The 461,373-nt window shown below is 41.1% G+C and carries 412 protein-coding genes, 22 tRNA genes, 9 rRNA genes, 5 pseudogenes and 3 riboswitches (1 of these 451 only partly in view); of the genes and pseudogenes, 344 read left to right on the top strand and 104 right to left on the bottom strand.

Features of this window, described 5'->3' with window-relative positions:
• Positions 1 to 16 precede the first annotated feature (16 nt).
• Entirely contained in the window at positions 17 to 175 is a 159-nt protein-coding gene (locus tag AC4QJR_RS27510; protein ID WP_496526760.1) for a hypothetical protein, read from the bottom strand.
• A 119-nt stretch (positions 176 to 294) separates the two neighbouring features.
• On the opposite strand from AC4QJR_RS27510, the gene AC4QJR_RS27505 reads away from it, so the two are divergent.
• The gene (locus tag AC4QJR_RS27505; RefSeq protein ID WP_496524878.1) at positions 295 to 963 is read left to right on the top strand and encodes a DNA alkylation repair protein; all 669 of its coding nucleotides are present in this window, start codon (positions 295 to 297) and stop codon (positions 961 to 963) included.
• A gap of 71 nt (positions 964 to 1,034) precedes the next feature.
• Positions 1,035 to 1,889, top strand: coding sequence for a Cof-type HAD-IIB family hydrolase (locus tag AC4QJR_RS27500; RefSeq protein WP_496524877.1), 855 nt, complete (start codon positions 1,035 to 1,037; stop codon positions 1,887 to 1,889).
• 73 nt (positions 1,890 to 1,962) lie between these two features.
• Here AC4QJR_RS27500 and AC4QJR_RS27495 read toward each other — a convergent pair whose 3' ends face one another.
• The 7 genes from AC4QJR_RS27495 to AC4QJR_RS27465 all read right to left on the bottom strand — a co-directional run bounded on the left by AC4QJR_RS27495 (position 1,963) and on the right by AC4QJR_RS27465 (position 8,764).
• Positions 1,963 to 2,865 (bottom strand): FixH family protein, encoded by a 903-nt coding sequence (locus AC4QJR_RS27495; protein ID WP_496524876.1) that lies wholly within the window; start codon positions 2,863 to 2,865, stop codon positions 1,963 to 1,965.
• Positions 2,862 to 3,539, bottom strand: coding sequence for an ABC transporter ATP-binding protein (locus AC4QJR_RS27490; protein WP_496524875.1), 678 nt, complete (start codon positions 3,537 to 3,539; stop codon positions 2,862 to 2,864). Before AC4QJR_RS27490 ends, AC4QJR_RS27495 begins: the two co-directional genes overlap by 4 nt.
• Entirely contained in the window at positions 3,536 to 4,333 is a 798-nt protein-coding gene (locus AC4QJR_RS27485; protein WP_496524874.1) for an ABC transporter permease, read from the bottom strand. Before AC4QJR_RS27485 ends, AC4QJR_RS27490 begins: the two co-directional genes overlap by 4 nt.
• Positions 4,297 to 5,637, bottom strand: a complete 1,341-nt coding sequence (gene nosD / locus AC4QJR_RS27480) for a nitrous oxide reductase family maturation protein NosD (protein ID WP_496524873.1) — start codon at positions 5,635 to 5,637, stop codon at positions 4,297 to 4,299. The genes AC4QJR_RS27485 and nosD overlap by 37 nt, the downstream gene beginning before the upstream one ends.
• On the bottom strand, positions 5,638 to 6,207 hold the full coding sequence (locus AC4QJR_RS27475) for a hypothetical protein (RefSeq protein ID WP_375374638.1): 570 nt from the start codon (positions 6,205 to 6,207) through the stop codon (positions 5,638 to 5,640).
• Positions 6,208 to 6,425: 218 nt separating this feature from the next.
• On the bottom strand, positions 6,426 to 8,291 hold the full coding sequence (gene nosZ, locus AC4QJR_RS27470; RefSeq protein ID WP_496524872.1) for a Sec-dependent nitrous-oxide reductase: 1,866 nt from the start codon (positions 8,289 to 8,291) through the stop codon (positions 6,426 to 6,428).
• Between the two features lie 17 nt (positions 8,292 to 8,308).
• Complete coding sequence (locus tag AC4QJR_RS27465; RefSeq protein ID WP_496524871.1) at positions 8,309 to 8,764, bottom strand: cytochrome C; 456 nt, start codon at positions 8,762 to 8,764, stop codon at positions 8,309 to 8,311.
• Positions 8,765 to 9,004: 240 nt separating this feature from the next.
• Between AC4QJR_RS27465 and AC4QJR_RS27460 the strand changes: the two genes are divergently transcribed.
• Positions 9,005 to 9,748, top strand: a complete 744-nt coding sequence (locus AC4QJR_RS27460) for a Crp/Fnr family transcriptional regulator (RefSeq protein ID WP_375374636.1) — start codon at positions 9,005 to 9,007, stop codon at positions 9,746 to 9,748.
• Positions 9,749 to 9,785: 37 nt separating this feature from the next.
• Here the strand turns inward: AC4QJR_RS27460 and bshB2 are convergent, their stop codons facing one another.
• The 3 genes from bshB2 to pdxK all read right to left on the bottom strand — a co-directional run bounded on the left by bshB2 (position 9,786) and on the right by pdxK (position 11,854).
• Positions 9,786 to 10,457 (bottom strand): bacillithiol biosynthesis deacetylase BshB2, encoded by a 672-nt coding sequence (gene bshB2 / locus AC4QJR_RS27455; RefSeq protein ID WP_375374635.1) that lies wholly within the window; start codon positions 10,455 to 10,457, stop codon positions 9,786 to 9,788.
• Positions 10,458 to 10,486: 29 nt separating this feature from the next.
• Positions 10,487 to 10,834, bottom strand: a complete 348-nt coding sequence (locus tag AC4QJR_RS27450) for a YojF family protein (RefSeq protein ID WP_251459603.1) — start codon at positions 10,832 to 10,834, stop codon at positions 10,487 to 10,489.
• 174 nt (positions 10,835 to 11,008) lie between these two features.
• Positions 11,009 to 11,854, bottom strand: coding sequence for a pyridoxine/pyridoxal/pyridoxamine kinase (gene pdxK / locus AC4QJR_RS27445; RefSeq protein WP_251459601.1), 846 nt, complete (start codon positions 11,852 to 11,854; stop codon positions 11,009 to 11,011).
• 75 nt (positions 11,855 to 11,929) lie between these two features.
• Here pdxK and mobA point away from each other — a divergent pair, with 75 nt between their 5' ends.
• From mobA to AC4QJR_RS27415, 6 genes are all read left to right on the top strand, one after another.
• On the top strand, positions 11,930 to 12,733 hold the full coding sequence (mobA, locus tag AC4QJR_RS27440; protein ID WP_496524870.1) for a molybdenum cofactor guanylyltransferase: 804 nt from the start codon (positions 11,930 to 11,932) through the stop codon (positions 12,731 to 12,733).
• Between the two features lie 109 nt (positions 12,734 to 12,842).
• Positions 12,843 to 13,307 carry a molybdenum cofactor biosynthesis protein MoaE gene (locus AC4QJR_RS27435; protein WP_098571579.1) on the top strand — a complete coding sequence of 155 codons (465 nt, stop codon included), beginning with the start codon at positions 12,843 to 12,845 and terminating at the stop codon, positions 13,305 to 13,307.
• Entirely contained in the window at positions 13,300 to 13,536 is a 237-nt protein-coding gene (gene moaD / locus AC4QJR_RS27430; RefSeq protein ID WP_496524869.1) for a molybdopterin converting factor subunit 1, read from the top strand. The genes AC4QJR_RS27435 and moaD overlap by 8 nt, the downstream gene beginning before the upstream one ends.
• 5 nt (positions 13,537 to 13,541) lie before the next feature.
• Positions 13,542 to 14,561 carry a MoeB/ThiF family adenylyltransferase gene (locus AC4QJR_RS27425; RefSeq protein ID WP_496524868.1) on the top strand — a complete coding sequence of 340 codons (1,020 nt, stop codon included), beginning with the start codon at positions 13,542 to 13,544 and terminating at the stop codon, positions 14,559 to 14,561.
• Between the two features lie 172 nt (positions 14,562 to 14,733).
• A complete protein-coding gene (locus AC4QJR_RS27420; RefSeq protein WP_251459597.1) occupies positions 14,734 to 15,054 on the top strand; it encodes a YwdI family protein in 321 nt (106 codons plus the stop codon).
• 15 nt (positions 15,055 to 15,069) lie between these two features.
• The gene (locus tag AC4QJR_RS27415) at positions 15,070 to 15,444 is read left to right on the top strand and encodes a DUF423 domain-containing protein (RefSeq protein ID WP_098571575.1); all 375 of its coding nucleotides are present in this window, start codon (positions 15,070 to 15,072) and stop codon (positions 15,442 to 15,444) included.
• A gap of 181 nt (positions 15,445 to 15,625) precedes the next feature.
• On the opposite strand, the gene gerQ is transcribed toward AC4QJR_RS27415, so the two are convergent.
• Positions 15,626 to 16,102: a spore coat protein GerQ gene (gene gerQ / locus AC4QJR_RS27410; protein ID WP_496524867.1), complete on the bottom strand. Its 477-nt coding sequence runs from the start codon at positions 16,100 to 16,102 to the stop codon at positions 15,626 to 15,628.
• Positions 16,103 to 16,329: 227 nt separating this feature from the next.
• The gene (gene hemQ / locus AC4QJR_RS27405; protein ID WP_496524866.1) at positions 16,330 to 17,073 is read right to left on the bottom strand and encodes a hydrogen peroxide-dependent heme synthase; all 744 of its coding nucleotides are present in this window, start codon (positions 17,071 to 17,073) and stop codon (positions 16,330 to 16,332) included.
• Between the two features lie 259 nt (positions 17,074 to 17,332).
• On the opposite strand from hemQ, the gene pta reads away from it, so the two are divergent.
• Positions 17,333 to 18,304, top strand: coding sequence for a phosphate acetyltransferase (gene pta / locus AC4QJR_RS27400; RefSeq protein WP_496524865.1), 972 nt, complete (start codon positions 17,333 to 17,335; stop codon positions 18,302 to 18,304).
• Positions 18,305 to 18,509: 205 nt separating this feature from the next.
• Positions 18,510 to 19,340, top strand: coding sequence for an octanoyl-[GcvH]:protein N-octanoyltransferase (gene lipL, locus AC4QJR_RS27395; RefSeq protein ID WP_496524864.1), 831 nt, complete (start codon positions 18,510 to 18,512; stop codon positions 19,338 to 19,340).
• A gap of 81 nt (positions 19,341 to 19,421) precedes the next feature.
• On the opposite strand, the gene AC4QJR_RS27390 is transcribed toward lipL, so the two are convergent.
• Positions 19,422 to 20,213: an RsfA family transcriptional regulator gene (locus tag AC4QJR_RS27390; RefSeq protein WP_496524863.1), complete on the bottom strand. Its 792-nt coding sequence runs from the start codon at positions 20,211 to 20,213 to the stop codon at positions 19,422 to 19,424.
• Between the two features lie 282 nt (positions 20,214 to 20,495).
• On the opposite strand from AC4QJR_RS27390, the gene AC4QJR_RS27385 reads away from it, so the two are divergent.
• The 4 genes from AC4QJR_RS27385 to AC4QJR_RS27370 all read left to right on the top strand — a co-directional run bounded on the left by AC4QJR_RS27385 (position 20,496) and on the right by AC4QJR_RS27370 (position 23,173).
• Positions 20,496 to 20,717: a YuzB family protein gene (locus tag AC4QJR_RS27385; RefSeq protein WP_144551753.1), complete on the top strand. Its 222-nt coding sequence runs from the start codon at positions 20,496 to 20,498 to the stop codon at positions 20,715 to 20,717.
• Positions 20,718 to 20,888: 171 nt separating this feature from the next.
• Positions 20,889 to 22,187: an HD domain-containing protein gene (locus AC4QJR_RS27380; protein ID WP_496524862.1), complete on the top strand. Its 1,299-nt coding sequence runs from the start codon at positions 20,889 to 20,891 to the stop codon at positions 22,185 to 22,187.
• A 73-nt stretch (positions 22,188 to 22,260) separates the two neighbouring features.
• Entirely contained in the window at positions 22,261 to 22,764 is a 504-nt protein-coding gene (locus tag AC4QJR_RS27375; protein ID WP_098571568.1) for a YwgA family protein, read from the top strand.
• 184 nt (positions 22,765 to 22,948) lie between these two features.
• The gene (locus tag AC4QJR_RS27370; RefSeq protein WP_251459590.1) at positions 22,949 to 23,173 is read left to right on the top strand and encodes a hypothetical protein; all 225 of its coding nucleotides are present in this window, start codon (positions 22,949 to 22,951) and stop codon (positions 23,171 to 23,173) included.
• 71 nt (positions 23,174 to 23,244) lie between these two features.
• On the opposite strand, the gene thmT is transcribed toward AC4QJR_RS27370, so the two are convergent.
• Positions 23,245 to 23,430 (bottom strand): 2-hydroxymuconate tautomerase, encoded by a 186-nt coding sequence (thmT, locus tag AC4QJR_RS27365; RefSeq protein ID WP_026568172.1) that lies wholly within the window; start codon positions 23,428 to 23,430, stop codon positions 23,245 to 23,247.
• A 223-nt stretch (positions 23,431 to 23,653) separates the two neighbouring features.
• Here thmT and AC4QJR_RS27360 point away from each other — a divergent pair, with 223 nt between their 5' ends.
• Both AC4QJR_RS27360 and AC4QJR_RS27355 read left to right on the top strand, forming a co-directional pair.
• Complete coding sequence (locus tag AC4QJR_RS27360; protein WP_496524861.1) at positions 23,654 to 24,316, top strand: site-2 protease family protein; 663 nt, start codon at positions 23,654 to 23,656, stop codon at positions 24,314 to 24,316.
• A gap of 16 nt (positions 24,317 to 24,332) precedes the next feature.
• On the top strand, positions 24,333 to 24,842 hold the full coding sequence (locus AC4QJR_RS27355; protein WP_098571564.1) for a YwhD family protein: 510 nt from the start codon (positions 24,333 to 24,335) through the stop codon (positions 24,840 to 24,842).
• 283 nt (positions 24,843 to 25,125) lie between these two features.
• On the opposite strand, the gene AC4QJR_RS27350 is transcribed toward AC4QJR_RS27355, so the two are convergent.
• Positions 25,126 to 27,189: a transglycosylase domain-containing protein gene (locus AC4QJR_RS27350; RefSeq protein ID WP_496524860.1), complete on the bottom strand. Its 2,064-nt coding sequence runs from the start codon at positions 27,187 to 27,189 to the stop codon at positions 25,126 to 25,128.
• A 243-nt stretch (positions 27,190 to 27,432) separates the two neighbouring features.
• Between AC4QJR_RS27350 and speE the strand changes: the two genes are divergently transcribed.
• The 5 genes from speE to AC4QJR_RS27325 all read left to right on the top strand — a co-directional run bounded on the left by speE (position 27,433) and on the right by AC4QJR_RS27325 (position 32,122).
• Positions 27,433 to 28,260, top strand: a complete 828-nt coding sequence (gene speE, locus AC4QJR_RS27345) for a spermidine synthase (RefSeq protein ID WP_098571562.1) — start codon at positions 27,433 to 27,435, stop codon at positions 28,258 to 28,260.
• A 261-nt stretch (positions 28,261 to 28,521) separates the two neighbouring features.
• A complete protein-coding gene (gene speB, locus AC4QJR_RS27340; protein WP_098571561.1) occupies positions 28,522 to 29,394 on the top strand; it encodes an agmatinase in 873 nt (290 codons plus the stop codon).
• A 341-nt stretch (positions 29,395 to 29,735) separates the two neighbouring features.
• Positions 29,736 to 30,161, top strand: coding sequence for a YwiB family protein (locus AC4QJR_RS27335; RefSeq protein WP_496524859.1), 426 nt, complete (start codon positions 29,736 to 29,738; stop codon positions 30,159 to 30,161).
• On the top strand, positions 30,148 to 31,818 hold the full coding sequence (gene argS, locus AC4QJR_RS27330; RefSeq protein ID WP_496524858.1) for an arginine--tRNA ligase: 1,671 nt from the start codon (positions 30,148 to 30,150) through the stop codon (positions 31,816 to 31,818). The genes AC4QJR_RS27335 and argS overlap by 14 nt, the downstream gene beginning before the upstream one ends.
• A gap of 124 nt (positions 31,819 to 31,942) precedes the next feature.
• Positions 31,943 to 32,122, top strand: coding sequence for an H-type small acid-soluble spore protein (locus tag AC4QJR_RS27325; protein WP_098571655.1), 180 nt, complete (start codon positions 31,943 to 31,945; stop codon positions 32,120 to 32,122).
• Between the two features lie 925 nt (positions 32,123 to 33,047).
• On the opposite strand, the gene uvsE is transcribed toward AC4QJR_RS27325, so the two are convergent.
• Together uvsE and cls (AC4QJR_RS27315) are read right to left on the bottom strand one after the other, a co-directional pair.
• Complete coding sequence (gene uvsE / locus AC4QJR_RS27320; RefSeq protein WP_496524857.1) at positions 33,048 to 34,013, bottom strand: UV DNA damage repair endonuclease UvsE; 966 nt, start codon at positions 34,011 to 34,013, stop codon at positions 33,048 to 33,050.
• Positions 34,014 to 34,028: 15 nt separating this feature from the next.
• Positions 34,029 to 35,231: a cardiolipin synthase gene (gene cls / locus AC4QJR_RS27315; RefSeq protein ID WP_496524856.1), complete on the bottom strand. Its 1,203-nt coding sequence runs from the start codon at positions 35,229 to 35,231 to the stop codon at positions 34,029 to 34,031.
• A 187-nt stretch (positions 35,232 to 35,418) separates the two neighbouring features.
• Here cls (AC4QJR_RS27315) and AC4QJR_RS27310 point away from each other — a divergent pair, with 187 nt between their 5' ends.
• The 10 genes from AC4QJR_RS27310 to pyrG all read left to right on the top strand — a co-directional run bounded on the left by AC4QJR_RS27310 (position 35,419) and on the right by pyrG (position 49,396).
• The gene (locus tag AC4QJR_RS27310) at positions 35,419 to 37,521 is read left to right on the top strand and encodes a heterodisulfide reductase-related iron-sulfur binding cluster (RefSeq protein ID WP_496524855.1); all 2,103 of its coding nucleotides are present in this window, start codon (positions 35,419 to 35,421) and stop codon (positions 37,519 to 37,521) included.
• 249 nt (positions 37,522 to 37,770) lie between these two features.
• A complete protein-coding gene (locus AC4QJR_RS27305; RefSeq protein ID WP_496524854.1) occupies positions 37,771 to 38,958 on the top strand; it encodes an acetyl-CoA C-acetyltransferase in 1,188 nt (395 codons plus the stop codon).
• Positions 38,959 to 39,039: 81 nt separating this feature from the next.
• A complete protein-coding gene (locus tag AC4QJR_RS27300) occupies positions 39,040 to 39,891 on the top strand; it encodes a 3-hydroxybutyryl-CoA dehydrogenase (RefSeq protein WP_496524853.1) in 852 nt (283 codons plus the stop codon).
• A gap of 77 nt (positions 39,892 to 39,968) precedes the next feature.
• Positions 39,969 to 41,099, top strand: coding sequence for an acyl-CoA dehydrogenase (locus AC4QJR_RS27295; RefSeq protein WP_496524852.1), 1,131 nt, complete (start codon positions 39,969 to 39,971; stop codon positions 41,097 to 41,099).
• Between the two features lie 55 nt (positions 41,100 to 41,154).
• Positions 41,155 to 42,294, top strand: a complete 1,140-nt coding sequence (locus AC4QJR_RS27290) for an acyl-CoA dehydrogenase (RefSeq protein ID WP_375374623.1) — start codon at positions 41,155 to 41,157, stop codon at positions 42,292 to 42,294.
• Positions 42,295 to 42,310: 16 nt separating this feature from the next.
• Positions 42,311 to 42,949, top strand: coding sequence for a TetR/AcrR family transcriptional regulator (locus AC4QJR_RS27285; RefSeq protein ID WP_098571654.1), 639 nt, complete (start codon positions 42,311 to 42,313; stop codon positions 42,947 to 42,949).
• Positions 42,950 to 43,028: 79 nt separating this feature from the next.
• On the top strand, positions 43,029 to 46,274 hold the full coding sequence (icmF, locus tag AC4QJR_RS27280) for a fused isobutyryl-CoA mutase/GTPase IcmF (RefSeq protein WP_496524851.1): 3,246 nt from the start codon (positions 43,029 to 43,031) through the stop codon (positions 46,272 to 46,274).
• Positions 46,275 to 46,483: 209 nt separating this feature from the next.
• Positions 46,484 to 46,669 carry a hypothetical protein gene (locus tag AC4QJR_RS27275; protein ID WP_375374621.1) on the top strand — a complete coding sequence of 62 codons (186 nt, stop codon included), beginning with the start codon at positions 46,484 to 46,486 and terminating at the stop codon, positions 46,667 to 46,669.
• 314 nt (positions 46,670 to 46,983) lie between these two features.
• The gene (rpoE, locus tag AC4QJR_RS27270) at positions 46,984 to 47,559 is read left to right on the top strand and encodes a DNA-directed RNA polymerase subunit delta (RefSeq protein ID WP_496524850.1); all 576 of its coding nucleotides are present in this window, start codon (positions 46,984 to 46,986) and stop codon (positions 47,557 to 47,559) included.
• 241 nt (positions 47,560 to 47,800) lie between these two features.
• Positions 47,801 to 49,396 (top strand): CTP synthase, encoded by a 1,596-nt coding sequence (pyrG, locus tag AC4QJR_RS27265; RefSeq protein WP_098571548.1) that lies wholly within the window; start codon positions 47,801 to 47,803, stop codon positions 49,394 to 49,396.
• A 268-nt stretch (positions 49,397 to 49,664) separates the two neighbouring features.
• On the opposite strand, the gene AC4QJR_RS27260 is transcribed toward pyrG, so the two are convergent.
• Complete coding sequence (locus AC4QJR_RS27260; protein ID WP_496524849.1) at positions 49,665 to 50,186, bottom strand: DUF2529 domain-containing protein; 522 nt, start codon at positions 50,184 to 50,186, stop codon at positions 49,665 to 49,667.
• A 170-nt stretch (positions 50,187 to 50,356) separates the two neighbouring features.
• Between AC4QJR_RS27260 and AC4QJR_RS27255 the strand changes: the two genes are divergently transcribed.
• From AC4QJR_RS27255 to nuoN, 44 genes are all read left to right on the top strand, one after another.
• The gene (locus tag AC4QJR_RS27255; RefSeq protein ID WP_026568193.1) at positions 50,357 to 50,728 is read left to right on the top strand and encodes a response regulator; all 372 of its coding nucleotides are present in this window, start codon (positions 50,357 to 50,359) and stop codon (positions 50,726 to 50,728) included.
• A gap of 248 nt (positions 50,729 to 50,976) precedes the next feature.
• Positions 50,977 to 51,834, top strand: a complete 858-nt coding sequence (locus AC4QJR_RS27250) for a class II fructose-bisphosphate aldolase (protein WP_496524848.1) — start codon at positions 50,977 to 50,979, stop codon at positions 51,832 to 51,834.
• Positions 51,835 to 51,977: 143 nt separating this feature from the next.
• Positions 51,978 to 52,628, top strand: coding sequence for a fructose-6-phosphate aldolase (gene fsa / locus AC4QJR_RS27245; protein ID WP_251459557.1), 651 nt, complete (start codon positions 51,978 to 51,980; stop codon positions 52,626 to 52,628).
• Positions 52,629 to 52,810: 182 nt separating this feature from the next.
• Positions 52,811 to 54,097: a UDP-N-acetylglucosamine 1-carboxyvinyltransferase gene (gene murA, locus AC4QJR_RS27240; protein ID WP_098571544.1), complete on the top strand. Its 1,287-nt coding sequence runs from the start codon at positions 52,811 to 52,813 to the stop codon at positions 54,095 to 54,097.
• Positions 54,098 to 54,185: 88 nt separating this feature from the next.
• Positions 54,186 to 55,148, top strand: a complete 963-nt coding sequence (glpX, locus tag AC4QJR_RS27235) for a class II fructose-bisphosphatase (RefSeq protein WP_026568197.1) — start codon at positions 54,186 to 54,188, stop codon at positions 55,146 to 55,148.
• A 368-nt stretch (positions 55,149 to 55,516) separates the two neighbouring features.
• A complete protein-coding gene (gene rho, locus AC4QJR_RS27230) occupies positions 55,517 to 56,782 on the top strand; it encodes a transcription termination factor Rho (protein WP_496524847.1) in 1,266 nt (421 codons plus the stop codon).
• A 240-nt stretch (positions 56,783 to 57,022) separates the two neighbouring features.
• Positions 57,023 to 57,238, top strand: a complete 216-nt coding sequence (gene rpmE, locus AC4QJR_RS27225; RefSeq protein ID WP_026568199.1) for a 50S ribosomal protein L31 — start codon at positions 57,023 to 57,025, stop codon at positions 57,236 to 57,238.
• Between the two features lie 110 nt (positions 57,239 to 57,348).
• Positions 57,349 to 57,966, top strand: a complete 618-nt coding sequence (locus AC4QJR_RS27220; protein WP_375374713.1) for a thymidine kinase — start codon at positions 57,349 to 57,351, stop codon at positions 57,964 to 57,966.
• 239 nt (positions 57,967 to 58,205) lie between these two features.
• Complete coding sequence (locus AC4QJR_RS27215; protein ID WP_496524846.1) at positions 58,206 to 58,841, top strand: hypothetical protein; 636 nt, start codon at positions 58,206 to 58,208, stop codon at positions 58,839 to 58,841.
• A gap of 128 nt (positions 58,842 to 58,969) precedes the next feature.
• Positions 58,970 to 59,593, top strand: coding sequence for a TetR/AcrR family transcriptional regulator (locus AC4QJR_RS27210; protein WP_496524845.1), 624 nt, complete (start codon positions 58,970 to 58,972; stop codon positions 59,591 to 59,593).
• A gap of 20 nt (positions 59,594 to 59,613) precedes the next feature.
• On the top strand, positions 59,614 to 61,125 hold the full coding sequence (locus AC4QJR_RS27205; RefSeq protein WP_496524844.1) for a DHA2 family efflux MFS transporter permease subunit: 1,512 nt from the start codon (positions 59,614 to 59,616) through the stop codon (positions 61,123 to 61,125).
• Between the two features lie 361 nt (positions 61,126 to 61,486).
• Positions 61,487 to 62,560 carry a peptide chain release factor 1 gene (prfA, locus tag AC4QJR_RS27200; RefSeq protein WP_375374612.1) on the top strand — a complete coding sequence of 358 codons (1,074 nt, stop codon included), beginning with the start codon at positions 61,487 to 61,489 and terminating at the stop codon, positions 62,558 to 62,560.
• The gene (gene prmC / locus AC4QJR_RS27195) at positions 62,553 to 63,479 is read left to right on the top strand and encodes a peptide chain release factor N(5)-glutamine methyltransferase (RefSeq protein ID WP_496524843.1); all 927 of its coding nucleotides are present in this window, start codon (positions 62,553 to 62,555) and stop codon (positions 63,477 to 63,479) included. The genes prfA and prmC overlap by 8 nt, the downstream gene beginning before the upstream one ends.
• A 117-nt stretch (positions 63,480 to 63,596) precedes the next feature.
• Complete coding sequence (gene spoIIR / locus AC4QJR_RS27190) at positions 63,597 to 64,565, top strand: stage II sporulation protein R (RefSeq protein WP_496524842.1); 969 nt, start codon at positions 63,597 to 63,599, stop codon at positions 64,563 to 64,565.
• A 132-nt stretch (positions 64,566 to 64,697) separates the two neighbouring features.
• A complete protein-coding gene (locus AC4QJR_RS27185) occupies positions 64,698 to 65,144 on the top strand; it encodes a GNAT family N-acetyltransferase (protein ID WP_496524841.1) in 447 nt (148 codons plus the stop codon).
• Positions 65,145 to 65,328: 184 nt separating this feature from the next.
• Entirely contained in the window at positions 65,329 to 66,372 is a 1,044-nt protein-coding gene (locus tag AC4QJR_RS27180) for an L-threonylcarbamoyladenylate synthase (protein ID WP_496524840.1), read from the top strand.
• A gap of 227 nt (positions 66,373 to 66,599) precedes the next feature.
• Positions 66,600 to 67,157, top strand: a complete 558-nt coding sequence (locus AC4QJR_RS27175; protein ID WP_496524839.1) for a manganese efflux pump MntP — start codon at positions 66,600 to 66,602, stop codon at positions 67,155 to 67,157.
• 70 nt (positions 67,158 to 67,227) lie between these two features.
• The gene (locus AC4QJR_RS27170) at positions 67,228 to 67,665 is read left to right on the top strand and encodes a low molecular weight protein arginine phosphatase (RefSeq protein WP_098571532.1); all 438 of its coding nucleotides are present in this window, start codon (positions 67,228 to 67,230) and stop codon (positions 67,663 to 67,665) included.
• A gap of 173 nt (positions 67,666 to 67,838) precedes the next feature.
• Positions 67,839 to 68,285, top strand: a complete 447-nt coding sequence (gene rpiB, locus AC4QJR_RS27165) for a ribose 5-phosphate isomerase B (protein ID WP_098571531.1) — start codon at positions 67,839 to 67,841, stop codon at positions 68,283 to 68,285.
• Between the two features lie 49 nt (positions 68,286 to 68,334).
• Positions 68,335 to 68,901: a TIGR01440 family protein gene (locus AC4QJR_RS27160; RefSeq protein WP_496524838.1), complete on the top strand. Its 567-nt coding sequence runs from the start codon at positions 68,335 to 68,337 to the stop codon at positions 68,899 to 68,901.
• A gap of 283 nt (positions 68,902 to 69,184) precedes the next feature.
• Positions 69,185 to 70,426, top strand: a complete 1,242-nt coding sequence (glyA, locus tag AC4QJR_RS27155) for a serine hydroxymethyltransferase (RefSeq protein ID WP_496524837.1) — start codon at positions 69,185 to 69,187, stop codon at positions 70,424 to 70,426.
• Positions 70,427 to 70,560: 134 nt separating this feature from the next.
• Positions 70,561 to 71,190, top strand: a complete 630-nt coding sequence (upp, locus tag AC4QJR_RS27150) for a uracil phosphoribosyltransferase (RefSeq protein ID WP_098571528.1) — start codon at positions 70,561 to 70,563, stop codon at positions 71,188 to 71,190.
• Positions 71,191 to 71,483: 293 nt separating this feature from the next.
• A complete protein-coding gene (locus AC4QJR_RS27145; protein WP_496524836.1) occupies positions 71,484 to 73,700 on the top strand; it encodes a S8 family serine peptidase in 2,217 nt (738 codons plus the stop codon).
• 360 nt (positions 73,701 to 74,060) lie between these two features.
• Complete coding sequence (locus AC4QJR_RS27140; RefSeq protein ID WP_098571526.1) at positions 74,061 to 74,285, top strand: AtpZ/AtpI family protein; 225 nt, start codon at positions 74,061 to 74,063, stop codon at positions 74,283 to 74,285.
• Between the two features lie 2 nt (positions 74,286 to 74,287).
• On the top strand, positions 74,288 to 74,662 hold the full coding sequence (locus AC4QJR_RS27135; protein WP_098571525.1) for an ATP synthase subunit I: 375 nt from the start codon (positions 74,288 to 74,290) through the stop codon (positions 74,660 to 74,662).
• A gap of 22 nt (positions 74,663 to 74,684) precedes the next feature.
• A complete protein-coding gene (gene atpB / locus AC4QJR_RS27130) occupies positions 74,685 to 75,398 on the top strand; it encodes a F0F1 ATP synthase subunit A (protein WP_098571524.1) in 714 nt (237 codons plus the stop codon).
• A 75-nt stretch (positions 75,399 to 75,473) separates the two neighbouring features.
• Entirely contained in the window at positions 75,474 to 75,698 is a 225-nt protein-coding gene (gene atpE, locus AC4QJR_RS27125; protein WP_026568218.1) for a F0F1 ATP synthase subunit C, read from the top strand.
• A gap of 99 nt (positions 75,699 to 75,797) precedes the next feature.
• Positions 75,798 to 76,328, top strand: coding sequence for a F0F1 ATP synthase subunit B (atpF, locus tag AC4QJR_RS27120; protein ID WP_496524835.1), 531 nt, complete (start codon positions 75,798 to 75,800; stop codon positions 76,326 to 76,328).
• On the top strand, positions 76,325 to 76,861 hold the full coding sequence (locus tag AC4QJR_RS27115; protein WP_098571522.1) for a F0F1 ATP synthase subunit delta: 537 nt from the start codon (positions 76,325 to 76,327) through the stop codon (positions 76,859 to 76,861). Before atpF ends, AC4QJR_RS27115 begins: the two co-directional genes overlap by 4 nt.
• A 25-nt stretch (positions 76,862 to 76,886) precedes the next feature.
• On the top strand, positions 76,887 to 78,398 hold the full coding sequence (gene atpA / locus AC4QJR_RS27110) for a F0F1 ATP synthase subunit alpha (protein WP_098571521.1): 1,512 nt from the start codon (positions 76,887 to 76,889) through the stop codon (positions 78,396 to 78,398).
• A gap of 101 nt (positions 78,399 to 78,499) precedes the next feature.
• Positions 78,500 to 79,357: an ATP synthase F1 subunit gamma gene (atpG, locus tag AC4QJR_RS27105; protein WP_098571520.1), complete on the top strand. Its 858-nt coding sequence runs from the start codon at positions 78,500 to 78,502 to the stop codon at positions 79,355 to 79,357.
• 198 nt (positions 79,358 to 79,555) lie between these two features.
• Positions 79,556 to 80,977 (top strand): F0F1 ATP synthase subunit beta, encoded by a 1,422-nt coding sequence (gene atpD, locus AC4QJR_RS27100; RefSeq protein ID WP_098571519.1) that lies wholly within the window; start codon positions 79,556 to 79,558, stop codon positions 80,975 to 80,977.
• Positions 80,978 to 80,998: 21 nt separating this feature from the next.
• Entirely contained in the window at positions 80,999 to 81,403 is a 405-nt protein-coding gene (locus AC4QJR_RS27095) for a F0F1 ATP synthase subunit epsilon (protein ID WP_098571518.1), read from the top strand.
• Positions 81,404 to 82,014: 611 nt separating this feature from the next.
• Positions 82,015 to 82,389: an NADH-quinone oxidoreductase subunit A gene (locus AC4QJR_RS27090; protein WP_098571517.1), complete on the top strand. Its 375-nt coding sequence runs from the start codon at positions 82,015 to 82,017 to the stop codon at positions 82,387 to 82,389.
• A complete protein-coding gene (locus AC4QJR_RS27085; RefSeq protein WP_088090195.1) occupies positions 82,380 to 82,892 on the top strand; it encodes a NuoB/complex I 20 kDa subunit family protein in 513 nt (170 codons plus the stop codon). The genes AC4QJR_RS27090 and AC4QJR_RS27085 overlap by 10 nt, the downstream gene beginning before the upstream one ends.
• A gap of 3 nt (positions 82,893 to 82,895) precedes the next feature.
• Positions 82,896 to 84,218, top strand: a complete 1,323-nt coding sequence (locus AC4QJR_RS27080; RefSeq protein ID WP_496524834.1) for an NADH-quinone oxidoreductase subunit C — start codon at positions 82,896 to 82,898, stop codon at positions 84,216 to 84,218.
• Positions 84,219 to 84,221: 3 nt separating this feature from the next.
• Complete coding sequence (locus AC4QJR_RS27075; protein ID WP_375374600.1) at positions 84,222 to 85,322, top strand: NADH-quinone oxidoreductase subunit D; 1,101 nt, start codon at positions 84,222 to 84,224, stop codon at positions 85,320 to 85,322.
• Positions 85,322 to 86,326 carry an NADH-quinone oxidoreductase subunit NuoH gene (gene nuoH / locus AC4QJR_RS27070; protein ID WP_251459519.1) on the top strand — a complete coding sequence of 335 codons (1,005 nt, stop codon included), beginning with the start codon at positions 85,322 to 85,324 and terminating at the stop codon, positions 86,324 to 86,326. Before AC4QJR_RS27075 ends, nuoH begins: the two co-directional genes overlap by 1 nt.
• A 115-nt stretch (positions 86,327 to 86,441) precedes the next feature.
• Positions 86,442 to 86,861, top strand: a complete 420-nt coding sequence (gene nuoI / locus AC4QJR_RS27065; protein ID WP_251459517.1) for an NADH-quinone oxidoreductase subunit NuoI — start codon at positions 86,442 to 86,444, stop codon at positions 86,859 to 86,861.
• On the top strand, positions 86,858 to 87,376 hold the full coding sequence (locus AC4QJR_RS27060; RefSeq protein ID WP_098571512.1) for an NADH-quinone oxidoreductase subunit J: 519 nt from the start codon (positions 86,858 to 86,860) through the stop codon (positions 87,374 to 87,376). The genes nuoI and AC4QJR_RS27060 overlap by 4 nt, the downstream gene beginning before the upstream one ends.
• Positions 87,373 to 87,687, top strand: coding sequence for an NADH-quinone oxidoreductase subunit NuoK (gene nuoK, locus AC4QJR_RS27055; RefSeq protein ID WP_026568243.1), 315 nt, complete (start codon positions 87,373 to 87,375; stop codon positions 87,685 to 87,687). The genes AC4QJR_RS27060 and nuoK overlap by 4 nt, the downstream gene beginning before the upstream one ends.
• A gap of 69 nt (positions 87,688 to 87,756) precedes the next feature.
• The gene (gene nuoL / locus AC4QJR_RS27050; RefSeq protein ID WP_251459515.1) at positions 87,757 to 89,628 is read left to right on the top strand and encodes an NADH-quinone oxidoreductase subunit L; all 1,872 of its coding nucleotides are present in this window, start codon (positions 87,757 to 87,759) and stop codon (positions 89,626 to 89,628) included.
• On the top strand, positions 89,625 to 91,133 hold the full coding sequence (locus AC4QJR_RS27045; RefSeq protein ID WP_496524833.1) for an NADH-quinone oxidoreductase subunit M: 1,509 nt from the start codon (positions 89,625 to 89,627) through the stop codon (positions 91,131 to 91,133). The genes nuoL and AC4QJR_RS27045 overlap by 4 nt, the downstream gene beginning before the upstream one ends.
• Positions 91,134 to 91,139: 6 nt before the next feature.
• Positions 91,140 to 92,654 (top strand): NADH-quinone oxidoreductase subunit NuoN, encoded by a 1,515-nt coding sequence (nuoN, locus tag AC4QJR_RS27040; RefSeq protein WP_098571509.1) that lies wholly within the window; start codon positions 91,140 to 91,142, stop codon positions 92,652 to 92,654.
• 413 nt (positions 92,655 to 93,067) lie between these two features.
• On the opposite strand, the gene AC4QJR_RS27035 is transcribed toward nuoN, so the two are convergent.
• The 3 genes from AC4QJR_RS27035 to AC4QJR_RS27025 are packed head-to-tail and all read right to left on the bottom strand — an operon-like array spanning position 93,068 to position 94,161.
• Entirely contained in the window at positions 93,068 to 93,628 is a 561-nt protein-coding gene (locus AC4QJR_RS27035; protein ID WP_496524832.1) for a general stress protein, read from the bottom strand.
• Positions 93,629 to 93,665: 37 nt separating this feature from the next.
• Positions 93,666 to 93,836, bottom strand: a complete 171-nt coding sequence (locus tag AC4QJR_RS27030; protein WP_251459511.1) for a CsbD family protein — start codon at positions 93,834 to 93,836, stop codon at positions 93,666 to 93,668.
• Positions 93,837 to 93,855: 19 nt separating this feature from the next.
• Entirely contained in the window at positions 93,856 to 94,161 is a 306-nt protein-coding gene (locus tag AC4QJR_RS27025; protein WP_496524831.1) for a hypothetical protein, read from the bottom strand.
• Between the two features lie 240 nt (positions 94,162 to 94,401).
• Here AC4QJR_RS27025 and AC4QJR_RS27020 point away from each other — a divergent pair, with 240 nt between their 5' ends.
• The 3 genes from AC4QJR_RS27020 (at position 94,402) to AC4QJR_RS27010 (ending at position 97,559) form a co-directional block, all read left to right on the top strand.
• Positions 94,402 to 95,907 (top strand): mechanosensitive ion channel, encoded by a 1,506-nt coding sequence (locus tag AC4QJR_RS27020; protein ID WP_496524830.1) that lies wholly within the window; start codon positions 94,402 to 94,404, stop codon positions 95,905 to 95,907.
• 69 nt (positions 95,908 to 95,976) lie between these two features.
• The gene (locus tag AC4QJR_RS27015; protein WP_496524829.1) at positions 95,977 to 97,272 is read left to right on the top strand and encodes a hemolysin family protein; all 1,296 of its coding nucleotides are present in this window, start codon (positions 95,977 to 95,979) and stop codon (positions 97,270 to 97,272) included.
• A 131-nt stretch (positions 97,273 to 97,403) separates the two neighbouring features.
• Entirely contained in the window at positions 97,404 to 97,559 is a 156-nt protein-coding gene (locus AC4QJR_RS27010) for a hypothetical protein (RefSeq protein WP_496524828.1), read from the top strand.
• On the opposite strand, the gene AC4QJR_RS27005 is transcribed toward AC4QJR_RS27010, so the two are convergent.
• Together AC4QJR_RS27005 and AC4QJR_RS27000 are read right to left on the bottom strand one after the other, a co-directional pair.
• Positions 97,526 to 98,251 carry a TrkA C-terminal domain-containing protein gene (locus AC4QJR_RS27005; protein ID WP_098571504.1) on the bottom strand — a complete coding sequence of 242 codons (726 nt, stop codon included), beginning with the start codon at positions 98,249 to 98,251 and terminating at the stop codon, positions 97,526 to 97,528. The two genes, AC4QJR_RS27010 and AC4QJR_RS27005, sit on opposite strands and share 34 nt — an antisense overlap.
• A gap of 55 nt (positions 98,252 to 98,306) precedes the next feature.
• Positions 98,307 to 98,579 (bottom strand): YbyB family protein, encoded by a 273-nt coding sequence (locus tag AC4QJR_RS27000; RefSeq protein WP_098571503.1) that lies wholly within the window; start codon positions 98,577 to 98,579, stop codon positions 98,307 to 98,309.
• 159 nt (positions 98,580 to 98,738) lie between these two features.
• On the opposite strand from AC4QJR_RS27000, the gene AC4QJR_RS26995 reads away from it, so the two are divergent.
• Positions 98,739 to 99,668: a magnesium transporter CorA family protein gene (locus tag AC4QJR_RS26995; protein WP_496524827.1), complete on the top strand. Its 930-nt coding sequence runs from the start codon at positions 98,739 to 98,741 to the stop codon at positions 99,666 to 99,668.
• An 81-nt stretch (positions 99,669 to 99,749) separates the two neighbouring features.
• On the opposite strand, the gene AC4QJR_RS26990 is transcribed toward AC4QJR_RS26995, so the two are convergent.
• Positions 99,750 to 99,917, bottom strand: a complete 168-nt coding sequence (locus tag AC4QJR_RS26990; protein WP_180229968.1) for a hypothetical protein — start codon at positions 99,915 to 99,917, stop codon at positions 99,750 to 99,752.
• Between the two features lie 263 nt (positions 99,918 to 100,180).
• Between AC4QJR_RS26990 and AC4QJR_RS26985 the strand changes: the two genes are divergently transcribed.
• From AC4QJR_RS26985 to AC4QJR_RS26970, 4 genes are all read left to right on the top strand, one after another.
• Positions 100,181 to 100,513: an anti-sigma factor antagonist gene (locus tag AC4QJR_RS26985; protein WP_251459500.1), complete on the top strand. Its 333-nt coding sequence runs from the start codon at positions 100,181 to 100,183 to the stop codon at positions 100,511 to 100,513.
• Entirely contained in the window at positions 100,510 to 100,992 is a 483-nt protein-coding gene (gene rsbW, locus AC4QJR_RS26980; RefSeq protein ID WP_098571500.1) for an anti-sigma B factor RsbW, read from the top strand. Before AC4QJR_RS26985 ends, rsbW begins: the two co-directional genes overlap by 4 nt.
• A complete protein-coding gene (gene sigB, locus AC4QJR_RS26975) occupies positions 100,958 to 101,752 on the top strand; it encodes an RNA polymerase sigma factor SigB (RefSeq protein WP_496524826.1) in 795 nt (264 codons plus the stop codon). The genes rsbW and sigB overlap by 35 nt, the downstream gene beginning before the upstream one ends.
• Before the next feature lie 95 nt (positions 101,753 to 101,847).
• Positions 101,848 to 102,990 carry a PP2C family protein-serine/threonine phosphatase gene (locus AC4QJR_RS26970; protein ID WP_496526757.1) on the top strand — a complete coding sequence of 381 codons (1,143 nt, stop codon included), beginning with the start codon at positions 101,848 to 101,850 and terminating at the stop codon, positions 102,988 to 102,990.
• Positions 102,991 to 103,385: 395 nt separating this feature from the next.
• On the opposite strand, the gene AC4QJR_RS26965 is transcribed toward AC4QJR_RS26970, so the two are convergent.
• Positions 103,386 to 103,844, bottom strand: a complete 459-nt coding sequence (locus AC4QJR_RS26965) for a Dps family protein (RefSeq protein WP_496524825.1) — start codon at positions 103,842 to 103,844, stop codon at positions 103,386 to 103,388.
• Between the two features lie 289 nt (positions 103,845 to 104,133).
• On the opposite strand from AC4QJR_RS26965, the gene AC4QJR_RS26960 reads away from it, so the two are divergent.
• From AC4QJR_RS26960 to AC4QJR_RS26945, 4 genes and pseudogenes are all read left to right on the top strand, one after another.
• Positions 104,134 to 106,842, top strand: a complete 2,709-nt coding sequence (locus AC4QJR_RS26960; RefSeq protein WP_496526756.1) for a CHASE3 domain-containing protein — start codon at positions 104,134 to 104,136, stop codon at positions 106,840 to 106,842.
• Positions 106,839 to 107,879 (top strand): CheR family methyltransferase, encoded by a 1,041-nt coding sequence (locus tag AC4QJR_RS26955; protein WP_496524824.1) that lies wholly within the window; start codon positions 106,839 to 106,841, stop codon positions 107,877 to 107,879. The genes AC4QJR_RS26960 and AC4QJR_RS26955 overlap by 4 nt, the downstream gene beginning before the upstream one ends.
• Before the next feature lie 123 nt (positions 107,880 to 108,002).
• The gene (gene cls, locus AC4QJR_RS26950; protein WP_496524823.1) at positions 108,003 to 109,502 is read left to right on the top strand and encodes a cardiolipin synthase; all 1,500 of its coding nucleotides are present in this window, start codon (positions 108,003 to 108,005) and stop codon (positions 109,500 to 109,502) included.
• 27 nt (positions 109,503 to 109,529) lie between these two features.
• Positions 109,530 to 110,997, top strand: a pseudogene (locus tag AC4QJR_RS26945) (alpha-amylase).
• 104 nt (positions 110,998 to 111,101) lie between these two features.
• On the opposite strand, the gene AC4QJR_RS26940 reads toward AC4QJR_RS26945, so the two are convergent.
• The gene (locus AC4QJR_RS26940) at positions 111,102 to 111,356 is read right to left on the bottom strand and encodes a GlsB/YeaQ/YmgE family stress response membrane protein (protein ID WP_098571494.1); all 255 of its coding nucleotides are present in this window, start codon (positions 111,354 to 111,356) and stop codon (positions 111,102 to 111,104) included.
• A 196-nt stretch (positions 111,357 to 111,552) separates the two neighbouring features.
• Between AC4QJR_RS26940 and AC4QJR_RS26935 the strand changes: the two genes are divergently transcribed.
• From AC4QJR_RS26935 to spoIID, 6 genes are all read left to right on the top strand, one after another.
• Positions 111,553 to 111,873 (top strand): YflT domain-containing protein, encoded by a 321-nt coding sequence (locus tag AC4QJR_RS26935; protein WP_496524822.1) that lies wholly within the window; start codon positions 111,553 to 111,555, stop codon positions 111,871 to 111,873.
• Positions 111,874 to 111,951: 78 nt separating this feature from the next.
• Positions 111,952 to 112,134, top strand: coding sequence for a hypothetical protein (locus AC4QJR_RS26930; protein ID WP_496524821.1), 183 nt, complete (start codon positions 111,952 to 111,954; stop codon positions 112,132 to 112,134).
• A 162-nt stretch (positions 112,135 to 112,296) separates the two neighbouring features.
• Positions 112,297 to 112,539: a DUF1146 family protein gene (locus AC4QJR_RS26925; RefSeq protein WP_026568263.1), complete on the top strand. Its 243-nt coding sequence runs from the start codon at positions 112,297 to 112,299 to the stop codon at positions 112,537 to 112,539.
• Between the two features lie 174 nt (positions 112,540 to 112,713).
• Positions 112,714 to 113,493: a YwmB family TATA-box binding protein gene (locus tag AC4QJR_RS26920; RefSeq protein ID WP_251459489.1), complete on the top strand. Its 780-nt coding sequence runs from the start codon at positions 112,714 to 112,716 to the stop codon at positions 113,491 to 113,493.
• A 32-nt stretch (positions 113,494 to 113,525) separates the two neighbouring features.
• Entirely contained in the window at positions 113,526 to 114,836 is a 1,311-nt protein-coding gene (gene murA, locus AC4QJR_RS26915) for a UDP-N-acetylglucosamine 1-carboxyvinyltransferase (protein WP_098571490.1), read from the top strand.
• A 362-nt stretch (positions 114,837 to 115,198) separates the two neighbouring features.
• Complete coding sequence (gene spoIID / locus AC4QJR_RS26910; RefSeq protein ID WP_251459487.1) at positions 115,199 to 116,236, top strand: stage II sporulation protein D; 1,038 nt, start codon at positions 115,199 to 115,201, stop codon at positions 116,234 to 116,236.
• A gap of 233 nt (positions 116,237 to 116,469) precedes the next feature.
• Here the strand turns inward: spoIID and AC4QJR_RS26905 are convergent, their stop codons facing one another.
• Positions 116,470 to 116,886 carry a VanZ family protein gene (locus tag AC4QJR_RS26905; RefSeq protein WP_098571488.1) on the bottom strand — a complete coding sequence of 139 codons (417 nt, stop codon included), beginning with the start codon at positions 116,884 to 116,886 and terminating at the stop codon, positions 116,470 to 116,472.
• Positions 116,887 to 117,035: 149 nt separating this feature from the next.
• On the opposite strand from AC4QJR_RS26905, the gene spoIIQ reads away from it, so the two are divergent.
• From spoIIQ to AC4QJR_RS26890, 3 genes are all read left to right on the top strand, one after another.
• On the top strand, positions 117,036 to 117,893 hold the full coding sequence (gene spoIIQ / locus AC4QJR_RS26900) for a stage II sporulation protein SpoIIQ (RefSeq protein WP_375374582.1): 858 nt from the start codon (positions 117,036 to 117,038) through the stop codon (positions 117,891 to 117,893).
• A 282-nt stretch (positions 117,894 to 118,175) separates the two neighbouring features.
• Positions 118,176 to 120,173 carry a penicillin-binding transpeptidase domain-containing protein gene (locus AC4QJR_RS26895; RefSeq protein WP_496524820.1) on the top strand — a complete coding sequence of 666 codons (1,998 nt, stop codon included), beginning with the start codon at positions 118,176 to 118,178 and terminating at the stop codon, positions 120,171 to 120,173.
• 226 nt (positions 120,174 to 120,399) lie between these two features.
• The gene (locus AC4QJR_RS26890; RefSeq protein ID WP_496524819.1) at positions 120,400 to 123,240 is read left to right on the top strand and encodes an Ig-like domain-containing protein; all 2,841 of its coding nucleotides are present in this window, start codon (positions 120,400 to 120,402) and stop codon (positions 123,238 to 123,240) included.
• A 54-nt stretch (positions 123,241 to 123,294) separates the two neighbouring features.
• On the opposite strand, the gene AC4QJR_RS26885 is transcribed toward AC4QJR_RS26890, so the two are convergent.
• The gene (locus AC4QJR_RS26885; protein WP_496524818.1) at positions 123,295 to 123,615 is read right to left on the bottom strand and encodes an MGMT family protein; all 321 of its coding nucleotides are present in this window, start codon (positions 123,613 to 123,615) and stop codon (positions 123,295 to 123,297) included.
• A gap of 647 nt (positions 123,616 to 124,262) precedes the next feature.
• On the opposite strand from AC4QJR_RS26885, the gene spoIIID reads away from it, so the two are divergent.
• From spoIIID to AC4QJR_RS26860, 5 genes are all read left to right on the top strand, one after another.
• Positions 124,263 to 124,535, top strand: coding sequence for a sporulation transcriptional regulator SpoIIID (gene spoIIID / locus AC4QJR_RS26880; protein ID WP_088090148.1), 273 nt, complete (start codon positions 124,263 to 124,265; stop codon positions 124,533 to 124,535).
• A gap of 186 nt (positions 124,536 to 124,721) precedes the next feature.
• Complete coding sequence (locus AC4QJR_RS26875) at positions 124,722 to 125,723, top strand: rod shape-determining protein (RefSeq protein WP_098571483.1); 1,002 nt, start codon at positions 124,722 to 124,724, stop codon at positions 125,721 to 125,723.
• Between the two features lie 418 nt (positions 125,724 to 126,141).
• Positions 126,142 to 126,840 carry a DNA-directed RNA polymerase subunit beta gene (locus tag AC4QJR_RS26870; RefSeq protein WP_496524817.1) on the top strand — a complete coding sequence of 233 codons (699 nt, stop codon included), beginning with the start codon at positions 126,142 to 126,144 and terminating at the stop codon, positions 126,838 to 126,840.
• A 74-nt stretch (positions 126,841 to 126,914) separates the two neighbouring features.
• Positions 126,915 to 127,349: a 3-hydroxyacyl-ACP dehydratase FabZ gene (gene fabZ, locus AC4QJR_RS26865; RefSeq protein WP_098571481.1), complete on the top strand. Its 435-nt coding sequence runs from the start codon at positions 126,915 to 126,917 to the stop codon at positions 127,347 to 127,349.
• 138 nt (positions 127,350 to 127,487) lie between these two features.
• Positions 127,488 to 127,841 carry a hypothetical protein gene (locus AC4QJR_RS26860; protein ID WP_496524816.1) on the top strand — a complete coding sequence of 118 codons (354 nt, stop codon included), beginning with the start codon at positions 127,488 to 127,490 and terminating at the stop codon, positions 127,839 to 127,841.
• 52 nt (positions 127,842 to 127,893) lie between these two features.
• Here AC4QJR_RS26860 and AC4QJR_RS26855 read toward each other — a convergent pair whose 3' ends face one another.
• Positions 127,894 to 128,331: a YwpF family protein gene (locus AC4QJR_RS26855; protein ID WP_496524815.1), complete on the bottom strand. Its 438-nt coding sequence runs from the start codon at positions 128,329 to 128,331 to the stop codon at positions 127,894 to 127,896.
• Positions 128,332 to 128,574: 243 nt separating this feature from the next.
• On the opposite strand from AC4QJR_RS26855, the gene ssb reads away from it, so the two are divergent.
• The 5 genes from ssb (at position 128,575) to AC4QJR_RS26830 (ending at position 133,291) form a co-directional block, all read left to right on the top strand.
• On the top strand, positions 128,575 to 128,952 hold the full coding sequence (ssb, locus tag AC4QJR_RS26850) for a single-stranded DNA-binding protein (protein ID WP_098571478.1): 378 nt from the start codon (positions 128,575 to 128,577) through the stop codon (positions 128,950 to 128,952).
• A complete protein-coding gene (locus tag AC4QJR_RS26845; protein ID WP_496524814.1) occupies positions 128,945 to 129,169 on the top strand; it encodes a hypothetical protein in 225 nt (74 codons plus the stop codon). The genes ssb and AC4QJR_RS26845 overlap by 8 nt, the downstream gene beginning before the upstream one ends.
• Before the next feature lie 365 nt (positions 129,170 to 129,534).
• Positions 129,535 to 129,963: a hypothetical protein gene (locus AC4QJR_RS26840; protein WP_496524813.1), complete on the top strand. Its 429-nt coding sequence runs from the start codon at positions 129,535 to 129,537 to the stop codon at positions 129,961 to 129,963.
• A 129-nt stretch (positions 129,964 to 130,092) separates the two neighbouring features.
• Positions 130,093 to 131,232, top strand: a complete 1,140-nt coding sequence (locus AC4QJR_RS26835) for a 3D domain-containing protein (RefSeq protein ID WP_496524812.1) — start codon at positions 130,093 to 130,095, stop codon at positions 131,230 to 131,232.
• Between the two features lie 373 nt (positions 131,233 to 131,605).
• Complete coding sequence (locus tag AC4QJR_RS26830) at positions 131,606 to 133,291, top strand: hypothetical protein (protein ID WP_496524811.1); 1,686 nt, start codon at positions 131,606 to 131,608, stop codon at positions 133,289 to 133,291.
• A 170-nt stretch (positions 133,292 to 133,461) separates the two neighbouring features.
• Here AC4QJR_RS26830 and AC4QJR_RS26825 read toward each other — a convergent pair whose 3' ends face one another.
• Positions 133,462 to 133,833, bottom strand: a complete 372-nt coding sequence (locus AC4QJR_RS26825; protein WP_098571473.1) for a winged helix-turn-helix transcriptional regulator — start codon at positions 133,831 to 133,833, stop codon at positions 133,462 to 133,464.
• Between the two features lie 196 nt (positions 133,834 to 134,029).
• On the opposite strand from AC4QJR_RS26825, the gene AC4QJR_RS26820 reads away from it, so the two are divergent.
• From AC4QJR_RS26820 to AC4QJR_RS26800, 5 genes are all read left to right on the top strand, one after another.
• Complete coding sequence (locus tag AC4QJR_RS26820; RefSeq protein ID WP_496524810.1) at positions 134,030 to 135,262, top strand: MFS transporter; 1,233 nt, start codon at positions 134,030 to 134,032, stop codon at positions 135,260 to 135,262.
• Between the two features lie 47 nt (positions 135,263 to 135,309).
• Positions 135,310 to 136,140 (top strand): glyoxal/methylglyoxal reductase, encoded by an 831-nt coding sequence (gene pgoN / locus AC4QJR_RS26815; protein ID WP_496524809.1) that lies wholly within the window; start codon positions 135,310 to 135,312, stop codon positions 136,138 to 136,140.
• 378 nt (positions 136,141 to 136,518) lie between these two features.
• Entirely contained in the window at positions 136,519 to 136,788 is a 270-nt protein-coding gene (locus tag AC4QJR_RS26810; RefSeq protein ID WP_496524808.1) for a class I SAM-dependent methyltransferase, read from the top strand.
• Positions 136,773 to 137,282, top strand: a complete 510-nt coding sequence (locus tag AC4QJR_RS26805; RefSeq protein ID WP_496524807.1) for a class I SAM-dependent methyltransferase — start codon at positions 136,773 to 136,775, stop codon at positions 137,280 to 137,282. Before AC4QJR_RS26810 ends, AC4QJR_RS26805 begins: the two co-directional genes overlap by 16 nt.
• 130 nt (positions 137,283 to 137,412) lie before the next feature.
• Positions 137,413 to 138,465, top strand: a complete 1,053-nt coding sequence (locus AC4QJR_RS26800) for a hypothetical protein (protein WP_496524806.1) — start codon at positions 137,413 to 137,415, stop codon at positions 138,463 to 138,465.
• Between the two features lie 333 nt (positions 138,466 to 138,798).
• Here the strand turns inward: AC4QJR_RS26800 and AC4QJR_RS26795 are convergent, their stop codons facing one another.
• The 7 genes from AC4QJR_RS26795 to AC4QJR_RS26765 form a co-directional block, all read right to left on the bottom strand.
• The gene (locus AC4QJR_RS26795; RefSeq protein ID WP_180229965.1) at positions 138,799 to 138,945 is read right to left on the bottom strand and encodes a hypothetical protein; all 147 of its coding nucleotides are present in this window, start codon (positions 138,943 to 138,945) and stop codon (positions 138,799 to 138,801) included.
• Positions 138,946 to 139,090: 145 nt separating this feature from the next.
• Positions 139,091 to 139,303 (bottom strand): hypothetical protein, encoded by a 213-nt coding sequence (locus AC4QJR_RS26790; protein WP_496524805.1) that lies wholly within the window; start codon positions 139,301 to 139,303, stop codon positions 139,091 to 139,093.
• A 49-nt stretch (positions 139,304 to 139,352) separates the two neighbouring features.
• Positions 139,353 to 142,325 (bottom strand): DEAD/DEAH box helicase, encoded by a 2,973-nt coding sequence (locus AC4QJR_RS26785; RefSeq protein ID WP_496524804.1) that lies wholly within the window; start codon positions 142,323 to 142,325, stop codon positions 139,353 to 139,355.
• A 225-nt stretch (positions 142,326 to 142,550) separates the two neighbouring features.
• Complete coding sequence (locus AC4QJR_RS26780) at positions 142,551 to 142,718, bottom strand: hypothetical protein (protein ID WP_496524803.1); 168 nt, start codon at positions 142,716 to 142,718, stop codon at positions 142,551 to 142,553.
• 266 nt (positions 142,719 to 142,984) lie between these two features.
• Positions 142,985 to 143,278 carry an RNA polymerase alpha subunit C-terminal domain-containing protein gene (locus tag AC4QJR_RS26775; protein WP_496524802.1) on the bottom strand — a complete coding sequence of 98 codons (294 nt, stop codon included), beginning with the start codon at positions 143,276 to 143,278 and terminating at the stop codon, positions 142,985 to 142,987.
• Positions 143,279 to 143,396: 118 nt separating this feature from the next.
• Positions 143,397 to 145,028, bottom strand: coding sequence for an SWIM zinc finger family protein (locus tag AC4QJR_RS26770; RefSeq protein WP_251459473.1), 1,632 nt, complete (start codon positions 145,026 to 145,028; stop codon positions 143,397 to 143,399).
• 168 nt (positions 145,029 to 145,196) lie between these two features.
• Positions 145,197 to 145,334 (bottom strand): hypothetical protein, encoded by a 138-nt coding sequence (locus AC4QJR_RS26765; RefSeq protein ID WP_496524801.1) that lies wholly within the window; start codon positions 145,332 to 145,334, stop codon positions 145,197 to 145,199.
• Between the two features lie 119 nt (positions 145,335 to 145,453).
• Here AC4QJR_RS26765 and AC4QJR_RS26760 point away from each other — a divergent pair, with 119 nt between their 5' ends.
• Positions 145,454 to 145,873 (top strand): hypothetical protein, encoded by a 420-nt coding sequence (locus AC4QJR_RS26760; RefSeq protein WP_496524800.1) that lies wholly within the window; start codon positions 145,454 to 145,456, stop codon positions 145,871 to 145,873.
• Positions 145,874 to 146,135: 262 nt separating this feature from the next.
• On the opposite strand, the gene AC4QJR_RS26755 is transcribed toward AC4QJR_RS26760, so the two are convergent.
• Positions 146,136 to 146,558 (bottom strand): hypothetical protein, encoded by a 423-nt coding sequence (locus tag AC4QJR_RS26755; RefSeq protein WP_496524799.1) that lies wholly within the window; start codon positions 146,556 to 146,558, stop codon positions 146,136 to 146,138.
• 120 nt (positions 146,559 to 146,678) lie between these two features.
• Entirely contained in the window at positions 146,679 to 148,214 is a 1,536-nt protein-coding gene (locus tag AC4QJR_RS26750; RefSeq protein ID WP_496524798.1) for a multicopper oxidase family protein, read from the bottom strand.
• Positions 148,215 to 148,453: 239 nt separating this feature from the next.
• On the opposite strand from AC4QJR_RS26750, the gene AC4QJR_RS26745 reads away from it, so the two are divergent.
• Entirely contained in the window at positions 148,454 to 149,317 is an 864-nt protein-coding gene (locus AC4QJR_RS26745; protein ID WP_098571464.1) for a ParM/StbA family protein, read from the top strand.
• Positions 149,310 to 149,540, top strand: coding sequence for a hypothetical protein (locus AC4QJR_RS26740; RefSeq protein WP_098571463.1), 231 nt, complete (start codon positions 149,310 to 149,312; stop codon positions 149,538 to 149,540). The genes AC4QJR_RS26745 and AC4QJR_RS26740 overlap by 8 nt, the downstream gene beginning before the upstream one ends.
• A gap of 32 nt (positions 149,541 to 149,572) precedes the next feature.
• Here the strand turns inward: AC4QJR_RS26740 and AC4QJR_RS26735 are convergent, their stop codons facing one another.
• Positions 149,573 to 150,193, bottom strand: coding sequence for a DUF47 domain-containing protein (locus tag AC4QJR_RS26735; RefSeq protein WP_496524797.1), 621 nt, complete (start codon positions 150,191 to 150,193; stop codon positions 149,573 to 149,575).
• Between the two features lie 186 nt (positions 150,194 to 150,379).
• On the opposite strand from AC4QJR_RS26735, the gene AC4QJR_RS26730 reads away from it, so the two are divergent.
• Complete coding sequence (locus AC4QJR_RS26730; RefSeq protein WP_251459468.1) at positions 150,380 to 150,976, top strand: YitT family protein; 597 nt, start codon at positions 150,380 to 150,382, stop codon at positions 150,974 to 150,976.
• Positions 150,977 to 151,124: 148 nt separating this feature from the next.
• Positions 151,125 to 151,916: a hypothetical protein gene (locus AC4QJR_RS26725; RefSeq protein ID WP_496524796.1), complete on the top strand. Its 792-nt coding sequence runs from the start codon at positions 151,125 to 151,127 to the stop codon at positions 151,914 to 151,916.
• Positions 151,917 to 152,033: 117 nt separating this feature from the next.
• Here AC4QJR_RS26725 and AC4QJR_RS26720 read toward each other — a convergent pair.
• Positions 152,034 to 152,117, bottom strand: a pseudogene (locus AC4QJR_RS26720) (YjcZ family sporulation protein); the annotation flags it as partial.
• Between the two features lie 888 nt (positions 152,118 to 153,005).
• Between AC4QJR_RS26720 and AC4QJR_RS26715 the strand changes: the two are divergent.
• From AC4QJR_RS26715 to AC4QJR_RS26700, 4 genes are all read left to right on the top strand, one after another.
• On the top strand, positions 153,006 to 153,473 hold the full coding sequence (locus tag AC4QJR_RS26715; protein WP_496524795.1) for a GNAT family N-acetyltransferase: 468 nt from the start codon (positions 153,006 to 153,008) through the stop codon (positions 153,471 to 153,473).
• 77 nt (positions 153,474 to 153,550) lie between these two features.
• Positions 153,551 to 153,898 carry a hypothetical protein gene (locus tag AC4QJR_RS26710; protein WP_496524794.1) on the top strand — a complete coding sequence of 116 codons (348 nt, stop codon included), beginning with the start codon at positions 153,551 to 153,553 and terminating at the stop codon, positions 153,896 to 153,898.
• 310 nt (positions 153,899 to 154,208) lie between these two features.
• Positions 154,209 to 154,730, top strand: a complete 522-nt coding sequence (locus AC4QJR_RS26705) for a CBO0543 family protein (protein WP_496524793.1) — start codon at positions 154,209 to 154,211, stop codon at positions 154,728 to 154,730.
• A gap of 482 nt (positions 154,731 to 155,212) precedes the next feature.
• Positions 155,213 to 155,734, top strand: a complete 522-nt coding sequence (locus AC4QJR_RS26700; RefSeq protein WP_496524792.1) for a hypothetical protein — start codon at positions 155,213 to 155,215, stop codon at positions 155,732 to 155,734.
• A 48-nt stretch (positions 155,735 to 155,782) separates the two neighbouring features.
• On the opposite strand, the gene AC4QJR_RS26695 is transcribed toward AC4QJR_RS26700, so the two are convergent.
• On the bottom strand, positions 155,783 to 156,295 hold the full coding sequence (locus AC4QJR_RS26695; RefSeq protein ID WP_496524791.1) for a GNAT family N-acetyltransferase: 513 nt from the start codon (positions 156,293 to 156,295) through the stop codon (positions 155,783 to 155,785).
• Positions 156,296 to 156,426: 131 nt separating this feature from the next.
• Between AC4QJR_RS26695 and AC4QJR_RS26690 the strand changes: the two genes are divergently transcribed.
• Positions 156,427 to 156,948, top strand: a complete 522-nt coding sequence (locus AC4QJR_RS26690; protein WP_375374555.1) for a GNAT family N-acetyltransferase — start codon at positions 156,427 to 156,429, stop codon at positions 156,946 to 156,948.
• A 41-nt stretch (positions 156,949 to 156,989) separates the two neighbouring features.
• On the opposite strand, the gene AC4QJR_RS26685 is transcribed toward AC4QJR_RS26690, so the two are convergent.
• Both AC4QJR_RS26685 and AC4QJR_RS26680 read right to left on the bottom strand, forming a co-directional pair.
• Positions 156,990 to 157,535 carry a DUF3231 family protein gene (locus AC4QJR_RS26685; RefSeq protein WP_496524790.1) on the bottom strand — a complete coding sequence of 182 codons (546 nt, stop codon included), beginning with the start codon at positions 157,533 to 157,535 and terminating at the stop codon, positions 156,990 to 156,992.
• Positions 157,536 to 157,688: 153 nt separating this feature from the next.
• Complete coding sequence (locus AC4QJR_RS26680; RefSeq protein WP_496524789.1) at positions 157,689 to 158,150, bottom strand: DUF3291 domain-containing protein; 462 nt, start codon at positions 158,148 to 158,150, stop codon at positions 157,689 to 157,691.
• 134 nt (positions 158,151 to 158,284) lie between these two features.
• Here AC4QJR_RS26680 and AC4QJR_RS26675 point away from each other — a divergent pair, with 134 nt between their 5' ends.
• The gene (locus AC4QJR_RS26675; RefSeq protein ID WP_496526755.1) at positions 158,285 to 159,082 is read left to right on the top strand and encodes a putative protein N(5)-glutamine methyltransferase; all 798 of its coding nucleotides are present in this window, start codon (positions 158,285 to 158,287) and stop codon (positions 159,080 to 159,082) included.
• Positions 159,083 to 159,152: 70 nt separating this feature from the next.
• On the opposite strand, the gene AC4QJR_RS26670 is transcribed toward AC4QJR_RS26675, so the two are convergent.
• Positions 159,153 to 160,364 carry a C40 family peptidase gene (locus AC4QJR_RS26670; RefSeq protein ID WP_496524788.1) on the bottom strand — a complete coding sequence of 404 codons (1,212 nt, stop codon included), beginning with the start codon at positions 160,362 to 160,364 and terminating at the stop codon, positions 159,153 to 159,155.
• A 296-nt stretch (positions 160,365 to 160,660) separates the two neighbouring features.
• Between AC4QJR_RS26670 and AC4QJR_RS26665 the strand changes: the two genes are divergently transcribed.
• From AC4QJR_RS26665 to AC4QJR_RS26650, 4 genes are all read left to right on the top strand, one after another.
• Entirely contained in the window at positions 160,661 to 160,804 is a 144-nt protein-coding gene (locus tag AC4QJR_RS26665; RefSeq protein ID WP_251459459.1) for a YwzD family small protein, read from the top strand.
• Positions 160,805 to 161,179: 375 nt separating this feature from the next.
• Positions 161,180 to 161,356: a hypothetical protein gene (locus tag AC4QJR_RS26660; protein WP_180229960.1), complete on the top strand. Its 177-nt coding sequence runs from the start codon at positions 161,180 to 161,182 to the stop codon at positions 161,354 to 161,356.
• Between the two features lie 56 nt (positions 161,357 to 161,412).
• Positions 161,413 to 161,991, top strand: a complete 579-nt coding sequence (locus AC4QJR_RS26655) for a hypothetical protein (RefSeq protein ID WP_496524787.1) — start codon at positions 161,413 to 161,415, stop codon at positions 161,989 to 161,991.
• A 92-nt stretch (positions 161,992 to 162,083) separates the two neighbouring features.
• Complete coding sequence (locus AC4QJR_RS26650) at positions 162,084 to 162,575, top strand: CBO0543 family protein (protein WP_496524786.1); 492 nt, start codon at positions 162,084 to 162,086, stop codon at positions 162,573 to 162,575.
• Between the two features lie 219 nt (positions 162,576 to 162,794).
• Here the strand turns inward: AC4QJR_RS26650 and AC4QJR_RS26645 are convergent, their stop codons facing one another.
• The gene (locus AC4QJR_RS26645) at positions 162,795 to 163,721 is read right to left on the bottom strand and encodes a helix-turn-helix transcriptional regulator (RefSeq protein WP_496524785.1); all 927 of its coding nucleotides are present in this window, start codon (positions 163,719 to 163,721) and stop codon (positions 162,795 to 162,797) included.
• A gap of 126 nt (positions 163,722 to 163,847) precedes the next feature.
• On the opposite strand from AC4QJR_RS26645, the gene modA reads away from it, so the two are divergent.
• Positions 163,848 to 164,639: a molybdate ABC transporter substrate-binding protein gene (modA, locus tag AC4QJR_RS26640; RefSeq protein WP_496524784.1), complete on the top strand. Its 792-nt coding sequence runs from the start codon at positions 163,848 to 163,850 to the stop codon at positions 164,637 to 164,639.
• Between the two features lie 3 nt (positions 164,640 to 164,642).
• Entirely contained in the window at positions 164,643 to 165,299 is a 657-nt protein-coding gene (modB, locus tag AC4QJR_RS26635) for a molybdate ABC transporter permease subunit (protein ID WP_496524783.1), read from the top strand.
• A 51-nt stretch (positions 165,300 to 165,350) separates the two neighbouring features.
• Here the strand turns inward: modB and AC4QJR_RS26630 are convergent, their stop codons facing one another.
• Positions 165,351 to 166,835 (bottom strand): aldehyde dehydrogenase family protein, encoded by a 1,485-nt coding sequence (locus tag AC4QJR_RS26630; RefSeq protein ID WP_496524782.1) that lies wholly within the window; start codon positions 166,833 to 166,835, stop codon positions 165,351 to 165,353.
• A gap of 374 nt (positions 166,836 to 167,209) precedes the next feature.
• On the opposite strand from AC4QJR_RS26630, the gene AC4QJR_RS26625 reads away from it, so the two are divergent.
• Together AC4QJR_RS26625 and srtD are read left to right on the top strand one after the other, a co-directional pair.
• A complete protein-coding gene (locus AC4QJR_RS26625) occupies positions 167,210 to 168,358 on the top strand; it encodes a processed acidic surface protein (RefSeq protein WP_496524781.1) in 1,149 nt (382 codons plus the stop codon).
• Complete coding sequence (gene srtD / locus AC4QJR_RS26620; protein WP_496524780.1) at positions 168,358 to 168,954, top strand: class D sortase, LPxTATN-specific; 597 nt, start codon at positions 168,358 to 168,360, stop codon at positions 168,952 to 168,954. Before AC4QJR_RS26625 ends, srtD begins: the two co-directional genes overlap by 1 nt.
• 425 nt (positions 168,955 to 169,379) lie before the next feature.
• On the opposite strand, the gene AC4QJR_RS26615 is transcribed toward srtD, so the two are convergent.
• Entirely contained in the window at positions 169,380 to 170,102 is a 723-nt protein-coding gene (locus AC4QJR_RS26615) for a DUF421 domain-containing protein (protein ID WP_496524779.1), read from the bottom strand.
• 531 nt (positions 170,103 to 170,633) lie between these two features.
• Complete coding sequence (locus tag AC4QJR_RS26610) at positions 170,634 to 172,016, bottom strand: L-cystine transporter (RefSeq protein WP_098571442.1); 1,383 nt, start codon at positions 172,014 to 172,016, stop codon at positions 170,634 to 170,636.
• 275 nt (positions 172,017 to 172,291) lie between these two features.
• Here AC4QJR_RS26610 and AC4QJR_RS26605 point away from each other — a divergent pair, with 275 nt between their 5' ends.
• On the top strand, positions 172,292 to 173,524 hold the full coding sequence (locus AC4QJR_RS26605) for an SH3 domain-containing protein (protein ID WP_496524778.1): 1,233 nt from the start codon (positions 172,292 to 172,294) through the stop codon (positions 173,522 to 173,524).
• 272 nt (positions 173,525 to 173,796) lie between these two features.
• On the opposite strand, the gene AC4QJR_RS26600 is transcribed toward AC4QJR_RS26605, so the two are convergent.
• Entirely contained in the window at positions 173,797 to 175,353 is a 1,557-nt protein-coding gene (locus tag AC4QJR_RS26600; protein WP_496524777.1) for a sensor domain-containing diguanylate cyclase, read from the bottom strand.
• Positions 175,354 to 175,632: 279 nt separating this feature from the next.
• Between AC4QJR_RS26600 and AC4QJR_RS26595 the strand changes: the two genes are divergently transcribed.
• The 35 genes and pseudogenes from AC4QJR_RS26595 (at position 175,633) to AC4QJR_RS26425 (ending at position 212,927) form a co-directional block, all read left to right on the top strand.
• Positions 175,633 to 176,139, top strand: a complete 507-nt coding sequence (locus AC4QJR_RS26595; protein WP_496524776.1) for a CBO0543 family protein — start codon at positions 175,633 to 175,635, stop codon at positions 176,137 to 176,139.
• Positions 176,140 to 176,186: 47 nt separating this feature from the next.
• Complete coding sequence (locus AC4QJR_RS26590) at positions 176,187 to 176,681, top strand: CBO0543 family protein (protein WP_496524775.1); 495 nt, start codon at positions 176,187 to 176,189, stop codon at positions 176,679 to 176,681.
• Positions 176,678 to 177,154: a CBO0543 family protein gene (locus tag AC4QJR_RS26585; RefSeq protein WP_496524774.1), complete on the top strand. Its 477-nt coding sequence runs from the start codon at positions 176,678 to 176,680 to the stop codon at positions 177,152 to 177,154. The genes AC4QJR_RS26590 and AC4QJR_RS26585 overlap by 4 nt, the downstream gene beginning before the upstream one ends.
• A 318-nt stretch (positions 177,155 to 177,472) precedes the next feature.
• Positions 177,473 to 178,222 (top strand): YveK family protein, encoded by a 750-nt coding sequence (locus tag AC4QJR_RS26580; protein ID WP_496524773.1) that lies wholly within the window; start codon positions 177,473 to 177,475, stop codon positions 178,220 to 178,222.
• On the top strand, positions 178,212 to 178,913 hold the full coding sequence (locus tag AC4QJR_RS26575) for a CpsD/CapB family tyrosine-protein kinase (protein WP_496524772.1): 702 nt from the start codon (positions 178,212 to 178,214) through the stop codon (positions 178,911 to 178,913). Before AC4QJR_RS26580 ends, AC4QJR_RS26575 begins: the two co-directional genes overlap by 11 nt.
• A gap of 88 nt (positions 178,914 to 179,001) precedes the next feature.
• Positions 179,002 to 179,766: a tyrosine-protein phosphatase gene (locus tag AC4QJR_RS26570; RefSeq protein ID WP_496524771.1), complete on the top strand. Its 765-nt coding sequence runs from the start codon at positions 179,002 to 179,004 to the stop codon at positions 179,764 to 179,766.
• Between the two features lie 325 nt (positions 179,767 to 180,091).
• On the top strand, positions 180,092 to 180,985 hold the full coding sequence (gene galU, locus AC4QJR_RS26565; protein WP_496524770.1) for a UTP--glucose-1-phosphate uridylyltransferase GalU: 894 nt from the start codon (positions 180,092 to 180,094) through the stop codon (positions 180,983 to 180,985).
• A gap of 29 nt (positions 180,986 to 181,014) precedes the next feature.
• The gene (locus AC4QJR_RS26560; protein ID WP_496526754.1) at positions 181,015 to 181,677 is read left to right on the top strand and encodes a sugar transferase; all 663 of its coding nucleotides are present in this window, start codon (positions 181,015 to 181,017) and stop codon (positions 181,675 to 181,677) included.
• 625 nt (positions 181,678 to 182,302) lie between these two features.
• Positions 182,303 to 182,767, top strand: coding sequence for a PssD/Cps14F family polysaccharide biosynthesis glycosyltransferase (gene pssD / locus AC4QJR_RS26555; RefSeq protein WP_496524769.1), 465 nt, complete (start codon positions 182,303 to 182,305; stop codon positions 182,765 to 182,767).
• Positions 182,768 to 182,772: 5 nt separating this feature from the next.
• Complete coding sequence (locus AC4QJR_RS26550) at positions 182,773 to 183,258, top strand: glycosyltransferase (protein WP_496526753.1); 486 nt, start codon at positions 182,773 to 182,775, stop codon at positions 183,256 to 183,258.
• Positions 183,258 to 184,163: a WaaS/CpsH family glycosyltransferase gene (locus AC4QJR_RS26545; protein ID WP_496524768.1), complete on the top strand. Its 906-nt coding sequence runs from the start codon at positions 183,258 to 183,260 to the stop codon at positions 184,161 to 184,163. Before AC4QJR_RS26550 ends, AC4QJR_RS26545 begins: the two co-directional genes overlap by 1 nt.
• Before the next feature lie 20 nt (positions 184,164 to 184,183).
• Complete coding sequence (locus tag AC4QJR_RS26540; RefSeq protein WP_496524767.1) at positions 184,184 to 185,347, top strand: glycosyltransferase family 4 protein; 1,164 nt, start codon at positions 184,184 to 184,186, stop codon at positions 185,345 to 185,347.
• Positions 185,348 to 185,351: 4 nt separating this feature from the next.
• Positions 185,352 to 186,380 carry a glycosyltransferase family 2 protein gene (locus AC4QJR_RS26535; RefSeq protein ID WP_496524766.1) on the top strand — a complete coding sequence of 343 codons (1,029 nt, stop codon included), beginning with the start codon at positions 185,352 to 185,354 and terminating at the stop codon, positions 186,378 to 186,380.
• A gap of 97 nt (positions 186,381 to 186,477) precedes the next feature.
• Positions 186,478 to 187,017, top strand: a complete 540-nt coding sequence (locus AC4QJR_RS26530) for an LbetaH domain-containing protein (protein ID WP_496524765.1) — start codon at positions 186,478 to 186,480, stop codon at positions 187,015 to 187,017.
• 55 nt (positions 187,018 to 187,072) lie between these two features.
• The gene (locus AC4QJR_RS26525) at positions 187,073 to 188,170 is read left to right on the top strand and encodes a glycosyltransferase family 4 protein (protein WP_496524764.1); all 1,098 of its coding nucleotides are present in this window, start codon (positions 187,073 to 187,075) and stop codon (positions 188,168 to 188,170) included.
• A gap of 29 nt (positions 188,171 to 188,199) precedes the next feature.
• Positions 188,200 to 189,489, top strand: coding sequence for a hypothetical protein (locus AC4QJR_RS26520; protein ID WP_496524763.1), 1,290 nt, complete (start codon positions 188,200 to 188,202; stop codon positions 189,487 to 189,489).
• Positions 189,490 to 189,582: 93 nt separating this feature from the next.
• Entirely contained in the window at positions 189,583 to 190,308 is a 726-nt protein-coding gene (locus AC4QJR_RS26515) for a glycosyltransferase family 32 protein (RefSeq protein ID WP_496524762.1), read from the top strand.
• Positions 190,309 to 190,414: 106 nt separating this feature from the next.
• Positions 190,415 to 191,881 carry a flippase gene (locus AC4QJR_RS26510; protein WP_496524761.1) on the top strand — a complete coding sequence of 489 codons (1,467 nt, stop codon included), beginning with the start codon at positions 190,415 to 190,417 and terminating at the stop codon, positions 191,879 to 191,881.
• Between the two features lie 367 nt (positions 191,882 to 192,248).
• A complete protein-coding gene (locus AC4QJR_RS26505) occupies positions 192,249 to 193,667 on the top strand; it encodes a UDP-glucose dehydrogenase family protein (protein ID WP_496524760.1) in 1,419 nt (472 codons plus the stop codon).
• Positions 193,651 to 194,688: a GDP-mannose 4,6-dehydratase gene (locus AC4QJR_RS26500; RefSeq protein ID WP_496524759.1), complete on the top strand. Its 1,038-nt coding sequence runs from the start codon at positions 193,651 to 193,653 to the stop codon at positions 194,686 to 194,688. Before AC4QJR_RS26505 ends, AC4QJR_RS26500 begins: the two co-directional genes overlap by 17 nt.
• An 835-nt stretch (positions 194,689 to 195,523) precedes the next feature.
• Positions 195,524 to 196,402 carry a glucose-1-phosphate thymidylyltransferase RfbA gene (rfbA, locus tag AC4QJR_RS26495; protein ID WP_496524758.1) on the top strand — a complete coding sequence of 293 codons (879 nt, stop codon included), beginning with the start codon at positions 195,524 to 195,526 and terminating at the stop codon, positions 196,400 to 196,402.
• A gap of 15 nt (positions 196,403 to 196,417) precedes the next feature.
• Positions 196,418 to 196,981 carry a dTDP-4-dehydrorhamnose 3,5-epimerase gene (gene rfbC / locus AC4QJR_RS26490; RefSeq protein ID WP_496524757.1) on the top strand — a complete coding sequence of 188 codons (564 nt, stop codon included), beginning with the start codon at positions 196,418 to 196,420 and terminating at the stop codon, positions 196,979 to 196,981.
• Complete coding sequence (gene rfbD / locus AC4QJR_RS26485) at positions 196,981 to 197,835, top strand: dTDP-4-dehydrorhamnose reductase (protein ID WP_496524756.1); 855 nt, start codon at positions 196,981 to 196,983, stop codon at positions 197,833 to 197,835. The genes rfbC and rfbD overlap by 1 nt, the downstream gene beginning before the upstream one ends.
• Positions 197,835 to 198,857: a dTDP-glucose 4,6-dehydratase gene (gene rfbB / locus AC4QJR_RS26480; protein ID WP_496524755.1), complete on the top strand. Its 1,023-nt coding sequence runs from the start codon at positions 197,835 to 197,837 to the stop codon at positions 198,855 to 198,857. Before rfbD ends, rfbB begins: the two co-directional genes overlap by 1 nt.
• Positions 198,858 to 199,337: 480 nt before the next feature.
• The gene (locus AC4QJR_RS26475) at positions 199,338 to 199,799 is read left to right on the top strand and encodes a VanZ family protein (protein WP_496524754.1); all 462 of its coding nucleotides are present in this window, start codon (positions 199,338 to 199,340) and stop codon (positions 199,797 to 199,799) included.
• 459 nt (positions 199,800 to 200,258) lie between these two features.
• Complete coding sequence (locus AC4QJR_RS26470) at positions 200,259 to 201,335, top strand: glycoside hydrolase family 130 protein (RefSeq protein ID WP_496524753.1); 1,077 nt, start codon at positions 200,259 to 200,261, stop codon at positions 201,333 to 201,335.
• Between the two features lie 242 nt (positions 201,336 to 201,577).
• Positions 201,578 to 202,863: pseudogene (locus AC4QJR_RS26465) on the top strand (extracellular solute-binding protein).
• A gap of 67 nt (positions 202,864 to 202,930) precedes the next feature.
• The gene (locus AC4QJR_RS26460) at positions 202,931 to 203,806 is read left to right on the top strand and encodes a carbohydrate ABC transporter permease (RefSeq protein ID WP_496524752.1); all 876 of its coding nucleotides are present in this window, start codon (positions 202,931 to 202,933) and stop codon (positions 203,804 to 203,806) included.
• Between the two features lie 31 nt (positions 203,807 to 203,837).
• Positions 203,838 to 204,713 carry a carbohydrate ABC transporter permease gene (locus AC4QJR_RS26455; RefSeq protein WP_496526752.1) on the top strand — a complete coding sequence of 292 codons (876 nt, stop codon included), beginning with the start codon at positions 203,838 to 203,840 and terminating at the stop codon, positions 204,711 to 204,713.
• 73 nt (positions 204,714 to 204,786) lie between these two features.
• A complete protein-coding gene (locus AC4QJR_RS26450; RefSeq protein WP_496524751.1) occupies positions 204,787 to 206,640 on the top strand; it encodes a cache domain-containing sensor histidine kinase in 1,854 nt (617 codons plus the stop codon).
• Positions 206,612 to 207,385 carry a response regulator transcription factor gene (locus AC4QJR_RS26445; protein WP_496524750.1) on the top strand — a complete coding sequence of 258 codons (774 nt, stop codon included), beginning with the start codon at positions 206,612 to 206,614 and terminating at the stop codon, positions 207,383 to 207,385. Before AC4QJR_RS26450 ends, AC4QJR_RS26445 begins: the two co-directional genes overlap by 29 nt.
• Positions 207,386 to 207,398: 13 nt before the next feature.
• The gene (locus AC4QJR_RS26440; protein WP_496524749.1) at positions 207,399 to 209,900 is read left to right on the top strand and encodes a beta-mannosidase; all 2,502 of its coding nucleotides are present in this window, start codon (positions 207,399 to 207,401) and stop codon (positions 209,898 to 209,900) included.
• A gap of 12 nt (positions 209,901 to 209,912) precedes the next feature.
• On the top strand, positions 209,913 to 210,917 hold the full coding sequence (locus AC4QJR_RS26435) for a zinc-dependent alcohol dehydrogenase family protein (RefSeq protein WP_496524748.1): 1,005 nt from the start codon (positions 209,913 to 209,915) through the stop codon (positions 210,915 to 210,917).
• Positions 210,918 to 210,944: 27 nt separating this feature from the next.
• Complete coding sequence (locus AC4QJR_RS26430) at positions 210,945 to 211,832, top strand: ROK family protein (protein ID WP_496526751.1); 888 nt, start codon at positions 210,945 to 210,947, stop codon at positions 211,830 to 211,832.
• 851 nt (positions 211,833 to 212,683) lie between these two features.
• Positions 212,684 to 212,768: riboswitch (cyclic di-GMP riboswitch) on the top strand.
• A 48-nt stretch (positions 212,769 to 212,816) separates the two neighbouring features.
• The gene (locus tag AC4QJR_RS26425; RefSeq protein ID WP_375374515.1) at positions 212,817 to 212,927 is read left to right on the top strand and encodes a DUF3789 domain-containing protein; all 111 of its coding nucleotides are present in this window, start codon (positions 212,817 to 212,819) and stop codon (positions 212,925 to 212,927) included.
• A 502-nt stretch (positions 212,928 to 213,429) separates the two neighbouring features.
• On the opposite strand, the pseudogene AC4QJR_RS26420 reads toward AC4QJR_RS26425, so the two are convergent.
• Positions 213,430 to 213,688: pseudogene (locus AC4QJR_RS26420) on the bottom strand (LCP family glycopolymer transferase); the annotation flags it as partial.
• Positions 213,689 to 214,299: 611 nt separating this feature from the next.
• Between AC4QJR_RS26420 and AC4QJR_RS26415 the strand changes: the two are divergent.
• From AC4QJR_RS26415 to AC4QJR_RS26380, 8 genes are all read left to right on the top strand, one after another.
• The gene (locus AC4QJR_RS26415) at positions 214,300 to 215,019 is read left to right on the top strand and encodes an IspD/TarI family cytidylyltransferase (protein WP_496524747.1); all 720 of its coding nucleotides are present in this window, start codon (positions 214,300 to 214,302) and stop codon (positions 215,017 to 215,019) included.
• The gene (locus AC4QJR_RS26410) at positions 215,012 to 216,040 is read left to right on the top strand and encodes a ribitol-5-phosphate dehydrogenase (protein WP_496524746.1); all 1,029 of its coding nucleotides are present in this window, start codon (positions 215,012 to 215,014) and stop codon (positions 216,038 to 216,040) included. The genes AC4QJR_RS26415 and AC4QJR_RS26410 overlap by 8 nt, the downstream gene beginning before the upstream one ends.
• A 26-nt stretch (positions 216,041 to 216,066) precedes the next feature.
• Positions 216,067 to 217,233, top strand: a complete 1,167-nt coding sequence (locus AC4QJR_RS26405; protein WP_496524745.1) for a CDP-glycerol glycerophosphotransferase family protein — start codon at positions 216,067 to 216,069, stop codon at positions 217,231 to 217,233.
• 108 nt (positions 217,234 to 217,341) lie between these two features.
• On the top strand, positions 217,342 to 218,493 hold the full coding sequence (locus AC4QJR_RS26400; protein ID WP_496524744.1) for a CDP-glycerol glycerophosphotransferase family protein: 1,152 nt from the start codon (positions 217,342 to 217,344) through the stop codon (positions 218,491 to 218,493).
• Positions 218,494 to 218,653: 160 nt separating this feature from the next.
• Positions 218,654 to 220,924, top strand: coding sequence for a bifunctional glycosyltransferase/CDP-glycerol:glycerophosphate glycerophosphotransferase (locus AC4QJR_RS26395; protein WP_496524743.1), 2,271 nt, complete (start codon positions 218,654 to 218,656; stop codon positions 220,922 to 220,924).
• Positions 220,925 to 220,939: 15 nt separating this feature from the next.
• A complete protein-coding gene (locus tag AC4QJR_RS26390) occupies positions 220,940 to 222,052 on the top strand; it encodes a hypothetical protein (protein ID WP_496524742.1) in 1,113 nt (370 codons plus the stop codon).
• A 43-nt stretch (positions 222,053 to 222,095) separates the two neighbouring features.
• Complete coding sequence (locus tag AC4QJR_RS26385) at positions 222,096 to 224,114, top strand: DUF6270 domain-containing protein (protein WP_496524741.1); 2,019 nt, start codon at positions 222,096 to 222,098, stop codon at positions 224,112 to 224,114.
• A gap of 424 nt (positions 224,115 to 224,538) precedes the next feature.
• Entirely contained in the window at positions 224,539 to 224,811 is a 273-nt protein-coding gene (locus AC4QJR_RS26380; RefSeq protein WP_496524740.1) for a hypothetical protein, read from the top strand.
• A 217-nt stretch (positions 224,812 to 225,028) separates the two neighbouring features.
• Here the strand turns inward: AC4QJR_RS26380 and AC4QJR_RS26375 are convergent, their stop codons facing one another.
• Positions 225,029 to 226,051, bottom strand: coding sequence for a phage baseplate protein (locus AC4QJR_RS26375; protein ID WP_496524739.1), 1,023 nt, complete (start codon positions 226,049 to 226,051; stop codon positions 225,029 to 225,031).
• Positions 226,052 to 226,385: 334 nt separating this feature from the next.
• On the opposite strand from AC4QJR_RS26375, the gene tagH reads away from it, so the two are divergent.
• Positions 226,386 to 228,044 (top strand): teichoic acids export ABC transporter ATP-binding subunit TagH, encoded by a 1,659-nt coding sequence (gene tagH, locus AC4QJR_RS26370; RefSeq protein ID WP_496524738.1) that lies wholly within the window; start codon positions 226,386 to 226,388, stop codon positions 228,042 to 228,044.
• A 450-nt stretch (positions 228,045 to 228,494) separates the two neighbouring features.
• Positions 228,495 to 228,662, top strand: a complete 168-nt coding sequence (locus AC4QJR_RS26365; RefSeq protein WP_496524737.1) for a Mu transposase domain-containing protein — start codon at positions 228,495 to 228,497, stop codon at positions 228,660 to 228,662.
• Between the two features lie 110 nt (positions 228,663 to 228,772).
• Here the strand turns inward: AC4QJR_RS26365 and AC4QJR_RS26360 are convergent, their stop codons facing one another.
• On the bottom strand, positions 228,773 to 229,705 hold the full coding sequence (locus AC4QJR_RS26360) for a hypothetical protein (RefSeq protein ID WP_496524736.1): 933 nt from the start codon (positions 229,703 to 229,705) through the stop codon (positions 228,773 to 228,775).
• A gap of 533 nt (positions 229,706 to 230,238) precedes the next feature.
• Here AC4QJR_RS26360 and AC4QJR_RS26355 point away from each other — a divergent pair.
• Positions 230,239 to 230,772, top strand: coding sequence for an HNH endonuclease (locus AC4QJR_RS26355; RefSeq protein WP_496524735.1), 534 nt, complete (start codon positions 230,239 to 230,241; stop codon positions 230,770 to 230,772).
• Between the two features lie 289 nt (positions 230,773 to 231,061).
• Here the strand turns inward: AC4QJR_RS26355 and AC4QJR_RS26350 are convergent, their stop codons facing one another.
• The 3 genes from AC4QJR_RS26350 to AC4QJR_RS26340 form a co-directional block, all read right to left on the bottom strand.
• Positions 231,062 to 232,405, bottom strand: a complete 1,344-nt coding sequence (locus tag AC4QJR_RS26350) for a putative bifunctional diguanylate cyclase/phosphodiesterase (protein ID WP_496524734.1) — start codon at positions 232,403 to 232,405, stop codon at positions 231,062 to 231,064.
• A 40-nt stretch (positions 232,406 to 232,445) separates the two neighbouring features.
• Positions 232,446 to 233,297 carry a putative phage abortive infection protein gene (locus AC4QJR_RS26345; RefSeq protein WP_496524733.1) on the bottom strand — a complete coding sequence of 284 codons (852 nt, stop codon included), beginning with the start codon at positions 233,295 to 233,297 and terminating at the stop codon, positions 232,446 to 232,448.
• Positions 233,298 to 233,776: 479 nt separating this feature from the next.
• On the bottom strand, positions 233,777 to 235,480 hold the full coding sequence (locus AC4QJR_RS26340) for a DNA integrity scanning protein DisA nucleotide-binding domain protein (RefSeq protein ID WP_496524732.1): 1,704 nt from the start codon (positions 235,478 to 235,480) through the stop codon (positions 233,777 to 233,779).
• 958 nt (positions 235,481 to 236,438) lie between these two features.
• On the opposite strand from AC4QJR_RS26340, the gene AC4QJR_RS26335 reads away from it, so the two are divergent.
• The 11 genes from AC4QJR_RS26335 to AC4QJR_RS26285 all read left to right on the top strand — a co-directional run bounded on the left by AC4QJR_RS26335 (position 236,439) and on the right by AC4QJR_RS26285 (position 248,572).
• Complete coding sequence (locus AC4QJR_RS26335; RefSeq protein WP_496526750.1) at positions 236,439 to 237,278, top strand: YitT family protein; 840 nt, start codon at positions 236,439 to 236,441, stop codon at positions 237,276 to 237,278.
• Positions 237,279 to 237,811: 533 nt separating this feature from the next.
• Positions 237,812 to 239,380: a glutathione ABC transporter substrate-binding protein gene (locus tag AC4QJR_RS26330; RefSeq protein WP_026568385.1), complete on the top strand. Its 1,569-nt coding sequence runs from the start codon at positions 237,812 to 237,814 to the stop codon at positions 239,378 to 239,380.
• Between the two features lie 152 nt (positions 239,381 to 239,532).
• Positions 239,533 to 240,456, top strand: a complete 924-nt coding sequence (gene nikB, locus AC4QJR_RS26325) for a nickel ABC transporter permease (RefSeq protein WP_496524731.1) — start codon at positions 239,533 to 239,535, stop codon at positions 240,454 to 240,456.
• 12 nt (positions 240,457 to 240,468) lie between these two features.
• Positions 240,469 to 241,365, top strand: coding sequence for an ABC transporter permease (locus AC4QJR_RS26320; protein WP_496524730.1), 897 nt, complete (start codon positions 240,469 to 240,471; stop codon positions 241,363 to 241,365).
• 14 nt (positions 241,366 to 241,379) lie between these two features.
• Positions 241,380 to 242,369 (top strand): ABC transporter ATP-binding protein, encoded by a 990-nt coding sequence (locus AC4QJR_RS26315; RefSeq protein WP_496524729.1) that lies wholly within the window; start codon positions 241,380 to 241,382, stop codon positions 242,367 to 242,369.
• Positions 242,362 to 243,330, top strand: coding sequence for an ABC transporter ATP-binding protein (locus tag AC4QJR_RS26310; protein ID WP_496524728.1), 969 nt, complete (start codon positions 242,362 to 242,364; stop codon positions 243,328 to 243,330). The genes AC4QJR_RS26315 and AC4QJR_RS26310 overlap by 8 nt, the downstream gene beginning before the upstream one ends.
• 29 nt (positions 243,331 to 243,359) lie before the next feature.
• On the top strand, positions 243,360 to 244,232 hold the full coding sequence (locus AC4QJR_RS26305; RefSeq protein WP_496524727.1) for a sugar phosphate isomerase/epimerase family protein: 873 nt from the start codon (positions 243,360 to 243,362) through the stop codon (positions 244,230 to 244,232).
• 25 nt (positions 244,233 to 244,257) lie between these two features.
• Positions 244,258 to 245,316: a Gfo/Idh/MocA family protein gene (locus AC4QJR_RS26300; protein ID WP_496524726.1), complete on the top strand. Its 1,059-nt coding sequence runs from the start codon at positions 244,258 to 244,260 to the stop codon at positions 245,314 to 245,316.
• A gap of 3 nt (positions 245,317 to 245,319) precedes the next feature.
• The gene (locus AC4QJR_RS26295; protein ID WP_496524725.1) at positions 245,320 to 246,207 is read left to right on the top strand and encodes a sugar phosphate isomerase/epimerase family protein; all 888 of its coding nucleotides are present in this window, start codon (positions 245,320 to 245,322) and stop codon (positions 246,205 to 246,207) included.
• Between the two features lie 143 nt (positions 246,208 to 246,350).
• Positions 246,351 to 247,505 (top strand): ROK family transcriptional regulator, encoded by a 1,155-nt coding sequence (locus AC4QJR_RS26290; RefSeq protein ID WP_496524724.1) that lies wholly within the window; start codon positions 246,351 to 246,353, stop codon positions 247,503 to 247,505.
• Positions 247,506 to 247,534: 29 nt separating this feature from the next.
• Positions 247,535 to 248,572 (top strand): asparaginase, encoded by a 1,038-nt coding sequence (locus tag AC4QJR_RS26285; protein ID WP_496524723.1) that lies wholly within the window; start codon positions 247,535 to 247,537, stop codon positions 248,570 to 248,572.
• A gap of 869 nt (positions 248,573 to 249,441) precedes the next feature.
• On the opposite strand, the gene AC4QJR_RS26280 is transcribed toward AC4QJR_RS26285, so the two are convergent.
• The gene (locus AC4QJR_RS26280; protein WP_496524722.1) at positions 249,442 to 249,945 is read right to left on the bottom strand and encodes a competence protein ComK; all 504 of its coding nucleotides are present in this window, start codon (positions 249,943 to 249,945) and stop codon (positions 249,442 to 249,444) included.
• Positions 249,946 to 250,191: 246 nt separating this feature from the next.
• Positions 250,192 to 250,413 carry a helix-turn-helix domain-containing protein gene (locus tag AC4QJR_RS26275; RefSeq protein WP_375374496.1) on the bottom strand — a complete coding sequence of 74 codons (222 nt, stop codon included), beginning with the start codon at positions 250,411 to 250,413 and terminating at the stop codon, positions 250,192 to 250,194.
• A gap of 854 nt (positions 250,414 to 251,267) precedes the next feature.
• Between AC4QJR_RS26275 and AC4QJR_RS26270 the strand changes: the two genes are divergently transcribed.
• A complete protein-coding gene (locus tag AC4QJR_RS26270; RefSeq protein WP_496524721.1) occupies positions 251,268 to 251,465 on the top strand; it encodes a hypothetical protein in 198 nt (65 codons plus the stop codon).
• A 147-nt stretch (positions 251,466 to 251,612) separates the two neighbouring features.
• Here the strand turns inward: AC4QJR_RS26270 and AC4QJR_RS26265 are convergent, their stop codons facing one another.
• Positions 251,613 to 252,074, bottom strand: a complete 462-nt coding sequence (locus AC4QJR_RS26265) for a staygreen family protein (RefSeq protein ID WP_496524720.1) — start codon at positions 252,072 to 252,074, stop codon at positions 251,613 to 251,615.
• A 622-nt stretch (positions 252,075 to 252,696) separates the two neighbouring features.
• Here AC4QJR_RS26265 and AC4QJR_RS26260 point away from each other — a divergent pair.
• The 6 genes from AC4QJR_RS26260 to AC4QJR_RS26235 all read left to right on the top strand — a co-directional run bounded on the left by AC4QJR_RS26260 (position 252,697) and on the right by AC4QJR_RS26235 (position 257,886).
• A 16S ribosomal RNA gene (locus tag AC4QJR_RS26260) occupies positions 252,697 to 254,234 on the top strand.
• 201 nt (positions 254,235 to 254,435) lie between these two features.
• A 23S ribosomal RNA gene (locus AC4QJR_RS26255) occupies positions 254,436 to 257,371 on the top strand.
• A gap of 75 nt (positions 257,372 to 257,446) precedes the next feature.
• Positions 257,447 to 257,563 (top strand): 5S ribosomal RNA (gene rrf, locus AC4QJR_RS26250).
• Together the 16S, 23S and 5S rRNA genes with 3 tRNA genes alongside form the textbook arrangement of a ribosomal RNA operon.
• Before the next feature lie 61 nt (positions 257,564 to 257,624).
• Positions 257,625 to 257,700, top strand: a tRNA-Val gene (locus AC4QJR_RS26245).
• 30 nt (positions 257,701 to 257,730) lie between these two features.
• Positions 257,731 to 257,806, top strand: a tRNA-Thr gene (locus tag AC4QJR_RS26240).
• A 7-nt stretch (positions 257,807 to 257,813) separates the two neighbouring features.
• Positions 257,814 to 257,886: transfer RNA gene (locus AC4QJR_RS26235), tRNA-Lys, on the top strand.
• 119 nt (positions 257,887 to 258,005) lie between these two features.
• On the opposite strand, the gene AC4QJR_RS26230 is transcribed toward AC4QJR_RS26235, so the two are convergent.
• The 4 genes from AC4QJR_RS26230 to AC4QJR_RS26215 form a co-directional block, all read right to left on the bottom strand.
• On the bottom strand, positions 258,006 to 258,350 hold the full coding sequence (locus tag AC4QJR_RS26230; RefSeq protein WP_496524719.1) for a hypothetical protein: 345 nt from the start codon (positions 258,348 to 258,350) through the stop codon (positions 258,006 to 258,008).
• A 288-nt stretch (positions 258,351 to 258,638) separates the two neighbouring features.
• Entirely contained in the window at positions 258,639 to 259,637 is a 999-nt protein-coding gene (locus tag AC4QJR_RS26225; RefSeq protein WP_496524718.1) for a DUF3231 family protein, read from the bottom strand.
• 189 nt (positions 259,638 to 259,826) lie between these two features.
• The gene (locus AC4QJR_RS26220; protein WP_496524717.1) at positions 259,827 to 260,297 is read right to left on the bottom strand and encodes a hypothetical protein; all 471 of its coding nucleotides are present in this window, start codon (positions 260,295 to 260,297) and stop codon (positions 259,827 to 259,829) included.
• 175 nt (positions 260,298 to 260,472) lie between these two features.
• Complete coding sequence (locus tag AC4QJR_RS26215) at positions 260,473 to 260,718, bottom strand: hypothetical protein (RefSeq protein ID WP_496524716.1); 246 nt, start codon at positions 260,716 to 260,718, stop codon at positions 260,473 to 260,475.
• Between the two features lie 245 nt (positions 260,719 to 260,963).
• Here AC4QJR_RS26215 and AC4QJR_RS26210 point away from each other — a divergent pair, with 245 nt between their 5' ends.
• On the top strand, positions 260,964 to 262,238 hold the full coding sequence (locus AC4QJR_RS26210; RefSeq protein WP_496523452.1) for an IS110 family RNA-guided transposase: 1,275 nt from the start codon (positions 260,964 to 260,966) through the stop codon (positions 262,236 to 262,238).
• An 822-nt stretch (positions 262,239 to 263,060) separates the two neighbouring features.
• On the opposite strand, the gene AC4QJR_RS26205 is transcribed toward AC4QJR_RS26210, so the two are convergent.
• The 3 genes from AC4QJR_RS26205 to AC4QJR_RS26195 form a co-directional block, all read right to left on the bottom strand.
• Positions 263,061 to 263,336, bottom strand: a complete 276-nt coding sequence (locus AC4QJR_RS26205) for a DUF7668 domain-containing protein (RefSeq protein ID WP_496524715.1) — start codon at positions 263,334 to 263,336, stop codon at positions 263,061 to 263,063.
• A 479-nt stretch (positions 263,337 to 263,815) separates the two neighbouring features.
• On the bottom strand, positions 263,816 to 264,307 hold the full coding sequence (locus AC4QJR_RS26200) for a hypothetical protein (protein ID WP_496524714.1): 492 nt from the start codon (positions 264,305 to 264,307) through the stop codon (positions 263,816 to 263,818).
• A 210-nt stretch (positions 264,308 to 264,517) separates the two neighbouring features.
• Positions 264,518 to 264,766, bottom strand: a complete 249-nt coding sequence (locus AC4QJR_RS26195) for a PepSY domain-containing protein (RefSeq protein ID WP_496524713.1) — start codon at positions 264,764 to 264,766, stop codon at positions 264,518 to 264,520.
• Between the two features lie 683 nt (positions 264,767 to 265,449).
• Between AC4QJR_RS26195 and AC4QJR_RS26190 the strand changes: the two genes are divergently transcribed.
• Positions 265,450 to 265,632, top strand: coding sequence for a hypothetical protein (locus AC4QJR_RS26190; protein ID WP_496524712.1), 183 nt, complete (start codon positions 265,450 to 265,452; stop codon positions 265,630 to 265,632).
• Between the two features lie 74 nt (positions 265,633 to 265,706).
• Entirely contained in the window at positions 265,707 to 265,916 is a 210-nt protein-coding gene (locus tag AC4QJR_RS26185) for a hypothetical protein (RefSeq protein WP_214718446.1), read from the top strand.
• A gap of 303 nt (positions 265,917 to 266,219) precedes the next feature.
• Here the strand turns inward: AC4QJR_RS26185 and AC4QJR_RS26180 are convergent, their stop codons facing one another.
• Together AC4QJR_RS26180 and yhfH are read right to left on the bottom strand one after the other, a co-directional pair.
• Complete coding sequence (locus AC4QJR_RS26180) at positions 266,220 to 266,429, bottom strand: hypothetical protein (protein WP_496524711.1); 210 nt, start codon at positions 266,427 to 266,429, stop codon at positions 266,220 to 266,222.
• 519 nt (positions 266,430 to 266,948) lie between these two features.
• Positions 266,949 to 267,083, bottom strand: coding sequence for a protein YhfH (gene yhfH / locus AC4QJR_RS26175; RefSeq protein WP_098576542.1), 135 nt, complete (start codon positions 267,081 to 267,083; stop codon positions 266,949 to 266,951).
• Positions 267,084 to 267,265: 182 nt separating this feature from the next.
• On the opposite strand from yhfH, the gene AC4QJR_RS26170 reads away from it, so the two are divergent.
• Positions 267,266 to 268,270, top strand: a complete 1,005-nt coding sequence (locus tag AC4QJR_RS26170; RefSeq protein WP_496524710.1) for a DUF3231 family protein — start codon at positions 267,266 to 267,268, stop codon at positions 268,268 to 268,270.
• Positions 268,271 to 268,424: 154 nt separating this feature from the next.
• Here the strand turns inward: AC4QJR_RS26170 and AC4QJR_RS26165 are convergent, their stop codons facing one another.
• Both AC4QJR_RS26165 and AC4QJR_RS26160 read right to left on the bottom strand, forming a co-directional pair.
• Complete coding sequence (locus AC4QJR_RS26165) at positions 268,425 to 268,994, bottom strand: dihydrofolate reductase family protein (protein ID WP_496524709.1); 570 nt, start codon at positions 268,992 to 268,994, stop codon at positions 268,425 to 268,427.
• Positions 268,995 to 269,248: 254 nt separating this feature from the next.
• Positions 269,249 to 269,330: riboswitch (cyclic di-GMP riboswitch) on the top strand.
• Between the two features lie 276 nt (positions 269,331 to 269,606).
• Complete coding sequence (locus tag AC4QJR_RS26160) at positions 269,607 to 270,188, bottom strand: DUF6241 domain-containing protein (RefSeq protein WP_496524708.1); 582 nt, start codon at positions 270,186 to 270,188, stop codon at positions 269,607 to 269,609.
• Positions 270,189 to 270,529: 341 nt separating this feature from the next.
• On the opposite strand from AC4QJR_RS26160, the gene AC4QJR_RS26155 reads away from it, so the two are divergent.
• The 4 genes from AC4QJR_RS26155 to rrf (AC4QJR_RS26140) all read left to right on the top strand — a co-directional run bounded on the left by AC4QJR_RS26155 (position 270,530) and on the right by rrf (AC4QJR_RS26140) (position 277,228).
• Positions 270,530 to 271,930, top strand: coding sequence for an Ig-like domain-containing protein (locus tag AC4QJR_RS26155; protein ID WP_496524707.1), 1,401 nt, complete (start codon positions 270,530 to 270,532; stop codon positions 271,928 to 271,930).
• A gap of 433 nt (positions 271,931 to 272,363) precedes the next feature.
• A 16S ribosomal RNA gene (locus AC4QJR_RS26150) occupies positions 272,364 to 273,901 on the top strand.
• A 197-nt stretch (positions 273,902 to 274,098) separates the two neighbouring features.
• Positions 274,099 to 277,034, top strand: a 23S ribosomal RNA gene (locus tag AC4QJR_RS26145).
• A gap of 77 nt (positions 277,035 to 277,111) precedes the next feature.
• Positions 277,112 to 277,228, top strand: a 5S ribosomal RNA gene (gene rrf / locus AC4QJR_RS26140).
• 141 nt (positions 277,229 to 277,369) lie between these two features.
• Here the strand turns inward: rrf (AC4QJR_RS26140) and AC4QJR_RS26135 are convergent.
• A complete protein-coding gene (locus tag AC4QJR_RS26135; RefSeq protein ID WP_496524706.1) occupies positions 277,370 to 277,594 on the bottom strand; it encodes a hypothetical protein in 225 nt (74 codons plus the stop codon).
• 296 nt (positions 277,595 to 277,890) lie between these two features.
• Here AC4QJR_RS26135 and AC4QJR_RS26130 point away from each other — a divergent pair, with 296 nt between their 5' ends.
• On the top strand, positions 277,891 to 278,169 hold the full coding sequence (locus tag AC4QJR_RS26130) for an efflux RND transporter permease subunit (RefSeq protein WP_496524705.1): 279 nt from the start codon (positions 277,891 to 277,893) through the stop codon (positions 278,167 to 278,169).
• Between the two features lie 285 nt (positions 278,170 to 278,454).
• Here the strand turns inward: AC4QJR_RS26130 and AC4QJR_RS26125 are convergent, their stop codons facing one another.
• Positions 278,455 to 278,997, bottom strand: a complete 543-nt coding sequence (locus AC4QJR_RS26125) for a hypothetical protein (RefSeq protein WP_496524704.1) — start codon at positions 278,995 to 278,997, stop codon at positions 278,455 to 278,457.
• A 476-nt stretch (positions 278,998 to 279,473) separates the two neighbouring features.
• On the bottom strand, positions 279,474 to 280,493 hold the full coding sequence (locus tag AC4QJR_RS26120; RefSeq protein WP_496524703.1) for a DUF3231 family protein: 1,020 nt from the start codon (positions 280,491 to 280,493) through the stop codon (positions 279,474 to 279,476).
• A 265-nt stretch (positions 280,494 to 280,758) separates the two neighbouring features.
• Between AC4QJR_RS26120 and AC4QJR_RS26115 the strand changes: the two genes are divergently transcribed.
• The 23 genes from AC4QJR_RS26115 to AC4QJR_RS26005 all read left to right on the top strand — a co-directional run bounded on the left by AC4QJR_RS26115 (position 280,759) and on the right by AC4QJR_RS26005 (position 290,213).
• Positions 280,759 to 282,942 carry a transglycosylase domain-containing protein gene (locus tag AC4QJR_RS26115; RefSeq protein ID WP_496524702.1) on the top strand — a complete coding sequence of 728 codons (2,184 nt, stop codon included), beginning with the start codon at positions 280,759 to 280,761 and terminating at the stop codon, positions 282,940 to 282,942.
• 466 nt (positions 282,943 to 283,408) lie between these two features.
• Positions 283,409 to 284,946 (top strand): 16S ribosomal RNA (locus tag AC4QJR_RS26110).
• A 195-nt stretch (positions 284,947 to 285,141) separates the two neighbouring features.
• Positions 285,142 to 288,078 (top strand): 23S ribosomal RNA (locus AC4QJR_RS26105).
• 78 nt (positions 288,079 to 288,156) lie between these two features.
• Positions 288,157 to 288,273 (top strand): 5S ribosomal RNA (rrf, locus tag AC4QJR_RS26100).
• 38 nt (positions 288,274 to 288,311) lie between these two features.
• A tRNA-Glu gene (locus tag AC4QJR_RS26095) sits at positions 288,312 to 288,386 on the top strand.
• Positions 288,387 to 288,425: 39 nt separating this feature from the next.
• Positions 288,426 to 288,501, top strand: a tRNA-Val gene (locus AC4QJR_RS26090).
• 21 nt (positions 288,502 to 288,522) lie between these two features.
• Positions 288,523 to 288,598, top strand: a tRNA-Thr gene (locus AC4QJR_RS26085).
• A gap of 7 nt (positions 288,599 to 288,605) precedes the next feature.
• A tRNA-Lys gene (locus AC4QJR_RS26080) sits at positions 288,606 to 288,678 on the top strand.
• A gap of 15 nt (positions 288,679 to 288,693) precedes the next feature.
• Positions 288,694 to 288,768, top strand: a tRNA-Gly gene (locus AC4QJR_RS26075).
• Positions 288,769 to 288,774: 6 nt separating this feature from the next.
• Positions 288,775 to 288,863: transfer RNA gene (locus tag AC4QJR_RS26070), tRNA-Leu, on the top strand.
• A gap of 21 nt (positions 288,864 to 288,884) precedes the next feature.
• Positions 288,885 to 288,958, top strand: a tRNA-Arg gene (locus AC4QJR_RS26065).
• A gap of 5 nt (positions 288,959 to 288,963) precedes the next feature.
• Positions 288,964 to 289,040 (top strand) — tRNA-Pro (locus AC4QJR_RS26060).
• A gap of 17 nt (positions 289,041 to 289,057) precedes the next feature.
• Positions 289,058 to 289,130, top strand: a tRNA-Ala gene (locus AC4QJR_RS26055).
• Between the two features lie 7 nt (positions 289,131 to 289,137).
• A tRNA-Ser gene (locus tag AC4QJR_RS26050) sits at positions 289,138 to 289,230 on the top strand.
• 160 nt (positions 289,231 to 289,390) lie between these two features.
• Positions 289,391 to 289,464 (top strand) — tRNA-Met (locus tag AC4QJR_RS26045).
• A 35-nt stretch (positions 289,465 to 289,499) separates the two neighbouring features.
• Positions 289,500 to 289,576 (top strand) — tRNA-Asp (locus AC4QJR_RS26040).
• Positions 289,577 to 289,621: 45 nt separating this feature from the next.
• A tRNA-Phe gene (locus tag AC4QJR_RS26035) sits at positions 289,622 to 289,694 on the top strand.
• A 14-nt stretch (positions 289,695 to 289,708) separates the two neighbouring features.
• Positions 289,709 to 289,793, top strand: a tRNA-Tyr gene (locus AC4QJR_RS26030).
• 5 nt (positions 289,794 to 289,798) lie between these two features.
• A tRNA-His gene (locus AC4QJR_RS26025) sits at positions 289,799 to 289,874 on the top strand.
• A gap of 16 nt (positions 289,875 to 289,890) precedes the next feature.
• Positions 289,891 to 289,964, top strand: a tRNA-Cys gene (locus tag AC4QJR_RS26020).
• 11 nt (positions 289,965 to 289,975) lie between these two features.
• Positions 289,976 to 290,049, top strand: a tRNA-Gly gene (locus AC4QJR_RS26015).
• A 4-nt stretch (positions 290,050 to 290,053) separates the two neighbouring features.
• A tRNA-Ile gene (locus tag AC4QJR_RS26010) sits at positions 290,054 to 290,127 on the top strand.
• 11 nt (positions 290,128 to 290,138) lie between these two features.
• Positions 290,139 to 290,213, top strand: a tRNA-Asn gene (locus AC4QJR_RS26005).
• Between the two features lie 433 nt (positions 290,214 to 290,646).
• On the opposite strand, the gene AC4QJR_RS26000 is transcribed toward AC4QJR_RS26005, so the two are convergent.
• From AC4QJR_RS26000 to AC4QJR_RS25990, 3 genes are all read right to left on the bottom strand, one after another.
• A complete protein-coding gene (locus AC4QJR_RS26000; protein WP_098573337.1) occupies positions 290,647 to 291,411 on the bottom strand; it encodes a sulfite exporter TauE/SafE family protein in 765 nt (254 codons plus the stop codon).
• A 202-nt stretch (positions 291,412 to 291,613) separates the two neighbouring features.
• On the bottom strand, positions 291,614 to 291,877 hold the full coding sequence (locus AC4QJR_RS25995; RefSeq protein WP_098573340.1) for a hypothetical protein: 264 nt from the start codon (positions 291,875 to 291,877) through the stop codon (positions 291,614 to 291,616).
• Between the two features lie 497 nt (positions 291,878 to 292,374).
• Complete coding sequence (locus AC4QJR_RS25990) at positions 292,375 to 292,857, bottom strand: sigma-70 family RNA polymerase sigma factor (RefSeq protein WP_496524701.1); 483 nt, start codon at positions 292,855 to 292,857, stop codon at positions 292,375 to 292,377.
• Between the two features lie 633 nt (positions 292,858 to 293,490).
• On the opposite strand from AC4QJR_RS25990, the gene AC4QJR_RS25985 reads away from it, so the two are divergent.
• The 24 genes from AC4QJR_RS25985 (at position 293,491) to AC4QJR_RS25870 (ending at position 316,572) form a co-directional block, all read left to right on the top strand.
• A complete protein-coding gene (locus AC4QJR_RS25985; RefSeq protein ID WP_098573346.1) occupies positions 293,491 to 293,820 on the top strand; it encodes a DUF3870 domain-containing protein in 330 nt (109 codons plus the stop codon).
• Positions 293,821 to 294,009: 189 nt separating this feature from the next.
• Positions 294,010 to 294,666, top strand: a complete 657-nt coding sequence (locus AC4QJR_RS25980; RefSeq protein WP_098573349.1) for a CoA transferase subunit A — start codon at positions 294,010 to 294,012, stop codon at positions 294,664 to 294,666.
• Position 294,667: 1 nt separating this feature from the next.
• On the top strand, positions 294,668 to 295,330 hold the full coding sequence (locus AC4QJR_RS25975; RefSeq protein ID WP_496524700.1) for a 3-oxoacid CoA-transferase subunit B: 663 nt from the start codon (positions 294,668 to 294,670) through the stop codon (positions 295,328 to 295,330).
• Positions 295,330 to 296,520, top strand: a complete 1,191-nt coding sequence (locus AC4QJR_RS25970; RefSeq protein WP_496524699.1) for a thiolase family protein — start codon at positions 295,330 to 295,332, stop codon at positions 296,518 to 296,520. The genes AC4QJR_RS25975 and AC4QJR_RS25970 overlap by 1 nt, the downstream gene beginning before the upstream one ends.
• Positions 296,508 to 297,893: an aspartate aminotransferase family protein gene (locus AC4QJR_RS25965; RefSeq protein WP_496524698.1), complete on the top strand. Its 1,386-nt coding sequence runs from the start codon at positions 296,508 to 296,510 to the stop codon at positions 297,891 to 297,893. The genes AC4QJR_RS25970 and AC4QJR_RS25965 overlap by 13 nt, the downstream gene beginning before the upstream one ends.
• On the top strand, positions 297,877 to 299,172 hold the full coding sequence (locus tag AC4QJR_RS25960; protein WP_496524697.1) for an aspartate aminotransferase family protein: 1,296 nt from the start codon (positions 297,877 to 297,879) through the stop codon (positions 299,170 to 299,172). Before AC4QJR_RS25965 ends, AC4QJR_RS25960 begins: the two co-directional genes overlap by 17 nt.
• Before the next feature lie 42 nt (positions 299,173 to 299,214).
• Positions 299,215 to 300,675, top strand: coding sequence for an aldehyde dehydrogenase family protein (locus AC4QJR_RS25955; protein WP_496524696.1), 1,461 nt, complete (start codon positions 299,215 to 299,217; stop codon positions 300,673 to 300,675).
• A 33-nt stretch (positions 300,676 to 300,708) separates the two neighbouring features.
• Complete coding sequence (locus tag AC4QJR_RS25950; protein WP_496524695.1) at positions 300,709 to 302,229, top strand: M81 family metallopeptidase; 1,521 nt, start codon at positions 300,709 to 300,711, stop codon at positions 302,227 to 302,229.
• The gene (locus tag AC4QJR_RS25945) at positions 302,217 to 302,696 is read left to right on the top strand and encodes a GNAT family N-acetyltransferase (RefSeq protein WP_251462180.1); all 480 of its coding nucleotides are present in this window, start codon (positions 302,217 to 302,219) and stop codon (positions 302,694 to 302,696) included. Before AC4QJR_RS25950 ends, AC4QJR_RS25945 begins: the two co-directional genes overlap by 13 nt.
• A 56-nt stretch (positions 302,697 to 302,752) precedes the next feature.
• The gene (kamA, locus tag AC4QJR_RS25940; RefSeq protein ID WP_496524694.1) at positions 302,753 to 304,162 is read left to right on the top strand and encodes a lysine 2,3-aminomutase; all 1,410 of its coding nucleotides are present in this window, start codon (positions 302,753 to 302,755) and stop codon (positions 304,160 to 304,162) included.
• A gap of 2 nt (positions 304,163 to 304,164) precedes the next feature.
• A complete protein-coding gene (locus AC4QJR_RS25935; protein ID WP_026564316.1) occupies positions 304,165 to 304,443 on the top strand; it encodes a YokU family protein in 279 nt (92 codons plus the stop codon).
• Between the two features lie 156 nt (positions 304,444 to 304,599).
• Positions 304,600 to 305,412: a transporter substrate-binding domain-containing protein gene (locus AC4QJR_RS25930; protein WP_496524693.1), complete on the top strand. Its 813-nt coding sequence runs from the start codon at positions 304,600 to 304,602 to the stop codon at positions 305,410 to 305,412.
• Positions 305,413 to 305,423: 11 nt separating this feature from the next.
• Positions 305,424 to 306,080, top strand: a complete 657-nt coding sequence (locus AC4QJR_RS25925) for an amino acid ABC transporter permease (protein ID WP_496524692.1) — start codon at positions 305,424 to 305,426, stop codon at positions 306,078 to 306,080.
• A 53-nt stretch (positions 306,081 to 306,133) separates the two neighbouring features.
• Entirely contained in the window at positions 306,134 to 306,856 is a 723-nt protein-coding gene (locus AC4QJR_RS25920; RefSeq protein ID WP_496526749.1) for an amino acid ABC transporter ATP-binding protein, read from the top strand.
• A 43-nt stretch (positions 306,857 to 306,899) separates the two neighbouring features.
• The gene (locus AC4QJR_RS25915; protein ID WP_496524691.1) at positions 306,900 to 308,171 is read left to right on the top strand and encodes an NAD(P)/FAD-dependent oxidoreductase; all 1,272 of its coding nucleotides are present in this window, start codon (positions 306,900 to 306,902) and stop codon (positions 308,169 to 308,171) included.
• Positions 308,164 to 308,442: a (2Fe-2S)-binding protein gene (locus AC4QJR_RS25910; RefSeq protein ID WP_496524690.1), complete on the top strand. Its 279-nt coding sequence runs from the start codon at positions 308,164 to 308,166 to the stop codon at positions 308,440 to 308,442. The genes AC4QJR_RS25915 and AC4QJR_RS25910 overlap by 8 nt, the downstream gene beginning before the upstream one ends.
• Positions 308,439 to 308,741, top strand: coding sequence for a (2Fe-2S)-binding protein (locus tag AC4QJR_RS25905; protein ID WP_496524689.1), 303 nt, complete (start codon positions 308,439 to 308,441; stop codon positions 308,739 to 308,741). The genes AC4QJR_RS25910 and AC4QJR_RS25905 overlap by 4 nt, the downstream gene beginning before the upstream one ends.
• A gap of 19 nt (positions 308,742 to 308,760) precedes the next feature.
• Complete coding sequence (locus tag AC4QJR_RS25900; protein ID WP_496524688.1) at positions 308,761 to 309,987, top strand: NAD(P)/FAD-dependent oxidoreductase; 1,227 nt, start codon at positions 308,761 to 308,763, stop codon at positions 309,985 to 309,987.
• 80 nt (positions 309,988 to 310,067) lie between these two features.
• Positions 310,068 to 311,570 carry an amino acid permease gene (locus tag AC4QJR_RS25895; protein WP_496524687.1) on the top strand — a complete coding sequence of 501 codons (1,503 nt, stop codon included), beginning with the start codon at positions 310,068 to 310,070 and terminating at the stop codon, positions 311,568 to 311,570.
• A gap of 260 nt (positions 311,571 to 311,830) precedes the next feature.
• A complete protein-coding gene (locus tag AC4QJR_RS25890; RefSeq protein WP_496524686.1) occupies positions 311,831 to 312,460 on the top strand; it encodes an FMN-dependent NADH-azoreductase in 630 nt (209 codons plus the stop codon).
• A 384-nt stretch (positions 312,461 to 312,844) separates the two neighbouring features.
• Positions 312,845 to 313,714: a DUF1002 domain-containing protein gene (locus AC4QJR_RS25885; RefSeq protein WP_496524685.1), complete on the top strand. Its 870-nt coding sequence runs from the start codon at positions 312,845 to 312,847 to the stop codon at positions 313,712 to 313,714.
• A 78-nt stretch (positions 313,715 to 313,792) separates the two neighbouring features.
• Positions 313,793 to 314,560 (top strand): SurA N-terminal domain-containing protein, encoded by a 768-nt coding sequence (locus AC4QJR_RS25880; RefSeq protein WP_496524684.1) that lies wholly within the window; start codon positions 313,793 to 313,795, stop codon positions 314,558 to 314,560.
• Between the two features lie 234 nt (positions 314,561 to 314,794).
• Positions 314,795 to 315,757: a S8 family peptidase gene (locus AC4QJR_RS25875; RefSeq protein ID WP_496524683.1), complete on the top strand. Its 963-nt coding sequence runs from the start codon at positions 314,795 to 314,797 to the stop codon at positions 315,755 to 315,757.
• Positions 315,757 to 316,572 carry an endonuclease I family protein gene (locus AC4QJR_RS25870; protein WP_496524682.1) on the top strand — a complete coding sequence of 272 codons (816 nt, stop codon included), beginning with the start codon at positions 315,757 to 315,759 and terminating at the stop codon, positions 316,570 to 316,572. The genes AC4QJR_RS25875 and AC4QJR_RS25870 overlap by 1 nt, the downstream gene beginning before the upstream one ends.
• Positions 316,573 to 316,655: 83 nt before the next feature.
• Here AC4QJR_RS25870 and AC4QJR_RS25865 read toward each other — a convergent pair whose 3' ends face one another.
• The gene (locus AC4QJR_RS25865) at positions 316,656 to 318,029 is read right to left on the bottom strand and encodes a sigma-54 interaction domain-containing protein (protein WP_496524681.1); all 1,374 of its coding nucleotides are present in this window, start codon (positions 318,027 to 318,029) and stop codon (positions 316,656 to 316,658) included.
• Positions 318,030 to 318,291: 262 nt separating this feature from the next.
• On the opposite strand from AC4QJR_RS25865, the gene AC4QJR_RS25860 reads away from it, so the two are divergent.
• The 5 genes from AC4QJR_RS25860 to AC4QJR_RS25840 all read left to right on the top strand — a co-directional run bounded on the left by AC4QJR_RS25860 (position 318,292) and on the right by AC4QJR_RS25840 (position 323,892).
• A complete protein-coding gene (locus AC4QJR_RS25860) occupies positions 318,292 to 319,374 on the top strand; it encodes an aromatic ring-hydroxylating oxygenase subunit alpha (protein ID WP_496524680.1) in 1,083 nt (360 codons plus the stop codon).
• The gene (locus AC4QJR_RS25855; RefSeq protein ID WP_496524679.1) at positions 319,367 to 320,818 is read left to right on the top strand and encodes an aldehyde dehydrogenase family protein; all 1,452 of its coding nucleotides are present in this window, start codon (positions 319,367 to 319,369) and stop codon (positions 320,816 to 320,818) included. Before AC4QJR_RS25860 ends, AC4QJR_RS25855 begins: the two co-directional genes overlap by 8 nt.
• Positions 320,819 to 320,836: 18 nt before the next feature.
• Positions 320,837 to 321,928, top strand: a complete 1,092-nt coding sequence (locus tag AC4QJR_RS25850; protein ID WP_496524678.1) for a tartrate dehydrogenase — start codon at positions 320,837 to 320,839, stop codon at positions 321,926 to 321,928.
• Between the two features lie 312 nt (positions 321,929 to 322,240).
• The gene (locus tag AC4QJR_RS25845; protein WP_496524677.1) at positions 322,241 to 322,429 is read left to right on the top strand and encodes a DUF3311 domain-containing protein; all 189 of its coding nucleotides are present in this window, start codon (positions 322,241 to 322,243) and stop codon (positions 322,427 to 322,429) included.
• Complete coding sequence (locus tag AC4QJR_RS25840) at positions 322,429 to 323,892, top strand: sodium:solute symporter family protein (protein ID WP_496526748.1); 1,464 nt, start codon at positions 322,429 to 322,431, stop codon at positions 323,890 to 323,892. Before AC4QJR_RS25845 ends, AC4QJR_RS25840 begins: the two co-directional genes overlap by 1 nt.
• 113 nt (positions 323,893 to 324,005) lie before the next feature.
• Here AC4QJR_RS25840 and AC4QJR_RS25835 read toward each other — a convergent pair whose 3' ends face one another.
• A complete protein-coding gene (locus tag AC4QJR_RS25835) occupies positions 324,006 to 324,680 on the bottom strand; it encodes a trimeric intracellular cation channel family protein (RefSeq protein WP_375377465.1) in 675 nt (224 codons plus the stop codon).
• 384 nt (positions 324,681 to 325,064) lie between these two features.
• On the opposite strand from AC4QJR_RS25835, the gene AC4QJR_RS25830 reads away from it, so the two are divergent.
• Positions 325,065 to 325,412, top strand: coding sequence for a Na-translocating system protein MpsC family protein (locus AC4QJR_RS25830; RefSeq protein ID WP_283876314.1), 348 nt, complete (start codon positions 325,065 to 325,067; stop codon positions 325,410 to 325,412).
• Between the two features lie 135 nt (positions 325,413 to 325,547).
• On the opposite strand, the gene AC4QJR_RS25825 is transcribed toward AC4QJR_RS25830, so the two are convergent.
• Positions 325,548 to 326,738 (bottom strand): MFS transporter, encoded by a 1,191-nt coding sequence (locus tag AC4QJR_RS25825; protein ID WP_496524676.1) that lies wholly within the window; start codon positions 326,736 to 326,738, stop codon positions 325,548 to 325,550.
• A 326-nt stretch (positions 326,739 to 327,064) separates the two neighbouring features.
• Here AC4QJR_RS25825 and nagZ point away from each other — a divergent pair, with 326 nt between their 5' ends.
• Positions 327,065 to 328,810, top strand: a complete 1,746-nt coding sequence (gene nagZ / locus AC4QJR_RS25820) for a beta-N-acetylhexosaminidase (RefSeq protein ID WP_496524675.1) — start codon at positions 327,065 to 327,067, stop codon at positions 328,808 to 328,810.
• Between the two features lie 61 nt (positions 328,811 to 328,871).
• Here the strand turns inward: nagZ and AC4QJR_RS25815 are convergent, their stop codons facing one another.
• From AC4QJR_RS25815 to AC4QJR_RS25805, 3 genes are all read right to left on the bottom strand, one after another.
• Positions 328,872 to 330,374, bottom strand: a complete 1,503-nt coding sequence (locus AC4QJR_RS25815; protein WP_496524674.1) for a sodium:solute symporter family protein — start codon at positions 330,372 to 330,374, stop codon at positions 328,872 to 328,874.
• Entirely contained in the window at positions 330,374 to 330,577 is a 204-nt protein-coding gene (locus tag AC4QJR_RS25810) for a DUF3311 domain-containing protein (RefSeq protein WP_375377461.1), read from the bottom strand. Before AC4QJR_RS25810 ends, AC4QJR_RS25815 begins: the two co-directional genes overlap by 1 nt.
• A 423-nt stretch (positions 330,578 to 331,000) precedes the next feature.
• Entirely contained in the window at positions 331,001 to 332,197 is a 1,197-nt protein-coding gene (locus tag AC4QJR_RS25805) for an MFS transporter (RefSeq protein WP_496524673.1), read from the bottom strand.
• 167 nt (positions 332,198 to 332,364) lie between these two features.
• Between AC4QJR_RS25805 and AC4QJR_RS25800 the strand changes: the two genes are divergently transcribed.
• Positions 332,365 to 332,655: a hypothetical protein gene (locus AC4QJR_RS25800; protein ID WP_375377459.1), complete on the top strand. Its 291-nt coding sequence runs from the start codon at positions 332,365 to 332,367 to the stop codon at positions 332,653 to 332,655.
• Positions 332,656 to 332,817: 162 nt separating this feature from the next.
• Complete coding sequence (locus AC4QJR_RS25795; protein WP_496524672.1) at positions 332,818 to 333,909, top strand: low temperature requirement protein A; 1,092 nt, start codon at positions 332,818 to 332,820, stop codon at positions 333,907 to 333,909.
• Positions 333,910 to 334,465: 556 nt separating this feature from the next.
• Here the strand turns inward: AC4QJR_RS25795 and AC4QJR_RS25790 are convergent.
• Together AC4QJR_RS25790 and AC4QJR_RS25785 are read right to left on the bottom strand one after the other, a co-directional pair.
• A complete protein-coding gene (locus tag AC4QJR_RS25790) occupies positions 334,466 to 335,989 on the bottom strand; it encodes a glycine betaine uptake BCCT transporter (RefSeq protein WP_496524671.1) in 1,524 nt (507 codons plus the stop codon).
• 32 nt (positions 335,990 to 336,021) lie between these two features.
• Positions 336,022 to 336,687, bottom strand: coding sequence for a hypothetical protein (locus AC4QJR_RS25785; protein WP_375377456.1), 666 nt, complete (start codon positions 336,685 to 336,687; stop codon positions 336,022 to 336,024).
• Between the two features lie 479 nt (positions 336,688 to 337,166).
• Here AC4QJR_RS25785 and AC4QJR_RS25780 point away from each other — a divergent pair, with 479 nt between their 5' ends.
• The 3 genes from AC4QJR_RS25780 to AC4QJR_RS25770 all read left to right on the top strand — a co-directional run bounded on the left by AC4QJR_RS25780 (position 337,167) and on the right by AC4QJR_RS25770 (position 339,979).
• Positions 337,167 to 337,805: an AmiS/UreI family transporter gene (locus AC4QJR_RS25780; protein WP_496524670.1), complete on the top strand. Its 639-nt coding sequence runs from the start codon at positions 337,167 to 337,169 to the stop codon at positions 337,803 to 337,805.
• A 1-nt stretch (position 337,806) separates the two neighbouring features.
• Positions 337,807 to 338,982, top strand: coding sequence for a NupC/NupG family nucleoside CNT transporter (locus tag AC4QJR_RS25775; RefSeq protein WP_098573883.1), 1,176 nt, complete (start codon positions 337,807 to 337,809; stop codon positions 338,980 to 338,982).
• 217 nt (positions 338,983 to 339,199) lie between these two features.
• On the top strand, positions 339,200 to 339,979 hold the full coding sequence (locus AC4QJR_RS25770) for a YhfC family intramembrane metalloprotease (RefSeq protein WP_496524669.1): 780 nt from the start codon (positions 339,200 to 339,202) through the stop codon (positions 339,977 to 339,979).
• Between the two features lie 67 nt (positions 339,980 to 340,046).
• On the opposite strand, the gene ahpF is transcribed toward AC4QJR_RS25770, so the two are convergent.
• Together ahpF and ahpC are read right to left on the bottom strand one after the other, a co-directional pair.
• A complete protein-coding gene (gene ahpF / locus AC4QJR_RS25765) occupies positions 340,047 to 341,576 on the bottom strand; it encodes an alkyl hydroperoxide reductase subunit F (RefSeq protein ID WP_496524668.1) in 1,530 nt (509 codons plus the stop codon).
• Positions 341,577 to 341,791: 215 nt separating this feature from the next.
• The gene (gene ahpC, locus AC4QJR_RS25760; protein ID WP_098573889.1) at positions 341,792 to 342,355 is read right to left on the bottom strand and encodes an alkyl hydroperoxide reductase subunit C; all 564 of its coding nucleotides are present in this window, start codon (positions 342,353 to 342,355) and stop codon (positions 341,792 to 341,794) included.
• Between the two features lie 539 nt (positions 342,356 to 342,894).
• Between ahpC and AC4QJR_RS25755 the strand changes: the two genes are divergently transcribed.
• Positions 342,895 to 343,587 carry a hypothetical protein gene (locus AC4QJR_RS25755; protein WP_496524667.1) on the top strand — a complete coding sequence of 231 codons (693 nt, stop codon included), beginning with the start codon at positions 342,895 to 342,897 and terminating at the stop codon, positions 343,585 to 343,587.
• A 763-nt stretch (positions 343,588 to 344,350) separates the two neighbouring features.
• The gene (locus tag AC4QJR_RS25750) at positions 344,351 to 345,712 is read left to right on the top strand and encodes an IS1182 family transposase (RefSeq protein WP_496523958.1); all 1,362 of its coding nucleotides are present in this window, start codon (positions 344,351 to 344,353) and stop codon (positions 345,710 to 345,712) included.
• Between the two features lie 134 nt (positions 345,713 to 345,846).
• Here AC4QJR_RS25750 and AC4QJR_RS25745 read toward each other — a convergent pair whose 3' ends face one another.
• Positions 345,847 to 349,539, bottom strand: a complete 3,693-nt coding sequence (locus AC4QJR_RS25745; protein WP_496524666.1) for a polysaccharide deacetylase family protein — start codon at positions 349,537 to 349,539, stop codon at positions 345,847 to 345,849.
• A 444-nt stretch (positions 349,540 to 349,983) separates the two neighbouring features.
• Between AC4QJR_RS25745 and AC4QJR_RS25740 the strand changes: the two genes are divergently transcribed.
• The 5 genes from AC4QJR_RS25740 (at position 349,984) to AC4QJR_RS25720 (ending at position 354,351) form a co-directional block, all read left to right on the top strand.
• On the top strand, positions 349,984 to 350,460 hold the full coding sequence (locus tag AC4QJR_RS25740) for a hypothetical protein (protein ID WP_496524665.1): 477 nt from the start codon (positions 349,984 to 349,986) through the stop codon (positions 350,458 to 350,460).
• Between the two features lie 120 nt (positions 350,461 to 350,580).
• A riboswitch (TPP riboswitch) is annotated at positions 350,581 to 350,684 on the top strand.
• 110 nt (positions 350,685 to 350,794) lie between these two features.
• Complete coding sequence (gene tenA, locus AC4QJR_RS25735; protein ID WP_496524664.1) at positions 350,795 to 351,478, top strand: thiaminase II; 684 nt, start codon at positions 350,795 to 350,797, stop codon at positions 351,476 to 351,478.
• Positions 351,475 to 352,068: an ECF transporter S component gene (locus AC4QJR_RS25730; RefSeq protein WP_496524663.1), complete on the top strand. Its 594-nt coding sequence runs from the start codon at positions 351,475 to 351,477 to the stop codon at positions 352,066 to 352,068. Before tenA ends, AC4QJR_RS25730 begins: the two co-directional genes overlap by 4 nt.
• Positions 352,046 to 353,617, top strand: coding sequence for an ABC transporter ATP-binding protein (locus tag AC4QJR_RS25725; RefSeq protein ID WP_496524662.1), 1,572 nt, complete (start codon positions 352,046 to 352,048; stop codon positions 353,615 to 353,617). Before AC4QJR_RS25730 ends, AC4QJR_RS25725 begins: the two co-directional genes overlap by 23 nt.
• Positions 353,614 to 354,351 (top strand): energy-coupling factor transporter transmembrane component T family protein, encoded by a 738-nt coding sequence (locus AC4QJR_RS25720; protein WP_496524661.1) that lies wholly within the window; start codon positions 353,614 to 353,616, stop codon positions 354,349 to 354,351. The genes AC4QJR_RS25725 and AC4QJR_RS25720 overlap by 4 nt, the downstream gene beginning before the upstream one ends.
• A gap of 42 nt (positions 354,352 to 354,393) precedes the next feature.
• Here the strand turns inward: AC4QJR_RS25720 and AC4QJR_RS25715 are convergent, their stop codons facing one another.
• The 6 genes from AC4QJR_RS25715 to AC4QJR_RS25690 form a co-directional block, all read right to left on the bottom strand.
• A complete protein-coding gene (locus AC4QJR_RS25715; RefSeq protein ID WP_496524660.1) occupies positions 354,394 to 354,783 on the bottom strand; it encodes a VOC family protein in 390 nt (129 codons plus the stop codon).
• Between the two features lie 98 nt (positions 354,784 to 354,881).
• Positions 354,882 to 356,732, bottom strand: a complete 1,851-nt coding sequence (locus AC4QJR_RS25710) for a bifunctional diguanylate cyclase/phosphohydrolase (protein ID WP_496524659.1) — start codon at positions 356,730 to 356,732, stop codon at positions 354,882 to 354,884.
• A gap of 172 nt (positions 356,733 to 356,904) precedes the next feature.
• The gene (locus tag AC4QJR_RS25705; RefSeq protein ID WP_496524658.1) at positions 356,905 to 357,501 is read right to left on the bottom strand and encodes a DUF5317 domain-containing protein; all 597 of its coding nucleotides are present in this window, start codon (positions 357,499 to 357,501) and stop codon (positions 356,905 to 356,907) included.
• Positions 357,502 to 357,835: 334 nt separating this feature from the next.
• Positions 357,836 to 361,564 (bottom strand): S8 family serine peptidase, encoded by a 3,729-nt coding sequence (locus AC4QJR_RS25700; RefSeq protein WP_496524657.1) that lies wholly within the window; start codon positions 361,562 to 361,564, stop codon positions 357,836 to 357,838.
• 274 nt (positions 361,565 to 361,838) lie between these two features.
• Positions 361,839 to 363,125: a helix-turn-helix domain-containing protein gene (locus AC4QJR_RS25695; RefSeq protein ID WP_496524656.1), complete on the bottom strand. Its 1,287-nt coding sequence runs from the start codon at positions 363,123 to 363,125 to the stop codon at positions 361,839 to 361,841.
• 388 nt (positions 363,126 to 363,513) lie between these two features.
• On the bottom strand, positions 363,514 to 364,389 hold the full coding sequence (locus AC4QJR_RS25690) for a processed acidic surface protein (protein WP_496524655.1): 876 nt from the start codon (positions 364,387 to 364,389) through the stop codon (positions 363,514 to 363,516).
• A gap of 228 nt (positions 364,390 to 364,617) precedes the next feature.
• Between AC4QJR_RS25690 and AC4QJR_RS25685 the strand changes: the two genes are divergently transcribed.
• Together AC4QJR_RS25685 and AC4QJR_RS25680 are read left to right on the top strand one after the other, a co-directional pair.
• Positions 364,618 to 365,070 carry a MarR family winged helix-turn-helix transcriptional regulator gene (locus tag AC4QJR_RS25685; protein ID WP_496526747.1) on the top strand — a complete coding sequence of 151 codons (453 nt, stop codon included), beginning with the start codon at positions 364,618 to 364,620 and terminating at the stop codon, positions 365,068 to 365,070.
• A 271-nt stretch (positions 365,071 to 365,341) separates the two neighbouring features.
• A pseudogene (locus tag AC4QJR_RS25680) lies at positions 365,342 to 366,780 on the top strand (DHA2 family efflux MFS transporter permease subunit).
• Between the two features lie 163 nt (positions 366,781 to 366,943).
• On the opposite strand, the gene AC4QJR_RS25675 reads toward AC4QJR_RS25680, so the two are convergent.
• Entirely contained in the window at positions 366,944 to 368,566 is a 1,623-nt protein-coding gene (locus AC4QJR_RS25675; protein ID WP_496524654.1) for an ABC1 kinase family protein, read from the bottom strand.
• 658 nt (positions 368,567 to 369,224) lie between these two features.
• On the opposite strand from AC4QJR_RS25675, the gene AC4QJR_RS25670 reads away from it, so the two are divergent.
• The 7 genes from AC4QJR_RS25670 to scpC all read left to right on the top strand — a co-directional run bounded on the left by AC4QJR_RS25670 (position 369,225) and on the right by scpC (position 378,252).
• Positions 369,225 to 369,917 (top strand): GntR family transcriptional regulator, encoded by a 693-nt coding sequence (locus AC4QJR_RS25670; RefSeq protein ID WP_496524653.1) that lies wholly within the window; start codon positions 369,225 to 369,227, stop codon positions 369,915 to 369,917.
• Positions 369,918 to 369,971: 54 nt separating this feature from the next.
• Positions 369,972 to 371,072 carry a mannonate dehydratase gene (uxuA, locus tag AC4QJR_RS25665; protein WP_496524652.1) on the top strand — a complete coding sequence of 367 codons (1,101 nt, stop codon included), beginning with the start codon at positions 369,972 to 369,974 and terminating at the stop codon, positions 371,070 to 371,072.
• 125 nt (positions 371,073 to 371,197) lie between these two features.
• On the top strand, positions 371,198 to 372,733 hold the full coding sequence (locus tag AC4QJR_RS25660; protein ID WP_496524651.1) for an MFS transporter: 1,536 nt from the start codon (positions 371,198 to 371,200) through the stop codon (positions 372,731 to 372,733).
• Positions 372,734 to 372,750: 17 nt separating this feature from the next.
• Positions 372,751 to 374,184 carry a glucuronate isomerase gene (uxaC, locus tag AC4QJR_RS25655; protein ID WP_496524650.1) on the top strand — a complete coding sequence of 478 codons (1,434 nt, stop codon included), beginning with the start codon at positions 372,751 to 372,753 and terminating at the stop codon, positions 374,182 to 374,184.
• A gap of 23 nt (positions 374,185 to 374,207) precedes the next feature.
• Positions 374,208 to 375,833, top strand: a complete 1,626-nt coding sequence (locus AC4QJR_RS25650) for a mannitol dehydrogenase family protein (RefSeq protein WP_496524649.1) — start codon at positions 374,208 to 374,210, stop codon at positions 375,831 to 375,833.
• A 121-nt stretch (positions 375,834 to 375,954) separates the two neighbouring features.
• Entirely contained in the window at positions 375,955 to 376,599 is a 645-nt protein-coding gene (locus tag AC4QJR_RS25645) for a LytTR family DNA-binding domain-containing protein (protein WP_496524648.1), read from the top strand.
• Positions 376,600 to 376,731: 132 nt separating this feature from the next.
• Positions 376,732 to 378,252, top strand: a complete 1,521-nt coding sequence (gene scpC / locus AC4QJR_RS25640) for a succinyl-CoA:acetate CoA-transferase ScpC (protein WP_098573931.1) — start codon at positions 376,732 to 376,734, stop codon at positions 378,250 to 378,252.
• A 64-nt stretch (positions 378,253 to 378,316) separates the two neighbouring features.
• Here the strand turns inward: scpC and tagU are convergent, their stop codons facing one another.
• Positions 378,317 to 379,249, bottom strand: coding sequence for a polyisoprenyl-teichoic acid--peptidoglycan teichoic acid transferase TagU (tagU, locus tag AC4QJR_RS25635; RefSeq protein ID WP_098573933.1), 933 nt, complete (start codon positions 379,247 to 379,249; stop codon positions 378,317 to 378,319).
• A gap of 255 nt (positions 379,250 to 379,504) precedes the next feature.
• Here tagU and AC4QJR_RS25630 point away from each other — a divergent pair, with 255 nt between their 5' ends.
• The gene (locus tag AC4QJR_RS25630) at positions 379,505 to 380,302 is read left to right on the top strand and encodes an EcsC family protein (RefSeq protein ID WP_496524647.1); all 798 of its coding nucleotides are present in this window, start codon (positions 379,505 to 379,507) and stop codon (positions 380,300 to 380,302) included.
• An 82-nt stretch (positions 380,303 to 380,384) separates the two neighbouring features.
• Here AC4QJR_RS25630 and AC4QJR_RS25625 read toward each other — a convergent pair whose 3' ends face one another.
• The gene (locus tag AC4QJR_RS25625) at positions 380,385 to 380,711 is read right to left on the bottom strand and encodes a hypothetical protein (RefSeq protein ID WP_098573937.1); all 327 of its coding nucleotides are present in this window, start codon (positions 380,709 to 380,711) and stop codon (positions 380,385 to 380,387) included.
• Positions 380,712 to 381,329: 618 nt separating this feature from the next.
• On the opposite strand from AC4QJR_RS25625, the gene AC4QJR_RS25620 reads away from it, so the two are divergent.
• From AC4QJR_RS25620 to AC4QJR_RS25600, 5 genes are all read left to right on the top strand, one after another.
• Positions 381,330 to 382,193 carry an HAD family hydrolase gene (locus AC4QJR_RS25620; RefSeq protein ID WP_496524646.1) on the top strand — a complete coding sequence of 288 codons (864 nt, stop codon included), beginning with the start codon at positions 381,330 to 381,332 and terminating at the stop codon, positions 382,191 to 382,193.
• Between the two features lie 148 nt (positions 382,194 to 382,341).
• Entirely contained in the window at positions 382,342 to 383,250 is a 909-nt protein-coding gene (gene murQ / locus AC4QJR_RS25615) for an N-acetylmuramic acid 6-phosphate etherase (protein WP_496524645.1), read from the top strand.
• A 23-nt stretch (positions 383,251 to 383,273) separates the two neighbouring features.
• Positions 383,274 to 384,128, top strand: coding sequence for a MurR/RpiR family transcriptional regulator (locus AC4QJR_RS25610; protein ID WP_098573942.1), 855 nt, complete (start codon positions 383,274 to 383,276; stop codon positions 384,126 to 384,128).
• Between the two features lie 95 nt (positions 384,129 to 384,223).
• On the top strand, positions 384,224 to 385,585 hold the full coding sequence (locus AC4QJR_RS25605; RefSeq protein ID WP_251461257.1) for a PTS transporter subunit EIIC: 1,362 nt from the start codon (positions 384,224 to 384,226) through the stop codon (positions 385,583 to 385,585).
• A complete protein-coding gene (locus AC4QJR_RS25600) occupies positions 385,582 to 386,589 on the top strand; it encodes a MupG family TIM beta-alpha barrel fold protein (protein WP_496524644.1) in 1,008 nt (335 codons plus the stop codon). The genes AC4QJR_RS25605 and AC4QJR_RS25600 overlap by 4 nt, the downstream gene beginning before the upstream one ends.
• 131 nt (positions 386,590 to 386,720) lie before the next feature.
• On the opposite strand, the gene AC4QJR_RS25595 is transcribed toward AC4QJR_RS25600, so the two are convergent.
• Positions 386,721 to 387,314 carry a dienelactone hydrolase family protein gene (locus AC4QJR_RS25595; protein WP_496524643.1) on the bottom strand — a complete coding sequence of 198 codons (594 nt, stop codon included), beginning with the start codon at positions 387,312 to 387,314 and terminating at the stop codon, positions 386,721 to 386,723.
• Positions 387,315 to 387,473: 159 nt separating this feature from the next.
• Between AC4QJR_RS25595 and AC4QJR_RS25590 the strand changes: the two genes are divergently transcribed.
• Positions 387,474 to 387,962, top strand: a complete 489-nt coding sequence (locus tag AC4QJR_RS25590; protein WP_496524642.1) for an SRPBCC domain-containing protein — start codon at positions 387,474 to 387,476, stop codon at positions 387,960 to 387,962.
• 51 nt (positions 387,963 to 388,013) lie between these two features.
• Here AC4QJR_RS25590 and AC4QJR_RS25585 read toward each other — a convergent pair whose 3' ends face one another.
• Complete coding sequence (locus AC4QJR_RS25585; RefSeq protein WP_251461253.1) at positions 388,014 to 388,304, bottom strand: c-type cytochrome; 291 nt, start codon at positions 388,302 to 388,304, stop codon at positions 388,014 to 388,016.
• A gap of 146 nt (positions 388,305 to 388,450) precedes the next feature.
• Entirely contained in the window at positions 388,451 to 389,617 is a 1,167-nt protein-coding gene (locus tag AC4QJR_RS25580; protein ID WP_496524641.1) for a GntR family transcriptional regulator, read from the bottom strand.
• Positions 389,618 to 389,991: 374 nt separating this feature from the next.
• Here AC4QJR_RS25580 and AC4QJR_RS25575 point away from each other — a divergent pair, with 374 nt between their 5' ends.
• The 13 genes from AC4QJR_RS25575 (at position 389,992) to iolG (ending at position 407,456) form a co-directional block, all read left to right on the top strand.
• Complete coding sequence (locus AC4QJR_RS25575) at positions 389,992 to 391,359, top strand: extracellular solute-binding protein (RefSeq protein ID WP_496524640.1); 1,368 nt, start codon at positions 389,992 to 389,994, stop codon at positions 391,357 to 391,359.
• 87 nt (positions 391,360 to 391,446) lie between these two features.
• On the top strand, positions 391,447 to 392,367 hold the full coding sequence (locus AC4QJR_RS25570; protein WP_098573954.1) for a carbohydrate ABC transporter permease: 921 nt from the start codon (positions 391,447 to 391,449) through the stop codon (positions 392,365 to 392,367).
• Positions 392,368 to 392,438: 71 nt separating this feature from the next.
• Positions 392,439 to 393,203 (top strand): carbohydrate ABC transporter permease, encoded by a 765-nt coding sequence (locus AC4QJR_RS25565; protein WP_496526746.1) that lies wholly within the window; start codon positions 392,439 to 392,441, stop codon positions 393,201 to 393,203.
• Between the two features lie 24 nt (positions 393,204 to 393,227).
• On the top strand, positions 393,228 to 396,338 hold the full coding sequence (locus tag AC4QJR_RS25560; RefSeq protein ID WP_496524639.1) for an alpha-mannosidase: 3,111 nt from the start codon (positions 393,228 to 393,230) through the stop codon (positions 396,336 to 396,338).
• Positions 396,339 to 396,696: 358 nt separating this feature from the next.
• Positions 396,697 to 397,731: a LacI family DNA-binding transcriptional regulator gene (locus AC4QJR_RS25555; protein WP_496524638.1), complete on the top strand. Its 1,035-nt coding sequence runs from the start codon at positions 396,697 to 396,699 to the stop codon at positions 397,729 to 397,731.
• 97 nt (positions 397,732 to 397,828) lie between these two features.
• Positions 397,829 to 399,235 carry an extracellular solute-binding protein gene (locus AC4QJR_RS25550; protein ID WP_496524637.1) on the top strand — a complete coding sequence of 469 codons (1,407 nt, stop codon included), beginning with the start codon at positions 397,829 to 397,831 and terminating at the stop codon, positions 399,233 to 399,235.
• Positions 399,236 to 399,361: 126 nt separating this feature from the next.
• Positions 399,362 to 400,237 (top strand): ABC transporter permease subunit, encoded by an 876-nt coding sequence (locus AC4QJR_RS25545; protein ID WP_496524636.1) that lies wholly within the window; start codon positions 399,362 to 399,364, stop codon positions 400,235 to 400,237.
• 3 nt (positions 400,238 to 400,240) lie between these two features.
• Complete coding sequence (locus tag AC4QJR_RS25540; protein ID WP_496524635.1) at positions 400,241 to 401,107, top strand: carbohydrate ABC transporter permease; 867 nt, start codon at positions 400,241 to 400,243, stop codon at positions 401,105 to 401,107.
• Positions 401,108 to 401,128: 21 nt separating this feature from the next.
• Positions 401,129 to 402,409, top strand: a complete 1,281-nt coding sequence (locus tag AC4QJR_RS25535; RefSeq protein ID WP_496524634.1) for a CehA/McbA family metallohydrolase — start codon at positions 401,129 to 401,131, stop codon at positions 402,407 to 402,409.
• 52 nt (positions 402,410 to 402,461) lie between these two features.
• Complete coding sequence (locus AC4QJR_RS25530) at positions 402,462 to 403,433, top strand: aldo/keto reductase (protein ID WP_496524633.1); 972 nt, start codon at positions 402,462 to 402,464, stop codon at positions 403,431 to 403,433.
• A 1-nt stretch (position 403,434) separates the two neighbouring features.
• Positions 403,435 to 404,199, top strand: coding sequence for a sugar phosphate isomerase/epimerase family protein (locus tag AC4QJR_RS25525; RefSeq protein ID WP_496524632.1), 765 nt, complete (start codon positions 403,435 to 403,437; stop codon positions 404,197 to 404,199).
• Positions 404,200 to 404,227: 28 nt separating this feature from the next.
• Positions 404,228 to 406,336 carry a DUF5054 domain-containing protein gene (locus AC4QJR_RS25520; RefSeq protein ID WP_496524631.1) on the top strand — a complete coding sequence of 703 codons (2,109 nt, stop codon included), beginning with the start codon at positions 404,228 to 404,230 and terminating at the stop codon, positions 406,334 to 406,336.
• Between the two features lie 100 nt (positions 406,337 to 406,436).
• Complete coding sequence (gene iolG / locus AC4QJR_RS25515; RefSeq protein WP_496524630.1) at positions 406,437 to 407,456, top strand: inositol 2-dehydrogenase; 1,020 nt, start codon at positions 406,437 to 406,439, stop codon at positions 407,454 to 407,456.
• A gap of 100 nt (positions 407,457 to 407,556) precedes the next feature.
• On the opposite strand, the gene AC4QJR_RS25510 is transcribed toward iolG, so the two are convergent.
• Positions 407,557 to 407,958: a VOC family protein gene (locus AC4QJR_RS25510; RefSeq protein ID WP_496524629.1), complete on the bottom strand. Its 402-nt coding sequence runs from the start codon at positions 407,956 to 407,958 to the stop codon at positions 407,557 to 407,559.
• Between the two features lie 226 nt (positions 407,959 to 408,184).
• Between AC4QJR_RS25510 and AC4QJR_RS25505 the strand changes: the two genes are divergently transcribed.
• The 19 genes from AC4QJR_RS25505 (at position 408,185) to AC4QJR_RS25415 (ending at position 427,352) form a co-directional block, all read left to right on the top strand.
• The gene (locus tag AC4QJR_RS25505) at positions 408,185 to 409,312 is read left to right on the top strand and encodes an acyl-CoA dehydrogenase family protein (RefSeq protein ID WP_496524628.1); all 1,128 of its coding nucleotides are present in this window, start codon (positions 408,185 to 408,187) and stop codon (positions 409,310 to 409,312) included.
• A gap of 47 nt (positions 409,313 to 409,359) precedes the next feature.
• Positions 409,360 to 409,677: a hypothetical protein gene (locus AC4QJR_RS25500; RefSeq protein ID WP_496524627.1), complete on the top strand. Its 318-nt coding sequence runs from the start codon at positions 409,360 to 409,362 to the stop codon at positions 409,675 to 409,677.
• A gap of 22 nt (positions 409,678 to 409,699) precedes the next feature.
• Positions 409,700 to 411,589, top strand: coding sequence for a XylR N-terminal domain-containing protein (locus AC4QJR_RS25495; RefSeq protein WP_496524626.1), 1,890 nt, complete (start codon positions 409,700 to 409,702; stop codon positions 411,587 to 411,589).
• Between the two features lie 46 nt (positions 411,590 to 411,635).
• Complete coding sequence (locus AC4QJR_RS25490; protein WP_496524625.1) at positions 411,636 to 412,124, top strand: flavin reductase family protein; 489 nt, start codon at positions 411,636 to 411,638, stop codon at positions 412,122 to 412,124.
• A 29-nt stretch (positions 412,125 to 412,153) separates the two neighbouring features.
• Positions 412,154 to 413,434: a Rieske 2Fe-2S domain-containing protein gene (locus AC4QJR_RS25485; RefSeq protein WP_496524624.1), complete on the top strand. Its 1,281-nt coding sequence runs from the start codon at positions 412,154 to 412,156 to the stop codon at positions 413,432 to 413,434.
• A 3-nt stretch (positions 413,435 to 413,437) separates the two neighbouring features.
• Positions 413,438 to 414,643, top strand: a complete 1,206-nt coding sequence (locus AC4QJR_RS25480; RefSeq protein ID WP_496524623.1) for a dipeptidase — start codon at positions 413,438 to 413,440, stop codon at positions 414,641 to 414,643.
• Between the two features lie 18 nt (positions 414,644 to 414,661).
• The gene (locus AC4QJR_RS25475) at positions 414,662 to 415,426 is read left to right on the top strand and encodes an SDR family NAD(P)-dependent oxidoreductase (protein WP_496524622.1); all 765 of its coding nucleotides are present in this window, start codon (positions 414,662 to 414,664) and stop codon (positions 415,424 to 415,426) included.
• Positions 415,427 to 415,451: 25 nt separating this feature from the next.
• Positions 415,452 to 415,820, top strand: a complete 369-nt coding sequence (locus tag AC4QJR_RS25470) for a hypothetical protein (RefSeq protein WP_026564165.1) — start codon at positions 415,452 to 415,454, stop codon at positions 415,818 to 415,820.
• Positions 415,821 to 415,979: 159 nt separating this feature from the next.
• Complete coding sequence (locus AC4QJR_RS25465) at positions 415,980 to 417,395, top strand: amidase (protein ID WP_496524621.1); 1,416 nt, start codon at positions 415,980 to 415,982, stop codon at positions 417,393 to 417,395.
• Between the two features lie 113 nt (positions 417,396 to 417,508).
• Positions 417,509 to 418,609: an NAD/NADP octopine/nopaline dehydrogenase family protein gene (locus AC4QJR_RS25460; RefSeq protein ID WP_496524620.1), complete on the top strand. Its 1,101-nt coding sequence runs from the start codon at positions 417,509 to 417,511 to the stop codon at positions 418,607 to 418,609.
• Positions 418,596 to 419,615, top strand: a complete 1,020-nt coding sequence (locus AC4QJR_RS25455) for a 3-hydroxybutyryl-CoA dehydrogenase (RefSeq protein WP_496524619.1) — start codon at positions 418,596 to 418,598, stop codon at positions 419,613 to 419,615. Before AC4QJR_RS25460 ends, AC4QJR_RS25455 begins: the two co-directional genes overlap by 14 nt.
• A 133-nt stretch (positions 419,616 to 419,748) precedes the next feature.
• Entirely contained in the window at positions 419,749 to 421,080 is a 1,332-nt protein-coding gene (locus AC4QJR_RS25450; protein WP_496524618.1) for an MFS transporter, read from the top strand.
• Between the two features lie 294 nt (positions 421,081 to 421,374).
• Positions 421,375 to 422,202: a dioxygenase family protein gene (locus AC4QJR_RS25445; protein ID WP_496524617.1), complete on the top strand. Its 828-nt coding sequence runs from the start codon at positions 421,375 to 421,377 to the stop codon at positions 422,200 to 422,202.
• Positions 422,203 to 422,398: 196 nt separating this feature from the next.
• Positions 422,399 to 423,232, top strand: coding sequence for an alpha/beta fold hydrolase (locus tag AC4QJR_RS25440; RefSeq protein WP_496524616.1), 834 nt, complete (start codon positions 422,399 to 422,401; stop codon positions 423,230 to 423,232).
• A gap of 33 nt (positions 423,233 to 423,265) precedes the next feature.
• On the top strand, positions 423,266 to 423,982 hold the full coding sequence (locus AC4QJR_RS25435) for a carboxymuconolactone decarboxylase family protein (RefSeq protein WP_496524615.1): 717 nt from the start codon (positions 423,266 to 423,268) through the stop codon (positions 423,980 to 423,982).
• Positions 423,983 to 424,003: 21 nt separating this feature from the next.
• Positions 424,004 to 424,693 (top strand): CoA transferase subunit A, encoded by a 690-nt coding sequence (locus tag AC4QJR_RS25430; protein ID WP_496524614.1) that lies wholly within the window; start codon positions 424,004 to 424,006, stop codon positions 424,691 to 424,693.
• Positions 424,686 to 425,327, top strand: a complete 642-nt coding sequence (locus AC4QJR_RS25425; RefSeq protein WP_496524613.1) for a 3-oxoacid CoA-transferase subunit B — start codon at positions 424,686 to 424,688, stop codon at positions 425,325 to 425,327. The genes AC4QJR_RS25430 and AC4QJR_RS25425 overlap by 8 nt, the downstream gene beginning before the upstream one ends.
• A 13-nt stretch (positions 425,328 to 425,340) precedes the next feature.
• Positions 425,341 to 426,477, top strand: a complete 1,137-nt coding sequence (locus tag AC4QJR_RS25420; RefSeq protein WP_496524612.1) for a muconate cycloisomerase family protein — start codon at positions 425,341 to 425,343, stop codon at positions 426,475 to 426,477.
• A gap of 74 nt (positions 426,478 to 426,551) precedes the next feature.
• Positions 426,552 to 427,352: a helix-turn-helix domain-containing protein gene (locus AC4QJR_RS25415; RefSeq protein ID WP_496524611.1), complete on the top strand. Its 801-nt coding sequence runs from the start codon at positions 426,552 to 426,554 to the stop codon at positions 427,350 to 427,352.
• A gap of 58 nt (positions 427,353 to 427,410) precedes the next feature.
• On the opposite strand, the gene AC4QJR_RS25410 is transcribed toward AC4QJR_RS25415, so the two are convergent.
• Positions 427,411 to 428,307, bottom strand: a complete 897-nt coding sequence (locus tag AC4QJR_RS25410; protein ID WP_496524610.1) for a helix-turn-helix domain-containing protein — start codon at positions 428,305 to 428,307, stop codon at positions 427,411 to 427,413.
• A gap of 118 nt (positions 428,308 to 428,425) precedes the next feature.
• Between AC4QJR_RS25410 and AC4QJR_RS25405 the strand changes: the two genes are divergently transcribed.
• Positions 428,426 to 429,208, top strand: coding sequence for a phytanoyl-CoA dioxygenase family protein (locus tag AC4QJR_RS25405; RefSeq protein ID WP_496524609.1), 783 nt, complete (start codon positions 428,426 to 428,428; stop codon positions 429,206 to 429,208).
• Between the two features lie 172 nt (positions 429,209 to 429,380).
• Entirely contained in the window at positions 429,381 to 430,328 is a 948-nt protein-coding gene (gene corA / locus AC4QJR_RS25400; RefSeq protein ID WP_496524608.1) for a magnesium/cobalt transporter CorA, read from the top strand.
• A gap of 101 nt (positions 430,329 to 430,429) precedes the next feature.
• Here the strand turns inward: corA and AC4QJR_RS25395 are convergent, their stop codons facing one another.
• Complete coding sequence (locus AC4QJR_RS25395; RefSeq protein ID WP_496524607.1) at positions 430,430 to 431,449, bottom strand: LacI family DNA-binding transcriptional regulator; 1,020 nt, start codon at positions 431,447 to 431,449, stop codon at positions 430,430 to 430,432.
• A gap of 468 nt (positions 431,450 to 431,917) precedes the next feature.
• Here AC4QJR_RS25395 and AC4QJR_RS25390 point away from each other — a divergent pair, with 468 nt between their 5' ends.
• From AC4QJR_RS25390 to crcB (AC4QJR_RS25280), 23 genes are all read left to right on the top strand, one after another.
• A complete protein-coding gene (locus tag AC4QJR_RS25390; protein ID WP_496526745.1) occupies positions 431,918 to 433,237 on the top strand; it encodes an extracellular solute-binding protein in 1,320 nt (439 codons plus the stop codon).
• Entirely contained in the window at positions 433,237 to 434,115 is an 879-nt protein-coding gene (locus AC4QJR_RS25385; RefSeq protein ID WP_251461246.1) for a carbohydrate ABC transporter permease, read from the top strand. Before AC4QJR_RS25390 ends, AC4QJR_RS25385 begins: the two co-directional genes overlap by 1 nt.
• Positions 434,102 to 434,932, top strand: a complete 831-nt coding sequence (locus AC4QJR_RS25380) for a carbohydrate ABC transporter permease (RefSeq protein WP_098573970.1) — start codon at positions 434,102 to 434,104, stop codon at positions 434,930 to 434,932. The genes AC4QJR_RS25385 and AC4QJR_RS25380 overlap by 14 nt, the downstream gene beginning before the upstream one ends.
• A 20-nt stretch (positions 434,933 to 434,952) precedes the next feature.
• Positions 434,953 to 436,575, top strand: coding sequence for an alpha-glucosidase (locus AC4QJR_RS25375; RefSeq protein ID WP_496524606.1), 1,623 nt, complete (start codon positions 434,953 to 434,955; stop codon positions 436,573 to 436,575).
• A complete protein-coding gene (locus AC4QJR_RS25370; RefSeq protein WP_496524605.1) occupies positions 436,553 to 437,497 on the top strand; it encodes an MTP-1 family protein in 945 nt (314 codons plus the stop codon). Before AC4QJR_RS25375 ends, AC4QJR_RS25370 begins: the two co-directional genes overlap by 23 nt.
• A gap of 27 nt (positions 437,498 to 437,524) precedes the next feature.
• Positions 437,525 to 438,589: a BtaManbiosPhlase gene (locus AC4QJR_RS25365; protein ID WP_496524604.1), complete on the top strand. Its 1,065-nt coding sequence runs from the start codon at positions 437,525 to 437,527 to the stop codon at positions 438,587 to 438,589.
• 125 nt (positions 438,590 to 438,714) lie between these two features.
• Entirely contained in the window at positions 438,715 to 441,240 is a 2,526-nt protein-coding gene (locus tag AC4QJR_RS25360; protein WP_496524603.1) for a beta-mannosidase, read from the top strand.
• Between the two features lie 30 nt (positions 441,241 to 441,270).
• Positions 441,271 to 442,500 carry an MFS transporter gene (locus AC4QJR_RS25355; protein ID WP_496524602.1) on the top strand — a complete coding sequence of 410 codons (1,230 nt, stop codon included), beginning with the start codon at positions 441,271 to 441,273 and terminating at the stop codon, positions 442,498 to 442,500.
• Between the two features lie 26 nt (positions 442,501 to 442,526).
• The gene (locus AC4QJR_RS25350) at positions 442,527 to 443,399 is read left to right on the top strand and encodes an ROK family protein (protein ID WP_496524601.1); all 873 of its coding nucleotides are present in this window, start codon (positions 442,527 to 442,529) and stop codon (positions 443,397 to 443,399) included.
• Between the two features lie 20 nt (positions 443,400 to 443,419).
• Positions 443,420 to 444,367 carry a mannose-6-phosphate isomerase, class I gene (gene manA / locus AC4QJR_RS25345; protein ID WP_496526744.1) on the top strand — a complete coding sequence of 316 codons (948 nt, stop codon included), beginning with the start codon at positions 443,420 to 443,422 and terminating at the stop codon, positions 444,365 to 444,367.
• Between the two features lie 237 nt (positions 444,368 to 444,604).
• A complete protein-coding gene (locus AC4QJR_RS25340; RefSeq protein WP_496524600.1) occupies positions 444,605 to 445,075 on the top strand; it encodes a PTS sugar transporter subunit IIA in 471 nt (156 codons plus the stop codon).
• 18 nt (positions 445,076 to 445,093) lie between these two features.
• Complete coding sequence (locus AC4QJR_RS25335; RefSeq protein ID WP_496524599.1) at positions 445,094 to 445,402, top strand: PTS fructose transporter subunit IIB; 309 nt, start codon at positions 445,094 to 445,096, stop codon at positions 445,400 to 445,402.
• Between the two features lie 19 nt (positions 445,403 to 445,421).
• Positions 445,422 to 446,444, top strand: coding sequence for a PTS fructose transporter subunit IIC (locus AC4QJR_RS25330; protein ID WP_496524598.1), 1,023 nt, complete (start codon positions 445,422 to 445,424; stop codon positions 446,442 to 446,444).
• Between the two features lie 89 nt (positions 446,445 to 446,533).
• Positions 446,534 to 449,170, top strand: coding sequence for a glycoside hydrolase family 38 N-terminal domain-containing protein (locus AC4QJR_RS25325; RefSeq protein WP_496524597.1), 2,637 nt, complete (start codon positions 446,534 to 446,536; stop codon positions 449,168 to 449,170).
• Between the two features lie 88 nt (positions 449,171 to 449,258).
• The gene (locus AC4QJR_RS25320; RefSeq protein WP_496524596.1) at positions 449,259 to 450,650 is read left to right on the top strand and encodes a C69 family dipeptidase; all 1,392 of its coding nucleotides are present in this window, start codon (positions 449,259 to 449,261) and stop codon (positions 450,648 to 450,650) included.
• 33 nt (positions 450,651 to 450,683) lie between these two features.
• A complete protein-coding gene (locus tag AC4QJR_RS25315) occupies positions 450,684 to 452,648 on the top strand; it encodes a BglG family transcription antiterminator (protein ID WP_496524595.1) in 1,965 nt (654 codons plus the stop codon).
• Between the two features lie 20 nt (positions 452,649 to 452,668).
• Complete coding sequence (locus AC4QJR_RS25310) at positions 452,669 to 453,790, top strand: glycerate kinase (protein WP_496524594.1); 1,122 nt, start codon at positions 452,669 to 452,671, stop codon at positions 453,788 to 453,790.
• Between the two features lie 241 nt (positions 453,791 to 454,031).
• Positions 454,032 to 455,786, top strand: a complete 1,755-nt coding sequence (locus tag AC4QJR_RS25305) for a putative bifunctional diguanylate cyclase/phosphodiesterase (RefSeq protein WP_496524593.1) — start codon at positions 454,032 to 454,034, stop codon at positions 455,784 to 455,786.
• A gap of 78 nt (positions 455,787 to 455,864) precedes the next feature.
• The gene (locus AC4QJR_RS25300) at positions 455,865 to 456,668 is read left to right on the top strand and encodes a prohibitin family protein (RefSeq protein WP_098573980.1); all 804 of its coding nucleotides are present in this window, start codon (positions 455,865 to 455,867) and stop codon (positions 456,666 to 456,668) included.
• Between the two features lie 214 nt (positions 456,669 to 456,882).
• Positions 456,883 to 458,421 carry a CehA/McbA family metallohydrolase domain-containing protein gene (locus AC4QJR_RS25295; RefSeq protein WP_496524592.1) on the top strand — a complete coding sequence of 513 codons (1,539 nt, stop codon included), beginning with the start codon at positions 456,883 to 456,885 and terminating at the stop codon, positions 458,419 to 458,421.
• A 103-nt stretch (positions 458,422 to 458,524) separates the two neighbouring features.
• Positions 458,525 to 459,580, top strand: a complete 1,056-nt coding sequence (locus AC4QJR_RS25290) for a HupE/UreJ family protein (RefSeq protein ID WP_496524591.1) — start codon at positions 458,525 to 458,527, stop codon at positions 459,578 to 459,580.
• A gap of 190 nt (positions 459,581 to 459,770) precedes the next feature.
• Entirely contained in the window at positions 459,771 to 460,178 is a 408-nt protein-coding gene (crcB, locus tag AC4QJR_RS25285; RefSeq protein ID WP_496524590.1) for a fluoride efflux transporter CrcB, read from the top strand.
• Positions 460,175 to 460,540: a fluoride efflux transporter CrcB gene (gene crcB / locus AC4QJR_RS25280; RefSeq protein ID WP_496524589.1), complete on the top strand. Its 366-nt coding sequence runs from the start codon at positions 460,175 to 460,177 to the stop codon at positions 460,538 to 460,540. The genes crcB (AC4QJR_RS25285) and crcB (AC4QJR_RS25280) overlap by 4 nt, the downstream gene beginning before the upstream one ends.
• A gap of 73 nt (positions 460,541 to 460,613) precedes the next feature.
• Here the strand turns inward: crcB (AC4QJR_RS25280) and AC4QJR_RS25275 are convergent, their stop codons facing one another.
• Positions 460,614 to 461,373: the 3' portion of a cation diffusion facilitator family transporter gene (locus AC4QJR_RS25275; RefSeq protein WP_496524588.1), read on the bottom strand. Its footprint extends 110 nt past the window's final position; the window shows 760 of its 870 coding nt (coding positions 111-870); its start codon lies off the right edge, out of view — the gene reads right to left on this strand; its stop codon occupies positions 460,614 to 460,616.

Here is a 461,373-nt window from a genome sequence, read left to right as displayed (position 1 = left end):
AGTTCTTATTTTCATTCTAAGAATGTGGATTCGTTTTGCTGCTTTGCCCCTTGTTGCGCTTATTTCCTTTGCTGTTATCACCGCTGACAAATTCGCTGGAAAATTCAGCTTCCGACTGTCCTGCTTGCGGGGAGTTTTGATTCATGCTGCCTTTGTTGTATTTCTTCGTCATCATTGATCCCTCCTTTTCACTATGGTTTAGTTTGCTTTCGAGTATGTTGTTTATTCAGGTAAAATAAAGGTAATAGTTGAATGATGAGATAGCTGGTGAGTATTTTTTGAAGGGGTGATTGAATGCAGTCAAAGATCGATTTGTTAACACAATTATTTGAAAAGAATCGCAACGAAGCAAATGCAGGACCGATGAAGAAATACATGAAAGACCACTTCCCCTTCCTTGGCATCAAGAAGCCTGATCGAAGTGTGCTGGAGAAGCAATTTTTTCAAGAAACAGGATTGTTAAAGGAGCCGTTTAACCAAGCATTTATTCGCGAACTTTGGGCGAAGGATGAACGTGAATACCAATATACTGGATTGGTTTATATGGAAAAATCGCTGAAAAGGCTGGAGAAAAGTGATTTACCCTTTATGGAAGAATTGATACAAACGAAATCGTGGTGGGATACGGTTGATGCAATTGCTCCCAAACCGGTTGGGGAAATTGCCAAAAGGTTTCCTGACGTCGTGGCAGAAACGATTGATAGCTGGGCGACCCATGATTACCTTTGGCTGCGCAGGGCGGCACTTCTTTTTCAATTAAAGTATAAAGAGAACACGAATGAAGAGCTTCTTTATCAATACATACGTCTGAATGCAGACAGTAAGGAATTTTTTATCCAAAAGGCCATTGGCTGGGCATTACGGGAATATTCAAAGTCCAATCCTGCTTCCGTGAAAAAATTTATCGAGGCGGCAAAGCTAGCACCGTTAAGTGTTCGGGAAGGAAGTAAGTATTTAGGTTGAGCATCTGGGAGATAATGTATTAGATTATCTGTTAAAATAGCAATAATGAAAAGGGATAGAGGGTGAACAGCATGATTAAATGTATTGCAACAGATATGGATGGGACATTATTGAATTCAGTTCAACAAATCAGCTCGGCAAATAAAGAAGCTATTTTAAAAGCGCAGTCACAAGGTGTTGAAGTGGTGGTCGCGACAGGCCGGTCGTATCAAGAGGCTACTTACGTACTTTCTGAGGCGGGCTTAACCTGCCCGGTTATTTGTGTGAATGGCGCGGAAGTACGTTCCGAAGAGGGGGATGTCCTTTCAGCGACGCCGATTGGGAAACAATTAGCTCGAGAGGTTGCTGCAAGGCTTGCAGAAAAGGACGTGTATTTCGAAGTTTACACAAATCAGGGTGCCTTCACGATTGATCCCGCAAAGGCCGTTTCCATTCTTGTTGATATCGTGATGAGTGCGAACCCAGAAGCCAATCAAGCTGAGATTATTGAAGCAGCAGGGGCAAGAATCCGTGATGGCTTAGTCCAAACAATTGAAGATTATGAACAGCTGTTTGCGAATGATCAGTATCAAATCTATAAATTTCTTGTCTTCTCGTTTGATGGGGAAAAATTAGAAGCGGCAAATCAAGCATTAGCAGACTTAGAAGAACTTGCTATCGCTTCTTCCGGTCATGAAAACCTCGAAATCACGAATCGTGAGGCTCAAAAGGGAATTGCACTTGAATCGTTTGTAAAAGCAAGAGGAATTGATTTAGCGGAAACGATGGCGATTGGTGATAATTATAATGACGTATCGATGTTTGAAAAAGCAGGCAGATCTGTGGCGATGGGAAATGCCAATTACGAAATCAAATCTCTTTGTGATGTAATTACAGACACCAATGTTGAAAGCGGCGTAGCAAAGGCGATACTTGAAGTAATATAAGTTGTAAGTAAGGGTGTCAGGCACCATGTGAATATTTTTTCACATGGTGCCTGACACCCTTTAGGTTTTGTATTTACATAATCTCAATTTTTAATGAATTCACCTGTGAAACTAGGAGTTCTTCGTAATCTTTTTGGGCTTGGTAGTAGATTTCTTGTTCGCCGGCTTTAGGGTTTTCTTTTTTGGCCTTGGTAACTAAGTCTTTTTGGACCTTCTGGGACATGACGATCATTTGATACTGCTGCTTTTCTGTTGCCCAAAATTTCTCTTCTCCGTACTCGTTGATCAGCTTTTTAGCGGACTCAAATTGATTATATTGTCCGCGTGCTTTGCTAAGGGCTGCATCTACTTCCGTCTCCGTTGCTTTATGACCCTTTTCATCCGCGAGTAGAGCCATCGCCCGGAGGCGGATGATTTGTGTTAATAGCTGATTTTTATCTTCAAGTGTTTTTTCCTGTGCCTCTAAATAAGTAAGTTCTTCCTCCAACTGCTCGCCCTTATATTGTTTCTGTGCGCTCTCCCGGTTGATGGCGAGCTGCAATTGGTTAATGAATTTATAAAAGCTGACATCCTCATCAGTGATCCACTCGCCATTCACCTTGGCAACCCCTTTTGGCTTGGTTACGTTCATTTCAATGACTTTCTCTGTCTTTTTCCCATCCTTTTTAAGCGTAAATAAGGCCTCATATTTACCGCCCATCGGCAAATTCACTTTGCCAGTATAGGTGCCATTTTTCCCTTCCTCAAGCTTGACATCATAACTGCCATGATCCATTTCCGTCATTGCTAGGTGAGCAGATACATCTAGCCCTTTTACAGCTTTCTTATTTTCAGTTACTTTTACTTCAAACGGCATGGCTGTATCCTTAACGAAATAAAGATCCTTCGTGACATCCACTTTATAGTCAGGGTCTGAACTGCATCCTTCTATCACGGCAACCAGAAGAAGGATGGCGAATATTATCCGTATCTTCATGAGCTGATTCCTCCTAAATTATGAGTCTGTAAAAACTCTTTTACTTTATATTTTTTCATTTTTCCATTTTCCAAATATGCTACATGGGTACAAATCTGTTTGATTTCGTCCAGATGGTGCGAGGACAGCAGAATCGTCTTATCCTGAAGGGAATGGAGTACATCTAAAATTTCTTTTCTTCCGAGCGGGTCTATTCCGCTCGTCGGTTCATCAAGAATAAGCAGGCTTGAATCCTGGTAAAGGGTAATCGCTATACCAAGGCGCTGCAGCATTCCTTTCGAGTACTTCTTGACTTGTTCATAGCGGTCGTCCCAGAGGCTGACCGAGCGAAGTACCTGCTCGATTCGTTCCTGACTGGCGGTCTTCGTTACCGCCTCGGCAAAGAACGTCATATTTTCCAATCCGGTCAGCATCGGATAAAGCATAAATTTTTCCGGCAGATAGGCGATTGCTCTTTTCCACTCCTCATTTTTCTTGTTCACGGCAATCCCATTTATTAAAATTTCTCCTTGTTTGACTGGCAGTAATCCAAGCAAACTATTGATAAATGTCGATTTCCCGGCACCGTTTCGGCCAACCAGGGCACAAATTTCATTCCGGTGAATGTCTAGATTGATTGAATCCAAGACTGTTTTTTTTCCGAATGATTGGTTTAAATTCTTGACGTTGATCATTCGTATCCCTCCTTACGATTGAATACAATCGCTGTGGAAAATGAAGCGATGAGCCAGAACAATAGATTTCCAAGCAGGAAGAAGGCCGGCTTCGTCCACATAAACGCTTGTAAGAGTCTCGACATATGGCCGAAGGAATATACCCCCGTGCCTGTTTCTAAAAACATTCGAACAGCCTGAAGCGGATTTAAAAAGTAGACGGAAGAAAATAGTTTTACATTTTCATGGGTCACATTCGGTAAAAACGACAGCAAGATAAAATCGTGCAAGAAGAAAAAGTAGAACCAGACGAAGATCGTAAACCCTAATATCTGCATCCTCGAGCGGCTGATACTGCCGATGGCGGCACCCATTTGCAAGAACACAAGGCCCATGCAAACAATCGCTGTTACAAAGATGAAATAACTTTTCATATCAAGTTGGAAGTTAAATTTTAATAGTAATAAATAAATGAAAAACCACGTAATCAGCGGGACTAGGACAACGGTATAGAGCCCTAGGCTTTTTTTGATTAGGAAGCTTCCGAAATGGTCTGTCTTTGTCAGCAGCATAATCAACGTCTTTTGTTCTTTTTCTTGAAAGATCGAGAATGCCCCGATAAATAAGCATAGAATTGGAATAAAATAGATAATCGTATCAAACAGGTTGATTAAGAGCACATAAAAGCCTTTATCAAATGAAAGGGCTGAGGAACGAAATAAAATTGCAATTGAAATCAGAACAATAATACTTAAACTTAGCCAGAGTCCTTTTCCTCTTATATTTTCCTTCCATTCCTTCCAAATGTAATGCATAGTAGGTGTCTCCCCTTTAGTAAAATCCCCACGATAAGCAAGGTGGCAATAAGGATAATTGCTTTCGAATGCGTTCCTTTTGACGCTGTTAGCGGGTGTGGGTCATGAAACATGATGGCTTCCTTTGATAGAGCCGCGTTCATTTTTTCATAAATCTTCAATGCGGGACTTTTTAAAAATAAATAGGATAATTCTTGGTCTTCAATTAATTGGTATAAAGAAGAACGATAGGTTATTGGAAAATCCCCAATGTGGTCTTGGTCTAAATCGGTGATCGGGAACGCGCTGCCCCAGTCATTCCCTTTGCCATCCTTGCTCCAGGAATTATTCTCACTATTGCCGCCAAGAGTTACAGCAGGAATCGTATTTTCGGTAATTTGGTTTAAGGTAAAAACTTGGTCATTGGAACTCGACCACAGTTCAATTCCGATTTGGTTTTGAACGATTTTGTTATGGCGAAATTCATTTCTGGTTGCTTGATCAATATACATACCGCGTTGGTTCATATAAAAGGTATTATCGGCAATATCATTGTCATTGGCTTGGAGTAATAGTAATCCAAAGGATTGGTTGCCGTAGTTCACGAGAAATTGATTATCCTCGAGTTTCAAATGGTTTGAGTTCATAATCGCGGCCCCGCCGGTATTCATCGTGAATATATTTTTCTTGAAAATGTTCTCGTCGGAATACATGTAATGCAAGCCATATCTTGTGTGGCTAATATTATTTTCATAGCTTTTATTGTTGTTGGCATATTCAAAGAACATCCCGTCCCGGGTGCCTTCAATCGTATTTTTTTCAAGCAGATTATCATTGGCATAATAAACGTGAATCCCATTTCCCTGGGCGGCAATTTCGCCTTTGCCTAGGCCCTTAATCTGGTTGGAACGAATGGTATTATGGTGCGCCTGGCTTAAATAAATGCTGTGAAAGGAGTCGCGGATGCTGATGTGTTCAACGACATTGTTGTTTGTGTAAATCTTAATGGCCGCGTATTCCTCAGCAGAGTTCCGGTTCATCCCTCCATGCATGACGGTTAGATGGCTCAGTTTCACCTTAGGGGACTTTATGGAAATGACATTGCCCGATCCGTCTCCTTTAATCACCGTCTTTTTTGAGCCAATGATCGTTATCGGTTTGTTGATGACAATATTGCCCTGGTACGTTTTATTTTCAAGCTGGAGGACCGCCCCTTCTTTCAGGCTGTCGATAGTTGCTTGTAATGGTTCGGCTGCCAGCTTTTTCTCAGGGCTCATGACTAGCAATAGAGAAAAAATGAAAGATACGAGCGCAAGTTTTTTCATTTACTTTCGATCCTTCCATAACGGAATGAGTAAGAGGATAAACGCAGCGATCACCAAGTATGTTCCGAGGCCAAGCAGGCTGTTGGTTTGGAAATTCGCCACCGTATTATGACCCAAAATAGGCGGAACAAACGGATCCATTTTGATCGGAGCTTCAGGACTTAGATTGGTGCCAAACTTTTTCAATGCATGGTGAAGATCATATACACCGAGTCCGCCGCCAATCACAAATAGGCCAATCAATCCGTAAAGAACGGACTTTTTTCGGAGCAGGGCGGTTAAAAGTGTAAGAGCCGCTAATCCTCCAACTAGATAAGGTAAATACGCTAATTCAGGGAAGTTTTTTTCACTGAAGTTGGCCATACCAATATAGTGGTTAAGCCCATTCACGATATCAATTTCCCCTGCGAGCTTATTCGGATACACAATGATATTTAACCCTTCTGGATATTGCGGAGCAACAAAGACCATTTTCCACCATGGGAAAAATAGTGAGATGACTATTAAAATAGTTGAAGTAACAAGTAATAATGAAGAAACTACTGATAATTTTTTGGTTTTACTCGTCATGTTAACATCGCCTTTATTATAAAGTGGAAGCGCCTTGCTCAGCCCCGACAAGTATAAGGCGAGCCCTTCAAGAAGGTGTTTTTTGCCTTCTTGAAGGGATTGACTTATAACCTCGAGGGGCTAGGCGCTGCAACTAGATTTTATGAATAATATGAATTGTAAACGGAGAAGGGTATCAATCCTTTTCATTGATACCCATCACCAACATATTGCTTAAATTACTGTTTTGGTTTGACAAGGAAGTAACCGGTCATTTCTTGGTGCAGCGCAGAACAGAAGTTTGTGCAATAAAGTGGGTAGGTTCCTGCTTTATTCGCGACAAATTCCATTGTGTTGGTTTGTCCCGGCTGGACTTCCATGTTTAAGTTATAGCTGTTGATGGCAAATCCGTGGGTAATATCTTCATCGAAATCAATATTTGTCAGATGAATCGTCACATGATCTCCTTCATTTACTTCGATCACATCAGGACGTTTTGCTTTGGCATCAAAGATGAATTTCGAACGCATCGCGATACCATATACATCGACTTTGTTACCATTACGAACGATTTTTGTATCGCTCTGCTTGTAAACAGCTTCCTTATTCTTTGTGTCCTTCGGATAGACTTCAATTGTTTTGATTTTATCCGCTTTAATCATTTGGGCATAGTGTGGTTCTGGGTTAACTGGTGCTGATTGGATGATCTTCATCTTGCCGCTGATATCAATTAACTGCATCGATTCAGGATGAGAAGGTCCAACGGATAAATAGCTGTCTTTCGCAATCTTATTTAAGGCAATGATATATTTTCCGTCAGGTGCAACCGTGTCACCTTCTGCGGCAACAGAATGTCCTGGAGAGTATTGAACAGGGACACGATCTAATGTTTCACCTGTTTTTGGATCCCATTTCACAATTTCCGAAGAAATAAACATCGTTGTGTAGGCCATGCCTTTGTCATCAAATTGTGTGTGTAGTGGTCCTAAGGCATTTTCAGGGTTAACTTCTCTTTCCATCACGGATTTGTAATTAAGGACTGGAATACCATTGCGTTCACCAGCGAAGTCTTTATTTGCGACAGCTTTAAATGCTTTTTCAAACGAGAAGACTGTCATGGTTGGCGCTAATTTTCCGGAAGCGATAAAGTGCTTGCCATCTGGTGTTACGTCGACACCATGTGGTGATTTTGCGACTGGAATTAAATAAATGCCGCCTTTTTGCTTCTCAGGGAAGATCATTTTCTGACCGCCCACATTTTCGTACTTGCCTTCCTTGACCATTTTCTCAAGCTCTTTCCAGTTGAAAAGAACAATATAGTCACGGTCTGCTTGTGAAGCATTAATTTCAAGGTTCGTTGTTGACTCCTCGGTATTATAAGTCGTCATAACCGCCCAATCCGCTGATTCTTTTTTACCTGCATCAGAAAGGTCATAGGACCATGGTGGAAGGGCAACTTGGTAACCAATATTTAGCTTTTGTTTGTTTTGATCAAATGTGACAGCAGACATCACGCCGCGATATTTTGTGCTGTAATCATCAAGTGATTCGTATTTGTGCTGCAGCGGCACGGCGAAGCGAGTCGGCAGGAACATATACTCGGTATTTTCCGTAACGAAGGCCGCACAGTGCGGTCCGCTTGTATTTGGAACGTTAATGATATCTTTCACGGTGAATGTTTTTAAGTCCATCGCGGCCGCACGGCTGTTACCAACATCGGTCGCGAACATGTATTTCCCGTCATAGTCACCTTTTGTTTCAGAGAAGGCCGGGTGATGAAGGTCCCCCCATGTATAACCGCCCATTAATTTCTTCGAGTGTTCATCGAAGCCGTACCCTGTAGCCGAATCCTGCGAGAAGACCGGAACCGTTCGAATATGACGCATGGATGGCACACCATAAATAAACATTTGACCGGAGTGGCCGCCGGAAGCAAATAGATAGTAATCATCTTTTTGGCCGAATGGGACATATACCTTTTCGGCATCGCTCTTTGTGCTTGACGCTGCTTGCGTTTCAGTCTTAGCTGAGAAATCTGCGAACGTAATCGTTGCTGCGACAAACCCGGCTAAGAGACCCGATGCAATCGGAATCCATTTTTTCATTATGTACACCACCTTTTTTATTTTTCAGAAGCTTGTTTAAGTAGGTCTAATACTTGCTTACGTTCTTCGTCGGATAATGGGTTTTTCCCAATCACGCCTGACATGACAGCAGAAGTAGGCGCTTTTAAAAATTCTTCAATCGGCTTGCCATGCTTGCCTTCTACGTTTACAAACGCTTGGGAAAGATCTGGGCCAACTGCTCCACCTGTAATTTTTAAAGATTCAACACTGTGGCAGCCAAGGCAGCCTTTTTTGTTAAGGATGTTATCCTCATTGGCAGAAACCGTCGTTGCTTCTTTTGAGTCGGTCGTTGTTTCTTCTTTTGCAGAAGCAGTTTCTGTCGTTTCTTTCGTTTCTGTTTGTGCCACTTGAGGCTGTTTTGCGGAATCCCCCATGATCACGCCAAACACTAAGTAACCTAATCCAAAGCCGAGTAATGTACAAATAACAAAACTGATAATGGCTTTATTCATCTTTTTCCCTCCTTTTTTCTCAAATGAACATCTTCATCCTAAACACTTCCATGTCAGAAAAATGTGACCTACCGCACACCTTTGTTATAGTTTTTGAACGTTTTGTGAAAGGGCTTAGTATTACGTGATTTGAAAAGATGAACGTTTTGTGAAATTCGTCACTACATCAAGTGACGCAGTTCTTTACAATAAAAGTAAGTGTTCATCAAAAGGGGATTTTTAAAAAGGGTGGTGAAAAGGATGATTCAAGTTGATTGTTTAAAAGAGCCGAATCTAGCAATCTATCAACAGGTTGCCCAAATGGATTTACTTCGGAAAATTGTTATCTTTAAGGATTTATCGGAGAAGTCACTAGCGATTATTGAAAAAAGGATTCATACACTCGAGTTGAAAAAAGGGGAAAGGATCATTTCGGAAGCCGAAGTGGCCAAGGGGGTTTATTTTGTTCATACCGGTGCAGTGAAGTTAACGAAGCAGGATGAACAGGGGAATGAAATTATTGTTTGTGTGAAGCAACAAGGGGATGTGTTTGCAGAAGCCTGTTTGTTTACAAAAAGGACAGAATACTACCCGGCAACTGCGACCATGCTTCAGGACGGAAGAGTCTTATTTTTAAATAAATTGGAACTTGAGCGGGATTTGTTCAACCATCCGGAATTATCGATTCAAATGATTAGTTATATGAGTGATGTGCTCCGGGAAATGACCTCGCAATTACGAGACGTGGCTTTGCTCGATGTGTATGCGAAGACTGTTAAGACATTAGAGCGCCTCGGTAATAAATTTAATAATGGCCTGAACAGATGGGATATAGAGATTCCCTTGACCATTCAGGAATTTGCCACCGTGGTCGGAACCACCCGGGAAAGTGTCAGCCGCGTTTTCTCCAAGTTAAAAAAAGATGGGATCATTGATATGAAATCACGTAAAATTATCATACGTGATTGGTGCACGCTTTGTACCCTGCTGCATCGGGAATATTAACATAGAAAAAAAGCCCTTCACTATGAGGGGCTTTCGGTTACTTATCAAATTTATAGGTCCAAAACCGTTCATTATTAATCCACTTCATCACTTGCGGGTCTTGGTTTTTTAATTTCTCTTCCATTCCGATAAACATTTGCTCGGTTTGCGAACGGTGCGCCTGGATGGCTGCCATTTTTGTTTTGGCAACAGGGCTGATGTCATTGAGAATATCTGGTTCCCCGAGCTCATCAACACAATTGTTTGAGAATGCGACACAGTGTAAGGTTGGCCGTGCGGCTGGGCTCATTTTTTCAACAGCGCGAACGACCGCCGCACCAGTGGCATCATGGTCCGGGTGGACCGAGTAGCCTGGATAAAACGTAATAATAAGAGAAGGATTAACTTCCTCGATCAAGGCTAACATTTGATTGGCAAGTTTCTCTTCATCTTCAAATTCAATCGTTTTATCGCGGAATCCGAGCATGCGCAAGTCTTGAATGCCCAGTACCCGTGCCGCTTCCTTCAATTCTTCTCTTCTAATCTTCGGCAAGTTTTCACGATTGGTAAACAGAGGATTTCCCATGTTGCGTCCCATTTCACCTAACGTTAAACAGGCATAGGTAACAGGGGTTCCGTTCTGCACATGGGTGGCAATGGTGCCTGACACCCCAAATGCCTCATCATCAGGGTGAGGGAAAACAACCAATACTTGGCGTTCTTTTTCCATAAATTCTTCTCCTTTCGGGCCTTGCATTCTTATTCAAAAGGGGTGCTGGAAATCTCCAAGGCAACCGCTAGTTTTCCATCATGGTCGTGACCGGCTAATAAGAGACGGTTGTCCTCATCAATTTCGTAATGAGTGATCCCTTCTGCGTAAATCCAGCCAAGCTGAATCTTTAATCCAACCCGAAACGGGCCATTCCCTGTTATTTTCCCTAATTCATAACGAACAAGGGCATTGCGGATGAATGCACCGGCCGAAAAGAAGCTTTGATCGTTATGTGAAGCATAGGCACCGTTGGTCGTTTCAAGGTGAATATAGACATCTTTATTAGCAAAGCTGTTAATGGCATCTTGTGCACCTTTTACATCAATAAGTTCCAAAATGAAGCCTCCTTTCCCATCATTAATTTTGAGATTATGTCTAATGTCTATTTTAGTTAATAATGTAACTATCATACTAAAATCAGGTAAAAAATGCGAAACTGGTGCCTGACACCAACAAATGACCTCAAAAAAGAAGAGTCGATCAAGCGATCGGCTCTTCGTGACTCTTTCTTATTCCACACAATCTTCGCAGTACTCGGTAACAGCTTTCGCTCCACTGCGGTAAGCCCCATGCCAGGTTGGTCCAACGTATTCGTTGAGACGGAAACCTTGCTGGATGGCTGCTGTGATAAATTCCTTTGCGACATCGACCGCATCATAAACGGATTTTCCTTTTGCTAATTCCGCTGTAATTGCTGATGAGTAGGTGCAGCCCGCCCCATGAGTGTAGGTCGTTTCAAATTTTTCCGACTCATAAAGCATAAATTCTTTTCCATCATAAAGCAGGTCAACGGCTTTTTCTTCTGATTCAAGCTTGCTGCCGCCTTTAATCAACACGAATTTGGCCCCTTGTTCGTGGATTTTTTCTGCTGCTTCCTTCATTTCCGCCACGGTACGAGGGGTCTTCATGCCAGCCAGCTGTCCTGCTTCAAATAAATTAGGAGTCACGACTAAGGCACGTGGTAATAGAAACTCACGCATTGCATCGGTAGTTTCTGGATTTAGGACCTCATCTTCACCTTTACAAACCATAACAGGGTCAATCACGACACGTTCAAGTTTGTTTTCATCGATTTTCCGAGCCGCTAATTCAATAATCTCTACAGTCCCAAGCATGCCGGTTTTCATCGCATCGATCCCAACGGAAAGAATGGTTTCAAGCTGAGTCTCAAGCGTATCAACAGCGATTGGGAAAACATTGTGGTGCCAATGGTTTTTTGGGTCCATTGTCACGATGGATGTCACTGCAGTCATTCCATAAACGCCAAGTTCCTGAAAAGTCTTTAAGTCCGCTTGTAGGCCAGCGCCGCCGCTTGTATCAGAACCAGCGATTGTCATCACTTTGTTGATGGTCATATGTATGTACTCCTCCTTAAATTTTTACTCTTAATTATTATAGAACATTTTTCAAAAATTAACAGGAGTCACAAAATGCTCGATCTATATGGTCAGTTTGAAATTCAAGTTTGCGAAGGTTGTAATGGCTATATTAAAATTATTGTTACACGCCAATATATTGAAAAGCCATCAGCTGCCTTACTGAATTTAAACTCGATTTATTTGGATTATGTGGAACAGGATAATGGCTATCAAGCTGTGGGCGTGGATATTGATGTAAATGAAGAGGGTGCAGGGATGATGAAGGCCGGAGCTATTATTTTATCAGGTGGAAAATCAAGCAGGATGGGCACCAATAAAGCCCTTCTAAAAATAAACGAGAAAACGAACATTGAGAGAATGGCAGATACACTAAACCTGTCATTTATTGATATAATTCTTGTAACCAATCATCCTGAAGACTACCAATTCTTAGAAGTGAAGATGGTCTCAGATCTGTATCCTGGTCAAGGACCCCTTGCAGGAGTACATGCAGGACTGCTGGCATCTCCATTTGAGACGAATTTTGTCGTAGCTTGTGATATGCCGTTTGTTTCCGCGGAACTTGCCGAACTGCTTGTCAAAAAAAGCAGCGGTTTTGATGCCGTCATCCCAGTCATTAATGGAGTCCAGCACCCATTGTTTGCCGTCTTTCAAAAAAGGGCAGCGGACGTGGCAGCACAAATGATTGAAGCGGGACAACTTCGGATGAAACATTTGCTTGAGCGCTTAAATGTCCTGTATGTAACAGAAAAAGACCTTCAGGCATACAGCGGCTTCGATTTAGAGCGGGTCTTTTTTAATATGAATCACCCAAGTGAGTACGAAGACGCTAAAAAGTGGGCGGAAGATAGATAAGGTTGAAAAAGGGGACCGACTACACGGTTCACATTATTAGTGAAATTGACGGATACCAAGTGTTCAAAAAATGCAGAGCCTAAGTGCTTAGGGGTAGGGGTGTAAACCGATGATGTACGAAATTTCAAAAGAACCAATCGATATTCAAGCGGTCATAGATAAGGTTGTCCAGCGTAATGCGGGTGCGATTACCACGTTTATCGGCACGGTTCGGGAACTAACCAAAGGTAAAAAAACATTATTTTTAATTTATGAAGCGTACGAAGCGATGGCGGTTAAGAAGTTGGCACAAATCGGCAAGGAAATTGAACAACGCTGGGAAGGTGCGTGCGTGGCTATCACCCACCGCGTCGGCCGTTTAGATATTACCGATGTGGCAGTGGTTATTGCTGTCTCGACGCCGCACCGTGCTGATGCCTATGAGGCGAACCGCTATGCGATTGAACGGATTAAAGAAATCGTCCCAATTTGGAAGAAAGAACACTGGGAAGAAGGCGAAGCATGGATGGGAAATCAGCTCGAAACAGTTGCCTATCCGAGCGGTAAGCCAGAGGAGAGTGACTTAAATGAATAAGGTGTTATTTTTTGCTCATTTACGTGATGTGGTCGGCGGTGCAGAGTTCCTATCTGTCGATGCCGGTGGAAAAACGGTAGCGGAGTTAAAGGCAGAGTTAGCGGCCAAGTATGATCTGCCAAAGATGGATACGGTGATGACGGCCATCAATGAAGAGTTTGCCGCAAACGATGAAGTGATTCAAGCGGGGGATGAAATTGCCTTTATTCCGCCTGTAAGCGGGGGCTGACCAGCATGGACGAACGGTATTCACGGCAGGTCCTCTTTACGGGGATCGGCAAAGAAGGACAAGCAAAGATCCGCAGCAAGCATGTGCTGATTATTGGGGCAGGGGCCTTAGGATCCGGAAGTGCGGAGGTGCTGACGCGGGCAGGTGTCGGCAAGATTACGATTATTGATCGCGATTATGTGGAAGCCAGCAACCTGCAGCGCCAACAGCTTTATACCGAGGAAGATGTCGCTGAGAAACTTCCCAAGGCTGCCGCGGCGGAGAAACGTCTGCGTGCGATTAACTCAGATGTCGAAGTGGTTTCGATGATCGGTGATGCTACCCCTGAGTTATTAGAAGAGCTTGTTGTGGGCGTTGATGTGATGATGGATGCGACAGATAATTTCGAAACGCGGATGGCGATGAATGATGTCTCGCAAAAATACAAGGTTCCATGGGTCTACGGGGCTTGTGTGGGCAGCTTTGGGATGACGTTCTCGATGATTCCTGGGAAAACGCCGTGTTTGAATTGCCTGTTGCGATCGATTCCGCTCCAGGGGATGACCTGTGATACAGGAGGAATCATATCTCCAGCTGTCCAAATGGTCATTGCTCATCAGACTGCAGAAGCGCTGAAGATGTTGGTGGAGGATTGGGACGCGGTCCGGACTTCCTTTGTCAGCTTTGATTTATGGAGAAATCAGTATACAAGCTTGAAGATGTCGAAAGCGAAGTTTGCCGGCTGCTTATCTTGCGGCGAGGAGCAGACCTATCCCTATCTCGATCGGGAAAATATGACGAAGACGACGGTACTGTGCGGACGTGATACCGTGCAAATCCGTCCATCGTCGGCAGGTGAAATCTCGTTAGAACGCCTCGCCGGGCAGCTTAGTTCACTAGGATATGTGGTGAAGGGCAACCCTTATTTGGTTTCGGTTGAAATGGGCGTAGAGAGGATGGTTATTTTTCAAGATGGCCGCGCCCTCATTCACGGCACCAAGGATTTGACACATGCCAAATCAGTTTACCAGCGGATTTTAGGATAATTTGAACCCGTGCCGTCATTGGTGCGGGTTATTTTTTCAGCGTTCGACTTGTTTCACGTGAAACATTGAAGATCATGTCGAAGTGTGATATCACTTTGCGGGCTAATTTTTCGAAAAAAAGGCGATACTCATGTAGAATAGAATCGAGACTGAAATTAGAGGTGCTAGACAAGTGAATATATCTGTCCAAAAACTATTAGCGAAAATAGAAGCGGAATTGAAACTAGCGAAGAGCAGTACAAAGGAAGAAAGCATGCGTGAAAAAGTCTACTCTATTAAAACATTATGTGAGTTATTGCTAGATGAAACACCAGCGCGGAAGAGTGAGGCTCCAGCCGCTCCAGTGCAAGCAGTTCAACCGGCTGTTTCGTTCCAGGCCTACCAACAGCCTGTGATGAATCAGCCCATCATACAACAAGCACCAACAATACAGCAGCCCAAAAAACTGGATATGGAAGACGAAGCAAACGGAGATTCATTGTTTGATTTTTAAAAAGGGGGTATTATCATGAAAGCTTTTATCATAGTCGGTGCCATCAATGCTTTTATCGCAGTTGCGCTTGGCGCCTTTGGAGCCCATGGATTAAAGGATAAACTCGATGCATATTATTTAGATATTTGGAAAACAGGGGTCACGTATCAAATGTTCCACGCAATCGGGATGTTAATTGTAGGTCTGTTAATTGGGAAAATAGCCACCGCCAGCCCGCAATTCACTTGGTCAGGATGGTTAATGCTGGCGGGAATTATTTTTTTCAGCGGAAGTTTATATGTGCTGAGTTTAACAAAAATCGGGATCCTAGGAGCAATCACACCAATTGGCGGGGTCTGTTTCTTAGCTGCATGGATCCTAATCGTTGTTGGAGCAGTGAAACATTTATAATTGAAAGACAGACATCAGGGGCGCCCGATGTCTTTTTTTGTCTCTCAAAAAAATAGGCTATGATGATTTTGGCACCATGTTGATTGGAGCGAAACGCCTGGAGCGGAAATCAACATGCCAATATAACATAGCCAAAAAATAAACACCAATTGATGGTCAATTGGTGTTGGCTTCATAGGATTTACCTTGGCGGGAAAGTCGCTGGAGCGGAACTGCCATATGGATATTCATACTCAATTTCCTCTGGAAATTGAATATAATCGACAGCAACCATTGGGATAAGCCAACGGGTCCCAGCTTGTGGGTCACTTAAAATCACATGGTCTCTTCCTGCCGCTTCAATAATCCCAGTAAATTCTTTTGCATTCCATTTATTATTGCCCTCAAAGGTGGCAAACACAGTGCACAATTTTCCTTTATTCAAGCGTAAAATATTTTCGATGTATGACTGTTCAAGTGGCAGTTGGCCTGGAGCCATCCCTGCAGGTGCGCCAGCCCCCCCGCCCCCGGCACCGGCTGGTGGAAATTGTGGGAATCCTTGTGCACCTGGTGCGGGATAAAAATTTTGCCCGCCCCCCGGCATCCCTTGAGCTCTCTGTTGTTGCTCTGCTGCTCCAGTATAAGGCTGAAAGCCCTGTGGGTTGTAGAATTGATTCATCCTTTTCCCTCCTAAAAAGTGAATAAAACGAGTGGAACAACTTCCTATTAATACTCCTTTTATCCCAAATTGGTTACAAATAGGAAAAATAATAGCTCTGAGATTAATGGAGTTCTTTCTAAGACTCGCTGTTTAAATAGTATGAGCACATGGAGAGAAATATGACTAGCTAGCAGGGGAGGAACAGCAAAAAAAGTCCCCAGCCGCAGCTGAGAACTTTTATAAAATTAAACATGTAAGAAATTTGCTACACGTTCTTCCTCTAAGATGTTACCCACAAAGAAAGAGCCAAATTCTCCATATCTAGCACTTACTTCATCAAAACGCATTTCGTAGACAAGCTTTTTAAACTGAAGGACGTCATCTGCAAACAAGGTTACGCCCCACTCATAATCGTCAAAACCAACGGAACCGGTTATGATTTGCTTTACTTTTCCAGCGTATGTACGACCAATCATTCCGTGGCTGCGCATTAAGTTCTTACGCTCTTCCATCGGCAGCATGTACCAGTTATCGTTACCCTCACGTTTCTTATCCATTGGATAGAAGCAAACATGCTTGGTTTTAGGAAGCGCTGGATAAAGCCGCGCTAGGATTTGTGGATTTTGGTATGGATCCTCCCCAGCAGGCAAATAGTTACTGAGCTCGACAACCGACACATAAGAATGGGCAGGAATCGTAAATTCAGCCAATCTTGTTTTATTGAATTCGGTTTCAATTTGGTTTAGTTCTTCCATCGTTGGACGAAGAATCATCATCATAAAATCCGCTTTTTGACCAACAATTGTATATAAAGCATGGCTGCCTTCTTTACGTTCCTGTGTGGCATTCCACTTCTCAACTAGACTTAAAAACTCGTGGATGGCGGCCTGGCGCTCATCACTAGGGAGCATTTTCCAAGTTGTCCAATCAACCGTCCGGAAATCATGGAGGCAATACCAGCCGTCTAGCGTTACTGCTGCTTCACTCATTATAATCACTCCTAAATAATCATTCTTCTTATTAACAATCTTTACTATAACATAGTTTGACCCAGTGGCGCGCGAATAAACCTATCTAAGCAAATCAATGGATATTTTTCATGGAAGAAGTAAATCATAAAAACGTGCGCGTAATTTTTTGAAAACATAAACTTTTTGGATGAAAACGCTATCTTTGAGTCTTATCATTGAAATTTAAAAAGGGTAAAGTATGCTAATTTATGTAGGTTGATTAAGGGAGGATTTAGTAGTGAGTGATTTATTTGAGGGTTTAAAGCAAAAAATTTCAGGCCGTGATTTGAGAATTGTTTTTCCAGAAGGATTAGATGAGCGGATTGTCAGAGCGGCAAGCCGTTTAGCAGAGGAAAAACTGATCACACCGATTTTAATTGGCAATATCGAAAAAGTTCAGGCGAAAGCAGCAGAGCTTGGCGTTTCTTTAGATGAGGCAGAAATTTATGACCCAGCAAGCTATGCTGGCATGGACGAGCTGGTTTCAGCTTTTGTTGACCGCCGCAAAGGGAAAGCAACCGAAGAGGATGCACGCAAAATTTTACTTGATGAAAACTACTTTGGCACGATGCTTGTTTATTTACATAAAGCACACGGTCTTGTCAGCGGTGCGGCCCACTCCACGGCTGATACAGTGCGCCCGGCATTACAGATCATTAAGACAAAAGAAGGCGTCAAGAAAACGTCCGGCGTATTCATCATGGTTCGTGAGGATGAAAAGTATGTTTTCGCTGATTGTGCGATTAATATCGCCCCAGACAGCAATGATTTAGCAGAAATCGCGATTGAAAGTGCAAAGACTGCTCATATGTTTGATATGGAGCCGCGCATTGCGATGCTCAGCTTTTCAACAAAGGGTTCAGCGAAGTCGCCTGAAACGGAACGAGTGGCGGAGGCAGTGGCAGAAGCAAAACGTCGTGACCCATCTCTTGTGTTAGACGGAGAATTCCAGTTTGATGCAGCATTTGTTCCATCGGTGGCAAAAAGCAAGGCACCCGATTCTCCGCTGCAAGGGGATGCGAATGTGTTCATCTTCCCTAGCCTTGAAGCTGGAAACATCGGCTACAAAATTGCGCAGCGCCTAGGCGGATTTGAAGCAGTTGGACCGATTCTGCAAGGCTTAAACGCACCAGTAAACGATTTATCACGTGGATGTAATGAAGAAGATGTCTACAAGCTGGCGTTAATTACGGCAGCACAAGGGTTATAAGAGTTAGTTTGCAAGGAAGGGCTGGTCCATTGTTAAGGTGGATTGGCCTTTTTGGGCTTGTTTTACTAATTTTTGTATAAATGTGCTGAGGCTTTGTAAAATTATCATGATTTTCGTAAATAAAGTATAATACTTTGTATAATAACTATCGGATTTTGTATAAATCCTATTAAAAACTATTAATTCAAGTCAAGGAGCCACCGAAATGGAAGGATTACTGCGTCAGCCGCAATGGCGGATTATCGATCAATCAGCGGCGGGCATTCATTTTCAAGCATTGCAATCATTTGGGACCGATGATACCCTGTGTGCCTCCGTTGGTTCGGGTCAGGCACCAGCCACAGCCAGGACGTGGGTTCACCACAATACGATCGTTCTCGGCATTCAGGATACTAAGTTGCCATTTTTACCAGCAGGTATTCAGTTTTTACAGGAGCAGGGCTATCATGCGATTGTCCGAAACTCCGGCGGCCTCGCAGTTGTTCTCGATGAAGGCGTCCTCAATATCTCGTTGATTTTTCCAGAGGCGGAAAAAGGGATTGATATTAATCGCGGCTATGATGCGATGTGGCAGCTCATTCAAAATATGTTTGCCGATTTCCCGCATCAGATTGAGGCTCGGGAAATTGTCGGTTCTTATTGCCCGGGAAGTTACGATTTGAGCATTGCGGGGAAAAAGTTTGCCGGCATCTCACAGCGCCGTCTTAAAAAAGGGGTCGCTGTCCAGATATATCTATGTGTGAACGGCAGCGGCGCTAGGCGAGCCGAACTGGTGAGGGAATTTTATAAACTAGCAAAACAGGATGCAGACACGAAATTTGCATATCCAGAAATTGTTCCAGAAGTCATGGCGTCGCTTGCGGAATTGCTCGGAACCGATCTTACCATTACCGACGTGATGCTCCGTCTACTAAACCAGTTAAAGGATCATAGCGGGCTCTTGTATGCGGGTCCATTAAATGAGTATGAGCTGGGGTTATTTCCAGGTTATTATCAACGGGTCATTGACCGAAATGAAAAAATTAACGCCATGTAAAAAGCCGTAAATCCCGAATAGGCGGATTTACGGCTTTTTTTCAAAGAGATGTTGCGCTTTTGCTCTTCTCCCTAATGCTCTTTATTCAGCTACTTTTTCTAAATTTCCGTTTCTGTCCATTTTAAATTTCGTAGCCGGTCTTTCTTCTTCTTCAAATAACACAAGCTTGCGGGCGCGGTTCATGATCTTCATTAAGGTCTCGTAATCTTCTTGAATTGTTTCTGTATTTTGCTCAAGACCCTCAATTTTAGCGGCCATTTCTTCATTTTGGCGTTTTACTTCTGCCAACTCTCTTTTTAATCTTTCATTCTCACTTTTTAATGCTTCATTTTGCAGATTGGAATGATGAAAGTTTTGCAAGTAAGTAATAACGGAATCAAGTGAAAGCCCTGTGTTATTTGCCTGACGATAGGCTTGAGCTTGTGTTTGAACCTGTGCTTGGGTATAAACAGGCGCTTGTGATGGTGTCGAAGCAGAAGGATTTACATAAGTTTCCTCTGCCATCTCAGCTGTCATATCTGGCGTGTCAAAGCTTGTTTCCAGCGCCATGTCCATTTGAGCTGGGATTGCATCAAACTCCGGTGCTCCAGTGAGCGGCGGGCTATATAACAGCTTTTTCTTGCCGCCTTGCTCTTTCCCTAACACTCTTTGTCTTTGTTTTCGCTGCTTTTTCGCTAATTGTAGTGCCTTTTCGTAACGATGACGAACAACAGCATTCCATCTGAATCCACAAGCAGCTGATGTACGATTCAGTTTATCGCCTACTTCTTCAAAAGCGTTTAGCTGTGTACTTCCTTCTCTTACATGCCTAAGGACAGTTTCGGCTAAAAGCAAATCATTCTCATCTGTCCATGCGTCTTGACGAACTTTCATATGTTCAACTCCCTTTTCTAGTTTTTGGATGAACCCGCCCATGCATCTTGACGAGTTTTTAAAAGTTCTAGTCTTAGGATGGACAAGTTTTTGAACCTTTATACCAAAATGGTTGCAAGGATAGTAGATTTTTTTAACGAGTTTAGTAAAGATTGCAACTTGCATTCGAAAACAAGAAAATGTAAAATACCAGAGGAGTTAATCGGTTGTTTTAAGCTATCCAAGCTGGATAAACTATAGATATAGATTGCAATGACAGTTATTAAGAAAGGGGTGTCTTACATGTCCAATGAATTTCGCGTATGCGACGATTGTCAGGCCGTAAATTTAAAGACATTGATCCCTCGGTTAAAAGAACTAGATCCTGAGGCTGAAGTCAAAATTGGCTGCCAATCCTACTGCGGACCTGGCCGGAAAAAGACCTTTGCCTTTGTCAATAACCGCCCCGTTGCCGCATTAACGGAAGAGGAATTAATGGAGAAAGTGAATAAGAAGATAAAATAAGTCACCTCTGTTTAATAAACGCAGGTGATTTTTTTCCCCCATCCATGTCGAAAAATCGTGTAGAATTTTGCTGAAAATAGGGTGGTTTTTGGGATATAATAGAAAATAATAAAGTAAAGGGCATGAGGCTCTTTAACGCCAGGAGCAAGTTTACGAGGGAGAGGGAAGTCTATGGCCTATTCGGCGGAAAAACTTAGTGAAGAAAAAGTCTTTAAAGACCCCGTCCATCGCTACGTCCACGTACGTGACCTGGCCATCTGGGATTTAATCGGAACGAAGGAATTTCAGCGCTTACGGCGCATCAAACAGCTCGGAACAACATTTTTAACCTTCCATGGCGCTGAGCACAGCCGCTTCAACCATTCTCTAGGTGTCTATGAAATTGTCCGCCGCATTATTGATGATGTGTTTGCGGGGAGACCGGAATGGAATGATGATGACCGCCTGTTGACCCTATGTGCCGCGTTGCTCCATGACCTTGGCCATGGTCCGTTCTCCCATTCGTTTGAAAAAGTATTTGATTTTGACCATGAGGAGTTCACCCGGCAAATTATTTTAGGGAATACCGAAGTCAATAACGTGCTGCTGCGTGTGGGGCCAGATTTTCCTAAAAAAGTAGCTGAAGTGATCGCGAAAACATCGGAGAAAAAGCTGGTGGTCAGTATGATTTCCAGTCAAATTGATGCCGACCGGATGGATTATTTACAGCGGGATGCCTATTTTACCGGCGTCAGCTATGGTCAATTTGATATGGAACGTATTTTGAGGGTGATGCGGCCGCGCGAAGATCAAGTAGTCATTAAGAAGAGCGGCATGCACGCAGTCGAAGATTATATTATGAGCCGCTACCAGATGTATTGGCAGGTATATTTCCACCCGGTATCGCGCAGTGCGGAAGTTATTTTGACAAAAATTCTCCACCGCGCTAAGCAATTGTTTGAAGAAAACTATACTTTTAAATACGAACCCATCCATTTTACGTCGATTTTCAATGAAAAGGTAACCTTAGAAGACTATGTAAAATTAGATGAATCAGTGATTTTATATTATTTTCAAATTTGGCAGGAAGAGTCAGATCCTGTTTTAAGCGACCTCTGTCGTCGGTTTGTTAACCGCAATCTCTTCAAGTTTGTTGAATTTGACCCAGCAAAGGAATACAAAAAGCTCGCTGAACTAGGTTCCTTATTCAAAAAGGCAGGGTTGGACCCTGAATACTATTTGGTGGTCGATTCCTCGTCGGATTTGCCGTATGATTTCTATCGTCCCGGTGAAGAGGAAGAGCGGCTGCCGATTCATTTGTTGATGCAAAATGGGGAATTGAGGGAGCTTTCTCGCGAATCGGAGATTGTTGATGCGATTTCGGGGAAAAGAAGAACCGACCATAAGCTCTATTACCCGGCTGATTTTATTCTTGATGATTCGACTAAAAAGAATGTGAAAAAGCAAATCCGTGCCCTTTTAGAGTTATAGATCGATTGGTAATAGGTGATTGGTGATTGTTGTTTGGTGCCTGACACCCAAATGGAGTAGGAGATGACGAACGTTGTTAAATGATCATGCGAAACTGATGCAGGCGGTTATGGTTTCCGGTGAGATTATCGGGCGTAAGAAGCTGCAAAAGATGATATATATTGCGAAAAAGGTGGCATTTCCTTTTCAAGAACGGTTCCAGTTTCACTTTTATGGCCCCTACTCAGAGGAGTTGACGTTACGGGTTGAGGAGCTTTGTAATATGGGCTTTCTCAATGAGGTGAAGGAGAAAAAGGGCGGCTATTTTCAATATCGCTATACCTTGACGGAGCCGGGGAAAGAGTTTTTAAGTTTGAATGAGGTGGACATGCCGTTTTTGCAGGATTGTCTTGTTGATATGAATGAACAGAATGCTAGATTCTTGGAATTGGTATCAACGGTTTTATATTTTGATAATCTTTCAAAAGAAGAAGTGGCGGGCAAGGTGTTTACGCTAAAGGCAAGCCAGCGCTATACTGAGGCGGAAATTGATGAGGCCTATCAGTATATCGAATCGTTAAAGAGAAAAATTCAATAATAAGGTATATAAACACTGCTTGAACCGTGTGCGTACATGATGGTTCAGGTGGTGTTTTTTGTTCTTTTTAATGGTAAGTTTTATTTTGATTCAATTTTCTGATAAATAATTATTCTTTTGAATGGAGATTTGTTATGATTTGGATAATGAGGTAAAAAATATAACATTTGAGGGGGTTCCCGCAATGACAGGAACGATTGCAGTCATTATGGTATTTGGCATACCGATTACAGCCATTATTACTACCCATTTTCAGAAACAGTCAAAAATCAAGGCAGGTATGCTGAAGGATGAACTCGAACTAGAAAAACTTAAACACGTAAATTACTTAGCCGAAACCGAAAAAATGAAACTTGAACTAGAGAAACTGAAGCTAGAAAGCCCAAAAGACGAGATAAAGTTTTTGTAGGTACTAAAAAGGTGTCAAGCACCATGTGAAATTTTCACATGGTGCCTGACACCAAATCTTCGCTTTTCTATTTATTGATCGCTTTTTCGTACGCCAGCGATTCCAAGGTTGCTTTTGCTCATTTCTTCGATCATTACATGGATGGCTTCTTTTGGTGCGCCTGTTGTTTCGCTGACTGCATCCGTTACTTTTGTAACTAGGGCACGCTTTTGATCGTCGGTACGTCCTTCAAGCATTTTTACTGTTACATATGGCATGTTTTTCTCCTCCTCCGTTATTATGTATTTAGTGATTAAGCCGCGAAACGATCGCTGCAGCTATTCTATGTTAGTGTTCCATAATTCGACGAAAAGTGCAATAATCGATGACACTTTTGATTTTCTTTTTCTAAACGATTTCATGTATACTAAAAGGAATATAGATAGATAGAAAACGGAGTCTGCACACGTAAGCGGTCATCCGTTTGAGATGGAAGGAGATATGGTGTTGGAAAATTTTAATTTTCTTGCCTATCCGTTAAGCATGATTCCTTATTTGGCAATTACCCTGATGATTGCCTTTACGTTTCATGAATTTGCTCATGCGTTCGTTGCCTATAAATTCGGTGACATGACCGCACAAAAACAAGGCCGGTTGACGTTAAATCCGCTCAAACACCTTGATCCGATCGGCACGATCTTAATATTTATTGCCGGCTTCGGCTGGGCCCGTCCGGTACCGGTGAATCGCTTTTTCTTTAAAAAGCCCCGCCTAGCCGGAATTCTCGTTTCTGTTGCCGGGCCGCTCAGCAATCTTGTCTTAGCTTCACTTGGCTTTGTTGTTGCGTTCGCGTTAAACCGTTTCGGTGCAGCCCTGCCTGAGAGTTTTTATGATTTTCTGGAAATTTTTATCCGGCTTAATATTGTTCTGTTTATCTTTAATCTGCTGCCATTCCCGCCGCTCGATGGGTACCGGATCATTGAGGACTTAGCGCCGAACCATGTGCGCGCGAAAATGACGCAATATGAACAGTATGGCGGGTTGATTTTTCTAATTTTAGTGTTTACCCCGCTTGATCGCTATACGATCGAACCTATATTTGCGGTTGTCATTCCGTGGGTATGGGATGGGTTAAGTCAATTCTTCAGGATGTTGTTTTTTTAGGAGGTTTTGAATTTTAATGGAAGAAAATAAAAAGAAGCTTGGTTTTAATATCATCAAGAGTGATCCGACCGATGGTCATAAAGGCTTTGGAAAAGGTGCTTTGAGTCTTGATAATGTGTCACCTGTCATCATTGATGTCGACGCTGGCGAAGCGGAGATTGATGTCGGTGCCATGCACGCCCGCAGCGTCGTGGAAAAGGGCATTAAATTTTTGAAAAATCAAGAAGAGGTGCCGAACGGAAAACCGTATTGGCTTGTGTGGGTAACGATTGACCGCAACGAAGAAGGCCCATACTACGCGGGTGTGACGGCCTGCTTCATGACCGTGGACCGCGAAATCCGGCGCGGCTACAAATCCTTGCCCGAGCACGTCAACCGCATGGATAAGTCGCTGAAGCGTCACATCATTGTCGACGATATGGATGAGAATTCGAAAAGGGTATTAGCGGAATTCTTACGTAATCATAATCAAGTTTTGTGGGACAACTCAACGGATGAACTCAAACAGGGTTTATTGGCAAAATAGGAAATTAATGCTTGTAATTTTTTTGAAAATTATAGTATCATATTGAGTGTAAAAACAATGTATTACTAGGACAAGAAAAGCTCCGGAAGTTTCCGGAGCTTTTCTATTTTAATAAAGTATTCTGCACTTGGATACCTGTCTAGCTGCGGCTCCCAGCGGCTAGTGGACTTCGCTCTTTTCCCTACGATAAGTCAACATCGGATCGCTAACGCTCTCCGTATTTCCTTTATCTCAGTCAAAGCGCTCCATTCCATACGCCGCTAAACGGTCGCCTCCGCTTTTCTTACCAAGGCATAATTTTCTTATACCAAGGAACTTTCTTCGTGCTCTTATGTTTCTCTGGCAGTGCCTCGTGATTGCCTAGATGTTCGGTGCAATATTCTGTTGGTTCGGTACCGCTGACGAAGTAGGTGAAGCGGCGCACCGGGCAATCCTTGGTCGCCAATTTGCCATTCTCGGGGTTGACATATACCCCTTTGACCCCTTCCTTCGGTGCCTTAAACGCCTTGACGGGCTTGCCTTTGAGGGCCTCTTCCATAAAATTGGCCCAAATATTTTTCGCATACGTTTTTTCAGCCACCAGCTCAATCGGTTTTCCCATATCATAGCCTGCCCAAACCGCTGTCACGAGCTGCGGGGAGTAGCCAATCATCCAGCTGTCGGTTTCAGTTGAGCCCGATTTTCCTGCATAAGGCCGGGTAATATCATTGATGACTGTGCTGCCTGTGACTTTTGCATATCCGTTAAGTTTTGGATCAAAAATCCCCGTCAGCATTTGCGTCATCACGTACGCCTTAGCTGGGTCTAACACCTTTTCTGTTTCTTCTTCTTTTTCATAAATCACGTTGCCATTGTAGTCTTCCACTCTTGTAATCAAGGTTGGGTGAACCTTTTTTCCGCCATTAGCAAACAGACTATAAGCATTCGCCATTTCGATGACGCGGACACCAGAAGTCCCCAATGCCAGGGACGGTACATGTGCCATTTTTGAAGAAAGCCCGAATTTCTTCGCCGTCTCGATTAAAGTCTCTTCTCCTAAAAATAAATGCGTTTTGACGGCAAAAATATTATCGGAGACAGCAAGTGCCTGAGCGAGGGTGATTTCCCCGTTGGCATATTTATTGTTAAAGTTATGCGGCGTATAGTCAGGCTGGCCATCATCAAAATGGAAGGTCGTAAACTCACTGCGCATCGTCGATGATGGTGTAAAGCCTTGCTCAAGGGCCGCGTAGTAAAGAAGCGGTTTGATCGTTGAACCAGGCTGCCTGATGGCTTGAACGGCTCGGTTAAAGGGACTTTTTTCATAGTCCCGGCCGCCGACCATCGCTTTGACATAGCCGTTTTTGGGATCCATCGCAACAAGACCGACTTGAATTTCTGATAGATTCGCTACATATTTATGAACTTGATTTTCTGCTGCTTCCTGCTGCTTGCGGTTCAGAGTAGTATAGACCTTTAATCCGCCGAGGGCAATCGTGCGGTCATCTAAATGCAATTGATTTTTCAAGGCATTTCTGACGGCATCCTGAAAATAAGGGGCAACCTTCACTTTTTGCGTATTGTGAGTACCTGCGATGGTTAAAGGCTGCATCGCCGCATCGAGGGCGTCCTTTTTATTGATGTAATGATTGGATACCATACTTTTTAAAATAATCGCTTGACGGCTTTTCGCATGTTCCATTGAGGCCAGCGGAGAGTAAATGCCCGGACCTTTTGGAATCCCCGCCAGCATGCTTGCTTCGGCAAGCGTCAAGTCAGCTGCCTTTTTTCCAAAATAATATTGGCTGGCTGCCTCTACCCCATAGGCACCGTTGCCATAGTAAATCGTATTTAAATAGCCTTCAAGAATTTCTTTTTTGGAATAATTCATCTCGATACGGATGGTATAAAAAGCTTCGTGCAGCTTCCGCGTCCACGTCTTATCGTGTTCGAGGAATAGATTTCGGGCATACTGCTGAGTGATTGTGCTTGCGCCCTGTACCTTTGAAAGGGCTTGGACATCGGCTAGCAGCGCACCAGCGATTCTCTTAAAATCAAAGCCATGGTGCTCGTAGAAATTTTTATCTTCAATGGAGATGGTCGCATCAACCAGATCCGGTGAAATATCCTTCAAATTGGTCCAATACCGTTTTTGCCCGCTGTTGCTCTCGCCAATCAATGTCCCGTCATCTGCAAAGAGTAAGGTGGATTGGGGAACGGCGAGCGGTGGTGCCCCTAGAATTTTTGCATAGGCAAGAATTCCGAGGAAGAGAATAAGCATACAAACCATGCCTATCAAACTGATGATAATAACTGCCCGTAAATATTTAATGGTCTTTCGAAACCCTTGATCCGTCATGATTTCCATGATGTTCACCACCCCTTTTTGAAATGCGGAGGCGCTTTTGCCAGCCTCGTTTTTTCCAGTTTTTAAAAAATTAGATAGTAATAGTATTGAAAAAATAGAGTCTTTTTAAACATTTATTGGTTTATTTATTTAAATTTTGCTAGACTTTTTCTTGTGTTTGTAATTCAATGGTTTGGGTACTATAAAATTGAATGATTACTTGGTATGTATAAAACTGAGATCAGTTGAAAGGAAGCGGTAAGCATGTCAATTTGGTTTACAGAAAAGCAAACTGAACATTTTGGAATCACGATGAGAGTAAATAAAACCTTACATACAGAACAAACTGAGTTTCAAAAGCTGGATATGATTGAAACTGAAGAGTGGGGCAATATGCTTCTTTTAGATGACATGGTGATGACATCGGTCCGTGATGAGTTTGTATACCATGAAATGGTGGCACATGTTCCGTTATTTACGCACCCGAATCCGGAGAATGTCCTAGTGGTCGGCGGCGGCGATGGCGGTGTCATTCGTGAAGTGTTAAAGCACCCGAGCGTGAAAAAAGCGACGCTTGTTGATATTGATGGCAAAGTTATTGAGTACTCCAAGAAATTTTTGCCGGAGATTGCTGGCATGCTCGATGACCCGCGTGTCGATGTTCAGGTGGATGACGGCTTTATGCACATTGCGAACAGTGATAATCAGTATGATGTGATTATGGTCGATTCTACTGAGCCAGTCGGTCCAGCAGTGAACCTATTTACTAAAGGTTTCTATGCAGGAATCTCGAAGGCGTTGAAGGAGGACGGCATCTTTGTGGCGCAGTCGGATAATCCGTGGTTCAAAGCGGATTTGATTCGTAATGTCCAACGCGATGTGCGCGAAATCTTCCCGATTACACGTTTGTATGTCGCAAATATTCCAACGTATCCAAGCGGCTTGTGGGCATTCACGATCGGTTCAAAGAAATATGACCCATTAGAAGTTAGCGAAGACCGCTTCCATGAGATCGAAACCAAGTACTATACCAAAGAACTGCACAAAGCCGCCTTCGTGCTGCCGAAATTTGTTGGGGATTTGGTGAAGTAATAGATGGTCTTAACGACCGAAGATGGGAAAAAAGAGGCTTTAAGGTAGCCAATAGGGCTTCTTGACGACCGAAGATGGGAAAAAAGAGGTCTTAAGGTCGCCAATAGGGCTTCTTGACGACCGAAGATGGGAAAAAAGAGGTCTTAAGGTCGCCAATAGAGCTTCTTGACGACCGAACTTGAGAAAAAAGAGGTCATAGGGTCGTCAATAATCATTTAAGGAACCGTAATAGGTACTAGATAGAGAGTGAGGGATACATAGATGCGTTTTGATGAGGCGTATTCAGGAAATGTGTTTATTAAGAGTCATCCGAATTTTGAGGAGAGTCAGGTTGTATTGTACGGGATGCCGATGGATTGGACGGTTAGTTACCGCCCGGGTTCACGGTTTGGTCCGGCCCGCATCCGCGAGGTGTCGATCGGTTTAGAGGAGTACAGTGCCTATCTTGACCGCGAGTTAGAAGAGGTAAAATACTATGATGCAGGCGATATTCCGCTTCCATTCGGAAATCCGCAAAAGAGCATCGACATGATTGAAGACTTTGTTGACCAAGTCCTTGCTGCAGGCAAGTTCCCGCTTGGTATGGGCGGAGAGCATCTAGTTTCATGGCCGGTTATGAAAGCTATGTATAAAAAATATCCAGATTTAGCGATTATCCATTTTGATGCACATACAGATTTGCGTGAGGAATATGAAGGTGAACCGTTATCGCACTCGACCCCAATCCGCAAGATTGCGGAACACATTGGACCGAGCAACGTCTATTCGTTCGGGATTCGTTCCGGGATGAAGGAAGAGTTCGTTTGGGCGAAGGAAAATGGGATGCATATTTCTAAATTTGAAGTGCTCGAGCCGTTAAAGGAAATCCTTCCAACACTTGCTGGCCGTCCGGTCTATGTGACAATCGATATCGATGTCCTTGATCCAGCGCACGCACCAGGCACAGGAACGGTGGATTGCGGCGGTATTACCTCGAAAGAGCTGCTTGCTTCTATTCATGCGATTGCTCGTTCCGAGGTGAACGTCGTCGGCGGTGACCTTGTCGAAGTGGCACCGATTTATGATCCATCCGAGCAAACAGCGAATACCGCTAGTAAGTTAATCCGTGAAATGCTCCTCGGCTGGGTGAAATAAACAGAAAAGTGGTTTTTGGTGCCTGACACTTTTGATGTCAGGCATTTTTTGATTTGTTCACCAGCAATGTTTATAATAGAAAAAGTATGCATTAGAGCAGATACGTCAATTATGAGGACTAGAACCATTCTAAAGAATGAATCTGAGTTCCTTTTTAAAAAAGAAAAGCGCAAGCGCCCTGGTCAGCGGCGTATGGCCTGGAGCGCTCCAACCGAGATAAAGGAAACACGAAGAGCGCCAGCGATTCGATGTTGACTTATCGTAGGGCGGAGAGCGAAGGACACTAGCCGCTAGGGCGCTGGAGCTAGATTATCAAAGAAAAAAGGGAAGTGCCATTAGGTTTGTCTACGACTGAAATTCCGATGAAAATTAATGTGAAAACGACGATTCATCAGCAGGGAGGCAAGGAAGTGTATGAGCTGGCGGTGTTTGGCCGCTATCTTGAAAAAGATGGTGCCTCGTTTCTTAAGTACGAAGAGGTGCAGGATGAGGGCACTGTCCGGACGATTGTGAAGGTAGCTGGTGATGAGGCACTGATTTTGCGCGGTGGTGCCGTGAAGATGCGCTTGCCGTTTCGCTTGCATAAGAAGCTGCGCGGCAGTTATGAAATGCCGTTTGGGTCCTTTGAGACGATCACGCTGGCTAAACGGATTGAGCATGCTGATGGTTTGATTGACATTCTTTATGATTTTTCAATGCAGGGTAAGCCTGCTGGTACATACCATTTGGAAATTACCTTTCAGGAGGATAACAATGAACATAGTTGAACAAGTACAAAGTAAGTTAAAAGAAGAGATTCGGGCGGCAGTGCTGAAGGCGGAACTGGCGTCTGAGGAACAAATTCCGGATGTGATTCTGGAAACACCAAAGGAGAAGGCGCACGGCGATTATTCAACAAATATGGCGATGCAGCTGGCTCGTGTTGCAAAGAAAGCACCGCGTGTGATTGCGGAGGCCCTGCTTGCGAATATCGATCGCTCGAAGGCATCGATTGAAAAAATCGAGATTGCTGGTCCAGGATTTATTAATTTTTATATGAATAATAGTTATTTAACCGAACTGATTCCGACGGTGCTGAATGCTGGGGAGAAGTACGGGGAAACAACAGTTGGCGGCGGCCAGAAGATTCAGGTCGAGTTTGTGTCAGCGAATCCAACGGGTGACTTGCACCTTGGACATGCCCGCGGTGCGGCGGTGGGTGACTCGCTTTGTAATATTCTAGACAAGGCGGGCTTTGATATTTCGCGTGAATATTATATTAATGATGCAGGAAATCAGATTAATAATCTTGCATTGTCGGTGGAGGCGCGTTATTTCCAAGCTCTAGGTTTGGAAAAAGAGATGCCGGAGGGCGGCTACCACGGTGCGGACATTATTGGTATTGGGAAAAAGATGGCCGAGGAGTTTGGGGATAAGTATGTGCATGTGTCCGAGGACGAGCGCCAAGAGTTTTTCCGTGAGTACGGTCTGAAATATGAAATGGCGAAGCTGAAGCAGGATCTTGAGGATTTCCGTGTTGGATTTGATGTTTGGTATTCAGAGACTTCGCTTTATAAGAATGGAAAAATTGATGAGGCTTTGGCGGCGCTGCGTGCGAGTGGGTATGTGTATGAGGAAGACGGTGCGACGTGGCTCCGTTCGACGGAATTTGGTGATGACAAAGACCGGGTGCTGATTAAGCAGGATGGTTCGTATACGTATTTGACACCAGATATCGCCTATCACAAGGACAAGCTGGACCGCGGGTTTGAAAAGTTGATTAACATTTGGGGTGCGGATCACCACGGCTATATTCCGCGGATGAAAGCAGCGCTTCAGGCGTTGGGTTATGACCGTGAAACTCTTGAGGTGGAAATTATTCAGCTCGTTCACCTTTATAAAAATGGCGAGAAGATGAAGATGAGTAAGCGGACCGGTAAAGCCGTAACGATGCGTGATTTGGTTGATGAGGTCGGCCTCGATGCGACGCGTTATTTCTTTGCGATGCGCAGCTCGGATACACATATGGATTTTGACTTGGATTTAGCGGTGTCGGAATCGAATGAGAATCCTGTTTATTATGCTCACTATGCCCATGCGCGGATTTCTAGTATCTTGCGTTCAGGAGAGGAGCAGGGTGTTCAAGTGACGGCGGATGCGGATTTTTCGTTGGTAACATCAGAGAAGGAAATGGATTTATTGAAGAAGATTGGGGAATTCCCGGCAGCTGTAGGGGAGGCCGCAGTGAAGCGCGTCCCACACCGGATTACGAACTATATCGTAGAATTGGCGTCGACGTTCCACAGTTTTTATAATGCAGAAAAGGTGCTTGATCTCGAACATATCGAGCGCACTAAGGCGCGCCTCGGGTTGGTGCGGTCTGTGCAAATTACGCTCCGCAATGCGCTGGCATTGATTGGGGTTTCCGCTCCGGAAAAAATGTAATGGCTGATGGCTCTCTTACTTCGGTAAGGGGGCTTTTTTCATGGGTTTGTCCATAAAAATGAATAGTACCTAATTGTTGTCAAATACTAGTAGGGATATGAAAACTAGGGAGTGGATGAGACCAATGAATGTGGGACGAGCCAAGGAAATTGCTGAATCGGCTGATATGATTCATGTTACCTACGAGGGGACGCCAGTGATTATTCAACATGTGGATGAGGCGGCAAAAGTAGCGAGAATTTATTCACGGAATGATCCGGACAATGAGCGTGACGTTCCTGTTATGAACTTAATTGAGGAATAAAAGGAGAGTCTTCGAGCGTGTTCGAAGACTCTTTCTTATAGGCTGCTTTCGGAATAATTGTTGTTTTTGGAACAGATTTAATCATAAAAATCTACAGAAGGAATTATACTTCGGACAGGATTGCCTTTGAAGTTTCGAAAGCTGTCCGAAGACGAGCGAAGTTTGGACACGCTGGCCTTAGAAATCACGAAAGCTGTCCGAAGACGAGCGAGGTTCGGACACGCTAGCCTTTGAGATCACGAAAGTTGTCCGAAGATGAGCGAAGTTCGGACACACATGCCTTAGAAATCACGAAAGCTGTCCGAAGACGAGCGAGGTTCGGACACGCTAGCCTTTGAGATCACGAAAGTTGTCCGAAGATGAGCGAAGTTCGGACACGCTAGCCTTAGAAATCACAAAAGTTGTCCGAAGACAAGGGAGGTTCGGACACACATGCCTTAGAAATCACGAAAGCTGTCCGAAGACGAGCGAAGTTCGGACACGCTAGCCTTTGAGATCACAAAAGTTGTCCGAAGACAAGGGAGGTTCGGACACGCTAGCCTTTGAGATCACGAAAGTTGTCCGAAGACGAGCAAGGTTCGGACACACATGCCTTAGAAATCATGAAAGGTGTCCGAAGAAGAACGAGGTTCGGACACGCTGGCCTTTGAAATCACAAAAGTTGTCCGAAGATGAGCGAGGTTCGGACACACATGCCTTAGAAATCATGAAAGCTGTCCGAAGACGAGTGAAGTTCGGACACGCTAGCCTTTGAAATCACAAAAGTTGTCCGAAGACAAGGGAGGTTCGGACACGCTAGCCTTTGAGATCACGAAAGTTGTCTGAAGACGAGCGAGGTTCGGACACACTTGCCTTAGAAATCTCGATAGCTGTCCGAATAGGCCACGAATCGAACACAGCAACAAAGTTTACGATAAGACTCTTTTTATTTGACCTCGACCGCACCGCCGCTTATCCGCTTAAACCCACGAAGCTTACTCAGATCTTCGATTAATTTCAGTGCCGCCTGATCCTTTGCTTTGGCCTCGATCATGAAATCAACATCAGCCCCGATTTCGCGGACCATGTTCAAAAACGGCATGATAAATTCCGGATCCACGAAGTCAGCATGAGAACGGAATTCCTTCTCGTTTTTTGGGGAGGAAATATGGACCTTCGGGATGCCGTGCGGTCCATGCCCATGCTCCCAAGTTCGGAAAATCCGCGGCAGCAGTTCCTCGAGTGATGTCTTGGACAAATTGGCCATATGGTGGTGATAGTCGAACACAAACCGGATGGATTCCTTTTCGCAGGCTGCTAACGTTTCTTCGGCATTGTACGTTTTATCGTCATTTTCTAATGTCATGACCTGTTTAATGGGCGCGGGCAGTGTCGTTAAATTTTGATGAAAGCGCGGTAGAGTTTTTTGTTTATCACCATAGGCACCACCAATATGGATATTAATCAGCCCTTCCTGCTCAAGGCCCATTGCTTCAAACATACGATAATGGTAACGCATATCGACCACCGCGTTTTCGGTAATCTTCGTTTGCGGTGAGGTGAACAAGGTGAACTGGTTCGGATGGAAACTGACCCTTAATTTCTTTTTTTTCACCAACTCGCCAATCTCTAGCCATTCAGTGCGAAAAGGAGTCACAAAGTCCCAGTTCACCTCCGGATGGGTCGCGAGCGGGACGATCGAACTCGACATCCGATACAGTTCAAGTTCATGAGCAAGATTGTAGTAGAGCATGCGCAGGGTATGATTCAAGTTCTGCCTCGTTACCTCAAGCAGCTTTTCCATGCGCTCCTCAGGGCTTAGCTGCTGATACCGAGTAAACGTCAGCGTCTTCGCCGGCGAAGCATCCCACAAACTAATCGCATGTGAAACATAACCAAACCGAATCTTCATAAAAATAACTCCTTGCTATAGAAAATAGGATACGATCGCTGCGATGCCTTCTTTGATTATACGGGCCGGATTTGGTTTGTTTAGGACCGCTAAAGTCAGCGGAACAGAATCCTCAATATCCTTTTCTAAAATCTCCATCAAACGTCGAATAAAAGCCTGGTCATAAATATAACAATTGATTTCCTTGTTTAAATACATACTTCTTTTATCAAAGTTAGCCGTGCCGATATCGCAAATTTTGTCATCAATCACAAGTGTCTTCGCATGGTAAAAACCCTTTTTATATTGAAAAACATCAGCACCTGCTCGAATCAGCTTACGTAAATAGCGGAACGAGCCTTCTTGGACCAACAGATGGTCAGCTGCATACGGAACGATCACCTTAAGATGAACGCCGCGCTTTAAGGCAGTGAGTAACGCCGCTAAGATTTTTTGACAGGGGATAAAATAGGGCGAACCAATGATGATCGAATCGTTTGCCTGATGGATGAGTGTGAGATAATTTTGTTCTAACTGCTGGGCTTCTGTCGGAACAAATCGGTGGCGAACCTGACCGTCAGCCAAGACAGGAAAATAAGCTGAATCCTTCATAATATCCTCACCCGCATATTCGCGCCAATCGATTAAAAACTCCGTCTGCAAAAAATTAACGCTCTGTCCGGTAATTTTCAAATGGTAATCGCGCCAAATCCCCAAGGAAGGATCTTCATCGATATATTCCTTGCCGACATTATAGCCGCCGAGGTAGCCAATTTCCCCGTCAATAATCGTAATCTTACGGTGATTCCTGACCTGAGAAGAATAAAACAGAAAGGGAAGTCTAATATGATTGCTAAAAGCGAAGCGAATGCCTTCCTCACGCAATGACTGGATCACCGCCTTTTTAACCTTCCAGCTGCCAAGGCGGTCAATGAGAAGCCGAACTTCCACCCCTGCACGGGCTCTTTCTTTTAAAATCGAGAAAAATTCCTGACTGATTGCATCATCTTTAACAATATAAAAGAGCACATGAATATGCTTGTCTGCATTCCGAAGTTCATGAAAATAGTCGGCAAACAACTTTTTTCCATGCGTAAAAATATCAATGTCACCATGAATAATGGTCGTTTCCCTTCTACTGACAATGGAAAGATGCTTCTTTCGACCTAAATGAAAATCCAAAACGATCCAAATAATGATGAGAAAAAGGAGTAAGCTCAACATGAGTACCACATTCATCTGGGTTCTTTCCTCCAATCAGTTTCGTTAGTTTTACCGAAAGTATCCTTTTCTATAAGTTAACGCAACTTAACAAAAAATCATTTGACTGAATGCTCATTCATAATATAATAGAGTTAAGTATAGATTCTGAAAATTAATTATTTTCAAAGTCGTTTTAGGGGATAACAAGGAAAGGGGCATAACTATGAATGGATTACTTTGGGTTAACTTGATTGCGTTTCTTTTTGTAACCGCTTACGCAATCAGTCTGTTCGTGTATGTAGTCAAAACCCGGATTGAATTTATTAAGCTTGGGAAAAAGGTTGAGTTCGATGACAATGTCAAAGAGCGGCTTCGCAAAATTTGGGTCAATGTGTTCGGCCAAAAGAAATTGCTCAAGGATAAAAAAAGCGGGATTATGCACGTCATGTTCTTCTACGGATTTATTCTCGTCCAATTTGGCGCCATTGACTTTATTATCAAAGGGATTAAACCGGGGGCACATCTTCCACTTGGACCGCTTTATGCCGGGTTTACTTTTTTCCAAGAGCTCGTCACACTGATGATTTTAGTGGCCGTTATCTGGGCTTTTTACCGCCGGTATGTTGAAAAATTAGTCCGCTTGAAACGCAACTTTAAATCGGGTCTGGTTCTTATTTTCATCGGCGGCCTGATGCTTTCTGTGTTACTAGGCAATGGAATGAGCCTTATTTGGCATGGTGAAGGGACGTCTTGGACTGAACCTATTGCTTCGCTGATTTCAGTTATTTTTTCAGGGATTGGTGAGACCGCCTCTATTGTAATTTTCTACATTGCCTGGTGGGCGCACTTATTATTCTTGCTAACCTTCTTAGTGTACGTACCACAATCCAAGCATGCCCACTTAATTGCAGGACCTGCGAATGTTTATTTTAACCGTTTAGATAAACCAGGAAAATTGAAAAAGATTGATTTTGAAGATGAAACCCAGGAATCGTTTGGGGTTGGAAAATTAGAGGACTTCACGCAGCACCAAATGATCGATTTTTATGCCTGTGTGGAATGCGGCCGCTGTACAAATATGTGTCCGGCTACGGGGACAGGGAAAATGCTGTCACCAATGGATTTAATCGTAAAAATGCGTGATCATTTAACCAATCATGGTGCCTCTGTTACCTCTAAGCAGCCGTGGGTGCCAACCTTTGCGTTTGGGAATACGACGGGAAATCAACTGGCCCTAGCGTCAGCGGGCCAAGGCGCCAAGGAATCCGCAGCTGCTTTAGCCTACAGCCCAAGCTTGATTGGCGATGTAATTACGGAGGAAGAAATTTGGGCTTGTACGACCTGCCGAAATTGTGAGGATCAATGTCCTGTCATGAACGAGCACGTTGATAAAATTATTGATTTGCGCCGTTATTTAGTGTTAACCGAGGGGAAACTGGACGCCGATGCGCAGCGTGCGATGACTAATATCGAACGCCAAGGCAATCCATGGGGCTTGAATAGAAAAGAACGTGAAACATGGCGCGAAGCCCGCGAGGATGTTCATGTACCAACCGTTAAGGAAATGAACAAAGCAGGTGAGGAAATTGAATACCTCTTCTGGGTGGGTGCTATGGGTTCATATGATAACCGCAGCCAAAAGATTGCTTTATCATTTGCAAAACTGCTCAATGAAGCTGGCATTAAATTTGCCATCCTCGGAAACAAAGAGAAGAACTCTGGCGATACACCGCGCCGACTCGGCAATGAATTCTTGTTCCAAGAGCTGGCAACGAAAAATATTGAGGAATTTGAAAAAGCAGAGGTCAAGAAAATCGTTACGATTGACCCGCATGCTTATAATATTTTCAAAAATGAATACCCTGATTTTGGTTTAACCGATGTTGAGGTGTTCCATCACACCGAGGTTCTTTACGAGCTGGTTCGCGATGGGAAGCTCGTACCGAAACACGCGGTAAATGAGACGATTACATTCCATGATTCTTGTTATTTAGGGCGTTACAATGATGTCTATGATGCACCGCGTGAGATTCTAAAATCGATTCCAGGCGTGAAACTTCTTGAAATGGAGCGGAACAGAGAGAAGGCGATGTGCTGTGGTGCAGGAGGCGGCTTGATGTGGATGGAAGAAGAAACCGGGCAGCGCATTAACGTGGCTCGAACCGAGCAGGCACTTGCTGTGAATCCTTCGGTCATCAGCTCCGGCTGTCCGTACTGTTTAACGATGCTCTCGGATGGAACGAAGGCGAAAGAGGTCGAAGAAAAGGTATCAACATACGATGTAGCAGAGTTGCTGGAAAAAGCGGTTTGTGGTGAAGTCGCATAGGTCTTGATGGAGTGTAGAAGTTGATTTGTTTATTCAATTCGTAAAATTTTTAAAATTTTGTGTAAAACATTTCAACTTCTACGCTTTTTTATGTAAAATATAATTGTAAATAAAACGCTTACATTACCATTTTAAAAAAGCAGAGAACTGCGTTTCTTTTTTTGTTTGTGTCCGAGCGAGCGTTCAGTCACCGGAATTATTTTTTATAAAAGCTTATCTGAATATTATGATTAGGGGAGTGTGTGAACGATGGGAAGAACAGTAATTTTAAGCGGAGTTAGAACGCCTTTTGGAAAATTAGGAGGAGGTTTGAGCAGCTTTACTGCTTCACAGTTAGGAGGAATCGCGGTAAAAGAGGCATTAGTTCGTGCAGGCGTGAAGCCAGAAGAGGTTGAGGAAGTCATTCTTGGAACGGTCTTACAAGGGGGACAGGGGCAGATTCCATCGCGTCAGGCGGCGAAGCATGCGGGACTGCCATGGAAAGTGAAAACAGAAACCATTAATAAGGTTTGTGCATCCGGAATGCGCAGTGTCACGTTGGCTGATCAAATCATCCGCGCCGGCGATGAGGAAGTGATTGTGGCAGGCGGGATGGAATCGATGAGCAATGCCCCATATGTACTTCCAAAAGCACGCTGGGGCTTCCGCATGGGAGACGCACAGGTGAAGGATTTAATGATTCAGGACGGTTTAACCTGCAGCTTTACTGGCGTTCACATGGGGACTTATGGCAACGAAGCAGCTCAAGATATGGAAATCAGCCGTGAGGCACAGGATGAGTGGGCACTTAGAAGTCATCTGCGCGCGATTGAAGCGATAGAGAGTGGGAAGTTGGCGGAAGAAATCGTCGCGGTAGAGGTTCCACAGCGCAAAGGAGCTCCAGTGGTGGTGGCAACAGATGAAGCACCGCGAAAAGATACGTCTTTAGAGCGTTTGGCTAAATTAGCACCGGTATTTAATTCAACGGGAACGATTACGGCAGGGAATGCGCCAGGTGTCAATGACGGTGCGGCTGCCCTCGTGTTAATGAGTGAAGAACGTGCGGCTCGCGAAGGCCGTGCTGCTGAAGCTGTGATTGTCGGCCATGCGGCGATTGCGGTGGAAGCAAAGGATTTCCCAAAAACTCCGGGACTTGTCATTAATGAGCTGTTACGAAAAACAGGCAAAACAGTAGATGAAGTTGATTTATTTGAAATTAATGAAGCCTTTGCGGCGGTAGCTTTAGTCAGTGGGAAAATTGCCGGCTTGGATCCAGAAAAGATCAATGTTAATGGCGGTGCGGTCGCTTATGGTCACCCGATTGGGGCAAGCGGGGCACGCATTATTCTCACATTAATGCATGAATTAAAACGCCGTGGCGGCGGACTTGGAATTGCCGCAATCTGCAGCGGGGGCGGCCAGGGCGATGCGGTGATGATCGAGGTTCCGCGCGGATAATAGTTTTTAAGATTAGTAGATACCAAATAAAAAATGCTAAGCCGGACTCATTTCCGGCCTTCTTGGAGGGAATAGAATCGAATGAAGATTTCAAAGCTGATGGTCATTGGTGCCGGACAAATGGGCTCCGGAATTGCTCAAGTTTGTGCCCAGGCAGGGTACATGGTTGTACTTAATGATTTAAAACAGGAGTTTGTGGAACGCGGCCTAGCCGGAATCAATAAACTACTTACACGAAACGTTGACAAAGGACGCCTCACAGAAGAGCAAAAACAAGAAATTCTCAGCAACATTACTCTGTCCACCGATCTAAACGATGCCCGTGACGTTGACCTCGTCATCGAAGCTGCCGTGGAAAACATGAGCATCAAAACCAGCATCTTTGCCCAGCTGGATGAAATTACCCCAGCACACGCGATCCTTGCGAGCAATACCTCATCATTGCCGATCACGGAAATTGGGGCGGCCACTAAGCGTCCAGAAAAGGTAATTGGTATGCACTTTATGAACCCCGTTCCGGTTATGAAGCTTGTTGAAATCATTCGCGGTCTTGCAACATCCGATGAAGTCTACCAAGTGATTGAAGATATGACCAAAACCTTGAGTAAGGTACCCGTTGAAGTCAATGATTTCCCAGGATTTGTTTCCAATCGTATTCTGATGCCAATGATTAACGAAGCGATTTATACACTTTATGAGGGTGTGGCTACAAAGGAAGCGATCGATGAAGTCATGAAACTCGGCATGAACCACCCGATGGGGCCGTTAACCTTGGCTGATTTTATTGGTTTGGATACGTGTCTTTATATCATGGAAACACTTCACCAAGGCTTTGGCGATGACAAATACCGTCCTTGTCCGCTCCTGCGCAAATATGTGAAAGCAGGCTGGCTTGGAAAGAAATCAGGGCGCGGTTTTTATACGTACGAATAGACACAGCATTTCTTCGAAAAGGGGTCGTGATAATGATGAGCACCACGATAGTACATTCCTCCAAAGGGGAGACCAACATGAATCTTACATTCACCGAAGAACAAGAAGTGATGCGAAAAATGGTCCGCGATTTTGCGAACAGCGAAATTGCCCCATTCATTGAGAATATGGAAAGAGGAGAATTTCCGCGCGAAATTCTCCGCAAAATGGGGGAGCTTGGGTTAATGGGGATTCCTGTCCCTGAGAAATATGGCGGTGCGGCGATGGACTTCACCTCCTATATCCTAGCAATCCATGAACTTTCTAAAGTAAGCGCTACCATCGGGGTAATCCTTTCTGTGCATACCTCGGTCTGCACAAACCCGATCCTTTATTTTGGAACAGAGCAACAGAAAGAGAAATACGTGCCGAAATTGGCTTCAGGGGAGTATCTCGGTGCATTTTGCTTAACCGAACCGAGTTCCGGATCGGATGCGGCCAGCTTAAAATCCCGTGCCGTCAAGAAAGGCGATCATTACGTCATCAACGGCTCGAAGGTGTTCATTACGAACGGCGGCGAGGCCGATGTTTATATCGTTTTTGCGAAAACAAATCCGGAACTAGGCAGCAAGGGGATATCAGCGTTTATTGTTGAAAAAAATACTCCTGGCTTTATCGTCGGCAAAGATGAGAAGAAAATGGGCTTGCATGGCTCGAGAACGGTCCAACTTACGTTCGAGGATATGCATGTTCCAGCTGAAAACCTGCTGGGTGCTGAGGGCGAAGGCTTTAAGATTGCAATGGCCAACCTTGATGTCGGCCGCATCGGGATTGCGACCCAGGCGCTTGGGATTGCTGAGGCCGCACTGTCAGCCGCAACCACCTATGCCGGGGACCGCCACCAATTTGGAAAGCCGATTGCCGCTCAACAAGGGATTGGCTTTAAATTAGCCGACATGGCGACCAGTGTGGAAGCAGCGAAACTATTAGTCTATCGTGCGGCGTGTTTACGGACCCATGGAAAAAAATGTACGTTGGAAGCGTCAATGGCGAAATTGTTCGCGACGAAAACGGCGGTGGAAGTCACCACCGAAGCGATTCAAGTTTTCGGCGGCTACGGATACACCGAAGATTATCCGGTCGAGCGCTATTTCCGAGATGCAAAAATCACGGAAATTTATGAAGGAACAAGTGAAATTCAACGGATTGTTATCAGTAAGCATTTATAAATCTGGCTCGTATATGCGAAAACAGCCTTAAACATATCCACTAGGAGGACTTGAAATGAACTTTAAACTCTCTGAAGAACATGAAATGATTCGGAAAATGGTTCGTGATTTTGCCCGGAATGAAGTGGCTCCGACGGCAGCGGAGCGCGATGAGGAAGAACGCTTTGATCGCGAGATTTTTGACAAAATGGCGGAGCTGGGTTTAACCGGGATTCCGTGGCCGGAAGAGTACGGCGGCATTGGCAGTGATTATCTGGCGTACTGTATCGCAGTAGAAGAGCTTTCCCGCGTTGACGCATCAACGGGCGTTATGCTCTCAGCCCATACTTCTCTAGCGGGCTGGCCGATTTATAAATTTGGCAGTGAGGAGCAAAAACAAACCTACCTGCGCCCAATGGCAGAAGGGGCAAAAATTGGCGCCTACGGCTTAACAGAGCCTGGCAGCGGTTCGGATGCCGGCGGAATGAGAACGACTGCCCGTCGTGAAGGCGATCATTATGTTCTCAATGGCTCGAAGATTTTCATTACGAATGGTGGGGTAGCGGACATTTATGTGGTGTTTGCATTAACCGACCCTTCAAGCAGACAAAAAGGAACCACTGCATTTATTATCGAGAGCGACTTCCCAGGCTTTTCAGTTGGGAAAAAAGAAAAGAAACTCGGAATTCGTTCTTCACCGACCACTGAAATTATTTTTGAAGATTGTAAGGTTCCAATTGCTAACAGACTCGGAGAAGAAGGCGAAGGCTTTAAAATTGCTATGATGACTCTTGATGGCGGCCGCAACGGTATTGCTGCTCAAGCAGTGGGGATTGCTCAAGGGGCGCTTGACGCAGCCGCAGACTATGCCAAAGAACGTCATCAATTCGGCAAACCAATCGTCGCAAATCAAGGGATTGCCTTTAAACTCGCAGATATGGCCACAGGGATTGAGGCCTCACGACTATTAACGTATCAAGCCGCATGGCTCGAGTCGCAAGGTCTGCCGTACGGCAAGGAGTCGGCGATGTCGAAGTTATTTGCAGGCGATACGGCGATGAAGGTAACAACCGAGGCTGTTCAGATTTTTGGCGGCTATGGCTATACAAAGGATTATCCAGTGGAGCGCTTCATGCGCGATGCGAAAATTACGCAAATCTATGAAGGCACACAAGAAATTCAACGACTTGTGATCTCGCGGATGATCACGAAGTAAGGCGGATTAGAACATGATAAAAAAACGAGAAGTACTGGCTTCTGTAAAGGATGAACGTCTTGTTCAGAAACGGCGGGACCAAATGATTAAAGGGGCCGTCAGCCTTTTTAAAGAAAAAGGCTTTCACCGGACGACAACGAGAGAAATCGCCAAAGCCGCAGGATTCAGTATTGGGACCCTTTACGAATACATCCGCTCGAAGGAAGATGTCCTGTACCTCGTCTGTGACAGCATTTATGAACATGTGAGTGAACGCCTTGAGCAGGATTTGGAGCAGAAAAAAGGCACCCTTTCAAGTCTGAAGCTTGGGGTGGGGCATTATTTCCGGGTTATGGATGAGATGCAGGATGAAGTGCTGGTCATGTATCAAGAAGCCAAATCGCTGACGAAGGACGCCCTTCCATATGTGCTGAAAAAAGAAATTGAAATGGCGGCGATGTTTGAGAGCCTAATGGTCCGCTGTGTCGAAAATGGAGAACTAGAGTTATCGGAAAAACAGATCGCACTGATTTCCCATAACATTATTGTTGAGGGACAAATGTGGGCGTTCCGGCGCTGGGCCCTTCAAAAATTATATACACTAGATGAATATATTGAACTGCAAACAGAGCAATTGTTTCACGGGATTCATACGTCAACACAGGCTAGGTCGTAATGTTGACCAGGTGACGATGCTGATTGGAGCGGAAATCAACATCCAAGTTTAATACAGCCTATAAAAAAGGGGGAGAACGATGGGGAATTATCAACCGAAACATCATATTCGCTTTGTCACAGCTTCGAGTTTGTTTGACGGGCATGATGCTTCCATCAATATTATGAGGCGGATTCTTCAGGCGAGCGGGGCGGAGGTCATCCATCTCGGCCATAATCGCTCAGTAGAGGAAGTCGTGAACGCGGCGATCCAGGAGGATGTGCAGGGAATTGCAATCTCTTCATATCAAGGCGGGCATGTCGAGTATTTCAAATATATGTACGATTTGTTGAAAGAAAAAGGTGCACCGAATATTCGTATTTTTGGCGGCGGCGGCGGGGTAATTATCCCGCGCGAAATCGATGAGCTCCATGAGTATGGGATTTCGTGGATCTTCTCCCCTGAGGATGGCCGCAGGATGGGGCTGCAGGGCATGATTGACCGGATGATTGAGGAGTGCGATTTTGCGACGGTCCCGCACGATGTAGCCAATCAAATCGAGAAGCTGCCGAGTGGGGATGTCAATGCGGTGGCAAAGCTGATCACGATTGCGGAGCTTCATGTCGATGGGACGAATGAAGCAGCGGCAACGGCTGAGCGAGTGCTCGATCAAGTGAAGTCACTCGAGAAAGAGATTCCTGTCGTTGGGATTACGGGAACGGGCGGTGCCGGGAAAAGTTCATTGACCGATGAATTAATCCGCCGCTTTATTAATGAACTACCTGATAAAAAGGTAGCGATTCTGTCAGTTGATCCGACGAAGCAAAAGACGGGGGGCGCCCTGCTTGGGGACCGAATCCGCATGAATGCGATTTTTTCCCCGAACGTGTATATGCGCTCGCTGGCTACAAGGAGTTCCAAAAGTGAACTTTCACTGGCCATTAAGGATGCGGTTGCCGTTACGAAGGCAGCTGGCTTTGATCTCGTCATTGTCGAGACGAGCGGAATTGGCCAGGGAGATGCGGGAATTACGGAGATTTGCGATGTTTCTTTGTATGTAATGACGAGTGAGTTTGGGGCCCCGTCCCAGCTCGAGAAGATTGACATGATTGATTTTGCGGACCTGATTGTTATCAATAAGTTTGAGCGCAAGGGCTCGGAGGACGCGAAGCGCCAGGTGCAAAAGCAATACCAGCGCAGCCATATGCTGTTTGAAAAAGACATTGATGACATGCCGGTATATGGAACGATTGCGAGTCAGTTTAATGACCCGGGGACAAATGGATTGTTTGCAGCACTGATTGAAAAAATTAACGATAAAATGGGCACGGGCTGGGTGACTAATTTTACTAAAGATGCCTTAGTGGAAAAACAGAACGTGATTATCCCAACCGACCGCCGTTATTATTTACGGGAAATTTCTGAAACGGTGCGCGGCTATCACCGGAAAGCGGAAGAACAGGCGGGGATTGCCCGGAAGTTATTCCAGTTAGAAGGGGCGATGGAAGCGGTCAGCGATGCGGCAGTGATTGTAGCGTTAGAGGCGGTTAAGCAAGAGACGGAAGCAAAACTGACACCTGAATCCCGAAAAATTCTTGAGGGCTGGGCAAAAACGCGGGAGGCGTATTCCGGCGACAAGTTCGTGACGAGAATCCGTGATAAAGAGATTATTACCGTGTTGAGATCGAAAAGCTTATCAGGGCTCGATATTCCGAAAGTAGTGCTGCCAAAGTATAAGGATTACGGGGAAATTCTTCACTGGGTTTACCAGGAAAACGTCCCGGGTTCATTCCCATATACGGCTGGGGTATTTCCGTTTAAGCGCGAAGGCGAGGATCCGAAACGCCAGTTTGCTGGGGAAGGAACACCGGAGCGTACGAATCGCCGTTTCCACTATTTATCGAAGGATGATGAGGCGAAACGCTTAAGTACGGCGTTTGACTCGGTGACACTGTATGGTGAAGACCCGGATCACCGCCCGGATATTTTCGGGAAGGTCGGCGAAAGCGGTGTCAGTGTTTGTACACTAGATGATATGAAAAAGTTGTATGACGGCTTTGATTTATGTCATCCGTCAACATCGGTATCCATGACTATTAACGGCCCCGCACCGATTATTCTAGCAATGTTTATGAATACAGCGATTGATCAGCAGGTGCAGAGGAAGGAAGCCGAGCTTGGCCGGGTGTTAACGATGGAGGAATTTGCGGAAGTTCGTGCCTATACACTCCGTACGGTGCGCGGTACGGTGCAGGCTGATATTTTAAAAGAAGACCAAGGTCAAAATACATGTATCTTCTCAACGGAATTTGCACTGCGGATGATGGGCGATATTCAGCAATATTTCATTGACCATCAAGTGCGCAACTATTATTCCGTCTCGATTTCGGGGTATCATATTGCCGAAGCAGGCGCCAATCCGATTTCACAGCTAGCGTTTACGTTGTCGAATGGGTTTACGTATGTCGAGTACTATTTGAGCCGCGGTATGAAGATTGATGATTTTGCACCGAACTTGTCCTTCTTCTTCTCAAATGGCCTGGATCCGGAGTATACCGTAATTGGCCGGGTGGCCCGCCGTATTTGGGCGACAGTGATGCGCGATAAATATGGGGCAAACGAACGAAGTCAAAAATTGAAATACCATGTTCAGACGTCGGGGCGTTCGCTGCATGCGCAGGAAATTGACTTTAATGATATTCGGACAACACTGCAGGCGTTAATGGCGTTGCAAGATAATTGTAATTCCCTTCATACGAATGCTTATGATGAGGCGATTACAACGCCAACTGAGGAATCGGTACGCCGTGCGATGGCGATTCAGATGATTATTACGAAAGAGCATGGCTTATCCAAAAATGAAAATCCGCTCCAAGGATCATTTATTGTGGAGGAGTTAACGGATCTAGTGGAGGAAGCGGTATTACAGGAATTTGAACGCTTGAATGACCGCGGCGGTGTGCTTGGGTCCATGGAGACCCAGTATCAGCGCGGCAAAATTCAGGATGAATCGATGTATTATGAAATGAAAAAACACACGGGTGAATTACCGATTATCGGTGTGAATACGTATTTGAATCCAAATCCTCCGTCAGAAGAAGACGTCAATAATATGGAATTAGCGCGCGCGTCTTACGAAGAGAAGGAACTGCAAATTCAAAATCTGCGTGCCTTCCAGGAAAGTCATGCAGCGTCGGCGGGAGAAGCATTGCAACGTTTGAAAGAAGCTGCCGTCAAAAATGGCAATATCTTTGCCGAGCTAATGGAAACCGTCCAAGTCGCCAGCCTCGGCCAAATCACTAGAGCTCTTTACGAAGTCGGCGGGCAATATCGCAGGAATATGTAAGTAAGAAAAGCGCAAGTGCCCTGTTCAGCACTGGAGCTGGACAATTTTTAAAGTCGAAAATTATTTCTTATCATTTAGGGTGTCAGGCACACATGGTGCCTGACACCAATTTTTGTAATAAAACTTCTTTTATGAGATATTATTATTTGCGGTGATCTTATATAATGATTTAGCGTACATACTTCGAGGGATTTGGGCAGGTGGAGCAAATGAGGTTTAGTTATATTTTAATCATTTTAGTTGTGTTTGCCTGGCCGTTAAATTATCTCTATCAACGTCAGTTGGGAGCAGTCTCGTTCTTCTTGCTAGCAATCTTCTTTCTAGTGATTGCGCTGAAAGAGATGAAAAAGCAGAAGCAGGCAAAGAAAAAAGATGGAAAAAGACCTCGTCCATAAAAATTCAGATGAAACAACTCACTAGCACTAGCATAAACCGGAAGAATTTGTTTATAATGAAGAATATGCAAATTTTACGAGAAAAGCGGAAGCGACCGTTTTGCGCACGACAGGACTGGAGCACTCCGAACGAGATAAAGGAAACACGAAGAGCGTAAGCGATTCGATGTTGACTTATCGTAGGAGGAGGGCGAAGTACACTAGTCGCAGGGAGCTGGAGCTAGACAGTTCTCCATTTCTATCATATATCAATTTATTGATAGTCCGTTATTCACTCATTTAAGAGTGTTAAATAGAGAAAGGAAGTGCCGATATTGAGTTTAGCACAATACTCAAAAGAGGAATTACAAGAATTTTCCCTAATGGAAATGGCTTATGAATACTTGAAAAATAGTAAACAGCCGATTGCCTTTAATGAACTAGTAGAAGAAATTAAACAAGCTTCAGGGATTTCTGATGATGAAGTTCGTTCCCGACTTGCTCAATTTTACACCGACATCAATGTGGATGGCCGTTTCCTTTCATTAGGAAGTAACCGCTGGGGACTTCGTGTCTGGTATCCAGTCGATACAGCTGAAGAAGAAGTGGTTGCCGTTGTGAAACCGAAGAAGAAGAAGGCGAAGAAGGTTGTCGATGAAGACGATCTCGAAGATTTCGATGAAGTCGATGAGATTGAAGATGACTTTGATGACTTTGATGATGAAGATGATCTACTTGATGATGAAGAAGATCTTGATATCGATGAAGATGATGATCTTGATCTTGACGACGATGATGATGCCATTGAAGATGATCTTGACATTGAATTGGATGAAGAAGATGATCTTGACGATGACCTTGAGGATGAAGAAGAAGAATTTGATGATGAGGAAGAAGTCAAAGAAGATTAATCCACTTGACTTTTTTTCCACGCCCTTGTATTATCTTTTTTGGGCTCCTTAAAAAGAGGACGATACATTATTTACTTATAATACGCTCCCTACCACAAGTAGGCGAGCGTTTTTTATTGTTCAAAAAACTCATGTTCCACGGAGTTTTTTCATTTTTTACGGGCGTAAGGAAAATATTTTTTTACAAAAACCCTTAAACAAACTGAATAATGTACAAACTGTATAAGAGGGGGAAATATTTATGACAAAATATATTTTTGTAACTGGTGGTGTGGTTTCATCACTAGGAAAAGGAATTACGGCAGCATCATTAGGCCGTTTATTGAAAAATCGGGGCGTGAATGTAACCATTCAAAAATTCGACCCATACATTAACGTCGACCCGGGAACGATGAGTCCTTATCAGCACGGTGAAGTGTTCGTAACAGGTGATGGCGCTGAAACCGATTTGGACTTAGGCCACTATGAGCGTTTTATCGACATCAACTTAAACAAGTATTCGAACGTAACAACCGGAAAAATTTATTCAACGGTTTTACGGAAAGAGCGCCGTGGTGATTATTTAGGGGCAACGGTTCAGGTTATTCCGCATATCACCAATGAAATTAAGGAACGTTGCTTCCGTGCCGGGAAAGAAACAAATGCTGATGTCGTGATCACGGAAATCGGCGGAACGGTAGGGGACATTGAATCTCTTCCATTCCTTGAAGCGATTCGCCAAATCAAGAGCGATATCGGTTCCGAAAATGTAATGTACATTCACTGTACATTAATTCCGTACATCAAGGCAGCGGGCGAAATGAAAACAAAGCCGACCCAGCATAGCGTCAAAGAACTGCGCAGTCTTGGTATTCAGCCAAATATTATTGTTGTGCGTACAGAAATGCCGGTTTCACAGGACATGAAGGATAAAATTGCCTTGTTCTGTGATATTGACTCAAAAGCTGTGATTGAATGTATGGACGCAGACACGCTGTATTCGATCCCACTTGCCCTTCAAGAGCAAAACATGGATCAAATCGTGTGTGACCATTTGAAATTATCCGTAAAAGAAGCGGATATGACCGAGTGGAAAGTACTCGTAGACCGCGTAACTCATCTTTCCGGCAAGACACGTATTGGTCTAGTCGGAAAATATGTGGAACTTCAAGATGCTTATATTTCTGTGGTTGAAGCAATGAAACATGCAGGCTATGCGTTTGATGCCGATGTGGAAATCAAATGGATTAATTCAGAAGATGTGACCCGTGAAAATGTAGCGGAACTATTGGATGATGTGGATGGAGTTCTTGTTCCAGGCGGCTTTGGTGACCGCGGGATTGAAGGGAAAATTGAAGCGACTCGTTATGCTCGTGAGCAGAAGAAGCCGTTCCTTGGTATTTGTTTAGGAATGCAGCTGGCAACCATTGAATTTGCCCGTAATGTGCTTGGATTGGAAGGGGCGCATTCCGCAGAATTTGTACCGGAAACAGCTTATCCAATCATTGATTTACTCCCTGAACAGAAAGATGTGGAGGATTTGGGCGGAACATTGCGTCTTGGTCTATATCCAGCTCGTATTGTTGAGGGTACGAAGGCGTTTGAAGCGTATGACGAAGAGGTTGTTTATGAGCGTCACCGTCATCGCTATGAATTTAACAATCATTTCCGTAAAGACATGGAAGCAGCAGGCTTCATTTTCTCAGGCACTAGCCCAGACGGCCGCTTAGTGGAAATTGTTGAGTTGAAGGACCATCCGTGGTTTGTGGCATCACAATTCCATCCGGAGTTTGTCTCAAGACCAAATCGTCCACAGCCGTTATTCCGTGACTTTATTAAAGCATCATTGCAAAAATAAGGAAGTATTCAGGACCAGTTATCTGGTCCTTATTTTTTTGGTATCATTTTTTGGTGTCAGGCACCAGTAGGTAGATTTCCAAAAATTGTCTATTTGTACAAAACACCTCAATATTTGTACAAAAGTATGGAAAACTTGTACATAACCTTGCGAAATATCAACAAAAGTGTCCCGAAATGGTACAAAACTCCTTAAAAGTCGAACAACCCCAAGTTTACCCCCCGGGAAATAATCGAGGGCAATAAAAAAACGGGTCCAAAACCCGCTTTTACTCTTCATATTCTGCCAAAATCTCTTCAATCGTAAATTTCAAGCCGTAATAAACGAACAAAGCTGCCATCGAAGAGGGATATCCGTACCGATTTCCTTCATCATCTGGGAGCAAGGCTTTGGTCAGCCGCAAATCAATCAGGAGATCCGCTGATTCTTGTAAGAGTTCACCACCCGGAACGGAGGTCGCCACCGCAACAAATGGAATTCCTTTTTCGCGAAGCTGTTCGGCAAGCTTAAGTCCAGACTCATCATTAGAATAACGCGTGAACATCAATATACGATCGGATTCGGTTAATTCCTCAACGCTGTCAAAAATCTTGGCACCCGAAAACGGTTCTGCCCCTTCCAAAGCCTCGAACTCGACCGCTTTCATTTCCTTTGTAGTAAAAATATATATAGACCCATCGCCAACCGGTGCCTGGGCAAGCAAGCGGGCTCCGTCTTCAAACGAATATTCTTCTTTTTCTTCAAGCCGTTTAAACAAACCGGTTAATTGGGTAGTAAACATTTTTAACATAAAAACCCTCCTTTTCACCCTTTTATTATAAGCGTTTTTTCGATATTGCAAAAATATTAACAAATTCCGAGAAATTTTGCAGGAGATTATTTTCCAAATAGAGAAATATAACAAGTGATAAATAGTGGGATAATAAAAATGCATCAAGTAAACAAGGAAGAGGTGGAGTTATGAAAGAGAAAATTTTAATCGTTGATGATCAGTTTGGCATTAGAATTTTACTAAATGAAGTGTTTCAAAAAGAGGGGTATCAAACATATCAGGCAGCCAATGGCATTCAGGCCCTTGAAATTGTGACAAAACATGACCCCGACCTTGTCCTATTGGATATGAAAATCCCTGGAATGGATGGAATTGAAATTTTAAAACGAATGAAGGTAATTGACCCGGATATCCGCGTCATTATTATGACAGCTTATGGTGAACTGGATATGATTCAAGAGGCCAAGGATCTTGGTGCGATTACCCATTTTGCTAAGCCGTTTGATATTGATGATATACGCGCAGCTGTTAGGAAACACATTCCCCAAAAAATGAATTAAATTTCGTTTTTTGGCCTTGAAATATAAGGAAAGTGCTTACATAGAAAATGGGCGCGCTTTCATTATGACAGTTTACAAAACTGCATTTAAATAATGGCATTTCGCCCCCTGGTTTGATATGATACATATGAACTTTTTACTGGTTGTTTATCTTTTTCAAGGAATACATAATCCGTAAAATTGAGGGAAAACCTTAATATGGAAGACCGAATTGAAAAGATATCTGCCTAATTTAAGGAGGAATAGAAATGCCATTAGTTTCCATGAAAGAAATGCTCATTAAAGCCAAAGCTGAAGGCTATGCGGTTGGGCAATTTAACTTAAATAACTTAGAATTTACTCAAGCGATTCTTCAAGCTGCACAAGCTGAGAATTCACCTGTAATTCTTGGTGTTTCTGAAGGGGCAGCTCGTTATATGTCCGGCTTCAAAACAGTTGTAAAAATGGTTGAAGGCTTAATGGAAGATTTGAAAATTACCGTTCCTGTAGCAATTCACCTTGACCACGGTTCAAGCTTTGATAAGTGTAAAGAAGCGATTGATGCAGGTTTCACATCTGTTATGATCGATGCTTCCCACCACCCATTTGAAGAAAATATTGAAATTACTTCAAAAGTAGTTGATTATGCACATTCAAAAGGTGTGTCTGTTGAAGCGGAATTAGGAACTGTTGGCGGCCAGGAAGACGACGTTGTTGCTGATGGCGTTATCTACGCAGATCCTAAAGAATGTGAAGAGTTAGTAAAACGCACAGGTATCGACTGTCTTGCACCTGCTTTAGGTTCTGTTCATGGTCCTTACAAGGGTGAACCAAACCTTGGTTTTGCTGAAATGGAAGAAATCGGAAACATTACTGGCCTTCCATTAGTCCTTCACGGCGGTACTGGTATCCCATTAAAAGATATCCAAAAATCTGTTTCTCTTGGAACAGCGAAAATCAACGTGAACACTGAAAACCAAATCGCATCTGCAAAAGCAGTACGTGAAACATTAGCTGCGAAGCCAGAAGAGTACGATCCACGTAAATATTTAGGACCAGCTCGCGATGCGATCAAAGAAACAGTTATCGGCAAAATCCGCGAATTCGGTTCTGCAGGTAAAGCTTAATCGAACAATGGCAAATGTCTAACTACATTTCATATTTGTTCTAGAATATGATAAAATGTAAACCGTCCTGGTAGTACTATTAGGACGGTTTTATTCTGTGAAAAGAAATTTGAATATTTAGTCGGAAAATGGAGGGATTAATTATGAAATTTTTTATTGATACAGCTAATTTAGACGAGATACGCGAAGCCCATGACCTTGGATTACTTGCAGGTGTAACTACTAATCCATCATTAGTCGCTAGAGAAAAAGGTGTTTCTTTTCACGACCGCTTAAGAGAAATTACGGCACTTGTCCCTGGCTCTGTTAGTGCAGAAGTTATTGCGCTTGATGCAGAAGGCATGATTCGAGAAGGCAGAGAGCTTGCAGCAATCGCTCCGAATATTACCGTAAAAGTTCCAATGACTCCAGATGGGTTAAAAGCGACTCATGCTTTTGCACAAGAAGGAATCAAAACAAACGTAACCCTCATTTTTAGTCCGAACCAGGCCTTACTTGCGGCAAGAGCTGGAGCCACCTATGTTTCTCCATTTCTAGGCAGATTAGATGATATCGGCCAAAACGGTTTAGATCTAATTTCAACTATTTCAGACATCTTCAACGTGCATGGCATTGAATCAGAAATCATTGCAGCCTCCATTCGTAATCCAATTCACGTCACAGAAGCAGCGTTACGAGGCGCTCATATTGCAACCATTCCATACAAAGTATTAATGGGATTATTCCATCATCCATTAACAGATAAAGGGATTGAAGGCTTCTTAAAAGATTGGAATTCCCGAACAGAAGCATAATTATTCCCATTTCGTGTAAATTTTTTTAATTGCCATACATGAAAATAAAAATTTGGTGTAAACTAAAGGATAGACAAGTTGTCGGATTTTGACTTTTAATGCAGGAAAAATATACCTAGAGCCTCATTTCGTAATAAGCGGATTGTACCGTTTGACTTACAGGGCTTAGAAGGGAGTCGAATATGGAAAAACTTAAAATTGCGGGTGGCTATCCGTTAAAGGGAACGGTTCGGATCAGCGGGGCGAAAAATAGTGCTGTTGCGTTAATCCCTGCAACCATTTTAGCGGAATCACCAGTGACAATTGAGGGATTGCCGGACATTTCAGACGTTGAAATCTTGAAGGACCTCCTTGAAGAAATCGGCGGTAACGTTCAGCTTTCTGATAACGAGATGACGGTTGACCCATCGACCATGATTTCCATGCCCCTGCCAAACGGGAAAGTAAAAAAGCTCCGTGCTTCTTATTACTTAATGGGTGCTATGCTTGGCCGTTTTAAAAAGGCAGTCATTGGCCTTCCTGGCGGATGCTATTTAGGTCCAAGACCGATTGATCAACATATTAAAGGTTTCGAAGCACTCGGGGCTCAAATTACCAATGAGCAAGGTGCGATTTATTTGCGTGCGGACGAGCTTCGCGGTGCCCGTATTTACCTTGATGTGGTCAGTGTGGGTGCGACCATTAATATCATGCTGGCAGCGGTTCGCGCCAAAGGGCGGACGGTCATTGAAAATGCGGCGAAGGAACCGGAAATCATTGATGTCGCGACATTGTTAACGAGTATGGGTGCGAAGATTAAAGGGGCTGGAACGGACGTCATTCGTATCGACGGTGTGGAAGCGCTTCATGGCTGTCGTCACACGATTATTCCAGACCGGATTGAAGCTGGCACGTATATGATTTTGGGTGCCGCAGTGGGCGAGGGTGTCCTCATCGACAACGTTATCCCGCAGCATTTAGAATCATTGATTGCCAAATTGCGAGAAATGGGTGTCCATGTGGAGTCTGGCGATGACCAAGTGTTTGTGGATGGGTCTTCGAAATTGAAGGCCGTCGATATCAAGACGCTCGTCTATCCTGGATTTCCAACCGATCTCCAGCAGCCATTTACCACCCTTTTGACAAGAGCGACCGGCTCAAGTGTCGTAACTGACACGATTTACGGTGCCCGTTTCAAGCATATTGATGAACTGCGTAGAATGAACGGCAACATTAAAGTTGAAGGTCGTTCTGCCATCATCAATGGTCCAGTTCAATTGCAGGGGGCGAAAGTGAAGGCAAGTGATCTCAGGGCAGGAGCAGCACTGTTCATTGCCGGCCTGATGGCAGAGGGAATTACCGAAGTAACCGGGCTCGAGCACATTGACCGCGGCTACAGCGACCTCGTCGGAAAACTAAATGGACTCGGCGCCACAGTTTGGCGGGAAGCGTTAACGAAGGAAGAAGTAGAACAGATGAAGAATAATTGATTTTTACCATATGGATAAAGCTTAGGCGTTGACTATAAGCTACTGAAGTTGAAGAGACATCTAAAGAGACTTAAGGGAGATGGAGACGATGGAAAGAAGTTTAACGATGGAGCTTGTCCGTGTCACAGAAGCCGCAGCACTTGCTTCAGCCCGCTGGATGGGCCGTGGGAAGAAAGATGAGGCAGACGGTGCAGCGACTTCGGCCATGCGTGATGTGTTTGACACCGTGCCAATGAAGGGAACTGTCGTAATCGGTGAAGGGGAAATGGATGAAGCACCGATGCTTTATATTGGCGAGAAACTAGGGACAGGCTATGGTCCGCGTGTTGACGTTGCGGTTGATCCGCTCGAAGGCACCAATATTTTAGCATCAGGCGGCTGGAATGCCTTAGCGGTTCTAGCGGTCGCAGACCATGGAAATCTTCTTCATGCTCCTGATATGTATATGGAAAAAATTGCGGTTGGCCCTGAAGCAGTCGGACATATTGATATCAATGCGTCTGTTCTTGATAACTTAAAAGCTGTGGCCAAAGCGAAGAATAAAGATATCGAGGATGTTGTGGCGACTGTCTTAAATCGTCCGCGTCATGAGCATATCATTGCCCAGCTTCGTGAGGCTGGCGCACGGATCAAATTGATTAACGATGGTGACGTTGCAGGTGCGATTAATACTGCCTTTGACAATACCGGCGTCGATATTCTCTTTGGCTCTGGCGGTGCCCCTGAAGGCGTTCTTTCAGCGGTGGCGTTAAAATGTCTTGGCGGTGAAATCATCGGAAAATTACTGCCGCAAAGTGATGCGGAACTAGAGCGATGCATCAAAATGGGACTCGATGTTAATCGTGTCCTCCGGATGGAAGACCTGGTAAAAGGTGATGACGCTATTTTTGCTGCAACTGGGGTCACAGACGGCGAATTACTGCGCGGTGTTCAATTCAAAGGCTCATACGGCTCAACACACTCCATCGTCATGCGTGCCAAATCAGGCACCGTCCGCTTCGTCGAAGGCCGTCACAGCTTAAAGAAAAAACCAAACCTAGTGATTAAATAAACGGTGCCAAAAGTAAGGGTGCCTGACACCAATTGGGTGTCAGGCACCCTTCATGGCATCATCACTTAAATTACAGGCTGTGTTAAAACGCCCGCGAACCGCTCGCGATTGGAACGGAAATCAACAGACAAGTTTAACGCTGCCAATAACTCCTATTACACTCCATTAGGGATTATCCTACAAGAAGAAATTCCCAATGAACGAAAATAGAAAAATAAGTTGATTAATTTTTTGCATAGAGGGTAAAATAGTAATTGTTTTATTATGCATTATATCTGCAATTCTATTCATTTCATTTCTACTTCTATCATTATTCCTCAACTCTCTTAATAACATCGGATTGAAAAAAATAAAAGTGTGGTGCACAAATGGAATTAACAATTTCAAGTTTAGAAAATATGAAGCTGAAGGAACTTTATGAGCTGGCACGCGAATACAAAGTGACCTACTACAGCAAATTAACAAAAAAAGAATTAATTTTTGCCATCCTGAAATCCCGCGCGGAACAGCAAGGATACTTTTTCATGGAAGGCGTCTTAGAAATTATTCAGTCAGAAGGATTTGGATTCCTACGACCAATCAATTACTCGCCAAGCTCAGAAGATATCTACATTTCTGCATCGCAAATCCGCCGCTTCGACCTTCGTAATGGGGATAAAGTTTCCGGTAAGGTACGACCTCCGAAAGAAAATGAGCGTTATTATGGACTATTGCACGTAGAAGCCGTGAACGGGGAAGATCCGGAATCGGCGAAGGAACGGGTATACTTCCCAGGCCTGACACCGCTTTATCCTAACCGCCAGATGAAATTGGAGACTACTCCAAAATATCTTTCGACAAGGATTATGGATGTCATCGCACCGGTTGGTTTTGGGCAGCGTGGATTGATCGTTGCACCTCCAAAGGCAGGTAAAACGATGCTGTTAAAAGAAATCGCCAACAGCATTACGACGAACCATCCGGAAGTCGAATTGATCATGCTATTGATTGACGAGCGTCCAGAGGAAGTAACCGATATTGAGCGTTCGGTTGCTGGGGATGTGGTTAGTTCGACATTTGATGAAGTACCGGAAAACCATATTAAAGTGGCGGAACTTGTACTCGATCGCGCGATGCGTTTAGTCGAACATAAGCGTGATGTGGTCATCCTGATGGATAGTATTACGCGTCTTGCCCGTGCCTATAACTTAGTGATTCCGCCAAGCGGCCGGACACTTTCCGGGGGGATTGACCCGGCAGCATTCCACCGTCCGAAGCGTTTCTTCGGGGCTGCTCGTAATATTGAAGAGGGCGGCAGCTTGACGATTCTGGCGACTGCGCTGGTCGATACCGGCTCACGGATGGATGACGTCATTTATGAGGAATTTAAGGGGACAGGTAATATGGAACTGCATCTCGATCGTTCGCTTGCAGAGCGCCGTATTTTCCCTGCGCTTGATATCCGCCGCTCTGGTACTCGTAAGGAAGAGCTTCTTATTCCGAAGGATCATTTGGACAAATTATGGGCAATCCGTAAATCCATGTCCGATTCACCAGATTTTGCGGAGCGTTTCTTGAAAAAATTACGCCAGACCAAGTCGAATGAGGAGTTCTTTGCCCAATTAGGGGAAGAGCTGAAAGCGAGACGCTCGTAGCCTTATTGAGGGAGCGCTGAAAACAAGCCGGACCTGGTTAACTTAGTTCGGGACAAGCCTGGTAGAGGGGCTTGGATAGGTTCCTTTTTAAAAAAAGAACCAACAAATCCCAACTTGCAAAAATAGGATGCCCTTGTTATAATGGGTGCAGTGTGTTTTTAGTATTTCAGTGCTTGTCTTCGGACAGGTGCTTTATATAACTCTGTTTCGAATGATTCAGGGCGGAAGGAGATGAAAAGAATGAAAGCAGGAATTCATCCAAATTATAAAACAGTAACGGTGTCATGTGCATGTGGTAATACATTTGAAACTGGTTCTGTTAAAAACGAAATTCGTGTTGAGACTTGTTCAGAATGTCATCCATTCTACACTGGTCGTCAAAAATTCGCTGAAGCTGGCGGACGTGTTGACCGTTTCAACAAGAAATATGGCATCAAAACTCAACAGCAACAATAATTGTAAAACAGTACAGGCAAGAAGCAACACTTACTTGCCTGTTTTTTATTTAAATAAATTCACTTTTTGAAATAGATTTTATGGTTTTGTTAGGAAGGAGACGCCGTTTTATGTATTTAATGAAGCAAAGCGGATGGGTTGAGGTTATCTGTGGCAGTATGTTTTCTGGAAAATCGGAGGAATTGATCCGCCGTGTGAGACGGGCTCAGTTCGCTAAACAAAAGATTGCTGTGTTTAAGCCGAAAATTGATAATCGCTATCACGATCAACAGGTTGTGTCCCATAATGGTTCTTCTTTTCATGCGAAGCCAATTGCTCATTCGATGGAGATTCTCCACCATGTGGAAGCCGATATCGATATTATTGCGATTGATGAGGTTCAGTTTTTTGATGAAGGAATTGTGCGGATTGTGCAGCAGCTGGCAGACAGCGGCCATCGTGTGGTTTGTGCCGGTTTGGATATGGATTTCCGCGGCGAGCCGTTTGGTCAGATGCCGGCGTTGATGGCAATTGCTGAATCAGTGACGAAGCTGCAGGCGGTCTGTTCGGTGTGTGGTTCACCATCAAGCCGAACGCAGCGCTTGATTGATGGACATCCAGCCTCTTACCATGACCCAGTCATCTTAGTGGGCGCCTCCGAGGCATACGAGCCACGCTGCCGCCATCACCACGAAGTCCCAAAGACTGCAGTCTCCCGGACAAGCATCGAGCAAGAAGCAACAAATTAATATCAGGGTGTCGTCAGTTTACATAATTAGTGCCTGACACCGTAAATGAGCTTAACACTGTGATTAACTACAACTGTCTGAGAAGGGGATTCTCGGGCAGTTTTTTTGTTTGGTTAGGGATTGTGGTTTTTGGTTTTTGGTGTGATTTTTGGGCTTTGGCGGAATTGTTGGATGGTTTGGCGAAAATGTCTTTGAGTTGGGCGAAATCTCGGGTGTGTTCGGCGAGATTCCGATGGAGGTTGGCGAGATTCAGCACAGGTTCGGCGAAATCCCATTCTAAGCAGCAGCCGAATTTTACTGCTTGGAAAGATTTCACTCGTCCAGTTGCAGCAAACTCCGGGCATGATAGTAATGGGAGGTGTAAGATGCAAAAGTTTTTGTTGTTTCTCTCATTATGTATGATGTTTTTAGTCAGCGGCTGTAATGGGAATGAAGGTGGGAATCATGGCAATGAAGCGGCATATGACCTTAAGAATGACCGGTCGGGACCAAATTATGTGTCCAACCGCGACGGCAAAACGCCAGCAAATATGTCCAACCGCGGTGAGAATAAGCAGCGGATGGTGGAAGATGATATTACCAACCAAAATCCTAATTTCCTCAACCTGAATCGGACGGGGAGCGGCTCTGAAACGGGCGGCGGAAAAGACACAGGCGAAGATATCAATAAGGCAAAACAAGTGATTGCTAATTCAAAGGAATTTACGGCCGATTCGGTCTGGGTCAATGGTGACCGGATGTGGGTATCTGTTTATAAAAAGGGAATACAGTCTGAGCAGGGAAAAGTGAAGACGGAGGCCCGGCTTCATCACAAACTAATTCAGGCTTTGCCGCGCTATAAAATAGAGGTACGCGTAAAGGAAGATCGTAGGTAGCATGCTCTGAATTTCAGGGCATGTTTTTTTAGTGGTATGACACACTGTCACTTTTTTGTTGACACATGACAAGGTGTCATATATAATCAGTTTATGACAAGATGTCACATGCGTATAGGAGCGAAGCAATGCCAAAACAAACCTACTTTCACTTACCGAAAGATAAGCAGGACAAATTAATTGAAGCTGCTAAAGAGGAATTCTCCAGAGTCCCATTACATGAAGCATCAATTGCAAATATCATCAAAAGTGCGGGAATTCCAAGAGGGAGCTTTTACCAATATTTTGAGGATAAAGAGGATATTTATTATTTCTTGTTGAACCAACTTGCGCAAAAAAATAGTGATCGATTTATTGGGATCCTTAAAGAAAAGAATGGGGATCTATTTGAGACCTATATGGAATCATTTCAATTTCTAATAACATTCCATAAAAATCAAGAACACCAAAACTTTTTTAAATATGCGTTTTTAAATATGAATTATAAAGTAGAGAAAACTTTCGCCAATCATGTTTATGAGCAAAATCAAAAAACTCAGTTTTTAAATACAGTCAGCCTCATCAATAGAGAAAATTTAAACGTCGAAAGTGATGAAGAACTACACCATATTTTAAAAATGATGGGTGCTGTAACCTTTCAGAATTTAATCCAAATGATTGTAAAAGAATGGTCGGATGAAGAAGCGCTGAGGAATTATAGAGAGCAAATGGACTTACTAAAAAGAGGATTTCATAAAAAAGAATCTAAATAAAGGACAAGGGGATAGGATAGATGGATACAACATTACAACAAAGAAAACCGCCATATTTAATGATCGCAATTTTATTTATTGGGGCCATGGTGTCTTTTCTCAATAACTCACTATTAAATGTAGCGCTGCCATCGATTATGGTGGACTTAAAAATAAAAGATTATTCAACGGTTCAGTGGTTATCGACAGGATATATGCTGGTCAGTGGGATATTAATTCCTGCATCAGCCTTTTTATTAACACGTTTTTCAAATCGTCGCTTATTTATTACATCGATGGCCATTTTTACCCTGGGGACTGCAGTGGCGGCCTTTGCGCCAAACTTTGGACTGCTGCTCACAGGGCGAATGATTCAAGCAGCAGGCTCTTCGGTCATGGGACCATTATTAATGAATATTATGTTAGTAAGTTTTCCACGTGAACAGCGTGGGACGGCAATGGGTATTTTTGGATTAGTTATGATTACAGCCCCGGCAATTGGCCCTACATTATCAGGTTATATTGTCGAGTACTATGACTGGCGCGTTCTTTTTGAAATGATTTTACCGTTAGCGGTCATTAGTTTATTATTAGCTGTTTGGAAACTTGAAAATGTAATGGAACAAAACAAAAGTGCAAAACTTGATTATATTTCTGTGGTATTATCTAGTATTGGATTTGGCGGCTTGCTATACGGCTTTAGTTCGGCGAGTTCAGATGGATGGACTGATACAATTGTCTTAACTACATTAATCGTGGGTGGGATCGCGCTCCTAGCCTTCATTGTTCGTCAATTAAAAATGAAAGAGCCATTATTAGATTTGCGTGTATACAAGTACCCAATGTTTGCGCTTGGTTCGGTTATTGCGATTGTGAACGCAGTTGCCATGTTTTCTGGTATGATTTTAACACCGGCTTATGTTCAAAATATACGGGGGATTTCACCACTTGATTCAGGTTTAATGATGCTGCCTGGTGCCATTGTGATGGGGATTATGATGCCAATTACAGGGAAGCTGTTTGATAAATTTGGTCCACGTATTCTAGCGGTAGTCGGACTTGTGGTTACAGCGATATCAACTTACATGCTAGCAAACTTGCAAATTGATTCTAGTTACACCTATATTGTTCTTGTTTACACATTAAGGATGTTCGGTATGTCAATGGTCATGATGCCAATCATGACAAACGGGCTAAATCAATTACCAACACGCTTAAACCCACATGGGACAGCGATCAACAATACAGCACAGCAAGTGTCTGGTTCGATTGGTACCGCTATTCTGATTACGATCATGAATTCTGTGACAAAAACAGAAGCTACCAGCTTAATGGACGGGGTCGATCCGACAACGCTGACAGAAGCTTCTACTGCTCTATTAACTAAGCAAGCATTATTAGCTGGTATTCAATATTCATTTTATGTTACTCTTGCCATTAATATTGTCGCGCTTGTATTAGCCTTATTCGTTAAACGTGTGGATACAAGTGAAGCAGTGGTCAAACAGCTAGACCGGCAAGAAAACAACCAAATGAAGCCTGCAGCCCTTTAATAAAAATTGATCTTTTAGGCTGGCTTATCGTGATGACGGTAAGCCAGCTTTTTTTTAAAATTAGGCTTTGTTAAAGGTGAATATTGATTTTGGCACTCTGTTGATTGGAGTGGAAGGCACGAAGACTCTTGCGGGAGTACGGGTCAGGGGAGACCCCGCAGGAGCACAGCGACGAGGAGGCTCCCCGGCACGCCCGCGGAAAGCGAAGTGCCTGGAACGGAAATCAACAGACTAGTTAAACACAGCCTAAAATTGAAAAATCAATTACGAAAAAATATCCCCCTAGAATTTGGTTTTGACGGTTGTTTTCACCTATACTATAATTAGAATGTTATGGACAAAAAATTGAGGTGAATTGACTGTGTTTGATCGTCTTCAATCGGTGGAAGATCGCTATGATAAGTTAAATGAACTTTTGAGCGACCCAGAGATTATTAATGATTCAAAAAAACTACGTGATTATTCAAAAGAACAATCTGATATACAAGAAACAGTACAAACGTATCGTGAATATAAAGAGGCGCGCGCACAGCTTCAGGATGCGAAAGCGATGCTGGATGAAAAGCTGGATGCTGAGATGCGTGAAATGGTGAAGGAAGAAGTTAACGAACTGGAAGCGCAAATCGTGGATTTGGAAGCGAAGATGAAGATCTTGTTGATTCCGAAGGATCCAAACGATGACAAAAACGTTATCTTTGAAATCCGCGGTGCAGCGGGCGGAGACGAGGCGGCTTTGTTTGCTGGAAATTTATATCGCATGTACAGCCGTTTTGCGGAAGCGCAAGGCTGGAAGATTGATGTACTTGATGCGAGTCCGACTGGTCTTGGTGGATACAAGGAAATCAGCTTTATGATTAACGGCCAGGGCGCTTATTCAAAATTGAAGTTTGAAAACGGCGCGCACCGTGTACAGCGTGTTCCGGAGACGGAATCAAGCGGCCGGATTCATACGTCAACGGCGACAGTGGTTTGTTTGCCTGAAGCAGAAGAAGTAGACGTAGAAATCAATGATAAAGATATCCGTTTTGATGCGTTTGCATCGAGCGGCGCCGGCGGACAGTCCGTTAATACAACGATGTCAGCGGTTCGTTTAACGCATATTCCGACGGGGATTGTTGTTTCGATTCAAGATGAGAAATCGCAGCATAAGAATAAGGATAAGGCGATGAAGGTACTACGTGCCCGCATTTATGATAAGTACCAGCAGGAAGCACAAGCGGAGTATGATTCTGTGCGTAAATCAGCGGTTGGTACGGGTGATCGTTCAGAACGGATTCGCACGTACAACTTCCCGCAAAACCGGGTGACGGACCACCGCATCGGCTTAACGATTCAAAAGCTTGATCAAATTTTGGAAGGCAAGCTCGATGATATCATCGATGCGCTGATTATGGATGATCAAGCGCGCAGGCTGGAAGATTCCTCAAATGAGTAAAAAAGTATTCGAAGCTCTTCAATGGGCTTCTTCTTTTTTAGGTCCAGCGGGTAGGGATGCCAATGCGGGTGAGCTTTTGCTGCGCCATTTCACTGGGATGAGCCGGGCGCAGTTGTTTGCGAATATGCGTGATGAGTTAGCGCCGGGTGTGTGGGAGGATTTTGAACAAGCGGTTTTTGACCATGTGAAGGGTGTGCCGGTCCAGTATATTATCGGGACAGAGGAGTTTTACGGACGGCCGTTTCTTGTCAATGAAGAGGTACTGATCCCGAGACCGGAAACTGAAGAACTCGTTTACGGTGCCCTCCAACGCATCAAGCGGCTGTTTGGCGGCGAGAAGCAAGTCATCAAGCTGGCCGACATCGGAACCGGCAGCGGCGCCATCGCCATCACCATGAAGCTAGAAGAAGCGGAACTAAGGGTGGTGTCAGGCACCGATAATGGCACCGATAGTACTGCGGAGCCAGTGTTAATGGTGTCAGGCACCGATATTGCGGAGGTGTCTTTGGCTGTGGCGCGGGAGAATGCGGAGCTGCTTGGGGCTGAGGTGGAGTTTTTGCAGGGGGATTTGCTGTGGCCGTTTTTGGAGAGTGGGACCCGGTTTGATGTGGTTCTCTCGAATCCGCCTTATATTCCGCTCGGGGATATCACGACGATGTCGGAGGTTGTGACGGAGCATGAACCGCATCGGGCATTGTTTGCGGGGACGGATGGCTTGGATTTCTACCGCCGCTTTATGATCGAGTTGCCGCAGGTGTTAGAAACGCGTGCGCTGGTTGGTTTCGAGATTGGGGCCGGTCAGGGCGAAGCGGTAGCGGAGCTTTTGCGAAAGGCTTTTGAAGGCTCCAAAGTGGAGATCGTGAATGATATTAATGGCAGGGACCGGATGGTGTTTGCGGAGATTGGCTTCGGAGATTAGGCTCCGAAGCCTTTTTTTTAGGTCATGAAAATTGCCTACACGAATCTCATAAATATATTAAAATTTAATAGTTTAAGATTCTGGCATTTTGTCCAAAATGAAGATATCGAAGGGACGGTGCTAGAATTGAAAAGTAAAATGATTGTTTGGGGATATCTTATCGTACTATCATTAGGAACGATGTTGAATTTATATATGCCAAAGACGGAAGCAGCTCAGAAGGAATCCATTGTGATTCCTGGGGAAGCGATTCGGCTCAGAATTCTAGCGAATAGTGATTTTGAAAAGGATCAAGCGATTAAGCGGAAGGTACGCGATGCAGTGAATGCGCAGATTACACTGTGGGTACAGGATTTAACGTCGATGGAAGAGGCAAGAAAGGTCATCAATGCGAAGCTTCCTGAGATTCAAACAATATCGGAAAAGGTGGTTCGTGACCAAGGGTCGACGCAGTCGGTGAAAGTCGAATTTGGTAAGGTTCAGTTTCCAACGAAATTATATGGTCAATTTTTATACCCAGCAGGGGAATATCAGGCGATTTTAATTACATTAGGTGAAGGTGAAGGCGCGAACTGGTGGTGTGTGCTTTATCCACCATTATGCTTCCTTGACTTTTCAAATGGTGTGGCTGTAAGTGATGGGTTTGAAGAGAAGAAGGCAAAAGCAAAAACAGTGAAAGCAAAAAAAGTGAAAGCGGAAAAGCTGCAGGCAAAGGTGGAAAAGGGGAAAGAAAAAGCAAACGAGACGGATGATGAAGAAAAAGTGGCCATGGTTAAGGATGAGTCGGAGAGTAAAGCGGCTAAGGTGAACGAGGAAACCGTGGTAAAGGAAGAAAAAGCGGCTGTGCAGCACGAACCTGTTGAAGAGAAGAAAGGAAAAGTTGTTGAGAAAAAAGATCAAGTCGTGAAAAAGCCGGAAAGGCTGATTGAAAAAGAGAAGCCTGTGTTCAATGAGATTATGATTGAGGACGAGGGAGAGTCAGTGGAAGTGGCTAAGAAGGAAGCGCCTGTGTATACTTCCGAAGATGAAAAGCCGGTAGAAGTGAAGTTTTTCGTAGTAGAGATGTGGGAGAAGATGTTTAACTAGACCAGTTCCAATCGAGGAGCTGGTTTTTTTGTGTTATGAATAAATTTACTAGATTCCTGAATCTAGCGGTTCTATTTGTTCTAGTTCATCCATATTCATAGAGTAGAATCTTAAAAAGAGGTGGATGATTGGATGCAGGCATTGATTCGCAGGGCTAAAAAAGAGGACTTAGGCAATTTACAGGCGTTTTTATCGAGGGCGGGGCTGGGGACGGATGGATTAAATGACGATTCGATTGACTATTTTTTGTTGTTAGAGAATGAAGATGGGACATTAAAGGGGACGCTTGGGATGGAGGCGTACACGGAATTTGGATTATTGCGTTCCCTTGTGGTGGCACCTGGACAAGCGGAGAAGGAAATCTTCGTCCTATTTGATCAAATGGTCCAATTGGCGAATGAAAAGGGGATGAAAGATTTGTTTTTGGCAACAAATAAGAGTGTGGCTTTACCATTTTTTGAGTTAATGGGCTTTCAGAGAGTTGAACGGGAGGAATTACCTAACGAATTTTATCAGTCAGAACATATTCGACACGTTTTAAATGTGGATAACTCATTATTTTTAAAATTTTCATTGTAATTGTGGATATATCCACAAAGTTATCCACTTTTTCACGGAAGTTGTGCACAATTTGTGGATAAGGCTTGAATTTATACACAGCTTCTTTTATACTTTCAAACGTATTAAGTGAAAAATATGAGTCTAGGTGACTAAATTCGCCAAATTTCGCTAGTAGACTCGTTTGAGATAAAGGTGGATAACTATGAACACGAAAGTTTGGAAAGTGGATAAATATGTGGATAACCTTGAAAATAATCCACAAGTTGTGGATGCAGCGAATTTTTTAAGGGATAACGAAGTGGTCGCTTTGCCGACGGAGACAGTTTATGGCCTGGGCGGGAATGCGAAAAGTGATGCGGCAGTGGAAAAGATTTTTGCCGCGAAAGGCAGGCCGAGTGATAATCCACTGATTATCCACATTGCGGAAAAAAATCAGTTGACCGCGTTTGTGGCTGAGGTACCGGAGAAAGCGGAACGATTAATAGAAGCTTTTTGGCCGGGCCCGTTGACGATTATTTTTAAAAAGAAAGAAGGAGTCCTTTCAGAAACAGCAACAGCAGGCTTAGCGACGGTTGCGGTCAGGATGCCGGACCACCCTGTTGCGCTGGCGCTGTTGAAAAGTTGTGGATTGCCGATTGCGGCGCCGAGTGCGAACAGTTCGGGCAAGCCGAGTCCAACGACCGCCGATCATGTTTTGGACGACTTAAATGGAAAAATTGCTGGAGTGATTGATGGCGGTGCGACAGGAATTGGCGTGGAATCAACGGTAGTTGATTGTACGGAGACCATACCGGTGATTTTGCGGCCAGGCGGGGTAACGAAAGAACAGCTCGAATCCGTTGTGGGTGTGGTTCATGTCGATGCTGCATTAACCGATGAAGCGGCACGGCCGAAGGCACCAGGCATGAAATACCGCCACTACGCCCCGAATGCCCCGCTTTTTATGGTGTCAGGCACCACGGAATTTCTTCAAGTATTAGTAGAAGAAAAGCGGCAGGAAGGGGTGCGGGTCGGAGTGCTGACGACGGAAGAGAATGCCCAGTTGTTCGAGGCTGATGTGGTGCTTGCGTGCGGGAGGCGGGCAGAGCTGGAAACAGTGGCCGCTGCACTTTATGACACGTTACGAAGATTTAATCAGGAAAAGGTCGACGTTATTTTTAGTGAAATCTTTCCGAGCACAGGTGTCGGACATGCCATCATGAACCGCCTTCAGAAAGCTGCGGGAAATAAATTGATTACAGAATAACACAGCCACCAGGTTCTCCTCTTAATAGGGGGCTGGTGGTTTTTTGGTGTCAATTTTTTGGTGTCATTTATGGTGTCAGGCACCATTAATCATATGAAGACGATGGAAAGGGTGTCAGGCACCAATATAGTTGTAAGTGACGAAGGTTCCGCTTTCCCAGCTTGACTTCTAAAATGGTTTGGACGTGCATATGCTTAGTTTAGTTAGTCCAAGGGGGCGGAGTCCGAATGTCTGAGATGATTAGTGAATTGATAACTTTGATGTTAATGGCGTTTGCGCTAGGGATGGATGCATTTTCAGTCGGGCTTGGCATGGGAATGTACAAACTTCGGCTTAAGAAAATATTCAATATCGGCCTAACAATAGGCCTGTTCCACGTTTGGATGCCGCTTTTAGGGTTGCTGGCTGGGAAATTTTTATCGGATAAGTTTGGTGCGTTTGCGACCTTTATCGGCGGTTTTCTGTTGATTTTGCTGGGTATACAAATGGTCTGGTCAACTCTTAAAAAGGGGGACGAGAAGGTCATTTCCCCGGTTGGCTTTGGCTTGTTGATCTTTGCCTTGAGCGTAAGTCTGGATAGTTTTTCTGTCGGACTTACTTTGGGTATTTATGGTGCGAAAACAATTATGGTTATCTTCTGTTTTGGCATCATGGCAACCGTGCAAACATGGTTAGGATTACTGCTCGGCCGAAAGATGCAGGGCTGGGTGGGGGCATATAGTGAAGCGCTTGGCGGCGCGATTCTCCTTGCGTTTGGGATAAAGCTGCTTGCTCCGTTCTTGTAAGGAGGAAATCCTTTGTGTACCTATGGTAAAATCATTACATAAGAATCATGTCAAAAAGGAGGCACACACATTGCAGCGCATTTTATTTGTATGCACAGGAAATACCTGTAGAAGTCCAATGGCGGAAGCGATTTTGAAAAATAAACAAATGGACGAGATTGAAGTGAGGTCCGCAGGAATCTATGCAGCGAACGGTAGTGAGGCATCCACACATGCGAAAAAGGTGCTCGAGGACAATGGGATCGCGCATAATCACCGTTCCAGCTTGTTAACTGGTGTCGAAGTCAATTGGGCCGACCTCATCCTCACTATGACGTCTTCACACAAGATGGCGATTCTCCAGCAATACCCAGAAGTGGGCCATAAGGTCTTTACCTTAAAGGAATACAGCGGGGAAGGCTTCAATTCAGATGTGGTCGATCCTTATGGCGGCTCCCTGGCGATGTATGAGCAAACCTTTCGTGAACTAGATGAATTAATTGACAAGGCAATTGGAAAACTAAAGTAATACTTGATGGAATGCTCTCTTTCTTTAGAAGAGGGCTTTTATTTTTGAACAGGGAACTTTCTATTTCAGCGAGGGTATGTCAAAATAAATCAGGAGAGCGGAAGTGTCCATTTGTTGGTGGGCCTGCGCTGGGACATATATAATAGCAAAAGGAAAACAGGAGGGATTTTTTCATGAAAGTAGCTTTAGCATCAGACCATGGCGGGGTTAATCTTCGCAAAGAAATTGCCAGCCTACTCGTAGAGCTTGGCATTGAATACCAAGATTTTGGCTGTGAGTGCGAAACTTCGGTCGATTATCCTGATTATGCACTGCCGGTCGCTGAAAAAGTGGCGAAGGGTGAATTTGACCGCGGCATCCTGATTTGTGGGACGGGGATTGGCATGAGCATTGCGGCCAACAAAGTAAAAGGAATTCGCTGTGCATTGGTTCATGATACCTTTAGTGCGAAAGCAACGCGCGCCCATAATGATTCCAATATCTTAGCGATGGGCGAACGCGTCATTGGTCCTGGCTTGGCCCGTGATATTGCCCAAGTTTGGCTGACCGGTGAATTCGAAGGCGGCCGCCATGCTGGCCGGGTTGGTAAAATTGGCGAATACGAGGATAAGCACCTTTAATTCACTTAGATCAAGAGTCGAACGCGAAATCTGTTAGGGGGTAAGGCTTATGATTCAAGAAAGTGAAAAAGAGCTGGAAGCAGTTTTAGCAGAATTCAAAAAACAGGCCAATTTGAGACCGGGACAGCTGCTTGTGGTCGGCTGCAGTACCAGTGAAGTGATTGGGGAGCGAATTGGAACCTCTGGTACAGTCGAAGTCGCGGAAATGATTTTTCGCGGCTTGAAAAAACTTCAAGTGGACACAGGGATTGATCTGGCGTTCCAGTGCTGTGAGCATTTAAATCGAGCCTTGGTCGTTGAACGGACGGTGGCAGATGCAAAACACTTTGACGAGGTCTCGGTTGTCCCTGTCCGAAAAGCAGGCGGGGCAATGGCAACCTATGCCTTTGGGGAGCTGGAGGATGCAGTCGTGGTGGAGTTTGTGAAGGCAGATGCCGGAATCGACATTGGCAATACCCTGATTGGCATGCACCTAAAACATGTTGCCGTGCCTGTCCGCGTGACCCAAAAAAAGATTGGACAAGCACCTGTAACGCTCGCCAAAGTACGTCCGAAACTAATTGGCGGGGCGCGCGCTGTCTATGAGCGCAATCAAGAAAACTCGAGCTGCTCATAAAAGACATGGGTGTCAGGCACCATCATTTAAGCTTTTATATACGATGGCAAATTATGATAGAATAATTAGTTTATTACTGAAAACACGAACATTATTGTTATAAAAAATATTTTTATTCGCGAAATAAGGTTAGGGTGCATAGAAACGCTCGCTTTGGATGAAAAAAATAATTAAAATACGAAAAATGTTTCTCTTTTAATTTATGAGTGTTTCATGCTAAAATAAAAAAGAATTTTTGAAAATGTAAATAGTAGTCACTCACATACAAGGGGGATTTTTTGTCATGAAGCATTTGCCTCAAGCGGATGAACAGGTTTTTCAAGCGATTCAAAAAGAATTAGGTCGTCAACGCTCTAAGATTGAATTAATTGCCTCAGAAAACTTTGTTAGCGAAGCAGTCATGGAAGCACAAGGCTCTGTGTTAACGAACAAATATGCAGAAGGCTATCCTAACCGTCGTTATTATGGCGGCTGTGAATATGTCGATATTGTTGAAGACTTGGCCCGCAACCGTGCGAAGGAAATTTTCGGTGCGGAATATGTGAACGTGCAGCCGCACTCAGGTGCCCAAGCCAATATGGCAGTATACTTCACGGTGCTTGAGCAAGGCGACACGGTTCTTGGAATGAACTTATCCCACGGCGGCCACTTAACACACGGCAGTCCGGTTAACTTCAGTGGTGTTCAGTATAACTTTGTTGAGTATGGCGTAGATGAAACAACTCAACGCATCAACTATGATGATGTTCGTGCCAAAGCACTTGAACACAAGCCAAAGATGATTGTTGCTGGGGCAAGTGCCTACCCGCGTGCAATCGACTTTGCAAAGTTCCGTGAGATTGCTGATGAAGTCGGCGCGTACTTAATGGTTGATATGGCGCATATCGCCGGCCTTGTTGCGGCAGGTTTGCACCAAAACCCAGTTCCATATGCAGATTTCGTGACTACAACAACGCATAAAACATTGCGCGGCCCACGCGGCGGAATGATCCTTTGCAAAGAGGAATTTGGCAAGAAGATTGATAAATCTATCTTCCCTGGAATCCAAGGCGGTCCATTGATGCATGTCATCGCAGCTAAAGCCGTTGCGTTTGGCGAAGCTCTTCAAGACAGCTTTAAAGATTATGCAGGCCAAATTATTGCCAACGCTCAGCGCCTGGCTGATAGTCTTCAAAAGGAAGGCTTGCAGTTAGTTTCCGGCGGTACGGACAACCACCTTTTATTAGTGGACGTAACGACGCTTGGATTAACTGGCAAGGTTGCTGAAAAAGTCCTTGATGAAGTTGGAATCACAGTTAATAAAAACACGATTCCATTTGATCAACAAAGCCCGTTCGTAACAAGCGGTATCCGTATCGGAACGGCGGCAGTTACAAGCCGTGGCTTTGCTGAAGCAGAAATGGACGAAATTGCTTCAATTATCGCGTTTACTTTGAAAAATCATGAAGATGAAGCGAAGCTTGAGGAAGCGGCGGGACGTGTCGAAGCTTTAACAGGCAAATTTACCCTATATCCAGAGTATTAAACATCTAAGAATCGGCCTCCTAGCAGGCCGATTTTTTTTGAAAAATCTAACTAGTTATTCTGATTTGCTCATTGGATTGTTTTTCTGTAAAATGAGACGAAGTGTTTGTTAATTTAATAAAAGGGGCGATTATTGTGGCCAAGGTATTCGTTTTCGACCATCCATTAATTCAGCATAAGCTAACTTACATACGTGATAAAAACACAGGAACAAAGGAATTCCGCGAGCTTGTCGATGAGGTTGCCACACTGATGGCATTTGAAATCACAAGAGACATGTCGCTTGAAGATATTGATATCGAAACACCTGTCTGTTCGACGAAATCCAAGGTATTATCGGGTAAAAAAATGGGCGTTGTGCCGATTTTACGTGCAGGAATCGGTATGGTCGATGGAATTTTAAAATTAATCCCAGCTGCAAAAGTGGGTCATATCGGTTTATACCGTGACCCGGAAACTTTGATGCCGGTTGAATATTACATTAAGCTGCCAAGCGATGTCGAAGAGAGAGATTTCATTGTGGTTGATCCAATGCTGGCAACTGGCGGTTCAGCGGTGGAAGCGATTCGCTCTTTGAAAAAGCGCGGCGCAAAACATATTAAATTTATGTGTCTAATTGCAGCACCAGAAGGCGTAGAGGCTGTCAAGGAAGCCCACCCTGATGTCGATATCTATATTGCGGCATTAGATGAGAAATTGAATGACCACGGCTACATTGTCCCAGGTTTAGGTGACGCCGGGGACCGGTTGTTTGGTACGAAATAGGATCTTTCCTGAAAAAAGTCGAGAAATTACTCGGCTTTTTTTGTTTTTCGCTAAAAATTTGATATCTATATAAAATTGAAGCTTATAATAATAGGTCATCGTTGGATTATGAACGACTTCACTCTTTATTGGCGAAGGCTTGATACCTTTTGAGCGAATTCTAGAGTGTAATGAGCGAATCTTAGGAAGTAATGGGCGAATTTAGTGCGTCAATGAGCGAATTTAAAAAATATCCATTTTTGCATACTTTCCCCCCTCAATGAAAACGATATGGAAAAAGGGGAAATCTGCTGATGAAACTTCTACTGGCATTACTGCTAGCTTTTCAAACTCCTAAAATACTCATTCATCCTTCCATTACCGAAAGCATGCAGGAAACCACCGCGATTATTATCCTGGACAAACCGCACACCGACGAGGAAATCCGACAGCTCCTACAACCTTATAAAGGCGTGAAGCTGCGGCGAATATATCACGAGGCACTGGATGGTTTCTCTGTCCAAGGCAGCGCCGCCTCCCTCGCAAAACTCGCAGCGACGAGCCAGAAACAAATCACCAATGTCTCACCGGTCATCCAGTATCAGGCTGAAACCGAGGAGAGTGTGGAGATTATTGGCGGGGAGGAAGTCCGCAGATTTTTCGATAATAAAAATCAACGACTTACCGGAAAAGGAGTCACGGTGGGGGTGATTGATACCGGCGTCGACTATACACATCCGGACCTCAAGCGAAACTATGCCGGCGGCCGCGACCTGGTCGACAATGACCGTGATCCGATGGAGACGCTTGCCCTCGGTAAGGCGACCATCCATGGGACCCATGTCGCAGGGATCATTGCGGCCAATGGAAAAATCAAAGGCGTCGCCCCGGAGGCAAGAATTGTGGCGTACCGGGCGCTTGGACCGGGCGGTGGCGGGACGACGGAGCAAGTGCTGGCCGCGATAGACCAAGCCATCAAGGATAAAGTTGATATTGTTAATCTTTCCCTCGGAAATGATATCAACGGGCCAGACCTGCCGATCAGCCTTGCCCTTAACCGTGCGGTCGACCGCGGCATCGTCGCGGTAGCGGCCTCGGGAAATTCAGGGCCCAATGTGTGGAGTGTCGGCTCACCAGGAACGGCCTCAAAAGCAATCTCGGTGGGGGCATCAACGCCTACCCTCGAGACTCCATATATATCTATAGTAGGAAGTCGGGAACAATTCCAAATTGAGCCGATGGAAGGCTCAGCCACGTGGAATCTCGACCGTTCCATAGACGTAGCGGATGGAGGGCTCGGCCGGCCTGATGAACTGAAACATGTCGATGGGAAAATTGCTCTCATCGAACGAGGCGTCCTAACGTTCACACAAAAAGCAGAAAATGCTCAAAAAGCGGGAGCAAAAGCGGTGCTGATCTACAATAATGTCAGCGGGGGCCGCTTCATGGGAAACCTGGACTCTCAGCTGACCATCCCTGTCGGAGCACTTGCGAAGGGTGACGGAGTTATTTTACAAAAAGAAATAAAAAAACAAACGACCGCGGCAAGGGTGGTGGTTAGCGAAGAACGGGATCAGCTTGCCGACTTCAGCTCGCGCGGCCCTGTGACAGGCTCATGGGAAATTAAGCCGGATATTGTTGCACCTGGGGTCGCCATTAATTCGACGATTCCGGGCGGCTACCTGTCTTTGCAGGGGACGAGTATGGCCGCACCGCATGTCGCGGGGGCCTGTGCGCTAATCAAGCAGGCCCATCCGGATTGGTCCCCGGAGCAGATCAAAGCGGCGCTGATGAATACGGCAATACCACTGGCTAAATCGAGTACGGCAACGAATCCTAGACAGAGTTATTACCGCACCTTTGAACAGGGAGCCGGCCGAATTCAAGTGGATCAAGCAATCAAAACGAGCACACTCGTATCGCCTAGCAGTATGCACTTTGGGAAATTTACCGAGCAGAGTGATGTCCAGAAGGTCTCCCTCACTGTGGAAAATACGGGTTCGCGTACCCAGACCTATTCATTCGATATCCCGCCGCACGTCGATGGACTCCACTGGCGGCTCCCGTTATCGTTTACGCTGGAACCGAAACAAACAAAAGACATCACTGTGGAGTTAACGGTTGACCCGAACGTGTTTATGGGAAAAATACAAGACGGCTTCCTCAAGCTCCATGCAGGGGCCGCAACCGTTCGAATTCCGTATCTCTATGTGTTGGAGGAGCCGAACTACCCGCGCGTGATGGGGTTTGATTTTACAAATGGCGACAAACCTGGGCAGTATAAGTATGAGGTGTATTTGCCGGGTGGGGCAGAGGAATTTGGAATAGCGTTGTTTAACCCAGAGGATTATCGCTTTGTCGGTTTTTTAGATACGATTACCAATGTGAAAAAAGGACTAATTCATAGGGACATACCGAAGGGAAAACTTCCACGGGAAGGATCGTATCTGGTGAAAGTTTTTGCGAAAAAAGCGAATAAAGAGGATTTTCTCGAACGTATGATTACAATTGAGAAAACACCAGATGAATAATCATGCCCATTATAGGGAAAATTCCTTCTATATTTATGTACCATAATAAAAGTTCATAAAATTGTACCATTAGTATAATTCTAAACGTTCACAAAATAGACACAAAATAGGCAAATATCCTTCACAATTTACAATACAATAGGGATGTTGGATAAAGTTCTGGAATGAAAAATAATTCAGCGAATACTTTGTGGTATAATTCACGTAAATTCATTGACATTGACAGGGTGCTATTGTATGCTAACAAAGGGTGTAAATGATAGGGTTTTCATGTAAAAATATCTATCTGAAGATAGTATTTTGGCTATGAATTTTACCATTGCCCGCTTGACTCTCTCTCCAGAGTGAGGATGTGTTTATATGCGTAAAAACAACCGCAATCCATTTCAAGCTATGGCTTTAATGTCCGCAATTGTCTCCCAATTAGTAGGTTCCATTCTAATAGGTATTTTCTCAGGCAGATGGCTGGATCGTCAGTGGGGCACCGAGCCAATTTTCTTAATAATCGGACTGCTCATCGGTCTTGCAGCGGGCACCTATTCCATGCTTTTATCCATCCGCCATTTCTATTCAGGAGAAAAATAACTATGCCAGATTTCAGAGTTATGTACAACAGGCAGCGCAAATGGATTTTTTACTTGTTGTCCATTTATGTTCTAGGCTGGGGCTTCACATCTTATCAAACCGTATTTTTAGGACTGATTCTTGGGACATGCTTCAGTTATCTGAACCTTTGGTTCTTGGTTAGAAAGACGGAGAGTTTTGATAAAAAAGTAACTGAGGGCAAAAAGCCTAAATCCTTAGGGTCGCTCTCGAGAATGGCGATGGCTGGAATTGCCGCGTTAATCGCCTTGAGATATCCAGAGCAATTCAATATGATTTCCTTAGTGGTAGGATTGATGACATCCTATATTGTCATTATGATAGATTATTTTTACCATGCTTTGCATGTACATAAATGAAGCGGAAGCGAGGTGAGTTTACATGCATCATGAGGCTCCAGAGTTTGAATTTATGGGTCTTTGGTTTAATGGCGCAAATATGCTGATGATTACGATTGCTAGTTTAATCGTTTTCTTAATAGCTGTCCTTTCTACACGAAAGTTAGCAATGAAACCCACAGGGATGCAAAACTTCTTTGAATGGGTGATGGACTTTGTAAAAGGGATCATTAACAGCACGATGGACTGGAAAGAAGGCGGAAGATTCCACATCCTTGGAATTACATTGATTATGTATATTTTTGTATCCAATATGTTAGGCCTTCCATTTTCAATCGTGGTTGATGATAAGCTTTGGTGGAAATCACCAACAGCCGACCCAATCATTACTTTGACATTGGCCGTTATGGTCTTGGGACTATCCCACTATTATGGCGTCAAGTTAAAAGGTGCAAAGGGTTATGGAGAAGGGTTCTTCGCTCCGATGAAATTCTTATTCCCTTTGAAAATTATTGAGGAATTTGCCAATACGCTGACTCTTGGTCTGCGTCTATATGGTAACATTTACGCTGGTGAGTTGCTTTTATCTCTATTAGCAGCAGGATTAGCGCACCAAGGTATTGCCGGTACGATCGCAGCGATTCCGCTGACAATGGTATGGCAAGGGTTCTCTATTTTCGTTGGTACGATCCAAGCTTATATTTTCACAATGTTAACAATGGTTTACTTGGCTCATAAAGTGAGTCACGACCATTAATAATACACCGTTCATTTTTATGAACACTATAAAAAAATAATTTATGTTTCATACATTTAAGGAGGAAAAAAAGTAATGACAGGATCAATTGGTGTTTTAGCAGCAGCAATCGCAATCGGTTTAGCAGCAGTAGGAGCAGGTATTGGTAACGGTCTTATCGTAGGACGTACAGTAGAAGGTATTGCTCGTCAACCAGAACATCGTGGTTTACTACAAACAACAATGTTTATCGGGGTTGCGTTAGTTGAAGCATTACCGATTATTGGGGTAGTTATCGCGTTCATGGTATTAAATAAATAATTTTAGGCAAATTTACATTGGCGATGATCAACAAATCTTCGCCATTCATTTATGCGTTTTTTCTATCGTTAAGCAACTCTTGAAAGGAGTGAACCGAGGGTGTTAACAAACAGTTTTGTATTAGCGACTGCTGCGGAAGGCGGCGGCCACATTAATACTGGAGATATCTTCTTCCAGCTCATCGTTTTTATTGTTTTGTTAGCCTTGCTCAAAAAGTTTGCTTGGGGTCCATTAATGGGCATCATGAAACAGCGTGAAGAGCATATTGGTAACGAAATTAGTGCGGCGGAAAACAGCCGTTTAGAAGCACAAAAGATTTTACAAGAGCAGCGCGATCTTTTAAAAGAAGCTCGTAATGATGCTCAAAACCTAATTGAAGGTGCGAAGAAGCAAGGCGATATCCAGCGTGAAGAGATTATCGCAGCGGCCCGCACGGAAGCTGATCGTATTAAAGAATCAGCGAAGCTTGAAATTGAGCAGCAAAAAGAAAAAGCAGTTGCCGCGATTCGTGAGCAAGTTGCGTCCCTGTCTGTATTGATTGCTTCTAAAGTAATTGAAAAACAAATCACAGCAGCAGACCAAGACCAACTGATTAGCGAATATATTAAAGAGGCAGGAGAAGAGCGATGAGCAACTCTATGGTAGCTAAGCGCTATGCGTTGGCTCTTCTAAATATTGCAAAAGAGACGAATTCGCTCGGAGTTATTGAAGAAGAACTTCGTGTAGTGAAGGAAGTTGTACAATACAATCCTGAATTAAAAGCCATCTTAAATTCTTCTAAGCTTTCACTTGAAAAGAAAAAAGAAATTATTAAGACTGCTTTCGCATCAGTTAATGTAAATGTACTCAATACACTGTTGATCTTAATCGACCGCCACCGTGAAGACCAAATCATTGATTTGGCGAATGAATTTTTAGAGCTGGCAAATGAAGAAATGGGCATTGCCGAAGCTGAAGTTTACAGCACACGTGCGTTAACGGATGCAGAACGCGAGGCGATTTCATCTGTATTTGCTGCTAAAATTGGCAAAAAGTCACTAAAAATCGAAAATATCGTAGATTCCAACCTGCTTGGCGGCATCCGCCTCCGCATTGGAAATCGTATATATGACGGGTCATTAAGAGGTAAACTCGATCGTTTAGAACGTAAATTGTTAAGCTAGATTCGAAAGATTAGGGGTGAAACTCATGAGCATCAAAGCTGAAGAAATTAGTTCCCTGATAAAAAAGCAAATTGAAAACTATCAGGCGGAAATTCAAGTAACGGATGTTGGTACAGTTATCTCAATCGGTGACGGTATCGCACGTGTTCATGGCCTAGACAATGTCATGGCTGGAGAACTTGTTGAATTTTCAAATGGCGTTATGGGTATGGCACAAAACCTAGAAGCTAATAACGTCGGTATTATCATTCTTGGACCTTTCACTGAAATCAAAGAAGGTGACGAGGTTCGCCGTACAGGACGCATCATGGAGGTTCCGGTTGGTGAGGAACTTATTGGTCGCGTGGTTAACTCCCTTGGACAACCAGTTGATGGTATGGGTCCAATCAACACTACAAAAACACGCCCAGTGGAAGCAGTTGCTCCAGGCGTTATGGCTCGTAAATCCGTTCATGAGCCATTACAAACAGGTATCAAAGCGATTGACGCCCTTGTGCCAATCGGACGTGGTCAACGTGAATTAGTAATCGGTGACCGTCAAACAGGTAAAACATCTGTTGCTATTGATACGATCTTGAACCAAAAAGGTCAAAACATGATCTGTATCTATGTTGCGATCGGTCAGAAAGAATCTACAGTTCGTAACGCTGTTGAAACACTACGTAAATACGGCGCATTAGAATACTCAATCGTTGTTACTGCATCTGCATCACAACCTGCTCCATTGCTTTATTTAGCTCCATATACAGGAGTTTCAATGGCTGAAGAGTTTATGTATAATGGCAAACACGTATTGATCGTATATGATGATCTTTCTAAACAAGCAGCTGCATACCGTGAGCTTTCCTTGCTGCTTCGTCGTCCTCCAGGTCGTGAAGCATATCCAGGGGATGTATTCTACTTGCACAGCCGTTTACTTGAGCGTGCAGCGAAAATTAACGATACACTTGGTGCTGGTTCAATCACTGCGCTTCCGTTCATTGAAACACAAGCGGGTGACGTTTCAGCGTATATCCCAACAAACGTTATTTCAATCACTGATGGACAAATTTTCTTACAATCTGACTTATTCTTCTCCGGTGTACGTCCGGCGATCAACGCTGGTCTATCCGTATCACGTGTAGGTGGATCTGCACAAATCAAGGCGATGAAAAAGGTATCTGGTACACTAAGACTTGACCTTGCATCATACCGTGAATTAGAAGCATTTGCTCAGTTTGGATCAGACTTAGATAAAGCAACGCAAGCGAAATTGAATCGTGGGGCGCGTACGGTTGAAGTTCTTAAACAAGACCTGCACAAGCCGCTTTCAGTTGAAAAGCAAGTTGCAATCCTTTACGCATTAACACGCGGCTTCCTTGATGATATTCCATTAGAGGATGTACGTCGCTTTGAATCAGAATTCCTTAATTGGTTAGACCACAACCGCAAAGAGTTGTTAGACCATATTACAAAAACGAAGGATCTTCCTTCTGATGACGATATGGCTTCTGCAATCAACGCCTTCAAAAAGACGTTTGCAGTTTCCGAACAATAGGGTCTGACATTTAGTACGGTAAGGTGAGCGGCACTGTGTGAAGATTTCACATGATGCCGCGTGCCTTCCAGACATTCTTTGAAAAAGGGTGGTGAGAACCTATGGCTTCATTACGTGAGATAAAAACTCGTATTAATTCAACGAAAAAGACGAGTCAAATTACGAAAGCAATGGAAATGACCTCTGCTGCGAAGTGGAATCGTGCCGTCGTGAATGCAAAGCAATTTGTTCCTTATATGGAAAAAATCCAAGAGGTAACGGCGTCAATCGCGCTTGGCTCAGGCGGAGTAAATCATCCCATGCTGACAAGTCGACCTGTAAAGAAAACCGGTTATGTTGTAATGACTTCTGACTCAGGACTTGCTGGTGCATTTAACAGCAACGTGCTCCGTCGTGTGAGTCAAACAATTAAAGAACGTCATAAATCGAATGATGAATTCGCGATTATTGCAATTGGACGTGTAGCTCGTGACTTTTTTGTCAAGCGCGGCATGAATGTGGTCCTTGAGACAATCGGGATCCCAGCGCAGCCAAACTTTGCTGACATTCAAGACATAACCCGTGCAACCGTTGGAATGTTTGCTGATGGCACATTCGATGAACTATATATTTATTACAGTCATTATCTAAGTGCGATTTCACAGGAAGTCCTTGAGAAGAAGCTTCTTCCACTTACGGATTTAACGACTACTCAAAAGACGATTTCCTATACATTCGAGCCATCTGCAGAAGAAATATTAGAAGTTCTCCTGCCTCAATATGCTGAGAGCTTAATTTTTGGCGCTCTCCTAGACAGCAAAGCGAGTGAGCACGCTGCTCGGATGACAGCAATGAGAAATGCAACAGATAACGCAAAAGAACTAATCAATCACTACACACTAGTCTTCAACCGTGCCCGTCAAGCATCGATTACACAAGAAATCACAGAAATCGTCGGCGGTGCGGCAGCTTTAGAATAGGACATGTAGTTTCTTTAAAATAATTCTAATCTGGTGCCTGACACCAGTTTAACCATTTAGACTTTGAGCAGGGAACGATCATACCGTTCCCGACTCATTTTGTTCAGTTTAGAACAATGCGCGCGGGCCACACTGAGGTCATTTTTCAAAAATGCTTAGGGGTGGTTTTCGCGTAAGAGTAAGTTAGGAGGGAAAACGATGAGCAAAGGACGCGTTCTTCAGATTATGGGTCCGGTAGTTGACGTTAAGTTCGAAAGCGGTCATCTGCCTGCGATTTATAATGCGTTGAGAATTTCAAGTAAAGCGAGTAATGCTTCCGAAGTTGATATCAACATTACCCTTGAAGTAGCTCTTCATTTAGGTGATGATACAGTTCGTACAATTGCGATGTCAACAACTGACGGTTTAACTCGTGGAATAGAAGTTGAAGATACTGGTGCACCAATTTCGGTACCAGTTGGTGATGTGACTCTTGGTCGTGTATTTAACGTATTAGGAGAAACAATTGACCTTGATCCTGCAATTCCAGCAAACGAGCGCCGTGATTCCATTCACCGCGAAGCACCAACATTTGAAAACCTTTCTACTCAGGTAGAAATTCTTGAAACTGGTATTAAAGTAGTAGACTTACTTGCTCCTTATATTAAGGGTGGTAAGATTGGTCTATTCGGTGGTGCCGGTGTAGGTAAAACGGTATTAATCCAGGAATTAATCAACAACATCGCACAAGAGCACGGTGGTATTTCCGTATTCGCTGGTGTTGGTGAGCGTACACGTGAAGGTAATGACCTTTACCACGAAATGACGGATTCTGGCGTTATCAAGAAAACAGCGATGGTATTCGGACAAATGAACGAGCCGCCAGGCGCACGTATGCGTGTTGCTTTAACTGGTTTGACCATGTCTGAGTATTTCCGTGATGAGCAAGGACAAGACGTGTTGTTCTTCATGGATAACATCTTCCGTTTCACGCAAGCAGGTTCTGAGGTTTCCGCGCTACTTGGCCGTATGCCATCAGCGGTAGGTTACCAGCCAACTCTTGCAACTGAGATGGGTAAATTACAAGAACGTATTACATCTACAAACTTAGGATCAGTTACATCAATCCAAGCGATTTATGTACCAGCCGATGACTATACGGATCCGGCTCCGGCTACAACATTCGCTCACTTAGATGCAACAACAAACCTTGAGCGTAAGCTTTCTGAGATGGGTATTTACCCAGCAGTGGATCCTTTGGCTTCAACATCTCGTGCTTTGTCACCTGATATTGTTGGCGAAGAGCACTACAATGTAGCCCGCCAAGTTCAATCAACATTACAACGTTATAAAGAATTACAAGATATCATCGCGATCCTTGGTATGGATGAACTTAGTGATGATGATAAGTTAACGGTACAACGTGCGCGTCGTATCCAAGTATTCTTATCTCAAAACTTCCACGTTGCTGAGCAGTTTACTGGCCAGCCAGGTTCTTATGTACCTGTAAAAGAAACGGTTCGTGGTTTCAAAGAGATTCTTGAAGGTAAGTATGACCACCTTCCAGAAGATGCGTTCCGTTTGGTTGGACGTATTGAAGATGTGCTTGAGAATGCAAAACGCATGGGCGTTGAGGTCTAAACTGAGCCTGGAGGGTAAAAAATGAAGACGATTAAAGTCAGTATTGTTACTCCCGATGGCCCGGTGTATGAATCAGATGTAGAAATGGTAAGTACCAAGGCAACAAGTGGTGATTTAGGGATTTCCCCTGGTCACATGCCGTTGGTTGCCCCGCTGGAGATTACTTCTGTTCGTCTTAAAAAAGGCGGTAAAACGGATTATGTTGCGATCAGTGGTGGATTTTTAGAGGTCCGTCCTGATCAAGTGACGATTTTGGCTCAATCAGCGGAACTTGCTTCTGAAATTGATGTGGAACGTGCCGTAAAAGCGAAGGAACGTGCAGAACAGCGTATGAGAGATCATCAAGCTGAGCATACCGATTTCAGACGTGCGGAGCTTGCTTTACAGCGTGCCATCAATCGCCTCGCCGTATCGGAAAGAAGATAATAGTATAGATAAAACCCCTTTGGCGGCAATTTTTCCGAAATTGTTGCTGGAGGGGTTTTTTTGGTTGTGATGTATTCTGGGGAATCTTTCTAAAAATAGGGATTTTAAAAGGTATTTCCCGGAAATTTGAATAGTCCATTGACCGTCTTGTTCAGCTGGACTGGTGCTCGATATTGGATTATTTGCATGAAATGGAAGCTTGTGAATATGATGGTAGAGGGACATGTTACTTGTTTTAGAAAAATTGCTTTTTTAGAAGAATAAAAGGGATATTTGAAAAAGAGAGATGAGATATACGCTTTATGACAAATCTCACTGACATTGTTCACATTTTGTTGTTAAATAGAGGTTGTTGTCGAATTTATTAGGTGTTTGACTGGGGACTTCTAGTTGGCACGTTATCTTCCGCTCAAACTGCACTTGCAAAATTCCCGCTTGAAGGTCTCTTTTGGCAGCGACCACTTAAGAGCCTTTCAACCGGGAATTTCGCGGCGGATAGAATCCCAATTTTTATGAAGGCGGCTTGTCGACATGGGTTTGTAACAATGCTATAATGAATTCGGTTACAATATTTACTAGTATGAAAATTTACAACATTGGAGGGGATAGACATGGAACTTCTAAATGTATATCAGAATAATTATCTGATTGTTTTTGCATTTCTGTGTCTTGGGGTGCTGCTGCCTGTGGTGGCGTTATATTTAGGTAAGCTTCTGCGTCCTCATAAACCGAGTGAGGCGAAGTATACCACATATGAGAGCGGTATTGATCCATTTCACGATTCCCGTGTACAGTTCAATGTCCGCTATTATATTTTTGCCCTAATGTTTGTTATTTTTGATGTAGAAACTGTGTTTTTATATCCTTGGGCGGTGGCCTATGATAGATTAGGGATTTTTGCGCTAATCGAGATGTTAATTTTTGTTATTATGTTATTAATTGGCCTTGTGTATGCCTGGAAAAAGAAGGTGCTACGATGGAATTAAAACTAGATGGCATTTCACAACAAGAAATGGCAGAGTTACAGCGAAATGTATTTATGACTACGCTAGAGCAAATTAAAGCTTGGGCCCGGAGCAGTTCGATCTACCCAGTGACATTTGGTCTGGCTTGTTGTGCGATTGAAATGATGGGTGTGGGTGGAGCAAACTATGATTTGGACCGTTCAGGTTCGTTTTTCCGGACGTCGCCGCGTCAGTCGGATTGTATGATTGTGTCGGGCACCGTGACAAAGAAGATGGCGCCAATTTTACGGCGATTATATGATCAAATGCCCGAGCCAAAATGGGTCATTGCGATGGGTTCTTGTGCAACAGCAGGTGGGCCGTATGTAAAATCTTATTCAGTCGTTAAGGGAGTCGATCAAATCGTTCCTGTCGATGTATACATACCTGGATGCCCTCCAAACCCAGCCGCTTTAATTTATGGAATCAATAAATTAAAGGAAAAGATTCGCTATGAAGCGAAGACTGGGAAGAAGGTGATCTAACCAATGAGTGGGGAAAAAGATCTGGAACAGTTAAAGAAGGAAGCGGTTGCGAAGGCAAAGGCAGCGGCGGCAGCGAAACGAGCAGCGAAGGCTGCTGGGGAAGCGGCACCCGCTCCAAAGCACGAAGAAAAGCCGGCCGAACCAGTTAAAGCTGAAGCTCCAGCTCCAGCAAATGACGCAGATGATCTTGCGAAGAAAAAGGCAGAGGCTGTTGCGAAGGCGAAAGCGGCGGCTGCAGCGAAACGGAAGGCGATGGAGCAAGGCGGCACTTCAGCTCCAGCGGAAGATACCACGCCAGCAGAACCATCAGAACCAGCAGCGGACGATAGCGATGATCTCGCGAAGAAAAAGGCGGCAGCGGTGGCAAAAGCGAAGGCTGCGGCCGCAGCGAAGCGTAAAGCGATGGAGCTTGCCGGTGGAGAAGCTCCGGCCGAAGAAGCGGCGCCAGCGGAACCAGCAGCAGAAGATGGCGACGACCTTGCGAAGAAAAAAGCAGCAGCGGTAGCGAAAGCGAAGGCCGCGGCCGCAGCAAAGAAAAAAGCGATGGAACTTGCCGGTGGAGCCCCAGCCGAAGAAACCGATGCTCCAGCTGGTGACGATGCCAAGGCGAAAGCGGCAGCAGCGGCCAAGGCGAAAGCAGCGGCGGCGGCCAAAGCAAAGGCAGCGGCGGCGGCAAAAGCCAAAGCAAGCGGTGCAGGTGCAGACGCAGCGGGTGGCGATGACGAGAAAGCAAAAGCGATTGCGGCCGCAAAAGCGAAGGCGAAAGCAGCGGCAGCAGCCAAGGCAAAAGCCGCAGGTGCGGGAAAAGCGGATGACACGGCAGCACCAGCAGCTGCAGAGCAGCCATCACCAAACCAGCCATACCTAGACAAGTATGTGAGGGTCATAACTGAGCACCTAGGTGCAGATGTTTTAGAAGATTCTTATATTAATAAACTTTCTAAGGATGTTCCCACCCTTGTGGTGAAGCCTGATACCTATTTCAAAGTAGCTCAATTTTTAAAGTACAATGAGCAGTTAGGGTTTGATTATTTATCAGAACTTCATGGGACAGACTTTGTGACACATATGGAAGTATATGTTCACTTATACTCATACAAAAATCGTCAATCGGTTGCTTTTAAAGTGAAGATTGACCGCAGCGAACCAACAATCGAGTCCTTGCAGCCGCTTTGGGCAGGGGCAGAATGGCCTGAGTGCGAAGCCTATGATTTACTTGGAATTAAGTTTCCAGGACATCCGGACTTACGTCGTATCCTGCTTGGCGAAGATTGGGTTGGCCATCCACTGCGCAAAGATTACGAGCCGTACGACGTGGAGGTGTAACCAATGATCAGAACAGAAGAAATGATTTTAAACGTCGGTCCTCAGCATCCAAGTACGCACGGAGTGTTCCGTCTCGTCGTTAAAATTGATGGGGAAATTATTACCGAAGCAACGCCTGTCATCGGTTACTTGCACCGTGGGACAGAAAAATTAGCTGAAGACCTGCAATATACGCAGATTATTCCATATACAGACCGGATGGACTATTTGTCCTCCATGACCAATAACTATGTCATCTGTCATGCCGTCGAAACGATGATGGGGATTGAAGTGCCTGAGCGAGCTGATTTCTTGCGCGTGATTGCGATGGAATTGAACCGGATTGCCAGCCACCTTGTTGCCTGGGGAACTTATATCCTCGACCTTGGTGCAACCAGCCCGTTCATTTATGCTTTCCGTGACCGTGAAATGATTATCAATATGCTGAATGAATTATCAGGGGCACGTTTGACCTTCAACTATATGCGCGTTGGCGGTGTGAAGTGGGATGCACCTGAAGGCTGGATTGAAAAAGTAGGCAGCTTTGTTCCTTACCTGCGCGGACAGCTGAAAGGCTATCACGAACTGGTTTCCGGCAATGAAATCTTCCTTGACCGGGTAAAAGGCATTGGCAGGTACACGAAGGAAGAGGCGCTCCAGTATTCCTTGAGCGGGCCGAATCTTCGCAGTACCGGCGTAAAGTGGGATCTCCGTAAAGATGAACCATATTCTGTCTATAATCGTTTTGAATTTGATGTGCCAACTTCAGAAGAAGGCGATTGCTTGGCCCGCTACCATTTGCGCCTGGCTGAGATTGAACAATCCTTGAATATCCTTGAACAGGCCGTGGAACAATTCCCAGCCGAAGGACCAATTTTAGCGAAAGTGCCGAAAATCATAAAGGCACCTAAGGGAGAGGCCTTTGTCCGAATTGAATCACCGCGCGGAGAGATTGGCTGCTATATTTATAGCGACGGTAAAAAAGAGCCGTATCGCTTAAAGTTTAGAAGACCGTCCTTCTATAACCTGCAAATTCTCCCGAAACTATTAAAGGGTGAAAATATTGCAAACATGATCGCTATTTTAGGGGCAGTGGATATTGTCCTTGGGGAGGTTGACGGCTAATGATAGAAGAATTGCTCCAGTCAAGTCCGGGTTGGGCTAACTTTGGAATTTTCTTTTTACTCGGCGCTGTCTTGCTTTTAATTGTATTAGGATTCGTTACCTACGGAATTTTAGCAGAGCGGAAAGTCTTGGGTTACATGCAGCTGCGTCATGGTCCAAACCAGGTCGGCGGTAAATGGGGACTCTTGCAAACCGTTGCTGACGTTCTCAAGCTGTTACTAAAAGAGGACATCATTCCGAAAGCAGCTGATAAACCATTATTTATCATTGCGCCGGTCATTGCCTTCGCACCTTCGTTTATGGTGCTGGCCACGATGCCGTTCACGGATGCCTTTCAGTTCGCTGATATCGGTGTTGGATTACTTTACTATATCGCAGTGAGTGGATTAACCACCTTCGGTATGCTGCTTGGCGGCTGGGCCTCGAATAACAAGTACGCCCTTTTAGGAGGCATGCGTGCATCTGCCCAGATGATTTCCTACGAAATCCCGTTAGTTATGTCGGTATTAGGTGTCATCCTGTTAACAGGAAGCTTAAATCTAAATGATATGGTCGAAGCACAAAAGCATGGCTGGTTCATTCTTTTACAGCCAATTGGCTTTATCATCTTTTTTATTGCTTCGATTGCCGAATTAAACCGGACACCATTTGACTTGCCGGAGTCGGAAAACGAACTTGTTGCTGGATACCACGTCGAATATACTGGATTCCGCTGGGCCTTCTTTATGCTCGCAGAATATGTGTATTTATTCGCAATGTCTGCCTTGATTACCGTCGTCTTCCTTGGCGGCTGGCTGGCGCCATTCAGTTTCTTGGACTTTATCCCAGGTGCAGTCTGGTTCGCGGTTAAATTCAGCGTCGTTGTCTTTGTTTATATTTGGCTGCGGGCCACCTTACCGCGTTTCCGCGCCGACAAACTCATGGAATTCGGCTGGAAAGTCCTCCTGCCAATCGCACTAGCGAATATATTCTTAACTGCATTAATTAAGTCACTATTCTTTTAATGGGCTTTACTGGTGCCTGACACCAAGCAAGGTGTAGACAGTAGAAATGATGGCAACACCATAAATGGTGCCTGACACCAATAACAATCTTTAAAATGTAAAAGGGGTGAAAAACGTGCTTGGATTAGCAAAAGGCTTGAAATATACCCTTAAGAACTTGACGCGCGAAAAGGTTACTTATGATTATCCAAATAAGCCGATTCCACTGCCAGACCGGTTCCGCGGGATTCAAAAGTTTTATCCGGAGAAGTGTATTGTGTGTAATCAGTGCATGAATATCTGCCCGACGGATTGTATTAATTTAACGGGTAAAAAGCATCCGGACCCTGCGAAAAAAGGGAAAATCATTGATACCTATGATATCAACTTTGAAATTTGCATCCTTTGTGACCTTTGTACGGAGGTATGCCCGACAGAAGCAATCATCATGACCAATAACTTCGAGCTCGCTGAATACAGCCGTGACATGTTATTTAAAAACCTAGAATGGTTAGATGAAAACGATGAAAACATACGGCAGGTGAATAAACCATGACCATTTCGGGGGAATTCCTCGCATTTATGGGGCTCGCACTTGTTGCCATTATCGGCGGTGTGCTGCTTTTAAACCTTACCAAGGTTGTGCATATGGTCGTTTCACTGATCTTCACCTTTGTAGCAATCGCTGGTATTTACGTAGTCCTGTCCGCTGAATTTGTGGCCGCAGTGCAAATCTTAATCTATTCCGGTGCCATTACAATTATTATGCTATTTGGAATCATGTTAACGAAGCATAATGATGAACATGAACCGAAAACAGGCAAATGGAGAAAAATCCTTGTTTTCTTAGGGATTGTCGGCTTTGCGTTTGCCGTTTATCTTGGGATTTACGATTTCAATATCGAACAGGTTCCGACCACATTGCATGAAAATAACACGATGCAAATTGGTAAAGCACTTTACTCAAAATACATCATTCCATTTGAGTTAACGTCTGTTTTACTATTAGTCGCCCTAGTTGGTTCGATTATCTTAGCGAAAAACGAGAAGAAGGAGGCGGATGATAAATGAGTTCCGTTCCCGCTTCAGCCTTCCTGGCACTAGCACTCATTTTGTTTTGCATCGGTTTATACGGTGCACTGACAAAAAGAAATACCGTAATCGTCCTGATCTCGATTGAATTAATGCTGAATGCCGTGAATATTAATCTTGTTACCTTCAGCAAATATGGAATGGCGCCGTCGATCACGGGCCAAATCTTCGCTCTGTTCGCCATCAGCGTGGCAGCAGCGGAAGCAGCCGTTGGTTTAGCAATCTTAATTTCGCTTTACCGCGCTAGAAAAACCGTCAACATCGATGAAATGGACACAATGAAAAACTAGACACAAGAAATTGTCTTTCAACAAAATTCGAATGATGATGTTTGTATCATTCGAAAGGGGATAGTGATAATGATGGAGAATGCATGGCTCATACCGCTTTTCCCGCTATTATCGTTTTTGATCCTTCTTCTTTTCGGGAAGCGACTGAAGGAAGCAAGTGCCTATGTGGGGATTCTTCTCACGCTGGCATCACTTGTCTACTCGATTTTGGTTTTATTCGAGCGCTTCAAAGAGCCGACCTATGTCACGAAATTCGACTGGCTCACGATAGGAGATATGCATCTAACAGCGGGCTTTGAAGTGAATCAATTAAATGCATTAATGCTGTTTATCGTATCGCTCGTAAGTTTCTTGGTACATACCTACTCCAAAGGTTATATGCAAGGAGACGAGCGGTTTCCGGTATTCTATGCCTATTTAGGATTATTTACGTTTGCAATGCTTGGCCTAGTTATATCGCCTAACCTGCTGCAAACTTATATTTTCTGGGAACTTGTCGGTGTCGGTTCCTTCCTATTAATCGGTTTTTATTTTTACAAAGACGAAGCCAAAGCTGCAGCTAAAAAGGCATTCATCATGACCCGGATCGGGGATGTAGGCTTATTTATCGGCATGATTCTGCTATTCTGGGAAACCAAAAGCTTTGAATATAGTGAAATTTTCGCGGCGGTTGATGCCGGTGCGGTGTCAGGCACCATGATTACCTTAACCGCAATCCTAATTTTCATTGGAGCGGTTGGTAAGTCAGGTCAGTTCCCGCTCCACACGTGGCTTCCGGATGCGATGGAAGGTCCAACGCCAGTGTCGGCGTTAATCCACGCGGCGACGATGGTTGCGGCTGGGGTTTACTTGGTTGCGGCACTATTTCCATTGTTTGAGGCGAGCCATACGGCACTCCTTACGATCGCTGTGATTGGTGCATTTACGGCAATTTTCGCCGCAAGCATTGGTCTTGTGCAAACCGATATCAAACGGGTACTTGCGTATTCAACGGTTTCACAGCTTGGCTACATGATGCTGGCCCTAGGATCTGCGGGCTATGTGGCGGGGGTATTCCACTTGATGACACATGCCTTCTTCAAGGCGCTTCTGTTCTTGGCAGCTGGTTCTGTCATTCACGCGGTACATACTCAGAACATCGAAGAAATGGGCGGACTTTGGAAAAAGCTCAAGCTTACTGGACCGCTATTCCTAATTGGAACACTGGCAATCAGCGGTGTCCCAGGGCTTTCCGGATTCTTCTCAAAAGATGAAATTTTAGTTGCGGCATGGGAAGGCGGACATCCAGTTCTCTTTTTCTTAGCCCTTGCGGCGGCCTTCATGACAGCATTCTATATGTTCCGCTTGTTCTTCCTAGTCTTTACGGGAAAAGCACGCGGCAACCAACAGCATGTCCATGAATCGCCATCCAATATGACCTTACCAATGGTCGTTCTTGGCGTTTTAGCCATTATCGCTGGTTACGTCAATACACCTTGGTTCGGTACATTCCTCGGCGATTGGCTCGTTGATGGCAACGAAGCGTTGGCACACCAAGGCCACGTGGAAGGGCCAGCTTGGATTATGATTGCAGCAACGGTCGTTTCCTTAGCAGGAATTTTCCTTGCCTACTTGATGTACAACAAGCGTTCCATCGCCCGCGACTGGTTAAGCGGATCGGGCGATACGCTGCATACGATTTTATTAAACAAGTATTACGTTGACGAGTTTTATCAACTGACAGTGGTAGCCTTCACAAAAGGTGTCAGCTACTTCTTACGTTTCATTGATGTGTTCCTTGTTGAAGGGCTCGTCAAAGGCGTGGTCGGAATTGTTCAAGGACTTGGCGCCGCAGGGTCGAAACTGCAATCCGGACAGGTTCAAACGTACGGTGCGGTGGCCTTTGTCGGACTCGCGGTTCTCGTCGTCATCTTTGCATTAACAGGGGGGTACTTACGATGAATTTAACATCTGTTCTTTCACTCCTAGTATTCTCCCCTTTACTAGGTATCGTGCTTTTAGCGTTTATGCCGAAAACGGCAGAAAAACCAATCAAAGCGGTCGGCTTTCTAGCGACATTGCCGGCCTTGCTGCTTGCCCTGGCTGCTTACCTTCATTTTCAATTTGGTAAGGATCTAGCCGACTTTGCGGTTACAGCCAAATGGATCCAATTCCATGGGATCAATGCACCTGAACCATATTTTTCCGTTTACTATGAACTTGGCTTAAGCGGTTTTCAGCTTCTGCTCGTTGTCCTGACAGCGGTAGTTGCGACGCTATCGGCGATTGCCGCAGCAAAGTTTGTGAAGAAAGAATGGAAGGGCTATTTTATGCTGTTCCTGCTCCTAGAGATAGGAATGCTTGGCGTGTTTACGGCCGAAAACTTAATTCTGTTCTTCATCTTCTTTGAAATCACGCTCATTCCGACCTTCTTCTTAATCGGAAAATGGGGTTATTTTGAAAAAGAAAAAGCAGCCTACAGTTTCTTAATTTATAATGGACTAGGTTCTGCGATTCTATTAATTGTGATTATGATTCTTTTTGCAAAAACAGGATCAACCAATATTAACTATTTAACCGAATTAATGGCGAATCCAAAAGCACCGCTTTCTAGCGATCTGAAAATGGGCTTATTCATTGGCTTCTTGCTAGCGTTTGGCGTCAAATTGCCGATATTCCCATTACACAGCTGGATGTTAAAAGTCCACGTTCAAGCACCGCCATCCGTGGTTATGATTCACTCAGGGATTCTTTTGAAAATAGGTGCGTACGGATTAATTCGTTTTGGAATGGGCATTTTTCCCGGGCAATTCGGGACTCTTGCGACGCTGATTGCCATCCTAGGAGTGATTAATCTTCTCTACGGGGCGTATCTAGCGTTCATTCAAACAGATTTTAAAATGGTTTTAGCTTATTCATCGATTTCCCATATGGGAATTGTGCTAATCGGACTGGCTGCCATGAATGAGGCCGGGATTCAAGGGGCGATTTTCCAAGTGATTTCGCACGGATTGATTTCCGCGCTGTTGTTCTTCTTGGTCGGCGTCCTGTACGAACGCACCGATACGTCACTTATCGAAAATCTCGGCGGAATGGCGAAGGGCATGCCGATTGCAGCTGGCTTCTTGTTGGCTGGCGGGATGGCGTCGCTTGGCTTGCCAGGGATGTCTGGATTTATCAGTGAGTTTATGGCCTTCCTCGGTCTATTCAAAGAAATGCCGGTGATTGCAGCGGTAGGTACGCTCGGCATTATTATGACGGCGGCTTACTTGCTTCGCGCGGTTTTAGGAATCACATACGGCAAGGCGCACCGTGAATTTACAGGCATCCTTGATTTGAAGGGCGTCGAATTCGTGCCTGTGCTGGTACTTATGCTGTTAATCGTAGTAATTGGTGTTTACCCAAGTGTCCTAAGCGCGCCATTAAAAACTACACTTGAAACCATCATGCTAGGGATAGGAGGGTGATGAAGGATGAGTCTTGATACCTTGCAGCAATTTCATTGGAGTGCCATGACACCAGAGTTCATCATCCTTGGTGTATCCGCACTTCTTACACTTTTAGATTTATTTATGCCGAAAAATCAAGACCGAAGAGTTCTCGGCTGGATCGGAATTGTTGCCATTATCGCTGCAACCGTGTCCGTGCTTAGTTTAGTGGGCGGACCTGTGAGGTCGATTTTGGACGATTCATTCCGCTTAGATAGTTTTGCGATGGGCTTTAAATTATTACTGCTAGTAGGGGCAGGTCTGGTTATGCTTTTGGCCGTCAGCTACCCAGCCAAGGATGGTTTAGAGGAATATCGCGGCGAGTTTTATTATTTGTTCTTATCTGCCTTGCTCGGCGGCATGATTATGACATCGAGCGGCGATTTAATTACGCTGTTCATCGGCTTGGAATTGTTAACTGTTTCTTCTTATATTTTAGCGGGGATACGCAAGTATCATTTAGAGTCGAACGAATCTGCGATGAAATACGTCATCAATGGCGGAATTTCCACAGCGATCACGTTGTTTGGGATGAGCTATATCTATGGATTAACCGGCTCAACCAACTTAGTGAAGATTGCCACTACCTTGACGCAGGTGTCAGATGGCCAACAGGCTTACCTGTTAACATTGGCATTTTTAATGGTACTTGTGGGGTTAGCGTTTAAATTGGGGGCAGCTCCATTCCATATGTGGGCACCTGACGTCTACCAGGGTGCGCCAACACCGGTGACGGCATTTCTAAGTGTTGTTTCAAAAACAGCTGGTTTTGTGATTGTACTTCGGATTTTATTAACCGTCTTTCTCGCCGCTGCATCGGTCGAAGGTCCAGAAAAGCCAATCCTGATTCAAATGCAGGATTACTTGGCCTTGATCGCTGGAGTAACGATGATTATCGGGAACGTCGTGGCATTGAAGCAGTCGAACATTAAACGGATGTTTGCGTATTCTAGTATCGCACATGCCGGTTACATTCTCGTGGCACTAACTACACTGAACTCGAACATCTTTTACTCGATTTGGTTTTATCTGCTCGCTTACTTACTCATGAACATGGGTGCGTTTGCCATCATCCAGGTCGTTACCGAAAAATCAGGTTCAGCGAAGATTGCTGATTTTGCTGGCTTGTACCGCCGTTCACCTGTGCTTGCGGTCGTTATGGGGATCTTGCTTGTATCGCTGGCAGGTTTCCCGGGCACAGCCGGGTTCATTGGAAAATTAAACATTTTTATCGGCGCATTTGCTGGTCAGACACCACATTATGTGCTCGCTTCAGTGATGATTGCGACGACGGTGGTTTCGTACTTCTATTACTTTGGTGTGATGACACAAATGTTTTTCCGTCCGGCGAGTGACGACAGCAAGTTTAAGATTCCAGCGGGGATTTTAATCGTGTTGGTGGTTGCAGTTGTCGGTTCCATATTATTTGGTGTAATGCCGAATTTTGCGTTAGACTTTATGCAAAACAACCTGAATAACCTATCGGACTTTTTCAGTTAGGTTAGGCGCGGTCGGAAAAGCAGGATGCTTTGGGGGAAGCATCCTGTTAAATTAAAGGGGTATTCATACATGAAAAAGGAGAGGCTGGGGGAGCCTCTTCTTTTTTTATTGGCTTTTAAAAGGTGCATATTACATCATTTTGAGAACTTATCACATATTTTGGGAGACTTATTACATCATTTTGAGAACTAATAACCTATTTCTGGACACTTATGACACATTTTGAGAACTTATCACATATTTTGGGAGACTTATTACATCATTTTGAGAACTAATAACCTATTTCTGGACACTTATGACACATTTTGCGAAACTTACGACATTTGCTGGATATAAATTGGAAAACCCTAGATTGCAGTACCCACTAATGCCAAAAAGCTGCAAACAACATAATCGTTGCTGCAGCTTGTGTATTAGAACTTGGTATTCAAGGCTGGATTTCGATCTCGAATGGTGTCATATCGTGATTCTTCTTTATCAGGTGTTGGTTCCACATCTATTGGAGCCTCTTGCACCATATCCTTATCAGAGTGATCTCGTTTATTAACCAGGACGAGAATTTTTCCTTCTTCAACCGACTCTTGATAATATTTGGCGTCATCGTCTGGAATTCCAAGGCCGATCAGTGCGCCTGCTAGTCCGCCTACACCAGCTCCTGTTATGGCTCCCAAGATGCTTGATGCGATAGGACCTGCGGCGACAATTGGGCCAATACCTGGGATGGCTAGAGCGCCAAGTCCGGCTAATAATCCGGTTGCACCACCAATTGCACCACCTGTTAGCGCGCCAGTGGCAGCTGTGTCTTCAACTACAGTACCCGTTTCTTCGGTGATTGTATCTACGTGATTGTGGTCCTTACCAATTACACTGATTTCCGACTTATCGTATCCCCATTTTATCAGGTCCTCTATGGCGGCAATCGCCTCTTGTTCTGATTGATACACACCTACAATATTCTTCCCGTGCTTGTCCATTTTTTCTCCTCCTCTAATTTAATAGGTTGGATAAATGCTATTTTGATAGTTTATCTTTCACTTCGCCTACGCCTTCTTTTACTTTACCTTTGGCTTTATCGACTTTGCCTTCTACCACCTTTGAATCATCATCTGTTAAGCGGCCCCATTGCTCTTTCGCTTCACCTTTCACTTGGTCAACACTGCCTGAAAATTTATCTTTATTCATATTATTTAGCCTCCTAATATTAGTTATCTAATTCATCTTTCTTTTCGCCATCGCTAACGCCATTATCTTGATCTACTCCATCACCAACACCGTCCTCTTTTAATTTTTCCTCCACATTATTCACTGCTTCTTCAATATTCTGCTTTGCATCGTCCATTGTTGCGTTGGCTTCCTTTTTCGTATCAGTGTCTACTGCATCTTTTTGTTGTCCATCACTGATCCCGTTATCCTGGTCGACCCCATCGCCACATCCAGCTAACCCGCCGAATGTCAGCGATACAGCTAATCCGCCAACTAGTAATCGTTTCTTCCAATTAATTTGCATTGGTAGCTCCTCCTTCTAATTGAACTGTTTAGAAGTGCAAGTCTGCCTTGCATATTGGTTATATTCCCGCTGATAAGGACTTGAAACCTCATTTTTTCCTAAGAGGGCCTTCCGTTGTGTTCCTACTATTAAATGATTTTTTTGAAAAAATATTATTTTTAAAAACTAGGTTTCGATTCATTAATACAGGTTATATATCCTATAGAAAAACTGAAAAATCACGAAAAGGAGTTTGATAGGATGGAGATGGATCACATGATGAATGGCTGGTACTCATATTTTCAACAGCTGCCAACCTTGCTGTTTACTCTATTGGTATTATTGGTTGGCTGGCTCATCGCAAAGTTTATTGGAAAAGGTGTAGAGTCCCTTTTAAAGAAAACGAGCTTTGATGACCGGCTGTTTTCCAACCTAGGAAAGAGGAAATACTCATCTGAAGTGATAATCGGAAAAATCGTGTATTATATTTTACTCGTGTTTGTCTGGATTATCTTTTTCAATATGCTGAACTTAAGCTTCATTGCCACACCGCTTGTGGAAATGTTATCGACGATTACGGCCGCGGTTCCTAATGTTCTAAAAGCGGCCCTGATTTTATTGCTTGCATGGGGAGTTGCCTCGCTGCTGCGCCTCTTGTTTAAAAAAGGGACAGCCATGATTCATGGAGAACGTCTCTTAGTAAAATGGAAGATGGCAAATAATGAAGCGGAGGCCGTACGTAAGGTTAACAGTATCGGCAAAGTGCTTTTCTACTTTGTGTTCTTACTATTTTTACCGGGGGTATTGGATGCACTGCAAATAGAAGGCGTATCAGAACCTTTCGCTAACACCCTATCAACCTTGCTAACCTTTATCCCTAAGTTATTTGCTGCGGCCCTGATTGTGTTTGTCGGCTGGCTGATTGCAAAAATGGTCCGTGATATTCTAACAAACTTTTTAAGCAGCGTCGGTACGGAGCGGCTTGGTCAACGTTTCGGTCTAAACACGGCAGGAGAGGGAACCAGTCTTTCGAGTATGATTGGGAACATTGCGTTTATCTTAATCTTAATTCCTACGGTTATTACAGCGCTAGAAAAGCTTGATCTAAAGGGAATTTCTGACCCGGCCATTTCAATGCTTCATCATGTGCTCACGCTCATTCCAAACATCGCCGTCGCGGTTATCTTAATCTTAGCAGGCTTATGGATTGGTAGATGGGTTGAAAAAATGGTGTCGCAAATGCTGTGGCGTTTACGATTTAACAACATCTTTCACCATATGGGTATTGGGTCGTTAAATCCAGAGCAATCCAAGTATAATCTCTCGCAAATTGTGGGTATGATTGCAAAAATTGTAATTGTCCTATTATTTACAGTGGAAGCATTACAAATTGTTCACCTAGAGTTCTTAGTCACTCTAGCAACAGGCGTGATTGCCTATTTACCGATGTTACTGGCTGCACTTGTGATTTTAGGAATTGGTTTGTATGTAGGTCACTTAGTCGAGCGTATTTTACAAAATGTGTTAAAGAACAGCTACTCCCGGACACTAGCCGCTGTAGGGAAATATGCGGTCTTCGCGATCACCGTCTTTATGGCATTAGACCAGCTTGGAGTTGCCCATTCGATTGTTAATGCTGCCTTTATTCTCGTCTTAGGGGGAGCAGCCTTAGCATTTGGGCTGGCATTTGGTCTCGGAGGAAAGGAATTCGCCAGCAAATATCTTGATAGGCTAGATAATAAGTTAGACAAGAAAATAATCGAATAAAAGATGGATAACAATCCGAAACTCTTCGGATTGTTATTTTTTAAAAAAAGAGAGGGAGTGAAGCTTCTCTTGACGATCATCCATTTACTCTTAATTGCGGTATTAATCGCACTAACCGGATTTTTCGTTGCGGTCGAATTTGCGATGGTTAAAGTCCGTCCATCGAGAATAGATCAGTTAATTGCGGAAGGGAAGAAGGGGGCTGTTTCGGCGAAAAGGGTGGTCACCCATCTGGATGAATATTTATCTGCCTGTCAACTAGGGATAACCGTGACCGCACTGGGCCTGGGTTGGTTGGGTGAACCGACCGTAGAAAAACTATTGCACCCATTCCTAGCGGCACTAGACCTCAATCAATCCGTGACACATATTTTATCGGTTAGTTTGGCCTTTGTGTTGGTTACCTTTTTCCATGTAGTGGCAGGGGAATTGGCACCGAAAACGGTAGCGATTCAAAAAGCTGAGGCGATTACGCTTTTCTTCGCTGTACCAATTATCTGGTTTAACAAAATCATGTTTCCCTTTATTTGGCTCTTAAATGGTTCAGCCCGGCTGCTAACGGGGATGTTTGGCGTAAAGCATTCATCGGAACACGAAGGAGCTCATTCTGAAGAAGAGCTGCGAATTCTCTTGTCAGAAAGCTATAAAAGTGGTGAGATCAATCAGAATGAATTACGCTATGTGAACAATATTTTTGAATTTGATGAGAGAGTGGCAAAGGAAATTATGGTGCCGCGGCCCGAGATAAGCAGCCTGCCGATGGACGCGACGGTGGATGAGTTCTTAAAAAGGGTGAGGGATGAAAATTTTACCCGCTATCCGGTTATGGACGGGGATAAGGATCACATAATCGGCATTATTAACGTGAAATCGCTGTTAACGTCGTTTATGTTGCATACAGATAATCTGGATGAGTTGCAGGTAAGTTCCTTTATCAGTCCCGTGATTCATGTGATGGAAACCACTCCCATACATGACTTACTGGTGAAAATGCAAATTGAACGGACACATATGGCCATTCTTATGGATGAATACGGCGGGACCTCGGGTTTGGTTACGGTGGAGGACATTATAGAGGAAATTGTTGGCGAGGTGCGTGATGAGTTCGATGCCGATGAAGTGGCCGAGATTCAAAAGATCAAGGAGAACCATTATGTTGTCGATGGGAAATTATTACTTGAGGACGTGAACGATTTACTAGGGGTCAACCTAGCCGATCCGGGTATTGATACCATCGGCGGCTGGTACCTGACGCAAAACTCTAATGCGCCAATCGGCAGTAAAGTGGAATCAGAAGGGTACGTGTTCCAGGCCATTGCCAGTAAGGGGTATCATATTTTGAATGTGGAAGTGAAAAAGATTTAACGTGAAGAAGCCTCGAGACTCGAGGCTTTTTTTCGTGGTTTTGGCTACTTCGCCAGTAAAAAGTGGTTATGCGCCAGTAAATTTGTGCTATCCGCCAGTAAGTGGCGGCTATGCGCCAGTAAACGGTGGTTATGCGCCAGAAACTGGCCGCTCCGCCAGTAAACGGCGGCCATGAGCCAGTAATCGACCGCCATCCGCCAGTAATCGACCGCCATCCGCCAGTAACTGACCATCATCCGCCAGTAACTGACCATCATCCGCCAGTAAATGCAGTCGGTGGTTGCTGATTCTTCAGCTTTTTCTTCATGATTCGAATATCATGTTGAAAGAGCTTGTTTATGGCCTCTTTATCTCCATATAAAAGCAGCTGATCCCCTTCCTGTAATTTTTCGTTGTAGATATTGCACCGTATTTTCGATTGACCTCTTTTAATAAAAAGCACGATAAACTCTGGCCGCTCTTGGTCATTAAACAGCTGGTTAATTGTTTTATAGACAAGCAAAGAGTCGGTATAGATATGCAGATTGAGCAGAAAATCGTTCTTTTCCGTTAAAAACACGTCCCGAATCGGCAAATCGCCGAGTTCCATCTGCTGCTTCATCTCTCTATGAAATAATTTTGATAACAGGTTTTGAATGCAGGCGAGTTTTAATACGCCAAAAACAAGCATGACGCCGCCTGCAATGTAAAAAATATGAATCATCCGTAGGTCGTCCGAAAGGAAATTACTGATTGTTGAAATAATGACGGCAAGGGAGAAGGCCCCAAACAAGATCAGGAATGTAGCGAGTTTCCGGCGAATCGGGTGGCCTAAAATAAGCTCCGATTCCTCCGTTGTAAAGCCCGTGCCGGTCATTAACGAAATTACCTGAAACCTTGACACCTTTAAATTGAGCCCCGTTAATCGAAATAAAACAACGTAAATTTCGATAACCGCTGTAATGATGATGAAATAGACGAGTAAAAAAAGTAAATTCATCCAACCAGCCACCTCAAAAAATTAGTTGGGGTAGTCACCTGCCCCAACTGTTTTATCACTGCATCTTCTCATTATAAAATTGAACGGAATACATGGCCCCTTCACTGACCATGTTATTATCCTCTAAATCACGCGGGTGTGGATGTCCTCCTTTTTCTATCGGGAGTTCTTCACTTTTATCAAACGGGGTAGGTTTAATCTTTCGTTTCCAGTCTCTCAGTACACTTTCCGCTTTTAATCGGTTCGGTTTAGATGATAGCCACATTGCGGCCGAAGCTCCCATTCCAGCGGCGACAATAATCGATGTAACAGGTACCATACGTTTCATATTAAAACCTCCTATTAGATTCTCTTAAAATAGCACTTTTAAAAAAGTTCTATTTCTAGTTGTAATACCCGCTTCCGTTTCTCTCAAACCATATTTCCGAAGTTTCATTAGTTCCGGATTGGGGGATATAGGTAGAAAACCTTTGTGAAAGGAGATCCGATGGCTATCGATTGGAAATGGTATCAAGTTAAGAAAGATGAGGATGAGCGCATCCAACCAATTTTCAAACAAAATCGTTCTGGATGTAACGAATGGCTGAATCAAGTGCGCAAGAATAAAACTAATTCCCTAAGGATTAAGCTTCTTGATTCAGGGGAAAAGGTAGTGACGGGTTCGCTTATTTATAAGCAAAATTTTGAAGAGGAAGGGGACTACAAAATTTTCCATTATTATGTAACAGAGGAGCAGCTGATTACGGTTGATCTTAATTTTTCCAACTTAAAGCATATCCGTCCTGAACCGCTTTTTAAGCAAATAAAGAAAGCTGAAAACGCGGTTGATGGATTTTTTATGCTCCTAGGCGAACTGATGCATGAAATGTTAGTTGAAATCGATCAATTCGAAGAAGCGCTGAAAACACTGATCTGGAGTATCCGAAAGCGGAATGGAACGAGCATTCTTGAAGAAATTTATATGCGAAGGCATGAGCTGCTGGTCTGGAAGAGTCTATTGATTCCGATTAACGAGTTAAAAATAGGAATTGAGGAAGTGAAACTGAATGAAGTAAGCAGAGAGGAGATTTTTACGCTTCTTGTTAAACGGATTGAACGAATGACCGCCCTGCTCAACGAGTACGAGCATGAGCTGGATTCGATTATCAATTTAGAAGAGGTCATTTCTTCCCATCGCGGCAATGAAATTATGAAAACCTTAACAGTGATCACGATCCTGTTTACCCCGATTATGGCATTTGGGGCTTTATGGGGAATGAATTTCAAGCAGATGCCTGAACTCGAATGGCGGTACGGCTATCCTCTTTCGGCCATTATTATCGTGATCTCGACGCTCCTGCTCTATGGCTATTTAAAGTTTAAAGGCTGGACAGGCGATCTGTTAAAAGGAAAAAAGAAAGATTCCTATTTTAAGTAATGATTCGGCTTGCCCAAGGGCAGCCGGTTCTTTTCATAAAAATAACGACCCTGTGAAAGGGCCGTTGCGTCTTATGGGCCGCTATTGCTGCGGATCGGGTGTTTGCTTTTCTTCCTTCTTCAGCTCCGTACCGGTTTTCTCCTCCTCCATTTCCTTGCCGAGCTTCTTTATTTCCTCTAGATTCTGTGCCATCGAACTATTGTTGGACTTCTCGACTTTCTCCTTTAATTCTCTTTTTTTAGTCTCCATGTGAACACCTCTCCTTTGTAATCCTGTCATACCCCATTACTTAAAAAATGAAACCTAACAGGTAGATAGGTCGATTCGTCTAATTTGAATATTTTGGTATAATATTGGGACTAGAACTGGTGTCAGGCACCATGTGAATTCTTCACATGGTGCCTGACACCACCACAAACAGCCTAGTTTAATAGAATTTTTTTATAAAGGAAGGTTTAGACTTTGAAAATAGGGGTATATACACTATAAATCTTTCAGGGGTGATGATGAGAATGAATATAACCATAGATAAACAACAACGTGATGAGGAAATCGTGGTGCTTGTGGCGGGGGAAATTGATGCGTACACGGCACCAAAGCTTAGAGAGGAATTATTGGCGCTGGCAGAAGAGGGAAATAAGTCGATTACCGTTAATCTACAGGATGTGTCCTATTTAGATAGTACCGGTCTGGGGGTGTTTGTAGGTTTATTCAAACAGCTAAAGGAAAAGGGCGGCGAATTAAAGCTGATTCAATTATCGGATCGACTAAAGAGGCTGTTTGAAATTACTGGCCTAAGTAAGGTCATGAACATTTCTGCTACGACTGAGGAGGGGAGACGATGAGCCAAGTGATGGATTATATCGAGATGAAAATTCCTGCCAAGCCGGAGTATGTGGGCGTGATTCGATTGACATTATCGGGAATTGCCAGCCGGATGGGTTTTACATATGAGGAAATTGAAGATCTTAAGATCGCGGTAAGTGAAGCTTGTACGAATGCTGTCCATCACGCCTATCCCAAAGACGAAGGCGGAGAGGTAATTATCGGGTTTGGGATTTATGAGGACAAGTTAGAAACGATGGTATCTGATAGTGGAAAGAGCTTTAATTTTACCCAGAAGAAAAATGAACTAGGCCCCTACACGGAAGCAAGTACAGTGGAGCAGCTGGCAGAGGGAGGGTTAGGACTATATTTAATTGAAACGCTGATGGATGAAGTGAGTGTGGCGAATCATTCCGGGGTGACGGTTTTCATGGTGAAGTATCTAAGTGGGGAGCGTGAAAATCATGACACAACCATCTCAACCCAAGAAACGAACTAGGGAAGAGATTGACGCCCTGATCGTCGAGTTTCAGCAGAACGAATGCCCGCTTTCGCAAACCATTTTAGTCGAACATTACACGGCCCTTGTCGCAAGTCTTGCGCGAAAATATTCAAAAGGGAAATCGTTTCATGAGGACCTTGTGCAAGTAGGGATGATTGGGTTGTTGGCGGCAATCAGAAGATTTGACCCAGGCATGGGAAATCCCTTCGAGTCGTATTTAATTCCAACCGTTATTGGGGAAATTAAACGGTTTCTCAGGGATAAAACATGGAGTGTCCAGGTACCGAGACGGATCAAAGATTTATGGCCAAAGGTTAGAACGGTGGCAGACGAGCTGACCAATCAATATCAGCGTTCACCGAAGGTCGAGGAAATCGCGGATTATTTAGAGATCTCCGAAGAGGAAGTATTGGAAGCGATGGAGATGGGGAAAAGTTATCAAACAGCGTCTGTCGATCAAAGTATTGAAACGGGTTCAGATGGGAGCACGTCGACGACCTTGGACATTGTCGGATCCGACGATGAGGGCTTCGAAAAGGTCGACCAAAAGCTCTTGCTCGAGAGTGCGATGCATGTTCTATCAGAGCGAGAAAAGGAAATTATCCAATTCACGTTTGTAGCAAATAAAAGTCAAAGGGAAACCGGAGAGCTTTTGGGGATTTCGCAGATGCATGTGTCCCGTCTACAAAAAAAGGCGATCGAGAAGTTACGAAAGGCACTCTTGTGTGACACCTATCAAGGAGTCAACGATGCTTGATAGGATACCTGGTGCCTGACACCGCAAAGTAGATAACTGGTGTCAGGCACCAGGTAAATGAACTGACGCTTGGGAAAGGGGGAATCGCTATGGCCATGAAAATTGCGGTGGTTGACGATAATCAAACTAATCTGATGATTATCGAGAAAATTCTGCGGAAGGCTGGTTATAATCGGTTGGTTCTGCTGACATCTGCCAAGGAGTTATATCAATGTTTGCAGCTGGATGAGGTAAATGCCGAGGAGGTTCCGTTCGATTTAATTCTAATGGACTTGATGATGCCGGAAATAGACGGAATGGAAGCATGCAGAAAGGTTCTTGCGGATGAGAGGTATGCTGACCTGCCAATCATCTTCGTTACAGCCATGGGAGATTCCAACAAAATGGCTGAGGCGATGGATGCAGGTGCCCTTGATTATGTCCTGAAACCCATTAATAAAGTGGAGCTGCTGGCGCGGATGCGTTCCGTCCTTCGATTAAAGCAAGAGAAGGACTTACGGAAGGAACGGGATAAACGGCTCCAATATGAGTTGGACCTGGCGAAGCAGGTGCAAGGAAGCATCCTAAGTGATCCGATCGAAGAAGAGGATGTAACGATTTCGGCTATCTATAAGCCTTCCTTTGAGCTGGCTGGAGACTTGTATGCCTGGTATCCAATCAGCGAACATCGGTATGGCGTGATTTTGCTTGATATGATGGGGCATGGAATTTCATCCTCACTCGTATGTATGTACATATATTCGGCATTGAAGGATACGATTACGGGGATGTGTGATCCAGAGCGGGTCATGAGAGAACTGAATCGGCGCATGTATCAGCTGAAGATGCCTGATCATTTGATTAACTATTATTTCACCGCGATTTACCTAGTGCTCGACACTGAAACGCAAACGATTGAGTACGTCAATGCCGGTCATCCAGCGGGAATCGCCATCGTGGATGATGAGGTGAAACTATTAACGGATGGGTGCTGTGCTCTTGGTTTTTTTGAAGAAATCGATGTAACCAAAGGCGTCATTCCTTACAAGCGGGGTGCGCGGACGCTGCTCTTTACCGATGGCCTGTCGGAATGGCTGGAGGAGGATTATGAGGATGCGATCGCGAAGCTCATCAGCACCTTACAAGCCAAAGACATCGACAATCCTGATGCATTTCTTCACCAGCTGCAGCCAAGTCTGGAGCCGCACAATGCCCCGAAGGACGACCTTTGCTTGGTGATGATTTCGACGAATGGCTAACAAATACAAGGGTGTCAGCGGAAGAGCTGGCACCCTGTTTACTAATTGGTGGGTCGGGTTTTGCTGGAAAAATTGTTGCTGAGGAAAAGGCAGCGTGCTGGTTGTGAAGGGGGCGTTCTAATCGTGCCCGTGAGCCTGTTTTTAGGAGATGACGGGAACAAATAGGTACTAATGGTGCCCGCGAGCCTTTCTTTTTGAAGGTGACGGGAACAAATAGGTACTAATGGTGACTGCTCGCCTATTTTTTTGAAGGCGATGGGAACAAATAGGTACTAATCATGCCCGGCCGCCTGTTTTTTAGAAGGAGAAGGGAACAATTAGCCATTAATTGTGCTGCCCATCCAACCCGCTTTTTAAAAGAGGACGGGAACAATTCCCCGTCCCCCCGTCGAATTCTACTCCGCCAAATATGCTTCGAGCATCCATCTATGCTTTTCCAAGGATGTGCGAACGGCTATGAACAGATCTGCTGTCGGTTGGTCTTCGTTGTCCTCGGCAAGGGTGATTCCCTCTGTAAGCTCAGTGCAGACAGTGTTAAAGTCATCAGCTAGACTCTTGATCATTCCCTCCGCATTTTCGTCGCCCTCGCCTTCCTTGATGGAAGAGATTTGTAATTGCTCCTTCAATGTCGCCGTTGGCAATGCTCCAAGCGACAACATTCGTTCCGCGATGGTATCAAGATGCAGCGCCGCTTCCTTATACAGTTCTTCAAATTTGGGGTGCAGCGTGAAGAAATTCTCTCCTTTAACATACCAGTGGTAGTGGTGCAGTTTCATATAAAGCACGGAAAAATTAGCGACCTGTGTGTTAAGAGTCTCTGTTACTAAGTTGTTCTTCTCTTTTGCTTTTGCCATGTTTATTACCTCCGTTTGTTGGAATAGTGTTGATATTTATTCCTTACCCTGGACTTTATCGGTTGAAACCTTGGAAAAAATTTTTTCCAAAGAGGTTTCAAGAATAATAGATTCGGGTAATAAAAAGTATTTAGGTAGAAATTTTCAATCTCAAATAAATATAGAGCTATGGTAGAATAAGGATATTTTAATAGACCACTTTTGTCAGGAGGGGATTACAATAAAAGGCTTCAACTACAACATTCGTGCCAAAATTATTACCGGATACTTCTCCATCTTGATTTGCTTGGTGATATCCTTGCTCATCGTGATTAATCGAATGGCCGATTTACAGAACGAGGTGGACTTCATATCGGGACATGATATTGAGGTGCACGATCTAACGAACCAAATTCAAAAAAATGTTCTCGACATGGAAACCGGAATGAGAGGGTATGCGCTCACTGGAGATGAGGAATACCTGGAGCCTTATAATCTAGGGAGCAGGAACTGGCTGGATAACTACAATAAACTTCATTCCTTGTTAGAGGATAACAACAGGCAGCAGCGCAGTTTAGAAGAAATAAAACCGCTGATTAGGAGTTGGATGACTAATTCCGGGGAATATGTCATCAATGCTAAAAAAGCCAATAATCAATCGGCCTTAGACCAGCATTTTAAGAAAAGTACAGGAAAAAGATTAACCGACCAGCTCCGCACCCAGTTTGATTCATTTCTGGCCAGTGAAAAGAAACTGATGGCAGGACGGATCAGTCAACTCAAACAAAACAATCAAAATTTAAAAGTGACGTTGTACGCGCTGATTGGTTTGGTAACACTCATTACCATCGCGGCGGCGCTGTTACAGTCTAATTCCATCGTTCGAACCATCAATCAAGTGGTAAAAACGATTAAAGGAATTACCGATTCTGATTCGGATGTCGACCTGACGACACGGATGAAAGTGAATACGCGTGACGAAACCCGGGAGCTTGCGGAGGCCATGAACAGTCTCCTCAGCAGTCTGGAGAAACAGAGTTGGATTCAGAAAAGTATGGCGGATATCTCAACATTGTATCAAGGGATTACGGATATTAGCGAATTGACGCAATCGTTTATTTCTAGATTGGCTCCATTACTTCAAGCTTCTTTTGGTGTGGTATATCTTCGCAAAAATGAAGGGGGCGAAGTCTATTACGTCAAAGCGGCATGTTATGCCGCGGTTGCCGATGAGGGAGCTGCCCGGGCGAGTTTCCGATTGGGGGAAGGGCTGATCGGCCAAGCTGCTGTCGATAAACGGATCTTTCTGATTGACCAACTGCCCGAGGAACATATCAAAGTCACCTCTGGCTTAGGTGCTTCTTCCCCAAGGAATCTATTAATTGCTCCGATTTTAGTAGATGGCAAGGTAGAGGCCGTGATTGAGCTTGCTGCGCTTCAGCCGTTTCTCTCACAGCACCTTACCTTAGTCGACCTGCTCCAAGACAAGTTCGGTTCGGCGATTACCAATGTGACGGGAAGAATGGAAGTGGAAAGGCTGCTAGGAGAATCGCAGGTTTTAACAGAAGAACTTCAGGCGCAATCGGAAGAACTCCAAGCACAATCGGAAGAATTGCAAATGCAGCAAGATCAGCTTCAAATGGCCAATGGGTATTTGGAGCAGGAGAAGCAATATGCCGAGCAACGAGCGCTGGAACTCAAAAAGGCGAAGGATGAATTGGAAGACTATTCTCGAAAGCTCCAGATGAGTTCACAATACAAGACGGATTTTCTTGCAAATATGTCTCATGAGCTGCGCACGCCATTGAATAGCATTCTGATTCTGTCGCAAATGCTGATGGAGAATAATGATGAGTTAACCATGTCAGAAGTAGAAGAATACGCAGGTGTTGTCCATACGGCTGGCGGAGATTTGCTGCGGCTGATTGATGATATTCTCGATTTATCAAAAATTGAAGCAGGAAAAATTGAAATTTTGACAGACGAAGTCAATGTAACAGAAATTCCACAGACGCTCAGGAATCTGTTTGAGCCAGTGGCGCGAAAAAAGAATTTAACCTTTGATGTGATCACACATCCAGATGTGCCTCCGGTCATTTCGACGGATGGACAAAGATTGCAGCAAATTTTGAAAAATTTATTATCCAATGCCTTTAAATTTACGGAACAAGGCGGCGTTACGGTACGAATTGAATTTGCTCCGCTTGAAAAAGTGGCGGAATTGCCTGACCTGCAAGAGGATGCTGTCGTGCTGTCCATCGCTATCACTGATACGGGAATCGGCATTCCATTAGATAAACAGCAAATTATATTCGATGCCTTCCAACAGGTCGACGGGACCACAAACAGGCAATATGGCGGGACGGGGCTGGGGTTATCGATTTGCCGGGAATTTACCCGTTTGCTTGGCGGGCTGCTTGAAGTCGAAAGCGAGCAAGATAAGGGAAGTACGTTCACCTTATATATACCGAGCCGTCTTGCGCCTGTCAGCCATGATTTGTTCGAAGTCTTGGCGCTGGAGGAAGTGGCGGCAAGTGCCAGTGAGCTGACCGAGGAACAGGAATTTATAGAAGAATCAGAACCGCCGCGCGTTGATCGAACGGAGGCTGAAACTTCAGATGAACGCTTGTTTAAAGGGAAAAAGGTACTCCTTGTTGAGGATGATGGACGGAATGTATATGCGCTTGTGACAACGCTTGAGAAAAAAGGAGTGGTGGTCCAAGTGGCTGAGAACGGAAAGCGCGCCATTGAAATTTTACAAGAACAAGCCGACTTTGACTTGGTGTTCATGGATATCATGATGCCGGTGATGGGAGGCTATGAGGCCATGAAGGCGATACGTCATGACCTGCAGATGGAAAGTCTGCCCATTATTGCGCTGACCGCTAAAGCCATGAAAGGAGAACGTGATAAGTGTATGGAGGCAGGTGCGTCTGATTATATTATGAAGCCATTAAAAATCGACCAGCTATTCTCATTGATGCGGGTGTGGTTGACAGAGCAGGTGGATCAGGATTGACGAGCATGAAAAAATCGGTGAACCCGGTGAACCCGTTAAACCCGATGAACCCGACCAGCCCGATACAACCGCTAAACCCAGCAAACCCAGTGAACCCGTTGAACCCGGTAAACCCGGTAAACCCGGTAAACCCGGTGAACCCAGTAAACCCGATGAACCCAGTAAACCCAGTAAACCCATTAAACCCGCAAGATTCCAATGTACACACAGAAACAATAGTGCCAACGGAGTTGCAGAATATCGAAATCAATTTGCTGCTTGAGGGTTTGTATCAAATGTACGGATATGACTTCAGGGGGTATGTCCGTGCCTCCTTAACTAGAAGGGTCTTGAATCGGATGAAGGCGGAGCGGCTTCCGTCGATCACGGCTTTATTGGAGAAAGTCCTTCACGATCAAGCGTATTTGGAGCGATTATTAAATGATCTCTCGATTCGGATGACGGAAATGTACCGAGATCCTACTTTTTTTGCTGCCTTTCGTAACCAGGTCGTTCCATTATTGCGCGAGCTTCCAGAGATTCGAATTTGGCATGCTGGCTGCGCAACGGGGGAAGAGGTCTATTCGATGGCCATTTTGATGCTGGAGGAAGGGCTCGCGAAAAAAACAACCATCTATGCAACTGATATTAATGAAAAAGCCCTTTCTGCTGCTCAAAAAGGAGCGTTTCCTCTCAAGAAGATGCAGCAATATACGAAGAACTATTTAAAGTCAGGTGGAAAAAAGGCCTTTTCCGAGTACTATACGACGGATCACCAGTTTGCTTATTTTTCTCCTAAATTAGAAGAGAACCTTATCTTTGCTCAGCATAATCTGGTGGCCGACCGTTCATTTAATGAGTTTCATGTGATTTTATGCCGTAATGTCATGATCTATTTTGACAATGATTTGCAGCAGAAAGTCCATGGCCTATTTTACGACAGTCTTGCTGAAGGTGGATTCATCGGCTTGGGCAGTAAAGAATCCATCCTGTTTATGCCAAAGGGCAAGCAATACGTGGAATTTAATCCACATGAACGAATATACAGAAAGGCATAGGTGCCGACACCCACATTGGGTGTCAGGCACCTTTTTTTTTTCAATATCAGTATGATTAATATCCGGATAAATCGGGTATTACCCCATATGGGGATCTAGATAAATTGGGGGGAGAACGATGTGATGAAAAAACGGAGAATGGAATGGGTCTTTATCATTTTTATGGTTGCGCTAGCCTATATAGTGTTTTTTACCGACGTTCCGTTCCTGTCGAAAGTGATTTCCATCGCGCTCTACGGGGGAATGATCTTGATTACTGTATTTTCATTAATGCTTGAAAATCGGACCGCACAAAACACGCTTTTATGGATTTATATTTTAGTGTTCCTGCCCATCCTTGGCTATATTATTTATGTCTATTCAGGACAATTATTATTAAAAGGCTATCTTTTTAAAAGTAAGCGAATCAAGGATCGTGAAGTGTTTGAAAGAATGAGTCAAAAACACAAGAAGATCGATTTTTCCCAGTTAAATTATCACCAGCACCATTTTACACACTATTTGGATCGGGCGACTGCCACTCCTACGAATTCCAATACTTACACCAAAATTTTAAAAGATGGCGACGAAACGTTCCGAGAAATCAAAAAAGCGCTAAAGGAAGCTAAGGACTTTATCCATCTAGAATATTACATCTTCCGAGATGACCGGCTAGGGAATGAGATCATCGACATCTTAACGGATAAAGCACATGAAGGGGTAGAAGTGCGTTTGATGTACGATGCGGTGGGAAGTATCACACTTTCAAGCGGCGCAATAAATAGAATGAAGGATGCAGGAATCAAGGTCCAGCCTTTTTTGCCGTTGAAAAGCGGTCTGATTAATCAAAAGTTTAACTTTCGGAATCATCGTAAAATCATTGTCATTGACGGGAAAGTCGGATTTGTGGGGGGACTGAACGTTGGAGTCGAATATCTAGGGGAAGACGAGAATATTGGATTCTGGTGTGATACCCATGTCCTTGTTGAAGGGGAAGCAGTCCAAACCTTGCATGCCGTGTTTTTATTAGATTGGCGGTATGTGAGCGGGGAAATGCTGGTGACGGATGAACGCTATATGAAACCAAACCCTGCCCCCAGCGATGGTCTCGTCCATGTCGTCGCGACCGGCCCGGAAACAAAACGGATGAGTGACCATTATTATGCGATGATCTCCTGCGCCACAAAATCCATTTGGATAGCGTCGCCGTACTTCGTCCCCAATCCAGCCATTCGAACCGCACTGCGGATTGCCGCCCATAAAGGGATTCAAATACGAATCATGGTGCCTGACACCAATGATGGTTTTCTCACCCAATATGCGACGCGTTCTTATTTACCGGAATTGTTGCGTGCGGGTGTTGAGGTTTATGCGTACGAAAAGGGGTTTCTTCATAAGAAGGTGATGATTGTGGATGGCGATCTTGCCACGATTGGCACAGCCAATATGGATATGCGCAGCTTTCGTCTCAACTTTGAGGTGAATTTATTTTTAATCGGGGCGAAATCCATCCAAGACCTAGTGGCGCATTATGAAGAAGACTTGAAGGAGTGTCTCAGAATCCGCCCTGTAGAATTTTACAAAAGAGGACTGACTGAAAGGGTAAAGGAATCCTTTGCCCGCCTATTTTCCGGTGTTTTATAAAATGGCCAAGATAAAGGGGGAAAAACCATGAAACGAAACCAGACGATGATGCAATTCTTTGAGTGGCATATTGAAGCCGATGGGACCCATTGGAACCGTCTGAAAGAGATGGCGCCTGAGCTGAAAAGGAAAGGAATCGATTCGGTATGGATTCCACCCGTAACGAAAGGTCAATCGGCAGAAGATACGGGCTATGGGGTATACGATCTTTATGATTTGGGTGAATTCGATCAAAAAGGGACAGTTCGGACGAAATATGGAACGAAGCAAGAATTTACTTGACGCGATTGCCGCATTGTCTGCACATGGGATTCATGTCTATGCAGATGTGGTCATGAATCATAAAGGCGGGGCGGATAAAACCGAGAGATTTCAAGTCGTTGAAGTGAGCAAGGAGGACCGAACCGAAGAGATTTCTGAGCCGTTTGAAATAGAGGGGTATACCAAATTCACGTTCCCGACACGAAAGGATAAGTACTCAGCGTTCAAATGGGGAGTTGAACATTTTAACGGTATCGACTACGATGCAAAATCGAAGAAAACAGGAATTTTTCGGATGGTCGGCGAGGATAAAAAGTGGAATGACTATGTCGATAAGGAATTTGGGAATTACGACTATTTAATGTTTGCCAATATTGATTACCATCAACCAGATGTACAAGAGGAAATGATCAAGTGGGGAAACTGGCTTGCTGATACATTACAATGCAGCGGTTACCGCTTAGACGCGATTAAACATATGGATTATCATTTTATTAAAAAATTTATCGATGCTGTTCGGAAGCAGCAAGGAGACGACTTTTATTTTCTAGGCGAATATTGGGTCGCGGAGCTTTCTGCCTGCCAAACGTTTTTGAAAAATGTTGAGCACAAGCTCCAGTTATTTGACGTTCCCCTTCATTATAAATTTCATGAAGCAGCAATGGCCGGGGCTGATTTTGATTTGACGACCATTTTCGATGATACGTTGGTTCAAACGAATCCGGAACATGCAGTCACTTTTGTGGATAATCATGACACCCAGCCAAACGAGGCTCTGGAATCCTGGGTGGAGGATTGGTTTAAGCAGTCTGCATATGCGCTGATTCTGCTCCGCAAAGATGGCCATCCATGTATTTTTTACGGAGATTATTTTGGCATTGGGGGAGAAGAGCCTATTGAAGGAAAGAGGGTGGCGATCGATCCGCTGCTATATGCTCGTTTTCATAAAGCTTATGGCGAAGAAGAAGATTATTTCGACGACGCCAATTTGATTGGCTGGGTCCGTCGCGGCCGGGCGGAACTGGAGCGTTCAGGCTGCGCGGTCCTCATTTCAAATCAGGATGATGGTGAAAAGAGAATGTTCGTCGGTGAAGACCGGGCAGGGGAAGTGTGGGTGGACCTCACAGGATCACGCGATGAGCCTATTCAAATAGAAGAAGATGGATTTGCGACGTTCCTTGTTAACGGCGGCAGCGTGTCAGTGTGGGCACTACCAGAAGAGGAGTTATTTTAAAATAGAGTCAAACCAGAAGCACCTTGTTTGTTGAGGTGTTTTTCTTATGGGAAAAACATAAAAAGAGACTGCGTGTCGGCAGTCTCCCTGAGTGAACCAATTATTTAAGCTTCCCGTCTCATGCCTTTCATAAGGAAGCCGACGATTAATGTGAGTAGAATCGCGCCCAAGATGGCTGGAATCAGATAAAATCCTCCGACTTCCGGACCCCAATCGCCTAATATCAAAGATCCGAGAAAAGCTCCAATAAATCCAGCGATGATATTTCCAATGACACCTCCTGGAATATCACGTCCGATGACGAGACCTCCTAACCACCCGATAATTCCTCCGATAATTAAAGACCAAATAAATCCCATGAAAACTCATCCCTTTCTAATAAGTAATGTGGAACTTAATCATGTAATACCCGCTCCTGCAATGGCCAAACATTTTTTGATAAAAAAATCATTTTTTCAGCATAAAGGTTTCAATTTTTTAAAAAGGGTTATACACCCAGTTAACATCACGCAGCATTTCAACTTACTAACGAAATTTATTTAGGAGGTAGTTAGAATGAGACAGGTCAAACTAGTGGAAAATGGTCTTCAAGCCAAACAAGAAATTGAACAATTATTAAATCAAGGGTTCAGCAAAGATGAAGTTTACTTGTTGGCTCACAGCAAAGAACGTTCCGAGGATTTGTCGGAGGCGCTGGATACTAATGAGATTGGGGTAAACGAACAAGGATTCTTGGATTCCATCGCAAATGTGTTTCGTTCCCGCGGGGACGAGCTTCGTTCAAAAATGGAATCATTAGGATTATCCGATACTGAGGCGCAGCAATTTGAAAAGGAATTAGACAAAGGTCGAGTCGTGGTTGTAGCAGCCAAATAAAATTCAAGCTTCAGGCGGGGGACAAAAGGATCTCCTTTTGTTTCTCTTACATACAACAAATGGAAAGGAGTTAAGGTGATGAAAATTTCAAAAGTGAACTTGGCTGATTTTTTTGGAGGGAACGTTCGAGCACGCCGCAAAGTGCGAAAGGAACAATGTCCTGATACGAACTTTGAAAATCCAATCATCCACAAGCAAATACACGGCGACAAGGTATATGTCCCATTAAATATCGGCAGGGTTTGGAATCAGGTTAATTAGTTAAATATGTGGGTCGTGTCAGCCTAAAATTCGCCTTCTAATAGTGCAGTGGAAGGCGAATTTTTTATTAAAAAGTATTTTTTGAAAAATGGATAGAAAAGGAAACTATTAAGGTGAAGTTTGTGATAGAATAAACATTGTGTGAAAAAAGGAGGGTGTAGGGTGATAAATGATTTTGGGCAAATGGCATTGTTAAGTATTGTGTCACATTTAATTTTTATAGCGATTTCCTGGTGGGCCCTGCAAGCGATTCGGTTGGATCAATTGCTGAAAGCGGGTCACGTATTTCAGGCGCGGTTACTTTACATATTATTAGCCATCATCATTGGTTCATCTGTTAGTAACTTTTTCCTTGATTATCTCCAATGGTCTAGACAACTGCCTTTGATCATGCAAAATAGTTAATTGGAAAAATTTTAGTTCTTCGTACATGTTCCTATTTGTCTAGAAATTGAGTACAATCGTCATTGTGTGGAAAAAATAACATCAATAAAGCATGGAACTTTGTCTAAAAGTGACGACATTTCCTAAGTATGCTACTCCTCTACCTGGTAACAATGGTAGTAAGGGGGAGTAGAGATGAAGAGAAAGAGTCAAATCCTTTTGAGCGTAGTTATCATACTTAGTGTAATTTTGGTTGTTATGGGGAACCAAACAAGTGAAGCAAATAGCGGCGGAACTAGTTCCTTTTTTGAAAAAGAAATGGACTTAATTAAAATCGGCTCGATGTTACAAGCCGAAAATATTTTGCTCGATGAATGGACTTTTTATGCAAGAGAGCATTTGGATGGCATGGAAAGTTTGCAGGAAGTAAAGGACTACGCTAAAGAGCTTCAAGCTAAGTTTCCTGATTGGGAATGGTCTGTTAAAAATACCAGCCAAAAATGGGAATTAACAGCAGTATCTCCAACATCTAAACACCACAACGAAATGCTTCAAATTATGGCAACCCACACAAAACAACCTGTTAATGCGTATATAGTATATAGTATCTCTGGTAAGGAGTGGAATTCGGCGACAAAGGCCTTTTTCACTACTAGTCAATTTAAAACTAGGCTAACTGACATATTTCGAGGAAATCCAACAGTTTTCTCTTGTATGAAAGGTACAGTCGGTGATAAGATTGATAAGTCTTTACCTAAGACAATGAATCAAATGATGTCAAGATTTAAAGCAAAAGAAATCGAAGCGTTAAAAGAGGAGACTTTCATGTCTGTTTCGGCGAATTCGCCGATGTTTACAGGCTCCATAGAGAATCAACGAGAGAACATGAATTTACAAATTGGCATACGCTCCGAAGGATTGGGCGCTAAAACTACCATCGTAGTTGGCACACCAATCATTACGATTGAATATTAATATAGAGAAAATGGACGCGGAGGGGAATACTCTTGGAAAAGATCATCGTCCGCGGCGGAAAAAGGCTTGATGGAACGGTTAAAGTTGAAGGCGCAAAAAATGCCGTTCTGCCTGTACTCGCTGCAACATTATTAGCAAGTGACGGAAAAAGTGTATTACGTGATGTACCTACACTCTCCGATGTATACACAATTAATGAAGTTTTACGCAACCTAAATGCTGAAGTGTCGTTTGAAAACAATACAGTTGAAGTAGATGCATCCAAAGCGTTAAAAGATGAGGCGCCATTCGAATACGTTCGAAAAATGCGCGCGTCTGTGCTTGTCATGGGATCATTACTCGCTCGTAATGGTCGTGCTCGTGTGGCCTTACCGGGTGGCTGTGCAATTGGATCCCGTCCTATCGATCAGCATCTCAAGGGCTTTGAAGCCATGGGAGCAACGGTTAAGGTAGGAAACGGTTTTATTGAAGCGGAAGTAAACGGCCGCTTACAAGGTGCAAAGATTTATTTAGACTTCCCAAGTGTTGGGGCTACTGAGAATATCATGATGGCTGCCACTCTTGCGGTGGGTACGACAATTATTGAGAACGTGGCAAAAGAACCGGAAATCGTCGACCTTGCCAACTTCTTGAACAAAATGGGCGCTAAAGTTCGCGGCGCCGGCACTGGAACTCTTCGTATTGAAGGGGTAGACGTGTTATTTGGTGCAGACCACAATATTATTCCTGACCGAATCGAAGCTGGTACCTTTATGGTAGCTGCAGCGATAACAGGTGGTAATGTATTGGTAAAAGGCGCTGTTCCTGAACATTTATCATCTTTGATTGCAAAAATGGTAGAAATGGGTATCACGATTCGTGAGGAAGAAGATGGCGTCCGTGTCATCGGAACTGATCGTATGAAGGCTGTTGACATCAAGACGATGCCGCACCCTGGTTTCCCTACAGATATGCAATCACAAATGATGGCATTGCTGCTTCGTGCGAATGGTACTTCGATGATAACTGAAACGGTCTTCGAAAACCGTTTTATGCATGTCGAGGAATTCCGCCGTATGAACGCAGACATCAAGATTGAAGGCCGTTCTGTTATTTTAAATGGTTCTTCAAACTTACAAGGTGCAGAAGTATCAGCAACAGATCTTCGTGCCGCCGCTGCATTAATTTTAACTGGTTTAGTTTCTGAAGGCATGACTCGCGTGACTGAGTTGAAACACTTAGACCGCGGTTATGTAGACTTCCACGGCAAACTAGCAAGACTAGGCGCTGACATCGAACGGATCAACGAAGCTGACGAAACGTTCACGGAGGTTCAGAACCTTGTATCGGATATGAATGCGTAAATGATTTCAGATCTGATTGGTTTTCCAATCAGGAAAGTCTTGAAATCCACGTAACAACGTGCAATCGCAAAACAACGGGCCCTGATGTAGAGTTGGGCCTTTTTTGCGTTTAGTGGTTTTTTTGTGGTGACTTTTGATGGTGTGTAGTTTTGATGGTGTCAGGCACCAGAAAAAGACATTTATCCATGATTTGTCCACGGGCGGTGCCTGACACCATGTTTTATACCACGTTTACTACCCTGTTCAGTTTTCTGCAAAAATCCGTAATAAATGCTTGTCCGCCTCCATATGTATTAATTGAGACGCATCCCGCCTTTGTATGTTTTGGTGTGGCTGTGAATTTGCAAACTGGAGGCACTATCATGATAAAAATCAAACCATTCGTCGTAGCAGCAGCAGTCCTTATTGCCTTGACACTGATTATTCCCGCAGTCCTTGTTTTACCGTTTTCTGATGAACATCAAGCGAGCGGAAAGTTAGGGGAGGATTTAACGAAGACCCCCGCAAAAGAAGCAAAAGTGGTGCCGGCTTCTTCTGACCCTGATGTGGATGTCGCCGTCTTCCGGACTGCAAGATCAACCATTGAAAGTGTTCAATTAGAAGATTACCTCGTTGGCGTGGTGGCAGCTGAAATGCCCGTTGATTTCAAAGAGGAAGCACTCAAGGCCCAGGCATTAACAGCGAGAACGTATATCGTTAACCGATTAATTAATAAAGATACACTGGGCGTTCCCAAAGGTGCTCAGGTGACGGACACCGTTATCCACCAGGTTTATATGAATGATGCAGAGCAGAGACGGGATTGGGGCGCAAATTATGAATGGAAAAAGAAGAAGATCGTAGATGCTGTTCGGGCTACTGCCGGTCAAATATTGACCTATGACGGCAAGCCAATCGATGCTTTGTTCTTCTCGACAGGCAATGGCTATACGGAAAATTCGGAAGATGTCTGGGAAGGGAAATTTCCTTATTTAAGAAGTGTATCCAGTCCGTGGGATAAAAAATCTCCGAAATATAACAGTCAAAAGGTGATGTCCGTCCATGAGTTTGAAAGACGGCTTGGTGTGAACCTTGGCTCTGGATCAACAATTGGCAAGATTGTGGACCGGACGGCTGGCAAGCGTGTGGGTAAGGTCGATTTCAACGGGAAAGTCCTATCAGGGATACAAATTCGTGAAAAACTGGAACTGCGCTCGTCTGATTTCTCGTGGAAGCGCAAGGGCGACAATATTGTGATTACGACGAAGGGATTTGGCCATGGCGTCGGAATGAGCCAATATGGGGCGAATGGGATGGCTAAAGAAGGAAAGAACTATCAGGAGATTGTGAAGCATTACTACAAGGGCGTGAAGATTACAGCGGCGGATCATATGCTTGATACGGTTACGGCGAAGAAATAGTAGTTGTTGAATGGACCAGGCTGAGATGCCTGGTTTTTTGTATTTTGGGAGGATACAATAATGATCTCCTCCCAGGTGTGCCTTGTCCAGCATGTAACTGTTTAGCGGCATGAAATATGTATACGGAACATGGGTGTGCCCGAATTGCGAGTGCAAATCAAAAACAGCCCATATCCAAGCCATCAACTATTATTTTCTTGTAATCAAGCTCTCGAGAATTTATTTTTCTAAAACTATACACGGCCTAGTACCTTCCCAAGTCCCTTAAATTTCCCCTTAAACAATGCCCCTCGGATAAAGTAAAAACAAACCAAGATCCCGGTGAAGTCTTTGACTAAGTCGAACCAGGACGCCGAGCGGTAGGCGTAGAAGGACTGATGGATTTCATCGCTGATTCCATAGAGGCCAGCGATAACAGCGCAAGTTATGTTTAAGGCAGGCGTGAACGCCCCTCGGCGGGTTAACATCGCTAGCACGAGCAATACATACAAAATGGCAAACTCTATTAAATGTAATGATTCCTTAATGGTGTGGTCGATTTTGGAATCAGGCAGTTTCACAAAATGGTCCGCAGGCAAGCTCGACATAATAAAAATGGCCGCCATATAGGCAAACGGGAGCACCCGCAATACCCACTTAAAAATTTTCATATAAATTCCTCCCAATATGCTCGAAAAAATTTTTTCCAACTTCATGCATAAAAATTAAATCATTGTCGAAAAATAAGTTCAAAAAAATTTTTTTCACTAGTGTATATAATTCTACTTATCTGTTCAGAATGATTGCTGAGGTGATGAAAATGAGAGAGGAAGAAAACAAACGATCTTCTCAAAGTTCCAGCGTAAAACGCTTTTTCAAAAAGCGTTGGGTATTTCCAGCCATCTATATTGCAAGTGCAGCAATCATTTTGACCGCGGTACTATGGTATCAAACAAGCAACAACGCAACAGACAAGTACGATTACAAATCCACGGATATTGCTGGTAAAAAGGGTCAAGAACCAGCTGTTGAAGTTAGCAAAACATTTGAAGACTTCAAGATGCCAGTGGAAAATGCGGATGCAGCTGTTGTAAAAACGAAATTCTATGATTTCAATGGAAAAACGGAAGACCAGGAAGCGGCTTTGGTATTCTACAACAATACCTACCAACCAAATACTGGTATCGATGTGACCGTGAAAGACGGCGAATCGTTTGATGTTGTTGCATCACTAAGCGGTACTGTCACACGTGTTGAAGAAGATGCAGTCCTTGGGAACGTCATTGAAGTGGAACACGACAAAGGTATTGTAACACAATATCAATCCGTTAAAGACATAAAGATCAAGGTTGGCGACGAGGTAAAACAGGGACAAGTGATTGCCAAGGCTGGACAAAGCTTGTTCAATGAAAAAGCTGGAACACATGTACATTTTGAAATTCGTAAAGATGGTATTGCTGTAAACCCTAGTGACTATTTTAACAAATCGTTAAGCACTTTACAGGAAGCAAAACTATCGAATGAAAATGCAAGCGAATCAGTAGAAACTCCACAAATGAAAGAAAAAGAGCAAATGATTGAGGATCCAGACAATTCCCTTGATCAAGAAAAATCTTCCGACGAAGATAAAAATGCGGATGACAATTCTACTAACTCAACAGAAAAAACAAACTCATAATTATAACGTTACAAAGGGGAAGGGGAATTCTTTCCTCTTTTTTTTGCACTCATTTCACATTAATTCGCACAAGCTCGAACTAATTCACACTTTATTTTACTCATAATAAATGGGCACAACACCATTTTCTGTATATTCACGGTATAATAATAAATATTGGTTATTGGTGCCTGACACCAAAAGTAATTAATAGTGGTGTCCGCCACTTGTGTACAAAATGGAGAAAGTGTCTTTGGGTGGTGCCTGACACCGTAAACCAAACTTTTTAAGGGAGGGATTTTGTTGAGGAAGTTAGTAGGGGCCATGCTGGTGGTGCAGCTGATGATGGCGGTTCTGGCTGGCTGCAGTAAGGAGCCGACGCCGCAGGATCGTTTGGCGCAGTACATAGCGTTATGGAATGGGCAGAAGTTTGATCAGATGTATGATTATCTTTCTACTAATGCGAAGAAAAAAATCACCAAAGAGGAATTTACAAGCCGCTATCAAAAAATCTACAAAGATCTTCAGATAACAGACCTCAAGATTGACTTTAAAAAACCAAAAGAAGATAAACAGGGGGAAAAAGAACAAGCCCAATATTCATTTAAGGCAAGCATGAATAGCTTGGCGGGTCCGATTCAATTCACCCACAAAGCTAACTTAAAGAAAGAAGAGCGAGCCGACAAGAAGAATTGGTATATAGACTGGAATACAGGGTACATTTTTCCGAAATTGCAAGAAGGAGATAAAATTGGCATTAATACGACTGCCCCAAAAAGAGGAGAGATCCTTGATCGCAATGAAATCGGGCTGGCTGTGAATGGCCAAGTGTACGAGGTCGGTGTGGTGGCAGGGAAGGTGACGGACAAGATGCTTGAGCCGTTATCCTCGCTTTTAAAAATGAGCCCTGATCAGATTAAGAAGGCAATAAGTGCAAGTTGGGTAAAGCCGGAGCTGTTCGTGCCGTTGAAGCGGGTGTCGATGGAGGATGAGGCCCGGATTGCCCAGTTGATTGCCCTCGAGCCGGTGCAAACGCGAAAGGTGGAAGCACGTATCTATCCGTATGGCAAAGCCGCAGCACAGCTTATTGGATATGTTGGGGCGATCACGGCAGATGAGTTGGAGAAACTCAAAGATAAGGGCTACACAAGCAGTGATATGATTGGCAAAAGAGGCCTTGAACAAGTGTATGACGAGCAGTTAAGGGGCAAGCCTGGGGTGACGATTACCATTAACAAAAAGAATGGCGGCAAGGAGGTGCTCGCTGAAAAGCCAGTGGAGGATGGAAAAGCGGTGAAGCTGACGATTGATGTGGATGTTCAGACAGCAATCTATGACCAACTTGGCAAGGAAGCGGGCACGGGAGCTGCTATGAATCCAGTAACAGGAGAAACGCTGGCGCTTGTCAGTACGCCTTCATTTGACCCGAATCAAGCGATGCTTGGCTTCTCGGCGGCTGAATGGAAGGCACTGCAGGAAAGCAAGAAAAGGCCCCTCTCAACGCGGTTTAAACAAACTTTTGCACCGGGATCTGTCATGAAGGCAATCACGGCAGGGATAGCATTGGAAAACGGAGCGATCACTCCGGAGCAGGCGGTACCGATAGTAGGGAAGAAGTGGCAAAAGGATAAGTCGTGGGGCGGTTATTTTGTAACGCGAGTCCACGCCGGTTCAGCTCCGGTTAATCTGGAAAAGGCATTCGTATTTAGTGATAATATTTATTTTGCCCAAGCGGCGTTAAAAACGGGGAAAGCCGCGTTCGCGGATGGGCTGAAGAAATTTGGCTTTGAAGAAGAGCTGGCGTTTCCTTTCCCGCTCGAGAAATCCACGATTGGCGCGCTGGACCGAGATATATCGCTTGCCGATACGGGGTATGGTCAAGGGCAGATTCAAATGAGCATCGTGCATTTGCTGTCAGCATACACACCATTTATCAATAATGGCAATATGATTAAGCCAATCCTCTTAACGGATGAACAGCAAGGACAGGTGTGGAAGGAGGCCGTGGTCTCCGCGGAACATGCCGGAGTGATTGCGGCGGATTTACGGAAGGTCGTTAGCGATGCCGCTGGAACAGCACATGCAGCCGATATGAAGGAGTACCCGCTGGCGGGCAAGACGGGGACAGCGGAGATTAAACAGAAGCAAGGTGAAACCGGTACAGAAAATGGCTGGTTCATTGGATATAACACAAATTCGCCAAATTTGATGGTCGCGATGATGGTCGAGAATGTCCAGAAGCGGGGCGGGTCGCAGATCCCGGTTAAGAAAGTGAAAAAGGTTTTTGAGTTGGTACGGTAGATGGATACTTTGTGGTGTCAGGCACCAGTGGTTGGTGTCAGGCACCACAATAAAGGCACCACAATAAATAGTTGGGAGTTAACACCAAGGGGCTTGGTGTGTTTTTTTTGTTTTGTGGTCTTTTTTTTGTTGATTTTACTATAAAGAAAGTAGAAAAAGTATATTGTAATTTCGGATACTGCCCATGATAATGATTAGTATAAAACTATTAATGGAGACCAATCGGATGATATTTTACAAGAAATTTCTGCAAATCTTTTTTTCTACCCTTTTAATTCTTACCTTATTCCCGATGAAGGACCATGCGGAATCTACTAGCAGCGGCAGCACGATATCAGGCGTAATTAGTGAAGATAGAGTGTTAACCAAAGAAGGCTCCCCCTATTATCAAACGGGTATGATCGAAATCAATTCAGGCGTCACTCTTACGATTGAGCCGGGGGTCGAGTTGATTGGGCAAAATGGATCATGGATTACGGTGCGCGGCCAATTGAAGGCGGTTGGGACTGTGCAAGAACGCATCCGTTTGCAGGATGTGTACGTACAAGGAACGACATTTAATGGAAGTTTGATTCAAATTGAATATGCGGACCATTATCGTCAATCAAAGTACAATGGCGGGTTTCTTGTGACGACGATGGGCAAAAATGCCATCCTCCGCCATAACCAATACAAAAATGGCTCGATTTCTATCTCCTCATCGCCATTGGAGACAACTATTGAACATAACTTTTTTAGTGAAAAAGCGGACTTAAGTGTTGCGAATGGACCAGGGAAAATTTTTATCAAAAAGAATACCTTTATGAATCCAATCGACTCTTATTATGATCTGACCGTAAGAGGTGACTATGGGGATGGCGGGATTCCCAATATCCACATTAATCAGAATAACTTCTTTGGATGGCCGCACACGAAAGTGATTGTGCAGGTCTCAGGGTATAATCGCTTGCTCTTCGATGCGAATGATAATTATTGGGGTGTAACCGACCCCCTTCGAATCGAGCGTGGAATTACGGACGGGAACGATTACAGTAACTCCTTGGGGAAGTTAGACATTGGTACAGTGGCCTATAAACCGTTTGAAAACAGTTATCCACTTGGAACGCTAGAAAAGCCGTTGGTTGAAAAAATAAGTGACCGGGATACAACGGTGAGTGGGATTACCGACCGGGATAGTCAGGTGGAGGTATACCGGGGAGCCGAGAAAATTGGTGAAGGTGCATCGAGCGAAACAGGAAGATTCCAGATTCCAATTCCTCCGCAAAAAAGTGGAGTGGAGCTGACAATCAAGGCAACGGATAGCTACAGCCGGATCAGTCCAGAGACCGTTGTCACGGTTGTGGATGAAATCCCGCCTGAAGTGCCTGTTGTCGATGCAGTGACCGAGCATTCGGAAGTCATCACCGGTATTGCCGAACCATTTTCCACGGTTGAGGCCAAAACAGCCGTTTCCCTTGGAAAAATCACGGCAGATGAACAGGGCCATTTTTCAATCGGAATTGAAAGACAGACTGCAGGAACGATGATTCAAATCACCGCTACGGATGTAGCAGGAAACATTAGTCCAGCTGCGACAGTCATAGTGGCGGACACAACAGCGCCCGCCGCACCGCAGTTAAATCAAGATTCGATCACGGACCAGACGGATTCCATTAGTGGATACGCAGAAAAAGGGGCACTCATTCGAGTGATGTCAGGACAAACCATCCTCGGTTCATGCTATGTGTCTTCCGATTATTTTTGGATTATTTTTGAGAAGCAGCCTGCAGGAACGAAAATCGAAGTTAGGATAGAAGATGCCTCCAAGAATCAAGGGGAATCGATTTTCTTTACGGTACAAGATGTAACCCCTCCATCGCTGGAACTCTTACTGGACACGCCAAATCAGGTGACAAAGGAAGAAATAACCGGCGTGGCAGAAGCAGGTGCTCATATTTCGATTTTTAATGGGAGCGTCTTGATTGCCGAGGGCGATGCCAGCTCAGTGGATGGTCAATTTACGATTCCGATAGACAAGCAGGTGTCAGGCACTTACCTGCGTGTGATTGCTTCTGATGCTGCGAACAATGTCAGCACACCTGTAGAGGTTCAATTCATTGACATAACCCCTCCGCCAATTAAGATAAATACGGTGACAAATCGATCAACCCAAATTACTGGTGTAACCGAAGCCGGTGCCTCTGTGACGATTGCAATGGTTGGCCATACTTATTTCGGTTATGCGGGTCCTGACGGGAAATTTTCCTTTCAGATTACACCGCCAACACCAGGTTCCACTTTTTACGTGACGATCGTAGATGGCGCGTCAAATCGAAGTTTACAAAAGTTTGTGGTCGGAAAAGTACCGCCCAATAGCCCGACGGTGAATCCTGTTACTAATAAAGCTACTACCGTGACAGGTGTAACGGTAAAATCCGCTGTGATTTCGGTAAAAGCAGGAGCAACCACCTATAAAAGTAATGCCGATGCGAATGGAAAGTTTACGGTGACAATTCCTGCCCAAAACAGCGGAACGGTCTTAAGCGTGACTGCGACGGATGCAGGGGGAACGAGCGTACCAAAGACAATACAGGTGACGAGAGTGGCTCCTAACATCCCAGTGGTCAATGCCGTTAATAACAAATCAGCGGTGGTAACTGGCAAGTCGGAAAAGTATGCGAGTATTGCTGTTCAAATTGGTAGTAAGAATTATAGTGGAAAGGCCGATAGCGTCGGTAATTTCAAGGTGACGATACCGATTCAAAACAGCGGGACATCACTCAAAATTACAGCAAAAGATACAGCTGGGAAGATAAGCAATGCAAAAGCACTCACGGTCGCACGTGTGGCCCCTAATCTTCCTGGTGTGAATGCGGTCAAGTATACCGCAACCTCTGTTACTGGAAAAACAGAAAAGTTGGCCGTTGTGAAGGTGAAGATTGGAACGAAAGCCTATTCGGCGAAGGCAAATAGTTATGGGAGTTTTAAAGTAAGGATCCCGAGGCAAAAACGAGGAACGAAGGTGTCGGTAACGGCAAAGGATGCTAAAGGATTCATTAGTGCCATCCGAACGGTAAAAGTGTATTAAACTTTATGAAAGTGGGAAAGGGGCGGATCGCCCCTTTTTTTCTTTTGTTTTACTTCAGGTGGAGGTTGGGGCAGGCATCCACTGGTACCTCTCCAAATCAATTACTCCATTCAAGCCGATCTCCACGCCTTCCGCTTCCAACGACAACCGTTGCTCCTGATACGATTCGTCATCCTGAAGGGCAATTTGCCCCTTAGCATTGATGACGCGGTGCCAAGGGAGATGGTACTTCTTGCTCATGGAGTGTAGGGCGCGGACGACTTGGCGGGCCGCACGCGGGCTTCCAGCGAGCCGAGCGATTTGACCATACGTCGCCACCTTACCTTCGGGGATGCTGCGAATGATTTCCACCACATTTTCTGTAAAAGGTGTCATAGGTACCTTCCTTTCAAAAAACACATATCAAAAAGGTATCAAAGATATAATAATTTTAACAATACTTTTAGAAAAAACTGCCCCAAATGATGCAAAGTACTGGCTTCCAAACCACTTTTTAACCTCCATTCCAATCATAATCGCCATTTTTGAATAATTTTTTTATCGACAAATTTCTTGGGAAATAAAATAAAGCTCCGGATATTTCCAATTAAAAACCGCATAACGGAGGGATTCTGGACCGATACTCGCGTCTGTCGAAAAAAAGTAAGAAGTCCAATTATCAAAAAACTTTGAATAACACCTTGTCCCGATTGAGTATTTCTAGCATATTCCCGTATCCAAGCTAATAAAATGGTTACAAACCTTTACAAAGAGAGTGTTTGAGGTGAAGAGTCGTTTGAAGTTAGCGGACATTCAGTCGGGGACATGATTATTCATCGTATAGACAGAAGGTAACTTACTTTCTGCCGTTTGGTGCCTAACACCATCAAGAAAAGTGTCCTCCACTAATGGACAAATGTCTTTTAGTGGTGCCTGACACCAAAGCAGCCCAAATCAGACACCAAAACGGAAGCAGAATTCGTCGAAGTGATAAGCGGGTCTCATTTCACACTTCTCACATCCAATTTAGGGAGGGCGAGAGTGTGCACGATTACATCAAAGAGAGAACTATCAAGATTGGAAAGTATATCGTGGAGACGAGGAAAACGGTTCGCGTAATTGCGAAGGAGTTTGGCGTATCCAAAAGTACAGTCCATAAGGATCTTACAGAGAGACTTCCTGAGATTAATCCAGAGCTGGCAAACGAGGTTAAAGGTATTTTAGACTATCATAAATCAATCCGTCATCTCCGAGGGGGAGAGGCAACAAAAATGAAATATCAGAAAGAAGAAAAGGAAGGTGAAACTGTAAAATAAACATCCATGACTCGACTGAAAAAGGAATAGGCAACAAGGCATTCTCTGGAAATCCTCCTATCCGACATCCATCTGCAAGATTTTACAACTTTTCTATGCTAAAAGTATGGAAATCTTAATGAGTGTGGTACAATATACAATTAGGAAAAGTATGTGGATTCCGTTTTAAGGAGGAAAGAAAAGAGAATGTTTGCAAGAGATATTGGGATAGACTTAGGAACGGCTAACGTGCTAATTCACGTAAAAGGCCGTGGAATCGTATTAAATGAGCCGTCCGTAGTGGCAATTGACAAAAATACAAATCGCGTACTTGCTGTTGGTGAAGAAGCTCGCCGTATGGTTGGTCGGACACCTGGGAACATCGTCGCGATCCGCCCGCTAAAAGATGGCGTGATCGCTGACTTTGATGTAACCGAAGCAATGTTAAAGCATTTTATTAATAAGTTAAATGTTAAAGGGTTTTTATCGAAGCCGCGCATTCTGATTTGCTGCCCAACGAATATTACAAGTGTGGAGCAGAAGGCAATCAAAGAAGCAGCTGAAAAGAGCGGCGGGAAAAAGATTTACTTAGAAGAAGAACCAAAGGTGGCAGCGATTGGTGCGGGAATGGACATATTCCAACCGAGTGGAAACATGGTAGTGGACATCGGAGGGGGAACGACGGATGTAGCAGTTCTTTCAATGGGCGATATCGTGACTTCTTCCTCCATCAAAATGGCCGGTGACAAGTTCGACATGGAAATTCTCAACTACATTAAGCGCGAATACAAGCTCTTAATCGGTGAGCGTACAGCAGAAAATATTAAAATCAACATCGGGACTGTATTCCCAGGTTCACGGTCGGAAGAAATGGAAATCCGCGGACGTGACATGGTAAGCGGTCTGCCGCGCACCATTACAGTTCGTTCGGAAGAAATCGAAGGTTCATTACGTGAATCAGTTGCGGTGATCGTTCAGGCTGCAAAAAGCGTGCTGGAACGTACTCCTCCAGAACTATCAGCTGACATTATTGACCGCGGCGTTATTTTAACAGGAGGCGGTGCATTACTGCACGGCATCGACATGCTGCTCGCGGACGAATTAAAAGTTCCCGTCCTAGTGGCCGAAAATCCAATGGATTGTGTCGCAATTGGAACAGGAATCATGCTTGACAATATCGACAAGATTCCAAGTCGGAAGTTTGGATGATCCTTTCTGAAAAATTGTCCCTGCTAGTGGAATGAAGTTGACAAAGAATCTGAGCGGCCCTTTTAGGTCTAGTGTTGTAAGACATCATACCTTAAAAGAGCGGGATACAAAAAGTCTAATGAAGCAGGCGGGACAAGCCTCAGTCATTGGGCTTTTTTCTTTGGGGTACAATTCCTAAAAAGCCTAAAGATATAGTAAATTCTACCTTTATAGACTATTTCCTGTTAAAATTGATGAGTATTTTGAATTTATTTTTTATAATAGAATAATGAATGACGTATTGTAAAAATAAATCCAAATATCCAGTTATAAGAGTTGAACAGAAAAATTGGATATAATATGTATAATTCACTGAGTCCGGGGTCTCCCATGCAGATAAACATAAATGGGCGGACGTCAGTAAAAGGGGAATTAACAAATGTCTGTAAATAATCCAAACCAAGAATATAGAACAAGAGAAGAATACAAACGGGCCAAGGAGGCCGAGGTGCAAAAACAATCCCAGGACGCTCCGACACAATCCCATAACGCATCTCACAGAGCACAGGACGCAGCGAACCATTCCAGGGACGAAGCACACAGAACACAGGGCACGGCCAACAGAGAGGGACGGCAAATAAAGGATGCTCCTGCGATCCAAGCTAAGGAAGTTGTTCAAGGGACAAAAAACACGGCAAAACCTGCGGTAGCCATCGCAAAGGGTGCGGTAAAAGCAGTGTCAGCAGTCACGAAGGCCGCAGCGAAACCGGCAAAAGCAGCCGTAAATGGTACAAGGGATGCTGCCAAACAGGCGAAAGCCGATAAACGTGAAAAACAGGAGAAATCCAAGGTGAAGAACCAAAGCCGTGAGGCAAAAAAAACGAAAAATGCCACCAAGAGAGACAAAGAAAAGAATGTCTCTGAAAAACATCAACGAGTCAGAATTCGCCTCATTCCCATTTGGCTGCGCCTGATTCTTTTAGTGATCTTTGCTTTTATAAGCATATCGCTAGGCGCTATGGTTGGATATGGGGTCCTTGGCGGCGGGAACGTTAAAGATGTTTTCAAGGAATCCACATGGACACATATTGTTGATTTAGTTGAAAAAGGAAAAAGAAAAGTGGTGGAAGGGAGGTAAATCCCTTCCTTTTTGTATACCTTAAGTAGTAGAATAAGGAATAAATACTTGTTACTAGTAGGAGGTACTAATCCATGTTAGATATCGAACAAATTAAAGAAATCATCCCACATCGGTACCCATTCCTTTTGGTGGATCGAATTTTAGAAGTCGAAGAAGGAAAGAGCGCAGTCGGGATTAAAAATGTTAGCGCCAATGAAGAGTTCTTTAATGGTCATTTTCCTGATTACCCAGTCATGCCTGGTGTATTAATCGTCGAAGCTCTCGCACAGGTTGGGGCTGTCGCCATGTTGAAAAAAGAAGAAAATCGCGGCCGCTTAGCCTTTTTTGCTGGAATTGATGGCTGCCGTTTTAAAAAGCAGGTCAAACCAGGTGACCAGCTTCGTCTGGAAGTAGAAATCATCCGTCTGCGCGGACCAGTCGGTAAAGGAAAAGCCGTTGCAACCGTTGATGGTGAAGTGGCATGTGAAGCCGAAATCACCTTTGCCTTAGGCGAGAAAAAAGAATAAACGAAACGAATCGGCCGGAAGGAATTTCTGGTCGTTTTTTTATGTAAAAAAATGCTAGCCATCATTCGATCCACATTGGACATCCTAAAATTAGACCCATAGGTAGGTCAAAACTTGTTTTGGAAGGGGTATATCATCTTGAAGAAAAAGTTAGTTCTTATGCTCGCGGGATCGATTTTATCCGCAGGAATGTTAACAGCATGTAATAATGATAACGATGACCAAAATCCGCCGCCGCCAGCCGTCGATAACAATGTAAATGATAATGATTTAAATGACAACGATTTAAACCGGAACAATTTAAACCGTAACGATTTAAACAAGTATGATGATGACAACATTGATTTAGACAACAGAAACAATCATTATCCAAACACAGAGGACAAAAATACGGATACCGACAAAGACCCAATGAAGGATAGCAATACAAAAAAAGAAGAGATAATTGAAGATGATATTGACAGAAATGACGCGGATAATAAAGACGAGTAATGCACAGCAATAAAAAAGGGACGGGCCGTTAGCCTGTCCCTTTACGCATGATTTATTTGTTCGACTTCACTTTTAACTTCGGTTTGCTTTGGATCTTTTCTCTAAATTCGGTGAGCAGCGCGGAGCCCTCTAATCCTTTTTGAAGCAGACTTTCGAGCAAAAGCTCAGAATAGTCGCTTTTATTCCGGCGGATTTTTCCTTCGAACAAAACGCTAATATGCTTTTCAAATTTAGTTAACGAGACAATTTTGGTTTGAAAATAAGCAGGTGCGTTCTCCTTCTTGGTAATCACAGCCTCAACAATAATGTCGCGATTTTGCTCAGAGATTGCTTTGAAATAATCATAGAGGGATAAATCTGTATACGCCTCAAGCAGCCATGTGGAGCGCTCGTCTTCCTTATTGAGAATTAAGCCATCTACTAACGGAACTTCAATCGAAGCATCATCTTCCACTACATCTAATGAGTACAACTTAAAAGATTTCATCATAACCTCCTGATTGCCTTTTTCAAAATTATAACATATGTGCACGTAAAGCAAATGTCGAAAAGTTTTTGTCGAAATTTAGAAGATAAGTTTTTTCCGAAAATCTACACGTCTTTTTTGACAAAAATGCCTTTGAAAAACCGTTTATCTCCTAAAAAGCAGACTAATAATGGTTGTTTCCCTGTTTTACAACGAGGACACCGTAAGGCTATGCTAATACCGTCAAACAAAGAAGGAGATGAAGGTATGATCAATCAAGTCACACTGGTTGGCAGGTTGACAAGGGATCCGGAATTAAAACAGACGACAGAAGGGACCTTTGTAACCCAAGTTACCCTGGCTGTGTCGCGTCACTTTCGCAACCAAAACGGCGAAATAGAGGCTGACTTTATCCAATGTACCCTTTGGCGGAAAGCAGCCGAAAATACGTGTCAATACTGCCGGAAAGGTGCAGTAATCGGAATCACGGGGCGTTTGCAGACGCGGAACTATGAGAACAAAGAAGGAAAAAGGGTATATGTCACAGAGGTAGTCGCGGAAACGGTCCAGTTCCTAAGCTCCAAACCGCAGCCGCATGAAGTGGAAGCTCCTCTAAAAAAGGAGGAAGTGACGATTGGTGTCTAACAATGAAATGAATAGAAACCTCGAGCAATTACTGGAAAGTTTAATCAAAATGGTTGGAAATTCAAATAAAAATCTTGACGGCCTCCAAAAACGTGTCAGCCAGTTGGAATGGATCATTAAGGAACAGCAGCATGAAATCAAGGAAAGAGACGACCTCATCAGAATTTACTCCTCCCATTCACAAGAACCTTCATCAATTACTCCATTTCGTTTATAGGTTTTCAAAAATTTATCCCCGCAACTGCCTTATTGATAAAAAATCAATGCCATCTCCGAGTTGATCTCCGTTTATCCGGCAGTTACTTGCCGGAATTTTTTTTGAATGGCACGTATAAAAATATTCCACCGGGGTAAACTAATAGAAAAACCCCCCTGTTTTTTTTAAAAGAAGCCGCTGAACTCATCAGCGGCTTCTTTGATTTATAGGCGAAAGACATCCGGCTCTAATCAATTTATGTAAAAATAGTGAACGTTCCAAAAAAAGTTAGGATGGCACAAAATAACATTAAAGGAAATTGTAAATTATCGTCGAATAATGTTAGAGTATGTAAATTATTGTATTTTATGGAGGTTTGTATCTTTGTGGAGGAAAACTCAATAATATTCATTGTCAATCCATCAAGCAGGAGGAAAAAGAAGTTCAACTACAAACCAAGTTTTTTTGATGCAGTACAACTCTCAACTCGGTCACTCCAAACATATGAAGTTACGCCTTATCAATCGATTCCATTTCATAAAAAAGCAATTATTCCTATCCTTAGTTTTAATTCTGACATTCATATTATGTACGAGAAGCATTCTTTACAAATCTATAAAGAAAACAATGATCTAACCGAGAAAGAAGTCTTTGAGATTCTCACCCGCTTTGCCATTAAAGAAGGGAACAGGGTGTCTTTTTTAGCGGACTTTCCGAATGGCAAAAAAAGACAAGCCAAGTCCAAACCAAGCAGTACACTGGCAGAAAGTAAGAAAATGGAGGAGAAATGTGATGTTCCACCCCCAAAAAATTGACGCTGTTATGCCACAGAATTGACACTAATATGTGTAATATGACAAAAAGTGATGTACTTTTAATCTTTTTGTAACATTACTGGCACATTCTTCTGGTATAAATAGAGTACTAAGGAAAGGAGAAAGTGTATGCAAACGACAAGAAAGCGTATCATTCTCATGTTACTTACAATCGTATTATCGGTATCAGGGTCTATGGTTACATATGCACAAACAAGCACGGAAGCCCTACATAATGCTAAAGAAGAACTAGCTGAAAAACAAAGTTTAGTAGAGCAAAAGGCGCAAGAAAAGCAAAATGTTAATCAAGAAATTGCAAAAATTCAACAAGAATTGAATGCCCTGAACAGTAATATTTCAAAAAACAAAGAAGAAATGGCCAAAACGCAACAAAAAATAGATGCAACGAACCAACTCATTGAAAAAAAGAAGCAAGAAATAGTCGTCCTAGAAGACAAAATCCTTGCCCGCAAAGGGATTATGAAGCAGAGAGCTGTCTCACTTCAACAAAATGACAACATCAATGTAATCGTCAATCTTTTCTTCGAGTCTGATAGTATCTCAGAGTTTATTCAACGCGCAAGTGCGGTTTCAACCATTATGGATGCAGATAAAGATATCTTAACGTCCCAAAAGGCAGATCTCCTGCAGATTGAAGAAGATAAAAAAGAGATTGATAGACAAGAACAAATTTTATTAGGAGATCAAAGTGAACTTGCGAAACAACAGCAAACACTTGATCAAAACAGACAAAAAAGTCAACAAACCTTAACCGTAATGCAACAAAAATATAGTCAAATTCTTAAACAAATGGAGCTTGCTGAACAGGAAAAGGCAGGCATCCAATCACAATTGAATGCTATTCAAGCGAAAATGAAAAGTGAACAAGAAGAGGCGAAGTCCGCGAAGCCACGTCCTACAGCTTCAAAAGCAAAACCGGCGCCGGCGCCATCTTCAAATAACGAAACAACTGGTGCTGTCAAAGGGAAGGAAATGTATGTGACCGCGACAGCATACAGCCCGGAAGAGTCAGGGAATATCACGGCAGCAGGCTACAATATTGCGAAGCATCCAAATATGAAATTGATTGCCGTCGACCCAAGAGTCATTCCACTTGGAAAAAAGGTCTGGGTTGAAGGATACGGCGTAGCCATCGCCGGCGATACAGGCGGCGCAATCAAAGGCCATATAATCGACGTATTAATGCCAACCACATCAAAATGCATCCAGTGGGGCAGAAAAACCGTAAAAATCATCGTATTAGACTAAACATCAAGACCTAACAGGAAACTGTTAGGTCTTTTTTTGTCGGGTTCGGTGCGGTGTGTTGTGGTTCGGTGCAGTGCGAGTGCGCCCATAGCAATATTGTCAGTGGGCTTATCAAATGGTGCCTGACACCCAAAGGACTATAGCCACTGGATTTATATAGCAAATGGTGCCTGACACCCAAAGCATTATAGCCACTGGATTTATACAGCAAATGGTGCCTGACACCGAAAGCACTATAGCTACAGGATTTATACAACCACCAATGGTGCCAATACCCAAATTTCTTCCTTTGACACGTTGCTGATTTTGTTTTTATGAAATAAAATAAATTCATATTGTTACAAATTGGTAGTATGAGAGAGGGATCGGTTTAGTGATTGAATTAAAACTGCGTTCGATTTTAAAGCAGGTAAAAAGTGAAAATCCGCAAAAGAGATTTGAAGCGCTTGACCAGCTTTTTCAATATAAGCAGGACGAGGGACTCGAGATTCAAATTGATGTGTTAAAGGATATAATCAAAACGGCAGCATCCAGATTTCCAGAGCCTGTCGATCGCTGGGACAACCCCTCCTTTTATCTTATTGACTTTGTCTGTGATTTTCCGATGCCCGAGGTGGTGGAAGGGCTTATCAAGCATTTTGACGGCCTTGACTTGCAGGCAAAAGAGCGGGCAATTGAAATGCTGCTCACAACAGAAGATGAGGATATTTTTTATGTACTCGAGGAAAAAATCGTCGAGTTAATCGAGACCGAAGAATTCCATATTCCAGTCAATGACCTGTACCCCTATCCAATGCTGATTAAGGGAATCCTTGATAAAACCCTCGACAAGCTCCATACAGAGCATTATAAATGGTTGTTTTATCATTTAGTATTATCGCTGAACGACTCCGGTTTAGAAAAAGGTTATAGGAAAGACGTCATCCTCCCGACATTGCTCAACGATTATCACGTAGAGAAACTGGAGTATCTGAAATTTGACGCCGACTTTTCAAGCAAATATGTTTATACGGCTTGGAAGGACAGCTATTTTGCCGTTCGAACAAAAATGAAATTATTTATTAGCTTGATGGAATATTATTTTTCAGCCGACATCGGTGCTGAGCTGGAGCAGGCCATGAACTTCCGCGATCCGTTGATAAAAACGCAGGCGCTGTTGGTATGTGCGGCCAAAAACCTCCCGTATCAACAGAACACACTCGTAGAAGCAGCGGAGCATATTGAGAGTGCAGAAATGGTTTATTGGGAGTTAAGGGCGAGAAATTTAGAGCATCTGTATCCCATCACGGAAGGAAAGCAGCCGCATTTGGCGAAGACGAGACTCTTTTCAACGATTATTAACCTGCCAGAGGAAGAGGAGGGAGTCATCCGCTATCCGGAGGACATCCAGATCATCGATACAGTCGAAACTGAAAACACATATCGCCAGCCGATACGCTATTATTTACTGAGTTTCGTGCATATCGGGACCCGATACGCGGGCTGGGCAGGCGGCTATGCGCTTGAGGATGGAGACGATACGGCCGAACTATGGGATGGCAGCTATACTGATTTTGTTGAATGGGACTCACTCAGCATCGAAGAACATAAAGCGGCTTTTTTCAAAAAGAGAGCAGAGGAAAAGGAAGAACATGAGTCCAGTATCTACTTTGAAAGCTCGCCGTCGCTAAGTAGAGGTGCCTGGTTCTTCCTGAGCCTCGCGGTGGTTCACTGGATTAAAGAGGCGGTAACAGGATTTCCGAAAGACGGGATTCTTTTCTTAGTAGCATTAACCATTATCGGCGGTGGGATGTGTCTTTATGAACTTACCGCAAATAAGAAAAGAAAAATCAGAGTCGTTGGCCAGCAGCTTGTGATGGAAAATGGATCGAAGCAGCACACTATCGGGTTGCATGAAATCAAAAAAGTAGAACATAACAAAAAACATGTTCTCATCTACAACAAGAAAAACGAAGTCGCGTTTTCATTCCCACTCCGCTGGGTCCGCTACGAACTCTTTCACATGCACATGCTGGAGCACACCGACCATCTAAAAGACCGACCGCATATTCAAGCATAAAAAACACACGCCAAAGGCCGCAGAAATGCGGCCTTTGACGTGTTTATGAGTGCTGTGGTCAATAGTAAATGCTCCATGGTGCCTGACACCGAAAACACTGTTGCCACTGGGGTTAGTGGGCAAATGGTGCCTGACACCATAAATGACACCATTAACATTATTGCCGCTTACTATTTAAGATGATCATTCAAAACATTCTCCTCAAGAACAGAGAACTTATCCCCGTATACCTTCTCGATATGATGCTCTCCCCATGTACAAAGCGAATTCAGAATTCCCTCCAGACTCCGGCCGTACTCACTTAACTCATACTCAACCTTCGGGGGAATCTGATTATAAATAATCCGATTAATCACACCATCGTCCTCCAGCTCCCGCAATTGCTGCGTCAACATCTTCTGCGTAATATTCGGCATCAGCCGCTTCAATTCACTCGTCCGCTTTTTCCCATGCGTCAAATGGCAGAGAATCACACACTTCCACTTCCCGCCGATTACCTCAAGCGTCGCCTCAACCGATATATTATATTTTTTCTTCTCCATCTATATCTTCCTCCTCATTTCACAAATTGACAGACAGGTAGATAGGCACTAAAAAGTACCTATAGCACTACTAGGTACCTATATCACTTTAAAGTGCGTACTTCCGATAATTCTGTATATCCTCCATAATAACATTTGCCGGATGAAAATAATCATACCTTTTTAAATAAACCTACACAAATGAGGAGGAAAATTTATGTCTTTAAATAAACAGCAAAGCACATTCGCACTACTGGCCTTAGCCATCAGCGCCTTCGCAATCGGAACCACTGAATTTATCAGCGTCGGCCTGCTTCCGCTCATCGCCCAAGACTTGCATATACCCGTCACTACTGCTGGACTGACCGTCTCCCTATACGCCCTCGGGGTAATGGTTGGAGCGCCAGTGCTGACATCAATGACATCGCGCATGTCACGGAAAACCCTATTACTATGGATCATGATTGTCTTCATCATCGGTAACGGAATCGCCGCAAGCGCAACAACAATCAGCGTCCTGCTCGCAGCACGTGTGGTTTCGGCTTTAGCACATGGTGTTTTCATGTCAATCGGCTCCACCATCGCTGCCGATCTCGTCCCGGCCAACCGCCGCGCGAGCGCTATCTCAATCATGTTCTCCGGCCTTACCGTGGCCACCGTCACCGGCGTACCATTTGGAACATTCATCGGTCAACAATATGGCTGGAGGCTTGCCTTCATCCTCATCGTCATCGTTGGAATCATCGGCTTCATCGCCAACTGGATTCTCATACCTTCTTTATTGAAAAAAGGGAACCAGACCAGCGTTCGAGATCAATTCAAGCTCCTGACCAATGGCCGGCTCGTACTTTTATTCATCATCACGGCCCTAGGGTATGGCGGCACATTTGTTGTCTTTACTTATTTGTCACCATTACTACAGGAGATAACAGGATTTAACGAGAGTTCGATTGCAATTATCTTACTTGTGTACGGATTGGCGATCGCCGTTGGAAATATGGTCGGCGGCAAGCTGTCGAACCGCAACCCGATTAAATCCCTATTCTATATGTTTATCGTTCAAGCTGTTGTTCTGCTTGTCCTAATGTTCACCGCGCCGTTCAAAATCGCGGGCTTAATCACTATTATTTTTATGGGACTGCTTGCCTTTATGAACGTTCCAGGTCTGCAAGTATACGTGGTTATCCTTGCTGAACGATACGTCCCAAGTGCCGTCGATGTAGCATCCGCCATCAACATCGCCGCCTTCAACGCAGGAATCGCCATCGGCTCCTACCTAGGAGGCGCCATCACTGATTCAATCGGACTCATTCACACCACCTGGATCGGTGCATTAATGGTCCTAGTCGCGGCCATCCTAACAGGGGTGAGCCGAGCGCTCGAAAAGAAAGACCAGGAATCAATGGAATCAATGGTGTCAGGCACCACAAAAACACAACTGTCCTCTTGAGGAGGACGGTTGCGCAATTAAACTAAAAACAATTGGAGGATAAAAAAATGTTAAACAATTTACAAAGTACTACAACTTTAAATAACGGAGTAAAAATGCCATGGTTTGGTCTGGGTGTCTTTAAGGTAGAGGAAGGACCGGAGTTAGTGAACGCGGTGAAAATGGCAATCAAACATGGTTACCGGAGCATTGACACGGCGGCCATTTATGAAAACGAAGAGGGAGTAGGACAAGGGATTAAGGAATCAGGCATCGCTAGAGAAGATTTATTCGTCACTTCAAAGGTTTGGAATGCCGACCTTGGCTACGAATCAACCTTGGCAGCGTACCAAACAAGTCTAGATAAGCTAGGTTTGGAATACTTAGACCTCTACCTCATCCACTGGCCGGTAGCTGGGAAATACAAGGAGGCGTGGAGAGCGTTAGAGACTCTTTACAAAGAAGGACGGGTTAGAGCCATTGGGGTCAGCAATTTCCAAGTCCACCACCTGGAAGACCTTTTGAAGGATGCAGAGATCAAGCCTATGGTGAACCAAGTCGAATATCATCCGCGCTTAACTCAAAATGAAATCCAAGCATTCTGCCGCGAGAACGGAATCCAGATGGAAGCCTGGTCACCATTAATGCAAGGTCAATTACTGGACAATGAAGTATTAGTGGAAATTGCTGCTAAATACAATAAATCAGTTGCCCAAATCATCTTGCGTTGGGACTTGCAGAACGGCGTCGTCACCATTCCGAAATCAACAAAAGAACACCGGATCATCGAAAACTCACAAGTATTCGACTTTGAACTAACACAAGAGGACATGCAGCAGATCAACGAGCTAAACCAAAACCACCGCGTCGGTCCAGACCCCGACAACTTTGATTTCTAATCATAGAGAAATATTACCATTCGGCCAATTTTCATTCGAAAATTGGTCGTTTTTTTCTCTCATTTCCCGTTCAAGAGAAAAATCGTCTCTTAAGGTAAAAGGAGCCCTGCTACATTTCCCGTTCAGAGTAAAAATCGTCTCTTAAGGTAAAAGGAGCCCTGCTACATTTCCCGTTCAAGAGAAAAATCATCTCTTAAGGTAAAAGGAGCCCTGCTACATTTCCCGTTCAAGGGAAAAATCGTTTCTTAACGGTAAAAAGGGGCCCTTCTGCATTTACCGAAACCTGGTGTCAGGCACCGCGCATGGACACATTTTCGGTTATTTTTCCCAATGATTTGTTATAATTATTAAAAAATTAAAAGTAAGGGGTGGAGAAGGTTGTCCAGTAGAGTAAAGAAAGATAATTGGAATGCTGGTTTATATGATCAGGAGCATGGATTTGTTTCGCATTTTGGCGGGGCGCTGCTCCAATGGCTTGAACCAAAGCCTGGTGAAAAAATTCTTGATCTTGGCTGTGGAACAGGGGATCTGGCCAACCAAATGAATCAACAGGGAGCAGCCATAATAGGGATTGATAAATCCGAAAACATGGTCCAGTGGCACAACATAAGTATCCTGGACTTACCTTTAGGGTGCAGGACGCTGTAGCCCTGAATTACAGGAACGAATTCGATGCCGTTTTTTCTAATGCCACATTGCATTGGGTGAAAACTCCGAAACAAGCCCTGCAATCCATTTACCAAGCATTAAAACCGGGTGGCAGATTTATCGCAGAATTCGGTGGGAAAGGCAACGTCCAAAAAATCACCGACGAACTAATTCAACAATTAGGAACCAGTTATCAATCGGAGCAATTTCCATGGTATTACCCCAGTATCGGTGAATACACATCTATGATGGAGCAAGTTGGATTTCGAGTCACTCACGCCCAACACTTTGATCGCCCAACACCACTAAACGGAGAAAACGGGTTGCGTAACTGGATCGAGATGTTTGCCACGAGTATGTTGGAAGGCCTCACACCCGAAGCCAAAGAGCGCATCATCACAGAGTCCACCCAAAATTTAAGAGAAGGTTTATACCAAAACGGTGCTTGGATCGCGGATTATAAGCGGATTCGGGTAGTAGGGATAAAAGAGTAATCGCGAGGGGGCCAGCAAAAGGTCCTTTTTACTTTGAGCTCCATAGATATTCATGATATTTATGATGCAAAATAACCTTTGGAAATGGATATTTATGTTAAAATAAAATCAGCAAAGGAGGTTAGAAAAGATGACTCTACTAAAAAATAAATGGCTCTGGTTCAGCTTCATTCTCACCTTAGTCGTATGTTCCAACTTCCTGATTTACCGTCTTGAAAGTTTAGGACCACCCCCAACAGGCATGGCCTTAGGCTCCTTATTTGACTTCATCATCACCATACCATTACTCGTGTACTTCTTCATCATCAGAAAACGATATTCCCTAAAATATATACTCCCCGTGATGATTGCCGGATACGGCGTCGCGGTCCTAGTCATTCCGCATCAACTCCTGTCGGCGTATTCCTTTGTAAAATATATTTTATTGGCCGGTGAGGCTGCTTTTTTCCTGCTCGAGCTCTACATCGTCATTCAATTGCTGGCAAAAATACCTGGGATCGTCAAAAGCTACCGTAAGTCTGAGAGCGAAATTCCTACTTTCTCGTATCGAATGAAACAAGCATGGGATCAGCACCTCAAGCCATCCAGGGCCCAAGAAATCTTTTTCTCAGACGTGAAGATGTATTATTACAGTCTAGTTTCTTGGCATAGAAAACCAGCCACACTTAATGAATGCATGTACACCTGCCATAAAAAAACCGGCACAATTACGTTATACGTCATGCTGATCCATGCACTGGTCTTGGAATCTGTCGGTTTCCATTTTCTCCTTCATTCGGGGAGTCCTTTGGTTGCCATCATCGCGCTCGTATTAAATGTGTATACCTTGTTATTCTTTCTAGCAGAAATCCAAGCAATTCGGCATTGCCCAATCATGATCACGGACCGGCATCTGTATCTGCAGGTTGGTATCATGAAACAGTTAATCGTGCCGCTAGAGGAAATTAAAGAAATTCACCCGTATGATGGACCTGAAACAATAACAAAAGAGGAGTCAAAACATATTTTCGACGCGGTCCTAACAGATTTTTTCAAGGAAAAACCCCAGTTTCAAGTGGAGTTTTATCATCCAATCGAAGCAAGCTTCATTTATGGCTTTAAGAAAAAAGTAACCAAGGCACATCTCCGTCTCGATGAACCACAGAAATTCTATCAAGCACTCACGAATAAAATCCAAATGTGATTGGGTTTACTAGTCTCTTAATTTTTATAGGATAGGTGATAACTGGTGAATCAAAGGAAGAGTATCGTTAAAAGAGCTTTAATAAAGTCAATTATTTCAACAATTTTTCTCCTATTATGTACAATAGTGGTTTATTCTTTTGTAAAATCTCCTGCACCGAACCTCTTGTTTTTTGGTCTTGGAGCTTTTTCTTGCTTCTTTTTAGTAGATTTATTATTTTTTAAGATTCAGCGAAATAGTTAAATGTGGAATTTCAACTTTCGCACCTGAAATTCGGAAAAATAAAACGAAGCCCTCTATTTGGAAGAGGGCTCCGCTGCCGTTTAAGCTGGATTAATGAACACGAATGATTTCATAAATATTCTCATCATGGTGAACCCTGGTATGCTTCGACTCAAGTCGTTCAAATTCCTCAACTTCATCAAATGACTCGCCAAACCACCAGTTTTTGAGCTCAAATAAAAAGTCCGTAAGCATCATTATTTCCTCCCTAGATTGGGTTATTGGATTCTTATGTCTCTATTATACTTGTGAATCCATTCACATAAAAGCGGTTACAAAATACACGGAATAGCAAAATTATATAGAAAAATAAGAGAGTTTAGGTAAATATCTTGCCATCATATCAAGCATAAATACCAACCAAAAAAGGACAAAACCATTCCGGCCTTATCCTCTTTATAACATAGTAGTGGTGCCCGACACCAAAATCATTATTGTCACTATCCTCAACAAACAAATGGTGCCTGACACCATCAAGTTGTACTCCCAGCATGGACAAAAGGGTGGAATGTCCACGAACGGTGCCTGACACCACCGCTGCCACCGCCATAGACATCACCGTAGACACCACCGCTTCAACCACCGTTACAGCCTCATCGTTATCATCACCCCAAATACACCAAGTCCTTAAGTTCATCGGTTGATAATTCGGTGATCCAGTTTTCGCTTTGGATGATCTGGTCATTCAGGAATTGCTTTTTCTCCAGCATTGCGTCGATCTTTTCCTCAAGTGTTCCGGTACAAATCATCTTATGCACGTGGACGAAACGCGATTGCCCGATCCGGTAGGCACGGTCTGTGGCTTGATTTTCAACTGCCGGATTCCACCATCGATCATAGTGGATGACATGATTGGCTGCTGTCAAATTCAACCCGGTTCCACCGGCCTTCAGTGACAGCAAGAAAACAGGGAACTCTTGGTTTTGGAACCGCTCAATCATCTCGTCGCGCTTCGCCTTCGCAACACTACCGTTCAAAAATGGCACCTCGATGCCAAACTTCTTCTTTAGCGCGCTTCGAATCATTTCACCCATTTCGATATACTGGGTGAAAATCAAACAGCTCTCTCCCTGTTCTAAAACCGCGTCAATCAGTTCGACAAGCTTCTCCAACTTATTCGAACGCTCAAGCAGTTCTCGACCAGCTGACTTTTCCTTCAAATAGAGGGCAGGGTGGTTGCACAACTGCTTCAACCTGCTTAACATTTGTAAAATTAACCCCTTACGCTCAAAGCCAGATAGTTTCTCAATTTCTGCAAACGTATCATGGATCAGCTGCTCGTATAGCGACGCCTGTTCAGCCGTAAGCGGACAATATTCCTTTTGCTCCAGCTTGTCAGGGAGATTCAACGCAACTTCCTCATCCTTTTTCGTGCGGCGCAATAAGAACGGCCGAATCAACGATTGCAGCTGCTGCACTTTTTCCTTCTTCTCATCCTTCTCAATCGGAATCACAAACTTTTTCTGAAACTGCCCCAAACTGCCAAGGTAGCCATGATTGGTAAAATCGAAAATCGACCACAGCTCAGATAAACGGTTTTCCATCGGTGTCCCTGTCAAAGCAATGTGATGGCGTCCGCGCAGCTTGCGGACCGCCTTTGACTGTTTAGTCTGGGCATTCTTAATATTCTGTGCCTCATCGATGGCAATCGAACTCCAAATCAGCGATTCAAACTCCGCCAAATCGATATGACTCAGCCCATATGAAGTCAAAACAATATCGGCATCTTTCGCCTTCTCGACAAAAGCTTCCTCCTTCAGACGATTCGACCCGTAATGCAGATACACCTTCATCTCCGGCGCAAACCGCTCAATCTCCTTTTGCCAGTTTCCAAGCACAGAAGTCGGGCAAATAATCAGCGCCGCTTTGGTCGGAACCTTCGCCGTAACAGGCGCGGCAGTGGCATCTTCCTCTTTTTTGCGGCGCTTTTTCACCTCTTTTTGGGTGTCAGGCACCAACGTCAACTCATCCCCGGCCACTTCTTTCACCTTCAATAAATAGGAGAGGAGCTGGACCGTTTTCCCGAGTCCCATGTCGTCCGCAAGGGTGGCGCCAAATCCGTACTGGCGCAGGAACCAGAGCCAACTCATACCGAGCTGCTGGTATGGACGGAGTTCACCCTGCAAACCAGACGGCACATCCTCGAGTGGAATTTCGTTCACTTCCGACAGCTGCTTGACCATTTGCTTCCATTGGCGGTTCAATTCAATTTGAATTTTGGCAAAGGCCTTTGGATTCTCGAGCTCATCTTCGGCTGCTTCTGACTCCATCAATTCCTGTTCAAGCAAATCGCGGACATGCAAGCCTTCCTTTTCGGCCCGTTTCATCATATCCTGAATTTGTCGAATAAACTGCGGATCCAGCTTTACCCAGCGCCCTCGAATAAAGACAAGTCGTCTTTTCTCCTCGACAAGTTGCCCAAACTCATCTTCGGACAAGTCGACACCATTCATCGAAAAGCGCCAGTTAAAATCAAGCATGGCTTGAAGTCCGACAAAGGATGGCCGGTGGCTCGAGGTACCTTTCAGCGATGCCTTCACCTTTAAGTTGGCATTTTTCATCGCCTGCCACCAAGAAGGGAGGAGGATCTCGACATCCAAGGCCACCAACGTCTCACTCGCCTCCGTCAAAAACATCCACGCCTCTTCCTCACTCAGATGCGTTTTGAAAAAGCCGTCTTCGCCTAACCACGGAATCAGGCGGATCCAGCGTTCCCGCTCACGGTCGACTTTTTCTAAAAATGGCCGCCACTTCGCTGGGATCTTCGCGGAACCCTCAACATCATAAACATCATCAACATTTTTCTTTCCTCGTAAAAATAAATCCAGGCTCCATGCGCCTTCACCATCCAGCGGCTCATCCAGGCGGAGCCCAATGGTAAACGGCGTGTCGCTTTCCTTAATCCCGACCCACTCCAGCCAGCTTTCTTCATCAAAATAACGAGCGAGTTCGCTGCCGGAGATATTTTGCTTTCGGAGTAAGTCGAGCTTTGGTCCAAATAGCTCCTTCATCGCGGCATTCCGCGTCAAGTAGCCATCAAGAGCATCATTGTACAAATCGGAAATGTAGTTTTTCGTTGTTCCAAGAGGAGAACCGGCCGTCCCTAGGTTGAGGTCGGTCGATTCATCAGCAATACCGGGTTCTTCAATCATTTGCTCCCAAAACGATGAGTCGAACTCGTCCTTGACGCGCTCAGGAAGTTTCCAGCGGAAATCGCCATGCTCCCAAACCGAAAAGTCTGGCAGCCAATCTTTTTCGAGAATCCCCTCATAAAGCGCAAGGCTGGCTGCAAGACAAATCTCAGATTGTTCATTCCAATCCCATTCGATAAATCGATTAAATGACTCCTTGGCAAAAAGCGAGACCAAATGCCAACTGCTCACAACAACACCTTCGACACCGTTCATAGTCTCGGTTTCAAGGAGCGTACCAAAGAAGCTTTCCTCATGACTGCTGAAAACGAGATTCTTCCACCTAAATGGGCTCATTACACGACCTTGCTCATCCTCAGCAGTAAGAAGAAAACGACCTTCCCCAATTTTAGTTGTCAGCAATTTCATAAACCTTGTTTTAAGCATCGATACAAAACTCCTTTTAGTGGGGGAGAGAACTTCATAGGCTATTTTACTAGCTGTTGGTTTCCAAATAATGTCTAATTGTACAAAACCCCTTAAAAATCGTACAAAACATATAAAAAATTGCACAAAAGCCCCTAAATTTCGTACAAAACCATAATAAAATTGCACTAAATCCAACGGAAACTGCACAAAACAAAAATAATATATAAATCAATATCCATATACCTAAATAAAATCCATAAAAACCAGAAAATGTACGTGACATATGGACAAAATTACGAGAAATGTCCACGGGCGGTGCCTGACACCCACAATGACACCCATAATGACACCAACAATGACACCCACGATGACATCAACAATGACACCAATAATGACACCAACAATGACCAACTAATGTCACAAAGGGGGCACCAATAATTTTCACGGAAAAATCCATATTCCTTTATTATACCCAAAAATGTGTGGTTAGAGGAGGGCGATGCCTGAATTATCTTGCAAGCGGGAGGCTCGGGGTTAAAATAGATCACTTTAAGGTGATACCGAAGCCTAGCTCTAGTAAATAAAAACAAAATAAAAGCCCGCAGCACATTGGCGGCGAACTTCATATATACATCAAGGCATGGCGAAACGTCACTAATCCAGTACCTGTTGCGATACTAGCCCCTGAATGCTAACCCATGTTCCTTCAGAGCAGCTCTAAGCTTAGGCAAAGAGGCAGGCCCCATACCGTGAAATTGCAAAATCTCTTTTTCGGTATACGTTGATAGTTGCTGCAAAGTAGTGATCCCATTGTTTTCTAATGCCCGCCTTGCTGGTGCGGAAAGTACGGAAAGAAATCCATCTGCAGGTTTGCGTTCATTCTCACATGTGGGACAGGTCGGACAGTCACTGCTTTTATAAAATTTGTGTCCTTGATCGCAAGTCCTTAAACTTTTTTCGGAAGTGGTCATTGTAAAATGTCTCCTTTTTCATGAAATATCGGTTGGTTTTCCAAATCATGAGAACCCACAGGGATGAGGAAAACGCCAAAAACAAAAGGTGCCGGCAGGAATCGGCACCTTCTTTCCGCTACCCCTCAATCAACTTGCTCCGTTTACACTCCTCGTGAAACGCCCGCAGCCGTTTCGTCCGCTCCAGTAACGTTTCCAAGAAATACTCCCAATCATCGACCCGCTTCAATTTCTTATAAAGCGTCCGTAGTTTCTTCAGGTGCCGCACGGCCAAGCGGTAACTGGCCCGGTTCTTCTGATCGATTTCCTTCTGCGCCGTCTGATGCAGCATCCCGAGCAGCACCTCGGGCCGCTCCTTCTCAATCAGCTTCAACCGGTCCTTCGGCAACTCATAATAATCCAAACCAATAAATGCCTGCAGCTCGCCCCAGCGGTCATACTGCTTCCGCTCAAACAACACATGCTCATAATCGCCAAAACTATAGGGAAGCATCGCGAGCAGTGCCCGTTCATATAAATCCACCCGGTCACTCTCCGCGCAATATGGCGCCACCGCCCGCAGCGCACTCCGCACAAACGTCGCGCAACTATGATAACCGCCAAGCCACTCCAAATATCCCTTCACTTTTTGCAGAAATAACTCAACCACCGCGCCGACACGCTTCCACGCCTTCTGCCCCGACAAATACTCAATCCAATACACCAGATAGGGCGCAATCTCGGCATCACTAAATGGCCGGACCAACTTCAGGGCCGCCTCATCATCCCCAAGCAAGAAATTCAAATGAATCCCCGCCAGCATCATTGGCGCCGGACTCTCCCAATCCTGCAGCTCCTTCAGGCGTGCCTGAATCTTCACCAACTCTTCTTCACGCCACGCCTTTTTTTTGAAAAAATGAATCCACAACAGCCGGTACAAGAAAATCCGCTCATACTCCAACCCCTGTGTACAGGTCAGCAGTTCAAACGTGTCCGCCCGCAATTTGTCCACAAACTCATCAAAATCAAATGGCAGCGACTGCGTGCCAATCTTAATCGATAGCTCCTCGGCATCGTCCATCAAATTATGGAACAAATGCAAATAAGCCCGCTTCACCGTATCATCATCATGATCCAGCTGATCACTCAGCCGAGCCAATTTCCGAAACGAAACGACAATCCCGACCAACTCATACAGCAAGCGCCATTCCTGCTCCACTGGGGCACTCGCATGAATCCGGCGCTCATAAATCCCAAACAACTCCGGAATCACATACGGACTCGTGTACTTCTTCGTTGCCAGCAGCGTATCAAAACTGACCTCAAACGAATGAACCCAGCGCCCATAATCTGGCTTTGACGACCCATTCGCTTTAATCAAATCCTTCGCCGTCTGCAAACCCCAGTCAGAAAATGACTTCGACTCCTGCATCGGCTCGCGCCACTCGGCTACCCAATCAGTCACACTACCAACCCTGGCATACGCACCAAAAAACACCGCCATCTGATGCCGGCAAAAGCCCTCCGCTGGACACGTACACTCACTCTGTGACAAATACTCAAAATTCAACTTCACATAACACGGCGTCACATCCTGAACCATCGCCGTAATCTGCTTCTCCCATATCTGTACCTGCTTCACCAGCCCTTGCCGGTACAACATCAAACCCTTCTGAACCAGCCGGGCATCCTCCGTCACTGTTGGGTGCAGCAATTCCCGCACCTGATCCCCAAAAAGCTCAATCTTCTCACTTGCAGGCGTCGACTCCAAAGCCACAACCCCCTTTACCAAATCCAGTCAATTATAAATAAAAAACCATATTCCACTATTATACCCAAAAAATCGGTGTCAGGCACCATGTGAAAATTTCACATGGTGCCTGACACCAAATGGACATCCAAAAAGAATCATCACCAAAAAAAGAGCCACCCCTCACAATCACGGGGTTGGCTCGATCTTTGCCACTTCAGTTTTGGATAAACTAGAAAAATATTCAAATAAGTGCGTTATATAGCTGTTAAGTTCAAAACCATCCTCATTGGCAAACTCTGATAATAGTAATTTATTCTCCTTCATCCTCGTTCCCCCTTCGATTTTGAATCTATCATCATTATGGCCAAACTATCATTCTCTTATACCTGGAAAAAATATGGGTTAGCATTGATTTTAATAGTGTTCTACAATGGAGGGAAGGAGTGGTTACATTGAAAGACATCATTCTCATGCTTACAGAACTATTAAATAATATCCATGATTTTATTCAATTATATACAAATGATTATTTAAATCTTGGGTTAAATGATAAAGACTTACACTTTTGGATCATGGGGATTATCGGCATTTTTGTATTTGGGGTTGTCCTTATTTTTTCAAAAATTGTCTCTAAAATGCGGTTTGGGATTACGATTCTATCATTCCTCTATACGTTTACATTTATGGTCGTTTTAGTTTTTGCGATCGAAATACAACAAGCAATCACCAATAGGGGAAACATGGAATTCCAAGATGCGATTGTGGGATTATGGGGATACGTCGTATTTTTCATCGCTTTCGCAGCCATTGCGTGGGTGTTCCTGCTGGCGAAGAAATTTTTAAATAAACTTTTTAAAAAATGATTCAGTTTACCTCTAAAAACCCAGGCTCAGAACACCTGGATTTTTAGAGACTCCCACTAATAATATGGATACCCATAATAAGGGTAACCATAACCAAATGAATACGGACTGCCATACCATCCCCCTATGAAAAAGGGGATCCCATAGTGGAAATGATGGTAACCAAAAAGATGAGGCCGTAAAAATATTCGTCTGACATCATTGGCTTGAAATAATAATGGATTCATTCATAACCATTTCCTTTTTACAATATAGTTTAAGGCTAGGGAATGTACTCCTCTTCTTCCGCTTTCCTTTTTTCCTCAAGAATGATTTGTGTACCTGCATTTGCTTCCAAAGCAGTTCCTACCGATTGCAGCCAATCCCCGAAATTGGTAACTCGCTGTGCTTCCAACGTGAGCGTTTCATCATCCGTATACAGCTGTTTAGTCGTACCAACACCTTCTAAAAATTGCCCTGCGCTTTGAAACCATGCTCCCAGTAAAATCTGTCTTTCATTGGCATTCTCTCTGACTTCCTCACTAACCAACATGATCTTAGATAAATAAAATGCCTCCATGATTTGACCAATAAATTGAATCCAGACGGCAATGGAGACTTGTTTTTCAAGCTGTTCAAGCAATTCTTCATTATCAGATTGACTATTTTCCTTGGCTGCCTTTGCCTTTTCTGATTGAGCATTCAATGTATTTCACTCCATTCACTATATCTTTATGCAAATAAATGGGGGAATGCCCTTAAAAAATTCATCAATTTTGCTTGCAAGCATGCAAAAAGCAGTGTGGAAAATACACACTGCCTCAGCTCACCGGATCACAATAAACGGCCGCATCATTTCATAATCCTCATGTTCCAGCATATGGCAGTGCCAGACATACAACCCGGTAAAAGGACCAAACTTCATCATTATCCGCGTGACCTGATTCGGGTCCGCACGAACCGTATCCTTCCAGCCGCGTTCATGGGGTTCAGGCGGTATCGCTGGTCCGGTGTAATGGATTATTTTCTCCTTGTTATACCTATCAACATCAAACCCCCGCCGATCTAGGACCTGAAACTCAACTAAGTGTAAATGAATCGGGTGGGAATCCGGGGATAAGTTAATCAGGTACCATACTTCGGTGGAGCCCAGCTTCGGATTTTCAGAAATCGGGTCATCCCACGTCTTGTTATCCAATAACATCAATGGACGACCGTACTGGTCCATACGGTCATTTAAAGTTAAGTATCGTGACTTGGAAGCGGACTGTTCATTCATCAACCGATAGGGCATCAGATAAGACGGAATCATACTCGTATCCACACTAGACAAAGGGAGGGTTACTCGAAACTGCATCACGCTCCCCGTTTGCTCAGTGACTGGATGGCCGCTTGGAAAGGCGGCTGGCGCGTCGTTAGTCATGATAATCTTCCTGCCCTCCAGATTGGTGAAATCAATGATCACCTCGACCCGTTCGGCAGGGGCTAAGAGGATTTCGTTGACACCCATCGGCTGCTCCATCAAACCTCGCTCGGCCGCAATCAAATACATGCGCTGGCCCGAATCCAGCTTCATTCGATAGAAGCGGCTGTTAGAGCCGTTGAGGAGCCGAAAGCGATATTTACGGGGCTCTACGTTTAAAAAAGGAGATACTTTGCCATTCACCAAAAGGGTATCGCCAAAAAATTCAGGAACGATCGATGTTTCTACTCCCGGGACAGGTTTTTTCGGCTGCTTTGGATAAAAGAGCGAACCATCGTGATGGAAAGTCTTGTCTTGAATCAGCAGCGGCACGTCAAATTTGCCAGTTGGTAAATTCAATGACCGCTCCCGCTGGCTCCTGACTAAGTAAAATCCGGCCAATCCGGCATAAACATTAAGCCTCGTAATCCCCAGGGTATGGTCATGATACCAAAGCGTACAGGCATGATCGCAATTCGTATAGTGATAGACTTGCTTTTTAAAATAAGGCCCCACTTTTTCGAATCCCTTAGTAAACCAAGCCTCCGGGTAGCCATCGCTTTCCCATTCCACGCAAGCTCCGTGAACATGGACGACCGTGCGGACATCCGGCACATCCTTATGGGCGCCGTGAACCGTATAGTCGATTGGCAGGAGATGCTTATCTGGGAGATCGTTGATCCATTTGATATACACATTTTCGCCGCTTTCCACCTCAATCGTCGGACCCGGATAGCTGCCCTCAAAGCCCCAAACGGTTGTATCATTTAATTCACGATGGAGTGATTGCTTAAATTCCGTCATCTTCACTTCATAATAAGTAGAAGAGGGGGTTTTCCATCGGGGTCTTAAAATCGGAGGAATTGGGAGTTCGTCTATAAATTTAGAGAGATTTTTCAAAAGATACACTCCCTTCACTTAATCAGGTTGTCATCACAGTAATTTATGACGCAGATTTTGAGAATATATCAAAATTGGCAGAAATGGCCTAATCCAAAAGGGAAAAAGCATAACATGATCAGTTTGTATGACACGAGTGTGTCACATGTGGTACTCCGCACATATACTAGGTTTGAAATTGGGTTAGATATATGACACATATAGGCATCATCACAATATTGTTCAAAGGGGTAGGGAAAATGGAGCACAAATGGATTTTAGCGATCGATGCAGGCGCCTACGAGGTGAAAGGGAGAACGAGGGACCAGGTGTTTAAGTTTAGGTCAACAGTAGGACCTTACCGCCATCTCCATTTGGTGAATGGGGAAGCCAACCAAATGGAAGCCGGGGACTACATCGTCGAGTATGAAGACGAGAAGTTGTTCTTGGGGAATATTGCTTGGCGGGAATGCCATGCCATAAGAGAGCCGAGAGATATTTCGAAAGCGCATGAAGAAACAAAGATCAGAGTACTGGTGGCCGTTCATCAATATGGAAGAATTAGAGGGAATTGTATCGTGATTGGGCAGCCAATCCGCGGCATGGTGGATAAGGACAGGGAAATGATGGAGAAAATGCTGAAAGGGACACACACGATCACGGTGAATAATGTAAGGAAAACATTTTTCATCGATGATGTGAAGGTCGCACCTGAAGGGTCGGGGGCGTACTTCAGCATGGAGGATCGGCCGGATGACATTGCGAACATTATCGACGCTGGAAGTAGTACCTTTAACTATTTAAGAGTGGAAGATGGTTATTTTATTGACAGAAAAAGCGGGACCCTTGCTTTCGGGGCTGAAACACATATGGACATAACAGAAAAGCAAATGGCAGAGGCGATCTTGGCGGAGATTCGAGGCAAATGGGACTTGTTCGACCCGACCTATCTTTGCGGAGGAATTGCTGAATATCTTTACCCGTATATTAAAAGGCATTTTAAAAATATCGAGCTAATCAAACCCGTCCTCTACCGAGCGAACGGGACCAAAGTATACAGTCCGCAATATGCCAACGCTTTCGGATATTACTCTATGGGGAAAGTGGTCTTTGCCGATGAATGAACTGAATCGCAAGGTCAAGTCAGTCCCTTTCAACCTGGATGATCCCTATGAAAGAGAGCTTCTCGAGCATTGTAACCAGTATATTCAGTTTGCCACATATATCAAACGTCTGATCCAACGGGATATGGAACAAGGTGTTGGTATCATTCGTAAAGAACATGAAAAGGGTATGAAACAGGAAAAGCCAATCGACAAATCGAAGTTGAAAAGTTTCGGTCTATGATCCCCCCCATAAGGGGTCTTTTTTTTGGAATCCTAAGCATTCTTCATAATGATGGTTTCCAACGTATTTGCCACCGCTTTACAGCTGTTAGCGATTTCTTCTAGACCTTCATAGATTTGTTTGTGTTTAATAATTCGGATCGGGTCCTTCTGGGTGGTAAACAATTGCCTAATGGCATCACGCAGAATGTGGTCGCAATCAGACTCCATTTCTTTAATTTTGATGGTGTGTTCTCTTAAATGCAGCATTTTCTTTGCTGATAGGAGTTCAATAGCTGCATCGATTTCGGTTACACAATTTTTGATCTCATCCACAAATGTAAGCATATATTCGTCTATTTCTATTATAGAGTACATTTCAAATAGAGCAGCTGTATGGTATAACCCGTCCAAAATATCATCCATGCTGATGGAAAGAGCTAAAATATCTTCGCGTTCAATAGGAGTGATAAAGGCATTATTTAGTTCACTAATGAGATCATGTACCATGGTGTCCCCATAAGTCTCAAATTCTTTCATCTTCGCAGAAAAAATGACAAGATCACTAATATTTTTTAATTTATAGTCCGCAAAGTAATTCGCACTTGCTTTTAAATTTAACGACATACTAAGTAAATAATTAAAGAACTTGTCTTTTCTTTTTGCCCTTGCCATCCATTTTCCACCCCAAATTGTCCAATTATTGGTTACTTTCAATTGCAATTACTATATTAAATGCAGCGATTGGACAAGGCGTTCCGGCTTATGTTCTTTATTTATTCGACAAAAAAAGCGACAAACTTTAGTTTCCTATAACTAATGGAGAATGATCATCAATTCTGAATTTTTAGATGGCGGCATATGTATAGATTAAAAAGACAGGACAAGGTGATGGATATTTTTCAGAGATTAATGGCTACTATTATTGGCAGCTTGCTGTTAGGAATTGGGGTAAATGGGTTTTTGGTGCCTAACCATTTAATTGACGGGGGAATCCTTGGAATTGCATTAATCCTTCATTACTTTTTTGATTTTCAGGCAGGGATTACAATGGTTGCTTTGAGTCTCCCCATCTGTATATACGCTTCAATGAATAAAAGGGGGTATTTCTTTAGTAGTTTACAAGGATTGTTAGTTTCTTCGTTGTTCATTGATTTGCTTGCTCCACTTCGATTCCAAATTTACCTTTCCCACCTTTTAAGTGCACTAATAGGAGGTGTCATCATTGGAACGGGTGTTGGTTTAATGCTCCGATATCAGACAAGTACTGGAGGGACCGACTTACTCGCTAAAATTATTTCTCGAACTTATTCTGTTAATATAGCTTTTGTCATTATCGCCATTGATGGTCTCATTGTTTTGGCAAGTTTGGTGTTACTATCATTAGACTCCGTTCTTTATTCATGTGTAGCTATTACCACTGTTGGTCTAACAACTTCCTTGATTGGAGGAAAGTAATCTTAATCTTCATAATTAATCATGTTGTTTTTTTACATATGGGTATATGTCTAAACCCTGGACAATCATGGAACATAGGATAAATTTGTAGTCATGAAAAGCCAGCATAGAAAAAAATGAATAACAGATGTGAGGGGTAAGTGCCGAAATGGAAGATCGAAAACAATACCGTGATGAATTGTTGGAATGGTGTAATAACTTTAATTCTTATTGGAATAGTGTGAAACCGCATGTTTCAGACTGCTTGGACACGGATCGTGTAGAGGAGTGGGAAGGGGCTTGCCGCCAATTACGAGAGAAATTACAGGAAGATGAAACCGTGGAATTGGAGGACTATCTGACAGCAAAAAGCCTTTATGAACAGTGGGAACAGCAATTCAAAGGTACGGATGCCCCTCAAGAAGTGATGGATGTGGATTCCGGGCACCGTTTGGTAGTGGAGGAGCAGCCACAAAGCCACGACGTATTATTGGACTTTGAAGGTACTCAAGAAGATCTTGAAGTTGTTTATGACCATCGCATGGAAATAGGGGAGCAAACGGAAATCTACGGTGAACTATGGGAATCGGATGTGACTCAGGAAGAGCTTGTAGTTGGTTCGGACCACCGTTTGGTAGTGGAGGAGCAGCCACAAATCCAGGATGAATTAATGGCAACCAATGCTTCTCAAGAGATAGTTGGGATGGAAAAATCGAAAGGGATGGAGTTGGATGAACAGCTCTATTACCGTGAAGATTTGTTGGAAAGGTGTAATCACATTTACTCCAATTGGGAAAGTATGAAACCCAGTTTTTCAAAACTTTTTGAGAGCTTAGTGGAGTGGGAGGTATCATACCGCCATTTTAAAGAGAAATTAGAGGCAGATATAAAAGCGGACTTCGATGATTATCAGAAGGCTAAACATCTGCTGGAAAATGGTATGCTTTTGGGGAAGAAATAGAGAGGTAACCCCGATTCCAACCATCTGAAGGTGTGCCGAGAATACAAGTTAAGAATAGGAAAAAGGACAGATTACGCAAATCTGTCCTTTTTTCCTTCCATCAAGTGGCATGTTAGATTAGCCCCAGAAAGAAGTTCCTACAATGATCAACAAGATGAAAAGCACAACGATTAAAACAAAAGTGCTGCCGCCGCCATAACCGCCGCCATAGCCGCCGCCGTAACCGCCGCCGTATCCAAATCCACAACTCATAGATGTTTCACCACCTTTTACTAATAATTTGGATGTAAAAATCATCCTCAAGGTTATTATATTTTTTACTGTAGAAGGTGATTGGACAAGTTACTAATTATTCGAAAAATCCGCAAATATACTGTATGAAGTTGGGAATAAGGAATGATACAGGAAAACCCACTCAAACTAGGCTATAATTTTTTTATCCCATGGCACTGTTATTTTTCATTGTTGATTTTCGAGTAGGTTTGAGATTCAATAGGCGGAGAATTTCCGGCTAATGTATATAGAGGAGGCTTTAGAAGCAGATATAAGCGGAGAAATTCCGCTTAACTGCCCGAAATAAGACAAAATCCAAAGTTTTGGATAAGATAAGCGGAAAAACTTCCCTTATTTTTAAGGAAATACGGGTATTTCCCAATTTAACCGGAATTTTTCCGTTTATTTTTCAAACACAGTGAAATCAACATTCAGTTAAAATAGGCTCTTTCTCTTATAAAATTCATTCATTGATCAGCGGTTTTATTAGAAAATGCGGCGACCTCTAAAGAAGATAGCAAAGATGACAAAGAACGGTTAATGACGAAAAACAAAAAGAAGCGTATGTATAGGACATACGCTTCACCCAGAGGTGAAAAAATGTTTAGCTTGGCAGCGGATGAGAGATTCCTGTCTCTCCCTAATAAGCTATGCAAAGTTGATATAAGAGAACTGGACAAGCGTGTAGAAAGGGGCAAAAATTTTTCGAAAATAATAAAATACAAAAAACAACACCCATTCCTATTGGAAAAATTTTCAATTGAGGTATTATAATTACTATATAAATAGGGATTTCAATAGAGGGGGGATTCTAGAATGCAATTTTATTTTTATCATGAGCGCTTCAAGGATGCGATCGACCAGTATCAATTAGACGAGGAACAACTTCGTTTTACTGCCGAGCCCAAGGATTGTATTAAACTATCTAACGAAGATTCCGAGCGTTCTTCCATCCTAGCCATGGAAAACGATGAACTCGTTACTTTTTTCGTTTTACATAGTAATGAGGGGGTCAAACCCTATTCGGACAATGATTATGCGATTTTGTTAAGAGCTTTTTCAACCGATTTCCGTCATCAAGGCAAGGGCTTTGCGAAAAAAGCACTAACGCAGTTACCTGCATTTGTAAAAGAAAATTATCATGAAATCAATGAAATTGTCTTAGCGGTTAACGTGGGAAATGAAGCAGCACAGGCATTATATGAAAAGTGCGGGTTTGTTGACGAAGGCGAACGTCGAATGGGACGAAAAGGTGAGCTGATTGTCATGAGTTACTATTTATAAATTTGGGGCATGTATCCACACTTTGATACAGAACGTATCATAGCTTATTTAGAGAGAGGTAGAGAGGAGGAAAATTATTGGAGGATAATGAACGTCAGCGAAAGTCGACAAGAGACAGGGACCATTTTTCAAAGGTAATGTTTGGCGACCGCCAGCCAAGAGGCACATCTCAATCTAAAGACAGCTCGAAACCTAGAACAAACCGTTACGATAATTGGTTTTTTGGGCGGGGAAAAAAGCAGGATGAGCACAAGCAGCAGGAACAGTCCTTTCATGATAAAGTGGAAAGCATCATAAACAATGTGGATATAGAATTGTTATTTAATACGTATGACACCATTGTGACAACAACCGAACAATATAAACCATTATTTAAAGAAATGGCGCCACTCTTTAGCAAATTTACTGACAAATTTAAAAAGTAGTGGTGGAACAGCAGCAAGTTAAGTGGCGAAATATACTGTAGAGGGCGGGGTGTTAAGATTTTCTTAAGAATCATTCACTATTATAAAGATAATCTTTTTTCAAGACCCCCTTTGATATATGACTTGATGCCCTCGAGGATTGTTTTCGAACAGTCTAGAGGGCTATTTTTTTGCAAATCTTTAATGAAGATGAAATTTCACTGGAAACGATTAAACCATAGGGTTATGTAATTATTTTAAACTTCTTTGACTAATGACTTTCTTTTTTAGAAATAATTAACATATTGGAAAAAAGAGGTGGGGGGATAATATGCATCTTTTCCTTGCAATCCTATTTTTACTTGCAGCTATAAGATGGGGGGATTGGAGAAATTGGAAGAGGTATTACCCTACCATCCTATTTTTTATCGGTGGCGACCTTTTGAAGAACACGATACTTCATGACCATCGTATGTGGGAATATCAAGAAACATTATTTGCAGAAGAGATATTTTACGGCCATCTAGTGATCAATCTCCTTGTCATGGCGGTGATTTATCCCTCTACCATCTTGATATATCTTGGGAGGATGCCGCTTGAAAAGGGGAAGCAAACCTTCTGGATCCTATTTTGGGTGTTCATTTATTTAACTATGGAGCTCATTAATTTTCACTATGATGCGATTAATCATTACCACGGATGGAATATGTGGTGGTCGTTTATTTTTGATATGGTTATGTTTGTTATCCTTTGGATTCATCATAATAAACCACTGTTGGCTTGGGCTTTTTCCATTACATGGCTCATTATTTTGTGGAATGTGTTTAATTTATCCCATAACTTGTTGAAATAAGGGGAGTTTATGAGTATATCCGTTATATCATCCATCACTTTACTAATTCTCATTTCTTTTTGTGTTGCACCCAAAAAAATGCACATATTTGAAATCATTTTTAATTGGCTTGTTGTTTGGCTTCTCATACACCCGTTATCTTGGATTATTTATGTTAATTTAATGTGGTTAAAAGTATCGACAAAATTAGTGGATTTTTGGACGTATGCTTTTGATCGTTTAATTCTTATTCCGCTTTTGATAATCATCTTTTTTGAGATATCGTTGAGGTTCGAGCGAAAGACAGCAAAATTTATCACTCTAACTGTGGCGATTTTTATTTTAATGATGGATGAATACGCTTTAATCCAAATGGGAGTTCTTCTTAAATTGAATTGGAATATTTACTATTCTTTTATGGAAAAGGCCTTTATTCTTCTTGTTTCTTATTTTTTATGGACGAAATTTAGGAGAAAATTTTTTTAAGAGGGGTTTAGGGGAGCATGTTTTTATATTTACCAAAACACTTTGATGAGAATGAATGGTTCATAATCATTGCCTTGGTTTTGAGTATATTCTTGGTGAGGTTGCCCAAAAGAATGCCAACGGAAGTTTCTTACTTAATCGTGCTATTAAGTCTGGCTATTCCTAATATAATCGACCATAGCATTGCTGCCATCTCTCCTTTTGATGCCTATCAAATCACGGATTCGGAGAAGTATGAGGTATTTGATATTCTATTAAGCGGAGTTTATATTCCATTTGGGTATCTTTGTGTGTATTTTTATGAATGGTTTAGACCGAAGAAACTGAAGATTGCACTTTATATTCTTTGCTGGGCACTCTTTGCTCTTTGTTTTGAGTTTGTCCTAGTAAAATTGAATGTCTTTACTTACCGTGGTTGGAAATTGATCTATTCGTTTCCTACCTATTTGCTAGTCATTTCTCTATTCTTAATTTATTATGAGTTCCTGCTTTCTCAGCATAAAAAAAAGATGGAATCTGAATTTAATGAGAATACCTAAATCGTAAAGCGACCGATAAAATTACCTCGAGGTTGAAAAGGGGCTAGGTTACAACCCAACCCCAAACAACCTCAATTCCTCCGCATCATGCGGCAGCTGAATCATCCCTTCAAACTTCATTCCAATCTTCTCAAGAACCCGCGCGGACCCGACATTGTCCTCAGAAGTGATGGCTACAACCCGCTTCAGACCGAGTCCATCTCTTGCATACCCAAGCGTGGCGGCCGCCGCCTCAAAGCCATACCCCTTTCCCTGGAACCTTGATAAAAAGGCAAAGCCAAGATCAACATCATCCAACCCATCTCGTTTGATCAATCCGCATATCCCAATCGGCGTCCTAGCTTCATCCTTTAATTCCGTCAAAAATAGTCCAAATCCCAGTCGGGAGTACATTTCCATCGGCCCTGTTACGATATAGTTTCTAGCATCTTCTATCGTCCGCACCCCGCGATCACCGATGAAACGCACCCACGAGGGATCATTCAACAGCTCGAGAATAAACTCGGCATCATCTGGTTTTAACCAGCGGAGTACTAATTGATCTGTTTCCATTACTTTCATTAAAACGCACCTCATCTCATGTGAATTTCTATCTAAATCATACAATATCATGTATTCTGAAAAGGAAGATAGTGACAAATGATAGGGTCAGTTCCTCCTGATGGGAGGAAACATCAAAGGGGAGATCGCCAATGACAACGACGTTTATAAAATTAACAAAACCTACTGCAAGTATTGTAGAAGCAATGAATCGCTGGGAAAACGATCCGGCCATAATTGCGTTAACGCGCCACAACCAAAACCAAGCCGATTTGGATCGCCGCGAAACCTTGTCCCTTGAGGAGGTAACGAAACGGATGGAAGACCATCACATCTATCTAATTTACCACGATGACCAGCTGGTGGGGGAATTGAATTATATGATCGATCCGCCGCACCTCTTCAAAAAAGAGCCGGGAACCGCCTGGCTGGGCATTACGATTGGTGAATCCGCAGGGCAAGGCAAAGGGATTGGTCATGCAGCCATTCGATATTTAGAGGAACAGGTTAAGGCGCAGGGAATGAAGCGAATGGAATTAGGCGTGTTTGAATTCAACGAGCGGGCAAAGAAACTCTATCAAAAGCTGGGTTACACTGAAATCGGCCGGATCGACAATTTTACCTATTGGCAAGGAAAAATGTGGACGGATATTCGTATGGAGAAGTATCTATGATACATAGCCCGAATGAATCAGAATAGAAGGCACCAGATAAATTATTTTGGTGCCCCAGGAGGATAGTAATAGGGCGGGACCTTGATCCAGCCTCTTTTTCTCATTAAATCTTTTAGGGAAGCGCCAAATTGCATTTTCTCCAACATAGCGTGAGTAAACATCGCACTTACATCATTTCTGATCGATTGTGCGGCACTTGTCGCACAATGGACAATGGATGTAACCGTTTTAATACTTAATCCATTCATGATTTCATCGTCTGTCAGTTTTGTCCCCAAAGGAACTCCATCTGGATTTGAAAGAGGACGCTCTTCACTTGTTGGTGGTAAGTGAATGCCTTCTTTAATCATAAATTTTTTAAACCTCTGACCTTGTGTTTCGCATTGTCTTAAACTTTCTTTTAAGATCCTAACTACATCATCATCTTTAGAAGTGTTTAAAGCAATTTGGATAAAAACACTAGACTCATCCATGATGGTTTGATACATCCAGCAAGCCATAACTTCACCTACGTGAAGAGGATTTTTCGGTTCCCCATCTAAGTTCATTTGTAAGAAGTCTTTTAGTGATTCAAATATAGAAGTCATGATAAAAACCTCCTTTCATGATTGGCGGCAGAGAATCTAGCTCAAGTAGTTTTGGTATTTATAGGCTTACCAGAGATATACAAACTATGTATTGAAAGGGAGGAGTAAATATCAAAAAATTCCCAATAAAAAAAGAGCTTACTTGCTCTTGAATTAGTAGTGGCCATCAGGAACATCCCCCTGGTTCCACTTAAAGTCAAACGCAAAAGGGGTTGATCCATGCTGGAGATAATAGTTGTATCTTTTAAAAGCCTCCTCCCAGGATACATCGTCCGCCTTCTCCGTCCGCCACACCACATAGGTAGGTTGTTTCTCTTGATGAGATTCAAACCACTTGTTCCTGTCTCGTAAGGCTTGCAAATGTTGTTTCGAATAGGTGAAACGGGATAAAGATTGAAGGCTTTTCCATACCGTTAGTGTAAGAATAGGAAACCCCTCTCCTTTGATCACTTCCTCAGGGAATGGAACTCCGTCAGAAGAAAACTCCTTTATAAGCTGCCCTGATCGATAAGCTTGTCGCATGACTTCGTATCCCGCTTCAAAAAACTCACGAGAAGCAGGATGTTCATACGGATGTTTTAGCCTGCCAACAGTATAGATCGCCACAAAAGACATAATAATCCCACCTTTTATTCTTTTAACCTACATATATTCAAGAAAGACTGGACTAATTCCGGTGAGGAGTAGAAGAAGGATGTTCTTCTATTTCATCGAATTAGTGATAAACCAAAATTAAAAGGGTGATTGAAATAGAAAAAACAGTAGGCAACGATACGGTCACATATATTGTCAACAAGCTCCGGAGTGCGGGGTGTGTTTTTGCGGAAGAAGAGGCTCAGATACTCGTTTCAGAGGCGCAATCATTAGAGGACCTCTTGAAAAAGGTGGAATGGCGGGCAGATGGTTCCCCGCTTGAATATGTAATTGGATGGTCTCAGTTTTGCGGCCTTCGGATCGAGGTGGAACGAGGAGTTTTCGTACCGCGGCAACGGACAAAATTTCTTGTTCAGCAGGCCCAAGAGCTAGCTTGTTCTGGTGATATCGTCGTTGACCTCTGTTGTGGTTCAGGGGCGATAGGTGCCGCGCTGGCAGCGGCTAGGGGAGAAATTATGTTGTATAGTTCGGACATTGACCCCATTGCCATTCGATGTGCAAGGAGAAACGTAACGAAATTCGGCGGTCAAGTTTTTGAAGGGGATTTGTATAAGGCCCTGCCACAATGGATGAAAGGTCACATAAATATCCTTGTGGCTAACGTACCTTATGTTCCCACGAATGCGATCGAGCTGCTTCCACTGGAGGCTCGTCTTTATGAACCACATTTGGCTCTGAACGGAGGCGAGGATGGCTTAAATATTTTACGAAGAGTGGTAACAGAAGCCCCTTATTGGCTCGCGCCGGGAGGACATCTATTAATCGAGACGAGCGAAAGGCAGGCACCACAATCTTTTGAGATTTTTACAAATATAGGATTGACTACGAAAATAGTGAGAGACGTAGAATGGGACGCTACTGTTGTGATTGGGACTAATACATCATTTGTATGACAAAAACCGCCCATAAAAGGCGGCTTAGTTGAACAGCCTAGAACGTTGTTAAGGAACTGTCCATATCTTATTAGTAAAATCGTTTAAAGCTCTCGAAGTGGTCTTGATAATACTTGCTTTGTAAATTAGAAATCATTACACCGCCATCGTTAGCGTGGATGAATTGGTTGTTTCCTAGGTAGATTCCTAGATGTGAAATACCTTTTTTATATGTATTTTCAAAAAAGACAATGTCCCCGGCTTTCGGTGTGTTGACATAATAGGTGCGGTCATAGAAACCTTCCGCTGAATAACGGCCAATTTTCATCCCAGCTTGATTAGCCACGTAATAGACGAAACCACTGCAGTCAAATCCCTTGGGCGTGCTGCCGCCCCAGACATAAGGAATCCCAATCAGTTTCTTGGCACTTTCGATCATCTTCGCAGAGACATTCGTAGTAACGGTTGGTTCAGTCTTTGTCCCAGGAACTTTTAGCCTTTGGGCGACGAAGATATTGTCGGAAGTAAGTTTATTGAGCGCCTTCAACTCATTGACGGTCAGCTTATATTTGCCAGCGATCTTTCCCAGTGTATCCCCACTTTGAACGACGTAATCTGTCGTCCCCTTGACAGTTGTTGCTGGAGTCGTTGTTTTCGGCGGTGTGGTGGCCACAGGTTTGGTTGTTACTGGAGTCGCAGCTGCTTTTTTGGCAGGAACCTTCAGCTTTTGACCGACATAAATCATATCGGATTTTAGTTTGTTCAATGACTTTAAGTTCGTCACGGAGGTTGAATGTTTCCCGGCAATCTTGCCAAGGTAATCGCCTTTTTGGACAGTATACACACTAGTCGCTGTCTTGGTTGTCTGCGGCTTGGCTGGAGTCGTTGTTATCGTTTTGGTTGTGGTCGTGGTTTGTTTCGGCGCTGACACCTTTAGCACTTGCCCGACATAGATAACCGTATTACTCAGTTTGTTCCACTGTTTTAGTTCTGCCACGGTCACATGATAACGGTTGGCAATCTTAATCAAGGCATCCCCTTTTACAACGGTGTAAGTGGTGGGCTGTGACGCTTGGGTCATTTTCCTCGCTACCGTGATCTGGAGCATTTGATTGACAGAGATAAAATCCGACTTCAACCCATTTGCTGTTTTGATTTCTTTGACACTCGTATGGTATTTTTGTGCGATTTTCCCTAAGGTATCGCCTTTTTGAACCTTATATGTATCGGCCATGGCAGTGCCTGCAAATACAGTCGAAAGCAGGGCAGCTGTCGATAAGGCTCGAACAATAGTTTTCTTCACTAGCAAATCACCTCTATTTTTTTCACAGTTTTATTAATTTTACCATAGTTTGCTAGTGTTACGAAGAAAAAAATGTAAATATTTCCTGAATTGTTAGCAAAAATTGATGTATTTCCTGAATTATTAAAATAATCAAGACGGAAACTCGACTATTTCTTCACCAATTAGAACAAATCCTTACAAAATTCATTAAATTATAACAAAATTCGCTGGAAATACATTTACATCTTTCTGCTAATCTAGTAAAATTGTCAATTAGATTAAACTAAAGGAGGAAAAAATAGGTGGATCGGTCGATGGAAGCTAAAAGCTCCAAAATAGATAATTTCTCGGAAATCGTGAGAAGAGCTTACGAAACGGGCGTTAACGAGCATGAAATCACCCTAGAAAAACTAATCGCAGACCTAAAAGCAGACTTGAAAAACTTAATGGTCGGTTAAATATATATATAAATAAGAATGATATAGGCCACCGAGGGTATCTCGGTGGCCATTTGTGTGTTTTAGGGAGAATAGTGCCCGTGGGGTGGGTGGAAAAGTGTCATCAACGGAAACCAAAGGAGGCGAATGATGCCCGTGAGCCACCAAAAAAAGCTTCAACGGTAACTAGAGAATTTTATAACATAAATCAGAACTCTTATAACACATTTCTTGAGATTTATAACATAAATCAGAACTCTTATGACCTATTTCAAGAAACTTACGACATTTCCTGGATAAAATTAGGATCCGAATCAAACAAGAATGATTGGTATAAACTATGAAATTATTGTCTATCCTTATACTATAAAACTAGTTTTGTAGGGGTGGAGATCAATGAGTATAGAAGAATTAAATAAAATCATTGCGGTCAAAAAGATGGATTTAGAGGAGTGTGAGCAAGAACTTAACAGTCGTTACTATCCCTCGATAGTCAGAATGGCAATGACGAATTATATATTAATACTACAAGAACAATTAGAAAGGTATAATAACGATCGGATTAATTTGTAGTAAGGCATATTATCTTTTTTACTGGTAATCATAAACATTATTACCGATTTAAAAGGATGATAAAATTGTCAGACCCGCGAATAATTCAATTTGATAAAGCCGTGAATCTGAGAGAAGAGTCTACAAATGCTTTTATCGATTATTGGAGAGACCATGCACTATATACCTCTTTAGAATATTGGATAATGGTCGCTTTACTAGTGGTACCACTCATCTTTCTAGTCTTCAAAATTGATAAGAGTAAGATGTTTTTAATCGCATTTTACGGTTATAGCATTCACGTATTAGCTGCGTACATAGACTTATTTGCGATAAATAGCGGGAAATGGAATTATCCATTTCCACTAATACCGTTTCTTCCTAGTATTTCTATCGATTCAAGTATTGTGCCGGTTACTTTTATGCTTGTCTATCAATGGACGCTAAATCATAAAAAAAATTTCTACGTGTATTCTACAATTACAGCAGTATTTTTCTCACTTGTTTTTAAACCGCTGCTTGCCGGGCTAGGCTTGTTCCGGATGTATGGAAATATGAATTACTTTTATCTTTTGATTATATATGTGTTAGGATTTATAGCAGCAAAATTGATTACTAACGTATTTTTATGGCTTCAGAAGAAATACACCAAATGATGATAAGGATCGCCGTGGCGGTCTTTTTCTATGGCCAAAAACTTGGAAATAATCACCTTATATTGGGAGATAATAAATATGAGGTGATTTGTGTGAGTTCTGTGATAAAGAATCTGGATTTACATGCTCAAGGGAATTGGCTGCCGATCAGTTTATCGTTGCTGTTGTTTTTATTTGCTCTTTTTATGCCCAAGAAAGAGATCGGGTGGAGAGAATGGTATATTACATTTGGAGTCGTTGGATATATTGCCTGGATTGGTGATTCTTTAATTGGAAGAATGTTGGATCTAGTTGATTTTGGCCACCCGAACGTAACAGGAATAGGTGAGTTTTTAAGCTACAGTTTCATTCCTTCGGCGCTGTCTGTTATGTATTTAAACTATTTAAAGAAAACAAATAAATGGACACTAGTGATTATTTTTACCATCATTGCTACGTTAATTGAATGGGGAATGAGGAAAGTGGGATATATAAAGCCTCATGGCTGGAGTTTCTACATTTCAATACCGTTGTATTTTGTGGTATTTAGCTTTTTCCTTCCTTTACACAGGAAAATAATAGAGGACCGGAACCTGGAAAAGTAAAATAAGCGGAAATTTTCCGGTTAAGTGCAGAATGGAGCTCGTTTCGGGGTGGAATAAGCGGAGATTTTCCGCTTATGCATAGAAAAATTCCCTATTTTTAACGTTTTCTGAGCCAATAGGCGGAATTTCTCCGTCTATTTTTGCCTTTTTTAATAAAAAAAACAAAATAAGCGGAATTTTTCCGTCTATTGATCAGCCCGGGTGCTTAACCTATCTCCATTAAAAGGTTTCATAAATAACTTTCCCTGTCTGAGAAGTATCATAGTCCCCTAAAGAGTTAATTTCAGACTGAAAGTGACTCGATGATAGAATTTCCTTGACTGTGTGGATTAGTGGTTCCGTTTTGGGGGTTTTTATGATAACCAGGTCATATTGTTCTGTTATTAATGGAACAAAATCAACTCCAACTATTTTCGCAGCTTTTTCAATTCCCACGCCTAAATCTGCTGATCCAGTCGAGACAGCGGAAGCCACACTTAAATGGTTGCTCTCTTCGTGGTCATAACCTTTTATGTACCTAGAAGGAATCTCGTTGATTCTGAGTTGTTCATCAAGCAGGATTCGTGCTCCGGACCCTTTCTCGCGATTAATAATTTTCACATCTTCTCGTTTTAAATCCGTCCAAGAGGTGAGATGTAAAGGGTTGCCTTGTTTAACGTAAAAACCTGCTTTTCTCGAAAGAAGGTTGATTAAAATAAAAGGAAAGCCCACTAATATTTTTTTTATATAGGGTAGATTATACCCGCCTGTATCCCCATCAAACAGATGTAAGCTAACGATGTCGCCATCACCATTGTACATGGAGATGAGGCTGTTTAAACTTCCCGTAAAAGATCTTAATGGTTTATAGGCAGAACTTTTCTCGATGTGTTTACCTAGGATATCTAAAACGAGGTCTTGTCCACTAATGACAATGTTAGGGGATTCCTTTTTATGAGAATCGGCACCAGAGGGTGGGAAGGTAGTAGTCTGATTCGTTTTATGATTATTTATATAATTGTCCAGGTCGTTTGAATCAATTCTCATCTGTCTGCCTACACGGAATGCAGGTAGCTGCCCTTTTTTCACCAGGTCATAGAGGGTCAATTTCGAAACCTTTAATAGCTGCGATACCTCTTCAATCGTATAGGAAAGTTCCTTTGACATTTGCATCCCTCCATCATTTATTTTAACTGAAACAGATAAAAAAACGATTCTTTATCTATTTATTTTAGTTATAACTAATTATAATAAGTTATAACTAAATATAATCAATTAAAAAGGAGAGGGAAAGTGAAAAAACCTTTAATTTACTCATTGATTCTATTATTACTGGTTTTATCTGGATGTTCAGAGAAGCCAGAAGAGCAGAATCAAAAAGTTTCAGATAAGAAAGTGGAGTTGACGATTTCAGCAGCTGCTAGTTTACAAGAAGCCTTAAATGAGATTAAAGCAACCTTTGAGAAGGAACACCCATCAGTGAAAGTAAACTATAACTTTGGAGCATCAGGGGCACTCGCGCAGCAAATTTCTCAGGGTGCGCCTGTCGATCTTTTCTTCTCAGCCGCTGAGGATAAATTTGATCAATTGGTTCAAGACGGGCTAATCGAGGAGTCAAAAGGGACGGATCTAGTTGGAAATGAACTCGTATTAGTGGTGCCAAGCGATGCAAAAAAAGAGATTAAAGGATTCGAGGACCTGACCAAATCAGATAAAATTTCCATCGGTACCCCTGAAGCAGTGCCAGCAGGACAATATGCGAAAGAAACATTAGAAAAAGTAAATGTGTGGAAAGCGATGGAAGACAAAGTGGTATATGCCAAGGATGTCAGACAGGTGCTTACATATGTAGAGACGAACAACGTGGACGCAGGAATTGTCTATAAAACAGATGCTTTGGTTTCTCAAAAAGTAAAAGTGGTAGCAACCGCAGCGGAAGATACTCACGCTCCCATTATTTATCCATTAGGTGTGATTAAGAACAGCAAGCATCCTAAAGAAGCCCAACTATTCTATGATTATCTTCAAAATGAAGCAGCGCTGAAAACGTTCGAGAAGTTTGGATTCAAAGGAGTAAAAGAATAGACAATGACAACTGAGTTTTGGTCACCAGTCAAACTATCCATCGAGATCGCAACAGTTTCAGGGGTATGGGTATTAATTTTAGGATTATTTTTTGGGAAGGTGATGGCTCATACGAAGTTTAAAGGGAAGACCTTAGTGGAAACGGTGTTCCTTTTACCCTTAGTATTGCCGCCTTCTGTCGTTGGCTTCTTGTTAATTGTGATATTCGGAAGGAATAGTCCCATCGGACAAATCATAGAAGAATTATTTAACCAACCTGTGATGTTTACGTGGGGGGCGGCTGTCATTGCCTCTTCTGTTGTCGCTTTTCCTCTTATGTATCAATCGGCTAAGACAGGATTTGAAGCGATTGATGGAGAAATTGAGCATGCAGCTCGGGTGGACGGGGCAACTGAGTTCAAATTATTTATGCTTATTTCGATGCCGCTTGCACGGAAAGCGATCCTTTCGGGTGCCATATTGAGTTTTGCGAGAGCATTGGGGGAGTTTGGAGCGACATTAATGTTTGCTGGAAACATCCCAGGCAAAACCCAAACCATTCCAACCGCTATTTACGTAGCCCTAGATTCTGGCAATATGGGATTGGCGTGGTTATGGGTATTGAGTATGGTTGGTATTTCATTTTTCATGCTGCTATTCGTCCACAACATGAAATCTTGAAGGTGAAAAAGAAGGTGACTGAAATTCAGCACCTTCTTTTTGTGTAACTAATTACTGCATAGAAATCCAGACACTCTTAACTTCTGTGTAGTTATTAAGGGCATAGGATCCCATTTCACGTCCAATACCGGATTGCTTATATCCGCCAAATGGTGAAGCGGCATCAAATGCGTTGTAGCAGTTGACCCAAACGGTTCCAGCACGGAGCTTGTTGGCAATATAATGGGCATTAGCGACATCGCGTGTCCACACGCCAGCTGCTAGTCCATATTCGCTATTGTTCGCACGATTAATTAATTCATCCAAATCGTCATATGGCATAGCGGAAATAACAGGCCCAAAGATTTCTTCCTTGGCAATCGTCATTTCATCGCGTACATCGGCGAAAATAGTAGGGGAGACAAAGTAACCCTGCTCCTGAGGACGATCACCGCCCACTACAAGCTGTGCACCTTCGTTTAGTCCCTTCTCAATATAACTTAGGACACGGTTTTGCTGCTCGGATGAAACAAGCGGTCCAATTTCTGTATCCGCATGAATTCCGGCACCTTGTCGAATTGATTTCGCATGTGAAGCCATATCAGCAACCACATTATCAAATTGTTTCTTTTGAATGAACACGCGGGAACCGGCACAGCAAACCTGCCCTTGGTTAAACATAACACCATTAAGCGCACCTGGAATGGCTTTTGATAAATCTGCATCAGGAAGGATGATGTTTGGTGATTTTCCTCCAAGCTCAAGTGTCACGCGCTTCAATGTTTTTGAAGCATTTGACATGATTGCTTTTCCGACTTCAGTGGAACCAGTGAAAGCAATTTTATCCACTAAAGGATGGTCAACAAGCGGTTGACCTGCCGTTTCTCCAAAACCAGGAACGATGTTGACCACACCTGCAGGGAATCCGGCTTCCTGAATCAATTCAGCCAAGTATAGCGCTGATAGCGGCGTTTGCTCCGCTGGCTTTAGAACAATGGTACAGCCAGTTGCAAGTGCAGCTCCGAGCTTCCACATGGCCATTAAGAGAGGGAAGTTCCAAGGGATAATTTGCCCAACTACGCCCACAGCCTCATGGCGAGTATAGTTTAAGAATGGTCCATTAACAGGAATGGTTTGTCCAACAATCTTCGTAGACCAGCCTGCATAATAGCGCATATGCTCGACTGCTAGAGGAATATCTGCATTAGTAGTTTCTCGAATCGGCTTGCCGTTATCTAAGGTCTCTAACTGGGCTAGCTCTTCACTGTTTTCTTCCATCAAATCAGCAAGCTTGTACATAAGGCGGCTTCGATTAGCAGCGCTCATTTTTGACCATGGGCCTTCATCAAATGCTTTACGTGCCGCTTTTACAGCAAGATCAATATCCGCTGCACCTGCTTCATAAACATTTGCTAGTACTTCACCGGTGGCCGGGTTATATGTATCGAAGGTTTTTTGTGACTGACTCTCAACAAATTCACCATTAATAAATAATTTTTTCTTCCCGCGTAGGAACTTTTCTACCTTTTCTTTTAAAGCTACTGCTAATTGAGTCATATAATTCCTCCTTAATAATAAGTTTTTTTCGCTTAATGGATGGAATGGAAAGCGTTTCCATTGAAAATGATAACACTATGAAAATATGAAAACAACTATTAATTACATAAATATTCTGATAATTTTTGATAAAAACAGTCAAATGGGGCGTATTTAACCCCCAAAACTCTCCATATATGGATAAATATCAACAAAACTTTACAGAACTAAACAAAAAAACATAATAGATTCAGAAAGTGAGGAAACCTCTTTTACAATCTTCTACTTTAATTCCCTATATTTCATCAAAAAAACACTATTTTTCCCCTCATCTTTCCTCTAAAATACAAAGTTGGAACACTTTTTTTCTAAAAAATATAGGGGGAAATAAAAAAGTGAAGAAATTTCAAAGGATTTTATTGGCAGTCGTCCTTCTGTTTGGTTGTTTTCCAGCTGTTGGTAATGCGGTCGCACCAGACCAGCTATATGCATTTCTAACTGAAAATAATTGGACAGAAGAAGAGTTAGATTCCTATCTGGAATATTTCTATGATTTGAGTTTGAAAGATTTTTCTACGATTGATGAATTAAAAGAAACACTAGGTGAGCCAATTACTGAAGAAAATCTACAAAAATTTATAAAAGATTACGAGTTTCAAAATGAAGCAGACCTTGTTGCTTTCCTAATTGAAAATGGGGAAATGGAAAAAGGTGAAACGATTAAGGATGTCTTTCGATATATGAATGCCCTTGAGGAAACTATTTATTATTATACAGAAGACATCGGCACCCCGATTACTGATGAAAACCTCAATGAACTGCTTGAAGATTATGATCTGACCCTTCAGGAATTGAAGGATTTATTGAAAAAGAATGATGATTCACTGGACGATTATGAAACGATTGAAGATCTGGATATGGCTGTAGCTTTGTATTTGGGCGGCGGAAATGGAATAGAGGATATTGTTTCTGAAATAGGCATTACAGAAACAGAAATCATGGCATTGATGGCCCATTTTGAAAGCCTCAAACTAGATGAAGCGGCGGTTCAAGAAAAAATGGAATCATTTCAGAAACGTCTTGAACCATTTATTGAGTTAGAAACGGCTAGCGAGCTGACAAATGAACAGGCCGCCGAGTTGGCCAGCATTGTAGACGAAATCTTTAACATCGTTGAATTAAAGCCGAAGTTTTATCTAGTAAAGGACAGTAAAAAGAAACCCGTTACCATGAATGAGCTTGTTCAAATGGAAGATGCTCAAGGTTATGGCTTGTTAATTGAGCTTTATAATAAAGAGGGTAAGTTTCTTGCGGATGTGTTATTTCCTGCAGACATGCTTAATTCGGAATTAATAGATGAAACGGTAAAAGATGTGAAAAAAATCGAAACGGCTGTAAAAAGCACAAAGGAAAAGCAGCCACGAACGATTAAAGGTGGTAAACTTCCGAATACAGCCGGCCATTATATCGAGTGGGTCCTGTTTGGTTCATTATTGGTTCTAGTAGGTGCCGCTTTTTACCGTCAGAGGAAAGAGCAAGCCTAATGAAAAGGAAAATCACGGCTCGAAAGTGGATGAGCATCTTCCTAGTCCTTGTAGGATTAGGGATAGTGTTATCAAACATCAAGCCCTTTTTTCAACAAACAAATGAGGGTCAATTCCAACATAAAAAGGAAAAAATGGCACCCAAAGTAGTACAAGAAAAAGTTGGTTCGAAGCCTCTTTATTCCATCCGTTACAACATAGGGGATCGGATTGGAGACTTGGACATCCCGAAGCTTTCTAAGACCTTGCCGATTTTTCATGGGGCAAATGAAGATGAACTGGAAAAAGGAGTCGGCCATTTTGCAGGTAGCGTGCTGCCTGGTGAAAAGGATAATTCCGTTCTTTCAGGACACAGGGATACGGTGTTTAGACAACTGGGGAAAATCGGAAAAGGTGATTTACTCATTGTAAGGACATCTGCGGGCAAGTTTACCTATAAAGTAAGAAGAACACGAATTGTTGATGCCGACGATCGGACTGTGATTGTCCCGAAACCGAGAGCTACTTTGACGGTTACGACCTGTTATCCATTTTCATACATTGGAAACGCACCGCAGCGCTATATTTTAATAGCAGATTTAATTAGCTCTATGTAATTGTTCCCATACTTGAGGACGGACAATATAAGGTCAAATATAGCATGCAATAGGGTTCCGCCCAGTCGTATGGGTATATAAAAAGATTAAACTCGCCATTGAAATAAATTGGCGAGTTTCTTTATTAGGACTACGAAAACCTCACTCTCTTTTAAATAAGATGCCTTGTCTTTAATCGAGTAGCCAGCAAAAGGAAAATAAGCGGAAAATTTCCGGCTACATGCAAAATGGAGCTTGTTTCAGGGGGGAATAAGCGGAGATTTTCCGGTTATGCAAAGGAAAATCCCCTAATTTAGAACTTTTCGAGTAAATAGGCGGAATTTCTCCGTCTATTTATGCCTTTTTTAATCAAAATTACAAAATAAGCGGAATTTCTCCGTCTATTTACCCAGCCCGCGAGCTCAACCTGATTCCCTAACCGCTTCTTAGTTCTCATTCCCTGGCTTATATGTATTAATACTCTTATCATGTTCCTTTTTAATATCAAACTCAACGTCACCTTTTTGATTATAGGTAGCTAAAGTGATTTTATGTAGATCTTCTTTCCCAAGTTGATGGATCATCATTTGAGAATACAGCCAATCTAGGCTTTTATGCACAAACTTTAAGTTATGCTGGATGATATCCCCGTCCATAATTAAGGGAATCGATATAAAAGTAGGGCTGGGTTGAATATTTAGGTCGCTGGGCTGTAAGGGTCTTTTATCCGACTTTGGGATGATACTTACCTGTCCAGACTCCTCCATCACCGCTATCTCCACATCTAGTATATCTGTATATCCCTTTGTCCGGAGAATACCCTGAAGCTCATCCACTGTTAATCGAACTCTTGCTAACCCATGTTCGTCAATATCCCCCTTGCGAATCAAAACGGTAGGGCTATGGGAAATCCAATACTTCAACTTATTGACTAAAGCCAGTCTCGATAAAATGATATATAAAAGTGCAATTGAAAAAGAATACCAAGCAGCGGACCAGTTGTTTTTTGAAACAATTGGCTCAGTTATAGCAGTTCCCATGATCTGTATAAACATCAGATCGAAGGCCGTCATTTGCGCAACTGACCTCTTTCCAGCAAATTTCACCAATAAAAATCCTAAAGAAAACACCATAAAAGGTGTCCAGAAATAATCATTTAAGAACGTCACTTTATAAGCTTAGCCTCCTTAAAACCCTCCTTACCATTATTCCTAGTCTAAGCGAGAATAAACTTAGAAATTATATAAAGGAGAGTCCCCATCGTTTACTATTTATCGTAGGATGAGTGATTCGCTGATAGAATCTGAGAATTCGCTGATAAAATGGTAATAATCGCTGATAAACTTCAATTATTCGCTAATAGAATTCCTAGGTGGTTAAATTTATCCGCTTTTAGCCCTCATATTCGTAAAAAGAGAGAGCTTATTTGTGAAAACTGCACTATTTCGTTGCGAATCCATGGAAATTAATAGTTTAGTATAACCTCCCGCTAAAAATTACTGTCCAAAAAACCACGGGGGCGGACATCGTACCCACTAAACAAAAAAAGGATAGCCCTGTTAAGGCTATCCAGTCTTCTTAATGAGCGAATTATTGCACTCAATGAGCGAATCTATCAATTCAATGGGCGAATCTTCGCATTCAATGAGCGAATCTATCAATCCAATGAGCGAATCTATCGATCCAATGAGCGAATTCTATTAAGCTTCAATTGCTCGAGGCTGTTGGTAGACTTCATTCTCTAATTCACCGGTGATCTTGCCAGTTAACACGCCGGCGGTCATGCTTCCGCTGACATTCAAGGCGGTACGGCCCATATCAATTAATGGTTCAACAGAGATTAATAGTCCGACAATGGCGATTGGCAGGTTTAATACGGATAAAACGATCAATGCGGCAAATGTAGCGCCGCCGCCAACACCTGCAACCCCAAATGAACTAATTGCGACTACTAGAATAAGCGTAATAATAAACGATGGGCTGAACGGATTGATGCCTGCAGAAGGCGCAACCATCACGGCTAGCATTGCTGGGTAAATACCAGCACATCCGTTTTGACCGATGGAAAGTCCGAACGATGCGGCAAAGTTTGCAATCCCTTCCGATACACCAAAGTCCTTTGTTTGTGTTTTGATATTTAAAGGTAATGTTCCCGCACTTGTACGTGATGTAAAGGCAAACGTTAGTGCAGGCAATGCTTTTTGCACGTAGTTTACAGGACTTAATTTAGCAAGAGAAAGGAGCAGTAAATGCACGATAAACATCGCAATTAACGCCACATAAGATGCAATCACAAACTTCCCTAATTTTGCAATCGCTGCATAATCACTCATTGCCATTACTTTTGTAATTAACGCAAGGACCCCATATGGAGTAAGGCGAAGAATCAGGGTGACGACACGCATGATAATCGCGTAAAACGTATCAATTATTTTAGCAAAAAATTCTCCATGTTCCGGATCCTTTCTCTTTACTCCAAGGTAAGCCATCCCCACAATCGCGGCAAAAATAACAACGGCGATCGTAGAAGTTGGACGAGCACCCGTTAAATCCGCAAATGGATTACTTGGAAGCAACTCGATGATTTGCTGTGGAATCGTCATATCTTGAACGCCAACCACTTTTTGTTCCAATTCAGCATTTCGAGCGGCTTCGGCATCCCCTTGATTTAATTGAATTCCATCCAGGCCAAATCCTAGCGCTGACCCAATTCCGATCGCTGCTGAAATAGCGGTCGTTCCAAGAAGAATAGCAATCACAAGAAAACTAATTTTCCCGATGTTTTTAGTCAACTTTAATTTCGTAAACGCTCCAACAATTGAGATAAACACAAGCGGCATGACAACCATTTGCAATAGTTTTACATACCCGGTTCCAACGATCGCAAACCAATCAATAGATTTTACTGTAACGTCGGACGTTGTCCCATAAATCAAATGAATGATAAATCCAAAAACAATCCCTAAACCCAGTGCAGTAAAGACACGTTTAGAAAAAGACACATGCTTTTTCTGCATTGCGAACAATCCAAGAACAAGCAGTAGGAAAACGGCAATATTAATGATAATTAAAAATGTATCCACGATAATCCCCCTAAAAATATTATTATTTATATAATAACAATACTATAATTCTATTATTCCAATCGGTCAAGTCGGAATTAAAAATATAATCGATATTTCCTATCGCTTTTTTAAAAAATAGTCCAAAATTTTCATGTATCGCTAAATTATGGACAGAAAATGTAGGATAGTGTCGAATCTTACAGATGGGGGTATAATGTCATAGGCCACATTCAGTGCTAGACAAGATCATCCCATTAAAACATCGATAGAGGGAATAGGAGAAAATAGTGAAGATGACGAACCAATTATTTGTGAATGGTGAATTAGCTATGAATCGAAAAGAGACTCATGGAAAAAGCAAGCAGACAAAAAGTACACCAGAGTTCACTTCGAGGATGGAAAAACGCGAATATGAGCAACGAGTCAATTATTTTGATATTCGCAATGTATTAGACATCAAAGGAATCCTAAAAGATATTCGTGACAATTGGAATACATATGTGTCACAGGTGAACCAAATGATTCAAAAAAGTCCTGTAAAAAATCTCGTCGTGACCGGGATTTTTACCATTGTCCTTAGCTTTATTGCCAGCACTGCCAATGCGGCATTTATAGGGGAATATACCTATCAGGTAAAAAGTGGGGAAAAAATTGAAGCGATTGCGGCTGCACATGGAGTAACCCCGCAAGAAATTTTAGAAGCCAATGGGCTGAAATCCATTAACGGGAAAAAGATTCTATTACCAAAAGTACATAATCGAACAGTGAATGCAACAACCCTAAATGTTCGCTCCCAACCTTCGATAAAAAGCGGTATCATCGGAACCTATAAAAAAGGGGAAGTGGTCAAGGTTTCATTCGTCGAAAACGGTTGGGCAGGCATTCTGATCAAAGGAAGAGTTTGTTATGTAAGTGCTGCGTATCTCACCATACCAGGGGAAACAACGAAGCCAGCTGTTACGCAAGCCAAAACCATGTATGTCAATGCGACAACATTAAAAGTGAGAGACGCTGCCTCGACGAGTGGTACGGTCATAGGGATGCTAAAGGTAAACGATCGAGTGTCGGTGAGATCGTCTAGTAAAGGGTGGGCTCTGATTGAATTCAACGGCAAGACAGCATATGTTAGTGAAACCTACTTAACTATGAACAAACCAGCCACAGCCACTCCAAGTTCAGTGACGTATGTGATCAAGCCCGGTGATACGTTTGTAAAAATCAGTAAAGCCTTGAATATCTCAGTCGCTTCCATTCAAGCACTCAATCCAACTGTAGACCCAGCCAAGTTGAAAATTGGGCAAAAAATTAACATCCCTGCCACTACGAATCAATTAACAGTACTAGCTCAACTTCAGGCCATAGACACGAATGGAACCTTTCGTTTTAGTACGGACAATGGAACCACATATACGGCCAAAGCATCAGGTAAGTTGATAAAGGAATTAGCAGGCCATTTGGGGCAAAAAGTATCCCTAACCCTTGAAGGGAAACGGGGTCAACAAATGACTTTACTTTCTGTTCAGTAAATAAAGTTGAAATTAATAGGCGGAGAATTTCCGGTTATTGTTGAATGAGGATGCTCAAAAAGCTGATATAAGCGGAGAAATTCCGCTTAACTGCTCTAAAATAAGGCAAAATCCAACGATTTGAATCAAATAGCCGGAAAAACTTCCCTTATTCTTAAGGAAATATAGGTATTTCCCAATTTAGACGGAAATTTTCCGCTTATTTTTCATATGGGTCTGTTGACTTCCCCGGCTTCCCCGCCCCAAACCCAATACTCGCTCGCCATCTTACCTCAATCCTGACGCTGGGCCATTACAGCTCGATTTCTCCCCAGTTGTTTCGCACGATATAACGCTTCATCAGTGATCTTAACCAATTTGGAGAACTGCTGGGCGGTCGTGGGGAAATGGCCAATTCCGATCGACACGGTCAGTGGTGTTCCAATCGGACTACTGGCATCCTCCGCCGTTCTTCTGATTCGTTCGGCAATGGTTTGAGCGACCGATGGATCCGTTTCGGGAAGAACGATTAAAAATTCATCTCCTCCTAAACGGAAACACCAATCACTTTCCCTAGTCGCTTTCTTCACTAATTCGGAAAGGTAGATTAACACCTCATCCCCCATTTGATGCCCGTTTTGGTCATTCACCGTTTTAAAATAGTCAACATCAAACAAAATAATCGAGTACATGTCTAACTCACTGACCCTTTTTTCTAACGAGCGCCGATTATAAAAACCCGTCAGTGGATCTAGATTCGATTCACTCTCCGCAGAAGTAAGTTTCTTCTGGTAAAAATCAACAGCTACCAAAAGTGCCCGTTTTAACTCCTTTAACTCAAAATACCAATTCGGAATACGAGGGGGAGGGGTGGACGGATTGCTTGTCATTTCTTTTGCGTAGACCGCTAAATTTCGGATCGGATTAACAATTTTATTCAAAATGAACAGGGATAGGGCAAATACTAAAATGAAAATGGGAACAGCATTGATACCTACTTGTTTGGCCATTTGAATCGTGGGTTCGATAACGGCTGTTTTAGGAGTTTGGGAGATAATGCCCCATTTACTCGCCGATGTAGAGGAAGCGTAGCCCGCTAGCATGGAAATGCCTTGTGTATTCGTCACCTCTTGACTGCCGTTTTTCCCCTCCAGCACTTGCTGCACCACTTTGTTTTCTTTCACGTTATCATTAATTCGATCCTGATCGGGGTGATAAATGATATTCCCTTCCGAATCAACGACATAGACATAGGAATCATTTTCGTGTTTCGGATGCTGACCGAGAACTCTTTTCAGGCTGTTTTCCTTTTGTAAATGGATGGTTCCAGACAGAAAGCCCTTATACGACCCATGCTCATCAAAGACAGGTGCAGAGATAAGCAAAATTAAATTCCCCGACACACCCACATAAGGCTTCGAGATAAACGGTGCCTTCTGTTTCAACGCTTCCTTTGAGCCAACGCTCTTCAATCTTTGCCCCTCTAATGACCGATCGGGTGCGGAGGCCATGATCAGTCCGGTAGAATTCACAAAGATTGTCGAATTAAAAAAGGTGGTCGAATCCAATATCCGCTTGATCTCATGGTAGATGGCTTCAGAATCTGCCGTTACATATTCTTTTCCATGGGACTCCGTCGTTAGGATTTGAAGCATATTGGTAAAAAGATGATCTGTGGTAGTCGCCAATTTTTGAGCGTAATATTGATTTTCTATTAAATAATTTTCCTCTAAGTTGTTTTTACTGACAATCACACTTGAAATCACACTGGCGGCGATGGTACCGATCATCGCAAACGCCAGTAAGCTTAAAAAAAGAAGTTTTATACTTAATCGAAACGGTTTCCTCATATCTCTTCACCACTATATAAAGTGTCATTTATCGTCAAAATAACCGACTAAAATATAGCATATTGTCTTTATCATTCCGGTAAGGGGAATTTGTATACACGAATTATTTTTATAACAAAATAACCGAGTTTCTTCTATTATAATTGTCATGGTATCGTTTTCATCCGCAAATTTCCCTCACTAGTCCGTATAACGTATTCCTTTCACACAGCTGGAATCATTTTTCACGACGATGGGGAAAATATAACCTAAATTCGTCGATTGGATGGGAGGGGAGCTATGCACGCACTATTAGCGGTTGTCCTAATTAGTATGGCCCTTTGGAAGGGCGATTGGAGACATTGGCAGAAATACATGACCACCATTTATTATGTGAGCATATGCAACCTCCTTTACAATGTATTGTGCAGGGATCATATGCTCTGGGTCCACCACCCGGATCTAATCCCGGACTCACATACAATGGTTGATTTAATTTACACCTTTATCAATCTCCCGGCGATTACCTTGTTGTTTTTAAGCCATTACCCATTTAAAAGAGAAATAGGAAAGCAAGTACGCTATATTCTTTTCTGGGTCGTCGGATCGCTTATGGTCGAATATCTATTTCATAAAATGAACCGGATTATTCTGCAAAATGGCTACCGCTATTGGATGGAGCCGTTCTTTTATACCGTGATGTACTCGATGATTCGTCTTCACTATTCTCGACCGTTTCTTACATATGGTATCTCAATTGTTATCATTGTATTTCTCCTTCGTTACTTTCACATTTCGATTAAATAAGGGAAAAATCAAACTTGCAGCAACTACGATAAGAGAGGTCATAGGGAATGTCAGTCGATTACGCGGTAATAATTCTTATGTGGGTCATTGGGATCTTTACGTATATTTTCTTTACGCCAAAAAAGCGGTACAGAAAAGTGGCAGTGACCGCCCTGATCTGTCAGTCGCTGCTGTGGCTCAATTCACTGGTCCATGTCGAATTCAATCTGATTGCCTTTCCGGTTCGTGAGTTTCCGAAAGCGACAGACCTGCTAATCACGACGGAGTACTTCTTCTACCCGCTCCTATGTGGGTTTTATCTTGCTTATGAGCCCAAACATTCTCTCCGGATTCGGCTCATCTATTTGTCCATTTGGATTTCGATCATCACGCTTTATGATTTCATCCTAGTGAAGTATACAAATCTGATTGAATACGTTCACTATGCCTGGTATTTGACCTGGATGGATTTCTTTTGTATCTTTGCGGTCACGAATTTAGTGTATCAATGGCTTTTTAAAAATAAGAAGCATTTTCGAATGGAACAGGAGGCAGTGGAATGAAACTGGAATGGTGGATTTTACTTGGTGTGTGGCTGCTTTCCAGTGGTCTGCTCTTTCTGATTCCGAAACAGAAACTCCGCCTGGCCGTAACCGCCTTTGTATTTATGCAGGCGGTCACCTGGATGTTTGGACTAATCGTGGTGGAATATGGTCTGCTAACGTATCCCGTCAGGATATTTGCAAAGGCCAACCGTGCGAGCTTTACCTATGAGTTCCTTGCCTACCCAGCGGTTGCTGCCATCTTTAATGTGTTTTACACACATTCCATCAGAAAGGCCTTGAAGTTCTTTTATTATGGTGCCTATTGCACGGCCTTGACCATACCTGAGGTTCTGATTGAAAAATATACAGACTTACTAGAGTATCAACATTGGACATGGTTTTGGACGTGGATTACGCTGTTTCTCACCTTTATGATCTCGCGCGGGTTTTGTGTGTGGTTTTTCAAGGGGATTGTAAAGGAAATGGATTAGGTACGATAGCACTTTAGGGTACTTTTCCAAAAAAGGACACTCGATGGTTCTGGGAGATAGGAACGGTTGGCCAACTGAATCAAACGCAGATCGGCTCTAAATTGATAAATAGTAGATATTTACTTATTTGTGTTGTAATTCCTACCAATTATCTATTTCCTCTTCAATTTTTTGTAAAAAGGGTGTTTAATAGTATAGGTAATCGTTCATTAGACATAAAAACAAAATAACTGACAAAATATTGATATATTCGCCAATTTTTTGTAATAAATATGATATAATAGAAAATGTTTTGTAACAATTATTTAGGAGGACGAAATGGAAGAGACTATTAGTTTAAAAGAGTTGCTCGAGACATTGAAAAAACGATTAGTGTTAATCGTGTCGATAACTGTAATTGCTGCCATCATTAGTGGAGTGGTTAGTTATTATTTCTTAACCCCGATTTACCAGGCTTCTACACAAATTCTTGTGAACCAAAAGAAAAATGAACAATCCTTATACCAATCGAATGAAGTACAAACAAACCTTCAATTAATTAATACCTATAACGTCATCATCACAAGCCCAGCCATCTTAGATATCGTTACCAAAGAACTTGATTTAGACATGACGGCTTCGCAATTAAAAGCGAAGATTACCGTTGGAAGTGAAAAGGATTCCCAAGTAGTAAACTTGTCTGTACAGGACTCTGATGCGACCGTAGCTGCACAAATTGCCAATAAAACGGCTGAAGTTTTTAAAAGAGAAATTAAAGATATCATGAGTGTCGATAATGTGAGCATTCTCGCAAAAGCAGACATCGGAGAAAATCCATCACCAATTAAACCAAGACCATTATTAAACGTAGCAATCGCACTTGTTGTTGGTTTAATGGCGGGTGTCGGCCTTGCGTTCTTACTAGAGTACTTTAATAACACGATTAAAAACGAACAAGATGTAGATAAGATCTTAGGTCTTCCGATTCTAGGTGTCATTGCTACCATTGATGACCAAAAGATGGATGAGGCAGCGGCACGCCGTGCAGCGAAAAGTTCTAAAGGAAGAGGTGGAAACATTGGCGCTTAAAAAGAAGAAATTGAACAGTAAAGACGCAAGCCGTAAGCTGGTCACAGCTCTCGATCCAAAATCCCCAATTTCTGAGCAATACCGGACGATTCGAACAAATATCCAATACTCTTCTGTAGATGAAGAATTAAAAGCGATCATGGTTACTTCTTCCGGACCTGCGGAAGGGAAGTCGACGACAGCGGCGAACCTTGCTGTAACGTTTGCTCAATTGGGTAAAAGGGTTTTATTAGTTGATGCGGACTTACGAAAACCAACCGTGCACCATACATTTGGAATGAATAACTTATTTGGTTTTACGACTGTATTAACCAAGCAAAGAGAACTGGAAAAAACCGTTCTTGAAACACAGGAAAAGGACTTATTCATCTTAACGAGCGGCCCGATTCCACCGAATCCAGCTGAACTATTAAGCTCGAAATCAATGGAACTATTTATTGAAGACGCAAAGTCTCAGTTTGAATATATTATCTTTGATACCCCGCCATTGTTAGCGGTAGCTGATCCGCAAATCCTTGCGAATCAGGTAGATGGATCAATTATGGTGGTCTATAGTGAGAAAACAGAGATCGACCAAGCGAAAAAAGGTAAGGAATTACTAGAACATGCCCAAAGTAAATTACTAGGTGTCGTCTTGAATCATAAAGAAGTACAGAACGGTGACTACTACTATTATTATGGTTCTAAGTAACAAATTTCGACAAATTCCGCCTCGAATCTATGTTACTATGAAAAATGTCGGTAGAAAATAACAATTTATTGGAAAGAGTGTGTGACCAATGATTGATTTGCATAGTCATATATTACCGGGCGTAGATGATGGGGCAAGGAATTTGTCGGAAAGTGTCAACATGGCCAAGAAGGCTGTTGAACAAGGAATTCACACGATTGTTGCCACACCGCATCATTTGAACAATCGTTACGAAAACCCAAAACAAACCATTATTGATAGAGTTAGAGAATTAAATAAGGCTTTACTAGAAGAAAAGATAGATTTGAATGTACTTCCAGGGCAAGAAACCCGGATCTATGGGGAAATGGTGGAAGGCTATGAAATAGGTGAAATTCTGCCAATAGATAACACACAATATGTATTGGTAGAGTTTTCGTCTGGTCATGTCCCGAGATACACGGAGAAGTTGTTTTATGATTTGCAGACAAAAGGACTTATTCCGGTGATTGTTCATCCAGAACGTAATCAGGCAATTATTGAACGTCCTGAAATTCTTTATCAGCTTGTGAAAAAAGGAGCACTAACACAGGTTACAGCTTCTAGTATCTGTGGTGATTTTGGGAAGAAGATCAAGAACTTTTCTTTGCAATTAATCGATGCAAACCTTACTCATTTCATTGCTTCGGATGCTCATAATACGAGCAATCGTACGTTTAAAATGAGAGAGGCATTCGACATGGTTCAAGCAAAGTACGGGACTGACTTGGTGTATTTATTCCAAGAGAATGCTGAACTTGTCATTGAAGGAAGTCATGTTTATAAAGAAGTGCCTGAACGAATTAAAAAGAAGCGGTTTTTTAACATCTTTTAACCGACTAAGCCGATAAGTGTTAACAGACTTTCAACTTACACCTTTATCAGGCTACACTGCCTGATCGGCGATGCCTCCTGTCCGATATCAATGGGGGCACTCGATTGTGCTGTGGGTTCCCCCGGGGGACCTTAGACGCCTGTCGTCAGGAGCATGATGTGAGGCCGGGTTAGATGCCCGATTATTAATAAAACAATAGATATCTAATGAAAGAATAAGTGTGAAAGCACTTGCAATTCCATTAGATATTTATTTTTTTGCCTCTTTGCTTTAGCAAAGGAAAGAGTTCAGTAGATAAACAAATGAATTAGTGGGGGAATTAATAGTGAAAAGAGTAAGAAAAGCCATTATTCCAGCTGCAGGGCTGGGGACGAGATTTTTACCTGCAACAAAGGCGATGCCAAAAGAAATGCTTCCCATCGTTGATAAGCCGACAATCCAGTACATAGTGGAAGAGGCTGTGGCATCCGGGATTGAAGATATTATCATTGTAACCGGTAAAGGGAAACGAGCGATTGAAGACCATTTCGATAATGCCGTGGAATTGGAACAAAACTTAATAGAGAAAGAAAAGTATGAAATCTTGGAAAGAGTTCAGTATGCGACCAATCTTGCGGATATCCATTACATTCGCCAAAAAGAGCCGAAGGGCCTTGGACATGCGGTCTGGTCAGCAAGAAACTTTATCGGTAATGAACCTTTTGCAGTCCTTTTAGGAGATGACATTGTTCAAAGTGAAACTCCTTGTCTAAAACAGCTAATTAATCAATATGAGGAGACTTTCTCTTCAGTAATTGGAGTTCAGCAAGTAGCTGAAAATGAAACAAACCGTTATGGAATTATTGATCCTTCTACTCAGAATGGTAGACGTTATCAGGTTAACAACTTTGTTGAAAAACCAAAACTAGGTACAGCACCTTCAAATTTAGCTATCATGGGCCGATATATACTTACCCCGGAGATCTTTATGTTCCTTGACCGTCAGGAAAAAGGGGCAGGCGGCGAGATTCAATTAACAGATGCTATTCAACGCTTAAATGAAATCCAGCGAGTATTTGCGTATGACTTTGAGGGCAAGCGATATGACGTCGGTGAAAAATTCGGTTTTGTGAAGACAACGATTGAATTTGCTTTGCAGCATGATGACCTCCATGACGATATGCTAGATTACCTAAAAAATCTAGTTTCTTCATTAGATAAAGAAAAAGTAATGTTATAGAGAGAAGGAAGGGGTCGCGGTTGTCGAATCTGGCAAATCAAGAAGTATCTTATTTAGAAAACCAGGAATTACTTGTTAATAACGGAAAAACATATGTATTAACAAAAAGATTAATTGATATTATTGGTTCTTCATTGGGAATTATTCTTTTAGGTTTTCTTTTTATTATTATTGCGATTCTAATTAAACTGGAGGATCCAAAGGGAGCCATTCTATTTTCACAGAAAAGAGTTGGACTGAACGGAAAAGAGTTTAGAATGTATAAATTCCGTTCGATGATATCCAATGCCGAGGAAAAGTTACAAGAACTGTTAAAGCATAATGAAGTATCTGGTGCCATGTTTAAGATGAAAGATGACCCAAGGATTACAAAAATCGGTAAATTTATTAGGAAGACGAGTATTGATGAATTGCCCCAACTATTTAATGTTTTAAAAGGGGATATGAGTTTGGTTGGTCCACGGCCGCCACTTCCTAGAGAAGTTGCTGTTTATTCGGAGTATGACAAGCAACGTTTATTAGTCACACCAGGTTGTACAGGACTCTGGCAGGTTAGTGGGAGAAATAGTGTTGGATTCGAGGAAATGGTGAAGTTGGATCTTCAATATATCCGAGAACGTTCCTTCCTATATGATATAAAGATTATCTTAAAAACGGTACTAGTATTATTTGGATCGAAAGATGCATTCTAGAAGAGAGGTTTAAGGCATGATGAATTTAGATTCAAAAATTTATGCTGCAGGCAATCGAGTCCTTGTCAGTTCGTGATTTTAGAAATCTATAAAAATTAAACTTAGATTTAATAAATATTGTATAAGAGGATTTCCCTACACCATACTTTGAATAAAAAATAAATGGGAAGCTCATAAAAGGAAATCCAAATTAGAAGGATTATAAATGGTAGGTTGAAACTAAACTTAAGCATCAATTAAACAACAATGAATAAGCGTTAGCAAACAATTCGCTTACATCTTATTAGGAATAAATGGAAAATTCATTGGTGCTTATATCCCAACCAAACAAAGAACATGGATTAAATGGCTTACCATGAAGATTTCTACTAGAAAGCCGCCACGATTAATAGCAGTGAAAAAGAAGCAGTGCAAATAGAACAATTGAAACAAGTTTTATTAACTCTAATCAACAAGAAGTTGGTTTTACCGCTGAGTTTTATTTGTCCTCGGAGTGACAAGCTTCTTTATAGGGGGTACACATTCATAGATGGTAAAGAGAACTTAAACTTTCTGAAAAGGTTCAGAAGTGGGTGGAGTTAAATGTTACTTTTAAGTTTTCAAAATTCAGGATGGGTGATAAAAAATGAAAAATCGTGATAAAACACCAAAACTTTGTTTAGTTTCTTCATCAGGGGGCCATTGGGAGCAATTGCAAAAGTTGCAACCTTTAATTGATAAGTATGATGGTTTTCTAGTAACGGAGAAGACTCAATTTCAAGCTAACGCAAAGTATTTTATGAAACAAACAGATATGAAAGATAGATTAATGCCTTTTAAGATGATTGTAAATAGCATAAAAGCGATTGTTATTTGGATAAAGGAAAAGCCTGACTTTGTGATTACAACGGGAACAATGGTGGCTTATCCATTTTATCTGCTTGCTGTTTTGACACGCAAGAAATTTGTATTCATAGAAACTTTTGGTAGAGCTAATATGCCTACAGTTGCGGGCCGCATGATGGAGAAACATTCTGATCTTTTTATTGTGCAGTGGGAGACTCAAAAGAAGTTTTACAAAAAAGCTATTTACGGAGGATGCCTATATTGATTTTTGTGACTGTTGGGTCTAGAAGTTACCCTTTTGACCGTTTGTTTAAAAAAATTGATGAATTGTATGAAAAGGGAATCCTAAATGATGATATATTCGCACAGATAGGTGTATCTAAATACAAACCAAAACACTATGAATATAAGGACTTTATTTCTCAGGAGGAATTTAAAGAAAAAATAGAGAAAGCAGATATTGTGGTTAGTCATGGAGCATCAGGTTCTATTATGAAGGCGCTGAATGCGGGGAAAAAAGTGATTGTAGTAACTCGACTTGAAAAGTACGGTGAACACATCAATGATCATCAAATACAAAATAATGAGGCTTTCTCAGAAAATAGATATGTTTCGATGGCTGATTTAGAGTTAACTGATTTGGGAGAGTGTTTTGCCGAAATGTATGAGGGGACTGCTGATATTGTCCCATGGGAAAATAGAGACCCGATGGCAATTGTGAATTTGATCGATAAGTTTATACAGGAGAACTGGTAATGGGAAAGTATATTATTGTCCGATCAAATCGGCTAAATTCGTTTTCAAAAAGGATTGATTCAAATAATTTAAAAGTACTTAATATGTTCCGGGAACTAAGTCCACTGTTAACTTTATTCAAGGAAATATTCTTGAAGTTCAGATTCTATCTGCCAAGCTTTTTCTTTAATAATGAGTTAGCTAATTTAGATGAAGCAGATACTCTAATAGTGTTTGATGGGCATGCTAGAATTGGATTCTTAAAATGGCTAAAAACAGTTAATCCTGAAAAAAGGATTATTTTATGGCTTTGGAATACTGTGGATGAAATTGGAGGAAACCTACCTTTGAATAAAGTTCCGGAGGGTATTGAAATATGGTCATACTCAGAACATGATTGTGGAAAATATGGTCTGAAATATAATACAACCTTTTATTGGGACAGTTATACACCACTAGATGGTGTAACATCTAATGATATTTATTTCATTGGGAAGGACAAAGGTCGGTTGCATAAGGTCAAAACAATTGAAGAAATGTGTAAGAATATTGGATTAAACTACTTTTTTCAAATTGTACCCACCCATAAGTATTCTTTGCCGAGGAAAGAATATTGTGCGGCTATCAAATATGAAGAAGTCCAAAAAAATATTGCTGAATCAAGAGCAATTTTAGATATAAAGGTAAGTCCCACAGCAGGACCCTCAATAAGACCATTAGAAGCAGCTTTTTATAAAAAAAAGTTGGTAACAGATGATAAAGATGCAGTTAGTTTTAAGTTCTATATGAAAAATAATATTTTTATTTTGGGGTTAGATGATATTAATGACTTAAACGATTTTATTTCGTCTGATTATAGTGATGTGTCTAAAGAGGAAATAGAGTATTATAATGTACAAAATTGGCTTACGCGATTTGAGCGCTGAATGTTAGGAGTAGCAAGAATATGAAAAAAGTTTTAGAACTAGCAGCAAATGCTTATCAAAAAGCATTGGATAAACATGAGTCAAAAATTGTAAATAACATTTTGAGTATTGAGTCCTTTGAGCCGGTCGATAATGTTAAACCTACAAAGGTCAAGAGAGTCTCTTTTGTTGTTCCAACATTAAAAAAATATGCAGGTGGGCATACGTCAATCTTGCGCTTAGGAACATACTTGGCCAATCAAAATATTGATGTGGCATATATAAGTTTTCACAATCAAAATGTTGCAGAAATGGAGTCCATTGCCCATTCTAATTTGAGTACAGTAAAAGGCGTTTTTTTACAATATAAGAATTCTAAAGATTATGTTTCAGATGTATGCGTTGCAACATCTTGGGAAAGTGTTTATTGGGCAAAACAGTTAGTTGGTTACAAAGTATATTTCGTCCAGGATTATGAACCCTATTTTTTTAAACTGAATGAAAGATATCTTCTGGCAAAAAAGACATATGAATTAGGATTCCACATTATTAGTTTAGGTCAATGGAATGCTAAACAGATTGAACGAGAGTGCTCTGTTGTTTCCAAAGTGGACTTTATTAATTTTCCATATGAGCCAAACGAATATGTACTACGTGAACGTGATTATATTAGATATAAGAATAAAAAACAATTTACTATAGCAGTGTATACGAAGGAAGAAGGAAAAAGGATTCCAAACTTACTTCAAGGGATACTATGTAGGGCTAAGGAAGAATTGCAAGAGAAGGGAATTGAATTGGAAATTATCTTTTTTGGATTAAAGCCTAATCATAAAGTTTCAGTGGGGAGAAATGTAGGTAAACTTTCAAGGACTGAACTGACTGAGTTGTATGAAAAATCAGATTTTGGTCTAGTAGCGTCAATGACCAATATCTCATTAGTACCGTATGAGATGATGGCAACAGGGCTTCCAGTGATAGAGTTTGCTGACGGCTCCTATACTGAATTTTTGCCTTCCGATTCAGCAATATTAATAGATTTCAATTATAGAACTTTGGTTAATGAAGTGACGAAATGTATTTCTCAGCCAGAATTAATTGAATCAATGATGAAAAGAGGAATGATGGCAATATCAAAACTGTCCTGGGAAAACACGAGCAAAGAATTTATAGATATACTGAATTACGAACTCTGTGAGGAATAGAAGAATGTTAGTATCAATTATAGTACCAGTTTACAATGTGGAAAAGTATTTAGCTAGATGCCTTGAAAGTATTCTGCAGCAATCATTTACTGAATATGAAGTTGTTTTAGTTAATGATGGGTCAAAGGATAGTTCTGGTGAAATATGTAATGCTTACGCGAATGAGTATAAAAATTTCAAAGTTATACATCAAGAAAATGCGGGATTGGGTTATGCACGTAATACAGGGCTCGAATATGCAAATGGAAAATATGTCATGTTTGTTGATTCTGATGACTATATTGAGCCTACAATGATTGAAAATTTGTATACATGCATGGTAAATAATTATGCCGACACTTGCATTGGTGGATTTCGAAGAGTTCAAGGTCAAAAAATTGACATTAGAGTAAATACTTATGCAGGGAAGGTATTTGACGGAGAAAATATAAAGCGAGAATTACTGATAAGGATGTTAGGTAAAACTCCTAATGGAAAAGATCATATTGAAATGTCGGTTTGGAAAGTTCTATTTTCAAATGATATTATTAAGGAACACAAATTACGATTTCCTTCAGAGAGAGAATTAATTAGTGAAGATATTGTTTTCGATTTAGAATACTACACACGTGCAAAGGTAGTAAGCATCTCTAATGATACTGGGTATTGTTATTGTGATAATGAAGCATCCTTAACCACGAACTATAGGGAAAATAGGTTTGAATTACAAAAAAAATTGTATTTATATTTATCAGAAAGAACAAAAAAGCTAGGCTTATATGAATTGTGCAATGAAAGAATTATGACTACTTTCATTTCAAATGTAAGATATTGTATAAAACTTGAAGTTAAGTTTAGTGACACAAATACAAAAAAGGTAGCGAGAAATAATATAGAGATTATATGTAGGGACCCCTTAACACGTAAAGTAATTTCCGAGTATAGCAACAGAGAAGTCCCCCTCAAATCAAGGTTGGTCAATTATGTAATAAAATATAAATTAGTTGGAGTTCTTATTGCAATAATGCAATTAAAAAACAGATATGATATTTAGAGAGAGGATCTCTAATGACTATACAAGGAACTGGATAGATATAGCTTAGGCTATAAAAATGTATAGGGTAAAAATATAAATAACTATGTGAGGCACAATGAACAAAAAAGAGTATATATTTTCCGATAATAAATTTTTTAATGAGTTAGGGATGAAAACAAGAATCAGGCTCCATTTAACAAACGATCATTGGATATTAATACGAAGATATTTGCAATATCTTCGTAGACAAGAATATTACATGCAACATGGTGGTTTTTTTGGGAAGATTCTAAGCATCTTCTGGGGGAGAAAGAAGAACAACCTTGGTAATAAATTGGGTTTTCATATACCTGCATATACATTAGGAACTAGTAGTGAGATATATCACCATGGAGCAATAACAATAAATGGGGATGCTAAAATAGGGAATAATTGTAAGTTGCATGGAATGAATTGTATAGGGAATAACGGAAAAGATACAAGAGCACCAATTATAGGAAATAATGTTGATATAGGTGTTGGCGCAAAGATTATAGGTGGAATAGTAATTGCCGATAATATAAAAATTGGAGCAAACGCTTTGGTCACAAAAGATTGTTTGATAGAAGGTTGTACATTAGTAGGAATTCCAGCTGTTCCCCTTAAAATAGATTAGCATTTCGAAAATATTAAATAATATTACAAAAATAGTTTATACGTAGAGGTAATAAATGAAACCAAAAATATGTTTTTTTATTGGAGATATTGGGAGATCCGGCGGAACCGAACGAGTTTGTGTTCTAATAGCAAACGAACTCTCTAGACGGGGATATAATGTGAATATTTTGAGCTCTTGGAAAGGAAATCCTCCATTTTTTAGGACGGAACAAAACGTCGACATTTATTATTTGATTGACGGAAAAGTTGAGGCGTGGATGAAGAAAACATATGTCTATGCCATTAAAAAGCTTAGAAATTTCATAAATAAAAATAATATTGATATTTTAATTGATGTGGATACTGTACTCAGTAGGTATTCAGCCTATGCAGTAAAAGGCACAAAATGTAAGTTGATTTCTTGGGAACATTTTAACTATTTGCACACATTGGAAGATAAACAAAGAATAAGAGCCTTGAGATTGGCAAAAAAATATTCAAGTAGGATTTTAGTACTGACTAAAGAAGATAAAAGAATGCATATAGAAATAGGCGGAGTATCTAGTGAAAAGGTGGCACAAATTTATAATCCAACATCTTTTCCAATTAACTCTACACCAGAATTAGGGGAGAATATTTTTTTAGCCGTAGGAAGATTAACGTACCAAAAGGGATTTGAAAGGTTATTGCGCGCTTGGAAAATTGTGTTAGCTGTGGTACCTGACTGGAAGCTACAAATTGTTGGCTCTGGGGAAGATAGAGAAGCATTGTTGAAATTATCTAAAGAACTTGGATTAAAAAGAATAGAAATGATTCCAACTACTGAAAAGATAGAACATTTTTATTTAAACGCATCAGTTTTTGTCCTTTCATCGAGATATGAAGGGTTTCCAATGGTTTTGTTAGAAGCAAAGGCTAAAGCGTTGCCAATTATTGCATTTGATTGTAAAACAGGTCCAAATGAAATAGTAACTGATTCAAAAAGTGGATTTATAGTTGATGAAGGCAATATTGAAAAAATGGCAGATAAAATGATAAAACTTGCAAAAGAATCAGAATTACGTAGGAAGTTCTCGGAAGAAAGTTTAAAAGAAATTAGCTCATATACCGTGGAATCTATTGGGGATAAATGGGAAGATTTACTTACTGAGATTATGTTATCTGCTAACTGAAATGTTTGCTGAAGAAAGGAGCGGATAACATGCATATAGAATTTAAGAAAAGAAGTATATTAACGATATTGATATACGTACTAGCACTTATACCTTCAATATTACGCGGGATATGTGTTAATTTTGGATTGCCGCTTTCAATAGTAAAATACACAGACTATGCGTCGCTGATAATAATTCTTTTTCTTTTTCTCGTGAAAAATAGAACAAAGACTAAATATGAAAATATACCAATCTTGGTTGGGTTAGGAATCATTATTGGACTTAGCTTAATGAGTTTGGTAGTAACAGGCATACCATTGGCGCAATATATGCGAGGGATATTTAATTATTTTCATATATATATATTCTTATTAATAGTCGCATATACGATGACTGTAGATGATTATGATACAGTTGGCAATTTAATTATAGGAATTGTTGTAATCGACACATTGTTCGTAGTGTATCAATATTTCTCACTGGGTTTAAGCCAAGATCTGCTAGGGGGAGTTTTTGGTAATTCCGCAGGCGCTAATGGAATACAAAATACTTTTTCCTGTATTGGACTAATTATTTTATTATCAAGGTATTTGCACAATAAGACAACTTTCAAGAAATTAGCAATTTATTTGCTGATAACAGCATTTATTGCAGGGTTAGCAGAACTTACTATGTATTTCTTTGAAATTGTCATATTAATAGTTGCAGGACTTGTCCTTAATAAGCAGAGTAAGGTAAGTATTAAAACTGTACTTAAATATACAGCTATTATAGCAACTATCATTATCACGGTGTTTATTGGATTTAAGGTGCTGATAACACTTTTTCCTACAAAAGCAAGATTCGTGGATATCGCGAACGTTCTTGATTATATTGGTGCTTCCAATTCTGGAACTGGAGTGTATGAAATAAGTAGAACCAGAGCTGTCAGTCAGATGGTAGATTTGTTTTTAAAGAGTACTTATAATAAATTATTTGGCTTTGGGATAGGTTATACAATAGAAGGTAGCGCATTTTTTTATTCATATTCGGATATGCAGTATCAGTGGTTTAGTACGGCGATTACTATGCTTGAGAGTGGGTATGTAGGATTACTTATTAAGTTCTTAATATTTTCATATATATTTCTTTTGGCTGGAAAAAAGAAAAAAAGCACAAATGATACAGATATGAAAAGATGGTATTTGGTCTCACAACTTACTGTGATTTTTGGGATTGTTATATTCTTTTATAATAATACATTGGAGAATCAGTATGATTCGTATATAATTGGTTTTTATTTGGCTTCATATGGGTGTATGTTTAATAAAAAAAGTAAAACCAATACTAGTTTATAAAAACTGTGAACAGTCGCTATAGATCTGTGACAAAACTGTCAAATGGATAGAAATACTCCAAAAGTATAGTCAAAATCATGAGGAGGATTTGATGTGATCCCTAAGGTTATACATTATTGTTGGTTTGGTGGAGGACCATTACCTAATAAGGATAAAAAGTGCATTGAAAGCTGGAAAAAATATTGTCCAGATTATGAAATTAAAGAGTGGAATGAATCAAATTATGACATTTCTAGAAATCCGTATATGGCAGCAGCTTATAAAGAAAAAAAATGGGGTTTTGTTTCTGATTATGCTAGACTTGATATTGTTTATTCAGAAGGTGGTTTTTATTTAGATACGGATGTAGAATTGGTGAAGCCTTTAGATGAGGTTAGAGATAATTCTGCTTTTATGGGATTTGAAGGCGGAATATGGACTAGTTCAGGATTAGGATTTGGAGCTGAAGTGTCTAATAACATCATTAGAGAACTGAGGGAAATTTATAAGGAAAAGAGTTTTTACAATAGTGATGGTAGTTTAAATCTTACACCATGTCCTTATTATGCTACTGAACTGCTTGTTAGTAAGGGCTTAAAGCAAAATAATGAGATGCAAGTTATTGATGGAATGAGGATATATCCGACTGAATTTTTTGGTGCAAAGGATTATGAAACGGGCAAGATTAATAGGACTGAACGTACAGTTAGCATACATCATTACAATGCATCCTGGCAAACTCCTACTCAAAAAATCAAAAAAAGGCTTAAATTATTCATTGGTGATAAAAAATTTAAGCAAATTGCTAATTTAGTTCATTTCTTTAGTAGAACACAATAATTATTTAATTCAGGTAAAGGGAGTAATAATATTTTGGACTTATAACTTTTACTCATATAAAAGGTTATCTAAATGAGCTTGTAAACTTTATACAAAGGTCGGAAAAATGAAAAAAAACAAATCAATAAAAGTTAATGCGTTATTAAGTGGATTAAAGACTTTGTTATCTGTTGTGTTTCCATTAATAACATTCCCATACATTACACGAATTATTGGGTCAGATAATTTTGGAAAAGTAGCTTTCTCCACATCAATAGTAACCTATTTTGCCATGATAGCAGCATTAGGAATTAATAATTATGCTATAAGAGAAGGATCTTCTCGTAGAGATGATAAAGATGAGTTTAATAAATTCGCTAATCAAATTTTTACTATTAATATAGTAACTACACTAGCCTCATATATATTACTCTTTTGCTTTTGGCTATTTTGGGACAAATTAAATGGTTACAGTATGTTAATCATTATTCAGAGTTTAGGGATTATTTCAACAACATTAGGCGTTGAGTGGCTGTATACAATATATGAGGATTTTTCATATATTGTAAAACGTTATCTAATAGTACAATTTGCGTCATTAATCCTAATGTTTATTTTCGTTAGGGAACAATCAGACTATCTTTTATATGCAGCCATAATTGTATTTGCTAATGGAGGAGCAAATTTATTTAATTTTATCCATTCTAGAAAATACTGTGACCTTAAACTTATTTGGGATAATAATGTATTAAAGCACATTAAAAAGATATTAATCTTGTTTTTTAATGAAGTGTCTGTATTGATTTATGTGACTTCAGATATTACTATTTTAGGACTTTTTTGTTCGAATCATGTAGTAGGTATATATAGTGTAGCAGCTAAAATATATACAATAGTAAAATCTATATTGAGTTCTATTTTGGTTGTAACTATATCCAGATTATCAAATTATATATCAAACGGTTTAGAAAAAGAGTATTCTATTTTGCAGAAAAATATTCAAAAAGTGTTGATTTTAATCACTATTCCATCAGTTTTGGGAATAATAACTTTGAGCTCTAATATTGTACTAATTGTATCTGGAGAAGAATTTATAGATGCATCATTTGTCTTGAAAGTACTCGGAATAGCTCTATTCTTTTCTATCGGTGCTAGTTATTTTAGTAATATTTTATTGGTGCAAAAAAAAGAATCACTTATTTTAAAATCTACATTTATAGCAGCATTTACAAATATTATATTAAATTTAATATTTATCCCACGTTATGGAGCAATTGCAGCAGCTGGAACAACCGCTTTATCAGAATTAATTGTAATGTTGATTAATATGTATAATGCAAGAAACTTTGTTAAAAATTTTATTTCTGCGAAGGAATTATTGGAAGTGGTTTTGACAGGGATGATTGTTGTCTTTTCGAGCATATTTTTTAAGAATCAAATTGGAAATATGTATATATCAACACTTATGACGATTATGATTAGCATGTTTGGATTTATTATAATTTTATTGTTATTTAAAGATCCTTTAATATATGGTTTTTTAAGTGGAGTAAAGAAAAAAATAAAAAAGAAAACTAGTTTCCGCAATATTTAGTGTTTAGTTTAAATCCCGATAAAGTGTTCAATCAGAGTTGAAATTTGTAAGGCATCTCTATAACATGATAACCGTTTTGCTTTTTAACTTAAGTAATTAGAAAAGATAGGTTTGAAGCCAAATTTAATATTTGGGACTGTATAACTCATCTATAAAATGATATTTGGATAACAAGATGTAGTGAGAACAAATTATTATTGGGGAATTTGAGAATTATTTCGAGAGGTAGTATTCACTAAGGTAACTGTTTATCATTGTTTCTGAACCCATGTTGCAGTATTGCTCGTGGTTTTTTTATTTGTCACAATCTATTAATTAAAATTATATAATTCGGGGTTGCTGAATATTTATTAAAGGTGGTCATATAATGAATATTTATAATAATAGTTATAAAACAATAAATTCTAATTTTAAAATTGCTGTTGCTGGAACTGGTTATGTCGGATTAGTTGCAGGTGTATGCTTTGCTGAAGTTGGTCATCAAGTAACATGTGTTGATATCGATGAGAACAAGGTAAATACAATGAAATCGGGAGTTTCCCCTATTTATGAGGAAAGCTTGGAAGAATTAATGCAGAAAAATTACGCGGTTGGAAGAATCAATTATACAACCGATTATAAGTCAGCCTACAAAGATGCAGATGCAATTTTTATCGGAGTAGGAACTCCAGAACAGCCTGATGGTTCTGCCAATTTATCTTATATAGCAACGGTTGCTAGACAAATAGCTGAATCTATAGAAAAGGATTGCCTTGTAGTCGTGAAATCTACTGTTCCCGTCGGAACCAACGACAAAGTAGAACAATTTATTCATGACTTCCTGGTGAATAATGTTAAAGTCGAGGTTGCTTCTAATCCGGAGTTCCTTGCCCAAGGATCTGCTGTTCACGATACCCTCCATGCTGCACGGATTATCATTGGTACCAAAAGTAAATGGGCAGAAGATATGCTTAGGAAAATCTATGAACCTTTTAATATTCCTATTGTTTCTGTAAGTAGAAGATCCGCAGAGATGATAAAATATGCCTCTAATGATTTCCTTGCTCTTAAAATATCCTATATGAACGACCTCGCCAATCTTTGTGAGATGGTTGGAGCAGATATTCAGGATGTGGCAGTGGGTATGAGTTTCGATGAGCGGATAGGCAGTAAGTTTTTAAATGCCGGTATAGGTTATGGTGGCAGCTGTTTTCCAAAAGATACAAAGGCGTTGACATACCTGGCAGAACAACACGGATATGAACTAAGAACTGTAAAAGCTGCAATCGACGTAAATACGGAACAAAAGACTCTTTTATATAAGAAAGCAAGTAAAAGATTAATAACCTTTAATAGATTAAAAGTAGCAGTTTTAGGATTAACATTTAAACCAGGTACTGATGACCTAAGAGAAGCACCATCTCTAGATAATGTACCATTACTATTGGAACAAGGGGCAGATATTTATGCGTATGACCCGGTTGGAGCGGATAATTTTAAAAAGCGGTACTCTAAAGGAAAACATGGCAAAGGAAGCATCACATATGTTGAAAATGTCCAGGATGCTTTGGAAGGAGCCAACGTCTGCTTTATTTTTACCGAATGGGGTGAGATAAAGTCGATTAAACCCGAAGATTACAAGCGACTGATGAGAACGCCGTTGGTTTATGATGGCCGGAATATCTACGGGATCCATTTTATGAAAGAGGCTGGAGTTGAGTATTACTCCATTGGTAGAAGTGCTGTCACAAGAAAGATACCTGTTTTAAACCTGAAGGAGACGAGCGTAAGTGAATCTAGAATATAAACCATTAGATAAAAGCAAAACCTATTTCATTACCGGAGCTGCCGGTTTCATCGGATCTTACTTGGCCAGAAGTCTGTTGCAGCAAGGCTGCCGTGTCATCGGGATTGATAATTTGAATGAATACTATGATGTGAACCTTAAGTTTGCTCGTTTGGAAACTCTTGACCCTTTTGAAAGGTTTACTTTCATCCGAGGAGACATATCAGATAAAGATCTAGTTAACTCTTTATTTGAAGAGTACAATCCAAATATTGTTGTGAACCTTGCTGCTCAGGCGGGTGTACGGTATTCCATTGAAAACCCAGATGTATATATTCAAAGTAATATTATCGGCTTCTACAACATTTTGGAGGCATGCCGGCATTTTCCGGTGGATCATCTAGTTTATGCTTCCTCAAGTTCCGTTTATGGAACCAATAAAAAAGTACCATTTGAAGAAGATGACTTTGTGGATACCCCAGTTTCCCTGTATGCCGCAACGAAGAAGTCTAATGAATTGATGGCTTACACCTATAGTCATCTCTATAAAATTCCGGCCACAGGACTCAGGTTCTTTACTGTATACGGTCCAATGGGCCGCCCGGACATGGCCTACTTTGGCTTTACGGATAAGTACTTTGCCGGTGAGCCTATTAGAATTTTTAACAATGGCGATTTTGAACACGACCTATACCGGGATTTTACGTACATTGATGATATTGTGGAAGGAATTGAGCGACTACTGAACAACCCTTCGGTTAGAGCTAATAATGTACCTTATAAAGTATTTAACATTGGGAACAACAGCCCAGAAAAATTGATGGTTTTCATAGAAACCTTAGAAAAAGGCTTAAGTAATACATTAGGCAGGGAAGTCCAATTTGAAAAAATCTTTGAGCCCATTAAGCCTGGAGATGTGCCCGCTACTTATGCATCAACAGAATTGTTGGAACAGGCGGTTGGGTTTAAGCCCAAGACTCCTATTGAGGAAGGGCTGAAGCGGTTTGCCGATTGGTATGTAAAATACTATAAGATGAAATAATACAATAATAAATTATGGGGTGACATAAAATCACCCCTATTTTAATTTTTTTTTACTACTAGTAAATATTGTCCACTTGGATAATACTAGCTGTTCCTTTTATGACAATAAATATGACCAATTTTTGTTTACATACAACTTTGGATATTATTTATATAAACTTCTCATTTTAAATAATGATAACCGGCTAGCTTTCTGTATAAAACCGGATATTTTATAGCGCTATTTGAATATTATAGGTTGGCTAAAACATCATATTTACATTGTATTACTGCGACTTTCTAAAAGATGATTCAATGCAACCAGACAATGTTGAATTACTTAGTGAATTAAAAATTTGGTGGTTAGAAAATAGCATGACATGGGTGTACAGTAGCAAAAATACCTAACGTTGAATGATGTTGATTAGATATTTCAGACATTTCTTCAATTTGAAGCCGCTAAAGATAAGTGATACTTTCATTAGTCTTGCTAAGTTCACTTGGTATATAGCATATCAAGTGTTTATGAAGAAAGAGAGTTACATCCATATAAAACTGCCTTTAAAAAAATAACTCATTATTTTACTTGACTGCTAGTTTATAAGATTTAACAAATGTCACAATCCAAAATAGCAAGTTCTAAAATATCGGAGGCATTGAGATTGAGATTACAAATTTTGTACAACCCCTCAATGAACATCATGTCTCTAATTGACTTTTCTGTAAATGTAAAGGTTGCGGCTTATGGCGAACCCTTCCCTTGATGTAGTAAGAGCCGAGATCGATTTGTAAATTACAGTAGATTTTGTATAAAATTTCAGTAAATGAGATTTTATTAGGGAGGAATTTTAATAATGAAAGGTATAATTTTAGCAGGAGGAAGTGGAACACGTCTCTATCCATTGACGATGGTCACAAGTAAACAGCTATTACCTATATATGATAAACCAATGATCTTTTACCCACTTTCCACATTAATGCTTGCAGGGATCCGTGAAATATTGATTATTTCAACTCCTGAGGATACTCCCCGTTTTGAGGCATTACTCGGAGATGGTTCACAATTTGGTATATCTCTTGAATATAAAGTACAAGAGAGTCCAGATGGGCTGGCACAAGCTTTTATTATTGGTAAAGAGTTTATTGGTAATGACTCCGTTGCTATGATTTTAGGAGATAATATATATTATGGCTCGGGTTTGAGAAAAATTCTTCAAAGAGCTGCTCAAAGAGAGAACGGGGCTACTGTTTTTGGCTACCATGTTCAAGATCCAGAGAGATTTGGCGTAGTTGAATTTGATGAGACTGGAAAAGTGTTAAGCGTTAAAGAAAAACCAGAGTTTCCACAGTCTAATTACGCGATTACTGGTTTATATTTTTATGATAATCGGATTGTAGAAATTGCAAAGAATGTGAAGCCATCTGCCCGTGGTGAATTAGAAATTACATCAGTGAATGAAGCTTACTTGAAGATGGGGGAACTTGAGGTAGAGCTTCTAGGACGTGGCTTTACCTGGTTAGATACAGGTACGCATCAGAGTTTAGTTGAAGCAACAAATTTTGTTAAAACAATTGAAGAACATCAAGGGATAAAAATTGCAGCCCTTGAAGAAATTGCATATATTAATGGCTGGATCGGAAAAGAACAACTATTGGAATCAGGAGAAAAGTTTTCTAAGACAGAATATGGCCAATATTTGTTAAAGGTAGCTAATGGCAGAATAAAGTATTAAAAATGGGGTGTAGTTGTGAATATAGTAGAAACATCTTTGCCAGGTGTGTTAATCATTGAACCCAAGGTATTTGGTGATCACCGCGGCTGGTTTACGGAAACTTATAATGAAATGATTTTTAAAGAAGCTGGAATTCATATTAATTTTGTTCAAGATAATCAATCCTTCTCTGCAGCCAAAGGGACGTTAAGAGGATTGCATTATCAGTTAAACCCAAAGGCACAGACCAAATTGGTTAGATGCACTAAGGGTTCTATTTTTGATGTGGCTATTGATATTCGTAAAGGAAGCCCAACGTTTGGAAAATGGTTTGGATTGGAATTAACCGCAGATAGTAAGAAGCAGTTATTAATTCCAAAGGGTTTTGCCCACGGTTTTATGACGTTAACGGATGATGTTGAAGTTCAGTACAAAGTGGACGAGTTATATGCACCTGATTGTGATCGAGGCATTATTTGGAATGATCCAGCCATTGGCATCGAATGGCCAATAGAAATATCCCCAGTTTTATCTGCAAAGGACGAAAAGGCACCACTCCTTTCCAATGCTGAAAACAACTTTTCTTACGGAGAGTTATAATGAAGATTTTAGTAACAGGATATACAGGTCAATTAGGATATGATGTGGTTCATGAAGGGTTAAATCGTGGATTATACATGATTGGAATCGGCCAAAGGGATTTAAACATCACGGATGAATATGCTGTAAATCAATACGTGAGAGAGCTAAAACCGGATGCTATTATTCATTGTGCAGCGTATACTGCTGTGGATAAAGCGGAGGATGACCAGGAGAATTGCTGGAATGTTAATGTGAATGGGACGAGATTTCTAGCAACTGCGGCCAAAGAAGTAAACGCCAAGTTCATGTTTATCAGCACGGATTATGTATTTGATGGTTTGGGAGAGGCTCCTTTCGTTGAAACAGATACCCCTAACCCAGTTGGATATTACGGAAAAACGAAATATGAAGCAGAAAAAGTAGTCCAATCACTATTATCAGACTGGTTCATAGTCCGAATCTCATGGGTTTTCGGATTGAATGGAAATAACTTTGTTAAATCGATGCTAAGGTTAGCTGATTCTCGTAACGAGCTAAACGTAGTTGGTGACCAAGTGGGATCACCTACCAATACGTTTGATTTAGCCAAATTATTGATGGATATGATTCAAACTGATAAATTCGGGACGTATCATGCCACAAATGAAGGCTTTTGTAGCTGGGCGGAATTTGCTAAGGAAATTTTCCACTTATCAAGTAGGGTAGTAAAGGTTCATTCCATTGCAACGGAGGAATACCCAACAAGAGCCGTGAGACCGAAGAACTCAAGGATGTCAAAGCAGAAATTAGTGGACAATGGTTTTACTCCATTACCACCTTGGCAGGATTCTTTAGAACGATACTTACAAGCATTACAACATGAGGTGAAATAATGAATAGGAAAAAGATTCTAGTAACAGGCGGGGCAGGTTTCATTGGCGGAAACTTTGTTCAATTCATGGTCAATAAGTATCCTAATTATGATATTTATAATTTAGATTTATTAACCTATGCAGGTGATTTAACCAAGCATCGTGAAATCGAAAACAAGGATAACTATCATTTTGTAAAGGCGGACATCGCTGATCGTGAAGCTATCATGGCACTTTTTGTAAATGAAAAGTTTGATTATGTCGCTCATTTTGCAGCAGAAAGCCATGTGGACCGCTCGATTACAGAGCCTGAGATCTTTGTGAAAACCAATGTATTGGGGACTCAAGTGTTACTCGATGCGGCAAAGCAAGTTGGAGTGACTAAATTTGTTCATGTCTCTACAGATGAAGTCTATGGTGAGTTAGATTTCGATCCAGCTACATTCTTTACAGAGGAAACACCTTTACAACCAAATAGCCCGTATAGTGCAAGTAAGGCATCCTCTGACTTTTTAGTTAGAGCTTATCATGAAACATTCGGCTTACCAGTCAATATCACACGCTGCTCAAATAATTATGGACCGTTTCATTTTCCGGAAAAGTTAATTCCTTTAACTATTTCCCGTGTATTAAATGAGGAAAAGGTACCGGTTTATGGCGATGGAAAGAACATTCGAGATTGGCTTCATGTTCTTGATCATTGCGCAGCAATTGACCTTGTTTTGCATGAAGGTGTAAATGGAGAGGTATATAATGTAGGCGGCCATAATGAGCAGACCAACTTAGAAGTCGTTAAAACTATTATTAATGCTTTAGGCAAGTCAGAAGACCTTATCGAATTTGTTGCAGACCGTTTAGGTCACGATAAGCGTTATGCCATCGATCCAACTAAATTGGAGAAATTAGGTTGGAAACCAACTTATACATTTGAAACAGGAATTGCACAAACTATTCAATGGTATATGGATAATAAGTGGTGGTGGGAACAAATCATCAGTGGGGAATATCAGAATTACTTTAAGAAGCAGTATTCATTAAATTAGATAGTTGTATAACGTGTATTCAGCTAAATTGGTATACGTTATTTTTCAAGAAGGGCTAAGTAATACAATATGCACCCTTGTCTTTTGGAAGGCAAGGGTGTCTTTTTTTATACATAGTGGGGCTAGTTTAATAACAGGAAGTGATTGTTGCATAAAAGTCTAGTGGATCGATTAAATAATAGGTGTATGCAGAAGGCTTGAATTGAAGATATAAGTGAGTAAAAAGACTTATTGATTGGGACCATTTTACATCCTATCAACCATTCTTTTATAAAGGACTAACAAAAGAATGGAGAGAAATGAACTCTCTCAATAACCACGAAGCAGATAGGATAGCAAATGACATCTTGAAAATATTGAAATAATCCTAGTCATACATCTTAGATAAGGGGGACTTACATTGAATTGGTTACATAATACCCCCTTGTCTTCAAACTTAAGCATAAGGGATATTTTTAAAATAGAAGGGAGGTTTAATAGATGAATAATAGAAGAGGATGGATCCTAGCAGCGATTCTTTGGATGTCATTAATCTTTTGCTTCACACAGCTTCCGTATTTTACTGGAGAAAAAACATCCAAAGCTATTCAACATGTAGTAGTGAAGGAACACAATACTATACACACACCAAATGCGGACGATGAAGAGATTAATGTGTTGAACCTGATCGTAAGGAAAGCAACACATGTTACGGTATTCGGGATACTTGCTCTATTATTGTTTAAATCTCTTGAAATCTATCGATATTCTTATATTCTTTCATGGGTGCTAACCTTTCTTTATGCGATAACAGATGAATTCCATCAATCATTTATGCCAGGAAGGGTTTCGTCTTTTAGGGATGTCCTATTTGATTCTCTTGGGGCCTTTCTTGTTTTATCATTCATCTTTTTGATTAAAAGAAAGAGAAAGCTAAGTTATTCAACAAAAGTTATCAATTAGAGTGAGAATTTTGCAAGTCGGCTTAATAATGACTAGAACAATCCATGTATACCGTCCTCTGGGCGGTATTTTTTGTGGAACCTTGTATCAGTTCAGATTGAACAAGTGGATTCTAGCATTTTGAAGTTAAGAGCTTGTTAAGATGACACTAAGAGATACTCCCATTGCCCCGAGCAATACCAAAGATTACTTCATAAAGTACTTCATAGATTACTTCAGAGAACCAATGATATGTCATTCTTCCCCTTCCGAACTCCCCAAAAAATATTTTTAATCCCCAGTCCTTTTTTCATAAATAAGCTAATTAGTTTTTGATAAGTTGGAAACGATTGTAGGTGATCCTGTGGATGTTGTTCATGTTTTAATAGGTTAAACAACTGGACAAAATCATATTTTATTGGATATTAACCCTTTTATGAAAACGCTATAATTATTCCTGAAGATAAAGGAGGGATTAGTATGCAAGTGAAAACTAAAATAAATGTTAGAAGAAATGAGCAAAATCCTCTAATTACACCGCAGGATGTGAAGCCTTCTCGGAGTGATTTTACTATTGAATGCGTTTTCAACGCCGGGGTGGCGAGATATAAAGATGAAGTGATCCTGCTGATGCGTGTGGCTGAGAGACCGGTGCAGGTAAATCCTGAGGTTTTACGAGTTCCAGTTTTAGTGGAGAAAGATGGAGAGTACGTTGCGGATGTTTTAGATATTGATAGAAATAATCCTGCCTATGATTTTTCTGATCCACGCAAAGTGAAGCAAATTGATATCGATACGTATGTATTTTTAACATCGATGTCGCATTTACGAATCGCTAGAAGTAAAAATGGTGTGGATTTTGTGGTGGAAGAAAAGCCATTTTTATTCCCAAGCAATCGCTATGAAGGGTTTGGATGCGAGGACCCGCGTATCACCTTAATTGATGATACTTACTATATTAACTATACAGCTGTTTCTGAAAAAGGGATTACAACTGCTTTAGCGAAAACGGAGGATTTTGAGACGGTTGAGAGAATGGGAATTATTTTTGCCACTGAGAACCGTGACGTAACGATTTTTCCAGAGAAGATAAACGGGAACTACTTTGCATTACAACGCCCAGTTCCAAAGCAAATTGGCCGTGCTGAGATGTGGACGGCTGCGTCGCCTAATCTCACACATTGGGGAGAGCACAAGTTTCTAATGGGTGTTGAGGAAGGCTGGCAATCGCTGAAAATTGGCGGTGGAGCGGTTCCTTTTAAAACCGAAAAAGGCTGGGTTGAAATCTATCATGGTGCCGACCGAAACAATCGTTACACCCTTGGTGCGGTGTTGTTAGACTTAGAAGATCCAAATAAGGTGTTGGCAAAAACGAAAGATCCGATTCTTGCCCCTGAAGAGATTTATGAAGTAGAAGGATTTTTTGGCAATGTCGTCTTTACCTGTGGTGTCTTATTTGAAGATGAAATCGTGAAGATTTATTACGGTGGAGCCGATAACGTGATGGCATTGGCAGAGGTCCATATTAATGAAATCTATCGTGCATTAGATATCTAAAAGTGAAAGCCTTTTTACAGGAGTCCTCTGTGAAAAGGCTTTTTTCTATAATCGTAAATTTGTTCGCTGCTACTAAAATTCTATCCTTTCACACAAAATATCTACGATGGAAATTTATTCTTTAATATTTTTTAGATATTATCTTAAATTTTTCGGATTTTGAAAATGAGTGAGAAATTTATAATTAATTTAGAAATGTGGAAAACGTTTTCAAAGAAAGATCTATACGGGGAGGAATAAAAATGTTAACAAAGTGGTTAAAAAAGGGTTTTGCTCTTTCAGTTGTTCTATCCATCCTTTTACTAGCTGCTTGTGGAGGTAATTCTGACAAGCAAGAATCAGCAGATGGTTCGGTGGAGCTTACATTTTGGAATTCATGGTCTGAGGATAGCCCAGAGAATGATGTCATGCTAGAACGAGTAGAAGCATTCAAAAAGGCACATCCAGAAATAAAGTTAAAAATGGAATCTATTCCGCCGGATCAATATAAAACAAAGTTGAAAACACAAGCTGCAGGTAAGCAATTACCTGACATGATTCAAACATGGCCGGGTGCTGAGCTTAAACCATTAGTAGAAGGCGGCGTGTTAATGCCAATCGATGATATCGTTGACCACTGGAAGGATAAAACCATTCCAGCTGATACACTAAAGGATTATGCCGTTGATGGTAAGCAATATGCGATTCCTGGAAACAAAGTTTTCACAAGCATTATTTACTATGACAAAGATGTGGTAGCAAAAGCTGGGTTCAATGAATTCCCAACGACGTATGTGATTTCAAAACATTAGTTAGCAAATTAAATGATCAAGATATTACCCCGATTGCTTTAGGTAACAAGGCGAAATGGCCTTTACAATCTGTTTATATTTCTACCATTGCTGACCGTGTAACTGGAAGCGATTTCTTGGAAAAGGTGTTTGCCGGTGAGAAGAAATTTACAGACAAAGAGTTTGTGGATGCACTTGGTGTCATTCAAGATTTAACAAAGTTAAAAGCGTTTAATAGTGATGCAAATACGATCGATGATAACCAAGCGAGCGACTATTTCCTTCAAGGAAAAGCGGCGATGTTCGTAAACGGAACTTGGGCCTTAAGTGGATTAATTGGCAGCGCACCAGAAGGGAAGAATATTGGTGTTGCAAAGTTTCCTGCGATTGAAGGCGGAAAAGGCGAAGCTGCTGCGATCTCCGGTGTAACTGGCTGGGGTATTGCGTTAAATAGTGAAGTTTCTGATGCGAAGAAAGAGGCGGCTACAACCTTCTTCAAGTTCTTATATGATGAAGAGACGTACAAAAACTTAATGACGATCGGTACTCTTGTCCCTGCTAATGTTGAAGTTCCGGAAGAAACTTCCGCATTATTCAAGGAAACAGTTGAATTAACGAATGGTGGAATTGCACCGGTATATGATGCAGTACTACCTGCTGAAATTACAGATATCATCAACAACGGTTTACAGGCGATTACAATTGGTGAATCAACACCAGAGAAGGTCGCGAAAGAAATGCAAGAAGCAGTGAAATAAGAGTGAATAACCACAAAAGAATCAAGGGGTACATCTCCTTGATTCTTTTGAAAAGGAGGAACTGTACGTGCACATTCTTCAAAGAAATAAGTTAGCCATCCTCATAGGACTAGTCCCCGCTCTACTTATCTATCTCATTTTCAGTATTATACCAATCCTTATCTCGGTCTATTATTCTTTCATGGATTGGAACGGATTCGGATCGATGAAATTTGTGGGTTTACAGAACTTTATCGATATTGCGAAAGACCCTATCTTTTGGAAGTCGGTAAAAAATAATCTATTTGTCGTCATCGCCTCCGTGTTTGGTCAAATTCCGATTGCTTTAGGGTTAGCGCTTTTACTCAGTCGGAAATTAAAGGGAGCGAAGATTTTCCGTACGATTGGGTTTATGCCGGTTGTTATTTCAACCGTGGTTATTTCTTTAACCTGGAATATGCTGTTGAACTCGGAATTCGGTTTTGTTAATCAGCTGTTAAAAGTGATTGGTCTGGAAAGCTGGCAGCAAAACTGGCTGGGTGACCCAAAATTATCGATGATTTCCGTTTGTGTAACGATCATTTGGCAGTTCGTGGGTCTTTATTTCATTATCTTTTTAGCCGCTTTGCAAAATGTTCCTGCTGAAGTATTAGAAGCGGCACAGATTGATGGCGCCTCTGGCTGGAAGAGAACCTTTTTTATTACGATCCCGATGATTTGGGACACGATTATATTAGCTGTGATTCTATGTATCAGTGGTAGTTTAAAAACCTTTGATCTGATTTATGTGATGACGAATGGCGGACCTGCGCATTCAACAGAAGTTATGGCCATTTACATGTACGAAAAGACGTTCTCTTCGATGAAATATGGATATGGAAGTGCGGTATCGCTTTACATTTTTGTCTTTAGTTTAGTGCTGATTTGGGTTTCGAGAATGATATTACAAAGAAAGTCAAAGTAAAGGAGTGAGGAACGTGGAAAAACAATTAGTGATGGGGAAAAGCGTGGCCCCAAAAGTGGGGGAAAATGAACGAAAGTTTCATATTCTTAAAAAGTTGAAACATCCGGTTATTTACCTTGTGCTGATCGTTTTCAGTTTAATTAATGTGTATCCGATTGCTTGGATGGTGATTAACTCCTTCAAGAGCCAGAAGGAATTTTCATTAGATCCGTTTTTCCTTCCAGATACGTGGAGATGGGAAAATTATGTGGATGCTTGGCAGACGGCCCAATTAGGGACATACTTTTTTAATAGTATTTTTGTTTCAGTTCTTTCGGTTATTATTACGGTTTTCTTTGGTGCCTTGGCCTCTTACTTTCTTTCTCGATTTGAATTTAAAATGAGCAAGCTTGTGTATGGTCTGTTTATCTTTGGTATGATTGTTCCCATTCATGCGACACTCGTTCCGATGTTCATCTTGATGCAAAAGCTTGGATTGCTGAATACATCGTGGACGTTGTTATTCCCATATGTAGCGTTTAACTTACCAATTACGATCTTTTTATTAACAAGTTTTATGAAGGCATTTCCAAAGGATATTGAAGAATCGGCCATCATGGACGGCTGTGGTGTCTTTCGGATTTTCTGGTCCATTATATTACCGATGTCTCGCCCAGCGATTGCAACGGTTACGATTCTAAACTTTATTCATTGCTGGAATGAGTTTTCGTTTGCATTAGTTTTAATTAATGATGCTTCGTTAAAGACCATTCCGCTTGGATTGGCAAACTTTGCAGGTCAATATAACACCAACTACACCGGACAAATGGCGGGTTTGACGATGGTCATCCTTCCTACCATTTTACTTTATTTAGTGATGGAAAAGCATTTAGTCAAAGGAATGACGGCTGGTGCGGTAAAAGGGTAATAAAAGGGAAATTTGGAAAGCTAATAGAGTGCTTACCAAAATTGACGGAGTTGTTCCATAGGAGAAGATTTCAATGGTGAGAATAATAGGATGGCTAAAGCATGTCGATCGTCGGTACCGAAACTTAAGCTTAAGAGTGAAATCGATTTTAATTTTTAGTATCGTTGTGCTTTTGCCGACCATTTCTCTCGGCTCTCTTATCTTTTATGAAATGAATCAGGTGTTAAAACAACAAGCTTTTGATTATACGGAAAGAATGCTAGATACGATTGATGATAACTTAACAGCAACAATTCAAGATGTCGAAGATATATCGACGTACATGATTTTTAGCGAGGAATTCCGAAAGTATATGAAGAGTGCGCAGGTGGCCGACGGCAAACCGGCGCAGCAAGACCTTGAAGAAAGCTTAAAGGGCTTTTCTACTTTCCATTTGCTGTCGAAGAATTACATCAATTCCATTTCCCTTTATGGGTCGAATGGAAACGAGCTGGATATGGGTGAACCGATTGCTGTGGATGAAGAGGTGTTGGAAAGGAAAACAGAGGAAGGCAAGGGAGCGATTTTTTGGACGCACGCCTATCCTATTCATAGTTACTGGAAGGGACAGACCAATGTTATTTCCTTATTTCGCGTCATCAATGACATTAACGATATCAATCAACGAATCGGTTTTGTGAAAATCCGCTTGAATGAAGAAGCGTTGTTTCAAACGATTAAGGCTGGAGTACCTCAGGAACAAGGCACGGCCTTCATTTTGGATGAGGAAGGCAGGGTTGTACTTCACGAGAACAAGAAGCTGTTTGGGAAACGCTATCCTGATCCCAACCTTTTAAAGCAACTTACGATCGATTCGAAAAAGACGAGCTTTGTTTATTCCGTAGAAGGTGAGCGGTATTTAGTCGCTGCACGAGTCATTGAACGAAACGGCTGGCAATTAGTCACGATGGTGGACGAAGGTGCGATATTACAGGATCTAAGAGGAATCGGTTATTGGATTATTGTTTTTTTCATTCTTTCTATGGGCCTTGGTGTTCTCGCATTAATCGGTTTTTATTTTACCATTCTCCGTCCCATTATGATTTTGACAGATAAGACAAGACAGGTAGAGCATGGAGATTTTTCAGTCTTCGTAAAGGTCAAGTCGAAGGATGAAATAGGTCGCCTTGAATATCGATTTAATCGGATGGTGGGAACGATTCAACAATTAATAAATATGAAGTATAAGCTGGAAATTCAGCAGCGGGAGTCGGAACTAAAGGCCTTACAAAACCAAATTAACCCACATTTTCTCTACAATACGCTTGACATGATCCGCTGGACGGCTCGAATGGAAGATGCAATGGAAACGAGTCGATTAATCGAGCTGCTCTCAAAGATGTTCCGAATTAGTTTAAGTAAGGGTAAGATATGGATTCCTTTAAACCAGGAACTATTGTATGTAGAAAGCTATTTGGAGCTTCAGAAGAAACGATTAGGTAAAAAACTCTCTTATCAGATGAATGTGGGAGAGGACACAAAGAATGTTCTGGTAATGAAGCAAATTCTACAGCCCTTGGTGGAAAACAGTATTGTACATGGTTTTAAGGGGTTGAAAGAAACAGGTCATATTGAACTGAACAGCTATGTTGAGGACCAGAATGTCATCATTGATATCAAGGATAACGGTGTGGGACTGGATGTCGATCGATTCAATCAATGGTTACGAGAAGGCAGGGTTAAGGAAGAGGCTGGCTTTGCTTTATCGAATGTAAATGACCGGCTGGTGACGGCATTTGGAACAGAGTATGGACTCCACTTTATCAAGCATGACGGAGCCGGAACGTGGGTTCAGATGAGAGTGCCGCTACTTTTCAACAATGAGGAAGTAAAGATACTAGAAAGTTTAGGTGAGAGTCATGAACATCAACCTATTAATCGTCGATGATGAACCTATTATTACACAGGGGTTACGGTATACGATTCCTTGGGATACTTATGGAATCAAGGTAGTAGGCGAGGCGGAAGACGGGGAAGAAGCACTAGAGATTCTCAGGAAGCAGCAGGTGGATATTGTGCTCACCGATGTGAGAATGCCCGTAATGGATGGGATTGAACTCGCGAGAACCATCAATGAACAAATGCCGCGTACGCGTGTCATTATTATTAGCGGCTATGATGAGTTTGAATATGCAAGAGAAGCTATACGTTTTGGCGTGAAGGATTATTTATTAAAACCTGTGGATATTGATGAACTGCTTGAAAGGGTTAACAGTCTGAAACGGGAGATTATCGCAGAGAAAGAAGCTAGCCGTAATCTCGAAAATACCGTATTGCAGGAGGTAAAGTTAGAAAATGAATGGAAAAAGAGCTGGATGGTAGAGAAAGCGAAAGAGTATATCCAGGCTCATTTTCACGAGGATTTAAAGGCATCAGAGGTGGCAAATGAGATGCATATTACCCCTAATTATTTCAGCATGATTTTTAAAAAAGAAATGGGTAAATCCTTTAATGAATATTTAAATGATTTAAAAATTGAAAAAGCCAAGCATTTACTCATTAACACATCTGATCGCGTGTTTGAAATAGCGAAAGAGGTTGGCTATAAGGAATACAAGTACTTTGTGCAGGTATTTCGGAAGAAAACAGGGATGACACCAACGGATTTCCGTGACTATATCGGGTCTAACTAAGGAGAGAGACGAGATGAAGCTTAATCAGAATTGGAAAATACAGCACTTCGAAATGGGGGAAGTTCGTGACCTTGTGGTGGCGGACCCGGCGTATATCGATCATTTTTGGATGACAGCAAAGGTACCGGGCGATGTTCATTCCACATTGATTGAAAAAGGGTTGATTGACAACCCGTTCTTTGGACATAACGATTTGAAATCCAAATGGGTAGCAGAGAAGGTTTGGTGGTACCGCGGCGAATTCCAGTATGATAAAAAAATGCTTGATCAAAACGATCGTTTGGAATTAACATTTGAAGGCCTCGATACGTTTGCGACGGTGTATCTAAATGGGGTTGAGATTGCTTCGACGGAAAATATGTATATTTCCCATACCTTTGATGTGACGAGAGAAGTGGCCGATGGCCGGAATATACTCGCGGTAAAATTTGAGCCAGTTTCTCACGTATTGAAGGAAAAGGAAAAGAATTATTGGGCCGGATTCGGGAAAGACCGGATTTGGGCACGGAAGGCACAATCTCACTTTGGCTGGGATTGGGGTCCGCAAATCTTAACGATGGGAATTTGGAAAGACGTCCGCTTAGAGAGAAAACATGCAGCTAAGATAGAAAGTGTGTATGCAAAAACGGTTGAGATTACGGAGACTAGTGCGATTGTCGAGGTTGAGGTAGAAACGAAGTCTTATATTCGCGGTACGGAGTTAGCGGTTGAGGTCGTTTTCGGTAATGGTGAGATTGTGAAAACGGGAAAAATTGTTCGCAATCGAGTGGGATTGACGCTGGAGGTGGAGCAGCCAAAGCTTTGGTGGACACATGATTTAGGCACCCCTCATTTATATGATCTAACCGTGCGCTTGATTCATGGGCATGACCAGGTGGATGAGTACACCACAGAAATTGGGATTCGGACGATTGAGGTAATGCAAAAGGATGCAGACGGGAATGCTCGTTTTACGTTTGTGTTAAATGGGGTCGAGTTGTTTGCAAAAGGCGCCAACTGGATTCCGATTGATAGTTTCATAGGACCTGCACCTGATTCGAGATACAGCCAATTGCTGCTGCAATCGAAAGAAGCACACATGAATATGATTCGTGTTTGGGGCGGTGGAATCTATGAAAAAGAGGTTTTCTATCAAGAATGTAACCGCCTTGGACTTCTCGTTTGGCAGGATTTCATGTTTGCCTGTGCGTTATATCCAGATTACAACGCGAACTATATGGAAAATGTGCGGAAGGAAGTCACCTGGGCGATTAAGAAGCTTCGTAACCATCCGTCGGTGGCCATTTGGTGCGGGAACAATGAGAACGATTGGCTCTATGAGGTTGAGTCGGCAGCTGGTAGAATTAACACGCCTTTTTACGGGGAGAAAATTTATCACGAACTCATTCCAGAATTACTAGAAGAACTGGATACAAGCCGCCTTTATTGGCCGAGCTCACCATTTGGCGGAAATGATCATGATTCAGAGGCGGAAGGGGATCGTCATAACTGGCAGGTGTGGCATGGAAATGTGGAGCCGCGTCAATTCGGGGAGAACCTGGGCCAGGATTATAGTGTCGAAGGTGTTTCGTTTAAAAATTATAAAAAAGACTTCACGAAATTCAGTAGTGAATTCGGGATGCATGCATCCGCGAACCGCTATACACTGGAGAAAAATCTTCCGGAGGGAACGTTCTATTGGGGCAGTGATGAAATGTCCTATCGCAACAAGGATTACCATCACCAAAAAGGAATTATGCTGATGGAAGGATATACAGGCATTCCAACGAATATGGAGGAGTATATGAATTTCTCCATGCTGACGCAGGCAGAAGGGTTGAAATGCGGCATCGAGCATTACCGCCGGAATAAGCCGAATACAAGCGGAGCTTTGGTATGGCAATTGAATGATTGCTGGCCTGGGACAAGCTGGTCCATGATTGATTACTATCAGTTACCAAAGGCTTCATGGTATTATGCGAAGAAATTCTTCCATCCATTATTATTAACCATTGATCATGACGCTGGGCAGGATGTCAAGGTATGGGTCGTCAATGACAAGCTGGAAATCTATGAAGATACGCTAGAGTTAAAGATTGTCAGCTTTAGTGGTGAGGTTCTTTTCCAAACTACGGTGGAAGCGACGATACCGGGCAATGCTTCAAAAATGGTCGCTCGATTTACAGAGGACGAGCTTTTAGGTGGATATTCAGCGAATGAAGCGGTGATTTGCTTATCTTCGTTGAATGAAAAAGCACAGCGAAATGTTTACTATTTTAGAGATCATAAGGATCTAGTTTTACCAGAAAGTCCACTAGTCGTTGAGGTGGATACAAAGGAGCAAAAGGTAACGGTCCGTTCTAAAAGCATAGCGAGGATGGTGAAGTTTGAGATCCCAGCTGAGAAAGTTACCTTTAGTGAGAACTTTGTGGATTTGTTGCCTAATGAAACGATCACGATTGAAATTGGTCATTTAGAGAATCATCCCATTGATTTAAGTGAATTAAGAGTGACTGCTATTAATTCTGTAGAGTAGGTGGAGTGTAGGATGAAAGCTGCTGTATTAACGAATAAATTACAATTAAGTGTCAAAGAATTGTCTATTCCGGTTCCATTGGATCAGGAAGTGGTTGTCAAGGTAAAGGCCTGTGGCATTTGCGGAACGGACCAGCATATTTATCACGGACAGCCGGGTTCTGCTGAGGTACAATATCCGATTATACTTGGGCATGAATTAGCCGGGGAAGTGGTTCAGGTAGGCGCCAAGGTTCGCACACTCCAGGTGGGGGACCGCGTTTCGATAGATCCGAATATGTATTGCGGCGAGTGCGAGTATTGCCGCGGCGGCCGTCTACACCTGTGTAACCATTTGCAAGCTGTCGGCGTGACCCGTGATGGCGGAATGGGCGAATATTGTACCGTTCCAGCTGCCAATTGCTATATCCTTCCTGCAGAATTGACGTATGAAGAAGGGGCGATGATTGAGCCGCTTGGGTGTGTACTGCATGGTTTTCAGCAAATCCATATATGGCCTGGCGCTTCGGTGTTAGTGATTGGAGGAGGGTATATTGGCTTAATGATGCTGCAAATGGCGAAGATGTACGGCGGGTCGCCAATCGTTGTCAGTGAGCCAGATGTGTCAAAACATTCCTTAGCACTACAAATGGGTGCAGCTGAAACTGTTACGCCTGCGGATCTTGAGGCGTGTGGGGCTGGCAGGTTTGATATTGTGATAGAATGTGTGGGAAGAAAAGAGAGTATGACGCAGGCGGTGCAAATGGCGAAAAAAGGCGGGATGGTCTTGTTATTTGGTGTCTCTGCCCCTGAAACGAAAATCGAAGTGAGCCCTTTTGATATTTTTTCCAAAGAGTTGACGATTAAAGGGTCTTTTATTAACCCGCATACACATGATCAAGCAATCTCACTCGTACAGCAGGGCAAGATCCTCATTAAACCGCTGCTAAGCCACAGATTTGGCCTTGATGAGCTGCCAACGGTCATGAATGATTATCCGAACATGAACGTCATGAAGGGGATTATTGTTCATCATTAGTTTGAAAGGGAAAGGTAAGTGAATGCCATGCTAGTTGGTGGAATTGAAGCAGGTGGAACGAAGTTTGTTTGTGGGATTGGAACTGAAAAAGGAGAAATACTTGAACAGGTAACCATACCAACAACGGTGCCGGAAGAGACGATGCCGAAAGTGATTGAATTTTTTCAGGAGAAAAAAGTGGACGCCATTGGAATTGGTTCATTTGGCCCGATCGATGTCGATCGAGATAGCCCAACCTTTGGGTTCATTACCGAGACACCGAAGCTTCCGTGGAAAAATTACAACATAACCGGTGAAATTAAGAAGCATTTCGATGTGCCTGTTGGGTTTCATACCGATGTGACAGCTGCAGCCTTGGCGGAAAATACCTGGGGCGCGGCGCAAGGCTTGGATAGCTGTGTCTACATGACGGTTGGAACGGGGATTGGTGTAGGAGCGGTGATCGGCGGAAAGCTTCTTCTGGGAATCACTCATCCGGAAATGGGGCATATCCTTGTAAGGCGTCATCCTGATGATCAGTTTGAGGGTGTATGCCCGTACCATGGAGATTGTCTAGAAGGAATGGCAGCTGGACCAGCAATTGAAAAAAGATGGAATCAAGAAGGGAAGCTGCTCACAGAGCAAATGGAGGTATGGGAGCTAGAAGCCTATTATTTAGCACAGGCATTAATGAATTATATCTTAATCCTGTCCCCTAAGAAAATCATCGTTGGCGGAGGAGTTTCAAAACAAGAACAACTACTGCCGCTTGTTCGTGAGCGGGTGCTGGAGCTATTAAATGGATACGTTCCCGTTTCAGCCTTAACAAAGGGAGAAATCGACCAATACATTGTCCTGCCACATCTAGGGGATCAAGCCGGGCTAACCGGGGCGATTGCACTTGGTGTAACAGCGTATCAGGAAAAAATATCGTAACTGATCATCGTTCCTCATACCTAAGATGAAATATTTTTTGCATTCTAAATTCTCCCGTTTTGTGATAGATTTTTGAAAATCTATCATAAGGCGGGAGTCTTGATTTGGAATCTAGTACATTATATTTACTTTATTATATTGATATCTACATTATTAATGAATCATTTGAATAACTAATTTAATCCAACCGAAAAACGCAAACCATAATGGAACACTTAAAGACGTCCCCCACAATAATCCTAATAAAAGATTCCCTTGCTTGTCCATGAAATCCACTCCTATTGTTAGTTGTAGATAAATCAGGTAATGCACGGTTCAGTTTTTTAGTATATTTGTAAACGCTTTCAGTTTCTTTTTTTATATGATAACCAATTAAGGATGGGAATAAAGTAGAAATATGCAAATAATATACAAAATATTTTCGACAAATCTACTGATTAAATTTTTCATTCCAAGGTGGAGGGCTCAATCTATTATTTACTATTTTTCAATTAGAAGGAGAATGCCTCTCCTCAGTGAAAGATCTTACGTAGGATAAAATAGACGATTACCCATAAAGGAATGGATAAAAGAATCCCCCAAAGGCAGCCCCTGCCGAAATTTCTCCCATCTTCTTTCTCTGCCATGTGATCACTCCACTTCCGAAACAGGTTGCTTATCACTATTTAACCACGTATGGATGAACGGGTATCATTAAATCGTTCGATGAATAGTTACAAAATTCATGGCATTGTCGAACAGAATCAATAATGAAAGAGTTTGCAATTGCCAGATTATTAACATATAAATAGGTTAATTGCTCTATTTATTACTAGAAACAATTAGTATATTATCAATGAAAGCACATAGTTCGTACGAAAGGGCAAATCCATTGAAAAGTGGAGGCGCAAAACTAAAGGGGCTAAGGTTCTAAAACTATGCCAGCCAGCTGCCGAATATGATCACCTTACGACGGATTATGAATATACTCTGGGAGGTTATACTATGGTTATCTTTATTGCAGGCTTATTTGTTGGATCGTTCTCTATGCTTACAGTAATGAGTCTTATGGTTGCAGCTAAAAGAGGAGACCAACTACTTGAATCACAACGATAATTTGAAAGCGTTTTCTAAACAACCTCAACTTTTGGGGTTGTTTTTATTTTTCATAATAAGTTAATTACATATAATTAAACAAAACGGAAGGGGAGAACGGGGTTTAGAGACTATATATTGCAAGAGAGTAGCAATTAAGTGTTTGCTTGCTGCTGTCTTTGCTTATACATCGCCATTACTTGTTTTACTGTGGTATAAACTTCCTGTGTGGAATGGAAGATTACCCGAATTTCGGATACTATGGATTTAATATAAAGGGTTAAAAATAAGGGGAAATAGGACAGAGGAGAAATTAGTGAATGCTTCAAAAACTATGTGACTTTTTGGTAATGACTTATCAATTTCTATTAGTTCAAATTTTAGTTGGAAATAATTGTTAGATGAGTGCTAATTTTTAGAAGATGATAACCATGAAGAAGTATTATCCATTGATGAGTTAAATATTTTTGAACAGTTTTAACCATTGATTTTGAAAGGGGCTTTATGTGCCTTAAAATTGATTTCCTTCTTTAATGACCCCTTGAATAATTTGACGTTGTCGTGTTTGACGACCAAAGTCACCTCGAGGATCTTCATGCCTCATTCGAGAGAAGGCTAAAGCCTTTTTGCCATTTAGATTTAGCTCTCCCTTTTTAAAGTGGAAGCCCGCTTCGGTAAAGTCTAAATCATTCTGCACAGTAACTCCACCCACAGCCATTTACAATATCCTGAAAACCTTCCATATTCACTTTCATGTAATAATCGATTGGAATATCGAGGAAGAATCATCTTGTGGAGGGAGGAGTCTACTCAAATCGTCATTAAGAAAATATTGAGTACTTTTTCTATACCGCATAAAATCAGTTTCCTCAGCAGCATCCCAATGGTAACTCCATTAATACCATAGATTTAAGCATACCTTTTATTATTATCCAAAATCATGACTAAAGGTATACCAATAATAGAAAGTTGGTGTAACAAAAAGTATCAGCCTATAAGGGTAATAAAATTCCCTCAAGACTTTCCAAAACACGAATGATATATATAAAATAATTAATATTTTTTACACGTATGAACTATAAATATTATTCTTCAGATAAAATGTATAAATTCTGGTATAATATTTAAATAAACTTTACAAATTCAACATTTATCGACAACAATCTTAATATTATTGACTTTCTTATTTAAATAAATCTTTCTGTATTTTTTACCAAATTATTTCCAAATTCATAAAAGCACTAGAAAAGAGAGTGGAAATATAGTTTAATAATACAGTTGCCATGTAATGTGATAAAAGTACTATGCACTTAACATAAATTGACAAATACATTTTATATAAAATAAATGAGAAAATAAAAAGAGAAAATATATTAATAAGGGATGGGATATTATGATATACGCTGAAATACTTGCTGGTGGAAAGGGAACACGGATGGGGAACGTCAACATGCCTAAGCAATTTCTCACCTTAAATAATAAGCCAATTTTAATTCATACACTTGAAAAGTTTATTTTAAATCCTGATTTTGAAAAAATTATTGTAGTTACACCAAGAGAATGGATTAATTACTCACAAGATATTATAAGCAAATTTATCGGTGGAAATGAACGTTTGATTGTAGTTGAAGGTGGTCGCGATAGAAACGAGTCGATTATGAATGGGATTCGTTATATTGAGAGTACCTTTGGTGTGTTTGAAGATGATTATATTGTGACACATGACTCTGTGCGCCCTTTTCTGTCACATAGAATTATTAAAGAAAATATTGAGCAGGTAAAGAAATATAAAGCTGTTGATACTGTTATAGAAGCAATTGATACCATCATTGAATCAGAAGATGGTGATACAATTTCTAATATTCCAAAGAGGGATATTATGTACCAAGGCCAGACACCTCAAAGTTTTCATATTAATACGCTTGTTAACTATTACAAGCAATTAACGAATGAACAAAAGGAAATACTGACAGACGCATGTAAGATATGCTCGATATATGGTGAGAAGGTTAAAATTGTTAAAGGTGAAGTTTTTAATATTAAGGTAACAACTCCATATGATTTAAAGGTTGCTAATGCTATTTTACGTGAAGGGATCGCTAGTAATGATTAATCAAGTTTATAGATTAGTTTCTGCTCGTAAATTTGAAATCACCTATAAGGATCGCACTGTCAATAAATCTGATCGTGTAGTTGTACGACCTACACATTTATCTATTTGTGCTGCAGACCAACGCTATTATACAGGATCTCGCGGAAAAGATGCTTTGGCAGTAAAATTGCCGATGGCATTGATTCATGAAGGAATCGGTGATATTGTCTATGATCCTAAAGGAGAGTATAAACCTGGAACTAGAGTAGTTATGGTGCCGAATACACCAGTTGAAACGGATGAATTCGTTGCAGAAAACTATCTCCGTTCTAGTAAGTTTCGTTCAAGTGGTTTTGACGGTTTTATGCAGGATTACGTATTTTTAAAGAGAGATAGATTCGTAGTTTTACCTGAGCATATTAATGTACATGTAGCTGCTTTCACAGAGCTCATCACGATTGCGATGCATGCAATGACAAGATTTGAAGCAAAGGCTCATGGCCGTCGTCAATCCTTTGGTGTATGGGGCGACGGGAATTTGGGTTATATTACTGCTTTAATTTTGAAAAAGAAATATAAAGACTGTAAAGTAATCGTCGTAGGGAAAACACAATTTAAATTAGATAACTTTTCATTTGCGGATGAAGTTTATAATATTAATGAAATTCCTAAAGATGTAAAGTTCGACCATGCTTTTGAATGTGTGGGCGGAAAAGGAAGTCAATATGCGATTAACCAAATTATTGACCATATTATACCAGAAGGTTCCATTTCTATTTTAGGAGTTTCTGAATATCCAGTAGAGATTAATACTAGAATGATATTAGAAAAAGGCATTACCGTTATTGGCAGCAGCCGAAGTGGAACAGTTGATTTTCAAAACACAGTGGATTTCCTTGCAAGCAACCAAGATGTAGTTGATTATTTAGAAACACTCATCGGTTCTATTAATGAAATAAAGCAAATCCAGGATATTGTTGATGCGTTCGAGAAAGACCTAACAACGTCATGGGGTAAAACAGTTTTGGAATGGAAAATATAATCCCTTTTAGGAAGGGTAGTTTATTTATGAAAATACCTTTGAATTTAATACCAACAATTCTAACTAAAATATTTGTTAGAATTATATATAATTTTTTTTGCCTGGTATTTCCTGTGAAGAAAAAGAAAGTTACGTTTGCCTCGTATCGTACAGAAAGTATTCAAGGGAATTTATTATATTTGCATAATGAATTAAATCGCCAATATCCTGATTATTCATTAATATGCTTGTTTAAGAAGTTTAACTCATCAAAATCTGGTAGGATATCATATTTATTTCATATGCTTGTTGCAACATATCATTTGGCGACCTCAAGTTGTTTTTTTATAGATGATTATTATTTTCCCGTCTACTTAATTAAACCAAGGAAAGATACAAAAATAGTTCAAGCTTGGCATGCAGCAGGAGCATTTAAGAAATTTGGATATAGCACTGTAGGAAAAAAGTTTGGACCGTCATTAAATTATTTGAAGCAAATTAACATCCACTCAAATTATTCTAATGTAATCGTAAGTTCAAACGAAATTGCACCGTTTTATTCCGAAGCGTTTAACATGCCGTTAAATAAGATATTACCTTTAGGATTACCTAGAAGCGACTTCTTTTTTAATCCAAAAAACCATGTAGTTGTTAAAGATAAATTCTACAATGATTTTCCAGAAATAAAAGGTAAAAAAATAATTTTATATGCCCCAACATATCGAGGGAAAAGTCATAATCAAAACAAAATAGACTTAAAAATAAACTTTAAGTTATTAAAAGGGTTACTTTCTAATGAATATATTATTATTGTCCATCTTCACCCATATATTACTGAATGTTTGCATATAGATGAGGACATTGCTGATTTTGTTTATTATATTGAAAGTAAATATATGATTGACGAATTGTTATTATTAGCTGATATGTTAATAACAGATTATTCATCTATTATCTTTGATTTTAGTTTATTAAGACGTCCAATTGCATTTCTTGCTGAAGATTTAGCTGATTATACAAAAGAACGGGACTTTTATTATGATTATAAAAGTTTTGTCCCAGGTCCAATATTTGAAAATACGCAGGAACTTGGAGATTGGATTATAAAGGGTACATTTGATATTGGTAAAGTAAGTTATTTTAAAGATAGATTTCTTAATAATTGTGATGGAAATGTTAGTAAGAGAGTTGTAGAAGTATTATTCAAGGAATAGATGGGATGGAAAAAATAATTTCATAAATTTATTTAGTTTTTATTTGGGAGAAAGTAAACAATAAAATCTATTTTCTTTTAAATAACGGTTATTTAGGAGTATTATAAAATGGTTTCTCTAAATAGTAATACTTATATATACAGATTAATTCGGTCAAAAGTCTTTCGGTTACTGTATAAATTATTTTGTTTATTACCTATAAAACAAAATAAAATATTATTTGCGTCTGATAGTAACTCTGAAATTAAAGGGAATTTTAAATATATAATTGAAGAAATGAAGTCACAGGACTTAAAGCTAAAATATAAATTTTTGCTTAAAAAAAGTATTAATACAAAAAAAACGTTTAAAGAAATTGTTTTATTAGCTTATGACATTGCAACGGCAAGATATATAGTTTTAGATGATTTTTATCCAATGATTTATCCCTTGAAGATTCGAACTGGTGCAGATTTAATCCAGGTTTGGCATGCAGTAGGAGCTTTTAAGAAATTTGGTTATAGTCGAGTAGGACTTCCTGGAGGTCCGTCTCTAGATTCCTTAAACCATAAAAATTATACAAAGGTAATTGTTAGTTCTAAAAATGTTGCAAAGCATTATGCAGAAGGATTCGGCATTACGGAAGATAAAATCTATCCTCTGGGCGTTCCAAGGACTGATATATTTTTTTCAAAGGATTATAAAGTAGAAAAGGAAAAGGTGTTATATGGTAAATACCCATTTCTAAAATCAAAAAAGGTTATTCTTTTTGCCCCAACTTTTAGGGGAAACGGTCAAAGCACTGCCTATTATCCTTTAAAGGGATTAAATGTAGAACTTTTATACGAACAATTGAAAGATGATTATGTATTTTTATTTAAACTACACCCATTTATAAAAAATAGAGATCTCTTTCCAAAAGAATACGGTGATTTTTTTTATGATTTCTTTGATTATGAAGAAGTAAATGACTTGTTACTTGTAACAGATATTTTGATTACTGATTATTCTTCCATATGTTTTGAGTTTGCGTTATTAAATAAACCAATGTTATTCTATGCTTTTGATTTAGAGGAATATACGGTGCAAAGAGATTTTTACGATGACTACATTTCTTTTGTTCCGGGAAGTATCGTCAAATCATCTAAAGAATTAGTAGATAAGATTCTATTTGAGGAATTTTCAATGGAGAAGATTCATAGTTTTGTTCAATTTTACTTTGATCATATGGATGGGAATTCAAGTAAAAGATTTGTCCAAGAACTAATAAATAAAAGATAAGGATATCTTTTATTTAAATGGTTCATGAAACTCCTATAAGTTTTATGATGAATATCAAATAGAATATTTTTTCACCCTTTGTTTCTATAAAGCATCGTCTTTGGAAAAGAAAGTGAGAAAGATGTTATTAACGATATTCAAATAAGAAAGGCTGAATTAAATGACTGAAAGCAAAAGAAAAGTATCTGTAATCATTCCACTTTATAATGTTGAAGAACTAATTGAAGAAACGATCAATGGATTATTATCTCAAACTTTGAAAGAAGTAGAGTTTATTTTAGTTGATGATGGTTCTTCAGATGGAACATTTGATTTAGCAGTAAATTTAACAAATACAAATCCAAAATTTAAGGTTGTTCATCAGGAAAATGGAGGACCTGCTTCTGCACGAAATCACGGTTTGCGTATGGCAAAGGGTGATTTTATTTGCTTTGTTGATGCAGATGATATATTACCCGATGATGCACTAGAAGTGATGTATAAGGCTGCAATTGAAAATGATGCAGACTTGGTTACAGGTGGATCGGTACGGTTCAATAGTAAAGGGAAATGGTTTATTAAAGCGCACGTTGATAAAGGATTAATGAATCCAGGTCAAAAGCATATATCAGGTAATTCGGAACTTTTTTACTCGATTGGACCATGTGCTAAACTCTATAAACAAGAATTAATCAAAGACATCTATTTTCCTGATCACATTCGCTTTGCGGAGGATCAGCCATTTGTCTTGCATGCTTACTTAAATGCAAAGAAGATCTATACAGTTGATTCGATAGTTTACCATTATAGATTGCGAGAAGGAGATAATAAATCCCTAACGCAGAGTATCCAAAAAGATCCTGTTGAAATACTGAATTATGTTTTGGAAATGCTAATCATTAATGACAAAAATTTTATGAGCATTCCAAATCATAATAAATTAAAGGCAAATTATTATGAACGAGTAATGACTCATGAAATATGGCCAGCAGTTAGGGAAGCTGTTAAATCAAAAAGGACAGAAACACAAGTTTCAGCTTTTAAAAATCTAACTAATTGGCTAAACTCCCTTGAAGACCCTTTATTTAATGCGGTTCCAGCAATTAGGTATTTTCTAATAAGGGGAATTATCGAACACTCCAGGTTTTTAACTTGGAGGTCATATCGCTCATTCATTAAACTACTTGAAACAGTAATGGATAAAATGAGTGAAAAAGTTGCAAATGCTTACGAGAACAATCATCAAACTTTTTTTGAAATCGCAAAAGTAGCGGTTAGTAAAAAGAGTGGTTTACCGATCTATAAATATACTAAGAAAAAAGAATTCCATAAGACCTTTAATTCTCGTAGAATGGAAGCTATTTTTCTTAAAAGAATCGTCTATAACTTTTCAAAATTAGTACCTTTGAATAAAAAGAAAGTAGTGTTTGCAACAAATAAGACTGAGAAATTAGAAGGCAATTTGAAGAGTATCTATAATGATTTGTTTTACAATAACAAAGATTGGAAAATGCAAGTCTATTTAAAAGAAGACCGTACGTTTATAGAAAAATGCAAACAATACTATCATTTAGGAAATGCAAAAATTATTCTTCTTGATGATTATTATAATCAGTTATACCATTTGAAAATTAGAAAAGGAACAGAGGTTATTCAAACCTGGCATGCTTGTGGAGCGTTTAAAAAATTCGGATTAAGTGCTCAAGGATATAGGGATTCCAATTCTTTATACTTTGAGAAGGGTGCTCATACTATGTACACAAAGGTAATAACAAGTTCAGAAAAAATTGCCCCTCATTATGCGGAGGCATTTAATAAAAAATTAGACCAAGTTTTGCCTATAGGAGTCCCCAGAACTGATATGTTTTTTGATAAAGATTGTATTGAATATACTAAAAGAGATTATCTACATCGATATCCGGAATTACAGAACAAGAAAATCATATTATATGCCCCAACATTTAGAGGTACAGCTAGAGAACGAGTTAAGTTTGAATTGGAAATGGATTTAGAAAAAATGAATAAGTCATTGTCCGATGAATATGTTTTGATTTTAAAACTACATCCATCTGTCCAAGAAGGTATCGAGATTCCGGACCATTTATCTAACTTTGTGTTAAATTTATCTAGTGTTGGCGACATCAATCAGTTGTTGTTAATTACGGACTTACTAATAACAGACTATTCTTCTGTTATTTTCGAGTATAGTTTATTAAAAAGACCAATGATATTTTTTGCATACGATTTAGAATACTATCTTTCAGAAAGAGGATTCTATTACGAATACAAGGATTTAGTCCCTGGTCCAATAGTCTCATCAACGAGCGATATAATTAATCATATTAAAAATGGAAAATTTCCGAGAAATAAAATTAATACCTTCGTAAATAACTTTTTTGATAACCAAGATGGGTTAGCAACTGAAAGGTTTACAAAGACTTTTTTAAACTAAGTGAGGAGACGAAAAATGGTCACAAATAAAAACCCTATGGTAACAATCGTACTATTTGGCGGTTCTGCTTCACAAAAAATTGAAATGATTGAAAAAATTACAAACTTATGTCCTCCAATTGGTGAATATGATTTAATACTTATCACGAACAAAAAAGACAATACATTAGATGAAGTGACCGCTAGGAGCAACTTTCCGATTAAATTCATAAGTATGAATAAGGGAGCAAATTCTGTTAATTTGATAAGCTCAAAAGTCTTAAAGTTGTGTAATACAGATTACTTTATTTTCCAAAATGTCAATGAAGTCCTTTTTAATATTAACAAGGTTATCGAGAAAATTAAAAAAAATGAGGCAGGGAGCAAAGGCGTAGTAGCATTTACAACTCCTGTTAAAAGCAAAGATGTGTATGTTATAGAAGACGCTCCTTTATTGTTTACCAGTAAAGACATCAGTAATATAGCTTTTTCACGGTCTCTATTACAAGATTCTATTGGATTTTCGGATCGATATGAATGGAAGGTTAACACTCTAATAAATTCCCGCTATGTCTCTATTAATCCTGTGAAAATGGAAGAGGTAGACAAAGAAAATATATCATTGTATTTGCAAAATTTTAACAGTCAACTTAAGAAGTTTTCTAATTTGTTAAGTAAAACAAATATAAATAAATATATAAAAAAATCATTGGTTAAAAACCATTACGAGCTGATTGTATCGAGCCAGATAGGCATAATGTATAAAAATATTATGAAAGATAAAAATAGCAGTAAACAAGTAGAATTTCTAAAGCAATTTGAAAATATGTTGAAAGAAATTGATTTGAGAATTTTAAGCCAAATACCAGCTATTCGATACTATTTTATTAGATGGTCTATAGATAACTATAATTTGTTTAGTTATAGGGCTAAACGACAACACATCAAGATAGTAAAGTATATTGTTAATCATATACATTTTGATTCACACCAAATTTATATAGAAAAGCATAATAAAATGTACCCAGCCGCTATTAGAGCTGCCAAATTCAACTCAATTATTCCTATCTATCAATATTTAATTAAAAGGAAAATAAAAAAAGTACAAACAAATAATAGATCAACCATAAAAGTAGAAATCATAAAATAAAGTTGAATATTAGCTATCCCTAATTATTAGGAGATGAAAAAATTTGATCACGTTAAACCATATTATAGTTGACCTTAGAGAAGAACGTATACGATTCAAAGGCCAATCAAATGAAAAGATTAAATCATTATTATTTTATTATCAGCAAATAAAAGAGTACAAACATCCCAAAATTACTATAGAAGTACCTGTGAGAATGCTAGGGGGATATTTTCAAGGGGAGATTTCCCTTGTCGAGTTATATAAGAAAATGTTGCCCGATGCTTCAACAACTTGGAATATATTAGCGAAGGGTAAATCTAACACATTTGAAATTAATACTGATACTGCGTTAATCCAACAACTAGGAACAGTAGATGTATTACCTATGTTGACACTTTCTCTCGGAATGGCAGCAACTGCGCAGCTAAAATTGAACTTTGTACCTATTAGAGCAAAAATTGAAACTTTTAATACACAAGATAAACTTTCAATAATTTCAGGTCTTATAGAATCAAATGTTGGTCAATTAGACGGTCATGAAATTAGTTTGCAGGCAAAAAGAAGACCAAATTCTACACTATATAACTTTCATGAAGAGAAATATGATTTCCCAATTAAGAATCTGAATAATAAAAACAAATTTGAATTTGAACTAAATTGGGAAAAATTACCGCAAACGTTTTATACTGACGATACCAATGTTTGTGATTTTGTTATAAAGATTACGAATGAATATGGTCATGAAGTTACTTCTTTTATAGACCTGCCCCAACAGTTCACCAAGGAAATGATCGAAAAACAAATTCATCTATCAAAAAGTGCTTATATAGTTAAACCGTATATTACGGGTTCAAGACGTTTATCTTTTTTCGCAATTAGAAATAATAAAAACCAAGTAGAGTTAGTTTCTTTCTTAGAAAATGATACACATTTCTATTTAGAGTTATTCTATAAAAAGGAATTTGTTAAGAATGAGGATTTAAAGCTTGTTTTAAAACGTAAAGATAAAAAGGGTATTACGTTTGAATATTTAGTTGAAATGGGTTGGAACAATGTAAAAGACATGATAATTGAAATCCCTAAAATTTCTTTCTTGTCTATACCTGGAATTATACATGCAGGAAGTTGGGATTTTTTCTTACGGGTAGATGAGGCAGATTATTACATCACTGTTCCTGATTCAATCACCTTAAACTCTGAATATATATATGTGCAGGATCAAAATTTCAAAGCTAAGGTTTTTAAGTCTCCAGCTAAGATATTATCTTGTTATACAATATTATCCGATAAAACATCACCAAATGCGATTAATATAGCTGTAATGGGTACATGCTTTAGTCGTAATATGTTTAATTCTGGACTTTATTTTAACCCAGGCTATAAACAAGTTCTAAATTGTGCATTCACCCAATTTCATTCCTCTATAATTAGCGTCATGACAGAACCTTTTAAGTTTAACTTAGATCAGTACACGGATATGTCTTCAAGTGAAAAGAATTTTGTTAAAGAGGATTTTTCTAAAACCTTTTTTGAAAACCTTAAAGCTTCAAATGCAGAATATTTTTTAATTGATTTATATCCTGATGTGATTCGACCTGTTATTTGGGTTTCAGAAAAATCAGCTGTTACTTTATCGTATGTGGTCGAAGATAGTGAACTTTTAAATGACCTACCAGTTAAAAGAATTATTGATCATATTGACAATGTCGCATACTTTAACGAATGGAAGAATTATGCTGATGCGTTCATTCAAAAATTATCAGAAATTATACCACCTGAACGTATCATAATTAATAAAGGCCGATTTACGACCTCATACTATGATAAAGGACATAATAAGACAGAATTTCCTAATAAGATGATGATTGAGCGTAATAATTACTTCTGGGATAAATTAGACAATTATTTTCAATCTAAGTTACCTAATGCCCAGTTATTAGACATTCGTCATATGCCGTATATGGGAGATATTAATTATCCATACGGGAATTCATTTTCACATTATGAATCTACTTACTACAAAGAACTTTTTAAAGAGTTATCTTTTATCATTTTAAAAGAAAGACTTAATCGACTATAGTAGATGTCAGTATATATTAGTGCTATCCAAATTTGGATAGTACTTTTTGTTATAAAAAAAGGAGAAATAAAAAAATAATACAATCTTCTACACTTTTTACTTAAAATTACAGAAAATGATAAGGTATTATCGTTTTACACATTGTTTACTGAAAAAAACACGTATAATCAATCATTTAGTGTCGGTTTATATCGTATTTTTCCTTTTGTATCCTTTCTACTTAAATGTTACATTTAAAATATAAGAAAACAATCTAATGCTTGATTACAAACTGTTTATTTATATGCCTTTTATTCTAATTATGTTCTTCTTCGAATTATCATCTGGACTCATTAGGTCTTTTATATGTATTTTTTTGGGAGTTTTAATGTGTTCTATTGATTAAAAGAATTTCATTAAAAACGTATTTTAAAGGAGATTATAAATGAGGATAAAAGTAGTTAAATCAATAACAGATATTAATGGTAATAAAACTCCTTTGGATATGATAGGTAAAGAATTCGATGTAATCAAGGAAGAAGAAGGGGGAGTATGGGTAACTAAGGACAAATTAGATAAATTTTTGTATTTTGAAGAATTAGAAATCCTTGAGTTAGATGATAAGTTATCCAACATTCTCTTTCACTATCTAAGGAATACAACTAGGAATAAATTTTACGAAGAACTCGAAAGATCAGGCTGCACTCACTTACTTTGATATAATTAGTAATTGGCTTATAGAATTCTGCGAATTTGGAATGTTCCTAATAAATAAAAGGGTTATTTAAGCTAAAAGGTGGGTACTGAAAAATGTACTCACCCTTTTTAATATTTAATATTAATTTATTGTGTTATAAAAATCTTATAGGTAATAGTCTTAAAAGTAAAAACCTTTTATTTTTCATGCTTGGTTATGATAGCTTTTACAAAGATATTTATTTAAGCGAACGGAATGCATAAATTCTATTTATAAAAGCTTCTTCCCCTGCTTCCCCAGTTACAATACCAACTAATAACATCTTCTCCCCTGTAATAGGGTTGGTGTACATAAAAATGCCTTCTGGCTCACGGTAAATATTCTTATAAAAGGCTGAATCCCATCCCGAAGTCACATTCTTTTGAACGATAATTTGACCTGTCTTAATATCAAACACAGAAACAAAATCCTTGTAATTCCTTTCGTTCGTATCCCCTGTACGCCAATATAAATAGTTTCCGTCTAGTGATAGTCCTTGTAAAAGAAATAGATATTCTGGAATTTCTATTGTTGTAACTTTGCGATTTGAATGATTAATAATATCATCCAAGTCGTAAATATCAACCCATTGCGTTTGCTTAACGCTATCTCTTTGACGAACGGCTAGCCTTCTATTTTTGCTATCAATAGTAGGTGAAACCTGAACGGATGGTCTAGTATCTATTAGATTAGAATAATTTTCAATCCCACGAGAGGATGGTGTATAGGTCGCACCTGCTTTATATTTGAAACGGACAAGGTCATGCCCTATTGTGGTATTATTCCCATTCACACGTTCATAGGAACTCCAAATATATACTGTATCATCATTGGTAACCTCCACGCCTATATTCGTCCCATGACCCCCATACTTTAACGTCATACTATCAAGCATTCGCCCATCCAATGTGCAACGGGTAATAACAAATGATTCCGCAACATTGTCAGTTTGTCCGCTTTTCACTTGTGAAACGAACATTTGCTGGTGGACTTCATCAACTGCTAAGGATTGCATCAAAGTCTTATCTGTAAGTTCGACTGTTGCCATCTGGCGTGCTGTTAAGTTCTCAAATTGAAATCGTTTCACTTTCTTGCTTTCTTGTGAATTTCCTCCAATAATAATGAATCCAATCGCTGTAATTAATATTAAACTAAATAATGTCCGCTTTTTTTGTATTTTCCTCTTTCCTTGCATAAAATCATACCGTTTAAATTCAGTCATTTTATCGTACCTTCTATCTATTCACCCTGTCTATTGTGACTAATAATATTCAAAGCTAGAAAATATCGTAATTTACTATAAATTGTTTACCTAAAAAAAACAATCTATTTAAGTATAATAGGTTAATAGTCTTAGAAGAGACATTATGAAATATTTATTCAGTTCTTTTAATATATCCAATAATTTAGTAATTAACAATTTAATATCTTCATTTTTTTTATGTTATTATAGGTTTAAAGCTTTTAAAACAATATTTTTACGATTATTGTTCTTTTTGAAAAACTTTGAAAGCGAATTAAATCTAATTAAGAGATTTTGTTAATAAGGAGAAAACATGACTAATCCAGTTGTTTTTAATAATGTTACCAAGAAATATAAAATGTATAAAAAGACATCTGAGAAATTATTAGACTTGGTCTTACCAAATGGTTATGGCAAAGATTTTTATGCGATACAAAATATTAGTTTTGAAGCTGAAAAGGGAGATATCATTGGAATTATTGGAGTAAACGGTGCGGGTAAATCAACTATGTCCAATTTAATCTCAGGAGTTATTCCACCAAGTTCAGGATCGATTGAAATAGATGGAAGTGCAGCGCTCATTTCAATTAGTGCAGGACTTAATAATCAATTAACAGGAAGAGAAAACATTGAGTTAAAATGCTTAATGCTTGGTTTTTCAAAGAAAGAGATCCAAGCATTAATGCCGGAGATTATTGACTTTGCGGATATTGGAGTGTTTATAGATCAGCCTGTTAAAAAATACTCTAGTGGGATGAAGTCTCGATTAGGTTTTGCTATTTCTGTTAACATTGATCCAGATATTTTGGTTATTGATGAGGCTTTATCTGTTGGGGATAAAACATTTTACCAAAAATGCATAGATAAAATGAATAGTTTTAAGGAGAAGGGGAAGACCATATTCTTTATCAGTCACTCTATAGGGCAGATTAAGGAATTCTGTCAAAAAGCGCTTTGGCTTGAGGCAGGTGGAGTAAGAGCTTACGGATCAGTAAAGGACGTCGTTCCTCATTACGAGCAATTCATAAAAGACTTGAATAAGATGTCAAATGAGGAAAGGAAACAGTTTAATCAGAGTGTTTTGGAAAAAAGAAGCACTAAACAGGAGGTTCATGAAAACAGCACTGCAAAAAATGAGACTTCGGAAGACAACACGATTGCACTAAGAAGGAACCATTCAAGGAAAATGACCAATCATAAGAGAGCAAAAGTATTGAATTCCCTGGTGGTGTTAATGTTTATTATCGGTGCTACCTTCACTTACTTAAAATGGAATCATGTCATTACCTATTTCCAAGCTGATAATAAAGATCAGGTCTTGAATGTAGAGAATAACAATAAATCTAAAGCTGAACAATCTAAGCAAGTGAAAGAAACTGCAGTGGCAGACTCAAAGGATAGTCGGTATGTTCAGGTGGTTGATGGGTTCGTAAGGGACATGCCTGACTTAGCTGCTAGTAAAAAAATAACGACAGTTAACTTTGGTGACCTCATTACCGTTGAACAAATTGAAAAAGATCCTGTCGAGGATTTTAATTGGTTGAAATTCACTTTAGCTACGGGACAAGAATGCTGGATTAGTGAGATATTAGTAAGCAAACTGGATTCACAAGTGGATGAGGATAGTTTTGTTTCATCATTAGGAAATGTAGTCCAGGTAGGACAGTTCGCAGAATACTTAACGTATTTTGGGAAGCCAGAGAAGGATATTGAAACATCAGGAAATAGTGATTCAGTAGATATGACTTTTAATACTAATGGTAAGGTTAAAGAAATTAGCGTGGATATTAACGATTTAACTAGAGAGCAAATTATTGAAGAGTTAGGGGAACCCATTCTTCGCCAAGAAGAAGAAAAAGCTTATTTGTATCACGGAAAAACATACGACTTTATTTTTTACTCGACCAATGAATTTTCTTCTTCATTTAATAAAATGACTGTAAAACGTGTACCGGGCGATGATAACATATAATGGTGTCAGGCACTTTGAGCATCCACTGTAAAAGGGATTTTCCCTTGCAGTGAGTGCTTTTTTTATTAATCCTGGTGCCTGTCACCGGCCCGTGTCACCGGCCCGAAATATGCTAAGGTTTGTAGAATTAGAGAATTCAGAGAAGTAAACTTCTAGCATGAACCTGTGCAGCTATAGATTACACCGACACGTGCTTCACAGTCAGACACGCGCAGAAACAATCTTTATTCAAAAATTATTTAAGGATTTAAGTTTAATAGTGAGTGAGCAAAATACCTTAAAAACAATACAGACTAACAACTCACCTGATAATGCGGGAGAAATAAAAGGAGTAATTTCATCCCTTTACTGAGAGCTGGTTTGAAGCTTGTAATTTTTTTTTCGTGCAAGGTTAATAAAACTTCCCTTATTACTGTGGAAACCAATCGTTATTTTGTACCCTGCAGTTAAATGGTTCAATCTATATGGGCAAAGATTTTTGTCGACCGAGTAATCGTAGTGGCTCAAAACCAAGTGATCGCAGAACACATGCGGTCCTATGAACGCAATCAGATGATTACCCTCACCCTGACGGTAGAGGCTACAGATAAGGAGCGCTTGCAATACTCTTCAAAATGAAAGAGGCTAAAAAACAGTCACCCATATTAGGCAACTGTTGAATTAAAGATTGAATATGCGATGTTCTTCAATTTGCTAAGTGTAGTAAAGGGAATAAACCCTTTCGTCACTTATTTTAAGCCATATTGGTATTTATAAGTTAACTTACTATCTTCGAAGTCTAAATCAGCATGTCTCCATATATAATCAGTTTCAGTGTCGAGTTCATACTTCCATGTATATGAAGCGTTTGTGTGAACTTTTGTTCCAATCTCATTGAAATCATCATCGAATAATGTTTCGTCATAAGATGAAGAATATTCTATAATAAATTTTTCCCCTGTAATTGCTTCTACATCAGCTAGGCTCATACCAATTTCAATTTTGTTGTACTCCTCTAAGGTTACTCCGTTAGTTGCTGCTGGAGTATAGAAGAAGCCTTTATCCACTTTCTTAGTTTTCTTTACCCAAGAAGACGAAGTGTATCCTTTAACATATTTAGCAGGGACATATACTGTAGCGGTCTTCGTTTGTTTTACCCATTTCCCTTTAACTTTCACATAAGTTGTATATTTAAAGGAGTCTTTATACCAGCTAGCATTATACTTTGTCATAACATTTTTAGTTGGTATTTTTACGTTGATAACTTTTCCTTTAGAGTTTCGTGCTGTTAGTTTGGCATTTTTACTTGCTTTTGTGTAAGCTTGAGTGCTTACAGTAGTTTTATAGGCTGTTTTTGTTACTTTGTCATAGTCTACGAAAGATACAGAACCATAAGAATAGTTTTCTTTGTATGCTGTTAGAGCAACTGATGCAGTTGTTTTTGCACGAACTGTTGTACCTTTATAATCTTGAACCATGTAGTAGTTCGTTGATGAATTTGAAGCACTCTTAAAGAAATTTGAGCCTGCAGGTTTAGTTAATGTACTTGCCTCTGATTTTGTTACTCCAGCTCCTGCGAATAATCCTAATGCAAATGCTCCTGCTGTTACTAACTTTGCTATCTTTTTCATCATCTTTTGCTCCCCAAATACTTTATCTATATCAATCTCGTTTGTTACCATTAATCGCTCCACCAAAAAAGAGTAACCATTCTCAGCTACTCTTTGACTAATTTGTAAACCAGAAATATAAACATCTGCATACTTTTACCTATGTCCTAATACCTATTTTATCTTATTCAACAATGATGTGTCTATAGGGGAAAATTTTTAAGTATTCTTTCGAACTAGTAATAGGGAATAGAAATCTTTTCCCATTTTGATAAATAACCCAGCTAGATCATAGGAAAAGTAATTTAACTGTTGGGTACCAGGACGTTCAAATTGTAAAAGGTAATGAGTATGAGCTAAAGGATGATAAAGTTTATCTTAAGTTAAAGAGACGCGATGGTTCCTCATTAACTACTCAAATTGATGCAGCGGATCTCCAAAGAGTATTAGACAAAGGAACTTGGTTTGCAGAGTGGCATAATGACTTTGAAAATTATCTGGTTCAAAATGTTAGTTACTATTATGTTGACGGTAAAAAGCACCGTAAGAAAATCACGTTACATTCCTTTATCAGTGGAGTGGATAATAAGGAACCAATCAGGCATGTGGATAAAGACACTTTGAATAATTGTAAATCAAACTTGAAGGTTTATAGTAAAGAAATGATTAATGACTACGAAGCGGTAGAAAATGGTGTGGTTGCTATTATTCTAAGGGATAAGCAGGGCAAAGAAAAAGCTAGAACATTAATTGATAGAGAAGACCTGGTCCGGGTAAAAGCCAATGGATATACATGGTTCTATTTCAAAGGGAACGGGGATCCTTACGCAGTTGCCAATACTCTAGAAGGACGAATATATTTACATAGATTTATTATGAACACCCGCAAGGGAATGGTCACAGATCATCGAAACCATAATACTTTAGATAATAGAAAAAGTAATCTAATGAATGCAACTATCAGTGAGAATCAACAAAACAGGCAAGGAGCAAGAACAGGAAGTAAAAGCGGTGTCAGAGGAGTTTCTTGGGATGAAACTAACCAAGATTGGATTGTAAATGTAAAAGGTACATATTACGGAAGGTTCAAGGATATTGAAGAAGCTAAGAAATTAGCAGAGAGAAAAATTAAGAACTAATGCCTTACCTCAATAGTTAAAACCTAATTAATATAACAGAGAAACGACTAATCAGGCTCAACTCATTCAAGGAGGTGAGAATTGAGGTCAGCGTATAATGGCAATTAAGTCAAGAGTATATATATTTTATAAAAAAGGCCGAACCTAAGTTAAACTCCCAATTATAAAAATATAGTAGATTTTAATTAAATATTTGTATTAGGAATGGGCAAACAGGAGCTAAACCCTGTCTTTGGGGTTCTCTAAAAGTAGAACACCCTATGATGTGAATACATAGGGTGCGGGCTTATCACTCTTTATTTTTGCTAGAAAAGTCATGATTAATTTTTTCGATAGTAGAGAGTAAATCATTAACGATTTTAGGCTTGGATATAAAGTAACCCTGGATGATATCGCATTTCAGTTCTTGCCATTCTTTGAAGTCTTGAACTCTTTCAACCCCCTCAATGACCACCTTTAATCCAAGGTTATGTGACATTTCAATGATAGGAGAAATGACATGTTTGAGTTTTTTGTTGTCTATTAAACTCGTAACAAACCTTTTATCAAATTTTACTATGTTGATAGGTAATTCCAGTAGATCGGAAAAGGAGAAATATCCAAAACCAAAGTCATCGAGAGCGATTTGGAAACCAAGGTTTTTCAAGTTTAAAAGTTTGATTTTTACAACTTCAAGGTTATAAAGGTTAATACTTTCGGTGATTTCAAAAGTGATGCATTCATAGCTGAGGCCAAAATCATGAAGGGTTTTGCAGACCATTTCTTCGAAGTTAGGTGTTAGTATTTGATTAATAGAGATGTTGACAGACACTTTTATGCTGTTTGAATAGGTATCCACAAGATGCTCTTTGATGTGTTTGCATACAGTTCTAAATAGCCAATAGAAGAGTTCATTGGAAAGTCCTGTAGTTTCCGCTATCGGAATGAATTCGGAAGGATTGATGTCTCCGAGCTCTGTATGTTCCCATCTGATTAGTGCTTCTACACCCACTACCTTTAGATTGTCTAGCTGGATTTGTGGTTGATAATGGACGGTGAAGTGATTGTGTTTAACCGCATAGCGCAGGTCATTTTCAATCCTTGCTTTTCGGTAGGCCTGGTTATGGAGGTCACCCCTATAGATACGATAGGAATTGCTGCCTAGGGCTATTACTTCATACATCTGGGCTTGAGCTAACATAATGAGTTGTTCAGTTGTGCGGCCATCGTAGGGGAATATGCTTGTCCCAATAGCTATTTTGATAGTAACGGTCCGTTGTTTAATGGTGTAGTCGCCTTTAATGTGACTAATCATTCGTTCAAGAATGTCAGTGCATTCCTCTTTGCTAACATTTGTTAAGAGTATAATAAAATCAGTGGAATTAACCACCCCGATAGTGTCAATCTCTCGTACACATTTTTTTAAGCGGCTAACGATTAATTTTTGTAATTGGTTTTCGAATTTTTGATCTTCATTATGCAACAATTCAATTGGAAACTGAATACGTAGATAACAAACGGCGGTCGACATCCCGAACCGGGTGCCATAAGCCATATTCATCTTGAATCGATCTAGGAGAAGATCCTTTGTAGGCAGCCCTGTAGATGGTTCGTAAAGTGTTTTAGTATTAGAAATTTTATTAATATGGTCCATTTATATCATCCACTTATAGTTTTTTTTCATATCTAGACAGCTAGTTAGTGTTTTGTTTGTTTTCTACATCTTTTTTAAATTGTGTGAGAATGGAATCCGCATCTTCATTTTCATGTTTTTTAAAAAAGTTGTACTTATTCAGTATATTAATGAACTTTTGCTCGGTATCTACACCTGTATAACTGTTAGTTCCGTATTCAGAATCCATATAGTTGGCATTGAAATATAATAGTATGATTTCATGGTGTGATAATTGAGCTCGTACAAAATCAATAAATTCTTCACACCCTTTTTCTTTTAAATGATCTTTGTTTTTATCAATCCACTTAAACAGCTGATAAAGATTTCTAAAGTAGTGAGGAAGAATTTCTTTATGTTTAAAATCAAGGTCTTTCATGCTAGAGGTAATATCACTCTTATAGAATCTTTCCTTCCCTTTTTTAGTATGAATTTCTAGCAAATCTTTATATGCTACTTTAAAAAAGCCTCTCCCAGTTTCTTTTCCCCCTTTATACTTATACTCCATACTTTTGACAATTTGATTATGTAAATCTAACAATTGGAAAAAAGTGTTTTCAATTCTATTGGTTTCGGCCTGATCTTTTTGAAGTCTTATTTGCTCTCCTTGACTTTTAAATGCGAAGTAAGCAAATAATACAGCAAGAAAGGTTAAGATAGGTGTGGAAGTTCCGCTGAAGAAATCCCCTATTTGGCCAAGGTCCCCACCGAAGGTTAACTTGTTACGCATATAGTTTCCGATGGTCAAAAATATAGTGAAGATTGTCCAAACTATTATAAAAATTGAGGACAAAATCATTAGAGTTTCCGTTTTGTTAGATACCCCGTCCTCAGTGTTTTCTTGTGTATTGTTTTCTGTTGGTCTGTTTACCAAATCCCAGTTTCCTCCTTCTAGTAAAATTATTATTTAATACTATGTCCGTATTGAGATTTCTAGTACAAAAGGTTTCAAAGGGCAATTTGAGGAATACAGGGTCCAGCAATTCCGACGATGGTTCAAAATTTGTCTGATGCTAGAAGTGTGGGAAGTACATATGGAATGATGTAACACAAAAACGCGAATCTCTTGAGTACCAAGTGATTCGCGTTTTACTTTAAGGGGAATCCTGCAGCAAGCCCTTTCCCCTTATATTTGCTCAATAGTCGAGAAAACACCGTGCTTGGTTTTCATGGAGCAGAACTTTTTGATTCCAAAGACTATCTATTAGATGTTAGCAGATGTATTCATTTGAATCCTATAGAGGCAAAAATGGTAAAATCCCCATGTGATTACCGGTGGAGCAGTAATACGGATTACATATCGGATTCTGTTAAACCTCATATTACAACCACAAGGGGGTCTTCTCGATTATATTATTTACTTGAAAAAATATTAATCATTCCATCTTCTGAGACAATAATAACTAGGCAATGGTAGTTACCCTTATATTGCTCTTTAAACAATTCTATATATCTAATAGCAGAATTATATCTAGCCCCTCTTGATAAGTCTCCTAAATCGTTTGCTTTTCCATCTAATATTAGTCCAAAAGAATAACATTTAGCACTAGTATCAAGTAATAATGCCCCATCGATAGAGGTTAGTCCGTTTACCACACTATTAGGCAGTTTAGCAGGTAAATCTAACAAAAATCCCTGGTTAGATAACCTATCCGCTTCCTTTTGAGTTCTATTTGTAATAACCAGCATAGTCCCATGTTTTTGGTCCATGGCTGATTTAACTACATTCCAAATATCATCATATTCTTTGCTATTAAAGGCATCGTAAAATTTATTTTCAAATTCCCCTTGTTTATAATTTTTTGTACTTTTTAAAGTTGGGGTGCCATCTTTAATGCTAAAAATAACTTCACTATTATCCTTACCTCTAGCAAGTTTAATTTCCCAATGTAATTTGTTTTTAAAAATAATTTCATAAGCATTACTTCTAAGGCCAGTGTCCTTATTCTTTAATCCAAGACCTATAATGGCCTTACCATTAAATAATAAATACATTTGATCTTTCGTTGTTTCTAAGAGCTTTCGGATGACTCGATAATTAGTGATGTCAACTGCATTTTTAAGGGAAATAACTTGATCAAAGTCAGTGTCATCTTTATATAATAAAAATCTTCCTCTTAATACTGCACCCTCGTAGGTTAAAGAGGAGATAAAGTTAGTAATCTCCATTAAATCTAAGTGATTACCATTTGGGAAAAATTGGTGAATTAACTTCTTATCCGCTCCAATCTCTGTAACATCCTCCAATATATTTTCGAAAACATCCTTTGCAGCTAGTCTTATAATGTCATTATGGTGAACAGGTAAACGATAGTAATCTTCTAATTTATGAAATTGATCATTTAAACTTTTTTCTAATGTATAGACAGAATTAAGGTGATTTTCTGTTTGATGTTTTACAATCCCTAAATATTTAAAAAAGTTTTCTATTGATTTAGTTGTGAGACATAGATTAACTTCATTAGAAGTTAAGTTCATTTTATTAGTGAATAGCCCATGCTTAATGCTAAAAACTTCAAACACAAAAGAACTTGAGGCTAAATAAAAATCTCCTTTTTTAGGAAGAATAAAAAGACTATCATTTTGATCCCCGTAATCCTTTAATTTATGCAGCAACCAAGGAGAGAGTATTAACTCATTGATCGTATCAATTGCTCCTTCTTTAAGTTCAACTACTTGGGAAGTATCTTGTGTAGAATTAAGACTTCCTTGAGTTGCTAGTTGTCCTTGTAAAAAGCCTTCCAAAGCAGCATCTTTAGAGATAACGTTTATGTCATTGATGTATAGAATATTTGTAAAATCTTTAGGGTATGCTACTCCTAATTCATCTAAGACTTCTAAATCATGCATTTCATCTAATGCTTCACTAATCCTATCAGTTAGCAAACTTACATCAATAGCGATTAAATAGGTTTTTATATTTATATCATCATCTAATTGTTTAAATATATTGACGGACTCTCCATCAAAAAAATGATAATACTCTTTGTTAAAGTGAGTAAAATTTTTGTCTTTAACCTCCACTATACTTCTTTGATTCTCTACCTCGATGTACATGAATAAGATTTCCTCCTACAGTAAGATAAAATTTTTTATACGTTTTTGGTACATATTTTTAGATTGAACCCTTTGTTTAATATTCATCCAAATCTAATAGCGATATAGACAAGAAGGGGGCCAGGCTCCATATCAACCCGAAACTCCTATTAGACTAGATAATTTTACCATTTTATACGACAACTTAGAAAATCTTTTGATCGGAAATACTCAATATAACAGTAGGTATTTAGAATTATGTAAATTAAATGAGAAATCCCAGTAATATTGTAGTATTGAGGGTTATTTCCTGCGAAGTTGATACTTTTCTCACGACAAATTTTGTGTTCACTTTGTTAGAGAAATTCTTATTATTCAATCTCTGTGGCTGTTTCAACCAAACGTTTAATTAGTATAGCCTTTTTGTTATTTCGTCGAAAGAGTGTCGTATTTTGACTTTTTGCTAAGAAGCGACTAATTTTTTGTTAATTTTCTACAAATTATTTTTGGCTTAAGCTGCTTCGAGACATATGTACCAAGTGATAAAGATGTTTTAATCAAACGTTTGGTTAATAAGGAAATTTGCTGAAAAATAGGGAAGGATTGTTCAAATGGACGAAGGGTCTCAGAAAAAACCATGCTAGTTTTCCAGCATGGTTTGAATGTCACTATGCAATATAAGTTTTTGAATCTTTCTTGAAGTCTGTAACGACACTTATTACTGCTGGATATCTTGTTGGTATCATTATATTTGGTAATGGGGACTTTATTGGTGTTAGTTGATTATTCAAAAGGGACTGTGTTATGATGTCGTTTAAATGACTAATTGAAAGGGCGTATTTCTCGAAAAGGGAAATGCGCTTGTTTTTTTGGGGGAAACAGAGCCTTTATTAATGATTCTTGAAAAAATAAGAAAATACAAATTTACTTGATACAGTGGGAGAGGGAAAAGGTACAGAGCGTAATGGATAATTTAAATCTGAAAAATACAACCACCGACATTGTTTTTATCATTATTGGTGCATTTCTTTTTGCGTTAGGTGTTAATTTATTTGTTATTTCGAATGAGCTTGGGGAAGGCGGGGTAACTGGTATCACAATTATTGCATACTATTTATTCGGGTGGTCCCCAGGTTTAGTCAGCTTCATTTTGAACGCCTTTTTGTTAATAGTTGGTTATAAATTTTTGAATAAGATCACAACAGTTTATACGATTATTGCTGTAGTCCTTAATTCGCTTTTTCTACATCTAACAGAAAGCTGGAGTATTGCTTCTAATGAATTGATGGTGAATGCAATTTTTGGCGGAGTATTTGTAGGGGTTGGAATTGGTTTAATCATTCGAGTGGGCGGAACAACAGCAGGTACTACTATTTTGGCAAGGATTACCCAAAAGTATTTAGGATGGAGCATCAGTTATGGCCTATTGTTTTTTGATCTAATTGTTGCCTTCTCATCTTATTTTATAATTGGTGCAGAAAAGCTGATGTTAACCATTATTATGCTTTATGTAGGAACGAAAGTGATGGAATTTGTTATAGAAGGCTTAAATCCAAAGAAGGCCATTACGATTATTTCTGATAAACCGAATGATATTGCCAAACAGGTGACAACATCAATGGATAGAGGGGTGACGGTATACTCAGGTCATGGTTATTACACAAAAACCCCAAAGGAAATTCTTTATATTGTTATAAGTAAGCAAGAAGTAATAAAGCTGAAACGTATTGTTCAAGCTACAGATCCGACTGCTTTCATCGCTATCCATGATGTTCGAGATGTGTTCGGAGAAGGATTTATTGATATTTCTAAATCATAATCATGCGAAAAACCAGCTAATATCATAGCAAGATAATAGCTGGTTTTTTCTTTCACTCATATAACACTTCTTCTGAATTCAATGTAATACCACCTTATCTATCATGATTTAATGAGCGTATTAAATGTTAGAACATTTTTAAAATTTAAATTTTTATGAAAGTGTATTGAAAATGTATCTTACGAAAGATATAATAATTTCAAACTAGCAGTGAAGCTTTAAAATATCTTTTTAGTAAAAACGTTACATAAAAGGAAATTTAATAGGTTCAAAATTTTTTATCATATTAATTTCACCACTGGAGAAATTAATTATAAAAATAGGTAAATAACGAAAAATTAGCGGTAAATTTAATGCTAATTACAAACATCGTGAAAAAATTACTCACTCGGATTTAAGATTAATTCTATTCATTGTTCTGTAATACCAAGAAGAAGATAGAAGAAATCAAAATCATATTCTATCAAGGGTATAGCTGAGAATATCACAACAAGACCGAAATACCTGGAAAAATAATCAAAGGGGGAAATCAATTGAGAAAGGCACATTTTTGGAAAATGCTGCTGGTAGTTGTAATCTCGGCAGTGTTGGTTGTTGGATGTTCTAGTAAGGAAAGTAGCGGGGAAAAGAAAGAAGGAAGCAAAAAAGAAGACAAAGAAATGGTGATCGCTGTAAATGAAAATTTCATTTCAATGGATCCGCATAATACAGGAGATACCAATTCTAACTCCGTTCAATCAGCTATGCTCGAAGGTCTTTTAGGATTTGATGCAGAAGGAAAAATTATCCCAAAATTAGCTGAAGCGTATAGTGTCAGTGACAATGCGTTGGAATACACGTTTAAATTGCGACAAGGTGTAAAGTTCCACGATGGGGAACAGTTTAATGCAGCAGCAGTAAAAGCGAACTATGAACGAATCATGAAGGACGATAGCCTGCGTTTAAATAGCCGTGGGTTTAACCTTATCACAAACATCCAGACTATCAATGAATATGAAATAAAAATTACTCTAAAAGAACCTTATGCTGGGATGTTAACACGATTTGTATCCGCAAAGCTTCTTAGCCCTAAGCTGCTGGCTGAGGGTAAAGATAAAATCGGTAAAAATCCAGTCGGTACAGGACCTTTTAAGTTTGTGGAATGGGTTCAGGGAGACCATTTAACAGTAGAACGATTTGATGGTTATTGGGATAAAGCCGACCGTGTCGAGAAAATCACTTATAAACCGGTTCCGGAAAATGGTTCACGGGTAGCCATGTTAAAAACAGGGGAAGCTCAAGTAATCTATCCGTTACCAAGTCAAAACTTAAAAGAATTAGAGAGCAATGCTGATGTTAAAGTCGAAAAAATTCCTTCTACCATTGCGCGTTATGTATCGATTAATACCATGAAAAAACCGTTTAATGATCCTCGCGTCCGTCAAGCATTAAACTATGCGGTAGATAAGGATGCATTTATCAATGTAGTAAACGCAGGATTGGGATTGCCGTTAGACTCGATTATTCCTAGTAAAACACTTTATTACACAAAACAGGAAGAATATAAGCAAAATATTGAAAAAGCAAAACAGTTGCTAAAAGATGCAGGGTATAAAAAGGGCTTTAAAGCAGAAATTTGGGGGAATACCAATTCCGATACGATGAAAGGGATGCAGTTTATCCAGCAGCAATTAAAAGCGATTGGTGTAGATTTACAAATTAAATCAATGGAAGAAGGGACCCTATCAGACGAAATTTTCAGAGCACAAAAACCTGAGGATGCAAAGCTGCAGATGTGGTATGTAAGTTGGTCGGCTTACCCATCCGATACCACTAATGCCACGAAACCGCTATTTTATGGCGGCTCCTTCCCTCCGGATGGTGCTAATACTGCTTATTATAAAAATGACCAAGTAGACAAATGGATTGAGGAAGTGAATAAAACGGGAGATACCACGAAATTGGCAGAAATCTATAGTAATATTCAATCGACCATCTATAAAGATGCTCCATGGATTTTCCTAGGTGTGGATGAAATTCTAGATGGTAAGAGAGCAAATGTAGAAGGTGTGAACATTACACCGGATGGTGGAATTGACGTTACTAATGCAAATATTAAGTAGAAATTTCTCATGATTAAAGAGGCGGAGGGATGTTTCCCGAAGCTTCTTTCCTTCTTTTTTATGGGCATTAAGACTAAAGAACCTTCGGAAGGAAAGCCTTTTCCGCCAGGGAGATTTGACTATTGGATTTTGTTAGAAAGGGGTAATCAAGTATGCTCCAATATATTGTTAAAAGAATTCTTGAAATGATTCCTATCCTATTTATCGTTTCGATATTAATCTTCCTTTTTACCCACTTAATTCCGGGAGACCCTGCACGTTTAGTTGCAGGTAAAGATGCCACGTTAGAAGAGGTAACCAAGATTCAAGCAGAACTTGGACTCAATCAACCCATATGGGAGCAATATGTTACCTATATGAGTCATTTATTTCAAGGTAATTTAGGAACATCCCTAAATACAAAACTACCCGTATCGGAAATGTTTGTAGACCGTTTTATGCCGTCTGTTTTTTTAACATTAGCGAGCATGGTATGGGCTTTAGTAATCGGTTTATTGATTGGAACGTTATCAGCTGTTTTTAAAAATAAATGGCCGGATTATCTAGGGATGATTGCGGCGGTTTCTGGAATCTCGTTACCAGGTTTTTGGTTAGGACTAATCCTCATTCAAATTTTCTCCGTACAGCTGGGATGGTTTCCAACAGGTGGTGCAGAAGGATGGAAAAGCTATATTTTACCTTCATTAACGCTAGGGGCAGGGATTATGTCGATGCTTGCTCGTTTTACGAGGTCCTCCTTGCTCGAAACACTCAAAGCTGATTTTATCCGAACAGGACGTGCGAAGGGGCTAAAGGAGTCTGTTGTGATTCCTAAACATGCTCTAAGAAACTCGTTAATTCCAGTTGTTACCATTGCAGGGCTGCAGTTTGGATTTTTATTAGGTGGATCTGTAGTGGTAGAAACGGTTTTTAGTTTTCCAGGAATGGGTCGTTTATTAATTGATTCTATTGCCTTTAGGGATTATCCCGTCATTCAGGCAGAATTATTATTATTCTCTGTTGAATTTATTCTCGTCAATTTAATTGTTGATATTTTATACAGTTATCTCAATCCTAAGATTCGATACGCAGCTTAAAGGAGGGCAGTCATGGAAATATCGAAAGCAGTCAATCAGACTAATACTAGAATCATAGAAAAAAAGTATTCACCTCTTAAAGATTTTTGGAAGAATTGGAAAAGGCAAAAGACTGCGTTCTGGGCAAGCCTATTTATTCTCTTGTTAATGATCATAGCTGCTATTGGACCGTACATGGCACCCTATGATCCTTATAAACCTGACTATAATGTTATGCTGCAAGGCCCCAGCAAGGTACACATAGCTGGAACGGATGAATATGGCCGGGACATTTTTAGCCGATTGCTGGCAGGTGCAAGAATTTCGCTGACGGTTAGTTTTCTTTCTGTATTCTTGGGAGCCATTGGAGGAACTCTTTTAGGACTTATCAGTGGATATTTTGGCGGATGGTTAGATCGCCTTATCATGAGATCAAGTGATGTCATGTTTGCTTTTCCAGATATCTTATTAGCTATTGCCATTGTTGCCATCCTAGGGCCTGGCTTAAACAATGTAGTGATAGCGGTCGCCATTTTTAGTATCCCATCCTTTGCAAGACTTGTAAGAGGAGCAACGCTTGAGGCAAAAGAAACGGTCTTTGTAGAGGCAGCCAAATCAATGGGAGCCTCCCATTTTAGGATCATGTTTCAGCATATTCTTCCTGAAACCCTAGGTAGTTTAATCGTATTTATTTCGATGAGAATTGGAACAGCGATTTTGGCTGCATCTAGTTTAAGCTTCCTTGGCTTAGGTGCAAGCCCGGAGACACCGGATTGGGGAGCGATGCTGAGTCTTGGACGTGATTATTTAGGTACCTCCACACATGTAGTCATGATGCCTGGTATTGCCATCTTTTTAACTGTTTTGGCTTTCAACTTAGTTGGAGATGGTTTGCGTGATGTGCTGGACCCTAAAACAAAGAATGAATAAGGAGTTTGAAGAGGATGGAGAAGCTTCTGCAAGTTGAAAATCTTGAAACCGAGTTCACCAAGGATAAGCAAAAAATCAAAATTTTACACGGTGTTAACTTCGACATTCATAAGGGGGAGGTTCTCGGTCTTGTCGGTGAATCCGGGAGTGGAAAAAGCTTAACATCACTTTCAGTCATGAAACTATTTAAAGGGACGAGTGGAGAAATAACCAGAGGCAGAATTCATTTTAATGATCAGGATTTAACGAATAAATCAGAAAGTGAAATGAGGAAGATTCGCGGAAAACAAATCGCGATGATTTTTCAAGAACCAATGACTTCATTAAATCCGGTGATGAAAATTGGGGAACAGCTGCTGGAGCCTATTCGCCTTCATTTAGGATTAGGAGAGAAATTGGCGAGGGAACATGCGGTTTCTATTTTAAAAAAGGTAGGCATCCCGAGAGCGGAAGACATCATGAATGAGTTTCCACATCAATTATCTGGCGGTATGCGGCAAAGAATCATGATTGCGATGGCGATTTCTTGCCATCCTCAGCTGTTAATTGCTGATGAGCCAACAACTGCACTTGACGTTACCATCCAAGCTCAAATACTTGATTTAATGAAACAGCTGCAAGAGAAAGAAAAAATGTCTGTTTTATTGATTACCCATGATTTAGGTGTTGTAGCAGAGATGTGCGACCGCGTTGTTGTTATGTATGCGGGAAGAGTGGTTGAAGAGGCAGATGTATTCGAGCTATTTGAAAGTCCAAAACATCCTTACACGAAAGGACTCATAGGCTCGATACCTAAGCTAGGGCAGAAAAAAGAAAAATTGGATTCTATTAAAGGAAATGTCCCGGATCCAAGTAATTTGCCAAAGGGATGTAAATTCGCCCCAAGATGCGATGATGTGATGCCTCTCTGTTATAGCGAAGAGCCTCCAGAAATGAAATTGGAAAATGGCAGGTCCTGCAGCTGTTGGTTATACAAAGAGGGGAGGAGGGAAATCGGTGTCTAATACTCTATTAAAAGTAACTGGGCTTAAAAAGTCATTTTCTATTCCTGCCGGTATGTTTGGAAAAAAGAATACGTTAAAAGCTGTCCACAATGTGTCGTTTATGGTTCCGGAGGGGAAGACGTTCAGTCTTGTTGGTGAAAGCGGCTGTGGGAAATCCACGACAGGTAGACTGATTTCCCGGCTAATTGAACCGAGTGAGGGAGAAATCTGGATTGATGGGGAAGAAATTTCTCAAAGAAAAGAATCTCAACTAAAAGCAATGAGAAAAAAAGTGCAAATGATTTTCCAAGATCCATATGCGTCACTCAATCCTAGAATGAAAGTTAGGGATATTGTAGCAGAACCGCTTGCGATTCATACCAATCTATCTAAGGCAGAACGGTATAAACGGGTTTCTGAAATTTTAGAAATCGTCGGTTTAAGTGAATACCATTCCCATCGATATGCACATGAGTTCAGTGGAGGCCAGCGGCAGCGGATTGGAATCGCAAGGGCACTCATTATGAAACCCAAGTTGATTATTGCGGATGAACCCGTATCGGCCTTAGATGTGTCAATCCAATCCCAAATCCTGAACCTATTGAAGGATTTACAAGCTGAATTCCATTTAACCTATTTATTTATTTCACATGATTTAAGTGTTGTGGAGCACATAAGTGATCATATCGGGGTCATGTACTTAGGAACCATTGTGGAGTCAGGACCGAAAGAGGTTATCTTTTCTAATCCGCAGCACCCTTATACAAAAGCATTATTGTCGTCAATCCCGATTCCTGACCCGCGATTGCGGAGAGAAAGAATGATCCTGCAGGGTGATTTGCCGAGCCCGGTTGATCCGCCAACAGGTTGCAGATTTCACACCCGTTGTCCTGCTGCTATGGATATTTGTAAGCTAAGGGAACCTTCCGTTAGAAAAGGGGAAACCCCTGATCATTTCGTGGCATGCCATTTAGTAGAATAGCAGATTTTAAAAAATAGGAGTGAAGATAAATGAAGGTTGGTTTAAGTACGTATAGTTTAGTTCGAGAGCTAAGGGAAGAAACGATGACGGTATTAGATGTTATTCAATGGATTGCTGATCATGGCGGCGAACATATGGAAATTGTCCCTTATGGTTTCTCGGTTGTAGACAATCCTGAATTGGCCGATCAAATTAAGGAAAAAGCGGCATCCTTAGGGATTGAACTGTCGGCCTATTCATTGCCTGCAAACTTTGTCCAAGAGGCAGAAGAAGCTTTTCAAGAAGAAGTGGAACGTCTAAAAACACATGTAGACATTGTCAATCGTTTAGGGATAAAGATTATGCGTCATGATTTAACGGCCTTTACTTTACAGCCCGAAGAAATGACGATTCATTACTTTGAAAAGCATTTTTCGAAATTCGTAAAAGGCAGTCAACTAGTGGCTGATTATGCAGCTCAGTTCGGCATTACCACCACTATTGAAAATCATGGGTTTAATGTCCAAACGAGCGATCGTGTCCAACGAGTAATTCATGCCGTGAACCGTGAAAATTTTAAAACAACACTTGATGTTGGGAATTTCCTTTGTATGGATGAAGACCCGCTTGTAGGGGTGAAGAAAAATATTAACTATGCAGCCACTGTTCATTTTAAAGATTTTTATATTCGTCCTTATTATGAAAACCCTGGCGATGGAGTTTGGTTTCGAACGGTCAATGAAAACTATTTGCGGGGAGCCATTGTCGGTCATGGAGATTTAAACATTCGTGAAATTATGAAACTTGTTAAAAACTCAGGTTATGATAGCTATTTAACGGTAGAGTTTGAGGGAATGGAAGATTGTAAAATTGGCTCGAAAATTGGGATGGATAATGTAAGAAGATTATGGAATGAAATATAGTAATCGATAGAAAGGATGAATACATTTGGAGCTTTTACGGGTTTGTGTGATCGGGACTGGTTCGATTTCTGATATGCATTTAACCTCTTATGCGAACAATCAAAATGCCGTTTTATACGGTGTATATGATTATTCAAAGGAGAGAGCGGAAGAAACGGCAAAGAAGTATGGAATTGGAATTGTATATGACTCTTTAGAGGAAGTATATCACGATCCTCATATAGATGCTGTCAGTATTTGCACCTGGAATAATAGCCATGCCGAAATTTCCATTAATGCCTTAAAAAACGGGAAACACGTTTTAGTAGAGAAGCCCCTTTCCGTGACAGTAGAAGAAGCATTAAAAGTAGAGGAAGCGGCTCGTAAATATAATAAAACCTTACAGGTTGGTTTTGTGAGGAGATTCGCAACGAATACAAGAGTATTGAAATCCTTTATTGACCAGGGGAAATTAGGAGAAATTTATTATGCCAAAGCCTCGTGTTTACGCCGTTTAGGGAATCCCGGCGGATGGTTTGCTGATAAAGAGCGCTCTGGAGGCGGACCTTTACTAGATCTTGGTGTTCATATCATTGATATTTGTTGGTATTTAATGGGGCGCCCCAAAGTGAAATCCATCTCTGGGAACACCTATCGTCAACTTGGAAATCGTGGAAATGTAGAGAATTTACGTTTTTATAAAGCAGCGGACTATGATAAAGGAAAAAATACTGTGGAAGATTTGGCAAACGCCCTCATTACATTTGAGAACGGTGCTTCCTTGTTTGTAGATGTTTCGTATACTTTACACGCACAGAAAGATGAAATTCAGGTAAAATTATTTGGGACAAAAGGTGGGGCAGAATTAGAACCAGAGTTAGTTTTAATTAGTGAGGAAAATAACACCATTGTGAATATTCACCCCCAGATTGATCATCTCACTTTTGATTTCTCAAATGCGTTTCAAAATGAGATTGATTCATTTGTGACATGCTGCTTATTCGATACAAAACCAGTTGCACCTGTTGAAGATGGTGTTGAAATCATGAAAATTTTAGCTGGTATCTATGAAGCCTCCGAAAAGAAATGCGAGGTGACATTTTAACCCATGAATCATGTAAGAGTAACCAACCAAATTGGTGTGATTGTTGATAGTCTTCACTTGCCGCTTCGGGAGGGATTAAAAGCGGCCAAAGAAATGGGAGCAGATGGAGTTCAAATTTATGCTGTTGAAGGTGAAATGGCGCCGGAAAATTTAAGCTCCGCTTCACGTAAAGATTTAAAAAGGTATATCGATTCATTAGGATTAGAAATCTCGGCACTTTGTGGTGATTTAGGTGGTCATGGGTTCCAAGACCTCCAGCAAAATCGGGCGAAAATCGAAAAATCAAAACGGATTTTGGACCTTGCGGTAGAACTAGGGGCCAGTATCGTAACGACACATATCGGTATAATCCCTGAAGAAAAGGACAGTCCTATTTATGAAGCCATGCAAATATCTTGTGAGGAACTGGGGGCTTATGCCAAAAGTATGAATTCCTACTTTGCGATTGAAACAGGCCCGGAAACTGCTGCCAGATTAAAATCCTTTTTGGATAGCTTAACGACCAATGGAGTTTCGGTGAATTTTGACCCGGCCAATATGGTGATGGTAACGGGTGATGATCCCGTGGAAGGTGTGCAGCTTCTTAGAGATTATATCGTCCACACCCATGTGAAGGATGGGATCCGGTTACAACCAGTTGACCCTCGTGATGTCTATGGGTCCCTTGGCTATGGAAGTGGTACCGATCATAAAAAAATTTCCAAAATGGTTGCCTCCGGTGAGTATTTTAGAGAATTACCGCTAGGCAAGGGAGCGGTAGATTTTCCTCGATACTTTGCGGCCTTACAAGAAATCCGTTATAGTGGTTATTTAACGATTGAGCGGGAAGTTAACACGAACCCAGTAAAAGATATCTCTGAGGCGATTGAATATTTTAAAACATTCAAATAGGAAGAACTGCACCTGCTAGCAAATCTTATGAGGGAATCTGATTCTCTCAGGGATGTTGTTTTTGAAAAATGATGTTAGTTTTTTCTAAATAGTGAATTACTATGATTTTTTAAAGGAATTTTTCAGAAACGAGATGTAAATAAATGGAAAAACAAGATCAACTCTTAATGAAAAAACAAAATAAAAATTTAGTCCTCGACATTGTCAAAAACCACTCTCCTATTTCAAGAATGGAAATTGCGAAAGTGACTGGAATGAGCCCAACTTCCATTACAAGGATTGTTAATGAATTACAATTACAAGGATTTGTGAGAGAAACGGAATTAGTCACTTCAGGAGTAGGAAGAAAGGCAGCATTACTCGATGTATGTGGTGATGTTCTATATACAATCGGAGTTGAAATAGATACATTAATGATCAAAATTGGCATCGTCAATTATGTCGGAGAAATTGTCGCATGGCAAAGTATACCCAGAGAAGTAACTGAAAGCTACTATGAAACGCTGGAAAAAATAAATATGAATGTGAAGGACTTAATTGATAAAAATCAGATCCCTTCTGAAAGGATTATTGCTATTGGAGTAGGATTACCTGGATCCATAGATTATCAAAATGGAGTCGTTACGGTTTCGGATCAATTAAAATGGAAGAACGTAAACCTGGCGGAAGACCTCCATCAACTTTCCCATTTAGCTGTCATTATTGATAATGAATTAAAAATGAAAATAGAGGCAGAGAATTTTAAGGGAATGGCAAAGAATTACCAAAATGCCGTTCTAGTTGGAATTGGATCAGGTATCGGTGCCGCTATCATTCTTAAGGGAGAAATCTATCGAGGAGAATCCAATAATGCAGGGGAAATTGGTCATACGGTTATTAATCCGACTGGAAATGTCTGCAATTGCGGAAAAATCGGCTGCCTTGCAACCTATATATCCGAAGGGGCTCTTATCGCTGATAGCAGGAAAGTAAAGGAGATTGATTCAATCGATGAAGTTTTCGACTCCTACCGCAATGGAGAATCGTGGGCCATCAATATTATGGATCGAACAACGACTTATATAGCTCTTGCAATTAGCAATATATTATGCCTGTACAATCCAGAGGTCATTATTCTAAGCGGAAATACCATCGAAAATCTTCCTGAAATAAAAGGACCCATTGAACAAAAATCTGAGTTATATATTTGGGAACCATTAAAAAAGAGAGTGAAAATTGTATATTCGCAGTTAGGTGATCAAGGGGTTGTGCTTGGTGCAGCGATTCAGGCGCAAAATACCCTGTTGGATTTGGAGTAGCAATTTTTGCTAATGATAGGAGTATAAGGATGAATACGGATACGTTAGTGGAAGAAACGAGAGCTGGATTGCTTGAAAACGTTCATATCGGGATGATTAGTGGTGTAAATGATAAGCTGGAATCCACTTACCATGTTGGGGATCAGGAGCATTACACGTTCTATCGGTCTGCAGCAAAGCCAATACAAGCTATTCCTGTATTTTTATCAAATGTTGTAACTAAATACGGTTTAACGAGGGAAGAAGCTTCTCTGTTTACAGCTTCTCATAGGGGAGAAACCTATCATATTGCCGCTCTTGAATCCATGTTAAAAAAATTACCTGTCAATGAAGACGAATTATTTTGTCCTTGTTCCTATCCTCTAAATGTGAAACCGAGAAAGGAAATGGTAAGAAAAAACAAGGAGAAAAGGAGGCTTTATCATAACTGCTCCGGGAAACATATGGGTTTTATCACGGTTTGCCGTGAACTTGGATATCCAGTCGAAGGCTACTGGGAAGTAGATCATCCACTCCAACAACAACTATTGAATATTCTCGCGACATTATCTGAAGTACCCATTTCCGAGATAAAAATTGGAAAAGACGGTTGCGGAGTCCCTGTTTTTGCGATTCCATTAAAGAATATGGCCATGACTTATCTAAAATTAGCCTGTCCAGATTTAATTAAGGACCCATTATTGCAAAAAGCAGTTACAGAAATGACTAGCATTATGAATGAGCATCCCATTATGATTGCTTCAGAGCAATTTATTTGTTCCGTATTGCTTCAGGATCAAAATATCGTGGCAAAAGGCGGCGCACAAGGGGTATATTGTTTTGGCTTGAGAAATGAAAGACTTGGCTTTGCCTTAAAAGTGTTAAATGGTTCAGAAGATGTTTGGCCTACAATTGTAGCCGCTATTCTTGAACAAATTGGCTACAAAAATAAAGAAACGATTACTAGTTTAAGAAATTTAAAACCATCCATTCTTAAGAATGATGCAGGGGCTGAAGTTGGAAAGGTGAAAGAGCGGTTTTTGCTTATCGGAACTCATGAGGAACCTGTAAAAAAACAGGAGATTTGATAGGAGTTGGTGGTTCCGCAACTTAGTTGAGTATGCTAGGTGGGTGTTTATGCTAAAGGAAGTTTGTACATGATTCACATGTATTTAGAGTGGGAAATCTAGGAATGTTGCGAGTTGAGGCAACTATTCATTAAACGTTTGTGTAGTTTCGAAAAGGCGGGGATTGAATAAAATAATGGAAGTTTGAGAGAAACCCATCTGATTTTGTAGAAAGATGGGTTATTTCCTGCGGAATATCCAAACAAGTTACGACAATTTTCTTTCTTATTTTATTTGTACCAACTGTTTTATAATTTCCGCTGCTCAGGAGAGTCGGGTAACAACACTTCGATTCAAAAGGTATGCCCTGAATAGTAATTAGTGAAGAGTGTGGTTCGGTACCACAGCACTTACCAAATAACTCTCAAAGTAAAATCCCCTTCACGCAATGTGGAGGGGATTTTCACTGTTTACCGGTTTAATTCCTCATATTTAATATTAAACTCCTTAATTATATTATTAAACTTGTTCCTATCGCCTTTTTGAGGCTCTTTTATTGGTGTAAAAGTTCCATTTACTATATTTGTACTTCCGCACATTTGGCATTTTGTTGCTGAATTACTGCATAAATAATCACAATCATCACATAGCTTCAATTTTATCGTCATCGTCATTAATATCAGTCTCCAATTTAAGTCTTAATAGCAATACAGATATATATTCCATTAAATCTTCTCCGCTCTTAAGGTAATCGCTTTCATATGTTTATGTAGTCAAGTATACGTTTAAACCACTACATCATGTGCCTTCGAAGTTTAGTGGAATTACAGCTGAGTTCAAATCCAGAGATCAAAGTGGAAGCTCTCAATCTCAATGGCTATAGGTGAACATTATGCACCTTTTCGAGGGTCTTTCTTAAAGGAAAAGGGATCCTGTTCTAAACCAAGCATCATTTTCCTGAATTGGTCGGCCGTTTGCAGTTTATGGTTAAAAGAATAAAGTTTCATAGGAACTGTTATCGTTAGTCCATTCGCGAACTCTACCATTGCTTGTTGATTTGAGCTGAGTGTTCTTGTGATATGAATGGGATTAAACCATATCGCATCGTTATGTTTTGATGACTTATCAGGAAAAACACAAATTCTATGTATGGGATTAACCATGATCGGACACATATATTTATTACCAAGAAGAAATTTGGCTGTTTCCATGGCACCCCGTAAATCAAAGCCAATGCATCTAATACTATCATTTAGAATTTCTAGAGGTGATTTGTCTACGATAAAAGTTCTATTCAGTTCCGTAACAATTGTGCAAAGCTTAGCGTTTCGATCATACTGACCAGCCATATACATAAAATGCGGATTGATAATATACTCTTTTTGAATAAACAAGATTTCAACTCCCTAAATTGGTTTGACAGGGCACCTTCAAAAATGGATTTACAACTATAGGCAGCCTGTGAATAATCTTCACTTTTTTACATGAAACTAGATGTTATCTGATGCGGGACATTCAGAAGTTGGATGATCTGTTGTTTTTTTAAAGAAATAATTCAGTCTGTAGTTTATAATGGATTCATTTATCTATTGGAAAATCGTATATTCAAGCCATCATGACTTTTCTAGTGTAGAAAATGTTTATTCATCAATATTTGTTATTTCTACGATTTCACGAATATCGTCTATTCCAAGTGCTTCAGCGATTTGCTCTATATGTTTAAAGTTAATATTTTGTCTCTGGTGATTGGCTAACTCAATAAGTGCCGCTAATCTCACACCTGATCTACGGGATAATTCTCGCATTGAAATACCCATCTTACCTAGTAAACTATGAAGTTTCACAACAACCTTTTTCCCCATTTGTCTCATTCACCCCCTTATTAATACCTAAACAAAAGCTAACATATATAAATAAACAAGGCGAACACAAAAGCGGTTCATTTTAACTATTTTGTGGATAGTGTTGATAACTTTACTGAATTTGTCATATTTAGGGGAATGTGTGGGTAATTTGTAGGTGGATTAGGGAATCTAGTCGAAAAAAATTAGGTACAAGGGACTTAAAAGTAACTAGAAAAAGTTTCTTGCTATAATAAATTTAAACTTTAAAGCAGAGTGATAATAATAAATAATAACATCGAACCCGAGTGTTTTATTTTGTTCATTTGTAGGATTACGCTTTTTGCTAAAAATGTAAAAACACCTAAGCACTATTAAAATGTTAATGTCTACTTATCTTTTGTAAATATTAGGTTACAAGAATTATTGGAGTTTAAGAGAAACTTATCTGATTTTGTTGAATAGAGGGTTATTTCCTGTGAATTGGTTTCATTCTTATCGACATTCTTTGTGCTAACTTTCCTAGGGGGATTCTTATACATCAATCCTTGTGGCGGTTTCAATCAAACGTTTGATTAGTATAGCCTTTTTGTTATTTAGTCGAAACGGTGTCATATATTGACGTTTCGCTAATAAGCTTCAAATTTTTTGTTATTCTTCTACAATTTATTTTTGGAACATGCAGGGTTAAGGCATATGTACCAAGGGGCGGAGCCGTTTTAATCAATCGTTTAATTAATAGGGAAATTTGATGATAAATGTTAAACCGTTTCCTATAAAGAGGTGGGTTGTCCATATTTTCTGTTGAATGAATAATTAGTCTTCCTTTGGTATATCAATAAAATTATGTCTTTAATACAAAGGAGAGAAATATAATGAATAATGAAAGAACCTCGAATGGAGTCAAAGGTGAACAACAAAAGGTAATTGCAGCTCAAAATCAAGCCAATCAATTTAATAAAGGTGATACAGAATTTTCATTAGATGAGAATGTCCAAGAAGGTTTAGCAAAAAGCCAGCAATACCAGGCAGAAAATCAGCAGCCCACATACGAACCGAATAAAGCATTTTAAGTTGTATCTAAAGAAGGAAATTCACCGATCAATATAGAGAGCCGTCTCATCAATGAGGCGGTTCTTATACTGGTGCCTTATACTGGTGCCTGACACCGCACATTCGATGCAAGTACCCCTTTGATCTAATTGGGTATCAGAGGGGGGCTATACGTAATAAGGGGAATAACTGCGGAAATTCCCCCAATTTTCTTGTTTAGCAAATTGAGGGTAGGCGGACATAAAATGAACGATTATGGATGCATGATCTAGATTGGAATATGTGTCGAATAAAAAACGATCGCCGTATCGAATCGCTGTTAAGGCAAGCGGTAACTCACGCCTAAATATTTCCGTGCGCTTGGCTGATACATTTTCGTTCAGTTGTCCTTGATCTATATATAGATAAACACAGTAGTATAAGGAAATTCCGTTTGTTTTCCATTCCCCTAATACCTCATCCCGCAAAGGATTGATTTTATCCCAGGCATACTGCTTTCCAATGGCTAAAAATAGCTCACCCGTTAAATCAGAGTGGGTTAGTGTGTAATATCTTGGCATCACAGGTTCCGTAGCAGTAACATCATCTAGGTATACAACAGATAGTTTTTCCGGAATGAAATGGGCCAAGCCATCAACTCCCATCAGTTTTTTTATCATTATGCTCAATGGAATTTATTCATTCCTCTGTTATTATTCACTGTTGATTCTCGTGTAGGGGATGAGATGAGAGGTCATAGGCGGAGAATTTCCGGTTATTGTATATAGAGGGGGCTTAAGAAGCCGATATAAGCGGAGATATTCCGCTTATCGGCTCTAAATTAGACCAAAATCCAAAGATTTGGTCATTTAAGCGGAAAAAGTTCCGTTATTTTCATGAAAATATGGGTATTTCTCAATTTAAACGGAATTTTTCCGGTTATTTTTTAAACACATTGAAATTACCATTCAGTTATAACAGGACTTTTTAAAAAAAGATAAAATTTTTGTTGTATAAGTAAACAGAAGGTGTTATGATATAAAAGTTGCTTTTAGCGGTGGCTTAATCAGTTAAAAGTGATAACAAAAAAAGCGAATTATTATGTTGACATAATAATAGCATTTAGATATAATAACAAATGTCGCTTCTGACAAACGAAATTGTTCTTTGAAAACTAAACAAACAAAATCGTGCAAACAAACAATTTTAATCGTGTTTCTTCTATTAATATAGTAAGAACACGAGCCAACGTAACAAATGAGCTAATCAACTTTCTTGGAGAGTTTGATCCTGGCTCAGGACGAACGCTGGCGGCGTGCCTAATACATGCAAGTCGAGCGAGACTCTTCGGAGTCTAGCGGCGGACGGGTGAGTAACACGTGGGCAACCTGCCTGTAAGACTGGGATAACACCGGGAAACCGGTGCTAATACCGGATAATCCTTTTCTTTTCATGAGGAAAAGCTGAAAGTCGGTTTCGGCTGACACTTACAGATGGGCCCGCGGCGCATTAGCTAGTTGGTGAGGTAACGGCTCACCAAGGCGACGATGCGTAGCCGACCTGAGAGGGTGATCGGCCACACTGGGACTGAGACACGGCCCAGACTCCTACGGGAGGCAGCAGTAGGGAATCTTCCACAATGGACGAAAGTCTGATGGAGCAACGCCGCGTGAGCGATGAAGGCCTTCGGGTCGTAAAGCTCTGTTGTTAGGGAAGAACAAGTACCGGAGTAACTGCCGGTACCTTGACGGTACCTAACCAGAAAGCCACGGCTAACTACGTGCCAGCAGCCGCGGTAATACGTAGGTGGCAAGCGTTGTCCGGAATTATTGGGCGTAAAGCGCGCGCAGGCGGTCCTTTAAGTCTGATGTGAAAGCCCACGGCTCAACCGTGGAGGGTCATTGGAAACTGGGGGACTTGAGTGCAGAAGAGGAAAGCGGAATTCCACGTGTAGCGGTGAAATGCGTAGAGATGTGGAGGAACACCAGTGGCGAAGGCGGCTTTCTGGTCTGTAACTGACGCTGAGGCGCGAAAGCGTGGGGAGCAAACAGGATTAGATACCCTGGTAGTCCACGCCGTAAACGATGAGTGCTAAGTGTTAGAGGGTTTCCGCCCTTTAGTGCTGCAGCTAACGCATTAAGCACTCCGCCTGGGGAGTACGGCCGCAAGGCTGAAACTCAAAGGAATTGACGGGGGCCCGCACAAGCGGTGGAGCATGTGGTTTAATTCGAAGCAACGCGAAGAACCTTACCAGGTCTTGACATCCTCTGACACTCCTAGAGATAGGATTTTCCCCTTCGGGGGACAGAGTGACAGGTGGTGCATGGTTGTCGTCAGCTCGTGTCGTGAGATGTTGGGTTAAGTCCCGCAACGAGCGCAACCCTTGATCTTAGTTGCCAGCATTTAGTTGGGCACTCTAAGGTGACTGCCGGTGACAAACCGGAGGAAGGTGGGGATGACGTCAAATCATCATGCCCCTTATGACCTGGGCTACACACGTGCTACAATGGATGGTACAAAGGGCTGCAAGACCGCGAGGTTTAGCCAATCCCATAAAACCATTCTCAGTTCGGATTGCAGGCTGCAACTCGCCTGCATGAAGCCGGAATCGCTAGTAATCGCGGATCAGCATGCCGCGGTGAATACGTTCCCGGGCCTTGTACACACCGCCCGTCACACCACGAGAGTTTGTAACACCCGAAGTCGGTGGGGTAACCGTAAGGAGCCAGCCGCCTAAGGTGGGACAGATGATTGGGGTGAAGTCGTAACAAGGTAGCCGTATCGGAAGGTGCGGCTGGATCACCTCCTTTCTAAGGATAAAGCTGGACTTGTGAGCCAGACAAAACAGTTTGTACACGATCTTTGTTTGTTTAGTTTTGAGGGAGCAATTCTCTCAAAGCTTTTTTTAATCGTTCTTTGAAAACTAGATAATCGTAATGAAGAAGCAAAGTAAACATCGAGTAATCACCATTTTAGTTTTCTCTCTTATGAATTAGGAGAATAACCTTTTAGGTTAAGTTAGAAAGGGCGCACGGTGAATGCCTTGGCACTAGGAGCCGATGAAGGACGGGACTAACACCGATATGCTTCGGGGAGCTGTAAGTAAGCTTTGATCCGGAGATTTCCGAATGGGGGAACCCACTGTTCGTAATGGAACAGTATCTTTACCTGAATACATAGGGTATGGAAGGCATACCCGGGGAACTGAAACATCTAAGTACCCGGAGGAAGAGAAAGCAAACGCGATTCCCTGAGTAGCGGCGAGCGAAACGGGACATAGCCCAAACCAAGAGGCTTGCCTCTTGGGGTTGTAGGACACTCAACATGGAGTTACAAAGGAACGGGGTAGATGAAGCGACCTGGAAAGGTCCGTCAAAGAAGGTAAAAACCCTGTAGTCGAAACTTCGTTCCCTCCTGAGTGGATCCTGAGTACGGCCGGACACGTGAAATCCGGTCGGAAGCAGGGAGGACCATCTCCCAAGGCTAAATACTCCCTAGTGACCGATAGTGAACCAGTACCGTGAGGGAAAGGTGAAAAGCACCCCGGAAGGGGAGTGAAATAGTTCCTGAAACCGTGTGCCTACAAGTAGTCAGAGCCCGTTCATGGGTGATGGCGTGCCTTTTGTAGAATGAACCGGCGAGTTACGATCCCATGCAAGGTTAAGTTGAAGAGACGGAGCCGCAGCGAAAGCGAGTCTGAATAGGGCGCATGAGTATGTGGTCGTAGACCCGAAACCAGGTGATCTACCCATGTCCAGGGTGAAGTCCAGGTAACACTGGATGGAGGCCCGAACCCACGCACGTTGAAAAGTGCGGGGATGAGGTGTGGGTAGCGGAGAAATTCCAATCGAACTTGGAGATAGCTGGTTCTCTCCGAAATAGCTTTAGGGCTAGCCTCACGTAGTAAGAGTCTTGGAGGTAGAGCACTGTTTGGACTAGGGGCCCTCATCGGGTTACCGAATTCAGACAAACTCCGAATGCCAAAGACTTATCCGTGGGAGTCAGACTGCGAGTGATAAGATCCGTAGTCAAAAGGGAAACAGCCCAGACCACCAGCTAAGGTCCCAAAGTATACGTTAAGTGGAAAAGGATGTGGAGTTGCTTAGACAACCAGGATGTTGGCTTAGAAGCAGCCACCATTTAAAGAGTGCGTAATAGCTCACTGGTCGAGTGACTCTGCGCCGAAAATGTACCGGGGCTAAACGTATCACCGAAGCTGTGGATTGACATCTACGATGTCAGTGGTAGGAGAGCGTTCTAAGGGCGTTGAAGCTAGACCGTAAGGACTGGTGGAGCGCTTAGAAGTGAGAATGCCGGTATGAGTAGCGAAAGATGAGTGAGAATCTCATCCACCGAATGCCTAAGGTTTCCTGAGGAAGGCTCGTCCGCTCAGGGTTAGTCGGGACCTAAGCCGAGGCCGAAAGGCGTAGGCGATGGATAACAGGTTGATATTCCTGTACCACCTCTTTATCGTTTGAGCAATGGGGGGACGCAGGAGGATAGGGTAAGCGCGCTGTTGGATATGCGCGTCTAAGCAGTTAGGCTGAGAGGTAGGCAAATCCGCCTCTCACATAAGGCTGAGCTGTGACAGCGAGGGAAATTTAGTACCGAAGTTCCTGATTCCACACTGCCAAGAAAAGCCTCTAGCGAGATAAAAGGTGCCCGTACCGCAAACCGACACAGGTAGGCGAGGAGAGAATCCTAAGGTGAGCGAGAGAACTCTCGTTAAGGAACTCGGCAAAATGACCCCGTAACTTCGGGAGAAGGGGTGCTTTTTGAGGTGAATAGCCTCGAAGAGCCGCAGTGAATAGGCCCAGGCGACTGTTTAGCAAAAACACAGGTCTCTGCGAAGCCGCAAGGCGAAGTATAGGGGCTGACGCCTGCCCGGTGCTGGAAGGTTAAGAGGAGGGGTTAGCTCACGCGAAGCTCTGAATCGAAGCCCCAGTAAACGGCGGCCGTAACTATAACGGTCCTAAGGTAGCGAAATTCCTTGTCGGGTAAGTTCCGACCCGCACGAAAGGCGTAACGATCTGGGCACTGTCTCAACGAGAGACTCGGTGAAATTATAGTACCTGTGAAGATGCAGGTTACCCGCGACAGGACGGAAAGACCCCGTGGAGCTTTACTGTAGCCTGATATTGAATTTTGGTACAGCTTGTACAGGATAGGTAGGAGCCTGAGAAGCCGGAGCGCTAGCTTCGGTGGAGGCGTCGGTGGGATACTACCCTGGCTGTATTGAAATTCTAACCCGCACCCCTCATCGGGGTGGGAGACAGTGTCAGGTGGGCAGTTTGACTGGGGCGGTCGCCTCCTAAAAAGTAACGGAGGCGCCCAAAGGTTCCCTCAGAATGGTTGGAAATCATTCGCAGAGTGTAAAGGCACAAGGGAGCTTGACTGCGAGACCTACAAGTCGAGCAGGGACGAAAGTCGGGCTTAGTGATCCGGTGGTTCCGCATGGAAGGGCCATCGCTCAACGGATAAAAGCTACCCCGGGGATAACAGGCTTATCTCCCCCAAGAGTCCACATCGACGGGGAGGTTTGGCACCTCGATGTCGGCTCATCGCATCCTGGGGCTGTAGTCGGTCCCAAGGGTTGGGCTGTTCGCCCATTAAAGCGGTACGCGAGCTGGGTTCAGAACGTCGTGAGACAGTTCGGTCCCTATCCGTCGTGGGCGCAGGAAATTTGAGAGGAGCTGTCCTTAGTACGAGAGGACCGGGATGGACGCACCGCTGGTGTACCAGTTGTTCTGCCAAGAGCATCGCTGGGTAGCTATGTGCGGACGGGATAAGTGCTGAAAGCATCTAAGCATGAAGCCCCCCTCAAGATGAGATTTCCCATAGCGCAAGCTAGTAAGAACCCTGAAAGATGATCAGGTTGATAGGTCAGAGGTGGAAGCGTGGTAACATGTGGAGCTGACTGATACTAATCGTTCGAGGACTTAACCAATTTTAAGGTGAACTCAAGTTTACAAACTTCTTCAGCATTATCTAGTTTTGAGGGAATGATTCCTCAATTAAATAGTCTGGCAGCAATGGCGAGAAGGTCACACCCGTTCCCATACCGAACACGGAAGTTAAGCTTCTCAGCGCCGATGGTAGTTGGGACACGCGTCCCTGTGAGAGTAGGACGTTGCCAGGCTAACCCTCTGGGGTTATTTTTTTGTCCAAATTTGGTCAAATTCCATAGTAAGCCCATAATTGGAGGATTAGCTCAGCTGGGAGAGCATCTGCCTTACAAGCAGAGGGTCGGCGGTTCGATCCCGTCATCCTCCACCATATTTACTTTAATACTTTTCCATACTATTTGCCGGGGTAGCTCAATTGGTAGAGCAACTGACTTGTAATCAGTAGGTTGGGGGTTCAAGTCCTCTCGCCGGCACCATTAGTACGAGCCATTAGCTCAGTTGGTAGAGCATCTGACTTTTAATCAGAGGGTCGAAGGTTCGAGTCCTTCATGGCTCACTATCTCTAATTAAAATAAATGTTGTGCGGTATTGCCGGGCTCGAGGCCCTATTTTTTCTTCGTTCTCATCTTCTTTGAAAAACTTGCAACATTGCTTTATACCCCCTTTCATTAGCAATCATTTCTCTACAGTTCGTACTTTCCAAATTTTTAATATAAGTTTTATTACCCAATAAAAAAAGAAAAAGTTACATATAAGTCCTAACGAAGCCAAAGTTAAGTGCCTTCCATCATAAACAAAGCCATCCGCTGGAAAACCAAAGTAAAAAGCACCTGTATCTTTTTCAACTCGATAACCAGTTGTTGGAATAATAGTGAAAATAATAGTTGAAATTAGACTTAATATAGATAACTCTTTTTTTTGTAGATCTATTTTACCCGTGAGACTTAATAAAACCAATATTATTAACGCATTTAGTCCAATCCCCATTATAAAGTCAAAAACACTCTCTACGTGATTCATTAAAAGCACCTCTCCCAGCTATGGATATATTTTTTATAGTATCATTTTTATTATATTTCGAATATTTTATTTCTAAATTTCCCTTTTCAGCTGGCCGGCTTAGTTAGCGAAATAAGAAAAAGGATCGCCGTTGCAATCCTTTTTAGCTTAAGCTGGTTTAGTTTAAGTGCATTTCTTCGCAATCTTTTTTTGCGACCATTGGAATTGTAGGGCTCGGAGACATTAAAAGTAAGCCACCATCACACCAGGAATACTGCAAATGAATGGAAACCCGTTCAAGATCTCATTCTAATTTATCTTCATCCGATTTACCGATTGAGGCGGTTGCTCCATCCAGCCACGTTTAATTAGAAGATCGATACCCTTTGCTCCATACCTCATAACCTCAAAAGTTAATTGTACATAATGAGTTGCTATGTCTTTTCTCATTGAAACAGACATCGAATAGGATAATAATTGAATGCCAGCGGCAGCTGTCGTACTTATTATGAATAAAATTAACCGATTTGAAAATGGTGATAAAGTAGAATCAGTTACTTCCATACTTACAGGAATATTACCAATATGCCCTTCTTCCTTCAACACCTTGTTAAAAGTTTCTATCTGTTTCTCTGCAAGTTGTCTCCCTTTAATCAAATAATCTTTAATTTCTTTATCCTTAGTGACCTGTATTAAACCAAATAATAATAGAAGTCCAATACAATTTCGTTCAATTGTATAAAAGATCTCTCCAAGTTCAATCGCATTTATTGGTCTCTTCTCACCAAGTAACGATTGGAGAAGAGGCGGGTCCTTTTCAATATATTCTACCTTATGGGGATAAGGAATTTTTGGGGGTCGATCGTAAATCCCCTTAGACAGCATTAATTGAAGTGATTTCTTATAAAGTTGAGTGCTTGTGTATAAAGCATTATCCAAGAATTGGACAGTATCACTTCTAGCCACCTTTGTCAGTGATTTAGCATAGTAATCAACATTCATTTGACCTACACGATATACAAAGCTGAGAGCAAATAAATCTGTAAAAAGGGGAGGTGTAGATAAGTCTATATCGTTTTCAGAGAATCCCTTAGGAATAGGAAATTGATCTTTGTTAAAAATATCTTTGATTTCATTGATATAGTTATTTGATAATTGTAAGGCATCCTCAACGATCGGTTTAATTTCGGCATCCTGTATAAACGTTAAAAAATGCTTGAAGAAACAAACTGTGGCGGTATTTTGAATATAGGTTGTCCATAAAGCTGTCATCTCTGGGGTAGTTAAATCAATCTTATGTTGTTCCATTTTAGCATCGCCTCTTAGCTAGTCCTTTTTATAATTTGTGTTTCAAAAATAAAAATTATGTATTTATTACATAATCTCCCACGTTACCAGAACAAGAAGAGTGACTGCTCTTAGTAAACAATCGCACCCATTACTTTAAGTATATATTTTCACAAACTAAACCTTGTTATTTTACTCTAAAGTATTTCTTTAAACCGAGTCTTGATTTTTAATAATCGATTTTTCCATTAAATACTGAAACCCATAAATAATAATTGCTAATGACACACATATAAAATACCATATAGTATGATTCAACTTCTTAAATTTAAAGACTCCTACCTTTTCCCATAATTGTGCAAAAGGATATGCGCAAACGGCATCTATTACTATATTTGTAATTAAATATTTCAGAAAATTGCCATATGTTAGTTTAAATACCCATAGTGTGGTTACAAAAAAGGGACCTAATATATAGGTAAAATCCACAAAACCGGGAGATAAAGGATTTTTATTTACCCACCATTTTTTCTTATTAGCAATTACACTTAACACACTTAAGAATAAATTAACAAAACTTGCTACAGGTAAAAACCTAAAAAGTGATTTCTTCCCCATAAAAGGAACAGTTATCCAAGGAATGATTAACATCGCTAAAGCGAATGTTTTTTTATTAGCCACATAAATCAACTTCCCTCTAATATGTTTTTTATATCATTCCTCTAACTAAATCTTTTTATCATTTTTTCCCTGTTGAACTATACCAATCATATTCACGCTAAAATTTTTTTTGTAATGTATTAATTTTAATGGATAATTTTTTCTTGGCCAGATCTTAATCCTTCAAAATCGGGATTCATCTCCTACTATATACCATTCCATCAATGATTATTAAGGTTCTACCGTCTTCAGTAAATCCACTATGACGGTTCAAATATTCGACGGGAATGATTTCTCCTGTTTTTTCATCGTAAAAAACAGTGAAGGCATCATCGGTCAAAGAATCTCCATTTAAATCTTTATCAACGTTTGGTATGGATTCACGGAAATTAATATTGGTATCTATTTCAAACTTGCCCTCTTCATTAGTACAAAAAGACATTGTAAACCCTCCGCTTTTCTTTTTTTCGTATTTTTTTCATTTTTTCTGGAGTTATCCAAAACTTAATATATTCAAAGACAATCTTAGTTTGGTCTTGCTACAATTAAATATATTCCTTCTTAAAGTAGCCTGCTTCGTTAGCATTCCTGTAGATGGTTAAATTTGAACTTTGAAAAAAAAAGAGCCCCTCAGTAAGATATGAGTATAGACACCACTCTAACTCAAATCTTAGGAGGAACCCTACTATGAATTTTAAAATGCAAGACAAACAAAATCAACTAATAGAAAGAATTACCGATACACATCTAATTGTAGGTGTAGATATTGCTCAACAACTACATGTTGCAAGAGCAGTTAATTTTCGTGGAATTGTTGTAGGAGACCCTATTTCATTTGAAAATAATGAAGAGGGGTTCTTTAAACTATTAAACTGGATACAAGATTTAAAAAGATTGAAAAACTTAAATGAAGCAATAGTAGGTATGGAGCCTACTGGTCATTACTGGATTAACCTATTAACCTGGTTATATAACCAAAACATTGAGGTAGTAACCGTCAATCCCCACTTAGTAAAAAGGAATAAAGAGAATCGTGATAATACCCAATCTAAGAGTGATAAAAAAGATGCACTAGTTATCGCAGATATGGTCAAAAACGGCTACTATTCTTTGATTCGCCCATCCTCAGAATCATTTGAAAAACTTAGAGTTCTAATGTCCAACCGTGATGTGATTGTAAAACGACTCGTAATGTCTATAAATCAAATAAATCGATGGGTGGATGTTGTCTTTCCAGAGCTGAGACAAGTGTTTAACGATGTTTCGTGCAAAGGAGCCATCGCAACCCTTCGTTTGTTTCCAACTCCAGATGAAATATCTTCAATGGAGTCACTAGATGTCCAGAGGGGATGGAAATCATTAATGAAAAGGCAACCAGGACCTAAAAAAGCTCAATTACTGATCAATCTAGCAAAATCTTCTATTGGAACTGGACAAGCACTTGATGCTTATAAATTCCACCTAGAACAATTATTAGAAGAATATGACCTCGCAGTAAAACAACTCGAAAGAGTTGAAAAACAAGTTAAAGAGGTTCTCAATAAAATACCATTTGCAAAAAAACTACTCATGATTAAAGGAATAAGTGAAATTTCATTAGCAGGGATACTAGGTGAGGCTGGAGATTTAAGTCAATTCTCCCACGGAAACTCTCTATTACGTCATGCAGGATTACATCTAGCTGAGGCAAGTTCAGGTAAATGGAAAGGTCAGATTGTCATTTCAAAGCGTGGAAGATCAAGACTAAGACGCTTCCTCTACTTAGCAACTATGAGCCTTGTGATGAATAACCCTGAATTTAAAGCCCTGCATTCCCATAATGTGAAGGTCAAGAAGATAAAGAAGATGAAGTCAATCATGAAACTGATTGGTAAACTAGCAAGGATTTTTGTAGGCATAGCACGACGAAACGAGTCTTACTGTCCTAATAAAATTCAAGAATTAATCCCTTTAGCTGCTTAGAAATAAGACATTAATTAATAAAATAAATTATTAAAAAAATTGACTTTAATTTTGAATGTTGTCTTATTCGTAGGATTTCAAATATGTACCGAGTACCAGGTTTATTTAACAAAAGGGCACTGTGACCCATCAGGTTAGCATAACTGGCCTCCACCCCTTGGATAGGCATGACGAAGGAATGAGAGGGCAATTGACCCGTTGAGACATGGGAGGGAAAGCCTCCAGGGGCGGCGTGGAGATGTACATTATATGGTAAAATATGGAGTAGTAGCTAACTCCTTTATTTGACTATGCCTTCACGAAGCCAAATGATCTGAATTCATTTTAATTACCCGTAAATCCAATTACAAGGGTTATGAAATCCTGCGAATAAGTGAGCATTCAAGAGATATTCGTATCAAACTGAGGGAGTTAAATAAGGATAAAAAAGAGCGACTTCTCAGCCACTCTTAATTAACCTTTTTTTGAACTTTGTTTATTATTTTTATAAATATAATCGATCCTGTTCATTGTCCTATATCCTAAAATACCAAGGATTATTGTATATATCGTTGTTAAAATTAAGCCAAGTATAGCAATCCAAAATAACGATGTTATCTTCCTTCTTTTGTTAAGCACAACAGATTACCTCCACGAATTAATCGTTATTATCTTGCACCTAATAAGAGAGATTATTACAAGATCAACAATTGATAAGAACGACCACTCAAGTCATTCATTCTAATTTTAATTAAACTCAAGCACCCGTTAGCCAAATAAGAAACAATTATAATACGTGTAGATCTTCAATTGTAAAAGACAAGATATTATCATTTTGGTCTATTATGGCTCACAGGATAATGTTAAATCGCTTTGTTTATTATCAATCCATAGGTCGAATTCCAAAGCATACCCTGAACCGTCACCGTACTTATAATCATCTACCTTCTCATACGCAAAATCAGGTGGAATCGTTAATAAACCCCAATAATCCAACTCTTTTATTATGGAATTTATTGTAAGTTTATCTATTAATTTTGCCTGAATTTCTTGAAAATCACCGTTAAAATCTAAAACAGTCTGCCTTAGTAATGACTTTATTTTATCTTGTATGTCCATAATTTCACCTTATTCTAATAGCTTCACTATAAAATTCTTCGTGTTTGCAATAACATTCTTCTTTAAGTAAACTGCTCCGATACTTCAATAAAAAACAGCATTACCGTTGTTCAAGTAATGCCCCCGTTCGTAATCAATTTTTTATGTATTCCTTTTAAGCCAACTTATAGCAATAAAGTAACCGATGATCGGTGATATTCCATATCCCATGATGGGTAATGGGAAATGACCAATTAAAGTTACAATCATCGCCATTAAGAAATAAACTCCTAACGTTAAGGATATGATATTTCTTTTACCGTAAAAAAAGAATGGGCTTAATAATAATAGTAAAGACAAAATACCTATAACGAACCAGACAATGCCAAGGTCTGCCACTAAAAAGATGATATCTTCTACATAAGGAACGGGCGCTAAATCGTCGAGAAAAATCCACGACAGGATAACAAAGGCGACAGAAAGAATAAGACTTACAAACTTTATATTCCATTGACGATTCTTTTTCCACAAAATAATAGTCGTTGCACATCAAATGTGGTTAATTGACCTGCATCTGGATGAAATAACAATATAATTAAGGTGATAAAGTAAAATCCTATTGAATAGATTTCATGGTGGTTTAATGTTAATTTCCATAGCTGAATAATTAATAGTGGCAAAATAATACTTGCTATATATACATTAATGGGTCCAAAAGTTAACCAGCGATGGATCCCGTCGGAACCGTTAAAGAAGAAGGGAAAAACTAATAAAGCTATTATTACAACGGTTGGAAGAAAATTGCCTTTACTTAATCTTTTTTCCTTATTACGCATTAAATAAATCGAACCCAAAAAGGTACCCAATAACCAGATCAGTATGTTTTGAATCCAAATGCTTGGTGACACACCATTTGAAACCATTGCAAAAGTTCCTATTAAGATGGCAGGTAACACAAACAAATAAGATAAGGTATTTTTAAAAAAATTCATGTGAAAATCTCCTTTAAATCATTCACAAAGATTTTAACATAAAGATCATCTACATTTTTTGATTGCATTAAATCTACCTGTTATTTTAGTTCAACAAGAAAAACTGCACCAGGAAAGGCAGCCGGATCTTCACAATCTGCTTCGTTAATCAAATAAAAAAAAGGATGCCTTGTTAAATTCACATCCATAAAGTTCAAGAAATTGGTTGTATTAATCAAAATCATTTTCTTGTTCGACTTTTAAAATTCTTCCTGTTTTTGCAAGAATCTCAACTTCGAATATTCTGTTATCAGATGTTAAGATGAACACTTCATATACTAAAACACCATTTTCTAAATCCATATCAACGTGTTGAACTTTTCCAGGAACACGTTTAAGGGCAATTTCTTGGGCTTGCTGCATCGTAATTCTTTGTCTATACATTGGTGTAGGGTTGTTATGATAATAATTTTCATACATTTGAACTTTTCCTCCTCCTTAAAAAGGCAACTCAATTAACACTATGTATATGTATTGGACAAAATATCAGTGCAACATAAGGAATATCTTCTTCAAGTAACCTTCTCTGTTAGCTCAATAAACACTGGCGCCAAAATGGCAGCCGAAACTTTAGCTCTTGCAACTATTCATTTAAGTACATCCCCCACAATCCGGTAAATTATTAGCTTTATCAACAGGCAGCACAACAAACACAACAAGTTCTTGATAGACTTGAACCACGTCTTCAAGAAATTCAAAGTGAAGAACCTCAGTACAAACAGCTAAATTGTAAGTGTGCTTTTCTCAAATATGATTAATCAACCCAGATTCATTTTCTGAAGATCATAATATGATATTATATGAAAAAATTAGGTCCATTTTCCTTAACCATCCATAATAGGATGGTTTTGTTTTTAAATAAACCATTCTCTGTTTAAGTATTGACTTTTTTAAGTTTTCATTGTTTTGTACTTTCATGGTAGCTGAATAAGGAAAGTTTCGTTACCCGCACTTCTTACTTTACACAACTATCCATGCTCTGTCCCTACCGCCTGATTTTCACCCATTTTCCCTATATATCCATTTTTATTGTATATGTCTAATGGCTCTAGGTCAGTATCTTGGGCATAATACAGTTTATATACATTAGAGAGGGGGATAGTATGAGGCTAAGAAATGGAGATTTTTATATAAATGTTTTTACCAATAAGTTATATAGGTTAAATGAAGATAAAGATAGCAGCTGGTACTTGAGTTTACGTGATGAAGAAGGTTATCATGAAACAGAAATGATATCAGGGCGTGATATGATTAGATTGGTAGAAGGTAGTTATAAAAAAAGCTAATAAAAAAAGAGCTACCTCATTCCAAGGAAAAAGTCGCCTTTATGTCGAATATAGTAGATAAAGGGGATTATCCAATGAATAAAGTTGAGTTATTAAAAAAATTACTAAATAGTAGTCGAGGTAATTTGTTTTCATTAGAGATTCCTACTACAAAAGAAAATGAAAAAAAGATTCAAGAATTGGTTAGAGTATTAGAAACAGAAAAAAGAATTAAATTAAGAGAATATGTACAGAGAGAATACTCAGTTTATTTACAAGGAATAATTAAGTATGCATCCGAATAATTGGATGCTTTTTTTTATGGGGATGAAGTATCATAGGGTTCTTCAAGTTATACAGTAAGCCAAGATGGGCATAGAATTTTATGAGATTTAGAAATTGTGAACCTTTATAACCCACAAAGCCAATAAACCCCTTGTGAATCTATAAACAGCAACACATCTCGACTGCGTTGCTGTATTCACTCTTGCACCTGTTAGTTTAAGATTGAAAATTCGACTAAACCTCCACTTTAGTGAAATCCACTCTCCTCATAAAATAAACAAAGTGCCAACTTAGAAATTGGCACTTCGTTTATTCCCTATACTTTATCGTGCCGCTTTTGGCGGTTGGCACACGTCACATTTACGTTGGTTATTATTTTTAAATTTCGTTAAAGTTTTTTCAAAGTTGCTACCACATGCACATTTAAATAGTAACTTTTGAGAAAAACCGTTATAATCCGTCGTTAGCAACTTACTTTCCGAATTGTTTTCAACAAATTCTTTAATTTTACCAATCGTCCACCGTTTATTCATTCTCTTACACCTCCATATTTTATCGCCATGCGGAGGCTTTTCTTGGCATCCGTTCAATTATAAGAAAAAGTAGTAATTATCCTAAGTTACTCATTATAACATGAGATGGCACTCAATTAAACAGACGGAGGGTATCTTATTAAACTAAACTGCCCAGTTAGCATAATAAGAAAATGAGCTGCCGCCGTAACTCATTATGATCTTGAATTCTTGCACCCGTTCGTTTAGTTCATTTTTTCACAAATATTGCAGCTAATTTATGTACTTTTGGTACTATTTTGATATCTGTATATTATATACGAATGATAGGATTACTAGTTTATTTTCTCCATAGATTATTAAAAAGGTTTGGACTGCTGAAGGTTATTGCTCTATGGCAGTATCGAAGAAAAGTTGTGTAAACGATACACAACTTTTCTTGCATTAACCTTCCCCTTTAGATGTAAGTGCAAATCTTCACAACATATCATGGTTATGAAAGTAAAAATCCCCCCAGCAATGCTGGAGGGTTAACAAACTTTACTTTTCTTTTTTGGATAAACATTGTTCACAGTCCATCATGTAACTTTCTGCTTGCTCTTGCATATGCTTCCCGCATTCTGTGCATTCCTTCTTTGGCAAATTGCGAAAAAATTCAACTGGACTCATTAACATTGTAAATCCCCCTTTATTAATACAGTTCTTAAATGTTTCTGTTGTTATAATACAGTATAAATAAAAAATAGAAAATTGTACAGTCCTTTTTTAGAAAAATCATCATTTCTATTAAATGTTATGGTTTGGATAATTTTCATAACTCCTTTTGAATCAGTAAATAATAACAAGGAGGTGATAATATGGAACAGGATAAGATTAAACTGACATCTTCCGAAATAGGAACGCTATGGGGGGAGTATGTAAATGGTACAATGACAGATGTAGTAAATAGATATATGTTCACTATTATTGAAGATGAATCAATAAAGAATATTTTTGAGGATGCTATCAAGACTTTCGAAAAACAGAAGACAGCCATAAAAGGCTTTTTAGAAAAAGAAGGATTTCCCGTTCCCATTGGATTTACTGAATCCGATCTGAATGAAGGAGCAGGGAGACTTTATTCTGATATCTATTGTTTGAATTATTTACATATTATGACATTGCACGGATTGTTAGGGCATACCACTGCATTTAGTGTTTCTGTAAGAAAAGAACTTAGAGATTTTTACGATCGTTGTGATAACGATGCAAAAAGATTGTATCATAATACAATTGATTTATTACTTGAAAAAGGGGATTTTCAAAGAGATCCTTTCTTTTATCCTGCAGAGGAACCTGAATTTATTTCTAGCACAGATTTTTCAGACGGGCTTTTCGGAAAAGAAAGACGATTATCTGCAATAGAAATGATAAGTATTTCATTAAACATTAAGAAAAGCATTATGGCTAAAACACTTGGTATTGGATTTAGTCAAGTGGCTCAAACAAAGGAATTAAGGAATTTTTTCACGTATGCTGTGGAAGTGGCTGATAAACGTATAAAAACCTTGTCTAAAATTCTGCAAGCAGATAATTTACCAGTTCCAAAATCGTGGGAAACAGAGGTAACTACATCAACAGTCTCTCCTTTTTCTGATAAATTAATGTTGTATCATGTAGGCTTCTTCTTCCAAGCAGCACAAAACTATTACGGGGCAGGGTTAGCCTCTTCTATGCGAACAGACCTTGTTACAACCTACGAAAGCTTTATTCTTGGCAATCTAACGGGCACCAAGAAATGGTTTAATCTTATGGTAGAGAATAAATGGTTAGAACAGCCGCCACTAGCCCCTAATAGAGCTGAGATTGCAAAGCAAAAATAACGAATGTCCCTCCACCTGTAGGAGGGACATTCGTTATTTTATTGATCTGCTTTGTTGGTCAATAAGAAAGGGATCGCAGTAGCCATCCCATTTTTAACAAAGTCTATGTTAATATATATGACTGTCTTACCCTTTAGAGGAAAACCTTGTGCGGCTATTTCTCGACCCCATATCGGGTCGCGATAATGCCCGAATTGAGCGTTCGGCTGGACAGCAGCTTGAGCCTGATTTTCTCACTGCCTCCGTCGAATACCGATTTCCCGCCGCCCAGGACAACCGGACAAATGGTAAGAAGGAATTCGTCGATCAGGCCGAGCTCCAGCAGCGTCTTCGCCGCTCCTGGGCTGCCAAAGATAACAAGATCTTTGCCAGGCTGCTCCTTGAGTACCTTGATTTCCTCTGCGATATTTTCCTTGATCAGCATCGTATTGTTCCAATCCACTTTGTCCATCGTACCTGATATAACGATTTTCTTCACTTCCTGCAGCCATTTGGCATGCTCCAGATCGTGCTTCGACGCATTTGGATTGTCCAGCATCGAGGGCCAGTAGCTCTCCATCATCCGATACGTCGTCCGTCCATAAACGGGAGCTCCGACTTCGGCTACAATTTCCTCGGCGTATTTCTCTAATTCCTCGTCGTACGGAATCCAATCGAGTCCTCCGTTAGAATCCGACGCGTACCCGTCCAGCGACACATGCATGAACAATACGAGTTTTCTCATGTCCGTATATCCTCCGATTTCGAATTTATTTTGTTCGATTTTTTTGGCCGTTGGCCTGTGTTTCATCCTGCTGTTTTGTTCATTATAAATCATTCCATTTCGGAATGCTCAAGTGGGATTTTTTTGAAGACAACACTTGTGGCATTTGATCTGTGAAGAGACTAACATTTCTAATAATTTTGTCGATTGCAGTCGAAATGTTAGTCTTCTGAAAATACTATAAGAGTGCTAATATTAAATTAGATAATTATTCCACCTGTGAAAGGCAAACCTCTTGAAAAGTAGAGAAGCTAAGTCACTGATCAAAGATGGAACTATGATGGCTGGACAGCCTGATTTATCATTCAGAAGGAGTGGTTCTATTTGAGTTTTAAATCCATTCTGTGTTTCTTTCGCAGACGACATAAGTACAGTTATTACACTAGTAAATGCATCAGATGTGGTAAACCAAGTAAGAATATCTATTGATAAAGGACCCTGTGGTTCTTTTTTTGTTGAAGAGGAGCAAGTTTTATAAGTAGGAGAGAGGGAATTAACTCCCAATTTAATAGCTACTGAGTCTACCAAAAGATAAACCGGTAGGAATAATAGGCGAAATAACAGCTCCCATTATTATTGGGAGCTTGCTTCACTTACAAGATCTTCTTCTTTAAAGTTATTCCGGATGAACGTTTCTTCTTCTGACTGGCTCATGATTCCATAAGCTTTGCCGACTGTCCCGCCTTGGTAGGTCCAGAAGTAGTTGTGGTCATCATCTATTTCAGAAAAAATGCCCTTTTTCCAATTAACTAAAATGGCTAGTAAATCAGCTTTTTGCGCGAATTCACTGTTCTCCACAATGGTATAAACTTGGTTAATCGTATCGGGAATCATCGGAATGGCCCCCCATTTTTCTTTTGCTTTCACTTTTTGATGTGTCATTTTGTGCATCACATCGATCACCGCTTCTTGTGAACTACTGTCATCAATCCCAATATCATATTGAACTCCGCCAATTTTAGCTGTCTGCTGCTTGTCTGCTTTCTTTTTCTCCTTTTCCTTCTCTTTTTTGACATTATCTTGAACAGCTTTCGCTTCTACTTTCTCTTGTTTTTCTTCAGATGCGGCCTTATTGTCGCTGAAATTAAATCCTCCGTATTTTACGCCTATTAAAACTGCTAAAATAATCCCAATTATGATAGATGCTTTTGTCACTTCATTCCCCCCTGTTAGTAATGGATAGTTTTAACTTAACAAAAAATTCAGAATTATTCTAGTTAATTTACATAACATAATCCCTTCAAAGAAGACACCTATCGACATTATTACTAGATTTGGATTTACTAGATTAGTTATTATGCTGCAAAAAAGAGTTATCTTATCCTGTCCGAGTTAGTCTTTATGCCATTAAGTGCTGTGTAGTTATATTATTTTACGGTACGGTTGGTTATTTTTTTGTAGAAAAATGCCTATCGAATCTAATGGTCTTGCCGGGAGGTATGTAGTAGTATAGGTATAGCTTAGTGTTCTTTATAATGAATTACCGGAGGGATTTTGTGCGTAATAAAGGGTTCTTATCGTTGGTTGCCGTCGGGTTATTAGTTTCAAGTTCGTCTATGGGTACTGTTAAGGCAGAAGGAAACGAGTATGATTTTTCAAAGAAATTCATTGAACGTCAGGTTGATAAGCCACTTCAACAAGGTATCATTGATTCACATGCGTTAAATCAACTTCAAAAGGAAGTAAAAGGTTCTCCATCTTATTCAGCAAAAAGTTTTCATAAATTTGGCGCTGAAAGTAGCGGTATTACTAGTAGTGAAGATTATTTGCTTGAGTTGGAGCCCAACAATGATTTTGTTTCTGCTGACGCTACTTCCTATGAAAAACCAATGATTGGTCAATTACTTCCATTGTATGATGTAGATTTTCATAAGGTGGTTGTGCCTAGGGATGGAATTTTATTAGTAGCTGGCGGTGCTAACTCAAGTGCGATTGAGCTAGGATTCGCTGCAGTGCAAAAGGATTTTGTTGAGAATGATAAATTAGTATATTTAGGTTCTGAAGTTGATGAGGAAGGGTATGAGTACCAGGCGTACCAAGCTAAAGGTGGTACATACTATGTGGGTGTTCTAGACCAAGATAACGACCAATATGACGATAATACGGAAGAAGATTTATATGCAATTGTAACTGGATTTGTGGACAACGTTGCGCCCAATAAGCCGAGTGTAAACAAGGTTGATAACAATGATACAGTTGTGACTGGAAAGGCGGAGTCTGGATCTACCATTACGGTAAAGAGTGGTAATGCAGTACTAGCAACTGCAAAAACAGCGTCTAATGGAGTTTTCTCAGCAAAGATCGCTGTTCAAAAAGCGGGCACAAAGTTAGCCATCACAGCTAAAGATAGCTCCGGAAATGTTAGTGCAAGTGTAACCGTGACGGTTGCAGATGTTGTTGCCCCAAGCAAACCTGTTGTGAAAAAGGTTGATAATAATGACAAAGTCGTAACTGGAAAAGCAGAGGCCGGCTCTACCGTTACGGTTAAAAACGGAAGCAAAGTATTAGGAACGGCGAAAGCAGCATCTAATGGAGCGTTTTCTGTTAAGATCGCTGTTCAAAAAGCAGGGGCGAAATTAACCGTTAGTGCTAAAGATCGTGCGGGGAATGTAAGTTCAAGTGCTTCGGTAACGGTTGCAGATGTAATTCCACCGAAAAAGCCAACTGTTTATAAAGTAGATGATAACGATAAAAAAGTAAAAGGGAAAGCTGAAGCCAACTCAAGAGTTACCGTGAAAGTAGGAAGCAAAACCCTTGGCTCAGCTAAAGCTGATTCAAAAGGAAACTACTCAGTAAAAATCAAAGCACAGAAAAAAGGAACAACACTTGCTGTAACTGCAAAGGATAAGGCAGGTAATAAGAGTGCAAAGAGAACGATTGTAGTTGTAAAACATTAAATCTAATCAATGAGCCAAGGGTTAATTCCTTGGCTTTTTGTATTTTACTCTCATTATTAGGAAAGGGGGTGATAGTCATGGAATTCTAAGAGAAGATCTGAAGGAAATTATATGAATATTTTTCCTAGAATAATGTTGACCATAAATCAGTAGAAAAATTTAAACTGCTTGTTGCAAAATGTAAATGAAGGTGTTATTATAATAAAGTTGCTTTTAACGGAAGGCTTAGTAGTTAAAAGTGACAGCGAAAAAAGTTAAAAAATTATATTGACATAATGATAGAGGGTTGATATAATAATAAATGTCGTTTCTGGCGAACACATTGTTCTTTGAAAACTAAACAAACAAGATCGTGCAAACAAACAATATTAATCGTGTTTCTTCTATTAATATAGTAGAACACGAGCCAACGTAACAAATGAGCTAATCAACTTTCTTGGAGAGTTTGATCCTGGCTCAGGACGAACGCTGGCGGCGTGCCTAATACATGCAAGTCGAGCGAGACTCTTCGGAGTCTAGCGGCGGACGGGTGAGTAACACGTGGGCAACCTGCCTGTAAGACTGGGATAACACCGGGAAACCGGTGCTAATACCGGATAATCCTTTTCCTCTCATGAGGAAAAGCTGAAAGTCGGTTTCGACTGACACTTACAGATGGGCCCGCGGCGCATTAGCTAGTTGGTGAGGTAACGGCTCACCAAGGCGACGATGCGTAGCCGACCTGAGAGGGTGATCGGCCACACTGGGACTGAGACACGGCCCAGACTCCTACGGGAGGCAGCAGTAGGGAATCTTCCACAATGGACGAGAGTCTGATGGAGCAACGCCGCGTGAGCGATGAAGGCCTTCGGGTCGTAAAGCTCTGTTGTTAGGGAAGAACAAGTACCGGAATAACTGCCGGTACCTTGACGGTACCTAACCAGAAAGCCACGGCTAACTACGTGCCAGCAGCCGCGGTAATACGTAGGTGGCAAGCGTTGTCCGGAATTATTGGGCGTAAAGCGCGCGCAGGCGGTCCTTTAAGTCTGATGTGAAAGCCCACGGCTCAACCGTGGAGGGTCATTGGAAACTGGGGGACTTGAGTGCAGAAGAGGAAAGCGGAATTCCACGTGTAGCGGTGAAATGCGTAGAGATGTGGAGGAACACCAGTGGCGAAGGCGGCTTTCTGGTCTGTAACTGACGCTGAGGCGCGAAAGCGTGGGGAGCAAACAGGATTAGATACCCTGGTAGTCCACGCCGTAAACGATGAGTGCTAAGTGTTAGAGGGTTTCCGCCCTTTAGTGCTGCAGCTAACGCATTAAGCACTCCGCCTGGGGAGTACGGCCGCAAGGCTGAAACTCAAAGGAATTGACGGGGGCCCGCACAAGCGGTGGAGCATGTGGTTTAATTCGAAGCAACGCGAAGAACCTTACCAGGTCTTGACATCCTCTGACACTCCTAGAGATAGGATTTTCCCCTTCGGGGGACAGAGTGACAGGTGGTGCATGGTTGTCGTCAGCTCGTGTCGTGAGATGTTGGGTTAAGTCCCGCAACGAGCGCAACCCTTGATCTTAGTTGCCAGCATTTAGTTGGGCACTCTAAGGTGACTGCCGGTGACAAACCGGAGGAAGGTGGGGATGACGTCAAATCATCATGCCCCTTATGACCTGGGCTACACACGTGCTACAATGGATGGTACAAAGGGCTGCAAGACCGCGAGGTTTAGCCAATCCCATAAAACCATTCTCAGTTCGGATTGCAGGCTGCAACTCGCCTGCATGAAGCCGGAATCGCTAGTAATCGCGGATCAGCATGCCGCGGTGAATACGTTCCCGGGCCTTGTACACACCGCCCGTCACACCACGAGAGTTTGTAACACCCGAAGTCGGTGGGGTAACCGTAAGGAGCCAGCCGCCTAAGGTGGGACAGATGATTGGGGTGAAGTCGTAACAAGGTAGCCGTATCGGAAGGTGCGGCTGGATCACCTCCTTTCTAAGGATATAAGCTGGACCTGTGAGCCAGACAAAACAGTTTGTGCATTGATTCTTGTTTGTTTAGTTTTGAGAGTGCAATTCTCTCAAACTAATCGTTCTTTGAAAACTAGATAATCGTAATGAAGAAGCAAAGTAAACATCGAGTAATCGCCATTTTAGTTTTCTCTCTTATGAAGTTAAGAGAATAACCTTTTAGGTTAAGTTAGAAAGGGCGCACGGTGAATGCCTTGGCACTAGGAGCCGATGAAGGACGGGACTAACACCGATATGCTTCGGGGAGCTGTAAGTAAGCTTTGATCCGGAGATTTCCGAATGGGGGAACCCACTGTTCGTAATGGAACAGTATCTTTACCTGAATACATAGGGTATGGAAGGCATACCCGGGGAACTGAAACATCTAAGTACCCGGAGGAAGAGAAAGCAAACGCGATTCCCTGAGTAGCGGCGAGCGAAACGGGACATAGCCCAAACCAAGAGGCTTGCCTCTTGGGGTTGTAGGACACTCAACATGGAGTTACAAAGGAACGGGGTAGATGAAGCGACCTGGAAAGGTCCGTCAAAGAAGGTAAAAACCCTGTAGTCGAAACTTCGTTCCCTCCTGAGTGGATCCTGAGTACGGCCGGACACGTGAAATCCGGTCGGAAGCAGGGAGGACCATCTCCCAAGGCTAAATACTCCCTAGTGACCGATAGTGAACCAGTACCGTGAGGGAAAGGTGAAAAGCACCCCGGAAGGGGAGTGAAATAGTTCCTGAAACCGTGTGCCTACAAGTAGTCAGAGCCCGTTCATGGGTGATGGCGTGCCTTTTGTAGAATGAACCGGCGAGTTACGATCCCATGCAAGGTTAAGTTGAAGAGACGGAGCCGCAGCGAAAGCGAGTCTGAATAGGGCGTATGAGTATGTGGTCGTAGACCCGAAACCAGGTGATCTACCCATGTCCAGGGTGAAGTCCAGGTAACACTGGATGGAGGCCCGAACCCACGCACGTTGAAAAGTGCGGGGATGAGGTGTGGGTAGCGGAGAAATTCCAATCGAACTTGGAGATAGCTGGTTCTCTCCGAAATAGCTTTAGGGCTAGCCTCACGTAGTAAGAGTCTTGGAGGTAGAGCACTGTTTGGACTAGGGGCCCTCATCGGGTTACCGAATTCAGACAAACTCCGAATGCCAAAGACTTATCCGTGGGAGTCAGACTGCGAGTGATAAGATCCGTAGTCAAAAGGGAAACAGCCCAGACCACCAGCTAAGGTCCCAAAGTATACGTTAAGTGGAAAAGGATGTGGAGTTGCTTAGACAACCAGGATGTTGGCTTAGAAGCAGCCACCATTTAAAGAGTGCGTAATAGCTCACTGGTCGAGTGACTCTGCGCCGAAAATGTACCGGGGCTAAACGTATCACCGAAGCTGTGGATTGACATCTACGATGTCAGTGGTAGGAGAGCGTTCTAAGGGCGTTGAAGCTAGACCGTAAGGACTGGTGGAGCGCTTAGAAGTGAGAATGCCGGTATGAGTAGCGAAAGATGAGTGAGAATCTCATCCACCGAATGCCTAAGGTTTCCTGAGGAAGGCTCGTCCGCTCAGGGTTAGTCGGGACCTAAGCCGAGGCCGAAAGGCGTAGGCGATGGATAACAGGTTGATATTCCTGTACCACCTCTTTATCGTTTGAGCAACGGGGGGACGCAGGAGGATAGGGTAAGCGCGCTGTTGGATATGCGCGTCTAAGCAGTTAGGCTGAGAGGTAGGCAAATCCGCCTCTCATATAAGGCTGAGCTGTGACAGCGAGGGAAATTTAGTACCGAAGTTCCTGATTCCACACTGCCAAGAAAAGCCTCTAGCGAGATAAAAGGTGCCCGTACCGCAAACCGACACAGGTAGGCGAGGAGAGAATCCTAAGGTGAGCGAGAGAACTCTCGTTAAGGAACTCGGCAAAATGACCCCGTAACTTCGGGAGAAGGGGTGCTTTTTGAGGTGAATAGCCTCGAAGAGCCGCAGTGAATAGGCCCAGGCGACTGTTTAGCAAAAACACAGGTCTCTGCGAAGCCGCAAGGCGAAGTATAGGGGCTGACGCCTGCCCGGTGCTGGAAGGTTAAGAGGAGGGGTTAGCTCACGCGAAGCTCTGAATCGAAGCCCCAGTAAACGGCGGCCGTAACTATAACGGTCCTAAGGTAGCGAAATTCCTTGTCGGGTAAGTTCCGACCCGCACGAAAGGCGTAACGATCTGGGCACTGTCTCAACGAGAGACTCGGTGAAATTATAGTACCTGTGAAGATGCAGGTTACCCGCGACAGGACGGAAAGACCCCGTGGAGCTTTACTGTAGCCTGATATTGAATTTTGGTACAGCTTGTACAGGATAGGTAGGAGCCTGAGAAGCCGGAGCGCTAGCTTCGGTGGAGGCGTCGGTGGGATACTACCCTGGCTGTATTGAAATTCTAACCCGCACCCCTGATCGGGGTGGGAGACAGTGTCAGGTGGGCAGTTTGACTGGGGCGGTCGCCTCCTAAAAAGTAACGGAGGCGCCCAAAGGTTCCCTCAGAATGGTTGGAAATCATTCGCAGAGTGTAAAGGCACAAGGGAGCTTGACTGCGAGACCTACAAGTCGAGCAGGGACGAAAGTCGGGCTTAGTGATCCGGTGGTTCCGCATGGAAGGGCCATCGCTCAACGGATAAAAGCTACCCCGGGGATAACAGGCTTATCTCCCCCAAGAGTCCACATCGACGGGGAGGTTTGGCACCTCGATGTCGGCTCATCGCATCCTGGGGCTGTAGTCGGTCCCAAGGGTTGGGCTGTTCGCCCATTAAAGCGGTACGCGAGCTGGGTTCAGAACGTCGTGAGACAGTTCGGTCCCTATCCGTCGTGGGCGCAGGAAATTTGAGAGGAGCTGTCCTTAGTACGAGAGGACCGGGATGGACGCACCGCTGGTGTACCAGTTGTTCTGCCAAGAGCATCGCTGGGTAGCTATGTGCGGACGGGATAAGTGCTGAAAGCATCTAAGCATGAAGCCCCCCTCAAGATGAGATTTCCCATAGCGCAAGCTAGTAAGAACCCTGAAAGATGATCAGGTTGATAGGTCAGAGGTGGAAGCGTGGTAACATGTGGAGCTGACTGATACTAATCGTTCGAGGACTTAACCATATTATAAGGTGAACTCAAGTTTACAAACTTCTTCAGCATTATCTAGTTTTGAGGGAATGAAACCTCAAATTTTATAGTCTGGCAGCAATGGCGAGAAGGTCACACCCGTTCCCATACCGAACACGGAAGTTAAGCTTCTCAGCGCCGATGGTAGTTGGGACACGCGTCCCTGTGAGAGTAGGACGTTGCCAGGCAATTTTAAGAACAACTCAATTGGGTTGTTCTTTTTTGTTGTGATGAAGAATTGTCCACTGTTTATTTTTCCACATGAATGCTTGTGTAACTCTATTAAACATAAAAGCCTAGTTCCAATCGGAACTGGGCTTCATTTTGTTTCAATGATTCTTCCCTCGACTAGCCTTAATGATCCGTTTGATAATCCACCAACACACCGGAAAGTTTATAAAAAACGTCATTGCAACAAAGGCTGCCATGGCGATCAAACTATTATTCATTTCATCCCCAGGACTCTGTGAAACTATCGCAAAAAATCCCGCATAAAGCAGGATGGAAATCAGCAGCGCTAATACCCCATCAGACAACTTCCTAAACATATTCATTCTGTTTTTCTCTAACTCCTTCTCCCTACGGCTCATTCTCAAAATGCTCAACCCAACCAAACTTTTCAACTAAGTAGATTTTACTAGAAATTTACCATTTTAATCAATTTCGGTGCCTGACACCAGAACATTATCTAAGCCTTAGGTCTTAGTCGAGATTACAGTAACTGCCCGATGTTCGCAGTGAGATGGAAATCTTATAATAAAAAAGGTAAAAAGAACCAGAAAACGAGTTTAGTAGGTTGGGGAAGTAGTTAAACTGAGAAAGTACTTAGATTACGGAGGGGAAAAGAAAAATGAAATCGTGGATTAAGTTTTCGTTGAAGAATGCGGGGGTTATTTTTATTGCCATGTTGATGGTGATTGCTGGGGGAGTTTATTCAGTCAAAACGATGAAGATGGAATCGATGCCGAATGTCGACATTCCTTATATTATCGTTCAGGTTCCATATCTTGGAGCGACTCCTGAACAGGAATTAGAGGATATAGGCAAACCGTTAGAAAACACGTTATCGGGAATAAAGAAACTAGATAATTTGTACATTGAGGCACACAGTAATATGGTTCTTTATTGACGACTGAGGCGATGAAAAAAGAGAAAGAACGGTAGCCAATAGGAGGTATAGGTGACCGAAACTATGAAAAAAGCGAAAGGGAGGTAGTCAATAAGGGGTATAGACGCCCGAAACTATGAAAAAAGATAAGGGAAGGTAGTCAATAAGGGGTATAGACGCCCGAAACTACAAAAAATGAGAAGGAACGGTAGCCAATAAGGGTTATAGAGGCGAGAAATGGTAAATGGAGGTCGCTTCTTAGTATAGGGGAGGAAGACACTATAAAGGAACTGTCCTATTTGGCCCCTATTTTTTACCTGTTATCAGATGCTCTTTTTGTTTTCGATACACTTTAATTTCCATGATATGCCCCATGATTCCAATTAACAATCCAAATGCGAGTCCGTTAAAGACAGGGAAATCTAAAAATCTAATAACGGAATAATGTCTGATCAAGCTAGTGTCATGCCAAAATAATCCGAAATCCATGCCTAATACCATTCCGATAAAGAAGCCTGACAAATATGTCCGTTGGTCCGCATCTTTACCAATCATCTTATGATTATTGGTGATTGCTGCATTAAATGCCTGCCAAATCGCATAACCGTACAGGGAGGGGTAAAATAGTGCCCATCTATAATCAATTACGTGGTGGGCAGAATGTATATCCCCGATAAAGGAGTTGATTAAAGATAGGTTTAGATTTGAGTTCAAATTCACGACAAATTCCATGCCGATCAACACAGCTCCAACTATATAATCCTTATTGTAAAATTGCCCGAATCCTGGTAATACACATGACCATAACATTGCTGCATATGGAGATTTATATTGTCGGCTTTGTCTCATGGCGCCATTTCCCCCAAGAAATAAATATGTTATATAATAATAATTTCTTCAAACCTCCTCTAATCCCTCTTTTTATTCCTTTTTTTGGTAAGAAAGACACAACCTATAGGCAGAAATACTCATACATTCAAAGATTAAGATATTTGGATACAGTAGGAAACATGAGGTCAGGTCTGGTGGCCGGCTGAATTTCTTTGGAGCTATTAGAACCGTCCCTTTTTTTAAAATAGTTTCTCCTTTTCACCAAGTTTTCACGAATCTCTATTACTATTCTATACATCAGATAACGATCAGTTTGCAGCTCCGTTAGCTCAGTTTGACGCGGCATACAATAGCTATGTAAGCGAGGAAGAGCTCACTAAGGAACTCGAAAAGTTAAAAGGTGAAAAAGAGAAAGTGGCCGCATTTTAATATATGAAGAGAAGCACCGCCAATTAGGCTGGTGCTTCTCTTTTTATCTGGATACTATATTTTCACTATTTATTCTTTCGTCTTATTAACTCATCTCGATCGGATGCCATTGGAGGCTGCTCCATCCAGCGATTTTTTATCATGATATTGGCCCCATCTTCTGCATACATTTGAACCTCTACGGATAGCCTGTTATACAGTGAAGCCAGATCTCCTCTGGGACTTACACTGATACCTGTACCGTAATAGCCAACACTCATAGCAATTAAACCAGTGGTAAAGTACATCATGAGTTTATCAGAAAATGTACGTGTGGTACTGTTTGTTATTTCCCCATCCCACCCCATCGGTGCAGGGAGTTTACTTTCCTCTAACTTTGCTCTAAATAATCTAATGTGTTTATTCCCAATTTCTAAACCCTTTAGAAAGAATTTTTTAACATCCTTGTCCTGTGCAACCTGACTAAATCCAGTTAGCGTAGCAACTCCGAGAGCATTTCTTTGCATATTCGCAAATAAATTATCAACTTCCGCTGCAATTAATGGTCTTTTTTCTCCAATTACATCCAACATAAACCATTGCTTTTTCACAAATTCAACCTTCTCTAAATTTGGCAGGTTCGGAGACCTGATAAACAGCCCTTTGGATAATAATAATTCTGTTGACTGTTTATATAATCCCATGGTTTCAGTAAGACAGTCCATGTAATAAGCTTTAATGTCATTTCTTACTGATGCTGCTAGAGCGGCTCCATATAAAGTAAGTCCGACCTTCGACATTTGGTGAATAAAATTGAGCACAAATGCGTCAGAGTAAAGTCTAGGTGCAGTTAAATCTACATCTTCTCCAATGCGGAAACCGTGCGGAACAATATTCTTTTCCTCAGTTAAAATAGCTGTAATCGTTTGAACATGTGATGCAGATAACTCTAGGGCATATTTAATAACCGGCTTAATTTCATCATCCTCCACTTTTTCTAAAAAATAAGTAAGGATACAAATGCTTGCGCTATCATTTAAGTATTGAGCCCAAAGTTGAGCCATTTCACCAGCAGTTAACCTCATCTGGATTCCCTTTGCCTCCATAATTTACCTCCAACGTATAAATAATATAGGATAACTTCCCCATAAATTACCTGTAATATGTATGAGTCTCCTGGCCGGGAAACCCGGTTCTGGTGGTCACCACAAGTCTCATTGGAGCCAGGAGAACCGTCACTAAGGCTTATTTTTTGCGTGTTCCCCTCATAAAATTAACCCCGCTTACGAAGTCCTATAATTAGCTGATCATACTTTCATTTACATCATATCAACTTTGCCAAACCATAAATTTACATGGGAGAGAAGAAGCATGACAGAAGAGACTTATCAATCTCGTGAGGAACGAAAGCGAGCGGAAAGGGCAAGACAGAATCAAGACAGAAGCAATCGAAAACCGAAGAAAAAAGGATCGATTTTGAAAAAAATAATCATTGTCTGTCTCGTGCTGGGACTTGTTTCAACAGGAGCAGGAGCGATCACGTTCGCTTCTATGATTAAGGGTTCGCCTAATTTGGATGATTCTAAGCTGGTGGATCCACTTTCAACGAAATTTTACGATAAAAACGGAAAATTTCTTTATGAATACGGGAAAGAAAAGCGAACGAAAATTACCTATGATCAACTTCCAAAAGTACTGGAGCAGGCGTTTATTGCCACGGAAGATTCCCATTTTTATGAACATCATGGGATCGACATCAAAAGGACTGCTAAGGCTATTTTTGTCAATGTAACCGGAAATTTCGGATCACAGGGCGGTAGTACGATTACTCAGCAAGTGATTAAAAATTCCTTTTTGACGCCTGAGAAAACATTAAAGCGAAAAGTCCAAGAATGGGACTTGGCGTATCAGTTGGAACAGAAATATTCCAAACACGAAATTTTAATGATGTATTTAAACAAAATCTACCTTGGAAACCGTTCTTACGGAGTTGCTGCTGCCGCAAAGAGTTACTATGGTATCGAAGTAAAGGATTTGAAAAAAATGACGCTCGCGCAGGCAGCTTTGATAGCCGGACTGCCGCAGAGCCCGAATAATTACGATCCAACCAAGCCGGAAAACAAAGAAGCGGCCACAAATCGCCGAAATATCGTCTTACGTTCGATGCTTAGAGACGGGTATATAACGGAGAAACAGTACAAGGAAGCTTCAAAAGTTCCTGTTACTGAGGGACTTGTCCTAAAAAGCAACCAACAAACGATTCCTTACGAAGCGTTTTTGGATGCCGTTGTAAAAGAGGTAAAGAGGAAACTGAAGGGTGTCGACATCAGTGAGGATGGATTATCTATCTATACCACCCTCGATCCAAATGCACAGAATTATGCAGATAAAATGTTGAACACCAATGAAATCATTGCCTATCCAAATGCTGCTTTCCAGGGGGCTTTTGTCTTTTTAGATACAAAAACCGGAGAAGTGCGGGCGATTGGGAGCGGGCGAAACGAGTATAAAGCTGAATTTCTAGGTAACAACTTTGCGGTCGATCTCCGTCGTCAGCCAGGATCGACATTTAAACCGATTTTTGACTATGGTCCAGCGATTGAAAATTTAAAATGGTCCACTGGTCATCAGATTAATGACCAGCCGACGTCGTATTCAACTGGACAGTCGATTTCCAACTGGGATCATCAGTATCATGGAATGCTGACCATACGGAATGCACTAAACAACTCATATAATATTCCTGCTCTTCTTACACTACGGGCGGTTGGAATGGAAAAGGCAAAGCATTTTGCCCAACAACTCGGTATTACTTTTAAAAATAATCAAATATACGAATCTTATGCGATTGGAAGCAATACTGTTAGTCCATTAGCCATGGCAGGGGCTTACAGTGCATTTGGAAATAAAGGGAACTATAATAAACCTCATTTTGTTCAAAAAGTAGTTCTGCCCAATGGTAAAGTCGTTCATTTTACGGAGAAACCCAAACGGGTTATGCAGGATTATACGGCGTATATGGTGACTGATATGTTGCGCTCCGTTGTAACAAATGGTGGCGGAGCAATGGCTAACGTTCCGGGGCTATATGTGGTAGGAAAGACAGGGACAACGAATTTTGACGCACCGACCCGGGCGAAATTTGGATACCCAGAAAAAGCCACGAATGATAGCTGGTTCGTAGGATATACACCGCAATACACCATGGCGGTCTGGACTGGATACGCACAAAACGGCTCTGGTAACTTTATGGACGCGACGACGACACCAATTGCGAAGTATATGTTCAAAAACATGATGCAGTCATTTGGAACGGATGCATCGAGTTTTCAGCAGCCAAGCAGTGTCTATCGAGTAAATAATGAACTGTATATTAAAGGCGTTACTTCTGCAGAGGTACCGCCAAAACCAAAACCAATTATCAACAAAGCGAAACCTGCTAATAATAATGCGGGAATTAGAAATGCGCAGAAACCAAAAAAGGAAGAAAAGAAACAACAAAAAGAGAAAAAGAAAAAGCACCCAGGGAAAGGTAAAGGAAAAAAGAATCATTAGATCGGTAAGACCAGTGAAAAGCCAGGAGATATGCTAATCTCCTGGTTTATTTATTATTGGAAAGAAAACCGTAAGAGCTTTTTAAAAAAAGAAAAAATTTTTGTTGCATAATTATTAGGAGGGTGATACTATAAGGAAGTCGCTTTTGACAGCAGGTTTTCATTGTTAAAGATGATTGAAAAAGAGATAAAAATTATATTGACATAGTGATATAGGGTTGATATAATAATAAACGTCGCTTTTGTCAAACGGACCTTTAGTCGTTAAAAGTGATTGATAAAAAATATAGAAATTATATTGACATCATAATAAAGAGTTGATATAATAAAAAGTGTCGCTTCTGGCATAATGAATTGTTCTTTGAAAACTAAACAAACAAAATCGTGCAAACAAACAATATTAATCGTGTTTCTTCTATTATATATAGTTAGAACATGAGCCAACGTAACAAATGAGCTAATCAACTTTCTTGGAGAGTTTGATCCTGGCTCAGGACGAACGCTGGCGGCGTGCCTAATACATGCAAGTCGAGCGAGACTCTTCGGAGTCTAGCGGCGGACGGGTGAGTAACACGTGGGCAACCTGCCTGTAAGACTGGGATAACACCGGGAAACCGGTGCTAATACCGGATAATCCTTTTCCTCTCATGAGGAAAAGCTGAAAGTCGGTTTCGGCTGACACTTACAGATGGGCCCGCGGCGCATTAGCTAGTTGGTGAGGTAACGGCTCACCAAGGCGACGATGCGTAGCCGACCTGAGAGGGTGATCGGCCACACTGGGACTGAGACACGGCCCAGACTCCTACGGGAGGCAGCAGTAGGGAATCTTCCACAATGGACGAAAGTCTGATGGAGCAACGCCGCGTGAGCGATGAAGGCCTTCGGGTCGTAAAGCTCTGTTGTTAGGGAAGAACAAGTACCGGAGTAACTGCCGGTACCTTGACGGTACCTAACCAGAAAGCCACGGCTAACTACGTGCCAGCAGCCGCGGTAATACGTAGGTGGCAAGCGTTGTCCGGAATTATTGGGCGTAAAGCGCGCGCAGGCGGTCCTTTAAGTCTGATGTGAAAGCCCACGGCTCAACCGTGGAGGGTCATTGGAAACTGGGGGACTTGAGTGCAGAAGAGGAAAGCGGAATTCCACGTGTAGCGGTGAAATGCGTAGAGATGTGGAGGAACACCAGTGGCGAAGGCGGCTTTCTGGTCTGTAACTGACGCTGAGGCGCGAAAGCGTGGGGAGCAAACAGGATTAGATACCCTGGTAGTCCACGCCGTAAACGATGAGTGCTAAGTGTTAGAGGGTTTCCGCCCTTTAGTGCTGCAGCTAACGCATTAAGCACTCCGCCTGGGGAGTACGGCCGCAAGGCTGAAACTCAAAGGAATTGACGGGGGCCCGCACAAGCGGTGGAGCATGTGGTTTAATTCGAAGCAACGCGAAGAACCTTACCAGGTCTTGACATCCTCTGACACTCCTAGAGATAGGATTTTCCCCTTCGGGGGACAGAGTGACAGGTGGTGCATGGTTGTCGTCAGCTCGTGTCGTGAGATGTTGGGTTAAGTCCCGCAACGAGCGCAACCCTTGATCTTAGTTGCCAGCATTCAGTTGGGCACTCTAAGGTGACTGCCGGTGACAAACCGGAGGAAGGTGGGGATGACGTCAAATCATCATGCCCCTTATGACCTGGGCTACACACGTGCTACAATGGATGGTACAAAGGGCTGCAAGACCGCGAGGTTTAGCCAATCCCATAAAACCATTCTCAGTTCGGATTGCAGGCTGCAACTCGCCTGCATGAAGCCGGAATCGCTAGTAATCGCGGATCAGCATGCCGCGGTGAATACGTTCCCGGGCCTTGTACACACCGCCCGTCACACCACGAGAGTTTGTAACACCCGAAGTCGGTGGGGTAACCGTAAGGAGCCAGCCGCCTAAGGTGGGACAGATGATTGGGGTGAAGTCGTAACAAGGTAGCCGTATCGGAAGGTGCGGCTGGATCACCTCCTTTCTAAGGAATAAACTGGACGTATGAGCCAGACAAAACAGTTTGTTCGCGATCTTTGTTTGTTTAGTTTTGAGAGTACAATTCTCTCAAACCAATCGTTCTTTGAAAACTAGATAATCGTAATGAAGAAGCAAAGTAAACATCGAGTAATCGCCATTTTAGTTTTCTCTCTTATGAAGTTAAGAGAATAACCTTTTAGGTTAAGTTAGAAAGGGCGCACGGTGAATGCCTTGGCACTAGGAGCCGATGAAGGACGGGACTAACACCGATATGCTTCGGGGAGCTGTAAGTAAGCTTTGATCCGGAGATTTCCGAATGGGGGAACCCACTGTTCGTAATGGAACAGTATCTTTACCTGAATACATAGGGTATGGAAGGCATACCCGGGGAACTGAAACATCTAAGTACCCGGAGGAAGAGAAAGCAAACGCGATTCCCTGAGTAGCGGCGAGCGAAACGGGACATAGCCCAAACCAAGAGGCTTGCCTCTTGGGGTTGTAGGACACTCAACATGGAGTTACAAAGGAACGGGGTAGATGAAGCGACCTGGAAAGGTCCGTCAGAGAAGGTAAAAACCCTGTAGTCGAAACTTCGTTCCCTCCTGAGTGGATCCTGAGTACGGCCGGACACGTGAAATCCGGTCGGAAGCAGGGAGGACCATCTCCCAAGGCTAAATACTCCCTAGTGACCGATAGTGAACCAGTACCGTGAGGGAAAGGTGAAAAGCACCCCGGAAGGGGAGTGAAATAGTTCCTGAAACCGTGTGCCTACAAGTAGTCAGAGCCCGTTCATGGGTGATGGCGTGCCTTTTGTAGAATGAACCGGCGAGTTACGATCCCATGCAAGGTTAAGTTGAAGAGACGGAGCCGCAGCGAAAGCGAGTCTGAATAGGGCGAATTGAGTATGTGGTCGTAGACCCGAAACCAGGTGATCTACCCATGTCCAGGGTGAAGTCCAGGTAACACTGGATGGAGGCCCGAACCCACGCACGTTGAAAAGTGCGGGGATGAGGTGTGGGTAGCGGAGAAATTCCAATCGAACTTGGAGATAGCTGGTTCTCTCCGAAATAGCTTTAGGGCTAGCCTCACGTAGTAAGAGTCTTGGAGGTAGAGCACTGTTTGGACTAGGGGCCCTCATCGGGTTACCGAATTCAGACAAACTCCGAATGCCAAAGACTTATCCGTGGGAGTCAGACTGCGAGTGATAAGATCCGTAGTCAAAAGGGAAACAGCCCAGACCACCAGCTAAGGTCCCAAAGTATACGTTAAGTGGAAAAGGATGTGGAGTTGCTTAGACAACCAGGATGTTGGCTTAGAAGCAGCCACCATTTAAAGAGTGCGTAATAGCTCACTGGTCGAGTGACTCTGCGCCGAAAATGTACCGGGGCTAAACGTATCACCGAAGCTGTGGATTGACATCTACGATGTCAGTGGTAGGAGAGCGTTCTAAGGGCGTTGAAGCTAGACCGTAAGGACTGGTGGAGCGCTTAGAAGTGAGAATGCCGGTATGAGTAGCGAAAGATGAGTGAGAATCTCATCCACCGAATGCCTAAGGTTTCCTGAGGAAGGCTCGTCCGCTCAGGGTTAGTCGGGACCTAAGCCGAGGCCGAAAGGCGTAGGCGATGGATAACAGGTTGATATTCCTGTACCACCTCTTTATCGTTTGAGCAATGGGGGGACGCAGGAGGATAGGGTAAGCGCGCTGTTGGATATGCGCGTCTAAGCAGTTAGGCTGAGAGGTAGGCAAATCCGCCTCTCACATAAGGCTGAGCTGTGACAGCGAGGGAAATTTAGTACCGAAGTTCCTGATTCCACACTGCCAAGAAAAGCCTCTAGCGAGATAAAAGGTGCCCGTACCGCAAACCGACACAGGTAGGCGAGGAGAGAATCCTAAGGTGAGCGAGAGAACTCTCGTTAAGGAACTCGGCAAAATGACCCCGTAACTTCGGGAGAAGGGGTGCTTTTTGAGGTGAATAGCCTCGAAGAGCCGCAGTGAATAGGCCCAGGCGACTGTTTAGCAAAAACACAGGTCTCTGCGAAGCCGCAAGGCGAAGTATAGGGGCTGACGCCTGCCCGGTGCTGGAAGGTTAAGAGGAGGGGTTAGCGCAAGCGAAGCTCTGAATCGAAGCCCCAGTAAACGGCGGCCGTAACTATAACGGTCCTAAGGTAGCGAAATTCCTTGTCGGGTAAGTTCCGACCCGCACGAAAGGCGTAACGATCTGGGCACTGTCTCAACGAGAGACTCGGTGAAATTATAGTACCTGTGAAGATGCAGGTTACCCGCGACAGGACGGAAAGACCCCGTGGAGCTTTACTGTAGCCTGATATTGAATTTTGGTACAGCTTGTACAGGATAGGTAGGAGCCTGAGAAGCCGGAGCGCTAGCTTCGGTGGAGGCGTCGGTGGGATACTACCCTGGCTGTATTGAAATTCTAACCCGCACCCCTCATCGGGGTGGGAGACAGTGTCAGGTGGGCAGTTTGACTGGGGCGGTCGCCTCCTAAAAAGTAACGGAGGCGCCCAAAGGTTCCCTCAGAATGGTTGGAAATCATTCGCAGAGTGTAAAGGCACAAGGGAGCTTGACTGCGAGACCTACAAGTCGAGCAGGGACGAAAGTCGGGCTTAGTGATCCGGTGGTTCCGCATGGAAGGGCCATCGCTCAACGGATAAAAGCTACCCCGGGGATAACAGGCTTATCTCCCCCAAGAGTCCACATCGACGGGGAGGTTTGGCACCTCGATGTCGGCTCATCGCATCCTGGGGCTGTAGTCGGTCCCAAGGGTTGGGCTGTTCGCCCATTAAAGCGGTACGCGAGCTGGGTTCAGAACGTCGTGAGACAGTTCGGTCCCTATCCGTCGTGGGCGCAGGAAATTTGAGAGGAGCTGTCCTTAGTACGAGAGGACCGGGATGGACGCACCGCTGGTGTACCAGTTGTTCTGCCAAGAGCATCGCTGGGTAGCTATGTGCGGACGGGATAAGTGCTGAAAGCATCTAAGCATGAAGCCCCCCTCAAGATGAGATTTCCCATAGCGCAAGCTAGTAAGAACCCTGAAAGATGATCAGGTTGATAGGTCAGAGGTGGAAGCGTGGTAACATGTGGAGCTGACTGATACTAATCGTTCGAGGACTTATCCTAATTTTAAGGTGAACTCTGAGTTTACAAACTTCTTCAGCATTATCTAGTTTTGAGGGAATGATACCTCAAACAAAATAGTCTGGCAGCAATGGCGAGAAGGTCACACCCGTTCCCATACCGAACACGGAAGTTAAGCTTCTCAGCGCCGATGGTAGTTGGGACACGCGTCCCTGTGAGAGTAGGACGTTGCCAGGCAAGCCCTATCGGGTTATTTTTTTGTCAAAATATAATCTGGCCCCTTGGTCAAGTGGTTAAGACACCTCCCTTTCACGGAGGTAACACGGGTTCGAATCCCGTAGGGGTCACCAAAGTTTTTTCACGATAGTGAAAATAAGTATCATTGATTTGGAGGATTAGCTCAGCTGGGAGAGCATCTGCCTTACAAGCAGAGGGTCGGCGGTTCGATCCCGTCATCCTCCACCATATCTATCTTTCAAAGATTATGCCGGGGTAGCTCAATTGGTAGAGCAACTGACTTGTAATCAGTAGGTTGGGGGTTCAAGTCCTCTCGCCGGCACCATTAGTACGAGCCATTAGCTCAGTTGGTAGAGCATCTGACTTTTAATCAGAGGGTCGAAGGTTCGAGTCCTTCATGGCTCACTTTTAAAAATAATTGCGGAAGTAGTTCAGTGGTAGAACACCACCTTGCCAAGGTGGGGGTCGCGGGTTCGAATCCCGTCTTCCGCTCCAACATACGCCGGGGTGGCGGAACTGGCAGACGCACAGGACTTAAAATCCTGCGGTAGGTGACTACCGTACCGGTTCGATTCCGGTCCTCGGCACCATTAAGTGAATTAAATTCATTTGCGCCCTTAGCTCAGCTGGATAGAGTGTTTGACTACGAATCAAAAGGTCGGGAGTTCGAATCTCTCAGGGCGCATTTTACGGGAAGTAGCTCAGCTTGGTAGAGCACTTGGTTTGGGACCAAGGGGTCGCAGGTTCGAATCCTGTCTTCCCGACCATTCTTTAATTTTATAACGGGGTCTTAGCTCAGCTGGGAGAGCGCCTGCTTTGCACGCAGGAGGTCAGGGGTTCGATCCCCCTAGACTCCACTTATTCGGAGGAATACCCAAGTTTGGCTGAAGGGATCGGTCTTGAAAACCGACAGGCGGGTCATACCGCGCGGGGGTTCGAATCCCTCTTCCTCCTCCATTATCTTTATATATTGTTGTCGCGGGGTGGAGCACGTTCGAATATGCTACTTCGAATAAATCTACAGCGCAACGATTGAGCCGCTGCTTGAATAAGCTTTCTGAAATCGGGGCGGTCGTTATACTAAGAGCATGTGAAAACTTCAATTTTTTATTATCGTCGCGGGGTGGAGCAGTCCGGTAGCTCGTCGGGCTCATAACCCGAAGGTCGCAGGTTCAAATCCTGTCCCCGCAATTAAGTTATTTTCAAGCTATGCTTGAAAATACTCTGGTCCGGTAGTTCAGTTGGTTAGAATGCCTGCCTGTCACGCAGGAGGTCGCGGGTTCGAGTCCCGTCCGGACCGCCATTTTTATCTCAGTAGTTAATCTACTGTTTTTTATACATATTTTTAGGCTCAGTAGCTCAGTCGGTAGAGCAAAGGACTGAAAATCCTTGTGTCGGCGGTTCGATTCCGTCCTGAGCCATTTTTCATTTATATGGAGGGGTAGCGAAGTGGCTAAACGCGGCGGACTGTAAATCCGCTCCCTCAGGGTTCGGCGGTTCGAATCCGTCCCCCTCCACCATTATGGCGGTTGTGGCGAAGTGGTTAACGCATCGGATTGTGGTTCCGACATTCGTGGGTTCGATTCCCATCAGCCGCCCCATTTGATCTAGTGTTTGGGCAGCATAGCCAAGTGGTAAGGCCGAGGTCTGCAAAACCTCTATCCCCGGTTCAAATCCGGGTGTTGCCTCCAAATTTTTATATGCGGGTGTAGTTTAGTGGTAAAACCTCAGCCTTCCAAGCTGATGTTGTGAGTTCGATTCTCATCACCCGCTCCAAATTGGGCCTATAGCTCAGCTGGTTAGAGCGCACGCCTGATAAGCGTGAGGTCGATGGTTCGAGTCCATTTAGGCCCACTATATATTATTCCGCAGTAGCTCAGTGGTAGAGCTATCGGCTGTTAACCGATCGGTCGTAGGTTCGAGTCCTACCTGCGGAGCCATTTTTTTTTAACTAATCAACTTTCATTTAATAACAACCACCTTTAAAAAGTAACCATTTTTTGAAGGTGGTTTTTTTATGCCTTTCTCGGTTATAACTGAATGTTGATTTTACTGTGTTTGAACAATAAGCGGAAAAATTCCTTTTAAATTGCGAAATTCCCATATTTTCTCGATAATAAGGGAAGTTTTTCCGTCTAAATGATTCAAATCGTTGGATTTTGCCTTATTTAGAGCAGTTAAGCGGAATTTCTCCGCTTATATTGGCTTCGTAAGCCGCCTCTATATACAATAAGCGGAATTTCTCCGCTTATATCAGCTTCGTAAGCTTCCTCTAAATACATTAGGTCGGAATTTCTTTCTCATACCTACACGAAACTCACTAATAAGTTCATATAAAAAAAGCCAGCATATCAGCTGACTTTTTCACGCAAATTAGATTAACTTCAAACCACTTACAAAGATTAATACAGCAACTACGGTTCGCAGCGGTCTTGTTGGAACCTTTGCCGAAATGCTGCTGCCAATCAGTACTCCTGGAATCGAGCCCATAAGTAAATTCCCCACGAGCATATAGTTAACATTTCCATAACCGATATGAAGCATCCCTGCTACTGTAACCAAAAGAAACGCGTGAGTGATATCCGTACCGACCATCTCTGATGTTTTCATTCGATAAAGATAAATCATTGCCACAGCGAATAAAGAGCCTGATCCTAAAGAAGTGAGTCCAACGATAAAGCCAAAAAGGCAGCCAATTAAAATGGTTAGTGTTTTCTTTTCACTCAAAGGCTTCATTTGCCAACGATTGGGCCTTAATTTTTTCTCTACAAACGTTCTGATAATGATAGCTAGTGAGACAAATATCAATATATAACCGAGGGAATGCCTAATAATCTGTTCTTGATTGTGGTAATACGCTTCAAAATAGTGAAGGGAGCCAATCGCAATGACTGCACTAGGGATACTTCCCATCGCTAAATACTTCACCATCTGAACATTAACTGTTTTTTGCCGCCAGTGTTGAACAAGTCCGAATAGCTTTGTGATTGAATTATAAACAAGGTCTGTACCGACAGCAATGGAAGGATTGACCCCAATTAAAATTAAAACCGGGGTTAACAGTGCTGCTCCGCCGACTCCAGTCAACCCTACCAAAAAACCAACAAGTAAACCCATCAACGTAATCCCTATACTCATATCCGCACGCCCAATCAATTCCTAGTATTTATATAGGATTATATACATTTATGCGCGTCTTGTAAATAACTAACTGATTATTAGATTCTGATAATTATAACAATAGATTAGTAGATCACAGAATTGGTGATCGAATACAAGCATAAAAAAACTATGCTGTAAATTCAGCATAGTTTTAATAGTTATGATATGTAACGACTTCTTATGAAAATCCTCCGCCCATTATTAGCGCAACCCCTAATAAAATGACTAAGAGTAAGGCGATATATCCGATTATACTAATAATCGTAATAATCCAACCGATTACCTTTCGATCTGTTTTAATTAAGTAAATCCCTAAGGCAATCGCACCAAAAATGAAACCGAGAATTCCCCAAAGGACGGGGCTTTTACCATACTTACGAGAATCGATAACTAAATAAATGGTGATCACTATGTTTAAAAGCAATCCAAATGAACCTTCCAAAATACACTCCCCTTACGTTCAAAATTATATTCTAAAAATAAATTATACCAGAAAATTTTAACTAAATTGGAGACTTTTATTAAAAGAAACATCTTGAAGGATCTTGGGTCATATTTCAGCATTAGTAGAGCAGCTACACCGATTAATTTATGCTTACTTGTTTTTAATATGTTGCTTATTCCTGGAAGTTGTTATTCTTCATAAAAATGGTTATTCAGCAATGACAAATTTTGTAGAATAGAGGGATATTTCCTGCGGAATTTTTAAGCGAGGTTCGACAGACTTCACGTAGCTTTAGTGAGGGGAATTCGCTATTTTCAAGACTCTTGTCTGCTTCAATCAAACGATTGATTAGTTGAGAAATTTGGGGATGCTGGTGGAGGTTTGTCATGAATAAGAACTGGACACATGCAAGGACAAACCCAAAAGGCTTGTCCTTGGTAAGAAGACCGACACTAGGTAAAATTTCAAAAACAGGTAGGTAATGAACGAGCTCACTAATCCCTCACTATCTTTTTCAACTTTTCCCGAGCCCCGCTGCGCCAACTTTTCACGGCTGAGGGGGAGACATTTTCTAGCTCAGCGATTTCCTTGATCGATAGTTGATCACGGACGGTGTACAGGAGCCATTTCTGTTGGTTCGGTGTCAGTGATACACAGTAGGTCAACAGTGTTTCCTTCTGAAGTGGGTCATCAGAATGGGAATCCTCAACAAGGTCCCAGAACTCCTCGCCTGGGTGTACATTTCGTTCATGATCTTGGTGTGCTTTTTTTAACTCCATGAGAAGGCAGCCTTTGATGTAGGTGTAGGCATAATTGGTGAAGCTCCCTTTGTTAGGATCGAAGCGTTGGCTTGCTTCCCAAAGGCCAATGAGACTGTGCTGATAGAATTCATCATGGTTTTTGTAAAGATGGAGCGAGTTTATGATCTTGTGGAGCATGGGCTGGTACTGGTCGACTAATTGTTCAAAGCTTTCCAAGGGAGAGTCCTTTCAGAAAGCGCGCTTTTCTTGTATTCCCGGGTACTTCTACCATAACGGGAATGCATAATTGAATCGAACGGTGAAAATTCACTTTTGAATCGTTTTTTTGTCTATTTGAGGTAAAAAATGAAGGCAAATATGATTTTTGAAGGGGATTTTTGCTTTTTCAGCTGAATTTGGGGTGAATTACAAAAGGTTCTATTTCCCTTTTGAAAAACCTCTGCTAGGGATTTTTTGCAGGTAAGATGCAAAAAAAGAAGGTTAGTGCCAAGAAATTTGGCATATTTTCTCAAAAAAGGTGAGTAAAATAGCGTTTTTAATTTTGGCACAGAAATTGCAAATTTATAAGTTGAAAATAGTGAAAAGCACGTTCGTACATTTTTTAGGGGATGAAAGGAGAAATTCTATGCAGGCAGCAAAAAAATTCTTATTTTTCTAGAAGGAGTTTGAAGTCCAAGCGAGAATTAATTTTATGTGTGATTATCGTAAGCGCTTACTAGTAAAATTATGGTAACAAATTACTATTTCAGAAAATTATGAATTTTCTCATTGACATTATTTTTTCTGACCCATATACTCGTGTTAGAAAAAGAAAATGATCAGTTAGTTTTTAAAAGGAGGTTTAGGAGCATGCAAACACTGGAAACAGTCATTGTTACAGGATATGCAAAAGCTCCACAGGGAACTTCCATGTATGAAATGTATAAGCATGCGGGAATTGTACTCGAAGTGGAGCTGAAAGATCATAAAATTATCGGCGCCGAATTTACCTTCGTAACAGAACTAACGAAAAATTATTTTCAAAAACTGTTGATAGGTTACTGTCTTCAAGATGGTGTTGAGCAGCTGATTGAACGAATTCAAAGCTTTTATTTTGCTCCATCCCAGCAAGCGATCATTGTGGCTCTACAAGCTGCAGTTCAACGTTACTGGGATAACGTGAAGCAAATGAATATATAACGTTTGGTTATAATAAAGTGGGAGGATGACCTTCTCCCATGGTCTTATTAAAACCGAGCAAACATGGACTCTTTGTAAGGAATGTTCGTTTGAACGACATTCTTTATGCAGATCTATGTTTTGCTCGGTTTTTTATGTTTCCAAAGGGTTATAAACCACTAAGTGTCTATGGAGAGGAAGGGAAAAAGGATGAGCAAGCTGATTACATGCGAGGATGCTGTAAAAAAGGTTAAAAGCGGCTCACGAATTATGGTAGGGGGATTTGGACTTGTGGGAAGTCCGCTTAGTTTAATAGCCGCTTTGGCTCAGTCGGAAGTGAAAGATTTAGAGATTATTAGTAATAACCTTGGGGAACCAGGTAGAGGTCTTGGAGTGCTAGTACGGCAAAAACAAGTAAAAAAAGCGATAGGTTCTTATTTTACATCCAACCCAGAGGTGGTTAAATCCTATCAGGAAAAGGAAATGGACGTGGAGCTTCTCCCTCAAGGAACGATGTCTGAAGCTATTCGAGCGGGTGGTGCAGGACTAGGCGGGTTTTATACGCCGGTCAGCGTCGGAACAAAAATCGCCGAAAACAAAGAGGAGCGTATCCTTAACGGTAAAAAATATGTGTTCCAAGAGCCTCTTAAAGCCCACTTTGCTTTCATTAAAGCGAAAAAAGCGGATCAATTAGGAAATCTCATCTACAACCAATCGGCAAGAAACTTCAATCCGATGATGGCAACAGCAGCAGATGTGGTTATTGCAGAGGTAGACGAGATTGTGGAGGTTGGCCAAATTTCTCCTGAGGAAATTGTAACCCCTCATTTATACGTTGATTTTATCGTAGTGAAGGGAGGGAACTAGCATGAACGTGAAACAATACATTGCTGCAAGAGCGGCGAAGGAATTGAAGGATGGCGATATCGTCAATTTGGGAATAGGGATTCCAACGCTGGTGGCTGATTATATTCCATCCAATGTTAACGTTTTTTTACACTCGGAAAACGGCATCCTTGGAGTTGGCCCTACCCCTGATCCAGAGCATATTGACCAAAATCTTGTTAATGCAGGGAAACTGCCTGTCACCATTTTGGAAGGGTCATCCTTTTTTGATAGTGCTTCCTCTTTTGCGATGATTCGCGGAGGGCATGTAAGTGTTTCGATTCTTGGTGTGCTGCAAATCGATGCAAATGGGCGGATCGCTAACTGGGCCGTGCCAGGAAAAAGTGTTCTTGGTGTAGGCGGGGCAATGGATTTATTGGAAGGCTCCAAAAAGGTAATCGTAACAACGATGCATACGTCTAACCAGGGAGAGTCAAAAATCGTCAAGGAATTAACCTATCCGATTACATCGGAACGAATCGTGGATTTAATTATTACCGATTTAGCGGTTTTCGCTGTAAAGGACGATGGACTTCATCTTTTAGAGCTGTCACCTGGAGTTTCCCTTGAAGAAGTTCAACAGAAAACGGACGCACCTTTTCAAATTGCTGAATCTTTTAATAAAGGCAAAGAGGTGACCGCGTAGTGGTTGTTATCGTAAATGCATTTCGGACGGCTATCGGAAGCTTCGGTGGATCACTAGCAGATACGCTTCCAGAAGAGCTTGTCTCTCTCATCATGAAAAATAATCTTTCTGCTTCCGGTTATGGTGCCAATATTGTCGATGAAGTCATTGTCGGCCAAACAAAGCAGAGTGCACATGCGCCGAATATTGCTAGAGTCTCAGCATTACAGGCCCATTTTCCCGAATCGATTCCTGCATATACCGTTCATCGTCAGTGCGGTTCGGGCATGCAGGCGGTCATTAACGGAGCGATGTCGATTATGACAGGTCAGGCGGCCGTTGTTTTAGCAGGGGGCGTCGAAAGCATGTCACAAGCGCCTCATTATATGGTCGGCACTCGTTTTGGACAGAAGATAGGAGATCTAACCCTGTATGATTCAAATACGGAGAGTCAGCCAAAATCCCAGCCAGAGGAGATATATGGCCGTTTCACGATGGGGCAAACAGCCGAATGGCTGGCTGAAAAATATAGGATTAGCCGCCGTGAACAAGATGAATTTGCCTTCATGAGTCAGCAGAAAACGAAACGTGCCATTGAAATGGGCCATTTTGAAGAAGAAATCATTCCTGTTCCGGTAAAGGAAGGAAAAAAGGGAATCAGACATTTTGCGATCGATGAGCACCCAAGATTGACGGACATTGAAAAGTTAGGAACACTGCGTCCTGTGTTTCAAAAGGACGGTACGGTTACAGCCGGAAACTCCTCCGGCAGAAATGATGGGGCCTCGATGCTGCTGTTGATGTCAGAAGAAAAAGCCAAACAACTTGGAGTGGTCCCGTTGGCAAGGATTCGTTCCTTTGCTGCAGCGGGTGTATCACCAAAAGAAATGGGAATCGGTCCGGTCCCAGCATCGCAAATGGCGTTGAAAAAAGCCGGTCTTCGTTTGGAAGATATCGATTTAATTGAATTAAATGAAGCCTTCGCTGCTCAAAGTCTTGCTTGTTTAAAAGAATGGGGCATCAAAGGAGACAACGTGAATGTCAATGGAGGGGCGATTGCCTTAGGTCATCCACTGGGGTGCTCCGGTGCAAGAATCGTCACTACATTATGTCATGAGCTTGAAAAACAAAAACGCCAATATGGCCTTGCGACACTTTGTGTGGCAGGGGGATTAGGAATGGCAATGGTGGTGGAAAGATGGAGGGAATAAAAAAAGACTACGTGTTTCATCGGGATTTAAAAAAGGAGTATCCGATTATTACCCACGGTGAAGGGGTCTATCTCATCGATGAGAACGGGAAAAAATATTTGGATGCTTGCTCGGGTGCGGTGGCCGCTAACTTAGGCCATGGGATTCCTTCTATCGGCGAGGCCATGGCAGAACAAGCAAAAAAAGCGGCCTTCGTCCATACCATGCGCTTCGAGACGAAAGCATTGCATGAATTAGCTGAAACCATCGGAAAAATGGCTCCCGATGATTTAAATAAAGTGTATTTTACCACCGGGGGCTCTGAAGCCAATGAAAGTGCTCTGAAGCTGGCGCGGCAATATCATCGGGATGCCGGCAGACCCCAAAAACATATGGTAATTGGGCGATGGCAATCGTATCACGGGAACACCATTGGTTCTTTATCCGCCGGAGGAGACGTTAAAAGAAGACATGCATACACTCCTAATCTTTTAAACTATGCCCATGTCTATTCTCCGTACTGCCACCGATGTCCATACGATCGTCAAAAAGAGGATTGTCTCTCCAAACAAAACTGGACATGTGTGACGGATATTGAAAGAACCATTTTAGAGCTTGGTCCTGAGAATGTGTCGGCATTGATCGCTGAACCGATTGTCGGAAGCCAGCAAGGTGCTGTTCCACCGCCGCCGGGGTATTTTGAGAAAGTTCGCGAGCTGTGTGATCGTTACGAAATCGTCCTAATTATCGATGAAGTGATGACTGGATTCGGCCGTACGGGTACTAACTTCGCGACAGAACAAATTGGCATCACGCCTGATATCATCACATTTGGAAAAGGGGTATCAGCGGGATATGCACCGCTCGCCGGAATGATCGTGCATGATCGGTTAGTCAATGGACTCATACAAAACAGCGACGGGAAATTCATTCACGGTTACACCTATAGTGGGCATCCAGTAGCGGTTGCAGCAGGTCTTGCAGCATTGGACGTATATGAGCGAGAGATGGTGCTGGAAAACGTCAAAGAACAAAGTTACTACCTCGTCAAACGTCTTTTGGAACTGAAGGAAAAACATACTTATATATCTGATGTTCGCGGCAGAGGGCTTTTAATCGGGATGGAGCTTGTGAAGGATCGTGGACAGGATCTGCTGTTCGATCCATCTGAAAAAGCTGCTGAAAGATTGAATGGAATTGCCATGGAGCTCGGTGCGGTTTTTTATCCCGGTTCCGGTTCCATTGACGGTACAAAGGGGGAGCACCTCATCATCAGCCCTCCTTTAAATGTTACGAGAACAGAAATCGATGAGATTGTGAGAATTTTAGATGAATCATTCACGCTATTTAAAGGTCAATTAAGAAAGGATGAGCGATATGAAATTACAAAATAAAACAGAAGAAATTCAAGAAAAAGCCAAAAAACATTTATCACCGGTTATGACAAGGGTGACCGAGCTTGTCATTGAAAAAGCACATGGCGCCAAATTTTGGACGACAGACGGAGAGGAGTATATCGATTTCGTTTCAGGAGTGGCTGTTAACGCAGTCGGGCATACGAACGGGAAAATGGTGGAAGCCATTAAAAAGCAAGCGGAGGCCTTGATTCATCTTGGGTTGAACTATGGTTATTATGAAACGGCAGCGAATTTGGCGGAAAAGCTTGCTCAGATCACACCAGGAAACCTAGACACGGTCTTTTTCTCCAATTCGGGAGCTGAGGCGATTGACGGTGCTCTTAAACTAGCAAAGGCGGCCACAGGCAGACCCGCGATCATTGCTTTTGAAGGATCGTTTCATGGCCGTACATTAGGAGCAACTGCCATTACGGCATCAAGCTCTAAATACCGCCGTTATTATGAACCGATTTTAGGCGAGGTGTACCACGTTCCCTATCCGTATCCGAGCCAGCTAAAAAACATTAGAGAAGAAGAAGCGGAAGAATACTGCTTGAATCAGCTTCAAAAATTATTCGATTTACGCGTCGATCCTTCCCGTGTAGCGGCCATTATCATTGAACCGGTCATGGGTGAAGGCGGCTATTATCCGGCACCGCCAAGCTTTTTGAGGGAGTTAAGAAAAATTACAGAGAAAAACGGCATTTTGCTTATCTTTGATGAAGTACAAACAGGATTTGGCCGTACAGGAAAAATGTTCGCAGCAGAGCACGCCAATGTGACGCCTGATATTTTAGTATTGGCAAAAGCCCTTTCCGGCGGCATGCCTCTTGGTGCGATTGTCGCAAGTCGTGAGCTTCATGAAAAATGGCCAACGGCTGGACATGGTTCGACATTTGGAGGAAATCCAATCTCCTGTGCGGCGGCATTGGCAAACATTGAGGTTATTGAGGAAGAGAAGTTGGTAGAACGCAGTGCTAAACTCGGTGCCGAGATTGTCGGCCGACTTCATAACTCGGTAGGACATTTACCGGGCATTGTTGAAGTCCGAGGAGTCGGCATGATGATCGGTATTGAATTCGATTCCGAATCTGCTGCTTCCTTTGTACCGAAAATTAAATCAAAAGCACTGGAAAATGGCTTACTCATTATGAACTGCGGTGTAAGCGGGCAGACGATCCGATTAATGCTGCCTCTTAATATTCAAGAAGATGTGCTTGATAGAGGATTAACGATTTTAGAAGATGTGATCACCGAAACCATTTCAGGAAACTAATTTTCGTTTCCTCGGAATACCACCAAAAAGGAGGTTAAGAATATGTCTAGTCAAATCAAAACAGATATCCTTCAGGGGGATCTTTATATCAATGGAAAATGGGTAAGTGCCCCCGATCAGTCCTACTTTGAAAGCATCAATCCAGCAACGGGGGAACTTGTCGGCATATGTGCGGCCGCCACAACGGAGCAAGTGGAAGAGGCTGTCACAAAAGCGAATGAAGCATATGCGCAATGGAAGAACACCCCCATTCCAGAACGAGCGGCTTATTTAACGAAAGCAGCCGAATTGTTTGAAATTCGCAAACAGGAACTTGCTCGTGTAATGACGATGGAGATGGGCAAAGTGCTGCCGGAGTCTTTAGGCGAAGCGGGAGTGGTCATCGCTACTGCTCAATATATGGCAGGCGAAGGACGACGCCTCTTCGGAGAAACGGTCCCTGCCGGCTTCCCAGACCGGAATGTAAGAATGGTTCGTGAGCCTCTTGGAGTCGCGGCGTGCATTACTCCCTGGAACTTCCCGGTGGCCCTTGCTTCCTACAAAATCTTTTCAGCTCTGATTGCTGGGAATACCGTCGTATGGAAACCGGCATCAGAGGTTGCGCTATCGGCTAAGATTTTTGTGGAAGTATTAGCTGAAGCGGGATTCCCCGCAGGGGTTGTCAACTTAATTACCGGTTCAGGAAGAACCGTCGGTCAAACACTCGCAGAGCATTCGGATGTGAAAATCATTTCGTTTACGGGCTCAACAGAAGTTGGACAAAAGCTGGCTGAAATGAGCAGTAAAACGTTGAAACGTATCTCCTTGGAATTGGGCGGAAAAAATGCCGTGATCGTCTTGAAGGATGCGGACTTGGACAAGGCGGCAGACGGAATCGTCAAATCAGCGTTTACAACCACTGGTCAACGCTGTACAGCGGCAAGCCGAGTTATCGTCGAGCGTTCAGTAAAGGAACGGCTCGTACAAAAAGTAGTAGATTTAACAAAGTCTATGAAAATAGGAAATGGACTTGAAGAAGGGAACCAAGTAGGCCCTCTGGTCAATGATGATCAGCTTCTTACCGTCGAAAAATATGTAAAAACAGCGATTGAAGAAGGTGGAAGAATTGTGTCAGGCGGGCAGCGTGTCAATGAATTGGGCGGCTATTACTATGAACCGACCATCATTGAGAATGTAAAACCGAATGATACCATTGCACAGGAAGAAATATTTGGTCCGGTTCTTGCCATCATTGAAGTAGATTCATATGAGGAGGCCATGGAGGTAAATAACGGAACGATTTATGGGCTATCGACTTCCATTTATACAGAGAGCCTTCATTATGCGAACCGTGCGGCTAAGGAAGCAGTCAGCGGACTTGTCTATATTAATAACGGAACGTCTAATGCCGAGATGGGTGTGGCATTTGGGGGGATGAAGATGTCCGGAAACGGTCATCGTGAAGTTTCCCATCATGCATTTGATGTCATGACTGAGTGGAAGTCCATTTATACGAACTATTAATGAACAGACCATATCGATTAAAGGCGGGAGAACATGAGAAAACATCGTATTGGTATTGCTTTCTTTTACCATGAATCCCACAGTTTCAGCCCGATGAAAACTGAAATCGAACAGTTTCGAAATGAAGGCTACTTTATCGGGGATGAAATTTATGATGCCTATACAGGAACGAAAACAGAAGTGGGTGGGTTTCTGGATGTATTGAAACAGGACGAGGATATAGAAATCGTACCGCTGCTTTGTGCGGCAGCGGTCCCATCAGGGGTAGTATCAACGGAGCCATACTCCATCATCGAAAACCAAATGCTGGAGTCCATCCAGCAGGCAGGAAGGCTGGACGGATTATTGCTTGCCCTGCATGGAGCGATGGTCGTCGAGCACCTCCATGATCCGGAAGAGCATTTACTCGGAAAAATTCGCGGGCTGATCGGACCGAATGTTCCGATCGCAATAACCCTAGACATGCACGCCAATTTAAGTGAAAAAATGATTGATTACACACCGCTTCATTTTGGATTTAAAACCTATCCGCATATTGATATGTACGAGCAGGGCATTCATGCGGCCACCGCTTTGTTAAATCAATTAAAGGAAGGTGTGACGTACTACGCTTCTTTTGAAAAGTTGCCGATGATGCCTCCTTCTATCAATATGAGAACGGCAGAAGGGCCGATGCACAAAATGATCGAGTGGGCGAAACAAGCCGAAGAGGAAGCTGGTATTCATCATGTGTCCGTATTTGGCGGTTTTCCTTACTCGGATATTCCCATGGCCGGTGCAAGTGTCCTTGTTGTTTCACTCGATCCGCAAAAAGGAAAAGAGACTGCCCAAAAGATGGCTTCCTTGTTCTGGAGTGTAAGAGAAGAATTTATTATGGATTTGCCCGGTGTAAAAGAAGGGCTCGCTTTGGCGATGTCTGTGGAAGATGACAAACCAGTCGTGCTGGCGGATATCTCGGATAATCCTTTAAGCTGCGGGAGCGGGGATACAACTGAGCTTCTTCGGGAGATGGTGAAGATGAACATTCCCGACACGCTGTTTGGAGGACTTTACGATCCAGCATCCATTGAGGCTTGTCTTAACGCAGGAGTCGGAAACAAGATATCGTTGTCCCTCGGTGGGAAAGTATCACCAGAATTTGGGGAGTCCGTACAGGTCGAAGCAACGGTAGTGGCTTTATCAGACGGTGTATTTCACAATTCTGGACCATTCAATCAGCATTTAAGAGTTGATTTAAAAGGGGCGGCACACATTCGTGTTGGCAAGATGGATATCCTCCTGATTGGAAGGCCGATGTCAGCGAATGATCCGGAAATGTTTCGTCATATTGGACTTGAGCCAGCCACGAAGAGAATTCTTGGGCTAAAGGCGAAAAATCATTTCCGGGCGGCGTTTGAGCCGATCGTTGGCCGCATCATTTATGTGGATGCACCTGGTGTGGCATCCAATTGTTTAACCACTTTTACGTATTGTAATATTCCTAGGCCAATTTGGCCGCTCGATGATATCCAATATGAAGTAGAACGGAGGGGGACAGAAAAATGGACACATTAAACAAAACTTATTATGTCGAAGTACCAGCTTCATTGAATCCAGAACAGCTAAATATGATGATGGAGCTTGAGCGGGACGCGTTTCCGGGATTAGGAGCCGTAGATGAACAAGCCCTTGTTCCGCTCACACGCTACGGGAAACTCATTCAATACCGGCAGCAGGACGATCCAAGGCCGATTGCGATCTGTGAAGTGATGAGAGCTTACCAAGATATTCATAAAGCCTACATTTTTGGGTTCTATGTCCGCTCCGACCAGCAAGGAAAAGGAATCGGAAAATTATTCTTGCAGGATATTTATCCGATTTTAAAACAAGATGGATTTCAAAAAGTATGCCTAACGGTCAACGTTGAGAATAAATCAGCTGTCAAGCTATACGAAAAAATGGGATTTGCAATAAAAGAGACAAGATTCGATGAATTTGGAGAAGGCGAAAATCGCTATTATATGGAATACGCCATTTCTTAATAAACAGGAATTCATTAAAGGTAAAAAAAATCAACCAATTTAGGGGGAGTTTAATCATGAGAAACACTTTATTCAAACCGAAAAGACATTGGAAAGAAATCGAGCTTTGGAAAGATGTAACCGATGAGCAATGGAACGATTGGGTTTGGCAGCTGACAAATACTATCAAAAATTTAGAAGACTTAAAGAAAGTAGTGAACTTAACACCAGAAGAAGAAGAAGGGGTATTAATCTCAACCAAAACAATCCCATTAAACATCACGCCATATTATGCATCGCTTATGGATCCTGATGACCCAAGATGTCCGGTTCGTATGCAGTCGGTTCCAATTTCTGCGGAATTGCATAAAACAAGATATGACTTAGAAGATCCCCTTCACGAAGATGAAGATTCACCAGTTCCTGGGCTAACTCATCGTTATCCGGATCGTGTCTTGTTCTTAGTAACAAACCAGTGCTCCATGTACTGCCGTTACTGTACAAGAAGACGCTTTTCCGGACAAATCGGAATGGGCGTACCAAAGAAACAATTAGACACAGCGATTAATTATATTGCATCGAATCCACAAATTCGAGATGTGCTTATTTCCGGAGGAGACGGGCTCCTTATTAATGACAATATTTTAGAATATATTTTAAAGAATTTACGCGAGATTCCGCATGTCGAAATTATTCGAATCGGTACAAGAGCACCTGTCGTATTCCCGCAGCGTATTACTGAAAATCTTTGTAATATCTTGAAAAAGTATCATCCAGTTTGGTTGAATACACATTTCAATACATCAATTGAAATTACAGAAGAATCGAAGCGTGCATGTGAAATGCTTGCAAATGTGGGTGTCCCTGTTGGTAACCAGGCGGTTATTCTTGCCGGCATTAACGACAGTGTACCGATCATGAAACAGCTGATGCATGACCTTGTTAAAATTCGTGTTCGTCCATATTACATTTACCAATGTGATTTATCAGAAGGGATTGGCCATTTCCGTGCACCAATCAGCAAAGGATTGGAAATTATGGAAGGACTTCGCGGCCATACATCGGGTTATGCCGTACCGACATTTATTGTTGATGCCCCGGGTGGAGGCGGTAAAATTCCATTGCAGCCTAATTATATCATTTCTCAAAGTGCTAATAAGGTTGTATTACGTAACTTTGAAGGTGTCATTACCTCTTATCCAGAACCAACAAATTATCAGTCGGGCAGTGCAGAGGATTACTACAAAAAGGTATATCCTGAAGTGTTCGAAAAGTTTGAAAGTAATGGAGTCCTATCGATTATTGATGATACGAAATTTAACCTTACACCTGAAGGGTTAAAACGGTTAGATCGCCGTAAAACGTATAACGAAAGCAATGAGCATAGTTCATTAAAAGATAAACGTGAAAAACGTGACGAGTTAAAAGAGAAAAAATTCCAATCACAAATGAAGAAATATGAAACAGTGGGAGCAAAGGAGGAATAATTTTGATTTGTCAATGGTGCGAATCTGACACAGCACGTGAAACAAGCAACACCGTGTATTGGGAACTTCCAGATGGAACAAATGCGATCGAAATTCAGGACACACCATCCATTCATTGCTTGGAATGCGGTATGACCTATCAAACCGATCAGACGGTGAAAGAAATTGAAGATCATCTATTTTTAATTGATTGCTCAAAGCTTGCAAAAAGTATGACGTATGAAACACTTATGGCCGCTCCGCGCTTATTGAAGCGAAACTACTTTGATTTTTCGAAATAATTAGCAAGTCATCTCCCGTTTAACAATCGTAAACGGGAGATGAATTTTTATCTTCAGGACAAGGGATTACAAGATGAAGTTCGAAGGGAAAATGAAATAGTTTTGTAGTTTAAGAGTTCAAATTACTATTCCGTTATAACTTTAGGAGGGGCGAATGTGAAGAAACCTATTTTACTCGCAATGACGTTATGTTTCATTTTTATGCTAGCTGCATGCGGAAGTAGTGAGAAAACCACTAGTACTGGAGGAAAGGCTAGTAAAAAAGATTCCGGATCCCTGGCAAATATTAAGAAAAAAGGCGTGATTGATATTGGAATCGAGGGTGCGTATCCTCCTTTTAACTATTTTGATAAGAGTAATAAGTTAATAGGCTTTGATGTGGATATTGCCAATGAAATTACAAAGAGAATGGGAGTAAAGCCTAATTATGTAGCGACTCCGTGGGACACGATTATCGGGGGATTACAATCAAAAAAATACGCCATTATTATTTCGAGTATGGCAATCACGGAAGAACGGAAACAAAAAGTAGACTTCTCGGATCCCTATTATCATACCGGTGCCCAACTATTTGTAAATGAGGATTATTCAAAAATTAAAGATCCCAAAAAAGATATTAACGGTAAAAAGATCGGTGTAGCCATTGGTACGACATTTGAAAAGAAAGCCACTGAGCTTGGGGCAACGATTGTGAATTATAAAAGCGATCTTTTAACCTTCCAAGACTTGGCCAATAAACGTGTGGCAGGGGTCATTACAGATAAAGCAGTTGGTTCTAGAATGATAAAAGAAAAAGGATATAAGTTTAAGGCTGTTGGAGACATGCTGTACAAGGATGCTGCTGGAATCACATTAAATAAGCATGAAGATGAGTTAAAAGCTGAGATCAATAAACATCTTAAGGACATGATGGAAGACGGAACATATGAAGCTATTAGTAAGAAATGGTTCGGTGAAGATATTCGCTAAGGAGAGATAGGATGCTTAATTTTAGTTTAGTAGGCGAGTTTATACCGTTCTTGGTAAAGGCGGCGGTTGTTACGATTCAACTGTCGCTCGTATCGATCATATTAGGAATGGTTTTTGGTCTTCTAATTGCATTAATGAGGATTTCTAAAATAAAGATATTGTCCTATGTTGCTCAATTCTATATCTGGATCATTCGTGGGACACCCATGCTCGTTCAATTGTTTCTTGTTTATTTCGGATTACCACAAATTGGAATTGAGCTAACCCCATTTATCTCTTCTGTCATTGCATTAGGGTTGAATGCGGCTGCCTACATTGCTGAAATATACCGTGGCGGCATTATGTCTGTTCCTATTGGACAAATGGAGGCTGCAGAATCATTGGGGATGAAATACCCTGTCATCATGAAAAAAGTCATCCTGCCACAGGCTCTTCGAGTCAGTGTACCTTCCCTTGGAAACCAAGCTGTCATGATGCTGAAGGATTCATCGTTGGCTTCACTTGTAACTGTATCCGAATTAATGATGGTTTCACAGCGATTTGCGGCCACAAATTATGCGTTTATTGAATTTTATATTGTCGCGGCTGGTTTCTATCTAGTGATGACAACCATTTTTACGTTTATTTTGAACAAGATAGAACGAAGAATGTCCATAAGTGAACGCTAGGAGGAAATGAAGTGGAAGCGAGGAAGATAGAAATGGTGAGTCCATTATCTCCCATTATTCATATTGAAAATCTCCATAAGAGCTTTGATCAATTAGAGGTATTAAAAGGGATTGACCTTCAAATCTATAAAGGTGAGGTCGTTTCTTTAATTGGTGCAAGTGGTTCTGGAAAAAGCACCTTACTCCGCTGTATCAATCGACTCGAAACCGTAACGAGCGGAAATGTCATCGTTGACAATATCAAATTGGACAACTCGGTAAAAAACATTAGTAAAGTCCGCCAGGAAGTGGGGATGGTGTTTCAGCAATTTAATTTATTTCCACATATGACCGTATTAGAAAACGTAACGGTTAGTCCCATTCAAGTATTGAATAAAAGTAAAGCGGAAGCAGAAATAGAAGCGATCAAGCTTTTGGAGAAAGTAGGCATGAAGGATAAAAAGGATGCATATCCAAAAAAGCTTTCAGGAGGGCAGCAGCAACGTGTCGCCATTGCAAGAGCACTCGCGATGAATCCGAAGATTATGCTTTTTGATGAGCCTACATCCGCATTAGATCCAGAATTGGTTGGGGAAGTTTTGCAAGTAATGAAGCAATTAGCTTTTGAAGGCATGACCATGGTCGTCGTCACTCATGAAATGGGTTTTGCGAAAGAGGTGGCTGACAGGGTCATCTTTATGGCCGACGGAGTTATCGAGGAACAAGGTGACCCCAAGGAAGTCTTGATCCATCCGAAGAGTGAGAGACTTAGTTCATTTTTACGATTAGTCAGGTAAAAATTGAGGTCTCCAAAAAATATATCAAAGGAAGTAAACCAATATGATGGAAGAAATGGATCGTCTTAGTTTATTAAATCTTCACATAGACAAGGAGACTAGTAAATTAGCTATTCAAGCTAAGGACACATATGATCAATTAAAAGAATTTCTTTCAGATCATCCCCAATTAAAACAGAAAAAAAGCCATATCACCATTATTGGAGGTGGAATAGTTGGTTTAATGTCCGCCTTTTTTTTGCAAAAAAGTGGATTTACGATCACTATTTTAGAAAAAAAGTCATTTGGTGCAGCAGCTTCTGGAAGGAATGGAGGAGGAGTGCTGTCTTTAGGCAGGGAGTTATCCGAAATCCCTTTCGCCAGGTTGGCCGCTGAAATTTGGAGTTCGCTTCAACAAAAAAAGATTGATACGAAATATGTTGCGTCTGGTCATGTAATGATCGCGAGAAATGAAGTAGAACAAGAAAAACTCCTTGCGGCACATGAAATATATACTACAGCAGGGTTAAAAGTGAAGGTCCTTTCTCCAGATGAGCTGAAATGCTTGGTTCCGGATCTGACATCCGAAACAAAAATGGGTTTGTTTAGCAAATCCGATGGACAAAGCTATCCTTTTACAACGATGACTAGTTTACTAAAGTATTTAAAAGAACATGGAGCTACTGTAATCGATCATTGTGAGGTTCTTGACTTTAAGACTAGTAATCGAACCATAGAGTATGCCATTACGGAAAAAGGAACGTTTCAGTCGGATGCCTTTCTGCTTTGTTGTGGGCCATGGACAACGGAGGTAAGTAAAAAGTTAAATGAACAAGTCGTCATTATTCCAAGACGTTCTCAAATTCTTGTTTCCGAGATTGTTAATAAAAGGAGGATTCACCCATTTGTTACAGGGAATTCTTTATATTTACGGCAGACTCACGCTGGCAATATTTTATTTGGCGGGGGAGGCACTTGGGAAACGAATGGGTTCGATGTTTCGAATACGAACTATGCATTGGAGCTTCTTTCAAGTAGATTACTAGAACTTTTCCCTGCCTACAGCCATAAACAATTGATTCGGGCGTTTGCTGGGACAGTCGAACTGACGGAAGATCATCTTCCGTATTTTGGGAAATTAGATGCATTCGACAATGCCTTTATCTCTGGAGGTTATAACGGTCATGGATATGGTATGTCCGCCGTCATGGGCAGCCTCATGGCAAATAGCTTAACGTATCAGCTTAATGGAAGAGTAAATCCAATTCACGACCCCATTCTTTCTCGTTTTTCAGTAGCCAGGTCGAAAAAGAAGGCAGGAAAACATAATGTGTAACCATTCTATCATTATCTGTCGATGTGAAGAAGTTTCAATAGAAGATATTCAAGATGCCATCGCTGCCGGAGCCTCGAATAGTCAGGAAATGAAAATGTCCACCCGTGCGGGGATGGGAATGTGCCAGGGCAGGTTATGCAGACCATTGTTGAAGGCATTGCTTCCAGACAATCATATGGAAAGCGTTCATAGCCCAAGTCAACTAACCTTTCATCAGCCAGTTCGTCCTGTTTCCTTAGCCAAAATAGTGCAAAAGGAGAATTCGATATGAGAATCGAGCATCCTATCCTTCCCTCACGCTCGACAAAAACCATCTCGTTCACTTTTAATCATAAAATGTTTCAAGCAAGAGAGGGAGATACAATAGCTATTGCTCTATGGGCCAATGGAGTTAAGACGTTAAGAAAAAGTGAAAAGAATCATGAACCTAGAGGCATGTATTGTGGAATCGGCCAGTGTTATGAATGTAGAATCTATCATCCAAAAATTGGGTTACTCAAAGCTTGCACTACGCGCGTTCAAGACGGGGATCACTATTTTTCTAAAGAAAGGTTTAATGAAATGGATTAAGCAAGGAAGGGGGGAGGAAATGAAAGTAGATGTGGTAGTTGTAGGTGGAGGTCCTGCTGGTTTATCTGCAGCCATTGAAATTGGATCAAGGGGCGGTCATGTCGTGGTTATCGATGATCACCCAACACCAGGAGGGAAATTATTAGGACAGCTGCATCAAGAAGGGAATCATTCTAACTGGTGGAAGGGATTCGAATTTGCGCAAGAATTAAAACAAAAAGCCGTGGCTGCCAACGTTACCATTCTATCTGAGAAGCAGGTTTGGGGATTGGAACCAGGATGGAAGGTTCACATTTCTGGTCTGGTTCAGAATGAATCAGGAATGGAAATTCAAGCAGATTGTGTATTACTTGCTACGGGTGCTGTGGAAAAGCCAATACCTATCCCTGGTTGGACCTTGCCAGGTGTGCTGTCCATTGGTGCAGCCCAAGTAATGACAAATGTATACCAGGTATTGCCTGGTAAAAAGGTCGTTATTGCTGGGATTGATATTCTGTCACTATCGATTGCACGTTCTATGAAGCTGGCTGGAGCGGATGTAGAGGGAATTTACATGCTTCCACATAGCCCATTCTCCAATTATGCTTCTCCGCTTTTACAACTAGAAACTTTAAACGAGATGACCGATTTTGCTCCTTCTAAAATGATTAGACTTACAGGCAAGTTATTAAAATCTAAAACAGGGCAAAAGATGGCTGCCCAATTTTACCCGCCGATGGGAATAAAGATGTGGGGCATTCCAATTCACTTAAGACGCACCATCCTATCGATCAATGGGAAACATGAGGTCGAAAGTGCAACCATTACTAAGATTGACGTTAATGGTAACCCCATTGGAGAACAAAAAGATATCCAAGCAGATACAGTCTGTATTTCAGGAGGTCTCACCCCTTTATATGAGCTGGCTGCTACGGCAGGGTGTAAGTTTGTTACTTTGGAAGGATTATCAGGTACGGTGCCATTACATAATAAAGAGCTGGAAACAACAGTTCCTAATCTCTTCGTTGCTGGCAATATTACTGGAATAGAAGGGGCAAAAGTAGCCATGGCACAGGGAACGTTAGCAGGTAAATCTATTTGTAATAAGTTGAAGATTGGCAATCTTAAATGGGCTGACATGGAAGAAGCCATTTCGTTTGTGGAACATAGTAGAAAATTATCCGATATTCAGTTCCATCCCAAAGTTTCAGAAGCGAGAGAGCACCTGGATGATCTATGGAGAAGATGGGCTCACAATGTTAATTAAAGATTTTAGTTTTTGTTTAAAGGAAACAACATTCTCTGCGAAAATAGCCTTAATTAAAGACGTAAGTCGGGAGGACAAGAATGGGAGCAATCAAAAGCTATACTAATGACCAAAATAATCAGAAATATCAGAATAACGAAGGGGATAAAGGGCATATTCAACGCAAACTAAAGGCACGTCACATGACGATGATTGCTATTGGGGGGTCCATCGGGACAGGGTTATTTTTAGCGACTGGGGCGTCCATTCAAACAGCTGGACCTGGTGGAGCGCTAATCGCATATGGAGCGATTGGCATTATGGTCTACTTTTTGATGACAAGTCTCGGAGAAATGGCTACTTTAATGCCGATTTCAGGATCGTTTTCAACCTATGGCAGCCGTTTTGTCGATCCAGCCTTTGGTTTTGCACTTGGTTGGAATTATTGGTTCAACTGGGCGGTTACACTCGCAGTTGAAATTGCTGCCTCAGCTATTATTATGAAGTTCTGGTTGCCGGATGTACCGAGCATCGTGTGGAGTGCATTGTTTTTAGGACTGATTTTTTTATTGAATGCCTTGTCGGTTAAAAGTTACGGAGAATCCGAGTATTGGTTTTCCTTAATAAAAGTAGTGACAGTCATTGTTTTCATTGGAGTCGGTTTGCTCACCATTTTCGGTATTCTGGGTGGACAGTTTATTGGGTTTAAAAACTTTACTCTAGGAGATGCTCCGGTTCATGGCGGCCTTATGTCCGTTTTAAGTATTTTTTTCATTGCAGGTTTTTCCTTTCAAGGAACGGAACTCGTGGGGATCGCTGCAGGAGAAAGTGAAGAACCCGAGAAAAACGTACCAAAGGCGATTCGACAAGTTTTTTGGCGGATTCTCCTATTCTATGTTGTTGCCATTGCTGTCATTGGCCTTATCATTCCTTATACAAGTCCAAATCTGTTAGGCAGGGATGTCGACAGCATCGCTGTCAGCCCTTTTACCCTTGTATTTAACAAAGTGGGCATTGCATTTGCGGCATCTGTGATGAATGCAGTTATTTTGACATCGGTCTTATCGGCCGGGAGTTCCGGGTTATATGCATCGACACGCATGCTATGGTCGATGGCAAAGGACGGACAGGCACCTAAGTTTTTACAAAATGTAAATGATCGAGGGATTCCGATGAATGCCCTTGTCATGACGACTATTATTGGAGGTTTGGCCTTTTTAACGTCCATATTTGGAGATCAAGTGTATACATGGTTATTAAATGCGTCAGGCTTAACTGGATTTATTGCCTGGCTTGGAATTGCTGTCAGCCACTACCGTTTTAGAAAAGCCTATACGGCCCAGGGCAGGGACTTGAACGATTTGAAATTTAAAGCGAAATGGTTCCCGTTCGGTCCAATTCTCGCTTTTGCGATGTGTGTCATTATCATTTTCGGCCAAAATTATCAAGCGTTTTTATCTAGTGAGATTGATTGGTATGGAATGGCCGTGTCTTATATTGGTTTACCGATCTTTTTGGCATTATGGCTCGGGTATAAACTCGTTCATAAAACGAAGGTCGTTCCACTAAAGGAATGTTCTTTTGAAGAGATGTCACCTAAATAGAGATACCGTGATCAGTTCCAAATGGTATAAATTTTTATAGGTAAAGCTAGATTACAGAACCAAAAAAATCTTGCATGGACAATGTAAGGTTTTTTTGTGATTTACGGCTATATTCCGATTTTATCGGTCACCTTCTCCAATCTGCCAACCCTAAATTTTCCTCTCTTGCCAGTACGTTTTGTTTGACGAAAACATTTAATTTATATATTATCAATTCGAGATATAAATATTAAAGATATCGCAAAAGGAGATTATAATAAATGAACATATTAGTCGTAAAAGCAAACAACCGTCCAGCTTCTGAAGCTGTTTCTAGTAAAATGTATGAAACTTTCATGGAAAACTTAGAAGGCGTGAATGTAACAACGTACGATGTATTTGCCGAGGATATGCCTTACTTTGGTCAAGAGTTATTCAATGCGTTCGGTAAATTACAATCTGGTGAAGAGTTAACTGACGTTGAGCAACGTATTGTAACTGCGAAACAAAAAGCAATGGATGCTCTTTCTGCAGCAGATGTTGTTGTATTTGCATTCCCGCTATGGAACTTAACCATCCCAGCAAAATTGCATACATTTATCGATTATGTAGCTGGAGCAGGTTTCACTTTCAAATACACTGAAGCTGGTGTAGTCGGCTTGATGTCTGACAAAAAGGCTGTTATCCTAACTGCACGCGGTGGTATTTACTCAACACCTGAAGCAGCTCCAATGGAAATGGCAGCTACGTATATTAAAAATATGGTTGGCGGCCTATTCGGAATGGAAATCATTGACGAAGTTATCATTGAAGGACATAATGCAGCCCCAGATCAAGCGGAGACAATTATTGCAGAAGGTCTAGCAAAAGTGGCCGAGGTAGCGAAGAACTTGTCAGCAGTAACAGCATAAGTCAAATATAAAGATTATGATTCGATTAAGATAATGGATTAACATTAACACTACTAACAAAAAGGCTCACACTTCGTGAAGCCTTTTTGTTTTGCTTAAAGTTCTTTTCATGATTACTTATGATGGATAACGGAATTCAGTTCAACTGGAATTTGGATTTTTGAGGTTTACTGTAATGGTTTGTAACATTTTTATCCCTCATGTAAGAATCTTAATATAATTAGCAAGAATGTTACCCATTCTTTAAATGTAATCCCAAACCTCTATGTTAAGATGATGCAAAGCCACTTTTTCAGAAAGTATTTTTTTGGATATTAAATATAAGTGGCAAAACATTACCCATTCATATATGGAATGGTTGAATGTATAAAAGGAGGTTTTTTTTTGAAACGAAAATTTCAAGCAATGTTTCTTGCCATGACGATGCTTTTCTCTGTTCCATCTGTCAGCTTTGCAGACACAGCAGGAGGAGATGTCGTTGTTACATTAGGAGAAGACCTAACCAAACAGCAAAAAAATGAAATGTTAGCAGAGTTAGCAGCACCGGAAAACGCACAAATTATTACTGTATCCAATAAAGAAGAGCATGATTATTTAGGGGAATCTATCCCTAAGGCACAAATTGGTTCCATTGCTATTTCATCAGCGAGCATCACAACCGGTGCCAAAGATTCTGGGTTAGAGGTTCAATCGAACAATATTACATGGGTTACGGATGAAATGTATAGAAATGCCCTGACTACTGCGGGTGTAAAGGATGCAACCATTCAGATTGCCGCTCCATTTTCTGTTACAGGTACAGCGGCTTTGACGGGAATTATGAAAGCTTATGAAACGACAACTAATGAAGAAATTCCTGAAGAAGTCAAAAAAGTGGCGAATGAAGAAATGGTGAAAACTGCACAGTTAGGTGATTCTATTGGAGCGGACAATGCTGCTGCTCTCATGGGAAAAGTTAAGGATGAAATCGCCAAGAATGAACCGAAAACAGAAGCTGACTTGCGTACATTAATTGAACAAGTTGCCAAGGAGCAGGGGATTACTTTAACAGATGCAGAGTTAGATATGTTAGTAGATTTCTTCAACAAACTAAAGGCTATGGATATTGACTGGAACCAAGTAAAAGAACAAATAAGTGCTACGACAGAAAAAGTGTCGGCATTTTTGCAATCTGAAGAGGGTCAGTCATTTTTACAAAAGCTGCAAGATTTCTTAAATCGCTTACTTGATGAGATTGACGTCCTCTTTGCTTAATGAAAAAAGGTTGATATTGCACACTATCAAAATAAATCTTTTTGATTATATGGAAAAGGGCACGAAGGGAGAAGGATCATGAAGAAAATAATATTTCCTCTTATTGCAGGAATCATGGCTATTACTTTAACTGCTTGTGGTTCAAATGATAAAGGGGCACAATCCAATAATCGTAAGGAGCAAACTAAAACTGCTCAAACCGAACAACAAGATCAAGAGAAACAGATGAAAGAATTGCAGAAGAAGCTGGATAAGCAAAAAATAGCAGACAAGAAAACCGTTGCTATCATCAATGATGAAAAGGTTTTAGGTAGTGACTATAATATGGTGTTATCTTCTCTACAAATGCAAATGCAACAACTGGGACAAGATCCTACTTCTGAAGAAGCAGCCAAACAAGTGAAAGATCAAACTATCGAAAGCTTAGTGGGACAAACGTTGATTCTACAAGAAGCAGATAAAAAAGGGTACCAAGCATCAGATGACGAAGTTGAAAAACAATTAGCCAAAATGAAAGAATCGTATAAAGGTGATAACAAATTTGAAGATGCTATGAAACTAGCTGGTTTGGATATGACGACCCTAAAATCCAAAACTGCTGAGAATATCCAATACATGAAGTACATGGCGAAAGAAATACCAGTAAAAGAAGTAACGGATGAAGAAATTCAAGCCTATTATGATCAATCTGCCAAGCAAGGTGATGCCGGAGGTCAGAAACTTCCAAAACTTGAAGAAGTAAAACCGCAAATTAAGCAACAACTTGAACAACAACAGCAACAAAAACAGCTCACTAAACTAGTAGACGAGCTTAAGAAAAATGCTAAAGTTGACATTAAAATTTAATGATTTCAATGAGTAACCCCATAGCTAAAGCTAGGGGGTTTTACTTTGCTTTTTGATAAATTCGGTATCTGTTACCACCCAACATTACAGTTAACTATGCTGTAAGAGAATGTGAATAGGAACATTAGTTCGTAAAAATGCAACTAAAGTAACTGTTTTAATAGATTCAGAATTGTTATACTATTGGTAACTCCCAAGAATATACAGAAAATCATTCTGTCAGGAGGGGTACCAATGGAGAAAAAATTACAATTAATTCCGTATCAAGTAAATGAAAAGGTCGAAGTGGTGTCAGAGGTGCCAAAAGGGATTGAGCTGATTGATGCTCCAAAAATCTGGGAGAAATCGAAAGGTATGGGAATCACGGTTGCGATCTTGGACACAGGCTGCGATGTCACTCATCCTGATTTAAGGGAGCGAATTATCGGCGGACGGAATTTCACGGAAGATGATAATGGAAATCCTGATGTATACACTGACTATAATGGCCATGGAACCCATGTGGCTGGCACCATTGCTGCCGCCCAAAACGGTACAGGAGTCATTGGTGTTGCACCTGAAGCAAGTTTACTGATTTTAAAGGTGCTTGATAAAAATGGATCAGGGCAATATGACTGGATCATCAATGGAATTAACTATGCCGTTGAACAAAAGGCGGATATTATCTCGATGAGCCTCGGCGGTTCTCAGGATGTTCCTGAGTTGCATCAAGCGATTCAAAACGCAATCGCTAAGCAAATTCTAGTCGTTTGTGCTGCTGGAAATGAGGGGGATGGACAGGAATCTTCCGATGAATTCGCCTATCCTGGCAGCTACAATGAAGTCATCAGCGTCGGAGCCATTAATCTGCAACGCCGTTCTTCTGAATTTTCAAATTCGAATAATGAAGTCGACTTAGTAGCTCCTGGTGAAGAAATCCTTTCAACGTATCTAAACGGAAAGTATGCAATCTTGAGCGGAACTTCGATGGCAACACCGCACATATCCGGTGCACTTGCCCTCATTAAAGAGATTGCCAACAAAAACTTTGAGCGAAATCTAACAGAGCCTGAGTTGTATGCACAATTAATAAAGAGAACAGTTCCTCTTGGAAACTCTCCAAAACTCGAAGGCAATGGATTGCTGTTCTTAACAGCGGAGGACTACCTGTCGGATGTGTTCACCCAAAAGTTATCTGCTCAAGCGTTGAAAATATAATGGAAAAGCTAGATTTGCTTTACAGTGAGTGGGAAACAGCCAAGTCAGACTTTTTAAATTATAAAGAAAATCGACCCTATTATGATGAAAAGAAAGATAAGGAAGTTAGGAATCAATACTATCAGAGCATTTCATTCACGGATGCTAATCTTTCAGAAAGCCTTCATGCATTGCTTGAAAAAACACATACAGATCTGTTAAACTACAGACCGCACCGTTATGTGTACCCTTGGGTTGATTTGCAGGAAAACGGTTCATTAAAAAGCCTTTATTCTGGAAAAGGGATGAATCCACTTTCTGTCATAGAGGAGGACGTTCGGCTCCTTGAAATGCAAGCAAAAGGGTTAATCGGCATCTTTTCTGAAGATCTATTAAACTGTGAACATGTAGTTCCTCAATCATGGTTCGATAAAAAAGAACCGATGAGAGGAGACTTGCATCATCTATTTGCCTGCGAACCCACCTGCAATAGCAGTCGCAGCAACCATCCTTACTATGATTTCCACGATTATGTCCCTGAAGGATGGCTTCTAGGAATCAAAGATGGCTGTGGCAAGGCGGAAGAAAGTAAATTCGAACCTGAATACGGCAAAGGAATCGTTGCCAGAGCAACACTCTATTTCCTAATCCGCTATCCAAACACCATAAAAAAAGAACTAGAGAATGTCTCTTTATTGCTAAAATGGCATCAAACCTTTCCGGTCTCCATCTATGAGAAGCATCGCAACCTAGCGATCCATGAACTTCAAGGCAATCGGAACCCATTTATTGATTTTCCAGAGATGGCAGAGAGTATTGTAACTATTAATAAATGAAGTGATAGATTGGAAACTCCTTTGCAATAATGAATTGCAAAGGAGTTTTTATTTGCTTATTTCAATTTTTCAATCCAAGCTTTTCAGTTATACATCAAATCCTCGCAATACTCCCGGATTAGCTTTGAGGCTTTCGTTTGGCTGATATCGAGTTCTTTGGCTACTTTCCTGGACGATTTGTGCGTTTGATAAGCTCTTCTAATTAAAAACCGCTTTGTTTCATCAACCGCTTTATCGAGCGACGTAGGGAGTGCGAGCTGGGTGACTTGTTCAACATTGTCGGTGATCATTTCCGGCAAGTCGGACACTTGGATAATGGAGTCGCTAATCACGACTAACCGTTCAATCAAATTTTCGAGCTGACGTACATTTCCCGGCCATGAATAATGGATTAATAGATTTAAACATTCTTCCGAAATGACTTTGTTGTCATGATATTTTTTATTGAATTGGTGCAAAAAATTATATGTAAGCGGAATGATATCCTCTTTGCGCTCCCGGAGCGGCGGCAGGTAGATATCGATCACATTCAGCCGGTAAAATAAATCCTCCCGGAATCGTTTGTCATTGACCATGTCAATTAAATCCCGGTTTGTTGCGGCAATGATGCGGATATCGACTTTCTTTATTTCACTGCTTCCAATTGGAAGGAACTGTTTATCCTGGATCACTTGTAACAGCTTTGCCTGCAAAGCGAGCGGCATTTCCCCAATCTCATCAAGAAACACCGTGCCGCCGTCCGCGGCTTCGATCAATCCAGGTTTTCCTGCTTTGTTTGCTCCAGTAAATGCCCCTTTGGAATAACCGAAAAGCTCTGATTCCAGCAGCTCTTCCGGAATGGCCGCACAGTTGATCGTCAGGAACGGACTGCTTTCTCTCTTACTAATGCGGTGGATATACTGCGCGAGTACGCCTTTTCCTGTTCCTGATTCTCCTTGAATTAAAACCGTCGAATCGGTTGGCGCTACTTTTTCACAAAAAGCGAGGATTTGGTTGATTTTCCTGCTGTTTGTAATGATATGGCCCGTTTCTTCTTTCGTTTGAGTCGGTTTTGACTCATTGCTCATCCCACTCGTTTTTCCCATTTCATATGTCTGCAATTCGGTTGATGTGATGACAACGAGTTCGATTTCCCCCTCGTCATTTAAGATGGGAATCGCCGATGTCATCAACTCAGCCCCGATATATGTCTGCTGTCTTAAGTAGCAAGGCTTTTTTCTTCTATACACTTCCGGCACAATCGAAGGTTTCCAGTAGCCTTTTTCAAATAATTCGAGATTGTATTTGCCGATGACATCACTTGGCTTCAGCCCATAATGGCGCTCACAGACCTGATTTACATAAAGAATCCGCTTTTCGCCGTCGAGGACGAAAATTTCATCGGAAGAATGATCGAGGATCTTTAAAAGTTCTTGTACTGTCATCTCAATATTGCCTGTTGCTTCAGGACTTTTCATAGATTGATCCTCACTTTCACAAGGTGATGAGTTATTTCTGACAAAAAATCGTCAAATTTGAGTCAATTATAACTCAAAAAGAAAGCGTTTTTACCAAAAAACAAAATTTTTTGTGTATTCTTACTGTTTTTTAAACTTGGCACGTGAATTGCATATATACAAATTGAGAGGTGGCAATGAAAGTACATCAATCAACACGAATAACACTTGCACCTTGCCAGGAAGTATTTAATCATCATCAATTATCGGAGGAGAATGGAAAATGGCTTATAATACAGTAGAAAATGCAACTAATCGGACATTTGAAAGAACGTTGACTTATGACAAATACACAGATCCGAAAGTACTTGAAAAAGAAATGGATCTTGTTTTCTCTAAATCTTGGCAGCTTGTGGGGCATGTTAGTCAGTTAGAAAAAGTAGGTGCTTTCTTTACCACTGAAGTTGCGAATGAACCAATTATCGTGACTCGTGGGCAGGATGAAGTCATCCGCGCTTTTTATAACGTCTGCCCGCACCGTGCAACAAAGCTTGAAAAAAATGAGTCTGGTAAGAAGAAAATTTTACAATGCGCCTACCATGGCTGGACATTTAAATTAGATGGGCAATTAAACAAAGCACCTAACTTTAAAGGAGAGGATGCAGCTTGTGTACAAGACGCTTGTCTACGTTCAGTCCGCATGGAAATCTTGGAATCATTAATCTTTGTCAACTTGGACGATAACGCGAAGCCGCTAAGCGAATCTTACGGTGATTTCTTCAATTGTTTGAGCAAATATCCGTTTTTAAGTGAGTTAAAACGAACAAACCAAACCTCACGGGTGATTAAAGCGAACTGGAAAGCGTTTATTGATAATTATTTAGAGTGTGATCACTGCCATGTGGCACATCCAAGCTTCGTTGCAGCCCTTGACATGGATGATTATCAAATCATTACCTGTGAAAATTATTCACTACAAGGATCGATTGTTAAACCGGATAAAAATTATGGAACAGTCGATTTAAATCAGGCGGAAATGAAAGGCGGATCATTCTTCTGGCTATGGCCAAACCTAATGTTGACCATTTATCCGGGTCCTGGCAATATGGCAACGATTCAATTGGTGCCGATTGATCATGAAACAACATTGATTCTTTATACTTATTATTTCCGCGATGAGAATTTGACTCAAGAAGAAAAAGACTTAGTTGCTTTTGCGGAACAAGTTCGCCTGGAGGATGTGGAACTTGTCGAATTAGAACAAATTGGTTTCCGTTCTCGTGCATTTAACAAAGGAAGATATTCGTCTTCAGAAAAAGCAATTGTACAATTTCATGAAATGGTATTGGAGGCCCTCAATGAGTAATTTAGCGAATGACGTCAAAGCGAAGAAGAAGTATCTGATGATCAATGGAGAAAAAGTAGAAACAGCGAAATATGCTCCATTATATTCACCGTATTCCGGAGAAGAAATCGCTCAAATTGCGATGGCGGATAAACATCTGACAGTACAAGCCATTGCGGCTGCCTACGAGGCACGCGAAAGTATGGCGAAAATGCCGGCGTATCAGCGGGCGGAGATTTTAGAAAATGTGGTGGCGCTTTTAAAAGAGAAAGCGGACGAAGCGGCTGAAGTTATTTCTCGTGAATCAGCGAAACCCATCATGTTCGCGAAAGCGGAAGTGGCAAGAACGATTGAAACGTATAAGTTTGCAGCCGAAGAGGCAAAAAGAATTCACGGAGAAACGATTCCCTTTGACGCAGCCGCCGGCGGCGTCGGCCGAATTGGTTACACATTAAGAGAGCCAATTGGGGTTATTGGGGCGATCACCCCATTCAACTTCCCGATGAACCTTGTTGCTCATAAAGTCGGGCCTGCAATCGCAGCTGGCAATACGATCGTTTTGAAGCCAGCATCGCAGACACCTCTGTCTGCCCTCTTTATTGCGGAAATTTTTGAAGAAGCCGGACTTCCAGCGGGTGCTTTGAATGTTGTAACTGGTCCTGGCGGCACGGTTGGGGACGCGATTGTCGAAGATGACCGTGTTAGCATGGTGACATTTACAGGCAGTCCGAGCGTCGGCATCGGGATCCGGAACAAGGCAGGCTTGAAAAAGACGACACTTGAACTTGGTTCAAACGCCGCACTAATTATTGATAAGGATATTGACATTGATTCGATTATTGACCGCTGCATCATGGGTGCTTTCTCTAACCAAGGACAAGTTTGTATTTCCTTGCAGCGTGTGTATGCACATGAAGATGTATATGAAGAATTTGTTGCGAAGTTCACTGAAGCAGCGAAGAAGTTGAAAATCGGTGACCCGCTTGATCCGGATACGTATATTTCAGCGTTAATCTCTAAAGGGGAATCAGAACGTGTGCTGGGCTGGATCGAAGAAACGAAAGGCAGCGATGCGAGGATAGCAGCGGGCGGCAAACTGCAGGATGGCGTTCTTGAGCCAACCATTATTACCGATGCGGACCATTCCTTAAAAATTTCTTGTCAGGAAGCCTTTGCTCCAGTTGTCGTTGTTAACAAAGTGCGTTCAGTTGAAGAGGCGATTGAGCAAGTGAATGATTCTCGCTTTGGTTTACAGGCTGGAATTTATACAAACAATGTGAAAAATGCGTTGTTCGCTTCAAAAGAATTGCATGTGGGCGGTGTCATTATTAATGACGTGCCGACCTATCGTGTTGACCAAATGCCGTACGGCGGTGTAAAAGAAAGTGGGACAGGCCGTGAAGGAATAAAATACGCTGTGGAAGAAATGACTGAACTGAAATTGGTCGTTTGGAACCAAGGCTAAAAAACGAGGGAGATCATTGTGAAGCACTATAAAATAGCTGTTATCGCCGGAGACGGCATTGGCCCTGAAGTCATTAATGAAGGGATCAAGGTATTAAACAAAGTGGCAGCACTTGATTCGGGTTTCCAATTGGATTTCACGTACTTTCCATGGGGCTGTGAATTTTACGCGAAAAATGGAAAAATGATGGATGATGATGGGATCGAGCAGTTGAAAGAGTTTGATGCGATTTATTTGGGAGCCGTCGGGTTTCCCGGCGTCCCCGACCATATTTCACTGTGGGATCTATTGTTAAAAATCCGAAAAAGCTTCGATCAATATGTGAACATTCGGCCGGTAACCCTGCTAAAAGGGGCGCACTTACCACTTGTCGATGTGAAACGCGAAGACATCGATATGCTGTTCATTCGTGAAAATACGGAAGGGGAATATTCAGGCGCAGGTGATTGGCTGTTTAAAGGGCAGGAACACGAAGTCGTTATGCAAAACGGTGTCTTTTCCCGTAAAGGCACGGAGCGGATCATTCGTTACGCGTTTGAAACGGCGAAAAAAGAAGGCAGGTCGCTGACGAGCATTTCTAAAGCAAATGCCCTTAATTACTCAATGGTTTTTTGGGATCAGGTATTTGAAGAAGTGAGCGCAGATTATCCGGAAGTCAAAACGGCTTCTTATCTTGTCGATGCGGCGGCGATGCTGATGATTAAAGATCCAAAACGCTTTGAAGTCGTTGTAACATCGAACTTGTTCGGGGATATTTTAACGGATTTGGGAGCTGCCATTGCTGGAGGGATCGGACTCGCTGCTGGAGCGAATATCAATCCAGAAAGAAACTTTCCATCCATGTTTGAGCCGATTCACGGATCTGCTCCGGATATTGCTGGGCAGCAAATTGCCAATCCGCTGGCAGCTATTTGGTCCGCCAGCCAAATGCTCGACTTTTTCGGCTATGAAGCATACGGAAAACTCGTGTTGGATGCCATCGAACAACTTCTGGTAGAAAATGAAGTTTTGACACCGGATATGAATGGCACTTCTTCAACAGCTGATGTAGGAAACCGTGTCGTAGATTTGATAGAATCCTTCGTTGATTCCCAAAAGGTGAATAGCTGATAGATTCATCTACGGTATGATCTATTACATAAAAGGTCTTAACCGGCCTTTTATGTAATACCCGTTATATATTTTTTTTAAATGTAGGCTGTGTTAAACGTTAATGCTGATTTTGGCACTCTGTTGATTGAAGTGCCTGGAACGGAAATCAACAGACCAGTTTAACAGAACCAAAATGTAAAGCGTTTTCAAATTTGATGCGAAAATCACTTGTTTTTTACTAGTCTATACTCTACTCTATTAGAATTCGGAATAAGCAAAGAATTTAAAGTCTGAAAATTCATACTAAACTTCGTGAGGGGGAATTTCTGAGTGAAAGTTGTAATTTGGATCCTTGCAATAATTCCTATCATTGGTGCGTTCACGGTCGTAAACCGGATCGAGCCTTACATATTTGGGTTACCCTTCATTGTTTTTTGGGCGACTGCCTGGCTCGTATTAACTTCAGTATTTTTATTGATTACTAATATTTTATTAGATAGACAGGAGGAAACTAAATGATTAGCTCGATTATCATTCTCATCGGTACTTTTCTTCTGGCTTTCTATTTAGGAATTCGTGCCCGCAAAGGCCAGCAACTCGAAGAATGGGCTGTAGGCGGCCGTAATTTTGGTCCAATCGTCATGTTTGTGTTAATGGCTGGTGAAATTTTTACAACGTATGTATTTCTCGGAGGAACAGGCGGAACCTACCGAATGGGAGGCCCCATCATCTATATCTTTAACGCCTTCTGTTATATTGTGCCGTTCTGGATTTTGCCTCCGATTTGGCGTTATGCCAAAAAGCATCGAGTGATTACTCAATCGGACTTTTTTGCAAAGAAGTATGATAGTAAACCACTCGGGTTATTAGTAGCTATCGTCGGGGTCGTTTCAATGATTCCTTATATTGTATTACAGTTAAAAGGTCTTAAAATCATTGTGTCAGAGGCTTCCTACGGTGCAATTTCACCGAATTTAGCTGTATGTATTGGGGTAGTTGCCGTCACGATTTTTGTGTCATTGTCCGGTATTCACGGTTCAGCCTCAACGGCCATTTTAAAAGACATTCTCCTTCTTGGTGTTATTCTATTTTTAGGTTTCTATCTACCGTATCATTATTATGGCGGCATTCAACCGATGTTTGAAACATTGGATGCGGCAAAGCCGGAGTTCTTATTAATGCCTGACGAGGGCTTAAGTATATCCTGGTATATTTCAACCTGTTTAACGATCGGATTAGGACAATATATGTGGCCTCAATGCTTCGGTGCCAGTTTATCATCGAAAAATGAAAGAACATTGCGACAGAATGCAGCCATTTTGCCGCTGTACCAAATCATATTGGTATTCATTTTATTCATTGGCTTCACGGCCCTTTTACAAATTCCAAATTTACAAGGAGCGGATACAGATTTATCCCTCTTTAAAATCGCTAAAGCAACATTCGATCCTTGGGTGGTCGGAGTCATAGGAGCTGCTGGTATCTTAACAGCATTGGTCCCCTGTTCGATGTTACTACTAACGGCAGCGACGATCTTAACGAAAAATATTTATAAGTCGATTAAACCGAATACCACCGACGAGCAAATTGGACGCTATACACGTATGTGTGTCCCTATCGTGGCGCTAATCGCCTTATTTTTCACTTTTTTCGGCGGAAACAGTATTATTGCCTTGCTGATCATGGCTTACAGCTTTGTGCTGCAATTATTCCCACCACTGTTTTTAAGTTTATGGAAGAAAAACCCCGTTACTAAAACAGGCGCAGCTGCAGGGATTATATCCGGTGTCATCATGGTTGCTTATGTCACCCTAACTAGTTCGACGATGGCGACGTTCTTTCCGAAGGCCCCTTCGTATATAAAAGATCTCGATGTCGGTATCGCGGCCCTTGTCATTAACATTGTATTCATGTTCGCGGTCAGTGCATTTACTAGAACATCAGTACAACTAGAGAGAGAGATTGATACAAAGGCGGTATAAGTTTAGTTAAATAAACTAATATGATCTCCAACTAACCTACAAAGGCTTGTTCTTTGTAGGTTTTTTTGAATGTATAGATTTAGCATCAATCGGGAGCTAGATTTATACAGGCCCTAATTTTTAGGGATAGTAAAATCCTCCGATCTAAAAGAATTTTCTGATAAAATACGTATCTGTGATTTCCTACCCTTTTTATGATTGCAGGGCAGGTGGAGCCGCCACTGATAGCGAATAGCAGACATGCGTAACGCCATAACAATAAGGACAATCAGGGTCAACTGAATGGGGGTGTTCCAACCCAGCCAAATACATATGGCACATAAAATCGTTAAAATTGCATGGATTTCTTCCTTTAAAGCAAGGGGTTTTCGGGCAGCGATGATGTCACGAATCATCCCCCCTCCAACGCCGGTAAACATCGACGCCAAGACCATTACGCCCAAATCATTAGAAAAAACCTTTTGGGCTGACATTGCTCCTTGAAGAGCAAAGGAAGCAAGACCAATGGAATCAAAAAATAAACTCCACCGCTTCCAATGATTAATCCACTTTAGCGGCAATAATACGATGAATGTCAGCGTTATTAAAACTGTTAAAATGATGGAATGGTCCCAAAGCTCTGAAATAGGGACACCGATAATCAAATTTCGTACGATCCCTCCCCCAAAGGCTGTGGTTAAACCCAATGCGTAAACCCCCACAAAGGAATATTCTGCTTCAAGGGCTACAAAAGCCCCGCTTGCTGCATATGAAATAATTCCGATAAAATGAAGGACGATCCAAGACATTCCTTTAAAAACCTCCTGATATAAATAATTTATTTTCCTAATCTCTTTAGACGAAAATACGAACTTTGGAAAATACTTTGCAAGAAAGAAAAATATTTTTTCCATTTTTATACAAAAAACTCCACCACAAGAAATCGTCTCATCAGACGACAGTTTGTGGTGGAGTAATCAATTAGCATTGCCTACTAATAAATCATTCCATTGGAAATAATAAATAGAGTTCTAACAAAAAGTTTTATTAGGGCTCCATCAATAAAATTTGTCTAAATTTTGTCCAACGGCATTGATTATACTCCTCTAAACCAGAAAAGCAAGACAAATTTAGGACTGGTTGAATTTTTTGTAGACTTTGTTGTATAGTATCGAGTTGTTAGGAGGAGAGACATGGGGAAAAAGGAAACAGCGTTTAATGATATTGTACGGAAAATGCGGAAAGAGATTTTTGGAAAGGGACCGGAGCGAATTTTTACTCACTTTGTGGATAATATGGCCATCACAACCATGTATGGTATTCTAACTCCGACAGAAAAATTTATTGCACAATCACAAGAGGGTAAAAAAGTAATTCATAGTGCCCGAACCGAAATGATTCGGGATATATATAAGCAAAAAATACCTGAGGGAATGGAGGAGATCGTAGGTTCAAAACTGCTTCATTTATTTTCGGATGCAAAGATTGAAGAGGATATGGCTGTATCTGTATTTATTTTTGAAAAAACGATTGAGTTATAACCAATTGTTTTTAAAGGTATTGGTTTTGAGGCATTTGAAAGAAGTATCAAAGAACACTTCAAGGTTCTTGATACTTCTTTCTTCTTTTATTATCAAATAGCAGTGTAAAACCCCTAGCTTTAGCTATGGGGATATTCATGCGGGTTTTGTTTGTTTTTGGTCCAAGTGATGGCTTAGAAAAGTTAGAAGACTTGCTAGTATTGCAATCAATCCGCCGACCAATGTCACACTCATCAAATTGCCTTGATGGTAAACCATTCCGCCTGCTGCGGACCCCAGGGCAATACCGATATTGCTAGCGACTGGCATTAGTGAAGCAGCGAGTCCTGTCGCTTTTGGCTGATAAATACCTGCAAGGTCAATCAAATAAAGCTGGGTAGATGTTGTTAAAAGGATGGCCATTAAAGACATCAAGCCAATGTTAATCAATCCATAGAGTAAATTATTTGAAGTCCAATATAAGCTGATTAGAACAATTGCTTGCAAAAGGAAAACAATGCGAAGACGCCCGATCGCATTGTTGCTAGCAATTTTTCCAGCGAGTATGTTGCTGAAAATCGAAATAAATCCGTAGCCAAATAATATCAAACTGATTGAATTACTCGGTGCTTCCATTCCATTCAGGATCGGAACAAGATACGTATAAACGGCATACGTCGCTCCAAATCCTAAAGATGGAATGAAAAACGCCATTAAGATTCGAGGGTGTGTCAACAATGAAAATTGATCACGCATTGAACTGCGAAATTGACTGAGCTTATTAGGCAAAACGAAGAAAGATGCCAAAAACGCAATTCCACCAAGAAAAGTCGTTAACAGGAAAGTTGCATTCCAGTTGTACCATTCAGCGATAGCAGTGCCAATTGGTACTCCAATCACGTTTGCAAGAGTAAAACCACCGAAAACAAATGATATAGCAAGTCCTCGTTTGGCGCTTGGAATGGCTTCACTGGCAACAATCATGGCAAGGGAGATTAAAACACCTGTTACAATCGCCGTCATCATCCGAAGTACAAGAAGCATGATGTAGCTCGTCGAAAACACACACAAAGCATTCAGGATGATGAACGAGCCTATTAAAAACAACATCCATTTACGCTTAGGAAAATGACTTGTTGCGCTCATCACGAGCGGTGTAGCAATGGCAAATGTAATGGCAAACGCAGAAACGAGTGTTCCTGCTTTTTCATTCGCTATATGAAGACCTGAGGAAATATCGGTTAAGATCCCGACGATAACAAATTCGCTTGTCCCAAGAACAAATGTTAATAAAGAAAGTGTAAAGATGAGCAACCAATGTCGCTTGGATAATTCAGTAGAGTTCATAAATACCTCTTTTCTTAGATGAATGTATATGTGAAACATGGCAGTAAACAATTAAAACATCATACCATAAAACATTTTTACTAGGATAGTCCATACTTTTTACCAGCCATTAAAAAGGGAGTTAGATTCCTTCATTCACTGGCATTCTATATCATAAAAACATTGTTTCTGGATTCATTAAAAAGCTGTAATATACAGAGGTATGAATCATATTTGTATGTTACAGCAAGTTTTTAACGCTCCATTTAGGTATAATGGATAAACAAGACACTGCGTAAAACTTGCAATATATAAATGGTGAGTTTGCCAAAGAAAGGGATTCTATTATGTCAAAACGTAAAAAGTCCATCTTGAAACCACTTATTTTGTCCATCCTATCGCTCCTTATTATTCTAGTTGTAGTTTTTTATGTTTTGGATAAGGACAGGGACGGGAAGCAGAACCCAACGGAGAACTCTCAACCAGCCGTTGAACCTTCACCCAATACTCCACCAGAAATAGGTGAAAACAATAATCAGAAACTGCATGACTATATTAATGACCTTTTTTCCTTGGCGAAGGAAGGAAAAGTGGTCGGTATCCCTTTCGTTTCGGGGAAGGCTAAGAAGCAGGAAGTACAAAATAAATGGGGAGAACCGGACCAAACAACAGACACTGAAAGTGGTAGATACGAAGAATATAAGAATCGAAATATCGTTATAGGATACACAGGTGAGATTGTCACGGATATCCGATCATATGATCCTGAATTACAAAAAATCCGGCAAAATGACATCAAGAAGGCAGGCGGCGAACCTGATCAGATTCGCTACTATAAAGATGAAACACAAGACCAAATTATTCTTGTTTATCAGGTTACCCCTTTAACAGAGTTAAAGTGGATCTTACCAAAACCAACCGATCAGGAGTCGAATCCAAAAGTGGACCATATATCCGTCTATACACAAGTTAAAAATCAACCCGAGCAGTCTACTCCACCGGACCAGCAAAAGACCATAGCTGACATGAGTTTAGATGAGAAAATTGGGCAATTGATCTTCGCAGGTATAGCTGGCACCACCGTGGATTCCAATACAAAGAGTTTATTAACGAAATACAAGGTGGGCGGGATTATTTTTTACAAAGACAATTTAATCAACCCATCACAAACGGTGCAGCTATTGAATCAAGTGAAGTCTGAAAATGGCCAGAAGGTGCCGCTTCTCTTGGGAGTCGATCAAGAAGGCGGGCGCGTGACCAGGCTCCCTGGTGGATTGATTAATTTTCCAACCAATAAAGAAATTGGGGCCATTAATAATTCTCAGTTTTCCTATCAGGTGGGGACGATGTTAGGGAAGGAGTTAAAGGAATTTGGTTTCAATCTTGATTTTGCTCCTGTCCTGGACATCAACAGCAATCCAAATAACCCGGTGATAGGGGATCGTTCATACGGGAATAATGCTGAAATTGTGAGTAAGCTTGGTATTCAAACCTTTAAAGGAATACAATCGCAACACATTATTCCTACCATTAAGCATTTTCCAGGACATGGAGATACGTCGGTTGACTCCCATCTGGAGCTGCCCATTGTGAATAAAAGCCTGCAGCAGCTAAAAGAGCTCGAATTAATCCCGTTTGAGAAGGCAATCAATAGCGGTGCGGATGTTGTTATGGTGGCCCATATCTTATTGCCCAAACTGGATGCTGATTTTCCATCATCTATGTCCAAAAATATAATAACAGGGATCTTGAGGCAACAGCTGGACTATAGCGGTGTTGTCATCACGGATGACATGACCATGGGGGCAATTATCGACCATTATTCGATTGGCAGGGCCGCAGTCGAATCAGTTAAGGCCGGCAGTGATATTATTTTAGTTGGACATGGTTATAACAATATAGTGGAAGCCATTTCTTCTTTAAAAAACGCTGTCCAAAAAGGGGAAATTACGGAACAAAGAATAAATGAAAGTGTCAGTAGAATTTTGAAGTTAAAAAAGAAATATGAAATAAATAATGAGAAAGTAAACAATGCGAATATAGAGGAAGTAAACCAATCCATAAAAAAACTTCTGGATGAGTACTCAAATTAATCTTTCAACGAAGCGAAAAACACCGTTTGGACTATAGACCCAACGGTGTTTTTTTATTTGGTTATGCACCTTTTCGATGATTTATTTGGACAAACTTCGATCGATTAAACAGATATTCCTTTATCAAATTGGTTTGATGCTTTGCTTTAGCGGCAAAGAATGGATTCAAAATAACAATCGTTAGTAAGTTTGCTGATAATCCCCAAAATCCTTCATAAATTCCATGTGCGCTGTTTGTTGCGTAAACGGTAAAGGTTGTGGCCAATCCGACGAGCAATCCAATCGTTGTAGCTTCTCTCGTTTGATTTTTCCAGAATAAGCTCACAACAATGGCTGGGAAAATTTGCACCATTCCGGACACCCCTAAAAGCTGTAATGATACGAGGGCAGTAGGGAATAGCAGGCCGAATAATAAAGCAAGACCAATGACAACGAATACCATCGAACGTGTGACAAGTGTTAATTTGGCGCCATTTACGTTTGGATTAATTAAATCACGGTAGATGTTGTTGGCAAATAAGTTGGACGCACCGATGGCCATAATCGAGCAAGGGATTAACGATGCTAAGGCGATCGTTGAATAGGCCAGCCCTTGTCCGATCCCGCCGTATGAAACTTGAATTAGATTTAAAAAGGCAAAGCGCGGATCGCTTCCTTCCGGCAAGACATGGAAAGCGACAAAGCCTAGAAAAATGACCAAGATTAAGACTACGTTGTATAAAGGCAGGAACATCGCATTTTTTCGAACAGCATCAGCACTTTTTGCGGTAAATACGCCAGTTGCTCCGTGAGCCCACATAAATAAGGCCAAGGCTGAAACAAGTGAGGCGGTGATGAACCATGGGATTCCTTTTGGACCGGAAGTTGGAATCGTCAGTAGCTGCGGCGATTCTTTTACAAGGGTATCAATCATTGGACTCCAGCCGCCAAAATGAATAATCGGCAGAGAAACCACAAGGAATAACATAATCGCCCAGACGAGTACATCTTTAATGATGGCTGTATAGGTCGGTCCTTTGATTCCGCTAAAGAACGTAAACAGGGCCACAAGCAGGAAGGATGTAATCACGACTACTTTAACATTGATGAAGCCCGTTCCAGCCACTTGAAGCGTATCTTGGATCCCGGCCAACTGCAAATCAATATACGGGATGAGCATCAATACGCCGGTAATAGCGATGATCGAAGAGAGGAGCTTACTGTCAAAACGCTCTCGCGCATAATCCGCTAGTGTGGTCAGCTTGAATTTATTTGCTACCTTCCATAGTTTAGGAAGATAGAAATAGGAAACAAAGTAAGCGATGATACAATAAGGAATCGCAAAGAAGGCAAGACTTCCTCCAGAATAAGCTGTACTAGTCAGGCCTAAAAAGGTATAAGCCGTATATAAATCTGCGCCGACTAAAAACCAAACCAGCAATCCACCAAAGCGTCTGCCGCCAACCGACCATTCCTCTACTGAGCTTCGCGACGATTTATTACGTCCTGCTATAAATCCAATTAGAACAACGGTTAAGACAATAAATGCTGTGATTAACAAAGCTGTCAAATTTCCTTGTTGCATTAGTCAAGACTCCCTTCTGATTTATCAAGTTGATAGATCCCTAAAGTGCATAACGGTGTTAAGACGATCCATAAAAATAACCAAAATTGAAGAAAAGGCAGTCCTAAAATAATGGGATCGATTCGATTGACCAAAGGCAGTACCACTAATTGCGAAAGTAACGGAAGTATAATTAGTAATGATTTCATGAATTTTTTGCCCATGTAGAAACCTCCTGTTTGATCATAGGTGAGCAATATTAAAATAGTAATATTGTCATACCAATAGTATTGTTGAATAATTTTTTATGTTCGTAATCGTATCAAATCTGGTAAGAGATTACAAGGTAATTTTTTAACAATTTACAAAATTCTAATTAACAAACTATTATTTTAATGAATGGCTCTTGTAAAACTGGCCGTTGATTTCCACTCCAGGCGCTTCGCTTTCCGCGGGCGGCCCGGGGAGCCTCCTCGGCGCTAAGCGCCTGTGGGGTCTCCCCTGCCCCGTCCTCCCGCAGGAGTCTTCGCGCCTTCCGTTCCAATCAACTTTGCTATTAAAATTAATATTATCGATTAACATAGCCAATAAAAAATCTTAATGGAAATGTTGTTAGGCTAACGACATTTCCATTAAGCTTTTCCTATTTATGTTTTTGTCCGATGAGCGGCCCAGATGATTAGTGCAATAACGATCATAATGCCCCCTGTCACACAAACTCCTTGCCATTTCCACCAGCTCCATGCATAGCCGCTAAGTGTTGAACCAAGCGAACCGCCGAGAAAATAACTAACCATGTACACGGTATTTAACCGACTCCGTGCCTCTGGGATTAAACTGTAGATTCTGGTTTGATTGGAGACTTGGGCACCCTGGACACCTAAATCTAACAGAACCACTCCGACAAATAATGCCCATAAGGAGGTTCCCAAAAAAACGAAGAATAGATAGGAGAATAGGCAAATCCCAATTAACAGGCCTACCATTGTTTTGGCATTGAATCGGTCTGCCAAACGGCCGACGATTGGTGCACCCATTACGCCTACTATTCCTATTAAGCCAAATAATCCTGCGACTTCACTGCCATAATGATAGGGTTCCCCTTCAAGAAAAAACGAGAGGGATGTCCAAAAAATGCTAAAACTGCCGAACAGCATTGCACCGATTAATGAGGCTTCTCTTAAAACCGGCTGGGTCACAATTAAATGCCCAATGGATTTATAAAGTCCGGCAAAGGATAAACGCGATTCTGGATAGCTCTTGGGAAGAAATGTCTGCAATATGATTGCTAAAGCCAACATCATTGCCGCAGCGATCCAGTACATGGTGCGCCAGCCAAGGCTTCCTCCGATCAGTCCTGAGACGGTTCTTGCTAATAGAATCCCGATGAATAACCCACCCATGATATTGCCTATTACTTTTCCTCTTTCCACGGGGGCGGCCAATTGTGCTGCAAGGGGAAGGATGATTTGTGGTACTACCGTGGTCACTCCCACTGCAAAACTCGCAAGGTTTATCCAGAGAAGGTTTTGCGCAGTGGCAATCCCTATAAGGGAAATCGTAACGGCAATCAATAAACTGGCAATCAACAGCCGGCGTTCCTTCATATCTCCCATTGGGACGAATATAAACATCCCAACAGCATATCCAATCTGTGTAAACATGGCGATGTTTGAGACTTGGTGGGCAGTCGCATGAAAGCTTCGCCCCATGTCGGCAAGGAGCGGTTGATTATAATAAAGATTAGCCACCGCCATCCCACAGGCAAGCGACATTAATAAAATTAACTTTTTAGACATGGAGGAATGCTCCGTCCTCGCGCTGTCATCAGTCGTTGTGATCAATCTATCATTCCCCCTTTAATAACACCCGGAGTTTAATTGATTCTACAAAAGGAAAGAAAAACCTTCCCAAATATAGGGAATGGTCCTCCAAAATATTTACTTTCAACCATTGCCATACTATCATTTAATTGCAAAACGAATTCTTCTTCATGACAGGAGTAGTGGAAATGTTGATAGCTGATTTTATAATTGATTTGATTGGCGCTCTAATAGAGGCAATGATTCCTACTCCGAAGTCAAAGCTTGAAAAAAATATCAATGAATTAAAGGAAGAAGAATGGTTTGCCGATTTGGATAAAGATGTTCGCTATAATTACATCATTTGGCACAACAACAAAGTAAAACGTTTTTTGAAAAAGCCTGAAAATATCAAGATTCTTAAAAGTAGTGAATGGGAGAGGGAAAAATTTATTCAGTTGGTGATTAAGGAGCATAAACGATTTGTGGGGATACGCTGAAATTAATTCCAGGCTGTCATACTTAGCTGCTAGAGGAAATAATTAAATATCATTGAATTAATAAATATGGTCGTCTTTATTCGTGACAAAGCCAATAGGATATGAAGAACATAGGTGTTTTTGAGAAATTTAAATCTATTATGGAACAGGAAGGAGTAAAGAATGGAAGAAAAGAAGGTAACGTGGTTAGAGCTTTTTTATGATTTGTTATTTGTGGCGGCTGTTGCGGCAGCAACCCATGTTTTACTTCATGTTGAAGATGGATATATCCATACAGAGTTTTTAGTTAAGTTTGTGTTAATTTTTATTCCTATCTGGTGGGCTTGGGTAGGGCAAACCTTGTTTGTAAACCGGTTTGGTCAAGATTTATTTCATCAGCGATTATTTTTGATCATACAGATGTTCTTTGTCCTTATAATGACATCAAGCTTATCAGTGGATTTTGATCAATATTATCTTTCTTTTTTAATTGGATATATCGGCTTAAGGGCAGTGACAGCGACCCAATATCTTATTGTCCAGCGTATAGAAGAGGGAGTTCGAAAAATAGCAGCCCGATATTTGGGAAGGTATTTTTGGATTGGAATCATTATATCACTACTCTCCCTCCTTTTTGATTCTTGGCTTCGTTATGCTGTGTTATATGCGGGTATCATTATCGATATGATGGTTCCAATATCTGGTCGGAAGTATTTAGTAAAGGTACCCACAAATACGGCACACTTATTAGAGCGATTTGGCCTTTTTACCATTATTCTCTTTGGTGAAGCACTTGTCAGCACCCTTGCGGTTATTCAACCAAAACAAGGAAATTGGAATTCAATCGGCTTTTCGGCCATATCATTTTTCCTAATAATAGCGATGTGGTGGCAGTATTTCGATAATGTGGAGAAGAAAGTTGACAAATCGATACAAACGATCGGCCAAACCATTATTTATGGTCACCTGTTTATTTTAATGTCTTTGAGTATGATTGCAGCTTCGATCAGACTATTGTTTTTACAAGAAGTCCATTATTTATTTATTCTGTATTTCGTTTTTTGTTCTGTTTTGCTCTATTTCTTGTCAACTACTTTTGTTTTCCACCAATATAGACATAAGCATCACAGATTGAAAATTTATCATTTAGGGTTATTTTTGGGGATTTTAGTAGTCTTTTTTATTATTAATTTAATAGTAGTAGTACCATATATTGTGGTAATAGGGGAATTAACCCTGTTCTTTGTCATCTATGCCAAATTAACAACTACTTAAATTATTTTATTAATAAAAAATATCTAGGTAAAATACATAAGGCTGAACCATATACCGTTTATATATGTATATGGTTCAGCCTTTCATCATTAATATGCCTCGTTGGGAGTGAAATGGCCAATGCCCTTTAATTCATAGTCAAAAAATTTCAGAATTAGTTCATTTCAGTTTCAATAGTCAATGTCGGCTATTCCGCCCTGCAGCATATTTGCAAGTATAGGAGAAAACATTAAGAGGTCCGCCTTTATCGGCTTGGGGATCATGTTAAGCACCCGTTCAGATAAATAAACGGAAAAATTCCGCTTAATTAGCAATTAGCATTAAAAACAGCTTCAATAGACGGAAAAATTCCGCCTATTGACCTCGAAGAACGTGAAAATGGTGGATTTGGCTTTGCATAACCGGAAAAACTTCCCTCATTTACCCCGAAACAAACTCCATTTTGCATTTAACCGGAAAAATTCCGCTTATTTTACTTTCGCAGGTTACTTAATTAAGGACAAGAATTCTTACCTTCCTGATCAATCACACAATCAGGAAGGTCTTTTAGTTAACATTAATAATGCTGCGTATTCCTTTTATTGCCTCTTTGTAATTCAACTTCCTTTTTTAGACCTGTTAGCAATGAGTAGCACATGGCGAGCATGATAATGGCAAATGGGAGTGCAGCGGCGATGGAAGCGGTCTGCAATACCTCCAAGCCACCGGCAATCAGCAAGACAGCCGATAAGGCAGACTGGATGATCCCCCATGTCATTTTTATTTTGTTAGATGGATTTAGCGTTCCGCCTTCACTTAGCATCCCTAAGACAAAGGTGGCGGTATCGGCAACAGTAATATAATAAATAGCGATCACGGCAAAGCCTAAAATGCTTAATAGGGAGCTTAATGGAAGGTGGTCGAAGAATATAAATATGGACAAGTTTATATTGTCGGCGATATGTTTTGCCAAATCACGGTTTCCGGGATCCTGAACAATGTCCAGTGCTGAACCTCCAAACACGGACATCCAAAGACAGGTTCCAAGTGTGGGAACGATCAAAACCCCAACCACAAACTCCTTTATTGTCCGTCCTCTTGAAACCCGGGCAATGAACATGCCGACGAATGGTGCCCAGGCAATCCACCAAGCCCAGTAAAACAGAGTCCAGGAAGCAATCCATTTCTCCCCTTTTCCAAAAGGACTTATCCGTAAACTCATATGTAAAAAGTCACTTAGATACAGTCCTGTTGTATTGAAAAACACTTTAATAACCGTTAACGCCGGACCGACAATCATAATCAGTACAAGGATCGCCACTGAAAAGATGATGGCTGCGTTGGATAAATACTTTATTCCTTTTTCCAGGCCCGTATTAAGGGAAATAATAAACAGAACTGTTGCGACCACGATGACAATCAGCTGGATCAATAACGTATTCGGAATACCGAAGATGTCATGCATACCTGCAGTAACCTGCATGGCCCCAAGCCCCAAAGAGGTAGCTATACCGAAGACCGTTGCAAAGATGGACAGGATATCGATCGTTTTGCCAATCGGTCCGTAAATCCTGTCGCCCAAAATGGGATGGAACGCGGAACTGATCGCTGCAGGAAGCCTTTTGTTATATTGAAAAAAAGCAAGGGCTAACCCAATAACAGTATAGATTGCCCATGGGTGCAGGCCCCAATGGAAAAATGTATATTTCATTGCGGTGTTGGCCGCATCAATGGTATAGGCCTTTCCATATGGAGGATCTGTATAATGAGTGACTGGTTCGGCGACGCTCCAATACACAATCCCAACACCCATTCCAGCGCCGAACAGCATGGCCAGCCAGGAAGGAGTGGAGAAATCAGGGGTGTCGGTTTTTCTGCCAAGTCGGATATTTCCATATTTTGAGAGCAATAAGTAGATCGAAAAAAAGACGAAGAATAGAGTGGTACCGAGATAAACCCAACCAAGATAATCAATGGAGCTATTATAAACGGCGTTGGTGACTTTGGTAAGATTCTCTGTAAAGAAAACACCCCAGACAATAAAGATGAGGGTCAGTAATAGAGAGATAATGAAGACACTATTTTCTTTAATTTTATCCATGGAAACCTCCTGGTACTGGAAAAATACTAATGCTAGTTATTAAACGGATTGTATTGAAATTCCCACGTATCCGTATCCATCAACTCTTCATGCGGCACCTCTAAACCCCCGCCAAGATAAATGGTTTGTCCTTTGATCGCCACCACCATCGCTTCGATTAACACATCATTATCCTTCTTTTTATATATGTCACCCAACTGCGTGGATAACTCACCGTATGGATGAACAATTTGCGGGCCGGCGTCATCAACGTTTTCCTCCATATTTATCATGTCTTTATAATCGATCGGATGACTGTCAGGAGCACGTCCAGGTACCATCAATAAATATTCGGTATGCTTGATCCCATCCAAATCGCTTGTAATGACCCCTTTTTTATCAACCGTTTCCACCACTTCAATTTCATTTAAGGAATAGTGGTCCAGGGTATCGGGATCCGGATTGTTAATGAAAATCAAATCTCCCGCTACTGGTTTTTGGTTATTCCGAAGCGTATATACCTTATGATTATAAATAAAGCTGTCATTTTCCCTTGGAATGTATTTTTCCACACTCGCTGCATTGGTTATATGCTGTGTTGAATCCCTTAACTTGATCAGATGAACGGAGAGTTTATACATTGGTTTTACTCCATACACCTTGTGTAACTCATTGTTATAGTAAACAAATTGCCCTTTTCTGACTTGATACAGCTTCATTACTAAGTCTCCCTTCAGTCATAGGTGGAGCAGTATTCATAACAACTTGGAATTTGGATACATCGCTGTCATCTTTAGGATGTCTTTTTTCTGGAAAAACATGAAGTTTAAGTGGGAGGATTTTTCAGTTTAGGTAAAATAGAAAAGGCTGAATGATATAAATAGGAGGGGAGTGTGTCTTATTTTTACATTTTTTCATTATGTCTTTTACATAGTTTCAAATTTTTATAAATAATTTTGTGAAAATAATAGTAATTATCTATTATTGGGAATTGTTAAGAAAATTGGAAATTAATAAACTTAAATTTTGTTCAATTATGATTTAACATTTGTTCATAATATATGTTATATTAGTAAAGTAATTTAAGATTAATGAAAGCGCTCACGGAGAATCGGTCGTGTTAGTAAAGAGAGAACAGAATGCCGTGAATAGGTTAAGGAGGGGAATGTTGTGAAAAGGAATTTTCACAGCAATTAATATGAGTAATGTTGGTTTATTTCTATCAGGTGCAGTGTTATTCCTAAACAGTCTGATGCTATTAGGAAAAGCGGATGGAAAGAGTGTGGGTCTCTTTAATATTTTCGTAGGGACCCTTCAAATAGTGATCCCAAGTTATTTAATCTTCGTATCGAGCCAAGACCATTGGGAGCTTTACAATTATGCATCTATTTTCTTATTTGGGTTAACTTATTTATATGTTGGATTCACCTCATGGAAGGGGATTGATGGGAGCGGTCTTGGTTGGTTTAGTCTTTGGGTTGCAATTGTTGGAGTGATATATACCTTAACATCGATTATTCACTTTCAAAATGTTGTCAATGCACTGACATGGGCTATGTGGGCATTCTTATGGTTTCTGTTCTTCTTATCAAATGCACTTCATAAGAAAATTGACCATTATATTGGATTGGTTGCATTTGTTCAGTCATGGGTAACGTTGACCATACCAGCGCTCCTTTATTTTTTAGGTGTCTGGAATACACCAATGGTTGATCAAATCTGGACCTATGTATTAATTCTAGCAATCGTCTATTTTATTATCAGTTTTTTCAGCGGGAAGCTTTCCTATAAAAGAGAGTCAAATATTCAAGTAATCAATGCTTTGGAGGTAAAATAATATGTCAATTATCATTGGAATTGTTGGAATCCTTATTCTAATAGGTATTGCCTGGTTAATGTCAAACGATAAGAAAAACATTAACTTTCGTGCTGTAGGTATCATGGCAGCTGTTCAGTTGTTAATCGCTTGGTTTATGCTGAATACTTCAATCGGTCAAAAAGTTCTGCACAAAATCGTCGATGGCTTTAACAAAGTTCTTTCTTTCGGGAATGACGGGATCTCATTTGTATTCGGCAGCCTTGCAGGAAAGGATTTATTCTTTGTTAATGTTCTAATGATGATTGTATTCGTAACCGCTTTACTAGGTATTTTAACGTATTCTAGAATATTACCATTAGCGATTAAATACATTGGCGGGGCAGTAAGTAAAATAACAGGTCTTCCAAAGGTTGAATCATTTGTTGCGGTGAATTCTATGGTATTTGGTGATACGTCCGCGATCCTTTCTGTTAAGTCATTCATACCTAGTCTTTCTGGAAACCGTCTGTTTGTGGTTGTTACTTCTTCTCTTGTTGCGGTAAGTTGTTCAATCCTCGGTGCTTACATGCAAATGATTCCTGCGGAGTACGTATTGGTGGCGTTACCCATTAACGTATTCTCTGGACTTATCCTATCAACGATTGTGTGTCCTGTAAGGAAAGAGGAAGATGAAAAAATCGATATTAAGGGAATGATTCCTGAAAAATCTCTTTTCGAAGCAATCGGCAACTGGACATTGCTCGGCGGAAAGACAGCCTTAATCGTAGGCGCTATGCTGATCACTTATGTAGGATTGATCGCGGCTGTTAACTGGATCTTTACTTCCATCTTCGGTATTTCTTTCACAGGTGTACTTGGATATGTATTCGCGCCAATCGCTTGGATTATGGGGATTCCTTCAAGTGAGATTGTTCGAGCTGGATCTGTCATGGGTACGAAGGTAGCGGCTAACGAGTTCGTCGCTATGTTAGACTTCATGAAAATGATCCCTGATATGTCTCATAAGACGGTAGGTATTGTATCAGCATTCTTGGTATCGTTTGCTAACTTCTCTTCCATTGGAATTATTTTAGGAACGGTACAGGCTATTAATAATGAAAAGGCAAGTGAGTTAGCTAAGGTTGGTTTAAAGGTTTTATTAGTAGCAACCATGGGATCCGTCTTAACTGGAACTATTGTAGGATTGTTCCTGTAAGCTGAATGGTGAAGAATTATAAAAACCACACGAGGGTGTACCAAAGTCAGTTTTTGGTACACCCTTTTATCATGCCTTCAAAGAGCCATAAACGTAATTACCCAGTACAAACGGAGAAATTTCCTAAAAAGTATTGACAGTAATTTACATCCTTATTATTATCATTATTAAGAATGATAATAATTAAGTTAACGGATACAAAAAAGGGGAGAGTTAAATGGTAAGTACGGCAACGATTATTTCGATGTTTGTCCCGATTGTGGTTTCCATTGGTTTATTTGTCGGATTGATTTTGGTTTATAGAAAGAAAACGGGGATTGCTGTAAAGCCGGTGGTTATTGGCGCTCTTGGGTTTGTCGTCGCAACACAGATTTTAGAAAAAGTATTGCATGTCGTTGTTATCACAAACTTTCCGAATTATGCGGACCATCCCTGGTTATTTGGATTATACGGCGGCATGGCAGCGGGCTTATTTGAAGAGCCGGCGCGGTTTCTATTATTTATTTGGCCCCTGAAAAAATTTCATGATTACAAAGGCGGGATCTCGTTTGGAATCGGCTGGGGAGGTATAGAAGCGGTTTTGTTAGTGCTGATGACGGTTGTGCCAAACCTGATCTTCGCTTTTATGATTAATTCGGGAACATTTGAATCATCCTTAGCAGGGAGTATTCCAGCTGATCAGTTGGCAGGGATGAAAGAAACGATCGTAAATCAAGGAGTTTCCTTTTATTTATTAGGCAGTTTGGAGCGGTTTTTTGCTGTATTCCTGCAAATCGCCTTTAGTTTATTTGTATTATTAGCCGTCGTTAAAAAGAAATTTTCCTATGTGGTCTATGCGATTCTCTTTCATGCAGCAATTGACTTCCCACTCGCATTCTACCAAACAGGACATCTTAAAAACCTATGGGTCATTGAGATCTATATGGCGATCATCGGGCTATTATCCTTTGTTTTTATTAAAAAGGCAAGGAGTATACTGCCTCATACGGCAAGATAGTTTGATAGAGTTATTTTTCAAAAGAAAAGGGAATTGGACTAGAGCCAATTTCCCTTCGTTTAAGAAATTAATGACGGATAAGGTAATCAAATGCACCTAAAGCTGCAGTAGCACCTGATCCCATTGAAATGATAATTTGTTTATAGGCACTATCCGTACAATCGCCGGCTGCAAACACACCAGGTAGGCTGGTTGCCCCATGCTTATCCACAATGATCTCACCCAAGCGAGTTCGTTCAAGTGTTTCTCCTAGCCAATCTGTATTCGGTACTAGACCAATCTGTACAAACACACCTTGCAGTTCAACATGATGCTCTTGGCCTGTTTCACGGTCAATATAAGAAATGCCGTTTACTTTGTCAGTACCGGTAATTTCTTTTGTTTGAGCATTCTTGATCACCGTTACATTAGGCAGGCTGTATAGACGGTCTTGCAGGACAGAATCAGCTTTCAGCTCTGGCGCAAACTCAAGAACAGTTACATGATTAACAATGCCTGCGAGGTCAATAGCTGCTTCAATACCAGAATTACCGCCGCCAATAACAGCAACGTCTTTTCCTGCAAACAATGGACCATCACAATGTGGACAATAGGCGACACCTTTGTTCTTAAACTCTGCTTCACCTGGGACGCCAACATTTCGCCAGCGGGCACCTGTTGATAGAATGACGCTCTTACTTCTTAAAATAGCTCCGTTTTCGAGTTCGACGGCAATAAAATCCTTCTTCTCCAAACGCTTTGCACGCTGTAAATTCATCACATCAACATTGTACTCTTTGACATGTTCTTCAAGACTTGCTGCTAGTTTAGGACCCTCTGTATATTTCGTACCGATAAAGTTCTCAATACCCATGGTGTCCATCACCTGGCCGCCAAATCTTTCCGCCACAATCCCTGTGCGGATGCCTTTACGTGCTGCATAGATAGCCGCACTGGCACCAGCAGGGCCTCCTCCGATGACAAGGACATCAAATGGTTCCTTATCAGAAAGTTCCGCTGCATCTGTTCCGCTGCCCATTTTGGCAAGGATTTCTTCAAGTGTCATCCGGCCGCTGCCGAACGATTCCCCATTAACGAAAACGGTTGGTACCGCCATGATGTCCTTGCTTTCTACTTCTTCTTTGTAGGCCGCGCCGTCAATCATGGTGTGAGAAATACCAGGATTTAAAACGCTTATAATGTTCAATGCTTGAACCACGTCAGGGCAATTGTGGCAGGTTAGGCTGATATAAGATTCAAAGTGATAGTCACCTTTAATTGCTTTGACTTGATCAATGACTTTTTGATCAACCTTCGGAGCTCTGCCGCTTACTTGCAATAGAGCCAACACTAACGAGGTAAATTCGTGTCCTAGAGGAATACCAGCAAAAGTTATGCCTGTATCTTCGCCGATACGATTTACACTAAAGCTTGGTGTTCTTTCTAATTCAGTCTTCTCTACTTTAATCTGAGAAGACATATTGGCTAATTCGTCTACTAAAGCTAGCATGTCACGAGAAACGTCATCTGCTCCTGCGCTAACTTTAAGCAGTACGTTTCCCTCCATTAATTGAAGGTATTGTTCTAACTGAGCTTTTATATCTTGATCTAGTATCATTAATCTCTCACTCCTTAAATTTTTCCTGTGATCTTATTGATAATAATTCTAATTATATAATTATTATCATATAAAATTCATTATCAGTCAAGTGAAAAATACTTTATCACTTTTGACCATAAAAAGAAGTGTGACGTTGTACGATTTAAATATTATGTACTTAAAAAGGGAATTGGAAGCTTCCAATTCCCTTTGAATGTTGTTATATGTGCTGCTTAGATTTTGCCTACAAGATCAAGGCTTGGTTTAAGTGTTGCAGAACCTTCTTGCCATTTAGCCGGGCAAACTTCACCTGGATTGTTGCGAACATATTGTGCTGCTTTAATTTTGTTAACAAGCGTGCTTGCGTCACGGCCAATGCCGTCTGCATTAATTTCAACAGCTTGTACAACGCCTTCTGGATCGATGATGAAAGTACCGCGTTGTGCAAGACCTTCTTCTTCGTCTAGTACATCGAAGTTGCGAGAAATCTTTTGTGAAGGGTCGCCAATCATAATGTATTCGATTTTACCGATTGTTTCAGAGGTATCATGCCATGCTTTATGTGTAAAATGAGTATCAGTTGAAACAGAATATACTTCGACACCAAGATCTTTTAGCGTTGCGTATTCATTTTGCAAGTCTTCAAGTTCGGTAGGGCATACGAATGTAAAATCTGCTGGGTAAAAGCAAACAACACTCCATTTACCTTTAAAGTTTTCTTCGCTTACAGTGATGAAATCTCCGTTGTGGTACGCATTTGCTGTGAATGGTTTTACTTCTTTTCCGATTAATGACATAGTGAATTTCCTCCTAAGTATGGGTTTAAAATTTTATTTAGATAATATACTAAATTAGATTAATTCTAATTACATAACTATTATTATATAAAATTTATTGTTTTGTCAACAGGAATGTTTCATTTTTTTTAGGTAGTGTGGGGTGGACCGGAAAAAAGGAGCCAATGGTAACCAATAGAAGCGAATGGTGCCCGTGAGCCAAGAAAAAAGGAGCTAGCGGTAACCAATAGAGGCTAATGATGCCCGTGAGCCAAGAAAAAAGGAGCTAGCGGTAACCAATAGAGGCTAATGATGCCCGTGAGCCCGGAAAAAAGGGAGCTGAAGGTAACGAATAGGAGCTAATTGTGCCCATAAGCCCAGAAAAAAGGAGTCCGAGGTAACGATTCCTAGTTAACACTTTATTCATCTCCGAGAAAGTTAGTTTTTTATAAAAAAGCTATTTTAATAGACTCCAAAATCCTGGTTACCCCCATAAGTCAATTGGGTTCGTTCGAATTATCTTGATATGAATTCACATAAAAGTACACGAGGGGAATAACATGAAAAAAATATCCAAGGGTGCCCTTGCCATGGTAGTAGCGGGAGCTGTTACGTTTTCTGTCGCCAACGCTTTGTTGGCCGAACAACCTCTTAAACGATTAGCCAAAGAGATGGCTTTACCGATATCTGCTGACCGAGAAAAAGCGGTTGTTTTGAAACAAGCAGAAAAAAACAATCCGACACCAACAACGACTGTGAAAGACCATGATCATGCCGTGACCCAAGTATCTTTAAAAAATAGCAACCTGGCTGCAACAGCCGTTCAATTAAATACGAAAAAGCTCAGCTATAAAACGAAAACTAGTGAGACACCAACACCTGTTGCAACCACAGTATCTGTGAAAAGTACGAAAGCACCGATAACAAAGACTGCACCCACGAAGCCGAGTACTACTACCAAGCCAAGTACTAATACAACAAGTGCAAAGCCTGCAACAGCAACAAAGCCCGTGACAAGCACAAATCCAGCGACAAGCGCAAAGCCTGCGGCAACAACAAAGCCAGCGACAAGCACAAATCCTGCAACAACAACAAATCCAGCGACAAGTGCAAAACCATCAACGTCTACAGCCGCGAAGTCAAATTCTAAGGCAGCTGCCGCAGCCACAACAAAAACCAACCATGGACAACAAGTATCTCAAGCGGCAAAAGAAAGAGCAGCTAGTCGTAAGGCTGCGAAAGAAAACAATTGAAAATGTAATTCTTTCAAAAAGGATCGCCACATATAAAAAAGTAAAACTCGCCAATCCGTAATTGGCGAGTTTCTTTATTAGGAATACAATATCCAACCACCTAGTAATGCCTCTAAATGAGATTCGCTTGGACTTTAAATATGATGTCTTGTCTTTCTTAATCTAGTAATCTGCAAAAGTAAAATAGACGGAGATTTTCCGGTTAAATGTAAAATGGAGCTCGTTTCGGGGGGGATAAGCGGAGATTTTCCGGTTATGCAAAGAAAAATCCCCCACTTTCACGTTTTTCTAGTAAATAGGTGGAATTTCTCCGTCTATTTAAGCTTTTTTTTATTAAAATTTCAAATTAGGCGGAATTTTTCCGTCTATTGATCGGCTCAAGCACGTAACCTGATCCCCAACCGATAAGTGCGGCCCCTTAATCAACAGCTTAACGACCAATAAAAAAAGGTCCTTCCCAAAATGGGAAGGACCTCAGACTGTCGACAAATCCGAAGGATTTCGGGTTTTAAATCGACAGTCTTTTTTGTGTGGCTACATTAAACTAGTCTGTTGATTTCCGTTCCAGGCGGCTTCGCTTTCCGCGGGCGGTTCGGGGAGCCTCCTCGACGCTTTCAGCGTCTGCGGGGTCTCCCCTGTCCCGTACTCCCGCAGGAGTCTTCGCCGCCTTCCACTCCAATCAACAGGGTTATAAAATCATTAATGACCTTTATATCAGCCCTTTGTATAATTAAGATACAGACATATAAATGAGGTGGATGAAATGCTAACTAAAAATACACAGATGAATCGTGACCAAATAGAAATGATAGCTTTAGATCAGCTTGTACCTGCGAATCATTTAGTTCGAAAGATTGAAGCTACAATTGATTTTTCATTTATTTACCCACTCGTTCAAGATTTGTATTCATCTGAACGGGGACGCCCAAGTATCGATCCCGTAGTATTGATTAAGATGACTTTCATCCAATATACCTTCGGTATACGCTCCATGCGTCAAACCATTGGGGAAATCGAAACTAATATGGCATATCGTTGGTTTCTTGGCTTTGGTTTTAATGACAAGGTACCACACTTTTCAACATTCGGTAAAAACTACGAGCGGCGCTTTAAGGATACAGATTTGTTTGAACAGATTTTTTACCGTATTTTGAAGGAAGCCTCTGACAAGAAATTGATTAGTAGCGAACACGTATTTATTGATTCCACACACGTTAAGGCTAGTGCGAATAAGCGCAAATTCGAGAAGAAAGTTGTCCGAAAAGAATCGAAAGCTTATGAAGCACGTTTACAAGACGAGATTAATAAAGACCGCGAAGATCACGGAAAAAATCCATTTTCTCCAGATAAATTCGATAAAGAGGAATTAAAAGAAATTAAAGAAAGTACTACTGACCCAGAAAGTGGTTATTACGTAAAGGACGAGCGAACTAAACAATTCGCATACTCATTTCATGCGGCTTCAGATCGAAATGGTTTTGTCCTTGGCACAATTGTAACTCCAGGGAATATCCATGATAGCGTCATATTCGAGCCACTACTTGAGAAAATCATCGAAAAACACGGGAAACCTGAAGCTGTTGCTGCTGATGCTGGATACAAAACACCTGCTATTGCTCAATTCGTATTTGAAAATGATATGACTCCTGCTTTACCATATACACGTCCACGTACAAAGGATGGTTATATGAAAAAACATGAGTATGTTTATGATGAATACTACGATTGTTATATTTGTCCGGAAGGACAAATTCTGAGATATGCAACGACGACGAAGAATGGAAAGCGTCAATACTTTTCAAATCCTCTTAATTGTAAAAGTTGCCCATTACTTTCCGAATGCACGCAAAGTAAAGATCATAAAAAATTGATTGAGCGGCATGTGTGGGAACATTACATAGAAGAAGCCGATCATCTTCGTCATACACAAGAGAACAAAAGCATTTACGCAAAACGTAAAGAAACAATTGAACGTGTCTTTGCGGATGCTAAAGAAAAGCATGGTATGCGTTGGACAACCTTAAGAGGCCTAAAAAAATTGTCCATGCAAGCGATGCTTACTTTTGCTGCCATGAATTTGAAAAAGATGGCCAACTGGACATGGAAAAGTCCAGAAATGGCCTAGATAAAGGTATAGGAATGGTCAAAATTTTGCTCTTACGAGCAAAAAAAACATAAAAAGGCAATCGATTAAGCTCATCGAATGCCTTTTGTCTACAATCTGAGGTCCTTCCCAAAATGGGAAGGACCTAAACGAATTTACATATTTTCGTGAACCTTCACAATTGAAGTTTCCTGCGTTACATTGCCTTTGCGTTTTAGTTTGCCCCAACCAACGGTTACTCCCTTGATGGCTGAGAAGATGGATTTTACCACCACATACGTCATCAGCTGTTTGTACAAGATTCGTTGTAGAAACAATGAAGCGAGCGGCTTTGGACTTTCTTTTTCCAATCGAAACGCATAGAGAGAGGTACAGAAATCCAGCAAGTAAAATAGGATAAATCCAATCGCCGCTTTTTCCGGATGCGGGTTAAAAAGAGCGATAATGAACAATAAATCGGCAATCGGCGAAATGGTTTGATAGATATACTGAAACAGCCACATGTTTGGAAGCGCGACAAAACCTAATGAGTGATGTTTTTTATTGAATAAAGCCCCGCGATGCTTCCATAAGCATTGTAAGGTTCCATACACCCAACGGTAACGCTGTTTGGCCAGACTTTTAAGATCTTCAGGCACTTCTGTATAGGCATACGCTTTTTCTTCGAATTCAATCGTTTTCCCCTGGCGTAACAGAGTGAGCGTGATATCCGTATCCTCGGCGAGGGTATCCTCTTGAAAATATCCTGCTTCCTCTACCGCCGTCTTTCTCCAGGCGCCGATGGCACCAGGTACAACGGTAATGCAATTGAGGGCGGCGAAGGCCCTTCTCTCGAGGTTAAAGCCGGTCACATATTCGATATGCTGCCAGTTTGTCAGGAGGTTCCCTTTATTGCCGACCTTTACATTCCCTGACACGGCTGCGACATTTTCATTTTTAAAGTGGTTCACAAGCAAGGAAATCGCATTTTTAGCGATGAGTGTATCCGCGTCAAGTGCCACGGCGATTTCCCCATTTGCTTCTTTAAAGCCAAGATTGACAGCGGAGGATTTCCCGCCATTGGTCTTTTTAATTAATCGGACGAGTGGATGGTCTCCATAAGTCTCTTCCACAACAGCCGCCGTATCATCCTTTGAACCGTCGTCGATAACCAGGATTTCAAAAGCAGGATAATCGCTCGCTAAAATCGAATCGACGGTTTTGCAAATGACTTTTTCCTCGTTATAGGCAGCAATCACGACACTAACATACGGGGTAAAGTCAGGGTCAATCTCCGTTTCCTTATACCTTTTGACCTGCTTTCTTGAAAGGAAAACGAAGACAACTAGTCGCAGGATTCCGATCACGATCGCTGAGTAGAAGAGAAAGCTTAATCCTAAGTTCCAGCCTTGGAGGACTTTGAATACTGCCTTGTCATAGACTAAATAAGGGTTGTCCTGATTAGCTTCAGGCATAATTTGACGATCACTTTTTCCAATCAGATCCCCAATGGTAGAAAAGGTGTAGCCGCGCTGTTTGAGCTCTTTAATGATCATCGGCAAGGCTTTTACCGTGTTGGAGCGGTCACCGCCGGCATCGTGCATCAATATCACATTTCCATCTTGCAGCTGACTCAATACCTGCTGGAGAATCTCCTTACTAGAAAGTCCTTGCCAATCATCCGAATCGATTAATTCACCGACCGTTGTATATCCCATCTCCTGTGCCCGCAAGATCGGCTCCAGTTCACTCTTCGTGTTTGGTTCCGCATCGGCAGCATATGGAGGACGGAAAAGGGTCATCGAATGGCCTGTAATTTCTTGATACAACCGCTGATTAGCATTGAGTTCCCTTTTTGTTTGTTCCGGTGTGATCGATGCAATATTCGGATGGGTAAAGGTATGGTTGCCAATTTCATGGCCCTCTTCATACATCTTTTTCACCAATTGTGGATGCTGCATCGCGTTCTCACCAAGGATAAAAAAGGTGGCTTTGATATGGTCCCTTTTCAAAATGTCTAATATTTGTGGAGTATAGGTTGGATCTGGACCGTCATCAAAGGAAAGGACGATTTCCTTACTTTTCGGTTTTCCATACCGTTCTACAACAATTGGTTGCGGCAATTTAACATACGATTCGGTTTGAATCATCCCTTGTGCATCCAAGTGAATTGTTCTGTTCCCCTGTTCTGTTTGAGAAGCAATTTTTAAAACTTCACCCGCACCTGTAAAGTGAACAGGATTAGGGCTGACCAAGGCTTTAAGGGCATTGGTTGGATCGTTTATTTCCTTTGGTTTATTCAGATAATTCCAGATGGAAGGATCTTCAGAACCGAGGCGCCAAACCGCGATACCTTTTGAACCATGATCGATTGATAATTTCATCTGATTATAAAAAGTAGCCCCATCTAAAAACCAAACGGTATGATTTTTCCCGTTTAATTTGTAGCGTAAATAGGGGTTGCTTGTTTGTTTATTCCACTGGATTTGAAGGTTGGTTCCTATTCCTAAATCCATGATATCGCCGAAGGCAACTGTTTTGGCGGGCTGACCGGAGTTTTCCTCCCAGTCGTATCCGAAGCTGCCCAAACTCACAATCAATTTTTCCGATGGAATTTGGAGCTGGTTTAAATTCTCTTCAACCCAATCCTTTGGTGCCACAGGTCCAGGTTTACTCATCGAATGGTGCTGGTCATATAACATGACAATCATTCGATCCACATTTGCTGATAGAGCAGCGTAGTTAAAACTATCATTGTCCGGCGGAACATCTAGTGTAACCATAAGACCATGTTGATGAAAGGCATTATTAACTTTGCCGATAAATCGCGTGAAGTGATTTTTATCATTGGGCTGAATGTCTTCAAAGTCGATATTGATTCCGTCAAAGTCATTTGTTCTCACATAGTCCAGCATCTTATTTATAAATAGATCTTCCGCACCAGGAGTGGTAAATAAACGGTGCAGTACTTCGCCATCCCATTTATTATTAGTGAAATTATTTACTAAGGGGAGAACCTTTATCTTATGTGCTTTGGCCTGATCAACAATCGACTTGTCTGTGCGGGTTTCTAGGGTAAGGCCATGTGTAAGTTGCAGCCATCCCGGTACTAATGTGGTAATCGAATCAATATTCTTTTTAAAAGAAGTGCGGCTGTTTTTGTCCCAATCGACGTAAAAACCATAAACTTCTTGTTTTTGATTCACTTCCCCGATTTCTTTTTGACTAGCAAGGGAAGGCGTTGTTTTTTGAACCTGAGCAGCGAGTTGTTCTTCACTAAAACTTATATTAATTGGTTCAATCCCGCTCTTTGCTGCGCTGTTATCGAGTTGCAGTGCTGGAAACTCTGGGTTGTTATTCAGGCTTTCGATAAAAATCGTCGACACTAAAATCATTAAAGCGGCAAAGCCTGCACCCATTCGTTTGATAATCGACCAGCGTCTTTTGGCAGGATCAAGAAAAACATGGTCTTGATTCCGCTCTCTCTTTTTCAACCCTAAATTGTAAAACCAATGGAAGAAAAAATAGCAAACAAGACCAATCAGGCCGCCTAGGATTGCAGGGGCAATCGATTGTGAAAGTTGTATTTTCGATTTTAAGGTTGAAATGAACCAGGTATCTTCTAATCTACTTAAATCCAGGATGGGTAGATGATTCATTTTTGGAATGAAAATAGGTATCAACGTTCCCAGGAATAAGGCGATGATATTTAGACGTAACAAAAGTGAAAGAACTACTAATAGCGGTATTCTTATATTATCTAAAGGCAAAAACCCTAAGAAAAAACCAAGTGTGCTTGCCACCGCTCCGGCATTTCCGGTGACAGGAGCAAATAGTGACCTAACCAGCCACCTAAACATTCGATTCACATAGATTCCTCCTCTAGGTGTAGTGTTGTTCTATATTAATAGATTTATATTTTACATAATGTCCAGCAGATAGCGGGCCAGATTTTTCGACAGAAAATGACCATATTCAAAGACTTAGATAGTAAAGTGGAGATTTTGGGGGTAGGAAGAAAAAAGTTCTTATTCTTTTTAAATGGTAATAGAGGGTAGAGGGAATATTTTGGTTAGTTACCAAGATAACATCTATTCCTGCGCTTAGAACCTATTTTTAGATACTTATGACCTATTTTCAGAGACTTATGACCTATTTTTTGAACCTTATAACATATTTCCGGACGCTTATGACATGTTTTACGAGACTTACGACATTTACTGGTAAATAATTGGAAGTTAGAGTGGTGGAGAGGTATGTTTTTTACTAAAAATGGAAATTTTATATATATTGATGCCTAAGGAGTTAACTAAATGGTCGGGATTATTATAGCAGTGATCTTATTTAATCTCATTGCAATCAAAGTAAAAAAACGTTTAACCAGAAGTGAGATGCTGCAGATTTGGTTATTTACAACCTTATTCCAACTGATGTTTGATGTATTTATCAGTTTGAAATACCAGGGGTACTGGTACTTCACTAAGGGTGTGGATTGGCAGGCCTTGCTTGTGTATTTATGTTTAGTCCCACCTGTGAATCTTATCTTTTTAAATGTCTATCCTTTAAAAAGACCATTATGGAAACAATTGTCCTTTTTTTTAGCTTGGAATGTAGGAATTGTGATCTATGAGGTTTTAACCTTATTACCAGAGCCTTGGGGTTATTTCCATTATGGTTGGTGGAGCTTGTATCACTCCATCATGATCAATCCTTTTCTCCTCCTCATCTTATTAGGGTTCTATAAATTAGTTCGTCGATTAGAACATAAGGCTGTGGTTAAGCAAGTATAGTGGGGGAAAAGGAGAAGGCGTCTCCTTGTTCTATAGGACGTTTGGTCTATTTTTATCCTTTAGCTGTTAACTGATTGACAACATTAACCAGCGGGTGTAGAGTGAATATTAAATTTATAGGAAGACCACTAGGGGAGCCGTTTGGCGGCTGAGACAAGAATAATCTTGGACCCTTTGAACCTGATCTAGTTCATACTAGCGTAGGAAAGTGGAGTCTGTGTATGGATAAATACTATTATTCTGCCGCTCCATTTTTGGAGCGGTTTTTTCGTGTTCGAACCGTTAGCCGTTCCATTTAGTGTCTTCCCATAAAACAAATAAGGGGGAGAAATATATGAGTTTTTCAGCAGAACTAAGAAGAGAAGCTAATCCGATTTTTGAGGCAATTTTTGAACATCCTTTTGTCAGGGGGATCGCTGATGGGGAGTTACAAAAAGAACAATTGGTTCATTATGTGAAACAGGACTTTGAATATTTGAATTCCTTTATTCGCATCTATGGAATCGCAGTTTCTAAGTGTGAGAATCGTGAAGAAATGGATATGTTTAATCAGCAGATTTCATTTATATTAAACAGTGAAATCCATCCACATAATAACTTTTGTCAAGTAGCTGGTGTTCCCTACGAGATATTACAGGGATATCCGTTAGCCCCCTCAGCCCTTCATTACACGCGTCATATGCTTACGGTTGCGCATGAAGGAACATTAGGGGAAATTTTAGCGGTATTGCTGCCATGTCCATGGACGTATTGGGAAATTGGGAAAAGATTATTAACGGAAGTGAATCCAGATCGCTCCCATCCTTTTTATGATTGGATTCATTTTTATGGAAACCGGACCGATTCGATTACGACAAAATTCTGTGCCCGGATCGATGAGTGGGCTAAGACCGCAACGGAGAAAGAAAAGGAAAAAATGAAGGAACATTTCCTCATCAGTTGTCAGTTGGAATATATGTTCTGGGATATGGCTTATAAACTAGAAGAATGGCCTGTGAAAATGGAGGTCGTGAAATGAAGACGTGGAAGATGAAAGAAGTTGTTCTTGCTGTGATTCTAGCGGTGGCCTGTGGAGTGATTTATTTAGGATGGTCGACGCTGTGGATTCCGATTTCAGCCATTGTCGGGCCGGTGGGCGCGGGTTTTATGTTTGGCATTTGGGTGATTGCCAGTCCAATCGTCGCGTATATTATCAGAAAACCGGGAGCGGCATTTATTGCAGAGGTAGCAGCGGCTGCCGTCGAGTTATTAACAGGAAGTCATTTTGGTCTGTCGGCCCTGTTAGTAGGTGTTTTTCAAGGGATTGGTTCAGAAATTGCCTTCGCCCTATTCGGATATAAACGGTATAACCTCTTTACTTTAATGCTATCAGGTGCTTTTGCAGCGATTGGCAGTATGATTTATAACTTAATCGCCAACGGTTTCGGTTATTACACACTGGAAGTCTTTTTGATGACACTAGGAATTCATGTCATCAGCGGTATGATTCTTGGTGGTGGATTAGCGAAGGTCGTTGTCGATTCACTCGCAAAAACAGGGGTGTTAGAGCAATATGAGTTGATGAAGGAAAAAAGAAAAAAGGACAATGTCAATGTTTCTGGGTTGTAAGGATCTTTCGATTCGTTTTTATAACCGCTCTGAAAAAATATTCAATCATATTACCTTGTCCATCCATCAAGGGGAGAAGGTATTAATCCTTGGACCTAGTGGGAGTGGAAAATCTACATTGATTTCTGCTCTTGCTGGGATTATCCCTGAGCATTTGGACGCAGAGGTCAGCGGTGAAGTATGCATCCGGAAATCTGCTGGAGTGATGTTTCAAGATCCTGATTCCCAGTTTTGCATGCTGCGTGTCGATGAAGAAATTGCCTTTAGTCTGGAAAACCGTTCGATTCCTCGTAACGAAATGGATCAAATGATCTCGGATTTGATGGAAAAAGTAGGGCTGATGGTAGATAAGAAAACACCGATTGAAAAGCTGTCAGGCGGGATGAAACAACGATTGGCGTTAGCGTGTTTGCTTGCATTAGAACCAGACGTCCTCTTCTTTGATGAACCAACCGCTCAACTCGACCCTGCTGGCCGGAATGAGATCTTTGGTTTATTGAGACATTTAGCCGAAAAAACCAACCATACGATGGTCTTTGTCGAACATGTCCTTGACGGCTGCATCGAATGGATGGACCGAGTCATTATCCTTGATGAGCATGGAAAGATTATTGGGGATGGGGAACCAAAAGAGATGCTGCTCCAATTTAATCAACAAATGAAAGATGCGGGGATTTGGCGTCCTAAGTTGTTTCCTCATAAATGGGAGGAGATCGTTCAAGATCCCTCGCACCCTCTATCTATCAAACTTAAAAATGGAGTAAAAACGAAACCGCTCGTACAAGGCGATTGTTTACTCCGCACCGAACATGTTGAAATTGGCTATGGGAAGAAGACCGTCATCAGTGATATAGAGGTGAAAATCCATAGAGGGGAATGGATTTCCATTGTCGGAGAAAATGGGAGTGGGAAAAGCACCTTTTTAAAAAGTCTGATCCGGTTGGAGCCGATTCAAAAAGGGAGAATTTACTTTCAAGGTGAGGAACTAAAAAAATGGACAGACCGAGAATTATTTGAGCAGGCAGGCTTTGTTTTCCAAAATCCAGAACATCAATTCATTACCGATACGGTTTTTGACGAAGTGGCTTTTGGCGGCCGCCAGCGAAATTGGCCGGAAGAGCAGGTTCGCTCGAAAACCAATCGATTGTTAGAGGAGTTTGGATTGGCACCGTACCAGGATGCACACCCTTTTACCCTGAGTCTAGGACAAAAACGGCGGTTAAGTGTGGCGACGATGTTATTGTTCGATCAAGCTTTGCTATTGCTTGATGAACCAACCTTTGGTCAGGATGAAAAAACAGCGAGAGAGCTTATTAAACGTCTCAAAGAGAGACAGGAACAGGGAACAACCATTGTGATGGTAACCCATGATATGGATGTGGTCGATCGTTTTTCTGATCAAGTCCTTCTATTCAATAAGGGACGAGTATCCTATCAAGGAACGCCCTATGGTTTATTTTCAGATCCAAGTAATTATTGTGAAAGTGCGTTGATTCCACCACTCCATTACCAGTTGATGCATGCAAGAAGGGAGGGTGTTTTGGTATGAAGGCGAATGATTCATTCCTAGCTGCACTCAATCCTGCTTGTAAGTTGTTCGCTCATTTGATCGTGATGTTTCTTTTAATGGCCATCTCCAATCCAACGGTGACTTTTTTGATTTGGTTTCTTGCGCTATTGATTGGCATTTTTTTAGGCGGATGGAGAATGACGTATCTTGTCAAAAGGCTTTTGCCTTATTTAGGTTTTTTCATTCTTGTATTTTGGATGATAGCTGCTTTTGGAGAAGGAGAAGAAACGATTTGGAAAGGGGCCTGGTTCCATATTACGGTGGAGAGTGTAAATCATGGCTTAACCATCGCCTTACGGATGTTAGCGTTTGTCACGTATGGTTTATTATTCACCTCCACCACCGACATCACGTTGTTCATCATGAGTTTAATTCATCAATGTAAACTTTCACCTAAATGGGCGTATGGACTATTAGCGGGGTTCCGCTTTATCCCGTTGTTCCAATCGGAACTAAACCAAATGAAGACAGCTCATAAAGTGAGAGGTTACCGGCAAAGAAATAATTGGAAAGCGTTTATGAGGTATGCTTTGCCACTGTTTACGCAGGGCATAAGAAAATCAGAACGAATAGCGATTGCCATGGAGGCGCGTGGGTTTACAGGTACAAGGGACAGAACCTATTATCAAACAACTAAACTAGCAGTGAAAGATTTCGGCTATCTGCTTTCGTTGTTCTTCGTTGTAGCAGGGATTATGATTTTTATGGAATAAAATAAGAAGGGAGAAGTTCGGGCACTTCTCCTTTTGGCTTACCTACAGGTCTGCTTGGTCAACGTTTAGTTCAATGAGGTTCCCATCGGGGTCTGCACAGAAGATTTGGGCAAAGCCACTCATGCTCTTGGGTTTCTCGAGTAATTCAACACCCTTATCTTTCAACCAATTCACTGTGGCATTGTAATCCTTTACTCTTAGGGCAAAATGACCTTCACGGCTGCTTAGGCGCTTATCTTGGCGAAGGGTTTGGGAGGCAGGATCGACGATGAGATGGAGCTGTTGTCCTTCGATATCATACCAAGCACCAGGGAAATCAAAATTCGGGCGCTGGATTTCTTTTAAACAGAGGATATTGCTATAAAAATGCTTGGCCTTTTCTAAATTGGTCACGGATAGGCTCACGTGGTGGAGGCATTCATATTGAATCATGGCGGATTACTCCTTCATAAATTTTATTCCATCATACCACAAGGGGTTGGACGGATTAAGATAAAAACCAGGCATACAGCCTGGCTTAGGTCCATTTCTTAATTCTCGATACTTGCGGCAACCTCTTTCTGCTGTTCATCCCATGAGTTATCGAATTCCGTAATCATTGCAATGAATGGTTCGATAAATTGGGGGTCAAACTGTTTGCCAGAGCAGCGGCGCAACTCGGCGATTGCTTCTTGAAAGGTTTTTGTTTTTTGATAGGGCCGCTCTGTTGTCATGGCATCAAAGGAATCGATCACGCAGAGAATTCTTGCTAGTTTTGGGATCGATTTTCCGATTAGCCCATATGGGTAGCCGTTTCCATCAAAACGTTCGTGATGGAGTTCAACGAGTGGAATCAAATCTTCTAATTTTTTATTGGTTGAAATGATATCTTTTCCATAGGTAACGTGTTTTTTCATGGTTTCCCATTCTTGAGAGTCGAGACTGCCTTTTTTATTTAATATTTCACGCGGAATTTCAATTTTTCCAATGTCATGGATAAGCGCTCCGAGAATCAGTGTTTTGCGTTCATCCACGCTTAGATTCAGTACTCGTGAGAAGTCGACCGCATATTGGTAGACGCGCTTGCTATGGCGATAGGTATAAACATCCTTGGAAAGAAAGATTTTTAATTGATATTCTGCTTCCTCTAGCTCTTTTTCAAGCGAAAGAGAGCGTTGTACGGAATATTCTGAATGTCCATTGTAAATTTGGACTAGATTTTTTCCTTGGTTTTTCGCTGCATACATAGCTTGGTCTGCTTTGTTGAGAAGTTCAGAAATGCTGTAGGTTTCTTTTTCACATTCTGCAATCCCCGATGAAAAGGACAAGCAGCCGTAGGGAAGACCTTCCACCCCTTTATAGTAGGTGTCATTTACTTTCTTCCGCAATTCATTCATGAACGAATATGCAGTCTTTCGATTGGTATTTGGCATGATAATCGAAAACTCTTCACCGCCGTATCGGGCAACGATATAGTGTGCCGCGTCGGAACTGGATTTCAAAAGGGTACCAAATTCTTGGAGCAGATGATCCCCTTGAATATGACCGTATAGATCGTTATATTTTTTAAAATCATCTATATCCATGATGACCACACACAATGGCTGATCATTTTCCTTCGAAGCAGTTACTTCTTTTTCCAAAATTTCTTTAAAGTACCCGTGGTTGTTAAGGCCGGTTAATGTATCTTTGTTGGCTTTATCAAGGGTTTCCTGGAACAATTGAAAATGTTGATTAAATGCGACGGATAATAGGATCGCAATACACACAAACATAACTAGACCCAAGATGGGACTTGACTGGATAAGAATTCCTAGGACAAGTGAGAGTAACAATGTACTAAGATAGCTTACTAGAAAGGTCTTATCCTTCACAATCCCACTCATTAAATTAAGCGCACTTTCCTTTTGTTGGAGCAGGAAATATAAACTGATTAAAATGGTGTTAAGAATAAAATAAGAACTGAGTGAAAGAATGTACGGAAATAAGTTCCCTGTATTAATGTTACCAATACTTCCATGGGTAAAATCAAAGAGATAATAGGAAAAAGTCATCATAAAACTATAGATAGAAAAATTGAATAGATGCTTCCACCAGGCAATCTTTCGTTTATAAACTGCATAGATAACAGAATTAATTAGTAGAACAACCAAAGTAAATTTTAAGCCATATAAATAAATACTGGCTAGATAAATAGCAGAGTCCATCGAAATGGAATTACCATCAGGCGGTATGGGGATTGTGTAATGATTTAGGAGTAATATCGCTCCCACTAAAGTAAGGGAAATAATCAATTTTGATGTATCGTGGAATTCATAGGGCTTTTGCAGTAAAAATCCCAAACTTCCAAGTAATGAAACGATTACCAAATAGAGATTCGCAGGTTGCTTGATTCTGTTCACTTTAATCACTCATATCTAAATATATTAGAATGGAGAAGTATGAATATTTTACTCCTCCATTCTTCTTATTATATTAGTTTCATTCCAGATGTTAAAGCAATAATCATTGAAGCAAGAATAATTGCATTTGTAATAACACTAGTTAATTTGATGCCTTCACGCTTTTGTTGTCTCATTTGATTTCACCTCCTTTTAGGGGGAGTGAAACCTCTTGTTTTTTCTTTGCGGCTGGATGTCTTAGCATTAAGTATTGAATAAAGAGGAAGGCACCGATGTTCATAACCACATCACCGATACTAATGATTTGGGTTCTAGGATATGGATCGGTGATTGGAATAATATCGCCTAAAAAGCCTAATTTTGTAGATTCTGTTAGTGATGTATGTTTCGCATATAATTGTTCTTTAAGGATATCGAGGTAACCGGGTTCTAAAATAGATGCTGCATGTACTGATACTGGCATTCTTCCGCCATTCGTTACCATGACTAAAAAATTGAGAAATACACCAAGTAAAATAAGTATAAATCCCGGGTTTTTGCGGTTCATCAATAAAAATAGCAGTCCTAGTACATAAACTACTATATAGATAGATCCACTGAACTGTCCTAGTAATTTGCTATCGTTTTGCAGCATAAAAACCGCTAATTCAACAACCAATAAAAGAGGAAAGATCCATCCCCCTTTCAGCTTCAACTGCCCGAGTGCTCTTAAATTCCCTTTTCGGAGGAAACCTACTATAAGTGAAAAGATGATGCCGTCAAATACCATCGTTGTTACCCACCTATGCTAGAAATATGAAATGTTTAAAAATTTTGTCAAAGAGAAATATTCCCACAATAATATAATCAAAGAAAATATTCAAATGCAAGTGGTTATTATGATGAAATTAGAATAATTTGTGTATTTTTGAAAATATTTGGCGAAATAGGACGGATTTCAACTGAACCCCTCTAATTATGAGGAAATATAGAATATTTCCTGCGAAATAATCCCGCATATTTCGACTATTTCCTACTACACTTCGTACAAAGAATCCTTACAAATCAAATCTTCAAATAAAAAGGCATCCTAATCAAAATTCATAGGACGCCTTTTAAATATATTACTTTAACCCATAAGCCTTAATAATTTCCTGACTGATGGTGTTACCTGCATCATCCCAGGCGCTGGAGCGGAGGGAGACAAAGCTTCCAGGTGTTTTTGGATGTGTAACTTGGGCTGTCCAGCCATTAGCATCGCGAACCAAATCTACCTTTTTCCAAGTTTGGCCTTCATCATAAGAAACTTCTAGAGTAGCACCATCCACTTTGCCGTTCTCTGGTGCACCAGGGACCTGAACTGCATTCAAGCCGAGTTGAATGGTGCGGCCAGCCTTCGAATCCCCGTTCATGTCAGTATCGACCTTATAGTCTAGTGAAAGCAGAGGTAATTCTGTCTTCCATTCTTCTTGCTGCTTAGACCAGAATGTCCACTCGGTATGGGTACGAACGGAAGTATTCCAACGTTCCGGATCGCGGGAAACATCACTCACTAATCGGTACTGAGTTTTTTCAGCCGGGTGCTGTATAAAGGAGTATAGCGCCTGTCCTTTTGCTTCCTTCACAAGCGTATCACCCTGATAAAACTTAAGTGTTTGTGGTCCCGGGTACTCTGTGTCTGCTCCCGTGTGTCCTAAGCCAGAATCAGCAAATGCAGGGATGTTGAATGTAAAGCTGTTATTTGTACGATATGGTACCCAGAAACCTGCACCTAAGCGCGGCCGAACCACTGGAGCAAACCATTCTTCCTCTAAATTCTGACCAGTTTTGTATTTTGCCACTGGCTGACGTACTTCCCATTCTGCATCAAGCACGCTTGCCTGATGGTACCAGGATGTACCTTCCTGAGCCGATACCCATTCGGTTCGTACCGATGGAAGCGATAGCTTCATTTGGTAGCCTACTCCATTTGGGCGATATGCCGGGATATCCCAGCGGAACTCCCCGCCTGGTGCTTCACGGTCTGATTTATACTGGGTATTAATTTTTACAAGATCCTTAGGCTTAGGTGCATAGGTTACATCTTTTGGAATGGCATGATCGTGATTGTCGATCAAATCATACACGTAGTCACTATCAGGATTTCCGTTAACGTTTAGTTTCGCATTTCCAGAACGAGCAGCCTTAATCAACTCTGCACCTTCTGTTCCGCTAATTGCTGCAACTGCGATTGGAACATCTTCATAATTTTCCGTTCCGGACCATTCACTCAATTCTTTAGGTCCATCGTTTACGGTAATTAACAGCTTCGCACCTGCCGCAGTCGCTGCTGTGGCACGTTGCGCACCTGATACGTCGTTACTGCGTTCCACAATTACTGCTTTGCCCTTCACATCCAGACCCTTGTACTCTTCAGATGTTCCTTTTCCTGCGTAAACGGCATCTAACACTTCATGTCCTTTAAAGAGTGTGCTTCCTGCCTGTGGGATATCATCCAATACTTGGCCGCGGAAGTTTATCTTCAATACTGGCTCTGTAAGGCGCCAGCGTGTGTTCATTGTGAAATCCCCATCTTTTACTGCTTTGGTTGGAACAGCGTACATTTTATCGATCCAAACAGGCAGGAGGTAAAGGTCATTGACTGGGTTCCCATTAATCGTACGGAAGTACTCCATTTTACGGAAAATCGGTTCATTTTCATTTGGCACTTTCGCTGTGATTTCATTTGCTTTCCGGGCATCAAGCTCCACGGTTTTAGGTCCATCCAGCTTAACTTCAGGGTCACCGACCAATGCTACTCCGGAGTGATCCGTATCAGCATCGACATCCATCAAGGACATCACGGAATAGGTGTCAGGCACCAGTCGTAATTCCTTTGTTCCGTCGACAGCTATAAACTGCGGATCACCATCCGGACCAAGGACGTTAATGTAAGCAAGGGCGGGGGACCCGTCGCGGTCAATTGCTTTGATGGTGAGAGGATATTTTTCCTCTTCTTTAATCATCCCTAACGCGGTATGCGCTACGGTTTTGCCCTCAACATTAGCAGAGATCTGTCCTTGATAACGAGCACCAAGAGCGCCAAACTGCGGGTCAACGGTTACAGTTACTTTCGTATTCCCATGAGCTGGAACGGTCACTTTATCTGTTGAAAGCTTTAGCAATCCAGCAGGGGTATCTGAACCACTGCCATCTGTAAAGTCTGCTGACAGGTCCAGAGTTACTTCCTGATCGCCATCATTCGTATACGTAATCGTCTTCTGGACAGGGACATCCCCTTCATGCGGCCAATCAAAGAAGCCAAAATCCAATGATCCTGTTGCACGAACTGTACCCAATGCGGCTGCCGCCACGTCAAGGCGTCCAGTTCCACCCTCAAATGGTTTAATATCGTCGAGTTTCTTGGTTGTACTCATTAGAGCATCTTTCAATTCAGCTCCAGTCCAATCAGGATGACGCTGGGAGAGAATCGCTGCTGCACCGGCCACATGCGGTGTGGCCATTGATGTACCATCCATCGTCAAATAATCGCCGCTGCCTTGTGAAGCATATTGGGAGCGTGCCGCTTTAATCCCTACACCAGGGGCGGTAAGATCAGGCTTTAATCCTGAACTGCCAAAACGCGGTCCCTTAGAGGAGAACGAAGCAAGTTGATCAGATTTATCAACCGCACCGACTGTGAGGGCAGAATCTGCCGCACCTGGTGAGCCGATGCCTTCAGCACCCGTGTTCCCAGCCGCAATAACAAACAGGGAATCTGTTTCTGCACTTAGGTTATTGACAGCTTGAGCCATCGGGTCTGTGCCATCACTTGACTCACTGCTTCCCAAACTCATGCTGACAATTTTGGCTTTGTGTGCAGCCCATTCCATTCCATCGATAATCCAAGAGTCCTGACCGAAGCCATCATTATTAAGCACTTTCCCTACGAGAAGGCTGGCTCCTGGTGCGACCCCTTTGTTGAGACCTCCGGAAGCTGCTCCTGTTCCAAGAACAGTAGAAGCAACGTGGGTACCGTGTGCATGATGGTCGAGCGGATCTTCACCAGGAACGAAACTCACGGCTTCTTCTAACTGACCTGCTACATCGGGATGCTCTGAATCGATACCGGTGTCAAGGACAGCGACCTTAACGCCTTTGCCATCGTACCCCGCATTCCAGGCTGCAGGTGCCCCAATTTGTGGAACACTTTGTGCGAGTGTGGCTTCCACTTTGCCATCGAGCCAGATTTTCTCAATGCCTGGGGCCAGCACCGCCTTTGAAGTTTTAGACGGCTGAGTATTCTTCGTAATATCTTGCCAGAACTTCTTTGCTTCCTTTTTATTAGCAGAAAGTGCTGCTCCGTGAATGCTCTCCAATTCATGCGTTTTCTTAGAACCTTTCGGAGCAGGTTTAGAGGTAGATGACTTCGTTTTCGATGGTGCATATTGAACGATGACAGGCAATGTGTTTTGGCTGGCATCATCATACCCGTCCGAAATAAGGGATGTGACGTTAAATAAATCTTTATCTAAAAAGCCGGAAGCTAAATAGGGCATCGCCTGATCTGGGATTACATATGTATCCTTGGCAAGGGTCAAGATCCGTGCTCCACTTTGTGCAGGATCAGCCGGTTCCACACTAATGACACTTTTTCCATCTGCTAGATTTGTCACCGTGACCACATCGCCAGTAATCAGCGTAATCACATGTTTGTCCTTATTTGCTAACACATTCAAGGCCTGTACATCCGCAGTTGTTGCAGGTAAGGAACTCTTGGTCGTGTCATCGGCAAACGCCTGAATTGTTGGAACCGCTATCAGTGCTGTGGTCATCATCGCTGCAAAGTATTTCTTAAAGGTTGGCTTCCTCATTTTTCACATTCTCCTCTTCTTGAAAATTTTTTTGTTTACTAGAATTGACGCTCCTCCTTAATGAAATGGTCTTTCTAGTTAAAAAGTATAGAGCGGATTTACTAGACTGTTTATCGGGAAAATTCTGATTTTTAGAGGGGGATGGGAGTGGAATGTCGATGTTATTTTTAAAGGAAAGGGGTGTGAATTCTAGCAAAATGAAGCCCTCAACTTGGGACAATTTGAGCAACTCGACAAAAAAAGACAATTGCGGCGAGGCAATTGTCGTGTAAATCTATCGTACATTTGCATTTTTTAATTCAACGGGTGACCCAATATGGAATAGTTGATTCTTCAGGTGCTGGTTGGCAATATGAAGATAATGATTGGCCGAGGCGTAATCCTGTTTTTCTTCATAATAAGAAGCAATGAGCTGGAGATATTTACTTCCACGATTTGTGGACAAATGATTTTCAATAATGGACAGTCCCTGGTTAATTAAATAGGTAATCAGCGCTTTTTGGGAACCAGCTGCCTCCAAATAGAGAATTTTTAACTCAATATAACGTGGGGATTTTTGATCTTGAATCGATTCTAATGCCCCCTTTAAAATTTCCATCGCTTTTTCGTTTTGACCATCCGCAATCAACGCCTCTGCCAGAGAGGAAATGGTAATATAGTAAGAAGCTGAGTTTTTCTCTTTGTGATGAAGCGCTTGAAAGTAGTAGTCTAGTGATTCTTTGATTTTTCCTTGTCGGTAATGCAAAAAACCAAGATTATGTAAGGAAAGCTCTTTTGTTTCTTTATCTGGCAGGATGTCGGCATCATTCAAAATTTGCTCCAGTATTTCTTTGCCTTTTTCAAATTCACCGATATTGATGAAATTCACGGCGAGAATCATTTTGACATAAACAATCCGCAAAAAGTTGTTGGTATTTTGAAACACTCGCAAGGCTTTATACGCGTAATGGATCGATAAAGAATAGTGGCATAAATGTCCGTGCAAGGCGGCCCGAAAATAATAGTATTCCGTAATCTTTGTTTCATATTGCTCTGCCTTTTCTTCAATACGAGATAGATAGAGGAAAGCCTGCGGAAATTGTTCCACTTTTCCATAATAAATGCCCTGAAGAAGATTCCATACATACTCTTCAAAGGGAGAAAATTTTGACACATAGCGATGAATGCCTGTCGAAGACTTTTCAAAGGCTGCAAAATCATTTAATAGGAGAAAGTAACGCAGCCTATACAACTCATATAAATAAATCATGTCTGTACATTGGATGTATTCTTTTTCTTGCAGTAATTCTTTATATAGAATGGTTGCCTTCTCTTGGTGGTGCCTTTCCATCGTCTCGTAAAATAAATCCAGCTTCTGCCTCAATTTCTGGCTCTTTTTGCTCTCATCTTCTAGTGAAATCTGCAACCGGTCACATAACATTTGCAGGGTTTTCGGATTGGCGTCTTTGGCATTGTTTTCAATTTTACTTAAGTGCGTCACCGAGCAAATGCCATGGCAGAGCTGTTCCTGCGTCTTATTCTGCTTCCTGCGATGATAATAAATCACTTTTCCAATTGACATAAAACGAACCCACTCTCCTATCATCGAAGTCTTGCTCTCTATTATTATATTTATCCTTGGGCTAATTGAAATAGGCTAAGAGATGCGAAATCACCATTGGAGTCGTTGAGTTATTGGGGCTTACGTGACCGTGAAGCGGGGAAAAGGAGTAGTACAGTAACATAGAGAGGTTCTATGTGACCGATCGATTATTTTAAACCAGATGTAGAGGGTCACTTCTTTTACTTATGTCAGAGAAAAAGGCTTATATTGCAGATTTAAAAAAAATTGTAAGTGCGTTACAAAAGATGCCTATTTGCACTGTTCTTAAAGCATGCAAATAGTAAAAAATAAACATAAAGCCGTTCCCGCTTTAAATGAGAAAGGCTTTATGTTCATTCTAAAATAATTATTTTAAACCCTTTCGAGCATCTTCATATTTCTCTTCATGCATATGGTCTACATAATCATCTGAAATCTCACCTAAATGAATCATGTCTTCCCCATCTACAATAGCTTCCATCGATTCAAAATACTCTCTAGGGATGTTAAAATCGATGAGCAGTTCCCCTGAAGTACTATAGATACTGCCATATAAAGTGCCTGGAGGTTCTTTCATTTTTAGTAAATCCTTTAAAGTTACAGCCTTACCGTCAGCTTTAAAGTTCACTTTAACTTCATACAGGGCAATAGTTTGCTCTAATAAACGAACCATCTCATCAAGGTCTTCATCGCTTAGTTGGGAAGGATCTTCTACAGTCATTAAATGTTCCCACAGTGTATCGTTTGTTGTCATTTGGTCTAGTTGGTCTTTATTTTTTTCTTCCACTTCCGCTAAATAGTTGAAAAATCTCTCTGCTTCTTCTTCTGTTATGCCCGTATCCGATAATGCTTTTTCTACTTCCGCCATACTTTTATCGGCACTAATATAAAATTCAACTGTTGAATCCAAATCGTTGATAAACTTATATTCTTTTACCGAGTCTCCAAAATGGTCCATTAAGTCATTTAGTTCTTTTTCAGTTAGACCATATTTGATTAGTAAATCCTGATAATTTTTCGAGTTAATGGGCGGACCCAGGAGTTCTTTTAGGCCTGCCATTGTATATTCATCTAAAGGAATTTCGTAGTAATCAATATACTCCAGAAATTCTTGTTTCGTCCATCCTATATCGGCTATATATTTGTTTATTTCATTTTCAGACGGAGCTGCTTGAGCAGAGGGAGCACTGAATAGGAATGGGAGTAAAAGAAAGCCTATTAGCATAAGTTTTATTTTGACCATTAGTACCCTCCTTTTCATTGGTGCATTAATAATTTCCCCATTTTGTGCCTAAATAGAAATGCAAATAATTTCTAAAAATCTTCACAAGGATTTTCTCTTCATTTTTCTAAAACACTGGGTATCAACTGATTTCTTTGAACAATAATAAATATTGAAGTTAATTAAGCGATTCATAGTAAACCAAATTGACATTCCAAATGGGTTTTTGTATAGTAGGTGGCGAAGATGATGATTGGAGTGAATCGTTTGATTTCGAACTCTGAATTACAACATTTAGACCTGATCGACCTACTAAGTGAACGTCATAGTTTGGTCCGGAAAATCGCGGAGAAAGCATGGAACGACCAAAGTGAGATTTATATTTCCAATTCTGAATGGTATATCATGGCTAGGATTTATAAAAAACAACCGAGCATTTCGTATGTGACAAAAAATGTAGAAATTTCACGTCAGGCTATCCATAAGTTTATTCAAAAGCTTTCGGAAAAAGGATTAGTCGAAATCAAAAATGTTGAAAACAACAAAAAAGAAAAGTGTATCCAGTTAACCGCTTTAGGTGAAGAATGTTACGAAAAAAACGCCGCCCTTAAAGCCCAGCTTGAAAATAAAATTGCAGAAAAAATAGGTGTGGAGCAAGTAACTATGCTGAAAGACCTATTAAAATTAGATTGGGAAATTTAAAAACCGATGGAAGCCAAAAACCCCTCGCTTTGTTCAAATAAATGAACGAAGCGGGGTTTTTCTAATTGGTGATTTTGTTGCACTCCCCAATATATGACTGTCAACTTAGTTGATAATAACACGAAAAAATATTTTGTCAACTAGATTGACATTATGAAAAAATTTCTGATATAGTTAGCAGGCTGGTAGTAACAGGGGGTGTACTACGGATAGGTAAACAAAGGGGTAAACGAAATTTTACATGAAGGGGTAATAATAAGTGAGTCAACCAATGAATACAGCTCAAAGTATCCATTCGGATGCAATGGTGAGCAAACAAATCAAAACAGGCCCGATCATGGCTGCTCTTTTTGTGGCAGGCTTTGTCGGACTTTTTAGTGAAACAGCCTTAAATATTGCCTTAGGAGACCTAAGCCAAATATTTCGTGTAAATGCAACGACAATCGGCTGGTTAGCGACAGGATATTTCTTAACATTAGGTATTTTAGTGCCGGTTACCGGCATTTCTATGCAAACATTTACCACCCGTCAAATGTTTATGACGTCAATCTCACTATCCCTGATCGGGACCATTTTAGCAGCAGTTGCACCGGTATTTAGCCTGTTATTGGCGGCACGTGTGATCCAGGCAGCTGGGTTAGCAATTGCTCTACCGTTAACGCAGAATGTTATTTTCACCATTTTCCCTCCCAATAAACGAGGCGGAGCGATGGGGGTTATGGGCTTAGTTATGTTGGCTGGTCCGGCCTTAGGTCCAACCATTGCCGGGCTTATTTTAGATACATTATCCTGGCATTGGATTTTCTGGGTTACCTTACCGTTTTTATTGTTCTCTCTTATGTTCGGGATCTTTTATTTACCAAATGTTAATGAGGTCCGTAAGGTTTCCATTGATCCCGTTTCGGTTGTTCTTTCGACGATTGGATTCGGTGGGGTCGTCTATGGATTCAGTGTTTCTGGTGATGCTGGCTGGACGAGTACAACTGTCCTTGGGTCGATCATCATTGGATTTGCTGCCCTGATTCTTTTTGCCATCCGTCAGACGAAAATGGAGACGCCGATGCTGAACCTACTAGCATTTAAATACCCTCTATTCGTTCTTGGTGTCTTGATGACATTCATTACGTTCTTTAATATGTTATCCATGCTTGTTATCTACCGATGTATATGCAAATGGCGCTCCTTATTGCTGCTTTTACAACGGGCCTTATCCTGCTGCCGGGCAGCTTGCTTAATTGTATATTAGCACCAACGATTGGCCGCTTATTTGATAAATATGGTCCGAAAGCAGTCATTACACCTGGGACCATTTTAGTCGCGATAGGTTATGTATTTTATTCACAATTTGGGGCAGACACGGCTTTATGGATGATTGTGGTCACGCATATTGTCATGATGGTAGGAATCGGAGCAGTGCTTGCTTCTGTCCAAACGAATACGCTCAATTCGCTTCCGAGACAATACTATCCAGATGGAATTGCACTGACTCAAACGCTTCAACAAGTTTCCGGAGCTATCGGGATTGCGGTATTGGTATCGATTTTTTCAGCAAAAGAGAGTAGTTACTCAGCGGGGAAAGCTCATGAATTGCCACAGGCAGCGGCAGCGGGATCTTCCATGGTGTTTACCATTAGTTTAGTGCTAGCAGTGATTAATGTGGTCTTGTCTTTTTTTATCAAAAGCCCCATTCATCAAAAGACCAAAGCCTAGAAGGGAGATTGGAACCAATCGTAAATCATTTTAATAGTTGTGATGTGTTGGTGATTTGTACAACAGAGTGTTGATAAACCACAGTTGACCACAGGGCGGTTCACATGTCTTTTTTTTGAAGTTGCTAGGGCCGCCAGAACCTTCCCTGTGGTCTCCCCTAAATTTAAACTCTCCGTTTCTCATGCATATATTTCATCCATTTCTTCAATTTATAACTGCAAACGATATACCCTGTAAGCGAGACTGCAGTGACTCCTGCGGACAGCTGCCAGATGAGGTCGTATGAGGTATAGAGTCCGGCGGCTATGCCTGTCATCCCGAAGAGGGTTAACTGGAATAATTGCTTTTTCGTATTTTCATAGATGGTGAATTGGAATTGCCTGCGCTGTTCGACTTCCTTTAACTGCTCCAATTTTTGCGGGGCATTCAGGAATTCGGTTATGGAGTGAAAGATTTTGAAGATTGGCTGTGATTGGAGCCATTGCCAGACGAACAGCCATTTATTATTCCCTTGCTTGTTTAACCACTCCATAATCACAGGTTTTCCTAACTCTAAGATCTCTGCCTCTGGCGCTAAGTTACGGATTATTCCTTCAATCGTGACAACGGAACGGCCTAAAAAGACAAATCTGGTTGGTATTTGAATGGGCAGCGCTTGAATCATATCATTGATTTCCATCTTAAAAGCAAGAAGATCCATTTCTTTTAATTGAGCTGGCTGGAAGGTGATGAATTCCGCTAAGATCCGTTCAATCGTTCTGGATTCAGCTTCTGGAAGCAGCACGCCTAAATGAAATAAGCAATCCACAGCTTTCGGATAATTTTTAGCGAGAAAGCTTTCAATTAATCCTTGGAAATAACCGGCATCCTTTTTCGAAAGTTCTCCGACCATTCCGAAGTCTAGTAAAATGATTTTCCCTTCCTTTGAGACCAGAACGTTGCCGGGATGGGGATCGGCATGGAAGGGGCCAGGCTCCATCCATTGAGGGAGAAAGACCTTCATCAGCCGTTGAGCTAGTTCCTGGCGGCTCACGGGTAATTGGTCGATGGCGTCGTTATTGGTCAGCCGTAATCCTTCAACCCATTCCATGACCAGCACATTTGCGGTACTCAATTCTGCATACACTGACGGAATATGGACGGTATCCATCTCCTTGAAGCGCTCTTTAAAGCTCAGGATGGTGTTCAGTTCCAGGGAATAATCCAGTTCGTGTACAATCACTTGCTTTACCTCTTTAAAAAGAACTTTAAAATTCATAAAACCCTTCGGAAGAGGGACTAAGTGGTCCACAAACCACATCACAATACTTAGAATCCGAAAATCGGTGTCGACAATGGAATCAATATGCGGGCGTTTAACTTTGATGGCCACTTCGGTGCCATCAAGTAGCAGGCCCTTATACACTTCGCCAATTGATGCCGAAGCGATCGCCGTTTTTTCAATCGATTGGAAGTGTTGCTGATACAAGTGTCCCCATTCCTTTTCTAAAATTTCCTGAATCTCGCTCCAATCCGAAGGGGGGACTTTATCGGTCATGTCTTCGATTTGACTGATAAAGGCAGGTGGCAGCAAATCGGCACGTGTGCTGAGGATTTGTCCCAGTTTGATGAGCAAGCCTTCTAAATCAAATAGAGTCTGGCGAAACCGTTCTCCGATGGTCCCCCAGAGTTTTTCCCACTCCGCTTTCGGTTTTCTGCGAATCTTATACCAATAAATTTTCAAGAAAATGCCAAAGGCCAAAGAAAGGACCTTCGACATCCGCACCAGCTTATTTTTCGTCTTCATCCATATCCCCACAATCCATTTCAGGTTTTACTATTTATAACGATTTTGATAGATAGAAGGTTTCAGCCTAGTTGAGGTGAGTCATTTAAATGTGTTGTAAATTTCTTCTATTTATATTTTAACATTTTATAATCATTGTAAAATATTCTTATGACTACTATTTGGAGGAGAATTTAGGACTAATAGATTGTACATGTAAACCGATAATAGCTAATTGTGTCCGTCAAGGTTAAAAAAGATGGTAGACAGTAACGAATAGCAGCTAATTATGCCCATCCAAGGTAAAAAAGGTGGTAGACGGTAACGAATAGCATCTAATCGTGCCCATCCAAGTTAAAAAAGGTAGTAGACGGAAACGAATAGCCGTTAATTGTGCCCGTCCAAGTAATAAAAGGTGGTAAACGGTAACGAATAGGGGCCGCGCCGCACCGTACCTCACTAAATTAACGAAATCTACCAATCTAAATCATTTGCAAAAGTTACCGCTCCATTGAATAACTACAGAAAACGCTTGCAAAAAAATGGAGGGCGCTTTATAATGAGCTCATAACTACCATATTAGTATATTAATATGTCGGTAATACCTGAAAAGGAGGTACATCTTATAATTCTCATTTGATATACTATGTGCAGTATAGAAAAGAGAAGAGGATAACGAATGGCAAACAACACCGTAAATGCAAAAGAATTTGCGTATGAAGAAATAAAAGCAGAAATATTAAGATTAAAATTAATTCCTGGTACAAAAATCTCTGAAAAGACGATATCGGACCGATTGAATGTCAGTCGGACGCCGATCAGAGAAGCCTTTTTAAAATTAGCCCAGGAAGAATTGTTAACCATCATCCCGCAAAGTGGCACCTTCGTCTCGCTAATTAATTTGGAGCTTGCCGAAGAGGCACGATTTGTTCGCGAGGTCATTGAGACAAATATTGTCGGATTATGCTGTGAACACGTTTCGGAAGAATCTGCTTTTAATTTAGAAGTCAACTTGAAAATGCAAGAGCATCTTGTAAGTAATCATATAGAGAAACAACAAATTGAAAAATTTACCAATTTGGATGAAAATTTCCATAAGGAGCTATTTATCGCTTGTGGAAAAGAACGCACCTGGCGAATGATTCAAAACATGGCCGGTCATCTCAATCGGTTTAGAATGTTACGAATCATCGATACAAAAAATTTGGACTGGGATTTATTACTGGCGCATCACAAAGAAATTTATCAAGCCATTTCAGAAAAAAATAAAGAAAAAGCAGAAGCGCTTATGAAGGAACATTTGCGACTGATGTTATCGGAGAAAGACATTTTACTTCAAGCATTTCCAGAATATTTTTATACACAAGAATAGAGAGCATATTTATTTTTTGAGAAGCGGGAAAGCGCTCACAAGGGAGAGAACAACATGCAAATGACATTTCGTTGGTACGGAGAGGGCAATGACTCCATTACGTTAAAACAAATCCGCCAGATTCCAGGAATCAAAGGGGTCGTTTGGGCGCTGCATGATGTGCCCGTAGGAGAGGTTTGGCCGGTTGAAAGAATTGAAGAAGTAGTAAAGCAAGCAAAAGAGTACGAATTCAATACCGAAGTGGTTGAGAGTGTTAATATTCATGAAGATATTAAACTTGGTTTGCCTACAAGAGACCACTATATTCAGACGTATAAACAAACCCTGAAAAATTTAAGCCAATTCGGCGTGAAGGTCGTATGCTATAACTTTATGCCAGTCTTTGATTGGTTCCGGACCGACTTATTTAAAGAGATGGAAGATGGAAGCACCGCCTTATTCTTCGATGCCCAAAAAGTTCTCGCATTAACACCAGAACAAGTCGTAAAGAATATGGAAGAAAACCAAAAAGACTTCACCCTTCCAGGTTGGGAGCCTGAAAGATTAACAGATTTACAGCGTCTCTTTGATTTATATAAGGATATTACTGAAGTGGATTTATTAGAAAACTTAACTTACTTCTTAAAGGAAGTTTGTCCGGTGGCAGAAGAATGTGGAATTAAGATGGCCATTCATCCGGATGATCCGCCATTCTCTATTTTTGGTTTACCACGGATTGTCAAAAACAAAGAGGATATTGGGCGGCTGTTACGTGCAGTGGATAGTCCAGCCAATGGGTTAACTTTCTGCTCTGGTTCGTTAGGCGGAAATCTTGCGAATGATTTGGTGGATATTGTCAACTCTTTTGCCGATCGGATCGCCTTTGCCCATATTCGCAATGTAAAACATTTTGAGGATGGCAGTTTTATTGAATCCGCCCACCGCGTTGAAGCTGGTTCCTTACCTATTACAGGCATCGTAAATGCCCTCTATGAAAATGGATTTGATGGATATATTCGCCCCGACCATGGCAGACATATTTGGGATGAAGTATGCAGACCGGGATATGGCCTATATGATCGTGCGTTAGGCGCCATGTATTTACAAGGTGCTTGGGATACAAATGTGTTATTGAAAAATGGAGCAGCACTTAAGAAAACAATGCAAACGGTTTAAGCTTCGTAGTCTATCGAGAAGTAAGGAAGGAACATGACCGAAATCGTTCCTTTTCTTATATTGTTGGTGAAAGCGTTTTACCTGGTTCTGTTTTATAAATCTCATAATTATAGGGAGGCGTTATCATGCCTAGAAAGAATAAGGAAATTTCGCTAAAAACTAGTATTGGCTTTGGTTTAACCGATATGATGGGTGGAGGAGCCTTTACCATTATTGGGGCTTGGCTGCTATTCTTCTTCACCACGTTTGCTGGCTTGTCACCGGTTCAAGCGGCATCCATTATCGCGATTGCCCGGATCGTGGATGCCGTCGTCAGTTTATTCATGGGAAGCTTTTCGGATAACTTTTTTAAATTTAAATTGGGTAGAAAATATGGACGGCGCAGATTTTTCTTACTGTTGGGCGCCCCGTTAATGCTTGTTTACGTGTTACTTTGGGTAACAGGCATGAACTATTTTTATTACCTTCTGACGTTTTTAGCTTTTGAAATCATCGCAGCTATGATCTTAATCCCCTGGGAAACACTGCCTTCAGAAATGACAACAGATTTTAATAAGAGAACGAAATTATCAACGGCAAGAATGTTTATATCAGGTACAGGTACATTTTTGGCCACCTTTATTCCAGGTCAATTATTTGGAGTATTAGGACAAGATAATCCGATGGCATTCTTGGTTAACGGTGCCCTATTTGCTGTCATCTTTGCTGTTTGTATTTATATTTCTTTCCGCTCCACATGGGAAAGAGAGGTTTCTCCAGAAGAGATGGCGCAATTTGCGACACAAAAGAAAGAGAAGAAGAGTGTTGCTGAAAATGTAAAAGCTGTTTCCAAAACGCTTGTTGATTTTGCTTCTACGTTTAAAGTAAAAAGTTTCCGCAAACATTTACTGATCTATATTTGCTCGATGACCGCTAAAGATGCCTTTAACGCTGTGTTTGTTTTTTACTGTGTGTATGCATTACATAGTATGTCAGAAGTTGCGGCCAATTTACTTTCCTTTAGTATTATCGGACTTCCTGGCGCGATTATTTATGGATTTTTAATGATCAAGATTGGGCCGGCTAATTTAGCAAAAATTTCTTATTCAACGATGATCCTTTGTGTATTTGGATACGGGGCTGTCTATTACTTCCATCCAAGTAACTTAATTATTACGTTAGGAATTATCTCATTTGTCTACCAAATTGGAAGAAGTATGTTAGAATTCGTACCTTGGAACGTATTCCCATTTATTCCTGATGTAGACGAAATGATTACGAAACAACGCCGCGAAGGGATCTTTGCATCTGTTATGACCTTCTTTAGAAAGTCTTCTGTTGCCCTGGCGACTTTCTTAGTTGGGGCCATCTTGGAGGCTGGCGGTTTTGTTCAAAAAGCAACAACACAACCAGAAGGTGCGGTTCATACAATCATAGGTATCATGCTAATTGGGGTGGTTGGACTACTTCTTGTTGCATTAATTACTGCTTTTACCTTTAAATTAAATAAAGAAACACATGGAATTCTTGTGGATGAAATTAGCCGTTTGAAAAACAATGGACGTAAAGAAGATGTGAATCCGAAAACAAAAGAAGTGGTCGAAGCACTTACAGGTTATAAATATGAAAAGCTATGGGGCGGCCGCACACCAGCTGACTATCCTCGTACAAAAGCGAATTAAGAAGAGGGGCGAATCAAATGAAAGCATTTATGGACAAAGATTTCTTGCTTCAATCAGAAACAGCAAAAGTGCTCTATCATGACTTTGCTGCTAAAATGCCAATCTATGATTATCATTGTCACTTAGATCCAAGCGAAATCTATGAAAATAAAAGATATAAAAATATCACCGAATTATGGCTGGGCGGCGACCATTATAAATGGCGGGCGATGAGAGCCAATGGAGTGGAAGAATACTACATTACGGGTGAAGCGGAGGATTACGAAAAATTTTTCAAATGGGCTGAAACCGTTGAAAAATTGATGGGAAACCCGCTCTATCATTGGACTCATTTGGAGTTGAAACAATATTTTAATGTCGATACCGTCTTAAAAGGGTCGACGGCCAAAGAAATTTGGGAAACCTGTAATGAGAAGATCCAGAGCCCAAATTTCTCAGCAAGAAGTTTAATCGAGCAATCAAATGTGGCGTTAATCGGGACAACTGACGATCCGATTGATGATTTGCGTTATCATAAGTTGTTACAAGAGGATGCCGATTTTTCTACCACGGTTTTACCGGCATTTCGGCCGGACATTGTCATGGCAATTCAACAGACGCAGCCATGGGCGGATTATGTAGGTAAGCTAGGCAAACTGACTGGGATTGAGATTACTGATTTCACCCAGCTAATCAATGCCTTAGAAAGTCGAATGGATTATTTTGCGGAAGTTGGCTGCAAATTATCCGATCACAGTATTGAGACCGTTGTCTATGAAAAAGCAACGGAACAAGAACTCGATGCCATTGTGGAAAAGGCTTTGAATAACGAGCCGATCTCATTGAAGGAAAATAATCAATTTCTAACGCAGTTACTTGTAAGACTTGGTACGGCTTATCACAAGCGGGGATGGGTTATGCAATACCATATTGGAGCATTGCGAAGTGCCAACACACGTCTGTTCCGTGCGATTGGGCTGAATGTCGGTGTTGACTCTTTCCGGGACGAGCCCATTGCTGTTCCTCTCTCGCGATTGTTGGATGAGCTTGATCAAGATCAGCAGCTTCCAAAAACGATTCTCTATGGCTTGAATCCGAAAGATAATGAAGTGCTGGCAGCGATGGCTGGTAATTTCCAAGAAGGCGGAATCCCATCTAAAGTACAGTTTGGTTCGGCCTGGTGGTTTAACGATCATATGGATGGTATGGTTGCTCAAATGAAAATCCTTGGTAATCTTGGATTATTATCCCGATTTATCGGCATGTTGACCGATTCGCGCAGCTTTTTATCATACAGCCGCCATGAATACTTTAGAAGAATCCTTTGTAATATCGTCGGTAATTGGGTTGAAAATGGAGAATACCCAAATGATATAGAATGGTTAGGTCAATTTGTCCAGGATATTTCCTATAACAACGCACTTAAATACTTTGATTTTCAGCTCAAGTCTTCACTGGTGCCGATGCCGTAATAAAGGAAGAAGGAGGAACCGCATTGCTATTACTAGAAAAAGCCCAGCTAAAAACCAATAAGGATCAATTTGAAAAGATCGGGATTAAGACTCCCGCCTTTAATTTTGAAGAAGTTTGGGAAGAAACGAAAAAGGAACCGATCTGGTTACATTTCGGCGGTGGAAATCTTTTTAGAGCGTTCCATTCTGTGTTACAGCAGCATTTGATTGAGCAGAATGAAACCAATAAAGGGATCATTGTAGCTTCCACCTCCGATGATGCCTTGATTCAAAAAATCTATCAACCTTATGATAATTTAAGCCTCGATGTTATCATGAAAGCGGATGGCTCATTAGATATGGAAGTAATCGCAAGTGTGGCTGAAAGTATTGCAACCTATAACGGTCCATCTTCTTGGGAGCGTTTAAAAGAAGTGGCAAGTCATCCATCCCTGCAATTCATTTCCCTTTCGATCACCGAAAAAGGGTATGACTTAAAGGATATGAATGGGGAGATTCGAGCGTCGCTTCGTGAAGAAATCGAGCAGGGACAGGATAAGCCGAGTCAACATACGATGATTTTGCTGGCATCGCTTTTACATGAGAGATACAATTGTGGAAAAGCTCCGTTAGCACTCGTAAGTACAGATAATTTCTCCCATAATGGAGATAAGCTGAAAGAGGCTATTATGACGGTTGCTTCGATATGGAAGGAAAATGGTGTGGTTGAGCAGGGATTTATCGATTATTTGAATGATGAATCGAAAATCACCTTCCCTTGGAGTATGATCGATAAGATTACCCCGCTTCCTTCTGTAACCGTACAAGAAAAGTTAAAAGACATCGGATTTGGCAGTGCCGAACTCATTCCAAAAAGAAAAAATGGGTCGCTCGTGGCTCCATTTGTGAATACCGAGGAATCTGAATACCTCGTAATTGAGGACCGTTTTCCAAACGGAAGACCGGCGTTAGAAAAAGCAGGCGTCTACTTTACCGACCAAGTAGTAGTCGACCTTGTCGAACGAATGAAAGTGTGTACCTGTTTAAATCCCCTTCATACCGCCTTAGCGATCTTTGGCTGCTTACTTGAGTATACCTCGATTGCGGATGAAATGAAGGATGCTGATTTAAAAGCATTAGTAGAAAAAATCGGCTATGATGAAGGGATGAAAGTTGTCACTGACCCTGGAATTATTGATCCAATGGAATTTATTAAAGAAGTCATTGAAGTCCGTTTTCCAAATCCTAATATTCCCGATACACCACAGCGAATTGCGTCTGATACGTCGCAGAAGCTGGGAATTCGCTTTGGGGAAACGATTAAATTATATCTAGAAAGAGAAGACCTAGATGTCAATGATTTATCATTTATCCCATTAACGATTGCTGCTTGGTGCCGCTATCTGTTGGGCATAAACGATGCGGGGAAAGAAATGAACATTAGTCCGGATCCTCTTTTAGAAGATTTGCAGTTCTATCTGAAAAATGTAGAATTTGGTAACGTAAATTCAGTCGGTGCTCATTTACGCCCAATTCTTTCCAACCAAAGAATTTTTGGAATAGATTTGTATGAAGTTGGCTTGGGGGAAAAAGTAGAAGAATTCTTCAAGCAGCTGATCAAAGGACCAGGTGCAGTAAGGTCGACGCTGCATTATCAAATCCATCTATAACGGAAAGAAGTGACTCAGAGACTTGGACAACAAGTTTTTGAGTCACTTTTTTTTAAAAATCCAATTCAGTTCAACTTGGTGTTCACGATAGTAGTATAATAATGAATGAGGTGTTAATCGTATGAAAGATATAACTTTAGGGTCGCTGCTTGAGACCATCGGTGAATTATTTTCAGATGAAATTTCCATTGCGGTTTCGAATACACAAGAATATATCTACTATCGGCCAAGTAAAAGAATTGATTTGAAAATTAGCCCTGGCGACCCTGTAAAGGAAGGGACGATTGCCCATAATGCATTGGTGACGGGTCAAAAGGTCTCTGAGTTTATTAACCGGGATGTTTTTGGTATTCCTTACCATGGAATGGCGGTGCCATTTTTACATAATGGACAGCTTGAGGGGTGTGTAACAGCGATTTATCCTGCTTTAACAGATGGGAAATCGGTCGTTACCGTGAAAACATTGGATGGCTGGATTCCCATTCCTTTTTCAAAGGTCGTTTATTTAGAATCCAAAGATAAGAAGACGAGTGTTTATTCAGAAGTGGTGTCAGGCACTCATAAATACTCCCTTCAAGAATTTGAATATCTGCTTCCGAAGGATTCCTTTATTAGATGCCATCGCTCATTTATTGTGAATGTTAATCATATTAAAGAGATTCATCCTGATACTCATTCGACCTTTTTGCTCTCTATGGATAATGGTGAGCGGGTACCCGTTAGCCAGTCCTACTCTAGTTATTTTCGAAAACTTCTAGGATTCTAGATATCTCTGCTTTAGAGCTTAAATTTGCTGTTTTATCAGAATATTTCGTATCATACTCCATAATTTCCTATCTTGATGATGTAAATAGGTAAAATGATGATAATACTTATTTACGAAGCGAGGGATTTGTTTATGGAGAAATATGTGGAGCGAATAAGAGATTCTCGTCTAAGAGATCGAGTGGTTACTGCTGAAGAAGCGGCTGCCTGGATTGAAAACGGAATGACGTTGGGTTTAAGTGGGTTTACACGTGCAGGTGATGTGAAAGCGGTACCAGTGGCGTTGGTCAACCGAGTAAAGGATGATGAATGGTTTAAAGTCAATGTCTATACAGGAGCCTCCTTAGGGTCCGATGTTGATAAATTATTTGCTGAAGCGGGGATTTTAGGAAAAAGATTGCCTTTCCAAGCCGATGCCACTATGAGAAGAGGAATCAATCAGGGTGACTTTTTATTTGTTGATCAGCATTTGTCCCACACAGCAGAGTTGATTCGGTCCGATGTACTGAATATAGATGTCGCTATTTTGGAAGCGGTTGCAGTAACGGAGGATGGAATGGTGATTCCAACCACTTCGATTGGAAATTCCTTATCGTTTGCCTTAAATGCCAAGTCTATTATTATTGAGATCAATATGGCTCAATCTCCACAGCTAGAGGGATTGCATGATTTATATGAACCTGGAAAACAAGGATCAAGGCTTCCTATTCCGCTCGTTAAACCTGATGATCGAATTGGAATGATTGGCATTCCGATTGATGTTGAAAAAGTAAAGGGGATTGTGTTTACAGACCAGCTTGATTCGCCATCGACAATTGTTCCACCAGATGAAGATACGGAGATCATGGCACAGCATTTAATAGATTTTCTTCGAAAAGAGGTAAAGACAGGCAGATTAACGGAACGTCTAGCGCCAATACAATCGGGTATTGGTTCGGTGGCTAATGCTGTGCTGCATGGAATGTTAGATTCAGAGTTTGAAGATTTGGAAGTCTATTCGGAGGTGTTACAGGATGCGGTGTTTGATCTAATGGATGCTGGAAAAGTACGCTTTGCTTCTTGTTGCTCCATCACGCTATCTGAAGCAAAACACCAGCAGGTATTTTCCAATTTTGAACAGTATCGTAATAAATTAATGATGCGCCCGCAGGAAATTTCGAATCATCCCGAAATCATTCGCCGTCTGGGATTAATCTCCATAAATACGGCTTTAGAATTGGATATCTACGGAAATATCAATTCCACTCATGTTTCAGGTGCAAGAATGATGAACGGTATAGGTGGTTCTGGAGATTTTGCAAGAAATGCCCGTCTAGCTATCTTTGTCACTAAATCCATTGCAAAAGCCGGTAATATTTCAAGCATTGTGCCTTTTGTCTCTCATGTAGACCATACTGAACACGATGTTGATGTGATCGTCACCGAACAAGGATATGCTGACCTAAGAGGATTGGCACCAAGGGAAAGGGTGGAGAAGATTATTGAGAATTGTGCGCATCCAATGTATCGCGATCAGCTGCGAGCCTATTACCAGGAAGCACTAACAAGAGGCGGGCAAACTCCTCATGTTTTAGAAAAAGCTTTTTCTTGGCATACGAATTATGCCAAAAATGGAACGATGCTTGAAGCGGTATTAGAAACGTTAGAGGTTTAACATTTGCAAAGGTTTGGTAACTCTAAAAAAAGCTGAATGGAGAAAATCTCCATTCAGCTTTTATTTACTTAATTTCTAGTTCTGACTTTAATTCCTTTTGAACCCGTTGAATTTCTTCTTCTGAAACCAATCCATAATAAATGTTATCGATTCTTGTTCCTTCTTCTTCTATCTCCATTTGCTCAATGGATGATCCAACATGTTTATAACCTTTTTGAATAGCGACCATTTGATCAAACGTCAGGTTTGTTTTTACATTTTTGCCAAGGACGGCAAATATACCGGAAAACTTAGTTAAGCTGGATAAACTTGCTCCTTCTTTAATTACCCCTTCAATAATTTGACGCTGTCTTATTTGCCGGCCAAAGTCGCCTCGAGGGTCTTGTTTCCTCATTCTTGTATAGCTTAATGCTTTTTTACCGTTTAGCGTCAATTCTCCTTCAGGAAAATGGTATCCATCTTGGGTGAAATCTAAGTCATTATTGACCGTTATACCGCCAACGGCATCGACCATCCCCGTGAAGCCTTTCATATTAACCTCTATATAATAGTCAATTGGTATATCCAGAAAGTTTTCGACGGTATCCAGCGCCATGGGGATCCCTCCAAAGGCGTAGGCGTGGTTAATTTTATCCTCCGTCCCTTTTCCAATTATTTCAGTTCGAGTATCGCGTGGAATGCTTAGCATTTTTACGGAATTATTGTTGGGATTAACGGTTAATACAATCATGGTGTCAGAGCGGCCCGAGTCTCCTTCTCGCTCGTCCACACCAAGCATTAAAACCGAAAAAGGATCTTTTTCCTTAAGCGAAACGGGTTCCTCACGTTTTTCGGATTTTTCACGTTCCATCGGCTGATGCATCGCAGCAACAGCATTTTTGAAAGATTTATAGACAGTGGATCCATAGATTCCGCCGCCAATTAACAGTAGTAGAAGGATTGTGCCGGTCACCTTTACCCATTTTCTAAGTTTTCGTTTCCTTTTTTTCAATCGCATTCATAAACCTCCAAACTATCACAATCAGTTGTTCATATCATACGATAAAAGTGTTCGAAAGTCGTCGGTTTTCCGTTGCTATTGTCAAAATGTGTCGGAACTCCTAGGAATTAGGGGTGGGAAAATGGGAATAATAATGAATTAAGTCGCAGTATTCTGGTTGATTATGACTATCCCCAAAGTATCAGCTGTGAAACCTTTCCCCATCTCATACGTATGTATTCATAAATAAACGAACGAGGGTGACCGCATTACATGGAAACACGAGAAGATTTGTTGAACGAACTAAAGGTCATTGAGAAGTGGGAAAATGATCAGAGCGATCTGTGGATTTGGGATCGACTAGGCAGACTTCCATTTAAGATTCTTGATAAAATAACTCCCCAATTCATCCATAACAAAGTTGGCAATTTGCTAGAAGAAATCGGCTCCTATATTCAGAATGGCGGCAGCTATTTAATGAAAGAACATAATCTCTTTGAAAAAATTGAAAAAGAAACGGGCCGGCCCATCACGCAGGTATCGGATATTGAGGATATCCCGTTAGCTACTATGGATAAGTTGAGTCAGGAGCTGACCGGGCAACGGAAGAAGTTTGCGGCCATCCAAGGAGCAAGCACAGGAATTGGCGGGATTTTTACCCTTGCACTTGATGTTCCGGCGTTAATGGGTATCTCCTTAAAAACACTACAGGAAATCGCCATCCTCCATGGGTATGATCCCAATGAGAAAAGCGAACGTATTTTTATGATCAAATGTCTGCAGTTTTCATCGGCAGATATTGTTGGTAAACGAGCGATTCTGAATGAGCTTTCTAGCTATTATCAGCAAGGGAGCGAGTCCAGTGAAATGATGTCGCAGCTGCAGGGCTGGCGTGAAGTGGTATATACATACAGGGACCAGTTTGGATGGAAAAAGTTGTTTCAGATGGTGCCTATCGCTGGGATGGTTTTTGGAGCATTTACCAATCGCTCGATGATTAACGACCTTGCGGAGACGGGAATTATGCTTTACCGGAAAAGAAGGATTCTTGAGAGATTGGACCAAAAATAGGTATAAAAAAGGGGACAGCATATTTTTGCTGTCCCTTTTGGCGAGAGTCATGGGATCCCGTCAAAACTTTAATTCAAACCTATTAAATGCTAACGAGAATTTCTGCTTTTTCCTCAAAATATTTATGCATAAGTGTATTAAGTTTGATAGAAAGATTGATGTATTCTGAGCTGCTTGGTCCATCTTGCTTACATATTTCGCTCAGTGTTGTTTTAAGTTGAACGATTTCCTTTAAAAGTTCCATATTTTCCTTTTGAGTTCGTTCCATTGTTTTCATCATACACCTCGTAAAATTATTTTTTACTGCCTTTGGTTTGGAAGGCATGATGACTTGATTCCCATCTTTTTCGTCTTCTAATGATAATACAATTCCAAGCCCATTTTGATAGTAACATAGTGGATTTTTCATGTGAACACCGAATTTAATAGTAAAAATATTAGCAAAAAAGTAAATGATATTGGTATATCAATGCATTTAAATAGAGATTTCTAACTGCTTGGTACTAAACGTCTCGCATATTTCGACAAATTATTTCATAATAACATCAAAAGTAAAAATAAAATTATTCGAAAATTTCAGATAATGATTCCCTCCAAAAAAAATAGATCCGGCCGAGTGCCAGATCCAAACAGAATATATTAAAGGGGGTTTTTGAAAAAGAGAAAGGTAAGTGCTTGTCCTCTTCATGTACTTATCTTACCTCCAAATAATGAACAAACTATGAATAATTCGTTTAAATTCTATTAATTATCTAGAACTTGCAACCAAGCCTATTGGCCTTTTTTATTGAATTGTAGGCTTTAATTCTACTTTTAAAATTCCATATATTGTAAAAATGTACAAAAACACTGGATTTTTGTACTAAACGGCTTGGAAATTGCACAAAAGCTTGTTGGATTGAACAAATCATCTTAAAAATTGAACAAAACCCGCCCGAAAAATTGATACAATGTAATATTGAAATTTAATTTCAATAATATTATTAAAAATATAAAATACAATGATATTACAGAGGAGGATTACATAGTGAAGTATCGACTACTAGCAACAGACTTAGATGGCACGTTATTAAATGATCAAAAAGAGATTGATGTGGAAACAATCGAGGCGATTCATGAGTACCGCAAGCGAGGTGGCAAGGTCGTCATTTGCAGCGGACGCTCCCCGCTATCCACGCAATGGATTGCCCGGACAATTGGGCTTAGTGGTGAGCCGATTATTGCCTATAATGGGGCGATTCTGCTGGATGCGAATGGCGAAATCCGCGAGCAATCCGTTTTTCCATATGAGTCACTGATGACCTTTTGGGAAATATGTGAGACGGAGGGCATCTATGCGCATTTTTATGAGGGGGATATACTCCTCGTCCCTGAGTTGACTAAATGGAATGAGAAATGGATTGAAAATAACATCCCCACCCTGGAAGCATCTGGGGGAGAACCTCAACATTGCCAGAGGGTTCGGGAGAAATGTCAGGTGAAGGTCGTCGATGACTTTTACCAGTACCTGAAGGAGCAGGAGCGGAGCATTACAAAAATTGCTGTATTTGATGATGGGAATAAGCTCCCGGAGTTTACCCGGCGTCTTAAGGAACAGGCAGTGGAAATGGAAATTAGCAGCAGTTTTAATTTTATCAATTTAGAAATTACCCCCAGTGGTGTAACAAAGGCATCTGCCCTGGTTAAACTTACTGAGCAGTTGGGAATCCCGCTCTCACAAACGGCAGCGATTGGTGATAATTTTAATGATGCTCTGATGATCTCAGCTGCCGGCCTCGGAATTGCGATGGGAAATGCACCTGAAAAGGTGAGACAATTAGCGGATCGGGTGACTGGAAATAATAACGAGGCAGGGGTCGCAAAGGCGATTCGTCGTTACTTGTTTGAATAAGACCCTAGATCATCTCAGAGTGAAATAGTGTTTTGAAATACCATTTCACTATTTTAATAAATTACTTGAAATAAAATTTCAAACGGAATATAATAAACGTACGGTAACCGTTTTCACCTCAGAAAAGACTTACAGGAGGACAACGATCATGACAGAAAATCTTGAATTATTAACCACTGAATCTCGCAACGAGCAGTCCATGCAGATAGATACAGCAAGTCCAAGTGACATCTTACGAATTATGAATGAGCAGGATCAACTAATCGCACTAGCAGTCAAGGATGTTTTACCGGATATTGAAGCAGCCGTCCAATTTGTGGTTGAGTCCTTTAAGAACGGCGGACGCCTGATTTATTGTGGTGCAGGCACGAGCGGGAGATTAGGGGTTCTCGATGCAGTAGAATGCCCGCCCACTTTTAGCACAGACCCTGAAATGGTCCAAGGACTTATCGCAGGAGGAGACCGCGCCTTTTTGAAAGCAGTTGAAGGAGCGGAGGATCAGCCGGAATTCGGTGTGAACGATTTGAAGGAAATCGGGCTGACGAAAGATGATACGGTCATTGGTATTGCAGCTAGCGGACGCACACCTTATGTTATCGGGGGGCTTCGATATGCACGAAGCATTGGAGCGAAAACCGTTGCCCTTTCTTGCAATAGAAATGCGGCAATTAGTCAGGAAGCCGACCAAGCAATTGAAGTTATTGTCGGTCCAGAGGTCCTGACTGGTTCGACACGATTGAAGTCAGGTACCGCTCATAAGATGATTTTAAACATGATTTCAACTTCTTCGATGATTCTTTTAGGAAAAGCCTATGAGAATTTAATGGTTGATGTTCATGTAAGTAACCAGAAATTAAAGGAACGGGCGATTGGAATCATTCGTAAAATTACCGGGGTTTCCTATGAACAGGCGTCGGAAACACTTGAAGCCTCCAATCTTCAAGTCAAAACGGCCATTGTTATGATTAAGACGAATACGTCGAAACAAAAAGCAGAACAATTATTAATAGAAGCAAATGGATATGTGAAAAAGGCAATCCAACATGTAGAAGAGTAATTCTAAAAAAGGTGGTCTTTGGTGTGGCAGCAGGCGGATTAAAAATGATTCAAAATATGTTGGAACAGCTTCCAGCTTCTGAGCGGAAAATTGCTGAACTGATTCTTGAAAATCCTCAAGTGATATTAAACAGTACCGTCCATGACATCGGTTCCAAGGCTAGTACAAGTGGTGCAGCTGTGATAAGACTGTGTAAATCTTTGGGCTTAAATGGATTTCAGGATTTAAAAGTAAGAATTGCAGGCGATCTTGTGAAACCGGTGGAGCAAGGGTACCGTGACATTGAGCCTGGTGAATCGTTTTTCTCCATCGCCCAGAAGACAACAAGCAATAGCATCCAAAGCATCCGCGACTCGGAAGAAATGATTAATTTTGATGAATTGGAACGTGCTGTTCACACCTTGTCTGCTGCACAAAATGTTCATTTTTTTGGAATTGGGGCTTCAAGCATTATCGCAAAGGACGCACAGCAAAAGCTCCTTAGGGTTCATAAAAATGCAACCGCTTTTACGGATACACATCTTGTTGCCACGTTAATTGCCAATGCCAATAAGGAGGATCTCGTGTTTGGGATCTCCCACTCAGGCGAAACACCTGAAGTCATTAAAGTTATGGCACTTGCAAAAGAGCGCGGCGTGAAAACGATTAGTTTAACGAAATATGGGCAATCGACTGTCTCTGCTCTCGCTGATATTAACTTGTTTACGGCGTACTCTGGAGAAGCTCCGTTTCGAAGTGCAGCTACTTCTTCACGCCTTGCGCAGTTATATATCATGGATATTTTGTTCTTGTCGATGGCAACCGTCCAATATGAGGATACGATTCATTCCATTGATAAAACAAGAGAAGCGATCCGGTTTATTAAAGATGGGAAATAGTCCTTTTCGGGAGGTGATGTGAACGCTTTTCCATTTGTAGATTTAAGGAAATAAGTTCACTAAAAAAATAATCAACGGAGAGAAGGGGAACAAGAATGGCTGGAGAGAATAAAATTTTAGCAGAAAAGATTCTTGAACAACTAGGCGGCCCGGCGAATATTAGCAATTACACGCATTGTATGACAAGACTTCGTGTGACACCAAAGGATGACGCACTTGTCAACCAAGCGGCCATTAAGAAAATTGACGGAGTCATGGGCGTAGTAGAGGAGGAAACCCTCCAAATTATCCTTGGACCTGGAAAAGTAAATAGAGTCACAGAAGAGTTTGGTAAATTAATAGAAGACGCTGGCGGGATTGATTTGAAAGAAAAGGCTGCCAGCAAAAAGGCGGAAATCAACAAAAAGAATGCGACACCGTTTAAATTGTTTTTACGAAAAATCTCTAGTATTTTCATCCCGTTAATTCCGGCTCTAGTTGCGTCCGGGTTGATTACAGGAATCACCAAAGCGATTGTCCAAGCGGGCTGGCTGGCAGCGGATTCCCAACTGGCGACTATTTTATCGGTTATTGGCAGCGGTTTATTTGGTTACCTTGGCATTTTAGTTGGTACCAACGCAGCGAAAGAATTCGGTGGTTCACCCGCACTCGGGGCGATTGCTGGTATTTTAATCATTAACCCTGCGGTTGCAGGAATCAAATTGTTTGATACTGCTTTACTTCCGGGACGCGGCGGTTTAATCGGAGTTTTATTTGCCGCCATCTTTATTGCTCTAGTTGAAAAACGAGTTCGTCGTTATGTTCCACAATCGCTTGATCTATTTATCACACCAACGGTTGCTTTATTGGTTACTGGTATTGTTACTTATCTTGTCTTTATGCCGTTGGGTGGTTTTGTGTCAGATGCGATTACAAAAGGATTAACGTCACTGCTTGATGTGGGTGGTGTAGTGGCTGGATTTGTCCTTGGGGCCACCTTCCTGCCGCTCGTTGTCACTGGTTTACATCAAGGATTAACACCGATTCACTTGGAGTTAATTAATACACTTGGAAATGACCCGCTTCTGCCAATCTTGGCGATGGGTGGTGCGGCACAAGTCGGAGCTGCGTTTGCGATTTACGCTAAGACGAAGAAAACTCGCTTAAAAAGAGCGATTGGCGGGGGTCTTCCTGCAGGAATTCTCGGCATCGGTGAACCGCTTATCTTCGGTGTAACCTTACCATTAGGCCGTCCATTCTTAACTGCCTGCTTAGGTGCAGGTGTCGGCGGTGCGTTCCAGGCTGTCTTCCATGTGGCAACTATCGCGGTGGGGGTTTCTGGTTTACCGCTGGCATTTTTAGTCGTAACTGGGCAAGTCCTGCTGTATCTGCTTGGTGTATTAATTTCTTATGGAGCTGGGTTCTTGTTCACCTATTTATTCGGCTTCAATGATGACATGGCCGGTGAGTTTGATTGATCGGTATTAGTTTTTATTTAAATGACCCTTTAGCAGAAGCGCGGATTAGATCTGCTGGGAAAATGGGAGTGAAGCGGGCATTTACCTCGCTTCACATCCCTGAAGAGTCTGGTGATTTAGCAGGCCGTGCGTGTGAGTTGCTTAAGGCAGCAAAAGAGGCTGGTATCGAGGTGTATGCAGATGTATCTGCTCGAACGCCTGCCCATTTAGGATTGGATAGTTTATTTTCGTTAAAATCCTTAGGGGTTATCGGTTTGCGGTTGGATGACTTTTTTGCGAATGAGACGATTTTGAGTCTGGCGAAGGAATTCAAACTCGCGCTTAATGCGAGCATTTTGTTTGAGGAAGATGTGCGGGCGCTGTTAGAAGGCGGGTTAGAGGCTAGTCAGCTGCTGGCTTGGCATAATTTCTATCCAAGGCGTGAAACGGGATTATCGGATTCGTTTTTTCAGGAGCAAAATGAGCTTTTTAAAAGGTATGGTATTCCGGTAAGCGCGTATATTCCAGGTGATGGTGAGAAACGCGGCCCGTTGTATGAAGGGCTGCCAACCTTGGAAGAGCATCGCGAAGTTGATCCGTATCGGGCTGCGCTGGAGTTGTTCCGCGCGGGTGTGGAGGATGTCTACATTGGTGATCCGGAGGTAAGTGAGGACCTTCTTCAAAAATTAAACGATTTTGACTGCCATCATCGTGTTTCGATCCGAGTTGAAGGCTTCCAGGAAGGTGAGTTCCGGCTCCGCCCTGATTTTTCCCGTGATGTTCTAAGGCTTATGGATACGAGAAGTTCTGAATCAGTCGCCGCTCGGAATACGGTTGAGCGGCCGCTGGGGACGATTACTCGAGATAATGACCGCTATGGACGCTATCGCGGAGAGGTCCAAATCACGCTTCATGACCTCCCGGCCGATGAGCGAGTCAATGTGGTCGGAAGGGTTGTGGAGGAGGACTTGCCGTTGCTTTCCTTACTGCAGCCAGGGCAGCTTGTCAAGCTGATTCGGGTTTAATTCTTGTGCTTGTCGACGTAAAACCAAGGGATATCCCTAATTGGTTCTGACACCTGTCACAAACCCTTCATTTACTCTTTAAAATGTTTGAAAATATGTACAACAAATGGCATCGCGTTTGCGGTGCTTTTTTAATGTCTCTTTAGAAAATTTAGCATTTCGTTATAGGCGCTTTTGTATGACTTTTCATTAAATTTAGTTGAGAATGGATCACTAAATCCGTGCTGTCCATTAAATTTATGTATCTCGACATTCTTTTTATCTAAAATTGAAATTAACTCAGCCACTTTAAAGGATTGTTCCTCTTGTGGAAAGAATAAAATTGTAGGACATAACGGAACTATTTGTTCGTAATTCCTTATTCTCGAACCATAGTATGCAACAACGCCATCAAGACCATCTTCCTCACTACACAACCAAGCAACAGTTGCCCCGACACTAAATCCAATAATAAATATTTTTTGGTAATCATTTTTAATATCTATTAATAGATTCTTTATTTTCTGTACTGCTTCAGAAATCCCTACATTCTCCATAAAATTATGGTAGGCAGTCTTCTCTTCAGAATAATCAAATGGATGTTCGCGCTCTAATAAGTTCGGACAGATAACATCAAAATCCTGTTTTGATATTAAATGACAAAAACTCTCCATATGTTGATTAATGCCATAGATTTCGTGTAACACAATAACCAAATTACCTGACTTATTTAGTAACTGAAGCATTTTTAATCCCCCTATTATGACTCTTAACACCCCTGGTATGAATCCAGTTTAATAAATTTTATCAAATATTGCCTTGTTCAACCTGCCCTTTAGACTTATCAAAAGTATTCCTTGACGGGTATAATAAGAAAAAATACTGAAATTGCTGGAGGAAGTACAATGTCAACTCAAATCAAAACTACTCATACTTTCAATGCCCCACGTGAACTTGTCTTTAAGGCATTAACTGAATCAGAACACCTAAAGAACTGGTGGGGGCCAAAAGGATGGGCGTTCGAGGTTTCTAAAGCGGATTTCAGATCAGGCGGTGTCTTTCACTACAGTCAGAAACCTGCTGACGGCGACGTAATGTGGGTTAAATTTGAATACAGTGAAATTATTGCACCAGAGAAAATTGTCTACACCAGTTTCTTTTCTGATGAAGAAGGTAACACTGTACGTGCGCCCTTCGACGCAAATTGGCCGATGGAAACTCTGAATACCATTACGCTAACCGAGGATAATGGAAAAACAACTCTTAAAATGATTGTGGCACCCGTATCTCCGACTGTGGAAGAGAGTAAAACCTTCGAGGATTCAAAAGAGATGGCTCAGGAAGGATATGCTGGAACCTTTGATCAATTAGATGAATACCTAACAACGATATAATCGGTTTAAAAATACCACAAAAAAACACCGAAAACCGGTGTTTTTTTGTGGTTAATTTTCCATCAGCCATTTTGTTACAATCTCTGATTTTTCCGCATCTAATAGATTTCCAGGCATTTTTTTCGTGCCTTCGTTGACAATATTCAGAACTTCCGCTTCTGAATATTTACCTTTCATATTTGTTAATCCCGGGCCAACAGCTCCTTGTAATGTATCGCCGTGACAAGCGGCACAACTTTCTTTATAGATTTCTTCCCCATCCATTGCTGTACTGGATTTAGTTGATGAACAGCCCGTTACTAATATAAGTGCCAACACTACAGCCACCCACAGTCGACTCACGATGTTTCCTCCAAACACATTATAATTGTTCTTTATAACTATCTTAATAGAGTTTGGGTGCGAAATTTCACCTCAAATATGAACAAAAATGTAAACTTCGCGCTATAAAGGACACATGGAGTGTTCAATAAACAGCTAATCACATCTTAGGAACGAACGTGGGCAGGCAGGGTTATATTTGATACGCTATTACCTTCAACCAATTTGAAATCTATCATATTTTGTATTGGTACATTCTCACCTTGAATTTGTTTAAAAAGTAATTCTACTGTTTTTATGCCAATAAATTCTTCATCTTGTTGAATGTGAGTGAAAACCATAGCGTTATACAGCCGTCCGGGATGGTCGAAACAAGCAATGGCATAATCTTTAGGAACCGATTTTCCAAGTGATTTAAGTACTTGCGCTAGTACACATGCTATTTCATACTCACAAGCAATGAATGCGGTCACCTGTGGATTTTCCTCGATAAACTTCTGCAGTTTCATCTCATCCTCAAAAACCTGCTCTGATTGCCTAAATGTCGGCAAGGTACAGAAAATATCCGTTAATAAATAATTTGGACTAACTCCCATTTCCCTCTGCGAATATGCCGTCATAAATCCTTGAATTCTCTCTTCAATTGATGAGGTGTATTCTTCTGGCGGGGAAACAAACGCAATATGCTTATGTCCTTTGGAAAACAAAAACTCTGTTAATTCCTGAGTCGCTGTCTTATTGTTTGTATAAACGGCACAAGCTTGAATTCCTTTTAAATATCTGTCAATTAAGACGAGTGGAAATCCCTCAAGTACCAGTCGTAATAAGTTTGCTGTGTAATGCTGCCCGTGGACTGGACAAATAATAATCCCTTTTACCCCCTGCTGAATCATGGAATGAATGGCTTCTTCTTCTTGTTCTTGGCTGCCATATGTCAACTTGACCAACAGGTTAAACTTCAATTCAGAGCAGCGTTTCTCAATATTATTCAGCATTATCCTTCCAAAACTATCGGAAAAGAACTCAGGTATAATCAGACCAATCAATCCATTCACGTCTTGATCCTGATGTTCCCTTTGTTCCAGCTGATTCTTTGAATCAACTGTTCCAAAATCAGGAAGGGTCATAGAAACATAGGAACCTTTGCCTCTAATGCGCTCGATTGCCCCAATTTGCACCAATTTATCAAGCGCCTTTTTCGAAGTGATTCTACTGACTTGAAATTGGTCCGCTAGTTCTCTCTCTGTGGGAACTTGATCCCCTGGTTGTATTTTACCGGTCTCGATCTGATTTAATAAATTAATATAGATTTTTTCATATAATGGAATTTCCATGTTAATCCTCATTTCGTTCAAATGATATATTAAATATATTATATAATACAACTCATTACAATGCATTAAAAAATATATAATTTTATGGCGGTTCAACTAGTCCGTTTTCTAGGAAAAGAAAGAAAATCATTAAAAGATATGACCGAATTATAGTACTTTTATATCATTTTTTATTAAGAATATAGTAAATATTCAAAAAATATATTGACTTAATATAAATATATCAATTATCCTATCAACATATAAAGTTAGAAAATTAAGGCAAGGGAGGAATGAATTAGGTTGGGGCATTGGCATCATTTTTATATTCAATTATGAAATCGTTTTCTTTTGCTCAAAACAATAAATGAGAGAATGGGTGAGAGTGTATGAAAATGAAGAAGTATAAGCGATTAGCAGTTGTTTCCCTTATCACTGGAAGTGTATTGTTAAGTGCAGCATGCTCGAATCAAAGCGCTTCGACAAAAGACAGTAATAAAGAAGTCATTAAAATTACATATCGATCTGGTGGAGGAACGAACAAAGGGTTTACAGATTGGCTCAATAAAGAAATTATCCCGGAATATGAAAAGAACAACCCCAAAATTGACATTCAGCTGGCACCATTAAATGTTTCGGAAGGGGATTATTTTGCAAAAATTGCCTTAATGCTGAAATCCAAAAATACAGCGCCTGATATCGTAACAGAGGATACCTTTATGGTGAATTCAGATGCGAGCGCCGGTTATTTGACACCGCTTGATGATAAGATCGAGGGTTGGAGTGATTGGAGCAACTATACCGAAAATGTTAAGCAAGGTGTTATTGCGCAGGACGGAAAGATTTATGGGGTGCCTTTTAACACAGACTCCCGAGGACTTTGGTATAACAAGGATCTATTCACGAAAGCGGGCCTTCCAGTTCCGTGGGAGCCTAAGTCATGGGATGATATCCTGCAGGCCGCAAGAACCATAAAAGACAAGCTTCCTGATGTGACACCGTTTTGGATGAACTCCGGAAAAGCAACAGGGGAAGCAACATCGATGCAAACATTTGAAATGTTGCTTTATGGAACGAAAACTCCTCTTTATGATAACGATTCGAAAAAATGGATTGTAAAGAGCCAAGGACTTACGGATACCTTCAAATTTATAGATACGATTTATAAGGAAAAGCTTGGTCCAAATCTTTCTCAAGTATTAAATGGACAGGCAGGTGCTGTGGCCTATCAGCAATTAATGCCTAAAGGCAAGCTGGCCATTGGCTTAGACGGAATCTGGCAGACAGGTACCTGGGGTGAGACTGGCGCAGTACCTTGGCCTGAAGCCTTTACGACGTTAGGATTTGCCGCGATGCCAACCCAAAATGGGGAAGCACCTGGAACCATCACGATGTCCGGCGGATGGGCACTCTCTATTCCAAACAATTCAAAGCATAAAGATGAAGCATGGGAATTTATTGAATTTGCCTCAAGCAAGGAACACACTCTGTCACTTCTAACAAAAGAAAGAAATTTGACAACGCGTGATGATGTTGCACAAGAGAAGTCGTATCAGGAAATTCCGATGTTTAAGGAAGCGACTGGATTTTTGAAATTTGCTCAATTCCGTCCTGCCGTTGATAAATATCCAACTGTATCCACACAAATTCAATCACTTGTCGAGGACGTTGTAACAGAAAAATTAACTCCAGAGCAGGCTGCAAAGGAATATCAGAAAAATGTGACAAAAATTGTCGGTCAAGACAATGTGATTGAAAAATAATCATCCACAAAAAGTAAAATAAAGGTTACCTTTTTGTTCTTTGTAAAAGGTAACCTTTGTTTTAAATATAATCGACCGGGGTGTGAAATGAATACAAATACGGTTGTATCACCAACAGTCGCCATAAAAGAGAAGAAGAGAAAGGATCATACTCTTGTAAAATCGGTTCTCTTCTTATTGCCGGCATGGATCCTATTGCTTGTCTTTTTTGTTGGACCTATATTACTAACTTTTTATTTTGCGTTTACGAATCTTGCGTTAACAGGAACAGAGGCTAAGGAAATTCAGTTTATAGGATTTCAAAACTTTTTATCCATGTTTGAAGATCCCAATTTCCGAATCAGTGTTGTAAAAACCATCGTGTTCTTGCTTTTTTCTGCCGTTATTGGCCAGCAGGTTTTAGGGTTCATTTTGGCTGTCCTTATGAAGGAGAAAAACAAAACGTTTCGTCGAATCATCGGCATCATTGTTCTTGCCGGCTGGGTAACCCCTGAAATTGTGGTAGCTTTTTGCTGGGTAGCATTCTTAAGTGATAACGGAACCTTAAATTTAATTTTGCAGCATATAGGCTTAAAGCCGGTTACGTGGTTATACACCTTTCCGATGGTTAGCGTAGTCGTTGCGAATATTTGGCACGGAACGGCCTTTTCGATGCTCGTTTTCCAAGCAGCCTTAGATGATGTTCCGAAAAGTGTGGAAGAGGCAGCTATGATGGATGGAGCCTCTCGTTTTCAAGTCATGTTCCGCATTGTACTGCCGATGGTTAAAGGATCAATCGTTACCAATATGGTTCTGGTAACCTTGCAAACATTAGGTGTTTTTACCTTGATTTTTTCTATGACAGGCGGAGGGCCTGGAACATCAACACAAACTCTTCCTATTTTTATGTACAACCAGGCATTTGTCAATTATCAACTTGGCTATGGAACGGCGATTTCACTCATCCTGCTCGTCATCGGTATCGGTGCAAGCTTGATTTATATCCGTTCTATGAAGGTCAATCTTTAGGAGGAGTTACTGTGAACCGTTATAAAACTGAAAAACTGGTTCCATACATTATTTTAACAGTCCTTGGAATCATGTTTCTTTTACCGCTTTTGTGGGTGTTGTTTGCATCCTTCGATCCAAATGCCCAGCAAGCTTTAAAAATGCCCAGCTCCTTTACGGTAGACAACTTTACGTCAATCTTGGCGGATCCTGCCAATCTTCGTTCCTTTGGAATTGGGCTGTTTATTTCATTAGGACAGGCAGTGCTGGTTGTAGTTGTTGCCGTTATGGCAGCGTACCCACTTTCACGTTATGCCTTGAAGTTTAAAAAGCCATTTATGTATACCATTTTGTTTATGACCGCTTTGCCGATTACTGCGGTAATGGTGCCTGTCTATCAACTCTTTATTTATATCAACATGCAGGATTCTCTCATCGGGACCATTTTGTTTTTGACTGCATCCGGGCTGCCCTATGCGATTTGGATGATGAAGAATTTTATGGATTCTGTTCCATTGGAATTGGAAGAGTCCGCGTGGATCGATGGAGCATCCGTCTGGGCAGGATTAAGGAAAGTGGTTGCCCCCTTAATGATTCCTGGCATATGCACGGTAGCCATCTTTACCTTTTCCGGAAGCTGGGGGAACTTTTTCGTGCCGTACATCTTAATCCAGACCCCGGATAAATTTCCTGCTTCTGTAACGATTTTTCAATTTTTCGGAAACTTTGGAATGATTGAATACGGAAAACTTGCTGCTTTCTCGCTGATTTATACGATGCCTTCAGTCATCTTGTATATGTTTTCACAACGATTTATGTCCCAAGGCTTTAGCTTAGGTGGAGCCTCCAAAGGATAATCATTATTTAGAGGAGCGTTTGATATGTTTTGGACTATTGAAAAGTTGGAAAGACGGATAGAGGAACTAGATTCCTATCGGTATAGAAATGTTCAGCCAGTGGCATCATTACAAGCTCAAGACGATGATGAAGGCAAGGTTTCGCAACGGCCGCCCGAAGACGGGCCATGGAGAACAATGAATGTACGAGAAAGATGGGAAGGACGCGATAAGTACATTTGGCTTAAAACACTCATCCCAATTCCTGAAGATTGGGAACAACAAAAAATTGTCGGTGTATTTGATTTTGGAAAAACAGGCGGCGGTCATAATTCAGGGTTTGAGTCACTGCTGTATGTAAACGGGGAACCCTATCAGGGTGTAGACATGAACCATCAAGAGGTATTTTTAGATAGAAGTCTGGCAGGGACGACTATTGAAATGTGCTTCCGGCTGTGGTCAGGGCTTGAAGGCGGAGGGAAGCCAACACTGCAGGAACACCAGTTGAAAACGGCCTTTATCGCCTGTCTGGATGAAAAGGTAGATGATCTGTATTACACAGCTAGGGCTGCATTAGCGACTATCGAGTATCTACAGGAAAATCAGCCTGAAAGGCAAACCCTGCTAAAAGCCTTAGACAGGGCTTTCCTGAAGATCGATTGGTCTGTTCTTGGTTCAGAGAGTTTCTATGATTCCCTTTATCAAGCACAAACAACCTTAAATGAAGAAATCGAGCGAATTCCGAAAAATTATCCTGTTACCGTAACGGCCATCGGACACACTCACATTGATGTGGCCTGGTTATGGAGGCTGAAACATACTAGAGAAAAAGCCGCACGCTCTTTTTCTACCGTTCTTCGTTTAATGGAGCAATACCCAGATTACGTTTTTTTACAAACACAGCCTCAATTATATGATTATATTAAAAAAGATTACCCGGAGATTTTTAAACAAATTGAAGGAAGAGTTCAAGAAGGCCGTTGGGAAACAGAAGGTGGAATGTGGCTGGAAGCAGACTGCAATCTGACATCGGGAGAATCACTTGTCCGTCAATTGTTGCTGGGTACTAAATTCTTCCGCGAAAACTATGGGAAGGAATGCGAATATTTATGGCTTCCAGATGTTTTTGGATATAGCTGGGCACTTCCGCAAATTTTAGTGAAATCCGGCATTAAAACCTTTATGACTACAAAAATTAGCTGGAGCCAGTTTAATAGAATGCCGCATGACACCTTTAAATGGAGAGGGATCGATGGAACAGAGATTTTAACTCATTTTATCACCACCCCTGAGGATGACCGCTGGTTCTATACATACAACGGACAGATCACTCCCCGTTCGGTAAAAGGGGTTTGGGAAGCGTATCGCGATAAAGCTGTGAACCAGGAGTTGCTCATTTCCTATGGTTATGGAGATGGCGGCGGCGGCGTAAATCGAGAAATGCTAGAGATGAGAAGAAAATTAGATAAGATGCCGGGCATACCAGCTGTTAAGACAGGCAGAGCGGATGAATTTTTTAAACGCTTGCATGAGACGGTAGACAATACTGATCAGTATGTTCACACGTGGGATGGAGAATTGTATCTGGAGTATCACCGCGGAACCTATACATCTCAGGCGTATAATAAACGGATGAACCGTAAAATGGAGCTGCTTCTTCGTGAAACAGAATGGCTGAATACCTTAAACAGTGTACTTTCAGGTTCATGGTCAGCATATCCTGCACAAGACTTGGAAGAAAGTTGGAAGATCGTGCTGCGCAATCAGTTCCACGACATCATTCCGGGATCATCTATTCACGAGGTTTATGAAGACAGCAAACTGGAATATGCTGAAGCGTATGAGCTTGCGGTTAATGCCTGGAAGGAGGCTTCACAGTCTTTAGCCGTAAATCATGGCAAGCATATGTATTCGATTTATAATTCCTCTTCGTGGAAACGAAATGATACCGTAAAAATCAACACGAACACGACTGGAGAATTAGTGTGGAAGAAAGAGACCGGAGAGGTATTGGAGGCCCAACAAACGGCTGATGGAGAATGGCTAGTCAGGGTTGATGAAGTTCCTTCCCTCGGAAAAAGCTCCGTTTATTATGAACAGGGAATGAATGTAACAGCTTCACCTTTCCATGTTTCTGGAAATAGTGTTTCTTCCAACTATTATGAGATTTCATGGAATGATAGTGGTCAGCTGACGAGACTATATGACAGGAAAAATAAAAGGGAAGTTTTAGCCCCTAACGCACGTGGGAATGTATTCCAGGTATTTGAGGATAAACCGATGCAATTTGATGCGTGGGATATCGATCTTTATTATCAAGAAAAGATGAAAGAAATCTCGACTTTGAAGGAAACCAAAGTCATTGAAAATGGTCCAATCCGATGTGTAGTTGAGTTTATATGGGTCTATTCGAACTCGGTCATCCATCAAAAAATGACTTTGTATGCGAACAATCCGCGTATCGATTTTGAAACAAAAATTGATTGGCATGATCAAAACCAACTGTTGAAGGTAGCATTCCCTGTCGAAATTCGGGCAACGGAGGCGACATACGATATTCAGTATGGAAATGTAAAGCGTCCAACGCATTGGAATACAAGCTGGGATTATGCTCGGTTTGAAACAGTCGGTCATCAGTGGGCCGATCTATCTGAAAGAGATTATGGTGTGAGCATATTGAACGATTGCAAATACGGACATGACATTAAGGATAATGTCATGCGCCTTACCTTATTAAAATCGGCTACTTATCCGGATATAGAAGCAGACCAAGGCGAACATTTGTTTACGTATTCCTTGCTTCCCCATACTGGAAGCTGGTATGAAGGTAATACTGTACAGCATGCTTGGGAGCTTAATAATCCATTAACCTACGGAGAAGGCCAGACAGAATGCATGTCACTCTTCAACGTGACTGCTCCGAATGTGATGGTTGACGCTGTTAAAAAAGCAGAAAATGGTGAACATCTCATTGTCCGGCTGCATGAATTTGCTGGGGCAAGAGGAACAGTCGAAGTAACAAGTGATTTCCATATTGATTCCTGGCAGGAATGCGATTTAATGGAAAGAAGTACTTCCGAAGTACGAGGAAATGAAGCTTTTGCGTTTGAGATTAAACCATACGAGCTTAAGACATTTATTGTTAAGTTAAGATAGGATAAAAGCAGTGCCATTGATCAAACAGTCAACTAGTCAAAGCTAGTTGACTGTTTGTTGTATTTATACAACCAAGAATCGATCTGTTTAAAAAAATAAGACTAAAGTCCTCCCGTTAAAGAAACTAGCTGGGATAATTATATCAATTTTTAGAATTTTCATAAAAATAATCAACTAATGATTGTTTTCTTTTGCGGTTCTACTTATAATGAAAGCGGATTCATTAATTAAACCGGTTTTATACATATGAAACTAGTTTAAGTTCGAATCTATTCGAATATTGTGCTTTTATGTAAAATCAGTGGAAATTTTTTTGATTTCCAATTAAACCGGTTTAATGAAACTAGGAATTTAGGTGATGAAAATGGTGACAATTGCTGATGTTGCAAAACGAGCCGGGGTTTCGAAGGGAACGGTTTCGAGTGTGTTTAGTAAAAAAAGACCCATAAGTGCTGAAGTAACAGAAAGGGTATTAAATGTAGCGAAGGAACTTAACTACGTCCCGAATCATGCTGCTAGAAGTCTGGCGATGAAGAAAACGATGATTATTGGACTAAAGATGCCAACTCTGGATACCGAACTAAGCGGCTTTGATCTGAAAGTAATAAATGGCGTCGTCAAAAAGTGTACAGAAAACGGCTATAGAGTCCTGCTTGACAGATTAGTTGAGGATGAACAGGCAGCTCTTTTTTCCAGGGATCCCGTGGATGGAGTGATTTTATTAAATCCAAAAGATGATGATGAGAGAATTGCTCAATACAAGCAATTAAATCTTCCATATGTATTAATCGGCAGACCGGACGAAGAAGATGCTGACACCAAATTTGTTGATAACAACAATATTGAGATTGTGAAAGAGGTGGGAGAGTTCCTAATCGAAAATGGTCATCACGAAATTCTCTTTCTCAATGCTTCCTATGGAATGACAGTAGCAGAAGATCGAAAAGAAGGCTTAAAACGAGCCTTTGAAAATTTCAATTTACCGTTTAAAGAAGAGAATGTGATTTATAACGATCAGGAAAAATATAAGAGTGCTTCTGAATTTGGCTATTATAGTTTACTAGAAACGATTAATGAAAACGAATATACAGCTATAATCGCAGATACTGACCGTGTGGCCTTAGGTGTCCTACGGGCGGCAAGGGAATTGAAGATTGATATTCCGAACGATCTTTCTTTAGTAGCCTTAAGTAATAATGAAACGCTAGCTTTAGAGACAACCCCAAAACTAACATGTATTGAATTATATCCAGAGAAACTAGGGGAAGAAGCCGCCGAAGTATTAATTAATGTGTTAAAGGAACAATTAGCACCAAGACAAAAAATGATACCCGCAAAACTAGTCATCCGAGATTCTTGCAAAAATATCATGAAAGGATCTAGTAAAGTATAATCCCAAATAATTGAGAGGGGTGATCATTAGAACCTCATAAATTGGCTTTTTTAAAACAAAAGATAAAATAAGTTTTCTTACAAAGGGAGATGGAGAAATGTACTTTAAAAAAGGGTTCAAGGTTCTAGCACCGATTTTGATGATTTTAAGCTTATTACTAAGTGCTTGTAGTTCAAAAGAAACGTCAACTGATGCGAAAAATAATAAAGAGCAAAAGACTCTGCATATTCTTACCAATGTCGTTGGCGGGAAAACTCCTGAAGAAAATGAATTGTTCATAAAAGAGATTGAAAAATCAACAGGCATTAAAGTAGAAATGGTTAGGCCGCCAGCTGATTATGACCAAAAATTAATGACTTCGATGTCATCAGGTGAAAAATATGACTTAATCCTTCTTACGAAGCCATTGATGGATATCTTGGTCAATCAAGGCGTATTAACCGAGTTAAATGACAAAATAAAAAAATCAAAGACATTATCAGATCCATCCGTTATTTCTAAAAAAGACTGGGATTTAATTACGTACGACGACGGTAAAATTTACGGTGTATTCAATAAGTTCGAAGGCGGAACACTGCCAATTGTCAGACAAGACTGGTTGGAAAAGTTAAATCTTCAAGAACCTAAAACACTTGATGATTTCTACCATGTATTCAAAGCGTTTAAAGAGCAAGATCCTGATGGAAATGGCAAAAACGATACATATGGTCTTTCCACAGCAGGACTTAATGACATCCAAGGATTCTTAAGTGCAGCAGGAGTGAAGAATAAGTATGTGATTGATAAAAACGGCAAACGCACGATGCCGATTGCAACTGAAAAGGCTGTTCCAGTTCTTGAGTGGTTTGCAAAGTTGTATAAAGAAGGGTTAATCGATCCAAACTTTGCAACAAATGACACAGGTAAAATGCGTGAACTTTTCTTAACAGACCGTGTTGGTATGGTTACGTATTGGGATGCTTGGGTGGGCTTATTTAATAATATCAAACAGGTGGAAGACCCTAATACGAAATTCGTGGCAAAAGGAATTGCTGGTGTGGCAGGGCCGGATGGAAAGATCATGCTTCACCGTGGTGACCAAAGTGTTTGGGCCATTCCTGTAAATGCTGAACATCCAAATACGGCAATGGAATTTCTTGAGTTCTGGCATTCAAAAGAAGGAAATGTATTAGCAACGCTTGGAATTAAAGATAACGACTATACTGTAACAAATGGTAAGTATGAGTTAACGGCTGCTGGTAAAGAGCACAGTATGGACCATGGAGCTCCTTTCCCGAACAACTCAGCGTGGAAAAATCCATTCGGAATGCTTCCAGGGGTAGAAGATGCGCAGAAGGTTGTTCTTAATAACTCTTCATTAGAGGTCGCTACGTCCGACTGGCCATCAGCTGAAAAGATTGTCCAAAACTATGCATTTAAAGCAATGATGGGTCAAATGGATGCGAAAGATGCGGTTAAAAAAATGCACAAGGAATTATTGGATGCAGGATTAATAGATAAATAAAATTGAAATGTAAAAAAAGAGGGTGAGAATGTCCTCCCTCTTTTTTTTACTAGTCTTATAGGACCCTGTGGTACAAATAATTCTCACATTAGGTTCTACAAAACCGAATTACAAGGTGATGATACGATGAATACATTTAAACGGTACGCATGGCTTTATGTAATGATGATCCCCATCTTTTTATATTTTCTTCTTTTTGCCTATTATCCTTTATTACGGGGAGTTCTAATCAGTTTCCAAGAATTTAGAATCATAGGTGACCGGCCCTTTGTTGGTTTTCAAAACTATATAACAGTGTTGAATGATCCAGTCTTTTGGCGTGTATTAGTGAATACGGTCCTTATTGGCGGAGGAATCTTGATCATCGGGTTCGCTTTCCCGATCATCGTAGCAATTTCCCTTAATGAAGTGATACGGGTCTCCTTTAAAAAATTCACCCAAATGGTTATTTATGTTCCCCATTTGTTTTCATGGGTAGTTGTTGGTGGAATTTGGATCTACCTCCTTTCACCGGATGGAGGACTTGTGAATGAAATTATTAAAGCGTTTGGCGGAAAACCAATTCATTTCTTTACTCAGGATGAGTATGCACGACCGTTAATGGTGCTTTCCTCTATATGGAAGGATATGGGGTATACATGTGTTCTCTATTTGGCAGCGATTGTAGGCATCAGTCCTTCCTTATATGAAGCAGCCAAAATTGATGGAGCATCTCGATGGGATGAAATTAAAAATATTTTAATTCCACAATTATATCCAACAATGAAAGTAGTTTTTCTTTTAAACCTATTAGGTGCTTTAAGAATATTTGATCAAATTATCGTAATGGGCAATCCGTCGATTACCCGCAAGGTAGATGTCCTCATGACGTATACGTATGAAAAAGGGATTCTAGAGTTTAAAATGGGGGTCGCCACGGCAGCATCAATGATAATTATCGTAGCAACATTAATTCTTACCTTAATTGCAAGAAAAGTGCTTCGATATGACGAGGAGGCATAGAAAATGAAGAGTTGGATTCACTGGAGTTGGAAACGAAAATTCTTTTACAGTCTTAATATCCTATTTTTATTACTGTTAGTTCTTACAATGATTGTTCCGTTACTTAATACACTGACCGTTTCACTTTCTTCAAATATCGAATCGATGAAACCAGGAATAAAAATCTGGCCGACTGAAATCAACTTTGAAGGGTATGAAACGATTTGGAAAAAGCTTGAATTGTGGAGACCATTTTATAACAACGTTATTGTTACGATTGTGGGAACCGTTCTTCACGTCTTTTTGTCTGCAATGGCCGGTTATGTATTGGTGCAAAAAGAGCTGCCTGGCAGGAAATTGATGACGACTATTATTATGGTCACCATGATGATTCCAGCTGAGGCTATCATGATCCCGCTATATGTTGTAAATAAGGACCTTGGATTATTAAATACCCTTACATCCTTAGTAATTAATGGTTTAGTTTCAGGATTTAGTGTCCTTCTCATGCGAAATTACTTTTTGGGTGTTTCGTATGAATTGGCAGAATCAGCAAGAATGGATGGTGCAGGAGATTTAAGAATATTCTTGAAAATCTTTCTGCCGTTGGCTAAGCCCGGACTTGCGACCATTACCTTATTTGAATTTGTCAGCAGATGGAACCACTTTACCTCTGCCTTGCTCTATATTAACGATGATAAAAAATACACGTTACAGCTTGCCTTACGTTCATTAATTATTACATCGGATTCAACATCAAGCAGTGACTTTATCACATCCAATGTAAGGATGGCCGGGATTGTCATTGCACTTATACCATTACTAGTTATTTATCCATTTGTTCAAAAATATTTTGTAAAAGGTCTAATGCTAGGTTCAGGAAAAGAATAGAAGCTATAGGAGGTCAATCAAATGGGAATCATCCAAGCGGGTTCGAAAGCAGATACTATTTCAAGATTTATCTCACATGATGAAGAAAGCTCATATATCGAGGTTCCATTCAGTGTTCCTGCTGGTACGGAACAAATTAAGGTGAAAATGGAAGTCATACAAACAGGTGTGGCTTCGAGCATTATCGACTTAGGTGTAAGAGATCAAAGCAGAGTCCGTGGCTGGAGTGGCGGTGCCCGGACTGAATTTTTTATCCATCAGGCAAAGGCCACTCCCGGCTATTTACATGGTGAGATTGCAGCAGGGGAGTGGGCTGTTATTCTCAATGCTTACAAGGTTGCAGCGAAGGGTTGTACAGTGAAGCTGACGATGGAGTACACGCTTGAGGAACTCCGCTGGTTAAAAGGTGACCTTCATACGCATAGTGTCCATAGTGATGGGACCTTCACATTAAGGGAAAAAGCCGACATTTGTGAGGAAGCCGGTCTGGATTTCTTAGGTTTAACCGATCATAACGCTGCTAGTCAAAATGAAGCGTTTCCACGTGATGTCAACACTCTGTTTATTCCAGGAATGGAGCTTACCACAAATAGAGGGCATCTTAACCTCTTTGGAGTCAAGGATCCGATTCGTGATTTTCGAGTGAATTCAAATGAAGAGTTACACCTTCGTTTAAAAGAGGCTCGTGAAAAGGGTGCTTATATCTCCTTAAACCATCCACATTGCCGTAATACAGGCTGGAGATGGGACTGGGATTTTGACTATGACTGGGTGGAGGTTTGGAATGGACCTTGGCGGGAGGATAACCAGGATGCCCTCGATTGGTGGCAAGAACAGCTGGTCTCAGGTAGAAGACTTGTGGCCGTTGGTGGCAGTGATGCGCACCGCCCCGATCCGTATGTCATCCACGGAATGCCGACCACTTGGGTCTACAGTAAGTCATTAACAAGTTCTGAGATTTTAAAATCAATTGATAAAGGCCATGTGGTTCTCAGCTATTCACCAAAAGGGCCATTTATAAGCTTAACCTGCGGAACCAGTATGATCGGGGATGTATGTGAAGACAAGAATCAACCTGTTCAGTTGTACGTGAAAGATGTTCAATATAGTGACGTTGTAAAAGTGATTTCCAATCGTGGAATCGAAAGAGAAATCATGATCGAGGAAGGACAGGACTCGCTGGACCTAACATGGAGTGCAGAAGACTGCTCCTTTTACCGGGTGGAAGTATGGCGTTATTTCCCTGAAGTGAAATCGCGGCTTTTAGCAGCGTTAAGTAATCCTGTTTATTTTTCAAATTGATGTGACTTAGTAATTGAAGTAAGAAATAGATTCTTGAAAAGGGAGGATTACTATGAACTATTTAACGCTTAGAGGGTTGGCTGACAATAAATCTATTGAAAAAAAGTGTTCACGCTTAATTATGGGAACCGCCGGCTTCTATCAATTTGCTGATAAGGAGCAGGCGTTTACGCTTATGGATCAGTATGTTGCTGCAGGGGGGAATATGTTTGACTCCGCCCATCAATATATTAATAGTGAAGAGATACTAGGCGAATGGGCCGAATCAAGAGGCATCCGTAAAGATATTTATATCCTGACAAAAGGAGCTCATCCTGATGATGGTGAGCCAGGGCCACGTGTAAACAGGGAGGCAATCAATAAGGATGTCAAGGAAAGCTTAGCTCGATTAAGAACAGATTATATCGATTTTTATGCCCTTCACCGTGACGACCCAAGTGTTGATGTGAGTCTCATTATGCAAGTATTAAATGAGCATATTGCGGCAGGCAGAATCCATGCCATTGGTGCTTCGAACTGGACGCATACCCGGATTCAGGAAGCGAATGATTATGCAGCAAAACACGGAATCATCGGTTTTACTTTTAGTAGTCCGAATTTAAGTTTGGCACATTGTAATAAACCAAGATGGCCAGGCTGTGTTTCTGTGAATGAGGAAATCTCCGACTGGCATAAAGGGACGCAGATGCCATTATTATCATGGAGTTCGCAGGCGGGAGGTTTCTTTAGTGGTAGATTCTCCCCTGAAAATAGAGAAAATGAAGAAATGGTTGACGTCTATTATAGTGAAGAAAATTGGGAGCGCTTAAATCGCGCGCAAAAGCTAGCAGTAGAAAAGGGGACATCTGCTATTGAAATTGCCCTCGCTTATGTGCTGAATCAGCCATATCCGACAGCTGCGATCATTGGTCCTGAAAAAGCAGAGGAGTTACTGTCGTCAATCAAGGGGGCTGAAATTCTGTTAACCTCTGAAGAAATGGACTTGCTCAACTTAAGTGAATCGAAAGTAGGAGGAGCGAAATAAGATGAGACATAAATTTGCTGCCCAATTATATACTTTACGAAATGAAATAAGCAAAGATTTTCCCTTTGTCTTGCGTGAATTAAAGAAGATGGGCTATGCGGCTGTGCAAATCGATGGGCTGTATGATTATCCAGCAGAAGAAATTGCTGAAGTTTTAAAAGAAACGGGATTAAAAACAGCTGGCATGCATATCAGCCTTGACCGTATGAACAATGAGTTAGATATGGTTTTAAAAGAAGCTGATTTGTTTGGGACTACCGACTTTTTCTGCCATTACCTAGAGGAAGAAATGCAAAATGTTGAAGGTTATCTGAAAGCAAAACATGACCTTCTCGCAGTCGCGAAAAAGGTAACACCAAAAGGTTATAGGGTAGGATATCATCACCATGATTTTGAATTCCGTACAACAATAGATGGGGAATTTGCCCTTAATTATATTTTAAAAGAAGAAAATGGTTTATCTCTTTATCCAGAAGTGGATACCTATTGGGTAAAAATGGCCGGATTCGATCCCCTTTCTTATATGCAAAAATTTGCCAATCGAATCCCGATCCTTCATCTAAAAGATATGACCAATGATGAACGAAAGTATTTTGCGGAAGTAGGAACGGGCTCGATTGATTTTGAACCAATTTTATTATGGGGCGAACAAAATGGAGTTGAATTCTATGCGGTAGAACAAGACTTCTGTCCCGGCAGTCCTTTGGACAGTTTAGAGCTTAGCCTGACCAATCTTATAAAACTGTCGGAAAAAGTAAACGTATAGAGACGTACACAAGGTGGTGAGCGGCAACATGAATGATATTGAAACAGTGCATGTTATTTTCAAAACACATCTGGATATTGGTTTTACCGATTTAGCGGAAAACGTGACAGAACAATATATAAAGTCATACATACCAAAGGCAATTGATTTAGCGGAAAGTCTCGAGAAAGATGCTGCTTCAGTTGGTTTTGTGTGGACAACAGGTTCGTGGCTGATTCAGGAGTATTTAAAACGAGCAAATGCAGAGGAAAAGAAAAAAATGGAAACCGCTATCAAAAGAGGATTTATAGCCTGGCATGGTCTTCCTTTTACGACGCATACGGAATTAATGGATGCTGAGTTATTTCAATACGGGCTATCGATCGCAAAACGATTAGATTCCAAATTTGAAAAACAAACTATTTCGGCAAAAATGACCGACGTTCCAGGGCATACAAAAGCGATGATTCCTTATTTGGCAAGGAACGGAATCCAATATTTACATATTGGCGTAAATCCAGCCTCAAAAGTTCCTTCCGTTCCATCGATCTTTGTATGGAAGGGGAAAGACGGCTCCGAAGTAATCGTGAACTATGCTGATAACTATGGAGATGTTCTGAAACTGGATGGTTTAAAAGAAGTGATGGTGTTTGCCCACACGGGGGATAATTGTGGACCGCCGTCGATTGAAGATATCAAAGTTGAGTTTGCGAGTTTACAAGAAAGGTTTCCGAATGCAGTTATTAAAGCATCGACCATGGATATGTTTGCGGCCAAAATACAGGGTATTAAACACAGCCTCCCTGTTGTTTATGAAGAAATCGCCGATTCGTGGATCCATGGAGCGGCTACCGATCCCAAAAAAGTAGCGCAATATCGGGAGTTACTTAGACTGAGAAATCAGTGGGTAGTGGAAGGCCGGTTAGACATAACTAGTGATGAGTATACGCAGTTTTCTGACTGGCTGCTGTTAATCCCGGAGCATACATGGGGATTAGATGAAAAAAAACACCTCAATGATTATAAAAACTATGCCAAGCAGGATTTCCACCAGGCAAGGAAGAGAAATACGATTGATGCAGATTCAGTGCCAGACAAATACAGCTATATCGGTTCATTTGCCATGGATGAGTATGATCGATTATCGAAGGAAGTTTTTTCAGAAGCACCGAAAAATCGAGATTATCAATTATTCGAAGATTCGTGGAAGGAACAGCGGGGCTATATTCAAAAAGCTGTTCATTCATTATCCGTCGAACGGCAGCAGGAAGTGTTTGAAGCTTTCCATGCATTGAACGCTCAAAAGCTGGAACCGGGCAGTGTGAGTTTAGAGCTGAACAGGTCTTATTCTCTTGGCGGGCTTACTGTAGCGTTTGCAGGGGATGGCTCCATTTCTAGTTTAGTAGACAGAAGCGGGAAAGAGTGGGCAAACAAGCAAAAACGAATTGGAGTATTTGTGTACGAGTCATTTGGCGTTGAAAATTACAATCAATGGTTTGAGGAATATGTTGAGAACATTGGTCAAACGTATCAGTGGTCGGAGGCAGACCAAGGTAAACCGGGATTTGAGCTCGTACATCCAAGGCCAAAACATGAAATCTATCAACCTAGAGTTATTTCACTAACAAAAACAGAAACCGAAGCAAGTGAAGATGTCCTTGTCCATTTATGTTTGCCTCAGTATCCAGTGGAGTCTTTGGGTGCTCCAAAAGAGGTTATGATTCAATATAAATTTTGTAAGCAGGATAACCAAATTGATATTGAGCTTCAGTGGTTCGATAAGGATGCAAATCGCTTACCAGAGGCAATGTGGTTTTCATTTGCGTTAGAAGTAGATAATCCAAACATATGGCAATTGGATAAGTTAGGTGAACGCATCTCTCCATTAGAAGTGGTGAAGAACGGAAACCGCAACCTCCATTGTGTTGATAAAGGACTGTATTATGCCGGGGCAGATGGTGAAGTGCTGATTGAGACGAAAGATTCACCACTCGTGTCACCAGGTGAAAAAAGGCTGTTACAGTTTAACAATACCTTTGCTTCATTAGAAGGTGGATTCCACTTTAATCTCTATAATAATATTTGGGGAACCAATTTCCCAATGTGGTATGAAGAAGATGGAAAAAGCCGATTTACATTGAAATTGAAATCGCATTAATAATACAGCTTAAAGGCCTAAGTAAGGGGCTTTTATCCAAATAGTACATCGATAAACTGACAACCGAAAGTGCTTAATCATAAAGGGGGAGGATTCAGTAATGTTGACTGTTGGAATAATCGGAGCTGGACGTATTGGGAAAATACATGTGGATAATTTGAGAGGCATTCCAAATCTTAGAGTAAAAAGTGTTTCAGATGTTGCAATCAGACATCTTGAATCATGGGCAAATGAGAAGCAAATCGAAGTTTTGACACCCAATTACTTTGACATCTTAAATGACCCAGAAATTAAGGCTGTATTTATTTGTTCGCCTACCAATACGCATGCAAACATTATTAAAGAAGCTGCCGCAAAAGGAAAACATATTTTTTGTGAGAAACCAGTCAGCTTTACTGTGGAAGAAACGGAAGAAGCACTTGCAACTGTCGAAAAAGCTGGTGTAAAGCTTCAAGTTGGATTTAATCGCCGATTTGATCCCAACTTCCGTAAAATCCGTGAGCTCGTCCAAGATGGTAAAGTTGGCCAGCCACATATTTTACGTATCACATCCCGTGATCCGGAGCCACCCAGTGTTGATTATATAAAGTCATCAGGCGGATTATTCATGGACATGACGATTCATGATTTTGATATGGCTCGTTATATTATGGGCAGTGAGGTTGTGGAGGTTTCTGCAACCGGTGCTGTACTTGTAAATCCGGCTATTGGTGAAGCCGGTGATATTGATACGGCTATTATTACATTAAAGTTTGCAAACGGTGCTCTTGGGGTGATTGAAAACAGTCGCCGTGCTGCCTATGGATATGATCAGCGCTTAGAAGTGTTTGGTGACAAGGGTGCCGCACAAGCGGATAACAATCGCGCTAACAATGTGGAGCTATCCACTGCAGAAAGTGTTTTAAAAGAGAAACCACTATACTTTTTCCTAGAACGCTACACACAAGCCTATCACGATGAGGTAACCGAGTTTGTTACTGCTATCCTTGAAAATCAACCAGTCTGCTGCTGCATTTTTGATGGACTCCAGGCAGAAAGGATTGCCCATGCGGCTAAAAAGTCGCTTGCCATTGGAGCGCCAGTTCAGTTGCAACAGGTTGGTCAATCGGCATCTGTCTAGTATTAGGGAACTAGTTAGAAAAGTTGCTGGGAGAAGTGTTCTAACACTTCTCCTTATTTATGTTTATGAGCATAAATTCTGAAAGAGGTAAGGGAGCCATCTACATTTCATGAGGCGATTTCGCACGTTCTACAAGTTGAAGAAGTTCGCGGTCGGGTCCGTAGAATAAAATCATGCGTCCGCCCTCAAGTGTCGGTTTCGTTTCCCTAGATGTGAAATGAATTCCTTTTTCACTGTAATGACGGATTGCCTCGTCAATATCTTCGACCGTAAATGCAAGATGATTCACGATTCCACTCTCTGCATACTCTCCGAGCGGATTAATATCACGGATCAGCTCAATTTCCATATCAGGCTGTGACTCAAGAAATAAAAATGCTAGCTCCCTATTTGGATTGTTTCCCCGAAGGCGAACGGTAAATCCCAGGATTTTTGAATAAAATTCGATCGATCGGTCCATATCCGAAACAATAATTGCCGTATGTTCCATTTTTGAAATCATGTTTTTCCCCCTTTTCAATTGAATAATAGAATCTACTTTAATCTTAAAGTAAGTGAGTTTAATAGAAAAGAAATGGTTAACAAGAATTATAAATTAGCACTAAAAGGTCTGAAAAATTTGAATTTTCAAACCGGATGAGAGATTGTTTAAGTTTTATTATTCCCTTAAGATGTGAACATAAGGTAAATATTCGAAAATTTCAGATAGCCATAAGGAGGAAAGTATCATGACAGCAGAAATAAAAAGTCAGAACCTGCTCAACAGTGTGTTGGCCGAAGTCCGCGCCAGACGGGATGAATTTGATGTGAAGCGGCATGTACCTCGGGACATGATAGCGCAACTAAAGCAACTGGGCGTCTATCGTGCTCATACGCCGCGATGCTATGGCGGCGATGCCCGCTCACCCTCGGAGTTCCTTAAGTTGATTGAGGCTATCTCCGAGGCTGACGGCTCTGTCGGATGGGTGGCGAGCTTCGGCTCTGCTGCGGTCTACCTTGCGGCCCTGCCGCGGAATACGCTCGCTAACCTATATGCAAATGGGCCGGACGTGTCCTTCGCGGGCGGTTTGTTTCCAATCCAGCCCGCAGAGAAGGTCCGGGGCGGTTGGCGCGTGAACGGTCTCTGGAAATTTGCGAGCGGCTGCAAGGGGGCCGATATTATTGGAGTTGGTATTGGCACCGGGGATGGTGGCAAGCCGCTCACCGCTGTGCTCAATCCCGAGGACGTAGAAATCGTCGAGAACTGGGAAGTGCTCGGGCTGCGCGGAACGGGCAGCCATGACCTGCTGGTGAAAGACATTTTCGTCCCTGACGAACGGACCTTTGTCCGTGGCGGTGTGCCTTCTATAGAAGAGCCAATCTACCAGTATCCATCCATCGCTTATGCAGCACAGGTACTTGCGGTGGTCAACCTTGGTGTAGCCCGCGCCACGCTTGATGAAGTTTCTCAGATGGCCGGTGGCCGTTCTGGCATCACCGGTGCACCGAAGATGGCCGATCGCGCATACCTGCGAATCGCCGTGGCAAAGGCAGAAGCCTCTCTAAGGTCAGCGCGCGCCTTCTTCTACGAGGCCACCGATTCCGCATGGGATTCGATCCTGAGGGGCGACGGTGTCTCCGCTGATCAAACAAGCATGTTACGCCTGGCAGCTGTACAAGCTACCCGCGCAGGTGCGAGCGCCGTGCAATCAGCCTATCTGCTTGCTGGCACTGCAGCGATCTACGACGGGCACCCGCTCCAGCGTTATCTGCGTGACGCGATGGTCGTAACCCAGCACGCGTTCCTCAGCGAAGGCATGTACGACGGCGCTGGCTCGGTATTCCTAGGCGTACCGCCGATGCGCGGCTACATCTGACCCTGCCAATCAAGACTTGATTTCAAATGTAAAGGAGGACATCGCCGATGCACGCACTTGATTTGCAGGAATCACCATCCGATTATCAGGCTGAACGTATTGTTCATTTACCAGACAAAGGATTTATTGATTTTTGTTCAAAACAATATTCCGTCAATCGGGGTGTCTTTAATGTCATTGATCATTGGTTTTTTGAGTTCGGGCTGGAGAATATTATATTGCGCCGGAAAGTCATCATTCAGTTTTTAACCTATCTTCATTCAGAAAACAGTTACAATCATAAGAAAATGTATTTGCAGTTCGGCAAGGGCGGAGTAAAAAAAAGCCTTTATTATTTCGTTGGCGAATGTTTAAATAAACAATAGTCAAAATAATGGGAGGCATTCCATGAGTATTAAAGCTAGTGACCTTAATTTAGACCATTTTATGAGTATATCGGAAAAACCAGGCATGAATTTAAAAGAATTACAGTTGTCTCTTACAAGTGCAACGGCGTGGGGAGTGCTCCGTAAAGACTTAATTACGGCTCTGGGTGTTCAGCGGGCCAAACGATTTTTACTAAGATATGGTTATCAATGTGGCGTACACGAAGCACGCATCCTTAAAGAAACGATTAATTGGCAGGATGATCTTGAGTGGCTTATTGCCGGCTCCAAAATGCATTATTTGACCGGAAGAGCTTTTTCGTACCCAGAAACATTCCATGTGGATATGGACAAAGGTTTATTTGATGTATGTGGTTATTGGATTGACTCAGACGAAGCCCATCAACACCTGAAGCATTTCCCCAAGCATACAGAGCCAGTCTGCTTTTATTTAGCAGGATATGCAAGCGGTTACACCAGTGAGTGCTTAGGAAAGAAAACTATTTTTAAAGAGGTTAGCTGCAAAGGTAAAGGCGATGATCACTGCCGTTATGTGGGTAAAACGGTTGAACAATGGGGCGAAGAAATTGCTGAAGATCTTTTTTTCTTTGAAAACGAAGATATGTCCGGAGAACTCGACCAAATGTATCGCCGAGTGGAACAACAGAAGGAACGATTTGAATTAGGTTCTTCATTAAGCCGAAACTTGACGCAGGCGATGCTGCAAGGAGAAGGTTTCCAGACTTTTGCCAATCTGCTAGGAAAAAGTCTTCATTGCCAGGTTTTAATTGAAAATAAACATTTTGAACCGCTTGCTAAATTTGGTGATCATCCAGGAATGGATGAATATATGTCAGCACGAAATATCTGGGACAAGTGCAAAGAAGTGATTCATCATAACACGATTGTTGAAACACCTTTTAAGGATAAAACATTTACCATTCTGACGATACCAATCATTAACAGAAATCAAATTTATGGGTTTATCACTATAGATTCAGATCAAAATAATGATGATTTTCGCAAAGATTTGCTTGAAAGGGTAGCGACGGTTGCCGCCTTACATGTACAGAATGAACGAGTTGCCATCGAAACAGAACAAAGGATGAAAGGTGAACTTCTTGAGCAGTTGCTTAACAATAAGGACGTGGACACAAAGGAAATCAACAGCCGCTTTTCCTACATTGGTTATGATTTATCGGAGCCGCATTATATCTTGCATATGGAAATTAATGACCGGAAGGTGAAAGAAAAGGGCTCAGTTAATTACGATTATCTGAAAATTAGGAATAAATTAACCAATATTTTCTATCAAAAACAGCATAAATTTGATGCGCCCCTTATTTTAACCAAATTAAATACCATTCAGGCGATCATCTTGAAGAAGTATATCGACTCTGAAAGAACCACGATTAAAGAGTTTGGTGAGGCGCTTTTGAAGCAGATTGGAAACCAAGAACAACAGATTTACATTGGAATCAGTCATGAAACCCAGCAGCTTTCTGATTTTCATAAAAATGCTGAAGAAGCGAAGAAGGCGGTTGAATTAGCAAAAGTGAGATCCTCGGAATCTCGGGTGATTTTAACAAGTGAATTAGGTCATTTAACCTTATTCTTAAATGCAAGAGAACCGATGGAACTCGAACGATTTGCAAATGAAAAATTGCATCCCATCCTCGAATATGATCAAAGGAAAAATTCAGAGCTGCTAGTGACACTATTCTATTATTCGCAGAATGAATTTAATTTACATAAAACAGCTCGAGAAATGTCGATATCGATTAGTGGGATGAGATATCGAATCCAAAAAATTGAAGACTTGCTCTCTGTTGATCTATCAAGCTCGAATAGTCGCTTTGAAATTCAGATGTCCCTACAAATCATGTTAATGCTGGGGAAAATAAAAATGTAAAGAAGTGCTGCCTATGAGGACAGCCCATACTATAGGGGGAAAAAATATGGAATCATTACAATTTCGAAAAACGCTTGGACATTTTGCTACAGGTGTTACAGTCATTACGACAAAAAGTGAAAGTGGTTTTATTGGTATAACAGCAAACGCATTTTCGTCGCTTTCATTGGACCCTCCTTTAATTCTCGTTTGTATCGATAAAAAGGCAGGCAGCGTACATGCGTTTAAAAAAGAGCATCCTTTTACGGTTAATATTTTACAAGAGAACCAAGAAGAAGATTGCTGGCGCTTCGCGAAAAAATCCGAAGATAAGTTCAAGGGCGCTTCGTACACCCTATCGGATGAAGGCGTACCAGTCTTAAAAGAGAATTTAGCGACGATTGAATGCCACGTTGCTGACATACTTGAAGGTGGTGACCACTATATTGTCACCGGACGTGTGAAGAGTGCCGCCTTTGATGAGCAGAAAAAACCGCTTCTGTTTTTCCGTGGAAAAATCAATCACTTATCAGAAGGCGTTGAGATAAAGCAATAATATATAAACTGAATTCAGGGGGGAATAAAATGTTATCTAAAGAAGATAATCAGTTATTAACGCAAACAGGCCCTGGAACTCCAATGGGTGATATGTTCCGCCGCTATTGGATTCCTGTTCTGAAGTCTGAGGAATTAGAGCGAGATGGGAAGCCTCAGCGGGTAAAATTATTAAGTGAAGACCTCATTGCTTTCCGTGATACGGAAGGGAAAGTGGGATTGATCGACGAACGGTGTCCTCATCGTGGAACCTCCCTTTATTTCGGGATTAATGCTGGGTGCGGTATCCGCTGCATGTATCATGGCTGGAAGTTCGATTCAGAGGGGAAATGCACGGAAATTCCTTCAGAAGAGAAAGATGGAAAGTTCAAACAGTCCATCAAGTTGAAAAGCTATCCAACAATAGAAGCAAATGGAGTTGTTTGGACCTATATGGGCCCTGAAGAAGAGCAGCCGCCATTACCAGATTTTTATTGGATGAGCCTTCCGGATGAGAACATATTGGTGGAACGTGTATGGCAGGAATGTAATTATGCACAGGTGATGGAAAATGATTTAGATTACGTTCACGCTGCTTTTTTGCACAAGGCACACCACAGTCAAGCGGTAGAAGAAGGGATATTAAGCAGTGATTTAGGGATCGATCCGGATCATCCGCTTGTGAAAAATCCACCGGTGAAACAAGCTGTTGAAGATACGAACTACGGGAAGCGTTGTGTTGCGGTTGGAATCGGAACGGAAAAAGAGAATGCTTTCATGGAGATTCATTATATCTTCCCATTTTATACGTATCCACCGAGATTTGGCGGGGAAGATGGAATGTGGCACGCGTTTATTCCAAGAGACGATTATAGTACCTGGTCATGGGATGTACAGTTTGCGCACAACCGGTCCATTGATGTTGAAGCGCAACATCAGCGCCGGGGTTTAAAATTGGATAAAGAATTAAGGAAACAAATCAATCTTGAAAACGAATATGCTCAAGATCGAGAATTACAAAAGACAGGAAACTTCACGGGCATTCGTGGGATTGCCAATCAAGATCATGCCGCTACTGAAACAATGGGACCGATTGTGGACAGGACTATTGAGCATCTTGGAACGAGCGATTTACCGGTTATTCATATGCGCCGCATCCTGCTTCAGCAGGTGAAAGCATTCCAAAAAGGAGAAACACCGCTGGCTTTAGATAATTCCTCACTTAAATCATTGTATAGTGATGGTCTCTATGATGATAACCAAAAATCATGGAAAGATGCCTTTCCTATGAAAGAGCAATTTCAATTAAAAAAAGCAGTTGCTAAAATGTGATCCATGATGAATGTGAAGCAATATGACGGTTATCAATCCTTTAGCTATTTAAAAGCGAATCAAGATTATAAATCATATGAATTATCCTATGATCTTGATCGAGTCCCAGCGTACTCGCTTCATTTAACGGAGAAGGAAGAAGAGAAGCTGAAAAAAATATTTACAAAATATCCAATCGTTTCATTACGCGATCATGGTTTCATTGTTCCAAAAAAATCTGAACAGATCCTTCCGTATTGCGGTGAGTTTCATACTGCTTTTCATTATGAAGGAATCTCTATGTCGGGAATTGACGTAATATTCGAAAATTTTATGGATGGCATTTCGATTATTGCCTCTAAAAACGGCTTGAAATGGGACGATGTCCTTTATTTGCTTGGTATGCGCTACACTGATATCCAGCGTCAAAAGACGATTTATGTCGCCAGCACATACGATGACTTGTTAAAAGCAAAACGGAAGAAACAAGTAGCCATCTTGCCGTCATTAGAGGCGGCAAGTATTTTAGAAAATGAACTTGATCGTGTAGATATATTATATGGCTTCGGTATCCGCTGCATGGGAATTACTTATAACGAAGCAAATAGTCTTGGTTCAGGACTTATTGAGAATAGGGATGGCGGACTAACCAATTTCGGCCGTCGCGTCATTGAACGAATGAACCGATTAGGGATGATGATTGATATATCTCATTGTGGAGATCAAACAAGTTTAGATGTGATTGAAACAAGTGAGCATCCTGTTTTCATCACACATGCAGGAGCAAGAGCTTTGTGGAACACACCACGAATGAAGCCTGACCATGTGTTACAAGCATGTGCTGAAAAAGGGGGACTCATTGGAATTTGTGCTGCCCCGAATACGACATTAACGAAAAACTCACCTAAGCATTCGCTGCAATCTGTGATGGAGCATTTTGAATATATTTGTAAGTTAGTAGGCATTGATCATGTTGGTCTTGGACCTGATACTTTTTTTGGAGACCATGTAGCCCTACAGCATGCCTTTGACGATATGTTAGGCATATCCGCTTCTCACAGTGGAGAGAACTTTAAGGAGTCCACTTATGTAGAAGGGGTGGAAAATCCTGCTGAGGCTATGAAAAATATGATTGGATGGCTGGTGAAACACGATTATTCAACTAAAGCGATTGCCAAGGCAGCAGGTGGGAATGCCATGCGAGTGATAAAAAGTATTTTAATAAACTAAGAGAGGAGTCGATTACTTTTGCAAAGGAAGGTAGTAGAGCAAGAAGTGGCGATCGTTACGGGTGCAGCTCAGGGTCTCGGTCATGCGATTGCCATAAAGCTCCTTTCAGAAGGAAAAAGGGTTGTTTTTGTTGATGTGAATGAAACGGCCTTAAACGAAGTAAAAGAATCTGATCTTTTGCAGTGTTACCCTTCTTCCTATTCGATGTTTTTAACGGTGAATGTGTCAGATGTCGATGCGATTAAAAAGAGTGTGGAAACAATCCTGGAAAATTGGGGACGCATTGATATATTGGTGAACAATGCCGGTGTCCGTAAAGAAACAGTGATTGAGGAAGTAACGGAAGAAGAATGGAACCTTATATTATCAGTCAATCTTGGTGGGACCTTTTTCTACTCTCAAGCTGTACTGAACCCAATGAAACAGCAACAAAAAGGGCGTATTATTAATGTTTCTTCTTTTGGGGGTCAAGCTGGTCCGCTGACATCGGGTGCCCATTATTGTGCTTCTAAAGCAGGACAGCTGGTTTTAACCAAAGTATTTGCAAGGTCTTTAGCTGATCAGGGGATCACTGTAAATACAGTTGCTCCGGCTGCCATTGAAACACCAGAAATGGCCAAGATGGACCCAACGGTGTTAGCAAAAATGAGGGAAAGCATTCCAGTAAAGCGCTTTGGTGAAGCGGAAGAAGTGGCAAACATGGTCTCTTACTTAGCTTCAGATGCGGCTGGTTATATTACGGGTTCAACTTTTGACATAAACGGCGGATTACTCATGCGTTAAGCAGATACTAAAGGAGATGAATGTAATGGGAGAAATTAAACATGGTGCACCTGAAATACCCAATCCATTAAGAGTTTTTATGACGTTCGAGTCGACAGGGTGGTTTGATACTACTCAGGAGCAAAAGGAAAAAGAAATATTGCCGCAACTTCATGAAGTTTTAGTGGCGTGGAAAGAAAATGGATCGGAATTATTAGGCACGTTTGACAGAGATATATTAACAGCCGGGCACGCTGGACCGGTTAATTGGCATGCATGTTTTTTATATAATGTCCCTGATTTGCAAACGGTTACAAATATGACACACTCATTTCGAGCTACTGGCCTCGATCGCTTCTTCCGTCTAGAAGCGTCAATCGGGCGTCCGTTCTTCTTGTTAGAAAACAATCGTTAAACAGTCAAATAAAAGAGATATACCATTCTGGAGGAGAGGGGGGACCTTCTTGACTTTAATTGAATATTTACAGAATATCCTGGAACTCGAAGAGGCTGAGATGTTTATGGTAGATCCTGCTTTTACCTTGAACCTTGAAGATTTTGAGAAGGAACAAAATTGAGTGAATTGCTTTTCACTTCGATAGAGGCAGCTGGGTCGTTAATGGCAAAGAAAAAGATTTCACCTGTAGAACTGACTAAATTAACACTGGAACAAATTAAAAAAAATGATCCTGCCCTTCAAGCATTTATTACGGTGATGGAAGAAGAAGCAATGGTTCAAGCGGTGAAGTTAGAAGAAGAAATTCAAAGCAAACATCTTCGTGGTCCACTGCACGGGATTCCAATTATTGTGAAGGATTTATTGCAAACCAAAGGTGTGCGAACAACTGGCGGGTCAAAAGTTTTTAAAGACTGGGTACCTTCAGATGATGCAACATCTATACAAAAGCTGAAGGACGCAGGAGCCATCATCATCGGGAAAGCAAACTTGCATGAATTTGCGATGGGAGCCACCACTGAAAATCCTCACTATGGAAGTGTAAAGAATCCATGGGATTTAACAAGAATACCAGGCGGGTCGAGCGGTGGTTCAGCTGTGGCCACGGCAACAGGTATGGCTTTCGGTGCGGTTGGTACAGATACAGCAGGTTCGATCCGTCTGCCTGCGGCAATGTGTGGCACGGTAGGATTTAAGCCGACGTATGGACTAGTTAGTCGTGAGGGCTGCCTGCCCTTTAGCTGGTCATTAGACCATGTAGGTCCAATGGCAAGAACCGTAAACGATACGGCCATTATGCTGGAAGTGATGAGAGGATATGATTCCAAAGACCCCTCGACTGTTACAAGGGATGAGTCTGTTATCTTTCCTGAGTTACAAACTCTTAAAGGAGTTAAGCTAGGCTTTTATGAACCCTATATGTTTTCAGGAATCGATGAAAAGGTGAAGACTGTAATTCAGCGGGCTTTTCAGCGATTAATCGATTTGGGGGCAGAAATCGTTTCCATCAACCTTCCTGGGATAGAAAGGGCCCTTGATGCTTTAAAAACCATTGCGCAAGCAGAAGTGGTTTCCTTTCATGAACCGTTAGTAAAGAGATTTGGAGATTTATATGGGGATGATTTGAAATATCGATTTCAATTTGGCCGTAGTATTTCCGCAACCGATTATATAAATGCTCAACGAATAAGAAGACAGTTTATCACTGAAACTCTTCATCAAATGAAAGATTTGGATGCTTTAGTTGGTCCTACCAATGTTCGGCAGCCGTTTGAGATCGGCACGATGGTTCCAGAACAGGCGATCAGCAATATGTTTACGCTTGGAAAAACACCACTTGCCAACATTCTCGGATTTCCGGCGCTTTCTGTTCCCTGCGGCTTTACGACAGATACTCTTCCAGTCGGTCTCCAGCTGATAGGAAAACCTTTTTCAGACAAAAGAGTTCTACAAATAGGAGATTGCTATGAAAAGTCAGAAGAATGGGTACAGGCCTTGAGAGAGAATCAGCGTTATTTCCATGCTGTTAAATGATATTTTTTAAAGGGGTTAGGAGATAAGGAAGTTCTTTATGATGAGGGCTTGAAAATGGTACTAGCTTGTATACAGAAGACAGTATTCCAAATGACGAGTAGGAGGAAAAGGGAATGGAAATTGCGGTAATTGGTGGAGGAAATGGAGCATATGCAGCAGCAGTCGATTTAACGGAAAATGGTCATCATGTAAGACTATGGAGAAGAGACAAGGAGGCATTTCAAGCAGTTCTCGATAACCAGTCCATCCATGTAAAGGACCATAACGGATCACGAACTGTTTCTATAAAGCTAGCAAGCACTGATTTGAAGGAGGTGGTTAATGGAGCCGAATTAATTGTGATTCCATTGCCAGCGGTTACGCAGCAATCGTTAGCCAAACAACTAGCACCTGTGCTTGAAGATGGACAGGTGATATTCTTGCCGCCTGGCACGTTTGGAAGCTATTTAATGTCGAAGGTTCTAGTGGATGAAGGCTGCAAGGCGAGAGTTGCTTTTGCAGAAACAGGAACTCTACCTTATTTAGCAAGAAAATACGATGAACAAACGGTTTCTATTTCTGGAAGGGCGACACGGCTTCCGACAGGTGTGTTTCCTAGTGAACAATCTGAGCATGCATTTGAAGTGTTAAGAAAAGCATTTCCATCCATCGAACCCATTCAAGATGCATTGGACGGAGCATTAATGAATGCTGGTCCAATCATTCATCCTCCGCTTATTTTAATGAACGCGGGTCCAATTGAGCATTTCGACAAGTGGGATATTCACAATGAAGGAACACAGACTTCTGTCAGAAATGTCCATAAAGCACTGGATCATGAAAGAATTAGGATCCGTGAGGCATTAGGATACACAGCGCCACATTTTCCGCTGGATGATCATTATAATCCTGAAGGGGAAGAATGGATGTATGGGAACGGGGCACATGAAAAACTAGTGGATGGAGAGGATTGGTTTGAGCCATTAGAGTTAAAAACGCACCGTTACATGAGAGAGGATGTTGCGTGCGGTCTTGCCTTTCTTGTTTCAGTCGGTGAATGGCTGGATGTTCCCGTGCCAACGGCAAAAGGGCTGCTGGCCATCGCTTCCGCTGTAGTGGGTGAAGACCTGCGTGCAACCGGAAGAACGTTGGAGAATCTTCAGCTTGCCTCGAAAACCAAAGCCGAGTTGAAAGAGATGTTGAAGAAAGGATTACTCCAATATGAAATCAGCTAAAAAGACCATTTTCATTGCTGGTGCCGGCCGAATGGGCAGAGGGATCGCTTTAACCTTTGCCTATCAGGGGTTTCCAGTAACACTTATGGATATTAAAAATCGGAAGAGGGAAGAATTCAACCAATTACAATCATCGGCCTTAACTGAAATCAGGAGTCAGCTAGAGATTCTAGCACGGTCTAACGTTTTTCCATTTGAAAGGATCGATCATATTGTCGATAGAATAGAAGTTCGTCAGATTGATGATCAGGATGACATATGGAAAGATGCAGAAATCGTGTTTGAAGCTGTGCCAGAAATTCTCGCCTTAAAAAAAGAAGTGTACAGTCGTATCTGTCCATTTTTACAGAAAGACGCACTGATTGCTTCGACCACCTCTTCCTTTTCTATAAATGATCTAGCTGAATTTGTTTTGCACAAAGATCGATTTATGAACACACATTGGCTAAATCCTGCTTATTTGATTCCGTTAGTTGAAGTAAGTCCAGGTAATGAAACGAGCGATATTTCGTTAAAGGAGATGTTTACACTACTTGAGGGAATTGGCAAGATTCCTATTAAATGTGCACCTTCCCCAGGATTTATTGTTCCAAGGATTCAGGCGCTCGCGATGAACGAAGCATCCAGGCTTGTTGAAGAAGGGGTTGCTTCCATTGAAGATATTGATAAAGCATCAAGGGTTGGCTTTGGGCTGCGATTTGCAGTATTAGGTCTATTGGAGTTTATTGACTGGGGAGGAGCCGATACGCTTTTCCATGCAAGTAACTATCTAAAAGAATCATTAAAGTCAGAGCGATTTGCACCGCCGGAAATTGTTGAAGAAAAAATGAGAAGCGGAAATATCGGATTAAAAACCAAAAAAGGTTTTTATCATTTCGATGAAACGAATACAGACCAATATCAATTGGAGACACTTCAAAAATTTATTGATTTATTACAGCATCTAGGGTTCATCACAGCCCCTAAGGAAGATCATTTTGCCATCATGAATGAGGGAACTTATTAAGGTTTTTAATACATGTAGAAGTGTCTGAAGGTTCGAAAAATACTTTATGAGGATATCACACACTTAAACAGGATGTAGTTAGCGATATATTCCTGTTCGTTTATGTTTGGACAATTTTTAGGGGAGTGAGTCTATGAAAATTGAAGGTGTAAAACATAAAAAAATGGGAAGAATTGCAGCCGTTGCTGCAACGATAGGATCAGTGATTGAATGGTATGACTTTTTCTTGTATGCAACTGCCTCAGCATTAATTTTTCCAAAAGTATTTTTTCCCGCTTCTGATCCTTATATAGCAACGTTGCAATCATTTGGCGCATTGGCAATTGGCTTCTTAGCACGTCCTATTGGAGCAGCTATTTTCGGACATTTTGGGGACCGGGTGGGCCGCAAAACGGCACTGGTTCTTACCATGTTTTTGATGGGAATAAGCAGTCTAGCGATGGGGCTTTTACCAAGCTATGACAACATAGGCATGTGGGCACCTACTTTGCTGATCCTATTACGATTAATTCAAGGTATTGGAGTAGGCGGAGAATGGGGTGGTGCGGTTCTTCTTTCAATGGAGTGGGGGAAAAAGAAGCGGCAAGCTCTTATGGCGAGTTGGCCACAGATGGGTGTAGCAGCAGGTCTCTTGTTATCTTCCTTTGTCATGTCACTGATTATGAATATTTCAGGTAACTCCTTTTATACGTGGGGGTGGCGTATACCTTTTCTATTCAGTGTTGTACTGCTGATTGTTGGTTTAATTATTCGATCAAAGATTACGGAAACACCTTCTTTCCAAAATGTGCAAGAGGAAAAACAAGTATCGCGCATGCCTGTGCTAGAGGTGCTCAAAAAGCACCCAAGAGAGATTATTTTAGCAGCGCTGATTAGACTATCTGAAAATGGACCATTTTACGTCTACACTGTTCTTATGATCAATTATGGCATGGAAACATTTAAAATTGACAAGCAGTTTTTAGTAAATGGAAACACAATCGGAAGTGTGGTAATGGTATTTTGTATTCCTCTCTTTGGCTATTTGTCAGATCGATTTGGCATTAAGCGTATGTATTTGGTTGGGGTGACTGCGACCTTCTTATGGGCATTCCCTTACATTGGACTTATTCATACAGGCAATCCGATGATTATTTTACTGGCCACCGCCTTAGCTATGATTCCTCATAGTATGCAGGTGGGTCCACAAGGTGCGCTTCTTGCGAAAAGCTTCCCTGCTAGGTTACGATATAGCGGACTATCGCTAGGAACACAGCTTGGATCTATCATCGCGGGAGGAATCGCACCACTTATTTGTACGTTTCTTTTACACAAGTATGGCACGGCATATGCGGTGAGCGGCTATATTATTTTTACTGCCATAGTTACGTTTACAGCCACACTAATGCTTAAACGTTATCCTGATTCGGAGGATACTCCTTTAGAAGTCAAAGGAACTTCTTCCGCTACTGTTACAGCCCAATGAAACGAAAGTAGGTTTGTGACTTAAAACAGAAAGCCCTTTCGCCCAACTGGTGAGAGGGTTTTCTGTTTTTTAGGAAAAAAATTCTTGAAATATTGGCCGATGTTTGCTGAAATAAAGGGATTTATAAAGGCTAAAATGAAAATCCAAACGATTAATACTAAATATTATGAATTTTCAAACCTATTGGTAGATTGTGATAATAATTCGTGCACTTTATCATTAAGACATAGCTAGATTATAAGAACAGAAGAGTGTAACCGCTATCAATTAAGAAACTTAGGGGAGGAAAGAAGCATGAAAAATCAAAAGGTTATCGATGTTTATCAAGGATTAGTAGGTAAGTTTAAAGAATTAATCAGTGAGCACGAGCTTGATCATGACGACTACCAGGCTCTAGTTCATTGGATGGATCAAGTAGGAAAATCAGGTGAAATCCCGTTATTTATGGATGTGTTTTTTGAAACGCATGCGCTGCAAGAGATGTATAAAAGTGTAAAGGGAACGGAGCCTACGATTTTAGGACCTTATTATATTAAAAATGCCACTGAAATTCAAAATCCAGGGGTCATTCCACAAAGACAAGAGGAGCCGGGGGACGTATTATTCTTTAGTGGTTCGGTCAAGGATACCGCTGGAAATCCATTAGTAAACACGAAGATTGATCTATGGCAGGCGGACGCTAATGGAGAATATTCTCACTTTGCTGAAGGTATTCCAGAGGATAACCTTAGAGCGGTTTTGTATACAGATGAAAAGGGTCATTTCGAAGTTCAAACGGTTGTGCCAGGAAATTATTCGATTCCAGCCGATGGTCCTACTGGCTATTTCTTAAAGTTGATTGATCATCATTCGTATCGACCTGCACATCTTCACTTACTGTTCAAGCCTGAAAATGGAGATAAATTAGTGACCCAAATTTATTTTGAAGGGGATCCATATTTGGATAATGATGTAGCACAAGGGGTAAGAGGAACCTTAATTACCAAACTTGAAAAGCAAGAAGATCCTAATGCCCTGATGGAGAGAGGGTTAAATAAACCATTCTATACCGCCCATTTAGAATTTGAATTGAGACTTCAAGATAAGCCTCATTTGAACAAAGCTAGTTTACAAACATTATAGAATCTATTGCTAAATTGGCCGTAAATACAAAAGACACTCTTCCCTAAATAGATAGGATGGTTTAGAAAAGATTGATCAAAACGACGAAAACTCGTGAATGGTCAGTCTTTTTTTTACAAAGGATGGTCGGAGGAAGATTCATTCAATATTAAAACGAAAGTAAAATTAGCTATAAGAAAAACAAGGAGTGTCATGGATGCAAATGTATATACAAAAAGTAAAGCATTATCATTTTCAAATAGCGGATTATCCAGGGAAAAAAGGGACAATCATTGCGATACATGGATTAACAGGAACACATAAAAATATGCACTATTTTGCAGAAGCACTAAAAGGGGAATATCGAGTGATTGCAGTTGATTTAAGAGGACGCGGCAAGAGTTCTGAACTGGATGAACAACCGTCCATCTTTCAGCATGCAGAGGATATCATTGATTTAATCACGGAGCAGAAAATAGAATCTCCCATCTTAATCGGCCATTCTATGGGTGCATTTATTGCCTCCATTGTCGCAAGTAAATTGGATTCGGTGAAAGGCTTGGTTTTATTGGACGGGGCCGCGAACATGTCTGATCACCAGCGTGACATTGTTAAACCATCTTTAGGAAGATTAAGTAAAAAATATGATTCGAAAGAAAGCTATGTGGAAGAAATAAAAGGGATTTATCACCGATTAGGAGTTGAATGGACTCCAATGTTAAAAGAGGTAGTGGAGTATGAAATTCAAGAAACCGGACAAATGTGGGAGTCTAAATCGACAGAGTCCAAAATCCTAGCGGACTTTGAAAGCTTTTTTTCTTATCAACCAAAAGACGTTTGTTCCAAGATTACATGCCCGACTTTATTAGTGTATGCCAAAGGGGAAATTGGTCCATTTCCGCCATTATTTTATGAAGATGCGTATGATGATACGAAGAAATTTACTGCTCATATCCGTACAATTGTCTCGGATTGTAATCACTACACTATGGTGTTTGAGAATAGACCGGAGATTAATCAAGCCATAAAAGGATTTTTAAAGGGTCTTTAAAAGAAGAAATCTAGTTTGAGAGGTGTTCACGATATGAGTCAAGGCTTAGCGTATTTTAAAGAAGTGTATGATGTGGTGCCTGGCTGGGTCCAAAAAATGCATGATTATAATTCCAATGCACTAGAGCATTACACAAGCTTACGAAGCGAAATCATGAAAGAAGGGGCTTTAACTAGAAAAGAGAAGGATCTTTTATTAGTAGGCATGAATGCGGCGAGATTGTATGAACGAAGTATGGTGTACCACACCAAAGGGGCCATAGATGGCGGCGCAACTTTACCAGAGCTAGCTGAATATCTCATCGTTCCCTACTTATACTCCGGAGCACAAGCTTTAAAAATAGGAGTAAAGTCTTTAGAATATGCACTTACTTTAAAAGGTATTGAATTTCAGGCACTACGTGAAAGTGAAGAAACAACAGAAAAGATTCTTCTTCATATGTGTGAATTATTAGGTGAGGAAAATACGTCCTTTGTCACTAAGGTGATCAAGCATGTTCAGTCAGGAGAGGAAGAAATACTGAAAGAATATATTCTAAGTGATTCGGCGGTTTCAAAAACGCTGAAACATATTCTAATGGCTGGAAATTTCATTACAGAATTAAAAGGGAAACATGCAGCTGAATGGATGATCGCGGCAAGAGCAAACGGAGCATCGGAAGGACAATTAGCTGATGTGGGATTTATTTGTTTATTAACGGCGGGTATCCCTGCTTGGTTTGAAGCAAGTGATTCATTACTAGAAATCTAGAATGAGATGGGCGGTGAAAAAATGACAAAAATACATCAGGATATAGAAACAGCTTTATCTTGTGTAAAAAATGGTCATACGTTAATGGTTGGCGGGTTTGGATTAATCGGTGCCCCCCTTACCTTAATTGAAGGGTTAACAATAAAACAAGTAACTGACCTAACAGTGATCAGCAATAACTTAGGTGAGGCTGGTAAAGGATTAGGAGAACTCCTAAGACAAAAGAAAATCAAAAAAGCGATAGGATCCTATTTTACGAGCAATCGCGAGGTAGGGGACTTTTACCAAAGAGGGGAAATAGAATTAGAGCTATTACCCCAAGGTACCTTATCCGAATCTATTAGAGCGGGCGGTGCCGGTATAGGCGGGTATTATACGAAAACAGGTGTTGGAACAGCACTAGCAAAAGGGAAAGAAGAAAGAGAATTGAATGGAGAAAAATATATATTTGAACCAGGTTTACGAGCAGATGTAGCGTTGGTCAGGGCCTGGAAAGCTGATACATTTGGCAATCTCATCTATTACAAGACAGCTCGCAATTTCAATCCACTGATGGCAACAGCAGCCGATGTGGTCATTGCAGAAGTTGATGAGATTGTAGAAGTTGGAGAACTGTCTCCAGAAGCGATTGTCACACCTCATTTATTCGTCGATGGCCTGATTATCGCGAAAAAAATCCTGACCAAGGAAGGTGTGATTGATTATGAGTGAATCTCATCAAATTCAAGAGATCATTGCCAAACGGGCAGCGAAAGAACTTACAGGTCCTTGTATTGTAAATTTAGGGATTGGAATTCCTACGTTAGTGGCGAAATACATTGAAGATGGAAATGTCTATTTTCATACAGAAAATGGCTTGTTAGGTGTTACTGATGTGGATGAAGCACAAATTGACCCTAACTTAGTCAATGCAGGAAAGCTGCCAGTAGGGGAAACAATCGGTGCCTCTTTCTTTAATAGTGTGGAATCGTTTGCGATGATTCGTGGCGGTCATGTTGATGTTGCGATCCTTGGTGTGTTACAGGTAGATCAGTCAGGACTAATTGCCAATTGGGCAGTTCCTGGTAAGAACATTATGGGTGTAGGCGGTGCAATGGATTTACTAGTGGGGGCAAAGAAAGTGATTGTAACGACGACACATACATCAAAAGACGGGCGAAGTAAGTTATTAAAAAAATGTCACTATCCCATTACATCTACAAGAAGTGTGGACATGATCATTACAGAGTTAGCTGTCTTTGAAGTAAATGCAGGCAAATTAAAATTAATCGAATTAATGCCCGGTGTAACGATTGAAGAAGTAAGAGAAAAGACGGAAGCGGACTTTTTCTATCAAAACCAATAAAGGAGGAAAGGAAATGAAAATACATTCTTTAGATGTGTACATAGTGGACTTACCAACCATCAGACCCCATCATTTGGCGATGCATACGATTGTCACGCAGACGATTGTGATGGCCTGTATGACAAGTGAGGATGGAATAGAAGGTTGGGGGGAGGTTGCCACCATTGGCGGCGCCTCTTACTCGGAGGAAAGCCCAGAGGCCATTAAAGTGAATATTGATAAGTATATGAAGCCTTTAATCCTTGGAATGAACCCGATAAACTTTGATGCCATATCCCACCAGATTGGTATACATGTGAAGGGGAATTACTTTGCAAAAGCATTGGTTGAATCAGCGATGGTCGATTTAGTCGCTAAATCCATGGATATTCCAAGTTATCAGTTATTCGGGGGACAGTGTCATACTTCATTACCGGTTGCTTGGACATTAGCGAGCGGAGACACAGCAAGGGATATTGAAGAGGCGCAGAATTGCTTAGAAACCAAAAGGCATAATATTTTTAAATTGAAAATTGGTAAAGGCGATCCAAAGAAAAACGTAGCACACGTCATCAAAATTAAAGAAGCAGTTGGCGATGCAGCGAGTGTTCGTGTGGATGTCAATCAAGCCTGGGATGAAGTAACGTCTCTCTATTGTATTGAAGCATTAGAAAATGGCGGAGTGGACTTAATTGAGCAACCTTTAGTTCGTTGGAATAATGAAGGAATGTCAAAATTATCCTCGCGATTTAAAGTACCTATAATGGCTGATGAATCACTTGGAACAATTCAAGAGGCTTATCAAATTGCAAAGCATAGAGCAGCAGATATATTCGCTCTAAAAGTTCCAAAAGCAGGAGGACTAACGGCAACCAAGAAAGTAGCGGCCATTGCCGAAGCAGCTGGCATTCCGATGTATGGTGGAACAATGATCGAGTCATCATTAGGAACGGCCATTTGTGCCCAGCTTTATTCAACGATCCCTGAAATAACATTCGGTACAGAACTATTTGGTCCCCTGCTATTTAAAGACAATGTCACAGTAAACCAAATTGGATATGAGAATTTTGAATTGAAAATTCCGAACGGCCCAGGGTTCGGCATGGAAATTGATAAAGAAAAGCTGAAACATTATTCGAGAGCGAGAGAATTTGTTGGAAGTAGTATTTAATTTGTAAAGATAGTAAGAAGAATAAATAAAATCTGAGGGTGTCGAAAAAGGGAAGAAGCAGAAGGGGATCTGTAATGAGTTTACAGTTAAGTAACAATTATTTTATACCAATTCAGCCAGAATTAGAAAAAAACGCGGATTATTATCTCGAAAAAAAAGATATAGATATAAAAAGCCAAACTACTATACTGTTTTATCAATTTCAATTGAAAAAAGATTTAAACAAGTCTATTTCGATTGAACCAGATGGTTGTATTGACATCTTGTTTTGGTGTAATGACAGTTCCCCTCGTGCAATTGTATATGGAAGCCGACTCCAAAAAACACCTACTATTCTTCAAGCCGGATATGAATATTTTGGGATCCGATTTATACCTAATCAAGATGTAAGGGATTTCAATTATTCCATGAAAGAAATTACCGAAAGAGAGATCCACTTAGTTGACTTACTTAAATTAGATGCTCATACAATAGATCTATTAGTAAATGAAAAATACTTTTATAGGAGAATTAAATTATATAAAGAATTGATTGGCAATAAGCTTCATACAAATAGTTCATCACAAAGAATTATTAGTTATGCGATCAATAAAATTTATTCTTCAAAAGGAAATATTAATATTAATAGTCTAGCAGAAGATATAGGCTACTCTTCCAGATACTTACGAAAGCAATTTGAAGAGCATGTCGGGCTTTCACCAAAGTTAATTAGTCAAATAACAAGATATCAGTATTCTTTATCAATGTTATTATACGAAAGTCATTCTTTATGGGATGTTATTACACTAGGTGGATATTATGATCAAGCACATATCATTAATGAATTTAAAAAATTTGGGGGAATCACACCTAAACAATTAGTGAAGAACAGTTGAAAATTTTCCTTATTCTTATTTACATATCTAGAAAAGACTGAAATCAATTCAATTGATTTCAGTCTTTTCTCTTTTTCAAGTAATCATTTCGATACCTAGCAGGTGAAGAGTTCATCATCGTAGTAAATACGCGTGTAAAGTAATGCACGGATCCAAAGCCGGTAACATCAGCGATTTCTTTAATTGGAATGCTTGTCAATTCAAGCAGGCGAGCCGCTTCTCGTACCCTTTCCTTGCGAATATAATGGGAGAAACTTTCACGCAATTCATTAGAAAAGAGCCTCGATAAATGACGACTAGAAATGTGAAGATAGTCGGCGACATCCTCTAGCTTCAAGGGTTCTGATAAATTATCGCGGATAAACAATTTTGCTTGATACAAGTGTGTAGGAGAACTATTCGAAAAGATTTTTTCAGGACTGCGGCTTCGCTTATTTGCTTCGGAAAACATAGAGTGAAAGGACAGTATGAGTGTGTGTGCCATACTAGTAATTAAATTGAAATCGTCGCAACTCCCGTTTGACGTATAATCTACTAATGCCCTCCAGATTAAGGCCGTTGGAGAATCATCTGCCTCACTGATACAAATCCTATTGGTTCTCGCCAGTTGATTAAACCTGTGACTGGCCTCATCCATTGATTTTTCATGTAAAATCTCAAATGCGACAAATACAAGAAACAGTCCTGTTTCACTTAGAATTTGGTGATGAATGTTCGGACGGGATAAAAATAATGTCCCTTTCTTTAACTGAAATTGGTCATCCAAGTCTTTATAAAGTCCTTCTCCACTTAGTACATAACACACTTCAAAAAAGGAATGCCTATGTACGGGATTGTTGAAATGCTTTGGGTTTACCCCCCAGTAATTCACCTTAAAGGCAATTTCTTCTCCAAGCGGCCCCAGGGCATATTGATTTAAACTTCCTTCACTGTGTTTACATGATTGAACGATCAAAAACATCCCTCCGATGTCTTCAAAAGACAAAAAAACAGCCTATTTGGATAAAGACAGAAACCCATTATTTTCTTAAAATTATAACAATTATATGATCAACCTTAAAGGAGGAAATGGAATGATTACTTTAAAGGAAGTGGAATTTTACCAAGAAAATGGATACTTGCTTGTTAAAGGGGTTTTTTCAAAAGAGGAAGTAGAGAGAATGAAAACCGCAGTAGAACGGATTATTCAACGTGCAGCCAATACAAAACATGATCGAAATCATGCATGGCAAGGGGAGTACATCCCAGCGAACGAGTTAAAAAAACTGGTGTTAAAAGGATTTCATGATGTTCATTATCATGATGCATCCTTTTCTAGAGCGGTAATCCATCCCAATATGGTGTCAATTTTGCAAAAGCTGATTGGACCGAATGTGCAGTTACATCACTCCAAAATGCTGGTTAAGCCACCTGAAAAGGGAGCGGCTTTTCCCATGCATCAGGATCATCCTTATTTTCCTCACGAAAGTCATACTATGTTGGCTGCTAGTGTTCATCTTGATGATGCAGACTTGGAAAACGGATGCCTGAGGGTCATTCCAAAATCTCATCAAGAAGGTCCCGTTTCTCATGTAGGCCGTCACTACTTAAATCATAAGGAATATCCGATTTCCATAGGGACCCCGTGCCCTGCCGATGCAGGTGACGTTCTGTTTTTTAATTATTTAACGATCCACGGATCGGATAGTAATCGGAGTGACCGGCCGCGGAGAAACGTATTATTCCAATATCGGGACCCGTCGGATAAACCGACTGCCGATGTACACGTAAACTGGGGGCAAGGCTTGATGGTCTGTGGAGAAAACCCGACCTTCCGTGATTATCATGCAGATTTTGCCTCGAAAATAGTGAAATGAAAATATAATACAATTAGTCAGTGAAATAAATGAGCTGGGAGATACATTTTCCAAGCTCATTTTTTATGTGTAAGTAACGTTAACACATTTATGGTAATATCTTTTAAATAGACCGTTAAAAAGAGAGAAGTGCAATTTGGAAAGGCTGAAATCAATAAAGTGAGGTTTATGAATGATTTTTACCTATGCGATTACACAAGATAACCAGTTAATAAAAGATGTTAAGTTGGAGGAATTAAGGTCCGATCGATTCAAATTTTATTGGGTGGATTTTGAGGAACCAACTGAAGAGGAAACTAAGTTGTTAAGTAAATTTTTCCACTTTCATCCCTTGGCGATTGAAGATTGTCTGCATTTTATCCAGCGCCCCAATATGAATTATTATGATGGAGTCCTATTCTTTGTTTTACATTCATTAAGTAAAACAATAAGGTGCGAGGAGATAGATGTTTTTGTGGGAGAAAACTATGTCGTTTCTTTTCATAAGGAAAAGGAAGAGGCGATAGATGTGGTTAAGCAAAAATTATCATCAAGTAATAAAATGGAAATGGCTGGCCCGTTATATATTCTTCATAGCATTATAGATGAATTAGTAGATTGCTATTTTCCGATTTTGCATCAAATTGAGGACAAGCTAAATGAATATGAAGAGAAGGAAGCAAGCAGCAAAAAAATCATCGAAGAGGTTTATGAGATTCGCAGAGATTTGATTCGTTTGCGGAAAACGATCATTCCGATGAGAGATTTGTTATACCGGATGATAAACTCGAAGCGGATTCAGGAAACAAAGCAAATTCACCATTATTTTTCCGATATCTATGATCACTTGATGAAGTTAACAGATATGGTTGCTTCTAATCAAGACGTTACTTCTGATATGAGGGAGAATTACATGTCCGTTCAATCCAACCGAATGAACTCCATTATGATGACACTTACCGTGATCACAACCATCTTTATGCCACTTACATTTATTGTGGGCGTGTACGGAATGAATTTTGACCATATGCCAGAGTTACATTGGAAATACGGCTATTTTATTACGCTCGGGGTTATGGTGATAATAGTCATAGTAATGATTTTTTGGTTTTACAAAAAAGGCTGGTTATTTAAAAAGTAATGCAAATAATCTAGAAATATTATCCTTTCAAAATAACAACCCCGCTATCACTAAAAAAAGTGGCAGCGGGGTTGTATTTGTTTATAAATTCACTCAGATGATTATTGTTTTTTCTTAGCAGTGGACTCTCTTATGATTAACTTGGTTGGTAATAGGATTTCCTGAAACGGTTCTTCTTTGTTTTCCATTCTCCAACAAAGTTGTTCGACTGCCTTTTTACCGTAATAATTTAAATCGATATCCATCGTTGTGATCGTAGGGGTTGCGATTTGTGACAATTGCCCATTATCAAAGCTGCATACTGATGCATCTTCCGGTACTTTGAAACCTCTTTGCTGCAATATGGATGTAACTAGGAAACCTTTGCCGTCATTCACACAAAACCATGCTGAAGGCATGGCTTGAAGGCCGTTAAGAAATAAATTGATATCATGCTGATTTTCCTGTGTGTTGGTTAATATGAAATCTTCATTAGGGCTTATCCCGTATCTTTTTAAAGCTAGCAGGTATCCTTCTAATCGTTCTTGATAGCTAGGAGAAATGTCCACATTACCTACAAACGCTATTTCACGATGACCTAATTGAATTAAATGTTCCACAGCAGTGTAGGCTCCGAACCGATTATTTGTCAGGATCGAATCCGCTTCTAGGTGCGGTTCATGATGATCAATTAAAACCGTAGGGATCCCCGTATTTATTATCGTAGAAATATAGTCCGTACTGATATGAGATAGGATTAAAATGCCATCGATTTCGTGATTTATTAATAAGGAAGGCAGCGTTAAATTATTTTTGGTTTCGCTATCAATCGATTCAATAAACAAATTCATCCCCCGAGCTCTAAGCTCTTTTTCAACACTTAAGTAAATTTCACCAAAAAAGCTTTTAAGTGAAAATGCATAATCAGAAGCAATTAGAGCGATGTTTTTTAGTGTCTTTTTTTCAACTTGCTTTTGATTCCTACTATTAGAATAGGAATAACCTAATTCATCTGCAGTAGTTTGTACAAGCCTGCGGGTATCTTCACTAACTCCCGGCTTTCCAGATAATGCCTGGGAAACGGAGTTTTTCGAGATATTTAACCGATCCGCTATATCCTGCATAGTCACTTTTTTTTCCATTTCTTTGTTCTCCCTTAATCTATATCTTAATAATAATTTGTCATTACTTGTAATTGTATTGTAACGTTACAACACAAAAATTACAATAGTTATACAGATGACAAAAATGTAAGTTATTTATAATTAACTTTATTGCTTTAGTGATTAATTGTTGACATTATTAAAGTAAGGTGCAATAATTACGTTTGTAAGGTGATAACTTACATGACTTTAAAGTTACTTTGATGTTTTGTAATTCCATCAACACTTGTTGAGAAATGAGGGATTTGGGTTAATACCATAATTTTTGACTTGGATTACAAATAGTATACTTTTTTTTGAATGCTGTTGATAGCGCTGTCAGATAAGGCAGTTACGCCATCAGAAACACGTGTGATTAATTGAATAGTGTAATTATAGTTTAGGGCATTACTACTTTTATTAAAAGGTTGGATTAGATATTAGTCATTGGAGGAATATAAGATGAAAATGAAAAAAGTAGCATCAATCTTATTCGCGGCTTCTCTTACAGTTTCTGGTCTTGCTGCCTGTTCTACAGGTAACAACACAGGACAAGAAACAGGTAAAAAGGATGGAGTAACAACAATTGAATTCTGGGCTGCTCCAAACCCAACACAGCAAGTATATTGGAAGGAAGTCGCAGCAGAGTTTACAAAGGAAAATCCTAAGATCAAAGTTAATGTAAGTCCTATGAAGGAAAGCCCGACATCTGAAGCAAGTATCCAATCTGCGATTGCTGGTAAAAGCGCGCCTACCATGTCTGAAAATATCAACCGTGGGTTTGCCGCTCAATTATCCGAAAGCAAAGCGCTTGTACCATTAGATGAATTAGATGGATGGGATGAAGTAAAGAAAAACCGTAACATGGAAAATACGATGAAGGCTTGGGAGTTTGCGGACGGCCACCAATACGTATTACCAATTTACTCAAATGCGATGTTATTTGGCTGGAGATTGGACGTTTTAAAAGAGCTCGGGTTTAACGAGCCGCCAAAAACCTATAGCGAAATGCTAGATGTAGCGAAGAAATTAAAAGCAAAATATCCTGATAAATATTTATGGGCAAAAGCGGACCTTGCTGATCCTACAGCTTGGAAAAGATGGTTCGACTTCTTCATGTTGTATGATGCAGCATCAAATGGTAACAAGTTTGTTGAGGGAACGAAATTCACAGGTGATCAAAAAGCTGGTGAACAAGTACTGGGCTTAATGGATGATCTTCGTAAAGCTGATGCACTGTTAACAAGACAGTCAAAAGATCCGTTTGAAAGTGGTTTAGGAATTTTTGTCGATGTGGGTCCTTGGACTATTCCATACTGGGGAGAAAAATTCCCAGAAATGAAATTCAACGAAACCTATACATTAACACCTCCACCTGTTCCAGATGGTACAGATACTACCAATGTAAAAACGTTTGCTGATACAAAAGGTCTAGTTGTTTACGCTTCTGCAACAAAAGAACAACAAAAAGCAGCGATGGACTTCATTAAGTGGGTGTATTCAAAACCTGAAAATGATTTGAAATGGCTTGAAAAGACAAGCTTGCCGCCTGCCCGTGATGATTTAACATCAAACGATGCGTTTAAAGCGTTCTTTGACAAAAATCCAGCATTACAACCATATGCAGCCGCCGTTCCAAACGGTATCCCGCCGATGGATAATTCAAAATACAATGATATTCAGACTTTAATTGGTCAACATGCCTTCAATCCAGTGGTAAAAGGTGAGAAAAATCCGAAAACTGCCTGGAAGGACATGCAAGAAGCAATTGAGGGGGCTCTTAAATAATGAGCACAAAGCAAGGAAGGTTGGGCTGGCTATTTGCCAGTCCTTATCTTATATATGCGGTCGTTTTCTTTCTAATTCCACTGGTATGGTCACTGTTTTTATCCTTTACTGATTGGAATTTGATTGCACCAACTTTTAGTTTCGTTGGTATGGAAAATTACATGGAGGCTTTCAAGAGTCCAGGGGTTCAAAGTGCATTTTTTGTAAGTTTTAAATTTATGGCATTGTTTGTGCCGTTAGTTGTGGCATCTTCGATTATCGTTGCGTTAATCGTTCAAGGATTACCTAAATTTAAAGGGCTATTTTTAATTGGTTTTTTCCTGCCTTATTTAGCATCAGGGGTTGTATCGTCATTTATCGTTAAAGGGATCTTATCTTACAACAGTCCAGTGAATGAATTTTTGAGGGGCTCATTTGGATTAGATATAAACTGGCTTGGAACACCTTTTGCTGCACTCTTTGTCGTTGCGATGATTATCGCTTGGAAATTCACTGGCTACTATGCACTGATTTTAACGTCAGGATTTGAGAGTATTGATAAGGAAGTTTATGAAGCAGCTAGTATTGATGGGGTAACAGGCTGGCAGCGTTTTTGGAAGATCACCTTTCCACTTCTGTACCCGGCTTTGTTTACAGTATTAATCCTATCGATTGGTGTTACGTTTGGTATTTTCACAGAGGTGTATCAATTAACAGGTGGAGGACCAAATTTTGCAACTAATACATGGCAAATGGAGATTTTTACAAGAGCATTCACGAATCTTCAAGCGGGCTATGCTTCAGCGATTGCCATTATTGCGTCAGTAGTAACGTTTATTTCAATATTTATCATTCGAAAACTCTTAGAAATGTGGGGGAAACGAAATGGGTGGAGCTAAGAAAAACGGATTATTGTTTCGTTACCTAATTGCCGTTGTTCTCTTACTGATTATGATCTTTCCGTATATTTATATGGTGTTAAATTCCTTTGCTGTTTGGGATCAAGTAGATAAGAAGCTAATTCCAACAGAGTACAGCTTGAAATCATATCAATGGCTGCTTGGTGGAGGCGAAGCGGTCATCCCAAGGCCATGGCTTAATGCGTTTTTTAATAGTTTTATTGTTTCTGGTGCATCAACGTTTTTAATGATGGTTACAGGTGTTATGGTTGCGTATGCCTTAGCGAAAATTCCTTTTAAAGGTAGAGACACCGTTAATAACGTGATTTTATTTCAAATGTTTTTCCCGGCGATTATTTTGTTAATTCCTACGTTCCTTGTGATTCAAAGACTCGGCATGTATGACTCTTATTGGGGAATGATTTTACCAAAAGCCCTCAGCTTATGGGCGGTATTTATGTATACCAACTTCTTTAAGGCGATACCAGATACATTTATTGAAGCCGCAAAATTGGATGGGGCGAGTGAATTGCAAATCATGTTTAAAATCGTCCTGCCAATGTCGAAGTCGATTTCGACTGTTATCTTCTTATTCTTGTTTATGGAAAGATGGACCGAGTTGTTATGGGATATGTTAGTCGCGAAGAGCGATAATATGCTAACTTTAAACGTCCTTTTATCACAAATGTTTGGTCCTTATGGCGGCTATCCAGGGCCTATGTACGCGGCAGCGGTGTTATTAACCATGCCAATCATTATTATCTTCTTACTATTTGCGAAAAAGTTCCAAGAAGGAATGCAATTTACACTTAAGTAATTAATAGGAGTTTTAGTACTATGGTGAAATGGTGGAAACAATCGACTTTTTATGAAATCTATATGCCCAGCTTTAAAGATGGAAATGGTGATGGAATCGGCGACTTTACGGGGATTACCTCTAAACTCGACTATCTTAAAGAATTGGGGATTGACGGATTGTGGCTGACTCCGTTTTATCCATCACCAAAGGTCGATAATGGCTATGACATTTCCGACTATTATGGAATTGATCCGGATTATGGCACGATGGCGGATTTTGAAATGTTTATACAAGAAGCTCACCAACGTGGGATCAAGGTCATCGCCGATTTAGTGCTCAATCACACTTCTTCTAATCATCCATGGTTCCAGGAGTCAAAGTCCGCTAAGGATGATCCGAAGCGTGATTGGTATATCTGGAGAGATATGCCGAATAATTGGGAGTCATTCTTTGGCGGACCGGCTTGGGAATACGATTCGAGGACGAATCAATATTACTACCATGCCTTTGCGAAGGAACAGGTGGATTTAAACTGGGCAAACCCTGAAGTGAAACAGGCGATGTTTGATGTGATGAAATTTTGGCTTGAAAAAGGAATCGATGGTTTCCGGCTGGATGTCATCAACTTCTTAAAGGTGAAAGATTCGCTTCAGGACAATCCATATGATTGGGAGAAAAAGGAACAAATTCATTTGTACGATAAAGACCAAGAAGGAATTATAGCGACCATTGAGGAAATTGCCGAGTTTGTTCATCAATATCCAGATAAATTCCTTGTTGGTGAGGTAGGTTCCGAGGACTTGGAAGTTCTAAAAAAATATTCGGGCCTACACAAATTAGATGTGGTGTTTAATTTTAATATCGGGAGTATGGCTGAGTTTGATACAGATAGGCTCTTTGGGCAATTAGTGGAAACAGAGAAAACCTATGATTCTACGCAAATTCCAACCTTATTCTTTTCTAGTCATGATATGTCCAGGCATATTTCAAGATTTGGCGGCGATAAAGATCGTGCCAAACTGATTGCAACTCTGATGCTGACGGCAAAGGGTGTCCCCTTCATCTATTTTGGTGATGAAATCGGGATGAGCGATTGGATTACAGACGACCTATCGAAAATGAAGGATATTCAAGGAATCATGGGCTATACGCTCGCATTACAAGCGGGCAATTCACCTGAAGAAGCCCTAGTTGCTGCAAATGAAAAATCGCGCGACAAGTCACGTACTCCGATGCAATGGAGTGCACATGACAATGTCGGCTTTTCAGAGGGGGTGCCATGGATTACGGTTCCAGACGATGCCTATAAAGTAACTGTTGAAGACCAGATAAATAATCCGGAATCGATGCTTTCTTTTTATAAAAAATTGCTGAAGCTGCGAAAGGAACATTCATCGCTGCAGTTCGGGGATTATGAAGTTTTGCGAAATGAAGCGGGCCTGATCTATTTTGTCAGAATGGATTCAGTTGAAAAAATATTAGTCGTTTTGAATTTCACTGATCAACCAAGAACGCTTGAAGTGGAGGGAGCAGCCTCCATGAAGTTGTTACTTTCAACACATCGAACATGGTTGGATCGTGAAAGTGCCGTAACAATTTTAGCGAATGAAGCAATGATCCTAAAGGGGGAAATAGGAAATGACCTTGTTAAGGAAAGGTAATGCTCAAACATGTGAACAGCTGTTAGAGGAATATAAATCGAAACCACAACCAACCAATCCGGAAAAAATCGTATTCACCGGCATTGGGGAAAATGATGTCTATAATATTAGCGCACCGTTTGAGGATGAGGGAGAGTTAGTCATTGCCGGACGAGTGGAATCACGTGACAGTGAACACTCCAATGTATACTTCTTTGTCGAAAGAAACGGCGAGTGGGTACCAAGAGAAAATGCGCCTGTCCTGGAATTGCAAGATCCTTTCTTTACTCGAATCTCAGGAGAGCTAGTAGTGGGGGGCGTTCAAATTTTCCCTCATCCAACGAATGAAGGACAACTTGGCTGGAGAACCGTTTTTTATAAAGGTGAATCGATTGCAAGCCTACAAGAATTTGCAAAAGGCCCTGACGGAATGAAAGACCTGCGTTTAGTCGAACTAAAGGATGGAAGTATTGGGGTATTAACCAGACCTCAGGGTGAAAAAGGCGGAAGAGGAAAAATTGGCTGGACTAGTATTTCTTCCTTAGAAGAATTGACTGTTGATGTGGTCAACGAAGCGCCGTTACTACAAGGGCAGTTCATTGATGAAGAATGGGGCGGAGCCAACGAGCCGCATCTTTTATCAAATGGTCTTGTTGGAGTATTAGGACATGTTGCCTCCTTTGATGAAGAAGGAAACCGCCACTATTACCCAATGGTATTTGCCCTTGATCCGGAGACAAGTGAGTTTTCAGATATGGAGTTAATCGCAACTAGAAGTCAGTTCCTCCCTGGTCCAACGAAGCGTCCAGACTTAGAAGATGTCGTCTTTAGTGGCGGACTCGTTCGAAAACCCGATGGAACGGCTGATATTTATGCAGGAATTAGTGATGCAGAAGCTCAAAAAATTACCATTGTCGATCCGTTTTTACAATACGAGCGGTAAATCTGATACAACAAAGGAGTCATTAAAATGAATGTTTATAGATTTGAAGAGAACCCTCTAGTTACTCCAGCAGATGTGAAACCGCATCGAGCTGATTTTGAAGTGATCGGTGCTTTTAATGCAGGTGTTACAACGTATAAGGATGAAATTATCATGCTTCTTCGTGTCGCAGAACGACCAATTAGTGAAGACCCGAATATCGTTAAATCGCCTATTTATAATCCTGAAACAAACGAACTTGAGATTTTAGAATTCCGTTTAGATGATCCTGCGTATGACTTCTCTGATCCACGTGTGATTCGAAAAAGCGGGGATGTACATTCATGGGACTATTTAACATCCATCGCCTACTTGCGGATTGCAAGAAGCAAAGATGGCGGCCATCATTTCACCATTGATGAGAATCCTTTAGTTTACCCATCTAATGAGTTAGAAACATTTGGGATAGAGGACCCAAGGATTACTAAAATTGAAGATACTTATTATATCTATTTTAGTGCGGTTTCACCTGTTGGTGTGGGAGAATCGATGGTTTCCACCAAGGACTTCGTAACTACTGAACATCATGGGATGATTTTTGCACCGGAAAATAAAGATGTCTTAATTTTCCCTGAAAAAATTAATGGAAAGTATTACGCACTCCACCGGCCTGTTCCGAAAAGTGTAGGGGAGCCAGAAATGTGGATTGCTGAATCAACTAATCTCGTGCATTGGGGGAATCACAAGCATTTACTAGGTTTACGTGAGGGCATGTGGGATAGCGCTCGTATGGGCGGAGGGGCTGTTCCGTTTAAGACAGAAAAAGGCTGGCTGGAGCTTTATCATGGTGCAACTGAGGATCACCGCTATTGTATGGGAGCAGTTCTACTAGATTTAGAAAATCCCACAAAGGTCATTGCACGCTCCAACCAACCGATTCTTGAGCCTGAAGCAGACTATGAAGTAGAAGGGTTCTTTGGGAATGTAGTCTTTTCATGCGGTGCGGTTGTTGAAGGCGATGTAGTTAAAATGTTTTACGGTGTTGCTGATACATCAATGGCATGTGCGGAATTAAGCTTAAAAGAAATCTTGGATTCATTGACTTATTTATAATTTGAAAAATTAAGTGCCAAAATCCTGAGACTGATTTTGGCCTTTTTATTATGTTTTACGCTACTAGAGGCTTCACTAATAAAACGGTAATACTGTAAGCATTTTTCAATGGCAGGTGACAAACGATGAAAATAAATGATAACTGGAAAATAAAACATTTTGATGTAGGGGCCGCACGTGATCTTGAGGTGGCTGCACCTGAATACATTGATTACTTCTGGATGACAGCATCTGTACCTGGCGATGTTCATTCAACCTTGATTGACCGAAAGTTAATTGAAGATCCTTTTTACGGACACAATGATTTGAAATGTCAATGGGTAGAGGAAAAGGTTTGGTGGTATCGCAATACGTTTGAGTTCAATGGTGATGTTAGTAAAGACCACCGCTATGAGCTGATTTTTGAAGGGTTGGATACATTTGCTACCGTTTATTTAAATGGTGTGGAACTGGGTTCAACGGAGAATATGTATATTAGTCACAGCTTTGAGGTCGTACGGGAGTTGAAGCAAGGGAAAAATGTTTTGGCGGTAAAATTTGATCCCATCCATGTTCATGTGAAGGACAAGGTTCAATATTATTGGTCTGGATTCAGCAAGAAAAGAATCTGGACAAGAAAGGCTCAAAGTCATTATGGCTGGGATTGGGGGCCGCGCTTGGTTGCTGCAGGGATATGGAAGGAAGTTCATTTAGAGAAGAGAACTTTCGCGAAAATCGACTCTGTATTTGCTAAAACGAAATCCATTTCTCATGACAAAGCCATTATCGAGGTCGAAGTGGATATAGCTTCATTTAGAAAAGATAAAGATTATGTGGTCGATGTTACCCTTTCTGATGGGGCAGAAAGTTACTCAGCTAAGGGAAAAGTAGACCGCAAACAAGCAACCGTTGTATTGGAAGTGGAAAATCCGAAGCTATGGTGGACACATGACTTGGGCACGCCTTACCTTTATCAACTAAAGATTGAATTGCTTGCGGATGGTGTGAAAGTGGATGATTATCAAGAAGACTTTGGGATTAGGACCATTGAGGTACTGCGTAAGGATGAAGAGGGTAATCCTTGTTTTACCTTTGTTTTAAATGGAGAAAAGATATTTGCTAAAGGTGCCAATTGGATTCCGATTGATAGCTTTATCGGAGCAGTTCCAAATTCCCGTTACAAGCACTTAATCAAGATGTCCAAAGATGCGAATATGAATATGCTTCGCGTTTGGGGCGGCGGCATCTATGAAAAAGAGGTTTTTTATGACGAGTGTAATCGGCTTGGCATTTTAGTCTGGCAGGATTTCATGTTTTCCTGTGCGCTCTATCCGGATTATAATAAGAACTTTATGGCCAACGTCAAAGAGGAAATCATACATGTGGTCAAACGACTCCGTAATCATCCTTGCTTGGCACTTTGGTGTGGAAACAATGAGAATGATTGGCTGTATGAAGCGTTGTTTTCATCAGGTGAAATCACTCATCCTTTTTACGGTGAAAAAATCTATCATGAATTAATGCCGGAATTACTTGAAGAACTCGACCCAACTCGTCTGTTTTGGCCAAGCTCGCCATTCGGTGGAAATGATCATAATTCAAGAGATCAGGGCGACACGCATAATTGGCAGGTTTGGCACGGGAATATTGAGCCGAGAACGTTTGGTGAGCCGCAAACGGTGAATTACAGCGTCGAAGGGCTCTCATTTAAAAATTTTAAAAATGATACAACCCTCTTCGCAAGTGAATTTGGCATGCATGCTTCTTCTAATCGCTATACATTAGAACGAAATATCCCGAAGGATCAATTTTACTGGGGAAGCGAAGAAATGGCGTACCGGAATAAAGATATCCATCATCCAAAAGGAATCTTGCTGATGGAAGGTTATACAGGGGTTCCAAAGGATTTAGATGAGTATATTGCCTATTCGATGTTAACCCAAGCAGAAGGTTTGAAGTATGGCATCGAACATTATAGGCGCAATAAACCACATACCAGCGGTACGTTATTTTGGCAGTTAAATGACTGCTGGCCAGGGACAAGCTGGTCAGTTATCGACTATTATTTATTACCTAAGGCTTCCTATCATTATGCAAGAAAGTTCTTTAGTCCAGTTCTATTAACGCTTGCACATGAACCAGGTAAGGATATGGCTATTTGGGTGGTAAATGACCGGTTAGAAACCTATGAAGATGAAATTGAACTGGCCGTTTATCAATTTACTGGCGAAAAAGTATTTTCAAAGCAATGGACAGTTTCGATCCCAGCCAATGTTTCGCAGCAAGTAGATGTTGTTTTAGAGCAGGAGGCTCTTAGTGGTCTGCAGCCAGAAGAGGCCGTGATCGTCATTCGCTCCAAAAGGAATAAAACCGATGAAAACTTCTACTATTTCCGCGACCAAAAGGATTTGAGATTGGAAGAGTCTGAAGTAACCGTTTCGATTGACCGCGAGAAAAATGAGTTGACCCTATCCGCGAATCTGCTCACCCGAATGGTCACCATTGAAATGGATATGGAGCAGCTTGTCATCGAGGATAATTTCTTTGATTTACTGCCAAATATGAGCAGAACGATTAAGGTAGAACAGGCTGAGGGGAAAGACGTTCCATGGGAAACCTTGAGAGTGAAGGCTATTAATAGTGTAAAAACAGGAGTGAATAAAGCCTTCTAGGCGGACTCTTCTGCAAAAGGAGATCAAAGAATGCTTCAAATTTTTAAGTCTTTTTCTACGGAATTAAAGTTTTATTTACTGATGAATGCTTTATTTTCCTTTGGCGGCGTTTTGTCTGGTGTGTTTCAAAGTGTTTTCTTATGGAAATTGGATAAAACCTATTCACTGCTAGCTTACTATAGCTTGTATTGGTCCATCGCGATCATCTTTTGTTTTGGCCTTTGCGGATGGCTGGCTAGGAAAACGAGCCCAATGATTACGATGCGTTTAGGATTTGTCTTTTATCTGATTACCTATTTAATTATGCTTCTTTTTCATGACACATTAAGTGAACATATCATGTTGTTAGGATTTTCAAATGGATTAGCAATGAGCCTGTATTATGTCGGCATGCATTTGGCTGTATTAGATTTAACAACCAATGATAATCGGGATCAATTTTTATATGTACAAGGTATTCTATTTACCATTGGAGGTGTGATCGGCCCGGTTCTGTCAGGAATCATCATCTCGCAATTGGAAGGCATGCTGGGGTATTATGTCGTTTTCATTGGAACTTGTCTATTCTTTTTTCTATCCTTTTTAACCTCTCTAAAAGTAAAGGGAAAGCCAATTACAGCAAAAAGTTATTTCTGGGATGTTATCAAGAATCCGTCCAAGGAATGGAAAAGGATGTACAAGGTAATGTTTGCTGATGGGATTGTATCTGGCGTGTACGGGACCTTCTTGATTACGATGATTACCTTCAAAGTAGCGGGCGGAGAATTAAGTTTAGGAGTTTATAATATGGCAGCTGAGTTGATTGCCATTGTTACATTCTATTTGCTTGCTAAGTTCTCTAATCCGAAATATCGTCTCGCCATTTATGCGATCGGTTCGGTAAGTATATTTTTGAGTTCTATATTGTTATCCATCCTTCCGGTCCTTCTATCATTGATTATATTTGGAATTGTCTCGCCATTAGCCCAGAATATGGTTACCACCTCGATGAGTGCTATGATTTATGAAGCGATTGAGAAGGACCCCGAGTACAAGGTCAAGCGTTTGGATTATATCATTATTCGAGAAATTCCACTCGGAGTTGGAAGAATCATAGGAGTATTTTTGTTTTTAGGGATGAGAAAATACTTTGATTTTGACCTGCTTTTACCTGTCTCGTTTAGTCTTTTCCCGATTATCTATGTGATGATGATTCCAACCCTATATTTTATTTGGAGAAAATCCAAAAAGGGATCTATGGGCAGTTATAATGAATTGTAGAAATTTTTATTTGGAGGTATTTCTGTATGTTGGGTGCAATTGAAGCAGGCGGGACAAAGTTTGTGTGTGCTGTTGGCGATGTAAAGGGTAATATTATAGACCGTATTCAGATTCCAACCACTATACCGGCGGAAACGATGCCAAAGGTGGTTGAATTTTTCAATCAATATCCAATAAAGGCAATTGGTGTGGGTTCGTTCGGTCCCATTGATGTGAATCCGGAAAGTGCTGCGTACGGTCATATTACTTCTACGCCGAAGCCGGGGTGGAGGGATTATCCGTTTGTTCAATCATTAAAAGATGCATTTTCCGTGCCGATTGGGTTTAATACAGATGTTAATGCGGCGGCATTGGGAGAGGTTACCTTTGGTGCGGCAAAAGGTTTGGATAGCTGCTTGTATATTACAGTTGGTACTGGAATTGGGGCAGGTGCCATTGTTCAAGGGAAGCTTCTTCAAGGACTTTCGCACCCTGAAATGGGGCATATTCTTGTGAGACGGCATCCAAATGACGAATTTCGAGGGAAGTGCCCTTATCACCATGATTGCTTAGAAGGTCTAGCGGCTGGTCCTGCCATTGAGGAGCGTTGGGGAGTAAAAGGGGATCAGCTTGTCGATCGAATGGAAGTGTGGGACCTAGAAGGATACTATATTGCCCAAGCCCTGATGCAATATGTATTGATTCTTTCGCCGAAAAAAATTATCCTTGGCGGGGGAGTTATGAAGCAAAAGCAAGTGTTTATTTCTGTCTATAAGTATTTAAAGGATTTTGTTAATGAGTATGTGACTTTGCCGGATCTTACTGAATATATTGTCGGTCCTGGTTTAGGTGACAATGCGGGAATTACTGGCTCGCTCATGCTTGCTCATCAAGCATTTCAAGAGGAAAATCAACGATAAACGTACGCCTGGAGGGATTTATCATGCAACCATTATTTCTAAAACCAGTTTTTAAAGAGAGAATTTGGGGCGGCAGCGCCTTACAAACCGAATTTGGGTATGACATTCCAAATGATCAAACAGGGGAGTGCTGGGCGATTTCCGCACATCCTAATGGGCCATCTATTGTGGAAAACGGTCCATATGCGGGTATGGCATTGGACTATTTATACCGTAAACATCCCGAGCTTTTTGGAAACCCGAAGGATGAGGTTTTTCCACTTTTAACGAAAATATTAGATGCGAACATGGATTTATCCGTTCAGGTCCATCCTGAGGATTCTTATGCAAAGGTTCATGAAAATGGGGATCTTGGGAAAACCGAATGCTGGTATATCCTCGATTGTAAAGAAGGAGCCGATATGATTTTCGGCCATAATGCGAAAACAAAAGAAGAATTAATCGAGCAAATTAATGATGGGAAATGGAACGAGCTGCTGCGCAGGGTCAAAATCAAACCAGGCGACTTTTTCTATGTTCCAAGCGGAACCATCCATGCTTTATGTGAAGGAACGTTAGTTTTAGAAACGCAACAAAGTTCTGATACAACGTACCGTGTGTATGATTACGACCGTCGAGATGCAGAAGGAAATTTGCGCGAACTGCATTTAGAAAAAGCAATTGATGTGACAACAGTGCCTCATCAAAATGCTGGGGTTGCTCCTACAGTTCAGGAAGGTGAAAATGTATCGATTACAACGTTTGTGGAGTCAGACTTTTTCTCTGTGTACAAATGGGAGGTAAGCGGAAAAGCTGCTTTCGCATTTCATGATCAATATTTGCTGCTCAGTGTCATTAATGGAGAGGGGACACTTCTTCATAATGGTCAGCCCTATGGATTAAAGAAGGGTTCTCATCTGATCATCCCTGTGGGATTTGGTGAATTTGAAGTAGATGGGCAATGTGAATTGATCGTATCGCATACTTGATTTATCTACATTGGCTAATAATAAAGCGTAAAGATACCGTAAGATGGGGGATCTTTACGCTTTTTTATTTGCCTTTAAAACAAATCTTGTAATCGTTTCCTAAACGATAAGGAAATTTATTAATTTTTATTTTGGCACTAAACTAAGTAAAATTCAAAGTGTAAGAGATAACGTTATCTGCTGTAAGGGTTTCCACAGAGCAATATAAAAAAATTCAACTAGATGGAAGGTGAAGTGTTGGAAATCAAATCATTGATTAATGAAGACTTGATTGAGTTAAACTTGGTTGCTGCAACCCAAAACGAAGTGATTTCTCAATTAACTTCATTATTAGCTAAACAAGGAAGAATTGAATCAGAACTTGCTTTTTTCGAAGGCGTACTTGAAAGAGAATCAGAATTCACGACCGGTTTTGGTAATGGATTTGCCATCCCGCATTGTAAAAGTGATACCGTTAAAACAGCGAGTATCATTATTGGAAAAACAAAAAATGAAATCGACTGGAATTCCTTAGATGATAAACCAGTAACTTTTATTATTATGCTAGCTATACCAGAAACTGAAGGCGGCACTACTCATCTTCAAATTTTAGCAGCACTATCTGGAAAATTAATGGATGATGATTTCCGCGATCAGCTCATGAATGCATCACAGCCAGAACAAATTTTAGACGTATTAGATGAATTAATTACTCAAAAAACAAACTAAGAAAAGGTGGACTTTATCATGAAAATTATCGCAATCACAGCTTGCCCAGCAGGCGTAGCACATACAAATATGGCAGCAGCAGCTTTAGAAATGACAGCAAAAAAGATGGGTCATCAAATTAAGGTAGAAAAGCAAGGCGCAATGGGAATCGAAAATTCTATCTCTGCGAAAGAAGTAGCAGATGCAAATGTTCTGATTTTAGCCGTTGATACAGCAATCGCAAAGTCTGATCGTTTTAATGAAATTCCTACTGTAAAGGTTCCAGTTGCAGAAGCAGTAAAAAACCCACAAGGCCTTATCAATAAAGCTCTTGAACTAGTTAAGTAATAAGGAGGAGAAATCAAATATGAAAAGGTTTCTTGAAGAAGCTAAAACACATTTAATGACTGGTGTTTCATATATGTTACCGTTTGTTGTTGCTGGGGGGCTGCTCCTAACTATTGGCTTACTCTTAGGCGGCGGCGAACAAGAAACTGGTTTTGCCAAACAAACGGTTAAAGCAGGGGTATTAATTTTCTCCCTAATGGTTCCCGTAATGGCAGGTTACATGTCTTACTCAATTGCAGATCGACCGGGTATTGCTCCAGGTATGGTTGGCGGTTTGATTGCGCATGAAATTGGCGCAGGATTTTTAGGAGGAATTGTTGCAGGTTTCCTTGCTGGTTATATTGTTAATTTTATTAAGAAGCTTCCAATGCACCCTTATATTGCTGCTCTTAAACCAATTATTGTTATTCCGTTATTAGGTGTAGGAATTGTTTCGTTATTAATGTATATCATTGGTCAGCCAATTGCCTTTGCTTCTAAAGGGTTAGAAGCTTGGTTAACATCAATGAGCGGTGGAAATTTAGCCTTACTTGGATTGATTATTGGTGCGATGATGGCATTTGATATGGGAGGACCGATTAATAAAGTAGCATTTGCCTTCTGTGTCGGAATGTTAAATGAAGGCGTATATGGTCCAATGGCCGCATGTTGGATTGGAATTATGACCCCGCCAATCGGACTTGCCCTTGCAACAAGACTTGCTCCTAAGAAATTCACAGCGGGAGAAAGACAAAGTGCCCTTCCTACTACAATCATGGGAGCGACTGGGATAACCGAAGGAGCGATTCCATTTGCCGTAGGTGCTCCGCTTCAAGTCATTCCATCGATTGTGGTTGGATCAGCAGTTGGCGGCGCATTAGCGATGGCTCTTGGTGCAGCTGCTCCAGTTCCAAGTGGTGGAGTATTCGTTATTCCCTTCTTTATTAAACCACTTATGTTCTTGCTTGCCTTTGCTGCAGGGATCATTACAACCGCATTAATGACGGTATTATTAAAGAAGAATATAGAAGAAGAAGTAGCATACACGCAAGAAGCAGTATAAAGATTATAGATTGCATGAGAATGGGGGGACTTTTTAAGGACCCTCATCTTCTTTATAGAGTAAAAATTTTTGGTATGGAGGCTTTTACAATGAATTTTCATGTCATATCACATACCCATTGGGATCGAGAGTGGCACCAAACCTATCAACAATATCGCGTCAAGTTAGTCAAGTTTATGGATGAATTAATTGAACTATTAGAAACATGTCCGGCCTACTCTTCCTTTTTGCTAGATGGACAAACGATTGTATTAGAGGATTATTTAGAAATTAAACCGAGGAATCGGGATAGATTAAAGAGACTTATCCAAGAGGGGCGCATTGTCATTGGTCCTTGGTATATTCAGCCGGACGAGTTTACCCCAAGCGGTGAATCGCTTGTTCGAAATTTGTTAATCGGCCAGCAGGTTGGTAATGAATTCGGTCCTTCAATGCAAATTGGTTATTTGCCAGATTCCTTTGGCCAAGCAGCGCAAATTCCCCAAGTGCTAAAAGGATTTGGGATTGATCATGCCCTATTTTGGCGTGGGATTACGAATGAAGAAACAGAAAAAACAGATTTCTGGTGGGTAGGACCTGATGGTTCAAAGGTACTCACGACACATCTTCCATTAGGATATGGGAATGGCCGCATGCTTTCAACCGATTTAGAAAAGAATTTAGAAATCATCGAAGAAAACCACACAAGCTTAAAAGATATGGCTGCTACACCAAATATGTTACTGATGTGTGGGTTTGATCAACGAAGTGCCAATAAAGATTTACCTGAAACCATTGATGAGTTAAATAAGCATTACACCGAACATGGAAGTGACTTCGAAGTAAGGCTTAGCCGTTTGCAGGATTATTTTGAAGGACTTTCGCATGAATCCGAAAAACTAGAGGAACTTTCGGGTGAATTTAGAAAGGGCAAAAATATGCGCGTGCATGTGAGTATCGCGTCTACTCGGTTAGATTTGAAGAAGAAAAATTTTGAAGTTCAAACCTTATTTGAAAGATATGCTGAGCCTTTAAGCTCCCTTTCATTCTTAGCGGGACATCAGTATGATAATGATGTCATCAATAAAGGGTGGAAATACATGCTGCAAAATCATGCACATGATTCCATTTGTAATGTTTGTACCGATGATACTCATCAAGAAATGGATATGAGATATGAATTTGCTAAACAAATTGGCCAGTCCATTCAAAAAACAGCAATAGAAGATTTGCTTGGCAACATTAAGTTCGATGAGAACAAGGGGATGCCACTAGTCGTCGTTAATACACTGGGTCAAACAAGAAAAAACATCGCCGAAGCAACGCTGCATTTAACTTCTAAAGAATTCATGATCGTTGATCCTAATGGAATTGAAGTACCTTATCAAGTAATGAAAACAAAAGAAGAAAATTTAAATGATAAACTGATTGAAATTGGTGTAAAAAATGAGGATCAGTTTGTTTTTACGACAAAGATTAAATTTGTAGCGGCTGTGGATGGCTTTGGCTATAACACTTATTACGTAAAAGAAAAAGCACCAATGTGTAATACGTTTGCTGATGTGTATCAAAATGGGACCTTTGAAAATGAGTTTGTCGATGTGAAAATCGAAAAAAATGGTTCATTAACAATAAAAGAAAGAAAAACGGGTGCTATTTTTGAAGGATTAAATGTCTATGAAGAAGGTGGAAATGCCGGTGATGAATATGATTTCTCTCCACCTAGAGAAGATCAAATCATTACTACAAAGGAAGCAGCACCTGATATAGATGTTGTTCATAACGGACCTATCTTTGCAACCGTTAAGATTACCTATCGGTTGGAATTCCCTGAAGATACAGATGTTAATCGTCGTTCAGCTGAAAAGAAAGTTTCATCAATTGAGTCTTATGTAACAGTTAATCGCTTTGAAGATCGGGTTGATATTAAAACAGTGATCGATAATACGGTTAAAAATCACCGAATTCGTGTATTATTTGATACAGGAATCAAAACGAATACACATATTGCTGATCAACAGTTTGGTACCATTCGTCGGGATAACTATTTAGAGCAGGTTGAATACTGGGAAAAAGAAAATTGGGAAGAAAAGTATTATCCGATTTATCCGCAGCAGAAATTTGTCGATGTTTCAGATGCTCAAAAAGGTATTTCTATTCTAAATAAAGGCTTACCGCAATATGAGATATTACATGGGGAAACACCAACCGTTGCGCTATCGTTACTAGCTGGTACCGATTATATGGGGAAACAAGATTTAGTGGATCGACCTGGAAGACGCTCAGGTCTTCATGTAGAAACCCCAGATAGTCTCTTATTCGGAAGACACGAAATGGATTATTCGATTATTGTCCATCCAGGTAATGAGATAGATGGCAGCATTGGAATAAAAGCAAACGAATTCACAACGCCATTTGTGACAGTTCCGGTTTCAGTTAAGATGGGCGAGGGTTTGCTCGCTGACAATTGTATGTATTTTCGTGTTGATGGAAAAGACCTAGCCCTGAGTGCAGTGAAAAAATGTGAAGAAGATAATAGTCTTATCGTAAGAATTTATAATACAACCAATCAACCTATTGATTCTGCCAAGGTAGAGGTCAATCAAGAACTCTTCAAAGCTATTAAACTAGTGGATTTAAACGAGATCCCTATGAATGAAAAAGATGATCGCATTCAATTTACCAACAATGAAATTCAATTAAAAGATATTCGTCCGAACGAAATCTTAAGCTTTAAATTATTTTAGAAAGAAAGGAGATACCCAGAGATTAGAGTGATAAAGTCAACTCTGTTTAGGGGTGTCTCTTTCTTGTGATAACTGGGGGGATTTTAAAATGTGTGATAACTTAGTCGTTTTACCAGATTCCACAAGTCAATCTCGGATGCTTGTGGCGAAGAATAGCGATCGACCTGCTTACGAAAGTCAGCCTCTCGTGTATAATCACCAGCAGGCCTATGAAATGGGCGAAAAATTAAAATTAGCTTATGTAGAGATTCCTCAAGCAGCGAAAACATGGTTAACAATCGGCTCGTCACCATTTTGGTGCTGGGGCTATGAGCAGGGCATCAATGAACATGGTGTTGCAATCGGGAATGAAGCTATTTTTACAAAAGATTTGAAAGAAAGTGCAGCAAATCCTGAAAAACAAAAAGGGATTTTAGGCATGGAGCTTGTTCGGCTTGGCCTAGAAAGAGGTAAAACTGCACAAGAAGCGTTAGAAGTGATTACGAAGTTAATCGAAGAGTATGGCCAATGGGGCAGTGCGGTCGTGGGCGAGGAGAAGCCTTACAATAATTCGTTCATCATTGCTGATTCCAGAGAAGCGTGGGTTCTTGAAACTGTGGACCATCATTGGGCAGCAAGGAAAATTCAAAATAAATTCCATTCGATTTCGAATGAAATGAGCATTCGGGGTGAGTGGGATTTAACTAGTGAAGGATTTATGGAAAAAGCGATAGAATCAGGATGGGCAAGTGGCGCTGAGGAGTTTGATGCAGCATTTTCTTATACAGACTTTACGAACTCGCTTCAGGTCTCGCATATCCGTGTTCAGCGTACGAAACAATTGCTGGGTGAAAAAGTGGGACAGATTGATGTTTCATGGTTGAAAAGAATCTTACGCGATCATTATGAAGATACCTTTTTAGAAGGGCCATTTTTTAATGCTGCATTACCAGATTTTCAAACGATTTGTATGCACTCGTCTCCTGCCAATTTTACATGGGGAATTACAGCATCATCAACGATTTTTGAGCTTCCAGAAGATGAGTGGCATTTTCCGCTGATTTGGTGGTCGCCTGCCACTCCATGTACCGGGCTCTATCTGCCCATTTTCATGTGTGAGCAGGAGTTTCCAACGCTGCTTTCTCAGGCTGGAACGGTGAAAGTGAAGACGGCCGACCCTGCCCAATCACAACATGATCAATCGGCGACCGGGTCGTATTGGTGGATGTTCCGGGATTTACTTGATGAATTAAAAGGGAATGAAAATGGAACGTTATTTAATAACAATCAGGAAATTGCTAGAAAAACGTTCGATCAGTTAGAACAGAAATGGTTACTTTTAATTCGTGACATTGAAGAAAGAGCGGCCGTACTGAATAAGGCAGGGAAACGTAAAGAAGCCATTGCACTTGTTACGACCTTTTCTAATGAATGTTTAAAGGAAGCGTTGGAAGCGGTTGAAAAAATTCGAAATCAATTCAACGTTACCGTTTTATCATAAAAAGTTTTTACTTGTTTAGCAGGAGGGTATGAGATGTTTGTTGTAAACAGCCGTCTTAAGTCATTGATAAAAGAATTGCTCTCACATAAGGAACCTGTGACAAGTGAATATTTGGCTAAGGTAATCGGTGTTACGTCTCGAACAATCAGAAATGATATAAAGACATTGAATCTTGAATTTAAAAAAATCGGTGTCCAAATCGAAGCGAATAGGGGTGTTGGGTACTTTATTGATCCAACACTTGGACAATCGGTTACGGAATTAATTGAAGAGGTGTTTATGCTTCAGGAAGAGGAACAAGGTCATTCGCCTGTCCTTCCAGAGGAACGAGTCTTGTATATTTTAAAAAGTATTATTAAGGCGGACGATTTTATTGCTGCCGAGCAGCTTGCGAATGAATTATTTGTGAGTAAATCTACAGTTGATAATGATTTGAAACAAGTTGAGAAGCTTTTAGAAAAATACGATTTAACCTTATATAAGAAGCAAAACTACGGACTTAAATTAATCGGTAACGAGATGAATATTCGTTTTTGCTTGTCTGAAAGTTTGGCGAATATGAGAAATGAACAAGTTCAGCATGAAAATGAGATTATCTCTGATGTAAATGTAGAAGTCATTAAGACCATCACCACAAAGCATATTAGTGAGCTGCCATTCCGTATGGCAGACCTTCCACTAAATAATTTAGTGATGCATATTGCGATTGCCATCCAGAGAATTAAAAGAGGTAAGAACATTGAAGTCGGTACAATCGAGCTTGAACAACTAGTAAATCAGGTTGAATATACGGTAGCGAAAAAAATTGTTGATTCTCTTGAAGGGGAATTTTCGATAAAAATACCTAGAGGTGAAGTTGCCTATATCGCCATTCATTTACTTGGAGCCAAACATTTCGAAGATAAGAATTTACAAGAAAATGACTTTGTTGAGTTGGTAGGAGAGGGTCACTATCAATTAGTGGTTGATATTCTTTCTGAAATTAATAGGGTGTATCGTATTGACTTGCGGGAAGATCGAGAACTCATTTATGGATTAGGGCTTCATTTGCGTTCAGCGATTAATCGTTTAAAATATCGCATGAACCTGCGAAATCCTTTATTAAAAGAGATAAAAAATAATTATCCATTTTCTTTTGAGTTAGGGATTCTTGCAGCGGAAATTATCCAGAAAAACAGCGATCTCCTAGTTAATGAAGATGAAATGGGATATATTGCGATCCATTTGGAAGCAGCTGTAGAGCGGATGAAGACCAAAAAGCGGCGTGAAGTAAGAAGAGTAGCCATCGTCTGTGCTTCTGGATTAGGAACAGCAAAGCTATTAGCGGCAAGTATAGAGAGTAAATTCCCTGGAATCGCTATTGTGGGTACGTATCCATCCTATTCTATTAAGAATATCAAAAAGGAAGCGGCCGATTTAATCCTAAGTACGATTCCAGTACATGAAGAAAGTCCGATTCCAATTCTTCATATTAATACAATGTTAACGGAAAAAGATGTTGAAAAAGTGAAAGAACATATTTCAAGCAAGTATCTTAATGAGGATAAAAATAAATCATTAATAAAGCTTCAAAATCTCTTTAGTGATGATCTATTCTTTAATGAAATTGATAAGAAAAGTCCAATTGAAATTATAAAATCCTTAACGACGATTCTAAATATTAAAGGATATGTTGATGATTCTTTTCAATCCTCTGTACTGGAGCGGGAAGAAATCTCCCCCACATCGATTGGTAATCTTGTAGCTATTCCTCACCCTTTAAAACCCAATGCGTTAGGGTCCTGTATCGCAATTGGGATTTTAAAGAAACCAGTAAAATGGGGAGAGCATTTAGTTCAGTTGGTCCTATTACTGGCATTGAATGAAAAGGATAAAGAGGAATTTAGCCACCTTTTTAACCACATCTGGCAGTTAGTACAAAATAAAAAATTAGTGGATGAGCTTTGCTCAAAAGAGAATTTTGCCGATTTTATCGATCAATTTTACTCATTAAAATAAGGGAGAAGGAATGAAACCCTATGAAAGTAGTTATCGCACCAGATTCTTTTAAGGAGAGCCTATCTGCTTCAGAAGTTGCCAATGCAATTGAAGAAGGCTTTAGGAAAATCTTTCCTCAAGCTGATTTTGTAAAGGTCCCTATGGCAGATGGGGGAGAAGGCCTTGTTCAATCCTTGGTTGATTCACTAGATGGACGCATGATCCACCAAGTAGTTACCGGCCCGCTGGGAAATAAAGTGAATGGTTTCTTTGGATTAATTCATAACGGAAAAACGGCAGTTATCGAAATGGCTGCTGCTTCTGGATTACATTTGGTGCCCAAAGAGGACAGAAATCCGCTTCACACAACCACATATGGTGTGGGAGAATTAATATTAGCCGCCCTCGAATACAAGGTACAGAAAATAATTTTGGGAATCGGGGGAAGTGCCACCAATGATGGTGGAGCAGGGATGGCTCAGGCTTTAGGAGTTAAATTACTCGATGGTGACAGACATGAAATTGGCTTTGGCGGTGGAGCATTAGCTCATTTGCAATCTATTAGTATAGAAGGTTTAGACTCACGTTTGTCTGAAGTGTCTTTCGAGGTTGCTTGTGATGTCGAGAATCCTTTACTTGGAACTGCTGGTGCCTCTGCCGTTTTTGGTCCGCAAAAAGGAGCGACAGAAGAAATGGTTGTGATCCTTGACCAGAATCTAGCTCATTTTGCAAGAATTATAGAAAGGGATTTAGGAAAGCGTGTGAGTGACATTCCAGGGGCAGGGGCTGCAGGAGGCCTAGGTGCAGGTTTATTAGCTTTTCTTCCTTGCCAGTTGAAAAAGGGAATACAGATTGTGGTTGAGGCTACTCGTTTGGAGGACCATATTCGTGATGCGTCCCTTGTCATAACAGGAGAAGGAAAAATAGATAATCAAACCATCTACGGAAAAACACCGATTGGTGTAGCTAATGTAGCCAAAAAACATGAAGTTCGTGTGATTGGGGTAGCAGGTTCCCTTGGTGATGGCTATGATGCTGTTCATGAGTGTGGAATAGATGCCGTTTTCAGCATTGTACCAGGAGTGACATCACTAGAACATGCCCTTAAAAATGCCTATCCTAATATTGTTAATACGGTAAGAAATATTGCAAGCATTATGTAAAAGAGGGCAGGGACTATGAATCCGGCTTTCAATCTATTTATGAGTGGATGTCCTTCATTCCAATGATAAACCTTCTATCGACTAATAAAGCGTAAAGATTCCATGATAAGGGTCTTTACGCTTTTTGTTTTTTGTCAAAAAAACGCCATAATCCAGTGACATTTGAAGCATTCAAATTCCGATATTTCCTTTAAGATATACAATATACAGATTATTTCATAAACCATAGAGAGGAGCCCCTATGAGAAATCAATCCTTAAAGTCCGATGTAAGTTTGTTTATTCAACCCTTCAAATCCGTGCTGCTCAATCTCCCAGTGCCTTTGAGCCATCCATTTTATGAATTGAGCAATTGGGATCATATTTTTAACGAAATTGATATTTGTTTATGGTCTATTGATGCCAAGACGATGGAGACCCTTCAAATATCCTCAGCCTGCCAGCGTATTTTGGGTTATTCCGAGGAAGAATTTATCCAGAATCCTTATTTGTGGATGGAGATCATCCATCCGCAAGATAAAACTGTCGTCCTATCGCAGCTGGCTTTATTGGAGAAGGGGCAGTCTATTAAACTTGAATATCGGATTCGCACCGTTAATGGGATGGAGAAGTGGGTTTTTGATTATATCGTTCCCATTTTTGAGGAGCCGGCAGTTGGTCCTGTGAGATTTGATCGTGTTGTGATGGATATTAATCAGCGGAAAAGAAACGAAGCAGAATTAACCTATTTAGCCTTTCATGATCCATTAACAGGGCTGCCAAATCGAAGAAAATTTGATGAACAGCTTTGTAGCGCCATTATTGAGGCGAAGCGAAATCACCGGTTTGCAGGGATCTTATTCATTGATATTGATCGGTTCAAGGATATCAATGATTCACTGGGGCACAAAATGGGTGATCGATTGATTAAAATCATCGCGAATCGCTTAAAGAGTCATATACGTGCGGAAGATGTCATTTCACGCCAGGGTGGAGATGAATTTGTCATTCTATTAAAAAACCTGCCGAACGGCCAAGTGGTTGATGAAATTGCCGCAAAAATAAGCCAAGTGGTTGCGGAGCCAATTAAGCTGAATGAACATGAGTACAGGATAAGTGTCAGTATCGGGACAAGTATTTATCCCGACCATGGAAAAGATGGCGATGTGCTTATGATGAGAGCCGATCAGGCGATGTATCTGGCTAAGGAGAATAAGACGGGCATTCAGCAATATCAACTGGGCATGGCAACGAGTCTGTCACGAAAAATGCTCCTGGAACAACATCTTCATCAGGCGATTGAAAAAAATGAGTTGTATTTAGAATATCAGCCCATTTTTGATATATATACCAAGAAAGCTATCGGTTTGGAAGCACTCCTCCGTTGGGAACATCCTGTATTGGGAAGCATTTCACCAGGTGAATTTATCCAGATTGCAGAGGAATCCGATCTGATTATTAAACTGAGCAATTGGGTTTTGGCAGCGGTCTGCAGCCAGCGCCGGTTATGGATAGATAGGAATTTACCGCCTTTTTATATCTCCATTAATGTTCCTGCTCGGCAAATTAATCAGGAGGATTTCATTGAAACGATTAAAGATTCAATAGAAAGATATGACTTACCACCTGAATTAATAAAAATTGAAATAACCGAAAGAACGGCGATGACCAATGTCGAGAGAACGTTGAAAACCATTCAAGAATTGCAAGAATATGGGGTTGATATCATTCTTGATGATTTTGGGATTGGTTATTCCTCCATAAGTTATCTTGTTCAATATCCTTTTAATACGATCAAGATTGATAAATCGTTTATCCAGGGTTTGGATCATAAAAACCAGAAGTCTGTTTGCCGAGCATTAGTGGCCATGGGCAAAAACCTGGGGATGAATGTGGTCGCTGAAGGTGTCGAGAACATGGAGCAATACCATTATCTATGCAGCATCGGCTGCAATAAAATGCAAGGTTACTATTTTAGCAGGCCCACTTCTGTTGAGTTGGTGGAGAAGTTTTTCTAAGTGCGGATAGTCTAAGTGTATTCCTCTGTATAAATCTGGAACTTTTTTCATAAAGTGATTTAAAGGGGGGTGATCAGAATGAACTATACGAAATCGATAATTAGCGGACTTGTTGCGCTGGTGATTATCGTAGTTGGCTTTTTTTCTGGTACTACCGTGGATTCTGGATACCGAGGGGTATTGTTACAATTAGGGGCCGTTAAACCGACAATTTTAACCGAGGGATTTCATTTTAAGATTCCGTTCATTCAAACTGTACAGCCGATTGAAGTTCGGGTTCAAAAAGAAGAAAGTTCACAGACAGCGGCCTCTAAGGATCTGCAAATGGTTACCGCAATGGTGGCTGTCAACTATTCGGCTGACCCGGAAGCCGTGAATAAGCTTTATCAGGAAATCGGCTTGGATTATCGTACCCGGATCGTTGACCCAGCAATTGCGGAATCACTCAAGGCGATTACTGCCCAGTACACCGCCGAAGAACTAATCTCGAAACGGCCGGAAGTATCGGCGAAGGTGAAGGATATGCTAGCTGGTAAATTAACAAAATACTATATGATTCTAGAAGATATTAATATCAAGGAATTCGCGTTTAGTGATGAATTCAATAAAGCGATTGAATCGAAACAAACCGCCGAACAAAATGCATTACGGGCAAAAAGAGATCTCGAACGAGTGAAAATCGAGGCTGAGCAGAAAGTGGCTCAAGCGGGTGCAGAAGCGGAAGCATTGCGACTGAAAAAACAAGAAGTAACCGAGGCGTTGATTCAATTAAAACAAATCGAAGTCCAAGAAAAGGCGTTAGAAAAATGGGATGGTCACCTGCCAAGTGTCACAGGCGGAGCTACGCCATTTATTGATGTGGAGGGACTTTCGAAAAAATAAGCGGCTACTTGGGGTATTGAAATAGAAAAAGGTTGATAGCGGCGGCTCTCAATCTGTGGAGAGCATTAAGCTCTATTTTTTTTGTGGTTAATTATTTTTTTATAATTCTAAACTTTACATTAGATTAACGCTGACTTTACTAAACCTACATATCCCCTTAACAATCCTAGTTTACTATTTTAATTGTGAATAAATCTTAGGGGGAATTGGAAGTATGAAATCACGATTTAAAAAGAAAGCCATACCTTTATTAGCAACAACAGTTCTTGCCACCACTGCTTTGACAACGCAAACGGTCTTTCATGATGGCGGTAATCAAAACGCTAAAGCACAATCATTGTCCAAAGAAGAAGTGAAAAAGAATGGCGCATCATGGCTTGCGGGTGACCACCATGTACATAGTGAATGGAGTGTTGGCTGGGACAATTCTACCAACCCTCCTACTGCCATACGGGGCGGCGATGCCATTTATCCAATAGTGAAAAATGCAGAAAATGCTAAGAAATATGGACTTGATTGGGTAATGACAACAGATCATGGTGGTCCTAACCATTCCAAGGTCAACTTAGAGCAAGCGTACCCTGAATTATTAAAATCCCGTGAAGCTGTTCCTGATCTTCTTCAATTCTACGGAATGGAATTAGACACACCCGGAGCAGACCACAGCACTCTAATGATCCCAAAAGGTGAAAATGAATCCCAAGTTCTATATGACCTTGAAAGCAAGTTTAATTCTCGTGAGGCTTATCCAACTGACTCAAGCCGAAACACTGAATCCAAAATGATTGAAGCTCTTAACTATATGAAGCAAATGGACGAACTTCCAATTTCGATCGCACATCATCCATCTCGTTCAGCGACAGGTGTTGGTGTATGGGGACAAGATACTCCGCAAGAGTTCCGTAATTGGAATGATACTGCACCAAATATCTCTATTGGTATGGAGGGTGCTCCTGGTCACCAAGCAGGTGCGATTAATCCAGATGGCTCTCTTGACCCTAAAGGATCTCGTGGTAGTTACTCAAACGCAAACGCGCCAACAATGGGTGGATTTGATCAAATGTCTGCTATCGTTGGTGGTTTATGGGATTCGATGTTAGGCGAAGGAAGACACTGGTGGATTACTGCCACATCAGACTCCCATGTGAACTGGCGTGATGGAGGAAGTGACTTCTGGCCTGGTGAATATTCTAAAACCTATGTAAAAGCAGAGAAAAATTATGAGGATGTAATGGAAAACCTTCGTAAAGGTAATGTATTTGTTACAACGGGTGACCTGATCTCAGAACTGGATGTGAAAGTACAAGCAGGCGGCAAATCACCATTGCATGCAGCGGCAAAAGGTAATACAGCGACAATCGGTGAAACACTTACACTTCCAAGTAAGAAAACGGATGTCACAGTCACCGTTCGGATCAAAGATCCCAACGCTGCGAACTCTCATGGTGATAAGCCAAATGTTCAACGTGTTGACTTAATCATGGGAGAAGTGAATGGAAAAGTGGCAGACCGCTCAGCAGCTTCTAACCCGACAACAAAAGTCGTAAAGCGTTTCACAGAAAGTGACTGGAAAAAAGACGGTGAATACATCATCATTACTCATACGTTAAAAGATGTGGAAAAAGATAGCTATATTCGTTTACGTGGTACTAACACTGACCAGTTGGAACCAGTCGCCGATCCTAAAGGGGAAAATCCTTGGAATGATCTTTGGTTCTATTCAAACCCAATTTTCGTCAAATCTAGTAAATAATTTATGAAATGAATAGAGTCGAGACGAGGGGTCTATATGCTCCTCGTCTTTCCATTATCTTGGTCGAGACATGGAAATTAACAAAGGAATGGAAGTGGATATAATGAAAAAGATACTGCTCCCTTTATTGCTCATTTTTCTAGCATTAGGTTCTTTACACCCTTATTCAGCTTATGCACATACAAATAACAGTGAAGGTTTTTCCACCATTCAGGTCAAGGATAAAACGCTGGGATATGAATTGAAACTTGATTTGGAAGAGCTGGGACATGCCCTTAATACAGCAACAGAAGATAAGGCAATTATTAACCAAAAGGTCCTGCAAAATTATATAAATTCGCATATAAAAATTTATGCGGACAGCGGACTAGTTGCGGGCAGCGTGTTAAAAACAGAGATAGAAATAATTAAGGAGCGTCCGTTTGCGGTAATTAATTTGGCTTATCAAATCGGGCATAAGCCTGAAAAACTAGTGGTTGAATATAATATGTTTATGGATGATTCCGACCCAAGTCATGCGAACTATGCAACTATTAAAATGGACGGGAAACAACAAGAAAAGATTCTTTCATTTGAATCAAGAGAAGTAGAAATTGGTGAAATCAGCTTCTTGCAAAATGTGAAACAATTTGTAGTTCTTGGTTTAAAACATATTTTCACAGGTTATGACCATATCCTATTTGTGATTACCTTGCTTTTTGGGGCAAAAACGATTCGTCATATTCTGTCTTTAGTTACAGCCTTTACCATTGCACATAGTATCACTTTGGCTCTGGCCACTTTTGATATTGTTCATCTTCCAAGCAGATTTGTGGAATCGGCTATTGCTCTAAGTATTATTTATGTGGCACTCATCAATATTTTTAACCAGGACTCAAAACACCAGCCGTGGCTAGCTTTTGGCTTCGGATTGATTCACGGATTTGGTTTTGCAGGAATCCTTTCAGAAATGAAATTAGATACGAATCACATGGCTGCGTCCCTCGTATCTTTTAATATGGGTATTGAGATCGGGCAGTTGTTGATTGTTTCCGTAACGTTTCCAATCATTTTGTGGATTAGGAAGTTAAAGTTAAAACCGGTAGGCTGGGTGATTCCAGGAACGTCTGCTGCCATCTTAGCGTTCGGACTTGTATGGTTTATTCAAAGAGCTTTTTAAATATGCTAGTAATAACTAGCACCTGTAGTTCTTATTTGTTAATATATTCTTATAAAATTGACTCTGTTAAAATTGCCTGTTGATTTCCGTTCCAGGCACTTCGCTTTCCGCGGGCAGCTAATGACTCCTACCAGAAAAAATTGGTAGGAGTCTATTTATTTTAGGAAACTATATATTTGAGGTGAGTACATTGGTTTTTTTATTCGTAGGGCTTGCTGGAATTATTGGGGCTTTATTACGTTATATGTTGGGCGTTTACTTTGGTCAGTGGTGGTTTCACGACTTTCCATTAGCTACCTTTGTTACAAATATGTTGGGATGTTTTATATTGGGATGGCTCACTAATTTCCTGCCCAGATTTAAATCATTGCCCCCACATGTTATAACTGCAATAGGCACTGGACTTATTGGCTCTTTTACTACATTTTCAACTTTTAGTGTGGAAACGGTTCAATTAATTAGTGCAACTAAGTGGGGAACAGCAATCCTTTATGTGCTTCTTAGTCTTTGGGGCGGTCTCTTATTGACTTGGATGGGCTATCGATTGGGATTAAGTGCAGAAAAAGAAACAGAAGTAGGTAGAGGTGAAAAACAATGATAACGAATATAGCTTTGGTGGCAGTCGGCGGTTTTTTTGGAGCGATGTCCCGTTTTGGTTTAAGTATCTTGATAAAGGGAAAGTATCCCTCTACATTTCCTCTTGCCACTTTAATCATTAATTTGTTTGGTTCATTTTTGTTGGGTTTAATCTTTGGGGCGAATTTAGAGAATACGTGGAGATTACTCTTGGGAACGGGTTTCATGGGAGCTTTTACGACATTTTCTACATTTAAATTGGAAAACATACAGCTGCTTACTAAAAGAAACTGGAGGATGATTATTTTATATTTAGGAATGAGCTACACGTTTGGGATCTTACTAGCGTTTATTGGGATGAAGCTGGGCAGTTTATTTTTATAAAACATCATATGAATTCTCTCACCTAAAAAGAAAGAGCCCTCTCAGGTTATGAAGGCTCACTTCCTCTTTTTATCTAATTAGGTTCAACATGAACATGTACATCATAGACTTGATGGTTTTTTATTAATACATTTTCCACCTTGGTCGCAATGTCATGGGCACCGCGAATATCTAAATCGGAATTGACGAGAATCACAATATCCACTACCACGTTATTGCCGTAATTCCGGGCTTTAATGTCTTTAACCCCTTTAACTCCATGACAATCAATGATCGTTTCTTTATAGGTCTCTATTTGTTTTTCATCAAACCCATCGGTTAAATGATGGGAAGCATCCCTAAAAATCTCCCATCCGGTCTTACAGATGAGGAATCCAACAATTATCGCCGTAATCGGGTCGAGCCACGGAAGATTGAACTGGGCACCGACGATTCCTATAAATGTACCAACACTGACCCATGCATCTGATAGGTTATCCTTTGCTGCTGCCATAACTGATTGGCTATTGATCTCGTTAGCTAATTTTTTATTATAGCGATAAACCAAATACATAACCAGAGCACAAAAGAGACCTGTCCAAGCAGAAACTAAATCTGGAGTTTCGTTTCTTCCATAAAATATACTAGAAATCGCTTCGAATGTTACTTGGATTCCCACAGCAATCATAATAAATGAGGCGACCATGGAGGCAACGGTTTCTGCTTTCCAGTGTCCATAAGGATGGTCGTCATCAGGGGGCCGCTGCGATAATTTAAGACCAATCAGCACGGCTGCGGATGCAATAATATCTGTGACATTATTTAATCCGTCTGCCTTCAAGGCTTCAGAGTGA

It is taken from the genome of Neobacillus sp. BP17 (genome assembly GCF_059579525.1).
The sequence above is the reverse complement of the archived record's forward strand: the minus strand, read 5'-3'. Positions and strand labels throughout refer to the sequence as shown.

Bases quoted from the DNA above. Each gene is read 5' to 3' on its own strand.
- AC4QJR_RS27510 (WP_496526760.1), bottom strand. From the start codon at position 175: ATGATGACGAAGAAATACAACAAAGGCAGCATGAATCAAAACTCCCCG.
- AC4QJR_RS27505 (WP_496524878.1), top strand. From the start codon at position 295: ATGCAGTCAAAGATCGATTTGTTAACACAATTATTTGAAAAGAATCGC.
- AC4QJR_RS27500 (WP_496524877.1), top strand. From the start codon at position 1,035: ATGATTAAATGTATTGCAACAGATATGGATGGGACATTATTGAATTCA.
- AC4QJR_RS27495 (WP_496524876.1), bottom strand. From the start codon at position 2,865: ATGAAGATACGGATAATATTCGCCATCCTTCTTCTGGTTGCCGTGATA.
- AC4QJR_RS27490 (WP_496524875.1), bottom strand. From the start codon at position 3,539: ATGATCAACGTCAAGAATTTAAACCAATCATTCGGAAAAAAAACAGTC.
- AC4QJR_RS27485 (WP_496524874.1), bottom strand. From the start codon at position 4,333: ATGCATTACATTTGGAAGGAATGGAAGGAAAATATAAGAGGAAAAGGA.
- nosD (WP_496524873.1), bottom strand. From the start codon at position 5,637: ATGAAAAAACTTGCGCTCGTATCTTTCATTTTTTCTCTATTGCTAGTC.
- AC4QJR_RS27475 (WP_375374638.1), bottom strand. From the start codon at position 6,207: ATGACGAGTAAAACCAAAAAATTATCAGTAGTTTCTTCATTATTACTT.
- nosZ (WP_496524872.1), bottom strand. From the start codon at position 8,291: ATGAAAAAATGGATTCCGATTGCATCGGGTCTCTTAGCCGGGTTTGTC.
- AC4QJR_RS27465 (WP_496524871.1), bottom strand. From the start codon at position 8,764: ATGAATAAAGCCATTATCAGTTTTGTTATTTGTACATTACTCGGCTTT.
- AC4QJR_RS27460 (WP_375374636.1), top strand. From the start codon at position 9,005: ATGATTCAAGTTGATTGTTTAAAAGAGCCGAATCTAGCAATCTATCAA.
- bshB2 (WP_375374635.1), bottom strand. From the start codon at position 10,457: ATGGAAAAAGAACGCCAAGTATTGGTTGTTTTCCCTCACCCTGATGAT.
- pdxK (WP_251459601.1), bottom strand. From the start codon at position 11,854: ATGACCATCAACAAAGTGATGACAATCGCTGGTTCTGATACAAGCGGC.
- mobA (WP_496524870.1), top strand. From the start codon at position 11,930: ATGCTCGATCTATATGGTCAGTTTGAAATTCAAGTTTGCGAAGGTTGT.
- AC4QJR_RS27435 (WP_098571579.1), top strand. From the start codon at position 12,843: ATGATGTACGAAATTTCAAAAGAACCAATCGATATTCAAGCGGTCATA.
- moaD (WP_496524869.1), top strand. From the start codon at position 13,300: ATGAATAAGGTGTTATTTTTTGCTCATTTACGTGATGTGGTCGGCGGT.
- AC4QJR_RS27425 (WP_496524868.1), top strand. From the start codon at position 13,542: ATGGACGAACGGTATTCACGGCAGGTCCTCTTTACGGGGATCGGCAAA.
- AC4QJR_RS27415 (WP_098571575.1), top strand. From the start codon at position 15,070: ATGAAAGCTTTTATCATAGTCGGTGCCATCAATGCTTTTATCGCAGTT.
- gerQ (WP_496524867.1), bottom strand. From the start codon at position 16,102: ATGAATCAATTCTACAACCCACAGGGCTTTCAGCCTTATACTGGAGCA.
- hemQ (WP_496524866.1), bottom strand. From the start codon at position 17,073: ATGAGTGAAGCAGCAGTAACGCTAGACGGCTGGTATTGCCTCCATGAT.
- lipL (WP_496524864.1), top strand. From the start codon at position 18,510: ATGGAAGGATTACTGCGTCAGCCGCAATGGCGGATTATCGATCAATCA.
- AC4QJR_RS27390 (WP_496524863.1), bottom strand. From the start codon at position 20,213: ATGAAAGTTCGTCAAGACGCATGGACAGATGAGAATGATTTGCTTTTA.
- AC4QJR_RS27385 (WP_144551753.1), top strand. From the start codon at position 20,496: ATGTCCAATGAATTTCGCGTATGCGACGATTGTCAGGCCGTAAATTTA.
- AC4QJR_RS27380 (WP_496524862.1), top strand. From the start codon at position 20,889: ATGGCCTATTCGGCGGAAAAACTTAGTGAAGAAAAAGTCTTTAAAGAC.
- AC4QJR_RS27370 (WP_251459590.1), top strand. From the start codon at position 22,949: ATGACAGGAACGATTGCAGTCATTATGGTATTTGGCATACCGATTACA.
- thmT (WP_026568172.1), bottom strand. From the start codon at position 23,430: ATGCCATATGTAACAGTAAAAATGCTTGAAGGACGTACCGACGATCAA.
- AC4QJR_RS27360 (WP_496524861.1), top strand. From the start codon at position 23,654: ATGGTGTTGGAAAATTTTAATTTTCTTGCCTATCCGTTAAGCATGATT.
- AC4QJR_RS27355 (WP_098571564.1), top strand. From the start codon at position 24,333: ATGGAAGAAAATAAAAAGAAGCTTGGTTTTAATATCATCAAGAGTGAT.
- AC4QJR_RS27350 (WP_496524860.1), bottom strand. From the start codon at position 27,189: ATGGAAATCATGACGGATCAAGGGTTTCGAAAGACCATTAAATATTTA.
- speE (WP_098571562.1), top strand. From the start codon at position 27,433: ATGTCAATTTGGTTTACAGAAAAGCAAACTGAACATTTTGGAATCACG.
- speB (WP_098571561.1), top strand. From the start codon at position 28,522: ATGCGTTTTGATGAGGCGTATTCAGGAAATGTGTTTATTAAGAGTCAT.
- argS (WP_496524858.1), top strand. From the start codon at position 30,148: ATGAACATAGTTGAACAAGTACAAAGTAAGTTAAAAGAAGAGATTCGG.
- AC4QJR_RS27325 (WP_098571655.1), top strand. From the start codon at position 31,943: ATGAATGTGGGACGAGCCAAGGAAATTGCTGAATCGGCTGATATGATT.
- uvsE (WP_496524857.1), bottom strand. From the start codon at position 34,013: ATGAAGATTCGGTTTGGTTATGTTTCACATGCGATTAGTTTGTGGGAT.
- cls (WP_496524856.1), bottom strand. From the start codon at position 35,231: ATGAATGTGGTACTCATGTTGAGCTTACTCCTTTTTCTCATCATTATT.
- AC4QJR_RS27310 (WP_496524855.1), top strand. From the start codon at position 35,419: ATGAATGGATTACTTTGGGTTAACTTGATTGCGTTTCTTTTTGTAACC.
- AC4QJR_RS27305 (WP_496524854.1), top strand. From the start codon at position 37,771: ATGGGAAGAACAGTAATTTTAAGCGGAGTTAGAACGCCTTTTGGAAAA.
- AC4QJR_RS27300 (WP_496524853.1), top strand. From the start codon at position 39,040: ATGAAGATTTCAAAGCTGATGGTCATTGGTGCCGGACAAATGGGCTCC.
- AC4QJR_RS27295 (WP_496524852.1), top strand. From the start codon at position 39,969: ATGAATCTTACATTCACCGAAGAACAAGAAGTGATGCGAAAAATGGTC.
- AC4QJR_RS27290 (WP_375374623.1), top strand. From the start codon at position 41,155: ATGAACTTTAAACTCTCTGAAGAACATGAAATGATTCGGAAAATGGTT.
- icmF (WP_496524851.1), top strand. From the start codon at position 43,029: ATGGGGAATTATCAACCGAAACATCATATTCGCTTTGTCACAGCTTCG.
- AC4QJR_RS27275 (WP_375374621.1), top strand. From the start codon at position 46,484: ATGAGGTTTAGTTATATTTTAATCATTTTAGTTGTGTTTGCCTGGCCG.
- pyrG (WP_098571548.1), top strand. From the start codon at position 47,801: ATGACAAAATATATTTTTGTAACTGGTGGTGTGGTTTCATCACTAGGA.
- AC4QJR_RS27260 (WP_496524849.1), bottom strand. From the start codon at position 50,186: ATGTTAAAAATGTTTACTACCCAATTAACCGGTTTGTTTAAACGGCTT.
- AC4QJR_RS27255 (WP_026568193.1), top strand. From the start codon at position 50,357: ATGAAAGAGAAAATTTTAATCGTTGATGATCAGTTTGGCATTAGAATT.
- AC4QJR_RS27250 (WP_496524848.1), top strand. From the start codon at position 50,977: ATGCCATTAGTTTCCATGAAAGAAATGCTCATTAAAGCCAAAGCTGAA.
- fsa (WP_251459557.1), top strand. From the start codon at position 51,978: ATGAAATTTTTTATTGATACAGCTAATTTAGACGAGATACGCGAAGCC.
- murA (WP_098571544.1), top strand. From the start codon at position 52,811: ATGGAAAAACTTAAAATTGCGGGTGGCTATCCGTTAAAGGGAACGGTT.
- glpX (WP_026568197.1), top strand. From the start codon at position 54,186: ATGGAAAGAAGTTTAACGATGGAGCTTGTCCGTGTCACAGAAGCCGCA.
- rho (WP_496524847.1), top strand. From the start codon at position 55,517: ATGGAATTAACAATTTCAAGTTTAGAAAATATGAAGCTGAAGGAACTT.
- rpmE (WP_026568199.1), top strand. From the start codon at position 57,023: ATGAAAGCAGGAATTCATCCAAATTATAAAACAGTAACGGTGTCATGT.
- AC4QJR_RS27220 (WP_375374713.1), top strand. From the start codon at position 57,349: ATGTATTTAATGAAGCAAAGCGGATGGGTTGAGGTTATCTGTGGCAGT.
- AC4QJR_RS27210 (WP_496524845.1), top strand. From the start codon at position 58,970: ATGCCAAAACAAACCTACTTTCACTTACCGAAAGATAAGCAGGACAAA.
- AC4QJR_RS27205 (WP_496524844.1), top strand. From the start codon at position 59,614: ATGGATACAACATTACAACAAAGAAAACCGCCATATTTAATGATCGCA.
- prmC (WP_496524843.1), top strand. From the start codon at position 62,553: ATGAGTAAAAAAGTATTCGAAGCTCTTCAATGGGCTTCTTCTTTTTTA.
- AC4QJR_RS27185 (WP_496524841.1), top strand. From the start codon at position 64,698: ATGCAGGCATTGATTCGCAGGGCTAAAAAAGAGGACTTAGGCAATTTA.
- AC4QJR_RS27180 (WP_496524840.1), top strand. From the start codon at position 65,329: ATGAACACGAAAGTTTGGAAAGTGGATAAATATGTGGATAACCTTGAA.
- AC4QJR_RS27175 (WP_496524839.1), top strand. From the start codon at position 66,600: ATGTCTGAGATGATTAGTGAATTGATAACTTTGATGTTAATGGCGTTT.
- rpiB (WP_098571531.1), top strand. From the start codon at position 67,839: ATGAAAGTAGCTTTAGCATCAGACCATGGCGGGGTTAATCTTCGCAAA.
- AC4QJR_RS27160 (WP_496524838.1), top strand. From the start codon at position 68,335: ATGATTCAAGAAAGTGAAAAAGAGCTGGAAGCAGTTTTAGCAGAATTC.
- glyA (WP_496524837.1), top strand. From the start codon at position 69,185: ATGAAGCATTTGCCTCAAGCGGATGAACAGGTTTTTCAAGCGATTCAA.
- AC4QJR_RS27145 (WP_496524836.1), top strand. From the start codon at position 71,484: ATGAAACTTCTACTGGCATTACTGCTAGCTTTTCAAACTCCTAAAATA.
- AC4QJR_RS27140 (WP_098571526.1), top strand. From the start codon at position 74,061: ATGCGTAAAAACAACCGCAATCCATTTCAAGCTATGGCTTTAATGTCC.
- AC4QJR_RS27135 (WP_098571525.1), top strand. From the start codon at position 74,288: ATGCCAGATTTCAGAGTTATGTACAACAGGCAGCGCAAATGGATTTTT.
- atpB (WP_098571524.1), top strand. From the start codon at position 74,685: ATGCATCATGAGGCTCCAGAGTTTGAATTTATGGGTCTTTGGTTTAAT.
- atpE (WP_026568218.1), top strand. From the start codon at position 75,474: ATGACAGGATCAATTGGTGTTTTAGCAGCAGCAATCGCAATCGGTTTA.
- AC4QJR_RS27115 (WP_098571522.1), top strand. From the start codon at position 76,325: ATGAGCAACTCTATGGTAGCTAAGCGCTATGCGTTGGCTCTTCTAAAT.
- atpA (WP_098571521.1), top strand. From the start codon at position 76,887: ATGAGCATCAAAGCTGAAGAAATTAGTTCCCTGATAAAAAAGCAAATT.
- atpG (WP_098571520.1), top strand. From the start codon at position 78,500: ATGGCTTCATTACGTGAGATAAAAACTCGTATTAATTCAACGAAAAAG.
- atpD (WP_098571519.1), top strand. From the start codon at position 79,556: ATGAGCAAAGGACGCGTTCTTCAGATTATGGGTCCGGTAGTTGACGTT.
- AC4QJR_RS27095 (WP_098571518.1), top strand. From the start codon at position 80,999: ATGAAGACGATTAAAGTCAGTATTGTTACTCCCGATGGCCCGGTGTAT.
- AC4QJR_RS27090 (WP_098571517.1), top strand. From the start codon at position 82,015: ATGGAACTTCTAAATGTATATCAGAATAATTATCTGATTGTTTTTGCA.
- AC4QJR_RS27085 (WP_088090195.1), top strand. From the start codon at position 82,380: ATGGAATTAAAACTAGATGGCATTTCACAACAAGAAATGGCAGAGTTA.
- AC4QJR_RS27080 (WP_496524834.1), top strand. From the start codon at position 82,896: ATGAGTGGGGAAAAAGATCTGGAACAGTTAAAGAAGGAAGCGGTTGCG.
- AC4QJR_RS27075 (WP_375374600.1), top strand. From the start codon at position 84,222: ATGATCAGAACAGAAGAAATGATTTTAAACGTCGGTCCTCAGCATCCA.
- nuoH (WP_251459519.1), top strand. From the start codon at position 85,322: ATGATAGAAGAATTGCTCCAGTCAAGTCCGGGTTGGGCTAACTTTGGA.
- AC4QJR_RS27060 (WP_098571512.1), top strand. From the start codon at position 86,858: ATGACCATTTCGGGGGAATTCCTCGCATTTATGGGGCTCGCACTTGTT.
- nuoK (WP_026568243.1), top strand. From the start codon at position 87,373: ATGAGTTCCGTTCCCGCTTCAGCCTTCCTGGCACTAGCACTCATTTTG.
- nuoL (WP_251459515.1), top strand. From the start codon at position 87,757: ATGATGGAGAATGCATGGCTCATACCGCTTTTCCCGCTATTATCGTTT.
- AC4QJR_RS27045 (WP_496524833.1), top strand. From the start codon at position 89,625: ATGAATTTAACATCTGTTCTTTCACTCCTAGTATTCTCCCCTTTACTA.
- nuoN (WP_098571509.1), top strand. From the start codon at position 91,140: ATGAGTCTTGATACCTTGCAGCAATTTCATTGGAGTGCCATGACACCA.
- AC4QJR_RS27035 (WP_496524832.1), bottom strand. From the start codon at position 93,628: ATGGACAAGCACGGGAAGAATATTGTAGGTGTGTATCAATCAGAACAA.
- AC4QJR_RS27030 (WP_251459511.1), bottom strand. From the start codon at position 93,836: ATGAATAAAGATAAATTTTCAGGCAGTGTTGACCAAGTGAAAGGTGAA.
- AC4QJR_RS27025 (WP_496524831.1), bottom strand. From the start codon at position 94,161: ATGCAAATTAATTGGAAGAAACGATTACTAGTTGGCGGATTAGCTGTA.
- AC4QJR_RS27020 (WP_496524830.1), top strand. From the start codon at position 94,402: ATGGAGATGGATCACATGATGAATGGCTGGTACTCATATTTTCAACAG.
- AC4QJR_RS27010 (WP_496524828.1), top strand. From the start codon at position 97,404: ATGCGCCAGAAACTGGCCGCTCCGCCAGTAAACGGCGGCCATGAGCCA.
- AC4QJR_RS27005 (WP_098571504.1), bottom strand. From the start codon at position 98,251: ATGAATTTACTTTTTTTACTCGTCTATTTCATCATCATTACAGCGGTT.
- AC4QJR_RS27000 (WP_098571503.1), bottom strand. From the start codon at position 98,579: ATGAAACGTATGGTACCTGTTACATCGATTATTGTCGCCGCTGGAATG.
- AC4QJR_RS26995 (WP_496524827.1), top strand. From the start codon at position 98,739: ATGGCTATCGATTGGAAATGGTATCAAGTTAAGAAAGATGAGGATGAG.
- AC4QJR_RS26990 (WP_180229968.1), bottom strand. From the start codon at position 99,917: ATGGAGACTAAAAAAAGAGAATTAAAGGAGAAAGTCGAGAAGTCCAAC.
- AC4QJR_RS26985 (WP_251459500.1), top strand. From the start codon at position 100,181: ATGAATATAACCATAGATAAACAACAACGTGATGAGGAAATCGTGGTG.
- rsbW (WP_098571500.1), top strand. From the start codon at position 100,510: ATGAGCCAAGTGATGGATTATATCGAGATGAAAATTCCTGCCAAGCCG.
- sigB (WP_496524826.1), top strand. From the start codon at position 100,958: ATGACACAACCATCTCAACCCAAGAAACGAACTAGGGAAGAGATTGAC.
- AC4QJR_RS26970 (WP_496526757.1), top strand. From the start codon at position 101,848: ATGAAAATTGCGGTGGTTGACGATAATCAAACTAATCTGATGATTATC.
- AC4QJR_RS26965 (WP_496524825.1), bottom strand. From the start codon at position 103,844: ATGGCAAAAGCAAAAGAGAAGAACAACTTAGTAACAGAGACTCTTAAC.
- cls (WP_496524823.1), top strand. From the start codon at position 108,003: ATGAAAAAACGGAGAATGGAATGGGTCTTTATCATTTTTATGGTTGCG.
- AC4QJR_RS26940 (WP_098571494.1), bottom strand. From the start codon at position 111,356: ATGGGATTTATTTGGTCTTTAATTATCGGAGGAATTATCGGGTGGTTA.
- AC4QJR_RS26935 (WP_496524822.1), top strand. From the start codon at position 111,553: ATGAGACAGGTCAAACTAGTGGAAAATGGTCTTCAAGCCAAACAAGAA.
- AC4QJR_RS26930 (WP_496524821.1), top strand. From the start codon at position 111,952: ATGAAAATTTCAAAAGTGAACTTGGCTGATTTTTTTGGAGGGAACGTT.
- AC4QJR_RS26920 (WP_251459489.1), top strand. From the start codon at position 112,714: ATGAAGAGAAAGAGTCAAATCCTTTTGAGCGTAGTTATCATACTTAGT.
- spoIID (WP_251459487.1), top strand. From the start codon at position 115,199: ATGATAAAAATCAAACCATTCGTCGTAGCAGCAGCAGTCCTTATTGCC.
- AC4QJR_RS26905 (WP_098571488.1), bottom strand. From the start codon at position 116,886: ATGAAAATTTTTAAGTGGGTATTGCGGGTGCTCCCGTTTGCCTATATG.
- spoIIQ (WP_375374582.1), top strand. From the start codon at position 117,036: ATGAGAGAGGAAGAAAACAAACGATCTTCTCAAAGTTCCAGCGTAAAA.
- AC4QJR_RS26890 (WP_496524819.1), top strand. From the start codon at position 120,400: ATGATATTTTACAAGAAATTTCTGCAAATCTTTTTTTCTACCCTTTTA.
- AC4QJR_RS26885 (WP_496524818.1), bottom strand. From the start codon at position 123,615: ATGACACCTTTTACAGAAAATGTGGTGGAAATCATTCGCAGCATCCCC.
- AC4QJR_RS26875 (WP_098571483.1), top strand. From the start codon at position 124,722: ATGTTTGCAAGAGATATTGGGATAGACTTAGGAACGGCTAACGTGCTA.
- AC4QJR_RS26870 (WP_496524817.1), top strand. From the start codon at position 126,142: ATGTCTGTAAATAATCCAAACCAAGAATATAGAACAAGAGAAGAATAC.
- fabZ (WP_098571481.1), top strand. From the start codon at position 126,915: ATGTTAGATATCGAACAAATTAAAGAAATCATCCCACATCGGTACCCA.
- AC4QJR_RS26855 (WP_496524815.1), bottom strand. From the start codon at position 128,331: ATGATGAAATCTTTTAAGTTGTACTCATTAGATGTAGTGGAAGATGAT.
- ssb (WP_098571478.1), top strand. From the start codon at position 128,575: ATGATCAATCAAGTCACACTGGTTGGCAGGTTGACAAGGGATCCGGAA.
- AC4QJR_RS26835 (WP_496524812.1), top strand. From the start codon at position 130,093: ATGCAAACGACAAGAAAGCGTATCATTCTCATGTTACTTACAATCGTA.
- AC4QJR_RS26825 (WP_098571473.1), bottom strand. From the start codon at position 133,833: ATGGAGAAGAAAAAATATAATATATCGGTTGAGGCGACGCTTGAGGTA.
- AC4QJR_RS26820 (WP_496524810.1), top strand. From the start codon at position 134,030: ATGTCTTTAAATAAACAGCAAAGCACATTCGCACTACTGGCCTTAGCC.
- pgoN (WP_496524809.1), top strand. From the start codon at position 135,310: ATGTTAAACAATTTACAAAGTACTACAACTTTAAATAACGGAGTAAAA.
- AC4QJR_RS26800 (WP_496524806.1), top strand. From the start codon at position 137,413: ATGACTCTACTAAAAAATAAATGGCTCTGGTTCAGCTTCATTCTCACC.
- AC4QJR_RS26795 (WP_180229965.1), bottom strand. From the start codon at position 138,945: ATGATGCTTACGGACTTTTTATTTGAGCTCAAAAACTGGTGGTTTGGC.
- AC4QJR_RS26790 (WP_496524805.1), bottom strand. From the start codon at position 139,303: ATGTCTATGGCGGTGGCAGCGGTGGTGTCAGGCACCGTTCGTGGACAT.
- AC4QJR_RS26785 (WP_496524804.1), bottom strand. From the start codon at position 142,325: ATGCTTAAAACAAGGTTTATGAAATTGCTGACAACTAAAATTGGGGAA.
- AC4QJR_RS26775 (WP_496524802.1), bottom strand. From the start codon at position 143,278: ATGACCACTTCCGAAAAAAGTTTAAGGACTTGCGATCAAGGACACAAA.
- AC4QJR_RS26765 (WP_496524801.1), bottom strand. From the start codon at position 145,334: ATGAAGGAGAATAAATTACTATTATCAGAGTTTGCCAATGAGGATGGT.
- AC4QJR_RS26745 (WP_098571464.1), top strand. From the start codon at position 148,454: ATGGAGCACAAATGGATTTTAGCGATCGATGCAGGCGCCTACGAGGTG.
- AC4QJR_RS26740 (WP_098571463.1), top strand. From the start codon at position 149,310: ATGAATGAACTGAATCGCAAGGTCAAGTCAGTCCCTTTCAACCTGGAT.
- AC4QJR_RS26735 (WP_496524797.1), bottom strand. From the start codon at position 150,193: ATGGCAAGGGCAAAAAGAAAAGACAAGTTCTTTAATTATTTACTTAGT.
- AC4QJR_RS26730 (WP_251459468.1), top strand. From the start codon at position 150,380: ATGTATAGATTAAAAAGACAGGACAAGGTGATGGATATTTTTCAGAGA.
- AC4QJR_RS26725 (WP_496524796.1), top strand. From the start codon at position 151,125: ATGGAAGATCGAAAACAATACCGTGATGAATTGTTGGAATGGTGTAAT.
- AC4QJR_RS26715 (WP_496524795.1), top strand. From the start codon at position 153,006: ATGCAATTTTATTTTTATCATGAGCGCTTCAAGGATGCGATCGACCAG.
- AC4QJR_RS26705 (WP_496524793.1), top strand. From the start codon at position 154,209: ATGCATCTTTTCCTTGCAATCCTATTTTTACTTGCAGCTATAAGATGG.
- AC4QJR_RS26700 (WP_496524792.1), top strand. From the start codon at position 155,213: ATGTTTTTATATTTACCAAAACACTTTGATGAGAATGAATGGTTCATA.
- AC4QJR_RS26695 (WP_496524791.1), bottom strand. From the start codon at position 156,295: ATGAAAGTAATGGAAACAGATCAATTAGTACTCCGCTGGTTAAAACCA.
- AC4QJR_RS26690 (WP_375374555.1), top strand. From the start codon at position 156,427: ATGACAACGACGTTTATAAAATTAACAAAACCTACTGCAAGTATTGTA.
- AC4QJR_RS26685 (WP_496524790.1), bottom strand. From the start codon at position 157,535: ATGACTTCTATATTTGAATCACTAAAAGACTTCTTACAAATGAACTTA.
- AC4QJR_RS26680 (WP_496524789.1), bottom strand. From the start codon at position 158,150: ATGTCTTTTGTGGCGATCTATACTGTTGGCAGGCTAAAACATCCGTAT.
- AC4QJR_RS26665 (WP_251459459.1), top strand. From the start codon at position 160,661: ATGGAAGCTAAAAGCTCCAAAATAGATAATTTCTCGGAAATCGTGAGA.
- AC4QJR_RS26660 (WP_180229960.1), top strand. From the start codon at position 161,180: ATGAGTATAGAAGAATTAAATAAAATCATTGCGGTCAAAAAGATGGAT.
- AC4QJR_RS26655 (WP_496524787.1), top strand. From the start codon at position 161,413: ATGATAAAATTGTCAGACCCGCGAATAATTCAATTTGATAAAGCCGTG.
- AC4QJR_RS26645 (WP_496524785.1), bottom strand. From the start codon at position 163,721: ATGTCAAAGGAACTTTCCTATACGATTGAAGAGGTATCGCAGCTATTA.
- modB (WP_496524783.1), top strand. From the start codon at position 164,643: ATGACAACTGAGTTTTGGTCACCAGTCAAACTATCCATCGAGATCGCA.
- AC4QJR_RS26630 (WP_496524782.1), bottom strand. From the start codon at position 166,835: ATGACTCAATTAGCAGTAGCTTTAAAAGAAAAGGTAGAAAAGTTCCTA.
- srtD (WP_496524780.1), top strand. From the start codon at position 168,358: ATGAAAAGGAAAATCACGGCTCGAAAGTGGATGAGCATCTTCCTAGTC.
- AC4QJR_RS26605 (WP_496524778.1), top strand. From the start codon at position 172,292: ATGACGAACCAATTATTTGTGAATGGTGAATTAGCTATGAATCGAAAA.
- AC4QJR_RS26600 (WP_496524777.1), bottom strand. From the start codon at position 175,353: ATGAGGAAACCGTTTCGATTAAGTATAAAACTTCTTTTTTTAAGCTTA.
- AC4QJR_RS26595 (WP_496524776.1), top strand. From the start codon at position 175,633: ATGCACGCACTATTAGCGGTTGTCCTAATTAGTATGGCCCTTTGGAAG.
- AC4QJR_RS26590 (WP_496524775.1), top strand. From the start codon at position 176,187: ATGTCAGTCGATTACGCGGTAATAATTCTTATGTGGGTCATTGGGATC.
- AC4QJR_RS26585 (WP_496524774.1), top strand. From the start codon at position 176,678: ATGAAACTGGAATGGTGGATTTTACTTGGTGTGTGGCTGCTTTCCAGT.
- AC4QJR_RS26580 (WP_496524773.1), top strand. From the start codon at position 177,473: ATGGAAGAGACTATTAGTTTAAAAGAGTTGCTCGAGACATTGAAAAAA.
- AC4QJR_RS26570 (WP_496524771.1), top strand. From the start codon at position 179,002: ATGATTGATTTGCATAGTCATATATTACCGGGCGTAGATGATGGGGCA.
- pssD (WP_496524769.1), top strand. From the start codon at position 182,303: ATGAAAAATCGTGATAAAACACCAAAACTTTGTTTAGTTTCTTCATCA.
- AC4QJR_RS26545 (WP_496524768.1), top strand. From the start codon at position 183,258: ATGGGAAAGTATATTATTGTCCGATCAAATCGGCTAAATTCGTTTTCA.
- AC4QJR_RS26540 (WP_496524767.1), top strand. From the start codon at position 184,184: ATGAAAAAAGTTTTAGAACTAGCAGCAAATGCTTATCAAAAAGCATTG.
- AC4QJR_RS26535 (WP_496524766.1), top strand. From the start codon at position 185,352: ATGTTAGTATCAATTATAGTACCAGTTTACAATGTGGAAAAGTATTTA.
- AC4QJR_RS26530 (WP_496524765.1), top strand. From the start codon at position 186,478: ATGAACAAAAAAGAGTATATATTTTCCGATAATAAATTTTTTAATGAG.
- AC4QJR_RS26525 (WP_496524764.1), top strand. From the start codon at position 187,073: ATGAAACCAAAAATATGTTTTTTTATTGGAGATATTGGGAGATCCGGC.
- AC4QJR_RS26520 (WP_496524763.1), top strand. From the start codon at position 188,200: ATGCATATAGAATTTAAGAAAAGAAGTATATTAACGATATTGATATAC.
- AC4QJR_RS26510 (WP_496524761.1), top strand. From the start codon at position 190,415: ATGAAAAAAAACAAATCAATAAAAGTTAATGCGTTATTAAGTGGATTA.
- AC4QJR_RS26505 (WP_496524760.1), top strand. From the start codon at position 192,249: ATGAATATTTATAATAATAGTTATAAAACAATAAATTCTAATTTTAAA.
- rfbA (WP_496524758.1), top strand. From the start codon at position 195,524: ATGAAAGGTATAATTTTAGCAGGAGGAAGTGGAACACGTCTCTATCCA.
- rfbD (WP_496524756.1), top strand. From the start codon at position 196,981: ATGAAGATTTTAGTAACAGGATATACAGGTCAATTAGGATATGATGTG.
- rfbB (WP_496524755.1), top strand. From the start codon at position 197,835: ATGAATAGGAAAAAGATTCTAGTAACAGGCGGGGCAGGTTTCATTGGC.
- AC4QJR_RS26475 (WP_496524754.1), top strand. From the start codon at position 199,338: ATGAATAATAGAAGAGGATGGATCCTAGCAGCGATTCTTTGGATGTCA.
- AC4QJR_RS26470 (WP_496524753.1), top strand. From the start codon at position 200,259: ATGCAAGTGAAAACTAAAATAAATGTTAGAAGAAATGAGCAAAATCCT.
- AC4QJR_RS26455 (WP_496526752.1), top strand. From the start codon at position 203,838: ATGGGGAAAAGCGTGGCCCCAAAAGTGGGGGAAAATGAACGAAAGTTT.
- AC4QJR_RS26450 (WP_496524751.1), top strand. From the start codon at position 204,787: ATGGTGAGAATAATAGGATGGCTAAAGCATGTCGATCGTCGGTACCGA.
- AC4QJR_RS26445 (WP_496524750.1), top strand. From the start codon at position 206,612: ATGAACATCAACCTATTAATCGTCGATGATGAACCTATTATTACACAG.
- AC4QJR_RS26440 (WP_496524749.1), top strand. From the start codon at position 207,399: ATGAAGCTTAATCAGAATTGGAAAATACAGCACTTCGAAATGGGGGAA.
- AC4QJR_RS26435 (WP_496524748.1), top strand. From the start codon at position 209,913: ATGAAAGCTGCTGTATTAACGAATAAATTACAATTAAGTGTCAAAGAA.
- AC4QJR_RS26430 (WP_496526751.1), top strand. From the start codon at position 210,945: ATGCTAGTTGGTGGAATTGAAGCAGGTGGAACGAAGTTTGTTTGTGGG.
- AC4QJR_RS26425 (WP_375374515.1), top strand. From the start codon at position 212,817: ATGGTTATCTTTATTGCAGGCTTATTTGTTGGATCGTTCTCTATGCTT.
- AC4QJR_RS26415 (WP_496524747.1), top strand. From the start codon at position 214,300: ATGATATACGCTGAAATACTTGCTGGTGGAAAGGGAACACGGATGGGG.
- AC4QJR_RS26410 (WP_496524746.1), top strand. From the start codon at position 215,012: ATGATTAATCAAGTTTATAGATTAGTTTCTGCTCGTAAATTTGAAATC.
- AC4QJR_RS26405 (WP_496524745.1), top strand. From the start codon at position 216,067: ATGAAAATACCTTTGAATTTAATACCAACAATTCTAACTAAAATATTT.
- AC4QJR_RS26400 (WP_496524744.1), top strand. From the start codon at position 217,342: ATGGTTTCTCTAAATAGTAATACTTATATATACAGATTAATTCGGTCA.
- AC4QJR_RS26395 (WP_496524743.1), top strand. From the start codon at position 218,654: ATGACTGAAAGCAAAAGAAAAGTATCTGTAATCATTCCACTTTATAAT.
- AC4QJR_RS26390 (WP_496524742.1), top strand. From the start codon at position 220,940: ATGGTCACAAATAAAAACCCTATGGTAACAATCGTACTATTTGGCGGT.
- AC4QJR_RS26380 (WP_496524740.1), top strand. From the start codon at position 224,539: ATGAGGATAAAAGTAGTTAAATCAATAACAGATATTAATGGTAATAAA.
- AC4QJR_RS26375 (WP_496524739.1), bottom strand. From the start codon at position 226,051: ATGACTGAATTTAAACGGTATGATTTTATGCAAGGAAAGAGGAAAATA.
- tagH (WP_496524738.1), top strand. From the start codon at position 226,386: ATGACTAATCCAGTTGTTTTTAATAATGTTACCAAGAAATATAAAATG.
- AC4QJR_RS26365 (WP_496524737.1), top strand. From the start codon at position 228,495: ATGGTTCAATCTATATGGGCAAAGATTTTTGTCGACCGAGTAATCGTA.
- AC4QJR_RS26360 (WP_496524736.1), bottom strand. From the start codon at position 229,705: ATGGTAACAAACGAGATTGATATAGATAAAGTATTTGGGGAGCAAAAG.
- AC4QJR_RS26350 (WP_496524734.1), bottom strand. From the start codon at position 232,405: ATGGACCATATTAATAAAATTTCTAATACTAAAACACTTTACGAACCA.
- AC4QJR_RS26340 (WP_496524732.1), bottom strand. From the start codon at position 235,480: ATGTACATCGAGGTAGAGAATCAAAGAAGTATAGTGGAGGTTAAAGAC.
- nikB (WP_496524731.1), top strand. From the start codon at position 239,533: ATGCTCCAATATATTGTTAAAAGAATTCTTGAAATGATTCCTATCCTA.
- AC4QJR_RS26320 (WP_496524730.1), top strand. From the start codon at position 240,469: ATGGAAATATCGAAAGCAGTCAATCAGACTAATACTAGAATCATAGAA.
- AC4QJR_RS26315 (WP_496524729.1), top strand. From the start codon at position 241,380: ATGGAGAAGCTTCTGCAAGTTGAAAATCTTGAAACCGAGTTCACCAAG.
- AC4QJR_RS26305 (WP_496524727.1), top strand. From the start codon at position 243,360: ATGAAGGTTGGTTTAAGTACGTATAGTTTAGTTCGAGAGCTAAGGGAA.
- AC4QJR_RS26295 (WP_496524725.1), top strand. From the start codon at position 245,320: ATGAATCATGTAAGAGTAACCAACCAAATTGGTGTGATTGTTGATAGT.
- AC4QJR_RS26290 (WP_496524724.1), top strand. From the start codon at position 246,351: ATGGAAAAACAAGATCAACTCTTAATGAAAAAACAAAATAAAAATTTA.
- AC4QJR_RS26285 (WP_496524723.1), top strand. From the start codon at position 247,535: ATGAATACGGATACGTTAGTGGAAGAAACGAGAGCTGGATTGCTTGAA.
- AC4QJR_RS26275 (WP_375374496.1), bottom strand. From the start codon at position 250,413: ATGGGGAAAAAGGTTGTTGTGAAACTTCATAGTTTACTAGGTAAGATG.
- AC4QJR_RS26270 (WP_496524721.1), top strand. From the start codon at position 251,268: ATGAATAATGAAAGAACCTCGAATGGAGTCAAAGGTGAACAACAAAAG.
- AC4QJR_RS26230 (WP_496524719.1), bottom strand. From the start codon at position 258,350: ATGAATCACGTAGAGAGTGTTTTTGACTTTATAATGGGGATTGGACTA.
- AC4QJR_RS26225 (WP_496524718.1), bottom strand. From the start codon at position 259,637: ATGGAACAACATAAGATTGATTTAACTACCCCAGAGATGACAGCTTTA.
- AC4QJR_RS26215 (WP_496524716.1), bottom strand. From the start codon at position 260,718: ATGTCTTTTTGTACTAATGAAGAGGGCAAGTTTGAAATAGATACCAAT.
- AC4QJR_RS26210 (WP_496523452.1), top strand. From the start codon at position 260,964: ATGAATTTTAAAATGCAAGACAAACAAAATCAACTAATAGAAAGAATT.
- AC4QJR_RS26205 (WP_496524715.1), bottom strand. From the start codon at position 263,336: ATGGACATACAAGATAAAATAAAGTCATTACTAAGGCAGACTGTTTTA.
- AC4QJR_RS26200 (WP_496524714.1), bottom strand. From the start codon at position 264,307: ATGAATTTTTTTAAAAATACCTTATCTTATTTGTTTGTGTTACCTGCC.
- AC4QJR_RS26195 (WP_496524713.1), bottom strand. From the start codon at position 264,766: ATGTATGAAAATTATTATCATAACAACCCTACACCAATGTATAGACAA.
- AC4QJR_RS26190 (WP_496524712.1), top strand. From the start codon at position 265,450: ATGAGGCTAAGAAATGGAGATTTTTATATAAATGTTTTTACCAATAAG.
- AC4QJR_RS26185 (WP_214718446.1), top strand. From the start codon at position 265,707: ATGAATAAAGTTGAGTTATTAAAAAAATTACTAAATAGTAGTCGAGGT.
- AC4QJR_RS26180 (WP_496524711.1), bottom strand. From the start codon at position 266,429: ATGAATAAACGGTGGACGATTGGTAAAATTAAAGAATTTGTTGAAAAC.
- yhfH (WP_098576542.1), bottom strand. From the start codon at position 267,083: ATGTTAATGAGTCCAGTTGAATTTTTTCGCAATTTGCCAAAGAAGGAA.
- AC4QJR_RS26170 (WP_496524710.1), top strand. From the start codon at position 267,266: ATGGAACAGGATAAGATTAAACTGACATCTTCCGAAATAGGAACGCTA.
- AC4QJR_RS26165 (WP_496524709.1), bottom strand. From the start codon at position 268,994: ATGAGAAAACTCGTATTGTTCATGCATGTGTCGCTGGACGGGTACGCG.
- AC4QJR_RS26135 (WP_496524706.1), bottom strand. From the start codon at position 277,594: ATGAATATGTTTAGGAAGTTGTCTGATGGGGTATTAGCGCTGCTGATT.
- AC4QJR_RS26130 (WP_496524705.1), top strand. From the start codon at position 277,891: ATGAAATCGTGGATTAAGTTTTCGTTGAAGAATGCGGGGGTTATTTTT.
- AC4QJR_RS26125 (WP_496524704.1), bottom strand. From the start codon at position 278,997: ATGAGACAAAGCCGACAATATAAATCTCCATATGCAGCAATGTTATGG.
- AC4QJR_RS26120 (WP_496524703.1), bottom strand. From the start codon at position 280,493: ATGGAGGCAAAGGGAATCCAGATGAGGTTAACTGCTGGTGAAATGGCT.
- AC4QJR_RS26115 (WP_496524702.1), top strand. From the start codon at position 280,759: ATGACAGAAGAGACTTATCAATCTCGTGAGGAACGAAAGCGAGCGGAA.
- AC4QJR_RS26000 (WP_098573337.1), bottom strand. From the start codon at position 291,411: ATGAGTATAGGGATTACGTTGATGGGTTTACTTGTTGGTTTTTTGGTA.
- AC4QJR_RS25985 (WP_098573346.1), top strand. From the start codon at position 293,491: ATGCAAACACTGGAAACAGTCATTGTTACAGGATATGCAAAAGCTCCA.
- AC4QJR_RS25980 (WP_098573349.1), top strand. From the start codon at position 294,010: ATGAGCAAGCTGATTACATGCGAGGATGCTGTAAAAAAGGTTAAAAGC.
- AC4QJR_RS25975 (WP_496524700.1), top strand. From the start codon at position 294,668: ATGAACGTGAAACAATACATTGCTGCAAGAGCGGCGAAGGAATTGAAG.
- AC4QJR_RS25965 (WP_496524698.1), top strand. From the start codon at position 296,508: ATGGAGGGAATAAAAAAAGACTACGTGTTTCATCGGGATTTAAAAAAG.
- AC4QJR_RS25960 (WP_496524697.1), top strand. From the start codon at position 297,877: ATGAAATTACAAAATAAAACAGAAGAAATTCAAGAAAAAGCCAAAAAA.
- AC4QJR_RS25955 (WP_496524696.1), top strand. From the start codon at position 299,215: ATGTCTAGTCAAATCAAAACAGATATCCTTCAGGGGGATCTTTATATC.
- AC4QJR_RS25950 (WP_496524695.1), top strand. From the start codon at position 300,709: ATGAGAAAACATCGTATTGGTATTGCTTTCTTTTACCATGAATCCCAC.
- AC4QJR_RS25945 (WP_251462180.1), top strand. From the start codon at position 302,217: ATGGACACATTAAACAAAACTTATTATGTCGAAGTACCAGCTTCATTG.
- kamA (WP_496524694.1), top strand. From the start codon at position 302,753: ATGAGAAACACTTTATTCAAACCGAAAAGACATTGGAAAGAAATCGAG.
- AC4QJR_RS25925 (WP_496524692.1), top strand. From the start codon at position 305,424: ATGCTTAATTTTAGTTTAGTAGGCGAGTTTATACCGTTCTTGGTAAAG.
- AC4QJR_RS25915 (WP_496524691.1), top strand. From the start codon at position 306,900: ATGATGGAAGAAATGGATCGTCTTAGTTTATTAAATCTTCACATAGAC.
- AC4QJR_RS25910 (WP_496524690.1), top strand. From the start codon at position 308,164: ATGTGTAACCATTCTATCATTATCTGTCGATGTGAAGAAGTTTCAATA.
- AC4QJR_RS25905 (WP_496524689.1), top strand. From the start codon at position 308,439: ATGAGAATCGAGCATCCTATCCTTCCCTCACGCTCGACAAAAACCATC.
- AC4QJR_RS25900 (WP_496524688.1), top strand. From the start codon at position 308,761: ATGAAAGTAGATGTGGTAGTTGTAGGTGGAGGTCCTGCTGGTTTATCT.
- AC4QJR_RS25895 (WP_496524687.1), top strand. From the start codon at position 310,068: ATGGGAGCAATCAAAAGCTATACTAATGACCAAAATAATCAGAAATAT.
- AC4QJR_RS25890 (WP_496524686.1), top strand. From the start codon at position 311,831: ATGAACATATTAGTCGTAAAAGCAAACAACCGTCCAGCTTCTGAAGCT.
- AC4QJR_RS25880 (WP_496524684.1), top strand. From the start codon at position 313,793: ATGAAGAAAATAATATTTCCTCTTATTGCAGGAATCATGGCTATTACT.
- AC4QJR_RS25875 (WP_496524683.1), top strand. From the start codon at position 314,795: ATGGAGAAAAAATTACAATTAATTCCGTATCAAGTAAATGAAAAGGTC.
- AC4QJR_RS25870 (WP_496524682.1), top strand. From the start codon at position 315,757: ATGGAAAAGCTAGATTTGCTTTACAGTGAGTGGGAAACAGCCAAGTCA.
- AC4QJR_RS25865 (WP_496524681.1), bottom strand. From the start codon at position 318,029: ATGAAAAGTCCTGAAGCAACAGGCAATATTGAGATGACAGTACAAGAA.
- AC4QJR_RS25860 (WP_496524680.1), top strand. From the start codon at position 318,292: ATGGCTTATAATACAGTAGAAAATGCAACTAATCGGACATTTGAAAGA.
- AC4QJR_RS25855 (WP_496524679.1), top strand. From the start codon at position 319,367: ATGAGTAATTTAGCGAATGACGTCAAAGCGAAGAAGAAGTATCTGATG.
- AC4QJR_RS25835 (WP_375377465.1), bottom strand. From the start codon at position 324,680: ATGTCTTGGATCGTCCTTCATTTTATCGGAATTATTTCATATGCAGCA.
- AC4QJR_RS25830 (WP_283876314.1), top strand. From the start codon at position 325,065: ATGGGGAAAAAGGAAACAGCGTTTAATGATATTGTACGGAAAATGCGG.
- AC4QJR_RS25825 (WP_496524676.1), bottom strand. From the start codon at position 326,738: ATGAACTCTACTGAATTATCCAAGCGACATTGGTTGCTCATCTTTACA.
- nagZ (WP_496524675.1), top strand. From the start codon at position 327,065: ATGTCAAAACGTAAAAAGTCCATCTTGAAACCACTTATTTTGTCCATC.
- AC4QJR_RS25815 (WP_496524674.1), bottom strand. From the start codon at position 330,374: ATGCAACAAGGAAATTTGACAGCTTTGTTAATCACAGCATTTATTGTC.
- AC4QJR_RS25810 (WP_375377461.1), bottom strand. From the start codon at position 330,577: ATGGGCAAAAAATTCATGAAATCATTACTAATTATACTTCCGTTACTT.
- AC4QJR_RS25800 (WP_375377459.1), top strand. From the start codon at position 332,365: ATGTTGATAGCTGATTTTATAATTGATTTGATTGGCGCTCTAATAGAG.
- AC4QJR_RS25795 (WP_496524672.1), top strand. From the start codon at position 332,818: ATGGAAGAAAAGAAGGTAACGTGGTTAGAGCTTTTTTATGATTTGTTA.
- AC4QJR_RS25790 (WP_496524671.1), bottom strand. From the start codon at position 335,989: ATGGATAAAATTAAAGAAAATAGTGTCTTCATTATCTCTCTATTACTG.
- AC4QJR_RS25785 (WP_375377456.1), bottom strand. From the start codon at position 336,687: ATGAAGCTGTATCAAGTCAGAAAAGGGCAATTTGTTTACTATAACAAT.
- AC4QJR_RS25780 (WP_496524670.1), top strand. From the start codon at position 337,167: ATGAGTAATGTTGGTTTATTTCTATCAGGTGCAGTGTTATTCCTAAAC.
- AC4QJR_RS25775 (WP_098573883.1), top strand. From the start codon at position 337,807: ATGTCAATTATCATTGGAATTGTTGGAATCCTTATTCTAATAGGTATT.
- AC4QJR_RS25770 (WP_496524669.1), top strand. From the start codon at position 339,200: ATGGTAAGTACGGCAACGATTATTTCGATGTTTGTCCCGATTGTGGTT.
- ahpF (WP_496524668.1), bottom strand. From the start codon at position 341,576: ATGATACTAGATCAAGATATAAAAGCTCAGTTAGAACAATACCTTCAA.
- ahpC (WP_098573889.1), bottom strand. From the start codon at position 342,355: ATGTCATTAATCGGAAAAGAAGTAAAACCATTCACAGCAAATGCGTAC.
- AC4QJR_RS25755 (WP_496524667.1), top strand. From the start codon at position 342,895: ATGAAAAAAATATCCAAGGGTGCCCTTGCCATGGTAGTAGCGGGAGCT.
- AC4QJR_RS25750 (WP_496523958.1), top strand. From the start codon at position 344,351: ATGCTAACTAAAAATACACAGATGAATCGTGACCAAATAGAAATGATA.
- AC4QJR_RS25740 (WP_496524665.1), top strand. From the start codon at position 349,984: ATGGTCGGGATTATTATAGCAGTGATCTTATTTAATCTCATTGCAATC.
- tenA (WP_496524664.1), top strand. From the start codon at position 350,795: ATGAGTTTTTCAGCAGAACTAAGAAGAGAAGCTAATCCGATTTTTGAG.
- AC4QJR_RS25730 (WP_496524663.1), top strand. From the start codon at position 351,475: ATGAAGACGTGGAAGATGAAAGAAGTTGTTCTTGCTGTGATTCTAGCG.
- AC4QJR_RS25725 (WP_496524662.1), top strand. From the start codon at position 352,046: ATGTCAATGTTTCTGGGTTGTAAGGATCTTTCGATTCGTTTTTATAAC.
- AC4QJR_RS25720 (WP_496524661.1), top strand. From the start codon at position 353,614: ATGAAGGCGAATGATTCATTCCTAGCTGCACTCAATCCTGCTTGTAAG.
- AC4QJR_RS25715 (WP_496524660.1), bottom strand. From the start codon at position 354,783: ATGATTCAATATGAATGCCTCCACCACGTGAGCCTATCCGTGACCAAT.
- AC4QJR_RS25705 (WP_496524658.1), bottom strand. From the start codon at position 357,501: ATGGTATTTGACGGCATCATCTTTTCACTTATAGTAGGTTTCCTCCGA.
- AC4QJR_RS25700 (WP_496524657.1), bottom strand. From the start codon at position 361,564: ATGAGGAAGCCAACCTTTAAGAAATACTTTGCAGCGATGATGACCACA.
- AC4QJR_RS25695 (WP_496524656.1), bottom strand. From the start codon at position 363,125: ATGTCAATTGGAAAAGTGATTTATTATCATCGCAGGAAGCAGAATAAG.
- AC4QJR_RS25690 (WP_496524655.1), bottom strand. From the start codon at position 364,389: ATGGTCAAAATAAAACTTATGCTAATAGGCTTTCTTTTACTCCCATTC.
- AC4QJR_RS25685 (WP_496526747.1), top strand. From the start codon at position 364,618: ATGATTGGAGTGAATCGTTTGATTTCGAACTCTGAATTACAACATTTA.
- AC4QJR_RS25675 (WP_496524654.1), bottom strand. From the start codon at position 368,566: ATGAAGACGAAAAATAAGCTGGTGCGGATGTCGAAGGTCCTTTCTTTG.
- AC4QJR_RS25670 (WP_496524653.1), top strand. From the start codon at position 369,225: ATGGCAAACAACACCGTAAATGCAAAAGAATTTGCGTATGAAGAAATA.
- uxuA (WP_496524652.1), top strand. From the start codon at position 369,972: ATGCAAATGACATTTCGTTGGTACGGAGAGGGCAATGACTCCATTACG.
- AC4QJR_RS25660 (WP_496524651.1), top strand. From the start codon at position 371,198: ATGCCTAGAAAGAATAAGGAAATTTCGCTAAAAACTAGTATTGGCTTT.
- uxaC (WP_496524650.1), top strand. From the start codon at position 372,751: ATGAAAGCATTTATGGACAAAGATTTCTTGCTTCAATCAGAAACAGCA.
- AC4QJR_RS25645 (WP_496524648.1), top strand. From the start codon at position 375,955: ATGAAAGATATAACTTTAGGGTCGCTGCTTGAGACCATCGGTGAATTA.
- scpC (WP_098573931.1), top strand. From the start codon at position 376,732: ATGGAGAAATATGTGGAGCGAATAAGAGATTCTCGTCTAAGAGATCGA.
- tagU (WP_098573933.1), bottom strand. From the start codon at position 379,249: ATGCGATTGAAAAAAAGGAAACGAAAACTTAGAAAATGGGTAAAGGTG.
- AC4QJR_RS25630 (WP_496524647.1), top strand. From the start codon at position 379,505: ATGGAAACACGAGAAGATTTGTTGAACGAACTAAAGGTCATTGAGAAG.
- AC4QJR_RS25625 (WP_098573937.1), bottom strand. From the start codon at position 380,711: ATGAAAAATCCACTATGTTACTATCAAAATGGGCTTGGAATTGTATTA.
- murQ (WP_496524645.1), top strand. From the start codon at position 382,342: ATGACAGAAAATCTTGAATTATTAACCACTGAATCTCGCAACGAGCAG.
- AC4QJR_RS25605 (WP_251461257.1), top strand. From the start codon at position 384,224: ATGGCTGGAGAGAATAAAATTTTAGCAGAAAAGATTCTTGAACAACTA.
- AC4QJR_RS25595 (WP_496524643.1), bottom strand. From the start codon at position 387,314: ATGCTTCAGTTACTAAATAAGTCAGGTAATTTGGTTATTGTGTTACAC.
- AC4QJR_RS25590 (WP_496524642.1), top strand. From the start codon at position 387,474: ATGTCAACTCAAATCAAAACTACTCATACTTTCAATGCCCCACGTGAA.
- AC4QJR_RS25580 (WP_496524641.1), bottom strand. From the start codon at position 389,617: ATGGAAATTCCATTATATGAAAAAATCTATATTAATTTATTAAATCAG.
- AC4QJR_RS25575 (WP_496524640.1), top strand. From the start codon at position 389,992: ATGAAGAAGTATAAGCGATTAGCAGTTGTTTCCCTTATCACTGGAAGT.
- AC4QJR_RS25570 (WP_098573954.1), top strand. From the start codon at position 391,447: ATGAATACAAATACGGTTGTATCACCAACAGTCGCCATAAAAGAGAAG.
- AC4QJR_RS25565 (WP_496526746.1), top strand. From the start codon at position 392,439: ATGTTTCTTTTACCGCTTTTGTGGGTGTTGTTTGCATCCTTCGATCCA.
- AC4QJR_RS25560 (WP_496524639.1), top strand. From the start codon at position 393,228: ATGTTTTGGACTATTGAAAAGTTGGAAAGACGGATAGAGGAACTAGAT.
- AC4QJR_RS25555 (WP_496524638.1), top strand. From the start codon at position 396,697: ATGAAAATGGTGACAATTGCTGATGTTGCAAAACGAGCCGGGGTTTCG.
- AC4QJR_RS25550 (WP_496524637.1), top strand. From the start codon at position 397,829: ATGTACTTTAAAAAAGGGTTCAAGGTTCTAGCACCGATTTTGATGATT.
- AC4QJR_RS25545 (WP_496524636.1), top strand. From the start codon at position 399,362: ATGAATACATTTAAACGGTACGCATGGCTTTATGTAATGATGATCCCC.
- AC4QJR_RS25540 (WP_496524635.1), top strand. From the start codon at position 400,241: ATGAAGAGTTGGATTCACTGGAGTTGGAAACGAAAATTCTTTTACAGT.
- AC4QJR_RS25535 (WP_496524634.1), top strand. From the start codon at position 401,129: ATGGGAATCATCCAAGCGGGTTCGAAAGCAGATACTATTTCAAGATTT.
- AC4QJR_RS25530 (WP_496524633.1), top strand. From the start codon at position 402,462: ATGAACTATTTAACGCTTAGAGGGTTGGCTGACAATAAATCTATTGAA.
- AC4QJR_RS25525 (WP_496524632.1), top strand. From the start codon at position 403,435: ATGAGACATAAATTTGCTGCCCAATTATATACTTTACGAAATGAAATA.
- AC4QJR_RS25520 (WP_496524631.1), top strand. From the start codon at position 404,228: ATGAATGATATTGAAACAGTGCATGTTATTTTCAAAACACATCTGGAT.
- iolG (WP_496524630.1), top strand. From the start codon at position 406,437: ATGTTGACTGTTGGAATAATCGGAGCTGGACGTATTGGGAAAATACAT.
- AC4QJR_RS25510 (WP_496524629.1), bottom strand. From the start codon at position 407,958: ATGATTTCAAAAATGGAACATACGGCAATTATTGTTTCGGATATGGAC.
- AC4QJR_RS25505 (WP_496524628.1), top strand. From the start codon at position 408,185: ATGACAGCAGAAATAAAAAGTCAGAACCTGCTCAACAGTGTGTTGGCC.
- AC4QJR_RS25500 (WP_496524627.1), top strand. From the start codon at position 409,360: ATGCACGCACTTGATTTGCAGGAATCACCATCCGATTATCAGGCTGAA.
- AC4QJR_RS25495 (WP_496524626.1), top strand. From the start codon at position 409,700: ATGAGTATTAAAGCTAGTGACCTTAATTTAGACCATTTTATGAGTATA.
- AC4QJR_RS25490 (WP_496524625.1), top strand. From the start codon at position 411,636: ATGGAATCATTACAATTTCGAAAAACGCTTGGACATTTTGCTACAGGT.
- AC4QJR_RS25485 (WP_496524624.1), top strand. From the start codon at position 412,154: ATGTTATCTAAAGAAGATAATCAGTTATTAACGCAAACAGGCCCTGGA.
- AC4QJR_RS25480 (WP_496524623.1), top strand. From the start codon at position 413,438: ATGATGAATGTGAAGCAATATGACGGTTATCAATCCTTTAGCTATTTA.
- AC4QJR_RS25470 (WP_026564165.1), top strand. From the start codon at position 415,452: ATGGGAGAAATTAAACATGGTGCACCTGAAATACCCAATCCATTAAGA.
- AC4QJR_RS25460 (WP_496524620.1), top strand. From the start codon at position 417,509: ATGGAAATTGCGGTAATTGGTGGAGGAAATGGAGCATATGCAGCAGCA.
- AC4QJR_RS25455 (WP_496524619.1), top strand. From the start codon at position 418,596: ATGAAATCAGCTAAAAAGACCATTTTCATTGCTGGTGCCGGCCGAATG.
- AC4QJR_RS25450 (WP_496524618.1), top strand. From the start codon at position 419,749: ATGAAAATTGAAGGTGTAAAACATAAAAAAATGGGAAGAATTGCAGCC.
- AC4QJR_RS25445 (WP_496524617.1), top strand. From the start codon at position 421,375: ATGAAAAATCAAAAGGTTATCGATGTTTATCAAGGATTAGTAGGTAAG.
- AC4QJR_RS25440 (WP_496524616.1), top strand. From the start codon at position 422,399: ATGCAAATGTATATACAAAAAGTAAAGCATTATCATTTTCAAATAGCG.
- AC4QJR_RS25435 (WP_496524615.1), top strand. From the start codon at position 423,266: ATGAGTCAAGGCTTAGCGTATTTTAAAGAAGTGTATGATGTGGTGCCT.
- AC4QJR_RS25430 (WP_496524614.1), top strand. From the start codon at position 424,004: ATGACAAAAATACATCAGGATATAGAAACAGCTTTATCTTGTGTAAAA.
- AC4QJR_RS25425 (WP_496524613.1), top strand. From the start codon at position 424,686: ATGAGTGAATCTCATCAAATTCAAGAGATCATTGCCAAACGGGCAGCG.
- AC4QJR_RS25420 (WP_496524612.1), top strand. From the start codon at position 425,341: ATGAAAATACATTCTTTAGATGTGTACATAGTGGACTTACCAACCATC.
- AC4QJR_RS25415 (WP_496524611.1), top strand. From the start codon at position 426,552: ATGAGTTTACAGTTAAGTAACAATTATTTTATACCAATTCAGCCAGAA.
- AC4QJR_RS25405 (WP_496524609.1), top strand. From the start codon at position 428,426: ATGATTACTTTAAAGGAAGTGGAATTTTACCAAGAAAATGGATACTTG.
- corA (WP_496524608.1), top strand. From the start codon at position 429,381: ATGATTTTTACCTATGCGATTACACAAGATAACCAGTTAATAAAAGAT.
- AC4QJR_RS25395 (WP_496524607.1), bottom strand. From the start codon at position 431,449: ATGGAAAAAAAAGTGACTATGCAGGATATAGCGGATCGGTTAAATATC.
- AC4QJR_RS25390 (WP_496526745.1), top strand. From the start codon at position 431,918: ATGAAAAAAGTAGCATCAATCTTATTCGCGGCTTCTCTTACAGTTTCT.
- AC4QJR_RS25385 (WP_251461246.1), top strand. From the start codon at position 433,237: ATGAGCACAAAGCAAGGAAGGTTGGGCTGGCTATTTGCCAGTCCTTAT.
- AC4QJR_RS25380 (WP_098573970.1), top strand. From the start codon at position 434,102: ATGGGTGGAGCTAAGAAAAACGGATTATTGTTTCGTTACCTAATTGCC.
- AC4QJR_RS25375 (WP_496524606.1), top strand. From the start codon at position 434,953: ATGGTGAAATGGTGGAAACAATCGACTTTTTATGAAATCTATATGCCC.
- AC4QJR_RS25370 (WP_496524605.1), top strand. From the start codon at position 436,553: ATGACCTTGTTAAGGAAAGGTAATGCTCAAACATGTGAACAGCTGTTA.
- AC4QJR_RS25365 (WP_496524604.1), top strand. From the start codon at position 437,525: ATGAATGTTTATAGATTTGAAGAGAACCCTCTAGTTACTCCAGCAGAT.
- AC4QJR_RS25360 (WP_496524603.1), top strand. From the start codon at position 438,715: ATGAAAATAAATGATAACTGGAAAATAAAACATTTTGATGTAGGGGCC.
- AC4QJR_RS25355 (WP_496524602.1), top strand. From the start codon at position 441,271: ATGCTTCAAATTTTTAAGTCTTTTTCTACGGAATTAAAGTTTTATTTA.
- AC4QJR_RS25350 (WP_496524601.1), top strand. From the start codon at position 442,527: ATGTTGGGTGCAATTGAAGCAGGCGGGACAAAGTTTGTGTGTGCTGTT.
- AC4QJR_RS25335 (WP_496524599.1), top strand. From the start codon at position 445,094: ATGAAAATTATCGCAATCACAGCTTGCCCAGCAGGCGTAGCACATACA.
- AC4QJR_RS25330 (WP_496524598.1), top strand. From the start codon at position 445,422: ATGAAAAGGTTTCTTGAAGAAGCTAAAACACATTTAATGACTGGTGTT.
- AC4QJR_RS25325 (WP_496524597.1), top strand. From the start codon at position 446,534: ATGAATTTTCATGTCATATCACATACCCATTGGGATCGAGAGTGGCAC.
- AC4QJR_RS25320 (WP_496524596.1), top strand. From the start codon at position 449,259: ATGTGTGATAACTTAGTCGTTTTACCAGATTCCACAAGTCAATCTCGG.
- AC4QJR_RS25315 (WP_496524595.1), top strand. From the start codon at position 450,684: ATGTTTGTTGTAAACAGCCGTCTTAAGTCATTGATAAAAGAATTGCTC.
- AC4QJR_RS25310 (WP_496524594.1), top strand. From the start codon at position 452,669: ATGAAAGTAGTTATCGCACCAGATTCTTTTAAGGAGAGCCTATCTGCT.
- AC4QJR_RS25305 (WP_496524593.1), top strand. From the start codon at position 454,032: ATGAGAAATCAATCCTTAAAGTCCGATGTAAGTTTGTTTATTCAACCC.
- AC4QJR_RS25300 (WP_098573980.1), top strand. From the start codon at position 455,865: ATGAACTATACGAAATCGATAATTAGCGGACTTGTTGCGCTGGTGATT.
- AC4QJR_RS25295 (WP_496524592.1), top strand. From the start codon at position 456,883: ATGAAATCACGATTTAAAAAGAAAGCCATACCTTTATTAGCAACAACA.
- AC4QJR_RS25290 (WP_496524591.1), top strand. From the start codon at position 458,525: ATGAAAAAGATACTGCTCCCTTTATTGCTCATTTTTCTAGCATTAGGT.
- crcB (WP_496524589.1), top strand. From the start codon at position 460,175: ATGATAACGAATATAGCTTTGGTGGCAGTCGGCGGTTTTTTTGGAGCG.